Origin of the sequence: Shewanella sp. DAU305, from assembly GCF_026802235.1 — a bacterium.
GTDB classification, from domain to species: domain Bacteria; phylum Pseudomonadota; class Gammaproteobacteria; order Enterobacterales; family Shewanellaceae; genus Shewanella; species Shewanella baltica.
Genome location: NZ_CP113808.1, coordinates 1,845,488 through 2,306,860, shown reverse-complemented (window position 1 = coordinate 2,306,860; position 461,373 = coordinate 1,845,488). Strand labels below are relative to the sequence as shown.

355 protein-coding genes, 17 tRNA genes, 1 other RNA gene, 10 pseudogenes and 1 riboswitch (2 of these 384 only partly in view) are annotated in these 461,373 nt (G+C 45.4%); of the genes and pseudogenes, 142 read left to right on the top strand and 241 right to left on the bottom strand.

Annotated elements, in window-relative coordinates; translation table 11 throughout:
• From OX890_RS09845 to xthA, 8 genes are all read left to right on the top strand, one after another.
• Positions 1 to 914: the 3' portion of a lysine N(6)-hydroxylase/L-ornithine N(5)-oxygenase family protein gene (locus tag OX890_RS09845; RefSeq protein WP_268650539.1), read on the top strand. Its footprint begins 592 nt before the window's first position; 914 of the gene's 1,506 nt are visible here — the last part of the coding sequence; its start codon lies beyond the left edge, outside the window; the stop codon is at positions 912 to 914.
• Positions 914 to 1,579: a GNAT family N-acetyltransferase gene (locus OX890_RS09840; protein WP_268650538.1), complete on the top strand. Its 666-nt coding sequence runs from the start codon at positions 914 to 916 to the stop codon at positions 1,577 to 1,579. Before OX890_RS09845 ends, OX890_RS09840 begins: the two co-directional genes overlap by 1 nt.
• Before the next feature lie 9 nt (positions 1,580 to 1,588).
• Complete coding sequence (locus tag OX890_RS09835; RefSeq protein WP_268650537.1) at positions 1,589 to 3,517, top strand: IucA/IucC family protein; 1,929 nt, start codon at positions 1,589 to 1,591, stop codon at positions 3,515 to 3,517.
• Between the two features lie 95 nt (positions 3,518 to 3,612).
• Complete coding sequence (locus OX890_RS09830) at positions 3,613 to 5,856, top strand: TonB-dependent siderophore receptor (protein WP_268650536.1); 2,244 nt, start codon at positions 3,613 to 3,615, stop codon at positions 5,854 to 5,856.
• Positions 5,857 to 5,997: 141 nt separating this feature from the next.
• On the top strand, positions 5,998 to 7,125 hold the full coding sequence (locus OX890_RS09825) for an IucA/IucC family C-terminal-domain containing protein (protein ID WP_268650535.1): 1,128 nt from the start codon (positions 5,998 to 6,000) through the stop codon (positions 7,123 to 7,125).
• 120 nt (positions 7,126 to 7,245) lie between these two features.
• Positions 7,246 to 7,791, top strand: a complete 546-nt coding sequence (locus OX890_RS09820) for a septation protein A (protein WP_012587356.1) — start codon at positions 7,246 to 7,248, stop codon at positions 7,789 to 7,791.
• On the top strand, positions 7,791 to 8,090 hold the full coding sequence (locus tag OX890_RS09815) for a YciI family protein (protein ID WP_006082200.1): 300 nt from the start codon (positions 7,791 to 7,793) through the stop codon (positions 8,088 to 8,090). Before OX890_RS09820 ends, OX890_RS09815 begins: the two co-directional genes overlap by 1 nt.
• Complete coding sequence (gene xthA, locus OX890_RS09810) at positions 8,090 to 8,902, top strand: exodeoxyribonuclease III (RefSeq protein ID WP_011847158.1); 813 nt, start codon at positions 8,090 to 8,092, stop codon at positions 8,900 to 8,902. Before OX890_RS09815 ends, xthA begins: the two co-directional genes overlap by 1 nt.
• Before the next feature lie 873 nt (positions 8,903 to 9,775).
• Here xthA and OX890_RS09805 read toward each other — a convergent pair.
• From OX890_RS09805 to OX890_RS09765, 9 genes are all read right to left on the bottom strand, one after another.
• On the bottom strand, positions 9,776 to 11,746 hold the full coding sequence (locus tag OX890_RS09805) for a hypothetical protein (RefSeq protein ID WP_268650534.1): 1,971 nt from the start codon (positions 11,744 to 11,746) through the stop codon (positions 9,776 to 9,778).
• A gap of 1,520 nt (positions 11,747 to 13,266) precedes the next feature.
• The gene (locus OX890_RS09800) at positions 13,267 to 14,721 is read right to left on the bottom strand and encodes a methyl-accepting chemotaxis protein (protein WP_259570865.1); all 1,455 of its coding nucleotides are present in this window, start codon (positions 14,719 to 14,721) and stop codon (positions 13,267 to 13,269) included.
• Between the two features lie 104 nt (positions 14,722 to 14,825).
• A complete protein-coding gene (locus OX890_RS09795; RefSeq protein ID WP_012089576.1) occupies positions 14,826 to 15,317 on the bottom strand; it encodes a DUF1097 domain-containing protein in 492 nt (163 codons plus the stop codon).
• A gap of 211 nt (positions 15,318 to 15,528) precedes the next feature.
• On the bottom strand, positions 15,529 to 17,775 hold the full coding sequence (locus tag OX890_RS09790) for a xanthine dehydrogenase family protein molybdopterin-binding subunit (protein ID WP_268650533.1): 2,247 nt from the start codon (positions 17,773 to 17,775) through the stop codon (positions 15,529 to 15,531).
• Between the two features lies 1 nt (position 17,776).
• Positions 17,777 to 18,295 carry a (2Fe-2S)-binding protein gene (locus tag OX890_RS09785; RefSeq protein ID WP_259574797.1) on the bottom strand — a complete coding sequence of 173 codons (519 nt, stop codon included), beginning with the start codon at positions 18,293 to 18,295 and terminating at the stop codon, positions 17,777 to 17,779.
• A gap of 3 nt (positions 18,296 to 18,298) precedes the next feature.
• Complete coding sequence (locus OX890_RS09780; protein ID WP_268650532.1) at positions 18,299 to 19,036, bottom strand: nucleotidyltransferase family protein; 738 nt, start codon at positions 19,034 to 19,036, stop codon at positions 18,299 to 18,301.
• Entirely contained in the window at positions 19,036 to 20,052 is a 1,017-nt protein-coding gene (locus tag OX890_RS09775) for an XdhC family protein (protein ID WP_268650531.1), read from the bottom strand. The genes OX890_RS09780 and OX890_RS09775 overlap by 1 nt, the downstream gene beginning before the upstream one ends.
• Positions 20,053 to 20,439: 387 nt before the next feature.
• The gene (locus tag OX890_RS09770) at positions 20,440 to 22,179 is read right to left on the bottom strand and encodes a methyl-accepting chemotaxis protein (protein ID WP_268650530.1); all 1,740 of its coding nucleotides are present in this window, start codon (positions 22,177 to 22,179) and stop codon (positions 20,440 to 20,442) included.
• 146 nt (positions 22,180 to 22,325) lie between these two features.
• A complete protein-coding gene (locus OX890_RS09765; RefSeq protein WP_268650529.1) occupies positions 22,326 to 22,970 on the bottom strand; it encodes an MBL fold metallo-hydrolase in 645 nt (214 codons plus the stop codon).
• Between the two features lie 255 nt (positions 22,971 to 23,225).
• Between OX890_RS09765 and OX890_RS09760 the strand changes: the two genes are divergently transcribed.
• Positions 23,226 to 24,515 (top strand): alpha/beta fold hydrolase, encoded by a 1,290-nt coding sequence (locus OX890_RS09760; RefSeq protein ID WP_268650528.1) that lies wholly within the window; start codon positions 23,226 to 23,228, stop codon positions 24,513 to 24,515.
• A gap of 470 nt (positions 24,516 to 24,985) precedes the next feature.
• On the opposite strand, the gene OX890_RS09755 is transcribed toward OX890_RS09760, so the two are convergent.
• Positions 24,986 to 27,103, bottom strand: a complete 2,118-nt coding sequence (locus tag OX890_RS09755) for a DNA topoisomerase III (RefSeq protein ID WP_268650527.1) — start codon at positions 27,101 to 27,103, stop codon at positions 24,986 to 24,988.
• A gap of 166 nt (positions 27,104 to 27,269) precedes the next feature.
• On the opposite strand from OX890_RS09755, the gene OX890_RS09750 reads away from it, so the two are divergent.
• Positions 27,270 to 27,551, top strand: coding sequence for a hypothetical protein (locus tag OX890_RS09750; RefSeq protein ID WP_268650526.1), 282 nt, complete (start codon positions 27,270 to 27,272; stop codon positions 27,549 to 27,551).
• Positions 27,552 to 27,773: 222 nt separating this feature from the next.
• On the opposite strand, the gene purF is transcribed toward OX890_RS09750, so the two are convergent.
• The 9 genes from purF to fabB form a co-directional block, all read right to left on the bottom strand.
• Positions 27,774 to 29,288, bottom strand: a complete 1,515-nt coding sequence (gene purF, locus OX890_RS09745; protein ID WP_106650929.1) for an amidophosphoribosyltransferase — start codon at positions 29,286 to 29,288, stop codon at positions 27,774 to 27,776.
• A 57-nt stretch (positions 29,289 to 29,345) separates the two neighbouring features.
• Positions 29,346 to 29,834, bottom strand: coding sequence for a CvpA family protein (locus OX890_RS09740; protein ID WP_028761030.1), 489 nt, complete (start codon positions 29,832 to 29,834; stop codon positions 29,346 to 29,348).
• A gap of 115 nt (positions 29,835 to 29,949) precedes the next feature.
• On the bottom strand, positions 29,950 to 30,726 hold the full coding sequence (locus OX890_RS09735; RefSeq protein ID WP_268650525.1) for an SPOR domain-containing protein: 777 nt from the start codon (positions 30,724 to 30,726) through the stop codon (positions 29,950 to 29,952).
• On the bottom strand, positions 30,719 to 31,990 hold the full coding sequence (gene folC, locus OX890_RS09730) for a bifunctional tetrahydrofolate synthase/dihydrofolate synthase (protein ID WP_268650524.1): 1,272 nt from the start codon (positions 31,988 to 31,990) through the stop codon (positions 30,719 to 30,721). Before folC ends, OX890_RS09735 begins: the two co-directional genes overlap by 8 nt.
• Before the next feature lie 44 nt (positions 31,991 to 32,034).
• Complete coding sequence (truA, locus tag OX890_RS09725) at positions 32,035 to 32,820, bottom strand: tRNA pseudouridine(38-40) synthase TruA (protein ID WP_268650523.1); 786 nt, start codon at positions 32,818 to 32,820, stop codon at positions 32,035 to 32,037.
• A gap of 102 nt (positions 32,821 to 32,922) precedes the next feature.
• On the bottom strand, positions 32,923 to 36,366 hold the full coding sequence (locus OX890_RS09720) for a FimV/HubP family polar landmark protein (RefSeq protein ID WP_268650522.1): 3,444 nt from the start codon (positions 36,364 to 36,366) through the stop codon (positions 32,923 to 32,925).
• 178 nt (positions 36,367 to 36,544) lie between these two features.
• On the bottom strand, positions 36,545 to 37,561 hold the full coding sequence (locus OX890_RS09715; RefSeq protein WP_006085463.1) for an aspartate-semialdehyde dehydrogenase: 1,017 nt from the start codon (positions 37,559 to 37,561) through the stop codon (positions 36,545 to 36,547).
• Positions 37,562 to 37,563: 2 nt separating this feature from the next.
• Positions 37,564 to 38,694 (bottom strand): 4-phosphoerythronate dehydrogenase, encoded by a 1,131-nt coding sequence (locus tag OX890_RS09710; RefSeq protein ID WP_268650521.1) that lies wholly within the window; start codon positions 38,692 to 38,694, stop codon positions 37,564 to 37,566.
• 159 nt (positions 38,695 to 38,853) lie between these two features.
• The gene (gene fabB / locus OX890_RS09705) at positions 38,854 to 40,065 is read right to left on the bottom strand and encodes a beta-ketoacyl-ACP synthase I (RefSeq protein WP_198555489.1); all 1,212 of its coding nucleotides are present in this window, start codon (positions 40,063 to 40,065) and stop codon (positions 38,854 to 38,856) included.
• A 138-nt stretch (positions 40,066 to 40,203) separates the two neighbouring features.
• Here fabB and mnmC point away from each other — a divergent pair, with 138 nt between their 5' ends.
• Positions 40,204 to 42,345 (top strand): FAD-dependent 5-carboxymethylaminomethyl-2-thiouridine(34) oxidoreductase MnmC, encoded by a 2,142-nt coding sequence (mnmC, locus tag OX890_RS09700; RefSeq protein WP_268650520.1) that lies wholly within the window; start codon positions 40,204 to 40,206, stop codon positions 42,343 to 42,345.
• 95 nt (positions 42,346 to 42,440) lie between these two features.
• On the opposite strand, the gene OX890_RS09695 is transcribed toward mnmC, so the two are convergent.
• From OX890_RS09695 to prmB, 6 genes are all read right to left on the bottom strand, one after another.
• Positions 42,441 to 43,202 carry an RNA methyltransferase gene (locus tag OX890_RS09695; RefSeq protein ID WP_268650519.1) on the bottom strand — a complete coding sequence of 254 codons (762 nt, stop codon included), beginning with the start codon at positions 43,200 to 43,202 and terminating at the stop codon, positions 42,441 to 42,443.
• Positions 43,192 to 43,476, bottom strand: coding sequence for a YfcL family protein (locus OX890_RS09690; RefSeq protein WP_268650518.1), 285 nt, complete (start codon positions 43,474 to 43,476; stop codon positions 43,192 to 43,194). The genes OX890_RS09695 and OX890_RS09690 overlap by 11 nt, the downstream gene beginning before the upstream one ends.
• Before the next feature lie 5 nt (positions 43,477 to 43,481).
• Entirely contained in the window at positions 43,482 to 44,660 is a 1,179-nt protein-coding gene (locus OX890_RS09685) for an ATP-NAD kinase family protein (protein WP_268650517.1), read from the bottom strand.
• Positions 44,661 to 44,758: 98 nt separating this feature from the next.
• Positions 44,759 to 45,934 (bottom strand): MFS transporter, encoded by a 1,176-nt coding sequence (locus tag OX890_RS09680; RefSeq protein WP_063884756.1) that lies wholly within the window; start codon positions 45,932 to 45,934, stop codon positions 44,759 to 44,761.
• Positions 45,935 to 46,025: 91 nt separating this feature from the next.
• Positions 46,026 to 47,120, bottom strand: coding sequence for a chorismate synthase (aroC, locus tag OX890_RS09675; RefSeq protein WP_006082233.1), 1,095 nt, complete (start codon positions 47,118 to 47,120; stop codon positions 46,026 to 46,028).
• Positions 47,121 to 47,244: 124 nt separating this feature from the next.
• Positions 47,245 to 48,189 carry a 50S ribosomal protein L3 N(5)-glutamine methyltransferase gene (gene prmB / locus OX890_RS09670; protein WP_006082234.1) on the bottom strand — a complete coding sequence of 315 codons (945 nt, stop codon included), beginning with the start codon at positions 48,187 to 48,189 and terminating at the stop codon, positions 47,245 to 47,247.
• Between the two features lie 80 nt (positions 48,190 to 48,269).
• On the opposite strand from prmB, the gene smrB reads away from it, so the two are divergent.
• Entirely contained in the window at positions 48,270 to 48,800 is a 531-nt protein-coding gene (gene smrB, locus OX890_RS09665) for an endonuclease SmrB (RefSeq protein ID WP_006082235.1), read from the top strand.
• Positions 48,801 to 48,925: 125 nt separating this feature from the next.
• Here smrB and sixA read toward each other — a convergent pair whose 3' ends face one another.
• Complete coding sequence (sixA, locus tag OX890_RS09660) at positions 48,926 to 49,396, bottom strand: phosphohistidine phosphatase SixA (RefSeq protein WP_006082236.1); 471 nt, start codon at positions 49,394 to 49,396, stop codon at positions 48,926 to 48,928.
• Positions 49,397 to 49,565: 169 nt separating this feature from the next.
• Here sixA and OX890_RS09655 point away from each other — a divergent pair, with 169 nt between their 5' ends.
• From OX890_RS09655 to OX890_RS09645, 3 genes are all read left to right on the top strand, one after another.
• Positions 49,566 to 52,355, top strand: a complete 2,790-nt coding sequence (locus OX890_RS09655; protein WP_268650516.1) for an insulinase family protein — start codon at positions 49,566 to 49,568, stop codon at positions 52,353 to 52,355.
• A 283-nt stretch (positions 52,356 to 52,638) separates the two neighbouring features.
• Positions 52,639 to 56,898, top strand: a complete 4,260-nt coding sequence (locus OX890_RS09650; RefSeq protein ID WP_268650515.1) for an EAL domain-containing protein — start codon at positions 52,639 to 52,641, stop codon at positions 56,896 to 56,898.
• Between the two features lie 109 nt (positions 56,899 to 57,007).
• Positions 57,008 to 57,439, top strand: a complete 432-nt coding sequence (locus OX890_RS09645; protein WP_006085474.1) for a hypothetical protein — start codon at positions 57,008 to 57,010, stop codon at positions 57,437 to 57,439.
• Between the two features lie 281 nt (positions 57,440 to 57,720).
• Here the strand turns inward: OX890_RS09645 and OX890_RS09640 are convergent, their stop codons facing one another.
• From OX890_RS09640 to fadI, 3 genes are all read right to left on the bottom strand, one after another.
• Positions 57,721 to 57,921, bottom strand: a complete 201-nt coding sequence (locus OX890_RS09640; RefSeq protein ID WP_268650514.1) for a hypothetical protein — start codon at positions 57,919 to 57,921, stop codon at positions 57,721 to 57,723.
• Positions 57,922 to 58,318: 397 nt separating this feature from the next.
• Positions 58,319 to 60,439 (bottom strand): fatty acid oxidation complex subunit alpha FadJ, encoded by a 2,121-nt coding sequence (gene fadJ / locus OX890_RS09635; protein ID WP_268650513.1) that lies wholly within the window; start codon positions 60,437 to 60,439, stop codon positions 58,319 to 58,321.
• A gap of 5 nt (positions 60,440 to 60,444) precedes the next feature.
• Complete coding sequence (fadI, locus tag OX890_RS09630; protein ID WP_006082247.1) at positions 60,445 to 61,755, bottom strand: acetyl-CoA C-acyltransferase FadI; 1,311 nt, start codon at positions 61,753 to 61,755, stop codon at positions 60,445 to 60,447.
• 262 nt (positions 61,756 to 62,017) lie between these two features.
• Between fadI and OX890_RS09625 the strand changes: the two genes are divergently transcribed.
• The 16 genes from OX890_RS09625 to OX890_RS09550 all read left to right on the top strand — a co-directional run bounded on the left by OX890_RS09625 (position 62,018) and on the right by OX890_RS09550 (position 80,639).
• The gene (locus OX890_RS09625) at positions 62,018 to 62,974 is read left to right on the top strand and encodes an AAA family ATPase (RefSeq protein ID WP_006082248.1); all 957 of its coding nucleotides are present in this window, start codon (positions 62,018 to 62,020) and stop codon (positions 62,972 to 62,974) included.
• A 24-nt stretch (positions 62,975 to 62,998) separates the two neighbouring features.
• Positions 62,999 to 63,952: a DUF58 domain-containing protein gene (locus tag OX890_RS09620; protein ID WP_063884751.1), complete on the top strand. Its 954-nt coding sequence runs from the start codon at positions 62,999 to 63,001 to the stop codon at positions 63,950 to 63,952.
• Positions 63,953 to 63,954: 2 nt separating this feature from the next.
• On the top strand, positions 63,955 to 64,611 hold the full coding sequence (locus OX890_RS09615; protein ID WP_268650512.1) for a DUF4381 domain-containing protein: 657 nt from the start codon (positions 63,955 to 63,957) through the stop codon (positions 64,609 to 64,611).
• Positions 64,605 to 65,624 (top strand): vWA domain-containing protein, encoded by a 1,020-nt coding sequence (locus OX890_RS09610; protein ID WP_126491642.1) that lies wholly within the window; start codon positions 64,605 to 64,607, stop codon positions 65,622 to 65,624. The genes OX890_RS09615 and OX890_RS09610 overlap by 7 nt, the downstream gene beginning before the upstream one ends.
• The gene (locus OX890_RS09605) at positions 65,624 to 67,717 is read left to right on the top strand and encodes a vWA domain-containing protein (RefSeq protein ID WP_268650511.1); all 2,094 of its coding nucleotides are present in this window, start codon (positions 65,624 to 65,626) and stop codon (positions 67,715 to 67,717) included. The genes OX890_RS09610 and OX890_RS09605 overlap by 1 nt, the downstream gene beginning before the upstream one ends.
• On the top strand, positions 67,711 to 69,420 hold the full coding sequence (locus tag OX890_RS09600) for a BatD family protein (protein WP_268650510.1): 1,710 nt from the start codon (positions 67,711 to 67,713) through the stop codon (positions 69,418 to 69,420). The genes OX890_RS09605 and OX890_RS09600 overlap by 7 nt, the downstream gene beginning before the upstream one ends.
• 72 nt (positions 69,421 to 69,492) lie before the next feature.
• Positions 69,493 to 70,056: a sigma-70 family RNA polymerase sigma factor gene (locus tag OX890_RS09595; protein WP_006085483.1), complete on the top strand. Its 564-nt coding sequence runs from the start codon at positions 69,493 to 69,495 to the stop codon at positions 70,054 to 70,056.
• The gene (locus tag OX890_RS09590; RefSeq protein ID WP_006085484.1) at positions 70,049 to 70,753 is read left to right on the top strand and encodes a DUF3379 domain-containing protein; all 705 of its coding nucleotides are present in this window, start codon (positions 70,049 to 70,051) and stop codon (positions 70,751 to 70,753) included. Before OX890_RS09595 ends, OX890_RS09590 begins: the two co-directional genes overlap by 8 nt.
• Positions 70,754 to 70,910: 157 nt before the next feature.
• Positions 70,911 to 72,362 carry a sodium/proline symporter PutP gene (gene putP / locus OX890_RS09585; RefSeq protein WP_006085485.1) on the top strand — a complete coding sequence of 484 codons (1,452 nt, stop codon included), beginning with the start codon at positions 70,911 to 70,913 and terminating at the stop codon, positions 72,360 to 72,362.
• Positions 72,363 to 72,715: 353 nt separating this feature from the next.
• Positions 72,716 to 74,032, top strand: a complete 1,317-nt coding sequence (locus OX890_RS09580) for an OmpP1/FadL family transporter (protein WP_268650509.1) — start codon at positions 72,716 to 72,718, stop codon at positions 74,030 to 74,032.
• A gap of 103 nt (positions 74,033 to 74,135) precedes the next feature.
• Entirely contained in the window at positions 74,136 to 74,522 is a 387-nt protein-coding gene (locus tag OX890_RS09575; RefSeq protein ID WP_011847198.1) for a VOC family protein, read from the top strand.
• Positions 74,523 to 74,668: 146 nt separating this feature from the next.
• The gene (locus tag OX890_RS09570; RefSeq protein ID WP_268650508.1) at positions 74,669 to 75,385 is read left to right on the top strand and encodes an SIMPL domain-containing protein; all 717 of its coding nucleotides are present in this window, start codon (positions 74,669 to 74,671) and stop codon (positions 75,383 to 75,385) included.
• A gap of 171 nt (positions 75,386 to 75,556) precedes the next feature.
• Positions 75,557 to 76,570 carry an efflux RND transporter periplasmic adaptor subunit gene (locus OX890_RS09565; protein WP_259574771.1) on the top strand — a complete coding sequence of 338 codons (1,014 nt, stop codon included), beginning with the start codon at positions 75,557 to 75,559 and terminating at the stop codon, positions 76,568 to 76,570.
• Between the two features lie 36 nt (positions 76,571 to 76,606).
• Positions 76,607 to 79,855 (top strand): efflux RND transporter permease subunit, encoded by a 3,249-nt coding sequence (locus tag OX890_RS09560; protein WP_268650507.1) that lies wholly within the window; start codon positions 76,607 to 76,609, stop codon positions 79,853 to 79,855.
• 43 nt (positions 79,856 to 79,898) lie between these two features.
• Entirely contained in the window at positions 79,899 to 80,111 is a 213-nt protein-coding gene (locus OX890_RS09555; RefSeq protein ID WP_006082265.1) for a YgaP family membrane protein, read from the top strand.
• Positions 80,112 to 80,222: 111 nt separating this feature from the next.
• The gene (locus OX890_RS09550) at positions 80,223 to 80,639 is read left to right on the top strand and encodes a rhodanese-like domain-containing protein (RefSeq protein ID WP_268650506.1); all 417 of its coding nucleotides are present in this window, start codon (positions 80,223 to 80,225) and stop codon (positions 80,637 to 80,639) included.
• Between the two features lie 347 nt (positions 80,640 to 80,986).
• On the opposite strand, the gene OX890_RS09545 is transcribed toward OX890_RS09550, so the two are convergent.
• Positions 80,987 to 81,478, bottom strand: a complete 492-nt coding sequence (locus OX890_RS09545; protein WP_259590511.1) for a GNAT family N-acetyltransferase — start codon at positions 81,476 to 81,478, stop codon at positions 80,987 to 80,989.
• A gap of 1,016 nt (positions 81,479 to 82,494) precedes the next feature.
• Between OX890_RS09545 and OX890_RS09540 the strand changes: the two genes are divergently transcribed.
• Positions 82,495 to 84,954, top strand: coding sequence for a S8 family serine peptidase (locus tag OX890_RS09540; protein WP_268650505.1), 2,460 nt, complete (start codon positions 82,495 to 82,497; stop codon positions 84,952 to 84,954).
• 83 nt (positions 84,955 to 85,037) lie between these two features.
• Here the strand turns inward: OX890_RS09540 and OX890_RS09535 are convergent, their stop codons facing one another.
• The 10 genes from OX890_RS09535 to OX890_RS09490 all read right to left on the bottom strand — a co-directional run bounded on the left by OX890_RS09535 (position 85,038) and on the right by OX890_RS09490 (position 93,499).
• Entirely contained in the window at positions 85,038 to 85,583 is a 546-nt protein-coding gene (locus OX890_RS09535) for a YaeQ family protein (protein WP_006085495.1), read from the bottom strand.
• A gap of 159 nt (positions 85,584 to 85,742) precedes the next feature.
• Positions 85,743 to 86,654, bottom strand: coding sequence for a precorrin-2 dehydrogenase/sirohydrochlorin ferrochelatase family protein (locus tag OX890_RS09530; protein WP_268650504.1), 912 nt, complete (start codon positions 86,652 to 86,654; stop codon positions 85,743 to 85,745).
• A 19-nt stretch (positions 86,655 to 86,673) separates the two neighbouring features.
• Positions 86,674 to 87,033 carry a rhodanese-like domain-containing protein gene (locus OX890_RS09525; RefSeq protein ID WP_268650503.1) on the bottom strand — a complete coding sequence of 120 codons (360 nt, stop codon included), beginning with the start codon at positions 87,031 to 87,033 and terminating at the stop codon, positions 86,674 to 86,676.
• A gap of 128 nt (positions 87,034 to 87,161) precedes the next feature.
• Entirely contained in the window at positions 87,162 to 87,479 is a 318-nt protein-coding gene (locus tag OX890_RS09520) for a putative signal transducing protein (protein WP_006082273.1), read from the bottom strand.
• 235 nt (positions 87,480 to 87,714) lie between these two features.
• Entirely contained in the window at positions 87,715 to 88,662 is a 948-nt protein-coding gene (secF, locus tag OX890_RS09515) for a protein translocase subunit SecF (RefSeq protein ID WP_006082274.1), read from the bottom strand.
• A 12-nt stretch (positions 88,663 to 88,674) separates the two neighbouring features.
• The gene (gene secD, locus OX890_RS09510) at positions 88,675 to 90,525 is read right to left on the bottom strand and encodes a protein translocase subunit SecD (protein ID WP_011847205.1); all 1,851 of its coding nucleotides are present in this window, start codon (positions 90,523 to 90,525) and stop codon (positions 88,675 to 88,677) included.
• Positions 90,526 to 90,542: 17 nt separating this feature from the next.
• Positions 90,543 to 90,875 carry a preprotein translocase subunit YajC gene (gene yajC, locus OX890_RS09505; RefSeq protein WP_006082276.1) on the bottom strand — a complete coding sequence of 111 codons (333 nt, stop codon included), beginning with the start codon at positions 90,873 to 90,875 and terminating at the stop codon, positions 90,543 to 90,545.
• A gap of 26 nt (positions 90,876 to 90,901) precedes the next feature.
• Positions 90,902 to 92,026: a tRNA guanosine(34) transglycosylase Tgt gene (gene tgt / locus OX890_RS09500; protein ID WP_006082277.1), complete on the bottom strand. Its 1,125-nt coding sequence runs from the start codon at positions 92,024 to 92,026 to the stop codon at positions 90,902 to 90,904.
• A 162-nt stretch (positions 92,027 to 92,188) separates the two neighbouring features.
• Positions 92,189 to 93,226: a tRNA preQ1(34) S-adenosylmethionine ribosyltransferase-isomerase QueA gene (queA, locus tag OX890_RS09495; protein ID WP_115334286.1), complete on the bottom strand. Its 1,038-nt coding sequence runs from the start codon at positions 93,224 to 93,226 to the stop codon at positions 92,189 to 92,191.
• 63 nt (positions 93,227 to 93,289) lie between these two features.
• A complete protein-coding gene (locus OX890_RS09490) occupies positions 93,290 to 93,499 on the bottom strand; it encodes a hypothetical protein (protein WP_115334285.1) in 210 nt (69 codons plus the stop codon).
• Positions 93,500 to 93,709: 210 nt separating this feature from the next.
• On the opposite strand from OX890_RS09490, the gene OX890_RS09485 reads away from it, so the two are divergent.
• Positions 93,710 to 94,339 (top strand): acyl carrier protein phosphodiesterase, encoded by a 630-nt coding sequence (locus OX890_RS09485; RefSeq protein ID WP_115334284.1) that lies wholly within the window; start codon positions 93,710 to 93,712, stop codon positions 94,337 to 94,339.
• A gap of 69 nt (positions 94,340 to 94,408) precedes the next feature.
• Positions 94,409 to 95,080, top strand: a complete 672-nt coding sequence (locus OX890_RS09480; RefSeq protein ID WP_268650502.1) for an RluA family pseudouridine synthase — start codon at positions 94,409 to 94,411, stop codon at positions 95,078 to 95,080.
• Between the two features lie 98 nt (positions 95,081 to 95,178).
• Here OX890_RS09480 and OX890_RS09475 read toward each other — a convergent pair whose 3' ends face one another.
• Positions 95,179 to 95,619, bottom strand: a complete 441-nt coding sequence (locus OX890_RS09475; RefSeq protein ID WP_268650501.1) for a hypothetical protein — start codon at positions 95,617 to 95,619, stop codon at positions 95,179 to 95,181.
• 351 nt (positions 95,620 to 95,970) lie between these two features.
• Between OX890_RS09475 and OX890_RS09470 the strand changes: the two genes are divergently transcribed.
• A complete protein-coding gene (locus OX890_RS09470) occupies positions 95,971 to 97,350 on the top strand; it encodes a Gfo/Idh/MocA family oxidoreductase (RefSeq protein ID WP_268650500.1) in 1,380 nt (459 codons plus the stop codon).
• Positions 97,351 to 97,546: 196 nt separating this feature from the next.
• Here the strand turns inward: OX890_RS09470 and OX890_RS09465 are convergent, their stop codons facing one another.
• The 7 genes from OX890_RS09465 to OX890_RS09435 form a co-directional block, all read right to left on the bottom strand.
• Positions 97,547 to 98,071: a CIA30 family protein gene (locus OX890_RS09465; protein WP_268650499.1), complete on the bottom strand. Its 525-nt coding sequence runs from the start codon at positions 98,069 to 98,071 to the stop codon at positions 97,547 to 97,549.
• A gap of 75 nt (positions 98,072 to 98,146) precedes the next feature.
• Positions 98,147 to 99,373, bottom strand: a complete 1,227-nt coding sequence (gene sstT / locus OX890_RS09460) for a serine/threonine transporter SstT (RefSeq protein WP_006082286.1) — start codon at positions 99,371 to 99,373, stop codon at positions 98,147 to 98,149.
• Positions 99,374 to 99,547: 174 nt separating this feature from the next.
• A complete protein-coding gene (locus OX890_RS09455) occupies positions 99,548 to 100,444 on the bottom strand; it encodes a chemotaxis protein CheV (RefSeq protein WP_106650974.1) in 897 nt (298 codons plus the stop codon).
• Positions 100,445 to 100,584: 140 nt separating this feature from the next.
• Positions 100,585 to 101,055: a phosphatase domain-containing protein gene (locus tag OX890_RS09450; RefSeq protein ID WP_006082288.1), complete on the bottom strand. Its 471-nt coding sequence runs from the start codon at positions 101,053 to 101,055 to the stop codon at positions 100,585 to 100,587.
• A 72-nt stretch (positions 101,056 to 101,127) separates the two neighbouring features.
• On the bottom strand, positions 101,128 to 102,411 hold the full coding sequence (locus OX890_RS09445) for a DEAD/DEAH box helicase (RefSeq protein ID WP_126491626.1): 1,284 nt from the start codon (positions 102,409 to 102,411) through the stop codon (positions 101,128 to 101,130).
• Positions 102,412 to 102,458: 47 nt separating this feature from the next.
• Complete coding sequence (locus tag OX890_RS09440) at positions 102,459 to 103,016, bottom strand: methylated-DNA--[protein]-cysteine S-methyltransferase (protein ID WP_268650498.1); 558 nt, start codon at positions 103,014 to 103,016, stop codon at positions 102,459 to 102,461.
• A 104-nt stretch (positions 103,017 to 103,120) separates the two neighbouring features.
• Entirely contained in the window at positions 103,121 to 104,818 is a 1,698-nt protein-coding gene (locus tag OX890_RS09435; RefSeq protein ID WP_268650497.1) for an Ada metal-binding domain-containing protein, read from the bottom strand.
• A gap of 172 nt (positions 104,819 to 104,990) precedes the next feature.
• On the opposite strand from OX890_RS09435, the gene OX890_RS09430 reads away from it, so the two are divergent.
• Positions 104,991 to 106,820: an ABC transporter ATP-binding protein gene (locus tag OX890_RS09430; RefSeq protein WP_268650496.1), complete on the top strand. Its 1,830-nt coding sequence runs from the start codon at positions 104,991 to 104,993 to the stop codon at positions 106,818 to 106,820.
• 591 nt (positions 106,821 to 107,411) lie between these two features.
• Here the strand turns inward: OX890_RS09430 and OX890_RS09425 are convergent.
• From OX890_RS09425 to gltX, 10 genes are all read right to left on the bottom strand, one after another.
• Positions 107,412 to 107,487: transfer RNA gene (locus OX890_RS09425), tRNA-Glu, on the bottom strand.
• Between the two features lie 213 nt (positions 107,488 to 107,700).
• Positions 107,701 to 107,776 (bottom strand) — tRNA-Glu (locus OX890_RS09420).
• A gap of 131 nt (positions 107,777 to 107,907) precedes the next feature.
• A tRNA-Glu gene (locus OX890_RS09415) sits at positions 107,908 to 107,983 on the bottom strand.
• Positions 107,984 to 108,101: 118 nt separating this feature from the next.
• A tRNA-Glu gene (locus tag OX890_RS09410) sits at positions 108,102 to 108,177 on the bottom strand.
• 130 nt (positions 108,178 to 108,307) lie between these two features.
• Positions 108,308 to 108,383 (bottom strand) — tRNA-Glu (locus tag OX890_RS09405).
• Between the two features lie 134 nt (positions 108,384 to 108,517).
• Positions 108,518 to 108,593: transfer RNA gene (locus OX890_RS09400), tRNA-Ala, on the bottom strand.
• Positions 108,594 to 108,697: 104 nt separating this feature from the next.
• Positions 108,698 to 108,773 (bottom strand) — tRNA-Glu (locus OX890_RS09395).
• Between the two features lie 131 nt (positions 108,774 to 108,904).
• Positions 108,905 to 108,980, bottom strand: a tRNA-Glu gene (locus tag OX890_RS09390).
• Positions 108,981 to 109,032: 52 nt separating this feature from the next.
• Positions 109,033 to 109,108, bottom strand: a tRNA-Ala gene (locus OX890_RS09385).
• 105 nt (positions 109,109 to 109,213) lie between these two features.
• Positions 109,214 to 110,623, bottom strand: coding sequence for a glutamate--tRNA ligase (gene gltX / locus OX890_RS09380; RefSeq protein WP_268650495.1), 1,410 nt, complete (start codon positions 110,621 to 110,623; stop codon positions 109,214 to 109,216).
• A gap of 615 nt (positions 110,624 to 111,238) precedes the next feature.
• Here gltX and OX890_RS09375 point away from each other — a divergent pair.
• The 13 genes from OX890_RS09375 to OX890_RS09315 all read left to right on the top strand — a co-directional run bounded on the left by OX890_RS09375 (position 111,239) and on the right by OX890_RS09315 (position 119,324).
• Positions 111,239 to 111,314: transfer RNA gene (locus OX890_RS09375), tRNA-Val, on the top strand.
• A 73-nt stretch (positions 111,315 to 111,387) separates the two neighbouring features.
• Positions 111,388 to 111,463, top strand: a tRNA-Val gene (locus OX890_RS09370).
• Positions 111,464 to 111,502: 39 nt separating this feature from the next.
• Positions 111,503 to 111,578, top strand: a tRNA-Val gene (locus OX890_RS09365).
• A gap of 48 nt (positions 111,579 to 111,626) precedes the next feature.
• A tRNA-Val gene (locus OX890_RS09360) sits at positions 111,627 to 111,702 on the top strand.
• A gap of 28 nt (positions 111,703 to 111,730) precedes the next feature.
• A tRNA-Val gene (locus OX890_RS09355) sits at positions 111,731 to 111,806 on the top strand.
• 28 nt (positions 111,807 to 111,834) lie between these two features.
• Positions 111,835 to 111,910, top strand: a tRNA-Val gene (locus tag OX890_RS09350).
• A gap of 28 nt (positions 111,911 to 111,938) precedes the next feature.
• Positions 111,939 to 112,014: transfer RNA gene (locus OX890_RS09345), tRNA-Val, on the top strand.
• Between the two features lie 170 nt (positions 112,015 to 112,184).
• A complete protein-coding gene (locus tag OX890_RS09340; RefSeq protein ID WP_006082294.1) occupies positions 112,185 to 112,415 on the top strand; it encodes a hypothetical protein in 231 nt (76 codons plus the stop codon).
• A gap of 466 nt (positions 112,416 to 112,881) precedes the next feature.
• Entirely contained in the window at positions 112,882 to 113,901 is a 1,020-nt protein-coding gene (locus OX890_RS09335; RefSeq protein WP_012089623.1) for a TRAP transporter substrate-binding protein, read from the top strand.
• Positions 113,902 to 113,960: 59 nt separating this feature from the next.
• Positions 113,961 to 114,617 (top strand): TRAP transporter small permease, encoded by a 657-nt coding sequence (locus OX890_RS09330; protein WP_006082296.1) that lies wholly within the window; start codon positions 113,961 to 113,963, stop codon positions 114,615 to 114,617.
• Positions 114,617 to 116,014 (top strand): TRAP transporter large permease, encoded by a 1,398-nt coding sequence (locus tag OX890_RS09325; RefSeq protein ID WP_006082297.1) that lies wholly within the window; start codon positions 114,617 to 114,619, stop codon positions 116,012 to 116,014. Before OX890_RS09330 ends, OX890_RS09325 begins: the two co-directional genes overlap by 1 nt.
• Positions 116,015 to 116,143: 129 nt before the next feature.
• Positions 116,144 to 117,940: a sensor histidine kinase gene (locus tag OX890_RS09320; protein WP_011847221.1), complete on the top strand. Its 1,797-nt coding sequence runs from the start codon at positions 116,144 to 116,146 to the stop codon at positions 117,938 to 117,940.
• Between the two features lie 4 nt (positions 117,941 to 117,944).
• Positions 117,945 to 119,324, top strand: a complete 1,380-nt coding sequence (locus OX890_RS09315) for a sigma-54-dependent transcriptional regulator (protein ID WP_012197362.1) — start codon at positions 117,945 to 117,947, stop codon at positions 119,322 to 119,324.
• Between the two features lie 81 nt (positions 119,325 to 119,405).
• Here OX890_RS09315 and OX890_RS09310 read toward each other — a convergent pair whose 3' ends face one another.
• Together OX890_RS09310 and OX890_RS09305 are read right to left on the bottom strand one after the other, a co-directional pair.
• On the bottom strand, positions 119,406 to 119,855 hold the full coding sequence (locus tag OX890_RS09310; RefSeq protein ID WP_268650494.1) for a DMT family transporter: 450 nt from the start codon (positions 119,853 to 119,855) through the stop codon (positions 119,406 to 119,408).
• Between the two features lie 9 nt (positions 119,856 to 119,864).
• A complete protein-coding gene (locus tag OX890_RS09305; RefSeq protein ID WP_259529825.1) occupies positions 119,865 to 120,299 on the bottom strand; it encodes a DMT family transporter in 435 nt (144 codons plus the stop codon).
• A gap of 96 nt (positions 120,300 to 120,395) precedes the next feature.
• On the opposite strand from OX890_RS09305, the gene OX890_RS09300 reads away from it, so the two are divergent.
• A complete protein-coding gene (locus OX890_RS09300) occupies positions 120,396 to 121,334 on the top strand; it encodes a LysR family transcriptional regulator (RefSeq protein WP_268650493.1) in 939 nt (312 codons plus the stop codon).
• 279 nt (positions 121,335 to 121,613) lie between these two features.
• Here the strand turns inward: OX890_RS09300 and OX890_RS09295 are convergent, their stop codons facing one another.
• A complete protein-coding gene (locus OX890_RS09295) occupies positions 121,614 to 122,861 on the bottom strand; it encodes an MFS transporter (RefSeq protein ID WP_268650492.1) in 1,248 nt (415 codons plus the stop codon).
• Between the two features lie 152 nt (positions 122,862 to 123,013).
• Here OX890_RS09295 and OX890_RS09290 point away from each other — a divergent pair, with 152 nt between their 5' ends.
• Positions 123,014 to 123,895, top strand: a complete 882-nt coding sequence (locus tag OX890_RS09290; protein WP_259507745.1) for a LysR family transcriptional regulator — start codon at positions 123,014 to 123,016, stop codon at positions 123,893 to 123,895.
• Positions 123,896 to 123,992: 97 nt separating this feature from the next.
• On the opposite strand, the gene OX890_RS09285 is transcribed toward OX890_RS09290, so the two are convergent.
• From OX890_RS09285 to OX890_RS09270, 4 genes are all read right to left on the bottom strand, one after another.
• On the bottom strand, positions 123,993 to 127,889 hold the full coding sequence (locus OX890_RS09285; protein ID WP_268650491.1) for a S8 family serine peptidase: 3,897 nt from the start codon (positions 127,887 to 127,889) through the stop codon (positions 123,993 to 123,995).
• 724 nt (positions 127,890 to 128,613) lie between these two features.
• A complete protein-coding gene (locus OX890_RS09280; RefSeq protein ID WP_006082308.1) occupies positions 128,614 to 129,015 on the bottom strand; it encodes a YbaY family lipoprotein in 402 nt (133 codons plus the stop codon).
• A 1-nt stretch (position 129,016) separates the two neighbouring features.
• Entirely contained in the window at positions 129,017 to 129,883 is an 867-nt protein-coding gene (gene tesB, locus OX890_RS09275; RefSeq protein WP_071939604.1) for an acyl-CoA thioesterase II, read from the bottom strand.
• A 240-nt stretch (positions 129,884 to 130,123) separates the two neighbouring features.
• Entirely contained in the window at positions 130,124 to 131,062 is a 939-nt protein-coding gene (locus OX890_RS09270; RefSeq protein ID WP_259528714.1) for an SDR family NAD(P)-dependent oxidoreductase, read from the bottom strand.
• 366 nt (positions 131,063 to 131,428) lie between these two features.
• Between OX890_RS09270 and OX890_RS09265 the strand changes: the two genes are divergently transcribed.
• Complete coding sequence (locus tag OX890_RS09265) at positions 131,429 to 132,304, top strand: 1,4-dihydroxy-2-naphthoate polyprenyltransferase (protein ID WP_006082311.1); 876 nt, start codon at positions 131,429 to 131,431, stop codon at positions 132,302 to 132,304.
• 168 nt (positions 132,305 to 132,472) lie between these two features.
• On the opposite strand, the gene OX890_RS09260 is transcribed toward OX890_RS09265, so the two are convergent.
• On the bottom strand, positions 132,473 to 133,288 hold the full coding sequence (locus tag OX890_RS09260; RefSeq protein ID WP_268650490.1) for a DODA-type extradiol aromatic ring-opening family dioxygenase: 816 nt from the start codon (positions 133,286 to 133,288) through the stop codon (positions 132,473 to 132,475).
• Between the two features lie 61 nt (positions 133,289 to 133,349).
• Positions 133,350 to 133,832: a DoxX family protein gene (locus tag OX890_RS09255; protein ID WP_011847229.1), complete on the bottom strand. Its 483-nt coding sequence runs from the start codon at positions 133,830 to 133,832 to the stop codon at positions 133,350 to 133,352.
• A gap of 162 nt (positions 133,833 to 133,994) precedes the next feature.
• On the opposite strand from OX890_RS09255, the gene OX890_RS09250 reads away from it, so the two are divergent.
• Entirely contained in the window at positions 133,995 to 134,897 is a 903-nt protein-coding gene (locus OX890_RS09250) for a LysR family transcriptional regulator (protein ID WP_268650489.1), read from the top strand.
• Positions 134,898 to 134,944: 47 nt separating this feature from the next.
• Here the strand turns inward: OX890_RS09250 and OX890_RS09245 are convergent, their stop codons facing one another.
• The 5 genes from OX890_RS09245 to OX890_RS09225 form a co-directional block, all read right to left on the bottom strand.
• A complete protein-coding gene (locus tag OX890_RS09245; protein WP_268650488.1) occupies positions 134,945 to 135,409 on the bottom strand; it encodes a hypothetical protein in 465 nt (154 codons plus the stop codon).
• Between the two features lie 10 nt (positions 135,410 to 135,419).
• The gene (locus tag OX890_RS09240) at positions 135,420 to 137,534 is read right to left on the bottom strand and encodes a S8 family serine peptidase (RefSeq protein WP_268650487.1); all 2,115 of its coding nucleotides are present in this window, start codon (positions 137,532 to 137,534) and stop codon (positions 135,420 to 135,422) included.
• A gap of 786 nt (positions 137,535 to 138,320) precedes the next feature.
• Positions 138,321 to 139,847 carry an NADP-dependent phosphogluconate dehydrogenase gene (gene gndA, locus OX890_RS09235; protein ID WP_268650486.1) on the bottom strand — a complete coding sequence of 509 codons (1,527 nt, stop codon included), beginning with the start codon at positions 139,845 to 139,847 and terminating at the stop codon, positions 138,321 to 138,323.
• 207 nt (positions 139,848 to 140,054) lie between these two features.
• Positions 140,055 to 140,369: a quaternary ammonium compound efflux SMR transporter SugE gene (gene sugE / locus OX890_RS09230; protein WP_012089635.1), complete on the bottom strand. Its 315-nt coding sequence runs from the start codon at positions 140,367 to 140,369 to the stop codon at positions 140,055 to 140,057.
• Positions 140,370 to 140,731: 362 nt separating this feature from the next.
• Positions 140,732 to 142,690 (bottom strand): propionyl-CoA synthetase, encoded by a 1,959-nt coding sequence (locus tag OX890_RS09225; protein WP_006085527.1) that lies wholly within the window; start codon positions 142,688 to 142,690, stop codon positions 140,732 to 140,734.
• 290 nt (positions 142,691 to 142,980) lie between these two features.
• Between OX890_RS09225 and OX890_RS09220 the strand changes: the two genes are divergently transcribed.
• The 13 genes from OX890_RS09220 (at position 142,981) to OX890_RS09160 (ending at position 155,995) form a co-directional block, all read left to right on the top strand.
• Positions 142,981 to 143,388: a MerR family transcriptional regulator gene (locus OX890_RS09220; protein WP_006085528.1), complete on the top strand. Its 408-nt coding sequence runs from the start codon at positions 142,981 to 142,983 to the stop codon at positions 143,386 to 143,388.
• A gap of 161 nt (positions 143,389 to 143,549) precedes the next feature.
• The gene (locus tag OX890_RS09215) at positions 143,550 to 144,719 is read left to right on the top strand and encodes an isovaleryl-CoA dehydrogenase (protein ID WP_012089637.1); all 1,170 of its coding nucleotides are present in this window, start codon (positions 143,550 to 143,552) and stop codon (positions 144,717 to 144,719) included.
• Positions 144,720 to 144,835: 116 nt separating this feature from the next.
• Positions 144,836 to 146,443, top strand: coding sequence for a carboxyl transferase domain-containing protein (locus OX890_RS09210; protein WP_006082320.1), 1,608 nt, complete (start codon positions 144,836 to 144,838; stop codon positions 146,441 to 146,443).
• 49 nt (positions 146,444 to 146,492) lie between these two features.
• Positions 146,493 to 147,365 carry an enoyl-CoA hydratase-related protein gene (locus OX890_RS09205; protein ID WP_268650485.1) on the top strand — a complete coding sequence of 291 codons (873 nt, stop codon included), beginning with the start codon at positions 146,493 to 146,495 and terminating at the stop codon, positions 147,363 to 147,365.
• Positions 147,365 to 149,407 (top strand): acetyl/propionyl/methylcrotonyl-CoA carboxylase subunit alpha, encoded by a 2,043-nt coding sequence (locus OX890_RS09200; protein WP_268650484.1) that lies wholly within the window; start codon positions 147,365 to 147,367, stop codon positions 149,405 to 149,407. Before OX890_RS09205 ends, OX890_RS09200 begins: the two co-directional genes overlap by 1 nt.
• A 1-nt stretch (position 149,408) precedes the next feature.
• The gene (locus OX890_RS09195) at positions 149,409 to 150,332 is read left to right on the top strand and encodes a hydroxymethylglutaryl-CoA lyase (protein WP_268650483.1); all 924 of its coding nucleotides are present in this window, start codon (positions 149,409 to 149,411) and stop codon (positions 150,330 to 150,332) included.
• Between the two features lie 87 nt (positions 150,333 to 150,419).
• The gene (locus OX890_RS09190; protein WP_268650482.1) at positions 150,420 to 151,124 is read left to right on the top strand and encodes a CoA transferase subunit A; all 705 of its coding nucleotides are present in this window, start codon (positions 150,420 to 150,422) and stop codon (positions 151,122 to 151,124) included.
• Between the two features lie 114 nt (positions 151,125 to 151,238).
• On the top strand, positions 151,239 to 151,895 hold the full coding sequence (locus tag OX890_RS09185) for a 3-oxoacid CoA-transferase subunit B (protein WP_006082325.1): 657 nt from the start codon (positions 151,239 to 151,241) through the stop codon (positions 151,893 to 151,895).
• A gap of 277 nt (positions 151,896 to 152,172) precedes the next feature.
• Positions 152,173 to 152,553, top strand: a complete 381-nt coding sequence (locus tag OX890_RS09180; protein WP_268650481.1) for a hypothetical protein — start codon at positions 152,173 to 152,175, stop codon at positions 152,551 to 152,553.
• Positions 152,554 to 152,641: 88 nt separating this feature from the next.
• Positions 152,642 to 153,244 (top strand): DJ-1/PfpI family protein, encoded by a 603-nt coding sequence (locus tag OX890_RS09175; protein ID WP_268650480.1) that lies wholly within the window; start codon positions 152,642 to 152,644, stop codon positions 153,242 to 153,244.
• 38 nt (positions 153,245 to 153,282) lie between these two features.
• Positions 153,283 to 153,600, top strand: a complete 318-nt coding sequence (locus tag OX890_RS09170; protein ID WP_115334266.1) for a cytoplasmic protein — start codon at positions 153,283 to 153,285, stop codon at positions 153,598 to 153,600.
• 232 nt (positions 153,601 to 153,832) lie between these two features.
• A complete protein-coding gene (locus OX890_RS09165) occupies positions 153,833 to 154,591 on the top strand; it encodes a sulfite exporter TauE/SafE family protein (protein WP_012089645.1) in 759 nt (252 codons plus the stop codon).
• A gap of 201 nt (positions 154,592 to 154,792) precedes the next feature.
• Positions 154,793 to 155,995 carry a PQQ-dependent sugar dehydrogenase gene (locus OX890_RS09160; RefSeq protein WP_268650479.1) on the top strand — a complete coding sequence of 401 codons (1,203 nt, stop codon included), beginning with the start codon at positions 154,793 to 154,795 and terminating at the stop codon, positions 155,993 to 155,995.
• Positions 155,996 to 156,362: 367 nt separating this feature from the next.
• Here OX890_RS09160 and OX890_RS09155 read toward each other — a convergent pair whose 3' ends face one another.
• From OX890_RS09155 to OX890_RS09145, 3 genes are all read right to left on the bottom strand, one after another.
• Positions 156,363 to 157,022, bottom strand: coding sequence for a hypothetical protein (locus OX890_RS09155; RefSeq protein WP_268650478.1), 660 nt, complete (start codon positions 157,020 to 157,022; stop codon positions 156,363 to 156,365).
• Between the two features lie 857 nt (positions 157,023 to 157,879).
• Complete coding sequence (locus OX890_RS09150; protein ID WP_268650477.1) at positions 157,880 to 160,957, bottom strand: transglycosylase domain-containing protein; 3,078 nt, start codon at positions 160,955 to 160,957, stop codon at positions 157,880 to 157,882.
• A gap of 428 nt (positions 160,958 to 161,385) precedes the next feature.
• Positions 161,386 to 161,964, bottom strand: a complete 579-nt coding sequence (locus tag OX890_RS09145; RefSeq protein ID WP_006082333.1) for a thymidine kinase — start codon at positions 161,962 to 161,964, stop codon at positions 161,386 to 161,388.
• Between the two features lie 542 nt (positions 161,965 to 162,506).
• On the opposite strand from OX890_RS09145, the gene OX890_RS09140 reads away from it, so the two are divergent.
• Both OX890_RS09140 and OX890_RS09135 read left to right on the top strand, forming a co-directional pair.
• Positions 162,507 to 164,612 (top strand): multiheme c-type cytochrome, encoded by a 2,106-nt coding sequence (locus tag OX890_RS09140; protein WP_011847245.1) that lies wholly within the window; start codon positions 162,507 to 162,509, stop codon positions 164,610 to 164,612.
• Positions 164,613 to 164,815: 203 nt separating this feature from the next.
• Positions 164,816 to 166,966, top strand: coding sequence for a M3 family metallopeptidase (locus tag OX890_RS09135; RefSeq protein WP_268650476.1), 2,151 nt, complete (start codon positions 164,816 to 164,818; stop codon positions 166,964 to 166,966).
• A gap of 154 nt (positions 166,967 to 167,120) precedes the next feature.
• Here OX890_RS09135 and OX890_RS09130 read toward each other — a convergent pair whose 3' ends face one another.
• From OX890_RS09130 to OX890_RS09120, 3 genes are all read right to left on the bottom strand, one after another.
• Positions 167,121 to 168,689 carry a Na+/H+ antiporter NhaC family protein gene (locus OX890_RS09130; RefSeq protein WP_011847247.1) on the bottom strand — a complete coding sequence of 523 codons (1,569 nt, stop codon included), beginning with the start codon at positions 168,687 to 168,689 and terminating at the stop codon, positions 167,121 to 167,123.
• 79 nt (positions 168,690 to 168,768) lie between these two features.
• A riboswitch (Lysine riboswitch) is annotated at positions 168,769 to 168,965 on the bottom strand.
• Positions 168,966 to 169,060: 95 nt separating this feature from the next.
• Entirely contained in the window at positions 169,061 to 169,987 is a 927-nt protein-coding gene (locus tag OX890_RS09125) for an electron transfer flavoprotein subunit alpha/FixB family protein (RefSeq protein ID WP_006085545.1), read from the bottom strand.
• Positions 169,988 to 170,737, bottom strand: coding sequence for an electron transfer flavoprotein subunit beta/FixA family protein (locus OX890_RS09120; RefSeq protein WP_268650475.1), 750 nt, complete (start codon positions 170,735 to 170,737; stop codon positions 169,988 to 169,990).
• Between the two features lie 310 nt (positions 170,738 to 171,047).
• Between OX890_RS09120 and OX890_RS09115 the strand changes: the two genes are divergently transcribed.
• The 7 genes and pseudogenes from OX890_RS09115 to OX890_RS09085 all read left to right on the top strand — a co-directional run bounded on the left by OX890_RS09115 (position 171,048) and on the right by OX890_RS09085 (position 180,008).
• Positions 171,048 to 171,440 (top strand): H-NS histone family protein, encoded by a 393-nt coding sequence (locus tag OX890_RS09115; RefSeq protein ID WP_006082339.1) that lies wholly within the window; start codon positions 171,048 to 171,050, stop codon positions 171,438 to 171,440.
• A gap of 215 nt (positions 171,441 to 171,655) precedes the next feature.
• On the top strand, positions 171,656 to 174,745 hold the full coding sequence (locus OX890_RS09110) for an amidohydrolase family protein (RefSeq protein WP_268650474.1): 3,090 nt from the start codon (positions 171,656 to 171,658) through the stop codon (positions 174,743 to 174,745).
• Positions 174,745 to 176,090 (top strand): annotated as a pseudogene (locus tag OX890_RS09105) (amidohydrolase family protein). Before OX890_RS09110 ends, OX890_RS09105 begins: the two are co-directional and overlap by 1 nt.
• A 78-nt stretch (positions 176,091 to 176,168) precedes the next feature.
• Positions 176,169 to 176,549 (top strand): Rcs stress response system protein RcsF, encoded by a 381-nt coding sequence (gene rcsF, locus OX890_RS09100; RefSeq protein ID WP_006082342.1) that lies wholly within the window; start codon positions 176,169 to 176,171, stop codon positions 176,547 to 176,549.
• 197 nt (positions 176,550 to 176,746) lie between these two features.
• Positions 176,747 to 177,481: a tRNA (N6-threonylcarbamoyladenosine(37)-N6)-methyltransferase TrmO gene (tsaA, locus tag OX890_RS09095; RefSeq protein ID WP_268650473.1), complete on the top strand. Its 735-nt coding sequence runs from the start codon at positions 176,747 to 176,749 to the stop codon at positions 177,479 to 177,481.
• Entirely contained in the window at positions 177,482 to 178,126 is a 645-nt protein-coding gene (locus OX890_RS09090; RefSeq protein WP_268650472.1) for an acyltransferase, read from the top strand.
• Positions 178,127 to 178,292: 166 nt separating this feature from the next.
• Complete coding sequence (locus tag OX890_RS09085; RefSeq protein WP_268650471.1) at positions 178,293 to 180,008, top strand: proline--tRNA ligase; 1,716 nt, start codon at positions 178,293 to 178,295, stop codon at positions 180,006 to 180,008.
• Between the two features lie 116 nt (positions 180,009 to 180,124).
• Here the strand turns inward: OX890_RS09085 and OX890_RS09080 are convergent, their stop codons facing one another.
• A complete protein-coding gene (locus OX890_RS09080) occupies positions 180,125 to 181,048 on the bottom strand; it encodes a helix-turn-helix transcriptional regulator (RefSeq protein ID WP_310473057.1) in 924 nt (307 codons plus the stop codon).
• Between the two features lie 188 nt (positions 181,049 to 181,236).
• On the opposite strand from OX890_RS09080, the gene panB reads away from it, so the two are divergent.
• From panB to OX890_RS09050, 6 genes are all read left to right on the top strand, one after another.
• Positions 181,237 to 182,079, top strand: a complete 843-nt coding sequence (gene panB / locus OX890_RS09075; protein WP_268650469.1) for a 3-methyl-2-oxobutanoate hydroxymethyltransferase — start codon at positions 181,237 to 181,239, stop codon at positions 182,077 to 182,079.
• A gap of 136 nt (positions 182,080 to 182,215) precedes the next feature.
• Positions 182,216 to 183,367: a patatin-like phospholipase family protein gene (locus OX890_RS09070; RefSeq protein ID WP_268650468.1), complete on the top strand. Its 1,152-nt coding sequence runs from the start codon at positions 182,216 to 182,218 to the stop codon at positions 183,365 to 183,367.
• 248 nt (positions 183,368 to 183,615) lie between these two features.
• Entirely contained in the window at positions 183,616 to 183,858 is a 243-nt protein-coding gene (locus OX890_RS09065) for a hypothetical protein (protein WP_268650467.1), read from the top strand.
• A 149-nt stretch (positions 183,859 to 184,007) separates the two neighbouring features.
• A complete protein-coding gene (locus OX890_RS09060) occupies positions 184,008 to 184,715 on the top strand; it encodes a YjbF family lipoprotein (RefSeq protein WP_268650466.1) in 708 nt (235 codons plus the stop codon).
• Positions 184,716 to 184,725: 10 nt separating this feature from the next.
• Positions 184,726 to 185,511 carry a capsule biosynthesis GfcC family protein gene (locus tag OX890_RS09055; protein ID WP_268650465.1) on the top strand — a complete coding sequence of 262 codons (786 nt, stop codon included), beginning with the start codon at positions 184,726 to 184,728 and terminating at the stop codon, positions 185,509 to 185,511.
• Complete coding sequence (locus OX890_RS09050) at positions 185,511 to 187,856, top strand: YjbH domain-containing protein (RefSeq protein WP_268650464.1); 2,346 nt, start codon at positions 185,511 to 185,513, stop codon at positions 187,854 to 187,856. Before OX890_RS09055 ends, OX890_RS09050 begins: the two co-directional genes overlap by 1 nt.
• A gap of 117 nt (positions 187,857 to 187,973) precedes the next feature.
• On the opposite strand, the gene OX890_RS09045 is transcribed toward OX890_RS09050, so the two are convergent.
• From OX890_RS09045 to OX890_RS09025, 5 genes and pseudogenes are all read right to left on the bottom strand, one after another.
• Entirely contained in the window at positions 187,974 to 189,068 is a 1,095-nt protein-coding gene (locus tag OX890_RS09045) for an NADH:flavin oxidoreductase/NADH oxidase (RefSeq protein WP_259522425.1), read from the bottom strand.
• A 33-nt stretch (positions 189,069 to 189,101) separates the two neighbouring features.
• A complete protein-coding gene (rfbC, locus tag OX890_RS09040; protein WP_259510869.1) occupies positions 189,102 to 189,641 on the bottom strand; it encodes a dTDP-4-dehydrorhamnose 3,5-epimerase in 540 nt (179 codons plus the stop codon).
• A 16-nt stretch (positions 189,642 to 189,657) separates the two neighbouring features.
• Positions 189,658 to 189,855 (bottom strand): annotated as a pseudogene (locus OX890_RS09035) (sugar phosphate nucleotidyltransferase); the annotation flags it as partial.
• A gap of 237 nt (positions 189,856 to 190,092) precedes the next feature.
• On the bottom strand, positions 190,093 to 191,454 hold the full coding sequence (locus OX890_RS09030; protein WP_268650463.1) for a GAF domain-containing sensor histidine kinase: 1,362 nt from the start codon (positions 191,452 to 191,454) through the stop codon (positions 190,093 to 190,095).
• The gene (locus tag OX890_RS09025) at positions 191,451 to 192,992 is read right to left on the bottom strand and encodes a DUF3369 domain-containing protein (protein ID WP_268650462.1); all 1,542 of its coding nucleotides are present in this window, start codon (positions 192,990 to 192,992) and stop codon (positions 191,451 to 191,453) included. The genes OX890_RS09030 and OX890_RS09025 overlap by 4 nt, the downstream gene beginning before the upstream one ends.
• A gap of 259 nt (positions 192,993 to 193,251) precedes the next feature.
• Between OX890_RS09025 and OX890_RS09020 the strand changes: the two genes are divergently transcribed.
• Entirely contained in the window at positions 193,252 to 193,701 is a 450-nt protein-coding gene (locus tag OX890_RS09020) for a copper resistance protein NlpE (RefSeq protein WP_268650461.1), read from the top strand.
• 164 nt (positions 193,702 to 193,865) lie between these two features.
• Positions 193,866 to 194,570, top strand: coding sequence for a HutD/Ves family protein (locus OX890_RS09015; RefSeq protein ID WP_268650460.1), 705 nt, complete (start codon positions 193,866 to 193,868; stop codon positions 194,568 to 194,570).
• A 207-nt stretch (positions 194,571 to 194,777) separates the two neighbouring features.
• On the opposite strand, the gene rfbB is transcribed toward OX890_RS09015, so the two are convergent.
• The 17 genes and pseudogenes from rfbB to rfaH form a co-directional block, all read right to left on the bottom strand.
• On the bottom strand, positions 194,778 to 195,806 hold the full coding sequence (gene rfbB, locus OX890_RS09010; RefSeq protein ID WP_268650459.1) for a dTDP-glucose 4,6-dehydratase: 1,029 nt from the start codon (positions 195,804 to 195,806) through the stop codon (positions 194,778 to 194,780).
• A gap of 130 nt (positions 195,807 to 195,936) precedes the next feature.
• Positions 195,937 to 197,289: a phosphoglucosamine mutase gene (gene glmM / locus OX890_RS09005; RefSeq protein ID WP_268650458.1), complete on the bottom strand. Its 1,353-nt coding sequence runs from the start codon at positions 197,287 to 197,289 to the stop codon at positions 195,937 to 195,939.
• A 155-nt stretch (positions 197,290 to 197,444) separates the two neighbouring features.
• Entirely contained in the window at positions 197,445 to 198,845 is a 1,401-nt protein-coding gene (locus OX890_RS09000) for an undecaprenyl-phosphate glucose phosphotransferase (RefSeq protein WP_268650457.1), read from the bottom strand.
• Positions 198,846 to 198,877: 32 nt separating this feature from the next.
• Positions 198,878 to 199,636, bottom strand: coding sequence for a WecB/TagA/CpsF family glycosyltransferase (locus OX890_RS08995; protein WP_268650456.1), 759 nt, complete (start codon positions 199,634 to 199,636; stop codon positions 198,878 to 198,880).
• Positions 199,629 to 200,819: a hypothetical protein gene (locus tag OX890_RS08990; protein WP_268650455.1), complete on the bottom strand. Its 1,191-nt coding sequence runs from the start codon at positions 200,817 to 200,819 to the stop codon at positions 199,629 to 199,631. The genes OX890_RS08995 and OX890_RS08990 overlap by 8 nt, the downstream gene beginning before the upstream one ends.
• Positions 200,815 to 200,985, bottom strand: a pseudogene (locus tag OX890_RS21220) (DapH/DapD/GlmU-related protein); the annotation flags it as partial. The pseudogene OX890_RS21220 and the gene OX890_RS08990, both read right to left, overlap by 5 nt.
• 84 nt (positions 200,986 to 201,069) lie before the next feature.
• Positions 201,070 to 201,189 (bottom strand): annotated as a pseudogene (locus OX890_RS21215) (hypothetical protein); the annotation flags it as partial.
• 130 nt (positions 201,190 to 201,319) lie between these two features.
• Entirely contained in the window at positions 201,320 to 202,270 is a 951-nt protein-coding gene (locus OX890_RS08980) for an O-antigen ligase family protein (RefSeq protein WP_268650453.1), read from the bottom strand.
• A gap of 146 nt (positions 202,271 to 202,416) precedes the next feature.
• Positions 202,417 to 203,250, bottom strand: a complete 834-nt coding sequence (locus tag OX890_RS08975; protein ID WP_268650452.1) for a glycosyltransferase family A protein — start codon at positions 203,248 to 203,250, stop codon at positions 202,417 to 202,419.
• Positions 203,247 to 204,275 carry an NAD-dependent epimerase/dehydratase family protein gene (locus OX890_RS08970; RefSeq protein ID WP_268650451.1) on the bottom strand — a complete coding sequence of 343 codons (1,029 nt, stop codon included), beginning with the start codon at positions 204,273 to 204,275 and terminating at the stop codon, positions 203,247 to 203,249. Before OX890_RS08970 ends, OX890_RS08975 begins: the two co-directional genes overlap by 4 nt.
• A 62-nt stretch (positions 204,276 to 204,337) precedes the next feature.
• On the bottom strand, positions 204,338 to 205,612 hold the full coding sequence (gene tviB / locus OX890_RS08965) for a Vi polysaccharide biosynthesis UDP-N-acetylglucosamine C-6 dehydrogenase TviB (protein ID WP_268650450.1): 1,275 nt from the start codon (positions 205,610 to 205,612) through the stop codon (positions 204,338 to 204,340).
• Position 205,613: 1 nt separating this feature from the next.
• Entirely contained in the window at positions 205,614 to 206,882 is a 1,269-nt protein-coding gene (gene wecC / locus OX890_RS08960) for a UDP-N-acetyl-D-mannosamine dehydrogenase (protein WP_268650449.1), read from the bottom strand.
• 125 nt (positions 206,883 to 207,007) lie between these two features.
• Entirely contained in the window at positions 207,008 to 208,138 is a 1,131-nt protein-coding gene (gene wecB / locus OX890_RS08955; RefSeq protein ID WP_268650448.1) for a non-hydrolyzing UDP-N-acetylglucosamine 2-epimerase, read from the bottom strand.
• Positions 208,139 to 208,278: 140 nt separating this feature from the next.
• The gene (locus tag OX890_RS08950; RefSeq protein ID WP_268650447.1) at positions 208,279 to 210,510 is read right to left on the bottom strand and encodes a polysaccharide biosynthesis tyrosine autokinase; all 2,232 of its coding nucleotides are present in this window, start codon (positions 210,508 to 210,510) and stop codon (positions 208,279 to 208,281) included.
• A 15-nt stretch (positions 210,511 to 210,525) separates the two neighbouring features.
• The gene (locus OX890_RS08945; protein ID WP_268650446.1) at positions 210,526 to 210,960 is read right to left on the bottom strand and encodes a low molecular weight protein-tyrosine-phosphatase; all 435 of its coding nucleotides are present in this window, start codon (positions 210,958 to 210,960) and stop codon (positions 210,526 to 210,528) included.
• Between the two features lie 22 nt (positions 210,961 to 210,982).
• Positions 210,983 to 212,095 carry a polysaccharide export protein gene (locus OX890_RS08940; RefSeq protein WP_268650445.1) on the bottom strand — a complete coding sequence of 371 codons (1,113 nt, stop codon included), beginning with the start codon at positions 212,093 to 212,095 and terminating at the stop codon, positions 210,983 to 210,985.
• A gap of 1,159 nt (positions 212,096 to 213,254) precedes the next feature.
• Positions 213,255 to 213,761: a transcription/translation regulatory transformer protein RfaH gene (rfaH, locus tag OX890_RS08935; RefSeq protein WP_268650444.1), complete on the bottom strand. Its 507-nt coding sequence runs from the start codon at positions 213,759 to 213,761 to the stop codon at positions 213,255 to 213,257.
• A 475-nt stretch (positions 213,762 to 214,236) separates the two neighbouring features.
• Here rfaH and OX890_RS08930 point away from each other — a divergent pair, with 475 nt between their 5' ends.
• Positions 214,237 to 215,742, top strand: a complete 1,506-nt coding sequence (locus OX890_RS08930) for a peptide MFS transporter (protein ID WP_006085592.1) — start codon at positions 214,237 to 214,239, stop codon at positions 215,740 to 215,742.
• Positions 215,743 to 215,851: 109 nt separating this feature from the next.
• On the opposite strand, the gene OX890_RS08925 is transcribed toward OX890_RS08930, so the two are convergent.
• Together OX890_RS08925 and OX890_RS08920 are read right to left on the bottom strand one after the other, a co-directional pair.
• Positions 215,852 to 216,955: a response regulator gene (locus OX890_RS08925; RefSeq protein ID WP_268650443.1), complete on the bottom strand. Its 1,104-nt coding sequence runs from the start codon at positions 216,953 to 216,955 to the stop codon at positions 215,852 to 215,854.
• 121 nt (positions 216,956 to 217,076) lie between these two features.
• Entirely contained in the window at positions 217,077 to 217,862 is a 786-nt protein-coding gene (locus OX890_RS08920; protein WP_242326015.1) for an MlaA family lipoprotein, read from the bottom strand.
• A gap of 219 nt (positions 217,863 to 218,081) precedes the next feature.
• Here OX890_RS08920 and OX890_RS08915 point away from each other — a divergent pair, with 219 nt between their 5' ends.
• Positions 218,082 to 220,490, top strand: a complete 2,409-nt coding sequence (locus OX890_RS08915; protein WP_268650442.1) for a flagellar hook-length control protein FliK — start codon at positions 218,082 to 218,084, stop codon at positions 220,488 to 220,490.
• A gap of 57 nt (positions 220,491 to 220,547) precedes the next feature.
• Positions 220,548 to 220,856 carry an EscU/YscU/HrcU family type III secretion system export apparatus switch protein gene (locus tag OX890_RS08910; protein WP_006082378.1) on the top strand — a complete coding sequence of 103 codons (309 nt, stop codon included), beginning with the start codon at positions 220,548 to 220,550 and terminating at the stop codon, positions 220,854 to 220,856.
• A 68-nt stretch (positions 220,857 to 220,924) separates the two neighbouring features.
• Here OX890_RS08910 and OX890_RS08905 read toward each other — a convergent pair whose 3' ends face one another.
• From OX890_RS08905 to OX890_RS08720, 38 genes are all read right to left on the bottom strand, one after another.
• Positions 220,925 to 221,323, bottom strand: coding sequence for a DUF2802 domain-containing protein (locus OX890_RS08905; protein WP_006082379.1), 399 nt, complete (start codon positions 221,321 to 221,323; stop codon positions 220,925 to 220,927).
• A 230-nt stretch (positions 221,324 to 221,553) separates the two neighbouring features.
• Positions 221,554 to 222,048 (bottom strand): chemotaxis protein CheW, encoded by a 495-nt coding sequence (locus tag OX890_RS08900; protein WP_006082380.1) that lies wholly within the window; start codon positions 222,046 to 222,048, stop codon positions 221,554 to 221,556.
• 7 nt (positions 222,049 to 222,055) lie between these two features.
• Entirely contained in the window at positions 222,056 to 223,066 is a 1,011-nt protein-coding gene (locus OX890_RS08895; protein ID WP_006085598.1) for a chemotaxis protein CheW, read from the bottom strand.
• The gene (locus OX890_RS08890) at positions 223,050 to 223,841 is read right to left on the bottom strand and encodes a ParA family protein (RefSeq protein WP_006082382.1); all 792 of its coding nucleotides are present in this window, start codon (positions 223,839 to 223,841) and stop codon (positions 223,050 to 223,052) included. The genes OX890_RS08895 and OX890_RS08890 overlap by 17 nt, the downstream gene beginning before the upstream one ends.
• A gap of 68 nt (positions 223,842 to 223,909) precedes the next feature.
• A complete protein-coding gene (locus tag OX890_RS08885; RefSeq protein WP_006085599.1) occupies positions 223,910 to 224,431 on the bottom strand; it encodes a hypothetical protein in 522 nt (173 codons plus the stop codon).
• A gap of 13 nt (positions 224,432 to 224,444) precedes the next feature.
• Entirely contained in the window at positions 224,445 to 225,572 is a 1,128-nt protein-coding gene (locus tag OX890_RS08880; RefSeq protein WP_006085600.1) for a protein-glutamate methylesterase/protein-glutamine glutaminase, read from the bottom strand.
• A 20-nt stretch (positions 225,573 to 225,592) separates the two neighbouring features.
• Positions 225,593 to 227,836 carry a chemotaxis protein CheA gene (locus tag OX890_RS08875; protein ID WP_115334221.1) on the bottom strand — a complete coding sequence of 748 codons (2,244 nt, stop codon included), beginning with the start codon at positions 227,834 to 227,836 and terminating at the stop codon, positions 225,593 to 225,595.
• A 15-nt stretch (positions 227,837 to 227,851) separates the two neighbouring features.
• On the bottom strand, positions 227,852 to 228,589 hold the full coding sequence (locus tag OX890_RS08870; RefSeq protein ID WP_012089697.1) for a protein phosphatase CheZ: 738 nt from the start codon (positions 228,587 to 228,589) through the stop codon (positions 227,852 to 227,854).
• Positions 228,590 to 228,602: 13 nt separating this feature from the next.
• Positions 228,603 to 228,986, bottom strand: coding sequence for a chemotaxis response regulator CheY (gene cheY / locus OX890_RS08865; RefSeq protein ID WP_007649667.1), 384 nt, complete (start codon positions 228,984 to 228,986; stop codon positions 228,603 to 228,605).
• A gap of 47 nt (positions 228,987 to 229,033) precedes the next feature.
• Entirely contained in the window at positions 229,034 to 229,747 is a 714-nt protein-coding gene (locus OX890_RS08860; RefSeq protein WP_006082388.1) for an RNA polymerase sigma factor FliA, read from the bottom strand.
• On the bottom strand, positions 229,740 to 230,621 hold the full coding sequence (locus OX890_RS08855; protein WP_006082389.1) for a MinD/ParA family protein: 882 nt from the start codon (positions 230,619 to 230,621) through the stop codon (positions 229,740 to 229,742). Before OX890_RS08855 ends, OX890_RS08860 begins: the two co-directional genes overlap by 8 nt.
• Positions 230,622 to 230,625: 4 nt before the next feature.
• Positions 230,626 to 232,008 (bottom strand): flagellar biosynthesis protein FlhF, encoded by a 1,383-nt coding sequence (gene flhF / locus OX890_RS08850; RefSeq protein ID WP_259583330.1) that lies wholly within the window; start codon positions 232,006 to 232,008, stop codon positions 230,626 to 230,628.
• Positions 232,009 to 232,019: 11 nt separating this feature from the next.
• Positions 232,020 to 234,119 (bottom strand): flagellar biosynthesis protein FlhA, encoded by a 2,100-nt coding sequence (flhA, locus tag OX890_RS08845; protein ID WP_226058938.1) that lies wholly within the window; start codon positions 234,117 to 234,119, stop codon positions 232,020 to 232,022.
• Between the two features lie 108 nt (positions 234,120 to 234,227).
• The gene (flhB, locus tag OX890_RS08840) at positions 234,228 to 235,358 is read right to left on the bottom strand and encodes a flagellar biosynthesis protein FlhB (RefSeq protein WP_259510831.1); all 1,131 of its coding nucleotides are present in this window, start codon (positions 235,356 to 235,358) and stop codon (positions 234,228 to 234,230) included.
• An 18-nt stretch (positions 235,359 to 235,376) separates the two neighbouring features.
• Positions 235,377 to 236,174: a flagellar biosynthetic protein FliR gene (fliR, locus tag OX890_RS08835; RefSeq protein ID WP_107404156.1), complete on the bottom strand. Its 798-nt coding sequence runs from the start codon at positions 236,172 to 236,174 to the stop codon at positions 235,377 to 235,379.
• A 4-nt stretch (positions 236,175 to 236,178) separates the two neighbouring features.
• Positions 236,179 to 236,448, bottom strand: a complete 270-nt coding sequence (gene fliQ / locus OX890_RS08830) for a flagellar biosynthesis protein FliQ (protein ID WP_107404155.1) — start codon at positions 236,446 to 236,448, stop codon at positions 236,179 to 236,181.
• Between the two features lie 18 nt (positions 236,449 to 236,466).
• On the bottom strand, positions 236,467 to 237,213 hold the full coding sequence (gene fliP, locus OX890_RS08825; RefSeq protein WP_259528086.1) for a flagellar type III secretion system pore protein FliP: 747 nt from the start codon (positions 237,211 to 237,213) through the stop codon (positions 236,467 to 236,469).
• On the bottom strand, positions 237,210 to 237,635 hold the full coding sequence (fliO, locus tag OX890_RS08820; RefSeq protein ID WP_259569477.1) for a flagellar biosynthetic protein FliO: 426 nt from the start codon (positions 237,633 to 237,635) through the stop codon (positions 237,210 to 237,212). Before fliO ends, fliP begins: the two co-directional genes overlap by 4 nt.
• Positions 237,636 to 237,665: 30 nt before the next feature.
• Complete coding sequence (fliN, locus tag OX890_RS08815; RefSeq protein WP_006082397.1) at positions 237,666 to 238,046, bottom strand: flagellar motor switch protein FliN; 381 nt, start codon at positions 238,044 to 238,046, stop codon at positions 237,666 to 237,668.
• Positions 238,047 to 238,057: 11 nt separating this feature from the next.
• A complete protein-coding gene (fliM, locus tag OX890_RS08810; protein WP_012587223.1) occupies positions 238,058 to 239,086 on the bottom strand; it encodes a flagellar motor switch protein FliM in 1,029 nt (342 codons plus the stop codon).
• 39 nt (positions 239,087 to 239,125) lie between these two features.
• Entirely contained in the window at positions 239,126 to 239,653 is a 528-nt protein-coding gene (gene fliL, locus OX890_RS08805) for a flagellar basal body-associated protein FliL (RefSeq protein WP_259583327.1), read from the bottom strand.
• Between the two features lie 87 nt (positions 239,654 to 239,740).
• On the bottom strand, positions 239,741 to 241,849 hold the full coding sequence (locus OX890_RS08800) for a flagellar hook-length control protein FliK (RefSeq protein ID WP_259583326.1): 2,109 nt from the start codon (positions 241,847 to 241,849) through the stop codon (positions 239,741 to 239,743).
• A gap of 261 nt (positions 241,850 to 242,110) precedes the next feature.
• Entirely contained in the window at positions 242,111 to 242,557 is a 447-nt protein-coding gene (fliJ, locus tag OX890_RS08795; protein ID WP_006082402.1) for a flagellar export protein FliJ, read from the bottom strand.
• Positions 242,558 to 242,586: 29 nt separating this feature from the next.
• Positions 242,587 to 243,924 (bottom strand): flagellar protein export ATPase FliI, encoded by a 1,338-nt coding sequence (gene fliI / locus OX890_RS08790; protein WP_012089703.1) that lies wholly within the window; start codon positions 243,922 to 243,924, stop codon positions 242,587 to 242,589.
• Entirely contained in the window at positions 243,893 to 244,909 is a 1,017-nt protein-coding gene (fliH, locus tag OX890_RS08785) for a flagellar assembly protein FliH (protein WP_268650441.1), read from the bottom strand. Before fliH ends, fliI begins: the two co-directional genes overlap by 32 nt.
• Complete coding sequence (fliG, locus tag OX890_RS08780) at positions 244,896 to 245,948, bottom strand: flagellar motor switch protein FliG (protein WP_006082405.1); 1,053 nt, start codon at positions 245,946 to 245,948, stop codon at positions 244,896 to 244,898. The genes fliH and fliG overlap by 14 nt, the downstream gene beginning before the upstream one ends.
• Entirely contained in the window at positions 245,941 to 247,623 is a 1,683-nt protein-coding gene (gene fliF / locus OX890_RS08775; RefSeq protein ID WP_006085615.1) for a flagellar basal-body MS-ring/collar protein FliF, read from the bottom strand. The genes fliG and fliF overlap by 8 nt, the downstream gene beginning before the upstream one ends.
• Positions 247,624 to 247,668: 45 nt before the next feature.
• On the bottom strand, positions 247,669 to 248,004 hold the full coding sequence (fliE, locus tag OX890_RS08770) for a flagellar hook-basal body complex protein FliE (protein WP_011847306.1): 336 nt from the start codon (positions 248,002 to 248,004) through the stop codon (positions 247,669 to 247,671).
• Between the two features lie 229 nt (positions 248,005 to 248,233).
• The gene (locus tag OX890_RS08765; protein WP_259559805.1) at positions 248,234 to 249,577 is read right to left on the bottom strand and encodes a sigma-54-dependent transcriptional regulator; all 1,344 of its coding nucleotides are present in this window, start codon (positions 249,575 to 249,577) and stop codon (positions 248,234 to 248,236) included.
• On the bottom strand, positions 249,570 to 250,652 hold the full coding sequence (locus tag OX890_RS08760; protein WP_063884836.1) for a sensor histidine kinase: 1,083 nt from the start codon (positions 250,650 to 250,652) through the stop codon (positions 249,570 to 249,572). The genes OX890_RS08765 and OX890_RS08760 overlap by 8 nt, the downstream gene beginning before the upstream one ends.
• A 109-nt stretch (positions 250,653 to 250,761) precedes the next feature.
• Positions 250,762 to 252,195, bottom strand: a complete 1,434-nt coding sequence (locus tag OX890_RS08755; protein WP_011847309.1) for a sigma-54 dependent transcriptional regulator — start codon at positions 252,193 to 252,195, stop codon at positions 250,762 to 250,764.
• A 288-nt stretch (positions 252,196 to 252,483) separates the two neighbouring features.
• Entirely contained in the window at positions 252,484 to 252,894 is a 411-nt protein-coding gene (gene fliS, locus OX890_RS08750) for a flagellar export chaperone FliS (RefSeq protein WP_259583408.1), read from the bottom strand.
• 6 nt (positions 252,895 to 252,900) lie between these two features.
• Positions 252,901 to 253,221 (bottom strand): flagella biosynthesis chaperone for FliD, FliT, encoded by a 321-nt coding sequence (locus OX890_RS08745; RefSeq protein WP_259583409.1) that lies wholly within the window; start codon positions 253,219 to 253,221, stop codon positions 252,901 to 252,903.
• 32 nt (positions 253,222 to 253,253) lie between these two features.
• Positions 253,254 to 254,621 carry a flagellar filament capping protein FliD gene (gene fliD / locus OX890_RS08740; RefSeq protein WP_259583410.1) on the bottom strand — a complete coding sequence of 456 codons (1,368 nt, stop codon included), beginning with the start codon at positions 254,619 to 254,621 and terminating at the stop codon, positions 253,254 to 253,256.
• 40 nt (positions 254,622 to 254,661) lie between these two features.
• Positions 254,662 to 255,045 carry a flagellar protein FlaG gene (locus OX890_RS08735; protein ID WP_259583411.1) on the bottom strand — a complete coding sequence of 128 codons (384 nt, stop codon included), beginning with the start codon at positions 255,043 to 255,045 and terminating at the stop codon, positions 254,662 to 254,664.
• A gap of 162 nt (positions 255,046 to 255,207) precedes the next feature.
• The gene (locus tag OX890_RS08730; RefSeq protein WP_268650440.1) at positions 255,208 to 256,023 is read right to left on the bottom strand and encodes a flagellin N-terminal helical domain-containing protein; all 816 of its coding nucleotides are present in this window, start codon (positions 256,021 to 256,023) and stop codon (positions 255,208 to 255,210) included.
• Positions 256,024 to 256,370: 347 nt separating this feature from the next.
• Entirely contained in the window at positions 256,371 to 256,754 is a 384-nt protein-coding gene (locus OX890_RS08725; protein WP_259583414.1) for a flagellar protein FlaG, read from the bottom strand.
• A gap of 161 nt (positions 256,755 to 256,915) precedes the next feature.
• On the bottom strand, positions 256,916 to 257,731 hold the full coding sequence (locus tag OX890_RS08720; RefSeq protein ID WP_268650439.1) for a flagellin N-terminal helical domain-containing protein: 816 nt from the start codon (positions 257,729 to 257,731) through the stop codon (positions 256,916 to 256,918).
• Positions 257,732 to 257,969: 238 nt separating this feature from the next.
• Here OX890_RS08720 and OX890_RS08715 point away from each other — a divergent pair.
• A pseudogene (locus OX890_RS08715) lies at positions 257,970 to 258,473 on the top strand (transposase); the annotation flags it as partial.
• 54 nt (positions 258,474 to 258,527) lie between these two features.
• On the opposite strand, the pseudogene OX890_RS08710 reads toward OX890_RS08715, so the two are convergent.
• Positions 258,528 to 259,364: pseudogene (locus OX890_RS08710) on the bottom strand (IS5 family transposase).
• 75 nt (positions 259,365 to 259,439) lie between these two features.
• On the opposite strand from OX890_RS08710, the pseudogene OX890_RS08705 reads away from it, so the two are divergent.
• Both OX890_RS08705 and OX890_RS08700 read left to right on the top strand, forming a co-directional pair.
• Positions 259,440 to 260,173: pseudogene (locus OX890_RS08705) on the top strand (IS256 family transposase); the annotation flags it as partial.
• A 133-nt stretch (positions 260,174 to 260,306) separates the two neighbouring features.
• A pseudogene (locus tag OX890_RS08700) lies at positions 260,307 to 260,597 on the top strand (ISAs1 family transposase); the annotation flags it as partial.
• Positions 260,598 to 260,707: 110 nt separating this feature from the next.
• Here OX890_RS08700 and OX890_RS08695 read toward each other — a convergent pair.
• Complete coding sequence (locus tag OX890_RS08695) at positions 260,708 to 261,631, bottom strand: IS5 family transposase (protein WP_268650438.1); 924 nt, start codon at positions 261,629 to 261,631, stop codon at positions 260,708 to 260,710.
• A gap of 81 nt (positions 261,632 to 261,712) precedes the next feature.
• Between OX890_RS08695 and OX890_RS08690 the strand changes: the two are divergent.
• A pseudogene (locus tag OX890_RS08690) lies at positions 261,713 to 262,483 on the top strand (ISAs1 family transposase); the annotation flags it as partial.
• Positions 262,484 to 262,639: 156 nt separating this feature from the next.
• Here the strand turns inward: OX890_RS08690 and OX890_RS08685 are convergent.
• The 16 genes from OX890_RS08685 to OX890_RS08610 form a co-directional block, all read right to left on the bottom strand.
• A complete protein-coding gene (locus OX890_RS08685) occupies positions 262,640 to 263,026 on the bottom strand; it encodes a flagellar protein FlaG (protein ID WP_259582451.1) in 387 nt (128 codons plus the stop codon).
• Between the two features lie 161 nt (positions 263,027 to 263,187).
• Complete coding sequence (locus tag OX890_RS08680) at positions 263,188 to 264,003, bottom strand: flagellin N-terminal helical domain-containing protein (RefSeq protein WP_259582452.1); 816 nt, start codon at positions 264,001 to 264,003, stop codon at positions 263,188 to 263,190.
• Between the two features lie 240 nt (positions 264,004 to 264,243).
• Positions 264,244 to 265,062 carry a flagellin N-terminal helical domain-containing protein gene (locus OX890_RS08675; RefSeq protein WP_259582453.1) on the bottom strand — a complete coding sequence of 273 codons (819 nt, stop codon included), beginning with the start codon at positions 265,060 to 265,062 and terminating at the stop codon, positions 264,244 to 264,246.
• Between the two features lie 95 nt (positions 265,063 to 265,157).
• Positions 265,158 to 266,369 (bottom strand): flagellar hook-associated protein FlgL, encoded by a 1,212-nt coding sequence (flgL, locus tag OX890_RS08670; protein WP_268650437.1) that lies wholly within the window; start codon positions 266,367 to 266,369, stop codon positions 265,158 to 265,160.
• A gap of 11 nt (positions 266,370 to 266,380) precedes the next feature.
• On the bottom strand, positions 266,381 to 268,312 hold the full coding sequence (gene flgK / locus OX890_RS08665) for a flagellar hook-associated protein FlgK (protein ID WP_268650436.1): 1,932 nt from the start codon (positions 268,310 to 268,312) through the stop codon (positions 266,381 to 266,383).
• 40 nt (positions 268,313 to 268,352) lie between these two features.
• Positions 268,353 to 269,495: a flagellar assembly peptidoglycan hydrolase FlgJ gene (gene flgJ / locus OX890_RS08660; RefSeq protein WP_268650435.1), complete on the bottom strand. Its 1,143-nt coding sequence runs from the start codon at positions 269,493 to 269,495 to the stop codon at positions 268,353 to 268,355.
• 17 nt (positions 269,496 to 269,512) lie between these two features.
• Positions 269,513 to 270,604: a flagellar basal body P-ring protein FlgI gene (locus tag OX890_RS08655; protein ID WP_268650434.1), complete on the bottom strand. Its 1,092-nt coding sequence runs from the start codon at positions 270,602 to 270,604 to the stop codon at positions 269,513 to 269,515.
• 11 nt (positions 270,605 to 270,615) lie between these two features.
• The gene (flgH, locus tag OX890_RS08650; protein WP_012089711.1) at positions 270,616 to 271,290 is read right to left on the bottom strand and encodes a flagellar basal body L-ring protein FlgH; all 675 of its coding nucleotides are present in this window, start codon (positions 271,288 to 271,290) and stop codon (positions 270,616 to 270,618) included.
• Positions 271,291 to 271,301: 11 nt separating this feature from the next.
• Positions 271,302 to 272,090 (bottom strand): flagellar basal-body rod protein FlgG, encoded by a 789-nt coding sequence (gene flgG / locus OX890_RS08645; protein ID WP_006082422.1) that lies wholly within the window; start codon positions 272,088 to 272,090, stop codon positions 271,302 to 271,304.
• Positions 272,091 to 272,100: 10 nt separating this feature from the next.
• Positions 272,101 to 272,844: a flagellar basal-body rod protein FlgF gene (gene flgF / locus OX890_RS08640; protein ID WP_115334212.1), complete on the bottom strand. Its 744-nt coding sequence runs from the start codon at positions 272,842 to 272,844 to the stop codon at positions 272,101 to 272,103.
• A gap of 172 nt (positions 272,845 to 273,016) precedes the next feature.
• A complete protein-coding gene (gene flgE / locus OX890_RS08635; protein ID WP_268650433.1) occupies positions 273,017 to 274,378 on the bottom strand; it encodes a flagellar hook protein FlgE in 1,362 nt (453 codons plus the stop codon).
• Between the two features lie 84 nt (positions 274,379 to 274,462).
• Positions 274,463 to 275,233, bottom strand: coding sequence for a flagellar hook assembly protein FlgD (gene flgD, locus OX890_RS08630; RefSeq protein WP_012587210.1), 771 nt, complete (start codon positions 275,231 to 275,233; stop codon positions 274,463 to 274,465).
• Positions 275,234 to 275,257: 24 nt separating this feature from the next.
• Complete coding sequence (flgC, locus tag OX890_RS08625; protein WP_006082428.1) at positions 275,258 to 275,674, bottom strand: flagellar basal body rod protein FlgC; 417 nt, start codon at positions 275,672 to 275,674, stop codon at positions 275,258 to 275,260.
• A 2-nt stretch (positions 275,675 to 275,676) separates the two neighbouring features.
• Positions 275,677 to 276,081 (bottom strand): flagellar basal body rod protein FlgB, encoded by a 405-nt coding sequence (gene flgB / locus OX890_RS08620; protein ID WP_006082429.1) that lies wholly within the window; start codon positions 276,079 to 276,081, stop codon positions 275,677 to 275,679.
• Positions 276,082 to 276,224: 143 nt separating this feature from the next.
• The gene (locus tag OX890_RS08615) at positions 276,225 to 277,064 is read right to left on the bottom strand and encodes a CheR family methyltransferase (protein WP_268650432.1); all 840 of its coding nucleotides are present in this window, start codon (positions 277,062 to 277,064) and stop codon (positions 276,225 to 276,227) included.
• A 99-nt stretch (positions 277,065 to 277,163) separates the two neighbouring features.
• Positions 277,164 to 278,084 (bottom strand): chemotaxis protein CheV, encoded by a 921-nt coding sequence (locus tag OX890_RS08610; protein WP_006082431.1) that lies wholly within the window; start codon positions 278,082 to 278,084, stop codon positions 277,164 to 277,166.
• Positions 278,085 to 278,289: 205 nt separating this feature from the next.
• On the opposite strand from OX890_RS08610, the gene flgA reads away from it, so the two are divergent.
• The 3 genes from flgA to OX890_RS08595 all read left to right on the top strand — a co-directional run bounded on the left by flgA (position 278,290) and on the right by OX890_RS08595 (position 279,824).
• Complete coding sequence (flgA, locus tag OX890_RS08605; RefSeq protein ID WP_006082432.1) at positions 278,290 to 278,997, top strand: flagellar basal body P-ring formation chaperone FlgA; 708 nt, start codon at positions 278,290 to 278,292, stop codon at positions 278,995 to 278,997.
• Positions 278,998 to 279,072: 75 nt separating this feature from the next.
• A complete protein-coding gene (gene flgM, locus OX890_RS08600) occupies positions 279,073 to 279,396 on the top strand; it encodes a flagellar biosynthesis anti-sigma factor FlgM (RefSeq protein WP_006082433.1) in 324 nt (107 codons plus the stop codon).
• A gap of 2 nt (positions 279,397 to 279,398) precedes the next feature.
• The gene (locus tag OX890_RS08595) at positions 279,399 to 279,824 is read left to right on the top strand and encodes a flagella synthesis protein FlgN (protein WP_011847321.1); all 426 of its coding nucleotides are present in this window, start codon (positions 279,399 to 279,401) and stop codon (positions 279,822 to 279,824) included.
• A 142-nt stretch (positions 279,825 to 279,966) separates the two neighbouring features.
• Here the strand turns inward: OX890_RS08595 and OX890_RS08590 are convergent, their stop codons facing one another.
• Positions 279,967 to 280,416 carry an LPP20 family lipoprotein gene (locus tag OX890_RS08590; protein ID WP_268650431.1) on the bottom strand — a complete coding sequence of 150 codons (450 nt, stop codon included), beginning with the start codon at positions 280,414 to 280,416 and terminating at the stop codon, positions 279,967 to 279,969.
• Positions 280,413 to 281,045: a FlgO family outer membrane protein gene (locus OX890_RS08585; protein ID WP_006085650.1), complete on the bottom strand. Its 633-nt coding sequence runs from the start codon at positions 281,043 to 281,045 to the stop codon at positions 280,413 to 280,415. Before OX890_RS08585 ends, OX890_RS08590 begins: the two co-directional genes overlap by 4 nt.
• Before the next feature lie 279 nt (positions 281,046 to 281,324).
• On the opposite strand from OX890_RS08585, the gene OX890_RS08580 reads away from it, so the two are divergent.
• From OX890_RS08580 to OX890_RS08565, 4 genes are all read left to right on the top strand, one after another.
• Positions 281,325 to 282,491 (top strand): flagellar assembly protein FlgT, encoded by a 1,167-nt coding sequence (locus OX890_RS08580; RefSeq protein ID WP_259582457.1) that lies wholly within the window; start codon positions 281,325 to 281,327, stop codon positions 282,489 to 282,491.
• 55 nt (positions 282,492 to 282,546) lie between these two features.
• Positions 282,547 to 282,622 (top strand) — tRNA-Arg (locus OX890_RS08575).
• 49 nt (positions 282,623 to 282,671) lie between these two features.
• Positions 282,672 to 283,979, top strand: a complete 1,308-nt coding sequence (locus tag OX890_RS08570) for a motility associated factor glycosyltransferase family protein (protein ID WP_259582464.1) — start codon at positions 282,672 to 282,674, stop codon at positions 283,977 to 283,979.
• Positions 283,976 to 284,263 carry a hypothetical protein gene (locus tag OX890_RS08565; RefSeq protein WP_259582465.1) on the top strand — a complete coding sequence of 96 codons (288 nt, stop codon included), beginning with the start codon at positions 283,976 to 283,978 and terminating at the stop codon, positions 284,261 to 284,263. The genes OX890_RS08570 and OX890_RS08565 overlap by 4 nt, the downstream gene beginning before the upstream one ends.
• A gap of 161 nt (positions 284,264 to 284,424) precedes the next feature.
• Here the strand turns inward: OX890_RS08565 and OX890_RS08560 are convergent, their stop codons facing one another.
• The 9 genes from OX890_RS08560 to pseB all read right to left on the bottom strand — a co-directional run bounded on the left by OX890_RS08560 (position 284,425) and on the right by pseB (position 295,487).
• Positions 284,425 to 286,896, bottom strand: a complete 2,472-nt coding sequence (locus tag OX890_RS08560; protein WP_259582466.1) for a 6-hydroxymethylpterin diphosphokinase MptE-like protein — start codon at positions 286,894 to 286,896, stop codon at positions 284,425 to 284,427.
• A gap of 583 nt (positions 286,897 to 287,479) precedes the next feature.
• Positions 287,480 to 288,229, bottom strand: coding sequence for an imidazole glycerol phosphate synthase subunit HisF (hisF, locus tag OX890_RS08555; protein WP_259582468.1), 750 nt, complete (start codon positions 288,227 to 288,229; stop codon positions 287,480 to 287,482).
• On the bottom strand, positions 288,223 to 288,837 hold the full coding sequence (hisH, locus tag OX890_RS08550; protein WP_259582470.1) for an imidazole glycerol phosphate synthase subunit HisH: 615 nt from the start codon (positions 288,835 to 288,837) through the stop codon (positions 288,223 to 288,225). Before hisH ends, hisF begins: the two co-directional genes overlap by 7 nt.
• 4 nt (positions 288,838 to 288,841) lie before the next feature.
• Positions 288,842 to 289,984, bottom strand: a complete 1,143-nt coding sequence (locus tag OX890_RS08545) for an N-acetyl sugar amidotransferase (RefSeq protein WP_259582471.1) — start codon at positions 289,982 to 289,984, stop codon at positions 288,842 to 288,844.
• Positions 289,985 to 290,014: 30 nt separating this feature from the next.
• Entirely contained in the window at positions 290,015 to 291,070 is a 1,056-nt protein-coding gene (pseI, locus tag OX890_RS08540; protein WP_259582472.1) for a pseudaminic acid synthase, read from the bottom strand.
• Positions 291,071 to 291,077: 7 nt separating this feature from the next.
• Positions 291,078 to 292,580 carry a UDP-2,4-diacetamido-2,4,6-trideoxy-beta-L-altropyranose hydrolase gene (pseG, locus tag OX890_RS08535; RefSeq protein WP_268650430.1) on the bottom strand — a complete coding sequence of 501 codons (1,503 nt, stop codon included), beginning with the start codon at positions 292,578 to 292,580 and terminating at the stop codon, positions 291,078 to 291,080.
• Between the two features lie 30 nt (positions 292,581 to 292,610).
• Positions 292,611 to 293,294 carry a pseudaminic acid cytidylyltransferase gene (gene pseF, locus OX890_RS08530; protein ID WP_259582475.1) on the bottom strand — a complete coding sequence of 228 codons (684 nt, stop codon included), beginning with the start codon at positions 293,292 to 293,294 and terminating at the stop codon, positions 292,611 to 292,613.
• Positions 293,295 to 293,297: 3 nt separating this feature from the next.
• Entirely contained in the window at positions 293,298 to 294,458 is a 1,161-nt protein-coding gene (gene pseC, locus OX890_RS08525; protein ID WP_268650429.1) for a UDP-4-amino-4,6-dideoxy-N-acetyl-beta-L-altrosamine transaminase, read from the bottom strand.
• A gap of 15 nt (positions 294,459 to 294,473) precedes the next feature.
• Positions 294,474 to 295,487 carry a UDP-N-acetylglucosamine 4,6-dehydratase (inverting) gene (gene pseB / locus OX890_RS08520; protein ID WP_259582477.1) on the bottom strand — a complete coding sequence of 338 codons (1,014 nt, stop codon included), beginning with the start codon at positions 295,485 to 295,487 and terminating at the stop codon, positions 294,474 to 294,476.
• A gap of 113 nt (positions 295,488 to 295,600) precedes the next feature.
• On the opposite strand from pseB, the pseudogene OX890_RS08515 reads away from it, so the two are divergent.
• The 3 genes and pseudogenes from OX890_RS08515 to OX890_RS08505 all read left to right on the top strand — a co-directional run.
• Positions 295,601 to 295,717, top strand: a pseudogene (locus OX890_RS08515) (IS5/IS1182 family transposase); the annotation flags it as partial.
• A 284-nt stretch (positions 295,718 to 296,001) separates the two neighbouring features.
• Entirely contained in the window at positions 296,002 to 296,481 is a 480-nt protein-coding gene (locus OX890_RS08510) for a DUF2947 domain-containing protein (protein ID WP_268650428.1), read from the top strand.
• A 303-nt stretch (positions 296,482 to 296,784) separates the two neighbouring features.
• Complete coding sequence (locus OX890_RS08505) at positions 296,785 to 297,345, top strand: chalcone isomerase family protein (protein WP_268650427.1); 561 nt, start codon at positions 296,785 to 296,787, stop codon at positions 297,343 to 297,345.
• A 12-nt stretch (positions 297,346 to 297,357) separates the two neighbouring features.
• Here OX890_RS08505 and OX890_RS08500 read toward each other — a convergent pair whose 3' ends face one another.
• Both OX890_RS08500 and OX890_RS08495 read right to left on the bottom strand, forming a co-directional pair.
• Positions 297,358 to 298,302, bottom strand: coding sequence for an autotransporter outer membrane beta-barrel domain-containing protein (locus OX890_RS08500; protein ID WP_259565017.1), 945 nt, complete (start codon positions 298,300 to 298,302; stop codon positions 297,358 to 297,360).
• A 122-nt stretch (positions 298,303 to 298,424) separates the two neighbouring features.
• Entirely contained in the window at positions 298,425 to 299,051 is a 627-nt protein-coding gene (locus OX890_RS08495) for a TetR/AcrR family transcriptional regulator (protein WP_071938258.1), read from the bottom strand.
• 139 nt (positions 299,052 to 299,190) lie between these two features.
• Here OX890_RS08495 and OX890_RS08490 point away from each other — a divergent pair, with 139 nt between their 5' ends.
• Positions 299,191 to 300,297, top strand: coding sequence for an efflux RND transporter periplasmic adaptor subunit (locus OX890_RS08490; protein ID WP_268650426.1), 1,107 nt, complete (start codon positions 299,191 to 299,193; stop codon positions 300,295 to 300,297).
• A gap of 2 nt (positions 300,298 to 300,299) precedes the next feature.
• On the top strand, positions 300,300 to 303,368 hold the full coding sequence (locus OX890_RS08485) for an efflux RND transporter permease subunit (protein ID WP_268650425.1): 3,069 nt from the start codon (positions 300,300 to 300,302) through the stop codon (positions 303,366 to 303,368).
• Here OX890_RS08485 and OX890_RS08480 read toward each other — a convergent pair.
• Entirely contained in the window at positions 303,365 to 303,610 is a 246-nt protein-coding gene (locus OX890_RS08480; protein ID WP_006082467.1) for a YdcH family protein, read from the bottom strand. The two genes, OX890_RS08485 and OX890_RS08480, sit on opposite strands and share 4 nt — an antisense overlap.
• Positions 303,611 to 303,868: 258 nt before the next feature.
• Here OX890_RS08480 and OX890_RS08475 point away from each other — a divergent pair, with 258 nt between their 5' ends.
• Positions 303,869 to 305,872 carry a methyl-accepting chemotaxis protein gene (locus OX890_RS08475; RefSeq protein WP_268650424.1) on the top strand — a complete coding sequence of 668 codons (2,004 nt, stop codon included), beginning with the start codon at positions 303,869 to 303,871 and terminating at the stop codon, positions 305,870 to 305,872.
• 642 nt (positions 305,873 to 306,514) lie between these two features.
• Here OX890_RS08475 and cydX read toward each other — a convergent pair.
• The 4 genes from cydX to purL form a co-directional block, all read right to left on the bottom strand.
• Positions 306,515 to 306,631 carry a cytochrome bd-I oxidase subunit CydX gene (gene cydX, locus OX890_RS08470; RefSeq protein WP_006082469.1) on the bottom strand — a complete coding sequence of 39 codons (117 nt, stop codon included), beginning with the start codon at positions 306,629 to 306,631 and terminating at the stop codon, positions 306,515 to 306,517.
• Between the two features lie 19 nt (positions 306,632 to 306,650).
• Positions 306,651 to 307,790 (bottom strand): cytochrome d ubiquinol oxidase subunit II, encoded by a 1,140-nt coding sequence (gene cydB, locus OX890_RS08465; RefSeq protein WP_268650423.1) that lies wholly within the window; start codon positions 307,788 to 307,790, stop codon positions 306,651 to 306,653.
• A gap of 15 nt (positions 307,791 to 307,805) precedes the next feature.
• A complete protein-coding gene (locus OX890_RS08460) occupies positions 307,806 to 309,362 on the bottom strand; it encodes a cytochrome ubiquinol oxidase subunit I (protein ID WP_012089727.1) in 1,557 nt (518 codons plus the stop codon).
• A gap of 1,271 nt (positions 309,363 to 310,633) precedes the next feature.
• Positions 310,634 to 314,515 (bottom strand): phosphoribosylformylglycinamidine synthase, encoded by a 3,882-nt coding sequence (purL, locus tag OX890_RS08455; protein ID WP_268650605.1) that lies wholly within the window; start codon positions 314,513 to 314,515, stop codon positions 310,634 to 310,636.
• Between the two features lie 280 nt (positions 314,516 to 314,795).
• Here purL and mltF point away from each other — a divergent pair, with 280 nt between their 5' ends.
• Positions 314,796 to 316,226 (top strand): membrane-bound lytic murein transglycosylase MltF, encoded by a 1,431-nt coding sequence (gene mltF / locus OX890_RS08450; RefSeq protein WP_006085674.1) that lies wholly within the window; start codon positions 314,796 to 314,798, stop codon positions 316,224 to 316,226.
• A gap of 418 nt (positions 316,227 to 316,644) precedes the next feature.
• On the opposite strand, the gene tadA is transcribed toward mltF, so the two are convergent.
• The 4 genes from tadA to guaB form a co-directional block, all read right to left on the bottom strand.
• On the bottom strand, positions 316,645 to 317,169 hold the full coding sequence (tadA, locus tag OX890_RS08445) for a tRNA adenosine(34) deaminase TadA (RefSeq protein ID WP_442800909.1): 525 nt from the start codon (positions 317,167 to 317,169) through the stop codon (positions 316,645 to 316,647).
• 158 nt (positions 317,170 to 317,327) lie between these two features.
• On the bottom strand, positions 317,328 to 321,155 hold the full coding sequence (locus OX890_RS08440; RefSeq protein WP_268650421.1) for a hypothetical protein: 3,828 nt from the start codon (positions 321,153 to 321,155) through the stop codon (positions 317,328 to 317,330).
• Positions 321,156 to 321,527: 372 nt separating this feature from the next.
• Entirely contained in the window at positions 321,528 to 323,105 is a 1,578-nt protein-coding gene (gene guaA, locus OX890_RS08435) for a glutamine-hydrolyzing GMP synthase (RefSeq protein ID WP_006082475.1), read from the bottom strand.
• Positions 323,106 to 323,225: 120 nt separating this feature from the next.
• Positions 323,226 to 324,692, bottom strand: coding sequence for an IMP dehydrogenase (guaB, locus tag OX890_RS08430; RefSeq protein WP_006085677.1), 1,467 nt, complete (start codon positions 324,690 to 324,692; stop codon positions 323,226 to 323,228).
• Positions 324,693 to 324,812: 120 nt separating this feature from the next.
• Between guaB and xseA the strand changes: the two genes are divergently transcribed.
• Positions 324,813 to 326,159, top strand: coding sequence for an exodeoxyribonuclease VII large subunit (gene xseA, locus OX890_RS08425; RefSeq protein WP_268650420.1), 1,347 nt, complete (start codon positions 324,813 to 324,815; stop codon positions 326,157 to 326,159).
• Between the two features lie 453 nt (positions 326,160 to 326,612).
• Here xseA and OX890_RS08420 read toward each other — a convergent pair whose 3' ends face one another.
• Positions 326,613 to 328,286, bottom strand: a complete 1,674-nt coding sequence (locus OX890_RS08420; RefSeq protein ID WP_259482106.1) for a diguanylate cyclase — start codon at positions 328,284 to 328,286, stop codon at positions 326,613 to 326,615.
• A gap of 246 nt (positions 328,287 to 328,532) precedes the next feature.
• Between OX890_RS08420 and OX890_RS08415 the strand changes: the two genes are divergently transcribed.
• Positions 328,533 to 329,384 carry a DMT family transporter gene (locus OX890_RS08415; RefSeq protein ID WP_268650419.1) on the top strand — a complete coding sequence of 284 codons (852 nt, stop codon included), beginning with the start codon at positions 328,533 to 328,535 and terminating at the stop codon, positions 329,382 to 329,384.
• A 60-nt stretch (positions 329,385 to 329,444) separates the two neighbouring features.
• Here OX890_RS08415 and OX890_RS08410 read toward each other — a convergent pair whose 3' ends face one another.
• The 3 genes from OX890_RS08410 to OX890_RS08400 form a co-directional block, all read right to left on the bottom strand.
• Positions 329,445 to 329,984 (bottom strand): YfaZ family outer membrane protein, encoded by a 540-nt coding sequence (locus OX890_RS08410; RefSeq protein WP_006085173.1) that lies wholly within the window; start codon positions 329,982 to 329,984, stop codon positions 329,445 to 329,447.
• A gap of 165 nt (positions 329,985 to 330,149) precedes the next feature.
• Positions 330,150 to 330,653 carry a GNAT family N-acetyltransferase gene (locus OX890_RS08405; protein ID WP_268650418.1) on the bottom strand — a complete coding sequence of 168 codons (504 nt, stop codon included), beginning with the start codon at positions 330,651 to 330,653 and terminating at the stop codon, positions 330,150 to 330,152.
• Between the two features lie 140 nt (positions 330,654 to 330,793).
• Entirely contained in the window at positions 330,794 to 332,164 is a 1,371-nt protein-coding gene (locus OX890_RS08400; RefSeq protein ID WP_011846297.1) for a magnesium transporter, read from the bottom strand.
• A 150-nt stretch (positions 332,165 to 332,314) separates the two neighbouring features.
• On the opposite strand from OX890_RS08400, the gene OX890_RS08395 reads away from it, so the two are divergent.
• On the top strand, positions 332,315 to 332,800 hold the full coding sequence (locus tag OX890_RS08395; RefSeq protein ID WP_012588182.1) for a glutathione peroxidase: 486 nt from the start codon (positions 332,315 to 332,317) through the stop codon (positions 332,798 to 332,800).
• Positions 332,801 to 333,862: 1,062 nt separating this feature from the next.
• On the opposite strand, the gene OX890_RS08390 is transcribed toward OX890_RS08395, so the two are convergent.
• The 5 genes from OX890_RS08390 to OX890_RS08370 form a co-directional block, all read right to left on the bottom strand.
• Positions 333,863 to 335,734: a M1 family metallopeptidase gene (locus tag OX890_RS08390; RefSeq protein WP_268650417.1), complete on the bottom strand. Its 1,872-nt coding sequence runs from the start codon at positions 335,732 to 335,734 to the stop codon at positions 333,863 to 333,865.
• 713 nt (positions 335,735 to 336,447) lie between these two features.
• Positions 336,448 to 337,419: a PstS family phosphate ABC transporter substrate-binding protein gene (locus tag OX890_RS08385; protein ID WP_006080906.1), complete on the bottom strand. Its 972-nt coding sequence runs from the start codon at positions 337,417 to 337,419 to the stop codon at positions 336,448 to 336,450.
• A 228-nt stretch (positions 337,420 to 337,647) separates the two neighbouring features.
• Positions 337,648 to 338,946: a phosphate regulon sensor histidine kinase PhoR gene (phoR, locus tag OX890_RS08380; RefSeq protein WP_006080905.1), complete on the bottom strand. Its 1,299-nt coding sequence runs from the start codon at positions 338,944 to 338,946 to the stop codon at positions 337,648 to 337,650.
• An 80-nt stretch (positions 338,947 to 339,026) separates the two neighbouring features.
• Complete coding sequence (gene phoB, locus OX890_RS08375) at positions 339,027 to 339,716, bottom strand: phosphate regulon transcriptional regulator PhoB (RefSeq protein WP_006080904.1); 690 nt, start codon at positions 339,714 to 339,716, stop codon at positions 339,027 to 339,029.
• A 186-nt stretch (positions 339,717 to 339,902) separates the two neighbouring features.
• A complete protein-coding gene (locus OX890_RS08370) occupies positions 339,903 to 340,847 on the bottom strand; it encodes a porin (protein ID WP_041408521.1) in 945 nt (314 codons plus the stop codon).
• Between the two features lie 291 nt (positions 340,848 to 341,138).
• Here OX890_RS08370 and rdgC point away from each other — a divergent pair, with 291 nt between their 5' ends.
• Positions 341,139 to 342,053 carry a recombination-associated protein RdgC gene (rdgC, locus tag OX890_RS08365; RefSeq protein WP_268650416.1) on the top strand — a complete coding sequence of 305 codons (915 nt, stop codon included), beginning with the start codon at positions 341,139 to 341,141 and terminating at the stop codon, positions 342,051 to 342,053.
• A 176-nt stretch (positions 342,054 to 342,229) separates the two neighbouring features.
• On the opposite strand, the gene OX890_RS08360 is transcribed toward rdgC, so the two are convergent.
• Positions 342,230 to 344,047: a M61 family metallopeptidase gene (locus OX890_RS08360; RefSeq protein WP_268650415.1), complete on the bottom strand. Its 1,818-nt coding sequence runs from the start codon at positions 344,045 to 344,047 to the stop codon at positions 342,230 to 342,232.
• A gap of 134 nt (positions 344,048 to 344,181) precedes the next feature.
• On the opposite strand from OX890_RS08360, the gene OX890_RS08355 reads away from it, so the two are divergent.
• From OX890_RS08355 to OX890_RS08335, 5 genes are all read left to right on the top strand, one after another.
• The gene (locus OX890_RS08355) at positions 344,182 to 346,344 is read left to right on the top strand and encodes a tetratricopeptide repeat protein (RefSeq protein ID WP_268650414.1); all 2,163 of its coding nucleotides are present in this window, start codon (positions 344,182 to 344,184) and stop codon (positions 346,342 to 346,344) included.
• 151 nt (positions 346,345 to 346,495) lie between these two features.
• The gene (locus OX890_RS08350; RefSeq protein ID WP_259215347.1) at positions 346,496 to 348,052 is read left to right on the top strand and encodes a GGDEF domain-containing protein; all 1,557 of its coding nucleotides are present in this window, start codon (positions 346,496 to 346,498) and stop codon (positions 348,050 to 348,052) included.
• 56 nt (positions 348,053 to 348,108) lie between these two features.
• Positions 348,109 to 349,464: a nucleotide 5'-monophosphate nucleosidase PpnN gene (gene ppnN, locus OX890_RS08345; protein WP_126491467.1), complete on the top strand. Its 1,356-nt coding sequence runs from the start codon at positions 348,109 to 348,111 to the stop codon at positions 349,462 to 349,464.
• A 21-nt stretch (positions 349,465 to 349,485) separates the two neighbouring features.
• Positions 349,486 to 350,274, top strand: coding sequence for a flap endonuclease Xni (xni, locus tag OX890_RS08340; RefSeq protein WP_071939126.1), 789 nt, complete (start codon positions 349,486 to 349,488; stop codon positions 350,272 to 350,274).
• Between the two features lie 110 nt (positions 350,275 to 350,384).
• Positions 350,385 to 350,807: a DUF3192 domain-containing protein gene (locus OX890_RS08335; protein WP_006080896.1), complete on the top strand. Its 423-nt coding sequence runs from the start codon at positions 350,385 to 350,387 to the stop codon at positions 350,805 to 350,807.
• Positions 350,808 to 350,937: 130 nt separating this feature from the next.
• Here the strand turns inward: OX890_RS08335 and OX890_RS08330 are convergent, their stop codons facing one another.
• On the bottom strand, positions 350,938 to 353,772 hold the full coding sequence (locus OX890_RS08330) for a S9 family peptidase (protein ID WP_268650413.1): 2,835 nt from the start codon (positions 353,770 to 353,772) through the stop codon (positions 350,938 to 350,940).
• Positions 353,773 to 354,026: 254 nt separating this feature from the next.
• Between OX890_RS08330 and OX890_RS08325 the strand changes: the two genes are divergently transcribed.
• Positions 354,027 to 355,034, top strand: a complete 1,008-nt coding sequence (locus tag OX890_RS08325) for an isocitrate dehydrogenase (RefSeq protein ID WP_006080893.1) — start codon at positions 354,027 to 354,029, stop codon at positions 355,032 to 355,034.
• Positions 355,035 to 355,298: 264 nt separating this feature from the next.
• Here the strand turns inward: OX890_RS08325 and rlmM are convergent, their stop codons facing one another.
• The 4 genes from rlmM to OX890_RS08305 all read right to left on the bottom strand — a co-directional run bounded on the left by rlmM (position 355,299) and on the right by OX890_RS08305 (position 358,551).
• Positions 355,299 to 356,384, bottom strand: coding sequence for a 23S rRNA (cytidine(2498)-2'-O)-methyltransferase RlmM (rlmM, locus tag OX890_RS08320; protein WP_011846285.1), 1,086 nt, complete (start codon positions 356,382 to 356,384; stop codon positions 355,299 to 355,301).
• A gap of 179 nt (positions 356,385 to 356,563) precedes the next feature.
• On the bottom strand, positions 356,564 to 356,956 hold the full coding sequence (locus tag OX890_RS08315) for a DUF423 domain-containing protein (protein WP_006080891.1): 393 nt from the start codon (positions 356,954 to 356,956) through the stop codon (positions 356,564 to 356,566).
• 58 nt (positions 356,957 to 357,014) lie between these two features.
• Positions 357,015 to 357,659, bottom strand: coding sequence for an alpha/beta fold hydrolase (locus tag OX890_RS08310; protein WP_268650412.1), 645 nt, complete (start codon positions 357,657 to 357,659; stop codon positions 357,015 to 357,017).
• A complete protein-coding gene (locus tag OX890_RS08305) occupies positions 357,640 to 358,551 on the bottom strand; it encodes a transcriptional regulator GcvA (protein WP_006080889.1) in 912 nt (303 codons plus the stop codon). The genes OX890_RS08310 and OX890_RS08305 overlap by 20 nt, the downstream gene beginning before the upstream one ends.
• A 212-nt stretch (positions 358,552 to 358,763) precedes the next feature.
• Here OX890_RS08305 and OX890_RS08300 point away from each other — a divergent pair, with 212 nt between their 5' ends.
• Together OX890_RS08300 and OX890_RS08295 are read left to right on the top strand one after the other, a co-directional pair.
• Positions 358,764 to 359,006, top strand: a complete 243-nt coding sequence (locus OX890_RS08300; RefSeq protein WP_006080888.1) for a hypothetical protein — start codon at positions 358,764 to 358,766, stop codon at positions 359,004 to 359,006.
• A 113-nt stretch (positions 359,007 to 359,119) separates the two neighbouring features.
• Positions 359,120 to 360,348, top strand: a protein-coding gene (locus OX890_RS08295; protein ID WP_107946623.1) for an IS3-like element ISSba4 family transposase whose coding sequence is annotated in 2 segments (ribosomal slippage) — positions 359,120 to 359,471 and positions 359,471 to 360,348 — 1,230 coding nt in all. Because the reading frame shifts where the segments join, the coding sequence is not laid out codon by codon here.
• A gap of 61 nt (positions 360,349 to 360,409) precedes the next feature.
• On the opposite strand, the gene grpE is transcribed toward OX890_RS08295, so the two are convergent.
• A complete protein-coding gene (gene grpE, locus OX890_RS08290) occupies positions 360,410 to 361,030 on the bottom strand; it encodes a nucleotide exchange factor GrpE (RefSeq protein ID WP_006080881.1) in 621 nt (206 codons plus the stop codon).
• Between the two features lie 100 nt (positions 361,031 to 361,130).
• On the opposite strand from grpE, the gene nadK reads away from it, so the two are divergent.
• The 7 genes from nadK to OX890_RS08255 all read left to right on the top strand — a co-directional run bounded on the left by nadK (position 361,131) and on the right by OX890_RS08255 (position 372,349).
• Positions 361,131 to 362,009: an NAD(+) kinase gene (nadK, locus tag OX890_RS08285; protein WP_012588194.1), complete on the top strand. Its 879-nt coding sequence runs from the start codon at positions 361,131 to 361,133 to the stop codon at positions 362,007 to 362,009.
• A 1,036-nt stretch (positions 362,010 to 363,045) separates the two neighbouring features.
• Positions 363,046 to 364,689, top strand: coding sequence for an L-lactate permease (locus tag OX890_RS08280; protein WP_006085150.1), 1,644 nt, complete (start codon positions 363,046 to 363,048; stop codon positions 364,687 to 364,689).
• A gap of 64 nt (positions 364,690 to 364,753) precedes the next feature.
• Positions 364,754 to 367,558, top strand: a complete 2,805-nt coding sequence (locus OX890_RS08275) for an FAD-binding and (Fe-S)-binding domain-containing protein (protein ID WP_268650411.1) — start codon at positions 364,754 to 364,756, stop codon at positions 367,556 to 367,558.
• 310 nt (positions 367,559 to 367,868) lie between these two features.
• Positions 367,869 to 368,612 carry a (Fe-S)-binding protein gene (locus OX890_RS08270; protein ID WP_006080877.1) on the top strand — a complete coding sequence of 248 codons (744 nt, stop codon included), beginning with the start codon at positions 367,869 to 367,871 and terminating at the stop codon, positions 368,610 to 368,612.
• 10 nt (positions 368,613 to 368,622) lie between these two features.
• The gene (locus OX890_RS08265) at positions 368,623 to 370,017 is read left to right on the top strand and encodes a lactate utilization protein B (RefSeq protein ID WP_012588197.1); all 1,395 of its coding nucleotides are present in this window, start codon (positions 368,623 to 368,625) and stop codon (positions 370,015 to 370,017) included.
• Position 370,018: 1 nt separating this feature from the next.
• Positions 370,019 to 370,588 carry a LutC/YkgG family protein gene (locus OX890_RS08260; protein ID WP_268650410.1) on the top strand — a complete coding sequence of 190 codons (570 nt, stop codon included), beginning with the start codon at positions 370,019 to 370,021 and terminating at the stop codon, positions 370,586 to 370,588.
• A gap of 582 nt (positions 370,589 to 371,170) precedes the next feature.
• Complete coding sequence (locus OX890_RS08255; RefSeq protein WP_268650409.1) at positions 371,171 to 372,349, top strand: AAA family ATPase; 1,179 nt, start codon at positions 371,171 to 371,173, stop codon at positions 372,347 to 372,349.
• 225 nt (positions 372,350 to 372,574) lie between these two features.
• Here OX890_RS08255 and OX890_RS08250 read toward each other — a convergent pair whose 3' ends face one another.
• The 3 genes from OX890_RS08250 to OX890_RS08240 form a co-directional block, all read right to left on the bottom strand.
• Positions 372,575 to 373,972, bottom strand: a complete 1,398-nt coding sequence (locus OX890_RS08250) for a hypothetical protein (RefSeq protein WP_268650408.1) — start codon at positions 373,970 to 373,972, stop codon at positions 372,575 to 372,577.
• A gap of 700 nt (positions 373,973 to 374,672) precedes the next feature.
• Positions 374,673 to 376,184 carry a BAR domain-like protein A BdpA gene (bdpA, locus tag OX890_RS08245; RefSeq protein ID WP_006085141.1) on the bottom strand — a complete coding sequence of 504 codons (1,512 nt, stop codon included), beginning with the start codon at positions 376,182 to 376,184 and terminating at the stop codon, positions 374,673 to 374,675.
• Positions 376,185 to 376,654: 470 nt separating this feature from the next.
• Complete coding sequence (locus OX890_RS08240) at positions 376,655 to 378,010, bottom strand: MATE family efflux transporter (protein ID WP_268650407.1); 1,356 nt, start codon at positions 378,008 to 378,010, stop codon at positions 376,655 to 376,657.
• A 400-nt stretch (positions 378,011 to 378,410) separates the two neighbouring features.
• Between OX890_RS08240 and OX890_RS08235 the strand changes: the two genes are divergently transcribed.
• On the top strand, positions 378,411 to 379,952 hold the full coding sequence (locus tag OX890_RS08235) for an MFS transporter (protein WP_268650406.1): 1,542 nt from the start codon (positions 378,411 to 378,413) through the stop codon (positions 379,950 to 379,952).
• A gap of 111 nt (positions 379,953 to 380,063) precedes the next feature.
• Here OX890_RS08235 and OX890_RS08230 read toward each other — a convergent pair whose 3' ends face one another.
• A complete protein-coding gene (locus tag OX890_RS08230) occupies positions 380,064 to 380,588 on the bottom strand; it encodes a DUF3087 domain-containing protein (protein ID WP_006085138.1) in 525 nt (174 codons plus the stop codon).
• Positions 380,589 to 381,257: 669 nt separating this feature from the next.
• Between OX890_RS08230 and OX890_RS08225 the strand changes: the two genes are divergently transcribed.
• Positions 381,258 to 382,019 carry a substrate-binding periplasmic protein gene (locus OX890_RS08225; RefSeq protein WP_268650405.1) on the top strand — a complete coding sequence of 254 codons (762 nt, stop codon included), beginning with the start codon at positions 381,258 to 381,260 and terminating at the stop codon, positions 382,017 to 382,019.
• Between the two features lie 133 nt (positions 382,020 to 382,152).
• On the opposite strand, the gene OX890_RS08220 is transcribed toward OX890_RS08225, so the two are convergent.
• The 10 genes from OX890_RS08220 to malQ all read right to left on the bottom strand — a co-directional run bounded on the left by OX890_RS08220 (position 382,153) and on the right by malQ (position 400,985).
• Positions 382,153 to 383,259, bottom strand: coding sequence for a CobW family GTP-binding protein (locus OX890_RS08220; RefSeq protein ID WP_012088655.1), 1,107 nt, complete (start codon positions 383,257 to 383,259; stop codon positions 382,153 to 382,155).
• Positions 383,260 to 383,478: 219 nt separating this feature from the next.
• Positions 383,479 to 384,897: a DEAD/DEAH box helicase gene (locus OX890_RS08215; RefSeq protein WP_268650404.1), complete on the bottom strand. Its 1,419-nt coding sequence runs from the start codon at positions 384,895 to 384,897 to the stop codon at positions 383,479 to 383,481.
• A 129-nt stretch (positions 384,898 to 385,026) separates the two neighbouring features.
• Positions 385,027 to 388,074 (bottom strand): EAL domain-containing protein, encoded by a 3,048-nt coding sequence (locus OX890_RS08210; protein WP_268650403.1) that lies wholly within the window; start codon positions 388,072 to 388,074, stop codon positions 385,027 to 385,029.
• A 130-nt stretch (positions 388,075 to 388,204) separates the two neighbouring features.
• The gene (locus OX890_RS08205) at positions 388,205 to 389,824 is read right to left on the bottom strand and encodes a glycogen synthase (protein WP_268650402.1); all 1,620 of its coding nucleotides are present in this window, start codon (positions 389,822 to 389,824) and stop codon (positions 388,205 to 388,207) included.
• Between the two features lie 186 nt (positions 389,825 to 390,010).
• Positions 390,011 to 391,273, bottom strand: coding sequence for a glucose-1-phosphate adenylyltransferase (gene glgC, locus OX890_RS08200; protein WP_006080859.1), 1,263 nt, complete (start codon positions 391,271 to 391,273; stop codon positions 390,011 to 390,013).
• Positions 391,266 to 391,397: a hypothetical protein gene (locus OX890_RS08195; protein ID WP_268650401.1), complete on the bottom strand. Its 132-nt coding sequence runs from the start codon at positions 391,395 to 391,397 to the stop codon at positions 391,266 to 391,268. Before OX890_RS08195 ends, glgC begins: the two co-directional genes overlap by 8 nt.
• Positions 391,398 to 391,463: 66 nt before the next feature.
• On the bottom strand, positions 391,464 to 393,995 hold the full coding sequence (locus tag OX890_RS08190) for a glycogen/starch/alpha-glucan phosphorylase (protein WP_259573968.1): 2,532 nt from the start codon (positions 393,993 to 393,995) through the stop codon (positions 391,464 to 391,466).
• Positions 393,996 to 394,006: 11 nt separating this feature from the next.
• The gene (gene glgX / locus OX890_RS08185; protein ID WP_268650400.1) at positions 394,007 to 396,208 is read right to left on the bottom strand and encodes a glycogen debranching protein GlgX; all 2,202 of its coding nucleotides are present in this window, start codon (positions 396,206 to 396,208) and stop codon (positions 394,007 to 394,009) included.
• Position 396,209: 1 nt separating this feature from the next.
• Positions 396,210 to 398,444 (bottom strand): 1,4-alpha-glucan branching protein GlgB, encoded by a 2,235-nt coding sequence (glgB, locus tag OX890_RS08180; RefSeq protein ID WP_268650399.1) that lies wholly within the window; start codon positions 398,442 to 398,444, stop codon positions 396,210 to 396,212.
• A gap of 114 nt (positions 398,445 to 398,558) precedes the next feature.
• Complete coding sequence (gene malQ / locus OX890_RS08175; protein ID WP_268650398.1) at positions 398,559 to 400,985, bottom strand: 4-alpha-glucanotransferase; 2,427 nt, start codon at positions 400,983 to 400,985, stop codon at positions 398,559 to 398,561.
• Positions 400,986 to 401,590: 605 nt separating this feature from the next.
• On the opposite strand from malQ, the gene OX890_RS08170 reads away from it, so the two are divergent.
• Positions 401,591 to 402,220, top strand: a complete 630-nt coding sequence (locus tag OX890_RS08170) for a peptidylprolyl isomerase (RefSeq protein ID WP_012588211.1) — start codon at positions 401,591 to 401,593, stop codon at positions 402,218 to 402,220.
• Positions 402,221 to 402,348: 128 nt separating this feature from the next.
• Here OX890_RS08170 and OX890_RS08165 read toward each other — a convergent pair whose 3' ends face one another.
• The 6 genes from OX890_RS08165 to betI all read right to left on the bottom strand — a co-directional run bounded on the left by OX890_RS08165 (position 402,349) and on the right by betI (position 408,997).
• Positions 402,349 to 402,825 (bottom strand): MarR family winged helix-turn-helix transcriptional regulator, encoded by a 477-nt coding sequence (locus OX890_RS08165; RefSeq protein WP_006080852.1) that lies wholly within the window; start codon positions 402,823 to 402,825, stop codon positions 402,349 to 402,351.
• Between the two features lie 91 nt (positions 402,826 to 402,916).
• A complete protein-coding gene (locus tag OX890_RS08160; RefSeq protein ID WP_115335206.1) occupies positions 402,917 to 403,621 on the bottom strand; it encodes a TorF family putative porin in 705 nt (234 codons plus the stop codon).
• Positions 403,622 to 403,635: 14 nt separating this feature from the next.
• Positions 403,636 to 404,853 carry a BCCT family transporter gene (locus OX890_RS08155; protein WP_268650397.1) on the bottom strand — a complete coding sequence of 406 codons (1,218 nt, stop codon included), beginning with the start codon at positions 404,851 to 404,853 and terminating at the stop codon, positions 403,636 to 403,638.
• A gap of 389 nt (positions 404,854 to 405,242) precedes the next feature.
• Positions 405,243 to 406,928, bottom strand: coding sequence for a choline dehydrogenase (gene betA, locus OX890_RS08150; protein WP_259569144.1), 1,686 nt, complete (start codon positions 406,926 to 406,928; stop codon positions 405,243 to 405,245).
• 9 nt (positions 406,929 to 406,937) lie between these two features.
• Positions 406,938 to 408,401: a betaine-aldehyde dehydrogenase gene (betB, locus tag OX890_RS08145; protein WP_107404097.1), complete on the bottom strand. Its 1,464-nt coding sequence runs from the start codon at positions 408,399 to 408,401 to the stop codon at positions 406,938 to 406,940.
• Positions 408,392 to 408,997, bottom strand: coding sequence for a transcriptional regulator BetI (gene betI / locus OX890_RS08140; protein WP_006080847.1), 606 nt, complete (start codon positions 408,995 to 408,997; stop codon positions 408,392 to 408,394). Before betI ends, betB begins: the two co-directional genes overlap by 10 nt.
• A gap of 612 nt (positions 408,998 to 409,609) precedes the next feature.
• On the opposite strand from betI, the gene yiaY reads away from it, so the two are divergent.
• The 3 genes from yiaY to OX890_RS08125 all read left to right on the top strand — a co-directional run bounded on the left by yiaY (position 409,610) and on the right by OX890_RS08125 (position 412,468).
• Positions 409,610 to 410,758, top strand: coding sequence for an L-threonine dehydrogenase (gene yiaY, locus OX890_RS08135; protein ID WP_268650396.1), 1,149 nt, complete (start codon positions 409,610 to 409,612; stop codon positions 410,756 to 410,758).
• 848 nt (positions 410,759 to 411,606) lie between these two features.
• The gene (locus tag OX890_RS08130; RefSeq protein ID WP_006080845.1) at positions 411,607 to 411,972 is read left to right on the top strand and encodes a hypothetical protein; all 366 of its coding nucleotides are present in this window, start codon (positions 411,607 to 411,609) and stop codon (positions 411,970 to 411,972) included.
• Positions 411,973 to 412,261: 289 nt separating this feature from the next.
• Positions 412,262 to 412,468, top strand: coding sequence for a hypothetical protein (locus OX890_RS08125; RefSeq protein WP_006080844.1), 207 nt, complete (start codon positions 412,262 to 412,264; stop codon positions 412,466 to 412,468).
• An 80-nt stretch (positions 412,469 to 412,548) separates the two neighbouring features.
• Here the strand turns inward: OX890_RS08125 and OX890_RS08120 are convergent, their stop codons facing one another.
• The 3 genes from OX890_RS08120 to aceB form a co-directional block, all read right to left on the bottom strand.
• Positions 412,549 to 412,917: an acyl-CoA thioesterase gene (locus OX890_RS08120; RefSeq protein WP_006080843.1), complete on the bottom strand. Its 369-nt coding sequence runs from the start codon at positions 412,915 to 412,917 to the stop codon at positions 412,549 to 412,551.
• Between the two features lie 534 nt (positions 412,918 to 413,451).
• Positions 413,452 to 414,777: an isocitrate lyase gene (aceA, locus tag OX890_RS08115; protein WP_107404095.1), complete on the bottom strand. Its 1,326-nt coding sequence runs from the start codon at positions 414,775 to 414,777 to the stop codon at positions 413,452 to 413,454.
• A 140-nt stretch (positions 414,778 to 414,917) separates the two neighbouring features.
• On the bottom strand, positions 414,918 to 416,567 hold the full coding sequence (gene aceB / locus OX890_RS08110; RefSeq protein ID WP_268650395.1) for a malate synthase A: 1,650 nt from the start codon (positions 416,565 to 416,567) through the stop codon (positions 414,918 to 414,920).
• Positions 416,568 to 417,426: 859 nt separating this feature from the next.
• Here aceB and OX890_RS08105 point away from each other — a divergent pair.
• Positions 417,427 to 419,889 carry a TonB-dependent receptor gene (locus tag OX890_RS08105; protein ID WP_126491445.1) on the top strand — a complete coding sequence of 821 codons (2,463 nt, stop codon included), beginning with the start codon at positions 417,427 to 417,429 and terminating at the stop codon, positions 419,887 to 419,889.
• Positions 419,890 to 420,017: 128 nt separating this feature from the next.
• On the opposite strand, the gene OX890_RS08100 is transcribed toward OX890_RS08105, so the two are convergent.
• The 4 genes from OX890_RS08100 to OX890_RS08085 all read right to left on the bottom strand — a co-directional run bounded on the left by OX890_RS08100 (position 420,018) and on the right by OX890_RS08085 (position 424,980).
• Positions 420,018 to 421,787: a monovalent cation:proton antiporter-2 (CPA2) family protein gene (locus tag OX890_RS08100; RefSeq protein WP_006080839.1), complete on the bottom strand. Its 1,770-nt coding sequence runs from the start codon at positions 421,785 to 421,787 to the stop codon at positions 420,018 to 420,020.
• 332 nt (positions 421,788 to 422,119) lie between these two features.
• Positions 422,120 to 423,865, bottom strand: coding sequence for a GGDEF domain-containing protein (locus OX890_RS08095; RefSeq protein WP_268650604.1), 1,746 nt, complete (start codon positions 423,863 to 423,865; stop codon positions 422,120 to 422,122).
• A gap of 48 nt (positions 423,866 to 423,913) precedes the next feature.
• Positions 423,914 to 424,129, bottom strand: coding sequence for a hypothetical protein (locus tag OX890_RS08090; protein ID WP_259566275.1), 216 nt, complete (start codon positions 424,127 to 424,129; stop codon positions 423,914 to 423,916).
• A gap of 59 nt (positions 424,130 to 424,188) precedes the next feature.
• On the bottom strand, positions 424,189 to 424,980 hold the full coding sequence (locus tag OX890_RS08085; RefSeq protein ID WP_268650394.1) for an SAM-dependent methyltransferase: 792 nt from the start codon (positions 424,978 to 424,980) through the stop codon (positions 424,189 to 424,191).
• A 428-nt stretch (positions 424,981 to 425,408) separates the two neighbouring features.
• Here OX890_RS08085 and OX890_RS08080 point away from each other — a divergent pair, with 428 nt between their 5' ends.
• A complete protein-coding gene (locus OX890_RS08080) occupies positions 425,409 to 425,900 on the top strand; it encodes an outer membrane protein assembly factor BamE (protein WP_006080835.1) in 492 nt (163 codons plus the stop codon).
• Positions 425,901 to 426,015: 115 nt separating this feature from the next.
• Here OX890_RS08080 and OX890_RS08075 read toward each other — a convergent pair whose 3' ends face one another.
• Together OX890_RS08075 and OX890_RS08070 are read right to left on the bottom strand one after the other, a co-directional pair.
• A complete protein-coding gene (locus OX890_RS08075; protein ID WP_006080834.1) occupies positions 426,016 to 426,348 on the bottom strand; it encodes an RnfH family protein in 333 nt (110 codons plus the stop codon).
• On the bottom strand, positions 426,338 to 426,775 hold the full coding sequence (locus OX890_RS08070; protein ID WP_006080833.1) for an SRPBCC family protein: 438 nt from the start codon (positions 426,773 to 426,775) through the stop codon (positions 426,338 to 426,340). Before OX890_RS08070 ends, OX890_RS08075 begins: the two co-directional genes overlap by 11 nt.
• 278 nt (positions 426,776 to 427,053) lie before the next feature.
• Here OX890_RS08070 and smpB point away from each other — a divergent pair, with 278 nt between their 5' ends.
• The 3 genes from smpB to OX890_RS08055 all read left to right on the top strand — a co-directional run bounded on the left by smpB (position 427,054) and on the right by OX890_RS08055 (position 429,011).
• Positions 427,054 to 427,545 carry an SsrA-binding protein SmpB gene (smpB, locus tag OX890_RS08065; protein ID WP_006080832.1) on the top strand — a complete coding sequence of 164 codons (492 nt, stop codon included), beginning with the start codon at positions 427,054 to 427,056 and terminating at the stop codon, positions 427,543 to 427,545.
• 71 nt (positions 427,546 to 427,616) lie between these two features.
• Positions 427,617 to 427,972, top strand: a transfer-messenger RNA (tmRNA) gene (gene ssrA, locus OX890_RS08060).
• Between the two features lie 277 nt (positions 427,973 to 428,249).
• Positions 428,250 to 429,011, top strand: coding sequence for a phage integrase central domain-containing protein (locus OX890_RS08055; protein WP_310473058.1), 762 nt, complete (start codon positions 428,250 to 428,252; stop codon positions 429,009 to 429,011).
• Here OX890_RS08055 and OX890_RS08050 read toward each other — a convergent pair.
• The 6 genes from OX890_RS08050 to OX890_RS08025 all read right to left on the bottom strand — a co-directional run bounded on the left by OX890_RS08050 (position 428,950) and on the right by OX890_RS08025 (position 437,094).
• Positions 428,950 to 430,050, bottom strand: a complete 1,101-nt coding sequence (locus tag OX890_RS08050) for a DUF4145 domain-containing protein (protein WP_268650393.1) — start codon at positions 430,048 to 430,050, stop codon at positions 428,950 to 428,952. The genes OX890_RS08055 and OX890_RS08050 overlap by 62 nt on opposite strands.
• Positions 430,051 to 430,155: 105 nt before the next feature.
• Positions 430,156 to 431,333, bottom strand: a protein-coding gene (locus OX890_RS08045) for an IS3-like element ISSba5 family transposase (RefSeq protein ID WP_268649739.1) whose coding sequence is annotated in 2 segments (ribosomal slippage) — positions 430,156 to 431,075 and positions 431,075 to 431,333 — 1,179 coding nt in all. Because the reading frame shifts where the segments join, the coding sequence is not laid out codon by codon here.
• An 81-nt stretch (positions 431,334 to 431,414) separates the two neighbouring features.
• Positions 431,415 to 431,690 (bottom strand): hypothetical protein, encoded by a 276-nt coding sequence (locus tag OX890_RS08040; protein ID WP_268650392.1) that lies wholly within the window; start codon positions 431,688 to 431,690, stop codon positions 431,415 to 431,417.
• Positions 431,691 to 432,314: 624 nt separating this feature from the next.
• Entirely contained in the window at positions 432,315 to 432,827 is a 513-nt protein-coding gene (locus tag OX890_RS08035; protein ID WP_172599561.1) for a hypothetical protein, read from the bottom strand.
• Positions 432,828 to 432,937: 110 nt separating this feature from the next.
• Positions 432,938 to 434,173, bottom strand: coding sequence for a DEAD/DEAH box helicase (locus OX890_RS08030; protein WP_126491429.1), 1,236 nt, complete (start codon positions 434,171 to 434,173; stop codon positions 432,938 to 432,940).
• 155 nt (positions 434,174 to 434,328) lie between these two features.
• Positions 434,329 to 437,094: an EAL domain-containing protein gene (locus tag OX890_RS08025; protein ID WP_126491428.1), complete on the bottom strand. Its 2,766-nt coding sequence runs from the start codon at positions 437,092 to 437,094 to the stop codon at positions 434,329 to 434,331.
• A 534-nt stretch (positions 437,095 to 437,628) separates the two neighbouring features.
• Between OX890_RS08025 and OX890_RS08020 the strand changes: the two genes are divergently transcribed.
• A complete protein-coding gene (locus tag OX890_RS08020; protein WP_268650391.1) occupies positions 437,629 to 440,046 on the top strand; it encodes a Lon protease family protein in 2,418 nt (805 codons plus the stop codon).
• A gap of 74 nt (positions 440,047 to 440,120) precedes the next feature.
• Here the strand turns inward: OX890_RS08020 and OX890_RS08015 are convergent, their stop codons facing one another.
• Positions 440,121 to 441,188, bottom strand: a complete 1,068-nt coding sequence (locus OX890_RS08015) for an alkene reductase (protein ID WP_011846198.1) — start codon at positions 441,186 to 441,188, stop codon at positions 440,121 to 440,123.
• A 133-nt stretch (positions 441,189 to 441,321) separates the two neighbouring features.
• Here OX890_RS08015 and OX890_RS08010 point away from each other — a divergent pair, with 133 nt between their 5' ends.
• Positions 441,322 to 441,903, top strand: coding sequence for a TetR/AcrR family transcriptional regulator (locus OX890_RS08010; protein ID WP_126491426.1), 582 nt, complete (start codon positions 441,322 to 441,324; stop codon positions 441,901 to 441,903).
• A gap of 377 nt (positions 441,904 to 442,280) precedes the next feature.
• Here OX890_RS08010 and OX890_RS08005 read toward each other — a convergent pair whose 3' ends face one another.
• Both OX890_RS08005 and OX890_RS08000 read right to left on the bottom strand, forming a co-directional pair.
• Positions 442,281 to 442,505 carry a TIGR02922 family protein gene (locus OX890_RS08005; RefSeq protein ID WP_006080825.1) on the bottom strand — a complete coding sequence of 75 codons (225 nt, stop codon included), beginning with the start codon at positions 442,503 to 442,505 and terminating at the stop codon, positions 442,281 to 442,283.
• Between the two features lie 333 nt (positions 442,506 to 442,838).
• Complete coding sequence (locus OX890_RS08000) at positions 442,839 to 444,407, bottom strand: methyl-accepting chemotaxis protein (protein WP_259578001.1); 1,569 nt, start codon at positions 444,405 to 444,407, stop codon at positions 442,839 to 442,841.
• Positions 444,408 to 444,826: 419 nt separating this feature from the next.
• On the opposite strand from OX890_RS08000, the gene OX890_RS07995 reads away from it, so the two are divergent.
• A complete protein-coding gene (locus OX890_RS07995; protein WP_006085103.1) occupies positions 444,827 to 445,549 on the top strand; it encodes a YebC/PmpR family DNA-binding transcriptional regulator in 723 nt (240 codons plus the stop codon).
• Positions 445,550 to 445,612: 63 nt separating this feature from the next.
• Here OX890_RS07995 and OX890_RS07990 read toward each other — a convergent pair whose 3' ends face one another.
• Both OX890_RS07990 and OX890_RS07985 read right to left on the bottom strand, forming a co-directional pair.
• The gene (locus OX890_RS07990; protein WP_268650390.1) at positions 445,613 to 447,289 is read right to left on the bottom strand and encodes a carotenoid oxygenase family protein; all 1,677 of its coding nucleotides are present in this window, start codon (positions 447,287 to 447,289) and stop codon (positions 445,613 to 445,615) included.
• Positions 447,290 to 447,303: 14 nt separating this feature from the next.
• On the bottom strand, positions 447,304 to 447,762 hold the full coding sequence (locus tag OX890_RS07985) for a DUF2141 domain-containing protein (RefSeq protein WP_268650389.1): 459 nt from the start codon (positions 447,760 to 447,762) through the stop codon (positions 447,304 to 447,306).
• A 234-nt stretch (positions 447,763 to 447,996) separates the two neighbouring features.
• Here OX890_RS07985 and OX890_RS07980 point away from each other — a divergent pair, with 234 nt between their 5' ends.
• The 3 genes from OX890_RS07980 (at position 447,997) to OX890_RS07970 (ending at position 450,445) form a co-directional block, all read left to right on the top strand.
• Entirely contained in the window at positions 447,997 to 449,145 is a 1,149-nt protein-coding gene (locus tag OX890_RS07980) for a sensor histidine kinase (RefSeq protein WP_126491422.1), read from the top strand.
• A gap of 29 nt (positions 449,146 to 449,174) precedes the next feature.
• Entirely contained in the window at positions 449,175 to 449,825 is a 651-nt protein-coding gene (locus OX890_RS07975) for a response regulator transcription factor (RefSeq protein ID WP_126491421.1), read from the top strand.
• 95 nt (positions 449,826 to 449,920) lie between these two features.
• A complete protein-coding gene (locus tag OX890_RS07970) occupies positions 449,921 to 450,445 on the top strand; it encodes a DUF6622 family protein (RefSeq protein ID WP_011846191.1) in 525 nt (174 codons plus the stop codon).
• A 91-nt stretch (positions 450,446 to 450,536) separates the two neighbouring features.
• Here the strand turns inward: OX890_RS07970 and hpf are convergent, their stop codons facing one another.
• From hpf to OX890_RS07950, 4 genes are all read right to left on the bottom strand, one after another.
• Positions 450,537 to 450,893 carry a ribosome hibernation-promoting factor, HPF/YfiA family gene (gene hpf / locus OX890_RS07965; protein ID WP_006085098.1) on the bottom strand — a complete coding sequence of 119 codons (357 nt, stop codon included), beginning with the start codon at positions 450,891 to 450,893 and terminating at the stop codon, positions 450,537 to 450,539.
• A gap of 248 nt (positions 450,894 to 451,141) precedes the next feature.
• Positions 451,142 to 452,710: a methyl-accepting chemotaxis protein gene (locus OX890_RS07960; protein ID WP_126491419.1), complete on the bottom strand. Its 1,569-nt coding sequence runs from the start codon at positions 452,708 to 452,710 to the stop codon at positions 451,142 to 451,144.
• A 352-nt stretch (positions 452,711 to 453,062) separates the two neighbouring features.
• On the bottom strand, positions 453,063 to 457,385 hold the full coding sequence (locus tag OX890_RS07955; protein ID WP_126491418.1) for an alpha-1,6-glucosidase domain-containing protein: 4,323 nt from the start codon (positions 457,383 to 457,385) through the stop codon (positions 453,063 to 453,065).
• Between the two features lie 106 nt (positions 457,386 to 457,491).
• The gene (locus OX890_RS07950; protein ID WP_126491417.1) at positions 457,492 to 460,458 is read right to left on the bottom strand and encodes a TonB-dependent receptor; all 2,967 of its coding nucleotides are present in this window, start codon (positions 460,456 to 460,458) and stop codon (positions 457,492 to 457,494) included.
• 479 nt (positions 460,459 to 460,937) lie between these two features.
• Here OX890_RS07950 and OX890_RS07945 point away from each other — a divergent pair, with 479 nt between their 5' ends.
• Together OX890_RS07945 and OX890_RS07940 are read left to right on the top strand one after the other, a co-directional pair.
• Positions 460,938 to 461,321: a DUF3649 domain-containing protein gene (locus OX890_RS07945; protein WP_006085094.1), complete on the top strand. Its 384-nt coding sequence runs from the start codon at positions 460,938 to 460,940 to the stop codon at positions 461,319 to 461,321.
• A gap of 1 nt (position 461,322) precedes the next feature.
• On the top strand, positions 461,323 to 461,373 hold the 5' portion of the coding sequence (locus OX890_RS07940) for a PepSY-associated TM helix domain-containing protein (RefSeq protein ID WP_268650388.1). The gene runs 1,647 nt beyond the window's last position; only the first 51 of its 1,698 coding nucleotides appear in the window; its start codon is at positions 461,323 to 461,325; its stop codon lies beyond the right edge, outside the window.

The window sequence follows — 461,373 nt, the reverse complement described above, 5'->3', positions numbered from 1 at the left end:
CCATCACTGTCATTGGCAGTGGCCAAAGTGCGGCGGAAGTGTTTTACGATCTACTACAAGATATTGATACCTATGGCTATCAACTGAATTGGATGACACGCTCAGCACGTTTCTATCCCTTGGAATACACTAAGCTGACGTTGGAGATGACCTCGCCAGATTATGTCGATTACTTCCACGAATTAGCACCAGAAAAACGCTGTGCTTTGATCGCCAGTCAAAAATCGCTCTACAAGGGCATTAATGCAGAGCTTATCAACGACATCTATGACTTGTTATATCAAAAGCGCTTGATTGCGGATTTCCAGTGCCAATTGATGACCAATGTGGCGTTAACCCGTATTCAAACTGACCCAGATGCACTCAAATTACATTTCCAGCATCAAGAACAAGATACCCCTTTGAGCCAAACCACGGGTGCTGTGGTATTAGGCACTGGTTATCACTACCGTTTACCTCAATTTATCAAAGATATAAAGCAACAGATCGAGTTCGATGATGCGGGACAACTTGCGGTACAACGCGACTACAGCATAGATATTCGCGGGGATATTTTTGTCCAAAATGTGGGTTTGCATACCCATGGGGTAAGCTCACCGGATCTTGGCATGGGCTGTTATCGAAGCGGCATCATCTTAAAGGCCGTACTCGGCTATGCGCCCTACCACATTGAAGAACACATCGCCTTTCAAACCTTCGATCCGGCCAAACTTGCCAATCATCAGCCCTGCGGCGCCAATGCGATTAACACACTGAATCTTAACCCTAAACATTTTCCTAAGACGTCTCCACACAGCAATAACGCTGATGCATCGCCGCATCTCTACCCAACCCAAACGCCGACTTCGAGTATGAGCGCAGGCGCGGGAACCAATATGTCGGTCTTGATGGCGCCAAACAAGGAGGCGCAATAATGGCGAGTCTATTTAGCAGCCATTGTTTAACGCAGCTATCAGCTATTACAAGCATCAATGGTTTCCAGTTCAGAGCGTTAGATCTCAAGCAAGACTTGCCAACACTGCAGTCTTGGTTTAACCAAGAGTACGCGCAGTTTTGGGGCATGCAGGGCTTGAATCTCGCCGCCATAGAGAACCTCATGGCAGCCACGCAGCATAAGTTTGCCTTGATGGGTGAGTGGCAGGGCAAATCACTCTTTATGGTTGAGCTCTACGATCCTGCCCACGATGAAATCGGTCACCACTATCGTGTTGTGCCGGGGGATTGCGGTATGCACCTGATTATCGCGCCGCCCGATGGCAGCCCAATCAGCGGCTTATCCTTCAAAGTGATGGATGCGATAGCGCAGCTCGTGCTTGAAAAATTGGCCTTTAACCGCCTAGTGGTTGAACCCGATCAACTCAATAGCAAAATTCATCACTTAAATAGCCGAGTGGGCATTCGCTATGAAAAAGCGATTCAATTAAGCACTAAAGCAGCTTACCTCGGATTTTGCACTGCGGCCGAACGCCAGCTGGCATCAAACGCGCCCTCTTCGATGCGCTTAGTCCAGACAAGCTCAGCGCTGCCAAGCTCGCTCGCGGCGCCCGTAACCTCTCCCATGACATTATCGACTCTTTAGGTGAACTAGATGAACTTACCCACAAAAGCCTTACTAATGGATCCATTGACAACGCAAGATCATCCAACTCACGCAGCGGCGGCTCAACTCACCCCTTCGCTGTCGTCAACATCAACTTCTATGCCGGAACATTTGACTCCCGCCTATTGGCAAGCGGCTAATCGGCATTTAGTGAAGAAAATTCTCTGCGAATTCACCCACGAGCAAATCATCACGCCGACCCTATACGGGCAAAAAGCAGGGCTTAACCACTATGAACTGCGGCTCAAAGACAGCACTTACTATTTTAGTGCACGGCACTATCAGCTCGATCATCTTGCTATCGATGCAGATTCCATCCGCGTTTCAGTCGCAGGACAAGAGCAAGCCCTCGATGCGATGTCGCTGATCATTTCCCTTAAAAATGACTTAGGGATCAGTGAAACCTTACTGCCCACGTATTTAGAGGAAATCACTAGCACCCTCTACAGCAAGGCGTACAAGTTAGCGCATCAGGCGATTCCCGCTGCCACGCTGGCGCGAGCCGATTATCAGAGCATAGAAGCAGGTATGACTGAAGGCCATCCGGTGTTTATTGCCAATAACGGTCGGATTGGCTTTGATATGCAGGATTACCGTCAATTTGCCCCAGAAAGTGCGATGCCGATGCAGTTAGTCTGGCTTGGCGTGCGCAAGAGTAAGACCACGTTTGCCGCCCTCGAAAACTTGAGTCACGACGCGTTACTCAAGGAGGAGCTTGGCCAGCAGTTCACTGACTTCCAACAACGTCTTAAAGCCCAGCAGCATGATCCGCAGGACTTCTACTTTATGCCTGTGCATCCTTGGCAGTGGCGTGAAAAAATCGCCCGCGTCTTTGCCGGCGACATCGCCCGTGGCGATCTGGTTTATCTTGGCGAAGGCAGTCAACAGTACCAAGTACAGCAATCGATACGCACTTTCTTCAATCTTTCATCGCCACAAAAGTGCTATGTCAAAACCGCGCTTTCCATCTTAAACATGGGCTTTATGCGCGGCCTGTCGCCCCTATACATGAGCTGCACACCGCAAATCAATGCGTGGGTGGCGAACTTGGTAGAGAGCGACCCTTACTTTACTCAGCAAGGGTTTGTGATCCTTAAAGAAATTGCCGCCATAGGTTACCACCACCATTATTACGAGCAGGCACTCACCCAAGATAGCGCCTACAAGAAAATGCTCTCTGCCCTATGGCGCGAAAGCCCACTGCCGCACATTGCGCCTAAGCAAAATCTGATGACCATGGCTGCCCTACTGCACACGGATCATGAAGATAAAGCGCTGATTTCGGCCTTGATAACGGCCTCAGGCTTGCCAGCAAAAGACTGGTTGAGCCGTTACCTCAACTTGTATTTATCGCCCTTATTGCATGCGTTTTTTGCCTACGATCTGGTCTTTATGCCCCATGGTGAAAACCTGATCTTAGTGCTGGATGAATATGTGCCAGTCAAGATTTTAATGAAAGACATAGGCGAAGAAGTCGCGGTACTCAATGGCACCTCGCCGCTGCCTGATGATGTAAAACGCCTTGCGGTAAGCCTTGAAGAAGAGATGAAGCTTAACTACATCTTACTGGATATTTTTGACTGTATTTTCCGCTATTTAGCACCGCTGCTCGATGAGCAAACCAGCGTCAGTGAAAGCCAATTCTGGGAATTAGTGGCGGACAATGTACGTGACTACCAAGCTCAACATCCACATTTGGCCGCCAAGTTTGCCCAATACGATCTGTTTAAGGACAGCTTTGTACGCACCTGCCTCAATCGTATCCAATTGAATAACAACCAACAAATGATAGATCTCGCCGACAGGGAGAAAAACCTACGCTTCGCTGGCGGTATCGACAATCCCTTGGCGGCCTTTAGGCAAAGCCATGCCTTTAAGCGCCCCAAACTTGGCAGCGCTGAGTCGAAAACACGTTAACGCGCAATATAGCGAATAGACCCGACACTTTCTGAAACTTGACGAAACGTTTGTGTGGGCCACTTGTTGGCCCGCTTTATTTAACCCCAACCTAAATGGAATTAAAGATCACCATTATGAAGACTTTCCCTCTCTCCAGCATCGCACTCGTCTGCAGACAAGCCCTCGTTAACCCAAAGCTATTGCTGTGCTCAGCCATGTTAGCCAGTGTGCCCCATGCCGTAGCAGACACTGTGGATGCGGATGGTAAAACCAAGAAGCACCAAAAAGAGATTGAAATCATCAATGTCATTGGCGCTAAGGATTTACACGACAATCGCTATAAAACCCAAGCTATGAACACAGCGACAGGGCTCGATTTATCCTATTTAGAAACGCCGCAGTCGGTCACGTCTATCACCCGCCAAATGATGAACGATCAACAGCTTAATAGCGTGATTGATGCCATGACCAGCGTTGCCGGGATCAATGCCCGCCCTATGGATAACGACAGATACAGCATTAGTGCCCGCGGCATTGCCGTGACCAGCATACTGTACGATGGCGTGCCAACCACCTACGACACCCGCTTCAACTATGGCGATAATCTCATCGACACCGCCATCTACGAGCGAGTTGAAGTGGTGCGCGGCGCGACGGGACTCATGACGGGAGCCGGTAATCCCTCGGCGGCGATTAACCTTATCCGTAAACGCCCGACTCAAGAGTTTATGGGCAGCACATCGTTAAGTGTGGGCTCATGGAATAATGTGCGCGGTATGGTCGATCTTTCGAGCGGCTTAAATGACTCAGGGTCGGTGCGCGGTCGCGTAGTGGCCGCCTATCAGGATAAGGATTCATTCCAAGACAGATACGAGCAGCAGCGCACCACGTTATACGGCATAGTCGAAACCGATATTGGCGATAGCACCTTGTTCACCCTAGGGGTTGATTATCAAGATGCCACACCGAGCGGCACTATGTCGGGTGGTTTACCGCTATTTTACAGTGACGGCAGCCGCACTAACTATGATCGCGCCACTTCAACGGCGCCCGATTGGGGCTCGGCGCATACCCAAGGCCTCAACACCTTTGCAAGTCTCGAGCACAGATTTGATAATGGCTGGAACCTAAAAGGGACTTACACCTATGGCGATAACTCACTTGAGTTCGATGTGCTATGGGCCATGGGTTATCCCGATCCTGTAACCAATATAGGCGCAACAGCAGGCTCTATCGCCTATGTCGACGGCAGTCGCACCCAACACAATGTGGATTTACGCGCCGAAGGACAATTCCAACTCTTTGGTCAAGAACATCAATTGATGTTTGGCTGGAATGGTCAGCGACAAGAGTTCGCCAATCCCTATTATTACCCCACTGCTGCAGTACCACCACTGGGGGATTTTCGCGATCCAAACTTCCAGTATCCTAAACCTCAATGGAAGGAGGCCTATACCATTGGCTCATTTGGCGAAACCAAACAGAGTGCAGCCTATGTGGCAACTCAGCTTAATCTCAGCGATGCTTTAGCTGTCCTCGTTGGATTACGTCTCAATGAGTGGGAAACCGATCAAGATAACTTTAAAAGCCTATACAATTTCAACATCAGCAACGAACTCACCACTTACTTCGGCCTCACTTACGCTCTGACCGAACAATATTCGCTCTATGCCAGCTATACCGACATTTTTGCACCGCAAACTAAGCAAAAAATCGATAAAAGCTACCTAGAACCGGTCAAAGGGAAAAACTACGAAGGCGGGATTAAGGCGAGCCTATTCGATGAGGCTTTAGATATGTCGTTGTCGGTGTTTGAGATCAAGCAAGACAACATAGGCGTAGACACTCGCACACGCATTCCTGGCACCACCATCCCAGTGTACAGAGAAGTCGATGGTACGAACACTCGAGGTTTCGAGTTCGAAGCGACGGGTAAAATCACTGATGACTGGAATGTTTACTTAGGCTACACCCAGTTCACCACCGAAGATCCTAAGGGCGAGCGCATCAATACCACGTCACCACGTCAGCAGTTAAAACTCTTCACCACTTATACCTTTGGTGGTGATTGGCATAAATTGCAAATTGGTGCAGGGGTTAACTGGCAGAGCCGCGCCTACCAAGATGCCGATAAACCTGTAGGCAATGGTATAGACACGATTAGAGTCGAAGTCGAGCAAGGCTCCTATGCACTGGCGAGTCTGATGGCAAGTTACGCCTTCACCGAACAGCTTAAGCTGAGCGCCAACCTGCACAACGCCTTAGATAAAACCTACTACAGCCAAGTCGGTCAATACAGCCAATTCCAATACGGTACGCCGCGCAGTGCCAACATAACCTTGGACTATCGCTTCTAAGTCAGACTTTTATTGAGATAGTTCGAAAACCCTTATGAGCCCAAATCTTGGGCTCACAAGGTCCTCAACTATTGGACTTATCAATAATAGCGGGGCTTATAAATCACAGCGGCAATCAATCACAGCCATTAAGGAGTCACTATGGCAAGCCAACGAGGAGACACCAGACTGCAACTATTGCGCGATACCTCGCACAGCCACGACGCTTTGAATCAAACAATTTTGACACTCAATCAGCTGTTACATGAGCGGGCGCCCTTCTATGGCGAGCACCTTAGCGCAACGACCTCACCCACGGGACTCAGTTTCGATAAATGGAGCTGTGCCGATACTTATCAAACACTGCTAGCGCGTTTTGCCATCGCACATCCTAGCACCGAAACTCAGACTGAAGCTGAGATTCAAACCGAGACTGATAAAACAGCTGCAACCAGCCGAGCGCCCGCTTTCGCCAGTAAAAGCGCTGAGGTCAGTAAAAACCCTGTGGCCAGTAGAAAAGACACTTGCAAAGCACTGCATTCACTTTGGGGCCAATGGTATTTCGGCCTCTTAGTCCCGCCTATGATGGAGTGGATTTTCAACGCCCCAAAAGCCGCATTCGAGACTCTTCACTGGCAGCCACGGTCCGTGTTTATGCAGCTACATGCCAGTGGCCGAGTGGCCAAATTTGAATTTAACATCGCAAAACACCAGCCAAATACCGCTTTGACCTTTAAACAACATCACGGCATCGAGCCACTTTCCCAAACCAACACTAAGCCAAGTATCAAGATAGACACTGAGGTACACTCGCCATTAAGCCCATATAAGCCGCCAGTTGATAAAGAACTTGTCCTACAAGGTTTTATCTTAAACTTACTGCAGCCGAGTGTGGAGCGCCTGCTCACTCTGAGCCCTGTACCCGCCAAGTTATATTGGAGCCACTTAGGCTATCTGATCCACTGGTATCTTGGGGAGTTGGGACTCACTGAGCCGCACAGCCAGCAATTGAAACAAGCCCTGTTTCGCCGCACGACCTTTTTAGATGGCAGCATAAATCCGCTGTATAACAGCATTAACTTACCCATCGAACCAGAGCAAGACAGCGCAACACCGAACACAGTGGCGAGAATAGTAACGAGTACAGCATCGAGCTCAACGAGTCCCAAAATCCACTGCATTCGCCGTACTTGCTGCTTAAGGTATCAACTCGCCAACACTGGCCAATGCCACGATTGCCCGCTGTTAAGTCGTGCAAAGGTTAACGTCAACGCCGCCAAGCAAACGTGAAGCTAGCTTATAAGATTAAATCGGTTTAATGGGCAAGATCGCAATCCTAGGCCCATGATGCTTTTGCCCTTATGTTGCACATGCTACACTCAAGCCCATGTCTCTTTAACACGATTAATTATGAAACAACTGCTTGATTTCCTGCCACTCGTCATCTTTTTTGCTGTCTATAAATTTTTCGATATTTATATCGCCAGCGGCGCATTGATCGCAGCCACCGCGCTTCAATTGATCGTGACCTATGCGCTATATAAGAAACTTGAAAAGATGCACTTAATCACCTTTGCTATGGTGACAGTGTTTGGCACACTCACTTTAGTGTTCCACGATGATTCTTTTATCAAGTGGAAAGTGACCATCATCTACAGCTTGTTTGCCATCGCCTTAGGTGTCAGCCAATTGCTCAATAAATCGATATTAAAGTCGATGTTAGGCAAAGAAATGCAAGTAGAAGACAAGATTTGGGCCCGCGTAACTTGGTATTGGGTCGTCTTCTTCGCCAGCTGCGGCCTAGTCAATATCTATGTCGCCTTTAGTTTGCCATTAGAAACGTGGGTCAATTTTAAAGTGTTTGGTTTAACCGCTTTAACCTTAATTAATACTGTCCTGACCGTATTTTATCTTTATAAACACCTTCCCGAAGATCAACGCAAGGAACTCAAATAATGTGGTATATGATTTCAGCTCAAGATTTTGAGAACAGTTTAGAAAAACGTTTAGCCGCTCGCCCTGCCCATTTAGCTCGCCTGCAAGCCCTCGCCGATGAAGGTCGTTTACTGATCGCTGGCCCACATCCAGCCATTGATAGCGAAAACCCAGGTGATGCTGGCTTTAGTGGTTCACTGGTTGTCGCCGATTTTGAATCCTTAGTGGCAGCAAAACACTGGGCCGATGCCGATCCTTATATCGAAGCGGGCGTGTATAAAAGCGTGGTCGTTAAACCTTTCAAACGAGTCCTGCCCTAATGAAAATAGTGTCCTTTAACATCAATGGTCTGCGTGCGCGCTTGCATCAATTACAAGCTCTAATCGACAGCCACCAGCCCGATATTATCGGCCTGCAAGAAACCAAAGTACACGACGAAGCGTTTCCATTAGCCGACGTCGAAGCCATGGGATATCAAGTGCATTACCACGGCGGCAAGGCCCACTATGGCGTTGCTATGTTGTCTAAAGTCGCGCCAGAAAAGCTGCAAAAAGGTTTTCCAACCGATGACGAAGATGCCCAGCGCCGCATGATTATCGGCACATTTGCCCAAGCGAATGGTCGTCCGTTAACTGTATTCAACGGCTATTTCCCCCAGGGCGAAAGCATAGATCACCCAACAAAATACCCTGCTAAACGTAAGTTTTATCAGGACTTAATGCACTACTTGCAGACAAACCACAGCAACGATGAAGATATCGCCATCATAGGTGACATCAATATTTCACCGACCGATTTAGACATAGGCATAGGTGAAGTCAATCGTAAGCGTTGGCTAAAAACCGGCAAATGTAGCTTCCAACCGGAAGAACGTGAGTGGTTGAAAACCTTGCAAGACTGGGGTTTAGTCGACACTTTCCGTCAATTACACCCAGAGCGCATCGAACGTTATTCTTGGTTCGATTACCGCAGCAAAGGTTTCGATGACAACCGCGGCCTACGAATTGATGTGATTTTAGCAACGCCTTCACTGGCAGCACGTTTAGTCGAATCCGATGTCGATTACGATCTTCGCGGCATAGATAAACCCTCAGACCACGCGCCCATCTGGAGCACGTTCAAAGAGGCTTAATCAGCTAACGTTCGATCATCTTAGTAGATATAAAACATCGGCTTAGGCCGATGTTTTTGTTTAAGAGTGACTTAAGCAGAATGAGATTGGCACAAGTAAGTTAAAAATGAACAGCATACATCGCAGAAAAGTTGTGAGCTTAGCTTCAGTCACAGATTAATCGTGAGCCATGGCATTCACTCTACGATACACAGCGAGTGCCCCATCTGATGTGAAAGGATTCACAAATGCCGCGATGGCATGAACGCCAAAGAGCGGCCATGGGGCGGACGGTCGTCTCGCAAATCACCAAGACTCACCTGTTTAGCATCGGCGAAGCCTGTTTGTTTTAAAGAAATACATAGCAAGCTTTTGGACAGAAATGCGTTGGAAAGTAGTGTTTGGGGAGCAGTAATTTCAGTTGTTAGAAGTTTAGCGTTTACGGGTATCCACTCGCACAGGCTTGCCATGGCATTCGCTCGTCGACTCGCAGCAAGTCCGTCCTTGGATGCTCGATCGCCCCGTCCATGGGGCGGACGGTCGTCTCGCCAATCACCATGGCACACCTTTCGAGCATTCGCGTAATCTGTAGATTTACAAGATATACGCAACATACTTTTGGACATTTTCGAGTTAGGACTTTTGCTCTAATGACAACATTTAAGATTACCAAAAGTATGAAAAAGCTCTAAACCTGTGGCCAGTTTTACTTGACCACTACAGGATCTTTGTATCTATATGGGGTATTATTAGCATAGGAGTATCAATTGAAACCATGAACGGTGTTGTTTCTCCATCACGTCAGCTGAATCATTGGAGTAGAACCGCCCAATAAGTTGATCATAGTATCCTGCCTACATATAAATTAGTACGAACTACGATCCTTTCTAACTGTTATTCTTCGTCCGCCTTAAGCTTTTTATAAATAAACAAGTCATCTTCTATTTTAAAAATAACTAAGATTAAAAGCTTTAAGTAAAGTAAATAGGAATTTTCATGTAGATGAATTTCTGTCGGATTTGCCTGTGTACCATGTAAATAGCTATTTCTTAAGTCGTGCCCGTTTGTAAACTCACTTTTGTTTAAATAGTAATTGAAGTAATTTTGCTCAGGTATTGCGAAAAGTGAACTTCCAAAAAACACTAGTCCATCATTACTCATATGCATAACCTCGTCTTGAATATCGGCAGGATAATGGTGTAACGAGGCGACCTCATTTTCAAAAACATCTCTTAGTATTAAAATTCGGTTCCAATTTGTAACTTGAACGCAATTATTTTCATCGACAGATATATAATTATTATCTATCAAATAATTTAAATGCTCAAGCTGATGTTCTTCGTAATTTCCGAAATCGATTTCTTCTTCATTCACCAATAAATCAACAAAGTTTCTGTATTGCTTGTCTTTGAACGGGTCAAGATAAGTCAACAGAGTTTGATCCGAAAATAGCAGATAAGTTAGAAAATTAACTTCTTGGTCATCCTTATTGACATATATGTATTTATTGCTATTTAAGCTTGGAATGTCTTTGATGGCTGTAGGGCCAGACGACATTTGTAGAAGTTCAAAATCAATATGTCCATTTTCTACAAATAATTTATATTGCTTCAATATCGACTCGAACTCAGGTGCGATTGTTCTTATTTTCTCTAAAGCAGAAGCATTTTGAGTAGGAATTGTAAAATTGGCGTTACTAGGTAAGTCAAATAATTCCGGTAGAGTATTAGTGAAAACTGTTTTTAGAATGTCTTCTAATGAACACCCAAGCCCTTTTAGTACGTTGGAATATGTGTAAATTTGGCCCATAGATGCCATTTCTAATTGTGTGAACGCCACACCAAAAACGTATTCAGTTTTAGATCTAACACCTAAAGTTCTTTCAAAAATTCCAAGCTGATTTTCTTTGCTGGTTAAAGCTACAATATTCTGTTCATCCACGTACTCAAAAAGTGTCTCGAAGTTTCTGTACAGAATATATGGGTGATTATTTTCTTTAATGTAATCCAAGCTAAATTCGTAATGGACTGTACCCTGCTCAATCCAAGCATGTTTAATTTTAGAAGCATTTTCGGGATAACTGATAGCTACCCCGTATTCAAATGATGAACTAGAACCACTATCGAAAAGCTCTTTAATAGACTGTTGGTATTTTCTCTTAGCTGCTAATTTAGTTTTATCTGAGATTCGGAAGTCATTATGTTTTTTAGAATTTTGTATTATTGGCAGGTAGTTAGTATTGCAATGCCCTGAGTCGATGTACGAAGCAATTATGCTTTCTTTATCTTGAATAGTTAAACAACTAGGTAGGAACAACTTCGTTTTATTGAAACTATTTTCGACTTCATATATAGAAAGAAGGATCTCTGCACTCTGCTGGTCACTTTTTAAAAACTCACAGAGAACAAGCTTATATTTATCCACCAAATTTTTATGGCTCAACAAGTGCCTCACTTGATGGGGGAGGTTCTTTAAAACTTCTTCCATTTGAGATGGCGATATATTTTTATATTGTTGATAGTTATTTATTAATAACCAGAAACTATCATAGTAACCGTAATCTATATTTTCAAAATATGACAGGAAGTTACTATCATCAATATTAGTTATGAATTTCCCAATTAAATTTTTAAAAGTATTAACTTTTTCTTTGTAAGTAACAATATCTGTATCTGACCAACTTTTAAGGTATATGCCGTTTTCGAAAAACAGCGATATATTGTACAGTTCAAGTATATCGTTTATATCGTTTATATCGTTTGCTATTTCGCTATTCAATAACCGCTCTGCTTTTGATAAGTAATGACCACTCGACATGTCGTGTATCGAGTGAAATACAACCCTATCTCTATCTGACTTGTTCATAACAAACATTAACCTTGTAATTTCGTATCATTGTCTCTTTTACTAAGATATCGATTTTATACTTTTATTACAAACGCTTATTAGCATGTATCACTTTGATCTGATCCAGCAATAGTGGACACTTTGTATCATTACTAAAACTTGGCCAATTGGCTCATGATAACAAGTAACCTGTCTTAGCGCTGTGGCGCGGAATGGGGCACATTTATCTCAGCAAAAAATAGGAAAATGCTAGCTCTAACCTCTGGTGAACTCCCGAATGTAGGTTGCCACTATAAACGGGATGCTTAGCTTACACCAACGTCTGAGCACGCTTAATAGAGACACACCTAACACTCAACATCCTCCCTACCAGTAGTCTGCAGGATTTCATTAAGTTTGTGGATCTGTTTTGGATGCAATTTGACATCTAGAGAGAATAACCGCTGTGTCAAAAGCCTTATCACAAGAGCTTCACTGGGGTGACTTCCGGTAAAAGGTTGTCCTTTAAAGGTCTGGCAATGAAACACTCTTGGTTAGAGTGAGTCACCAGTGAGAAGTTAAAATATTTTTTTGGTATCCCTTGAAACCTGATTTCACACCCTCATCTAATAAAATGAGGATATTCCCTCATTAAAAATAAGGTTAACTATTATGGCTCTTAAACCAGGTCCAAAACCGATTGCTGATTCTACTGGTAAAGTTGATCAACGCAGACGTGACAATAAAAACACCCCCGGCAACAACCCCGATTTAAAACCTAGCAAGTCTTCGAAAAAATGATATGTAACACTGCCGATATAGGCTGCTTTCGAGTAGCCTATATTTTCCAGACTCTATGTTGTTAGCGTTTAAGTACACCTTTCTAAATCCTCAAAATACAGCCTCTCATACTCTGCTGGCGCCAGAATCGCCACAGTCAAAGTAGCCACTGTAGCATTACAAAAATTTGGTCATCAATCATGACTCGAGAGCTGTCAGCGAACGACGCCGAAACAAGGAATGGGGCAATAGCTTTTTTAGCTGAACTAACAGCTAGAGAGTTGGGGAGGATTGGCATTGTTGCACCTGTGACCTTCTAAAACAGGATGTTTTAGTTGAGCCCTCAGGGACGAGTTTATGGCGAGTCACAGGGGAAACAATGACAATGACAATGAATGCTACACAACTGACGATACAATTATCTTGCTTTGGGGCAATATCTTTTTAGCTAAACGAACAGCGAAAGGGTTAGTGAGGATTGGCATTGTTGCACCTGTGACCGACTAAAACAGGATGTTTTAGTAGAGCCCTCAGGGATACTTCTTGTTAAATAAAGGGGTGGCGAGTCATAGTGGAAACAATGACAATGAATACTGCGCAACTGGCAATATATAGCTAACTTTTGAGGTATTTAGAGAATGAAATGGCGGAAATCTACGATTTCCGCCATTGTCGGATGATACGTTACTACTTAACATGAGACTCAGTATCGGGCGTTATTACTCTCCTACCCACGCTGAAAACTGGCAATGCCGACGACTCACATTGAAGGTGACACATTAGCTAGTGCGGTACTGCTTTAAAATGCCATCTAACTCGACCGAGGCATGGTGCAGATCATTGGCTAAGGTCACACTGCGCTGGGCCGTTTGTTTGATGGTTTCCGACTGATGGCGGATTTCATTCAATTGTCCGGCAATGTCCCGCGCGGCGACACTCTGCTCTTCCGCCGAGGCGGCAATTTGGCTGCTCATATCAAATACCGCATTCACCGATTGCGCCATACCTTGAACATCGTCACCGACGGCGATAATCGCGCTGCGGCCTTCATCGGCCTGATCGACTATCTCCATGGTAATGCTAGATAAACGACTCGTGCCAGACTGTAAGCCTTCAATCATAGACTGAATTTCTACCGTGGCCTGTTGAGTTCGACCCGCTAAGGTACGCACTTCATCGGCGACTACGGCAAAACCACGCCCCTGCTCACCGGCACGCGCCGCTTCAATGGCCGCATTTAGGGCTAACAAGTTGGTTTGCTGCGAAATACTGTTAATCGTCGTAACCACGGCATCGATACTCGCCGCATCCTTAGACAATTGTTCCACCGATGAAAACGCTGCGCCAATCTTAGTTGAAAGTAAACCAATACTGTCCACTGTGTGGCTAATTCGCCCACGACTGGCCGACATTTGGGTTGAGTTTTCTTTAGTCTGCAGCGAAGTGTTGCTCGCGTTGATAGAGACTTCTTCAATCGCTGAAGTCATTTGCGCCATCGCCACAGCAACGGAATCGAGGAATTGATGTTGGAAACCAATCAGCTCATCACTGGTGGCCGCCTGTTGATTAAATTCATCGGATGCTAATGACAAGGTTTGTGCATTTTTACCAATGGCCGACACCATTTCACTCATGTTATCGGCGCAGCGGTCGATTTCACGGGCAATCAAACTGAAATCGTCAGTGCCAAAGAAGTTTAATCTAAAGCTCAAATCACCATCAGCTAAGCGTTTGATGGCTAAGTACATATCCCACAAGCCACCGCCGAGTGAGGTCGAAATCCAGTAACTCAGTTGGAATAAGGGCAACAAGCCCACTAATGCTAACCAGAACATAAAGTTAGCATCGCTACGCGCATCGGCTTCCCACTCATGGACATTCTGCGTCAGTTGTAAGGCTTGCATGCCTGACACGCTGGCGCTGGCCGTCACTTTATCCCCTTGACGCTGCGCTTCACTTTGCCTTGAGGTCACAGTTAACCCGTATTGATTGGCAAATTGTGATAAGGCATCAGCTTCTAGCTTTTGCGCCGTGGCAACTTGCGCTAAGGTATCGACGCTCGCTTGAACACGGGCAATAGAAGCTTGCTCGACGTTTCGGTGCGCGTGTTGATAGTTGACGAGTGCCACGGCGGCCGTGATCAGCGCCACCATAGAACACACTACCCAAAACTTTCCGTTGAGACTGAACTTGATCAATATGGCATCAATGGTGCGAAACTGGATTTGTTTCATCTTGATAATTCCTAAGAACAAAATGCTATTTGGCACTAAATCAGCATTATAGCCCAGATCGCTTCGACAGCTATGTCAGTAATAAGATCTGAGCAGGTATTATGCTAATCCGCGCTAGCCACTTGACTACGCGTGGCGGCAGACCACTTTTGTGTCAAGGTAACCAACTGCCCCGTTAACAGGCTCATGCTAAAACCTAATAAGCCACCAATGATCAACGACGGCACGACATTGGCCACATCACCCGCCATGGCAAAGGTAGTGCAACAGCCAATAAATGCGCCGGGAATAAAGCTAAGCTTTTGATAACTAGCCTGTAAACACATGGCCGAAGTGGCTATGCCGGTAAAAATATACCCAAATACGGGCGAAATAAAAAAGCTGCTACCCGAGATAATGAGCCAAGCCCAAAACACACCGGACAGATTCGTGCACCACGCCATCATCACGCCTTGAAAACCAGCCTTGGGTTGAGCGAAAAAAGTGCTGCAACCTAAAAAGCCAATCCAAGTGACCAGATGAAAGGCATCTGCAACGCCACACCAAATAGCCGCCAATAGGCCGGCAGAAATAGCGACTTGCCAACGATTTTCCATGGATGACCCCTTTATAATTCTATTCACGGAAGTTTATCTGTTAGTTAAATTACCTCTATTCTGGTAACAAAAACCTGATCTATTGCTAATTTTCGGCATTAATGCCCGTAAAATCGCTAACAAGCAAATTTTTTGTGGTAAAAAAACGAAAAAAGCGCTTATTAGGCGCTTTTTTGTTCAAACGGCGTTCAGTTAACTCTCTTGCCGTCACTTACACTCGCAATAATTTACTCACGGGAAGGTCGCGGATCCTCTGCCCCGTCGCCGCAAAAATTGCATTGGTTAAACTCGGCGCCACGGGCGGTACACCCGGCTCACCTACGCCCGCAGGCGCAGCATCGGACGCAATAATGATGATCTCAATATCGGGGGTTTGAGGGATCCGCAGCAAAGGATAATCGTGGAAATTCGATTGCTGCACTTTGCCCTCTTTGTAAGTGATTTCCCCCATCAAGGCTAAACTCAGGCCAAACACAATCGCGCCTTCAGTCTGGGCTTTTACCCTATCTGGGTTAACGATCGTGCCCGCATCGATAGCAGCGATGGTATTCAGCACTTTAAGCTGTTTATCCTCACTCACTTCCACCAGCATTGCCACGGCGACATAACTGACAAAACTGCGGTGTACGGCAAACCCCCAGCCCTGATTTTTACCCGCCTTGGGCGCCTTAGCTTGGGCTTTTTCAACCGCGTCGATTACTCCAAAATAGCGGTTCACATCCACGGGGTGACGATTGAGATCTTCGCCATAGTTGCCGTATTTAAACTGCTGGTCGGTAAAGGTCTCACGCCTTGCTTCACCTAACAGGCTGCGCCACATTGCTGGGCAAGAAACCTGAGAACGATGAGCCATTTCATCGACAAAACTGCCGACACTAAAACCGTGCTGAATGTTACACACAGAGCGCATCCAACCAATACGGCTATGCGCCTGCGCTTTTACCGCTTCGTATCTTAAATTCGGCAAAGCAAAGGGTACATCCACAAAGCCTAAATCCAACTCACCGCCAGAGGGATATTCCACCCCTTCGGCAAAGGTTGAGCTAATAGACGGAAATCCAGTTCGGGCTAAAATCGCAGTCGGTTTGTTATTGGCATCGAACAGGGCCTGATAGGACTGGGCGCTGATAGCATGGTAGTAACCGTTTTGGATCTCATCCTCGCGGCTCCAACTCACTTTAATTGGACGCTTGAATTGCTTCGACAACAGCGCGGCTTCAACGCTAAAATCAGGTTTAGATTTACGCCCAAAACCGCCACCCAATAGGGCAACATTCACTTTAATCGCATCTTCTTCCATACCCAGCGCAGCGGCCACATTTTGCTGTGTACTTTGCGGCGTTTGGGTCGATGCCCAGATTTCACAGCCCTTTTCAGTGACATGGGCGGTGGCAACGGGCGGCTCGATAGAAGAATGAATTAAATAAGGCACGGTATAAACCGCCTTTAACGTATTCGCCTCGGGCCAGTTTTTGATCTCCTCGCCAGCTTGGCGCACAACGTTACCGCTTTGTTGTACCCGCTCGACAAGCTCCTTTAAATAAAGACTTGAATCATGCTGACTATTGTCGGCCTGAGTCCAAGTGACTTTTAAGGCTTTGCGGCCTTCGAGGGCACTCCAAGTGTTTGTGGCGATAACAGCAACGCCGCCCAAAGCCTGAAACGCGGGTGCGCCCTTAGCGGCGGGCAAACGATACACATCCACTACGCCAGCCACCTTACGCGCCGCGGTATCGTCCAAGCTTGCCACATCGCTCCCAAGCACGGGCGGACGCATAATGCTAGCGTAGAGCATGCCATCGAGTTTGATATCGTAACCATAAATCGCGCTGCCGCTTAACATGGCATCCATATCAACGATTTGGCGTGATGCGCCAATCTGCTTGAAATCTTTAACCTCTTTAAAGGTTAACGACTCAACGGCGGGGACTGGCTGCTTTGATGCGGCTAACGCTAACTCGCCGAACTTGGCCGAGCGGCCCGATTTAACATGCAACACTTTATGGTCGGCGGTATGCACCTCGCTCACGGGGACTTTCCAGCGCGCGGCGGCGGCTTGCTCTAGCATGGTTCTTGCCATCGCCCCCATCTGACGCATACGGTCGTAATTTTCGCGAATACTGCGGCTACCGTCAGTGTTTTGGCTGGCATAACGTTTATCGGCTAAGCCTTGAATGGGGACGATTTTATCCCAATCCGCTTCTAACTCTTCGGCTAAGACTTGCAGAATGCCGGTTCTGATCCCTTGTCCCATCTCGGAGCGATGGCAAGTGAGGTACACTTTGTCGTCTTCACCAATGGCAATAAACAGATTCAGCCGCGCTTCTTTATCCTGCGCCAGCGCCATAGGGCTCCAAGTTAATCCACTCGCCCCTAATGCTAATCCACCACCCACTGCGCCAAACAGTTTTAACACATCGCGGCGGCTGATATTTTCTACGGCAGTAAAAGTACTCATATTAGCCCTCCTGTTTGGCATAGTTTTGCAGTGCTGCTTTAATCCGCGGATATGTGCCGCAGCGGCAGATATTACCCGACATGGCCGAGTTAATTTGTTCTTCAGAAGGTTTCGGATGCTGCGCCACTAACGCCGCAGCCGACATCAGTTGGCCCGCCTGACAATAGCCACACTGTGGCACGTTATGTTCGGCCCAAGCATTTTTAAGCTTTTGATTATCCAGCCCTTCAATTGTTGTCAGTCGTTTTCCCTGTGCCTGCCCCAAACTGGTTAAGCAAGCGCGTACGGGTTGGCCGTCTAAATGCACAGTGCAAGCACCGCATAGCCCTGCACCGCAGCCATATTTAGTGCCCGTGAGCCCTAAAATATCCCGTAGTGCCCACAGGATGGGCATTTTAGGATCGGCATCTAAGGTAAATGATTTACCGTTGATGGTCAGTGTTTGATTAGAAAGTGTCTGAGAGGAAGCGGCGGTATTCGCTTCCTTGACGACTGCTTTGGTTGATAAAACTTCTGCCATAACTCACTCCTTAAGTGCCAACCACGACGCAAGATCGGCTTGGGTATCAATATCAATTGCGGCGCGGGGTAGTGTTATAGCGACTAACGCTCCCTGCTGTGCTTGTTGTTTTAAAATAGATTTCGCCCCGCGATCACCACTCAAGTGGGTGAACAAAGGCAATGTAGAGGCATTAAAAATAGCAGGTACACCTAAATCATCCAAATAATCGGCGGCAACGTCTTTACCCGTTTCATGCCATGTCAAAATCAGTTGGCGATAATCATCGGCGCTCAAGGCCACTTGGTCAGCGAGCGTTAGCAGCATGGCATCAAAGCCTTGCTCCTTAGCATAACTTGCCGCCAAACTCACTGAGGATGCCAAACCCGTGTGCCACTGTGGATTAATTAAAACATCAAAGAAGTGGCGGGAATGAAGTTCGGCTAATAATGGCTGTAATACGTGCTGATGAGCACCGAGTATGACTAACAAAGGCGCATATTGGGGCGAATGTGTGTCTTGGCGCTCCAAATCTAAATCTTGGCAATGAAGCTGTTGTAAACGCTCAATATGGGTGCAAATGATGGCTTGTTCGCGAGTTTCTGTAGCGCTAAGTGATGGTACAAGCTGCGCTAACTTAACCCCCTCAAAGCGCTTACTTTCACCCGCCGCAAGTACCACGATCAACAGCCGCTTGGATGAACGTGGCGTTTGCTCTGCCAACGTTAGCGCTGCAGACTTTGGCACTGGCGGCAATGTCATCAACGCATTATCTCATCGAGATGTTGTAAGGTCGCGCCATGGAGTACGCCGTGGCATTGGGCCAAAATACTTAACGCCACTGCGCTCGGTAACTCGCCGCCAAGGGCAAGCCCTGCGGGGGCAGAAAACACCCCAGAAAATGATTCAGTACTCAGCCCTGCCATCCCAAGCACTTTATCCCGTCGATGGGCAGGGCCAAGCAAGGCGACATAGGCGAGTGGATGGGCTTGAATGACCTTCAATGCCGCAGCATCTAAGCCCAAGTTATGATTCATCACCACAGCACAATCCAATTGAGCGATATGATTCGCAGTTAATTCCCCCGCGGTAAGTTTCACGATATGGGCATGGGGGAAATCCGCCGCTCTGGCATAGGCGGTACGACCATCAAAAACCGTCACTTGCCAGCCTAATGTATCGGCCATGGCGGCAATGGGCTTAGCGTCGATACCACCGCCAAAAATCCCAAGGTGGAATCTCGGTCTCAGCGGAATAATCAGCGATTCTCCCGCCTCTTGGGTGAAGACGCCTGTGCGGACAAAATCGCTGGCGGGGAACGGTGTCAACGCTTCGGGGTAGAAAGCGGCTTGATATTGGCGCGCATCCGTCCCCGCTTTGACTAATGGCAATTGATAAAAACCCGACCGACCGTGGCGAAATGCCTGTACTAGCTCAATCAAACCAAGATCATGATTCTCTTTTAAGAGTGGGATCAACATGATATCTACTATGCCGCCACAGCCGAGTCGATAGCTGGCATCGGACTCATCACTCGCGTCATAGGTCACGCACGTGACTTGCTTTGTCTGCATGGCCTTTTGGGCATGGCGGCGGAGATCGGCTTCTAAACAGCCGCCACTTAACATACCCACGCCTTGACCAAACTCATGAAACAACATCATGGCGCCAGGTTTGCGATAGGCCGAGCCTTGAATTTGGGTGATCACCGCAAGCACCCAAGCGTCATCCGCCAGCGGTAACCAATGCTCTAGTAAATCTTCGATTTGGTGATCCATCCGCAAGGACTCCATTGGGTTAGGGATATTTGAAAAGACTTAATGCACTTTTTACTGTCGACACTATCGAAACAAATAACCGTCGAAACTAAAAACGCTCAAAACTAAAAAATCGCTGGTTAAGATCGCTGATGAATATCACAGCTATCAACGTCTATTTTGTTATCAAGGTTTGATGCGAGTTTCATTTGTCGATAAAAAAGCATCGCCAAACGCTCGGCATTAAACACTTGGGCAACCACGTTAGCAAAGGCGTGTGTGTATTGAAAGGAGTAATAGATGTCAAAAAGTGTCGAAGCAGAAAATATGTTCAGGAGAGGATTCGAAGAGGAAGGATTGACGTCCATGTCTTGAGTGGCCTTCGTTCGTAAATCAACCACATCTCATCTAAAACTGATATTCCCCCGCCTTAGTGCGCAGTATCTGAGATTGATTATCTAGGCTAATAGAGGTCGATTCTATCTGTTCGATAATTTGTGATACTTCACGGGAATTATCGCGGATCACCATCATACTCGAAGCGATTTCTTTAGAAACCAAGGACTGTTCCTCAGTTGAAGCGGCAACCTGAGTATTGATCCCATGAATCGCTTCCGTACTGTGACGAATGTCCTCAAATACAGCCACGATACGTTGCAGCTCTACCCCCGCCTTTTGCATAAGCGTCGCGGCTTGAGTCACAGATGTGCCCACTTGATTTGTACGACTCTGAAGGCTTGCGACAATATCATCGATTTCTTTAGTGGAATCTTGGGTTCGCTGGGCTAGTGATCTAACCTCATCGGCAACCACAGCGAAACCTCGCCCTTGCTCACCGGCTCTTGCGGCTTCAATCGCGGCATTCAGTGCCAGCAAATTCGTCTGCTCTGCAATCGCCTTAATCACACTCAACACATTACTGACTTGGGTACTTTCGTTCACTAAATGCGACATAGAGTCTTGAGTATTGGTAAACTCAGTTTCCAATACCGACATGGCTTTCAACGCTTCCGATACCGTCTGTTTACCCACTGTGACATGCGCTTCATTTTCAGCGGCGCGACTTTCAGCGTTCGACGTGCTCTCACTCACATGCACTAACGTCGTGGTCATTTCTTCCATCGCACTGGCGCTGGCGTCCAGTTCTCTCGCCACCCGATTTGAGCTTTCACGCGAAACTTGGATTGATGCCTTGGTTTGCTTCGCTAAATCAGCGACCTCTTTTGCAATACCATCCGTTGTCGATAAGGAACTGGCAAGGGAAGAGATAAACAAGTTGATTTGATTAACGATTTCGCCAATCTCTCCCTGAGTGGTGACAGAAATCCGCCGCGCAAGGTTTTTAGAGCGCTGAATGTCGAGCAACTCACTACAGGTCTGCACCAAGGGAGTCACAATCCGACTCTTAACGATAATAAATCCACCAACGGCCGCTAAAATCACGATAAATAACACGAACTGAGACCAGTTTAATGCCGCATGTAAGGAGTCGAGACGACCATTAACTTCACCATCGGTACGTTTATCCAACGCCGTAAAGAACTCATCAATCGGCTGCATGATTTTAGCTTTTTCTCTATGGTATTGGTCGCTATGCAATAACTCCCGCGCCATGGCTAAGTTAGGCTCGCCTTTGATCGTGTAAGTTTGGGTGTTGGGGTCCATAAAGATACCTTTGACGGCATTCATGGCTTTCACTTCGAGGGCAACTAACGCATCTGAGTTTTGTTGGGCTTGTTCGAGATAATGAAATTCTTCATCGGAAAAACCGAGGGACTGCATTTGTGCTTTAATTGCAATTCTCGCACCGTCTGGCTTAGGTTTATCGCCATAACTCAGCACTAAATCCCAATAAATCTGATGGTACTTTTCGGGTCTGGATTTCTCACCATTACGGATAGCTAAAATATCCATATACATTTTTTCGTATTTTTCATCGCCTGTGACGGCGTAGGTGCGAGCGAGACGCGTTAAGTCATCGGAACTTTGCCTTAACTCATCGGCGACTTGATAGGACTGATATCGGATGCTGGCGGCATCATTAAAGAGATCGATTTTAGACTTCACATTGAAGCTCAGTGCCGCAGAAATCACGGCACTCGCGACTATGGTCGAAAATACCACACTCATCATGGTTTTTGTTTTCATACTTACCCCAATAGACAGAAGAACTGCTTTAAGTCTAGAAGGAAAACCAGAAAACATCGGTTAAAGTGGAACAATCAACGGAAATAATCGTTTGATTTGCGAGTGATTATCGCTCACAAATCACGCAAAGATTAATAGCATGACACTTAAAGTAAAAGTTGGTCCGCGACAAAAGGATTATGTTCGCGCTCTTCACCAAAGGTCGACATAGGGCCATGTCCAGGAATAAATTCGACTTCTGTGCCTAAAGGCCACAGTTTTTCGGTGATCGAGTGAATTAAATCCTGATGATTTGATTGAGGAAAATCAGTGCGCCCAATTGAGCTTCTAAACAAAATATCCCCCACCCACGCCAATTTAGATTGGGCAGAGAAAAGGGCAATGTGTCCCGGCGTATGCCCTGGGCAATGCAGCACAGACAAGCTTTGTTCACCCACTTGCACGTTATCGCCGTCCTGCAGGTATTGATCTGGTTCAAAGGCATCGCAATGGGGAAAACCGAAGTTTTGGCTTTGCTTAGGTAAGTTATCAATCCAGAATTTATCGGCGATATGCGGCCCAATAATCGGCACATTGGTGGCTTGCGCTAAGGCTTTTGCCCCACCAACATGATCGATATGCCCATGGGTAAGGATAATTTTGTCGAGGACGAGTCCAAGTTTCGTTACTTCGTTTTGGATCCTGTCAATGTTTCCACCAGGATCCACGACCGCAGCTAGCTTGGTTTTTTCACACCAGATCAAGCTGCAATTTTGCTGAAAAGGTGTCACTGGAATAATCTGATACTTCATAGCTTCAATCTCGTGTTATCCATAAGCGATAGATTACGCTAAGAAACTCATCATGGCTCAAATTTAAAATGGAAAAATTGATCTTCACCAAAAGCTAATCAAATAATCCTAGCCTGCTGCATAAACTATTTGGTCTATACCCAAGGTAGTTGAAGATACGAGTTTCAACTAGCCTAGGTTGCTGCATCTTCAGGTTATTTGGGTATACAATCTGCCAATCACAATAACATGATCCTCTGCCATTAAGGTTGTTTGATGAAACCCGATATTATTCTCGCCGGAGTGCTGGCGAAGAAACATACTTTTACCTTGCCCCTCAACTATCAAAATCCGATTGCAGAGCAAATCCAAGTGTTTGCCAGAGAACTCTGTAGCCCAGAAAACAAAGATAAAAAGCTACCTTATATCGTGTTTTTCCAAGGCGGCCCGGGATTTGCGGCCATGCGCCCCGCCAGCAACAGCGGCTGGATCCGCCGCGCATTAAAAGAATATCGGGTATTATTACTCGATCAACGCGGCACAGGCTTATCAACACCGATTAATTACCAAAGCCTGCAACACTTAGAGCCCGCAGCTCAAGCTGAGTATCTGAGCCATTTCAGGGCTGACAATATTATTCGTGATGCCGAGACGATTCGTGCCCAACTTTGCCCCGCCGATAAATGGGCGATTCTTGGCCAAAGTTTCGGGGGATTTTGCGTATTACATTATTTAAGCGCCGCCCCTCAAGGTGTCAGCGAAGCCTATATTACAGGTGGCATACCGTCATTAACCCGCAGCGCCGATGATGTCTACCTTGCAACTTATCAACGCGTGCTGGCGAAGAATAAACAATTTTTCCAACGCTTTCACGATGCCCAACATTTAGTTACTCGCTTAGCAAAACACTTGCTTGAAAATGAAGTGTATTTAGCCACGGGAGAACGCCTCACGGTTGAAATGTTGCAGCTGCTGGGTATTAATATCGGAATGGAGCAAGGGCCTGAATCGGTTTACTATTTACTTGAGCAAGCCTTAATCAACACGGCTTCTGGGACAGTCGTGAACCCGTTATTTTTAAATCATTTCGGTCAAATGCTCGATTACAACACTAACCCGATTTTTACCCTGCTGCATGAGGCGATCTACTGCCAGCACTCAACTTCACAATGGGCGGCACACAGAGTAAGACAACAATTCCCCGCCTTTAACTATCAGCAAGGTAAGCCGTTTTTATTCACCGGCGAGATGATTTACCCTTGGATGTTTGACCAATTCAGTCACTTAGTTCCGCTTAAAGCCGCGGCAGAAATCCTTGCCCATAAATCAGATTGGCCTGCACTGTATAATCTTGAACAACTGGCGCAAAACCGCGTCCCCGTTGCCGCAGCCATTTACAGTGAAGATATGTTTGTCGAGATGCAATACAGCCTTGAAACCGCGCAACAGGTCGGCAGGCTAAAGTATTGGCTAACATCAGAATATGAACACAACGGCATTCGCATGGATGGTGAGCACATACTGGATAAGCTCATCAGCTTAAACCGAGGCGACACCTTAAGATAAAAGTTAATTTTAAGGGCTAATTAAGTTAACGCTGACATTATAAACCTGCTCCTCATCTATTGAGTGATTTTGGCAAGTTTCAACGACCTATTTCCGTATGAGTAAACCGTTTTGGTTTACTCATTTTTTTGCCAAAATTTAGGGCTATTTCCTGCCATTGTTATACCAATCACATTAAATATATAATCAGTTCAGAGCCTCACAGGCATCTCAATCCAAGGCGCATTGACGCAGAAATGGTTATTCCCTTTTAAGTCAATGCAACACCGGAGTGGGATGCCTGTGTGGCTCCCAAAGGGCGGGTTTCAAAGCGCTTTATACTGCGTTCAAAGCTTTCGACAGAGCACCACTATGCCTTCAAGCCTTCGCCTTGTCTAAAGCGCGTTAAACTCCCGCTGAATGAACAGATATTTAATACGATTGGTATTAATGGCCGGAAATTCCCCTAAAACCAATGACACTCGTGCCTATCAAACCTCAGCAGCCACTTTGCGTGTTCGACTCCGAGTCCCTGAACTCGCACTCGACTTTTTCGCACTGCTACTTGTCGTTGTACTTGTTTTAGCGGTACTTGCCGTGCCAGTGCGTTTTGTCGAGCTGGAGGCTTTGCGGTAAGGCGACTTGCGATAACCGGATTTATTCCCAGCCGTTTTGCGATAACCTTGGCCTTTTAAACCATTAAGCGCGGTGGGCAGTTGTGCTCCTGCATTTTGAATAAGCGTGGATAAAGTGCCGAGCAGCGGTTGCATAAAGGCTTGATAGGAGGTTTCTTTATGACAAATACCGTTCAAGCTGGCTTCCCAAAGGGCAGTCATGTCAGGCGTTGTTGCACTCGCGGGTAAGCTGTTAATTAATCCCTTACCCACATCCGTCGAAACGATAGATTTACCTAAGCGTTGTAAAAAACCGCGTTTAAACAGTAGTTCAATAATGCCTGCACGGGTGGCTTCAGTACCTAAGCCATCAGTTTCTTTGAGAATTTTACGGATCTCAGGGTCGGTTACGTAACGGCTAATCCCCGTCATAGCACTGAGTAAAGTGGCATCGGTAAAGGCCTTTGGCGGCTGAGTATTTTTCTCCAGTAACTCACCTCGAGTACAATGCAAAGCCTGCCCTAGTTTCAGAGGCGGTAATTGGCCGATAAACTCGTCATTCTCCTCATCATCCTTACCCGCGCTTTCTTCCGTCGACTTGTTGCCACTCGCCTTACTACCATTTGGCTCTTGGCGGGCAAAGAGCTGCTTCCAGCCAAGAGATTTATCCTGACGCGCCTTGGTATTAAATAAGCCGCCCTCTATTGTCACTTGTACTGTGGTTTCACTGTAACAATAGGCCGGATAAAACTGGGCTAAGTACTGGCGGGCCACATGAAGATATAACTGCCTCTCACGCTGACTCAAACTGGATAAGTTAGCCGTCTTCTCGGTTGGAACAATGGCGTGGTGGGCATCCACTTTTTTATCATCCCATGCCTTGGATTTAAGCCGTGGATCGGGGGCATCGGCGCCTTGCATTAACTCAGCGGCACCGCTGCTAATCGCCTTAAGAACCGACGGCGCAAGACTATGTTGCTCGACGGGTAAATAACGGCTGTCGGAGCGGGGATAAGTAATGAGTTTATGGCGTTCATACAAACTCTGGCAGGTATCGAGCACATCCTTAGCACTCATGCCAAACCGTTTTGCCGCATCAATCTGCAACGCGGATAAGCTGTAGGGCAATGGCGGATTCTGTTTCTTGTCCTTAGCCACTAATTGAGTCACTAAGGCAGGTTTATCACTGATGCGACTCACCACATTTTGCGCTAACCCTCTGGCTAGTACTCGCCCTTCTTCGTCCATGTACGGCTGACAAGCTTCGCTGGGTTGCCACTTAGCGCTGAAGGTTTCCTGCTTTTCAGTCGCCAAATGCGCTAGCACTTCATAGAAAGGTTTAGATTGAAAATTAGCAATCTCTTCATCACGGCGCACCACTAGCCCGAGCAAAGGCGTTTGCACTCGCCCGACGGACAATACGCCTTGATAACCAACCTTTTTACCTTGGATGGTATAAGCGCGGGTCATATTCATGCCGTAGAGCCAATCGGCGCGGCTACGGGCTAAAGCCGATGTGGACAAAGGAATAAACTCGCGATTACTGCGCAGCTGCCTTAGCGCCCGTTTTACGGCTTGTGGGTTTAAGTCGCTGATCAGTAAACGCTGAGTTTGATGTAACTTGTCACCCCTCACGCCAAGATAGGCAATCACTTCATCCACGAGTAATTGCCCTTCACGGTCGGGATCGCCTGCATTAACCAGCGTATTGGCTTGTTTGACTAATCGTTTTAGCACTGTGAGTTGGCTGCGAGTTGCGGCCTTAGGTTTTAGTTGCCACTTGTCCGGCACTATTGGCAAGTGCTCGAATTTCCACGACTTAAATTCGGGATTATAGGCATCAGGTTCTGCTTGTTCGAGCAAGTGACCGACACACCAGGACACACAATCGCCATTGGCGGCTTCGATAAATCCATCGCCTTTTTTATGGGGTTTAGGCAATACATCGGCAATGGCCCGCCCTAGGCTAGGTTTTTCTGCGATATAGAGGATCATACAAACACCAAGCACTGGATATAATTACAGTATAATTTAGCCCAAACGCCCGTTGAGTGCAAATTTCTGTGACAAACCGAGCTTAAATACCAAAGCTCAAGTGTAAATTCAATTGCGAATAGTTCTCAACAACTACTAAGATACACTGAATTTTAAAGGAGTGGCTATGAGACAATTTGCAATAAATGCGCGGCAGACGATGACAATCAGTCCAGCATTGATATTAAGATTCAATCAGTTACTGTTATTTCATAGCCTGATGTTACTCGCGATAAGTATGCTCACCAGCACTTGGCTGGGACAAATGAAAATCATCGCCATGCCTTTAGCTTGGGGATTCCTGTTAATGATGCCGATTGCGGTGAGTGTATCGCTTGTGCTTAAACATCAAGTCACCCGCTATAGCTTAAGCAGTTTATTCGGGGTGTGGATGCTACTGTGGATCTGAGGATAAGCCAACTAACCTATGGCTGAAAAGATCAGTAGCCTCGCATCTCCAACAATGGATTGAGTACGCAGATGTCGTGAACAAATATCCACTGGCGTGTTCCCTCGCCCAATCGCGATACCTTTCCCTAATGACGGTTAACAATTTATAAAAGATCCATAAAAAAACCATAAAAAAGCCAGTGACGTTATCACTGGCTTTTTATCCGCCTAACGTTTCACCTTATGGATGACAGACGTTATGCAGCTCTAAATTAGTACCGATATCTTTGTTACGGTCCGCTTTAGCATCGTCATTACGCAGTTGCGTCAAGTGATCTAAATACGCTTGATCCACATCGCTAGTGATGTAATGACCATCAAATACGGACGTTTCGAAACGTTTAATCGCAGGATTCTCCATTCTTACCGCTTCAATTAAATCTGGCAAGTCTTGGAAAATAATGCCATCAGCACCAATTAACTTGGCGATTTCATCGGCATCACGACCGTGTGCAATAAGCTCATTCGACGTTGGCATATCAATACCGTACACGTTCGGGAAACGAATTTCCGGTGCGGCAGAGGCAAAGTACACTTTCTTAGCACCTGCTTCACGGGCCATTTCGATGATTTGCTCAGAGGTCGTACCGCGAACGATAGAGTCATCCACCAACAGGACATTTTTGCCTTTGAATTCAGTGTTAATCGCATTCAACTTGCGACGCACTGACTTCTTGCGCTCCTGTTGACCAGGCATGATGAAGGTACGGCCAATATAACGGTTTTTCACAAAACCTTGGCGGTACGGTAAGTCCATACAACGGGCAATTTCCAGCGCGATATCACAAGAAGTTTCAGGAATAGGGATCACTACGTCGATATCGTGATCGTACCATTCTTTCTTAATCTTCTCGCCAAGCTTAGCGCCCATGTTGACGCGACTAGCATAAACAGACACTTTGTCGATAGTCGAATCTGGACGGGCAAAATAAACGAATTCGAAGATACAAGGGGCATAGCTAGGTTCTGCAGCGCATTGACGAGTATACAGCTGACCATCAATTGACACATAAATCGCTTCACCTGGCGCCACATCACGCATCACTTCAAAACCGACGGCATCGAGTGCCACGCTTTCAGAAGCGACCATATATTCAGTACCCGTTGGCGTTTCGTGCTTGCCTAACACCAGAGGACGAATACCAAATGGGTCACGGAACGCGACTAGGCCTTGACCAATGATCATGGCAACAACCGCGTAGGCACCACGAGCTTGTTGGTGTACGTTAGCGACCGCATCGAACACTTCTTCCGACGTCAGGGTCAAACTAGTAGTTTTTTGCAGTTCGTCGGCCAACAGGTTCAGCAACACTTCAGAATCCGAAGTGGTGTTCACATGGCGACGTTTTTTGATCAGCCCTTCGGCTAATTCGACTGTATTGGTTAAGTTGCCGTTGTGGGCTAAAGAGATCCCAAATGGCGAGTTAACATAGAAAGGCTGCGCTTCAGATGCGCTTGAACTGCCCGCAGTTGGATAGCGCACATGGCCAATACCTGCATTACCTTGTAGGCGTTGCATGTGTTTGACTTCAAAAACGTCTTTGACCAGACCATTGGCTTTACGCAGTCTGAAAGCACCACGATCAATGGTCACAATACCTGCCGCATCCTGACCTCTGTGCTGCAACACTGTCAGTGCATCATAAATGGTCTGATTAACCGATGATTGGCCAACTATTCCGACGATACCACACATGGGTAAGCTTCCTCATTGTAAGATGTTCTATCACTTAGGATTATTTTATTTTCTTTCTTATAGTTTGGGTACAAAGCTGGAGGTATTTTCCAAATAGTCAAAAAACCATTGAATAACAACGCCAAATTCGGGCACTAGCACAGAATCTTTCCACCATTGGGAGTTGGGAGAGCCTGTAAAAGCATCCATGAAAAACAACAAGGCGCTAACAATAAGCGCGCCTCGAATAGCACCGAAGCACAAGCCCAAAAGCCTGTCAGTGCCAGATAATCCGGTTTTGACAACAAGTTGTCCGAGAATATAGTTAACTAAGGCACCGAGTACCAAAGTGGTAATAAAGAGGATGGCAATAGAAACGCCATTACGCAGCATCTCATCGTTCATTTGTGTTAAGTGAACGGCAAGATCTTGGTAAAATTGGCTGGCAACAAAGAAAGCCGCAAACCATACCACTAAGGACATGGCTTCTTTGGCAAATCCGCGGATTAGACTGATGAGAGTCGATAATCCGATGACGAATATGATAGCGTAATCAATCCAAACCATTGAGATGGCTTTCCGACATGGGCTTTAAGACGGCGCGATTCTACCAGAGACTGAAACGATTCTCACCCCTAGTGAGGTAAATAAATCATTTTCAGTCTCGTGTTTTGTATCACCATTAAGATTCTAAGGGATTAAAAGGAACAATCCAGCCCTTGAGACGTGTAAGGTTTTCCACCTCAACCTGTACTTTCTTCAGCTTTGCCTCAGACACATCAGGTCCGACAAACACTTTAGTTAATACGCCATCTTTAGGGTTTTCAGGAATAGTGTACGCTTTAAAACCACTCTTACGCAGCTGTGCAACCAAGGCTTTAACATTCGTTGCGTTGTTAAAACTGCCAAGCTGCAAGGTAAAGCCACTTTTCAAGCTGTCACGGCTGACCACTTTAACGGCATCCTCTTTGGCTGCACTGGCTTTGGGCGTTTCTGCTTTAGGCTTTTCAGCCTTAGCCACAGTAGTCGCTTTAGCGTCCGCTTTTTTAGCCGGCTCAGTTTTTACCGTCGCCTTAGGTGGCTCTTTTTTAGGTTCTGGTTTCGCTTCAGGCTTTTTAACTTCAGCTTGCTTAACCTCTGGCTTTTTCACCTCAGCTTTAACGTCCGCCTTAACGTCTTGCTTAGCGATGGCAGCTGACTTGTCACTGTCTGCATTATTGCCTGTCTCAGCTAAGGCGACATCAGCACCACTCAGCGCAGCAGCATCTTCTGCCGACAAGACTTCAAACATATCATCGTCGGCTTTTTGCTGCTCAATCACAGTCGGACGCAAAGGAATTTCAGAAAACTGCTCTTCTTGGCGATCTTTTTTGCCATCCAAAATATCCGGCAAAAAAATCACTCCAAGCGCAACCAGCACCACAGTGCCGACTAAACGATTATGAAACTGGCTAGACAAAACGGACTTCCTGCATAAATTGAGACTTAAAACCTGCCACAGTGTAAAAGGAGCCAAACACAATTACCACATCATCTGGGTTAATTTGCGCTTTTAATGCCGACCATGCCTCAGCTATGCCCTCAAACTCAAATGCGCTGGCCTCGGGTGCTAAGGTTTTGCGCAGCATGGCAGAACTCGCGCCACGCTCACCATGAAGGCTCACTAAATACCAAGTGTCGACCAGAGGATGGATCACAGGCAACACACCCGCAATATCTTTATCCTTCAACATGCCACAAAGGGCAAACACCCGCTTACCTACAACCATTGGCGCTAATTGCTGCACCAAAAAACGCGCCGCATGGGGATTATGGGCAACATCGAGTAACACTAACGGCTGCTCACTCACCCGCTCTAATCGACCCGTTAACCGAGCCGTGCTAATACCCTCAGCAATAATTGAAGGCGTGATATCCGGCCAGCCCTGCTCAATCACTGCCAATACAGTCGCCGCATTAGGTAATGGCAAAGTTGGTAACGCTAAATCGTGTAATTTGAGCACTTGACCTTGAAAATCCCACAGATTGCCATGGGCTTGATAACTGAATTCGTTACCGACGCGATATAAGATGGCGCCAACCTCATTGGCGACATCATTGACAGTGTGTGGCAAGTTGGGTTCACCTACAATGGCAGGTTTACCACGGCGGAAAATGCCCGCCTTTTCACGGCCCACAAGCTCACGGGTATTACCGAGATAACTTTCATGGTCTAAATCGACCGACGTCAGTACGCTAATGTCGGCATCGATAATATTGGTGGCATCTAACCGTCCACCTAAACCGACTTCTAAGATAACCACATCAAGCTGAGCGGTTTTAAAGAGTATCAAGCCTGCAAGCGTAGCGTACTCAAAAAAGGTCAGAGAAATATCGCCGCGCGCGGCTTCAATTTGCTCAAATGCCGTAACAAAATCGCTATCACTGACATCGCTACCATTGATACGCACTCGCTCGTTGTACTTCAGCATGTGTGGCGAACTGTATACGCCCACCGTCAAACCCGATAGGCGCAGAATATTTTCGAGCATGGCGCAGGTGGTGCCTTTGCCGTTCGTCCCCGCCACTGTCACTATCTTGGTTGTACCTAAATCCAAAAGACCAAGGGTTTGCGCGACCTTAGAGACACGGGTTAACCCCATATCGATTTCGGTTGGATGTATGGATAACAAATAATCCAACCACGGTTCCAATTCTGTATTTGACGCTGGTACTGTAAGCATGTCCGTATATCCTCGTATTCGATTATCTCTCAAATAAGATCTTTTCAATCCAACATGAATAATGGCCCAAGGGTGAGCTTAGGTAATTGATATTGTTCTGGATAAGTCACATCAACTAAATAGAGTCCATGGGGTTTAGCCGTTGCTGCGGCTTGGTTTCGGTCTTTTAACGCAAGCAAATCGCCCATCCAAGTCAGTGGCTGATTGCCTAGACCGATTTCTAACAATGAACCGACAATATTGCGCACCATGTGATGCAAGAAAGCATTCGCGGCGATATCAACAATCACATACATACCTTGGCGCGTGACATTAACGCAATGCACATTACGAAACGGTGTTTTCGACTGACACTGGACAGCGCGAAAGCTGGTAAAATCCTGCTCACCCAAGAGTGCCTGTGCCGCTTGGTGCATTTTGTCAGCATCGATATTGCCGTGATAATGGCTTACACCATGGCGTAAAATCCCAGGGCGAAAAGTGTGATTATAAATCACATAGCGGTAGCGTCTGGCGGTCGCCGAAAAGCGCGCATGGAAGCTGTCGTCGACTTCTTTGACCCAACGCACGGCAATATTGTCAGGCAAATTAGCATTCACCCCTAAGGTCCATGCGCCTTCATTACGAATGGCATGGGTTTCAAAATGAACCACTTGGCCTGTGGCATGCACGCCCGCATCGGTACGGCCAGCGCAGAAAACGCCGATAGGCTCGTTGGCCACTATCGACAGCGCCCGTTCTAATTGCCCTTGTACTGAATCGACTTCGGCCTGACGTTGCCAGCCAAAATAACCATTGCCGTCATATTCAATACCTAATGCAATCCGCATCCACTTATCCTCACAATTGATTTAGCGGCGCATTTTATCACAGCAGCCCATAAAAAAAACGGCGCTTAAGGCGCCGTTAGCTTGAAACTCTCTCAATCGAGATTAACCAATCTCTTTGAGTAAACGTCCCGCTTCTTCTTGCTGGCGCTCATTACCGTCAATTTGCACTTCTTTGAGCAAGGCTTTGGCACTGTCGCTGTCGTCAATTTCGATATAAGCGCGGGCTAAATCCAACTTAGCGTTGACTGAGTTTTCTTCATCGTCGACATCAATCATTGCGGCATCGCCGATTAAGGCTCCGACATCGCTCATTTCCACGTCGACTTCCGAATACAAATCACTATCTGCACTGTCTTCATCGGCATCATTCAGCAACTTGTCGATGTCGATAAAGCCGTTTTCATTTTGGAAATTCGTTAAATCATGCTCAGGAACAAACTTCTTCTGTGCTTTACGCGATTCTTGGGCGTCGAGTGCAGCTAACGCTTCATCGACGGTGAGATCATCGACGAGTGAGAAACTGTCTTCTGACGTGAGTACATCTTCATCGTCATCAAAATCGGTATTGGCCGTGAAAGCAGCGAGTACATTGTCATCGCTTAAATCGAGACCTTGCTCAGAATCGTCAGCATCCTCTGGGGTATCGAGTTTAAAATCTTCACTAAAATCAAGATCGTTACGCGTCGCCTTAATCGGCTTCTCTTGAGTCGCATCGTCCAGAGCCTTAGCATCAGCCAGTGAAGCATCGATGTTAGGCTCGACACTATCGACATCCGTTTCAGCGGCGGCATCGGCTGGCGTGGCAGCAGGTTTGGCCTTAGGCGCAAAATCAAGCTCTGAGTCCCAATCAAGCACGTGGGGATCTTTGCTCTTATTGGCTTTTAAATCATTAAAGAAAGAAGACTCTTTTTCCTTAACTCTTGCTGCAGCGGTAGCGGCTGCCAAAGTGGCTGCGGCCGTAGTCAGGGCGTCAGAATCATCATCTTCACCCAACTCTTCGACTAACGAGAAAGTATCATCAGTGCCATCAATCGAATGGGATGCACCAATACCTTTGAGTAAATTATCTTCGTCTGTGGTGTTATCGTCCGTATCAAGCTGCGCCGTTTCCATATCGAAGTCGAATTCATCTTCATCGGCATCAAGTTGCTCTGGCACATCAAATTCAGCTAACAACGCATCTAAATCTTCATCGCCTGACGCTTCGCCCTTGATATCTTCCGGTAACGAAGCTTCTAGCTCTGCGGCGATTTCTGCACTTATCGCATCATCTGCGGTATCGTTTTGTGCATTGTCTTCTGCATCAACTTTGATTTCAGGCTCAGCATCAAAACTCGCCAGCAACGAATCAATATCATCGGATTCATCTACGCCTAATTCATCCAGTTCATCGTCTAACTCGGCGGCGATTTCAGCGCCAAGATCGGGTTCAACTTCGGGTTCTGCTGGTTTATCGAAATCAGCTAACAGCGCATCGATATCGTCAGTGTCTTCGACGCCAAGCTCATCAAGCTCTGCATCTAACTCGGCGGCAATTTCAGCGCCAAGATCAGGCTCGACTTCGGGCTCTGCTGGTTTATCAAAATCCGCTAACAGCGCATCGATATCGTCAGTGTCTTCGACACCCAGTTCATCCAGCTCAGCATCTAACTCGGCGGCAATTTCAGCGCCAAGATCAGGCTCAAATTCAGGTTCTGCTGGTTTATCGAAATCTGCTAACAAGGCATCGATGTCGTCGGTATCTTCTACGCCCAGCTCATTAAGCTCGGCGTCTAACTCGGCGGCAATTTCAGCGCCAAGATCAGATTCGACTTCAGGTTCAGCGGCTGGCGTTGGTTTATCGAAATCGGCCAATAGGGCATCGATATCATCAACCTCTTCGCCGCCCAGTTCATCATCTAGCTCATCATCAAGTTCTGCGGCGATGGCGGCACTGAGATCTTCATCGTCAGAATCAATAGATTCTGTTGCAGGTTCTTTTGCCGTTTCTGGATCTTCAGCAGGAACACTAAACTCGGCAAGTAAGGCATCAAGATCATCGTCATCGGCGACGGCTTCGTTGGCAGGTTGAGTATCTTCTACTTCAACGTCGTCTTCTTCAGCTAAATCGCTAGCAAAGTTTCGCTCTAATTCACTTAAATCGTCTTCAGCTTCAGTGTTGTCTTCTGAATCTAGGCCCGCTAATAGCGCATCGAGATCGGCTTCCTCAAGAATATTGTCAGATTTAGGTTTTTCCTCAACAATATCCTCTTCCTGATCGCCCATGGCTTCGGCCCACAGGTCATCAAGAGATTGCCCTTCGTCTTCAACCTCAGGTTCGGCAGAGAGACCCGGATCGACAAACATTTCAGACGCCATATCCATCTGATCGTTTGAGTCAGTCAAATCTTGCTCAGGCTGTAAATCGACGCTGCCCATATCAAGTAGGCTATCGATAGAGTCGGCATGGTCGGTATCTAAATGCACCGCCATATCATCTAAGTCGTCATAATCCATGTCCATGATGGCAGTACCGGCAACGCCAGCAGCACCCGCGGCCATAACCGCTTCTTGCGCCTGCATTTCACGACGTTCTTTATTACGCTTACGGCGCAGCAACCAGAACACCGCCAGTAACAAGAACAAGGCAGGGATCACAGCGGCAGCAATCATTAACACTGGACTATTAAGGATATTACGCCATAAATCATCGGGCTCAGCGGGAGCCTGAGTCTCAGCTTCAGCCGTTCCCGTTGCCATCTCTGGCGTTTGGGCAGCTTCAACTTCGGCTTTCAAAGCTTGATTTTGCAGTTTGCTGGCTTGCAGGGTTTCTTCTAGCACGGCAATGCGTTGATTCAATTCTTCAACTTTCACTTTTAGCGCTTCAACATCTGAAGTGCGGACAGTGAGTTGATCTTGGGTGCGAGCTAATTCATCGGTTAATGACAGATTTTTACTTTCTGCCGCTTCTAAGCGCGACGTTACATCAGAGCTCAGCATCTTAGGCTTATCTGGCGCCGGCGTTTCTACCACTGGCACTTTGGGCGGCGTCACTTTAGTTTCAGTGATCACTTTGGTTTCAGCAATCACAACAGGAGCAGTAACAGGCGCTTGCGTAGTGACTTTCGCAGCAGGTTTCTGCACCGCTTTCGCTGGCGCACGGGATTGTCTGTCGCTTTGCTCTGCTCTTGCTATCGCCATACTGTTGGGAATCGACAGCATGACTTCTTTAGACGGGATCAGCAGGATCATGCCACGTTCTAAACTGTTGTAGCTGGCAGAGTTAAACGCATGGGGGTTAGCATCGTATAACGCGGCCATCACTTGATAGACGCTGACACTGGCATCGGGACGGACTTTTTGCGCTATGCTCCAAAAAGTGTCTCTGGATGTCGTTGGGCCATATTGATGATTAACTTGACGGATCTGTCCGTCTGGACCCATGATTTTTAAGGGTTTTAATCTTGGCGTATCTGCTGCAACGGCGGGATCAATAAAATAAGCGGTAGAAGAAACAGCTAAAACAGTGGCCATTAGACCCACAAGATACGAAGTGCGAAATTTCATCAATCCTTCCCTTTGAAGCGCTATAAAGTTATCTCGCTGATAACAGGCTTTAGGCAATTGTATTTATTGAGATTACTATAAACCAGAAATCCCTGCCCTGCTACTGTTCACAATTGTAAAACAAAAAAAGCCTGCTGACAGCAGGCTTTTTCAATGGGCATGAAATGCAATCTCGTGCTTAGTAATAATCTCTCACTAAGATCTCGGCAATTTGCACACTGTTCAAGGCTGCGCCCTTACGAATATTGTCTGACACTACCCACAGGTTAATCCCGTGAGAATGAGAGATATCCTTACGAATGCGGCCAACATAAACCGGATCGGTACCAGCACCATCGGTTACAGCCGTTGGATAGTCATCATCTGACTCAAACAATACCACTCCTTCGGCATTACGCAGTAAAGCTTTAACGTCTTCTGCATCGACAGGCTGACGAGTTTCGATATTAATGGCTTCCGAGTGACCATAAAACACAGGTACACGTACCGCGGTTGCATTCACTAAAATCTCATCGTCACCGAAAATCTTCTGGGTTTCCCAGACCATTTTCATTTCTTCTTTGGTATAGCCGTTATCCATAAATTTATCGATTTGCGGCAATACGTTAAAAGCAATTTGCTTTGGATAAACTTCGGCTTCAGCAGGCAAACCTTGCAGCAGTTTAGTGCACTGATGCGCTAACTCTTCAATGGCTTTTTTACCTGTACCCGAAACCGACTGGTACGTTGCCACATTAATGCGGCTGATACCATAGGCATCATAAATAGGCTTCAGTGCCACTAGCATTTGAATGGTTGAGCAATTTGGATTAGCGATGATATTGCGATTGCGGAAATCGGCGATAGCATGCGGATTCACTTCGGGTACGACCAAAGGAATATCGATGTCGTATCTAAAGTGCGAGGTGTTATCAATCACAACACAGCCTGCTTCAGCGGCAATTGGTGCCCATTTGGCGGAAACATCACCCCCTGCGGAGAAGAAACCAATTTGAGCTTGGGTCCAATCGAAGGTTTCTACGTCGAGAATGGTAATTTGTTTGCCATGAAAGCTGACCGTTTCACCGGCGCTGCGGCTACTGGCTAAAGGGTACAAATTTGCAACCGGGAAATTACGCTCTTCGAGGATCTCTATCATTGTTTGACCCACTGCGCCCGATGCACCTAAAACGACAACATTAAATTCCTGTGACATAGCTACTGACCGACTCCTGAAAAACCTAAATTGGACAACCAATCTACCTCAGATTGACCGTCATAAGCCAGCGCCAATGCACTAAATTCGCGTCTATGTTGGTGATTTTTTCTCATAGTGTCGAAGCCATTCTCATTTAAGAATGTATTTCTGAACATCTTGTCATCATCGCGCAAATCATAGACAAAACGCGCGAGCTGCAATAACGCTTTTTCATTCGGCGCTGTCGCAAGTTCGACCGCCTTAATGTTAAAGGTTGGCAAGAGATCCAGCAGGCTTTTATCGGCAGTAATATTCAACAACTGACACAATTTTTGGTAGAGCATAAAAGTGCCGCGCGCCTTACCTTCTAAACTGTAACCTGCGATATGCGGCGTAGCAAACTCTGCCAATGGTACCAACTCGGGCAGCGGTGTTGGCTCGCCTTCCCACACATCGAGCACTAATTTAAGATCGTCACGTTGCTGCTTCACTTTAATAAGCGCCTGATTATCTATCACATCACCGCGGCAGCAATTCACTAGCCATGTATTGGGTTTGAGTGCCTTTAAGCGCGCCTCATCGAACAAATGCTTGGTTTTATGCTCGCCCGTGCGCGTGATGGGCACATGCAAACTGATGATATCGGCCTGCGCCGTGATGGTATCTAAGCTCACAAAACTGCGCGGATCGCCCTCTGCAGCTTTGATGGGATCGTTAAGTAGCACCTTAATACCATAGGCTTGCAAACATTTTGCCGTCGCAGTACCAGTGTTGCCCGCGCCCACTATACCGACGACCTTGCCCTTAAGCGGTGAATTGAAGCGCTGCGCTAGCTCCAGCATAGCGATAAAAGCAAACTCCCCAACCGCAGTCGCATTGCAACCTGGTGCATTAGAGAAGGGAATATTACGCTCAGCAAGATAGGCTAAATCCACATGATCTGTGCCTATGGTGGCACTGCCGACAAATTTCAGCTTATTATTGCCTGAGAGCAACTCGGCATTCACTTTGGTGACCGAGCGCACTAATAGCACATCGGCATCGCGTACTTGCTCGGCGGTTAACGTGCGGCCGTTAACAGGAATAATGTCCCCGAGATCGCCAAATAGCGGTTCAACATAGGGCATATTTTCATCGACTAAAATCTTCATGGGCACCTGATATAAAAAAGTGGGAATGGAAGGCATCAAGATGCTCGGTATTCTAACAAGACTAATGGGATAAATCCTTGTCAATGCATCAGGTTTACAAAAATCGCCCATAAAAAAGGGAAGCCTAAGCTTCCCTTCTATCGCGTTTGATAAACAAACTTATTTGAATTTACGCATCACTAACGTGGCGTTTGTACCGCCAAAACCAAAGCTGTTACTCATGACTGTATTCAGCTCAGCAGCGCGATATTCACGAACAATAGGCATGTCTTTCGCCGCGTCGTCCAGATTTTCGATATTGATGCTTGGGGCAATAAAGCTGTTTTCCATCATGATTAAGCTGTAAATCGCTTCATGTACGCCTGCAGCGCCTAATGCATGACCTGTCATAGACTTAGTCGATGCAATCGGTGGGCACTTGTCTTTGAATACTTCACGTAGCGCTTCTAATTCACGCACGTCGCCCACTGGCGTTGAAGTGCCGTGAGTGTTGATGTAATCAATTGGGGTATCGACATCCATCATCGCCATTTGCATACAACGCACTGCGCCTTCGCCAGATGGCGCTACCATGTCATAACCGTCTGAAGACGCGCCATAACCAATCACTTCAGCGTAAATTTTTGCGCCGCGAGCCAGAGCATGCTCTAACTCTTCAACCACTAAAATACCGCCGCCGCCAGAGATCACAAAACCATCACGGTCTGCATCATAGGTACGAGAGGCTTTTTCTGGTGTGGCATTATACTTAGTTGACAGTGCGCCCATAGCATCAAAGCCCATGGTCAGCGTCCAATCCACTTCTTCAGCACCACCGGCAAACACCATGTCTTGCTTACCCATTTGGATAAGTTCAACGGCGTGACCAATACAGTGGGCGCTGGTTGCACAGGCTGAACTGATAGAATAGTTCATGCCTTTAATTTTAAATGGCGTAGCCAAACAAGCACTGGCCGTGCTCGACATGATGCGAGGCACAATATACGGACCAACACGTTTAACGCCTTTTTCACGCAGTGTATCGGCAGATTGCACTTGGTTAGACGATGATGCACCGCCTGTACCGACAATCAAACCGACGCGCGGATCTGAATACTGCTCTTCAGTTAAATTGGCATCGCTAACGGCTTCTTGCATCGCAATGTAAGCATAGGCAGCGGCATCGCCCATGAAGCGTAGCGCTTTACGATCGATATGCTCAGCAGGGTTTAACTTGATGTCACCCCATACGTGGCTACGTAACTGCATCTCTTCAAACTGAGCTGAATGCGTAATACCACTGCGGCCCGCTTTCAGTGACTCGGTCACTTCTTGCTTGTTATTACCGATACTTGAAACAACACCCATTCCGGTGATCACGACTCTTTTCATTTTATTGCTATCCATTGTGTACATGTCAGTACCTACTTTTCGCTGAGCCAATAGTATCTGTTTTGACTCAATTAAGTGGTCAGCTTTCCATAAAGGCGAGTAAAATAATGCCAATTATGAGACCGAGAGTAAATTTCTTTGACTGCAGAGCCCAATAAACCTTGTCAAATTAAGCGTGATTACCAGCAATTAATCAACCTTTATCCCGCAACCGCTGACACTGATGCACACTATCTCAGCAAGTTGAGCATTTATCAGCAGCGGGTATTTGAGGCTCATTCACAGCAAAAACTCTTAATATTAGGCCAAATTGGTTTAGGTAACGGGCTTGAACTCTTATCTTGGTGGCGCACTCAGGCGAATCCTAGCCAACGTTTACTCCTTAAGGTGTTCGAACCCAATCCGATTAATGCGTACGAACTTAAATCACTTTGGGATCAATCACTCACTCTTGTGAAAGAAACCCCATTCGAGCCAAATCTTGAATCAAAGCAAGCGTCAGCGTTAGAGTATAAACCTGAGCTCAGCCAGCTTGCTCAAACCTTACTCGATGCTGAGCCGACGGCTATTATAGGTTGCCAGAGATTAATTTTTGATGACGGTCGTACCACTATCGACCTGCACTTTGGTGATATTCAAACCCAGCTCAGTTCACTCAGCCATTCGCCAATGCATCCGGTTCAACACTGGTTGATATTGCCTCACCTGCTACAGGCGCTACATCATCAAAGTCACTGGCAGATGGCAAAACTCAGTGACGATAGCGCGACCATTGCCACGATTGGATTAAGCGAATCAAGCGAATTAAGCGAAACAACCGTCAACCGTTTCCAAGCCTGTGGCTTTACTGTAAGCGATATCAATGAACTTGGTACCAAAGCTCTGGGTATCAATGCTCTTGGTATACATCAGCCAGTCACATTGATTAATCACCAGCCTGACGCCGTACTGCTACACGAGCGCCAAGTCTTACGTCAGCAAGACGCTAAAGCCTATGCTTTTAATCCTATGGCTGCAATCTTATCCTCGCCGACGCAAAGCTCGATTGCCATTATAGGCGGCGGCTTAGCCTCGGCGCATTTGGCGCTGTCTTTGGCTGAGCGCGGCCAAGGTGCACAGGTATTTTGTAAAGATGCCGAGCTAGGCCAAGGCGCATCGGGCAATCGCCAAGGGGCGATTTATCCGCTGCTGACACCGGAAAATGATGAATTAAGCCGCTTCTTCCAGCAGGCATTTTTATTTAGTCGACGTAGAGTACAGGCGCTGACATCCGCCCCCGCCAGCAATCAGACGCCGATTTCCCATGATTTTTGCGGCGTATTGCAAACCGCCCACGATGAACGCAGCCAATTACGACTCGATAAAATCATTCAAGGCCAACCTTGGCCAAGTGAAATCGCCTACGCCGTCGATGCTGAGCAAGCCAATGCCATTGCCAAGATCAATCTCGATAAGCCAGGCTTTTTTTATCCCTTAGGTGGCTGGGTGTGTCCATTTGAATATGCCGAAGCTGCGATACAAAAAGCGATGCAACTGGCCGATGTGAGCGTCTCGCTCAATACCGACATCCTTGCCATTGAACGCCAAAGCGATGGCTGGGTTTTGTTAACTGAAAAGGAACGTTTCGGGCCCTTCGCGCAACTTGTACTCGCCAATGGCGCTGAATTGACACAATTTGATGCCAGTAACAAATTACAAATTAGCCCCTTTCGCGGTCAAGTCAGCCATGTGCCCGCTCAATTTCAATTGAGTCAGCTCGCAACTGTGCTGTGCGCCAACGGTTATTTAACGCCAAGTCACCAAGGACTCCACTGCCTTGGCGCGAGTTACGTTAAAGAACCCGAGCATTTAGACTTTTGCCCGCAGGAACAACAAGAAAACCTCATGAAAATGCACGAGAGTTATCCGAACCAAAGCTGGCTTGAAGATATCAACATGAGTGGCAACAATGCCCGCGTCGGCGTGCGTATGGTGACGCGGGATCATTTCCCTATGATGGGCTGCGCGCCCGATGTGGCGAAAATCCTTGAGGATTATGAGCAACATCAACTCACTAAAGAGAGTCGCCACTACTGGCAAACCACGCCAGCCCCCGTGCATCAAGGGCTGTATATTCTTGGTGGGTTAGGCTCACGGGGACTCAGTTCTGGGCCACTGGCCGCCGAATGTCTTGCGGCGCAGCTTTGCGGCGAACCAATACCGCTCGATAAAGAAACTCTGTGTAAACTCAACCCCAATCGCATGTGGCTGCGAAAATTGCTCAAGGGTAAAGCGCTCTAGGCAATCAATCGCTAGAAAAATAACGTTTTTGAGCACTATAAAAAAGGGATTAAGCTATGGCTTAATCCCTTTTTTAAATGTTTTCTGTAAACCACTTAAGCGGCTGTGATAACTATTGCGTTGTCACTGCAGCTAGGCTCAACACTACTGGATTTAACATGTCGAGGTTTTCGCGGCGCTCTGGGCACTTTCACTCGAGTACGATTGTTGTTATCGCGGCTCTGACGAATAAGCGCATCGCCGCTAAGACTGGGGACTGGGCTCGATGTCAGGCTTGCAGCCTCACGGTGAGATTTCGCCAATCTGTCGTATAACAACACATTGACTGATGCGGCAAGATTCATACACCCGACCGTAGGCACATACACTACGGCATCGGCTTTATCGATAATCTCTTGGCCAATGGTGCCATCTTCAGGACCAAACACATAAAAGGCTTTCGCGGGATGGACAAAATCCGGCAGCGGCGTCGCGCCAACCACTAAATCCACGCAGATGAGCTTAGTGTCCGCCGGAATCGAGGCGAGTAATGAAGTCACACCCGTGAGCGGAATGCGCTCTCCAGCATCCTTAGTATCGACATGGTATTGCACAGCACCCGAACGCGCGGCTAACTCGTAGCGCCTGCCGGTATAAAATACGCCGTCAACGCCATAACAACCCGATGCGCGCATAATACCGCCGACATTAACGGGCGTTTTAGGATTCACTAAACCGATAAATACTGCGCTGGCATCGAGCTTTTGCTCACTGGCTAATTCAGCACTCGGCATTTCTGCACTCGTTACTTCGGTACTAGTCACTGCAGTATTAGTCACTTGCTCGTTGTCAGTCATAGGCATAACGCTAGGCAACATCAAATTCGCCTACAATCCTTGCATGCAGCTGTGCCCATGCCTGTTCGACCAAGGCATAATCGGCATCATTTAATTCTTGGCGCGCAAGCGCTAAACAGTCGGTCATTTTCGACATCAGGGCATCGAGGTCGGTTGCACCCTGCGCTTCAAGTTGCGATAACACAACGGCGACATGACCCTGTAAATAGCCACAGGCAAACAAAGCATCGTCATCACCATGGCTGACTACACTGGCGATCCACTGTTCTAATGCGTCTTCGTAATGCTCTAACATTGGGTCTAACTCTCCATTAATACTGGATTGGCCGACACATCTGCAGCGACCAATAAATCTGGATTGGCCACCTGATACATGACGTAATCATGGTAGCCCGTCGTCACTTTATAATAGCCGCCAAGCTCGCTATCTAATTTAGGGTCGCCACTATCCACAATTAGTGGTCGTCCATCAAGTGCTTTTAGCTTAGTTTTTGTGGCGAGGATAATAATATTGTCTTTTCCGATGCGCCGAATGAGCTCAGGCGACAACTGTTGATTGCCGCGTCCTAAGATATGGCCTTGGCCGCCAATCAGAGTGATCACCAACTTAGTCGGCTTATCTTGGGTCAGTTCAAGTAATTCATTCGCGGTTAAGTCACTACCAACAAGGTTTTTATCTTGAATAAGATCAACACCGAGCAGCGTATTATCGAGAGCTAACTCTTCCATCACAAAGGCAACCGTACTGCCAGAGCCCATGATGTACAGCTCATCTTCCATTTGATTGATCACATCGGCGGCGATATCGGCCAGCACGAGTTCATCGACTTCCTTGCCGCCCATCTTCACCGCTTGCACATAACGCGGCTCTGCGGGCACTAAAAGCTCACCAAATCGTTTGGCGCGCACTGTGCCTTGGCGAAAAGCCACTTCGTCAATATCCATCACATCGGCAGACATCAAACTGACGAGCTCACCATCGAGCAACATTTTAACCACCATGCCAGAGGCATGGGGCGTAATACCGTAAACGCCGGAATGAATTTTCACGCCAGCGGGCACGCCAAGCACGGGTAATTTGTCATCGATAGTGGCTTGCTCAAACACGGAATAAACGTCGCGGGCAGTGCCGTCACCACCGGCAAAAAGCAGTAAATCCAGCGGTTCATCCAGCAGCGCGCGCACAACGGCCTGTGTATCCAGTGCCTGAGTTTTATCCGGGGTTTGATACACCACTCGCGTGGTAAAACCCAGTGACTTAGCGGCGTCCCCCCCCATGATTCCTGAGGCGGTAATAACCTCGATGTCATCAGCATAATCACGGATAACCTCAAGTGCCTGCATCATACGCAAAGCGGCTTTGGGTTCGGCGCCTAATGCGAGCGCCTCTTGCGCAACGCCATCGCTGCCCTTAAGGCCAACACTGCCACCTAAGCCAGCCAATGGATTGATCACTAACCCTAAACGAAACCGAATCACCTTTTACCTCACTTAACGCAATCTTGGTATTTTATCTTTATATTTTAGTATCTTAATAGATGCTTTTAATCGTGATTGATATTGCTAGATTGACATTATTAGGCCACATGGGCGGCAACGCCAGGTTTATCCCTAGGAATAAAGAATACCGCCAGCATAGCGGCAAAGGCGCATCCAGCAGCAAACACCCAAGACCAAACTGCCCCGCTACCATCGCCCCAAATATAGCCGCAAATCCAAGTGCCGAGCGCGCCGCCAACCCCAAAACTTAAGCTGGCGTATAGGGCTTGACCTTGGCTTCTGTGACTCGCATCGAAATGCCTGTGCACAAATTGAATCGATGCCGCGTGAGTTAAGCCAAAGGTAAAGGCATGCAATAATTGACTAAAACCAAGCCACAATACGCTATCCACCCCAAAGGCGACCAACAACCAACGCAAGCAAGTCATACCGATGCTGACAATCAATAGGGTATTAACACCATAGCGACCGAGTAAACGCGGCGCGAACATAAACATCACGATTTCGGCCATAGCACCAAGGGCGACAAATATCCCCGCTGAAGATTCTGAGTAACCCGCTTGTTTTAAATATAAGACGAAAAAACCGTAGAAAGGCCCTGCGCTCATTTGCAGCAACATCGCCGAGAGTAAGAACCAAATAATTGCCCGATTCCATTGTAATGGCGGCCGCACTTGACTGGTGTCACGCACTAAGCGATTTGCTGGTAATGGCAACGCACTGGCTAACATACCAATAAATAATGAGAAACCAATATAAGGCAGCACTTCAGTGCCCCACAGACCAATCGCAAAGCCCGCACCGACAACCAGACAGATATAACCGACACTGCCCCAACTGCGAATTTGACCGTAGCGGCTGGCATTCTCGCCTAAGGTTTCTAAAGTGATCACTTCAAGCTGGGCAAGGATTGCGTTCCAAAAGAAGGTATAGAGGGCCAGACTCAGCGCCATATACACAAAACCGCCATGGTAGAAGAAACTCAAATACGCCAGAGCGGCGGCTCCCGCGCCCATTTTTATCAGCTCAGCACGCATCCCAGTACGGTCAGCCACTTTGGCCCACACATTCGGGGCAACGATACGCGTCGCCATCAGGATGGCGAGTAAAAAGCCAATTTCTTGAGGATTAAAACCGCGATTTTCGAAGAAGACCCCAAGATAAGGGACCATAGTACCAAGAATAGAAAAGAAGAAAAAATAGCAGGCACAAAGCCAGCGTAATTGCCGGCTTGTGCTGGAAGAAGTTGACATTAACGCATTCCCTTTATCTCATGCCACTTGTTGTATCGTTATCGCATACCATCTATCACATGCGCCTATCTCATACCCCTATTTCATGCGCCTATCGCATACCAAGCACGGGCGTGTGACTGCGTACATCCTGATTTTGCGCTCTGTGTCTTAGCAAGTGATCCATCAACACAATAGCAAGCATAGCTTCGGCAATCGGTACAGCGCGGATCCCAACACAGGGATCGTGACGACCTTTAGTGACAACTTCGGCCATTTCACCCTGCGCCGTCATACTTTGGCCCGGCACACTAATGCTTGATGTGGGTTTTAAGGCAATATGGGCAATGATCGGCTGGCCCGATGAAATTCCACCGAGCACACCGCCCGCATGGTTAGATTCAAAGCCTTGAGGTGACATTAAGTCACGACCTTCGGAGCCCTTTTGAGTCACGACACCAAAACCATCACCAATCTCAACGCCTTTGACGGCATTGATGCCCATCAGCGCGTGGGCAATATCGGCATCCAATCGATCAAATACTGGCTCACCTAAACCCACTGGCACACCTGTCGCGATAACGGAGATTTTCGCGCCAATGGAGTCACCGGATTTTTTCAGCTCACGCATGTATTCATCAAGCGCTTCAAGCTTGCTGGCATCGGGGAAGAAAAAGGCATTTTGCTCAATTTGGTCAAGATCAATAGTCTGCGCACAAATAGGACCTAGCTGGGACATAAACCCATAGATCTCGATACCGTGAACTTGCTTCAAATACTTTTTAGCCACAGCACCCGCCGCAACGCGCATCGCGGTTTCACGGGCAGACGAGCGGCCACCACCACGGTAATCACGCATACCGTACTTTTGCTGGTAGGTATAATCGGCGTGTCCAGGGCGGAATAAATCTTTGATATTAGAGTAATCTTGACTGCGTTGATCGGTATTTTCGATCAAGAGTCCAATTGAGGTACCCGTGGTTTTACCTTCGAAAACGCCGGATAAAATCCGCACTTCGTCTGGCTCACGGCGGGCCGTGGTATATCGGGATGTCCCTGGGCGACGGCGGTCAAGATCATGCTGCATATCGGCTTCAGTTAATTCAAGCCCTGGTGGGCAACCATCAATAATGCAACCCAGTGCAACACCGTGACTCTCACCAAACGTCGTCACTACAAAATTTTGACCAATACTGTTTCCAGACATCCGCTTTGTACACCTTAGGTTATTTTTTCATCGCTCCGTGTCCAGCGACCACTGGACAATTTATTTTCCCGCTGCAAGCCTAACTGGCAGCGGGAAAAGTCTCAACCTAATTTGCTATCTTAGGTTATTCTGCGTCGCGATAAATGCCGAACACTGACTGATTTTCGACCAGTTGATCGCGGGTCAATACAAATACGCCATCGCCGCCATTTTCAAAGTTAATCCAAGTGAATGGCACTTCTGGGAATTGCTCAATCAAATGCACCATAGAATTACCGACTTCAACTACGAGTAAACCCGTTGGCGTGAGGTATTGCGCGGCATTGGCCAGTATGCGTTTGGTTAAATCTAAGCCGTCGCGACCAGAGGCTAAACCGATGGCTGGCTCATGATGATATTCATCTGGCATGTCGCCAATGTCTTCAGCATCCACATAAGGTGGGTTTGAAACAATCAAATCATACTGTGGACCTTCTGGGATTGCCGAGAACAAATCCGATTGCATCGGGAATACTCGGTCCATCACACCTAAGGTTTCGATATTGATTTGCGCCACATCTAATGCATCTTCGCTGATGTCCAGCGCGTCAACTTCGGCGTCTTCAAATTCGTAGGCGCAAGCAATGGCGATACAAGCGCTGCCAGTACATAAATCTAAAATACGCGTTACCGGTTTGCCGTATAACCAAGGGCTAAAACGGTTGGCGATCATTTCAGCAATCGGTGAACGTGGCACTAACACGCGCTCATCAACGTAAAATTCAAGTCCGGCAAAACGCGCTTTGTTGGTCAGATAAGGCACAGGTAGGCGCTCTCTGACACGGCGAATAATCAACTCGACAATTTTATGCTTTTCACTGCTGGTCAAGTTGCTTAAAATCACTTGCTGGCCGATTTCTTCGGGTAAGTGTAAAGCATGGAAAACTAAGGCGATGGCTTCATCCCACGCATTATCAGTACCATGACCATAATACACATTGGCGTCGTTAAAACGGCTCACGGCCCAACGTAACATATCGCCAATAGTGCGTAATTCTGTCACAGCTTCATCTACAAAGATCTTATCCAAAACGTGCTCCCGCTAGTTTGTTCGCGAACATTGTAACTGAACTCTATTCAGAAACCATAGGATTCAATAGAATACCCGCCATGAATAAAGACGACGACAAAGAAGGCTTGGCGATGTTCTCAGCGCTTATCGATGGTATTAAACCCATCACGCAAAATAAGCGACACTTTCGCACGCCCTTAAAAACCAAACAGGAAATAGAACTGAAAGAGCAGCAACTGCATGCTAACAGTTATTTCTCAGATACTTATCAGCCACTACTGCCAGTACAAGGACCGATGCGTTGGTTAGAGGAAGGGGTTGATAGCCTAGAACTCAAACGCCTGCGACGTGGAGATTACCAGCCAGATTTGCTGCTGGATTTGCACGGCTATCGCCAATCGGAAGCCAAACTTGAACTAGCGGCACTGATCCAAGCCTGCGTTAAACAGCAAAGCCTGTGTTGCTGCATTATGCACGGCTACGGCAGTGGCATATTGAAACAACAAGTCCCCATGTGGTTAGTGCAGCATCCTATGGTGAAGGCTTTCCATCAAGCACCTAAAGAATGGGGCGGCGATGCGGCGTTATTAGTGCTGATTGATATTGGTGAGCAGCCGCATAGACGTTAACTCGCTATCGACTTTAAACATTAACGTTTCAGATTTAGAGGTTTAGCGAGTTTTCTACGTTTACCGAAAACAAACGGCCCACATTCAGTGGGCCGTTTCGTTTGTAAAAGGGATATAAATCAAGACTAGCTAATGCTGTGGGGTGCGTGCTGCCACACGATTGAGGCTTGCTCGGCATGTTTATCAATGAGTGTAATGCCCGAAGTGGCAAATAACGGCGGCTCAACGCCAGCAACTAACTCACTGACTAAATAGCCCAATAACGGCATGTGAGCAATCACTAGCACTTTATCCGCCTTGTATAACTCAGCGTAGGCTACAACTAACGCGGCTACATTGGCGGGATCGCCAGAAGGAACAAGATCATCAGCGACTAACCACTTACGCGGCTCAGGAAAATGCTGACTCAGCTCCTGCCAAGTTTGCTGTGCACGTAAGTAAGGACTCACCAAAACAAGATCGAAATCAGTCACACTGCGAGCCAACCAGTTGCTCATCAACACAGTATGGTGCCTTCCAACATCGGTCAGTGTTCTGTCTCTATCAGACTGAGCATTAAATCCGGCGTCACCATGTCTCATCAAAAATAGCTGCATACTTCTCTCGCGACTCTAACTTGTTTTTGTTTTATCCCAATTGTAGCCCTAAAATCCATTTCAACAAACCTTGTAAGACTTAATCTTTAGTCGATAAACACAAGAGATATTTGCTAAAAACCATTAAGACTATCAATATATAACAAGCTATCGTTATCGGAGTGTCTCTTTGCAAGCCTCTCAGTCCATTTATAAAAGTCCAAACGATCACCGCCAGTATCGTTATCTTGTGTTAGATAATGCGCTTAGGGTGTTATTGGTTGAAGATCAAGATGCCAGCCAAGCGGCCGCATCTATGGCTGTAGGCGTGGGTCATTTTGATGATCCCGCAGATAGACCCGGCATGGCGCACTTTTTAGAGCATATGCTCTTTCTTGGTACCGAAAAATTTCCCGACTCAGGCGAGTACCATGCCTTTATCAACCAACATGGCGGCAGCAATAATGCTTGGACGGGCACAGAGCACACTAACTTCTTTTTCACCATCAATGAAGAAGTGTTTGCCGACTCCTTAGACAGATTCAGCCAATTTTTTATTGCACCTAAATTTGACTTAGAACTGGTCGACAGAGAGCGCCAAGCCATTGAATCTGAATTTAGTTTAAAACTGAAAGACGATATTCGCCGTACCTATCAAGTGCTCAAAGAGACAGTTAATCCACTGCATCCTTTCTCAAAATTTTCAGTTGGTAACTTAGTCACCTTAGGCGGAGAGCAAGCACAGGTACGTAGCGAATTACTCGATTTCTATCAAAGCCACTACAGCGCCAACTTAATGACCTTGTGCTTAGTCGCGCCGCTTTCCCTCGACGAATTAGAAGATTTAGCCTGCCATTATTTTAGTGGGATCCAAAACTTGAACTTAGTGAAAAACTATCCTCAAGTGCCGCTGTTTTCAGAAAATGAGCTGTTAACCCAAATTGATATCGTGCCGCTTAAGGAGCAAAAACGCTTAAGCATCAGCTTTAATTTCCCTGGCATTGACCACTACTACAAACGTAAGCCTTTGACTTATATCAGCCATATTTTAGGTAATGAGAGCCATGGCAGCCTGTTGTCCTATCTTAAAGAGCAGGGACTGGTGAATAACTTGTCCGCGGGCGGCGGCGTAAATGGTTATAACTTCAAAGATTACTGTATCGGTTTACAGTTAACCGATAAGGGACTGGCGAATCTTGATGAGATTATCAGCTGCTGTTTTGAGTATATTGAGCTCATCAAAACCCAAGGTTTAGATGAATGGCGTTATTTAGAGCGCGCAAACCTGCTCAAAATGGCATTTCGCTACCAAGAGCAAGTTAAATCACTCGATTTGGCCAGCCACCTCAGCATCAATATGCATCATTATGAAGTCGAAGATTTGGTCTTTGGTGACTATCGAATGGATGGGCTGGATATTCCAGAAACCATAGCCCTACTCGAGCTAATGACGCCCCACAATATGCGTCTGCAGCTTATCGCGCAATCGGTTAAAACGGATCGTAAAGCCAACTGGTATCACACACCCTATAAAGTGCGCCCTATTGCACCTCCGTCCCTCGTTCGTTGGCAAGTGAGCAGTATTCGCCCAGAATTACAATTACCTGCTGCAAACCCATTTATCGTCGCTGACTCCATTCCTCGACCAGATAAGAGCGATGTCGAGGTGCCAGTGATCGTTGCAGAATCGACGGGATACCGTATTTGGCACAAGAAAGACGATGAGTTTAATGTGCCCAAAGGCCACATGTATTTGTCGCTGGACTCAGAGCAGGCAAGTAAAACACCAAAACATGCCGCCCTCACCCGCCTGTATGTTGAAATGCTGCTCGATTATCTGACAGAACCAACCTATCAGGCCGAAGTTGCGGGCTTAAGCTACAATATTTATCCGCATCAAGGTGGCATTACCCTGCATTTATCGGGCTTTACCGGTAATCAAGAAACCCTGTTAGCCTTGTTAATCCACAAAGCCAGAGAGCGTAATTTTACTGAAGAACGTTTTGCCCTGATTAAATCTCAACTACTGCGCAGTTGGCAGAATCTAGCGCAGGCTAAACCTATTTCACAATTGTTTACTAGCCTCACTGTCACGCTACAAAAAAGCAGTTATGAGCCTGCCCGCATGGCTCAAATGCTCGAAGACATAAGCCTTGAAGATTTGCATAACCATGTACGCGCCTTTTACGAGAAGATCTATCTTGAAGGATTAGTTTATGGGGATTGGTTAGTCTCTGAAGCGCAAGCTCTCGGTAAACGCTTAGAGCACATTTTATCCTTGGTTTCGACGCCAAGCGCAGAGTCCACCAGAGAATTAGTCAATTTAACGGGTCAAGGCACCTTACTTAGAGAACTTGCAATAGATCATCAAGATAGCGCGATCATTGTGTATTACCAATCCGCAGTAGCAACGCCAGAAAAAATGGCACTGTTTAGCTTACTAAATCACACTATGTCGTCCACCTTCTTCCATGAACTGCGAACTGAAAAACAGTTAGGCTACATGGTTGGCACAGGTTATCTGCCGCTCAATCGCCATCCAGGACTCATTTTTTATATCCAATCACCTACGACTGGACCACTGCATTTATTAGAGGCGATAGATGAGTTTATTGCCGACTTTAATTACGCCGTGATGCAAATCACCAACGAAGAATGGGAAAGCACTAAGGTCGGTCTTATTAGTCAGATCATGGAGCACGATGCGAACCTCAAAACTCGCAGCCAACGATATTGGGTCAGTGTCGGCAACAGAGATTATCAATTTAACCAAAGGGAGCTCGTTGTAGACGAAATCACTAAGCTCACCCGCACTGATTTACTCAAATTCATGATGCGTAAAATGCGCACCAAACACAGTGACCGCTTAGTCTTATTTAGCACGGGTGAACAGCACAGAACCCAAGCGGCGTTGCTGTCAGAAAAGATGATCACAGATCTCAAAACGTTTAAGCAAACGGCAGAGAAGTTTAATTTCTAAACAAAAACACTTTTACACACACATTTGTTCACAAAGTTGGACAAACAAACAAAACCGCTACAAATTGCCCCAACTATAGTTGTATCTATCACGGTTGGGCGTAATACTAATGTAAAACATGGCGAGTCCATGTTCTACCCCTTCTACTGCGGACAATTTTGCTGCATCTACATGCTGTTAAAAGGATTTTTAGCCGCCTCCGCTTTGACAAAGCCCTCACTTTCTGGAAAAGTGATGTAACACAATTGTTTCATGGCATCCTCGGATAATAAGAATAAACACTATGCCTAAAGCACTCTTTAAAATCGTCTTGCTCGCTTTCTTTGGCTTGCATGCATTCGAAGACGTAAACGCATCTCCCTTTTCTGATAAATCTCCAATTATTCTCCAATCACAATCTTTTGGTGTCCCACAAGGACTTTCCCAAAGCACTGTTACGTCTATAGTCCAGGACCATGATGGCTATCTATGGATTGGAACATTTAATGGACTTAATCGATTTGATGGGAAAAACTTTAAGCATTTTTATGCTAATGATGCCAGAACAGGCCTTCCCAGTTCTTTTATCAGAAGTTTACTCATTGATGAACAAGGCGTGTTATATGTTGGAACCGATAGTGGTCTAGTCGTATATGATAAACTGCAAGAATCATTTTCTCATTATGGCCTATCGGTAAATGACTCCCCAGTCTGGAGCCTCAACTCAAGTGATAAGAGTTTAATTGTTGGAACCAACAAAGCAATTATTGATATAAGTAACAAAGAGCAAACTTATGAACTGTCAAAGAAAGGCCTAAGTGAAATTAAAAAAACGATAAAAGTAGGCGACGATTATTATATAAGAGACTATGCAGGTACATTATTTGAACTAAGCGGGAGTGAGTTAAAAGAGATAGCTCGAAAAACAATGGATTTCGAGCAAAAGAATGACACGACAATGCTAATATCATTCAGTGATGGATTATATGAATACGAAGGCAATGAAATAGTAAAAGTCGATAATCGAGCGTTTTCATTACTTACAAAATACAAAAAAAACATATATGGCTTCACAAATGAAAATATTGTTGATATTTCCAACAACACTACTATTGGACTTTTATCTCCAGATAGACCTGACAAAACGTCTTCATTTTTTGCAACCGAAGATATGTTTATATTAGGAAGTATTGATCAAGGCATCACTATTGTTAAAAAAGTAAATAATTTAGTGCAAAAAACCAACTTGACGACAGATAGCACATGGCATCTTACAAAAAATACTAAAGGTTTTCTGGTTTCATCTGACGCTGAAAAAATAAAACTTTTTGATGAAAATCTAAACCTAATAAAAAGTTTCAACACTCATACTCAAGGATACAAATACGCAGTTCTAAGTGACGATGGGCTTTATTTTGGTACTAATACAGGGTTGTTTTTACAGAAAGATGATTCATCCAAGTTGATTAGCAAAAATATAATATCATCACTCTCTATTAATGAAAATAGCTTGACAATTGCTGCTGGCACACCTGACGGTAAAGTTTTAATCATCAAAAATGGTGAAATTACTAACAGCATTGATACAAAAAAGAATGAGCCAATTTTTGACGTAGAGTTAACATCTGACAACCTAATATATATAGCTGGACAAGATGGACTAAAAAAATATGAAAATGGGTTATTAGAAAGCTTAAGCAATGAAATAACTTACAGCATCGAAAAAAGTGATAATGGCATTTACTTTGGAACATCAACATCACTGATGCTTTATAATGATACCAATAAAAAAATTTCGAGAATACTCTCTAACAATAAAGAGATCTACGCCATTGTAGATAATGATGGTTTTATAACAGCCTCATCACTAAGTGAAGTCATTATTTTTGAAAAAAACAGTAAAGTATCTTATATCTTAAAAACATCAAATGGGAGTCAATATGAGTACAACGCTCCCAATGGTATCAATATAAATGGTAACACTCTACTTGCGGGGATTAGTGGGATTAGTCTAGTATCACCTAAAGATGTTGTAAGTTATGTAAAGAAAAGCAAGGTAAATAAAACAGAAATATCAGATTTCTTAGTATTTAATATAGTTCAAAATCAAGAAAGCAACTATCTAGCACAATCAATCGCAGCATCTAATGAAATATCATTGAAATACTCTGACTATCCATTTTCGTTCAACTTTATATCTCCCATGTCAGACGACTCATCAACTAACTACTACTATAGAATGTTCGGTCTTTCTGATATATGGATACCTGCAAATGGAACAAACTCAGCAACATATACAAACCTATCTCCAGGAAATTATACTTTTCAAGTTTATGCTGTTAATTCACTTTCCGGTGAAAAAGCAGCAACAAAAGAGCTTACTGTCATTATAACACCTCCTTGGTGGTCATCATTTCAAGCAAAATCTATTTATGCTGCTATTGTATTATTTATTTCCTACCTTGTGACAAAAGCCATATTACGTCGTAGAGAAACACAAAGACAGATTGTACTCAGTGAAGAACGATTAAAATTATCATTATGGGGAAGTGGTGATGAAATGTGGGACTGGGATATAGAAACTGGCAACATTTTCCGCTCAAATATCTGGGGAGCACTTGAATTTCCCCGTGATGGACACCGTTCTGGTAAATCAGATGAAGAGAGCAATATACATCCAATGGATCAAGAGCGTGTTCGAGAAGCGCTCAATAAGCATTTTTATGGTGAAACAGATCATTTTGAAGCCGCATACCGAGTAAAAGGTAAAGACGACAATTGGGTATGGATCCTAGACCGCGCCAAAATTGTAGAACGTGATGAAAAAGATAATGCCCTGCGAATGACTGGAACGATTAAGAATATTAGTCAATTTAAACAAAAAGAAGAGCAACTAAAACTCTTTGAAAAGGCTATTGAAAATATTTCGGAAGGCATGTTTATCCTCGACAGCGAATACCGTTTTGTCGAAGTTAATGAAGCTTGCTGTAAGATTTCATTACGTAACCGAACTGATTTTATTGGTAACTTACTCACATTTGATTTATATCCTGAAACCTTCTCCACCCAAATCAGGACCATGTTGAAACAACAAGGTCGCTGGGCAAATGAAGTAGAAGCCGCAAGAGGAGATAAAAGTCACTTCCACATGGAGCTCACTATCGATGCTATCTATGATGAGTTAGGCGAATTGTCACACTATGTCGGGGTTTTTTCGGATATTTCGAGACGGAAACAGCAAGAAGAAGAACTTAGAAAACTAACCAATAATGATCTTTTAACCGGACTACCTAATCGCTCCAACTTACAAGTGACCTTAAGTAACTTAGTGAATCGAGAAATAGCTCATGCGCTAATGGTGCTTGACCTTGATAATTTTAAGCGTATTAATGATTCATTAGGTCACCAGATTGGAGATACATTATTAAAGCTCGTTGCTGCCCGCATTAAGTCCTTACTTCCTAAAAATACCAGTATTTACCGTCTAGGCGGAGATGAATTCGCCATTGTATTAGATAAAAACTCAGATATAAGCGCCAGTGCTGCCATCGCTAACCGTATTATCGAAGGGTTAAAACCCGCTTTTGAAGTGAGTAATGAGCAACTAGTCCTAGGATTAAGTATTGGTATAGTGCTATTCCCAGAAGATGAGCAAAGCGAGCAAGCATTACTGAGGAAAGCAGATATTGCCATGTACCATGCTAAGTCAGCGGGAGGTAATTGCTATCAGTTTTATTCAGAGTCATTAAATCAGCATGCGATTAGGCAGTTAGAAATAGAGAATCTTATCCGTGAAGGCTTAAAAGATGATCTATTTGAAGTTTATTATCAGCCTAAGGTTGATCTTAAGCGTGGTAAAATTGCAGGCATGGAGGCTTTGGTCAGATTAAATCATCCAATACATGGTTTGATACCCCCAAATGATTTTATTCCACTTGCTGAGGAAAACGGCTTAATTGTTGAAATTGGTGAAATCGTCTTACGCAAAGCCTGTTTCGCAGCACAGAAATGGCGTGAACAAGGAATATTCAGCGGCAGAGTCGCCGTCAATTTATCGTCACGTCAATTTGCTCTCCCCGATATCCAGCAACGAATAGAGTCAATTTTAAGACTCACCAAACTCCCCGCTTGTCACCTTGAATTAGAAATAACAGAAGGTACTGTCATTAAGCAGCCGGAAACGGCGATTATTGTCATGCAGCAACTGGCTAAAATGGGCGTTAGTTTGGCACTCGATGATTTCGGCACTGGGTACTCGTCCCTTTCATACTTAAAACGTTTCCCGATTCATACTTTAAAAATTGATAAAGCTTTTGTTGACGATATTGATAAGTCTGATCGCGATCTCAAAATGGTCGATTCTATTATCACTATCGCCCATAACATGGGGCTTTCTGTTGTGGGTGAAGGAGTAGAACAGACTGCGCAATTAAACATTTTACGAGCACTTAACTGTGAAGAGATCCAAGGCTATATCTTTAGTAAGGCTATAAAAGAGACCGAGTTTACCCTGCTACTCCAAGAAGACATGATAAAGCCAAACACCCAAAGTAACATTAATTAATCATTTAAATCTCAATTTGATTGCGGTTTACAACATTGGCACAACAAGTGCAGTAGCACTATCAGTGTCAATAATAAATCAATATCAACTACCCTGAGAGAGAATTAGAATGATGAAAGGAATCCTTGCCGCCGTTACTTTATTATCTTCAATTGGTTTTGCAGTAAATACTTATGCACTTGAAGATAACACAAAATTAGAACCAGCAGCTAAGTCAATTACTTCAGAAGAACCTGCAGTTAAACTTGCTCCAGTAGAAGTAGCTGGGCATCCATATGTGAAGTTTAAGCCTTTCGAAATTGCTGGACATCCTTACGTGAAGTTCAAACCTTTCGAAATCGCTGGACATCCTTACGTGAAGTTCAAACCTTTCGAAATCGCTGGACATCCTTACGTGAAGTTCAAACCTTTCGAAATCGCTGGACATCCTTATGTGAAGTTCAAGCCTTTTGAAATCGCAGGGCATCCTTACGTGAAGTTCAAACCTCTCGAAGTCGCAGGACATCCTTACGTTAAATTTATTAACTCTGAAGTTGCATAAAATTAATCAGGTTAGGGAGAGTGACTATGCTAAATTCAATCAAAAAAGCACTCGGTTTATCCAAGCCAGCGCGTAAAAAAGTTAAGTTGCCAGAAGGCATAAACCACCTTGAAGTGATTTCTGCGAAAGGTTGGTGGAATTAATTTAAGTCCTGTAGCCATGAGTCTAACTCGTGCACTGTGATGGAAAATTAGGCTAGAAACAATAAAGGGAGCATTAGCTCCCTTTAGTTTTACATAAGTAAAAAAGTATGAAAATACATAGCATTACATATTGATAGATTAGCTATTTAATATCCCTTCCTCACTACAACGGATTTTCCTCAAGGCTAAATGACTGTGTGTCGTAAAAAGTGGGTAAGCCAGTGGCCCGAGCACAAAACCCAGTAATGCCCAATACGTAACAGAAAGGCCTACGGTAAATGCAGCTAAACCGAAGTACCAAGCCGAGATTAATGCGATACAGATAACTAGCAAGAGCACAAACCACCTCTTTAAAAACAACAAAATCATAAATGTAGAGAAATGAATCCCCATCAAAATGCGGATACTGCTCGCATAGTCTTGCAGATTGGTGCACACGTTAAATACGCCATTTTAACGGCTGGATGAAATGACCACCGCAGACTGCTGAAACGAGCAACACTTATTCATCGCTATGCTCTCAGTACAGGACACCTAGCACTGAGCACTGCTTTCTTCATCAAGGGCTTGGATAATACAAGATCTACAGCTAAATTGTGAACATTTTTTAGGCAAAAACATGCCTTGTGGCAATAAAAAAAGCGGCAATGATCTGCCGCTTTTTTATTCAACCTTAGTTAACTAACACCGAGATTAACTAAGACCTAGATTAACTATGACTTAGATTCACTGAAACTTAGAAAAAGTGCGCGTTTTCTTGAGCCATGGTTTTTAAGCGCTCACAAGGTTCGAATCTGTTACCTAATTGGCTTTGATAACCTTCAAGAATTCGCACTAAGTTCGCAGCACCCAAAGTGTCAATATAGTGGAATGGACCACCGAGGAATGGCGGGAAGCCAATACCGAAAATGGCGCCAATATCACCATCTCTTGGCGATGCGATAATACCGTCTTCTAAACAACGCACCGCTTCGTTGAGCATTTGTACGACACAACGCTCGGCAACCGCTTTTGCGTCTTTATTGGTGCCAGGCTTAATACCTAACACGCCATAAACACTCTCATCGACAGCTTTAGCTTTCTTACTCGATGCGCCGTATTGATAGAAACCTTTACCATTTTTACGGCCTTTACGATCGTCACCCAAAAGCTTGTCAAAAGCCGCTGGCGCTTTAAAACGTTCACCCAATTCTTTTTCGAGGATTGGTGAAATCTTAGCGCCCACGTCGATACCCACTTCGTCGAGTAAAGTAATGGGGCCCACAGGGAAACCAAACTTCACTAAGGCTTTATCCAGATGTTCAACACTTTGGCCTTCAAGTAATAATTGCGCGGCCTCGTTCATGTAGAGCGCAAGAATACGGTTCACGTAGAAACCCGCGCCGTCTTGTACCACTATCGGTGTTTTACCTTGCTTACGGGCAAATGCGACCGTGGTCGCAATGGTTTCTGGCGACGTTTTGGCATGGGCAATCACTTCCACCAGCGGCATTTTTTCTACTGGCGAGAAATAGTGCAGACCAATCACGTTCTCAGGACGTGTCGCCGCCTCGGCGATTTGGCTAATAGGCAAAGATGAGGTGTTTGACGCAAAAATAGTGTGCTCACCACACTCACGCTCAATGTCTTTCACCATTTGATGCTTAAGCGCTAAATCTTCAAATACCGCCTCCACAACGATGTCGGCATCTTTAACGCCTTTATATTCAGTCGTTGTGGTCATCAGTGCCATTAAGTTGTCACGGGCAGCAGGCGTCATATGACGGCGCTTAACCCCTTTATCCAACAGCTTGTAGGCGTAAGCTAATGCATTGCTTAAACCTTTTTCGCTGATGTCTTTGACACGAACGGGGATTTTGGCCTTTGTCGTCGTCACAGATGCGATACCACCGCCCATTAAACCGCCACCTAAGATCACCGCTTTTTTCACTTTACGCGGGCTCGCACCTTCAGCGCCGGTTTCTTTCTTCATTTCTGTGGTCGCGAAAAAAATACTGCGCAGCGCTTCAGATTCTTTCGATACCACTAATTCGGCAAAATGACTGGCTTCGACTTCTAGCCCTTTTTGCATACCCTTAGCAATTCCTTGGCGCACGCAATCAATGATCTTGGCAGGCGCAGGATAATTACCTTGGGTTTTCTTTTCGACTTGTTTAGTCGCTTGATCGAAAATAATGTTACGGCCGAAACTCGTGCCTTCAAGCACTTGATTAACGAGTGACTTTTTAACAGGTTTCGGTGCACGTTTACCCGCAAGCGCCATCTCAACGGCGGTTTGTAACAGAATCGTCTGCGGCACAACATCATTCACTAAGCCCATTTTCAAGGCTTGTTTAGGGCGGATTTGTTTACCGGTCAACATCATATCTAAGGCTGTCGTAATGCCGACTAAACGTGGCAAACGTTGAGTCCCGCCGCCGCCTGGCAATAAGCCAAGTTGGACTTCCGGAACGCCGAGCATAGTCTTGCCATCATCGCTACATACCCTTTGATTACAGGCTAAGGCTAACTCTAAACCACCGCCTAAACAGGCACCGTGGATTGCCGCAACCACAGGAATTTTTAAGGCTTCTAATTCATTAAAAACCACATGCCCTTGCTGGGATAAGGCTTTGGCATCGCCCGCCGTTTTACAGGCATCGAGCATAGAAATATCCGCGCCCGCGACGAAAGAATCTTTTTTGCCTGAGATCAGCACTAAACCGCGAATGCTCGAATCACTCTTGATTTCGGCTAAAATCTCACTTATTTCAGGACCAAACTGCGCTTTTAGGGTGTTCATGCTTTCGCCAGGAACATCCATAGTCAAGATGGCAATGCCGTCGTCGCGGCGGGTTAAATTAAATGTCTTTTCCATGCCGATTACTCCACTTCCACTATCATTGCCACACCCAAACCACCAGCCGCACAGGCTGTTGTTAGGCCAGTTCCACCACCACGGCGCTTAAGCTCACGACACACTTGTGTGATCAAACGGGTTCCCGTTGCAGCAAAAGGATGACCGTAGGCAAGCGAGCCGCCGAGCACGTTAAACTTGCTCATGTCGATTTCACCAATTGCACGGTTACGGCCGAGTTTTTCTTCGGCAAATTTTTTCGAAGCAAACATCTGCATGTTCGCTAATGTCTGCGCCGCAAAAGCTTCGTGCATTTCAATCAGGGTAAGATCTTCTAGCTCCATTCCAGCACGTTTCAGCGCCAGTGGCGTCGCGTAAGAGGGCCCCATCAGCATGTCTTGCCACACATCAATGGCGCTAAAAGCATAGCTCTTAATGTAACCAATTGGTTGATAACCTAAGGCTTTCGCTCGACCTTCGCTCATCAGGATAATCGCTGAGGCACCGTCAGTAAGCGGCGTGCTGTTGGCCGCCGTCACAGTACCATGCTGTTTGTCGAATGCAGGGCGCAACTTAGCGTATGACTCCAGTACCGAGTTTTCGCGGATATTGTTATCGCGATCGATAAACTGTTTATACGGCGGCACATGGGCAACCATCACTTCGTCACGAAGATGGCCCGAAGCCCAAGTTTCACTCGCTAAGGTGTGTGAGCGGTGCGCTAAAGCATCTTGATCGGCGCGGCTAATATTGTAGGTTTTTGCCATTTGCTCAGCGGTTTGTCCCATAGACAAGCCCGTTGAGTACTCGGCTACCGCAGGCGGCACAGGTAATAAATCTTTAATGCCTAAACGACGGAAAATTTGTAGTTTTTGCCCAAAGCTACGGGCTTTATTCAGATCGACTAACGCATGGGCTAATTTTTTCGACACACCGATAGGCAAGACAGAAGAAGAGTCGGCGCCGCCCGCAATACCGATTTCGATATTGCCTGTCATGATAGATTCGGCCACGTTTACGGCAGATTGGAAGCTAGTCGCACAGGCGCGAGTGACACTATAGGCATCGGTCGACACATTCATGCCAGTACCGAGTACGATTTCACGGGCGATGTTAGGTGCAGCGGGCATTTGCACCACTTGTCCATAGACCAGCTGCTCAATCAGCTTAGGGTCAAGTTCAGAACGCGCCAATAACTCATTGACCACCATTTTGCCCATATCGAGCGCCGATACACCGTGGAATGCCGTGGCTTGCTTTGCAAATGGCGTTCTTAAACCCGCTACAATTGCGATACGCTCGCCCTTGGCGTTCGTAACCTGTTGTCTATCACTCATTTGTCACCCTCTTTATGTGCGCAATCGCTGAGAGATTTCAGGCGGCGCTAGCTATTTCCGTGTTTGACCCATTGTTTTACGGCGAAAAACGCCCAATAACAGGTCTGACCATTAAAGTGTGATCTGATTCTAACTTCTTGTCAGCAAGTTTTAAACACCTGTTTGTTTTTTTAACACTAGCCAAACCCTAAGGGAATTCTTTACCATATCCGTTGTCTATAGCCCACACACGCATTTTCAACATAATAAAACGAGTAGCATCATGCCTTTGAGTCGCTTCCATGCATTACGCACTTACCTAAATAAGGTTGTTTTAGGGCAGCCAGTATTGACCGAAAATCTGCTCATTGCCTTAATTGCCAATGGCCACTTATTAGTTGAAGGTCCACCGGGACTGGCTAAGACACGTGCGGTGAAAGCCTTATGTGACGGGGTTGAGGGCGATTTCCACCGCATTCAATTTACCCCAGATCTGCTGCCTGCCGATTTAACCGGCACAGATATTTATCGCTCGCAAACTGGCACCTTCGAGTTTGAAGCCGGACCGATTTTCCACAATTTGATCTTGGCAGACGAAATTAACCGCGCCCCCGCCAAAGTACAATCGGCCTTATTAGAAGCTATGGCCGAAGGTCAAGTCACCGTCGGTAAGCACAGTTATAAGCTGCCACCGCTGTTTTTAGTGATGGCAACCCAAAATCCATTAGAAAACGAAGGCACTTATCCCCTGCCCGAAGCACAGCTTGACCGTTTTTTAATGCACTTGAATCTTGATTACCCGAGCGGCGAGACTGAAATCGAAATTCTGCGCCAATCCCGTAAAGAAGCACTCACCCACGAATTGCCGACCACTGAGCCGATTGCACAAGCCGATGTGTTTGCCGCCCGTGACGAAGCCATGGAAATCTATCTCGCCGAGCCACTCGAAAAATACATAGTCGAAATCGTTATGGCGACCCGCGAGCCTTTGCGTTACAGCGAAGACTTAGCGAAATGGCTTGAGTACGGTGTCAGCCCACGCGCCACTATTTCGTTAGAACGCTGCGCCCGCGCCCGCGCTTGGCTGCACGAGCGAGACTTTGTTTCACCGGAAGACATTCAAGCCGTTGCACCGAATGTGTTAAGACACAGATTATTACTCAGCTATCAGGCACAAGCCGAAGGCGTCAGCCGCGATCAGGTGATCAATCACATCTTGAGTCAAGTAGCAGTACCTTAACGGTGAAGATAAAGGTGAAATAAGATGAGTGACACTGCGCGACTCTCAGCCTCGGCCGATGGCTTGCCGCTGTTTGCCGATGGCTTGCATTTAACCGAGCAAGAGCTGCTGGCGTGCCAAAATATCGCCCGTGCTATGCCCGAGCGTTACAGCCGTGCCCGCGCTAATTTAGCGGGCCATCGCAGCAGCTTAATCAAAGGCCGCGGGATGGAGTTTGCCGAAGTGCGCCACTATCAACAGGGCGACGATGTGCGCACCATTGATTGGCGCGTGACCGCTCGCACGGGCAAAACCCACACTAAGTTATTTGTCGAAGAACGTGAGCGCCCTATTCTGTTGTTAATCGACTTAAGCCAAAGTCTCTATTTTGGCTCAAGTTTATTACTGCAATCGGTGCAAGCAGGGCACCTTGCGACCACCTTAGGTTGGAATGCGATTAATCATGGCGATAGACTCGGCGCCTTGATCGCGTGCGAGTCTGAGCATCTAGAGCTCAAACCCCGCAGCCGTCGTCAGGGCATATTGCAATTGATCTCAGGCCTGCGCCGTGTGCATGAGAATCAACTCAATCATGTTGGCAGTGACCAGCGCGATCCTGATCATATTCTGCGCGCTTGTCAGCGATTACAACGCATCGCCAAACCCGGCTCCTTAGTTTGGATAGTGACAGATGGCAGCCATTTTAGCCCCCAATGTATCGCGCCTCTCACTGAGCTTAAGCGTCATTGCGATGTGGGCGCCTATCTTATTACCGATCCCCTGCGCCAAGGGACACTGCCGTTACCGCACAACTTTAGTTTGCCAGTACGGGATGGGGAGGAGGACTTAGTGCTCACCCGCCACAGTTATCAGGCTTGGCTTGATATACAGCTGCGTCAGCAAAGGGACTTTATCGCCATGATGCAGCAACTGCGCGTGCGCACCCAGCTCATCGATGCGGGTGCTCCCCTAGCCCATCAATTGGAATTATTGCGTTAACTATGGATCCAGCAACAGTGAATTCAGAAATAGTGACACCAGTTATAGCAAATCCACAGGCTGCAGTCCCTATGGCTACAGCGCCAAACCCAGCGCTGGCGGATCTGCAGGATATCATTCATCCCGATCCAATCGGCGCTTGGCCTTGGGCAATCGGTTATTGGTTGGTCCTCGCGCTAGTGATTGCTCTCATCACACTCTTAGTTATCTGGCTAAGAAAACGCGCCCGAGACTTCGCGCCGAAAAAAGCCGCGAAACAGTTGCTTAGTCAGCTTGATAGACAAGCGCCGTCCTATGTCTCTGACGTCAATAGCCTATTAAAGCGTACCGCCATGAGTTATCTCAGCAGAGATGCAATAGCCTCCTTTGATGGTGAAGCTTGGGCGACGTGGCTAGACAGCTATTTACCCGCGCCTAAACGCCAACGTATCGGCCACTTGTTGGCCAAACGTCACCAGCAAACGCCGTTGACCTTAGCTGAAGCCAATGAGTTACATGAACTCGCAAAAGCTTGGTTGGCATCGAAAGCAACACTGAGTGCGCCTGAGCAGAATCTTGTTCAAGCTAAGGGCTACGTTCAAGCGAGTGGCGACGCTCAAGCTAAAAGCCAAGCGCCAATCCAGCCAGCTGACACCAAACAACCGGAGGCACAATGTTAACCATTGCATGGCCTTGGCTATTGATATTACTGCCTTTACCTTTGATTTTTTGGCGCCAACAAACCGTACAAGTGGATGGTGGCCGGCTACAACTCCCCGGAATAAGCCAAACAGGCAAACAAAGCTTAGCGGCCAACACGCGCCAGAGTCGCAAACGCTACTGGCTGATGTGGTGCCTATTAGTGCTCGCTATTGCTCGTCCTCAATGGCTTGGCGAACCGATCGAACTGCCGAGCCAAGGCCGCGATCTGATGATGGCGGTGGATTTATCCGGCAGCATGCAGATTGAAGACATGGTGGTAAATGGTAAAACCGTTGACCGTTTCACTTTAATTCAGCACGTCGTCAGTGACTTTATCGAGCGCCGCAAAGGCGACCGTATCGGTTTAATTCTCTTTGCCGATCACGCCTATTTGCAGGCGCCGCTCACCCAAGACAGACGTTCAGTGGCGCAATTTTTAAAAGAAGCACAAATCGGCTTAGTCGGTAAACAAACCGCCATAGGTGAAGCCATAGGGCTGGCGGTAAAACGTTTCGATAAAATGGACGAGAGTAACAGAGTGTTGATTTTATTGACCGACGGCTCTAACAACGCGGGCAATATTGAGCCGGAGCAAGCGGCGCAAATTGCCGCTAATCGTAAAGTCACTATTTATACTGTCGGTGTCGGTGCCGATGTGATGGAGCGCCGCACACTCTTTGGCCGCGAGCGGGTTAATCCCTCGATGGATCTGGATGAGAACCAACTTAAGCATATCGCCGAAGTCACCCACGGTCGTTATTTCCGCGCCCGCAACAGCCAAGAGCTCGACCAGATTTACCAAGAAATCGATAAACTCGAACCTGTGAGTCGCGATCAATTAAGCTATCGTCCGCAGGCAGATTTGTTCTATTGGCCACTGGCACTGGCGTTACTGACGAGCCTGTGGATTGCCTTAGGTCAATTACCATTCTTTGCAGCGCGCCGCGTTAAACCCTCTGTCGCAACCACTTCACAGGGGAACATTAAATAATGAGCCTACATTTTATTCGCCCAGAATGGCTACTCGCCCTAGTGCCACTGGCTTTAGTGTTGTTGAGTTTATGGCGACAACGCGAGAGCCACAGCGCGTGGAATCGTTATATTGCGCCGCACTTAGCCAAAATATTGGTCACCCAAGGCAGCAAGAAATCCCGCCGTCCGTTGCATTTATTAGCTTTCACTTGGCTGATGGCGACTTTTGCGCTCGCCGGACCTGCCGTGAATAAACAATCCTTACCTGTGTTTGCCGCCGAGCAAGGCCGCGTATTGGTGATGGACATGTCTGTGTCTATGTTCGCTACCGATCTGGCGCCGAACCGTTTAACCCAAGCTAAATTTAGGGCTACGGATCTGCTGCGTAATCTTAAAGAAGGTGAAACAGGTTTAGTCGCCTTTGCCGGCGATGCCTTTACTATCAGCCCGTTAACGCGCGATACCGGCACGCTACTCAATTTATTGCCGACCTTAAGCCCTGAAATCATGCCCGTTCGTGGCTCAAACTTAGCGGCAGGTTTAACCCAAGCTAAAACGCTACTGGCTCAGGGTGGGCATATTCGCGGTGATATTATCGTGATGACAGATGGCATAACTGCTGCCCAATTTGATGACGCTAACTCGGCATTAAGTGGCACGCAATATCGTCTTGCGGTCGTCGCTTTTGGGACCAGCCAAGGCGCGCCAATTCGTCTACCCGATGGACAATTGCAGCGCGACAGCAGCAACGAAGTCGTTGTGGCCAGCACTGACTTTGGCCTGCTGCAAAAACTGGCAGCGGATAATAAAGGCGTGTTAATCCAAAATCGCACCGACGGCAATGATCTGGCCCAATTACAACATTGGTTAAGTGATACGGGCGATGCCAAAGCCACAGATCTTGACGGTGAAACCTGGCAGGATCTTGGACCTTATCTCGCCCTGCTATTACTGCTTCCCGCCCTTTTCAGCTTTAGGCAAGGAATCGTGGCAAGCGTTGGATTTGCCACTCTCATTGGCGGCTTACTGTTCGCGGCCGCGCCTCAGCCTGCCCATGCCAGTGTGTGGGACAATGTGTGGAAAACGCCAGATCAGCAAGCGATGCAGGCCTATCAATCCCAAGATTATGCCAACGCCGCTAAGCAGTTTGAGTCACCCCAATGGCGTGGCAGCGCCCAATATAAGGCCGGTGATTATGAGCAAGCGCTGAAAACCTTCGAGCAAGATAGCTCAGCCCAAGGCCTCTACAATCAAGGCAATGCGCTAATGCAACTCGGTAAACCCGATAAGGCAAAGGAGCGCTATCAAGCTGCACTTGAAAAACAAGCCGATTTTCCTGCGGCAAAGGCCAACCTTGAACTGGCTGAAAAGCAATTGAAAGAGCAGCAAAAGCAGCAAGGTAAAAACGATCAACAGGATAAGAACCAAGATCAACAAGGCGATCAGCAGTCCGGTGATTCCAATTCAGGTGACCAACAATCTGGCGACCAACAATCCGGTAATCAGCAGTCGCAGGATAAACAACAATCTGACCAAGATAGCGCTCAGAAAGATAAGCAAGATCAAGCGGGGCAAGAGCCTCAAGAGCAACAGGACAATGCCAATCCTGAGCAAAGCTCTGAGCAGCAAAAAGCGGATGAGCAACAGTCTGAGCAAGATAAGCAAAATGGCAATGCTCAGGACAAGCAGGATGAAGCTCAGCAAGATCCCGCGAAAGATAAAGCGCAACAGGATCAACAAGCCAAGCAGCAAAATGCCGAGCAGGATGCAAAGGACAATTCACCTGTAGACAATTCACCAGCAGATAATGAGGCGAAGATGCAGGCGCAGGCTAACGCCGATGCCGAGGAGCAAAAATCCGCTGAACAAGCAAAGCAAAGCGTTGGCGCCAAAGAAGCTCCAGAGCAAAATGCGCAAGATAAACAAGAGGCTGCTATGAGTGATTCTGTCGAAGCGCCGCCCACCAATAGCGAACCGCTTCCCGCAGAAATGCAGCGAGCACTGAGGGGAGTGAGTGAAGACCCTCAAGTGTTACTTCGCAACAAAATGCAGTTGGAATATCAGAAACGCCGTCAAAATGGCCAAATATCAAAGGATAACGAACAGTGGTGATCAGACAATTTTTTATCCTGCTACTCCTTGCCATCGGAGTGGCTCATCCCGCCTTTGCACTCAGCAAAATTGAGGCATCGGTCGATCGCAATCCTGTGATGGAGGGCGAATACTTTGTGCTCAATATCAGCGTCGATGATGAAATCGATACCGGTAAGCTAGATACGTCCGCCCTGCTGAAAGACTTTATTGTTGGCCGTACCAGCGTGAGTCGCAGCACACAGATCATGAACTTCGATGCGGTCAAAGAGACTCGCTGGCAAGTGTTGCTCGCGCCAAAACAAAAAGGCCAGTTAACCATTCCAGCCTTTACTATTGATGGCATCAGCTCGGCGCCGATCCCACTCAAAGTGGTCGAAACGGGTAGCCAGCCCGCACAGATGAATAACCTATTTATCGATGCCAAAGTGTCAACTGACGAGGCCTATGTCGGGCAGCTCATTACCTACAAGGTCAAACTCTATCTAGCGGTAGAATTACAAAGGGGCGTATTGAGCGCACCAGTAATCGAAGGCGCGCAGATCAAACAAATCGGCGAAGATAAGGATGGCTCTGAGATAGTCGATGGCCGCCGTTACCGCGTGATTGAACGCACCTATGGCATCATTCCGGACTTACCCGGCCAAGTGAACATCAAAGGCGCAACCTTTGCGGGCGATGTGCTAGTTGAATCCCAACGCCGCGGCGGCATGTTTGGCTTTAATGAAAGCCGCCCAATGCAAGCAGGCGCGCCCTCACTCACAGTGCAAGTGAATCCTGCACCGACAAGTTTCCAAGGCCAATGGCTGGTTGCCGATTTAGTGGTGTTAAAAGAGAACTTCCCTGAGGATATTAAAGAATTTACCGTCGGTAGCCCTATTACTCGCACTATGACTTTATTGGCTTCTAATGCCGATGAAAATAGCCTGCCAGATATAGTGCAAACCCTTCCTAATGAACTGAAGTCATACCCTGAGAAACCTCAGCGGCAAACCTTTGTGCGCGATGCACAAATTGTCTCCCAGTACAGTATTACGTCGGCAATCGTTCCCAGCAAAGCGGGAACATTTACCCTGCCCGAAGTCAAAGTGCCTTGGTGGAATCCGCACCTTAAACGGCAAGAAACCGCGACGCTACCCGCACGCACAATAGTGGTAACAGGCGGTGCCGTCACAGATGCGCCCGCCCAAGCCTCTTGGCAAGCAAATTCAGCGGCCGACAACAATGGCTCCTGGATGATTAAGGTGTTTGCTGCGCTATGGCTGATCACTCTCGTCGCTTGGATCATCACTTTAATCGCTTGGCGCCGCGCCTTAAAAAACCAATCGGCCGCCCCGACTGCCCTTAACGCTTCAATGAGTTCAGCACAATCAGTAAATGTTGCGGGCTTACAGGGATTGGAGCAAGCCTGCGCCAGTGGCGATGTGAGCCGCATTATGTTGCAGTTACAGCGCTACTTCAGCGAGTTACAGCAAGTGCCTATGACACTCGATAAGATTGCAGAGCAGTCACCGCAACTTGCACAGGCGATACAGCAACTGCAAATTGCCGCCTATAGTGCGAAAGCCAATGCCAACAGCCATACTGACAGTGCGAATACTAACAGTGCGGATACTAACAAGCTGACCGTAGAGTGCGCCGCGTTGCTTAACGCGGTTAAGGCCTGTGAGCATAAACATTCAAACCCAAAATCGGCGCCATTAAGCCCACTGAATCCTAAGTAAATTATGGGTTTAATGACAGAGAAGCGAGCTCAACTATGCTAAACATTCAGCCAACAAGCCGAAAAAATAAAAATGTTTGCTAACTGGCGTAAGAAATCCGTCGAGCCCGCGGTCTCTTCTGACATGCTAAGTAAACAACGACGATACAACAGCCTAGTCAAGGCGCTACATGCAGACATCTTCCGTTACGCCTACTGGTTATGCGGCGATAAACACGTGGCTGAAGACATTACCCAAGAAACCTTCTTGCGGGCGTGGCGCTCTTTGGATTCCCTCAAGGATGATAAAGCGGCGAAGGCATGGCTGATCACGATTCTTAGGCGTGAGAATGCACGGCGTTTCGAGCGTAAACAGTTCGATTATTCCGACGTTGAGCAAGATACCTTAGAGGACAATATCTCCAATAGCAGTGAAGAGCAGACCGAGCAATACCTGATCCGTCGGCAAATTGGCAAGCTGGATATCGAATACCGCGAGCCACTCTTACTGCAACTGATTGGTGGCTTTAGTGGCGATGAAATTGCCGAGCTGATGGAGCTCAATCGCAACACCGTAATGACGCGTTTATTTCGGGCGAGGAGCCAATTGAAAGAATTACTTGAGAAGAATGATGTGAGAGGTCAATCCAATGGATGAGCTTAAATTTAGACGTCAAGCTTATGAAGATCCTCATAATCAAGATGCTGATTTTCTGGCGCAAATTAATGCTAAGCCAGAAAACCAAGCCTTAATCAATGAGCTCAAAAACCTTGATGCCAAACTGACAAATGCATTGAAAGTAGAGGTGGCGGACGATCTCGCCGATAAACTTATTTTGCGTCAGCAGTTGCAACAACACCATAAACACCGCCGTCAAACGGGCTTTTTAGTGGCCATGGCGGCCTCGGTGGCATTTGTGGTGGGGATCAGTTTTAGTCTATTGCGTTTAGGGCCAATCGATTTAGCCGAACATGCACTGGCCCATGTCTACCATGAAGGTGTTGCCTTACAGGTGGATCAAAACGTCAACTTTAATCAGGTCAATGCGCAGCTCGCGTCGATGAAAGACTTTGGCAATGCCAAGTTCACCCAACAACCGGGCAAAGTGTATTACACCTCCTATTGCGATTTTCAAGGGGTGAAAAGCCTGCACTTAGTGCTACAGGGTGAGCAAAGCAAGGTCACACTCTTTATCGTGCCACTCGAAAAACGTATGGTGTTAGACAAAACCTTCGCCGATGGCAAATACCAAGGAATGGGCTTTGAAACACCCGATGCGTTTATTTTGCTTATAGGTGAAGATAAAGCAGACCTTAGCTATGTAAAAGACGAAATCAAGAACACCTTTATCTAACCCCATCTTATCTCGGCTATTTTTAAATTAACCTCCGATATTTTCACGCTATCGGAGGTTAGATTTTAATCACACTTTTATCTGCTAATGGGCGATTGTTCAAACATCTGGTAGCATGCTTGCCACTTTTAATAATAACAAGATGGGAAAAGGCAAGATGACGATTGAAACCCCGATTTTAATCACATTTGTTGGTTACTTAGTATTGATGATGGGCATAGGTTTTTGGGCTTACCGTGCTACCGATACTGTTGATGATTATATTTTAGGTGGCCGCAAAATGGGCCCCGCTGTGACCGCACTCAGTGTGGGTGCATCCGATATGTCAGGTTGGCTGTTACTGGGTTTACCCGGCGCAGTTTACTTAGGCGGCTTAGGTGAAGCTTGGATTGGCATAGGATTAATTTTTGGCGCTTGGCTAAACTGGCTATTTGTCGCCAGACGACTGCGTATTTACACTCAACTCGCCGATAACGCCCTCACCTTACCGGATTTCTTCGAGAAACGTTTCCACGATACCCAAGGCTATCTCAAGCTCGTCTCCGCAATCACTATTTTAGTGTTTTTCACTTTCTATGCTTCCTCAGGCATGGTCGGTGGCGCGATTCTGTTTGAAAAAGTTTTTGGTCTCGATTACACAGTGGCGCTGGTGATTGGCTCAGCCATTATAGTCGGTTACACCTTTATTGGTGGCTTCTTTGCAGTGTGTTGGACAGACTTCTTTCAAGGCTGTTTGATGCTTGTCGCCCTCTTAATCGTCCCCTTTGCCGTTTTCTCTCACCCTGAAAGCCACGCCGGAATTGAAACTATCGATCCTGCGATGTTGGCCTTGGTCAGCGACAAAACCACAGTGATAGGCATGTTGTCTTTACTCGCATGGGGTCTTGGCTATTTTGGTCAGCCGCATATTTTGTCGCGCTTTATGGCGATAGGCAGTGCCGATGCCCTGCCCTTATCGCGCCGTATTGCCATGAGCTGGATGGTCTTATCTTTAATTGGCGCATTAGCCACAGGTATTGCCGGTTCTCTGTATTTCGCCAATGCGCCACTGGCGAATTCAGAAACGGTATTTATTCATTTAGCCCAAGCCGCGTTTAACCCTTGGATTGGTGGTCTACTTATTGCGGCCATTTTGTCGGCCATCATGAGCACTATCGATTCACAGTTGCTGGTGTGTTCAAGCGTGATCACAGAAGATTTTTACCGTAAATGGTTACGCCCACAAGCGGATGACCGCGAGTTGATGATGGTCGGTCGCATGGGCGTGCTGGCGATTGCCGTGATCGCAGGCATCATTGCCCTTAATCCTGAAAGCAGTGTATTAAGCCTTGTGAGTTATGCTTGGGCAGGCTTTGGTGCGGCCTTTGGTCCTGTAGTCTTATTATCACTATTTTGGAAGCAATACAGTCGTAATGGCGCCATTGCCACTATTATTGTCGGCGCATTAACAGTCGTGATTTGGAAGCAACTGACGGGGGGTATTTTCGAGTTATACGAAATCCTCCCAGGATTTGTATTCGCCACATTCGCCGGTATTTTGGTGAGCAAATTGTCAGCACCGAGTGAAAATGTAACAGCAGAGTTCGAACAATTTAAGTCTGCACTTTAGTTTCGACACGCTTGTATAACTTAAAAAGCGCACACTTGTGCGCTTTTTACATTTTGTATCCTTTTAAATACTCAACACACAATTACAAACCGTTAACGTCAATTGAAACCTATCGTTAAACCCAAAGCCCTTCATATCAAGCATCTGGCCAGACCATTCAAGCGAACTAAAGTTCAAACTCTGTTTTAAAGATTTTTAATTAACTGAAAATTAACAATTTTCACATCTGGTCGGACTTGTTGAGGGTAGATTCAGTCCATAAGATGCCGAAGACTAATAAATGGATTTAAATACTTTCGGCTGACTAGGACCGAATAAAAATCCAATACTTATAAAAAATAGAGAGAATTATAATGAAAACATTCAACAAGACACTCATTGCCGTTTCTGTCGCATTAGCAAGTACTCAAACCTTAGCTTCAGGTTTTCAACTCAACAGTCAATCAGCCACAGGTATGGGCCGTGCATTTGCTGGTGATGCGGTTATTGCCGATAACGCTTCTGTGTTATCACGTAACCCTGCTGCTATGGCATTATTCGATAAAGATGCGATCTCATTCGGCTTAACTTATGCCGATATTACTGTTGATGTTAAAGACGTTAACTTTGCCGGTGGTGCCGTTGACTTAGGCAGCATCGATGATGCGGGTAGCTCTAAAATTATCCCTAATATTTTCTACATCCACCCAATCGACGATAAGTTCGCCGTCGGTTTTGCCGCTTTCTCTAACTTTGGTACCGGTACCGATGCCAGCTCTCTTTCAAAGAGTTTACCAGCAGGCTCACCAGCACCCTATGATCTGCTTGGCGAAACAGAAGTCACAACGGTTAACTTTAACACCAGCCTTTCATACCGTATTAATGACATGTTCAGTATCGGTGCGGGTGTGGATGCCATCTACGGTGAAGGTCGTTTAACCCGTAACATGGGCACTACACCTTTGGTTGATGTCGACGCTGACGGCTGGGCCTTCGGTGGTATTGTGGGTGCCACTATTGAGTTAGATAAAGATAACCGTTTCGGTATCAGCTATCGTTTCAGCCCAACAGTGAATGTTAAAGGTGATATCAACACGATCAGCACTAAAGATTTATCTGCCGTTGGTTTAGGTTCAAAAACAGCCCTAGCGACCAGCTTTGACAGCTTAGACGTACCACTAGCCGATATTTTCCAAGTTGCAGGTTTCCATCAGCTCACTACTAAGTTTGCAGTGCACTATACAGCGCAGTACACCCAGTGGGGCAACTTTGATCAAATCACCGCTAAAGATGGCGTCGCCACTATTATTCCAGGTCAAGCGGGTGCGGGTACTCAACTGCAAGCTGGCGACGTTGCCCTGAAAGAATACCAATGGAAAGATTCATGGTTATTCAGCCTAGGTGGTACTTATACTATCAACGAACAATTCACCGTTCGTGCAGGTTATATGCATGACCAAGGCGTTGTGGACGAAATTAGCTCAATTTCATTCCCAGACTCTGACCGTAACTGGTATACAGCGGGTATGAGCTACCACATCAACCCACAAAACACCGTTGACTTTGGTATCGCTTATATTAAAGGTGAAAAAGTTCACCTGATCGAAAACAGTGCTATCACAGGTCCTGTTAATGCAATTACTGAATCAAGCGGTATGTACTACTCAGTTCAATACAGCTACCAGTTCTAAGCTAAACGCTTAATCCTAAAAGCCGCATTTTTTGCGGCTTTTTTGTATCTTAAGCATTTATTGCCTAAAGTTAATTCATACTCCTATACACGCAGCTACGGCTATGGCTAAAGTCATTGGACTCGGTGGAATTTTCTTTAAAAGTGCAGATCCCGTTACCTTGGCAACTTGGTATAAAACCCATCTTCAGGTCCCCATTGAAAACTGGGGCGGCGCCGCGTTTTATCACACAGATAAAGCGACACTCGGCTACCATGTTTGGACGCCCTTCGCCCATAGCACTGACTATTTTGCGCCTTCAGATAAGAGCTTTATGTTTAACTTTATCGTTGATGATCTAGCCCAAGCGCTCACACAGGTCGAACAAGGTGGTGGTCAGCTCGTGGGTGGCATTGAAGATTCAGAGTTTGGCCGCTTTGGCTGGTTTATCGATCCCGACGGCAATAAAGTCGAATTATGGCAGCCGAGTGTTATTCCTCCGGAAAAATAGCGCGTCTCAATAAAGCGACATCAAGCTGATATCGCCAACTTGTCTCCCTCAAATATTAAGCGGCATCTATCCCGAATAAACCCAGTGCATGACTTAGGTTTATTGGGTATCTTAGGCTGAGTTTATCTAATCAAGAGATTCTTTTTATGGAAAAAAATAACATCCTTCCTGCCCTGCTGCTGGGCGGTTTCCTTTGTGCTGGGCTTGTGTATGTTGGTCAGACAGCGAGCACAGCGTTATTGCAGATGAAAGCTATGGAACGCACAGTGACAGTCAAGGGCTTAGCGGAAAAAGAAGTCAAAGCCAATGTGGCGATTTGGCCAATCAATTTCACTGAGGTCGATAATAATCTGCCTAAACTCTACGAGACGGTTCAGCAAAAAACCGACCGCGTCGTGGCGTTTTTAAAGGAACAAGGCTTTAGCGATAGCGAAATTACGATTTCATTACCTTCAATTGAAGATCGCCAAGCCCAAGGTTACGTCGACCCCAATGTCAGATACCGTTACTCGGCAAAGGTGAACCTGTCGGTCTATACCCCGCAAATTGATTTAATGCTCAATACCCGTAAGCAGATGATTAGCTTAGTGAAGGAAGGCATAGCGATCGCCAGCCAAGAGTATGATAATCGCACTGAATTCCTGTTTACCGATCTCAATTCAATCAAACCTGTGATGGTGCAAGAAGCTACTCAAAATGCCCGTGAAGTGGCGGAAAAATTTGCTAAGGATTCAGATTCTCGCCTCGGAAAAATTAAAACCGCTAGCCAAGGCCAGTTTACTATTTCGGATCGCGATAACAGCACGCCTTACATTAAACAAATTCGCATTGTGTCCACACTCACCTACTATTTAAATGACTAGATCTTAGGCTTAGTCGGAACTCACTGAAACGATGGGAATAAGGCACTTATGGGCCTTATTCCTAAATTAGGGAAATACACTATATTAAATTTTTCTAATAAATATTGATTGCCTATTGAAAACAACTCCATTAGAATTTACTCATGAATTACATCTGGGATGATATGAATTATGACGTCAATTTCTCGCGTTTTTTTCTTACTGCTGGCGCTTGCCAGTACTCAAGTTCAGGCTGCCTCAGTCGAAACCATCGAAGTCTTAACTAAACCCTACGCCAATTGGGTCACCTTAGATGCCACCATAGAAGCAGTAAAAGCGGCGACTGTGTCAGCGCAAACCTCTGGTCGTATCGTCAAACTCAACTACGATGTTAACGATGTTGTCCCCGAGGGAGCCGCCCTACTAGAGATCACCAGTAAAGAACAAGGCGCTGAGCTCGCAAGCTTTGAGGCCGATTTAGCCAAAGCCAAAGCCTTGAATGTTGAAGCACAGGCGCAATACAAACGTTATAAAGAGTTATTTCCCCAAGGCGCGATTTCTAAGGGCGCGATGGACGAAGCCACCGCCAATGCTAAGGCCACAGAACAAGCCGTAACCGCAGCGCAAGCCCGCGTCATCAAAGCCAGCGAATCCTTAAAATACACTGTGGTATCAGCGCCTTTTAGTGGTGTAGTCACAGAGCGTTTTGTCGAACAGGGTGAAACGGTGAGCCCAGGACAAGCACTACTTTCAGGGTTTTCCGCGAGTCAAATGCGCGCCATTACCCAAGTGCCGCAGCGTTATATCAATCAGTTGAAAAACTCCCCCGAATTCCTCGTCCGTTTAAGTGATGGCCGCGAGTTAATCTCAAAGGATCTCACTATTTTTAGTTTTGCCGATCCCGTCAGCCACAGCTATCAAGTACGCATTAATCTGCCTGAAAATGAAGCTAATCTTCAACCCGGTACTTGGGCAAAAGCTTCCTTTAAAAATGGCGAACGTGAAAAAATTCAACTGCCCACCTCTGCGCTACTCACAATGAACGAACTGAGCAGCGTTTACCTTAAAAAGGGCGAAGAATTTGTACTCACCCAAGTCCGTGTCGCCAATCCCTTAGATGGCGAGGTCGAAGTGCTGGCGGGCCTTAAGTCGGGTGACAAGGTTGCCGTTGATGCCTACCAAGTGTTGCTCAACAAAAAGCAATAAATTCCTTAGCGACTTAAGCTTTGTCGAGGTTGTTTTATGAAACATGCTCCAGTACCACAGACCACACTTGGGATTTCCGGTCGAATTGCCGCCGCCTTCCAAAATAGCGCCATCACGCCGCTATTAGCACTTCTCGGACTCTTGCTTGGCTTATTCGCTATTTTGGTGACGCCAAAGGAAGAAGAGCCGCAAATTGATGTCACCTTTGCCGACGTGTTTATCCCTTTTCCCGGCGCGACACCTACCGAAGTTGAAAACTTAGTCACCTTGCCTGCGGAACAAGTGATCTCAGAAATCAAAGGCATAGATACCCTGTATTCGTTCTCCCAACCCGATGGCGCGCTGATCATCGTCATCTTTAAGGTAGGCGTCGCGCGCAATGATGCCATCGTCAGCCTGTACAACCAGATTTATTCCAATATGGATAAATTGCCAAGAGGCGCAGGGGTGGGCGATCCGCTAATTAAACCCCGCGGCATCGATGATGTGCCCATTGTCAGTTTGACCTTGTGGTCAAAGGATAGACAAGTCTCTGCCGAGCAACTGACCCATGTCGCCCTTGGATTAGAAACCGAAATTAAGCGCATTCCCGGTACCCGCGAAATCTATACCGTAGGTCAGCACGACATGGTGGCCAACATACGTATCGATCCCGCCAAGATGAACAGCTTTAATCTGACCTACGACAAGTTAAGACAGAGTCTAAATGACAATAATATGGTCTCTATGCCTGCATCCTTAGTGCAAGGTAATCAAGAGATTAAAGTTCAGGCTGGGCAATTTTTACAATCCATAGACGATCTCAAACAATTAGTTGTCAGTGTCTATCAAGATAAACAAGGCAAGCATATTCCGATTTATTTGGCGGATATTGCCGAAATCAGCTTGAAGAGTGATATTCCTAAACAGAGCGTTTGGCACGCAGATAAAACCGATATTTATCCCGCCGTCACCATCGCGATTGGTAAACAAGCGGGACAAAATGCCGTCGATATCGCCGACAGTGTGATTGAGCGGATTGCTAAGGTCGACAATGTGTTGATCCCCGCGAATGTCGAAGTCACAGTGTCACGTAACTATGGCGAAACCGCGGCGGATAAATCTAACACCCTTATTTTAAAACTGATTTTTGCCACCAGCGCCGTTGTCGTACTGGTCTTTTTAACCATGGGGGCCCGCGAATCCTTAGTCGTGGGTGTGGCCATTATTATCACGCTGGCGATCACCCTTTTCGCCTCTTGGGCATGGGGATTTACCTTAAACCGCGTGTCCTTGTTTGCCTTGATTTTCTCCATCGGCATCTTGGTCGACGATGCCATAGTCGTGGTCGAAAACATTCACAGGCACATGGCGCTCGGCAAAAAGTCCTTTAGTGATCTTATCCCTGTGGCGGTCGATGAAGTCGGTGGCCCGACGATTCTGGCGACGTTCACTGTTATCGCGGCCTTGCTGCCTATGGCCTTCGTGTCGGGTTTAATGGGACCTTACATGAGCCCAATTCCCATCAACGCCAGTATGGGCATGTTAATTTCTCTAGTGGTTGCCTTTGTCGTCACCCCTTGGCTCAGTCGTAAACTGCTGAAACACAATGACAAGCACGATAGTGCCCAAGCCTCGCACGAGGATGAAGCCGAAACTAAGATGGTGCGTCTCTTCACCCACTTAATTGGCCCTTTCCTGCTGGGGAAAAATGCCCGTAAGGCAAGAGTGGGACTGGCTGCCGGCGTATTTGTGTTGATCGGTATCGCCGTAGCGCTCCCCGTCGGTCAGCTCGTGGTGCTGAAAATGCTGCCCTTCGATAATAAGTCCGAGTTTCAAGTTATGGTGGACATGCCCGAAGGCACTCCCGTAGAGCAAACCCAAAGAGTGCTACAGGATTTGAGTCGCTATCTGACGACAGTCCCTGAAGTCGAGCATGTGCAGTTGTATGCGGGCACTAACGCGCCAATGAACTTTAACGGCTTAGTGCGTCACTACTTCCTGCGTCACAGCCAAGAGCTTGGCGACATTCAAGTTAACTTAGTGGATAAAAAACACCGCAAACGCGACAGCCACACCATAGCGGTATCGGTGCGTGACGATCTGCAGCAAATTGGCGAGCAATATCAAGCCAATATCAAAGTAGTTGAAGTGCCACCTGGACCGCCAGTATGGTCGCCGCTGGTTGCCGAAGTATATGGCCCAAGCCCCGCAATCCGCGAGCAAGCCGCTTACGAGATGCAGGCGCTGTTCCATGAAACCAAAGATGTGGTCGATATCGATATTTTCTTGCCCGCCGCCCAGCAAAAATGGCAGGTGATGATCGACCGCAGTAAAGCCAGCCTGATGGCCGTGCCCTACAGCAATATTGTCGACTTGATTGCCACTTCCGTTGGCGGCAAAGATGTGAGTTATTTACATCAAGCCCAGCAAAAACAACCGATACCGATCCGCCTGCAATTAGACGAAGGCGCGAAAGTCGATTTAGAGCAAGTGCTGAATATGAAGTTACTGAGCCAAACGGGGCAATCTGTGCCTGTGTCTGAGCTGGTAACCATCAAACGCGGCAAAATCGATGCACCGATTATCCATAAGAATATGATCCCTATGATCATGGTCGTCGCCGATATGTCGGGGCCACTGGACAGCCCACTCTACGGCATGTTCGACATGGCGGGCAAAATTGATGGCGCCGATGGCTTAGGGTTTGATCAACATTATATTCACCAACCCACAGGGCTAGACTCGGTCGCCGTGTTGTGGGATGGCGAGTGGAAAATCACCTACGAAACCTTTAGAGACATGGGCATCGCCTATGCGGTCGGCATGATCGCCATTTATCTCTTGGTAGTGGCGCAGTTTAGATCGTATCTCGTGCCGCTCATCATCATGGCGCCCATCCCATTAACTGTGATTGGTGTAATGCCAGGCCATGCCCTGCTCGGAGCGCAATTCACCGCGACGTCCATGATAGGCATGATAGCGCTGGCGGGGATTATTGTGCGTAACTCGATATTATTGGTCGATTTTATCAATCAAGAAACTGCATCCGGCGTGCCCTTTGAGCGGGCAGTGATCCACTCGGGTGCCGTGCGAGCCAAACCCATTATGCTCACCGCATTAGCGGCCATGATTGGGGCGCTGTTTATCCTTGATGATCCGATTTTCAATGGCTTAGCGATCAGTCTGATCTTTGGTATTTTTATCTCGACCATACTGACCTTAGTTGTCATCCCAGTGCTGTACTACACAGCAATGAAAAACCGCATGAATACTGTTCAGATACAAACACAAACACAAAACTAACCACAACAAAGGCAGTCGCCTAGACTGCCTCAAGGAGTAAGGTATGTCATTAGAACGCAGCATTATGGCTTTTGCCGGATTTATGGTGTTACTGTCACTGGTGTTAACCGCCTATGTGCACCACAACTTTCTGTGGCTAACCGCATTTGTTGGCGCTAACCTGTTTCAAAGTGCTTTTACTGGTTTTTGCCCTGCCGCCATGGTTTTACGCAAATTGGGTGTAAAATCAGAGGCTGAAATTGCCAAGCAAAGCTAAGCCACACAAAGTCACTACTTAATAGTTAAGAGTTAAGAGTTAAGATTTAGGTGAGTAAGTACCCGCTTGGCTAATACAAGTGTGCCAAAAAAGTCGTCAAGGAGAGATAAAGTGACCCACAACCTAGTAACCCGGGGCCAAAGCCTAATGCGCTTAGCCCTGTTAAGCCTGCAGTCGCTGGTACTCATGCCACTGCTACTAATGCCCATGATGGCCAGCGCCGCCAACCAAGATCCTGTAATCGCATGGGATAAAATTGCCGCAGGTGCTATGGTGCTCGATGTCAGAACGCCTGAAGAATTTGCCGAAGGTCATCTAGCCAATGCGGTAAATATTCCCTTTGAGCAAGTGGCAGAGGAGTTTGCTAAGCGCGGCATCGCCAAAGATGCCCCTGTTGTCTTGTATTGCCGCAGTGGTCGCCGTAGCAGTATTGCAACCGAAGCCTTAGTCGCTGCAGGATACTCTCAAACCTATAATGGTGGCGGTTATTCCACCTTAGTTGAAGCGCAAAAAACGCCCGCTAAGTAATTCACCGCCATCGACTAGGCTCTAGTGCGCTAGTGCGGGGAAGCAAGTGTAAATCACTTAAGCACTGTCACCTCGCTCTAGTCATTCAAGGTTTAACGGCTAAAAGCGCCCTAAGGCGCTTTTTTATTGTCTAAGTGAATAAGCTTACTTTAAGCAATAGCCTATCAATCAACATTGCTTTATATAAAAAGCTTTTTATCCACCCCAACATTAGACTTCTAAGATAGCGGGTGAATGGCGAGATATTGAAGTATCTTATTAGCGTAAATCGATTCAGATAAAAATTAATAATCGTTTTCGCTGCTACACAAGTAACATCAATGATCCGATGTATGGCAAAAAATTAACTATCTAACATGTTCAAAACGTAGATGACCTTCATTAACGCCAGTCTCACTAAAACCATTGGAAATCAAAGCCCTTTTTGATGCTTCATTTTCCGCTGAAGTATGAGCAATAATGTTTTTTGTTTTCTCAAAAGAGTAAGCATGGGAAACGAGTGTATTAACAATTTCAGTAGCATAGCCACGACGCTGCCACTCAGGTAGCACTGAATAACCAATTTCAACCATCCCATGACTATCTGGAGGTCCAAAATAACCACCAGAGCCAACTAGCGTTCTTTCTCCTGAAACAGGATTAATATCAATTGCATACCAGCCATACCAACCTTTTGCTGCTTCACCGCCATTTTCATAGCAAGCAAGGAAAAACGCCATTGCATCACAATCGTATTCGCCACAAGGCCAAGCATTTGAAACAATTGCATTTAATTTTTCAGCAAGTAACTGTGGTGTTTCAAGCTCTATATGAAGATGATCAGCTGAAGAAGATATCAATACGATCCGCTTAGATGTTATATTTTTTATAATTTTTATTTACTCCAATTTAGGATTTATAGTGCACAGCCTTAAATTCGTGCACTCACTCGCTTAAACCATGCCACAAGAAAAAAACTTAACCTCATGAATTAATTTAACTTACCACCCATCCAATAGACACGCTATTAGGCAAAATGCTTATATGTCAAGTTTTATGAAAATGCTAAAAATTCAAGCTTATATATGCAAATTATTAGAAGTAAAGCGCCACACTAATGGGCGTTATAATAATTTAAATGAATATATTTTTTAGACTGTTCTAACGATGAAAAATAAATAAGATTATTTAAAATTTTTAATTGAAAGTTATCGACATAATTAGCCTCACAAACATAATTGAAGCATGTTCGAGTTCTAAGTGGTAGCTCATATCCTGTAACGCTATTTTGGATAATGTACACTCAGCATTTACCGTTATCAGCCACATCGCATGCTTTCACTTCTCGTTTTGCCGCTCACATTCCCCTTCAAAAAACACCTCAATAAATTAGCGTGAATGGCTTAGCCGTCGTCAATGAATTGGCAACCGCCACTCCCTTGACAGGGTTTTGCAACAATTTCGCATAATCAATCACTTGATGAAATCTCATTATTATCCTTAAACTTTAAAGTTCAATTTAGTTATTTGTAATCGCTAAAAAATATATGCATAAATTTCAATACGATGAAAACCAACAAATCAATATAAAGTACTCATATTGACCGTAAATTCGCATTCGCTTATTCATTTTTACCACATAAAAAAACAAAAACTTGAATAGAATTTGGTTACAACTCGTTACACATTGAATTTATATTCACATCAACTGATTATAAAACCTGGTTTTTTTACAAGCGGCCATACCATTAACAATTGGTTTACAAATACTTTAGTCGCAGATAGATTCACTAACCGAGTAGCATCTGAGTCGTAGTTATTCTTATGAAACATAAAATAATAATGATTAACACTAAATTGACCATGGAAGAAGAACATGACAATCAACAGAACCACTAAAATAGCGTTAAGCCTTTCAAGCTTAGCTATTGCGATCTCAGCCGGTGTACAAGCAGCACCACAAGCCCCAGGTTTTGCCGCAGCATTACAAGCACAAACCTCTCCACTGCCAAAGCGTTACATTGTGAAATTTAAAAACGCCGATGCAGCGGCCATTATGTCGGCCAGCAATGTGCAATCAATGAGTGATCAACAATCAAGTGACGCGACAACTGATGCGCTGCCAAGCACGATGAATTATCAGCCACAAATGGCGGAAATCAGTGCCCAGCACACTGCATTGAATAAAGTGCAAGCGAAGGAAATGAAGCGTATCGGCCGCAGTAACAGCTACTCGGTCAAACTCGATGCTAACGGCATCAATACCTTAAAAAAACGTGCCGATGTGGAATATGTTGAAGAAGACATGCCGCGTCACTTTCTGAGTGAAAGCACGCCTTGGGGCCAAACCTTTGTGGGGGCGACTCAGTTAAGCGATAGCCAAGCGGGCAACCGCACGATTTGTATTATCGATTCTGGTTACGACCGTAGCCACAGCGAATTAGGAGGCAATAATGTAACGGGTACCAATAACTCAGGTACAGGCAACTGGTTTGAGCCGGGCAACAACAACGCCCACGGTACTCACGTTGCGGGCACGATTGCGGCGATTGCTAACAATGACGGCGTGATCGGCGTAATGCCAAATCAAACTGCCAATATTCATGTCGTAAAAGTGTTTAACGAATCGGGCTGGGGTTACTCTTCATCCTTAGTGGCCGCAGTAGATACTTGTGTTGCCAACGGCGCTAACGTTGTCACTATGAGTTTAGGTGGCGCGGGTTCCAGCACCACTGAGCGTAACGCTCTAGCTGCACATTATAACAATGGTGTGCTCTTGATTGCCGCAGCGGGTAACGCGGGTGACAGCACTCACAGCTACCCTGCATCTTACGATGGCGTGATGTCTGTTGCCTCTGTGGATAATCATAAAGACCACTCGGCATTTTCCCAATACACCAACCAAGTGGAAATATCTGGCCCAGGTGAAGCGATTCTGTCGACGGTTACCCGTGGCGAAGGCCGTTTAGCCGATATCACTATCGGTGGTCAGTCTTACTTTGATTCAGGTGTCGTGCCACATAATCGCCTCATTTCATCGGGCGGCAGCTATGTACCTGCGCCATACAATGGCACAGCGACAGCCACACTTGCCGAATGTAGCGTCAGCGGAACTAGCTTCAACTGCGGCAACATGACCAATAAAATCTGTTTAGTGGAACGTGTTGGCAATCAAGGCACAAGTTACCCTGAAATCAATGCGGCTAAAGCCTGTAAAAATGCTGGTGCCAGTGCGGCGATTGTTTACAGTAACGCGGCATTACCGGGCTTACAAAACCCCTTCCTTGTCGATGCTAACAGTGAAATCAATATGGTTTCCGTGTCTGTGGATCGCGCAACAGGTTTAGCACTACGTAATCAATTGGGCGCGACAGCAACAGTCAGCAACCAAGGTAATAAAGATTACGAGTACTACAACGGTACTTCGATGGCGACGCCACATGTGTCAGGTGTTGCAACCTTAGTCTGGAGCTATCACCCTGAGTGTAGCGCGGCGCAAGTTCGTAACGCATTGAAAATGACCGCAGAAGATCTTGGTACTGCGGGTCGTGACAACTACTATGGCTATGGTTTAGTCAATGCAGTTGCCGCGAAAACCTTCTTAGATGCCTCTTGTTCTGGCCCAACGGGTCCAGTTGATCCAACACCAACCGATGGCGTGTTAGTTAACGGTGTGGCTAAAACAGGCTTAGGCGGCGCAGCGAGTGAAGAACTGCACTTCTCCTTTGACGTACCACAAGGTGCAACTAACTTAGGCTTTGTAATGAACGGTGGTACAGGTGATGCGGACTTGTATGTGCAATATGGTGCAGCGCCAACTACAGCTAACTATGATTGCCGTCCGTATAAAAGTGGCAATAGCGAGTCTTGCCCAATCACCAATATCCAATCAGGCACTTACTACGCCATGCTGAAAGGCTACTCTGCCTTCACTGGTGTGTCGTTAACAGCAAGCTACACAGCATCTAGCGGCGGAACGCCACCGACTACGCCAGCAAGCTATAGCAACACTGATAACTACAACATCCCAGATAACAAAGCTGCTGGGATCACGAGCCCAATCACAGTCACTCGCACTGGTGATTCAGGCACTGTGACTGCGGTAGTGAACATAGTCCACCCTTATATTGGTGACTTAAAAGTACAGCTGATCAGCCCTTCTGGTAAAACAGTTACATTGCATAGCAACACAGGTTCAGGTGCTGCCAATATCAACAAGAGCTATACCGCTGATATGACGGGTGCTAATTCGAACGGCGTATGGAAGTTAAAAGCCGTAGACAGTGGCCGTGGTGATGTGGGTTATATCGATAGCTGGGAGCTGAGCTTCCAATAAATCCAAATCGATACGCTTACTGAGAAATGAAAGTAATAAATGAAAAGAGCCTGCAATCGCAGGCTCTTTTTTTACAAGACATGTTATGCAATATCTTTGAGGATTTCAGGTTCGATCAACACGCTGGTCTCATTATCCGATAGCCAAATTTGGCCTTCGCTGATAGAAACCTGCAATGCCATATTGCGCCCAACAAAGGCTTCCATCGCCGTGACCGACTCTTCGGCAATATTCCACACGGTTAAATTCTGGTAACGCTCTAACGCCTGCTGATTCTGTTTCCACCAAATGGGTACACTGCGGCCACCATAGGTAAATAACTGCACAACTTTGGCACGACCACTGGCCTTTCGCAGCCATTTCTCATCGGCCTGACCAAACTCAACCCACAGATCAATTTCGCCTGATAAGGTTTTGTCCCACAGCTCTGGCTCGTCATCGACGCACAAACCTTTACTGAAACTTAAGGTTTCGCTGGCATTCACAATAAACGCCAGTAAACGCACCATCATGCGGCCATCGGTTTCGGAAGGATGCTGGGCAAGCGTCAATTGATGGTCTTGGTAATAATTCCGATCCATATCGGCTATCTGTAAATTGACCTTAAACACGGTCGCTTTGAGGGCCATAGTCATCCTAAATGCAGAGTGAAATCCTGAAACAGCGAAATCCTAAAATAAGGCTGCCGAGTCTACCTGAGACTCGGCATTAGCTCAAACGAACAATAGGATACGTCCATCAAATCGAACAGAAAGTGCAATCGGACAGAAGTCAGAATCGATAAGAGGTTAAATCGCGCCGGGTCGCAAATGCTTAGCCATGGGGAAATGCGCCTTCAACAGACTGATTTTTTGCGTGTCAGCCACCAGCAACATGCGAGTGCCCTGCTCGTACTGCTGACTCAATTCACTGAGTGCGGGTAACTCACCACGATTAGCGTCTCGACGCACTAATTCTGCCAATTCGTCGCTCAAATCGCCTTGGCTATAGATCCAATCGAGGCGCTGCAGTAACGGCATGGCGGCGAGCGGCAGTAAGTCGACAGAGGCTGAATCATCCAGCAAAAGGATTTCGCCGCGGCTAACTAAATTATTAAACGCATTATGGTAATGCTCGGCGGTACGACTATCGAAACGGTCGCCATTGGTATCGAAAAAACGTTCCCAAAATAAACGGCGTTTCGAGGTTGAATCGAGCTTGTCTTGCACTTCGACGCGTCTATCGGCGACAAAGTCGAATAAAGGCTTGAGTGATTGCGGTAGGCTGGATTCTAAGCGCGAGCGAATCGTGCGTGCAAATACCGGTGCCGCGCCCGCAGTGCTGATCGCCACTACTAAACGGCCTCTATCGACAATCGAAGGGGTAATAAAACGGCAAAATGCCGGATTATCAACGGCATTAACCCAAATACCGCGCGCGGTGGCTAGAGTCGCCAACTCGGCATTAAGACTATCGTTTGCCGTGGCTAAATACACCAGATCATAATTTTTAATATCGGCGTGGACCACTTCACGCTGGGATAGCAGAATACGCCCCGTATCGGCATAACGCTGCACTTCAGGATTCACTTCAGGGGCTATCACGTGAATACTGGCTTCGGTACGTGTCAGCAGCGCCAGCTTACGGCTTGCCACATCACCCGCCCCCACCAGCAAAACATTTAAGTGAACCGTATCGACAAACAAGGGGAAATATTGCATTAAATGAGATCCTGAACGCTTAATCCTGCACGACTGGCAGTTGACGCTGTACCCAGCCTTTATAGCCACCAATCAAAGAGGCAACGCGGGTGTAACCCATGAGTTGCAGATTAAATGCAGCCAAAGCTGAGCGCGCGCCACCTGCGCAATAGAGTAATATGGGGGTATGTTTATCGGGGAAACGTGCTTCGATATCACGCTCTAAAATACCCCGACTTAAATGTTTTGCTTGGGGTAAATGATCCTGCAGCCACTCGCGATCCTCACGCACATCCACAAGGTGCCAGCTGTCATCGGCCTGATAGGCTTCAATGGTCACTTCGGTGATGTTAGGCAGAATTGCGTCAACAAGGGCGGAAAAAGCACTGGGATGCGGCATCACTGACTCCTAGATAAGATATTGAATGACATGATGAATGTCAGCTTATCAGCAAAGTGTAATCTTCTCATCCAGTAGACGCAATCTTTCAGCCACAGCACAAAGCGGAAGTGATTGCCTATCCAAGGCTAGTTGTGGCTTTCGCTGCGCTCAGAGCTGCATTGCCAGCACAGCTCAAAACTGCCTTCATTGGTTTCATGGCACTGCACACATTGCCATTGTGGACTTTCGACATCCAGCGCATTCAGCTGCACTTGCGCCGACGCATGTTGGGACTCGCCCACCCACAACTCGACGTTTTGCATCCCTGTCGGAAGCTCACCAATCCCGCCCAATAGCGCTTCACCTCTGAGCTCAACATGAATACCACAGGCCTCTAATAAACCTTTCCATGTGTGGGCTTGCAATAAATTACCACCAGCAACTAACACTTTACGTTCTTCCATGCGACATCCTACGGCTACAACTCTCTGGAATATGGGTTGCCGACATCCTACTGCTAAATAGCCGAGCCTGTCGAGCGCTGATTTTTACACCAGTTGTTAATTTAATTAACATTCCAGTTTTTACAGCATAACTGACTATAACTTTGTGAGTTTGCTAGCAGAATGTCAGATCTATCTCAAATTCGAGCTAAAAAAAAGCCACCTCGTCGGTGGCTTTTTAACTCGAATGTAACCTTTAAGGCATCATAGGAGGCTGGTCTGCGCCTTCTTTCTCAATCTCAACTGGCATCATGTGTTCACGATTGATACCCAGTTTAATTGCTAAGAAGCTCGCTACATAGATAGATGAATACGTACCGACAAAAATACCCATCAGCAATGCAGTCGCAAAGCCATGGATCATAGTGCCGCCCTTTAGGAACAAGGCCACGACCACCACTAAGGTTGTACCTGTGGTGATGATTGTACGGCTCATGGTTTGAGTAATTGAAGTATTCACCACTTCTTCAGGGTCGCTTTTACGCATCTTAAGGAAGTTTTCACGGATACGGTCAAATACCACGATAGTATCGTTGAGTGAGTAACCCACAACCGTCAATAGACCCGCCAGAACGGTCAAGTCGAATTCCAATTGGAATACCGAAAACACACCTAAAGTCACGATCACGTCGTGCGCCAATGCTGCCACTGAACCAAACGCTAGGCGCCATTCGAAACGGAATGACACATAGATCATGATACAGATAAGCGCGACTAATACTGCTAAAGCGCCTTGCTCAGCCAGTTCTTTACCCACTTGTGGGCCAACGAACTCAACACGCTTCTGCTGAACCTGTGGATCAACTTTCTGCGCAGCTTCCATGACAGACTTAACTTGCACGTCACTCTTAACGCCTTCTTTCACCTGTAAACGTACTAATACGTCACGGCTAGAACCGAAGTTTTGCACAATGGCGCCTTCAGAATCAGGCGTCGTCAGTTGCACCCGCAGGGCGTTTAAATCGACCGGATTAGTGAACTCCATTTCAACGACGGTACCGCCAGTGAAATCAAGCCCCCAGTTGATGCCATTGGTCGCTAGCGAAACCAGCGAGCCCAGCACCAATACAGCCGACATAATACTGATAGGCAGTGCATGACGGAGGAAGTTTACCGTATGTTTTAAAGATAAAATTTCAAGCATTGTCACTTCCCCTTAGATAGACAGAGTCTTCACGCGCTTACCACCCCAAATCGCGTTAACGATTGAGCGAGTACCCACGATTGCGGTAAACATGGAAGTCGCAATACCTATCATCAAGGTCACCGCGAAGCCTTTAACAGCGCCTGTACCTACGGCAAACAGAATAAGCGCCGTTAGGAAAGTGGTGATGTTCGCATCGGCGATGGTGGAGAATGCGTTGCCATAACCTTCATGGATGGCCTGCTGGACGCTACGGCCCGCACGTAATTCTTCACGGATACGCTCATAGATCAGCACGTTACCGTCAACCGCCATACCCACAGTCAACACCATACCGGCAATACCCGGTAGGGTTAACACTGCGCCAGGGATCATAGACATTACGCCTACTACCATGACTAAGTTTGCGGTTAACGCTATGTTGGCGATAAGACCAAAGCCACGGTAGTAAACCAGCATAAAGAGTAAGACAACCGCCATACCCCAAACCATAGCTTGTACACCGTTTTGAATGTTTTCAGCACCTAAGCTTGGACCAATGGTACGTTCTTCAACAATCGACACTGGGGCAATCAAGGCACCAGCACGCAGTAATAGCGCGAGGTTTTGTGCTTCACCATGGCTTAAGCCAGTGATCACAAAGTTACGGCCTAAACGCGCTTGAATGGTCGCAACAGAAATCACTTCTTGGATTTTCTGCATCTTAACGCTGCCGTCGGCATTGCGCTCACCACTGTCTTTATATTCGATGAACAATGTCGCCATAGGCTTGCCTATGTTGTCTTTGGTCACGTCAGAGAAAATGGTGCCGCCTTTCGCATCAAGGTTGATGCTAACCTGTGGACGACTGTACTGGTCAAAGCTAGGTTGTGCACCCGTGATATGATCACCGGTCAACATAACTTCTTTCTTCAATATCACAGTGCCACCTTCGCGGCGCTGGTACACTTCAGAACCCGCTGGTAAACGGCCAGATTGCGCAGCATTAGGATCAGCTTTGTCATCGACCATGTGGAATTCAATCGATGCGGTTGCACCTAAGATTTCCTTGGCGCGAGCGGTATCTTGCACACCTGGCAGTTCAACGATAATGCGCTCGGCGCCTTGACGTTGTACTACAGGCTCAGCCACACCTAACTCGTTTACACGGTTACGAATGGTCGTAATGTTTTGTTGCAGTGCTTCTTCTTTAATCTGCTTAAGGTACACGTCACTCATCACAGCTTGCAGGGCAAAATCTTCGCCACGGCTAGCATCAGTGAACACCATATCTTTACTGCGAGACTTAAGGAAACGCTCGGCACTCGCGAGACTTTCAGCATCACGGAACTTGATTTCGATACCTGTGGTATTGCTACGAATACCAGCATAACGAATTTTCTCTTCGCGCAGTTGCGAACGGAAATCGGCAACTTTAGCCTCTTCCATCTTGCGAATCGCTTCGCCCATGTCCACTTCCATTAAGAAATGCACACCGCCGCGAAGGTCGAGACCGAGTTTCATTGGGCTGCCGCCCATAGACTCGAGCCATTTAGGCGTCGCTGGGGCTAAGTTGAGCGCCACAGTGAACTTGTCGCCTAAGCTGTCAGCAATTAATTCTTTCGCCAGTAGCTGTTGATCCGCATTTTGCACACGGACCAACAACTGACCTTTTTCAAGCTCAGAGCGCTTTACCGCAATGCCCTTACTGGCTAACAGCTCGTTCACACTGGCTTGGGTTGATGCCGTGACTTCAGCACCTCGAGTCGCCACCACTTGCACCGCGTGATCTTCACCAAAAAGGTTCGGTACGGCATAGAAACAACCTATGGCGATGACGAGCATCACCATAATGTTTTTCCACATTGGGTATTTATTTAACACGCCTGAGCCCTCTTGGCTTACAACGACTGGATAGAGCCCTTAGGCAATACAGCTGCAATATAGTCTTTTTTGATCGTGATTTGAGTCGTGTCGTTTAAGCTCAGTAACACGTAATCGCTTTCGTCGCTGATTTTTGCAATCTTGCCTAAAATCCCGCCACTGGTCAGCACTTCGTCGCCTTTGCTGATTGATGACATCAAGTTTTTGTGCTCTTTAACGCGTTTTGATTGCGGACGGAAAATCATGAAATAGAAAATCAGGCCAAAAATTGCCAGCATGAAAATCAATTCCATCGTGCCGCCACCTTGTGGTGCGCCGGCAGCGCTTGCGTATGCATTTGAAATAAACATAGTTTTCTCTTCTTATTAGCAAAAAATCAATCGACTAACTCTGGTACTTCGCGACCTTGACTGGTATAGAAGTCCGCCACAAAGGCGTCTAATGTACCCGTCTCAATCGCACCGCGCAAACCTTCCATTAACATTTGATAGTATCTCAAGTTGTGAATGGTGTTTAAACGCGCACCCAGAATCTCATTACAACGATCTAAGTGGTAAAGGTACGCCCGTGAATAATTTTTACAGGTATAACAATCACACTTAGTATCAAGTGGTGACGTGTCATCTCTATGACGCGCATTGCGTATTTTGATCACACCTTCACTCGTAAACAGATGACCGTTGCGGGCATTACGGGTTGGCATCACACAGTCAAACATGTCAACACCACGACGTACACCTTCAACTAAATCTTCTGGTTTACCGACCCCCATCAGATAGCGAGGCTTGTCTGCAGGAATTTGCGGGCAAATATGCTCAAGAATGCGATGCATATCTGCTTTAGGCTCACCTACGGCCAAACCACCGACGGCATAACCGTCGAAACCAATATCGACTAAGCCTTTTAAGCTTTCGTCGCGTAAATCTTCATACACCCCGCCCTGAATAATACCGAACAGAGAGTTAGGGTTCTCTAAACGGTCAAATTCATCACGTGAACGTCTCGCCCAACGCAGAGACATCTGCATTGACTTGCGCGCTTCGTCTTCGGTTGCGGGATATGGCGTACATTCGTCAAAAATCATCACCACATCACTGCCCAATGCATCTTGGATTTGCATTGATTTTTCAGGATCTAAGAAGATTTTCTCGCCATTGATTGGCGAACGGAAATGCACACCTTCTTCGGTGATCTTACGGATATCGCCAAGACTGAATACTTGGAAACCACCCGAGTCAGTTAAAATAGGACGCTGCCAGTTCATAAAATCATGCAAGTCACCGTGCTTACGCATGATTTCTTCGCCTGGGCGCAACCATAAATGGAAAGTGTTACCGAGCAGAATGTCTGCGCCTGTAGCACGCACTTCTTCTGGCGTCATACCTTTAACTGTGCCGTAGGTTCCCACTGGCATAAATGCTGGGGTTTCTACAGTGCCACGGTCAAAAATCAACCGACCACGGCGCGCACGGCCGTCGGTAGTATCTAATTCAAATTTCATAATTCACCTCGCCAGATAAACAGTCTGACTACATTTTTAATGGCTAATGCCATTTTGATTAACAATAGAGATGGGGACAGCGTTAAAAGGTTCAACCTTTTGACGAAAAAAAGTTGCCGCCCATACTCACTTTGGGCGGCTATTTTAAAACAAAATCTTGGTCTAGTGGGCTTTTTTCGTCACAAACATGGCATCGCCATAGCTAAAGAAGCGATATTTTTGCGCGATAGCATGTTGATACGCCGCCATAACATGATCAAAACCCGCAAATGCACTGACTAACATGATGAGGGTCGATTCAGGGAGATGGAAGTTCGTCACCATGGCATCGACCACTTGGAATTGATAGCCGGGATAAATAAAGATGTCGGTATCACCGCTAAAGGCTTTGAGTTCACCTTGGCTGGCGCGCGCCGCACTTTCTAAGGAACGTACAGATGTTGTACCAACAGCCACGACACGTTTACCCGCCGCTTTGGTTTGCACGATTAAATCGACCACATCCTGCGGCACGTTGGCCCACTCAGAATGCATCTTGTGCTCAAGAATGGTATCAACACGCACCGGTTGAAACGTTCCCGCGCCCACATGCAAAGTCACAAATGCGATATTCACACCCTTGGCTTTTAATGCATCGAGCATGGCATCGTCAAAATGTAATCCAGCCGTTGGCGCGGCAACGGCGCCTGGGTTTTGGTTATACACAGTTTGATAGCGCTCTTTGTCAGCATCTTCATCGGGTCTGTCGATATAAGGCGGTAGCGGCATGTGCCCTACGGCTTCGAGCACCTCTAGAATGGTCAACTCGGATAACAGCTCAAGTTCAAACAAAGTATCGTGACGGGCGACCATCTTCATTTGATAGCCACCGTCGAGCAGAATGAACGAATCGACTTTTGGGGATTTAGAGCTGCGAACATGGGCGAGGATGCGCTTATCATCGAGCATACGCTCAACTAAAATCTCTAACTTGCCGCCGCTGGCCTTTTGGCCAAACATACGCGCGGGGATCACTCGGGTATTGTTGAACACCATTAAATCGCCGGGATTAATCATCCCCAGCAGATCGGTAAACTGTTTGTCGCCTAACGCGCCAGAATTGCCGTCTAAGGTTAACAGACGTGATGCATTACGCTGCGCCATAGGATAACGAGCGATCAGCTCATCGGGGAGATCGAAAGAAAAGTCTGCAACGCGCATGATAGGCCTCTAGGTAGCTTAGAACGGCGGCTAGTCTATGGTTAGAGGCCAAGAATATCAAGATTACTTATTGCCAGCGTCCACTTCTTGCTCTGGATCCACAGGATTGACGCCATCTTGGGGCTGATTGTCATTGGCATCGAATTTAAGCCGCGAACGGCTGAAATCATCCATGCTAAAGCGGTGTTGTTCAAAGGGGATTTCTACCAGCACTTTTTTGCGCTTCGGCTGCTCGTCTCTACCAAGCATTTTGGTGAACCAGTTCCACATCATCCATGATCCTAAAAAAGGTTATTGATTTTATTTCACTTTCTCTCATATTGATGGCTAGAACAGCGTTAACGCTGACGAGGATTATTCGCGATGAACAAACACCCGCAATCAATAAAAAGTGAAAAAATACTGCATTTTTGGCTTCCGCGCTTTCCTAAGCGCGCTTGTGCATGATACCGTGAACCGACGTGGTTAACCAAGCGCAAAATAATGAACTTTCTTACACACTTACATCTCGCCGACATCAGTAAAACACACCTTGCCGCCAATGTGGCGGGTAACTATATTCAAGCGCCAGTTGCACAAGCTCCAGCTGAGTTACGCCAAGCGTTATGGCTAAACCAAGAGATTAATACCCTCTGCGCCAGCCACGAACTCACGATTGAATTAATGGAAGCTTTCCCTGCGCCCTTAAGAAGCATAGCAGCAGAACTCATGGCTGTAAGTTTCGATCACTATTTAGCTTACTATTGGGAAGAATATCATCACCAACCCTTGGATGAATTCAGCAGCAAGGCCTATGACGCGTTAGATACTTTCGCCGCCCAAGGTATAGATCAGTTCCATCCAGAGGCACTATTAAAACTCTTGCCCACAATGCGCAGCGCTGATTGGCTAGGCAGCTACACCACGGAAAAAGGCTTACAACACGCCTTAGCACAAGTGGCAAAACAGCATCCGCAAGCTGCACTGTTTAAAGATGCCCACAAAGTCGTCAATAAAATGCAGATAGAAATCGAAACCGCGTTCCGCACTTTTTATCCGCAGCTGATGGCTTATACCCGTATTTGGAGCCGTAAGACGCCTGCAGAATATTTGCCCTCCCCCCTCTCGCAATAAGCGAGCATGAGATTATGCTGTGTGCCTGCGTAAATTTTGCTAGTATGGCCGCGCAAAAATGAGGACAAAATGCAAATATTTGATTACCAGCCCCCAGCAGTTCCTTGGTTAGACATCCGCTATAAAGATAGAGATCTGATTATCATCAATAAACCCTCGGGCTTATTGTCGAATCCGGGTCGAGCGGCTCACACCTTCGATTGCGCGTTAACCCGCTTACAAACCCTTTATCCAGAAACGATTTTAGTGCATCGGCTCGACTGCGCGACCTCGGGCATTATGGTGTTCGCCCGTAATAAAAAAGCCGAGTCGCATTTAAAAACGCAGTTTCAAGATAGGCAGAGTAAGAAAGTCTATATTGCAGAAGTGATGGGACATGTGCCGCAGGAACAGGGCATGATTGACCTCGCGATTGCGCCAGACACTGAGCATCCGCCCTATCAAAAGACGCTACAGGCTGGAGAGACTGGCGGTAAAAGCGCACTCACCTACTACCGTGTACTAGAACGCAGAGAAAACAGCACCTTAGTCGAGCTTTCGCCAGAAACAGGCCGCACCCATCAATTACGTGTGCATATGCTTGCCCTAGGGCATGCGATTTTAGGCGATGAGTTTTACGGTGATGCCGAGGTTATCAAAGCCAAACCGCGTTTATGCTTACATGCACAAAGCTTAAGTCTGGCTCATCCGTATTCGGCTAAACCGCTCTTTTTTAGCAGTAAACATCCCTTTAGCGAATAACTCAATCCAATAGCTGCAATCCCACAAAAGCAAAAGGTCGCGACTTAGCACTGAGCTAAAATGCGACCTTAGTTATTTACGGATTCGACTGTAGCCTTTTAAGCGACGCGCATGCCTTGAGCAAAATCGGCATCGGCGGCTAATTGTTCCGCTTGGAAATAACAGCCCTGCTCATTACAAAATTGTAATTGCTGCGACTGTGTCACGATAAAGAATTCACCAAAGAAATTACCGCCAACATCTTCCAGCTTATGGCCTTCAGCGGTTTGCGACATATAGACTTCATCTAAACTATGGCAGCCATCGCTAAACCAAGTTTCTAAAAAATATTTTTCGTCTTCTTTATAGAGGGTAATTTTATCACCCAATAAAGGACGCCCATCTAACCAACGACCTATAATTTCACGATTTTGCATATCTGTCTCCCGCCAATGAAGGCGACGGCGTTTTTCAATCCCAGACATCCTGATATCCTTATGCAATACCCAATCACCTAAAGTGAATGTCAGTTGTGGTAGTACATTAAGCATAGAACCCATTTAACGCTTTACTCCCCACTACAGCAAATTACTTCAAACCGCCCGTCAAATGTAACTTTATGGTTAATTTAAATTTGCTAAATGTTTAAAATATAAAAGATAAATACCTTTGGCTAATTAATCGGCAGTGTAGCTCAATCTACAAATAAAAACGCGATCTTTATCACTATTTACTTATCGCTAAAGTAAAGGCAGCTAAAAGACTTATCTAGCGAGCTGAATGAGCTTGTTACATCTTTTATTGCCAATTTAAATGGGGTTTCTGATATAACCCATAAGTGAATTACCGTACAAATAAGACCAAGTGATATTTCAATATCCCTACAAAACAAAAATAAAGCAGGAAGCGCTATGCATAACATCCATCGTCGTAATTTTCTTAAGGCCGCAGGTGCCGCCACCGCAGGACTCGTTACTGCCAATATTGCTCTCAATGCCTACGCCAGTAGCGTCGCCCCTAAACCGCAAGCCGGTAAATCCGTTATCGGACTCATAGCGCCTAAGATGGACGTGGTTCGAGTCGGCTTTATCGGTGTTGGCGAGCGGGGGTTTAGCCATGTCGAGCAATTCTGTCATTTAGAAGGCGTTGAACTCAAAGCCATTTGTGATACCCATCAAGCGGTACTCGACAGAACCATAGATCATATCGTTAAACAGAATCGGCCAAAACCCACTGTCTATACTGGTAATGATCTGAGCTATCGTGATCTGCTGAGCCGTGATGATATCGATATTGTGATTATTTCGACCCCGTGGGAATGGCACGCGCCTATGGCAATCGAAACCATGGAAAGCGGCAAACATGCCTTTGTTGAGGTGCCAATGGCGCTCACGGTTGAGGAGTGCTGGCAAGTTGTCGATACCGCTGAGCGAACTCAGAAAAACTGCATGATGATGGAGAACGTCAACTACGGCCGCGAAGAACTAATGGTGCTCAACATGGTGCGCCAAGGCGTGTTTGGAGAGTTACTCCACGGCGAAGCCGCTTATATCCACGAACTACGCTGGCAGATGAAGGAGATAGATCATAAGACAGGCTCATGGCGGACTTACTGGCATACCAAACGTAACGGCAACTTATACCCAACCCACGGTTTAGGGCCAGTCTCCCAGTATATGAACATTAACCGCGGTGACCGATTCGATTATCTGACCTCGATGAGTTCCCCCGCCCTTGGCCGTGCGCTTTATGCTAAGCGTGAATTCCCCGCCGATCATGAGCGTAATCAGCTCAAGTACATCAATGGGGATATCAATACCAGCCTGATTAAAACCGTTAAGGGCCGAACCATCATGGTCCAGCATGACACGACGACCCCAAGACCTTACAGCCGCCATAATTTGATCCAAGGGACGAATGGCGTGTTTGCCGGCTTCCCGAATCGGATCGCCGTCGAAAATGGGGGCTTTGGTCAAAGTTACCACGAGTGGGATATGGACATGCAAAAGTGGTACGACAAATACGATCACCCACTGTGGGAACGCATAGGCAAAGAGGCTGAAATTAACGGCGGCCACGGCGGCATGGACTTTGTGATGCTATGGCGCATGATTTATTGCCTACGCAATGGCGAGGCTTTAGATCAGGATGTGTACGATGGAGCGTCTTGGTCGGTGGTGAATATTTTAAGTGAACATTCACTCAATGATCGCAGTAACTCTGTCACCTTCCCTGATTTTACCCGCGGCGCGTGGCAAACCGCGAAACCATTAGGGATTGTCGGCGCTTAAGCTGCGGCTTTCGCCAAACTCACCACTTTGCCCTGCCCATCAAAAGGATAAGTGCCTCGGCCTTATCCTTTTTCTTTTTCTTATTCAATTAAGCCTTGAGATGACCCGCGCCATTAGCAACAAGCCATCTGCCATAAGCACTTAGCAGTAAGAAACTCGCGACAATAAATTCACCATAGGAAACTCACTATAATCGCTAGTAGTAGCCGATTTCTCTGATTTTCAATGAAAAGTCGCCACTTTGCTGGGCGCCAATCACTAACCCTAAGCTGCACAACTGACTCAATACTATATTCGGACGGGAAATGGGTTTACCCCGACATTGGGGCTTAAAATCACTGAAGGGAATTTCAATCCGCTGCCAATTCAATACTCTGGCACTACTCACACCAAAGGTTTGGTGAGTTGGCGTGGGCATAGGCGCTTGATATACCGTACTTTGCGGTGTGTCGACATCCTTTAAATTCACTTTATAGTCTTTAGTTCGGTCGCCATCGAGTTCGAGGTAAATCCCAGTAAATTCAATGACATCTATAGGGCTAAACTCACAACGCACTGAGGCAAACCCGCCGCCATTTGCCAGCGACACATGGCCACTAAACTCACCATAACCTAAAGGTGAAACCGTCATTTTACTGCGGGACAAACCGCCCATCACAGTGTCATTTATTCCATACCAGGACTTTGCAGCATCTAGCACGCTAAAATCAAAAAAGATCATAACGACTCCCATAAAAAAAGCAGCCACCTAAGTGACTGCTTCCATAATACTTTTCAATACGAATAACAGCACTCGTTAACTCAGTTTAGCTTTATTCTCAGCGGCTTCACAAGCGGCAGCGGTAAAGATAACGTCAGTTGAGCTGTTCAGTGCAGTTTCGGCTGCATCTTGAACCACACCAATAATAAAGCCAACAGCAACCACTTGCATGGCAACATCGTTAGAAATACCAAACAAGCTACAAGCCAGTGGGATCAATAATAATGAACCACCCGCCACACCCGATGCGCCGCAAGCTGAAACAGCAGCAACAACACTCAGTAACAATGCGGTCAGTAAATCGACTTGAATGCCTAAGGTATGCGCCGCAGCTAAGGTCAATACGGTAATAGTGATCGCCGCGCCGCCCATGTTAATAGTGGCACCTAAGGGAATAGAAACGGAATAGGTGTCTTCATGCAGCTTTAACTTTTCACACAGCGCCATATTGACCGGAATGTTTGCCGCGCTCGAGCGAGTAAAAAACGCCGTCACACCACTTTCACGCAAGCATTGAAATACCAGCGGATACGGATTACGTTTAATCTTCACGTACACAATCAATGGATTAACGACTAAAGCAATAATAGCCATCGCACCTAATAGCACGGCCAATAACTGGGCATAGCCTGCAATCGCCGCAAAACCGGTTTCGGCAAATGTCGCCGCAACGAGACCAAAAATACCGATAGGCGCTAAACGGATAATAAAGCGCACCATTTGTGAAATACCGTGGCTCATATCGGCAAACACTTGTTTAGTCGAATCGGTAGCGTGATGTAAAGCTAAACCTAAGCCCACACCCCAAGCGAGAATACCAATATAGTTGCCCGTCATTAACGCATTGACTGGGTTATCAACCAGTTTGAATAACAAGGTATGGATGACTTCACCAATGCCCTGTGGTGGGCTGGTGCCTTCCACGCCGGCAACTAAGACTAAATTAGTCGGGAAAATCGAACTCAGGAGCACTGCGGTTAATGCGGCCGCGAAAGTGCCGAATAAGTACAGCACCACAATGGGACGCATATTGGTTTGGGTATTCTTCTTTTGGTTGGCAATCGATGACGCCACTAAGATAAATACTAAGATGGGAGCGATCGCTTTCAATGCCCCAACGAATAAACTGCCTAAGAAGGCGATATCTTTCGCGCTACTCGGTGAAAAACTGGCTAAGACCACACCAGCGATTATCCCCAAAAAGATTTGTATTACTAGACTGCCATTAGCCAACTTAGCTAACAATGATGATTCTTGTTTCATGGTTTAACCTATCGTTATTATATTTCGGTTGAGATCCCCAACGCGCACCTTCGGAAATGAGGCCAATAAGGTTTTTATAGGATGTGACTGGACTTGTCTAGTTTTGCGGGGAAATAAGCTAACTAAATTACCCTAGCCCCGCAAAAAGCATACAAAAAACTAACAAGCGCCAGATTAGCGCTTGTCTAAGGCGAGATCGGCGCCCCGTAACATGGCGTCGATTAACTCGTGGGCATCGAACTTAGTCAGTGCTTCATTTGCCCCTACTTGATGGGCCTGACTCACGCTAATTTCGCTGGATAAAGAAGTATGCAAAATAATGTAGGCCTTGGCAGTCAGTGGATTATCACGCACTTCAAAAGCCAGTTCGTAACCATCCAGTCCCGGCATCTCGATATCACTCACCAGAATATCTATCGGGTGATGTTCCAGTGCCGCTTGCTCCATCATAACTAGCGCTTCTTTACCGTCGGCGGTCACTCGATAAGGAATGTTAATCATATCAAGGGCGTCGGATAACTGCTTACGTGCCACCTTAGAATCATCCACCAATAAGATATTCATAGGTTTAAGTTTTTCACGTTGTACGTCAGTCAAAATAGCCCGATTCGTCTGTGGATCATCGGGGAAGATTTTCGACAATAACAGTTCAACGTCGAGCAACTGTACCAGTTGGTCCTCAAAACGTGTCACGCCCGTCAAATAGGCATTTTTACCTAAACTAGACGAAGGAGCTTCAATATCACGCCAGTTACATTCAATAATCTTATCGATACCGCGCACCAAGAAACCAATGATCATCCGCTGACAATCCGTGATGATGATGTAGCACTTTTCACGCTCTTCTGGGGCAATCGGCCGATAACCAATCGCCGCCGCCATATCTATGATAGGAATCGTGTGGCCACGGATAGTTGAAGCCCCCAGAATCGTCGGATGAGATTGAGGAATTTTACTGAGACGTGTGTACGGCACCAGCTCACGCACTTTCAACGTGCCTAAGGCAAACACTTGAGTCTGTGATAACCGAAACAGTAGTAATCCCTGTGACTGACTTGCCTTACTTTTCATAATTAGATAGATAACTCACTAAAACCAACCTGCGGATAGCTTAACCTTAACACAGTAAAAATTTGATGACTAAGGTCAAACGAATGAAACTATTATGCCTATTAATGAATAGGTTCGACTCTAAGTCGCCTAAAAAAGGCTTAGTCTTGTAATGCGTACAAAACGTCAAAGGCGAATTGATCCCAGCCATCGGCAGTAAAGGCGATATCGCGAATACTGCGAACTTGGCTGACAGCGTGTAATGGCGCAGCACCATTGACCATCAAGTAATAGGCCATGATGAGACTAGTGCGATCCTTACCCGAACGACAATGGATCACCACAGGTAATCCATCGGCTTCACACTGCTGGATAAAGGCTAATGCCTTAGGCAATTGAGCGACACAAATCGCCACATCCCCATCTTGGGGCGGCACATTGCGCGAAAAGGGAATACATTCGTAACGTAAATCGAGCTTTTTAAAGGTGCTAGGCTCACAGCCTTCGCCCCCATTGACCGACAGGATGGCACCAATACCGGCCTCTTTAAGCGCTTGCAAATCCCAAGGATCTTTATTGGGACCACTGCGCCCTGCGACTTTACCTTCAACTAACCAGAATAAGTGCTGCATAAACCTTACCTACGACAAGTGAGATGACAAGGGACGTCAGAGATAAGCTAAGAATAGCTTGTTTCCAACGACTTAAGATTTTTTACCCCAAAATTCAGCATTGGCAGGCGGTAACTGTTTACGTTTTTTTTTACCCGTACCTTCGGGCTTGGCGACAGGTTTAGCTTGTTCTAACAGTTCGGCTGGCATTTCGTCATCGGCTTCAAAACCGACAATTTGCTCACGCACTAACTTAAGCTTGTTCTTTTTCTCTATCACGCCAAAGTGGTGATAATCCTCATGGGAAATCAAGGTTACAGCTAAGCCAGCTTCACCGGCGCGGCCACTACGGCCAATGCGATGCATATAATCCGCAGGGCTTCTTGGTAAATCAAAGTTGATCACCACAGGCAGTTTATCGATATCGATACCACGGGCGGCAATGTCAGTAGCGATTAACACACTGATCTCACCATTTTTAAACCCATCGAGCACCCGCGTACGTGCGCCTTGGGCTTTATCGCCATGGAAGACTTCGGCACTGATCCCACGTTTAGACAACTTTTGCGCTAAATGATTACAGGTATTTTTGGCACTCACAAAAATCAACGCCTGTGACCACTGATGTTCTTTAATCAGATGCGCCAATAATGCGGTTTTCATCGGACGATTAACGGTGATCACCCGCTGATGAATCGTGCTTTCTTGTTCACTTTGAAATTGGTATTCAAGCGGATCATTCAGTAGTTTTGCCGTTAATTCACGGACTTCTTCAGGGAATGTCGCTGAGAATAATAAGGTTTGTTTCTTGGCGGGCAACGCGTCGAGCACTTGGGCTAATTCTTCGGTAAAACCAAGGCTTAACATACGGTCAGCTTCATCGAGCACTAAGGCGCTAACGCGGTTAAGTTTGATGGCATTGCTGGACAACAGATCTAACAAACGACCCGGCGTTGCCACTAATACGTCAGCACCAACGCGTAGGCTCTGCATTTGCGCATTGACTGACACACCGCCAAACGCGGCGACAATTTTTAGCTTGCCATTCAAATGCGAAGCATAGGACAAAAAGCTGTCTGCGACTTGCTGGGCTAATTCACGGGTTGGTACTAAGACCAAACAACGAACATAAGCGCCTGTCTTATCGTCTGTTTTTGCTTCAACAAGTTGCTGCAACAGCGGCACGGCAAAGGCTGCCGTTTTACCCGAGCCCGTATTGGCGCCGGCTAACACATCCCGCCTAGCGAGCACAGCGGGAATCGTCGCCGCCTGTACTGGTGTGGGCGAAACATACGCTAATTCGGTTAGTCGATTTAGCAAAGGTGCAATAATGCCGAGTTGGGCAAAGCTTGCCGCAGAGGAAGAAGCCTGAGTCATAGAAAGTTTAACTGCTCACCAATATCTTAATAGGCGGCTATTCTAGCTTAAATATCGAGGCAGTGCTTGTCAGTTTCCAGCGTTAACAACTGCTGTTTCATCGTAAGCCCGTAGGCGTAACCCGTTAACTTGCCATTTTTGCCTATCACTCTATGGCAAGGCACGATAATCGCGATTGGATTGGCGCCATTAGCCGCGCCCACGGCGCGCACGGCCTTAGGCCGACCGATTTGCTCGGCAATCTGCCCATAACTGCAGCTCTGGCCGTAATCTAAATTGAGCAAGGCTTGCCATACGTCGAGCTGAAATTCAGTGCCCTTGGGCGCGAGCTTTAAATCAAATTCAACCCGCTCACCCGCAAAGTAATCCGCGAGCTGCGCCTGAGTTTCGCAAATATGCGCCTTAGCTTGATTAAGGGCATCCTCACTCACCTTGGCAAGCGCAATCTCAGTGCGATCCGAGCCGACAACCGTTAAATGGCTCAGTCCATAGGCATTGGCATTTAACTGCAATATTCCAACAGGACTGATAAACGTACCCACGGCGCAGGGCTGATATTCTGCAATGCTTGGTGCTTGGCTCAATTGACGAATCGCATGTTTCATAATCTGTCTCTTCGTTTGCTCTTTGTTTGATCTTAATTTGGTACTTAACTGAACTGCTAACTCATCTTTTTAAACTGGCAGTTCAATGTGAGGCGGCTTGATGGTTATTGGTGCCAGAGCTGAAAGGTTAAGTAACTGCCCCACGGGGCAATTTGTTGGCTCAGCTGCTCGCACAATTTGGGATAGCTCACTGCCGCGGCTGCCGTTTCATCTAACTTATTGTTCTTGATATATAAGGACAATAAATGCTTTTTAACAATCAAATCCGAATGTAAAAACACGTTTGGATCGCCCAAGCCACGAAGCTTGGCATACGCTATCGTCCAAGGACCTATGCCTTTAACGCTGAGCCAATCATCGACACTCGCCTCAGGATGTTCGCAGATAAACGCTGCGAGCGCATTGAGGGCTAATTTACGGGCGCCCGGCATTTTAAGCTCAGTAAAACTCGCCTCACGAATCGCCTCGGGTGTTGGGAATAATCGATATTCGCGGCCATTGAGACTAAAACGCTCGCCATAGGCTTCAACCAATATATTCAGTAGCTTAGTCGCCTGCACGACCGTCACTTGCTGGCCTAAGATGGCGCGGCAAACCGCTTCAAATAAAGATCCAGCGCCAGGGATGCGCAATCCCGAAAACGGTGTTAAGCCTAAACTCGGTAGCGTACTTAAACCTTGTTCAATCTGCTGCATATCCGCATCGAGATCTAAAATGCGTCGCACCTCAGTGACCAGAAATTGCAGCTCATCGACGGCGGAATCTTCGGTCAAAGCAATCGCAAGTTTGAAACGATTCAGCTTAGGCTCATGGATAATTTGCACTGTGCCGCGCATCTTGCCGATGGCAAAACAGCGACCATATTCGAGCCCGTTCTCGTCAGCCTTGGCTTCTGCTGAAACATTGGTCTCATCCGCAATTTGAACTGCATCACTCGCTTGTGGATGACTCATTTGCGGCGTGAACCACTCCATCCCCGTCACCGCACGTAAGCGATAAAATGCCAGCTGCGATGCCCAATCCAATGGGGGTCGATAGTATTGATATAAGGTTAATCCATAGTGCGGCACAAATTCACCCAAAGTATCAATTTCACCGAATCCTGTTGATGAATCAATAACCTGCTCCTTTGCCGCCTTGGTTAAAGCGGTCTTTCTTAATTGAGTTGGCGTCAATTGTAAGGTTTGCTTAAATGCCTCATTGAAACGGCGAATACTATTGAAACCCGCCGCCAGCGCGACTTGGGTGATAGGTAATTGGGTTTGATGTAGCAGTTGTTTTGCAAACAGTAACTGCCTGTATAAGGCATATTGTTTAGGCGAAGTGCCAAAGCCTTCGGTAAAAAGTTTATTGAGATAACGACTGCTTATCCCTAATCTGTCAGCCAATTGTGTCACAGTCGACGCTGGCTCTCCCGATGATTTCCCCGCTAAGGCGCCCGCTTCAATTAAACTAATTGCTCTCGCCAACGTAGTGCCTGTGCCTTTCCATGGATTTGAGCCTGGCGCACTGTCGGGCCGACAACGCAAACACGGGCGTAATCCAGCTTGTGCGGCTTTCACGGCCGAATCAAAATAACGCACATTCTGCTCTTTTGGCGCGACGGCAGGACACACGGTACGGCAATAAATCCCCGTCGTTAATACGCCCACAAAAAACTTACCATCAAAGCGCGGATCGCGGCTCATCCTCGCCTCACGGCAAATAGACGCAGAAAGTAGCCCCGCACTGGACTCCAGTGAATGCACTGAGTCTATTTCATCACGCTTAATCGCACTCTCAGACGCTCTATCTGTACTCATTTTTCACTACGCCCGACAATATTCGCTCACAATTAATTTCTTGTTCATTACTTTACGTAAAACTAGCATGTAGCACTAGCGGAAAACGGAACTCAATCATTTCAATGCTTTTAGGGAATGAAATCCTATATGCTATACGCGACTATTTTTTATCTCACCATAGAGTTAATTCATGTTTAAACGATTTGAATCTTGGGTTGAAGCCCTCCCCGATGATGAACCGACTAAGCCACCCACAGGGGTTTATGCTTTTTGCCGCCACTACACTAAAGGCTACGAACTGCCGCTGATCTTAATGTCAGTGCTAACCGCTTTGCTGGCAATGCTTGAAGTGTCCCTGTTCGGATTTATGGGCCAATTAGTGGATTGGCTTGTGAAAAAAAATCCCGAAACCTTATTTCAAGACGAAGGCACAACCTTAATGCTGATGGGGGGCATGGTGCTGATTGTGATGCCAATCTTGGTATTACTGCATGCGCTTATCATGCATCAAACCTTGCTCGGCAATTATCCTATGTCGATCCGTTGGCTCGCGCATCGCTATTTGCTAAAGCAAAGTGTGTCATTTTATCAAGATGATTTTGCCGGCCGAATCGCCACAAAAGTGATGCAAACGTCCTTAGCCGTGCGCGAAACTGTGATGAAGTTGCTCGATGTATTGGTATACATTTTAGTGTATTTCACTTCTATGTTAGTGATGATCGCCAGCGCAGACCTGCGCTTAGTGATACCTATGCTAGTGTGGCTTGCACTGTATGTTGGGCTGCAATGGTACTTTGTGCCTAAGCTGAAAAGTGTCTCTACCGAGCAAGCCGATGCGCGCTCAACCATGACAGGCCGTATCGTCGACAGCTATACCAACATCACCACAGTGAAGCTATTCGCCCACACGCAAAAAGAAGCCGAATACGCCAAATCTAGTATGCGGATATTTTTAGACACGGTTTATCGCCAGATGCGCTTAGTAACGGGCATCAGCGTTAGCGTGCAAATCATCAACTATATGCTCGCCTTCAGCATTGCCGCGGTAGCGATTGCTCTATGGACTGACAGCGCGATTACTATCGGCGCCATTGCCATTGCGGTCAGTTTAGCACTGCGCTTAAACGGCATGTCACAGTGGATCATGTGGGAAATCAGTTCGTTATTTGAAAACATCGGCACTGTCACCGATGGGATGAACACCTTATCGAAAACAACGATCATCCAAGATGAGCCAGGCGCCAAGGCGCTGGTCGTCAACCATGGCAAGATTGATTTCAAGCAAGTGTGTTTCCATTACGGCGAGCAGACTGGGGTGATTGAAGATCTGAATCTGAATATTAAGGCAGGTGAAAAAGTTGGCTTAGTTGGGCGTTCTGGCGCGGGTAAGTCGACCTTAGTGAATCTATTAATGCGTTTCTACGATGTCGAAAAAGGTCAGATTAATATTGACGATCAAGACATTAAGACGGTTATGCAGGATTCACTGCGCTCGCAAATCGGTATGGTGACCCAAGATACATCACTGTTGCACCGCACCATCCGCGAGAATATTCTTTACGGCAATCCAACGGCCAGTGAAGAGCAGCTCGATAGCGCCATTAAACAAGCTCAAGCCAATGACTTTATTAAGGATCTAAGTGACCCTCACGGTAATCATGGCTTAGATGCCCAAGTCGGTGAACGTGGTGTAAAACTTTCTGGGGGCCAAAGACAGCGTATCGCTATCGCGCGGGTTTTATTAAAAAATGCGCCGATTTTGCTGCTTGATGAAGCCACTTCAGCGCTTGATTCCGAAGTCGAAGCCGCCATTCAAGAAAGTTTATATGAGTTAATGCAAGGCAAGACAGTGATTGCAATTGCTCATCGACTTTCGACCATTGCCGCAATGGACAGGCTAATCGTGTTAGATCAAGGCCGAGTCGTCGAACAAGGCACGCATCAAGAACTTATTGCCGCTGGCGGTATTTATGCTCAGCTATGGGCACACCAAACCGGTGGATTCTTAGGTGTAGACTAAATTAAAAGTTAAATGACGAAAGGCGACACTCAGCAATGAGTGTCGCCTTTTTTATCTCAAGTAAGTCTCCGCCTAATTCTGCCCTCTTCCCGCAAAGCTTCACTCTTACACCGCCCTCATATTCACCGCAACGATACGCTATTCAGCTATTACAATAGCTACCGTAAGAACGGTTCACTTCAAATTGCGATCGTTTAGCGATTGGAAGCATGAGATAAATCGCGATTAACGGTTCAACTTATCAGTATTGAAAGTAGCAGCATTCAAAGTGCCAACACACTCAATAATCCGAAAGGTGAGTTTTAACCATGGGCTAGTACAAGGTTAAGCAGAAAAACACTTAAATAATTCTTATCACACGATTGAACAGAATGACTTCAGCGCACTAAGTATGTCTCTCGAAGCATCATTTATCTTAATGTGGATGGTTTGATTGGTGGGTAAATTCGGAATCGGCAAATAACTCGACGCGTATGACTCATAAATGAATCGGGGAGATCTCGATTTAATATTCAAAATTCAGACACAAAAAAACCACCTTGAGGTGGTTTATTGTCTTTAACCAAAGTTTCGATAAACCTTGATTAAAATTGGTATCCCCTAGGGGATTCGAACCCCTGTTACCGCCGTGAAAGGGCGGTGTCCTAGGCCTCTAGACGAAGGGGACCCGGACATATTAATTTGAACGTATTGTTCCCGTTTAACATCTACGGTGTCCTAGGCACTCTCTTCTAAAAAATGAAGGGGATCCGGACTTATGATTTAACTCGTAACCGAGCTTTGTAACACATTCACTTCAGTAGGCTAGGAAGTAAATGCTTTGTTCTTACCAAACAACTCGTTAGTTATTTGCTAGGAACCACTCTCTATAAAAAATAGATGGTATCCCCTAGGGGATTCGAACCCCTGTTACCGCCGTGAAAGGGCGGTGTCCTAGGCCTCTAGACGAAGGGGACCCGGACTTATGATTTAACTCGTAACCGAGCTTTGTAACACATTCACTTCAGTAGGCTAGGAAGTAAATGCTTTGTTCTTACCAAACAACTCGTTAGTTATCTGCTAGGAACCACTCTCTATAAAAAATAGATGGTATCCCCTAGGGGATTCGAACCCCTGTTACCGCCGTGAAAGGGCGGTGTCCTAGGCCTCTAGACGAAGGGGACCCGGACTTATGATTTAACTCGTAACCGAGCTTTGTAACACATTCACTTCAGTAGGCTAGGAAGTAAATGCTTTGTTCTTACCAAACAACACGTTAGTTATTTGCTAGGAACCAAAATTTGGTATCCCCTAGGGGATTCGAACCCCTGTTACCGCCGTGAAAGGGCGGTGTCCTAGGCCTCTAGACGAAGGGGACCCGGACTTATGATTTAACTCGTAACCGAGCTTTGTAACACATTCACTTCAGTAGGCTAGGAAGTTAATGCTTGTTCTTACCAAACAACACGTTAGTTATTTGCTAGGAACCACTCTCTATAAAAAATAGATGGTATCCCCTAGGGGATTCGAACCCCTGTTACCGCCGTGAAAGGGCGGTGTCCTAGGCCTCTAGACGAAGGGGACCCCGGACATATTAATTTGAACCTATTGTTCCCGTTTAACATCTACGGTGTCCTACGGATTCCCTTCTAAAGAACGAAGGCAACCTCAGACATATTAATTCGAACTCACGTTCCTGTTTAACATCTACAGTAAATTGGTGGAGCTACACGGGATCGAACCGTGGACCTCTTGCATGCCATGCAAGCGCTCTCCCAGCTGAGCTATAGCCCCAAATTTTTGTCGACACTACAAACCTTAATAGTATGCGTATCAGCAGAAATTTAGATTTTGTTCATACCAAACAACTCGTTAGTTATTCGACAGGAACCAATATTTGGTATCCCCTAGGGGATTCGAACCCCTGTTACCGCCGTGAAAGGGCGGTGTCCTAGGCCTCTAGACGAAGGGGACCCGGACTTATGATTTAACTCGTAACCGAGCTTTGTAACACATTCACTTCAGTAGGCTAGGAAGTAAATGCTTTGTTCTTACCAAACAACACGTTAGTTATTTGCTAGGAACCACTCTCTATAAAAAATAGATGGTATCCCCTAGGGGATTCGAACCCCTGTTACCGCCGTGAAAGGGCGGTGTCCTAGGCCTCTAGACGAAGGGGACCCCGGACATATTAATTCGAACTTACGTTCCTGCTTAACATCTGCAGTAAGTTTGGTGGAGCTACACGGGATCGAACCGTGGACCTCTTGCATGCCATGCAAGCGCTCTCCCAGCTGAGCTATAACCCCAAAACTTATCAAGCTACATTTAAGTGCACTACAAGCATTTGCTCGTCTGTGTCTCAACTGCGTGGCGCATTCTATGCAGCGCACCTAAAAGTGTCAACTCGTTTTTTAGGAATTTATTCTATCTGCTACAAATTCAATCGCTTTGGATATTCTTTGCTCAGAACGGCTTCTTCCGATTAAAAATAATGTGATATCAAGGCCTGGTGACTGCCCTGCCCCTGTTACAGCAACACGTAAAGGCATACCAACCTTGCCCATACCCACATCTAATTCTGTTGCAGTGTCTTCAATCGCCTGATGGATAGCTTCTACAGTCCACTCAGTTAATGCGGCTAATTTTTGTTGAACCAGTTGCAATGGCTCTAACGCAACACCACGTAAATGCTTTTTCGCTTGGGCCTCATCAAACTCTGCAAAGTCTTCATAGAAATAGCGGCTAGAAGCGGCTAACTCTTTTAGTGTCTTAGCGCGTTCAGCTAATGCCGTAACTACTTCCGCTAATGATGGGCCGTTTGACAGATCAATTTTTTGATCGTCCATGTGCCATTGTAAGTGTGTCGCCACATATTCTGGAGCAAGACTCTTAATATAGTGTTGGTTCAACCACACCAGTTTATCGGTATTAAAGGCTGAAGCGGCTTTATTGATATCACCGAGCTTAAAGTATTGCTTCATTTCTTCTAATGAGAAGATTTCTTGATCGCCATGTGACCACCCTAAACGTACTAGGTAATTCAATAGTGCTTCTGGCAAATAACCATCGTCACGGTACTGCATTACGCTCACTGCGCCATGACGCTTAGATAATTTCGCACCGTCATCACCGAGAATCATAGAAACATGAGCATATTCAGGGATCGGCGCCCCTAATGCTTTAAGGATATTGATTTGACGTGGCGTATTGTTGATATGATCTTCACCACGAACTACACAGGTAATTCCCATATCCCAATCGTCAACGACCACACAGAAGTTATAGGTTGGCACACCATCGGTACGGGCGATGATCAAGTCATCTAATGCATCGTTCGAAAATTCAATACGGCCACGAACATGGTCATCAAATACCACTGAACCGCCAATAGGGTTTTTGAAGCGCACAACAAATGGCTCATCAGTGTCACGAGCTGGCAAGTCACGGCAGCAACCATCATACTTTTGTGCTTCACCGTTGGCGGCTTGTGCTTCTCTTAACGCATCAATACGTTCACGTGAGCAATAGCATTTATATGCAGTGCCCTTTTCTAACATTTGGGCAATAATTTCATTATAACGATCAAAACGCTTAGTTTGGTAATACGGGCCCTCGTCCCATGTCAAACCTAACCAGTTCATACCTTCTAAAATCGCATCGCAGGCGGCTTGAGTCGAACGCTCAATATCAGTGTCTTCAATGCGCAATACAAACTCACCGTTATTGGCACGAGCTTGTAACCAAGAATAAAGTGCTGTACGGGCACCACCAACATGTAAGAAACCAGTAGGACTAGGGGCAAAACGCGTCTTAGTTGTCATAATGGGACACTAACCTATATAAAGTCGTCTAGATAAAGACAATCACGATAAAAAAGTGGGCTTATTCTAACAGTCAAAGCAGGCGCTGCAAATGGGACAAGCTCTGCAGTATCACTTATCTAGTAAAATCGTGACGCTAAATCCCCTCCTTATATAGAGAAGCCTATATAAAGGTGCACATATAAAGTGATGCCACAGCTATCACCCGCAAACCTGTGCCCCATTTATCTGACTTAAGACTCATGGATTGATTTTCGCTACGCTTAGATCCCTGTCCTACTTTTGCCCCTATCATGCCTTCAGCTATAAATAGTGTGTCTTTGGCGCAACGCCTATACACCGCTATCCACTCAATCTCTAACATCTAATCATTGTGAGTCACTCACACCCTGTCATTTTATCGTCCGAAATACTCACGAATGACATGAGTCTAGCTATCGCGGCATCCCAAACACCCAAATTGCACGCCATTGACAGGCGAATAAACTAACACTTTGATCGGCGGCGTGATTAGCATTAAGCCAATGCGAACAAAAATAGCGCGACCAATGCTTTTTTCACTAAAAAGCGTTGACACTAGATCGAACCTCCCTATAATACGGCTCCACACAGCGAGGTCGATTAGCTCAGCTGGGAGAGCACCTCCCTTACAAGGAGGGGGTCACTGGTTCGAGCCCAGTATCGACCACCATTATTTTATAGATATATTGTTTTTATACATAATTTGTAAAGAAATAATGGCTGTACAAAATAGTTATGTCCCAGGTCGCTTAGCTCAGCTGGGAGAGCACCTCCCTTACAAGGAGGGGGTCACTGGTTCGAGCCCAGTAGCGACCACCATATAACTTAATGTACCTCATTGTGTGAAAGTCATTCCCAGGTCGCTTAGCTCAGCTGGGAGAGCACCTCCCTTACAAGGAGGGGGTCACTGGTTCGAGCCCAGTAGCGACCACCATTCTTCAATGAATAATGACTTAAAAATTGTGTAATTTCAGAATTCCCAGGTCGCTTAGCTCAGCTGGGAGAGCACCTCCCTTACAAGGAGGGGGTCACTGGTTCGAGCCCAGTAGCGACCACCATATTCTGCAATACACAAGTTATATCCCAGGTCGCTTAGCTCAGCTGGGAGAGCACCTCCCTTACAAGGAGGGGGTCACTGGTTCGAGCCCAGTAGCGACCACCATATTTTGCAATACACAAGTTATATCCCAGGTCGCTTAGCTCAGCTGGGAGAGCACCTCCCTTACAAGGAGGGGGTCACTGGTTCGAGCCCAGTAGCGACCACCATATTCTGCAATACACAAGTTACATCCCAGGTCGCTTAGCTCAGCTGGGAGAGCACCTCCCTTACAAGGAGGGGGTCACTGGTTCGAGCCCAGTAGCGACCACCATATTTATCCCCCCAATAAACTTTACCAACACGCTGACTCAACTATGCTTGATCTCAATCAGCGAGTGCTAAATTTTACTATTTCGCCTTTTATAATCCGTAAAATACCAAGCTCTATCGACACTCAGCCTGATTTCATTCTGCTTTTAGCATTGTTTGGAGATCAACATTATGGCCAGCGTCAGTCAATCCGCTTCTCTTGCCAATATTGCCGCTTATTTAAAGCATACTCACGCTTGCGATGAGCAAACGGCGCTCAAGGAAGCACGGGAAGTCATGCATAATCTCGTCAGTATGCGCCAAAAGGGCTTTATTACCGGTTGGTACTTTGACGAACAAGGCCACTTAGAGTTGTTGCCTAGTGATGCGATCCTAAAACGTATCCTTTTAGATGATGATTAACTGCACCAACTGCCCCTTTGTCTTGATTGACGACAAACGCCATCGACTTGACCACAATTAACCATACAATCAGCCTACACGGCTTATCCCAAAATAATCCATCACGCATTTTCAGCGTAGCGCATACTTTTGCGGCATTTTTTGATCTCAAAATAACTAAGTTTGTTTAATAAACCTGCACCTAAGAGGGCCGTCTATTTGAGGCAGATCCGCACCATGGGTGGGTTTCCACCCAAACAGAAAATCACTGTGAGCGAGATCTCACCCACAAAACTAAAAGTGTGACAAACATCAAATGAACTACACTTTAGTAACCAAACACTTACAGAAGTCAGTGTAAGTTGGCGTGGTATTTGCCTTTAGTAAGACAGACCTCAGGGAAATCAAGGCTGTATTCCTACTCAAACTTGGTAACAAACTAACCAAGACTGAGGACAAATCCTAACAACAGAAAAAGGAACTCAAGATGACATTGAATCAACAAACTGGATTGACCCGTCCACTCAAAACCTTAGTCAAAATGCTCGCCGTTGCCTCCGTGTTCGCAACCAGCTTTAACGTATTTGCAGAACCTATTGAAATTAAGTTTTCGCACGTTGTGGCAGAAAATACGCCCAAAGGCCAAATGGCACTTAAGTTTAAAGAACTCGTTGAACAACGTTTACCAGGTGAATACAAGGTCAGTGTATTTCCTAACTCACAGTTATTTGGGGATAACAACGAGTTAGCTGCACTACTATTAAACGACGTGCAATTTGTTGCGCCGTCACTCTCAAAATTTGAACGTTACACTAAACGCCTACAAGTATTTGATTTACCTTTCCTCTTCAATGATATGGATGCGGTAAACCGTTTCCAACAAGGTGAAGCAGGTCAAACACTGCTGAACTCTATGACCCGTAAAGGGATTGTCGGTCTAGGTTATTTACACAATGGCCTGAAACAGTTCTCGGCTAACACGCCACTTAAAAATCCTTCTGATGCAAACGGCTTGAAGTTCCGCGTAATGGCGTCTGATGTGCTGGCTGCTCAGTTTGATGCTGTCGGTGCTATCCCAGTGAAAAAACCCTTCTCTGAAGTATTTACCCTGCTGCAAACCCGCGCTATCGATGGTCAAGAAAACACGTGGTCAAATACTTACTCACAAAAGTTTTATGAAGTGCAAAGCCAAATCACTGAAAGTAACCACGGTGTGCTCGACTATATGGTCGTGACCTCTGACACTTTCTGGAAAGGCTTACCCGCTGACAAACGTAAGATCATCAAAGAAGCTTTAGATGAATCTATCGCATTAGGTAACAAAATTGCCGCTGAGAAAGATAACCAAGACAAACAGTTAATCCTAGATTCTAAACGTTCACAGTTAGTGACTTTAACGCCTGCTGAACGTCAAAAATGGGTCGATGTGATGAAACCAGTTTGGGCTAAGTTTGAAGAGCAAATCGGTAAAGATGTGATTGATGCTGCTGTAGCTGCAAATAAATAATAATGATGATAGCCGCTTAATCTCAACCGAGGTTAAGCGGCCATTTCAGCGAGGGGATTATGGCTGTGATATCGCGAATATTTGGTTATTTTGAAGAAGGTGTGCTCAATTTATTGATCACTCTGATGACGTTATTAGTGTTTTCAGAAGTCGTCGCACGCTTCTTCTTCAATACGGGTTTTCTGTGGATCCAAGAACTCACACTGACCTTTTGCGGTTGGTTTGTGTTGTTTGGTATGTCTTATGGGGTAAAAGTTGGCGCGCACATTGGTGTTGATGCCTTCGTTAAAAACTTAGCGCCTCGGGCCAAAAAGATAACGTCCCTCGTTACCGCCTTTGTCTGTATTGTCTATTGCGGACTGTTTTTAAAAGGCAGTTGGGATTACTTAAGCCAGATGTATCAAATTGGTGTGCCTATGGAGGATATTAATTTCCCCCAATTTTTCTTAAAAAGCCTCGATCCAGACTTTGCTTGGAACACCTTACGGATTGATGTTGAAGATGGCGCGGTACCGATTTGGTTATCCCAGAGCATCTTGATCATTGGTTTTTCGATGTTAACTTGGCGATTCGCCGAACTCTTTATTGCCATCCTACGTGACCAAGTCACTGGCTTCCAATTTGCCGATGAAGCGAAAGAAAGTATGCATTTAATCGATGAAAGCGTTAAAAACGCCAATGAAGAACCCGTCTCTGACGAAAAGGAGACTAAATAATGGCGATTGCAACCCTATTTACCGCCCTATTAGTGTGTATGTTTCTCGGTATGCCTATCGCTATCGCGTTAGGTTTTTCCAGCATGCTCACCATTTTGTTTTTCTCGAATGACTCCTTAGCCTCAGTGGCACTGAAACTGTATGAGTCTTCATCGGAGCATTACACTCTACTCGCTATCCCCTTCTTTATTCTGTCATCCGCCTTCCTCTCAACCGGTGGCGTCGCGAGACGGATTATCGATTTTGCCATGGACAGTATTGGACATGTCCGTGGTGGATTAGCGATGGCATCTGTTATGGCCTGTATGCTGTTTGCGGCGGTTTCAGGCTCATCACCCGCAACCGTAGCGGCGATTGGTTCAATCGTGATTGTGGGCATGGTTAAAGCGGGATATCCCGAGAAGTTTGCGGCGGGGGTTATCACCACCTCAGGCACACTTGGTATTTTGATCCCACCGTCCATTGTGATGTTGGTGTATGCGGCAGCGACCGAAGTGTCCGCAGCAAGAATGTTTATGGCAGGTTTAATCCCAGGCTTAATGATGGGATTCATTCTGATGATCGTTATCTACATTGTCGCCCGCTTTAAGAACCTGCCTTCGCGTCCTTTCCCAGGCTTTAAACAACTGGGGATTTCAAGCGCCAAAGCTCTGGGTGGATTAGCACTCATCCTTATTGTACTCGGCTCTATCTATGGCGGCGTTGCTAGCCCGACTGAAGCTTCGGCTGTGGCTTGTATGTATGCGTACTTTATTGCGGTATTTGGTTACCGTGACATTGGGCCATTAAAAGAGGTGGCTTGGCGCAATCAAGGTGAAAGCTTACCTAAAGCCGCCGCACGTAACTTAGGTCACATGTTCCTAGGGCTAATTAAAACGCCTATCGACAAAGACATACGTAACGTAGTGCGTGATGGTGCTAAGGTCAGTATCATGCTGCTGTTTATCATAGCTAACGCTATGTTGTTCGCGCATGTATTAACCACTGAGCGTATCCCACATATTATCGCTGAGCATATCGTTAACATGGGCTTACCCGCTTGGGGCTTCCTGATCATCGTTAACTTACTGCTACTTGCTGCTGGTAACTTTATGGAGCCATCGGCAATAGTACTGATTATGGCGCCGATCCTCTTCCCTATTGCTACTCACTTAGGCATAGATCCTATTCACTTAGGTATAATCATGGTGGTAAACATGGAGATAGGTATGCTCACGCCGCCGGTGGGGCTCAACCTCTTTGTTACCGCGGGGATCACGGGTAAGAGTATTGGCTGGGTCATTCAATCGGTTCTGCCTTGGTTACTGCTGATGCTAGCTTTCTTAACCTTGATCACTTACGTGCCACAGATTTCGCTCTTCTTACCAGAATGGTTGGATTCGATGCGTGGATATTAATCTGCAATGCAAGGTTGTGAGATTACCCCTTGATTACAGTTAGTTTTTAAGCGAGCCTAGTCAGGCTCGCTTTGTTTTATGATGCACAATATCAGTGATTGATACCGTCGCTTTATCAGGATAGCCACCATGTTGCCCATGACGCCTAAGGCCAAGAAACGCCTCTTTCTCACTGTAGTGTTACTTGCAGGCCTATTTGCAACACTCAAACTGACCTATTGGGTGCATTTGCATCAAGGTAAAATCGAGATCCAAACTCAATCGGAGAAACAACTGAAGGAGTTAGTCAGCTTTCTCGATGGTGCATTATCGCGCTACGAAAGTATTCCTCACGTGCTCTCGACGAACCCTATGCTCGCCAATGTACTGAACGACCAACAAAACCCTGATAAAGTCCAAGAACTTAATTTATATCTCGAAGAAATCCAGCATGTCACTGAGGCGTCCGATATCTATCTGATTGATGCCTTAGGGATTGCGATTGCCGCCAGTAACTGGCAACAGAGTTTCTCCTTTATTGGCAAGGATTATTCCTTTAGACCCTATTACACCGATGCTATTTCGGGCAATCTAGGCCGTTATTATGCCGTGGGTACCAGCTCAGATAAGCGTGGATTTTACTTTTCTTACCCTATTTATCAGCAAGGCGGCAAAGGCATACTCGGCGCTATCATAGTCAAAGTGGACATTAGCGGTATCGAGCAGCAAAGCACGAGCATTGCCATTGCGGGTCAATACCAATTCCTTATCAGCGACCCTGAAGACATTGTTTTTATCTCTAGCGTCGATGAGTGGCGGTTAAAGTCACTCACTCCACTTACCCAAGCCAAACAATATGCGCTTAATGCATCAAAGCGTTACGCGGAACGCCCCATAGGTGAACTGTTGATGAAACCGCCCTATGAGAGTGGCAGCCAAGCCATGCTCTACCAATTACAAACGGGCAGAGATCATGAGCAATACATGGATAATCATCAGTTGATGGCTAAAGCTGGCTGGCGGGTGCACATCTTAGCGCCCATCAAACCCTTGCTGTCGTCTTTACCTGCACTGATGTTACTGTCAGCCAGTATTTATCTGTTGCTGGCACTCAGCATCTTGTTTAGCGCCGAGCGTCGCCGCAACTTACAGCGTATGCAGCTGGCACAAAGCCTGTTAGAACAGCGAGTCGAAGAACGGACTCAGGACTTGCAGCAGGCGAACCATCAGCTGAAAGACACTCAGGATGAACTCATTCAAGCGGCAAAACTCACAGTGATCGGCAGTTTATCTGCCAGCATTAACCATGAGCTTAATCAGCCGCTTGCGGCACTGCGCAGCTACGCCCAAAATACTCAAACCTTTCTAGCCCGTAATATGCAAGATAAGGCTTTGGATAATATAAAGATTATTATTGAACTGACCGATAGATTGGCCGATATTGTCGGCCAATTTAAAAGCTTCACTCGCAAGAGCCAAGGCACGGATAGCGCTACCGATATTGGCCGCTGTATCAAACAAGCGCTGACCATAGTTCAGCCCGCAATAGACAAGCAAGGCGTTGAACTCGATGTGCAGTTACCCAATGGCAACTATCAGGTTTGGGGCGATAAAGTCCGATTACAGCAAGTGTTTGTCAATATCATGAGCAACGCCATTGTCGCTATGCAACAATCGGTTAAACGCAGCTTGGTCATCCGCGTGACCAGTGAAGATAAGTTTTGCATCAGCATCCAAGATTCAGGCCCAGGCGTGCGTGAAAGCCAAATGGAAAAAATATTCGAACCTTACTTTACCACTAACGAGCGCCACGGATTAGGGCTGGGCTTATCGATTTCACAGCGTATTATCGAATCCATGCAAGGCCAAATTAACGTTGCCAATGCCGAAGAGGGTGGCGCCATTTTCCAAATTATTTTACCTATTTATTTGCTTGAGGAACGTTAGTCTTATGAGTGTGCCCAATTCAATCCAAGATTATTCTGTTCTCATCATCGACGATGAGCCGCACATAGGCACAGTTCTCGTTCAGCTATTTGAACTTGAGGGCATTAAGGCGCTCGCCACCACAGAGCCTAAAGGGATCGCTAAGCACCTGCATAAAGATTGGGCGGGAATGGTGATATCGGATGTCAACATGCCGCAATTAGATGGCATCAGCTTAATGCAACAAATCCGCCTGCAGGACCCCGACCTCCCCGTTGTGTTATTGACAGGGTTTGGGGATATCGCCATGGCAGTCAATGCCCTAAAGCAAGGCGCCTACGACTTTCTCGAAAAGCCCTTTAATAACGAGCATATACTCGATGTGGTCAAGCGCGCCTTAGATAAACGCAGCCTGACCCTAGAGAACCGTAAGCTTAAAAAGGATCTCGAAAGTCAGAGCGTACCGGGCCCTCGCATTTTGGGTAACAGCGTCGGCATCAACCGCATGCGCCACATCATAGATCAAGTGATAGATACCCCAGCTGATGTGTTAATCGAAGGCGAAACAGGCACAGGTAAAGAGCTCGTCGCCCGCTATTTACACGATCACAGCAGCCGCAGCCAAGCCAACTTTGTCGCCATCAACTGTGGGGCGATCCCCGAAAACTTAATTGAAAGTGAGCTCTTTGGCGCCGAAGCAGGTGCCTTTACCGGCGTCGATAAGATGCGCATTGGTAAGTTTGAATACGCCAACGGCGGTACATTATTTTTAGATGAAATTGAAAGTACACCACTGTCGCTGCAAGTAAAACTGCTGCGGGTACTTGAAGATCGTAAAGTTGAACGCTTAGGGTCAAACAAAAGCATCAGCCTTGATATACGGGTAATTGCCGCCACTAAGGTGGATTTAAAAAGCCTGTGTGACACGGGGGAGTTTCGCCAAGACTTGTTGTATCGCTTAAATCTGGTGACAGTGCCTATCCCTCCCCTGCGGGATCGCCGTGAAGACATTCCTTTGCTGTTCCTGCACTTTGCCCGGGTTGCATCGGCACGCTATCACAAAGCGCTTATTGCCTTAAATGCGGAGCAAAACGCCATACTCACCTCCCACGACTGGCCGGGCAACGTGCGTGAGTTACGTAATCTCGCCGAACGCTTTGTGCTGCTGGGCGGAGAAGCCGCCTTTGCTGGCACTTTGGGCAATACCCCAAGCCTGCACTCGAGTATGTCCTTACTACAACGAGTCGAGTTTTTTGAAAGGGTATTGATTGAAGAAGCGCTCAGCCACAACAAGGGCAGCATTAAGCAGACGATGGAGCAACTGGAACTGCCCCGTAAAACCCTCTACGACAAAATGCGAAAATACGATTTAGACCGCAAGCAGTACATTAACTCCGAGGACTAGCTCATTTCGCTGACAAAAAAGTGCGAACCCTGCTTGAACTGGGTTCGCTACCACAGCATAAAAACGAGTCTGAATCATCTATTACGTCGATGTTTTATTACTTGAATGTATAAAATACAGTGCGATCGCCAAACAGATTACGGCGGCGATTCGACTTGTAGAAAAGTGAATCGTTTCATTGCCAAACCAGCCAAAATTATCAATCAACATACTCATTAGTAGCTGTCCAAAAATAACCGCAACGGTTGCGACGGCCGTACCTATCCGCTGAACGGCTAGCACCATGATGACGATATAAGGCACGCCACACATTGCACCTAATAACTGCCATTTAGGCACATCCAACAATGTCACTGCTTGAGGTGGTTCAAAATAAAAAATCAACAATCCAGTGATCAAGGCTCCAGTCGAAAAAGTTAAAAATGCACTGCGAAACACCCCCACTTTAATCCCCAGCTGTCCATTTATTGCTGCTTGCATACTCAAGGTTGCCCCGCCAATCACAGCCAACATAATCATAATCAATGTCATAACTCGCCCTTAACTTTGCGCCATCAGCACTAATGCTGCGACGATAAATAGCAGTGCCACAATACGTTTAGTATCAATTCGTCTATGTGCTGTACCAAATAAACCGTAGTGGTCAATCAACAAACTCTTCGCAACTTGGCCTGCTAAAATACCGATCATTGTCATAGCAATCCCAATTGCTGGTGTTGCGATCGTGAGTATCACCACGTAAATAGGGCCAAGCACACCGCCCGTTAATGTCCAAGAGGGTTGCGCGAAAAATGAGGGACTATTTCGAGGACTGAAAAACAGCATCAAGATAAAGGTGAGTGCTGCGCCGACACCGAAAATGCTAAAGGTTGCCCATAACTCCCCGACTTCAGCACCTAAAGGTCCTAGGAGGCCCGCTTCAACGGATAATCCCGCCCCTCCTAGCGCAACAAAGAAAATCATTAAAAACTGCATACATAAGCTCCTGTGATTAAGGGCAGCAAGAGTACCCTAGTCGATAAAACCAATAAATGAGACAATGCAGGAAACACCTGTGCAGAATTTGCAAAAATGAATGATATAAACTCAATCAATATGCGAACGTTAAAGTTTTTTATCGGCGTTTATGACAGCAAAAGCTATTCTGTTGTGGCTCGAAAGGAAGGCGTCTCTCCCTCGATGATTTCCAGAGTCATCAGCCAATTAGAAGATTCTCTGGGACAGCAGCTGTTTTATCGAAATACCAGAGCAATCATACCCACGGAATCGGGCAGGATTTTCATTGAATATGCGCGTTCCATGGCAGAGCAACTGAATGAAGTCCGCAATGAATTATTAGATAGGACGATAGAACCTAAGGGATTGATCAGAATTAATGCCCCGGTTTTTTTCGGGCAGCGACATATTGCGCCTTGGTTAGCGGGGTTTTTAAGGCGATATCCGCAGGTACAAGTGGAACTCACACAAACAGACGATTATATCGATCCGCATGTTAGTGCCGCCGATATTATCTTTCGTATTGGCACTTTGGTTGATTCATCACTCCACTCAAGAATACTGGGAAGCCAAACCTATCATCTTGCGGCGTCCAAAGCGTATATAGCACTGCATTGCATGCCCACTGAACCCGCCGATCTCAAAAACCATCAATGCCTAGTCTATAGCGGATCTTCGGGTCAAAATCGCTGGTTTTTTAACAAGAACAAGACGACATGGCTGCATCAGCCTATCACCCCAATCCTCACCTCAAATAATGCGGAAACATTACTCATAGCAGCGTTAAATGACATGGGAATCGTCCTCTTTCCTGACTGGTTAATCGGTGACTCTCTTAAAAATGGACAACTTATTTCATTGCTCACGGACTGCGAATCAGCGATAAAAATTGATCAGCATTACATTACTGCCATTTACCCAAACTCCCGCACTCCCTCATTGAATGTCCGCGCCGTAATTGACTACTTTCTTGAGGTGTATGGCAATCCGCCCTATTGGAAATATCAAGGTTAGTGAATCGCTGCACTTAAGCCGCAACAGATGCATTAAATCAGGCACTGTATGGGATGAGTTTAAATATTAACCATAAGACTCAAGGCATGAAACTCATGCCCCAAATTTAGCATAACCAGTAAGGTTCGCAGGTTTGAGTCAACTTATTAAACGACCCACACCAAAAATAAAGGCCAACGGTTGATGTTGGCCTTTATTCATTTGATTTAATCACTTGATATAATTGCTTAGCGATTTTTTTTACTTTTATTGCTTTAACAACAATAGCCCTGTCAAAGCCTATGCAAGCGCACGAACATCATTGGTTTGATGGTAATGTAAACGGGTGATGGCCAAGGCAATCAAGGCCAGTAAGGTTAACGACCCCATAACTACACCGCGCCACTGCGCCTCATGCCAGAACATCATCAAATAAGGGCCGCCAATCGCCGCACCTAAGTAGTAACAGCATAAATACAGTGATGTCGCCTTAGCCCGATCGCGACTGGCGCGCATCGCGACAAAGGAATTACAGCAACTGTGGGTAAGGAAGAAGCCACAAGCCGTCATCAAAAAACCTAAGCTAATGGTTAAAGTGGTATCAAACAGGGTCAGTAAACTGCCGAGCAACATCACGCACCAAGACCACTGATATAACTTATGTTGGCCAAATTTGGCGAGCCATTTCGCGGTGAAATACGACGCAATAGTGCCGCTGGAATAACACAGAAAAATCAAGGTTGCTTGAAAGCGACTCCATTGATAGGGCGCCGCCATCAAATGCAGCTGAATAAAGCTAAATTGATTCACCATCATCATAAAGGTTAAGCCGCCAATCGCGTAGACCAAGCGCATTTGTGCATCGGTGATATGATGGCTAAAGCCATGAAGATCTTGGGCTAAACGGGCGCGTTTTGATAAAGAGGGCTCAGTTTTACTCTTTGACATGGCCTGCGCATCGGCAAGTGAAGGCAGCAAATAGTTCACTAAAGCCACGCCCGCTAAGGTGACTAAAAACAACAGCCACATGGATTCTTGCCAAGATAAAAACTGCGACATAACGCCGCCGAGCAAACGGCCAACAATACCGCCAATGCTATTCGCCATAATGTAAATGCCCGCGGCTTTGAGCATAGTGCTCGGTGACAACTGCTCCTTAAAGTACGCCATAGCAATAGCTGGCACGGCAGCGAGTAATGCACCTTGCAGCAATCGCACTAGCACTAGCCCATTAAAATCCGGTGCCCAAATCAACAATAAGTTAGATAGCGCCAACAACCACAGGCTGACAATAATCGGTGTGTGTCGACCGATACGGTCTGACAGTACCGCATACAAAAGCAATGAAAAGGCTAAAGAAAAACTGGTTACCGACAGGATTAACGTCGCTTTAGACCCAGATACCGCAAAATGCTCCGCAATTAGCGGCAGCATGCCTTGCATCAGATACAAGTTGATATACACCACCACAGAGGCAACACATAGCGCCCACATCAGTCGGGTATCACGCTGTTTATGATCAATCATAGTATCTAACACGGCTTGCACAGGAGCCTCGACAAAGCATCACTCATAGGATGGACAAAGGTTATCACTGGGCATAACATAACAATAATAGATAATATCTATCGCTATCATTGATTTTTGTTATAGCCACAACGCACCGACCTTGCCACTATTCAACAGTATGGGCCCGATTGATGGATATCCGCCAACTCAAACATTTAGATGCCCTTGCCAGTACTGGCAGCTTTACCGCCGCAGCCAAGAAACTGAATATGGCCCAACCGGCGTTAAGCCAAAGTATCAAGCGCTTAGAAGTCGCACTCGGCGTGACTTTAGTCAATCGTACGAGCAATAAGAATGACAAGCTACTCGCACTCACGGCCGAAGGTTTAGTCTTGCATCAACATGCCACTTTGATCCTGAAACAGATTAAGCAGGCCGAAGCGCAAATCCGTGCCATGGCCAATCTCACCTCGGGGGAAGTCCGTATTGCCGTGCCGGGCATGCTGGGGTCTTTCTACCTGCCCTCGCGCTTAATGGCTTTTCGGCATAAATACCCCGAGTTAAAACTATCACTGTTTGAAGGCGGGACGCGCGACGCACTGCGTATGTTGCAACAGGAAGAAGTGGATATTGCGATCATTACCGCCCAAGACCTGCAACCCGAATTTGATAGTCAGCTGTTGATCCGTGAGCAAATGGTGATCGCTATGGGAGCCGAACATGCTTTAGCGGAACATAGCGCCGTCAGTCTCAATGACTTTTTCGACCATGAATTAGTGATGTTCAAGACAGGTTATTTCCACCGCGAGTGGATCTTATCGCAAGCCAAGGATCTGGGGAAAAAGCCCAATGTCGCCTTCGAGACTAATTTGATTAACCTTATCAAACAGATTGTTTCCCAAGGATTTGGGATCACCAGCGTGCTCGAAATGGCAATCAGCTCAAAAGATGACATTTTAGCTAAACCCTTCGATCCACCAGTATTTTTGAACCTGCATATCGCATGGAAAAAACAACGCCCCGTCAGTCAAGCAGACCGTGCCTTTGTCGATTTTTTGATGAGTAATCGATGACCTAAACTGAGTAAAACAAAAAGGGCTGATATCAATATCAGCCCTTTTCTTTTTACTATTTAATTACTGTTAAACCTCTCGATTTAACCCTGAGCGATTAACCTTGTTTACGACGGCCAAAGGCAAATGGTAGCAATAACAAGCTTAACCAACCTAATGAACCACCATCATCTTTCTTAGCTGGTGTTTCAGTCACAGACACAGACACGACACTTGAATCTTTGTTGCCATGGTTGTCCGCTACAGTAAGTTGGAATGACACTGTTTGAGCTGTACCACTCACTTCTGGCGCCACTAGATTAAGCTTGGCTGCATTAGCGTCGAAGTTAAAGCTCGCGCCGCCTAACTGAGTCCATTTGTAGGTTAATGGATCATTGTTGGCATCGGATGACTTGCTCGCATCGATAAACAGTGGTTTACCTTCTTGAACAGACACCGGTGCTTCAATCACTGCCACTGGCGCCACTTCTGGAACATCAAATTGATATTCTTGCTTCAAGATTTGAGCCGACTCGTTGTTCACTTTATTGGTCAAAGTCACAAGGTTGTCTTGGCTTGCCTTACGTGGCACTAAGTCAAACGTCACATCTTGCGCCGCGGCACCAGAGGCCATCTCGATAGTCCAAGTGATCTTATTGCCCACTTGCGTACCTTGATGGCTGATATTAGCCACTTCATGACCTTCTGGTAAAAACGCTTCTAAGGTGTAAACGCGGGTTTCTTGCGTTTTGTTCGCTTCGACACGGGTCTTCATCACTTTAGCGGCGCCTGGCGTTAACTCGCCAGAAACAGTGCTACCTAGAGGCGGTAAAACATCATCACTGACGCGCTCAAATATAACCGGAATTTTAACCGGTGCGACTTTGTCATCAGTGGTAGTCAGAGTCAGCATTGCCAAGCCTGCATCGCCCACTAACATCGCTTGTTTCCAAGCTAAGTTGACGTTGAAATCTTTATGATCACCGGTAAGATTTGCCGTTAAGTTATCACCCGCTTCATCGTATAAGGTCACTTGTTTCAAACTAAAAGCATCATCCGCATCGGCTGCTGATGCCTGATAGTTTTGTATCACGACAATATACTCACCTTTCACTGGGTTCTTAATAGACACACTTTCTTTTGAACCACCAAACGCAGAAGATGCCGCCATAGAAAGCTTACTACCATCTTTCTTATCGAGTATCACAAACATGTCTAAGTCAGGAGAGGTGGTATTACCGATTGATGCATTGAAAAATAACGCTTTGTCTTCAACGTTAAAGCTAAATACTTTTACGCCATCGGCCAAATCATCAAATGCACTATCGGTATTTGAATCCTGTTTCACACTTGATTCATAAGTGTCGCTTAATTTAAGTGCAGTCACTGTCGCCGCAACACCCGGTAGATCAATCGCTTTTAAGTGAGCTAAATTGCGCTCATCGGCATCACGTGAGGCTGAAACATTAACAACCGCAGGTAAGTCGCGTTTAGCAATCTTAGCCACGATCGGCATGTTAGCCGTTGGGAAGGCTTCCGAAACTAATACTAAGTTACCAAAGCCCCAACTTGCACCCACGTCAGTCACATCCGCAGTCACTGTGATAGTTTGGCTCTCACCTTTTTTCAGGTTGAAGCTTTCTGGCGTCACAGTTAACGCGAACTTATCGGTTGCGGAAACACCTTTTGCAGTCCAGCTACCGTCAGCCGTTGCAGTGACAGTACGTGTCCAAGTACAAGTATCGATACAACGTGAATCAGCCATGCTTGGAATGTTTAGCTTACGTGGATCGCCACCTGTTGTAGGGTTAGCAATCTCGTAGTTTAAGGCACTTTCATCCATCACTAAGCCAGATTTTGCCGCTAAATCCACACGAATACGGCCTGCGCCTACGTCAAACGGATCTGCAACGGTTTTACCATCGGCTTTTTTCATGGCTTGGGCTGTCGTTGCTGTCATCATTAACGCAGAACGAATGTTATCTGGCGTCCAATCCTTATGCAGCGATTTAAGTAACGCGCCAGCACCGGCAACATGAGGACTCGCCATTGAAGTACCTGACATCAAAGTGAAATCAGCAGGATCAGTCCCTGTCTTATCATGGCCAAACTGTTGATCTGAATAAGCAGCGTAGATGTCACTGCCCGGTGCAGCAACATAAGGCACGAGTACATCGTTAGTCAGGTTAGGTCCAATCAAGGAGCTGGCAGCTAAAACATCCGCTTCTTTACTGACCACTTTAGGGGTTGGAGACAGCGTGATTTCAAGCGCCGGATTTGCCGCCATAGCAGCAATCAGTTCTAAGCCATCGAGATCGCCAATAAATACCGCTGGAATATCCAATTTATCTAGCCCAGACATGGTCAGGCGCGCATTATTTTCACCATCTCTATTGAAAACAATCACACCCTTAGCGCCAGCTTTCATCGCCGCTGCCACTTTAATATCGAATGAGCAAGTACCGCGTCTTAAAACGGCGATCTTGTCTTTAAAAGCATCCGCAGCAAATGGTTTACAGGCTTCAAAATTGGTCGCATCGATTGTGCCAGCATAAACAGGCACACCTTTGAGCACTTCAGTTTGAACCGGGCCAGTACCAGCAGTGTAGTGGTAGTTTTTACCATTAAATTCAACCGCGCGTACTATGTCACGATTGTGAGTCGAGTTAGCAACCGACGTATACCAAGGCGCATTTTTAGGCGTAGAGTAAGGTGTTTGATTAATAGCAGGGCTAGTGTTTGTCGCGGCACGTGTGTTACCCGCAGCAACGGCAGCAAAAATACCCGCATTACGCGCAGCTAAGAAACCTTGTTCTGTTGCACTATTCCACGGATTTCCACCACCGCTGATTGAAAAGTTAATCACATCGACGCCATCTTTGATCGCATCGTCTAACGCTTTCAAAATAGGTGCAGTCGGGCAGCCAGAATAAGTGTCGCCCGCATTACCCGGATTACAGATTTGATAAGCTATGATGTTTGCATGTGGTGCAACACCTGAGATTTGCGCAAATTCAAGACCCGTCGCAATACCATCACCTTCTAACTTACCGGTTTCACCTTGCACATAAGGGACATTCACTAAAATGTTACCCGCTGCTGTACTGGCGACATGCGAACCGTGTCCGCCGTAATCCTCACCATTTTTTGCCGGGGGGGTGTCACCATACACTTTTACGTCATCAAAGTTATTGGTGATTTCTGGATAGCTACGGACACCGATCAGTTTGTCGTTACACATGCTGGCGAAATCAGTTTTACAGTCACCAATATAGATGCCTTGACCTAATGGGTTAGTGTGGTCATAACCATCTTGGCCAACATCCGCAAATGAAGCATGGTCAGAGTTAATGCCTGAGTCGATAATACCGACGATCACGCCTTCACCCATGGCTTTCGTGCCCGTTGCACTGCCATCCCATACATTTGGAGAACCGATAAGCGCTTGGCTGACGTCAGTTTCCATTTGTTCCATGCGTTCGCGCTCAACAAAAGCAACCTCAGGTAACTCAGCCATTTTCTTAGCTTGAGCTTGAGTCATGCGCACTGCCATACCGTTTAACGCATACTGATAGGTCGTTAATGGCTGCAGATTGGTGCCAATAGCCGCACTTGCGTTAGCTAGAAATCGGTTTTGTTTGACTTTTAAATAGCTAACATAGCTTTTGACTTCAGGTCTTGAAGCATCGAGTTTGCCATTTACAGCGACTTTTGAAGTGCCACTAGTCTGCACTCTCTGTGAGCTCGTCGCTTTAAAGCCAGGAGTCGTTCCTTGATAATTGGCGACTGAACTGTCACGTAAACGAACGATATAAGTAAATTCACCCTCGCCTAAATCCGCTTCTGGTACAAACTTAACTTCAGCTCCGGCAGCATTACCGCGTAATGACGTGGCTTGTAGTTCACTTGGAATATCTAACTGCAAGGTTTCACCCGTTGGTGATAAAACTGTTTGCGCATTTGCAGCCGACGATAACAGCGCCATAGACACTGCTAGTGCTATTTTAGTTTTCATTGTGACTTCCCTAATTCTTATAAGTTGTATGATTTATAAAACTCAGGTTGGTGGCATGAACATACTGCAACAACCAAGAACGTCACCTGTAACTGACATTTTTTATGAATAACTATTCAATTTACTGTAATGATGATCACTGAGTTTTATCGCGACAAGTTGTAACACGAGAAGATACAAATTAAAACATTAAGTTAACGGAACGTTATTCAGTAAATCGTATATCAGCTTCTATTTATCTTAAAAAAGAGAAATAGATTGTTTCGCAGGTTGAATAGCCGGTAAATTAAAGCTCATAAACAAAAATGCGAAATAAAAATAGTTATTTAAAATCAGTATATTAATTAAAACACTTAAATGTTTGAGCACCAAGATAGTGCACCAAAAAACAGAACGAGTGACCGTAAAAATATTATTATTCGTAAAAAATATCTGTTACAAAATAAACATTTTCGAAAATAAAATTAAACGAAAATTAAACATTACTTTAACTTTTTTAAACAAATTTGGTGTGAATGCCATTTTTACAAAATGGCATTCCTTATAAAAAAGACTAACTTATGCATTAATATTCTTAGCTCTGTGTAAAGCAAAATCATATTTGATTTTACATTTACAACATGGATACCCGAATATTAACCAAAAAAAAGCCCTTGCAATATAAATTGAAAGGGCTATATCTTCAGCAATACAAAAATAATGCGCAGGCAATAATTAGGAGTGATTAATTCGCCATGACCGCCTTCATTAACACTTCTGTCGTGAACTTATCATTATTGACGACAGGGAACCTGTCATAGGTTTGGAAGATCACTTGGTCTTGGAACTTGATCATCGCCACTACGCCATATTGGATACTCTTATCGATCGATTTTGCAGGCAGCGTAAATTTAAACGGCACTGGCGCTCTGGCGATGTTAAAGGTTTTCTGTGCGACGATAATACCCGGGGTATTCAAATCAATAATTGCAATAGTGATTTGGCAACCTTGAGGCAAGGGAATTTTCTCTAAATAACCCGCTGCGCCATTGATAATAATCGGGGGTTCAGGTTTCACCGTCACGCAGCCATTGAGTAGAATAGCCATGAGCGAGAACAATACAAACGACTTTATTTTCAGATACATATTAACGTCCTTTTACCATGCGGATCAGGCCTTCTTGGGTAGAAGAAGCCACTAATTCACCTTGTTGATTGAAAAACTGCCCTCTGACGTAACCTCTGCCACCGCTGGCATTGGGGCTATCAATACTGTAAAGCAACCACTCTCCCATATTAATCGGGCGATGGAACCACATCGCATGATCTATCGTCGCCATGCGCACTCCAGGACTTAAAAACGACACGCCGTGGGGCTGAGCCGCTGTCACGAGAAAGTTAAAGTCCGAGGCATAGGCGAGTAAATATTCATGAATATGGGCGTCATTTGGCATGGGACCATTGGCCCTCATCCACACGTAACGGTACGGCTCAGTTTCTTTGGGCGCAAAGGGATGTAATGGATTAACCAGTCGCATCTCAATGGGCGCATCGGCCATAAACTTTTCGAGTATGCTCGGCGGCACTTTATCCCGCATCGTCAGCGCTAACTCCTGCTGATTCAATAAACCTTCAGGTCCAGGTACTTGCGGCATCATCGCTTGATGACTAAATCCTTCTTCAGGTTCTTGGAAGGAACAGGTCATGTGGAAAATCGGTCGACCTTTTTGAATTGCACTCACGCGGCGGGCACTAAAACTGCCGCCATCTCGCATATTTTCGACTTCATACACAATCGGTAACTTCTCGTCACCGGCACGTAAAAAGTAGGAGTGTAATGAGTGGACCTTACGCTCAGCGGGGACGGTTTGTTTAGCGGCGCTCAGCGCTTGCCCCATCACTTGACCACCAAACACATGCCCAAATCCCAGATCTTGGCTCTGACCACGAAAGAGGCCGATTTCAATTTGCTCAAGGGAAAGTAATGATAAAAGATCGTCTAATACCTGACTCATGGGATCCTACTGCATAATTAGCCATTAATGCTAAAGGGTAACTCAGTTCGCCTTAAGCTGACCAGTCTTCTATCGATTATTCACAATGAAATCATCACTCCCACGATACAGGATTTAAACGAGGCTTGACTCAAGTTCAGTGCGGATGTCATCTGCGTATTGCGAAGGGTTTTACTTGACCCGTTAACGCGGTTTAATAACAGAGGTCATGGGCTGAGTTATGGGTAACAGTGTCACTCATCAATCAATTTTAATATGGTGTTCTAGCGCGCTTAACTGAGACCAAGACAAGACTTTATCCTCACCACTGGAGTGCAAAGTAACAGGAAAGGATTGGTATAGCTGGGGCCACTGCTGCGCGAGATTATCAGGCGTAAAAAGCCCCTCATTAAAATACATCGGCTGAAACTCGACAAACATGCCATGGCTGACGCTGCCCGCACCTGCGAGTAAGTGTTGACCATTGGGCGCCTGTTCACTCACCAAAAAAGCCGTTGTGGCGGTTAATGACTCAAAGGAAAATAACGGCTGAATCGCACTCGCTAAATGTTTGGCTGTCATCGCTGTGACGGCCTGCGGGCATAAACTATTGACACGAATATTATGAATTTCTCCTTCTATCGATAAGCAATTTACCATGCCCACCAGCGCCATCTTACTCGCGCTGAAACCGACTTGATGCAAATCACCAAACAAGGCCGAAGCTCCCGTCGTCATCATGATCCGACCATAATCCTGTTGTTGCATATAGGGCCAAACGGCTTGCGTCAGATAAAAACTGCCATTGAGATCGACATCCAATTGCCGTTGCCACTGCTCAAGCTTAATGTGCTCGAACGGACAAGCACCGTAGACCCCCGCGTTATTAATCAAGATATCAATGCGATGCCAACGTAGGATCACCTCTTCGACCATGCGGTTTACTTCATCCCGCTGGCTAACATCAAGCACAAAGTAGAGACAGTCGCCGCCGAGTTTAATAATGCTGCAGTAGGTTTGCATCAATGCTAAGTTGGCCGGCATTGTTTGAGCACCATAGGTAGAAATAGACTCGGATGACGATAACGGCTGATCAACGAGCACCACCTTCGCGCCCCGCTCAGCCAACATGATGGCATAGGCTCGACCTAGCCCTGCTCCCGCCCCAGTGACTAACGCCACCTTATTATCGAAACGCATCCAAATATATCCTTATCGGCATATCAGTAGCGGTAAAACGCCGCCAATCAATGCTCAAAAACAACCCGCATAAGGCGACTAGCACCTGTGGTATCTCCAGTTGAACATAGGATTTAGCGTTACGCCTATGTCTTGGGCGGTGCAGCGTCTCCAACAACATCCGCTATAGAAACACAGACTTTTTTGATTTTCTTTGAGCTTGACGACAAATCTCCGCCTACATCAGTGAACATATGTGCGCCAATTCAAACTCTGTTAAATGCGTTTATTAGATAGTGCTCACTTTCGTGTTAAATCTTGTTATGCTATGCGCTAATTGAGCCCTTGCTCGATACCATTCCCATTTACCAATAACGACTGGACGCCATGAATCCTTGGATTTTAGCTATAAGACCCCGTACGCTACCCGCGGCCATAGGTCCTCTATTGATAGGCAATATTCTCGCCCTGCATCTTGAGAGTTACAGCTGGTTAATCGCTGCCACTTCTATGCTGTGTGCTGTGCTATTACAAATTGCCGTCAATCTCGCTAACGACTATTTTGACTTTAAAAACGGCATAGACACGGCCGAACGCTTAGGACCCGTTCGCGTGACACAAAGTGGTTTAATTCCACCAACGAGCGTCCGCAATGCCATGATATTTTGCCTATTAATGGCACTTGCTGTGGGTTCCTATTTAATTTGGCACGGAGGCTGGCCTATCGCGATTCTCGCCGCGGCCGCCATTTTAGGTGCACTCGGTTACAGTGGTGGCCCCTATCCCCTCGCGTCCCATGGGCTGGGCGAAGTCGCGGCCTTTATCTTTTTCGGATTAGTCGCCGTCGTGGGGAGTTATTATCTGCAGGCGGGCGATACAACAATCAATGCTTGGTTATTAGGCTGCGCCATTGGGCTGTTCAATGCGGCTATCATGCTGGTGAATAACACCCGCGATATTCGCACCGACACCCAAGCGGGCAAACACACATTGGCAGTACGTATCGGCGAAGCACAATCAAAAGTGTTGTATCAAGCGCTGATTTACCTGCCCTTCGGCTTAGTGATTGCAGGCTTTCTACTGGGGATTTTACCTGGGTTACCAGTATTACTCGCGGGCTTATCACTGCTTATCGCCCGTAAACTCAGCAGTGATTTCTATGCGGTGTCTGGTGAAGCGTTGAATCCGTTACTCGGCCGTACGGCTAAGTTAACCATGATTTTCAGTACCTTGTTTAGCGTGGGTTTAGTGTTTACCGCATAAGAGTAAAGCCGCTAGGCTAATGCTATAAGCCGCTAAAAGCTTAATACTGAATACAAAAAAGGTTCGTATCTGTCGAGGATACGAACCTTTTTTATTGGCTGAATATGCTTAACCTTAGGTTTACTGCCATGTTCAGCCACGGCAATCCAACATCAGATTATTGCCAGACTATTGCCAGATATAGCCTGAGATCAGTGTATTTAATAAAATGCCGTTAAAGTTACATAGCGCTTGGGATGAATCACTGTGACCAGCGCCGAAACACACATGAAGTGGCAATAAATGTTCTTCCCGCGGATGACTAAACCGCGCCTCAGGAGCCGCTTGCCAGTGAGTCAATGCTGTTTTGGCCTCGGCAGTGTTCACGCTTGCGGTTAATGTTTGCGTCAGCCAATAGTCAAACTCTGCGCTGCGACTTTGGACCGTGGGATCGCTTGAGAAAAACGCCCGCATATTGTGAAACGACATGCCAGAGCCCACAATCAATACCCCTTGATCCCGTAGCGGCGCTAAAGCCTCCCCAATCGCTATATGGGTTTCAGGATCGAGACTGTGGACTAACGACATTTGTACTACGGGAATATTCGCCTCGGGATACATCAACTTAAGTGGTACAAAGGTGCCGTGGTCAAATGCGCGTTCGCTATCTAAGCGAGCGGCGATCCCCTTATCCACGAGCATATTCGCAATCTGTGCAGCTAATTCTGGCTCACCCAGTGCAGGATACGTTAACTGGTACGCTTCAGGCGGAAAGCCATAATAATCGTATAAAATTCCGGGCTTAGGGCTACTCGACAAGGTCACCACAGATTCTTCCCAATGGGCGGTGATCAGCACAATCGCCCTAGGGGTTTCAATGGGCGCGGTCACTGAGGTTAAAAAAGTACGCAACTCTTTATGATTGGCATCATTTAGCAAAGGCATTGGGCCACCACCGTGGGGCACAAATAGCACAGGCATACGACTCGCTTTAACTTGCATCATGGCTTTCTCTTGTTGATTAACTTATATCGGTACGACTGACTTCAGACTCTATTTTTATCACTTAAAATGCGGAGCGACTTAGCGCCAACTGCCGCTGAAATTGCACTAAACGCTCAATAATTTCATCCAGTTTGATAACTAGAAAGAGTCCAGCCGATAAACTCAATGCAGGCAGTGCATTAATCGCCGCTTCATAGTTAAAGTGGAAATAAATCGCCCCCATCATAATCGCCAGCAAACCGCTCGCCGATAGTACTCGGTAGTCACGTAGACACAATCCAAGGGCGCCAATCACTTCCATCAAACCAATAAAATAGCCAAACCCTGTGGGAAGATTCATCAAAGTAAACGGAACATGGAACATAGGCACGCCAAATAACTTGGCAAATCCCGAGATAAAAAACACTATGCTCATCGCCAGTGTAACGGTTGCGGCGGCGCGATTGAGTGTATTGGCACAAAGGAATAGCTTCTGCGTATCGGCCTCAGCAACTAAGCCATTGATACTTGAGCCCTTAGCACCACATAAGTTTGAAAATCGCATCGCACACACCCCATTGATCTTAATATTGCCATCAGTCTTGGGCATAAATGCGCAGACGACAAGCGAGAATGGAGTCGATTATGAGCCGATAAAAGATAAATAAATATGGAATAAAATCTAATATCTCATAAACTAATAATTTATAACTTGCGAGCAATCCCAGTGACCTTAGACCAACTGCTGATGTTTAAAACCGTGGCTGAGGCGGGCTCACTCAAAGCCGCCAGTGACAAGCTACATAAAACCCAACCCGCCATTAGTCAAAGTATCAAACAGTTAGAATCTCAACTCGACCTCATCTTATTTAACCGTGAAGGTTATCGACTCGCCATCACAGAGCAAGGCCGAAAACTGCTGCAACATACCCAGCGGGTGTTGAATGAAGCGCAGGAAATGAAGCAAGTCGCGAAACATTTAGCCAAAGGCAACGAAGCGAGTATCACCTTAGCTTTTGAAGCATCTTTCAATCTCGCTCGAATTCTACCGATTTTAGAACTGACTCAAAATGAGTTCCCCTATACCCAAATTATTCTCAAACAAGAGTTTTTAACCGGTGCACTCGAAGCGTTGAATCAAGATAAAGCCGAAATCATCATCTCAGCTGGCGGAATTGAGCCCATACGTTCGAGTCATTTAGAATTAGCCTATTTATTTTCCGGTAGCCTGCTCGATGTCGCCGCGCCGCGCATGCTTGAGCGCCATCCGACACTGACCTACGCACGAGAGCTCGTTAACGAATATCAAATCGTGATCCAAGATACGGGCTCAGGTACTGCGAATATTGAGTTTGGGGTACAGGCGGGGCAACGACGTTGGTATGTTAATGATTTTTATACCAAGAAAATGCTTATTCAAAGTGGCATGGGCTGGGGCAAACTGCCGCACTATATGATTGAAGATTCACTCAAACAAGGTGCATTAATCGCACTGGATCTACGCGAAAGACAAAACAACATTCAACTCGATTACTACGTGATGCGAAAACCCCACTCACCTTTGGGCCCTGTCGCCCAAGCGCTCTGGCAAAAGCTGATCGCCTTTTCTGTAGATGAATGTAATGCATAATTCCAAAGTAAAAAGGGCCAATAGGCCCTTTTTAATCAAACGAAAAACTACTGTATTTCTTGCTTGGCGATGGCACGGTCTAACTTAGCTCGTTCAACTTCAGGGGACGCTTTAATCGCGTTCACTAAGTTGATGAGATCTGTGCCGTCTTCAGCGGCTAACAAGAGTAAATTACTCTTGTTCTGCCAATCCACTTTCAGGCCATGAGCTTTTGCAAAATCCTCAGCTGAAACGGCAGGTTTAAGCTTAACAACCAATTTGCCAGTCATTTCTGCAAATGGCTTACCAGATTGAGTCACCACTTTCTGTCCTTTCGTCAACTGTTTTGCTTGCTTCACGCCAGCGTCAGTTTTGACAAAATATTGGCTGTCAGTACCCAAAAACTCAGCACGACTGATTGTGACGCCAGGTGTTTCGCCTTGAGGTTCAACCAAATCAACTTTGTCATGTGCCATAGCTTGTGCAGATAACGCAAGAGAAACTGCAACTAATGATAAATTCAACGCTTTCATTTAATACTCCTTAAGATGCAGACTTGGCAGCGTGGCCATGGAAACGAATTGACCAACCTTTTAGTTTTCCATCAGCTTCATTGGGAATAGAGATATAACCTTGGTCATATTTGATAAATTTATAGCTACCACTATTCACATCTATAAGCTTGATAGTCCATTCTCCCTTAGATGATTCACCATAGAAAGCATTAGACAGCATAGGCGTCGCATCAAAGCCTGTAATGAGATCCTCAGGATCTGTTTTGTCCATTACACCTTGATATACCAAACCGTTATAAGGTGTCATTAATACACTTTTCGTTCCTGCTGGAGATATTAGCTCAACAGCAAGATCCGGTAGACGTAAGTGATCTGCAGTTAACTCGATTTGTACAGCTTCAATCACTAAATCATCCGCCACCACTTGAGTATCACTGACACCATTGACGTCCGCATCAGGAATAGCTTTTGCCAATTCTTGGCTTGCTTGCCATTCAGTTACTACGTATTCACCTAAATCCTCAGCATAGGATTTAGCCAATTTTACCGCTTCGCTTACGTTAACTCGACCAAAACCATAAAAATTATGGAATGAATAACCAGCAGCATTTTGTTGCCATCCCGGAATAGCAACATATTCTTGAGCAGCATCGCCCTCACCAATAGTAACGGTTTTGGCCGCAATATCAGCATTCACTTTGGTTGAAGTCTTGGCAAGAACATTGCGTACATCGCGCCACGACAAATCAGGGTTTGCACTCATGATCACGGCGACTACACCTGAAGTATTTGGTGCAGCTGATGAGGTACCATTCATCGTTGAAGTGTAATCACAGTTTGAGTTTAAAGGATGTAACCCTCCGTGGAACGGTGTGCTTGGACGATCTTCTGCAATCGCAGATCCATTCTCACAACCTACACGATCTGTTGTCACAATCGCTGGATTAACTTCACCATATTCGCCACCAGGCGCAGTGACAAAAATATTAGACCCTACAGATGAATAGCTCGATAACACGCCTTTAGCATTGATAGCACTAACCACTAAGTTGTAGACGTTTGCATTATCACTGGACATGTTTGAGTTATGGAAAGGCAATCCATGGTTAGCAGGGTTTTCAGCTGTGGCAGAAAAGTAATCTCCTGGAAGCCAGAAGGTACTGAAACGATAGTAGTCATAACCATTACCAGCCGATTTAACGAAGATACTGCCTTTACCATCAAAGCTTTGAGTCGTCACATCGCGGTATACTTCAGATTCATCCTCTTCAAAACCGTGCGGGAAAGGCACGCTGTAACCATAGCTTTGGTTAAAAACACGGGCACTATCGCTGTAGGCACTAGCACCATGTGATTTTGTAAAGTTTTCAAATGTTTGAACATTTGTAACTTTACCTGTCGGATCGGAATCTAAGAAGTTAAAACCAATTAGTTGTGCCTTTGGGGCGACACCACGACCACCAATACCGTTCCAACCTTCTGCTGCGATAATCCCGCCAACTGCAGTACCGTGACCTGATTCACCAGAAAAAGGAGTTGGGTCAACTGAACCCGTGATCAAATTGTAAGATCCTCCCTTAACAGTATTGTTCACTAAATCGGGATGAGAAATTTCCAAGCCATCATCCACAACGGCAACTGTGATGCCTTGACCCATAACTTGCTTTGAAATTGCGTCACTGACATTCATGTCTTCGCCAGCAATACCACGATTCAGTGCAAAAGAATTCTGCCCCGTATTTTTCAAATGCCATTGATAAGCATATAAGGGATCGCCACTTCTGATATGAATCGTTAAGCTTGCCTCTGCTTGATGCTGACCGTCAGATACTTTAAATCTGACAACTTCAGAGCCTTCACTCGCATCGGAAGAATAAGTAAATTCACCTGTACTTTTGTTAACTAGGATCAAAGTACCTAGTTTTAAATCAGTTGGATCAACTAAAGAGTAAGTCAAACCACCTTCGGCATCAGTCGCATCTAATTTGCCTGTGAATAATAGAGACTGCGACACATCAATGGTCATATCGGCAGTTGTTGGTGCTGTGTTGACCTTAGCGACTGGCTGTGGAGCCTTTTTGTCACTTCCACAACCTGCCAATAAGGCGGCCGTGATGCTTAATGCAACAATGGACATACGCATGGATAGACATTCCTTCTTGTCATTACATCTTATAATTTAATATTGGATAGCTAGAATTCACTCGCCTTTATCCGCATTAAATACTGTTATTTTAATTATTATTGAACCACCAAAAACCAACATTAGCATTTAATGGTGATACATCTTTTAACATATGAGTAATAAGAATGAAAACAACAATAAACAGAACGGTAGATTGAATGTAAATTTTCTAGTTATATCTCCAGTAATAATAGACTTAAGAAACTGAGTCACCACCTTGGCCAACTAAATGCATAGCAATTAAAAATCAATAACTTAAAAAATAAAATTAAGTACTAAAATTAATGAAAGCTCTTTTTTAGTGTATTAAAAATTTAAAAATAAATTGTTACATTTTGACAAACCCTACAGCATTAACAACATAGCATACTCATTAGTGGTTAAATTAAATATACTAAGCCTTGTATAGAAAATATGCTGCGTCTAAAATATTTAGCAACAATATTATGTATAAAAATTCTTAAGGTGGATTGAGATCCAATATTACATATGATTATCTGCAAGCCGCATATTCAGAAAATAAATGACGACAGACATGATCTTACTGACTCCTAATTTAATGATTTTATAACCCTAGTCATAATATTAGTCGCGAAAAATAATAGACCACGATGGTAAAGTAATTAGCTGTTATCTTTGGCGTTAATGAGTTAACTGTCAGTTCCAATCAATATAGTTCGGGCATAAAAAAGCCCTCAATTTTGAGGGCTTTTTTATGCTATTACGTAAGAATTTTCACAAACACTAGACCTTAGCTAAAGTGCGCTCTTTGGCGCTCCAATCTAAGTGATATTTCTCGCCAGCTGGCGTATCGATACGCTCAAAGGTATGAGAGCCGAAAAAGTCACGCTGACCTTGGAGCAAGTTCGCTGGTAATGTTTCGCAGCGGTAACTGTCGTAATATGCCAGTGCTGAGCTAATACACGGCGCTGGAATACCTTGCATTACCGCAGTCGCTACCGCAGTGCGCCATAGGCCTTGCTTTTCAGATAAGGCTGACGCAAAACTGTCGGCCATCAACAGATTGCTAAGCTCGGCATTGTCTTCATAGGCTTGAGTGATTGATTGCAAGAACGTCGCGCGAATAATACAACCCGCACGCCAAATTTTTGCAATTTCAGCAAAGTTTAACTGCCATTTTTGCTCATGGGCCGTCATTGCCATCAACTGGAAGCCTTGCGCGTAACAACACACTTTCGCGCAATATAACGCACTTTCAAGGGCTTCAATCAACTGCGCTTTTTGCGCCTCATCGATAGCAGGTGCATTTGGCCCAGCCAATTTCTGGCTAAGTTGTAAACGTAAGGATTTTTGGGTACTTACGGCGCGAGCATATACAGCTTCAGCAATCGTCGGTGCCGGACAACCAATTTGTAAACTGCTTACGGCCGTCCACAAACCCGTGCCTTTTTGGCCCGCTTTATCTAAGATCATTTCCACCAACGGTTTACCCGTTAATGGATCGGCCTGTTTTAAGACTTCGGCACTGATCCCCATCAAATAGCTGTTTAAGCTACCTTTGTTCCAGCGTTCAAACACATCGCCCACTTCTGCAGCGCTCATGCCTAAACCGTCATGCAGCATTTGATAGGCTTCGCAAATCAACTGCATATCTGCGTATTCAATACCGTTATGCACCATCTTCACGTAATGGCCAGAACCCGCAGGACCAATATAAGTCGTGCATGGCTCGCCTTCTGTCACTGGATTACCCGGTTCGAAGCGCTCTATGGGTAAACCTGTACTTGAATCAACCTTAGCGGCAATAGCTTTCCAAATAGGTGCCACGTGATGCCATGCATCGATATCGCCGCTTGGCATAAGTGATGGACCGAAACGCGCACCGACTTCACCGCCCGAAACCGCAGAGCTGAAAAATACAAACTGACCTTTGTAGCGCGCTTCACGCTCAACAGTGTCAGTCCATAGGCTGTTACCAGTATCGATAACGATATCATCGGACTCAATTCCGGCAGAAATCAAAGCACTACAGACACCATCGACGGGTGCGCCCGCGGGAACAGAAAGCACAAGAATGCGGGGTTTTGTGAGACTGGCTAACATTTCGGTAAGATTAGCACAGCCAAGAATGCGAGGTTCGAGTCCAGCGCGTTCCTGTTTTTCTTGCTGTATAACACCATTAACTTTAACAGGATCGAGGTCAAATGCGCTGACGTGATATTGGTTATCCGCGATGTTTAGCGCTAGGTTTTTACCCATAACGCCAAGGCCAATTACGCCGATATCATTAAGATTGCTGTGGTTTTGCATTATATAATTCCCACGGGTCACAGAGGTTAGAGCTAACCAATTTTGAGGGGTAATTATACCGATCTTTGTAACTTAATTACCAGAGAGAAAAGGCGATGCATACGATTGGCAATCTCGATTACAGTGAGATTGCCAATCCCGTATTGCGAAACGGGTTAGTTAGGACTTAGCCCAAGTGATACTTGTATTGGCACGTTTATCGACAACTTAGTTTGCGAGTTTAAGCCCTAAAACGCCCAGTAATATCAGTATCAAACTGGCAATCTTAAGTAAGCTAACTCCTTCTCCTAACAGGATAATTCCCGCGATAGCGGTGCCCATAGCGCCAATGCCGACCCACACGCCGTAAGCCGTACCGATAGGCAGCTGCTTAACCGCGAGTCCTAGTAGCACAACACTCACGGCCATCGACGCCACTGTAAAGATACTTGGCCACAAACGTGTAAAACCTTCGGTATATTTAAGCCCTATGGCCCAACCAATTTCGAATAAACCCGCAAGGACTAATAAGAACCAACTCATAGTGAACTCCTAATTAGGGGTCGTCCCCTACCAAATTAAGGCATGTTTAGGGTCGTCCCTAAGCCGGTGAGAATACAAAGTCGTCAGTGAAGTGTATCTAAAATCTCCATAGATACACATTGCTTCTAGTGGTGGTTTTAGTTGAATGAATTAAACAATTGCTAATGCTCAATTCCCGCATATAAACAACTCAAAATAATGCAATTGAGTAACAAAAACATTCAATAAATACGCGGCAAGAATAGCAAATCATAATGGACTATTGCTCAAATTTAGCGGGGATATTTGTTTCAATTCGCAACAGCAAGCGATTTTTAGAGTGGGAATTTCCTACATGAAATCCCCATTCACTAAACGCAAGCTTAGATTAAGGCATCGGCATAACCCATGCGAGTGAGCGCGGTACGCACTAACTCTAAGGTCTGTGGATCTTCTATGGTCGCTGGCGCGGTATATTGCTGATTATCGGCAATTTTTCGCATAGTACCACGTAAAATCTTACCAGAGCGCGTTTTGGGCAATTTTTGAATCGCACTCACTAACCTAAAGGAGGCGACGGGACCAATCTCTTGACGCACCAAGGTAATGAGCTGTTTATGCAGCTCTTCATCACTGATCGTCACGCCCTTTTTCAGCACCACTAATCCTAAAGGCACCTGACCTTTAAGCTGATCATCCACACCAATCACAGCCGCTTCGGCCACATCAGGATGTTGACACAAAACTTCTTCAAAACGTCCAGTCGATAACCTGTGCCCCGCCACGTTTATGATGTCATCAATACGACTCATAATGTAGAGATAACCGTCTTCATCGGTATAACCCGCATCGCCAGTTAAGTAATAACCTGGATACATAGACAAGTAACTATCTTGATAGCGTTGATCATTTTGCCACAGTGTCGTCAAGGTTCCCGGCGGCAAAGGCAGCTTGATCACCACATTCCCCGAGGTATTGGGCGCAACTTGTTCTCCCAATTCATCCACCACTTCAACCGCATAACCAGGCACAGGTAAAGCGGGTGAACCCGGCTTAATGGCGACGGGCGCTGTGCCCATCAAATTTGCCGCGACTGGCCAACCCGTTTCAGTTTGCCACCAGTGATCGATAACAGGTTTAGCGAGTTTAGTGTGTGCCCAAACTAAAGTGTCGGGATCGCAACGTTCCCCCGCCAAAAACACGTTTTTAAGACAAGCTAAATCAACACCTTGTAGATACTCACCGTCAGGATCTTCACGCTTGATCGCGCGAATGGCCGTCGGCGCGGTGAAAAAACTTTTGACTTTATATTTGGCAATCGTGCGCCAAAAAGCGCCGGGATCGGGCGTACCGACAGGTTTACCTTCATACATTAAGGTTGTAGCGCCCACCAGCAGCGGTCCGTACACAATGTAAGAATGACCCACAACCCAGCCCACATCAGACGCGGCCCAAAACACATCGCCCGCTTGAATATCGTAAATATGTTGCATCGACCAAGCCAGAGCCACTGCATGGCCGCCATTATCGCGCACCACACCTTTAGGCTGACCCGTGGTGCCTGAGGTATAAAGCACATACAAGGGATCTGTGGCCTTAAGAGAAACACAATCGGCCTTAGGTGCAGTCGCTAACGCGGTTTGCCAATCTAAGTCACGGCCCTCCTGCAAATCGGCTTGATACTGGCTGCGATTTAAAATCAGGCAATGCTCCACCTGATGAACAGCATGTTCCAATGCTTTATCTAACAGAGGCTTATAAGGGATCACGCCCGAAGGCTCAATGCCGCAGGATGCCGACAGTACCAATTTAGGCTTGGCATCGTTAATCCGAGTCGCGAGTTCATTGGCGGCAAAGCCACCAAAAACCACAGAGTGAATCGCACCTATGCGGGCACAGGCCAGCATAGCGAAAGCGGTTTCCGGCACCATAGGCATATAAATCACCACACGGTCGCCCTTCCCGATACCAATTGATTGCATAAAGCCCGCGAGTCGGCTCACTTGAGCCTGTAGCTCCGCGTAGCTAATGCCGTATTCAGTGTCCGTTACAGGGCTCACGTACTGGATCGCCACTTGGTCACCGCGTCCGGCCAACACATGGCGGTCGACGGCGTTGTAACAAGTGTTCATCTCACCATCGGCGAACCAGTGATAAAACGGCGCCTGCGATTCATCGAGCACAGTGTGCGCCGGCTTAATCCAATCGAGCGTCTTCGCCGCTTCTCCCCAGAATTCGGCTTTATTAAGCAAGGATGCTTGGTGCAACGCTTGATGTTTTTGTTGGTTCTGTTTTTGATTTGCGGCTTGCGCTACAGATGCATTTTGCTGTTCGGTCAACATATGTCCTCCAATCAGGACTGCGGCTAAAATCGTCAGCCGCAATAACTACCCCTTCCAACAACCATTATTAACAGGGGGCCTTAAGCCCACTATTAGACGTTAGCCTATAACCAGAAAAGATTTGTGGTTTTATACGAGAACACTAATTTAAAGCACTCGTTTTAATCTCGCTGCACAGGCTGATGGCAATTGGGATTGACACTTTTTTGCCAACAGAATAAAAGCCAAAATCTTTACCTTTACGTAAACTTCATATATCTTGCTTAAAACTGATTATTTAGGGTGCATGAATGAGCGCAACGAACACACCACAAACGACTTACTCGATCAGTGATCTCTCAAAAGAGTTTGATATCACTACTCGTAGTATTCGTTTTTACGAAGACCAAGGTTTACTTAAGCCTAAACGCCGCGGCCAAACCCGTATTTATAGCCTCAAAGACAGAGTGCGCCTCAAGCTCATTCTTCGCGGTAAACGCTTGGGCTTTTCTTTGGCAGAAACCCGTCGCCTGTTCGAATTATACGATGCCGACAAGAGCAGCACCGCACAGCTCAATACCATGCTGGCGCTAGTGGAAGAAAAGAAATCCGCTCTACAACAGCAAATGGACGACATCAAAGTCGTGTTGATGGAACTCAATTCCGCCGAGCAGCAATGCCGCTTAGCCTTAGAAGATAACAAAACGGCAAAAGCCTAAATCCCAGTGGCAACAAGATCAAGTCAATATGATTGACTCGCGCATTTCAAGACGCAGGATGTTAGCACTAGGATTAAGTACAAGATTGAAAAGACTCAAGCACCTAAAAATCATAAAAACGATAACAATCTGAAATTAGAACATCTGAAAGGACACAAGCAATGAACTCTCTCTACACAAGTCTGAATTTTGGCCTAGGCGAAGACGTCGACATGCTGCGCGATGCGGTGCAGGATTTTGCCGCGAATGAAATCGCTCCAATTGCCGCGAAAGTGGATCACGACAACGCCTTCCCCAATGAACTTTGGCCTGTGCTAGGAGGAATGGGACTGCTCGGCGTAACCGTACCCGAAGAGTTTGGCGGCGCGAACATGGGCTACCTTGCCCACGTCGTGGCGATGGAAGAAATCTCCCGTGCATCGGCCTCTATCGGCCTAAGTTATGGCGCCCACTCAAACCTGTGTGTCAATCAAATCAACCGTAACGGTAATGCCGCGCAAAAAGCCAAGTATCTGCCAAAACTGGTGAGTGGTGAACATATTGGCGCACTCGCCATGAGTGAGCCAAACGCAGGTTCTGACGTAGTTTCAATGAAACTACACGCCCGTAAAGAAGGCGACCGTTTCATCTTAAACGGCAACAAGATGTGGATCACCAACGGCCCCGATGCACACACCTATGTGATTTACGCCAAAACTGACTTAACCAAAGGTGCACACGGTATTACCGCCTTTATCGTTGAGCGTGATTCGAAAGGTTTTAGCCAAGCGCAAAAACTCGACAAACTCGGCATGCGCGGCTCTAACACCTGCGAATTAGTGTTTGAAGATGTGGAAGTGCCAGAAGAAAACATTTTAGGTGGCCTCAACAACGGCGTTAAAGTGCTGATGAGCGGCCTAGATTACGAGCGCGTCGTGCTATCTGGCGGCCCGCTGGGGATCATGAACGCCTGCATGGATATCGTTGTACCTTACATCCACGAGCGCGAACAATTTGGCAAATCGATTGGTGAATTCCAACTGGTACAAGGCAAGTTAGCCGACATGTACACCGGCATGAATGCCGCCAAATCCTACGTGTATGCCGTAGCAAAATCCTGCGATCGCGGTGAAACCACCCGTAAAGACGCCGCGGGCGCCATTCTGTATAGCGCAGAACTCGCCACCAAAATGGCACTGGATGCAATCCAACTGCTCGGCGGCAATGGTTATGTTAACGAATACGCCACCGGCCGCTTACTGCGTGATGCCAAGCTGTATGAAATCGGCGCGGGTACCTCTGAAATTCGCCGCATGCTGATTGGCCGCGAACTGTTCAATGAGTCGAAATAACGCGAGTTCCAATAATCTCTCACAAGTGAATGGGTAGCCCCTCACTGTAATTTACAGTTTGCGCCACCCATTCGAGCAAGGTGATACCGAGTTTCCGCTTTATAAGGACAATCAAAGTGACGCAAATAAGCAGTCGTATCAACGCCCGTAGCGATGAATTTAAAGCAAAATCCGACGATATGGCCGCCCTAGTGGCCGATCTTAAAACTAAACTCAATAAAATCGAACTCGGCGGCGGCCCAGTGGCGCTGGAGCGCCATTTATCCCGTGGTAAATTACTGCCACGTCAACGGGTTGAAAAGCTGCTCGATGCAGGTTCACCCTTTTTAGAACTGTCGCAATTTGCGGCGTTTGAAGTCTACGACGAAGAAGTGCCCGCAGCGGGCATTATTGCCGGTATCGGCCGTGTGAGTGGCGTGGAATGCATGATCATCGCCAACGACGCCACAGTGAAAGGCGGCACTTACTACCCGATTACCGTCAAAAAACACCTTCGCGCCCAAGATATTGCCAGCCGTTGTCACTTGCCTTGTATTTATTTAGTCGACTCGGGCGGCGCTAACCTGCCCCGCCAAGATGAAGTGTTCCCAGACCGCGACCATTTCGGCCGTATCTTTTACAACCAAGCGCAAATGTCCGCAAAAGGTATCCCACAAATCGCTGTGGTCATGGGCTTATGTACCGCAGGTGGTGCTTATGTGCCCGCCATGGCGGATGAATCCATTATCGTAAAAGATCAAGGTACGATCTTCTTAGCGGGCCCGCCATTAGTGAAAGCGGCCACTGGCGAAGAAGTTAGCGCCGAAGAACTGGGCGGCGCCGAAGTGCACACCAAAATTTCCGGCGTGGCGGACCATTTAGCGCAAAACGATGAGCACGCGCTGGAGCTTGCCCGCCGCGCGGTATCACGCCTTAATCATCAAAAAGAAATCAAATCACTGCTGAGCCCAGTCAAGCCGCCAAGATTTGACATTAGCGAACTGTACGGCATTGTCGGCACTGATTTGAAAAAGCCTTTTGATGTCAAAGAAGTGATCGCCCGTATCGTCGATGATTCTGATTTTGATGAGTTTAAAGCCAACTACGGCGCAACCTTAGTGTGCGGTTTTGCCCGTATTCACGGTTACCCTGTCGGTATCGTCGCCAACAACGGCATTCTGTTCTCAGAGTCGGCGCAAAAAGGCGCACACTTTATTGAACTATGCTGCCAGCGCAAAATTCCGCTGCTGTTCCTGCAAAACATCACCGGCTTTATGGTGGGTAAAAAGTACGAACACGAAGGCATAGCTAAACACGGCGCTAAAATGGTGACCGCGGTTTCTTGCGCCAATGTGCCTAAATTTACTGTGATTATCGGCGGCAGCTACGGCGCAGGTAACTACGGCATGTGTGGCCGCGCGTTCGAACCGACCATGATGTGGATGTGGCCTAACGCCCGTATTTCTGTGATGGGCGGCGAGCAAGCGGCTGGCGTACTCGCCACAGTGCGCCGCGACGGTTTAGCCCGCAAAGGTGAAGAATGGTCGGCTGAAGCTGAAAAAGCCTTTAAAGCGCCGATTGTCGCCCAGTACGACAAAGAAGGTCATCCGTATCATGCCAGCGCCCGTTTATGGGATGACGGCATTATTGACCCAGCGCAAACCCGCGATGTAGTCGGCCTTGCCCTATCGGCGGCGTTAAATGCCCCTATCGAAGACACCCGCTTTGGTGTGTTCCGTATGTAAAGGCACATGTGAAAAACATATGTCACACAATAAGATAGGGGGAAGAATAATGACAGACACATTAAACAGCACTAGCGGCACAAAGGATTTAAGCAACTTGCAGCACGTCACTTACGCGCTCAATAACGGCGTTGCCGAGCTTATTCTTGACCGAGCAGAAGTACACAACGCCTTTGATGAAGTGATGATTAGCGAGATGATTAGCGTCCTTAGCTATTTTGCTGAGCACAAGCAATGCCAAGTACTTGTACTCAAAGCGAACGGCAAAAACTTCAGCGCCGGCGCCGATCTTAATTGGATGCGCAAACAAGCCAAAATGGACTTTGAGCAAAATCTAAATGATGCCAAAGCCTTAGCAAAACTGATGCAGGATTTGGATACCTTTCCTAAGCCCACCATTGCATTAGTGCAAGGCGCAGCCTTTGGCGGTGCACTGGGGCTGATTTGCGCAAGCGATATCGCTATCGCCACGACGCGCGCCAGTTTTTGCTTGAGCGAAGTGAAACTCGGATTAATTCCTGCGGTGATAAGCCCTTACGTTACCCGCGCTATGGGTAACCGTGCATCGCGCCGCTACATGCTGACCGCCGAGCGTTTTAGTGCCGATACTGCATTAAAACTTAATGTCGTCCATGAGATCAGCGATGACTTAGACGCCGCCGCAAAGCCGATGATTGACGCGCTGCTGGCCAATAGCCCGCAAGGCATGGCATGGGTAAAAACACTGCTGTCGCATCTTGAAGACGGCGTGATAGACCAAAACACCATTGATTACACTAGCGAGCGTATCGCCCGCATTCGGGTATCAACCGAGGGCCAAGAGGGCTTAAATGCCTTTTTTGAGAAACGTCTGCCTAACTGGCAACAAGCGCTCTCAACTCCCCCCACGCCAAAGCCAAGTGATACCCAAGGAGCCCTTTGATGTTAACCAAGCAAATGTTTACCAAGCTATTGATTGCTAACCGCGGTGAAATCGCCTGTCGCATCATCAAAACCGCCCATGCCATGGGCGTTCGCACCGTTGCCCTATATTCCGATGCCGATAAAGAAGCGCGCCATGTCGCCATGGCCGACGAATCTTTCTATCTAGGTGGCAGTGCGCCGGCAGACTCCTATTTAAAGGGCGATTTGATTATCGACATCGCCAAAAAAGCCGGCGCCCAAGCCATTCACCCTGGGTACGGTTTCTTATCTGAAAACGCCGACTTTGCCCGTAAATGTGAAGCCGCAGGCATCGTCTTTGTTGGCCCAGGTAGCGATGCTATCGATGCCATGGGCAGTAAAAGCGCCGCCAAATCTATTATGACGGCGGCAAATGTGCCCTTAGTGCCGGGTTACCACGGCGATGACCAAACCGATGCGACCTTAAAAGCGGAGGCACTGAAAATCGGCTTCCCTATGCTGATTAAAGCGGCTTATGGTGGCGGCGGTAAAGGCATGCGTATCGTCGAGAATGAAGGCGAAATCATGGAAGCCGTTAACTCGGCGCGCCGTGAAGCGGCCTCTTCTTTTGGTAACGATAAGTTATTGATGGAGCGTTATTTACGCCAGCCGCGCCACGTCGAAGTGCAAGTGTTTGCCGACACCTTTGGCAACGCGATTTACTTATCGGATCGCGATTGCTCGATTCAACGTCGCCACCAAAAAGTGGTCGAAGAGGCGCCAGCACCGGGCTTAAGTGATGCCCTGCGCGCCCAAATGGGTGATGCAGCCGTCGCGGCAGCTAAAGCTATCGATTATGTTGGCGCGGGGACGGTGGAGTTCTTGCTCGACACAGACAACAGCTTCTATTTCATGGAGATGAACACCCGTCTGCAGGTTGAGCATCCAGTGACTGAGATGGTCACTGGCCAAGATTTAGTCAAATGGCAATTGCTGGTCGCCAGCGGTCAGCCACTGCCCCTTAAGCAAGATGAAGTGCGTATTCACGGCCATTCCTTTGAAGTGCGTATCTACGCCGAAGATCCGCAAAATGAGTTTTTACCCGCCAGTGGTAAGCTCAACTTTTTGCGTGAACCTGAGCAAAGTAAGTTTGTCCGTATCGATTCGGGCATTCGCGAAAACGATGTGATCAGTAACTTCTACGATCCTATGATTGCCAAGCTTATCGTCTGGGATGAATCACGTCCGCGCGCCCTGCAACGTTTAGTGCATGCGTTAGAGTCGTATCAAATCAGCGGTCTTAAGCACAACATTGAATTTTTGGCGAACATTGCCGAGCACCCAGCGTTTGCCAATGCCGACTTTAGCACTGACTTTATTGGCCGTTATGGCGATACCCTGATTGGTACAGCTTCAAGCGAAGCCGACACTGCGCTTGCCTTTGCGGCGCTGTATCAAGTACTTGCCCGTAAAGAAGCCGCCAAAGCGCAAGCTGTCAACAGCGCCGATCCTTACTCGCCTTGGGGTCAAGTGAGCGGCTTTAGACTCAACAGTTGTAGCCAACACAATATTGCCCTGCTTGATGACGCCCATGAATTGCAGCAGTTAGTGATGCTCGATTTAGGCGGCATGTATCAGTTGCCACTGCACGGCCAAGATTGGTTGCTCAATGGCGAGCTGAAACAAGACTTACTGCTCGCCGAAATCAACGGCCATAAGAGTAAAGTGCCGGTTAGCGCACAAGGTGATGACTTTACGCTGTTTTTATCCTCTGGCAGTTACCACTTCAAAGCAGTGCAAACGCTAGTGGTCGAAGAACAAGCCAGCAATGCTGACAAGTTAAAAGCCCCCATGAACGGCACTGTCGTGACCCATTTAGTCGATGTCGGCACACAAGTGAAAGCGGGCCAAGGTTTGCTAGTGATGGAAGCCATGAAGATGGAATACACAATCGAAGCGCCCTTTGATGGCATAGTCACTGAGTTCTACTTTAAGGCGGGCGAGCTGGTAACCGATGGCGCAACCTTGCTTAACGTTGAGCCGTTAGAGACAGACGAGCCAACCGCGATCAAGGAAGCCTAAGATGTCTTTCGTCAATCTAAGCCAAGCAGCGGACGCCAAAGATAGGGTCAGCATCTTCGAGATGGGCGCGCGCGACGGCCTGCAAAACGAAGTCGCTGTGCCGACGGCAGCTAAAATCGCCTTGATTGAATCGCTGGCAGATGCAGGGCTTAAGCGCATCGAAGCGGGCAGCTTTGTATCACCTAAATGGGTGCCACAAATGGCCGATTCTGCCGATGTGCTCAAGCAAATACAGCGCCAAAGCGGCGTGGTGTATAGCGCGCTCACGCCCAACGTCAAAGGCTTTGAACTGGCGCTGGATGCAAAAGCTTCCGAAGTAGCGATTTTTGGCGCCGCCTCACAAAGCTTTAGTCAACGCAATATCAACTGCTCGATAGAAGAGTCGATTGAGCGCTTTATCCCTTTGATGGAATTAGCAAAAGCGCACAATATTCCGGTGCGCGGCTATGTGTCCTGCGTGCTCGGCTGCCCCTACGAAGGTGAGATAGCGGTCAGTGAAGTGGCCCGCGTGTCTGAAATCCTTTACAAAATGGGCTGTTACGAAATATCACTCGGTGACACTATCGGTGTAGGCACGCCGCAAAAAGCCCGTAGAATGCTGCAAACTGTGAGTGAACTAGTGCCTATTGAGAAACTGGCGCTACACTTTCACGACACCTATGGCCAAGCATTAGCTAACATTTTGGCCTGCTTAGACTTAGGTGTGCGGGTGTTTGACTCCTCGGTTGCAGGTCTTGGTGGCTGCCCCTATGCCAAAGGCGCGTCGGGCAATCTTGCCACCGAAGACTTAGTGTATATGCTGCACGGCATGGGATTAGAGACAGGTATCGATCTCAACAAGCTAGCGTTGGCAGGGCAAGCAATCAGCACACAGCTGAATCGCAACAACGGTTCGAAAGTGGCCACGGCCCTGTTAGCAAAATAGAACAACAATAATTAACGACACCAACAACCGTTATTAAAAACGCGCGTTATTTCCCGCGCGTTTTATACAGCATAAAAGGACATCACAATGGCAGGACTCAATAAAGTCGTCAGCAGCTATGAAGAAGCGTTAAACGGCTTATCAAACGACATGACCATTATGGTTGGCGGCTTTGGCCTGTGCGGCATTCCCGAAGGCTTCATTAATCAAATGGTTAAGATGGGCGTTAACGGTTTAACGGCGATATCAAACAACGCTGGCGTTGACGACTTTGGCCTTGGTTTACTGTTAAAACATCGCCAAATCGCCACTATGATCGCCTCTTACGTGGGCGAAAATGCCACCTTTGAACAGCAAATGCTCTCTGGTGAACTGAACGTGATTTTAACGCCCCAAGGCACGCTGGCGGAAAAGATCCGCGCAGGCGGCGCAGGTATTCCGGCATTTTTCACCGCTACAGGCTACGGCACGCCAGTCGCTGATGGTAAAGAAACCCGCGAAATCAAAGGTCGCCATTACGTGTTAGAAGAGTCGCTGACCGCAGATTTTGCCTTAGTGCGTGCATGGAAAGCCGATACCATGGGTAATCTCGTATTCCGTAAAACCGCCGCCAACTTTAACCCTATGATGGCGACCGCGGGCAAAATCACTGTGGTTGAAGCCGAGTTTATTGTTGAGCCGGGCGAGCTAGATCCAGATCATATCCACACGCCGGGCATCTATGTTGACCGCGTTATTCAAGGCAGGTTCGAGAAACGTATCGAGCAGCGCACGGTAAAAGCCGCGAAATAAAAGGCGCTGGCAGAAACCTTGAAACACAGTTAACGCAATTGGCACTTAGCTCCCTAAAGTAAAAACTAAGGGTAAAGGCCAAAGCGTCAAAGCCAAATAGAAAGGATAGATATCATGGCATTATCAAGAGAACAACTGGCTCAGCGCGTCGCCAAAGAATTAAAAGATGGCTACTACGTCAACCTCGGCATAGGTATTCCAACACTGGTCGCTAACTATATCCCAAGCGGCATGGAAGTCATGCTGCAATCGGAAAATGGCCTACTCGGCATGGGCGAATTCCCTACCGAAGACACCATAGATCCCGATTTAATCAACGCGGGCAAACAAACCGTTACCGCAGTCAAAGGCGCGTCGTTTTTCTCCTCGGCGGAAAGCTTTGCCATGATCCGTGGCGGCCATGTGGACTTAACCGTGCTCGGCGCCTTTGAGGTCGATGTGAATGGCTCTATCGCCTCATGGATGATCCCCGGCAAACTCATCAAAGGCATGGGCGGTGCGATGGATTTAGTCGCCGGCGCTGAAAACATTATTGTGACTATGATGCACGCCGATAAATACGGTAATTCTAAGCTACTGCCCGTATGCGAATTGCCGCTGACTGGTTACGGCTGCATTAAACGCGTCGTCACAGATTTAGCCTTTATCGAAATCAAAGATGGCGCTTTCCATCTACTAGAGCGCGCCCCAGGTGTCAGCGTAGAAGAAATCGTCAGCAAAACTGCTGGCAAATTAATCGTACCTGAGCATGTACCAGAAATGGTGTTTTAAGCGTTCTCTAACCTAAGAGTTTAAGTTTGCTTCTTAGCATCAATGCTCCAGTTTGATGCACTAAGTTTTATACCTTAAAAGCCCAGAAGATAATTCTGGGCTTTTTGTTTATCTAGCAATTAGCTAGCGCTGCGACTTGAGAGCTAATCCTAGTCAATTGCACCACTCATTCATTAGTATGAATTACCTGATTAACCCGCTATATTTCAGTAAATTACCTCTTAAAAAAGCGATAATACACGGCAAATTGTAGGTTATGGATAACACGGAGAGCGGTATGCGGGCATGGAGGATCTATTTCTGGTTTTGTGTACTGCAATTAATCATGAATTACCGCGCGGCTATGATGTCCACTGTCGCTTGGTACGATTTTATCAATTGGCTGGTGATGTTGCAGGGATTGATTGGCCTTCAAGGCCAAGTCTATAAATTACGGTTTTTCTCACAAAAAGTGTGGCAACGATTCTTCCCCATATTCTGCGTATGGAGCTTGATGTATGTAGGCATCAATTGGGCCAGTAATACGACAAATCCACCAGACATAAGCTCAAACATCGGCTATGTGATCATCCTAATGCTGACCATTCCGCAGTGTTTAGCCCTATATCGATACGTAGTTAATTGGCATCACTTACCCGCAAAATCGAAAAAGCCTTAACCCTAAAAATCGCCAAATAATGGTATAAATTGCACCATTCAAGAAGCGTATCTAAAACAACTATCAGCACAAAGCCAAAGGAAAGCTTATGTACCAGATTTCAATTGTGATATTTGATGAATTTACCGATATCGATTTTTTCCTCATGCGTGACATCCTCGGCAGGACAAAAACAGACTGGAATGTGAAAGTACTCGGGACCAAACCTAGCCACAGATCGAGTTTGGGGATGATGGTTGCAACCGATGGTCATGTGGCCGAAGTCGCTGATGCCGACGTAGTGTTATTTAGCAGTGGCTACAAAGGCGTGCCTGCCGCACTTGCTGATCCTGAGTTTATGTCCGCCCTTAAATTAGATCCCACACGGCAATTGCTTGGCAGTATCTGCGCGGGGTCATTCTTCTTTGCCAAATTAGGCTTACTCGACAATATCTCGGCAACGACTCACCCCGATGCAAAACCCGCATTAGTGGCCATGGGCGTCGATGTAGAAGACTGTGCTCTGGTTATCAATGGCAATATTGCCACCGCGGGTGGCTGCCTGTCCTCACTCTACTTAACCGGCTGGGTCGCTGAGCGCTTATTCGACAGTGCAAAACGCCGCGAAATTCACAGACAGCTTATTCCAGCAGGTCAAGCTGATATTTATGAGACGCTGATCCAATCATCAATAGCAGCTGCAATTCGCTAGCGAGTGGTTCAGGTTCGCAGCCAGAAGCAAGGGACTGCGTGATTACACTGAAAAATCTTCTCGGGACAGTAAAAGCCGAGCACCAGATCACCACCCAGAGTGAACTTGCAGCTTTGCTGTCGCAAAATGAATTACTCGTTCAGCAAATCCAAACTGCCGATGCGCAGCATTGGGTGCATTTTGCCAAGAATACCTTCGATGGTTGGTACTGTATTCAAACACCTATGCTCAGTACCTTTGAAGTTTACTATCAAGAACGTGGGCAAAACTGCTGGGGAGAAGATGTTTTTACCGAGCAAAGTGTAGCCATAGCTACAGTTATTTTTATGTCTGGTGTTTGGGATCAAGTCCCCTAGCACTAAGCAAGTAAAAGCCTGTTCACTCATTCTGTGTGTTCACATTTACGAATGGCAGTGTGACTATCCATTACGCGACTTTCGATTATGTAACGAATCATTGCTCGACTTTCAATATCGAAATCATCCTGTTAGGGTGACGTACTTAGATTGACTCACGAGAACAGACTCATTCTTAGCACTCAAATAAACTCTCTGTTTAACTCTCTCATTGCCCAAAGGAGCGGTATCTATGGACTGGCTTATTATTGCACTCGCTGGCTTTTTAGGCGGCATGCTCAATGCGGTTGCCGGTGGTGGCAGTTTTATTACCCTTTTGGCGTTAGTGTTTGTCGGGGTTCCACCGATTGCGGCGAATGCAACGGGGACTGCCGCGCTACTGCCCGGGTATATCGCCAGTGCTTGGCGCTTTAGAAAAGATATCGAATATCCGGCGAGTCTTAGCCTTAAGCATCTGATCTTGATTGCCCTTATCGGCGGCAGTATTGGCGCAGGTATTTTGCTGACCACCAGCGAGCAAGTCTTCGCAAAACTGATCCCTTGGCTGATTTTACTGGCCACCGCGGCCTTTATTGTTGGTCCTTGGTTACTCAAACGAAGAATCGCTGAGCAAGGCGAAAACACCTCTACGCCAATGTTAAGTCCGATGACAGCACTGATAATGCTGTCGACCGTGTGTATCTATGGTGGTTATTTTAATGGTGGCTTAGGCATCATACTGCTCGCGAGCTTTGGGCTGATGGGCCAGACCAATCTACATGGGATGAACGGTCTTAAAAATCTCATTTCTGCCCTACTCACCGCCATCGCCGTTGTGGTTTATGCCGCGGGCAATGTTATCGATGGGCAATATCTGTTGCTGCTTGCTGTAATGGCGATTATCGGCGGCTATGTCGGCGCGGCGCTGGCCTATCGTATTTCACAGCCCTTGCTGCGCGGCTTTATTGTGATTGTCGGTTTAGCGATGGCCTTAGGCTTTTTCATGCGCTGAGCTGTTTATGCGTGAAACAAGGTTTTATACATAAGGTTTTAATACGTTAGCCTTTGAATGCATTAGCCAACGCGCAGTTCTTGGAATCAAGGGAACAAGACAGTGAGTTTAGATACAAGGTCACATCGAGAAATTGCCCTTAGGTTACTGGCTTGTTACTCTGAGCCATCATTTAGGAAAGCACTGTGACTAAGGATAGCGATGAAACGGATCACCTTTAAACTAAGCAGCTTGAAGCTAAAGACCTTGAAGCTGAGCACCTTAAGTCTTGCCCTGTGTCTTGTTGCAAGCTCACCCGCTATTTACGTGCAAAACACTAGTGCTGCAACCATTAGCGTCAAAACGGAAACGGGTAACATTCAGGTAAAAACCATAGCCCAAGGGTTAGAAAATGTCTGGGGTATGGCATTTTTACCCGACGGCAGCATGCTCGTGACTGAACGCGCCGGCAGAATGCGCATTGTTAGCGCCGCAGGTAAAATAGGTGAACCCTTGACGGGTTTACCACCGCTATATGCCAAGGGCCAAGGTGGTTTACTCGATGTGGTGCTTGCTCCAGATTTTGCCAGCAGCAAAAAAATCTATTTCAGTTATTCAGAACCCGCTGAAGGTGATGCAAGCGATCTCAATAGCACAGCGGTGAGTTTTGCCACGCTCAATGGTAACAAGCTTGAAAATCTCAGCCGCGTTTTTAGTCAGCAACCTAAAATCAACAGCGGCCATCATTTTGGATCCCGTCTGGTGTGGGCGCCTGACGGCACTTTATTTATCACACTTGGCGATCGTTACAGCGAAAAAGATAGCGCACAAACATTGGACAATCATTTAGGCAAAGTGGTGCGTATTCATGCCGATGGCTCAGTGCCTAAGGATAACCCCTTCGTCAATACGGCTGGCGCCTTACCCGAGATCTGGTCTATTGGTCACCGCAATATGCAGGGCGCGGCGATTAATCCCGTCAGCAAAGTATTGTGGACGGGCGAGCATGGGCCCCAGGGCGGCGATGAACTCAATATTGATGAGTCGGGCAAAAACTATGGCTGGCCTGTAATTACCTATGGTGAGAATTACGGCGGCGGCAAAATAGGCGAAGGCACCCACAAGGCTGGAATGGAGCAACCCGTCTACAAATGGGTTCCCTCAATTGCCACGGCGGGCTTTATGTTTTACACGGGCGATAAATTTCCGCAGTGGCAAAATAATATTTTACTCGCCAGCCTAAAGGAAAAAACGCTAGTACGTTTAGTGCTTGATGGCGACAAGATTATTAAAGAAGAACGGCTGCTAAAAAATGAATTGGGGCAAAGATTACGCTCAGTCGTGCAAGGGCCTGATGGGTTAATTTATCTTGTGACCGATGAAGCAAAATCAAAAATTTACCAAATCTCACCGCATCAATCTTAAGCACCCTCTTTAACCACTGTCTTTTAACCAGTGCAACAAGCTCAATGGTGGGAGAGGAATAAAGTTCGATACTGAATCGTCACATGTGCTTGATTCTACAGCATCAGATTGAATACGTGGAAAAATAAAGCATCATACTCATCTGCGCTTAGGTGCATAAATCGAACAGCAATTGAGTATTAAAGTTTCATACTCAAGATAACTCATTTTTGGACAAAAGTGAGTTAGTTTTATTACTCTAATCAGTGGGCTTCGGATAAACATTTCTATAGACTAACGCCCGCCTAACCTGCGGCGTGCTGGCACAGTTTTTTGCTGTTATTTTAAAAATAATGTGACAGCTTTAGTCGTCTGTTTCAGGCGCTTGTTATACGATTTTTTCGTCGTGGATAATTTCAATATTTACCTTGACATCCCATGTATCTGAAATATGAGCAATATCTCTAATTTCACCGATATCTAATATTAATGGCGCTTCATCCTCTGTTTTGGTATCAACTACAAATCTATATTCTTTTTGATGTGAGAGATTTTTTGTTTTATAAAATGCAGCTCGATCTCCAAATTCACCAGTAAAAATTTCAGGGTCATAGTATGTTACCATTCCTGCTTTAGCCGAATCTCCGTAACCAGCCTTTCTAATTGCTGCCACCATTCTGTCTATAAATTTTTTTGTGTTATGTATAACAACATAGTATTCACCAAGTTTTGTACACTTTTCTGGAACATTAAAATCAGCCTGCATTGCTTGTATGTTATCTGCTGGATTTAATAAATGAGATTCTGAGGTAGCACCAGTAAATAAACAAAATAAATGTAAATATTTATTTTTGATTTGTCGTGATTCGATTGGGCCAGCGATCGAAGTCAATACACGCCCATTAACTTCAATAGTCACATCTTTTGGTTGCCATATTGCGGCTAATCCTTCCCGAGGATCAGCCCGATTATCTTCCTCATCCCCTTCTAAGCTCGGAAAATATGAAAGTCGGTTCATATAAATTTTACCATCGAGAAAATCATTCATGTATTGTTCGTTCTCGAAAACTCTTAGGAAAAAAGCAATTTTCCGCATACTACCCCTCGAATCGTATAACATTTCATTAGTGCGCATGCGCGTAGTTCCGTGAAAGAACGCGCAGTTAACTGTCTGTATGTAAATAACTTATCAGCATTCTGCCAAATACACCATCTGTACAAACGCGTAAGAGCATTTTCCAGACCTATTATCTAACCGTTGAGGCTTTTACCTCGCTGATTTTAAATGACTTTAAATTATCCATATTGGGATATCTCGCAAGGATATTGCTCTCAACGTCCTCAAAAACAGGCGTTTTAAGATATGACTGTATACCTGTCCAGATTTTGGCTGTTATAGCGAAGCGTTAAAAGTTGGGCCAATAGATTAGATTTTGTAAGGCAACTCGTTCGTAAACGCCAAAATGAACAAACAAGTGTTAGCAAACTTTGGGGCAATAGCTTTTTAGCTAAACGAACAGCAGAAGTGTTAGTTAAGATTGGCATTGTTGCACCAGTGACCTTCTAAAACATGGATGTTTTAGTAGAGCCCTCAGGGACGAGTTTATGGCGAGTCACTGGGGAAACAATGACAATTAATGCTGCGTAACTCAGTGGCCTTGCTTTGGGGCATTTTCGAGTCAAAAAATGCCGTTAATCGGCCCAAATCACTGCTATTTAGGCGGACAATTTAATTATTCATAATAAATTTTTATCGCTTGGTATGAGATGTTATAACCCTCCTACAAGAATCGATAGATAGTTTAAGCGATAAAAAAACAAAGAGCGTTCTTAAAGAACACTCTTTGTGGTTAGCTTGCGGTTGTTAATTTGCAGATATTAAACTTGGCATGAAAATCACTGCCTTTATTCGTTTACCACGCACATACCCTGCTCGGTTTTCACATAGGGAGACAGAATAGGCATCATGCCTTTCATCACTTGCAATGGTAGCGCAGAGGTGAAACTAAAATCATCGGATTTACTGCCAGGCACGAAGGCTGTTAAAGTGCCAAAATATTTATCACCCAGATAAAACACGAAGGTTGCGGTGCGGTTCATGGCGGTGGTCGCCACTTTTTTACCTTGCTGCATCTGAGTCACGATACGGTTATCACCGGTGCCGGTTTTCCCGCCTATGGCTAACATCTCGCCTTTTTCATCGGTAAAAATGCCCTTCAAACGACGGGCGGTACCGTTTTGCACTACGTTCGCCAGCGCCGCTTTTAAAGCTTGCGCGACTTCATGGCGCATGACTCGCTCACCTTGGGTGTTCTGATTCTGCAGCGTCACTTCGTATGGTGTATCCGCGGCAAAATGCAGCTGATTGATACGCACGGTAGGCAAACGATAACCATCATTCTGAATAATGCCCATCAACTCGGCCAAGGCCGCAGGTCTATCACCCGAGCTGCCGAGCGCCGAACCTAAGGATGGCACCATAGCATCAAAGGGGTAACCTAAACGCGCCCAACGCTGATGTATGTCGAGGAAGGCCTCCACTTCAAGCATCACTTGCACTCGAACGTCACGGGCGTTTTTATGTCGCGTCCTAAATAACCAACGATAAACCTCTTGGCGTTGTGCTTCACTCGCCTGTTTCACATCGTTCAAATTGGCATCGGGATTGTGATTAAGATAATCCAGCACCCACAATTCCAACGGATGCACCCGTGCGATATAACCTTGATCCGGCAGGTTATATTTATCAGGGCCGTACTTGTTATATAAGCTCTTAATACGACCATCGGTATAACTCACCTGCGGCAATCTTTGCTGCAGAAAAGCCTTAAATGCCGACATAGGTTCATCGGGCAAGAGGTAGCGATACGCCGACGTTAATTGTTGCTCCGACTGGGATAAACCGTCGAAGAACATCCCAAAACGCTCATTCGCAGCCACTTTTTTATACTTGCGATAAAACTTAGTGACGAAGGTATTACCCTCTCTATCGGCAAATACTCGCAGGTATTCGTCGCGGCGCGGATCTTTATCGTTACGCAGCAACTGGGCCATATTGCCCTCATTTTGCATACTGCTGCTGTAATTGACTATGTCGCGCATGAGGCGCACAAACGGTAAGTTAATCGAATCCTGCAAAGCTTGATAAAGTGTCGGCGTTTTAACATCTTCCGATTTTTTAAAGTTATTAAACACATGCAAACCGCCACCGGTAAAGAACTGCTCACTGGTTGAGGCAGAATATTCCCGCTGTAGTGCCGCATCTAACATGCGATCTAAACGTCTGTCAGGATTCACAATCAAGTAATCAATCGCCCAACGGGTTAAGTGATCCCTAGGTTCGATAATGATAGATTCCAGTTCAATACCATGTTTTTTCGAATATTTTTCGTGGATCTCGGCGATGATTTCTAAATAGGTCGCCATCACCCGTAATTTAGCGGTAGAACCCAGTTCCAACTTACTGCCTTCGTTAATATCAAAGGGTTGGTCGGTACTGTCAGTCTGCACACGAACTCGGTTGGCGGTGTCGGTACGCTCGTAAAGCGTAAAGCTATACAGCACGTTTTGCAGTTGGCTTGGCTCGAGTAAACGCTCGCCCAATAAACCCACTTGCTCTGCGGTCGACGCTTGCGCCAGGCTGCGCAAGTAGTGACTCACTTGCTGCTGTAAATCACTGTGTAAGCTACTGTTTACTGTTAAGTCGAGTCGGTCTAAATCGTAGAGCCCCACATTTAACATGCCCGCGGTACGAATCCGCACTGTATTCACGCCCTTATCGGCGCCCGATTGCGTATTTCGTTGCGGCTTAGAGACCCTAAACTGCAATTTCTGCGCGAGTGCGGCATCACGCAGACCACGGTCAATAAGGTAATATTGGCCGAGTAAGCGGATATGGCTATCGACTAAATTTTCAAGATCTTCATGACCTTGCAATAAATAGTATGAAGGGCGACGCTGGGCAATCATCAGCGCGACCACTTGGCGGAATACTTGTCCACGCTTGGCGGCATTACCCTTGATTTGTGGCGATGCTAACAGCTTGTTTGCGGTATCGAAATCGGTGCCAAACCAAGCCCACAACCCGTCACCAATACCATGCACTTCACCATGATTTGGCGCCGAGGATAATGGCACTGTGTTTAAATAATCTTGGACGATGCGCTTACGAGCGGGTTCGGTATTCTCACCTTGCTGGTACACGCGCACACTGGCCGAGCCAATTTGTAATAACTTATCCTTGATGCTTAAGGTTAAGCCTTGGGAAGAATGGCGGAATTTTTCAATCTGAGTCGCCAGCGTACTGCCACCGGCGGTAGACACATTCATGCCGACCATCTCTGCAATTTGGCTCATCCCCGCCACCACAAAACGTGGCCAGTCGATCACGGGATTGAGTTTATCTTCCGTGGTCCATAACTCGCGGTTTTCAATAAATAATAAGGTATTAACGATTTCATTGGGGATCTTATCGTCGTCCTGATAAACCCGTTTGGGATAGGCGAACTCGTACAAATCGGTATTGCGACAATCGAGCAGCGTTAAGCCAGATTGCGCCTTTTCGTGATAAGGCGGGAAAAATCCCAGCTGCGCGTATTCCTGCAAGGCAGGCGAAAACGCCACTTGCTGCGTCACCTGAAAATTCCGTTGCATTAATCGGTCGATATACTGGGGTAACTTACTATAACCATGGCGCTCATCAAAGGGGCCATAACTTGGATAAATCACCGCTGTGCTCGGTGAGTTTTCTAATTCATAGGTGAGCGTCTTAGCATATTGATTGATGTATTTGGCTTGATAAAACGAGGTTTTCACTTCAAGGCCAATCAATAATGCGATACAGCAAATCAAAATAAAAAATAAGAACCAGACTCTGCCCTTTGATCTGGCTTTACGCGGAGTCTTAACCTTCACCTTAGGTTCGGGTTGTGGTGGACGAGGACGATAATTTTCGAACTTCATCTCTGACGGGGAATTAGGCAAAACAGCTCCAAAAAAACACTAAAATAAATATCTTTCATGCAACTCAGCAAATCCGTTGCCACTCAGTAAAACAAGACATCAACTCATTAAGCCATGACGTTTATTAGGCCTTAGCTATCCGATCTATATAGTGGAATAGTATATCCACACTTTCTCAAACCTTGTTTCACCCAAAAGAGTGGTATCCATAATCCACAACCGCCACTCACTCACGCTAATGTTAAGCTGGCCACTTATACTATTTTTAAGCAAAGAGTAAATTTCGCCAAGTCTTAATTTGTTGATACACAGGTATTTTCAACGATTAAGCTCGCCGACACTGTGACTCAGCAGCAATGTGACTCATAAACACTGTGGCTCAGAAACAGAACGAGCCAATAAGCCACACAAAAAATATTTAGCCGCCAACAATACCCAGCTAGCAAAGACTAATCCCAGATAAACTCGCGAAAATGTTTACGGCAAACGGACTCGTAGCTTTCATTACCGCCAATCGCCACTTGCTCGCCCTCGCGCATCACTTTGCCGTCACCGTCGAGGCGCACCACCATGTTGGCTTTGCGGCCACAATGGCAAATGGTTTTCAGCTCAACCAACTTATCGGCCCACGCTAATAAATAATGACTGCCGCTAAAGAGTTCACCTTGGAAATCGGTTCTTAGGCCATAGCAGAGTACGGGAATATCAATATTATCGACCACATGCGTCAGCTGCTTTACCTGTTCTTTACTCAAAAACTGGCACTCATCCACCAATACACAACTTAATGGCGTGGCTTGATGCACATCGCTAATCATCTGAGTCAGATCATCTTGGCTACTAAAAACCTGTGCTTCGGTTTCAATGCCGATACGCGAAGCCACTTTACCTTTGCCATATCTGTCATCTATGGAGGCTGTCATCACCAAGGTATTCATACCGCGTTCGCGGTAGTTATAGGATGACTGTAATAGGGAAGTGGATTTACCCGCGTTCATCGACGAATAATAAAAATACAATTGAGCCAAGACTTATACCCTTTAAAAAACGTTAACGCTTACGCGTCTGCCACCAGAGCCAAATTGGGCGCTAGTCTAACATTGCGCTTCACATCAGAACACTAGCAGCCACTAAGCTTTTATCATGAAATTCTGCATCGGCGCCGACTTATCCAGCGTTTTACTCCCCCATCGTCGAGTTAAACATCTCCAGCCCACTTTATTTAATGCTCTCCACGATAAAAACCATCACCAGCAGCCAAATGATTAAATTTTGTTAACGCAACCTTAATTTAACCTTAAATACTGTTTTATAAGGAAATAGTGAACAAAGCTAAATTTCAAAAGTGAGATCTACCTCCAAAGTATTAGGTGTTAATGGGGTTGCGCTCAAAAAACAAACATAACGTTAACAGTAGTATTTCATTCGAGACAAAACGTGCTCAATTTAAAAAAAGAAAGTATTCGATAGCTTGCAAATTAAAGCTAACGGTCAAAGCACTAATCTACCCTGCAAACTTTAGTGCTCCACTCCGTCCTTTATGCGCATATTGGATCAAATGGAGATAATGATGAGAATTTTCACCTCTAGAAAACTGGCATACTTAGTGGCTTTAGCACTAACTGGTGCCCTTGTTGGTTGTGGCGATGATGGCAAAGATGGTGTCGATGGCGCACCAGGAACGCCCGGTATTCCGGGAACACCAGGTACGCCTGGCACACCCGGAGAACCTGGAACACCGCCCCCAGTCACTAGCTCAACGCTGACGAACGTCAAAGTGATCAACTACAGCTTTGGCGAAGGCAGTATCAGTTACGAATTTGAAATTACCGATGAGAATAATAATTTAATCAACGGGCTGCAAAACGCTGAGGCTAAAGTCGCGGCGTTAACCGATAAAGGTTTCATCAATAACCGTACCGAAAGTGATCTTAATGGCGTTGCAGACAATGTGCATATTGGTGGCGCGGCAACTCAAGCGACAGAAGGCGCCACACTGACCTCTTTAGGCGACGGTCACTACACTTTTGTGGCCCCAATGTTAGGGGTAAACCCGAGCACTGAAGGTATTGTGTGGTTACGCGTTGGCGGCAATAGCGCAACAGGTATCGCACGTTCAGCCCCCTTAGTTGTCAATAAACCCGAAGGTACTCATTCCACCACAACCGATAGTTGCTATTCGTGTCACGTCGATTACGCAACCAGTCCTCGCCGCCATGCAAGCTATGTTGCAACCGGTATGGACGGTGAAGTCACTTTCGTAGAAGGCTGTTTAGCATGTCACGGCTCAGTGAGTCGCGGCGCTGTCAATGCGGAAGGTTTCTCTGTGGGTGGCTACGCGACTAACACCCTGTCTAAGATTGGCCATGTTAATCACCAAGATTTTACTAAAGACTTTTCAGTACAAAACTGTACATCTTGTCATGTTGAAGCTCCAACTAACATCAACGTAGCAGGACCCGGTTGTATCGATTGCCATGATAGCGGTGGTGTGCCAGGTGTCATCATCCCAAGTAATGGTGCCGATGTCCGTACTATGCATGAAGGTAAGTCAGGTATTACTGAACGCCAAGCTATTCGCGCTAAGTACAAAGTGACATTAGCGGCCCCAGTTAAAGTCGATGATATATCAACGAAAACAGATCACTATGCGCCAACAGGTGCTGCAGCCGCAGTCGCCGCCCCAGGCTGGTGTACAACACTTACTGTAAAGGATGTTGATGGCAATATCTTTAGTATCAAAGATAACTTCAACTACTCAGATCCGCTGGTGTTTGATGCCAAGAAACCGCTGGTCTATGCCAGCGCCTATCTGCACGCCTATGACAATGGCAGTTTAGTGGGCCGCCCAGGAAACCGTACTAACTATTACTATGGTTACAACACCGACGGCACTAAAAATATCTGTCACTTACTGACGGATATCAGCGCAGTGAATGCTAACTATGTTTACTCTGCCCGCGTGACATTCAGTACCGCAGGTTGGATGGAATATGATGGCAATCAACGTTATCAAAGTAATGGCAGCCTAAGAGCGACAGGTTATGACGGTTCTATGGGCGTATCCTTTACCGCCTACTCAGACGTCGTTAACCCAGTCACGACTCAAAAAGTCTCTGGCTTCGAACGTCGTGAGATAGTGAGCGCTAACAGCTGTACTACTTGTCATAACGATGCCACCGCGTTCCACAAAAATGGGGCCTTCGATGACGGCGGTAATGGCTGTATTGCTTGCCATGACAACGGCATGGCGCGGACATCAGCCGCTTTAGGCGCAGGTTTTGGCCCTATGGTTCACAGCTGGCACTGGGGTAATGGCGCTAAAGTCGGTGAGATGAAAGCGGATGGAACTCAAGCGAATGCGGCTAACGGTGCAGGGGCGATCAATCCTGTCACCAGTTGTGTTGCCTGCCATGATAAAGCGATTGATTTAGATAAAATTCCAAATCAATACATTTTAGAACCCGGCAGCAAGATGACCAGCCCTGTTTCTGCAAACTGCTATGCCTGCCATACGATTGATTCTGCGAAAGCGCACATGGTGAGCAACGGTGGTGAGATCAGCGTTCCTAGCGTGGCAGATTGGTTTAAACAACCAACGACTGAATCCTGTGCAGTATGTCATAACACAGGTAGAAGCTCTGGTATTGATAAATACCACAAGTTTACTCGCTAATTAATCATTTCATCATCGCATGATTAAATAGTCAGTAAAAAGCGGTACCTATTTTCCCTGCAAGGAAATCGCCAAAGGAGTCTCATCAACACGGGACTCCTTTTTATTTAGATACAGCCCCATAACAAGCCATTTTCAGTCCCATTTAAGTTACTAACGTTACAGTCCTAAAAAAACAACAATTCAAAGGAAGTCACTCAATTATGCGTAAACGTTTTATTGCCATCGCCATCGGCGCCACGCTCACCGCCGGATTTATGGCAGGTTGTAGCAACACAGAAAGCAAAGCCCCTAACGCCATGTCGGTACAAGTCCAAAACCCCTTGTTTCAAGTCAGTAGTCTGCAATATCAAGCGCCCGACTTTAGCCTCATCAAGAATGAGCATTTTACGCCTGCCCTAGAGCAAGGCATGACCGAGCACTATCAAGAAATCCTCGCGATTGCGAATAATCCCGCAGCGGCGACCTTCGATAACACCATTGTGGCTATGGAGAAAAGTGGCGCTCTGCTCAGCCGTGCATCGAGTGTGTTTTATAATCTAGCGGGTTCGAACAGCAATCCAGAGCTGCGTAAAATTCAAGGTGAAATGGCGCCCAAAATGGCGGCGCACTCGGACAACATCAACTTAAACCCAGCGCTATTTGCCCGTATCGAAGCCATTTATAACGACCGCGCTAATCTAGGTTTAACTCCAGAAGCCGTGCGTTTGGTTGAGATCTATCACCAACGCTTTATCATGGCGGGCGCAAAACTCACCGACGAACAAAAAGTGAAAATTCGCGCATTAAATGAAGAACAATCGACACTGACCAATGAGTTCTCCCAACGTTTACTGCGCTTAACCAAAGAAATCGCCGTGGTCGTGGAGTCTAAGGATGAACTTGCAGGATTAACTGACAGCGATATCACTTCGGCCGCAAACGATGCTAAAGCGGCGGGTCACGATGGCAAGTATCTGATCAACATCACCAACACCACTCGTCAGCCCGTATTGGCGTCACTGGAAAACCGTGAACTGCGCCAACGCATCTGGGAAGCCTCAGCTAACCGTGGCTTAAGTGGTGAAAACGAAACGGCCTCGCTAGTGTCTCGTTTAGCGCAACTGCGCGCTGAGCGCGCCACCCTATTAGGTTACGAAAACTGGGCCAGTTATCGCCTAGCGCCGCAAATGGCCAAAACGCCAGAAGCGGTTTACAGCATGTTTGGCTCTATGGTGCCAGCCGTAGTCGCAAATACAGAGAAAGAAGCGGCCGATATTCAAGCCATGATCGACAAGACTGGCGGCAAATTTGAACTGGCGCCATGGGACTGGGAATTCTACGCCGAGAAAGTCCGCCAAGAAAAATACGCACTCGATGGTAATAGCATTCGCCCATACTTTGAGTTTAACCGCGTCCTCGAAGATGGCGTGTTCTACACACTCAAAGAACTCTATGGCGTCACCCTAACACCTCGCCCAGATTTACCGGTTTATCATCCCGATGTGAAAGCCTACGAAATGTTTGATGCCGATGGCTCAAGCATGGCCATTTTCTACGCCGACTATTTTGCCCGCGAAGGCAAACGTGGCGGCGCTTGGATGAGTTCGTTCGTCGGTCAATCCTTCCTCGAAGGTACTAAACCTGTGGTCGTCAACGTGATGAACATTAAGAAAGCGCCAGAGGGTGAACCTACATTCGTCAGCTATAACGAAGTCACTACTATGTTCCATGAAATGGGCCACGGCACCCACGGCATGTTCTCCAAAGTGACATATCCAAGTCTGGCGGGCACTTCGGTTTCCCGCGACTTTGTCGAATTCCCATCAACCTTCGAAGAAGACTGGGCGGCCCATCCAAAAGTGTTGGCCAACTACGCCAAACACTATGAAACCGGCAAACCGATTCCCGACGAACTGCTGCAAAAACTGCTGAAATCTGGCAGCTTCAACCAAGGCTTTGACACCCTGGAATACATGGCCGCCGCATTAGTGGATATGGAGTGGCATTCATTAAGCCCAGATGCACCACTGCAAGATGTGGCCACCTTTGAAGCCAATGCCCTGAAAAAGCACGGCTTAAACATCAGCGCCGTGCCGCCACGCTATAAATCGACCTACTTTGCCCACGCCTTCCCCGGTGGTTACTCGGCAAGTTATTACGCGTATATGTGGAGTGAGATTTTAGCGGCGGATGCCTTTGCCTATGTGCAAACTCAAGGCGGGCTCAATCGTGAAATCGGCATGAAGTACCGCAAAACCATTCGTGAAGTGGGCAACAGTATTGCGCCAATGGAAGCCTACAAAAACTTCCGCGGACAAGAGCCAACCACACAAGGATTGCTTAAACGCCGCGGGCTAGACCAAGCACTCTAAGCTACAAAAAACCTAAGCGGCAAGTAGCCTAAGTTAAGTACTGATAGCCTTAATGCGATTAGGTTAAAGATAGAGATAGAGCGTTAACCAAAAAAATCAGCCAGCATAATGCTGGCTGATTTATTTGTAGCAGTGGAAAGGCTTCAATTAAGGTTTAGCTAATTGCGCCTTTAGATTTGATTTTTAGCACTATGATGCTAACCACAAACACCACACTACAGGCCACTAAACCAGCCACAACTGACTCAGTAAATCCAAGTACGACATAACCCGTTAAGCTAATAAACGCCGCAATCAATGCATACGGTAGCTGAGTGACCACATGGTCGATATGGTGACAACTCGCGCCCGTAGACGACAAAATCGTAGTATCGGAAATCGGTGAACAGTGATCGCCAAATACCGCGCCCGCCAGCACAGAAGCAAGCATAGGTAGCATCATGCCAGTGTGACTTCCCATCGCCATATCCGCAGCAATCGGCAACATGATACCGAACGTGCCCCAGCTAGTACCGGTTGAGAACGCAGTAATACCCGCTAACACAAACATTAGGGCAGGCAAAAAGGCGAACGGAATATTGCCCGTCGCGAGACTTGCCATAAACTTGCCGGTTTCGAGTTGGCCAATCACGCCTGCGATAGTCCAAGCAAATAACAGGATATAAATCGCTGGCAGCATAGAGCGAGCGCCCTGCACTATGCCTTTGACTATCATTGATTTCTCAACGCCTTGGACTAAATTCAATATCAGCGAAATCGCTAAACCGATTAATGCACCAAAGAAAAGGGATGAACTGACATCGGTTTTCTCAAATGCTGAAATAATATTAAATTCAATCCCTTCAGCGGCAAGTACTTGAGCGCCACTGTTGACCATAAAATACAGGGTCGCAAATACCAATACAGTAATAGGCAAGAATAACCCTAAGATCTTACCGGTTTCGGCCTCAGGTAAATCCGCATTGGCTCCAGGCGGTAATCCCTTTGACTCATCGTATAAATTACCACGTTGGGCATTGAGTTCATGCTCGCGCATTGGCCCAACATCTAATCCCATAAAGACAACGAAAAGTAATAATAACAAGGAGAAAATTGCATAGAAGTTCATTGGGATCATTTGAATAAAAATACTCAAATGGCCAGTATCAGCAAAACCATGGGCCGTTAATATTCCACCAATAAGTGCAATAATATACGCGCCCCAACTTGATACTGGAGAAATAACGCACACAGGTGCCGCAGTAGAATCTAATAAATAAGCTAACTTAGCGCGGGAAATATAATAACGGTCGGTAACAGGTCTAGCGACCGATCCTACGACTAAGCTATTGAAATAGTCGTCAATAAAAACCACACAACCTAAAAACATGGTTAATAATTTAGCGTCACGTTTATTACGTATATGTAAACGAGCCCAATCGGCAAAAGCCCGCGCGCTGCCACTGACAGTAATTAACGCTGTGATCATTCCCAGTACAATTAAGAAACCGAGAATATATAAATTCCACGAATTAAGGCCTTCGCCCGTCCAAAAAAGTCCTTTAACGCCATTAAATACAAATTCACCCGTCGCTACAGGTGAAAATTGATTGAGCAATAAAGCACCAATTAAAATACCTAACCCCAAAGAAAGCAGTACACGGCGAGTTAAGATCGCCAACACAATAGCCACCGCAGGCGGCAGCAAGGAAAGTGCCGAATCGGCATAATTCATAACAGTCATTGATTATTATCTTCGTTAAATACGAATGGAGGGCGACTGAACTGGTGGGGAAAGGCAATAGATACCCAAGGTCACCTGTCCTATCAGTAGCGCTCCATAGTAACTATTTCCAATATCCGTATCGGAAAATACTATGGCAGTGTTGCACCTATTAGGTACAACCCCAGCAGTTGATCGTGATAAATCGAACCACTTCGGCACCAAATCCTTTCGCAATCGATCAACGGAATCACCCTACTGATCACTACTAATATTTGGCGCGCCTCTACTTCTAAGAACGCCCGTACGCGGGCGTGAGGCACATAAAAACATAAGCGGCTTAGCAGATGCTAGCGCAAAGCCACTTAATGTGACCTAGATCACAGTTTAAATCAACCGAGACTTGTGATCAGCTCAGGAACCGCCTCAAATAAATCGGCAACTAAGCCATAATCGGCAACTTGGAAAATAGGCGCTTCCGCGTCTTTGTTAATAGCAACGATAACTTTTGCGTCTTTCATGCCCGCTAAATGTTGAATCGCGCCAGAAATCCCCACGGCAATATACAAGTTAGGCGCAACAATTTTTCCGGTTTGACCGACTTGTAAATCGTTAGGCACAAAGCCAGCGTCAACTGCCGCGCGTGATGCGCCAACCGCAGCACCAAGCTTGTCAGCAAGTTGTTCTAACATGCCGAAGTTTTCACCACTGCCCATACCACGGCCGCCAGAAACAATAATGCCAGCATTACCTAACTCTGGACGGGCTGATACCGTCAAAGATTGAGAAACAAACTGAGTTCTCGCTTCAAACACTTTATCGAGTGTCGTCACAGCCGCGCTGTTACCTTCTGGCGCAGCATCAAAAGCACTGGCGCGTACTGTCATAACTTTGATGGCATCATGGCTTTGCACTGTCGCTAAGGCGTTACCCGCATACACAGGGCGCACAAAAGTGTCAGCATTGACGACGGTAATGACTTCAGATATTTGCGCAACATCTAATAATGCTGCCACACGCGGAAGCGTGTCCTTACCTAAGCTCGAAGCAGAAGCCAGAATGTGGCCATAGTTTGGCGCTAAGTCCACCAGCAATTTGGCAAAATTTTCCGCTAAATGCGCTTCATACACGCTGGCATCGGCAACGAGCACTTGGCTAACGCCTTGTAGTGCCTGTGCAGCTTGGACAACCGCGCCACATTGGTGACCCGCAACCAGTACATGCACTTCATCGCCAATGGCGCGAGCGGCAGTGACGATTTTTGCCGTATCGAGTTTCAGTGCGGCATTATCATGTTCAGCTAATACTAAAATGGCCATTTAGATCACCTTCGCTTCATTTTTTAACTTTTCAACTAGCTCAGCTACCGACGCTACCATAATGCCTGCTTTACGTTCTGCTGGCGGAGTGACCTTCACAACCGTTTGGTGACTCTTTAACGTCACGCCCAAGTCAGCCACTGTAAAGACTTCTAATGGCTTACGCTTGGCTTTCATAATGTTAGGCAGTGAAGCATAACGAGGTTCGTTCAAACGTAGATCGGCAGTCACGACTGCAGGTAGCGGCATAAGTAAGGTTTGCATACCACCGTCAACTTCGCGAGCGACTTGCACAGATTGACCTTCCAATTTGATTTCAGAAGCAAAGGTCGCCTGTGGCATATCCATCAGCGCCGCGAACATTTGACCAGTTTGGTTGTTATCACCATCGATAGATTGCTTACCAAAAATCACCAGTTCGGCTTGTTCTTTGTCTTGTACCGCTTTGAGCAATTTGGCGATAGATACTGGCACCAGTTCTTCTTCAGTATCGATATGAATCGCACGGTCTGCGCCTAATGCGAGCGCGGTACGTAATTGTTCTTGCACGGCTTTATTACCAATACTGACAACAACCACTTCAGTAGCGCTACCCGCTTCTTTTAAACGAACCGCTTCTTCTACTGCGATTTCACAAAAAGGGTTCAACGCCATTTTTAGGTTTGCAGTGTCAACACTTGTATTGTCAGATTTGACCCTGACCTTCACATTGGCATCAACAACGCGCTTAACGGGCACCAATACTTTCATAGGGTTTCCTTCCTACACTTTCATGTACATGGACAAAACATTGGTTAATACCAATGCAGGATAGAGCAACTTTACGTCCTGTTAACGTTAACGTCAACCAAAGTCAAACGCCTGTTTGCATTTTTTAATCCGCGCAACGGCTACTTTTTTGGACACTTATTTGAGTAAATAAGAAAAGTTCAAAATATAAATAATATTTAATTTACTTAAAACGCATAATTTTATTTGATTCGAGCTATATTAGTTTCTATCATTTAGGTGTTGTTCACCATTATCCTGTATTAAAAATTAGAGTGGGACGAAAATAGATATGAGCGAATTTTTAGAGATATTAACTCACGGCCGTCGTTTTAAAGCAGCAGTTAAAGAACTTAGCGTTGAAGAGTTACGTGATTTAGCCGACAAATTAGATAAAATTTTAGTAGAACGCGAGTCTATGGCTGAGGAAGAAGAACAAGCCATGGCAGCTCGTAATGCTAAGATTGAAGAAATCCGTCAACAAATGGAAGCCGTTGGTTTATCAATTGATGACTTAGGTGGCGTAGCTGTTAAAGCAACCGCGAAAAAACGCGCTCCTCGTCCAGCTAAATACCAAATCGAAGTTGACGGTGAAATGGTTCAATGGACTGGCCAAGGCCGTATGCCAACCGTATTTAAGAACGAGATCAACAAAGGTCGTTCTATGGAAGATTTCTTAATCTAATCCAATTCGGTGTGGCGGTTCGAGTAACCAACACACATTTGCATAAAAGCTCGCATTCATTGCGGGCTTTTTTATATCCATTATTGGCTGCAATCTAAAACGACAAGCGTAAATCCCACGCCTCATTCCCGCTCAAATTGCGTTACAATTCAACCTTAGTATTTACATCTGCTTTCAGTTACTCTTTATTCACCCTCACTCGATTGAATAAAATAATGCAGATAAACAATAAGATAATTATAAGCTGCAGCATAATCGCTAGCTTAGTCTCACAGACCACATATGCCCAAATCAAGACAGGGACAACCTCCAATAAACTCACGGCTTTTACCCATGCTGAATTAATGATTGAGCCGGGTAAGCGTTTAAGCGATGCCACTTTATTGGTTGAAAATAATCGAATTAAAGCCATTATTGAGCACGGTGACATTCCCGCTGGCGCATTTAAAATCGATTTGAGTGGCTATACTATTTATCCTGGATTTATCGATCCTTTCACCGATTATGGGATTGAGTTCGAATATCCAAAACTTGGGCTCACTCGTCCTGTCTATGATATTAAACGTATCGGTGGCAATGCAGACAATGGTGCAATTCATTCTGAAAAAGAATGGTTTAATTACGTTTATCCCAATAAAGAACGCGCTAAAGAGTGGATCAATAATGGCTTTACGAGTGTGCAAAGTAGCAAACTCGACGGAATCTTCCGAGGGACGGGTGTTAGCCTGTCATTAGCAGACAAAACCGCCAACGAAGTGATTTATCGTGCCCGCAGTCAACCTTTTATGGCATTTGATAAAGGCTCATCTGAACAAGATTATCCGTCATCATTAATGGGCAGTATTGCACTTATTAGACAAACCTTTGCCGACGCCAATTGGTATAACCAAAATAAAAACAAATCGGCCAATGGTGCAATAAACAATCAAGTCGAATTTAATATCGCCTTTGAGCGCTTAGATAATTTAGCCGATAAGCAAATTATCTTTGAAACCAGAAATCTCAACGATCAATTGCGCGCCGCCCATTTACTCAAAGAATATAAACTGTCAGCCAATCTACTCGGTAATGGTCAAGAATACTCGCGCATCAATGAGTTAAAGGCGCTGAACTACCCGTTAATCTTGCCTTTAAACTATCCGCAGGCGCCTGATGTCGGGACAGATGATGCCGATCGCGAAGTGTCACTGGCGGATTTAAGACAGTGGGAACGTGCGCCAACCAATCCAGCAGAAGTTGCCAAAGCAGGTATTCCCTTCGCGCTAACGCAGTTTGGTATTAAGACGGATGCCTTTTGGCCGCGACTGCGCCAAGCAGTTGCACAAGGTTTAACTGAAGAGCAAGCCTTAGCCGCACTGACCACCCAAGCCGCCGAGATGACAGGCACCGCAGATTTTACCGGCAAACTCGCACCCGGTTACATGGCAGACTTTGTAGTCACTAAGGGCAATATCTTTAAAGAGGGCCAGATCTACAGTGTTTGGTTGCAAGGTCAGCAGCAAAGCCTTCGCTCACTGCCCCAAGCAAGATTACTGGGCGATTATCAATTAAGCCTCAATAACCTCACGCTGGATTTATCGCTGCAAGATGTGAGCAAAGGTGATAAACCCAAAATCCAAGGCAGCTTAAGCAGTGGCGAACAAAGTATCGCGCTCACCCAACTTAAGTTAGATGATGACGGTCGATTAAGCTTTACTGCCGATTTGAGCGCCGCGGGCATCAATGGCCTTAGCCGCTTTACCCTGTGGATGGCCGATGACGGTATTCAAGGTCGAATAGTCGATGCTAAGAGTCGCACCACAAATGTTGCCGGTATCGCGATAGCGCAAACTGCAGCGGTTAATAGTGCTGACCAAGAAAGCAATCAAGCGACCAAAGAGGAAGCCAACACGAGTCTAGTGAGTCACCTCACCTTCCCTAACGTCGCTTACGGACTGAGCGAAGCACCTAAGGTTGAGAAGCTGCACATCAAAAATGCCACCCTGTGGACCTCGGATAAGCAAGGCATTCTTGAACATGCTGATCTCTTGATGGCCAATGGCCGCATCGAAAAAATTGGCCAGCAACTCAGTACGCCTTCTGGCTATCAAGTACTCGATGCAACGGGTAAACATCTTACTGCGGGCATTATTGATGAACACTCGCATATCGCCATTAATGGTGGCACCAACGAAGGCACTGATGCCGTAACCTCTGAGGTACGGATTGGTGATGTGATTAATCCCGACGATATTTCACTCTATCGCGCCTTAGCGGGCGGCGTCACTAGCGCACAAATTCTGCACGGCAGCGCCAATCCTATTGGCGGCCAATCGCAACTCATCAAAATGAAATGGGGCGAAACGGCCGAGCAACTTAAATTTGCTAACGCGCCAGCCAGTATCAAGTTTGCTTTAGGTGAAAACGTTAAGCAGAGCAACTGGGGAGAGAAATTTGTGCAACGCTTCCCGCAAACACGTATGGGAGTAAAAGCCTTATTTGAAGAGACCTTCGATGCCGCCATCGCCTATGAGAATGCGTTAAAAGCCTATGATGACCTGCGCTCCAGCGATAAGAAAAAAACCGTCGCACCGCGCCCAAGTTATCGCCTGCAGGCGGTGGCCGAAGTATTAAATCAGCAACGTGATGTGCACATTCATTCTTACGTGCAGTCAGAAATCCTGATGTTTATCCGCCTAGCCGAGGCCTATCACTTTAAAGTGCAAACCTTTACCCATGTGCTCGAAGGTTACAAAGTAGCGAGTGAACTGGCCGCCCATGGCGCTGGCGCCTCGACCTTTGCCGATTGGTGGGCCTATAAGTTTGAGGTGTACGACGCGATTCCGCAAAACGCTTGCCTGATGCAAAACAAAGGCGTGACCACCAGCATAAACTCAGACGACTATGAAATGCAGCGCAGACTCAACCAAGAAGCGGCTAAGTCTATGATGTATTGCAATATGTCGAAGGAAGATGCTTGGAACATGGTCACCATCAATCCAGCCAAGCAATTAAGAGTCGATGAATTTGTTGGTTCACTCACCCCAGGCAAAATGGCCGATATCGTACTGTGGAACGCAGAGCCTCTGTCGATTTATGCCAAAGTGACGCAGGCATGGGTTGAAGGAAAACGCTACTTTGACCGCGACCAAGACCAAGTCGCCCAGCTCGCCGTAGTCAACGAGCGCGCCGCACTGATCCAAAAAATTCTCAGCAGTGATGAGCAAGCCAAAGCGGGTGAAAAAGTCACGCCACTTAACGAGCCACAGTGGCACTGCGACACCCACTATCAGGCATGGGGCCACACTCATGAGGGAGCCAAATAATGCAACATTCATCTAAACCCGTTTTGTTTGCGGCGCTACTGGGCGCGATTTGCACCACGCTGGCCCCAGTTATGGCCAGCGATATCGTGCCTACACCTAAACAAATCCGCAGCGTACTGATAAAAAACGCCACAGTGCACACAGTCAGTCAAGGCGTGCTCAGCAACACTGATGTCTTGATTGAAAATGGCAAGATCACGGCCGTTGGACCTCAACTCACCAGCCAAACCAACAGTGCAACCGCAGAAACCAGTGACACTCAAGTCGTCGATGCCAGCGGTAAACACTTGTATCCGGGCTTAATCGCCCTAGATACCAGTTTAGGCTTAGTTGAAATTGAAATGAGCCGCCCCACGGTTGATAACGCCGAGGTGGGTTATATCAATCCGCAGATCAGCACAGCCACGGCTTACAATCCAGATTCTGAGCTCATCCCGACCATACGTTTCAACGGCATTACCCACGCACAAATCGTCCCGAGCGGCGATGGTATTGCTGGGCAATCGGTACTGGTGAATCTTGATGCGTGGACGATTGAGGATGCGCTGACCCCCAGTGCTGGGCAGTTCCATGTCTATTGGCCGCAAATCAAACGCATGCCAGAAGATGAAAAAAGAAAGCCAAAGCCATCGAGAAAAATCAGCAAGCGATCGATCAGCTCAATATCGCCTTTGAGGATGGCTATCGCTATTTCTTAAGTGATAAAGCCAATGGCAAAAATAAAACCAAGGATGAAGACCCACAGTCCGCGACCAACAACCTTCGCTGGCAGGCCATGTTGCCGCTATACCAAGGTAAAGCGACACTGTTTGCCCATGCCGACAGTGTTGGCCAAATTGAGCAAGTGATTGCCCTGACGAAAAAATACCAATTCAAATTGGTGATTGTCGGCGGATACGATGCATGGCGATTGGCCTCAAGCCTGAGGGAAGTTAAGGCTGGGGTCATTTATCCTCATACCTTGAGTCTGCCTAAGCGTAAAGATGAACCAGTGGATTTGCCCTTTAAAATCCCCTCCTTGCTCGCTAATGCAGGGATTCCCTTCGCCCTTGGGTTCTCATCGGACTGGAATAGCCGTAACTTACCCTATGCAGCAGGTTATAGCGCCGCCTATGGTTTAACGCCTGAGCAAGCGCTTAAGTCGATCACCTTAGATGCAGCAAAACTGTTAGGTGTCGAGGATTTAGGGGCGATTGCCGTGGGATACCAAGGCAGTGTTGTACTGTCCGAGGGGGACATTCTCGACCCTATGACCAATAAGATAGAGGCTATCTGGATTGAAGGACGGCAGATAGATCTGAATAATCGCCATCAGCAGCTTTATCAAAAGTACCTTAAGCGGTAGAATTTACTCAGATAATAATATCGCATCGGCGCAGCCTACCAAGGCTGCGCAGTTTTCCCCTCAATCTCAGGTCAAACCATGAAAATTATCCTCTCAAGTGCATTAGTGCTACTGCTCAGTGCCTGTGCAAGCGACTACAGTTTTAACAGTAATTTGGACGGTGAGGCGATTAATGACTATTTCAAGGCATCCGATGTCACCCTCTATGAAGGCGATACCTTGCCAAAAGGTCATTATGAATTAAAAGGTTTGGTCCAAGGGGAATCCTGTCAGGCCGATGTCAACAGCGTACCTGCGTCATTAGCCGATGCCAGAACCGAAGCCCGCCGTAATGCCGCAGATAAAGGCGCTAACGGCATTATCATCAAACAATGTGTGATGTTAGATGAAGCCGCCCAAGGTTGTATCAGCCGCGCCCTGTGCGTCGGCCAAGCAGTTAAAACGGCTACCGCAGAGTAAATCCCACGCGAGCAACACACTGCTCGCGATTCGATGATCTAAGATTGCCCGTATCAACCGCTTAATGGCTGATGTTCCATGAGCAAGGATTCATGGCTAACGCTGCATAATTAGCGCTCAAAGATGGGCCTTAATAATGAGCTTAGAATGATGAACTTAGGCGGTTATGATACTTACCCTTTTAGGTAATTTTTTGCATGACATTTACCAACCAAATTGTCGCAGTAGCGACCTGCCGCACCCCCTATAAACAAAAGTTTGGCATCCCAAGACAACCCGGACTCGTTGAGGCTCGCGGCTATGTCGAACTCGAACCCCATGTCAATCATATCGATGCGGTGCGTGGTATCGAGCAATATTCCCATCTGTGGTTACTATTTTGCTTCCATGAGAATCTTGCCCAAGGTTGGAAAACCACAGTCAGGCCACCGCGATTAGGCGGCAATGAAAAACTCGGCGTATTCGCCACTCGCTCCACTTTTCGCCCCAATGGCATTGGTCAGTCTGTGGTGAAACTGCACGGCGTAGTGCAGCGCAAGGGCAAAGTTTGCCTTGAAATTTCCGGTATGGATCTGGTCGATGGCACGCCGATTATCGATATTAAGCCTTACATTCCTTTCTCTGATTCGATTACCGATGCTGTCGGCGGCATTGCTCAAGACGCCCCTAAACTGATTTCAGTGGTGTATTCCGATAATGCCGAGGCACAAATTGAGCGTTATGCCCAGCAGGAAACCTACACAGATTTAGCCGTACTTATCCGCGGAGTCTTGGGTCAAGATCCGCGCCCCGCCTATAAAAAAGCCAAGGATGATCCTAAGTTATATCAAGTCGCCCTCTATGATTTAGATGTGTTCTGGCAAATGGCGGCCGATGAGCATGACCAAGAATACATCTTAGTATTAGAACTCAAACCGGGGAAATGTGGCTAAATGTCTGCGCCAACGCCTAGATCAGAGCCGGCATCTTTGCCTGATTATCAAAGCCAGCATAAAAAGCGTCTCTCTTGGATGCCGTGGCTGTATTTTTCTTTAAAAGAGAAACATTTAGTCTGGGCAAAACCCTGGCAGGATGAGATCCAAGCAAAGCTTTGTGCCCTCGAAACAGTCAACATCGGCGAGCACTGTTTTATTGCACCCGAAGCGCAGTTATTCGCCGAACCCAATCGTGATATCCGCATGGGTAATCGCTGCATGATCGCCGCCGACTGTTTTTTACACGGGCCCATCACGCTAGGGGATGAAGTGGCGATTAATCATGGTTGCTCCTTCGATGGCGGCAGAGTCGGGATTCAGATAGGCAATCAAACCCGCATCGCCAATAATGTCACCCTTTACGCCTTCAACCATGGCATGGCGCCAGATACGCCCATCTATCAACAAGCTGCCAACTCCAAAGGCATTGTTATAGGTAAAGATGTGTGGATTGGCGCTCAGGCCGGCATAGTCGATGGTGTGACAATTGGCGATCACGCTGTGGTGGGTATGGGCAGCATAGTGACGAAAGATGTGCCCGACTGGGCGATAGTGGCAGGCAACCCCGCCAAAGTGATTGGCGATAGACGTGATAAAAGCTAAATCGGCCGGTACAAATCGCATCTTAAATCGCTTTCCTTTGACTCAGTAATCTTCTTAAAAATGCTATTTGTCTCCCAGCTAGTTGAATTTAACCTAAATACGTAGGTGACATCATCAAAGCAGGTGATAAAATGGCGACCATTCAACTCAAATTTGGACATCGGTAATGCGCGTCAGCAAGTACCTGCTATCAACACAGAAAGAAACTCCTGCCAACGCAGAAGTCATTAGTCATCAATTAATGTTACGTGCGGGCATGATCCGTCGTAATGCGTCGGGCCTTTATAGCTATCTCCCCACGGGCTTACGCGTACTGCGTAAAGTCGAAGCCATTGTTCGTGAAGAAATGAACAAAGCCGGTGCAATTGAAATTCTAATGCCTATGGTGCAACCGGCAGACTTGTGGGTAGAAACAGGTCGTTGGGAAAAGTTTGGTCCCGAGCTGCTGCGCTTTAAAGATCGTCATAATCGCGACTTCGTACTGGGCCCAACCCACGAAGAAGTGATCACAGACCTGATCCGTAAAGAAGTCAGCTCATACAAGCAATTACCGCTGAACCTTTACCAAATCCAAACCAAATTCCGTGACGAAGTTCGCCCACGTTTTGGCATGATGCGCTCACGCGAATTCTTGATGAAAGACGCCTACTCTTTCCACCTTGACGTCGATACCATGAATGAAACCTATGAGGCCATGTACAACGCCTATAGCAACATTCTGACGCGCATGGGTTTAGCCTTCCGTCCAGTATTAGCTGACACAGGTTCTATCGGTGGCAGCATGTCACACGAGTTCCACGTTCTGGCGCAAAGCGGTGAAGATTTAATTGCTTACTCAACGGGCAGCGATTACGCGGCTAACATTGAGAAAGCTGAATCACCAGTACCCACTGAGCCTCGCGGCGCAGCCACTGAAGAATTGCGTTTAGTCGATACCCCAAATGCGAAGACCATTACTGAATTGGTTGAGCAGTTTGATCTGGATATCACTAAAACCGTCAAAACCTTGATCGTCGTAGGCGCATCAGAAGCGACGCCGTTAGTGGCACTGATTGTTCGCGGTGACCATGAACTCAATGAAGTCAAAGCCGACAAGTTAGACTTAGTGGCATCACCAGTAGAAATGGCGCCAGAAGCGCTGATCCGTGACGCCATTGGCGCAGGTCCTGGTTCACTTGGCCCTATCGGTCTTAACATCCCTATCGTTATCGATCACAGCGTTAGCGTCATGAGCGATTTTGCTGCTGGTGCGAATGTGGATGACAAACATTATTTTGGTATCAACTGGGAACGTGATCTGCCGACAGCACAAGTTGCCGACATCCGTAACGTAGTCGAAGGCGAGCCAACACCAGATGGTTCAGGCACTTATGCTATGGCACGCGGTATCGAAGTGGGTCATATTTTCCAACTGGGTACTAACTACTCTAAATCGATGAACGCGACTGTACTTGACGAAAACGGCAAGTCACAGGTGTTATTGATGGGTTGTTACGGCGTCGGCGTAAGCCGTATTGTGGCCGCAGCCATCGAGCAAAACTTCGATGACCGTGGCATCATTTGGCCAGAAGCGATTGCGCCATTTAGCGTGGGCATTCTGCCAATGAACATGCATAAGTCGCACCGCGTAACCGATATCGCCGAGCAGTTATATAAAGACTTAAGCGAAGCGGGTATTGACGTGTTACTGGACGATCGTAAAGAGCGCCCAGGCGTGATGTTTGCCGATATGGAACTGATTGGTATCCCACACACAGTGGTGATTGGCGATCGCAATATCGATGCTGGGGTATTTGAATACAAAAACCGCCGCACCGGTGAAAAGCAAGATATTCCATTTGATCAACTGCTCGACTTCCTGAAAAACGCAGTGAAAGGCTAAGCCTCAACGCGAAATCTAGAAAAGTTTAACGATCAAAACGAAACGCACTTAAGCCCAGCTTAAGTGCGTTTTTTTATTGGCTTGTTATTGAACTTTTATTGACCTTCGTCGATCACTCACGACATGACTTTTATCTGTGGCTGTTTATCTTTGTATTTTTGGCACTGTACTTTTGGCAAGGTATTTTGCGCTAACAGGTACTGACTCGGAGCAACGCCCATCAACTGTCTGAACATATATCCAAAGGCTGAACCCGAGGCATAACCTAAAGATAACGCTGTAGTGAGCACTGATTCACCTCGGCTGAGCATTTGAATCGCCACCTGCAACCTAAGCCTTTGCAACCATTGGCTATAACTTAGCCCAGTTTGCTGTTTAAATAATCTCGCTAACGTGCGGGCCGAGGCGCCGACCTCCCGCTGCCAATCCACCAAAGTGCGTTGCTCGCTCGGATCCGCAAGCAAAGCCTCGGTAATGCGCAGTAATTTTTTATCCTTAGGATAAGGTAAATCTAAGGCGACCTTAGGTGCGAGCACCATAAAGTCACGGATCACCATCAAAAGTCGTATAGCGCTATCCTTAAAATCGGGCTCAATCAGCCCAGCCTCACTCCTCATCAAGGCATTAGCCTCTTGCAGTAGCAACTGCAAAACAGGCTTCACATTCAGACAAGTACAGCTGGGTGGAAAACCGCCGATCTGGGTTTCATCCAAATACAGACTGCTCAATTGCACCTGACCTAGCGCGATAACCTCATGATCGACAAAGGGAGGCACCCACACCGCTTGTTCAGGCGGCACTATGTAACGCCCCGCTGGCGTAATCACACTCAACACACCTTGGCTGGCATAAATGACCTGTCCCCAAGAATGACGATGGCGCTGCACATGTTCAAACGGCTTGAGCGTTCGTTTAAGTAACATGATGGACGCGCTTAGCCCTGCGGCGGCTAAACGTGAAGGTGCGACCTGAGTGTACTGAGTGATGTGCTGCTGAGATAAAGGAGTGTCAGTTACTTGATTCAAGGTGTTATCGCCCAAGGTGATTTTTATATCGAAGCTTCTTTTCGTATTATCGAGCCTCTTCCGTATATAAAGCGCCTCTTCGTATAAAAGCACTTTTCTGTGTAGAAGTGTCTTTTTATCTAGATATTAAGTCAATCTATCGAGCTAACGCTAAAGCAGCAAGCACTAACATGCCCTCTCAGATTTAACGAATTGGAGATGACATGAGCATCCACATGAATAAAAACCGGGTTACGCCCGTTACCTTACAGAAAATGAAAGGTAAAACGCCAATAGTCGCCCTCACCGCCTATGAAAAACCGATGGCGGAACTTATCGATCCCCATGTTGATATGATTATCGTCGGCGACTCCGTCGGCATGGTGGTTTATGGGCAAGACGCTACACTAGGGGTTACCTTAGAAATGATGATTAACCATGGTCTTGCTGTCACTCGCGGCGCAGCACATGCCTGCGTGATTATCGATATGCCCTTTGGGAGTTATCAAGAATCGCCTCAGCAAGCCTTTAGACATGCCAGTCAAGTATTGATACGTACTGGCGCGCAGGCGGTAAAACTCGAGGGTGGTGCAGAGATGCTCGACACCACTCGCTTTTTAACCCAGCGAGGGATCCCTGTGATGCCACACATAGGATTAATGCCGCAACACGTCAATCAATTGGGTGGATTTAAAACCCAAGCAAGGGATGCCGCCGCCATCGAAGCCCTCGTTCGTTTAGCAAAAGACTTTGAGCAAGCAGGCGCTTTTAGCATACTGATTGAAGGTACATCCGAGCTCGCGGCGCGCACAGTAACGGCAGAAGTCTCAATCCCCGTAATCGGCATTGGCGCCTCACCCGCCTGCGATGGTCAAGTGCTCGTAACTGAGGACATTTTAGGCTTATTTTCTGACTACACGCCTAAATTTGCCAAACGCTATATCGACCTAAGCTCCTTAATCACTCACGCCTGCGCCGAATACGCCAGAGAAGTAAGAACCGCTAAGTTTCCAACAGCAGAGCATTGTTTTGGCCTCAGCCAAACAATCAAGATTACAGCGGATTAATTGTCTAAAACGAAATATTGCAGCAATCGAATAAACTATAAATCGAAATTTACAACTAATTGAGTCTATCGACTTGCTTTTTATAGGGGGGCGTTGCTTTAATAAAACTATTAAAACAATAAATTGAGTCTGAAGATTGCCTACATCAACTGCATTAGTCTTAGGCGGCGGCGGCGCAAGAGCCGCCTATCAAGTCGGCGTGCTAAAAGCACTGGTTCAGCTTTATCCGCGTAATCATGGCATTCCCTTTAAAATCATTTGTGGCACCTCGGCAGGTGCCATTAATGGCACTTCCATTGCCACCCATGCTTCCTGTTTTCATCTTGGCGTCAAAAAGCTCGAATGGGTATGGCGCCATTTTGAGACTCGCAAAGTGTATCGCGCATCCATCACTGGCGTGCTTGGCCACCTAGGTAAAATGGCTCTCAAAGGCATGCAGGACGATAAGGTTAATACCGACGCCGGCAGTCTGCTCGATAACGATCCACTCCGAAAACTGCTCAATGAATTAATCGATTTTAAACGTATCGACCGTAATATTCGCAGCGGCGCACTCACCGCACTCAGCGTCGATGCCTCTTGCTACAACAACTCACGCTCAGTAAGTTTTTTCCAAGCATCACGGGATATCGAAAACTGGACCCGCGCTAGACGCAGTGGCGAACGTATGATGCTCAACACTGAACACCTTCTCGCCAGTTCGGCCATTCCTATGGTGTTCCCCTCGATTAAACTCAACCAAGCCTATTATGGCGATGGCTCGGTCCACCAGCTGGCTCCGCTCTCAAGCCCTATCCATTTAGGCGCCGAAAAACTCTTAGTCATTAACTTAGAGAGTCCACACAAACACTTCCCAATGGAACTGGAATATCACCCGAAAACGGCATCCATAGCGGGCCATCTGCTCGATACTATCTTTTCCGACACTTTAAACAGCGACCTTGAGCGACTTGAAAGGATCAATAACACCTTAAGCCTGATCCCCGAGTCAAGCCGTAACAAGCTGGCCTTACATCCGATTAAAACCTTAGTCATCAAGCCCAGCGAAGACCTCAGCAAAATTGCCGCCCGCTTCTACGATGACATGCCATGGGCAGTAAAAACCTTACTCGGTTTTATTGGTATAGATAGACAATCAGATTCTAGTATCGTGTCTTACCTACTATTCGAAAAAACCTACACCAGCGCGTTAATCGACCTAGGCTACAAAGATGCCATGGAGCAAATCGACGAACTTAAAGCCTTTTTTGGTTTAACTTTGGAAAATAGCGCTGAATCTCATCGCTAACAGCTATGATGCAGAACTCATGGACTAAAACTGATTTATAAAGGTGAGTTTGTTTAGCTGTTCAAGTCTAAGATGAATGATACAACTCATTAAGATAAATGGGCTTAGTTTATAGCTAAGCAAAATTTCAATCGAAAGCCTGAATCCTCTTTAGGATTTAAGATTGATCATTTAGCTAGTATCCCCTATCATGTTTTACTAGATTAGCTAAAATCACTTAATTAAATTTTTTCTAAAAGGGAATCACGATGAAAAAAACTTCACTAGCACTTATCGTTGCAATAACAGCATTAAGCTCTATGGCTGCAAATGCAGCAGACGGCGAAGCTGCCGGTACAGGTACTGCTGCAAGCACTAGCACTGGTGTTATTGTTGCTGGTAGTGTAGCTGCTGCAGCTGCAATTGCTGGCGCAGTTGTAATATCTAACAGCTCTGATGGTAACCCTATCACTACCACAGGTACTAATACTACCACTGGTACTGGCAATTAATCAGTTATTAATGACTCTTAAACAACCGCCTATTGGCGGTTGTTTTTTTTGCTCGTTTAGAGAAAGTGAGAATCACTTCATTTATTGAAATATGTCTCAGATATCTCTACATTATAGATATTTATTACTATTGAGAATAAGCAACTCGGATGCGTATAAATAAAAAACTACTCTTACTCACAGCCTCAATTGCATTAATGGGTATTGCTGGCTGTAGTCAACGAATTAGCGCCATCAACGATACGATGAAATTAGCTTTCATTGGAGAGAGCGATATTAAGCTCACCACCGAGCAAATAGAAGCCAATCCCTACGCTAGCATCTATGTCAAGATAGAAGATATACCTCAAGCATTTGTTGTTTTAGCCTTAGCAGAACCAAAACACACCCTTACCACTGTAAGACCGACGCCAGAAGCAATGGAGCTAAAATGGCTCTCTGCAGATAAAGCAATGTTAGTAACAGTGAACGGACGTTTGGTGAGAACTCATAGTCTGCTCTCAGGCAATTTAGCCGCTATTGAAAGTTCAGAACCCGATCCTATTCTCCTAGGTCTGCATCTAAATAGTACGCCTAAGACTTGGACTCGCACGCTTGACTGGCAGCCCGGCTACCATTATGGGTATAAACTTAATTCACAGTTTGATTTTATCGCTGAGGAAAAGATACTCATAAATGATACTCCCACTCAAGCATTGCATTACAGCGAGTTAGTATCTGTTGAAGGTCTTGATATTCAATATTTAAATGAGTTTTGGTTAAAACCGGATAATGGGCACGTCATTAAAAGCCGCCAGAAGATAGCACCCAATCTGCCTTTTATCGATATAACTTTACTTAAGCCATTTGCATCTTAGTGGAACCATTATGAGATATTACATCGCGCCATTGGCACTTGTACTTAGTTCAGCACTAACTGCAACTGTTCATGCTGAAACCCAGTTATTCATCAGTACATCTACGACTCAGGATGCTCAGGTTCAACTAAACTATCCGACAGCAGTGCGTATAGAACAAATAGTGCAAGACGGATTACAGCAACTCCCAGCATATAATAAAACCACGAATAAAGAGGTTGTTCCTATTTATTGGTTAGGTGCGGCATTACTCGATATTCAAAATACCGCCGCATTAGAAACGAAACGTCAGCAAGTCTTAACTCTGCTATCTAAAATGGGCGAAGCTAAAGACGACAGTGCTAACATCGCAAAACTGGCTAAGCTCGCACAACTTATTCGCAGTCTACAACTTGGGCAGCGCGTAATGCAGCCTCTGGATATTGACCTTATTCGTATCAATGATTCATACAATTCGCTAATTGATGGTCGTTTCCTATTAGTCTTACCGCCTCGTCCAAGCACTGTCACAGTGCTTGGTGCTGTAGCACAATCTGGGGATTTGGCATGGCAAGGCCAAAAGACTAGCAAAGATTACCTCAAACAAGCAGGGTTACTCGATAATGCTGAAACAAGTTTTGTGTGGATTATTCAACCCGATGGCAAAGCGATAAAACAACCCATCGCTTATTGGAATCATCAAGAGCAAGATATTGCTCCTGGAGCAAGTCTCTACGTTGAGTTTTCAAGTCTATTTGATGACTACACTCAACTAAATGAAAACATTGTTGAATTACTCAGGAATCGGGCTCTGTAATGAAAAAGTCTAGCCACACAATCCATACCTTAGGCCGATTATCTGCACTGTCTTTGGCATTATTACCATTACTCCAGGTATCTGCAGATGAGTTTTCTTATCCAACACTGTTAGCTTCGCAATCAGATTTTGGTGGTGTTGGTTTAATGCAAATGCCTACAGGACGTATGGCGCCTGAAGGCGAGTTTAATCTAGCAACAACATATAATTCTGACTACCAACATTACACAGCATCTGTACAATTATTCTCATGGCTTGAAAGTACTGTGCGCTACACTCAAGCGCATGATTGGCTTTATAGTGGGAATCCAGATTTTAGTAGTGATACTAAATACACTGATAAAGGTATAGACCTTAAAGTCCGCCTGCTTAAAGAAACGAATTGGCTACCTGAAACCTCATTTGGCATTCGTGATTTAGGAGGAACAGGTTTATTTGATGGTGAGTTTATTGCAGCAACAAAACGAGTCGGTCCAGTTGATTTTACTCTAGGTATAGGATGGGGCTATATAGGAAATAGTGGAAACCTTACAGGTAAGTCAACTGAAGATGCTCCTGGGTGTGGAAGAGATTTTAATTATAATAATGTAGGGCAGTTTGAAATAAAACGCATGTTCAGCGGGTGTTCCTCTTTATTTGGAGGAATTGAATATCAAACTCCTTGGAAGCCATTTAGATTAAAAATTGAATATGATTCAAATAATTATGCATCAGATCTGCCAACTATTTATGCTGGGAGTGACATGTCACAGAACAGTAAGTTTAATTATGGTATGTTGTATAATATTGGTGACTGGGGGGACATACATTTAAGTTATGAACGCGGTAATACTTTGACTCTCGGTTTTAGTGTGCAAACGAATTTCAATACCTTAACTCAGATAAAGCGCGATCCTGCTGCAGCTAAATATAAGCCAATACCAGCGGCACCATTAACGCATGTGCAAGCTGCTAATTCACCACTAAATAATGTTAAACATTCAGAAAAACCAACTGAAACGGCCGATACAACTCTAGATACTAAAATAGAAGTGGCCCACACCAATATAATGGTGCAATCAATTGTAAACACTACTATTGATTGGAACAAGGTAGCTCAAGAACTACAAACGATTTCAGGCTATAGCAACGCTAAAATTTACCTTGACTCTGACAGCATTACCGTGATAGGGGAGCAGACTAAGTATCGTGATAGAAATGAAGCCCACCAAAGGGCTGCCACTATACTTGCCAATAATAGCGACCTGACTCAAATCAAAGAGTATCGCTTAATTGAGACCCATTATAGCCAGCCGATTACAGAAACGCGTATTGATGCAGATAAATTTGCCCAAGTAGCCAGCTTTGGTTACCTCAATGCTAAGGTTAGTGATGCAAGTCAAGTTGTTGTCCCACGCTTACCCCAAGGTGAGTTAGTCACGCGTGCTGATAAAGATTGGCTGGATAAACTAGGCTTCGATGTTGCTCCGACTATGGTGCAATCCTTCGGAGGCTCAGAAGGCTTCTACCTGTTTAATATAGGTGTTACTGGGAGTGCAAACTATAAGTTTACCGATAATTTCGAGTTTGGCGGTTCTCTTTATCTCAACTTATACGATAACTACGATAAGTTTTTATATGAGCTACCACAGGATGGTACTGACTTAAAACGCGTAAGAACCTTAATTCGTCAATATGTTCATGATAACCCTGTGCGGGTTAATAACCTCCAATTGACATGGATGGATAATCTTAGTGATAACATTTCCTACCAAGCCTATGGCGGTTATTTAGAGATGATGTATGGCGGTGTGGGGACAGAATTTCTCTATCGTCCACTCAATAGCCAATGGGCATTTGGTTTTGATATTAACTATGCGAAACAGCGAGATCCCGACAGTATGTTCGGTTTCTTTAGTGACGAAAACCAAGTTGATCCTCTAACCAATCGGGCTTATCGAGTGCAAACCGGTGTAGTGACTGGGCATGCAACGGCTTATTACCAGCCGGAGTGGTTCCCCAATACTTTACTTAGAGTGAGCGCAGGGCAGTATCTTACCGAAGATAAAGGCGTGACGGTTGACTTCTCTAAACAGTTTGATAGCGGTGTTATTGTCGGTGCATTTGCGACTAAAACCAATTTATCAGCAGAAGAATACGGCGAAGGCAGCTTTACCAAGGGCTTCTATATTTCCATCCCATTCGATCTTATGACCATAAAATCGACTCAAAGTCGTGCTTTCTTGTCTTGGATGCCACTGACCCGTGACGGTGGTCAAATGCTTGGACGTAAGTACAACTTGTTTGATGTCACAGATGCGCGAGCACCTTGGTATACCAGACCGAGTGTTGAACCTGCGAAATAGTGAGTGCGTAGTTAAAACTAAAAATGGGCAAGATAATTCTTGCCCATTTTTTCGGCCCATAAAAACTGATTAAAAATTTAATGCTTAATATGACTGATGAATAGCAAATTAAGCGGCCTACTCTATTGGTGACTTGATCCCATGTGGCGATGAGCGTAAATACTGTGGCGGCGCTTTAACCGTTGCACCTAATGTAGCTGCCGCATGCCAAGGCCAATGTGGGTCATAGAGCATAGTGCGAGCAAGCGCGATAGCATCGGCCTGCCCTTGTGCCAAAATCGTTTCCGCTTTATTAGCGTCTGTAATTAATCCCACGGCAATCACAGGTGTGTTTACCTCACCTTTAATGGCTTCGGCAAAAGGCACTTGAAAGTGCTCAGCGACAGGAATTTGTTGCAGCGGACTTAACCCACCAGTACTCACATGAATAAAATCGCAACCTCTGCTCTCTAATGCTTTTGCCAACACTAGGCTTTGGGCTAAATCCCAACCACCCTCGACCCAATCGGTTGCCGAAATTCGCACACCGAGTGCCATTTTAGGCGATATCACAGCCTTAATGGCATCAAACACACCCAACAACAAGCTCAGTCGATTCTCTAAACTGCCACCATATTTATCGGTACGTTGATTCGATAACGGGGATAAAAATTGGTGTAACAAATAACCGTGGGCAGCATGAATTTCAATCGCATCAAGCCCTAATCGTTCGGCTCTTTGCGCCGAACTAACAAATGCCAAGATAAGCTCATCAATTTCATCAAAGGTCATCGCACTCGGTAATGCAGTGCCTTCATTAAAGGCCTGCGCGGAAGGCGCTATCGTCTGCCAACCGTTATGTTCGTCGGGTGCAATAGCGCCGCCACCTTCCCAAGGTTTTCGAGTTGATGCTTTACGCCCCGCATGGGCAAGCTGTATCGCCATCGGCATATTTGAGTATTTACGGATAGATTTGAGGGTTTTATCTAGGGCGGCTTCCGTTTTGTCATCCCATAGGCCTAAATCTGCATAGGAAATTCGGCCATTGGGCAGAACGGCGGTGGCCTCTAAAATAAGCATTCCCGCGCCCGATAACGCCATGCTCCCTAAATGAATCGTATGCCAATCAGTTGCTTGGCCGTTTTCTGCTGAGTACTGACACATGGGCGCGATAATAATGCGGTTCGCTAACTCAAGTTGACCTAAGGTTAAAGGCGAAAATAATAAACTCATTGTCATTCCTTTTAATACAAACCGTGATTGGCTTTATGATGGAGTACTGGCGAGGCTATCTCGCGTGGATAAAATCGGTGCGGTAATTAATGGCCAATCAATGGCAAACTCTGCACTGTTCCAAGCGACAACGCTTTCATCTTCAGGATCATAATATTGGGTACATTGATAAATAACCTCAGCATAATCACTGAGAACATAAAAACCGTGAGCAAAGCCCGGTGGGATCCACATTTGCAGATGATTCTCTGCTGATAGCACTCGCCCAACCCATTTCCCATAGGCGGCCGAGTCGGGCCTTATATCGACGGCCACATCAAAAATGCTCCCTGCACAGACTCGCACTAATTTCCCCTGCGGTTTACGCCGTTGAAAATGCAAGCCTCGCAGGACATTACGTTGCGATCGGCTGTGATTCTCCTGCACGAACACACATGACTCGAATCCCCGCTGTGCAAAGCAGGCATCAAAATAGGATTGCCTAAACGTCTCCATAAAGAAACCGCGTTCATCCCCAAAGACTTGCGGTTCAAACACCAACACTTCGGCTAACTCAGTTTCGCTACATTTCATCAAATACCTGCTTATCGAGTAATCCATGGAATAGCGGCAAATCGTGGGGAGTGCAAATAATCAATATATCCCGAATATCAGCCTGCATCAGGGTGACAAGTGGATAATAAATCATAGGTTTATCGTAAATGGGCAGTAATTGCTTACAGACAACCTGCGTCATAGGATAAAGACGCGAGCCAGTACCGCCCGCCAGTAAAATGCCTTTTCTCATTGAAATATTTAAGATTGATAAGCTAGGTAAAGTGTCCAGATTGTAGCATATAAAAGACGACGAGCCGGAAGAACGGATGACAGCAGATGAGTCAGTCGATTAACGAAAATAATGGCGCAATAGCCGTTTACATTCCAAGCACTAAAAGCCATTTAGCTTCAGTAAGATGAATGAATCCTCTATTCAATAAAGACAAGCGCATTTGCTGAACCTAGTGCTCACCAATCTTCGCCCTTGCTACTGCTCAGGGATCAGCATCTCAATACGTAACCCCTGATTCGGCGCAGAGAAGAGAGAAACATTTCCATTGAGCTTTTGGGTGACCAGATTATAAATAATCGACATCCCTAAACCTGTGCCACCACTTTGGCGCGCCGTGGTAAAAAATGGCTCGAATGCTTTGGCTTTCACTTCATCTGACATGCCAATGCCGTTGTCTTGATAAGTCATCTTGATCTGTGCTCCCATCTTTTCAACCACAATGACAATCTGTTTATCTCCAACAAAATCATCAGGGAAAGCGTGGCGAAAACTGTTAGCGACTAAATTGGTAAAAATCTGAGCGATGGCGCCGGGGTAGGAATCAATGAAAATATTGTCATCGAGTTCGACTTTTAAAGTGATGTTTTTCTTACGCATTAAGGGCTTTAATGAACTAAATATTTGGAAAATATAGTTCTTTAAATTAAAGCGCTCACGTTCCAATATCGATTGATCTGCGGCAGTGCGTTTAAAGTTATGAACCAGTTCTGCGGCGCGGGAAAGATTACGCTCAATTAAACATAAACCATCCTGCATAGTATTGATAAAACTGACAAACTTATCTTCATCGAGATCGTTTTTCTCGAATGACCCTTTTAGTAGCGTTAACTCATCCAAACAATGGGTCACTGATGTTACCGCGATACCCAGTGGCGTATTCACCTCGTGAGCAACACCGGCAACTAAGCTACCTAAGGCGGCCATTTTTTCATTTTCAATTAAGTGCTTTTGGGTCGATTTTAAGGTCGATAGTGCCGTCTCAAGTTCTGTTGTTCGCAGTTCAACTTGATGCTCCAAATCGGTATTGATGAGTTTGAGCTGTTGTTGGTATTCGAGGATCTCTTTAGCACTCATGGCTCGGCCAAAGAGATCGGCCAGTGCCGAAGCAAACGCCTTCTCATCCCGCGTCCATTCCCTCGCCTCACCTTGATGCTCAGAACAAATAATCCCCACCATTTTGCCGTGGTGACGAATGGGGCTATCCAGCATAGAGGTGATCTGATTCGGTTTCAGGTAAGTGTCGACAAACTCTTTGGTGGCAGGATCCGTTTGCGCCTTATTAGCGACAATGGTGCGCTCATTGTCGAGTAAGCTGAAGTAATGGGGAAACTGCGCGCGAGTGAGCACTAACGCTTCTTGCGGCTGTTGGTGGTCGAGTAAATAATAACAAGCAATAGTCTGATTATCCTGACCAAACAACCAAATGCCCGCCCGCGTGATCTGTAATCCCTTACAGATTGAACTCACAATAAGTTGTGATGCTTGAATGAGATCGCCCTCATCAATAACCTGAGATTTACTGACATCAAATAGGATTCGATCGAGCATTCTGGTCATAGCGGTTCGTCCGGAATGTGGATATGTAGGGAGGCAAACGCATCTAACAGTTTTAAACTCGCTTCACACAATACGGGGTCAAACTGCTTACCTGATTGCGCCAAAATATACTCTCGTACCGCATCGACTGACCACGCCTCTTTATAACTGCGCTTGGAAAGCAACGCATCAATCACATCGACAATCGCCATGAGTCGGCCTTCAATGGGGATTTCTTCCTTAGCAATTCCACGGGGATAACCTTGCCCATCCCAACGCTCATGGTGGGTATGAGCAATTCTGGCACCCATTTTGGCAATAATACGATTTGAGCCAGCGAGCAAGTTATAGCCTTTCTCCGCATGGGTTTGCATGATCGCCCATTCCTCGGCATCAAGTTTGCCTGGCTTATGTAAGATACTCTCAGGGATACCTATTTTACCCACATCGTGCAAAGGCGCGGCGTAACGAATCGTTTCGATAAAGTCCGCTTGCATGCCGATGGCAATTGCGAGCATTTCAGTCATGCGCGCAACCCAACGTACGTGGGCTCCCGTCTCTTTACTGCGCTGCTCAATAGCATCGCCTATGATTAAAATCAGCTCCCTTTGCGTCTGCTGCACATTTTCACGGCCTGACAAATTCTCGAAGGTTAAGCTCACATTGGCCGCAAATAGCTCAAGAATACTGACTTGAAAATCCGTTAACTTAGTATTGTGCTGCAAATATAAAATACTGGTGACATGGCCACTTAGCTCATAAAATCCAACGTAAATATTGTCACGAACGAGCGAGGTTTTTAGCGCGATAGCCTCGATAATATACTCACGTACATCCCCAGGAAGTGTCTCAACGCTGCCACCTTCGCAGTAACTGATCATCTCACCCGTGGCGGCCAGAAGATTCATTTGGGTATCGAGGTAAAGGTCTTGATGATAGCTTGTGAGATAAAGGGCTGAGCTTTCAAGATTGAGTAACTGTAAAGTCTGTTCAAGCACCGCACTGCCAAAATTATGTAATGTATGACTTTTAAGTACCGAGGTGGAGGCAGCAATGACTTTCTCCATCCCCTTCTGGCTTTGCTCGATGATTTTAATATCGCGATAGGAACGCAGTGAAGTGTAGACACAAGACTTAAGCCGAGCCGCGGTAAGCTCTGTCTTGGCCTTGTAATCATTGATATCAAAGTCCCGAATAACTTGATCTTCAGGCGCCTGTCCCGGCTGGCCTGTACGTAAAATGATGCGGGTGCTGTGATTATTTAACTCAGTACGGATTTTTTGAACTAGCTCTAATCCGGCATGATCGGTTTCCATGACCACATCAATAAAAGCCAATGCAATATCCGTTTCGGTTTTAAGTAATGCTAAACCTTCAGCGGCGCTGTAACAGGAATAGAACTGTAATACCCGATTATCTAAGGTCAGATTTTTTAGAGCAAATCGAGTCACCTCATGGATCCCAGGCTCATCATCAATAATGGCAACTTTCCAAATGCCTTGTTTAGGCTTATGGGATTTATCCTCGATAACATCAGCACTTTTCTTAAATAACGCCACAGAACCACCGTCTACGATGAATAGTTAAGCTTTAGTATAGATTCAATCTCGAAAGTGACTAGTTTCAAAGGATAAATTATCATCTTATTGGTTACAGACTTTAGGCTAATAACTAACATCCTCGCCACTTTGAATACACACGAGTACAACTTAAGCTATTGTTATAAAATAGGAATAGCCAAAGTTAGGCTAAGCCAGCCTTGGCGGGTATGATGAATGCACTTAACCCGTAACACCCCGAAATTCTAATGGAGCCACTATGAACAAATCACTATGTTGCATCGCACTTCTGGCCTTATTTACCACGGCTTGCTCTGAAGCCCCAAAAGAAGAAACCGCAGTCGATACTGCCCAAGTTCAAACAGAAGCCGCTAAATCCGTCCCTGTCGGCGATACCAGCCAAAATTCACTCGATTGGGCAGGCAGCTATGAAGGTGTGTTGCCTTGCGCCAGTTGCGAAGGTATTCAAACCCTGATCACATTACAATCTGATAATAGCTTTGTTCAAGAAACGGTTTATTTGGGTAAAGATGAGAAGATTTTAAAACTGATGGGTAAAGCAGCGTGGGATGAGAAAGGACAAAAAATCACTTTGGAAGATGGCACACAGTATCTGGTCGGTGAAAATCAGCTGATCATGTTAGATACTGAAGGCCAAAGAATTACTGGCGATCTGACCGCTAATTATGTATTGAAAAAGAAACAATAGCAGAGTGTTTTTGAAGAGAGGATCATAGCTATACGATTATAAAATCGTGCAGTTACCCTCTAAAGCTCAAATGTACTCAGCTCAATCACGGAAGCAATATAAGGCTCAAGGATGAGCGAACGACATTGTTATTAAGCCACAGCGGAAAATACAGAGACGAAGGAATGACTTTAAATAAACAAGCGCAATTGATCCGCTATCAAGATTGCCCATCAACACCATGGAAAAATGGCGGTGGGAGCACAAAACAGCTACTTATTTCGCCCGCCACTGCCGATCTTACTGAATTCGATTATCGGATCAGCATAGCAAGCATTGGCAGTAACGGACCCTTTTCATTATTTAATGGCATAGACAGACAACTGGTTATCCTAGAAGGTGATGGTGTTCAACTCAGCATCGATAACCATGAAGGGGAAAAACAGATAAATGACCTTGGGGGAGAAGAAAGAATACTGGGAGACACAGATACAACTGAATATAAACGACTCACGCCTATAGACAGTGCCTTCTGCTTTGCAGGGGAAACCTCAATAACAAGTCAACTATTAGGCAGTAATGTTATTGATTTCAATGTGATGACCAAACGCGGTGTATTTAAAGCGCATACTCAAAGGCTTAACTTTGATGGCATATTTATAGAAGAACATGCTGCAACCACAAACAACAATAAAAGTGAGCACCACAAGACTGAAGCTGACACAACTATCATCCAACTACTCTGCTGCTTAGATACAATGACATGGGAGCACAATGGCAAGCTCATCAAGATCATGCCCTATGACATGCTTATTATTAGACCAGGCGAAGATATAAAGTTAGCAACGACAACGCCAAGTCGATTACTTAGAGTCACCATTACGGCCTGAAAACCATAAAAGCTATCCTTGCTTCTCAGATTCATCATATATAGGAACAGTTAAATTTAGCTATAAACATAATTGTAGAAATTACCTCGATGATTAACTAAACAAAATGTCTTAGCTTCTACTGCACTGAATAAGTGGCTTCAAATAATATGTAACCTCAAATTTCCCCATGCTCGCTAGCGGTACAAATCTGCAATATTAATCAATTTACGCTTTATGATACCGAGCCACTATCCACTCGACAGTTTTCCTAAGGCCTGAATCAAAGGATTCTAATGGTTGCCAACCAAGCTCTCGCTGGATCTTGCTCGCATCAATAGCATAGCGAACGTCATGCCCAGCTCTATCAGTAACATGTTCTACCAAACTGCGAAAACCAACACCATCAACCGCAAGTGCTTGTGCTTGTGCATGAGTGGGTACTAACTCCTCAAGTAAATCGCATATTTGATGTACGACTTCAAGATTACTCCGCTCATTAGTGCCACCAATATTATAAGTCTCCCCCACAGTGCCCTGGGTCACCACGAGAAACAACGCCCGTACATGATCATCAACGTACAACCAATCACGAACTTGTTGGCCATTGCCATATACAGGTAACGGCTTGCCAGCTAATGCGTTAAGCACCATTAAAGGGATCAACTTCTCAGGATATTGAAAAGGGCCATAATTGTTAGAGCAGTTAGTGATAACTATCGGTAAACCATAGGTGCGATGCCAAGCTCGAACTAAATGGTCCGCCGATGCCTTGCTCGCCGAATAAGGAGAACTGGGATCATAAGCTGTCGTCTCAGAAAAGAGTCCTGTATCACCCAGTGAACCGTAGACCTCATCAGTGGAAATGTGATGGAATCGAAACACTTTTTGCTTATCCGTATTCAAACTTTGGAAATAACAGCGGCACGCCTCAAGCAATGTATAAGTACCCACTATATTGGTTTGGATAAACTCAGCAGGGCCATTAATTGAGCGATCAACATGGCTTTCGGCCGCCAAATGCATCACCACATCTGGCAGATAATTCTGAAATGCTTGATCTAATTTTGCCCTATCGCCAATATCTGCCTGAATAAAATGATAGCGATCACTATCGGCAATAGATGCTAAGGACTCGAGATCACTGGCATAGGTCAACTTATCAAAATTGATCACAACACACGTCGTTTGCTCAATCAGCATACGGACCAAAGCAGATCCGATAAAGCCTGCACCACCAGTAACTAGCACTCGCATATCGCCTACCCCAAAAATAAAAAGCATTAAAATAAAAAAGCCAGAAAGTATACAACTTTCTGGCTTAAAAATTCAGCATATCAATACCTGAATGAACACGTATAACCGTTAGCTTTAATATCCCTAAGGTTTAAGCCGCTCGAACCGCATCCGCAATATATTCTGCTTGAGTCTGCGTCATTATAGTATCGGTAGATTCGACCATGACCCGAATAAGTGGCTCTGTACCCGATTTACGCAACAGCACTCGACCTTGGTCGCCTAAGATCCCTTCGGCTTTAATCACAGCTTGCTGAACACTACGTGTCGCTAAAATGCTATCGGCATCAGCGGTGGCTAAACGTACGTTAATCAACACTTGCGGAAGTTTAGTCATGCCAGCTTTAATCTCAGACAAGCTCTTCTGGGACTCTAATACAGCTTTAAGTACCTGTAAGGATGCAACTATGCCGTCACCTGTTGAAGCATGTTGCAAGCTCAATATATGCCCAGAACCCTCACCACCCAATTGCCAGCCAGTAGCTTTAAGTTGCTCAACAACGTAGCGGTCACCTACTTTAGCGCGAACAAAAGGGATATCCATCTGCTTAAGCGCAAGCTCTAAACCAAGATTTGACATTAAGGTACCAACCACGCCACCTGTCATTTCACCTTTGCTGTGGGCTGCCTGGGCAAGGATAAATAAAATCTCATCACCATCAACCACATGGCCATTGTGATCGACAAACATAACACGGTCAGCATCACCATCGAGCGCAATACCTAAATCAGCTTCATGTACCATAACCGCAGTTTGCAAACTGTCTAAATGTGTGGCGCCACAGTGATCATTAATATTCACGCCGTTAGGTTTGTCATTGATGCTAATCACTTCAGCACCAAGTTCACGGTAAACATTCGGCGCGATATGGTATGCAGCACCATGGGCGCTATCGACAACAATCTTTAATCCCGCTAAAGACAAATGATTTGGAAAAGTGCCTTTGCAGAACTCAATATAACGACCGGCTGCATCATCAATACGGCGTACTTTACCCAGCTTTTCCGAGGCAATACACTGCATCGCATTCTGGTTCAGCGCCTTTTCTAACAAGGCTTCGATTTCCAGTTCCTGGGCATCATTTAACTTAGTGCCGGAATTAGAAAAAAACTTAATGCCATTATCATAAAATGGATTGTGTGATGCGCTAATTACTACCCCTGCATCAGCACGAAATGTAGAGGCTAAATACGCAACCGCAGGTGTAGGCATAGGGCCAATAAGCGCAACATTCACGCCCGCAGCAGAGAACCCTGCTTCCATTGCCGACTCAAGCATATAACCACTACTACGGGTATCTTTACCAATCAGTACTTCTTTCGTTCCGCTAGACGCCAGCACAGTACCCGCAGCCCAACCTAACTTCATCGCGAAATCCGGGGTAATAGGGAAAGTACCAACTTTGCCACGCACACCGTCAGTACCAAAATACTTCCTAGACATAAAAAACCTATATTATAAAATGTCAACTCAACTAATTAATATTAAAAGCTGATAAAAAGAAAACGAAAACCAACACCATCAACATTCACTTATAAAAATAAATTTCCATCAAAATTGAGAAGTGACTTGTAACGATTAGATTTTAATTACACGAACTAGTATGCATTTTTGTTTATAAACCCCTTGAAAATAGTGGCAGTAATTATTTTTATATCAAACCATAAAGTCCAGTTTTGAATATACTCCAAATCATATTTGATTCGCATCTCCATCTTTTCAAGAGTATCAGTCTCACCTCGCCACCCATTAACTTGCGCCCAACCTGTAATACCAGGTTTGACTTTATGACGAAGCATATAGCCACTAATAAGCTTTCTATATTCTTCATTATGAGCGACAGCATGTGGACGAGGACCAACTATAGACATACGCCCCTGAAGCACATTGATAAACTGAGGTAATTCATCAAGCGAAGTAGATCGTAAAAATTTTCCTAGAGGAGTAATCCGCGAATCATTCTTTTTAGCTTGAGTTACGTTCTGCCCATTCTCCATTACTGACATTGATCGAAACTTCCAAACTTTAATTGGTTTACCATCGATGCCATATCTATTCTGTTTGAAAAAAACAGGACCTTTCGAAGTAAGCTTAATAGCTATTGCAATCAATAATAAAAACGGGAAGATTAAGGTAAGAATCACAATCGACAAGATCACATCTTCCGCTCTCTTAAGAATAGCATTAAGCCCATCAAGCGGTGAGTCATAAATACTAATTGTAGGTATACCACTAATTACATCACTTCTAGCATGCAACAATTCAAACATAAATATATCAGGTACCAAATAAACTGAAACAGTAGTATCAGACAACTCATTAGCAAGCCACTTAATTCTCTTTTCTGCTCGCATAGGTAAAGCGATATACACCCGGTCAATGCTGCCCTCTTTACAATCGGAAATTAGTCTTTCAAGATCACCAATAGTCTGAGCACGAATTAGAGCGTCATCACAAGGCTTATCATCATAGTACCCAGTAAAAACTAAACCAAGAGATGGTGATTCAATGATTTTCTTACATAAGCTCTCACCTAATATACCCGCACCTGCAATAGCAATAGTACGAGTATTAATCCCTTGCGACCTAAACTTAGCTAGAACTATTCGTAAACCGATACGATAAGAACAGAGTAACAAAAGTGTTGTAAAAAACCAAAAAAGATTAAATGAATTTAACAAAACATATTGGGGTGAGAATAAATTAAAAACAAAAAAAAGCACTGCACATGAAAAAGTCCAATATAATGTGGTCCGCTTCAATTCTGTATAAGTAGAAAGGCCACGCCAAGAAATATACAGCCCCCCGACCTCACTCATAAAATAAAACAAGATGACAACTAAAGCCGTAATTGCAGTATGCTGCAGACTCCAAGACAAATCAAAATAAGTTTGAGAAAAAAACATACCTAAAATAACGAATAAAATATCCGAACATCTCTGAACCAAAGATACAATCGTCTGATTACTATTGAAAATACCAATATCAAATTGTTTCATACAAACCTTGTGACAATGAAATTTAATTAAAATTAAGTCTTTTTAAAAAATCTTTCCTTCAATAACAGCATTAGATATTTTGAATTTGTAATAAGGTAGCGCTTCCACATTCTACCAGGCTCTTGCATAACTCTGTATAGCCACTCTAAACCTGCATTTTGCATCCAAATAGGGGCCCTTTTGACCTTACCCGCAACAACATCAAAAGTACCTCCAACTCCCATTACAAAATCTACACCTAACTGCTCTTTCCAGCGGTTTATGAAATTTTCTTTTTTAGGAGAAGTGATAGCGACAAAAAGCAGTCGAGCTCCCGAATTGCGTATTTTATCAATAACCAGTTGTTCATCATCCCAAAAATAACCATTATGAAAGCCAGCTATGATCAAATCAGGGTTTTGCTCTTTAACCTTTTTAGCCGTCAAAGAAACAACATCATCGGTTGCACCCAACAAAAAAACTGGGAACTGATTATCAGAACTCATTGCTAACAAACGATGAAACAGATCAACACCAGCGACACGCTCAGGTACTTTATGACCGCAAAACCTAGCGCCCCAAACAACCCCCATACCATCAATATTAACTATATCGCAAGACTCTACAGATTCTTTTAATATATTATCCGTTTGCATATTTATTAACTTAGCAACGTTTACAACACAGTGCTGAGTAAATTCTTTCAATATAATACGTTCTTCAATCGCAAATACAGTGTCCGTCATATTACAAGCATGCATTTTTGACCCAAGAAATAATATATTCTCTTTAGCTACATTTTCATTATTCATCAATTATATCATCATTTTTTGAAAAGGTTAAAAAGGTTGAAATTGAGTAAAAGAACAAAACCAAAGTAACAGAGGACATCAAAATTAGTTTAACAATCAAAACTTCCTCTATTGCAAAAGTAAAAACAAAAAACAAATACAAAAACAATGAAAAAAGTAGAATAACCCCAACCCTAATTTGCTGACCAACAATAATAAGTGGAATAGCTAAACACATGAATACATAATAAATTGCATGAGAAAGTGACAATGACGTTATTAAATAAATCGGGTCATGTTTAAACTCAACATTATATAATAGGGAAATAACCCAATTACCTAATGATATAGCAGGCAAAGCAGACAAAATAAGAAAAAAAGAAAATTTAATTGTTAATTTCCACAAATGCAAAAATTTATTTCTGTCATGATGATAACTAATACTAATCTTTGGGTATATCATCATCAAGATAGTACCCGCAACAATAGAAACGGATTGTGTAGATATTGTTGAAGCAATAATAAATGTTGATGTAGACTCAATCTGCTGAAAAAAACGATCTGCATAAATAAAACCTGAAATACCAAGATCAAGTAATAAAAGCGGGATAATGTTTTTTAAATACTCATAAAAATCTACTCGTTTAACATTGCAAATATCTCCATCAATATCTACATTTAAATACTGTAAATAAACAAACGCAACTGCACCAAGAAAAAAACCAATAAAAACACTTTCAACAGAAGAAAAAAAATAAACAAAAGCAATCGCTAGTAACCACTTAAATACTTGTGCTAGTGTGTCTGTTAATATAAATAAAAAAGTTTTGGCCTGCAATCTTAAATGGGCACCAAAAAAATATAAAGCCCCATTGACAATTATAACAATAATTAGTACTAATGCTTCAAACACTGGATAAAAAAATAAAACCAAAAAAAAACTTACAAGTGAGACCAAATAAAAATAGAGGACACTGACACGCTCATTTACTTTATTCCTTGCAACACAAAGCTTAATAATTGAATTTTTTTGAGACTGGAAAAAACATGAAATCACCCACATCAAAAAAGAATACATTAATAAATAATTTGTAAATTCAACTCCAGAAAGTACCTTTTCGAAAATTGAAATGGAACCTAAAATAAGCAATGGTGGTAATGCTCTATTTAAAAGCGATAAAACAAACTCAATCCTCAGATTCATTTACTCTATTTCCAATAACTTTTGCTGGCACTCCAGCCACAATGCTGTAAGGAGCGACATTTTTATTTACAACAGCTCCAGCTGCAATAATTGCTCCTTGACCAACTACAACTCCAGGTAGAATAGTTACTCTAGCACCCAACCAAACATCAGAATCTATTACTATTTTTTTATATGTATATCCTTGGGTATTGATCAATTTTGATTTACTAAATTTATGATTGCGAGTTAACAATATACAATCCATCGCAATCAGCACGTTGTCACCAATAAAAATTCCACCGCCACCATACATACTTACTCGTTTACCAATGTAGACATTAGCTCCAATGTTTACATGTTGGGGTTCAAGTATTTCTACTTGTGCCATAATTCTAGAGTTGGGCCCAATACTACCCAGCGATAACCTCCAAAATATCTTACTTAAAGGTGCTAAAAATTTATAAAATGAAACATTACCTGAAAATAATCCCATAAGCTTTACTAAATTATACTTAAACTCAGATCTCATAATACTGTTTCCTGTATAAATCTAAAAAACCAACAATTGTTAACAAAACAAAAACTGGGTTTACGATTATATTGCCGATAAACATTGGCATAAAAATCAATATCAACAATGGCATCGATAAAATTTTAAACTTCCTAATTATCAACACAAGTAATAGAACAAACAGTATCAAACCTATAATTCCCTGTTCAACTAATATCCGTATAAAATCATTGTGCGGATCTGTATACATAAAACTATAGGCATATGAACCATAACTCATAGTAGCAAGGCCATTGCCAAAAATAATATGCAATATATCAGAATCAAAAAAGCTTTTTAAAATCATAAGCCAATACACTAAACGCCAAGATAGTGAACCGCTTCCCCCTAAGTTATCACGCGAGAGTAGATCACTTAAGTTAATTTGATTTAAGAACATAATTTGGTCTAGGAATTTATCAGCAAAACCGAAAATAAATAGCAATGGAGAAATAGTGGCAAGTAGAAAAAGCCCGCTAGGTCTAACTAATTTAGTTCTATATTTATACAAAATAAGTACAAGAATAACAAAAATACCACCGGAACTTTTCGAAAGCAACAACATGAACAAGACCGCTGAAAATGCAAAACTATAAGTAAGAACATAATCACGCTTAGTTATAAATAGGAAATATGCTGCTATTGGAACTAAATAATAAGCAAAGTGATTAGGATGTGAAAAAACGAAAGAATATCTACTAAGGCCAGTTAACTCCTCAACAAGATAAAACTTTCCAAATGGGAGTAAAATATACGGAATTAATGCCAAGAACACAAAAGCAACATCTACTTTAATAAACCGAATTAAATTATAAATAAAAAGTGGTAATACTAAGTAGCTAGCATATCGAATAAAAACCTTAAAAGACTCAACTACTTCGCCACTAATCAGTATAGAGGCAAATAATGAAAAAAACATTAAAAAAAGTGCTACTAAAAGTATATATGATCTCTTTATTTTATAATAACCCACGAATAAAAGCATTAAAATGTAAAGAGGGAAGATAAAATAAATAGCACTAGATTCAATACTGACAAGCAATGCTATTATACATAATATTAACGTCATTTTTTATTTACAAACTTTCTGAATAACTGATTATTAAAATAATGAAAAACATTTTCATCCTGAATTCTTTCTTTATTTTTAATAAATGACCCAAAAAAACCCTTTGCAAAACCAAGCGCATTACTTGGCTTTTTAGGAAACAAATATAAACACTTTATAAATCCATAAAATAAAGAACATCCACGATAATATGATGCAAAACCATAGTATTCATAGTTAACTTTAACTCCTACCTCTCTTGAGTAAACTTTAGCATTTGGAGATACTACAGAGGACCAACCTAAAATTGCAGCTCTAGCAGAGCTAATTGCATCAGCTGATGGTCCGATTACATAGCCAGCAGCACTAAAGCAGTTGAAACGCCACAATCTACACCCACCTCTAACCCAATTAGGATTAGCAATATCCATTTTCCCATCATTTAAATAAATTCTTCCGCTGGTAATTCCAACTTCGGGATTATTAGTTAAAAAGTTGGTCAAAACTGAATAATAATCTGATTCCGGAAAACAGTCTGCATCTAAAATCCCGATAAAATCTAGATTATTACTTGATTTGTGTAAGAGGTAATCAAAACCAAAACGGATTATTGATGCATATTTAAAGCCTAGCTCATGCTTACCGCCAAATCTATCTTCATTTAAAATATGAAGGTGTACTACATTTTTAGGTTTTAATTTTTCAGATAAAGCGATCTTACTGCCATCATTACTTCCATTTTCTACAATAACCCAATGTTCAATGACTAAATCTTGTGACTCAATAGAAGCAAATAACTGATCAATAGAATCGATTTCATTATGTAATGGTGTAACTAATCCAATGTTCATTTTAGCCCCATATTATTTACATACCAAGGCATTGTTTTTTGTATACCTGTATAAATAGTATCAGTCGGGAAATATCCAAGTTTTTCAGTTGCTTTAGAAATATCAGCCTGAGAATGCATAACGTCTCCCACTCTAAAATTCTTATAATTTGGAACATTAGAAAATGTTACATTATTTTCTTTTAAAGACATTTTTATTATATCAAAAAGATTATTCAATGACGTACGGTCACCAACAGCGACATTATATATTTGGTTTTTTGCAGTATCAGGGGCAGTAGCAGCAAGTATATTCATTTGTACAGTATTATCTATATAACAAAAATCCCTACTAGTTTCACCATTACCATTAATATAAATATCTTCATTTTTGATCATAGATGCAGACCATTTTGGAATTACCGCAGCGTATGCGCCATTCGGATCTTGTCTTTTTCCAAACACATTAAAATAGCGTAATCCGATTGTATTGAACCCATAAGTCCTAAAATACACATCCGCGTATAGCTCATTTACATACTTTGTTACAGCATAAGGAGATAATGGCTTCCCAATATTATCTTCAACTTTTGGAAGTGCAGGATGATCACCATAAGTCGAGCTACTTGCAGCATATGTAAAGCTTTTTACGTTGCATTCCTTTGCAGCATTCAATAAATTTAAAAAACCAGTAACGTTTGTAGAGTTCGAAGTTATTGGGTCAGAAATTGAACGAGGAACAGATCCCAACGCTGCTTGGTGAAGTATATAATCAACGCCCAAAACCGAATGTAAGCATGTTTCGTAGTTACGAATATCACCTTCAATAAAACTGAAATTCTGCCATTGTTCATCAGTTACTAAATCTTGAACCTCATCAAGATTATATTGATGCCCAGTTGAAAAATTATCTAACCCAACAACTTTCTGATTTAGTTTTAATAATTTCTCCAGCAAATTTGATCCAATAAAGCCTGCTACACCAGTTACTAACCATACTTTTGGATATTTGAGTAATTCTAGTTGTACTTGTTCGTATTTAGTCATTATAACTCCATTAAAATTGGTGAAGACTTAACTCCACCGTTTGTTGTTAGTATGCTAGATCACTATAAACGCATATCAACATCTTGCTTTGGTAAAACATATTTAAGATCATACAAAACATGCTCTAACTTACCATAATCTCGAATTTTTTCAGTCCCCATGTGCTTAAATTCATCATGAGCTACAGCTAGAATAATCGCATCATAATTACCATTTCTAGGTATATCTGTTATTTCAAGAGCATATTCATTTTGTGCTTCATCAGGTGAACACCACGGATCAACTACATCAACATTCATATTGAACTCTTTAAGTTCTTCTACAATATCAATTACTTTTGTATTGCGCAGATCGGGACAATTTTCTTTAAAAGTCAATCCCATTATCAATACATTAGCGCCCTCAACGTGAATACGTTTTTTTAGCATTTTTTTAACGAGCTGTGCTACAACATATTGGCCCATTCCGTCATTAAGCCTTCTGCCAGCTAAAATCATCTCAGGATGGTAACCTACTGACTGAGCTTTATGAGTCAAATAATAAGGATCAACACCAATACAATGCCCACCAACTAACCCTGGCCGAAAAGGTAAGAAATTCCATTTAGTACCAGCAGCCTCTAATACTTCCAATGTATCTATTCCCAACTTGTTGAAAATTATTGAAAGCTCGTTAATTAGAGCAATATTAACATCACGTTGGGTATTCTCAATTACTTTTGCTGCCTCAGCTACTTTTATAGAAGAGGCCTTATGAGTTCCTGCAACAATAATCATCTTATATAGTTGATCAACGAATTCGGCAATCTCTTCAGTGGAGCCGCTTGTTACTTTAAGGATATTAATAACACGATGTTCTTTATCACCTGGATTAATTCTCTCGGGTGAGTAACCTGCAAAAAAATCAATATTGAACTTTAAACCTGAAATTTTTTCGATTACTGGAATACATACTTCTTCAGTCGCTCCTGGATAAACTGTTGACTCATATATAACAACATCACCAACTTTAATTATTTTACCTAATGCTTCTGAAGCTTTGACTAATGGAGTTAAGTCCGGTTGTTTGTGCTCATCGATTGGAGTAGGAACTGTAACTATGTAAACATTACAAGTTATAATATCTTCTAAGTTACTAGTAAATTTTAGATGCTTTGCATTTTCGAACTCTTCAGCTGTACACTCTAATGTACTATCAACACCATTTTTTAATTCATTAATGCGAGCGATATTAATATCAAATCCATGAGTCTCACATTTTTTTCCAAACTCTATAGCTAAAGGTAAACCTACATAACCGAGTCCAATTATTCCAATTCTCAGATTATCTAATTTCATATTAATTCCAAATGCCTTTTGTATCAATTAATAATTTTGTATTAATCTTACACTGCTTAAATTCTTTGTGATCGACAAGTACTAAATGAAGATCTGCAATTTCCAATGCGTCCTGCATATCAACCAATTCCAACGTTGATAGCACTTCGGGCAAAACTTGAATATTTGGCTCAACGACAAGAATCCTACCTTTGTGAGTTTTAGCAATGCAACAAACAATCTCCTTAGCAGGACTCTCTCGCAAATCATCAATATCTGGTTTAAATGCTAACCCATAACACGCTATTGTTATATCTTTTGCTGTTTTCTCTGGATTTGCAATTAAATAATCAGCAATAGCAAGTTTAACTTTATTAATTACCCATTTCGGTTTTGAATCATTAACCAATCTTGCTGTATGAATAAGCTTTGCTTCACTAGGTGTCTTTGAAACAATAAACCATGGATCAACTGCAATACAGTGTCCGCCGACACCAGGGCCCGGTTGTAATATATTTATACGCGGGTGACGATTTGCTAATGAAATCAATTCCCAGACATCAATATCTAATTTATCGCAAATAATAGAAAGCTCATTAGCAAAAGCAATTTGAACATCGCGACAACTATTTTCAGTAAGCTTTGCCATTTCAGCTGTGCGAGCATTAGTGATAACGCAATCCCCCTGAACAAAGGTCTTATAAAGCTCTACCGCACGTGCCGAGCATTTTGCCGTCATTCCACCAATTACACGATCGTTTTCAACTAATTCACGTACGACTTGTCCGGGGAGAACACGCTCAGGACAATGCGCAATGTTGATATCAGCATCTTCACCAGCAGTTTGTGGGAAAGATAAATCTGGGCGCGCATCAGCTAGCCATTGAGCCACTTGCTCAGTCGCGCCAACAGGTGATGTTGACTCTAAGATCACCAAATCCCCTTGCTTCAAGACTTGCGCAATACCATTACATGCTGATTCGATATAACTCAGGTCAGGCTCAGGAATAGCACCATCTTCAAAAGGCATAAATGGTGTTGGCACTGCAATTAGAAATGCATCTGCTGGCTCCGGAATACTTACTGCTTTAAGATAGCCTTCAGTAACAGCTGCATGGACTATCATATCTAAATCTGGTTCAACAATATGAATCTGACCTAGATTAATCGTGTCGACAGCAAGCTTATTAACGTCAACACCAATAACTTTTTTCTTACGTGAAGCAAACATGGCAGCGGTTGGTAAACCAATATACCCCAAGCCAATTACTGAAATAGTCTCGAATGACATGATATTTCCTTGTACGAACTTCTGAGCCGAGTTGTAATCTCGAACTTGATAAAAATTTGATATTTAAATAAAGTAGAGTGAATGTAATTAACTGTAGCAAACCATGCGAAACTAATTAGCTAGAACTAAAGCAATTGTTGCGAGCTTGATAATATATCGCAAATACGTTGGCATGCTTTCCCATCCCCATACGGGTTGTGTGCTCTGCTCATTTCTTTATAAGCAGTTTCACTACCAAGTAAATCATTTAGTGCTGAAGTTATTTTATTCACATCGGTACCAACAAGCTTCACAGTCCCAGCATCGACTGCTTCAGGACGCTCAGTGGTATCGCGCATAACTAGCACAGGTTTACCTAAGCTTGGTGCCTCTTCTTGTATTCCACCAGAGTCAGTTAAAATAATGTAAGCTCGGTTCATCAAGTAAACAAATGGTAAGTACTGCTGGGGCTCAATTAAGTGTACATTACTGACACCATTTAAAATACGATTTACAGGCTCTTGAACATTAGGGTTTAGATGTACTGGGTACAATATCTGGCAATCTGGGTGTGCTTTAGCCGTTTGCGCTAAGGCTTCGCAAATACGCTCAAAGCCACCACCAAAACTTTCACGCCGATGACCTGTGACTAAAATTAATTTTTTACTTTCATCGAGCATTGGAAACTGTGCAGCAAGTGTTTCATTTAGTTCCAAATCATCTTCTATTTGCTTTTTTACGAGTAATAATGCATCGATAACCGTGTTACCGCTAACGAATATGTTTTCACTAGCGTAGTTTTCTTTGAGTAAATTAGCCTTTGAGGTATCTGTAGGAGCAAAATGATATTTAGTTAGAGTTCCAGTTAACTTACGATTAGCTTCCTCTGGCCATGGTGAATAAATATTACCAGTTCGCAGTCCTGCCTCAACATGACCAACAGCGATTTGCTCATAATATGCCGCCAAACTTGCGGCAAAAGTCGTTGCTGTATCACCATGAACTAGCACAACATCAGGTTTGAACTCCTTAAGTACTGGGGTTAGTTCTTGTAAAATACGACTTGTTATCTCAGGTAGAGTTTGACCTGCTTTCATTAAATTTAAATCATACTCCGGCGTGATCTTAAACAACTCAAGAACTTGATCTAGCATTTCGCGGTGCTGCGCAGTAACACAAACTTTTGCCTCAAAACGGCTATCATTTGCTAGGGCATGTACTAGTGGAGCCATTTTAATAGCTTCGGGCCTAGTTCCAAATACTGTTAATACTTTCACTCTTACATCCTTTGTGAGTTTTAATTAGCTTTAGAATAACATTTCACGTTGAGTTTCTTTAATCGCACTTTCATTATAAATATAAACTTAAATAGTTTTAAATATAAATAACGACTTCTTTAAATCAATAACATTACACACTATTCCCCTGATTTATACTCATAATTATAATAGCCATAATAACCATATGCATTACTAGCTTTCTTCAAAACACCATTGAATACTACGCCTTTAACATCAATTCCATTTTGTTCAAAGCGGTTACGAGTTAGTTCAATCTCACGCAAATGGTTCTGGCCAAAACGAGTAACTAATAGTGTAGTCCCGGTCTGTGCGCTGACAATAGCGGGGTCAGTTACAGCGAGAATCGGCGGTGTATCAATAATCACTAAATCGTAGGCAGAACTAACTTCAGCAACTAATTTGCTGAAATTTTCATGCATTAATAATTCAGAAGGATTAGGCGGGATTTGGCCACGGGTTATCACATTTAAGCCTTCAATAATGCTTGGCTTAGTAACTTGGTCTAAGTTTAAACGACCTGATAAATAGTCACTTAAACCGTCCTCCCATTTCAATCCAAACTGAGTTTGTAAATAACCTTTGCGCATATCTGCATCGATAATTAACACTTTTTTGCCACTTTGGGCTAACACGGCAGCTAAGTTGACCGAAATAAATGATTTACCTACACCTGGGCTAGGGCCTGATATAGCAATAATGTTATTTTTTGCTTCAATCATCGCAAAATGCAAGCTAGTGCGTAAACTGCGCAATGCCTCAATGGATAAATCTGCGGGATTATCTACGGCAAGAATTGATTTAGCTTTTGCTGTAGACTTGGCTTTGCGTGATTTCCCGAAACCTAAAAGCTTATCCTGATTTTCAGAATAGGGCACGCTTGCATAAACAGGCAAACCTATACCCTCAATCTCACTTGGGTCTTCAACTCCCCTATGCATTGCTTTCTGCACTAAAACAATAGCAACAGCAAATAAACCACCTAGCATGGTCGCTAATATTACAATTAAAGCTTTCTTGGGTTTTACAGGCTTTGAGGTATTAACTTCGGCTGAATCGATAATTCGAACATTACCAACGGTCCCCGCACGGACAATATCTAACTCTTGCACTTTACCTAATAGCATAGTGTAAATCTGATTACTCACTTCGACATCACGCTTAAGGCGCAATAACTCTTGCTGAGTTTCAGGTAAGTTACCGACCTCACCAACTAACTGTTTTCTCTGTTCTTTCACTGCACTTATTTGCTGAACCAGACCTTGAAATGCTGGGTGGTCTTTTTTAAATTTTAGACCCATTTCCAAACGTTTGAGTTCAAGCTCTTGTAATTGGGTCTCCAGTTTAACAACCTGCTCAAGTACGCCTTGAGTTTCTAACGTTATATTAATTGACTGGCGTTTAATTTGGTAATCGTTAAAGCGCTGCTCAGCAAACTCGAGTTGTTTTTTAATTTCAGGTAACTGAACTTCTAAAAACTCCAGTGATTTTTGTGCTTCCGCTGAATTACGTTCTACATTACGACGTACATAAATTGCCGCAACTTTATCAAGTACTTGTTCAGCATAGCCTGGCTTATCACTTTCTAAGCTCAAATTTACAATACCTGAGTCTTTACCTTTCTCACCAGCACCTAGAGCTTCTTGTAAATCCAAAATAGTATTTAATCTATCCTTACGCTCTAAAATGAATTCAGTTCCTGGACGAGCATGGAGGCTTCGCACTGTTAAGTTAAAATTACCGTTACTCAGCTCCTCTCCGACTTTACCTTTAAGTAATTGTTCACCTTCATCATTAAATAAGGCTAGGCTGTTGTTCTCAAGAGCAACTAGAGTGAACTCCATTCCGATGGCTGATACAGGTATATCGAAGCGAAAAATATCAATACTCTCACCGCCCCAAGCATAACTTGTGGCACCAAAACTGGGCTCAGCGATATCGTTCTCGTTAAGAGAGCTGAACTTTCTATAAGCTCTCGCGCCAATGAGAGGAAATATTTTAGGTTCAGCAACAATATCAAGCTTCAATGTATCCACGGCTTCACCAATCACTGAGCGCGATTTTAGTAACTCGATTTCGGTAATGGCAGCAGAGGTGCTCTCGAACATACCAGCCATATCATCTAAGCCAGGGACTGAGGACCCACCTTTTTCAACTTGAATCATCGCTGTCGCTTGATAAACAGGTGTAGAAAACACCGCATACATCACACCAATCAACATAAACAATGTTGTCAGGCCAATAATAAAATATTTGCGGTCTAGCAATGCACCAAAAAGTGCCATCAAATCGATTTCTTGTGCTCGTTGTGCAAGATTATCAGTTTTCTTTGTTGTAGGCTGAACACTCATTAAATTGCCATTCCTTTATAGATACTTTTGCCAAGCGCTACAAGCGCCGTCGATTAATGCATATACGTGTTCAAATGCTTCTTGGCTTTGACGATATGGGTCGGGAATTTCTGCATTATTTATCCATTTCCCCAATAAAAATGTTTTACCTCGGGCCTCAGGAAAGCGGCTGTGTAAATCATTTAAATGACGTTGTTCCATAACGAGAATAACGCTATTAGAAGATACTAATTGCGATGATAATTGCTGACCTTTATGCTCATCCATTGTTACACCATGACTAGCGGCAATTTTTTGAGCCATTGGATCCGCAGACTTTCCTACTAAAGCAGTCAAACCCGCAGAGGATACCTTTATTTTTTTATCTGCTAGTTTGGCTTTTAATACGTATTCAGCAGTTGGACTGCGGCAAATATTACCAGCACAAACGACTAATATAGAATCAAACATAATTAACTACCCTATTTGGAAACTAATTGCCCAAACTATCTACACGTTCAATTGAAGTAACAGAAGGCAAGAGCAAGCTGATTACGCGGTTCCAACGGGCCAACGGTGCTGTAGTAACATAAACAATATCATGTGGTTGCAATTCGAACTGCTCTGCTAACACCATGGAGGCGATGTTTCTAGCATGTAATTGATACACATCAGCAAGAATACCGCTTTGCTCATAATCGCGTTTACGCAAAACAAAAATACCATTTGCATTTGCTGTGTTCTCGTTCAAGCCACCAGAATCACTTAATGCCTCTGCTAGATTGAGTCCATATCGATTAAGGGACACAGTCCCCGCTTTCTTAACATCACCTAATACAAACACTTTTTGTGTATCGTTGCGATTAACATGGACAATATCACCATTTTGCAACAAACGGTTTTGCGAAATATCACCTTGAGCATAGAACTTATCTAATTGAATCGTTTCAGTGGTATCGCCACGGGTGAAAGTGACTGTTCGCCAATCCGCAGAGTCAGATAAACCACCCGCTTGATTTAATGCGTCGATAAGTGTTAATGGGATTTCAGTGACAGGATAGACACCTGGTTTGGTGACTTCACCAGTAATGTAGGTTTTTTGGCTTCTAAACCCGACCACTTTTATGTCTACTTGAGGATCTTCGATTACTTTGCTTAAACGCTTAACTAACTCTTTATGGAGCTCTCTAACTGTTTTGCCTACTGCCGGGATATTTGGAGCATATGCATAAGTAATAGTGCCGTCTTCTTGAACCCTAAAACCATCAAACTCTGCAGTTCGCTGAACCGCAGCAGGAATAGTTAACTCAGGATGATCCCACACGCCGATAGTTAACACATCGCCAACACCTAATCTGTATTGGTAGTGACTGGTATCAATACCCGCATTGCTTGACATGGTCTTTGGACTTTTACGCAATTGATTTTGCTGTGATATTAATGACGCATCAATGATTTGAATATTTACTTTTTTGAGATCTTCCTCCAAATTGTGGATCTGCTCTTCGGATTCAATACCTTCAAAATGACTCCCGGGCACAAGGGCACACCCAGACATAGTCACAAGTACAAAAGATGTTATGAGTGATTTGTAGCGAAACGTCATCGTAGGATCCCAATTATTAAAATATTTCTATCAGTAGTGAGGCATAACTCAGCACTCAATTATGGTGAGTCTTTATGTATACCTGTTTAAGGATAAGCAGATTTTTCGAGCGACCGCTTAAGGAAAGGCCCATAAAGCGGCACAGTATATCAGGCACAAAAGTGTTCAATTTTAAACTAAAAAGATGTTTTAAAGCTAATCAATACTTAAACCATATACAGTAGAAGGTAAAAATACATGTTAGTAGCAGCAAGCAGTTTTACAGACCTTTAAATACTGTAAAACGTGACCTTTCCTAGGATGCTTTCAGACACGCTACCGGTCCGCGTGGCGGCCATAGGCCTTCGGCGTCCGCTTAGCGAATGAAACTATTCATTCGATAAATATATCCCTATATAGCTACCAGTTCGGTATCCGTACCTCTCGTTCGAGAGCTCAACCTGCGGTTTCTCACCTTTCAGACACGCTACCGATCCGCGTGGCGGCCATAGGCCTTCGGCGTCCGCTTAACGAATGAAACTATTCATTCGATGCCCTTCAGGCACGCTACCGCCCATAGATTGCGGCTTCTATATTGCCCTTCGCGACGCGAAAATTCATATTTTTCAAGCAATAAAGCTATAGCATTCTCTACTGTAAAGAATGGTAAGGCTCTAATCCTTTAGTATTCCTAGCGGGTGCTATCCTTGTGAGAAAAACACGCTGAGCAGTTTGTACTTTCTATGAGGAAAAACAACAATCGCTTAACTAGGCTAATTGTCGCCTTGACCTCAATATCACTTTTAAACACTAAATCTAGTCACCCCATACAAGGTCACCATATCATTAAAGCATTCTCTCAATCTAAGCGTTTAGTTAGGCACTGAATACCTAGACTTCTACTCAAAACTTCATTATCACAACTTTAGATTATAGAAGTTTACTGTAAACTCTCATTTTCAGCTGATTAATTAACAACCAAACACAAGTCGCCCGCTTAAATTTTAGACATCAGTTTGTAACCAAACAAACCAACAACTTCAACTAAAAAATAAACCATTGATTTATAATACCTTAAATGACCTACATAAATTGCAGGCAAAAAACATGCCCCCAAAAAATAGCTAATATCCTACAAACACATCGTCATAATTCTTACAATGTTGCTTGCATCACTTGCTTAACAGCAAACTCTTTCAACACTTTTCTCTGGCACAGTAACTGTCTTTATCTGTCCCATGATGCTAAATAAAACGTGACAACGCTTATTTGGGCATTTTTCTTGAAAAATACCTTCTAGATCAACAAACGGTCCATCTGTAAAACGAATTTTTTCCCCAGTTTTTAGCTCTAATGCTTCGGCTAATACCGTTTGGGAAGGCGTTAATTCTTTCATGCGAATGGCATGGATAATTCTGTCGTCAATGGGCGTCATTTTTTCTTGACAATTAACGATTCGATTCACACCACGAGTAGAGTGGACCTGCCTAACGCTTGTTTGGCTCGGGTCGAAATTGATGAATAAATAATTAGGGAATAATGGTACACGACAGACCTGTTTCCGTCCGCGCTGAGATTTCTCTTCAGAGACCATAGGTAAATAGGTCTCTAAATTTTGAAGTGCTAAGTTCTGTTGCGCTCTCGCTTCACTACGAGGCTTACAATACAAAAGGTACCATGCCTTCATACGCTAATCTCACTACCCTATTTTAAGTGACGTCCATTCACGGGTCGCAATCATAGCAAAGATGCTTAAGTCGATGGAAGTAGTTTTTCGCCTATTCCAGTCTCTCGCTCGGTATGCAGACAATGTACGCTTACATTAGCAAATTCACATCTAAAATCACGGCAACACTATATTGCTGATAATGTCACCACTTAGCTTACCAAAATTGACTTTGGTTGCTTTTAAGGGGTATATAAGGTGGGATTTTAGCGAAAATACTCATTTTACAGCTAAAACCATTACTTTTATTATAAGAACGTAACAATAACCCATACGTAACTAGCGGTTATTCAACAATTAATGAATGCATTTGTGTTAATTGATTGCTGATTAAACCTGCAGGCGATATTGGGACGAGCAACAACCATTTTTCTGTGGCGACATCATCCTGTTTCAGGGGCCCACAGGCAATCACGAGCTTAAGGTGGAAGACTTCATGAGCGTAGCAAAACCACAAGGAACGATGCTTGGGCATCCTAAGGGATTGTTCCTGCTGTTTACAACAGAACTTTGGGAACGTTTTAGTTATTATGCAATGCGCGCCATTTTGGTACTTTATCTAGTCGATAAAGTGCAGAGTGATGGCGGGCATGGTCTAGGTTGGACTCAAGCAGAAGCATTATCGCTTTATGGTACCTTCACAGGGTTAGTCTACTTAACGCCACTTATCGGCGGCTGGTTAGCCGATAACGTACTGGGTCAACGTAAAGCCATTTATTTTGGTGGCGCTTTAATGGCTGCGGGTCAATTCTTACTTGCTGCACCGCATAGTTGGATCCCAGGTTTAGAAACAACTGTGTTCTATATTGGTTTGGGTACTCTCATTCTGGGTAACGGTTTATTCAAGCCAAACATCTCCACTATGGTGGGTGATCTTTACGAAGAAGGCGATCACCGTCGTGATGGCGCATTTACCATTTTCTACATGGGCATCAACTTAGGTGCTGCCCTGTCAGGCTTTATAGTCGCCTGGGCTTATACTAGCTTCGGACACGCTACTATCGTTGATGGACAAGAAGTGTTTGTTAACAACTGGCAAGCAGGTTTCTTCTGTGCCGGTGTTGGTATGATTTTCTCTTTAATCATCCAATTTTTGTTCGCACAGAAGTATTTAGGCGATATCGGCAGAGTGCCAGCCGCTAAGCTTGAAAAGCAAAAAGCGGAAGAGAAAGGTGAAGTACGTAAAGAACCTCTGACCAAAGTTGAACGTGACCGTATTAAAGTCATCATGGTAATGGGTTTGTTCACAATTATATTCTGGGCTGGTTTCGAACAAGCTGGCGGTTTAATGAACTTGTTCACTAACGAGTTCACCGATCGCATGGTCGGTAGCTTTGAAGTTCCGACGACTTGGTTCCAATCATTAAACGCTATTTTTATCGTATTATTTGCACCTGTAATTGCTTCTATCTGGATCCGCTTAGGTAAGAATGAACCTAACTCTCCAGTGAAATTTGCGCTTGGCCTGTTCTTACTCGCGATCGGTTTCCTATTCATGATAGGTGCTGTAATGCAAATGGGCGGTGATGCATCGGTTAAATCGAGCATGTGGTGGTTAGTGGGCGCTTATTTCTTCCACACTATGGGTGAACTTTGCTTATCACCTATTGGTTTATCTATGGTGACTAAACTGGCTCCACTGCGTATTGCATCTTTGATGATGGGCGCTTGGTTCCTATTCGTTGCTGCCGCCAACAAGATTGGCGGTGTGGTTGGCTCATTCATCGGCCATGGCGGTGCAAAAGAAGAACAACTGGCAAATGCAATGGCGATCTTTTCTGGCATTGCCATCACAGCAGCTCTTTCAGGTATTATTCTGTATTTTATGGCTGATAAATTAGTGGACTGGATGCATGGCGCTGAAAGCAAGCACCAGACTGAAGCTGAAGTCTTAGAAAGTGAAATTGCTGTAACTGCTGAGCATGAAGCAATAAAACGCTAATTAGCTATTCGACAGTAAAAACAAAAACGCCTTACTAGCAATAGTAAGGCGTTTTTCGTTGTGTCGTGTTTGAATTGAATACTGACTTCATAATTACGTTAGCGACGAACTAAAGACTCAACTGTAGGAAACCACCTTCGGGCATTGCGGCATCGTAAACCAATCCCTTAAACTTATTCTCAAGCAAAACTTGTTTATGTTCAGGCTCACTGGTCGCAATACATAACTGCTCTTGCGGTAAAAGACTGCGGAACTGAATACTCGGCTTACCCCAATCTAATACACCCAGCTGAAGGCTCTCTGAGAGTGCTAGCGGGCTTAATCCCTCGTCATTACGCAAATAGCAACGCAGCCCCTTCCCAGCCTGCGCGATAGCAGCACGGTACTTTGTCAGCTCGATAGAGACATAAATCATATCCGCTTTGATATCGAGACCCGACTTAACTAAACGTTCATTCAAGTAGCTCATCATATTGAATGGTTCAATAATGCTTTGACTCTGGCCATTTCGAAAATCTTTAAGTTTCTGATTAACAAAACTTCTCAGCAGAACGCAAGCAAAAGCGGCTCGATTATCTTCAGGATATAAATGCGCCATGTACATGATCAAGTGATCAGTACCGACCATAGTTGAATCAATAAAATAACTGCTAATGTCACTATTTTTATACAGACTGTAGTCAACCTTAGCCGCCGGATAGCTTATGTTTGATGCGGGGAACAATTGTTGCTGCACTTGCTTTGCGGCAGCAACACTCTGTTCGAGCAAAGCGAGATTATCGCTTAACTCTTGATGGGATAGGGCTTCAAAATCGGCAGCTTGAGTATCATCAATGTAGGAACTATGGAGGCTTTGTTTAATCGCTTGTTCAATGATGAATAAATCGGATACTGGTTTAACGAGATAATCACTGGCGCCAATCCGTAATGCCTCAACAACGTCAGCCATGACATTATTACCCGAGATCACAACAGAAGGGACTAGCGGCGCTAACCTGGTCATTTCCTTAAGCATGTCAAGCCCGCCAAGCTTAGGCATGCTTAAGTCTGCAAGAACAACATCAAAGTGCTGCGATTTAAAAAGTGATAATCCTTCTTCACCGTCACAGGCTTGCGTGACTTGCGCGCCTCTAGTATCAAGAAAGCTTGCGACAATCTGCCGAAACACCGGATCATCTTCAACTAAAAGAACCGCAACACCATTTAACGCCATAAAGGTTCCTGAATAGAATTCATCGCATTGCCATTACTCAAGTTAAAATACCGATAACGTTTTTCGATAATGCTAACACTTGAATACTAAAGACAAATGCTGTCAAGTACGGCCTAGAGGGTTACTCAAGCTCCTGCATATACTGATCGAGTAACTCATCATCATCTTGTTTTTGAGGAACATTACCATCATAGACTTTATAGTCCATATGTTGTAAATACGCATCTTTGACAAAGGCATAAGGATCGAGTGCATTATCAACGAGTCGTTCTTGATCGATCGCAGACGCTCTGGAATGAAGATTTTTAAGTCCCCATTTAACAATGGTTTGCCACATTGTTAACTCAGACAAGGGAAAGTATAGACCATCAACCCAATCAGACGCGAGTTCTCGCACGACGTAAGGACCCGCAAACGGCGCCATGAAGTATGGTCCATTAGGCACGCCATAATAACCAAGCACTTCGTTAAACTCATCTTGCTTACGGCTCATACCCATCATATCTGCGACGTCAATGACACCTAATAAACCGACTGTAGAGTTGATGGTAAAACGTCCACCGGCATTCGCCGCCCAGCCCCACTTTCCTTGCAGCACGTTGTTTACCAAGCTGCTAGGTTCTTCTAAATTCTGTACAAAATTATTGACGCCTGTTTTAGCTGGCATTGGAATATAATCGTTATAACCATGGGCAACAGGACGATATAAATATCTATCTAAAAAGAGATAGTTAAAATCCCACATTGCACGGTTAAACCCTTCGAGCGGGTCGCGGGGATCATCATAGCTGATTTGTACCTTAGCAGGTGCTTCCTGCTGAATGGTATCTGATACGGGCACTTCAGCCGCTTGCACTTTAGGCAACAGCATTAACCCCAAAGATAATCCCATCCATTTTAACTTCATATCGCTCTCTTAATATAAATGTACAGCTTAGGCATCAAGTTTTCGCTAAAGTGACGATACAAAAATGACGATATAAAGATAATTCGTCTTAGTGGCATACTATCCAGTATGACAGTTCCGTTGTCACAAGGCGCATAAGCATACTTGGCAAAAAAAATTGGTCAATTGTTAATTTTACTAAACGAATGTATCGCCAGATAAACTATATAAGGTCACTAAATGGAGTCGATTCCACTTGTTAGCAGTCAAAACCCGCAGTTACACACTGCGACAGCCCAAGCTGATGCTCTCAGTGCTACTCCGCGTGCTATTCCTGCTCAGGTGCAAACCTCCCCTGAGGGAGATAGTATTATTCTAAACGGTACAGAATATAATTTAAAGCTTGTTAACGCTCAGCAGCGGCAAATATTATTGACGGCTAATACTTTTCTCGTCACGCCCAATACGCAAAACACTCCACCGACAGCTGCAGCGACTCAAGATACCACCAGCCAACTGCTTGCCTTAGCCACGCCTATTGCGCTGAAAGTCCCTGAAGCTGTTATCAATTTGGCGCAACAAAATGGCATATCTCAGGCACAGCTTTCAGCTCTTGCGGCTCGTACTCAAGGCTATCCATTACCAAACGTCACCATTATCAACAAAGAGTTTCAATTTGCTAATGGCACTGTTGTAGCACAAGATCCTGGACCTCAGCTGAATCAAGGAGAATTCTTAGCAAAAATAGCCTTTCAGCAAGGGCGGCCTATTTTATTACTCACCCCAATACAGAGCAAACTCGAAATCGTTATTGGGGCGCCAGTAAATGAAACTCAGGTTCCCACAAATAAATCGTCTTCTGACATTGTGATCGCCAAAGTCGAACCGGTTCAGATCATCGCCTCCTTTTTAAAAAAACTTGAAGCTATCGTTTCTTTACCTGAGCCAACAAAACAAACTGCCACGACAAAGGTAGATACACCGGCAACTATGCTAAGCGGTAGCACAACTCAACCAGAAAAGTTAAATACGAGTACAGAAGGCGTCAAAAACAAAATAGCAAACGATGCTGGCATACCGCTTTCGAATACCAGTAAAGAGCCTGTCACGAACCTTAACAGCTCATCGCGCTCTTCAAGTTCGCTAAATTCACAGACGCAGGCAACGCAGGCAACGCAGGCAACGCAGGCAACGCAGGCAACGCAGGCAACGCAGGCAACGCAGGCAACGCAGGCAACGCAGGCAACGCAGGCAACGCAGGCAACGCAGGCAACGCAGGCAACGCAGGCAACGCAGGCAACGCAGGCAACGCAGGCAACGCAGGCAACGCAGGCAACGCAGGCAACGCAGGCAACGCAGGCAACGCAGGCAACGCAGGCAACGCAGGCAACTAAAACAAATGATGCTATGCCTGTCAAAGTAACAATGCCAACTATGTTGAGTACTCGCGGCTCAAATCAGGTACTCGCTACGCCAGCTGTTCTGATTAATTCAACACAATCACAAATAAATAAACCTAGCTCTTCCACCGCGACCATCGAGCAAACAACAAGGAACTCATCCCCATTGGGATCTAGCCTTACAACGGTATCGGTAAATGTCCCGTCTCAAGACCCTAAGGTTAATAATGCGTTGGTAATGCAAAACCCCAAGAGTTTGGCTCCAACACCTCCGCTTACCAATGTAGCCACTAATATTGGTGCTCAGAATGAAGAAGCTGTGGAGGAAATTGCTGCGGTGAGTCCAAAAAATATTTTAGGGCTCAATACGCAAAAAAATGAACAGGATGGGAATGATACCAAAACTGACAGCACTATAAAGGTTGCTGATGTTTTGCAAAAAGCATTCAATAAAGCGGGAGCACTTCCTGTTGAACTATCTCGTTCTAACAACAGCTCAAATTTAGCCTCAGAGTTGTTAAAGCACTTACCGCATATAGGATTACCACCACTGAGCCAGCTAAATGATTTAGATGAGCTTAAAGCCAATATTCTGGGATTAGCAAGTCTTAACCTTGCCGCACCTCAGTCAAATCAAGCCTCAATGTTTATGAATGCGAGTGCGATTACCTCACTATTTCAACTGCTACTAGGCTTTAAAGCTAATAATATTTCGAATTCAATGAGTAAGAAGCTCGCAGATTATCTTGAGCAACTACAAGCCAAAGTTGGCTTTTCCGCTAAACAACTTGGCCAACTGAGCAAAGCAGGCGGTCTTGATAGCATGGGACAACTAGCCTCTAACTTGCATTTATACCAACAGGCAAGCAATGAGAGCGCGGGCAATTTAGTGTGGTTCTTTGCCCTACCCTATGGCATTAACCAACGTCATGAGCAACTGGAAGGGAAATTTGAGCAAGAAGCGGATCCTGATGATCCAGAGAAAAAAGCCGGATGGCGTTTACAGCTCAAATTTAATTTAGCACAAGGTCCGCTACTGATTGCAGCTCAACAGCACAATCAACAATTGGATATCCAGTTTAAAGGCAATAGCCAAATGCTACTTAATAAGGTCAACAACTTTTTAACGCCCTTAAGCCAAAAATTGTCACAGCTAGGGTTTACGCCAGGTGAACTCTCGACGCAAATAGCGCAAGTGCCAGCAACCTTATTACCGGGTGATCATTTCCTCGTAAAGACAAAAGCTTAGCTAGAAAAAACACCTAAGCAGACATTGAATCCATCATCTAATTTTAGGAAGAACCAAATGAGCGAAGAGAGTGAACCGAAGCAAGCTGTCGCGCTGAGCTACGATGGGCGTAACGCGCCTAAAATTGTGGCTACTGGTGAAGGGCTTATCGCAGAAGAGATTATTGCGCTAGCCAAGGCTAACGGTGTGTATATCCATCAAGATCCCCATCTAAGCCATTTTCTACAGTTGTTAGAGCTAGGAGAGGAAATTCCTAAGGAGCTTTATCTGCTTATCGCCGAACTGATCGCATTTGTGTATATGCTCGACGGTAAGTTTCCCGAGCAATGGAATAATATGCATCAAAAAATTGTTGAGAAGGCATAAAATAAAAAGCTAATTTTGGCAAATTAGCTTTGAGAGTTAAACAAAGTATCACTATCAATTCTATGCGATCATTTGCGATGAAGTCGGATCAATAGCTCAGCTTCCGCTTTGGGTAGTTCGCATTCTTTAATCAACTCATCAACACCAGCGCCAAGCGCGACCATTTTCATGGCTCGAGTATAAAGTTTTGCCTGTGGATCCTGCTGAGTCGTCTCTTCTATCCGTTCCGACTGCTGAAGTAGGCGTTTTTCTAACTCAATCACACGCCGACCGACTCCGATAGTGCCACTGCGCAACTCTTGCAACTCACGCTTAAACGACTCTCGCTGACGATCACCTTCTTTGACTAAAACGGTTAATGCTTCGACCTTGCTTCTTAGTTTGCTCAATTGTTTTTGTAAAAAGAGTACTAATCCTAAGCATGCGATGACGTAGACTAACGCTGCGATCAAAAATTCATCGCCCATTAAAAAATCCTTATACTCACTCATTGCCATAAATTAGCAGGCATTCCAACTGAGTTATCTATTCCAAAGTGCTGTACTTAAATGACTCAATATCATTAGCCATTGTTCAAGCTGTGATAAAAATAATTTGTCTATCCATAAATCGTAAAGACTTAGAATCATCGATTTATTCGCAAATACACAAAATAGCTGAATGAATTAATATCATTCAGCCTTATCTCGCTAATTGATTAAATCTGAGTCAATTCGGCCCATTCTTCATCGGATAATAACTTGTCAAGATCGACTAAGATGAGTAATTCATTGTCGCGATTACTCACACCTTGAATGAATTTAGCACTCTCTTCCGTTCCGACATTTGGTGCATTGTCGATTTCTGAGCGGCGTAAATAAACCACTTCGGCAACACTATCCACTAAGATGCCAATGACTTGCTTTTCTGCTTCGATGATAACGATTCGAGTTGAGTCATCAACTTCGGCAGACTGCAATCCAAAACGTGAGCGGGTATCAATAACTGTGACAACGTTACCACGTAAGTTAATGATGCCTAATACGTAATAAGGCGCACCTGGCACGGGAGCGATTTCAGTGTAACGCAACACTTCCTGCACTTGCATTACGTTGATGCCATAAGTTTCATGATCTAACTTAAAGGTAACCCATTGTAATACTGCATCATCTTTACTTGCAGCGACTGCTGCTACATTTCTTGTATCTTTCATGTTTACCTCAACCAATTGAGTCCTGACAACCTAAACCCGCATTAAGCATTTCAACTAAGGCTTGTACGTGCAAAATGCCACACATCTGCTCTTTCACTACACCCGCTAACCAAGGACGCTTGCCTGCTTGACTACGCCAGTTGACTTGCGATTTATTAATTTTTACCGCATTGACCAAGGACTCACAAGTTAATCCCCAGTTACTACCTTCTAATAATACAAGATATTGATAATTTACCGATTGCGCCAGTTTATCTGAGTATTTTTCCGGCATAACCCACGCACAAGTGTCAACAATGTTCAATTGCTCCTCCCTATGCGTCTGTACACCGAGAAACCATGCGGGTCGGCCAAAGATGTGGTTTATCCGCTCAATTTTAACTATTCCGCCTAAACTGACTAAAGGCACCGCCAATGTCAGCCCAGCTACTTTAAAGAATAGTACCTGAAACTCATCATCGAGCACTTCTTGCAAATCTTTTGTCACGCTAGGAGGCGTAATACCGACTTGTGTTTCGGGCACAACCACTGGCTCAACGACTTTTTCAGCAATTACTTCATCAACAACCGCTTCATCAATAACAGGCTTGGCTTGCGGTACTTCCACCACAACGGGTTGGACATCAACTGCAGGCGTAACTTCAACAAGAGGTGGCGTCGGTGCTAATGTTTGAGTCTTAAGTACAGGCGCCAACAATTTTTCTAGCGCTTGCTTGTTCACTTGAGAAGCAATCTTACTCACTGGAGCAACAAACTCATGTTGTCTTGGCGTTGCTTTTGGCTGCAACTGTACCGCCGGCGTTATCGTCCTATCTAGAGCTTGTGATGCAGTCGTACGACCATTTTCAGCCAAGATTGCGGCATCAAGTAATGCTGCCTCCGTTTGATTAACTGCAACATTTTGATTTGAGTCTGCTGTTACAATGCTTTGAGAGGAAACAACCTGACTTGGAGTGTCGTCTTCCTGCAGCAATAATGCGAAAAAATCAAAAACAGTTTCATCAACCGATTTTGACATGGCCAAACTCCCCAACTAATAAGAAATCTAATAATCTTTCATAGGCTTTCACGCCACGACAACCACTCGCATAATGCGATGCTGGTAAATGTGCCAAACTGGCATCTCTAAACTTAGTGTCGACAGGAATAACGTCCTTCCACAGGGTTTCACTGTATTCAGCACCAAGCACTTGCAAAGCGGCGGGTGACGCCTTGGTACGTTTATCATACATAGTGGGCACGACGGTGTAACTGTAACGCGTCTTCTTCGAGCGCCCCATCAATTCCATCGTTTTAATCATCCGCTCTAGCCCTTTAATGGCAAGAAACTCGGTCTGCACGGGAATAATAATATGCTGACTTGCTGCAAGGGCATTAACCATTAAAACGCCAAGTACGGGGGGGCAATCAACGATAGCCACATCATAATCATCAGCAACTAGCGCTAATAAATTACGCAGTACTAATCCCATCCCCTCTTGATGACCTAAGGCTCTGTCCAAAGTTGCAAGTGCCATAGTGGCAGGCAATAAATCAAGACCATCGACTAAGGTTGGAACTACATGGGATAAAACGAGTTCTTTGGAGAGGCTTTTATGGGCCAGAAACACATCAAATAAAGAGCCTGGAACCTCTTCAGAATCAATGCCTAAGTAATAACCTAGCGAAGCGTGTGGATCGGTGTCTATCATAAGCACACGCTTGCCGCGCTTAGCCAATGTTCCCGCTAAACTCGCTACCGTTGTGGTTTTACCTACGCCACCTTTTTGATTCGCTATGGTCCAGACTTTCAAGAAGTGACCCCCATATAAATTGATTAAATGCTAATGAATGAGAATATTGAGCACACACATTCCAAAAGTTACTGCTCTTTTCTCGTCGTTACTCGAATACCACCATTCGGTAAACTAATCACTTTAACACCATCGGCATTTTCAGAAATCACTACAGGTAGCATCTGTGCTTTATTTGGTTCAATTGGCGAAATAGCAGCCTTAACTTCTGCTTCTGGCGTCTGCAGCAGTGTCGGAAATAAAGGTTGCTGATTAGCGTTATCCTTCGCCGTATCCATCGCTGCACTTTGCTTACCCAGCAAAGGTGGGACACTACTCTGCGTAGATTCTGGACCTATAGCAACAGCCTTTTGCTCACCAGGAGCTGCCAATTGCAGCATAGCTTTAGTCTGATCAGGATGAGACGCTAACCAGGTTGCAATAGCTTCAGCTTGTTCATCAGGGACCATTAACAGCACCTGAGTCGATTCCAAACGCTTTATATCTTCACGCAACAAACTATTTTTGTGCCGATAATCGAGACTCAAGGCGCCAAGACACAAAATGGCAATAGCCATCAGCAAAATGATGAGCACACTATTCGTGCTCATCGGATTTTGACTCTTAGACACGAACAGACTCTTTTAAAATGCATTCAGCCATGTTGTCTAAGGCAATCGACTGAGTGGCAATACCTGCACTAGCGACAGCCTGAGGCATACCATAAACCACACAACTGGCTTCATCCTGTGCCCAAATGGTCGCACCGACCGCTTTCAACATGCGGGCACCTTCTCTGCCATCCGCGCCCATACCGGTTAACACAACGGCAAGTACGTCACCGCTAAAGGCTTTAGAGGCAGAAGCAAAGGTGATATCAACACAAGGCTTATAGTTCATGTCCGCACTACCAGCGATGACCTTTAATCGACCACTACCTCCAGTACGTTCAACCATCATTTGCATACCGCCAGGCGCTAAATATGCACAACCCGGTTTAAGAAGATCGCCATTAGCGGCCTCTTTTACTTCAATCTTACATAAGCCATTCAAACGACTTGCAAATGCTGGCGTAAAAGCTGCTGGCATATGCTGAATTAATAAAATCGGATGCGGATAGTTTGCCGGAAATTGGGTAAGAATTTTTTGCAAGGCAACTGGACCACCGGTAGATGTGCCGATCAGCAGTATTTTATACTGCTTACCACTTGCACGAATCGACGCTGCTGTTGAGGTCCTGACAGGAGCAGTGGCTGGAGTATGCGACGCTATACTCGTTGTCCCTAAAACGCTACTGGTTGGGCGCACGCTAGGTGTTGAAGCGACGACAGGACGTGCAATTGGACGAAACATTCTGCGGCGTCCCAATGCCTTAACTCTCTGCTGCAACAATAAAATAGCATCATCTTTATTGGTAGCAATGTCTTCAAAACGTTTAGGTAGAAAATCTAACGCACCAGCATCTAAAGCGTCTAACGTTGCTTTAGCGCCATCATGGGTTAAAGAAGAAAACATCAAGATCGGAGTCGGACATTTAGCCATGATTTCACGGACGGCAGTAATGCCATCCATCACGGGCATCTCAATATCCATAGTGATAACTTGAGGATTAAGCTCAGCAGCCATCTTCACCGCTTCGGCCCCATTTGAGGCCGTCGCGATAACTTCCAGTTCAGGATCTTGATTGACTATTTCACTAACACGTCGTCTGAAAAAACTTGAGTCATCAACGACTAATACTTTAATGGCCATTCCATTCCTTAGCTTGGAAACTAATTCTTACTTTTCGCATAATGCTTTAACAATCCAGGGACATCTAATATCAGTGCGATACCACCATCCGATGTAATCGTCGCGCCAGCCATCCCAGGAGTGCCATGTAACATAGCGCCAAGGGGTTTAATCACCACCTCTTCTTGGCCTATTAGGGCATCGACCACAAAACCAATTTGCATCATACCTAATTGTACAATCACCACATGACCATGCTTTTTATCGCCATGTTTAAAGGTGGTTTTGTTTCTATGTAGCCAGTGCTCCAAATAGAACAAAGGCACAGCCTTGTTACGCACTATGACGGTGAGTTGTCCGTCGACGATATTGGTCTTAGTGAGATCGAGATGGAATATCTCGTTCACGCTAGACAGAGGTAATGCAAACACTTGTTTAGCGACATCAACCATTAAGGTTGGCATAATCGCCAGCGTTAACGGTACTTTAATCTCAAGTATCGTGCCCTTACCTTTCATAGAATCAATATGCACTGTGCCGTTAAGCTGAGTGATACGGGTTTTTACCACGTCCATCCCAACGCCACGACCAGAAATATCTGAAATCTCGACCTTAGTCGAAAAACCGGGCGCAAAAATCAAATTATACGCTTCGCTGTCAGTCATTCGCGAAGCTGAATCTTCATCAAGCACACCACGTGTTATCGCGATTTTTTTCAGTTTTTCAGGGTCCATACCTGCGCCATCGTCTTCGATTTTCAGCAGTATATGGTCACCTTCCTGACTTGCGGATAAGGTAATCGTACCCGTTCTCGGCTTGCCATTGGCTTCACGCTCGTTTGGCATTTCAATACCGTGATCCACAGAGTTACGCACTAAGTGGACGAGTGGATCGGCAAGCGCTTCAACTAAGTTTTTATCTAGGTCGGTTTCTTCACCAACCATGATCAAATCAATTTCTTTATTGAGTGTACGCGCAAGATCACGTACTACCCGAGGGAAACGACCAAACACTTTCTTGATCGGTTGCATACGGGTTTTCATCACCGCGCCTTGCAAATCGGCAGTCACGAGATCTAAGTTCGCAAGGGCCTTAGACATTTCCTCATCATCACGACTGATACCTAAGCTCACTAATCGATTACGCACTAACACTAACTCGCCCACCATATTCATGATTTGGTCGAGTCGTGCAGTATCAACACGTACTGTAGTTTCACCTTGAGGCACATTTGCTGAACTTGCTTTAGCTGGCGCTTTATCTACAACTGCAATGTCCACTTTCGGTTTTGCGGCAACAACGGGGGCTGGAGCAGGCGCAGCAGCTTTTACTGGTGTGGGAGTCGGAGCAGCTTTAGGTGCAACAGTCGAAGCAGGCGTTACTGGTGCAGTAGGCGCTTTTACTTCTGCTTTTGCAGGGGCCGCACCTTTACCATGGAGTTCATCGAGTAATCTTTCAAACTCGTCATCGGTAATTTCATCGGCATCCACTATCGGTTGAGGCGTGGGAGCCGAAGCGACCTTTGGTTTAGCTGGCACTTCTGCCTCAGCTTTAAACTTGCCTGAACCATGTAGTTCATCAAGCAATGCCTCAAACTCATCATCAGTGATGTCATCACCCGATGCTGAAGACGCTTTAACTGGCGCAGCTGGCTTAGCGACCACAGGTTCAGACGCCACAGCGGTAGCAGCCGCAGGGCCTTTTCCTGAGCCATGAAGCGCATCTAACAAAGCTTCAAATTCAGCATCGTTGATATCATCAATACTTGAAGATGAGCTATTACTTATCTCTGCGGGAATGTCTTGTGGGACGGGAGTTTCAACAATGGCTTCAACGACAGGCTCTGGTTCGACAACGTCTACCACCTCTGCAGACGCAACTTCAGATGGCAATGGCGCACCTGAACTCAGCATTTTAAGCCTAGCCAACAGGCCCGACTCAGCAGGATCTTGTTGTTCGCCCTGCTGCGTTTGAGCAAACATGGTATTAATAGCATCAACAGCCTGCAAAATAATATCCATCAGCTCTGCGTTTACGCTGCGTTTGCCTGTGCGCAATAGATCGAAGGTATTTTCAGCCTCATGACACACATCGACCATGGGAGTTAAGCTAAGAAAGCCTGCGCCACCTTTAACGGTATGAAACCCTCGGAAAATGGCGTTTAGCAAGTTTGTGTCATCAGGATTATTTTCAAGCGCAACGAGTTGCTCTTGCAGAAGCTCTAAAATTTCACCGGCTTCGATTAAAAAGTCCTGGAGTATCTCTTCATCTACATCAAAGGCCATCAAATTGACTCCCAGTTAGAAACCCAGACTCGATAGAAGATCATCCACTTCGTCTTGACCCGTTACTACATCTTGACGAAGCTCGGCATTCATTATCGGCCCTTCCGCTTCAATATTATTTTTCTGAGCAATCTGACTTTCAATCATAGGCTGCTCACCAAATACCGTCAGCATAGAAACCAGATTACTTTCAACTTCCATTACCAGATCAATAACACGGCGTATCATTTGCCCTGTTAAGTCTTGAAAATCTTGTGCCATCAATATTTGATTCAGCAATTCACGTAATCGAATCGAGTCTTCTGAACTACGGGACATAAGATCTTGGACATCGTGACAAAGAACCTTAAAGTCACTTAAGACTATCTCGCGTCGCATTAATCTGTCCCAAGATGGCATGACTTTTTGAATATTAACCGTTACGGCATTGGCCAAAGGTAAACATTCTTCAACCGCATCCATGGTTTTATTTGCCGCTTGTTCAGTCATGTCAATAACGTAATTTAAACGTTGCTTGGCATCGGGAATTTCTGTATTGGCTAATTCAGAAAGACGATTATCAACTTGAAAATCCATCAGCGCACTATGAAGTTGCCGAGTTAATTTCCCTACTTCTTCGAATAATTCTCGTTGCAATGGAGCTGCAAGCTCCCGAAATAAATCATCTGCCTGACTTTGCTCACCTGCACTTAATAATTCAACAAAGTGCTGAGCTTGCTCGAGCGTGATGAGCCCTGATGTTTGTGACTTCATAGCTCATCCTTGCTCAAGCGAGTCGTTCGAATATTTTATCTAACTTCTCTTTCAGCGTTGCAGCGGTAAAAGGCTTAACCACATATCCATTCACTCCCGCTTGAGCGGCAGCAATAATCTGTTCACGTTTTGCTTCAGCAGTTACCATTAATACGGGTAAATGCTTTAGCGAATCATCTGCGCGAATTGCTTTTAACAGATCGATCCCTTGCATGCCGGGCATATTCCAATCTGTAACAACAAAATCAAAATCCCCCTTTTGCAACATCGGCAGGGCTGTTGAGCCATCGTCTGCTTCTTGGGTGTTGTTAAACCCCAAGTCTCGCAACAAGTTCTTGATGATACGCCTCATTGTCGAAAAATCGTCAACAATGAGAATCTTCATATTCTTGTCCAAGGTTTCCTCCGGTGAGCTGACATTCTGTGCTCGATTAATAATTATACTTATGTCCAGTGCTTGAGTTTAGCTTTCAATCGCAACATTGCCTGACTTAATATCTGGCTAACCCGCGATTCACTGACTTCAAGAATGGCGCCAATCTCTTTTAAATTCAATGCTTCATCGTAGTACAGGGATAACACTAATGCATCTCTTTCAGGCAATAATTTAATTGCCTCAACCAGAGCAGAATGAAATTGGTTCTCAGCTAATGCTTCAAATGAATCATCATCGGACCGATCACTCACTGTAAGTATATCCTGAGATACGCCTAAGTCTTCTATCCCTATGATTTTTCCGACAGAAACATCGTTAAGAATATGATGGTACTCATCGAGCGTCATATCAAGTTTTTCTGCAATTTCTGTGTCGCGTGCATCACGACCCAGCGCTTGCTCTAACTCATCTATAGCGTGTGCAACCTTGCGGTTGTTACGATGAACGGAACGAGGGACCCAATCGCCGCGGCGGATTTCATCTAACATGGCCCCACGTATGCGTATGCCGGCGAAGGTTTCAAATTTCGCACCCTTGCCACCATCAAACTTGGATGATGCTTCTAATAACCCCATCATCCCAGCTTGGAGTAAATCATCTAACTGCACGGAGGCAGGTAGTCTGGCGAGTAAATGATGCGCAATTCTTTTAACCAACGGAGCATACTGTTCAACGATCGACGATTTATTGTCTAAACAAGTATACGCAGCGGCTTTATTCACTCGTTTTTTCCTCTTGAAAATCTGGTCGTTGTACTAAACGCTCAACGAAAAACTCCAAATGCCCACCAGGTTGCTGCGGTACAGGCCAGCTTAGAATTTTATTTGCCAACCCTTGATACGCAATCGCTGCTGGTGATTTAGGATACGCTTCAACCACCAATTTTTGTTTACGAACTGATTTACGTAAGTTTTCGTCAAATGGAATTGTTGCAACCAATTCAAGGGCGACATCCAAAAATCTGTCGGTCACTTTACTGAGTTTAGCAAATAATTCCATACCTTCGCGTAAACTACGCACCATATTGGCAACTATTTTAAAACGGAACACGCCATGCTCACGGCTGAGGATTTTTATCAGGGCATAGGCATCGGTAATTGATGTGGGTTCATCACAAACAACGACCAGCACATCCTGCGATGCACGTGAGAAACTGAGCACCATATCTGAAATCCCAGCAGCAGTATCTACGACTAGAATATCAAACTGAGTCCGCATCTCACTAAATGCGCGAATTAACCCGGCATGTTGCGCTGGACTTAATTCCACCATCCCTTGTGTTCCTGAAGTGGCTGGCACTATGCCAATCCCTTTAGGGCCACGAACGATAATATCGTCAAGCTCTGCATCACCAGAGAGAACATGGGAGAGGTTACGCTCGGCACGAATACCCAGCATGACATCGACGTTTGCTAAGCCAAGGTCAGCATCAAGTACCAAGACACGCTTGCCTTTTTCGGCTAATGCCACAGCTGTATTAATGGAAACGCTGGTTTTACCAACGCCACCTTTACCACCTGTGACCGCGATTACTTTCACTTTTTCGTTATAGGGTTGATTCATCATACGTAAACCACTTGCTTGATCCAGGGTCATAAATCTACTCAAATGCACAGGCCATATTATCTGACCACGCTGTGTCTTGTAATGATTGTTGTTCTGTACTATCTAACGCTGCGAGTGCCTGCTGGGCTAAATCTAAGGTATCCGCAACTTTCATATCTTCAGGAACTCTTTGTCCATCAGTAACATAACTTAATGGTAATCCGTTTTGGATCAACACACTTAATGCCCCTGCTAACGACACAGATTCATCGAGTTTTGTGAGAACGACACCAGATAGGGGAATGCGTTTAAAATGATTGACTGCATCTTGCAGCACACGGCGCTGTCCTGTCGCAGACAGTACCAGATAACTGCGGATAGGTATCCTGCTATTTGCAGTTAAATTATCAAGTTGCTGGTAAAGACGCATATCTCGCTGTCCCATGCCAGCCGTATCTATCAATACTAGCTTGCGATTCCTAAACTGATAGAGAATTTGCTCTAATTCATTCAGATCATGAGCTTGCTTTACTGGGCAGCCCATTATTTTGCCATAAGTTGCTAATTGCTCATAGGCTCCGATGCGATAATGATCTGTCGTTATCAAAGCCACATGCTCAGCACCGTGATGGGCAGCAAAACGGGCTGCAAGTTTCGCTAACGACGTGGTTTTACCCACACCCGTTGGCCCCACCAATGCCACCACGCCGCCCTGCTTAACAATATCATCACCTTGATTATCAAGCATATTAGCTAAACTTTGAGGTAAGGCTCTGACTAATTCTGCAGGCGTATAATGTTGGCTCAGCGCCGCTAATTTATTCGCAACCGCAGGGGAGAATTCAGCCTCAAGTAACTTGGCCTCGAGCATAGCACCGACGGGGTCGATGCGTTTTTTATGTTCTGTCATCAAAGAGGACACTTGGTGTGTCAATAAATTACGCAATGAGGCTAACTCATCACGCATTGCCTCAATATCTGCGCTTTGTTTCTGTGATGTCTGTGGCTTCTTATCAAACGTAGCAGGCGCTTCGCGACGCTCCACTTTGGCAACAGCCGGCGCTTGTAGGCCCTTAGCCCATGCAGGTAAATCTGCATCAACTTGCTGATGCGACATTTGTTGATTCAAACGGCTTTGTTGCTTCTCTAGCAAGGCTTGTAATGAGTCAGCAGGTGCCGCAGGCTTTGCACGGGTTTCTACTCGTACTGGCTGTTTAGCTCCTAGGGACACGAGATCGTCACTCACATCCATAAAGGTTGGCGCTGGCGCAGTAGCTGCGGTTTTCGCTTTAGGTTCGTCATAGTCAACGGCGGCGACAATTTCGATGCCCCCATTCACTTTCTTATTTGACATAATGACGGCATCTGAGCCGAGTGTTTCTTTCACTTGGGCCAGTGCGGCGCGCATGTCTTTGGCAAAAAATCGTTTAATCTTCACTTATGCGTCCTCTACTGGCCGACTGCAGATACGATACGTATTTGCTTCTCATCAGGTATTTCTTGATATGAAATGACTCTGAGATTAGGAATAGTATGTTTAACAAAGCGTGACAGCGTCGCGCGTAACATACCTGACGTCAACAATATGGCGGGTTGTCCGACCATTTCTTGCTTCTGAGCCGCATCGGCAAGGGACTGCTGCATGCGTTCTGCAAGACCGGGTTCAATGTTAGGACCATCACCACCGGTTGCTTGCATTGACTGATGCAACATCTGTTCCAACTCTGGCGCCAAAGTTATGACGGGGATTTCGAGCTCTGGGCCTGAGATTTCCTGAACAATCATACGTTTCAACGCGATACGGACTGCAGCGGTCAAGACTTCAGTGTCATTACTCTTAGTGCCATATTCTAACAAAGTTTGCACTATAGTACGCAAGTCTCTGACTGAAACCCCTTCATTTAATAGGTTCTGCATCACTTTTACGACATGTCCTAACGGCATGACATCAGGAATAAAGCCATCCACCAGCTTAGGCGAATGTTTCGCAAGCATATCCATCAGTTGTTGCACTTCTTCGTATCCTAACAACTTAGCAGCATTATTGGTCAGCAATTGACTAATATGGGTTGCCACAACCGTAGCCGCATCAACAACGGTATACCCTAATGTTTGGGCATGCTCACGTAATTCAGGGGCAATCCATACCGCTTCAAGACCGAAAGCCGGATCGCGCGTTTCAATACCGTCAAGCTTGCCATAAACTTGGCCGGGATTAATCGCCAATTCACAATCGTGACGTATATCCGCCTCACCAACGACTACGCCCATTAATGAAATACGATAAGCATTAGGCGATAAATCTAGATTGTCACGAATATGCACCGCAGGCACTAAGAAGCCCAACTCTTGCGATAACTTCTTACGGACTCCTTTGATACGGCTTAATAACTCGCCACCTTGGCCCTTATCGACCAGTGGGATCAAGCGATATCCAACCTCAAGCCCAATAGTATCAACATGATGGACATCGTCCCACCCCAGTTCTTTAGGCTCTTTATCTTGTCTCTCTACAGGGCCTGATTTAACAAGTTCTAAGGCTTTAATGCGTTTTGATTCATTACGCTTATAGACAAAATAGGCAGCACCAGCAGTAATAAAGGCGAAGCTTAAGAACGCCATATGCGGCATGCCAGGGACAATACCCATGACAAACAACACTCCAGCGGCGATACCCAATGATTTATGACTGTCAAACATCTGACTCATCATCATTTGGCCCATGTCGCCCGATTCATTTTGACGGGTCACCATCAAGGCGGCAGCGATTGACAACAACAAACCTGGGATCTGCGCCACCAGACCATCACCAATGGTCAGCAAGGTATAAATTTCAACCGCTTCAGAGAAACTTAAGCCATGTTGAACAATACCGATGATGAAACCACCTAAGATGTTAATCACTAAAATCATGATACCCGCAATTGCATCACCTTTTACGAATTTTGAAGCACCATCCATCGCGCCATAAAAATCAGCTTCACGGGTCACTTCGGCGCGACGTAATCTTGCTTGATCTTGGTTTAAGGTTCCAGCATTTAAATCGGCATCAATTGCCATTTGCTTACCAGGCATAGCGTCCAAGGTAAAGCGGGCGCTCACTTCTGCTATACGACCGGCACCTTTAGTCACCACAGCAAAGTTGATGATAATCAAAATGATAAAGACAACTAAACCAACGGCATAGTTACCGCCAATCACCACAGAACCGAAGGCTTCAATTACCTTACCAGCCGCATCACCACCATTATGCCCCTCGAGTAACACTACACGAGTAGAAGCGACGTTTAGCGCAAGTCGTAATAACGTCGCCACTAGTAGAACACTTGGGAAAGCGGCAAAATCCAACGGTCTATCAGTATAAATTGCGACTAATAATACGATGAGCGCTAAGGCTATGTTGAATGAAAAAAGTATGTCTAGTAAGAATGGAGGGATAGGTAAAACTATCATGGCCAATGCTGCGAGTACGAGTATAGGAGTGCCTATACCTTTAAACGTGCTCAAGCGCATTTGTTTTACTTGACCTAAGGTCGCTCTAACATCCATTCATATTTACCTAAACTTTGACGTATGACAGCATGAAAGCAAAAAGTACGCCAATAGCGTATTGGCGCACAATAATATCACGACTTCAAAGAATTTTTAGCTTAGATCTTAATATTTTAACTCATCGGGAATGGGTTGATTAAGTGGGATTGGAATAGGCTTGCGACCTCGGCCTTTTTGGTACTGGCGCAACTGGAATACATAGGCCAAAATCTGCGCCACTGCGGTAAACAATCCTTCAGGAATTTGTTGATCTAACTTAGTCGTATGGTATATAGCTCTTGCTAATGGCGGGGCTGAGACGATTGTCACGTTATGGGCCCTTGCTATCTCACGAATTTTAAATGCGACATCATCGACACCTTTGGCAACAACAAAAGGCGCGACTGAACGCTGCACGTCATATTTAATCGCTACAGCAAAATGCTCAGGGTTAACGACGATGACATCGGCATTGGGTACTTCGGCCATCATTCGACGCTGAGCCAACTCGCGTTGCATCTGCCGTACTCGCCCTTTGACTTCAGGCTTACCTTCAGTATCTTTATACTCATCTTTAACTTCTTGTTTGGTCATCTTAAGTTGTTTGTTGTGATTCCAAAGTTGAAATGGCACATCGATGACGACAATTAACAAAATAGAGGAACATAACAGGATAAACATCCACACGAGCAAATCTAATGCATGGTAAACATTGCCAGGAAGATGGTCGCTAGACAACAACAGAATTTCATTAAAATAAAAGCTCAGTAGCAGATATGCAGAAAATGCCACCACAGAAAACTTGGCAATCCCCTTTGTCAGCTCAACTACTGCTTGCACGCCAAACATGCGCTTTAGACCAGCTGCTGGGCTCATTTTACTGGCCTTAGGCATCATAGCTTGGGTCGAAAAATTCATTCCACCTAAGGCAACGTTGCCAATAAAAGCAACGACTACGATCAACAGCATAATTTTTGCCATGGGCCAGGCGATTTCGCTCGCGACAACGCCCCAGACGTTGAACATTTCTTCAGTATCAAAGATTTGCGCCCTGTCCATGGTAAAAACCGTCTCAAACACCCGAGTTAGACTCGTGGCTAGACTCGGACCTAGCATATAAAAACCACATGCTGCCGAAATTAATACTGCTGCTGTACCGAGTTCTTTCGAACGCGCAATCTGCCCTTTTTCCCGCGCCTGTTCAAGACGCCTCCCAGTGGGTTCCTCACTGCGTTCACCGCTTGATTCTTCAGCCATGGGCTGCTCCTAATACCGTCATATCAAGCCATCTGCGTTACATTGAAGCGCTAACATATCGCAAAGCAGCACTTGAGCTGCGGCCCACACTTCATCAAAATGCTCCATGACAGGTGTTAAGGTTAACCAAAGAATAAACAGCCCGCCAATCATAGTGATCGGAAAACCTATAGAGAAAATGTTTAACTGCGGCGCGGCGCGGGTCATCACCCCGAAGGACAAATTGACTAACAACAGGGCGATAATCGCGGATATCGACATAGTTAATGCCGCACCAAACATATACGAACCCCAATCTGCTAGAGCACGGTAGCTAGTGAGTGTTAATCCTTGATTAGAAATGGGTAGGGTCTCAAAGCTCGCCACCAGCATACGGATCATCAACAGATGGCCATCTACAGCTAAGAAGATCAATGTCGCCAACAATAGGAAAAAGTTACCAATAACCGGAGTTTGCTGACCAGAACCGGGATCCACCATAGAGGCAAAACCGAGACTGGTTTGCATACCAATAATCTGTCCGGTTAATACAAAAACTTGCATCACCATTTGAGTCACAAACCCCATGGCAACACCAATAATGATTTGCTGCGCTGTGATAAATACTGCGCTGAGTGAAAATAAATCGGCATTTTGAACGGGAGGAAGCACTGGTGCTATCGCAAAGGTAATCGCCATAGCCAATAATAAGCGTACGCGGCTCGGTGTTGTTGCCGCCCCAAATACCACCATTACCATCAGCATACTGGTGACACGAAACAGCGGCCACATATAAGCGGCAATGGTCTGCATTAAGGTATCGAGCAGAAGCTCCATTGGGTTAGCCTATTACTTGCGGGATGCGATTAACCATCTCGACAAAAAAGTCCATTAGGGTTTCTACTAACCAATGTCCCATGAACATCAAACCGAAAAGTGTCACTAATAATCGCGGAAGAAAGCTTAATGTCTGTTCGTTGATCGAAGTCGCGGCTTGAAACACAGCAACAATCAAACCGATACCTAGCCCAGGTAGTACAATGGCAGACACCATCATGACAATAACGGATAGAGCCTCACGAAAAATATCAATTAGTGCCTCTGGACTCATGTGTGGACTCTCCCTTGGCTACCCGAAACTATTCGCTAATGTCCCTAGGACTAAGCTCCAACCATCGACGAGCACAAACAGCATGATCTTAAACGGTAGCGACACTATCATAGGGGATAACATCATCATACCCATGGCCATTAAGATACTGGCCACCACAAGATCTAACACTAAAAATGGCACGAACAACATAAAGCCAATTTGAAAAGCAGTTTTCAACTCGCTGGTAATAAAGGCGGGGATCAACACACTCATCGGGGCTTCTTCGGGCGACTTAATGTTCTTATAGCCTGAAATTTCGATAAAAGTTTTTAAGTCTGTGGTCCTGACTTGCCCTAACATAAAACCTTTGAGTGGCTCTTTGCCTTTGTCAAACGCTTGCTGCAAGGTTAACTGCTCTTCAATGTAAGGCTTAACCCCTTCGTCATAAATCCGGTCAAACACCGGCGCCATAATAAAGAAGGTCATGAATAAACTCATGCCAATTAAGACTTGATTAGACGGCGTCTGTTGCAACCCAATGGCTTGACGTAATATTGACAGAACTATGATGATCCGCGTGAAAGAGGTCAACATAATGAGCATCGCAGGTAAAAAACTCAGCGATGTCATCAACAGTAAAATCTGCATTGTGACCGAGTATTCTGTTGAACCGTCAGGTCCTGTTGTTACGGTAACCGCAGGCAAAACACCATCGGCAGCCCATGCCGACGGCATGCATAACAGAATAACTAAGCCAACTAACGCGAGGATACGTGTTGTCATTGTTTTAATTTCGCCTGACGTAGCCGACTCGCAAAGGAATCAGACTCTCTATGGATAGGTTCAGCTAACTTATCAATCAAACTCACCTGCTGCGAGCTAACTCCAAGTAAATATTGCTGTTCCCCCACCTGTACCAAGACTAAACGCTCTTTTTGTCCTAGGGAAGTCACGGCTATCGTTTTTAGAACACCGTTGGTCGTGGGTACTAAATTGAACCGCCTCAGTAGATAAGCTAACGCAAAAATTAAGAGTAAAACCAGAATTAAGCCGCCTAACATACTCGCTAAGGTTGCGACTTGAGAAGGTTCAGCCATTTTTGCAGCTGTAGGAACGACAGGAGTCATGTTCGCTGCGCCTTCCCCGAGGCTATCGGCGCTCGTTTGAACCGCTGCCACTAAACTGTGTATTACCGATGTGCTCATTTAAAGTTCCAACTACTTATACAGCTCGTATTATTTAAGCTTTTTAATTCGCTCGGTTTGACTGATCACATCGGTTAAACGAATACCGAATTTATCGTTTACTACTACAACCTCACCATGTGCAATCAGCGTACCGTTAACCATCACATCTAAGGGCTCACCCGCAACTCTGTCTAGCTCAACCACAGAACCTTGGTTTAACTGCAACAGGTTACGAATACTAATGTAGCTACGGCCCACTTCCATAGAGATAGTGACAGGGATATCTAAAATAGTATCTAATTTTGCCGCTTCTGCCTTAGTGATAGGTCTTGAATCATCAACTAATTCATCGAGTTCAATCGCGTTAGCTTCCTCTAAGGCTTGTTCTGCCATTGCTGCAGCCCAATCATCCGTATCGTCTGTGCTCATCTTACTTCACCTTATAATTCTGATATATCGCGAGATTTACCCTTGCGCGTCACTAATTGTAGCTCGGATTTAACTGTCTCTGGCCGAGGGATCTTTTCATGTATTTTAAGCGCTAGGTTATCTCTAGAACGGCCCATTTTACAACGATATGTCGGTAAATCCTCGATTTTCATCATAATATATTCCGGCAGCTCAATCGGAATAATATCGCCCGCTTTAAAATTCATCACATCTTTGAGCGTTAATTCATGTTCCACAATGTTGGCATCGAACCCAACCTTCACATCCATGATTTCATCATGCAATGCCTGAGACCAACGCATGTCAGTATCTTGCTTATCACTTTGTACACCGGCATCGAGCAACTCGCGAATAGGCTCAATCATGGAATAAGGCATAGTGATATGGAAATCACCGCCACCGCCATCGACTTCAATATGGAATGAGTTAATCACGACAACTTCGGTAGGGCTGACAATGTTGGCCATGGCCGGATTGACTTCAGAGTCCAAATAATCAAACTCCACATCCATTACAGGTGCCCAAGCATCTTTATAATCTTCAAAAATTATTTTGAGCAACAGTTGTACAATACGTCTTTCTGTGGGCGTAAATTCACGCCCTTCAATCTTGGCATGGAAACGCCCATCACCACCAAAGAAGTTATCCACTAGGATGAACACCAATCGAGCTTCCATGGTGATCAATGCAGTGCCCTTGAGCGGACTAAAACGCACCATATTCAAGCTAGTAGGAACGAATAGCGTATGTACATACTCGCCAAACTTGAGCATCTGTACACCGTTAATCGACACTTCGGCAGCACGGCGCATCATATTGAACATGCTGATACGCAAATGGCGTGCAAAACGCTCATTCACGATTTCCAACGTCGGCATACGCCCACGAACTATTCGATCTTGGGAAGAGAAATCGTAAGAGCGAGCATCTTCTCCGACAGCGTCAATTTCATCATCATCGACGTCATCAACCCCGTGCAGTAGCGCATCAATTTCGTCTTGGCTTAATAAATCACTCACTATATTGCCTTCGCCTCTTTTGGTGCTGAAATTAAAGGGTTATTGCATCACAAAACCAGTAAACAGCACTTTCTCGACAACTTTACGGCCAGTAACCGACTGCAAAGTATTTTGCACACTTAAGAGTGCTAACTGACGTAACTCATCTTTCCCCGCCTGCGTACTGAGTTTTTGCACATCAGCGCCGCTAAAGGTCGTTAACAGCGCATCTTCAATCAGGGGGATGTGTTTTTGTGTCAGCACATCATCGTCTGTACCACGCACCATAAGTTGTACTTTGATCTCAACTAAACGCGCTCTATCAGGCCCAGGTAAGTTGAATAAGAAAGGGCGTGGCATAGGCACATATGACGCTGTGGCTATATCTCCAGTAGTAGGGGCTTCAACCTGAACAGTTCCATCAGCCGCAGCGACTGGTACTTCCTCGGAACTGCTTCCCATAAAAAACCATACGCCGCCACCGATTAAAAGAGCGACTAGAACACCTACTCCAGCGAAAATGAACAGTTTTTTCTTACTTTTAGGCTCTTCGGTACTTTCAAGTTCTAACGATTCTTCCTTAGCCATCACTATTCTCTTTAATTTAAGCGGAACAAGTAACGATTCTGATTTACCGAAACGTCATTATGTTAGTCATTGCTATAGGTTACCTACTTAAGCGTAATAATCTATACCTGAATTTACACTAGTGGCTTGATTTAAAGCTAAATGTAGCTCTTCTGCTGAGATTTCATCCACATCAGCCCCATTTGAACCTCCACCATCACCAAAACCACCCTCTCGACGTTCACCTTGGCCACCTTGAGACACATGACTATCAGCCAATTGCATCCCTTGCTCTTGCAGTAATTCGCGCAATCTCGGCATAGCTTGTTCAACCAGATCACGCGTTTGTGTCTGAGTGACATGGAACTGTACTTGGGTTTGATCTCCATGCACTTGGATTTTTACCAGCATATGCCCAAGCTCTGGGGGATCAAGCCTAATCTCTGCATGTTGAATACCTTGACTCACCATAGTGATCAACTGTTGCTTCATCACGGGTGAAAACCGTTGGATCATCTCTTGCATTTGATTCTGCTGATCGACACCTTGACGTAATGACAGCTGAACTTGCATTGTTTCCTGACGATTAACTTGTAGTGGCGTCGATGACTGAGTTAAAGAAGAAAATGACTTGATGTCAGTTGTTGATCCCTTGTCTTCATCACCCATAACAAATGGCTTAGCATCTCTTTGAGCATCAAGCGTCACACTGTATTTAGCATCCTTTAGCAAAGTCCCCGCATCCATTGTCACTTTTGAAATATCAGCATTGACCTCAGTATCACTCACCATGCTGTCCTTAGGATCAACAGCGTTACCTAAGATGTTTTGTGCATCCAGTGTTGTAACTATAGGCTGAACTTCTACTTTACTAACCGCAACATCAACATTCGCATTTCTGCTCACCTGCTGAGGTATTGCAATCTCAGCATTACGCACTGCTAAATTATTACTGGCAACAGTAACGTCATCCGCATCGATCTCACCCAAGTTAGAAGTATCAGCCACCTTGGGACTTGCCAAGTCCAATGTATCCACTCTTTCATCAGCGATTATAGATGTTACAGCCATTTCATTCTTAGTAGTCGATGGCGCTAGAGTTTCTGACTTTAAGGTTTGGCTTGCTGTATTAGGCTTCAACGTTGATTCGTCTACGTCGTCTGAGGTTGCAAGTGCCTCAGAATTAAGATCCAACCTTGCACCACGCTGTTCAGCGTTTAGACTCGCAACTTGATGCGCATATTTATCCGTTGAAAATGATTTATCGCCTTTAAGTTCAGTCACATCCGCTTCTTTCAATAACACGCTTTCTAGATTTTTTGATGATGTCTTTGCCGCGGTTTCTGCTGTATCTACAAATTCAGATAAATCCAAATTTTCAGATGTTTTACTGTTCGGCGGAATGACTTGTCCCTTTAAAAAGGCAGAATGAGATTCAGCGCTTTTATCCGTTGATAACTGTGACTTCAATACCTCAACAGCGTCATCAAGCAATACTTTCTTACCCTGGATTGCTTCAACGGGTAGTTCATCTGCTGATTTTTTATCAGCAGAGACTTTATTAGTGACATCAGTCTCATTTAAAGCCCCTGCATTTAGTTGGAGCTGCTCGGTTAACTTTTTGAGTTCTGATGAAAAGGAAGTATCAGTATCCAATACCTTTTGGAGACTCAATAGATCGCCGTTTGAGGACTTGCTATGATTTTTCTCAGTTGCCAATTTAACTTCACTTGACGTTAAAATATCAGCCTTACCTTGCGCTGAGCCTGAGATGTCGACAACTGGAAGCTCAGTGTTAATCGCTTTCATTGAAGCTTGCACACCCGACAGCTCAACGGTACTGAATGCATCACTTTTCAATAAAGGGTCAGCAGACTCATTATTTTCCCCTTGGGAAGAGTCAGACGGCAAACTCTCTCCCTCTGATGCCGTTTTCTTCATATCATTTGCCATGCTGATCTGGGCGAAGATGAGATTTACGTCAGCGTCATCCGTTGATATGTCTTTATCATTTACTTTATCAGTAGAAGCGATCTGCACTTTATCGTCAGTATTCGCTGTAGCCTTTTTAGGCGCGGAAATAGAAAATGAGCTAGCGGAGACAGACGCAAGTGTAGATGAAAAGTCTTCATTATTAGACTCTTGGGAAGATGTCTTAGCGGAATTGGCCGCAGAGTTACCTGTTTTACTCAACAGGATATTGGTCATTTGTTGCATAAGTGCTCCCAAACATCACCCAGCAGAAAAAGAAAATGGCTAGGTAGAAACGTCAATTAAACACTGCGGTTGCAGGGCCATGGACTAAATTAAAGCAAATAATGTGCCAAAACTTCAGTTTTTTACTGCGGCATATTGAAAAGAATAAAACTCAGGGGAATAAGTCGAACAAATGTTCAGCGCCATAAGCGGCAGCAGAAAACTGAACTCATATCGGGCTAGTGAATGGCAAAGATACCGATCATTTAACGCACCATTACACTAACGCTGATGACGGCGATAAAACTGCTGAGAAGCAAATTCATCGGTCATTTTCTGCTCTCGTTTTTGTTCAACAACTTGGCGCTTCTTCTCTTTACTCGCTAACAGTAATTCCACTGCCTTACGTTTTTTCTGTTTTTCCAACCAATGCTGTTGTCGATATTCTTTTTGTTTTTCACCGTCGGCCACAACGCGATTTTGCTGAGTAATAGCGTCATCAATCTGACGAATAAAGCGATGAAACTGGTGATAGTGACTGGCACTAATGGCTTGGCCTTGCTGGGATTGCATTTGCTTCATGTATTCTAAGCGATAGTTATTGAGTGCACTGAGTTGATTCAGCCGCTTTTGACACTCTAACTGCGCCGACTTTAACAATAACGCCGCTTGTTCTTCGGCATCATTGGCGAGCTTTAACACTAACAACAAGGGATCGGCGTTAGCCATACTAGACCTCGATTAATTAGATGACGCCATTATTTGCACTGTGCGGCAAGTTGCCCGAGCATGACTTGGCTATCGGCAAAACTGAATGCATCACGCATGGTTTGGCGTAAAAAAGCATTCATCGCCGGCTGTAATCGTATCGCATTATCGATTCGAGGATCGCTGCCTTGGGCATAAGCGCCAATGGAAATCAAATCACGATTTTGCTGATACAAGGAATAGGTTTGTTTCACGCGGCGCATCGCTTCCAAGTGTTCATTGGAGATCACCATAGGTGCGACTCGGCTAATAGAGGCTTCGATATCAATGGCAGGATAGTGCCCAGAGTCCGCAAGCGAACGTGACAAGACTATGTGACCATCGAGGATCGCCCGCGATGCATCGGCAATGGGATCCTGTTGATCGTCCCCTTCCGTCAACACAGTATAAAATGCCGTAATTGAACCTTGACCTGGGCCACCGTTGCCGGCGCGCTCAACTAAACGCGGCAGCTTGGCAAACACTGAAGGCGGATAGCCTTTGGTGGCAGGCGGCTCACCCACAGCCAAAGCTATTTCCCGCTGCGCTTGGGCATAACGCGTCAAACTATCCATTAATAACAAGACGTTATAACCCAGATCGCGAAAGTATTCGGCAATACGAGTCGAGGTTTCACAGGCGCGAAGGCGCATCAGCGGCGAGGTATCTGCAGGCGCGGCAACAACAACAGAACGCGCTCGACCTTTATCCCCAAGAATCTCTTCAATAAACTCTTTGACTTCACGGCCACGCTCGCCCACCAGCCCAACCACAATAATGTCGGCAGTGGTACCGCGGGTCATCATGCCTAAGAGCACGCTCTTACCCACACCAGAACCGGCAAACAAGCCCATACGTTGGCCTTTACCCACAGTCAGCATGGCATTAATGGCGCGAACGCCAACGTCCAGCGGCTCGGTAATAGCACGGCGAGATAAGGGGTTAATGGCAGCGCTATGTCTTGGCGCTTGTTGATCAGTCTGCAACGCACCTAAACCATCTAAAGGCACGCCGTTGCCATCGAGCACGCGCCCTAACAACGACAAGCCGACATTGAGTCCAGTTTGTTCCCCTAAAGGCACCACCCGGGCACCGGGTAATACCCCACGTAATTCTTCGATAGGCATTAAATAAAGGAGTTCACCATCAAAGCCGACAACTTCGGCAATTAACTCGCCCGCCATAGTTTCGATGGAACATAAGCTGCCTACAGGCGCGCGGCAACCGCTCGCCTCTAAGGTTAAGCCAACAACACGCACCAGCTGACCACTGGCCACAGCACGAAATGGCGGCACTTTATCCTGATGATGATTCAGCCTATTCAGCAGTTGGTGTTGGCGATTTTGCATCTGTTCCGGCATCCGATTGGGTATCTAAGTGCTCACCTGTGTTTGAGGTAGATTGCATGTCCTCAGTGTCTTGGTTAACCGTATCGACAGCTTGGTCATCAGGCGTTTGATCATCAAGCTCAGACTCAAGCGCCACAGCCACTTGTTTGGCAGTATCTTCAGCTTCAATCGTCTCTTGCAGTTGATGCTGTTTATCACTCAAATGCGCATGTTGATTTCGTAATGACTCAAACACAGTATCGATGCGCGATGAAAGCGTTAAATCCACTAAAGAGCGATGACTGCTCAGAATACAATCGCCTGCACTTAACGTCGGATCGACTTCAAGTTCCCATTTACTGCGGGTCAGTTGGGCGGTGGAATAAAGTTGTTCGACAAGGATCACATCGTCAGGATGCAGCCGAATAGTCACCGCTTGCTCTTTAATCGGTAGCGACTCTATGCCTAAGCGTAATGCCGAAAGCACTTGTTCTGGATGGGTTTTTAATTCGTGGCCTATGACAGATTTAGCTAATGTCATACTCAAGTTCAGTAGGGAGAGCTCAATATCACCATCGAGTAATTGCAATGGCTTTTCAAATTGAGTTAATAAGGCTTCAAACCGCGAAAGTAAAACTTTGGCTTGAGCTAAACCGGTTTCTAATCCTTGCTCATGCCCTTGGGCGAGACCTTCGGTATGGCCTTGCTCTAAGCCTTCTAAGCGACCTTTTTCTAGCCCTTGCTCGTAACCTTGTTGTTTACCTTCGGCAAACCCTTCTTTTTCAGCTTGGGCGCGAATGTCTTCAATCTCGGCCATCGTCGGCGGAGAAACACTCTCAACTGTCGTAGGCTTTGCGGCTTGATGATTCGAATGACCGAACAAATTCGAGATAGAATCGTCATCGGCTTCAGTCACATCTGGCAGTGCCCAGTGACTAAACTCAATATCTCCGTCGCTCAAGACCTTATTTGACGGTTTATTGTCGCTCGGATTAGAGGAACTCATCGCCACCACCGCCGCCTAACATGATTTCGCCACTGTCGCTTAAGCGACGGGCAATAGACAGGATTTCTTTTTGGGCGACTTCCACTTCACTGATACGGATTGGGCCCATTGCCTCAAGATCGTCACGCAGCAATTCTGCGGCACGTTTTGACATGTTACCCAAGATTTTTTCTTTCAGCTGATCATCTGTGCCTTTAAGCGCCTTCATCAGTACATCTTGCTGCACTTCACGGAGCAGTGCTTGAATACCACGGTCATCAACATCGATTAAGTTTTCAAATACGAACATCAAGTCTTGGATTTGCTGCGCCATTTCTTCGTCAGACTCGCGCATGGTTTCCATCAACTGACTTTCGATACCCGTATCTAAATAGTTCATGATGTTGGCAGCCGCTTTTAGGCCGCCCATTTTTGCGGCCTGTGCGCCACCTTGACCGGCAAACTGTTTCTCCATGATGTCGTTCAGCTCTTGCAGTGCAGCGGGCTGTACTTCTTCAAGATTCGCAATCCGCATCATCAAGTCTAAGCGAGTATTTTCAGGGAATTGACCAAAAATTTCCGCCGCCTGATCGGGTTCTAAATAGGACAACACGATCGTTTGGATCTGAGGATGTTCGTTTTGAATAATGGTCGCTACTTGGCGTGCATCCATCCATTTCAACGAATCCAAACCTTTAGCACCGCTGCCCATGATAATCTGTTCAATCAGATTACCCGCTTTATCTTCACCCAGCGCGGCGGTTAAGGCTTTACGAACGAACTCTTCGCTGTTGAAACCAATAGAAGAATACTTTTGAATGTCATCGAGAAACAGCTTATGTACCCCAATGACTTTTTCTTGACCAAACTCATCCATTGCCGCCATCGCCATGCCCACTTTTTGCACTTGCTTCGGCTCTAAGTGTTTTAAAATGGATGCAGCATCGGCCTCACTCAAACTGAGGAGTAAGATCGCGGTCTTTTCGACACCGCTAATATCTTTAATGTTAAAGGCAGGTGGGGCCGCTGGAGCCACTTCTTTCGTTTTATTCTCAGCCATTGTCTTGTAACCAGTTTTTCACGACTTGAGTAGAGAGCTCAGGCTCATTAGCCACGAGCGCACGGATAGCTTTAATCATATCATCATCTTTGTGCAAATTAGGGATATGAATTGAACCATCATCGGCATAACTGTATTCCGCCTCTTGGGTATTGAGCATCCCTAGCGTATCTGCCGCGTACTGGTCCTCAATTTCGGCCAGTTCGTTACCTAATCTACCATCCTCAGGCATATTCACACTGTCAGGATAGATTAAGCGTTTCAGCATAGGACGTACCACAGCTAAAATCAGTACCAGGATCACTAGCGCACCAATACCGAGCTTAATCGCACGCCAGAACCAAGGTTGTTCCCACAGTTCTAGTGCTGGCAAGTCTTCAACCAATTGATCCATAAAGGGAACCGTTACCACTTCTAACACATCACCCCGTTGCGAGCTAAAACCTACGGCACCTTCGAGTAAACGACGGATATTGGTCAGCTCTTGTTCAGTACGGGCAACACGCGCCACTTGACCATTTTCTCCGGCAGCACCGGGTTTAAAGTCCACCGCAACCGACACACTAATACGGCGAACCGCGCCAACTTGCTGACGGGTATGGCTAATGGTGGTATCTAACTCAAAATTACGGGTCGCCTCACGGTGTGAATTACCCGCAGTGACAGACTCGGTCGCTTTAGTCGCATCTTGCGGAATGTTCGATTCCATTGGCGGTTGATTCGATAGCGCGCCTGGGATCCCACCTGAAGATCCGCCAGTGGTATTATTTTCAACGGTCATTTCGCTGCGTAAAGACGGTAAATCGGGGTTATAACGCTTAGAAGTTTGCTCGACCGCAGTAAAGTCCATGCTGACATCGACTTGAGAGGTGAAATTATCAGGACCTAAGATAGGTACCAAAATCGATTCAATCTTAGTGCGATACTCTGCTTCTTTTTGCTGTACTAGTTCAAGCTCGCGACGGGCTGTCGCAGACGCGCCATCTTGGCTGCCTGAGTTTAATAAACGGCCGTTAGAGTCAGTCACTGTCACCCGTGATGGTTCTAAACCTTGTACTGCAGAAGCAACGATATCAACGATAGCGTCGACTTCACCTTGGCCTAAACCGCCACGACGGGTATTGATAACCACAGTCGCACTTGGTTTTGAGGCATTGCGGGCAAAGACGTTTTCTTTAGGTAACGCGAGGATCACTTTTGCGCGGCTAACACTTTGTAGTTGCTCAATTGCACGGGCAAGGTTTTCTTCTTGGCTGTGCTTAAGACGGGCTTGCTCCATACGTTGGCTGACACCAAAGCCGCTGTCTTGATTCAGAAAGTCTTGACTAGCCGCAGGGCTGTCAACGCCTGCGCGGCTCAGCATCATTTTCACTTCTTGATATTTATCTTCGGGGACTTTAATCACGTCCACGTCGATTTGATACTTAACTTTATTTTTATCAAGCACATCTAATACTTGAACCATTTCCTGAGTTTCCATTTTACCCAATGGACGATACTCAGGCTCCTGTGCCCACAGCATGACAAATACGGCTAAGGCCAAACAAATCGCCAAGGCTAAAATCATAGTTACTTGACGCATCATATCGACACCGCCAAGGTTTCCCATCATTCCTGACTTATGTTCTTGCTGGACACCTTGGTCAGCTAAGTCGGAATTGGATCCGACAATCATTTCTGTGCTCACGATTCGTACCTGCTAATTGGGTTATTCACTGGCCTAGACAGGCATGCTCATTATTTCTTTATAGGCTTCGACAAGCTTATTACGCACTTGTACCGTTGCCTCGAAGGCGACGCTGGCTTTCTCACGGGCGATAACAGTATCTGACAACGAGACCGTAGTATCTCCCATTTCTAAGCGCGTCGCGAGGTTTGATGATGTTGACTGTAAACCGCTGACATTGCCGACGGCTTGCGAGAGTAACTGACCGAAGTCCGCACCACTGGTGTTATTAACTTGCTGCATGATATTTGGCTGAACGCCAAAAGACGGCGTAATTTCGCCTTGGAGTTTCTGCATTTCTTGCAGGAATGAATTTGCGCCTATTTGCATGCTGAGCTCCCAGTCGTCGAGTTCTTGACGATCAAAATACCTATAACGGGACAATGCAAAATAACGGCCAAGTTTTCAAATGGTCGTGATTGATAATAAATTGACGGGATAAGAAGAAGTTAAAACTAAGGATTCTGGATAAAATAGGCCACTTTTGCGGTGGTATATTTTAATAAATGCAGCCTCACACTCATGTTGAGGCCGCAAGATTATAACTTGAATTTAAAGACTAATTTGGCAGTTGAATGCCCATATCACGCATTCTTGCCATCTTGTATCTTAAGGTTCGGGCGCTTATCCCCAGTTTTTCAGCGACCAGTTTGCGGCTTCCTTGGCATTGATTAAGGGTTTCTAAAATAATCACATGCTCCTGCGCTTTAAGCTCTTCGCCTAAACCGTCTGGCTCGGCAGCAAATTGATCTAGGTCTTCGCCGCCTAAAATCACATCCTGCGCATCAATAATAATGTCATTGGCGGTGATCACTTGACCGGCTCTTAATATCAAAGCCCGCTGGATCACATTATCGAGTTCACGTACGTTCCCCGGCCAGCGATGACTCAATAAACGTCGACGTGCATTTTCATCCAACTCAGGCACATCAGCGACATTCAATGCCTTGGCATGCTTTACCAGTAAATGGCGCGCAAGGGGCAGAATATCCGCTGGACGTTGACTTAATGCGGGCCAAGCTAAGGGGAACACGTTGATTCGATAGTAGAGATCTTCCCTAAAGCCACCGGCGGCTACCACGGCTTTTAAGTCGCGATTGGATGTGGCAAGCACGCGCACATCGAGCTTAATGGTTTTACGGCCGCCTAAACGCTCAACTTCACGCTCTTGCAATACCCGCAATAACTTAGCTTGTAGGCCTAAATCCATCTCAGATATTTCATCTAGCAGCAAAGTGCCACCTTGAGCCTGCTCAAATTTCCCCGGACACGCTTGATAGGCACCAGTAAATGCGCCTTTTTCATAACCAAAAAGGGTGGCTTCGAGCATATTCTCAGGAATCGCTGCACAGTTAATGGCTACAAAAGCTTGATCCGCACGGCCACTGTGTTGATGAATATAACGGGCTAAGACTTCTTTACCCGAGCCGCTAGGACCTAAGATCATAACAGAGGCATCGGAAGCGGCAACCCGCTGAGCCAGTGCCAATAAAGCTAAACTCTTCTCATCGGCAACAACTGGCTGATCCACATTTTGTTTTAACGGCAAATAGCGGGAAACTTGATTGAGCAAGACTTCTGGCGCAAATGGTTTCGCTAAGTAATCGACAGCGCCCAATTTAATGGCATCCACCGCACTACCAATCGTGGCATAAGCTGTCATCAACAATACTGGCAATTTAGGATGATGTTGCTGTAGGAAGTTTAATAATCCGAACCCACCAATGCCTTGCATCTGCACATCGCTAATGACTAAATCAAATTGATGTTGTTTCAAGGCTAAAATAGCGTCTTCACCGGAGGCAACATCAATGCACTCATACTGAGCCAACATTAAGGTATCCAACAAGGCTTCACGCAATGAGGCATCATCTTCAACGAGCAATAACTTTGCTTCAGACATGGGTAATCTCCAAAGGTAATATCACCGCAGATTTAGCCCGTGGGAAGACTAAAGACACAGTGCAACCTTTATTCGGTAAGCAACTTAATTGCAGTTGTCCTCCATGATTACGCACCACGGATTGCACAACCGCTAACCCGAGCCCAGTTCCCTGCGATTTTGTCGTAAAGAAAGGTTCAAGTACCTTCTGCTGCATATTGGCATCTAAACCTTTGCCATTGTCGATGACATTCAGTAGTAACTGATCGCCCTCTTCTGCCGCTTGAATACGAATCTCAGTCGCGCCAGCTTCGATACTGTTCATGACTAAATTATTAATCGCCGAGCTTAATGCATTTGAATTGGCTAACATCGAACTGCTTGATGCATCATCAAATGACAAGTCACAACCTTGCTTCGCCGCTATCGGCTCACAATTTGCCAATACATTGTCGATAACCTCAGCCAGTGTAATCAAATCTCCGAGTTCATCCTGACGGCCTTTCGCCATCAATAGCATGTCGTTAACCTGACGCTCCAGTTCATTGAGTCTATCAACAAGCTTTTGCTGGAATTTCGCTTTAGCGGCATCGGATAACTTAGGACTCGCAAGATTAGAGGCATATAGCAAAGCGGCAGATAAAGGCGTGCGCACTTGATGTGCCAAGGTAGCAACCATTTTACCCAGTGCAGATAAGCGTTGTAGATGGGATAGATTTTTCTGTAATAATCGAGTTTCAGTCAGATCAGTTAACACAATTAATTGACCAGGCTCTGGCGTGAGTGGCGTAATGGCTAATTTAACGCGGCGGCCATTACGCAGTGACACTTCGTGGCCATCATCATCCTGTGGCGCAAAGGCACTGTGGATCACATCAATCCAGCGAACGCCACACAAGGAGCGCTCAAGTAATTCAACTGCAACCGGATTGGCATCCGTGACTATACCGTCGCCATTGATAATCACCACGCCGGATGGCATAGCCTGTAAAATATGCTCCATTCGATTGGACATATTAGCGGCCTCACGCAGTTGGTTCCATTGTTTGCTAGTGTGCTTGAATGACTCAATTTGCGCTAGTGGGTTGGCTGACATAGTCACTCCGTCAAAAAATTGCTTATGACGGAGTGACTGCAGTATCTATGCCAAATTAGAAATTGAACTTTAGAGGTTAAAACTACTTATATAACAATAAAATAGAAAACTAATCTTTGGTCATTCCGTACTTACGCATTTTTTCTACTAGCGTTGTACGACGTATTCCGAGCATCTCAGCCGCGCGAGCAACAACGTTATCTTGCAGCTCTAGCGCCTGACGTATCATGTCGATTTCCAGTTCTGCTAATAAATCCTTAAGGTTCACGCCTTCAGGTGGTAGCTCACTAGGGAAACGCGTCTCAGGGATTTCAACCGGCTCTTCATCACTAAAGATAGAAGCCAAAGCATCACGTTCCTGTTGCTCTTCGCTCATCTCAACACAATATTCGGGCACATCGATATGGCGATACTTAACGGGTAAGTCGTTAACATCAACCAATCCACCCGGATATAAAATGGTGAGGCGTTCGACTAAATTAGACAGCTCACGCACGTTACCCGACCAAGCATGCTCTTTTAACGACTCAATCGCACGCTGCGTAAAGCGCACCTTGCCACGGCCTTCGTTATAGACTCGGCTAACCAACTCTTGTAATAGCAAAGGCACATCGTCCTTGCGATCACATAGCGCAGGCATTTCAATCGGGAATACGTTTAGGCGGTAATAGAGATCCTCGCGGAACTCATTCACGCTGATCATGGTTTCTAAATCTCTATGTGTCGCTGCTACAACGCGTACATCGGCATTGATGGTCTTAGTGCCGCCAACACGCTCAAATACCCGTTCTTGCAGTACACGAAGTAATTTAACTTGCATCTGCAATGGCATGTCACCAATTTCATCGAGAAATAGTGTGCCACCTTCCGCCAATTCGAAACGGCCCTTACGAGAACAAATTGCCCCAGTAAATGATCCCTTCTCATGACCAAAAAGTTCACTCTCTAACAACTCTGGCGGTATAGCACCACAGTTAACAGGAATAAAAGGGCCATCACGGCGCTCAGACAAATAATGGATATTACGGGCGACCACTTCTTTACCGGTACCGGATTGGCCCAGTACTAGTACAGTCGCCTCAGATGTCGCCACTTGATTAATCAAGTGTCTTACATTGGCAATACCATCACTGCGCCCAACCAAGCTTCGGAATAACTTAGTTTGATTTGCACTTGTGGGGACTTGAGGGCGCTTAACTTGGCCAAATACTTGGCAGAAGTGTAATAATTCGGTGAGTTGAGGATAGGTTAAAGGTTCCTCAATATTTCCAAGAATGTTAGACACTTGCAGATCGTCAACGTTGCCAAGCAACAGCATAGGTTGCCATGGATGTTGACCCGCAATGTTTTTAAGCGCATCAGCATCCATAACATCAGTTAGGATAACTAAAGCTCGAAAACGAGTATCTTGGAGGCTAGCACTTAATTTTTCGGCGTCAATTTGTGCAATTTGCTCACCTAAAAAATCAAAAATGCAACACAGGCGATTTAATCGCTCTGATGGGGGGCCGATAAGTAAAATTCGTTGATCTGTTTGCATCATTCAGTAGGCCGTAAAGCTCTAATATGTATTAATTCGCATTAATTATTTATGATTAGTTGCTGTAAAAGCTTAACAAATTCAATGTAACAATCTGTGCCACCATCACTACTGTGGTGAATATTGTATTATCAGCAGACGAGAAGCAAGCCTCAGATGAGGTTTATGCCAAACTGAATTGATTTTAGTTCATTTATGCCATGATTCTAGTTAAAAACGTCAAACATTTGACTTTAAGCCAAAAAAAAGACGCAACCAGTGCGTCTTTATTCTAATCAAAAAATTATTATATTAACCAGCTTCTGAATGTGCCGATATATTATGTTTATCAGCAGGAATTGCATCCCAACCTTCTTTGATGGTACGTAAAACCTCACATACATCATCAATGGCTTTCACATCATTATTGAGATTGGCTTCGGTAATTTTGCGAAGCATGAAATCATAGAGATCACTCAGATTTTTAGCTATTTGTCCACCAGCATCCATATTCAAGCTATTCTGCAAACCGATAATAATACTGACCGCTTTACCTATATATACTCCTTTGTTCACCAGCTCATTTTGTTCCATGGCATAACGCGCTTGAGCAAGACGCTGTAACGCGCCAGCAAACATGAGCTGGATAATACGATGAGGTGAAGCCACAGTAATTTCACTATCTAATGAAACCTTACGATATGATTGCAAGGAACCTCGCATAAATACCTACCTATTTGCATCAATTGTCTGATAAACATTAATTTTTCGTTGATTCTTACTAGTGAGAACGAGTAAATTTTTTCGTTCCGTCATAATTTCTTGGGCAAGCAAACACAACTGATTAGTCAGCTCCAACTGCTGTTGCAGAAATTTTTCATCTAACGTCACGTCTCCCTTCAGTAAATTATCCACTAAAAATTGACGTTCACTCACCAAAGCCTGCAAATTTAATACCAAAACATCTGTTAATTCATTTTCAGCAGGAATTTTTTTCAAATTCAAGAGTACATCACTAATTTGTTGATTCAACTCTTGTAGTTGCATCATAATCTCCAGCTTAAAAACATAAAAAACAATTTTTAACTACGTGACACAGCACCTGGTAGTGAATTCAATCTATCTGCTAGTCCAGCACTCTGCTGGTTTAATTGGCCTACCACTAGATCCATCGCATTAAACTGCTTTGTTAATCTTGCTTGCAATAAGCTCATTTTTCGGGCAAAAGCTTCTCGTTGTTCGGTAAGTCTTTGTTGATCTTTGGTATAGGCATTTTTACGTGTATCAATTAGTCCACCAACTTTTGCATATTCTTTTGTCAACTCAGTGAAGCGGTTAGCCAAACCAGTAGTTGGACTTGCAAACAAAGCCTCTACGCTCTCCATATCATCTTTTAGTACACTATCTAACTTGGTATCATCAACCGACATTTTTCCATATCTGTCAATTTTAATTCCAACATCATACAATCCAACACTACCGTTTGATGTAACAACACGTCCACTCGCCATATTACGTAACTGTGACTCGAGGGAGCGAATCATTGAGTCACCTTGAAGCGCTGCAGCTTTCTTGCTCTCAGCATCATAAGAAGATAACTTGTCTATACTGCTTACTAAGGCGTTATATGCAGTTACAAATCCATTCACATTTTCTTTTACTGCATCAGTATCCTGTTCAATTTTTAATATTGAAGTCTTGCTGACATCAGCATCTGTCAACGTTAAGCTAACGCCACTTATCGCAGTCTCCACTTTATTGGATTGAGAGGTGACTTTTTGATTATCTACATAAATAACTGCATTAGTAGCCGGATTTAATTCAGTTAAATTTACACCTCCAAACATATCGTTAAGGCCAGTACCACTGGTATCGTTAGCCGTTACCATAATCTGATTATCAGTACCCGAATTATCTGAACTAAACACCAACTGCGCACCAGCATCACTAGTAATAACTGTCGCAGTTATACCTGAATTATCCGTGGCATCATTAACTTTTTGAGCAATAGTAGCAATAGTATCATCTGGGTCAATAGCAACAGTAAAACCATTTCCATTTACTGAAAAATCTAAGCTCCCCTCTCCAACAGGGATATTTGCATCCGCAATATGCAGCCCCCCAACCTTATGTGCAGAAGCAAGTTGTTCTACTTGGATATTATAACTTCCTGATTGAGCAGATTTAGTGGCTACAGCACTAAAATAACTGCTTTCTCCAGTAGTGACTTTTCGTTGATTAAGTACATCGCCTGACTGAAGTTTTTTTAATGCATCTTGAAAAGTCGAAAGAGCACTTTTCAATGTGCCCATCGCTGATAATTTTGCACTAATGGTATCCTCAGTCTTGTTAAACATGGCTTCCTTAGGAGCTTGTTCAGCTTCAACTAACACCTTAACTATATTGCCAAGGTCTAAGCCTGAGCCAATTCCCATCGCAGTTAATGCCATATCAACCTCTACTATATCTGTTTACAATAAACCATTTTGACTATGCCTCTGTTTTCATAAGAAAACCTGTGACTTCAGATAATTTCTCCGCCAACTTTAACGCTTCTTCACTTGGGATCTGACGGATCACGTCTCCAGAATCAATATCCATCACACTAACAACATTCACTCCTGAATTATCATCAACTTTAAACGCTAACCCCTTTCGCATCAATGACATCATATCTGATAACCCAGTTGCAACTTGTTCAAGTTTTTCCTGCGAAACCGTTTTCTCTGCAGCTAATGATTTGTCAACCTCTTGAACGGGGAAAATGGCCGGCTTGTTTTCGGTTTCAACGCCTCGTAACGGTGGCTTCAATGGCACACTACTTACATCAATTCTAGCAGCTGCTGTGTCTGAACTAGCTAAATTAATATCCATAGCCCAACATCTCCTCAAACGACCCACTTTATCGGCCATCTCGTTAATCTTAAATTTGCGTTAAAAATTAAGCACAAGACTTTATCGACGAACGTTTACAGAACAAAGGGAGATCCGTTCCCGAACCTCCCCCAAGCACTTCAATGTTACAACTAAGAAAGGTTACAGTAGCGATAACGCTACCTGCGGCAACTGATTCGCCTGTGCCAACATAGCGGAGCCCGTTTGTTGAAGCACCTGATTCTTGGTCATTGCAGATGTTTCTTTAGCAAAGTCCACATCTACAATACGACTTTTCGCATCGGCAACGTTAGCCTGAGTATTCGCGCTGTTGCTGATGTTATGTGCGAGACGATTTTGAATCGCACCTAATTTTGAGCGTTGTGTATCAATTTTAGCTATAGCAGCATCGATTTGTGTTACTGCAGCAGAAGCCACGCCGTCACTACCTACACTTAAAGCGTCGACACTTAATGCAACCGCTCCAGTGCCGCTGATAGTGATTGAAATAGTTTCGCCTTCCTGATGACCGACTTGGAAATTTTTACTACTGAAGCTACTGTCTAATAGCTTAGTGTCACCAAAGGCCGTGGTCGTTGAGATCGCCGTGATTTCGAGAGCTAACTGGTCAATTTCAGCCTGTAACGCAGTTTTATCACTCGCAGAATTCGCACCGTTTGTTGCTTGTACGGCTAGGTCTCGCATGCGTTGAAGCATGTTAGTCTGTTCCTGCATCGCACCTTCCGCGATTTGAGCAACAGAGATCCCATCGTTAGCGTTACGCATCCCAACTTCGAGACCCCGTACTTGGCTATTCAAACGGTTCGAGATAGCCAAACCTGCTGCATCGTCTTTAGCACTGTTGATACGCAGACCGGAAGATAAACGCTCCATTGAAGTAGCTAACGCGCCACTTGACGAATTCAAATTTTTCTGAGCTTTTAATGATGTGACGTTAGTGTTGACGGTAATGGCCATGATGCGATTCCTCTTTATTCCTGGCTAAATCTACTTACCTGCCTCGTTAAGCCAGGCCAGTCTTATTGGTTACTATCTATATAACGGCCACACTTTTTTTATCTTTAGAATAATTTTCGAATAAATTAAATTTTAAACACAACGCATTAATTTTAAATAGAATTTAAACGAAGCAGAATAAACAGTGATGTATCTAGTTTCCAATTAAAATCTTCCAAGCGCGATGAACTACAAACTGTACGTACACAGTTCCTTCTTCGTAAATACTATTTAAATGCACACATGAACATTCAAAATGATATTTTATCAAAATAACCTTGACCAACTATCGACATAACAAGTAACTTCTACGCCTCTGTTTTCATAAGAAAACCTGTGACTTCAGATAATTTCTCCGCCAACTTTAACGCTTCTTCACTTGGGATCTGACGGATCACGTCTCCAGAATCAATATCAATCACACTAACAACATTCACTCCTGAATTATCATCAACTTTAAACGCTAACCCCTTTCGCATCAATGACATCATATCGGATAACCCAGTTGCAACTTGTTCAAGTTTTTCCTGCGAAACCGTTTTTTCTGCAGCTGATGATTTGTCAACCTCTTGAACGGGGGCAATGGCCGGCTTGTTTTCGGTTTCAACGCCTCGTAACGATGACTTCAATGGGGCACCACCAACATCAACTCTAGCAGCTGCTGTGCCTGAACTTGCTAAATTAATATCCATAGCCCTGCATCTCCTCAAGCGACCTATTTTATAACTATCTCGTTAATCTAAAATTTGCGTTAAAAACTAAGCACAAGAATTTATCAACGAACGTTTATAGAAAAAGGGAGATCCGTTCCCGAACCTCCCCCTAAACACTTAAATGTTACAACTAAGAAAAGTTACAACAGCGATAACGCTACCTGTGGCAACTGATTCGCCTGTGCCAACATAGCGGAACCCGTTTGTTGGAGCACCTGATTCTTGGTCATTGCAGATGTTTCTTTAGCAAAGTCCACATCTACGATACGACTTTTCGCATCGGCAACGTTAGCCTGAGTATTCGCGCTGTTGCTAATGTTATGTGCGAGACGATTTTGAGTCGCACCTAATTTTGAACGTTGGGTATCAATCCTAGAAATCGCTGTGTCAATACTCGCAACAGCATCTGATGCGCTCCCGTCAGTAGCAACACCTAGAGCGTCTACACTTAACGCGCCAGCACCCGTACCGCTGATAGTGATTGAAATAGTTTCGCCTTCCTGATGACCGACTTGGAAATTTTTACTACTGAAGCTACTGTCTAATAGCTTAGTGTCACCAAAGGCCGTGGTCGTTGAGATCGCCGTGATTTCGAGAGCTAACTGGTCAATTTCAGCCTGTAACGCAGTTTTATCACTCGCAGAATTCGCACCGTTTGTTGCTTGTACGGCTAGGTCTCGCATGCGTTGAAGCATGTTAGTCTGTTCCTGCATCGCACCTTCCGCGATTTGAGCAACAGAGATCCCATCGTTAGCGTTACGCATCCCAACTTCGAGACCCCGTACTTGGCTATTCAAACGGTTCGAGATAGCCAAACCTGCTGCATCGTCTTTAGCACTGTTGATACGCAGACCGGAAGATAAACGCTCCATTGAAGTAGCTAACGCGCCACTTGACGAATTCAAATTTTTCTGAGCTTTTAATGATGTGACGTTAGTGTTGACGGTAATGGCCATGATGCGATTCCTCTTTATTCCTGGCTAAATCTACTTACCTGCCTCGTTAAGCCAGGCCAGTCTTATTGGTTACTATCTATATAACGGCCACACTTTTTTTATCTTTAGATAATTTTTTAAATACATTTAAATTTAATTTTAAGTAGTTATTTTTAAATGAAATTTAATCTATCCCAAAAGAGAGTATAAAAGATCTGTGTAAGTGGCATTCTATCCATGTATTTGAAAGGAATAAAGAATGCCAGTATCAGACCAGCTTATCGATCAGTTATTGGCTAATTATAAATCCCCTGAAGACCTGTTTGGTGAGCAAGGTATCCTTAAGCAGTTGACTAAAAAGCTTGCTGAGCGTGCTCTTGAAGCAGAGATGGAGCAGCATCTTGGCTATGCCAAACATGATGCGACCGGCAAAAATACTGGCAACTCTCGTAATGGTGAAAGTCGTAAATCAGTACGCACTATTTACGGCGACATTGAGCTTGAAACGCCGCGTGACCGTAATGGCAGCTTCGAACCTCAATTAGTCAAAAAGCACCAAACCCAACTTACCGATGAAATGGAGCGTAAAATCATTGGCTTATTTTCATTAGGCTCCAGCTATCAAGATATTCGCGCGCATATCGAAGACATGTACGGCATGTCGGTGTCTAACGGCACGGTGAACGCCATTACTGATAAGTTATTACCTGAGCTTCAAGCATGGCGGGAACGCGAACAAGAACCGCTTTACCCCGTCATATGGCGTTGTTGATTAAATCATTTCATAGAACGTAATCGTTCCAATACTTCTGGTCGATTAAGCAACTTGCCCATTGTAATCACGTAAACTTAGCATTGGACTATTCAACTGTTTATATCGGCCCATGGCGGTCTCTGCTAGAGAGCGCTGGTGATAGCCGTTATCGATTTTCCATTGTTTCAGCTGACCCGCTTTCAGTGCTTCTACGGCTTCATTGCGTGGATACCCTTTTTCCCATAACCCCGCATTTGAGCGGGGTGGGATGGTAGCTTTGCAGCCTTTACGTAGCAGTAATTGATAACAACCCTTTGTATCATAAGCCCCATCTGCCGATACCTGCGCTATCTTTCGCCGTAAAGGATTGAGCAAGGTCGGCAGTACTTCATTATCGCCTACTGACACAAGGCTGACTTCAGCGGCAACGACTTCGTGAGTGCTTGCATCTATGGCTAAGTGCAACTTGCGCCATGTGCGGCGTTTTTCGCTGCCATGCTTGCGCGTTTTCCATTCGCCTTCACCAAACACTTTCAGGCCCGTGGCATCGACAACCACATGCGCTATCGGTCCGCGACTGGGGTTGCGGTACTTGATATTGACTGTCTTAGCGCGTTTACTGATAGAAGTGTAATCGGGGGATTTAAGTGGCACGCTCATCAACGTAAACAAAGAGTTGAGAAAGCCTTCTAGCGCACGCAACGATAAATTAAAGATGCCTTTGACCATCAACGCGGTTTCAATCGCCACATCACTATAGCTAAACTCGCGTCCACGCCCGCCATGATGCTCATGTCAGTACCACGCGTTTTCATCCACCCAGAAGGTGAGCGAACCACGGTTCACTAACGCTTGGTTGTATTGCTTCCAATTAACGATTTTACGTATTGATTTGCCCATGTTACCGTCCTGAAAGTGAGTCAGGAGATCTGATCACGGCAACGCCAATTAGTTCACTGATTTGTTCAACAACGCCCCGTCATATGGCTCGATGCCATTCACTATAAAATCAAAGAGAATGGCCGCTTTACCAGCAACGCGGTTTACATTATTTTGGCGCTTAATGTCGAAGGTAAAAAAGAGCTGTTAGGCTTATATCTGTCTGATAATGAAGGCGCTCACCATTGGTTAAGCGTGCTAACCGACCTGTATAATCGTGGCGTTAAAGACATCCTCATCGCCTGTGTGGATGGCCTTAAAGGCTTTCCTGAAGCGATTGAAACCATTTACCCGCAGACGGAAGTGCAGTTGTGTGTTATCCACCAAATTCGCAACTCGATGAAGTATGTTGCTTCAAAGCATCAAAAGGCCTTCATGGCGGATTTAAATTGCGTTTATAAGGCTGCCACCTTGAATGCGGCCGAGATGGCACTGGATGAGCTCGAGACAAAATGGGGCGATAAATACCCCGTGGTGATTAAATCATGGCGTAACAAATGGGCGCTACTATCGGTTTATTTCAAATACCCTGACTACGTTCGCACCGCTATCTACACCACCAATGCGGTTGAAGCGGTACATCGACAATTCAGGAAATTGACCAAAACGAAGGGCGGTTTTGCTAACGAAACAGTTTACTCAAGCTGCTTTACGCGGGTATATTGAAGGCCTCTGAGCGCTGGACTCACCCCATCCAAAACTGGAATTTGACGCTATCACAGCTCTCAATCCATTTTGAGGGGCGCTTAGAAAACCATATCGCTCTGTGAAATTAACCTGACACAGAATTATGAACAGCCTCACGGCCAGGGCAAGATCATGAATGTTTATTGACCAATTCCCCCATCTGATTGACCTGCAGCTCGGACTGTGATCTTATGCTCTCTTTTTGGGAGTACCAGCATGGTTATTGACAGCATCAAAACACATTTCAGTATCATCCAAGACAATCGGCAGAGTGCCAAGATCGACTATCCATTATTTGATGTTCTGTTTGGTGCACTCTGTGCCGTCATTGCGGGGGCTCGTGGTTGGACGGACATTCGTGAATACGTTCTGGGTCACCATGAATGGTTTCGTCGTCACCAGTTATTTGAAAAAGGTGTCCCGGTCGATGACACCTTCGCACGCCTTATCGCCACCATTGGACCACAGGCCTTTCGGCAATGTTTTCTCGATTGGATGCAGGCGGTGTAACGCCTGATCGCCATTGATGGTAAAACCCTGCGGGGTTCTTACAACCTAGATGAGGCTTTGTTTTCTAAATCGAGTCAGCGAACAAAACTCTCATCATTATTCAAATATCAAGCTACGTAGTGGGTTTCAGGCATACCTAGCCCAGTAAGCTTGTTCAAAGCGCTAATCATCGCGTAAGTTTCTCCCACCTGAGCGTTATAATTCCGCATGCTCAACGTGCCTCCTAGCAGTTGTTTTATCCTGTACATGGCGGTTTCTGAGATTGAACGGCGATGATAACCATACCGTTTTTTCCATTGCTTATTTGAGCCATGAAGCTGTTGCCAACTGACGGCTAAGTTTCGTGGATGCCCTTGTTCCCATTGCGCAGCACCTTCCCTAGGTGGAATGAGCACTAAAGCGCGTTTTCGACGAACGGCTTCGTGACAGGCTTTCGTGTCGTAAGCACCATCACCCGAGTTATTGCGGATTTTTCGATGGGTTTGCTTAAGTAAATTGGGCATCACTTCAGCGTCTGTGACACCTGATAAACTGAGTTCTGCGGCAATAATTTCATGGCTATGTGTATCTACGGCAATATGCAGTTTACGCCACACTCGGCGCTTTCCATCTGTACCATGTTTCTTCACTTTCCACTCACCTTCGCCATAGACCTTCAAGCCTGTCGAGTCGATAGCTAAGTGCTCAATGGCGCCGCGAGTCTTGGTTTTAAAAGCAATATTGACCGTTTTCGCGCGTTTACTGATGCAGGTGTAATGCGGGCAAGATAATGGGATGTCACCCAGTTTAAACACCGAATTGATAAAGCCCTGTAAGGCTCTCAGTGGCATAGAGAAAATACGCTTAACCATCAGCGCAGTGGTAATGGCTAAGTCGCTAAACACTTGAGGGCGACCTTTCTTGGGCTGCTCGACTTTGGCTTTCCACTTAGCAATTGCATCCTCATCAATCCAGAAGGTAAGTGAACCGCGGTTGATTAAGGCTTGGTTGTATTGCTTCCTGTTGGTTGTTTTATAGCGAGGTTTTGACATGGCTGATGGGTAAGTTGATAGGCGATGCCGATCAGATCTGCGGCTACGGTTTTAGTTCAACCTATTTAGGAAACAAAGCCCCGAGATGATCGCTACAGCACGATTCACATGATCAGCGCCTATGCATCGACAAATCAGATGGTGTTGGGACAACTGAAAACCAACGACAAAAGCAACGAGATCACTGCCATCCCTGAGCTGATCCAAATGCTGGATCTTCGGGGCGCTCTCGTCACCATTGATGCGATGGCCTGTCAAACCAAAATCGCCAAAGCCATCGTCCAGCAAGGTGACGACTATCTATTGGCGGTAAAAGGCAATCAGGAACGGTTGGCCAAGGCGGTACGAGCCGCCTTTAGCTCACATAGGCAAGCTGCCGTAGACATGGACCAATGGCAAACCGAAAAGCATCACGGTCGAGTAGAATCCCGGACATGTCACGTACTCAGTGCAGAGCAACTGGAAGGTAACTTTTCTAGTTGGACTGGGCTATCTAGCATCGTCATGGTGGAAAATTTCCGAGCCGAAAAAGGCAAAAAACCGACGCTGGAGTACCGATATTACATCAGTTCCAAAGCGCTAACGGCTGAGGAAACCAGTCAAGCGGTCCGGGCACATTGGGGGATCGAGGCAATTTATTGGATCCTTGATGTAACATTTGGCGAAGATACCTGCCAAATTTATCGGGAGAATGCGGCAGAAAATGTCGCTTGTTTACGTCATATGTCACTGAACATGCTACGAGCAGAGTCTACCCAAATCAGCATACCGATGAAGCAGAAGCGCTGCATGATGAATACAGGGTTTCTGGAGAGCGTCCTCTTGGCTGGATTTGCATCAGTGGTGAATTAATGCACACTCATGCGGACGCCCTGGCCTCACGGCGTTCGTGTATCATTAAGATAAACAGCCACTTACACAAAAGATTTTATAGTCTCTTAATTTTGTTATCTCTACAAAGCCATTTTCAATCTTTTTATCCTGGCAGAGTTTTCGCCAAGCATTTTTCTATGCATCTGTTTTCACTAGAAAACCTGTGACTTCTGATAACTTCTCAGACAATTCTAATGCTTCTTCACTTGGGATCTGACGGATCACGTCTCCAGAATCAATATCCATCACACTAACAACATTAACTCCTGAATTATCATCAACTTTAAAAACTAGACCTTTTCGCATCAATGACATCATATCAGATAACTCGCTAGCAACTTGCTCAAGTTTTTCCTGCGAAACCGTTTTTTCAGCAACTGTCGACGTATCAACCTGTTCAACGGGCTCAATGAACGACTTATTTTCAGTTTCAACACCTTGCAATGATGGCTTCAATGCTGGTGCACCACCTGTATCAAGTCTAGTACCTGCTGTGGACGAACTTATTAAATTAATATCCATAGCCCTATATCTCCTCAAGAGACCCATTTTATCAACTATCTCGTTTACCTTAATTTTACGTATCAAAACGAACGAAAAATCAATCAACGAACATTAATAGAACAAAGGGAGGCACGTTCCCGAACCTCCCCTAAGCACTTCAATGTTACAACTAAGACAGGTTACAGTAGCGATAACGCTACCTGTGGCAACTGATTCGCCTGTGCCAACATAGCGGAACCCGTTTGTTGGAGCACCTGATTCTTGGTCATTGCAGATGTTTCTTTAGCAAAGTCCACATCTACGATACGACTTTTCGCATCTGCAACGTTAGCTTGGGTATTCGCGCTGTTACTAATATTATGCGCAAGGCGATTTTGAGTCGCACCTAACTTCGCCCGCTGAGTATCAATGCTAGATAACGCTGCATCAATTGCGGTTATCGAGGTTGATGCTGCAGCATCATTAGACACAACTAACGCACTAACACCCAAAGTAGCAGCATCTGTACTAGCTATTGTTATTGAGATTGTTTCGCCTTCCTGATGACCTACTTGGAAGTTTTTAGAAGCAAACCCGCCACTCAACAATTTAGTATCACCAAAAGCTGTTGTCTGAGAAATAGCTGTAATTTCGGAGGCTAACTGATCAATTTCAGCTTGAAGAGCATCTTTATCACTGGTGGAATTAGCCCCGTTAGTTGCTTGTACGGCTAAGTCTCGCATGCGTTGAAGCATGTTAGTCTGCTCTTGCATCGCACCTTCCGCGATTTGAGCAACAGAGATCCCATCGTTAGCGTTACGCATCCCAACTTCGAGACCCCGTACTTGGCTATTCAAACGGTTCGAAATTGCCAAACCTGCAGCGTCGTCTTTTGCACTGTTGATACGCAAACCAGAAGATAAACGCTCCATTGAAGTAGCTAACGCGCCACTTGACGAATTCAAATTTTTCTGAGCTTTTAATGATGTGACGTTAGTATTGACTGTAATGGCCATGATGCGATTCCTCTTTATTCCTGGCTAAATCTACTTACCTGCCTCGTTAAGCCAGGCCGGTCTTATTGGTTACAGTTTATATAACGGCCACTATTATTTTATCTTTAGAATTTTTTTATCTTTTTACATAAAATTAATTGCGAACTAATAAAAAGGCTTGCCTGCATATCAATTAGCTTATCTTTCGACATAACTAATGTGCAGGCAACAACATTTATCCACAATCAGTGGTAAGCTTTATTAACCAAGTAGAGATAATGCTACCTGGGGAAGCTGATTAGCCTGTGCTAACATGCTCGAACCCGTTTGTTGTAACACTTGGTTCTTAGTCATCGTGGCAGTTTCTTTCGCAAAATCAACGTCCACAATACGCGATTTTGCATCAGCCACGTTAGCCTGAGTATTAGCACTGTTACTAATATTATGAGCTAAGCGATTTTGTACGGCACCTAACTTAGCCCGTTGAGTATCAATACTAGTTAATGCTGAATCAATTGCAGCTATCGCGGTTGATGCTGCGCCATCATTAGACACAACTAAAGCATTAACACCTAAAGTAGTAGCATCTGTAGCTGTTATCGTTATTGATATTGTTTCTCCCTCTTGATGGCCTACTTGGAAATTTTTGGCGGTAAATCCACCACTCAATAATTTAGTATCACCAAACGCTGTAGAGTTAGAAATCGCCGTAATTTCTGAGGTCAACTGATCAATCTCAGCTTGTAGTGCATCTTTATCACTGGTGGAGTTTGCACCGTTAACTGATTGTACTGCTAGGTCACGCATACGCTGCAGCATATTTGTTTGCTCTTGCATAGCACCTTCAGCTACCTGTGCAACTGAAATACCATCATTGGCGTTACGCATACCAACTTCCAAACCACGAACTTGCGAGTTCAACCGGTTAGAAATAGCTAAACCTGCCGCGTCATCTTTCGCACTGTTAATACGAAGACCGCTGGACAAGCGTTCCATTGATGTTGCTAAGGCACCACTTGACGTATTCAAGTTTTTCTGTGCTTTTAAGGATGTTACGTTAGTATTAACGGTAATAGCCATGTTGAGTTCCTCTTCCTAGTTATACTGCCAAGGCTTGGAGCTTGGCTAAAATTGTTAACAAATTATCTTACAGATCTTGGGTATGGTGCTTTCTGTTAAATAAAGTCAAACAGGGAAACAGAACCCACTTTACTAAACACGCTAGAGACTGCGTTCAATGCAAGCTGTTGCTTTTCAAATTCCGTAATCGCTGATGCATAATCGAGATCTTCCAAGAGTGATAGTGCTGAAGTGTTCACCACTTTCTCCTCGGTATGTGTCTCTGTGTAACTTTCGACAACTTTCAGATTATTTCCCGCCACACTTCTGGCAGAACTAATTTGATTGACGCCACTATCGATGTTATCCAATATCTGTGCCAACTGAGCTCGTCCCTGGGGTGTGTTAGCCGAATTAGGGGCTTCAATTAGTGCTATCGCACTGCTGATCGTATCGAAAATACTGACCTCGGCCTGGGGTTCCATAGTGAAACTATCGCCAGCGCTGGGTTTTCCATCAATTTTAACGTCTATACCATTAAAACTAACGGGATTGGTCGCATCAAAATTAGCGACGTTTGCGACAGGATTATTGGCAGAATCGAGCACTTGTAAATTCGTGCCACCAGCGCCATTATCTGTAAAGTTAAACGTATATGTATCAGCCACATAAGTTGCAGCGTCAGCAATTTTTGCCGTTTTAACGCTAAACTCACCCTGCTGGCTGGCCAAATAATTGACGCTATAATCACCAAATCCATTGGGTGCTTTCATAAACGCGCTATCGCCAGGGATGTTTGTCCCCATAGCCACACCCGTTTGCACTAAACTATTTCTGACGCCAGAATCACCGCTATACACAATTTTAGGCGGCGTCGAGTTATCAAAAGCAAAAGGCTCTTTATCGGTACTGAAACCGGAGAACATATAATTGCCAGATTCATCCTTACTATTCGCAATAGAAAGCAACTCTTCCAAGCTGCCTTTCATCTCATCGGCAATCATTTGCCGCTCAGTTCCAGATAGTGTGCCGTTTATCGCGCGCACAACTTGCTCACGCATCGAGCCAGTTAGATCTTCAGCGCTACCGAGTTTGCTTTCAGTCACAGCAAGACGATTCGTCGCATAATCAATGTTCTTCATAAACTGATCGACGAGTGCATTTTTCTGATTCAGATTATCGATACCCTGTGACGCCACAGGATCATCACCGGCAGTATTGACTTTCTTACCGCTGCTCAGTTGTTCAAGAATTTTGCTGGTCGCAGTTTGCTTTTGCAGCACACTGGTAATGCTTTGATTAAAGATCTGCGCGGATGATAATCGCATAGTTAAATCTCCTAACGCACTGAGGATAATAAGGTGTCAAAAATCTGCTGTGCGGTCGTCATGATCCGCGCAGAGGCTTGATAAGCTTGTTGAAAACGCATTAAATTTGCTGCTTCTTCATCTAAGTTCACGCCCGACTCACTCTCTACTCGCGCATAAGCTTGCTGATACACGGCCTCTGCCGAACCTGTACGCACTTCGGCCGCTTTCGTTTTACTGCCGATGTCTAACTTAGTGTTCTCGAACACATCCGCTAAGGTCGATTTGCCATTATTCATCACTTTACTTTCGCTCACTTTAGCCATAGCAACAGCATTGGAGTTATCGCCCTCGGCAAAGGATAAATCGAAGGTAAATCTGTCATTGCCTGCAGCCGCTTTGCTATCCACTTCAAAGGTAAAGCCAAAAGCGCTGATACTCGGTGGGGTATAAGTTGTAGCAGCCCCAAGTGATGTTCCTGCGGCATCGAATGCTTCATAGGTTGGAGGTACTGCAGTAGTGTCGAGCTTTATCGTCAATTCACTGCCCGTCACAGGGAAATTTGCGACATTGCGATTGCCAATTTGAGTCAACTTAACTTGAGTATTACCCGAGTTAGCGGCATCAGCGGTAATCTTTGGGGATGCGGCGGCAATGCCTTTAGGGTCTTTCATGACCACTTCAATGCCATTTGAGGCGCCCGCTGTTGGGCGAATGGCAAAACGATCCCCCGACGACATTGCGCCTGCTTTTATGTCAATTGAAAATCCAGCACCACCCGATAACGTCGAGCCCGTTAACGTCAGCGGTGTTATCCCCCCCGTTTCTGTATCTCTCAATTCATAAGTGGCAGGCACAGTACTGACACATGACAGCTCGTAGGCACCGCCAGTTAATAGACTGGTGTCATCTATGGTAACGCCTAACGTTGCATTGCCCGCATTATCAGAAAAACCTGCTACACGACCCAAGGACATCATAGGATCGTTGATATCTTTGAAGATATTGGCGCCGACTTGCCCATTGAGGTCAATGCCTTGCGCTTGCATTTTGTTGAAGTTATCAGCCACGCCCAAAGCTAATTGGTCAAGCTCATGACCCGCGGGAATTAACGTCTGGTCACGATAATCAAACATGGCTCCTAGCTGACCACCCAGTTTACTTGGGTCAACAGTAACGCTTTGCGAGCCAATACTTGAGTTAAGCTGTAACTCTTTGGGAAATGGGTTACCCGCTTGAGTGCCCATACTCATGGCAATCTCACCGGAAACCAACATCACAGAGCCACCGAGCATAATACTCTTGGCGCCATTTTCTTGCGGGATAACATTCACTTGGGCGTACTGACTCAACTCTTGAACGAGTGCATCTTGCTTATCGAGCAGCTGCGCATCTTGATTCGGCGACTTCATCAACTCTAGGTTTAAGTTGGCCAGCTCAGTACCTATCTCATTAATACGCTTGGTCATGCCAGTTATCTGATCATTCGTCTGATCGAGCTGGCCATTCAAATAAGACTGCATCTGATTCAGGCTGCTCGCGACTTGCTGCGCATTCGTTAAGGTCGAGCTGCGGATACCCAAATCTGCAGGTAAGTCCGCTACGCTATTCATACCTGCAAACAGGTCATTTAAGCTTTGTGGCACAACTTTGCCTATTTGTGAAAATAGCTGATCGAGTTCACTCAATTTACCGTAGCTGGCTTCGGCGGCACTGAGCGTTGTTTGGCCAATCCGCAACTCTCTTGCGGCATAGTCATTGTAGATTCGCTTAACGTCATTAACGTAAGTTCCTGTGCCATAAAAGCTATTGCCTAAACGCTGTGATTCTAGAGTCGACTGAGTTGCCACTTGTCTGTGATAACCCGCGGTATTGGCGTTAGCAATGTTATTACTGGTGACACCCAGTTGCGACTGGGAGGCAAGCACCCCAGTTCGCGCAATATTCAGCAGATCAACGGCCATTAGTTGACACTCCTATGAACAAACAGGGTTGTAAGGTTCATCATTTGTCTTCTCCTGGCAGAATTGATTTCAGCTCTTCACTGATGGACTGCATCACTTTAATGACTTTTTCAGCATATCTAGGATCTGTGGCATAACCCGCATCCTGCAAAGCTCGAATAAACTGAGTTGGGGACGCCGCCACTTTCTTCGCATCTTGATAACGATCGCCTTCTGCAATGAAGGACACAAAATCGTTGAAGCTATGCTCAAAGTCACTGTAAACACGGAAGTCGGCTTTTTGCTGCACTGCCACACCGTGTTCGAATTCTAAGGTGCTGACGTTCGCCTTATCGCCCTGCCAACGGCGATCAGCTTTAATATTGAATAGGTTATGACTTGGCGCGCCGTTATTGCCGCGAACAATTTTTTGTCCCCAGCCGGTTTCAAGAGCCGATTGCGCCAACAATACTTCTGGTTGAGTGCCTAATGCTTTTGCCGCTTTTTCGGCATGTGGGTACAAGGTCGCCAAAAACTCTTCGCGACTACCGAAGCGGACTATCTTCTGGGTTTCCCTAAAGGCGGCCGTCGGCAAAACTTGGCCGCTAATTACGGGGTCGACGACAGAAAGTGACTGTTCGCTCCAGCTTGGCTTAGGTGTATCAATCGCCAGTAAACGATTAGGCGTATCAATGTCCATTGATGAGTTTGCATCCATGGCTCTATCGGGCTCAAATATTGGTCGAGCAATTGCAGCAGGGACACCATGGTTAACAACTGTGGATTCAGCCGCTGGCGCGACTGCACTCTGCATTGGCACGTTAAGCGCTTTAGCATCATGGAGCATTTTCATACCGCCATCGTCGCGTAATACCGATGCTGGCGTGAAATGACTGGTTTCAGGGGAGAGTTGCTGCACCATCATATCGGCAAGGCCCAATACCCCTTTGTCAGATAAATCGACCGATAACTGCTGATCGCGCATCTGCTCGTAAAACTTAGTGTATTGGCTATTGAGAGGACTATCAGACTGAAAAACCGCATTGGCATCGCGCATACTTTTCATCAGCATTTGCACGAAAATACCTTCAAATTGTTGGGCGACCTTTTTCAAGGCGCCCTTCTCATCCTTCTGAGCCTGGGCGCGGAGTGAATCTAATCCGCCCAGGTCAAGAAAATGTGATGAACTTGAAAGCTTTTCCATGATTTTCCCGACAGAAATTAGATGATGATAAGTTCACCATGCAAAGCTCCTGCCACTTTTAACGCTTCCAGTATTGCTAACACATCTGAGGGGGCGGCACCGACCAAGTTAACCGCTCTAACCAGCTCATCCAGCGTAGTGCCAGGATTAAACATAAACATACGGCGGTCACTTTCTGTCGCTGTAATCGTACTATTGCTCGTGACGGTTGTTTGACCATTGGCCAAGGCGTTTGGCTGTGAAACCTGGGTTGCCTCAGCAATCGTGACTGTCATGCCGCCATGGGTAATCGCCGCAGGGAGTAAACGCACGTTTTGCCCAACCACTATGGTTCCAGTGCGTGAGTTAACGATCACTTTGGCAGATTCTTCTGCGGGAATAACATCGAGGTTTTCAAGCGTAGCTAAAAAAGACACCCGTTGTGATACATCACGCGGAGCACTGACCTGCACAGATGTCGCGTCTAAAGGACGCGCCATATCAGGGCCTAATAGCTCATTAATCGCATCGGCCATCCGTTGTGCGGTAGAAAAATCAGAACGACGTAAGTTAAACGTCAAATAATCGCCAGTTGAAAATGGGGTCGCTACACTGCGCTCGACAATCGCGCCATTGGGTATACGGCCAACTGTTGGAGTATTTTGGATCACCTTTGAACCATCTAAACCATCGGCACTAAAACCACTAACCACTAAGCTGCCTTGGGCTATGGCATACACATTACCGTCAACACCTTTCAAAAAGGTTTGCAATAATGTGCCACCGCGTAAACTTTTGGCTTCGCCTAAGCTAGATACGGTGACGTCAAGATCTTGACCCGGTTTTATAAAGGCAGGCATATCCGCATGTACGGCAACCACAGCGACGTTTTTAATCTTTGGTTTGACGTTGTCAGGAAGATTAATGCCGAAATTTTTCAGCATAGTCATAAAGGTTTGTTCGGTATAACTGGTTTTTTCACCCGTTCCCGGCAAACCAACCACTAAGCCATAACCGATCAACTGGTTACTGCGTACGCCCTGCACATTGGCAATATCTTTAATTCGTTCAGCCTGACTAGGTAGAGAAAACACTAGCAGGGCAACGGCTAACACCAGTTTATATTTCATGATACGACTCCTTAGAAGGGCCACCAGTCGCTCATAAAGAACTGGCTTAACCAGCCCACTTTTTGAGCATCTGCGAAAGTACCTGTGCCACTGTATTGAATACGGGCATTGGCCATTCGCGTTGAATCGATAGTGTTATCGGGTTTAATGTCCTGCGAGCGAACCAGACCAGTGACGCGAATAAACTCATCACCATTGTTAATTGAGATCCATTTTTCACCGCGGATCACTAAGCTGCCGTTGTTCAGCACTTGCATCACGTTTGCCGAAATGCTGCCATCTAAACTATTACTCTGATCCGCATCCGATTCACGTTTAGTGTTCATGCTATCTTTATAACGTAAATCAATTGGCACTCCGCCAACGGAGATATTACTACCACCGGCGAAGATAGGATCTAAGCTCATGTCAGAGCCTTTTTTGATCTGATTGCCTGCACTCTTCTTAGCTTGAGTCGACTCTTTCAAAACGATAGTGATAATGTCGCCAACTTTGTGAGCACGTATGTCCGAATACAAGCTAGATGCTTGACTGTCTTGATAAATAGAACCAGTCGCGGCAATTTTTGTCGGCGGTGCCTCTGGGTATACCGGCGCATAAAAGGGATCATCCGCAAGGGGTTTCTTTTGCGTCGAGCTACAAGCTGCAAGCAATAACGCGACGGCCAACACAAGATATCTAGCCATGATGTTTGCCTCTATAAATTTTGAGTCACGTAAGACAGCATCTGATCTACCGCTGAAATCACTTTAGAGTTCATCTCGTAAATGCGCTGACTTTCGATAAGGTTCACAAGTTCTTCGGTCACGTTAACGTTAGAGGTTTCTAAGGCGCCTTGACGAATCGCTCCCATGCCATCTAACGAAGCAGTACCTTGAATTGGCGTGCCACTCGCACCGGTTTCCGTGTATAAGTTTTGCCCCATAGGATCCAGACCGGATGGATTAATAAAATCCGTCATAGTCAACTGACCCACAACTTGGTTATCTGCAGTACCAGGGGTTTTCACTGAAACTTCACCCTCAGCGGAAACGGTAATACTGGTCGCATTGTCAGGAATCGTGATCGCGGGTTGCAGCACGTAGCCAGAACCTGGCGTCACAATCTGGCCCGTATCGTCTAAGGTAAACTGACCATTTCGGGTATAGGCTGCAGTACCATCGGGTAGCTGAATTTCAAAAAAACCTGGGCCTTCAATCATCAGATCCAATGAGTTATCCGTAGTCAGCATGTTGCCTTGGGTAAACATTTTCTGTGTGGCAACGACTTTGGTACCCGCGCCTATGTTTAATCCATTAGGCAACTTAGTGTTAGAAGAACTGACACCGCCCGCTTGGTTAACTGTTTGGTAAAGCAAATCTTCAAATACTGCGCGGCTTTTCTTGTAACCCACAGTGCTGGCGTTCGCCACGTTGTTCGAGATCACTGCAATGTCAGTTTGCTGTGCGTCTAAGCCAGTTTTACTAATCCATAACGCCGGATGCATAATCTATCTCCTAACTAATACGCATTAATGAAGATGAAGCGCGATCATTTTCTTCCGCGGTTTTCATCATCTTGACTTGCAATTCAAACTGACGCTGAAGGTCAATCAAAGACACCATTTCATCGACTGGATTTACGTTACTGCCTTCCACTGCGCCACTTTCAACTGCGACGAAAGGATCGGCTGGTGCTGGTTCTCCTGACATTTGTCGAAATAATCCATCTTCACCACGCATCATCTGCGCATTGCCGGGATTAACGAGTTTCAAGCGACCAACTTCTTCCACCACTTCAGCGGTAGCGCCCTGAGGTCGCACAGAAATAATGCCATCCTGAGAAATTGAAACTTTCTCGATAGGAAGTGGCAACACTATGGGACCCGCATCACCCATAACAGGATTTCCCCTGTCATTGTGTAATAAACCTGTGGAGTCAAAACTTAAACTGCCAGAGCGGGTATAGGCTTCACTGCCATCTTTTGCCTGCACGGCAAACCAGCCGTCGCCTTTAATGGCAACATCGAGATCTCGTCCAGTCGTTTTTATTGGACCTGAGCGAAAATTTGCTGACGGAGATTCTGTCATCGCAAACACCCTTGTCGGCAATCCTTCACCGAAGGCTTGCATCGAGCGAGCTTGCGCCATATCGGATTTAAAACCGTCGGTATTCGCGTTGGCTAAGTTGTTCGCACGGAGCGCCAGCTCATTCATATTTTGCTTGGCGCCACTCATGGCGACATAAAGGAATTTGTCCACAGACTGCTCCGTCAAATTTTCTACATGACAATAGCAAAGCAAGCATCATGCCAACAAAATTGACTTTTAATTTACTGATAGAATTGAAGAATAGGGAAATGAAGTGAATTGACAGCAGGATAAAGGCTAAGTGTTGCCACTGGCGGCAACACTTAGTCATACAATGTAATGATTAGCGGATTTGTAATACGGTTTGTTGCAGCGTGTTGTTCACTTCAAGGGTACGAGAGTTTGCTTGGAAATTACGCTGCGCAGAAATTAAATCAACCAGTTCAGTGGTCAAATCGATGTTCGATTGCTCTAACGCCGATGAACTGATGCTACCAAAAGTACCACTGTTTGCCTCACCAGCAAGAGCTGGACCAGAATTCAAACTGGCTTTCCACGACGTATTACCTACTTGTGTTAAACCTTGTTCGTTAGCAAATCGAACCAAGGCAACTCGTGCTAAAGGCACACTTGAACCGTTCGAGTAACTTGCAGTAATTAAACCATCAGCACCAATTTCAACGTTAGTTAAACGACCAACAGTAGTACCGTCTTGTGTTAACTCTGTTGCCGCAAAAGGAGCAGCATATTGAGTTGGCGCATTAAACTTGATTGTTAAATCTTGAGTGCCATCAGCTCCAGCACCTAAAACGCCTGCACCACCCACACCTAAAGTCTCAGTCTTAACGACCGCTGGATCACTACCGGTATAGACACCAACAGAATTGAACTTGAGTACAGAGCCCTTCCAACCGCCGGTTGTTTGCGCTGTACTGGTTGAGTCAGGATTACCATCGCCCGTAGTATCCGTTTGATAAGTACCTGCAGCACCATCTAGATCGACTTGTTTACCATCAATAGCGTAATAGGCCACCCAATTGCTCTCTCCATTATAAGAGGCATCATTAGGCTTAACAAAATAGGTTGTCATGATGTGTGGCTCACCGAGTGAGTCATACATAGTCATTGAGGTAACGTTATTGTATGTCTTAGGGTCTAGAGGATCGAATGCAGCAGGGTCAAGGGTACTTTCCTTAGCATTTAGATTCATTTGTAAACTGACATTTTCAGTTTTTATTGGGCTACCTGCAGTATCAGGGATTTGCACTGGTTTAGCTGTAGTCAAACTTACCGATGTCGAGTTACCATCTTTATCCACAGGGAACGTCTGCAAAAAATTACCAGCAGAATCAACCATGTAGTTATTTGAATCGACTTTAAATGCCCCTGCACGAGTAAACGAATGGTCAAGACTGCCGATCTCAGAGGCAGTGACAAAGAAGCCACCGCCTTTAATTGCCATATCAAGGGAGTTACTTGTCAGCTGTAAGCTGCCTTGATGGAATTGCTGGGCGACCTGACTCGTTGCGACACCACCACCGACAGCTGTTTTGGAATTTGAAAAAATAGAATTAGCGTAAACATCCGCAAATTCAGCACGGGATTCTTTAAAGCCAATGGTGTTCGCATTCGCAATGTTGTTCGCCGTGGTGTTTAAATCTTTCTGTGCGGCAGCAATGCCACTCAATGCAATGTTAAACGACATAATTCACCTCTACATTTGACTCAATTCAATTGCGGGCGACAAACGCCCAATTCGGATTCTGTAAAAACTTATTTTTGTGTGAACTTAAGTTTCAGACACAGCTAATACGTCGGTTAACTTGATCCCCATACCGCCTCTCAAGTTAAGAATGGCGCCGGTACTGGCCGTCCCTAAAGAAACGCTACTCACATGAGCATAGGTTGAAACGGGCAGCTCTTGGGATTTCCCATCCACTAAACCACTCGCCTTAATCGTATAGTTACCTGCGACCACAGGCAGGCCATTCTTATCTAAACCATCCCAGTTCACATCGACGTTACCACCATCGCTACCATCGACTTTAAAGGTTGTGACAACTTGGCCCTTCTCATCTTCGATACGCACAGTAATCTCTGGAATTTTATCAGGGGTACTGACCACACCTTTCATCGTTGGGCTTTCTGCTGAAATATTGCCTGTATCGGTTGGAATCAATACCTTACGACCAACGAGTCCCGATGCCTGCAGTGCTTGGCTCGACGTCATGACACTGTTTAAGTTAACAATTTCATCATTTAACTTGCCGATACCATCAACCGTCGAAAATGATGCCATCTGCGCAATCATTTGATCGTTGTCAACAGGCTTAAAAGGGTCCTGCATCGATAACTGTTGGCTTAATAACGAGAAAAAATCATCTTGGGTTAACTGTTGGCTTTTCGCTTCCGGTACAATCGAATCTTTTGGCAGACGTATGCCATCAAGAAACGGATTGCCCGTTGAGCTGGTTGATGAATTGGTCGTAACAGCATTTGACTGACTCTTATTTTGAGCCGTCTGCGCCGATGCTTGGTTAATTTGATTAATGAGGCTCACAGCTTACCTCCTAAGTAACACATGTTATTTACCCATCCCAAGTGTTTGTTGCAGCATAGACTTAGCTGCTTCAGCGACCTGAACATTCATTTGATATGAGCGCGAAGCAGAAATCATATCTGCCATTTCTTCCATGACATTAACATTCGGTTTATAAATAAAGCCGTCCGCATCCGCCATTGGATGATCGGGCGAATATTCTTTTAGTAGTGGTCGATCACTTTCAACAATACCTTTTACCGCAACACCTTGAGAGGCTTGTTGCTGACTTTGCGCTTTGGCCATTTCAGCTTCAAAAATAGGATGACGAGAACGATAGGTCTTATCTACGCTACTCGAGACGGAATCAGCGTTAGCTATGTTACTCGCCGTGGTGTTCAACCTGACCGATTGAGCCGACATTCCCGAGCCAGCAACATCAAATATGCTAAATAAACTCATGATTAATCCCCTCTCAGCGCTTTCTTCATGCCACTAAACTTACTGTCTAAAAAGCCTAATGACATTTGATATTCAAGGGCATTTTGCATGAATGCCGATTGTTCCTGTTGGATATCAACGGTATTGCCATCACCGGTATCGGGTTGATTTGGCACACGGAACTTAACAAATTGACCCGTCAACTCAGCAAGACCAAAATGCTTGTCTGACTCTTGCATTTCAAGACTATTACGCTGCTGTTGTTGGCCACGGGCGGCCTGCATTGCCGCAGAAAAATCAACATCACGGGCTTTATAATGTGGCGTATCGGCGTTAGCGATATTGCTCGAAATGACTTCAGCTCGCTGCGCTCTAATACCGAGAGTGTACTGATGCACACCCAGTGCATTATCAAAATTGATCGCCATAAAATTGCCTCCTCGTGTTGCTCACGGAAATAAAGCAATTAATGTGCCAACATAGTGGAATAATGAGAATAACAATAGGAATGAGCAAGTGATGGGTAAAAAATTACCGACAAATGTCGGTAATTTTCTTTAAAGCAGTAGACTTAAGTCTTTTTCTGGTAATAAATCCCAGGGTTACAACGGACCATGTCAAACTCATCCGTTAAACCAGCAATAGATTCAGAAGCACCGAGAAATAGGATCCCTTTTGGATTAAGAGCGGCAGCGAATTGCCGCAAAATTTTTGCCTTTGCCTCAGGCGCAAAATAAATAAGCACATTGCGGCAAAAAATAATGTCGAACTTACCAAGTAAGCTATAACTTTCAAGCAGATTATGTGCCCTAAAGTTCACCAAACGCTTAACATTATCCTTTAACTTCATATTGCCTGAAGGCAAAGCATCAAAAAACTGACGCTTACGCTCCTCGGATAAACCGCGCGCTAATGCCAAGCTATCGTACTCAGCATTTTTGCAACGTTCCAACATGGAAGGCGACAAATCCGTAGCTTGAATTGACGCACTACCCGCAAGCGCACCAGGCTTCTTCTGTTGATACTCAAGAATCGTCATCGCCAATGAATAGGGTTCTTGCCCGGACGAACACGCTGCCGACCAAATCTTAAGTGGACGACCTAAACGACTATACTCAGGTAACAAAACGTTATGCAATAACTCAAATGGATAACGATCACGAAACCAAAGGGTTTCATTGGTCGTCATAGCATCGATCACTTCAGCCCGAAGCGCACGTTCCGTTGGCTTCATCGAATGCTTAACCACATCAGATAAGGATGGCAGGTTATATTTCCCCATCAGAGGAGCAAGACGACTGAGCACCAGATATTGCTTATTTTCACCCAGTACGATGCCGCTGTGTTGCTCTAAGAACAACCTAAATTGATTATATTCAGCTTCAGCGAGTGATTTATTTGGCACATTCACATCCTAAATCCTATAGCAAGCACCAAAATCAGTGCGAAACCATCATGTTATAAAGTCGAGATTATAGCGTAAAGCGTATCTAGGTACTAACTACTGCACTTACAAACTTAAGTGTTTATTCACGGCAGCAGCCAGTTCGTCGGGATTAAACTTAGCGATAAAGTCATTGGCCCCCACTTTTTGAACCATTGCCTGATTGAATACACCACTTAACGATGTGTGCAGTACCACTTTAATATGCTTGAGCTTAGGATCATCTCGGATCTCAGCGGTCAGGGTATAACCATCCATTTCAGGCATCTCAATGTCTGAGATAATGAGAGGGATTTCATCGGCAACATTGTCCATTTCTTTGGCGATTTCTTTAAGCTTATCTAATGCTTCTCGACCATCTTTTGCGGTATCAATTTGTAAGTTCAATGACTCGAGTGAACGAATAATTTGCTTACGCGCCACGGCAGAATCATCGATAACCATAATATGGTAATGCTGGGTTCTGTCGAGGGTCAGCTTTTCATTGGCTTCTTCACTGATAGCGGTTTTAACCGGTGAAATCTCATCTAAGATTTTTTCTACATCGAGAATTTCAACCAATTCACCTTCTATCTCAGTTACAGCCGTCAGATAAGAATAACGACCGGCACCTTGCGGCGGAGGCATAATCGCTTCCCAATTCATGTTGATAATCCGCTCAACAGAACTGACCAAGAAACCTTGAACGCTACGGTTATATTCAGAAATAATGATGAAACAGTTTTCAGTACTCGCTAAAGGTCTACCACCTGTTGCCGCACTCAGATCAATAACTGAAATAGTCGTACCGCGAATATGCGCGACACCTTTAACATAAGGATTAAGTTTAGGCAAAGTTGTCAGTGGCGGGCACTGCAGTACTTCTTTCACCTTAAACACGTTAATCCCAAACCGTTGACGACCGTTTAATTTAAAAAGCAGCAATTCTAAACGGTTTTGACCAACGAGCTGGGTTCGTTTGTTGACTGAATCAAGAATACTCGACATAACTCTGCCTTGTTGTTCTGTTTATGTACGGCCCTATGACTCGTTTGAGTATAGGCATATTAATTGCTTACGTCTTATCTATCGATAAACATAGTCGAAACTGAGTCAATCTTCTGACAGTGATGCAAATTATTATTACAGTGGTCAGCTTCGAACTTGATAAAAGTATAGGTGCATTCTGGCGTTACAAGCTAGTCTCTTCATTATGAAAGTAAATTTAGTCTGTTTTTTTAGTGTTTTCGCCCTCTTCATGCCCGCTTTTGCGAGTGCAGAGCCTATTGTTCCCACCGTATCGGCCATCTCAGAATTAGCTAAAGCGCTTATTTCAGAAAAGATATCCGTGCCCGCTAATGCCAAAGTCGATATTTCGCCGCAAATAGTTGACGCAAGAATGCTGCCGTCACAATGTTCGTCGCCGATTAAGGTTGAATTGGCTAGTGACAGGGAAATTAGCCGTAATAACACCCTAAAAGTCAGCTGCGATACGCAAGAGCTCGCTTACCCTTGGCAGATTTATATCTCGGTTAGAGTGGATATTTTATTCCCCGTTGTTGTCACAACTGAAACCTTAGCGCCTGGCGAACTCATCTCCCCTAGCCAAGTTGAAATCCGTTACATTGAGCAAAATAGTTTACGAGGCGCTGAGTTTGATGACCCAAGTAAATTAGCAGGTGTACGAGTAAAACGACGCGTCTCGAAGGATTATCCTATATTGAGCAATAACTTATGCTTCGTGTGTAAAAACGACTCGGTATCTATTTATGTTCGTTCTAACTCATTCGAACTTAAAACTGCGGGCGAAGCCCTACAAGATGGCAATAAAGGTGATCGGATCAGAGTCAAAAATAGCAGTTCAAACAAAGAACTAGATGCTATAGTCACGGGCATTGGCGAAGTTGAAGTAAGAATGTAAAATAATCTAAAGCTTTTTTATAAGCTGCCGATACCCCAGTTAAGAAATCCCGTACACACGACGCTGGAGCCGAAAATGGCAATTGATATTAGCAAACTCAACACTGCAACGACCACACAAGTTCGTTCAGGTGCAACTAAAACTAGCAGCGATCAATCTGCTCAAGTTGCCACAAAATCGACAACACCACAAAGAAGCGACTCAGTGGTGATTACAGCGCAAGCGCAACAACTTCAAGGAGCTCAGACTAAAATGGCGAGCCTTCCTGAAGTTGATCAAAAGAAAGTGGCCGAAATTAAACAGGCTATCGCCGAAGGCCGCTATAAAATTGACCCTGAAAAGTTGGCTGCCAATATTGCAAGTTTTGAAGCCGAACTTAATGACTTGAATAAAGAGTAACTATGACTGAAATAGCTAAACTGGTAGATCTACAACACGCCCATTTGGCTGTTCTTAAGCAAATCATACTCAAGGAAAAAGGCGCTTTGGTTGACCAAAACGCCGATTTACTGCTTTCTCTTGCTAACGAAAAATCACAATGTCTGAAAGAACTCAAGACTAATGACGATATTCTGGCAAACCACACTGATAAGTCTCAACTCACTCAGCAAACCGAACTCGTGCATAAAATGGCCGTTGTCAAAGACGCATTAACTGAATGCAAAGAACTGAACGATCAAAATGCCAGTTTAATTGAGATGAATTTAGCCAGTCTCAATCGCTTCGCTCAAGCTTTACAAGCCAGCAGAAACGCCTCCAGCCTTACGTATAACGATAAAGGCAAGACCTCAACTATCTCAAGTTTAGGTAATGATTTAAAGGCCTAACAGGCGCATCAATTCCCACTCTGTATTTCCCGCTTCTAAGCTCTGCTCTGATTAAAGATTAGACTTTGATACTTGTGCAGAAAAAGAAAAGCCGCATAACTACTCGCATAGTACGCGGCTCAATAGAGTCATGTAGAAATGACTAAAAATACGTGACTTCTTTCACTCGCTGTGGACGACTCTGTTGCTGATACAGCGCCCATACCTGTGAAAAATCCAGTTCTAACTCAGTGACATAATGATCGCCAGCCGGATAACTCTTAACGACCCGCGCACCACGGATCACGCCAGAAACCGACGCTTTGACATTATCGTCCGTCAACATCCAATCACTAACACTGCTGTTTGCCGTTATTTTCTGCCCATAAACTTGTTCTGCTAATTCACGATAGGCCATAATTTTTGATGCTTGCATGGCCATCAACACTCTTTGTGATTGTTCTTTAGCCGGTTGAGTCGCTAAGGGCGCATATCCTATGGCCGTTAACTTAGGAAAACTCGGCGGCGGCACATCCTCCCATTGCACATATCTATCTTTAGCAGCGCAGCCAGTTAGCATTAGCGCCGCAATAACTAAAAGGTAGCGTTTCATTTTCCATCTCCTAAAACACGCACTTCATTCATGCCTGGACTCGCCTGACGATATAAGATGCCATTTTGTGACACAATTTGCTCCGAAGGCTGCATGTAGTTTGCCAACTCTTTTTGAGTCACAAAAGTTTGAGAGGCCGATACCACACGATTGTTACTTATGTTCACAATCCGAGTATTGATCGCCATACCATTGGTTACTGGGCTCATCGTCGAAACGACAAGATGCTCAACGGGAAGATTTTTCGACAATTGTTGCCAATCTCGCGTCAAAATAAAATCCCCATTAGCCGTCACTCTCAAGCCATCTGCTAAATTTAAATCAACCACATTAAACTGAAAGCTATGGAGCGACGTCATTAATCCTTGCTGTAACTGCTGCGCCAACGCATTTGTGCCATTCATGTCACCCACTAATACAGGGGTGGCGACGACGATTGGTTGATCAGAACGCAGAGCATCATTTTGCTTAACGAGCTCTGTCACAATTCGCTGTGCTAAATGGTTGATCACTGCCGTTGGCGGCAACCCATTGCCATCCACTAAACTCGGCTTGGGCGGTGTAACCGATTTAGCCACACATCCACCTAACATCAGTAATGTTAAGGGAATAATCACACGCTTTAGCATTGGATTTACCTCATCTGTGGGTGTACTGGCAATTAAATAACTCACACTCTATGCGTCTCATTTTTGTGAGTAACAAAAGCCAGCAATCTTCGGACCAAAATTGCTCCAGCCCGACAATATTATGCTCATACGCTGTATATCGACTGCGCCAATGGAAACTTTATCGAAAACTCTCGTTAGTCAGGCATGAAATTTGCTTTGTCGGTATATTAGGTTAAGTGTCAGGAAACTGGCTCGATTAGCAAGCTCGCCAATAGCTTAGCGATAAGGATTGTATTGATGCACATACCACGTTCAGCTTCGCTCATCATTTTGAGCCTTGCACTGCTGTCTTTACCTATTCGAGCCGAATGGATGGAAGCCAGTGGTGAAGCGACTATTATCAATGGTAATACGGCTCAAGCAAGGGAAGAAGCGATTAATCAAGCCGTTAGCTATGCTACATTAAGCACGGGCATTCAAATATCCAGTGAACAACAAACCTCTAACGGAAACCTTACACAGAATAACTTCGCGATAAATCGCAACGCCCAAGCCATCAGCATCCAACTCGTTAGCGAACGAATCCAGGGAAACAAAATTTATGTGTCCCTACGACTTGATCTAAATGATGATCCTACGCAGCAGTGTCCAAATGGACAATTAAAGGCCGCGATTTTAATTCCTCAAGCACAAATCAAAGATCGTACTCAGCTCAGATACGGACAGCTTTCAGGCTTTGAAGAAGTGATCTCAGAAAAATTAGGCAGTATTATAGAAGATTACTCTTCCACAGGTTTTAGCCACACTCACGCTAAAGAGCTGCTCGATATTAAACAAGATCTAGTGGATATTCGCGGTTATCGACTCCCAAGCTGGCTCAGTGAAATTACCGACAGCCAATATATTCTCCAACCACAAATTATGGATATCTCAATGGAGCCAGTGCAGCCAACCTTCCTAGGATTCTGGGATGAAGCTCCACTCAGGCAATTCCAGTTCAAACTTAGCCTCTATCATGGGATCAGTGGCGAAGAAGTCTGGAGTAAAAGCTACAGCACATCGGCGCCATGGGAATTTGAAGAACAAGCCATTATTGCACCGAATACGGACAGATTCTGGCGATCATCCTATGGCAAAAATATTACTAAATTAATGCAACAGGCTACCCACGATTTGGACAGTACTCTCAATTGCAGACCCTTACTCGGCCAAGTCGTGAGCCGCCAAGCGGACAGGATCATTTTAAATCTCGGCCGTAAACATGGCATTCGTGTCGGGGATAAATTCCAAGTCGTATTACAGCAAAACCTACCCGATCGACTCAATGAAATGCGCGCCGTCGCAACCAAAAGTCGAGCCACGGTAAAAATTGAACAAGTGAGTGAAGAAAGCTCAACAGCAGTACTTTTAGACCAAAATGCAGCCTACAATGTGCAGATAAACGACATAGCGCTTAAGATTTAAGCAACTAAATCATAAGCCTTTTAATCAGAGATAAAACCAGTATAATCACTGTCGTCTCTCTATAGCTCAACAGGATAGAGCAGCCGCCTCCTAAGCGGCCGATCGGGGTTCGAGTCCCTGTGGAGAGACCAGATAGTAATCGAACTGGCGTCTGAAATAAGCAATTCCAGAGGATGCGGAATGACCGACCTGTTCACATCAAACATTGCCATTATCGAACGTCGCTGGCCTATCGTCGCGGCAACAATTAAAAGCCAATCTATCAACCATCTAGATTCGCACCTAGTTCAAGGCCAAAACCAGACCATTAGCGTTAATGGAATTCAATTGAGTAGTCGCCATGATCGCATGGCAGAAGTTAATCTTAATATCAGCCAGTTGCCCCCTAATAGCCATACGATCCATTTATATGGGTTAGGCTTAGGTGATTTACCTCGAGAACTGTTGATTAACTACCCACTAGAAAAACTGAATGTGACCATACTTAACCTTGCGGTCACTCAGTTGGTGCTTAGCTATACAGATCAAACGGATTGGTTATCGAATCCTAAATGCCAATTGCATTTAGCGACACCGGATAGCAAATTAGCGACCCCGTTTCTAAGCTCTTCTGCAGATTTAGTGTTAGCCGATGATGAAGGCGCGGCGTTAAGAAACAAAATATTAATCCACCACCAAACTCGCTTTGCGGCAAGAGCACATCAGGCTCAAGACCCTCAAATTTTGGGCCGATTCAAACAAAATGAAGAATTAGTTCTGACAGATGCCGATGTGTCAGAACTTTATCAGCCTCCTTGCCAACACGTCATCGTTATTGGCACAGGCCCTTCGTTAGAAAATGCCATCACGTTACTCAAAGAAATTTACAATAAAAGTAATCGGCCAATTATCATCGCTCTTGATACGGCTTTAAGGTATCTATTACAGAACAATATTAAACCTGAAATTGTGGTCAGTATTGATGAAGACATTAATGATACTCATCTGATTCCTGAACATTCAAATGGAATCAATTTAGTCTATTTCCCAAGACTTGAAAATCATGTACTTCGAAAATGGCAGGGAAATAGATATGTCGCATATGGCCAGAGTCCTTTATACAACTCTTTAAGATTACTGCAGCACCATAATGCTCTTTACTCTGGCGGAAGCGTTCTTCATACTGCGGTAGATTTAGCGGTGAACATGAAAGCGAGCAATATTTATTTAATAGGTTGCGATTTGTGTTTCCCAAATAATGTATCACATACTGGCTGGTTGGACGGTGAACTCAATATGTATAGCGCAATACAACCACATCATCAATGGGTAATCAACAATCGAGGCAATAAGGTCTCAAGCAGCCTAAGCTTTATTTCTTACATAGAAGCATTAGAAGAATATATTACTTTACATCCAAATGTTAACTTTTACACAACCAGCACAGATGGAGCCAAAATATCCAAGTGCTCTTATTTAAAACTGGAAGATTTGGTATATTCATTATGACTTCTAGCGCGAAAAAATTACTTCAAAATTTGCGTTCAGCCGCGACACACTTTTTAGTGACTGAAGAGTCTCGAGGGTCAGAATTAATGGTAAGAATTGCAGATGACCTTATGAAATTAACGTTATCACCCTCAGAGCAACTCGAGTTAAACTCACTAATAGAACAAGTTGTCTCAGCTCAAAAAAGACATGATTTAATCGGGCTTGCGGATACTTTACAGTATGAAATATACTCTTTAGTCGAAAATGCATTGAAAAACCAGCCCAATAAAAATCACATCTGAATACAGAAAAACATAGACATTGACAGTTGAATCTATGCCAAAAATAAATTAAAAGACGACAAACTGTAATTAATTAGATTGAATATTGCTTTCTAACAAGCCAACTCTGAATAGAATCATTTTAAATTTCAGAATTGGCAAGTCCGATTAGAATCCGTTATCTAACTTAGAGATGAAAGCAAAGTTGTCGCTTGTTTATTATCAGGTTCTACACTTAACACATAATTTAATGCAATTTGTGCAGACTCTATTGCGCCTAATCTTATGAAAACATTAGCCAATGCAATCCAAGCGTGAATATCCTCCCCAAATTGCGATAAATACTCATTATATGTATTTGCCGCAGCTAATGACTCTCCTGTTAAAAACTCCAAATGAGCAAGTTTAGTTAGGTATCTTGGAGATAAATGACATAAGTCTTTTAGAGCTAATTTTGCCTCAACAAATTGTTCACTCTTCATAAACATACCTACAACTTGGTTCAATGCGTACAGACGATGACTCTCAATACTAGTCTGCAAAAAATGCTCTAAAGCATTTTGCTTTTCATCAGTTAAAACAGCTATATAACCAGACAAAAGATGAGCTAGAGAATCCTTTGCTTCACTTTTTTGAGATTGTAAAGACAAACTCAACGCCAATTTTTTTAGCCCATTTAAATCCCGTTTTGCAAAAAACTTCGTTGCTTTATGTTCTATACCATCGATGCTCGCTCGCTTTTCAATATATTTAGCATGCTCAGTTTCAGTAGCATTAATAACGGCTCTATAGTCAGAAATAATTTGTAAAAACTTATCTTTAATATCAATATCTTGAGAGTCCAAATTATGTCTTCGACTCCAGAGGCAAGCCCTGCCCAACTGATTATCTTTAGCCCAAGCCTTAAACATCAAATCAAAGTTAGGCTGATTTTTGAACTCTTCTTTGCGAACTAAAATTCTTTCAATACTCTCATTGATGAGATCTAGCAATTTATTAGCGCTTTTCTTATACGCCAAGTAGTAAAGCTCACCGCTTTTTTCAAGTTTAACTTCATCCCAAGCATCACTAGAGCTAGGATCCATATATTCAACGAAGTAAATAAGTCCATAGCATTTGAGAATCCGAGATACATACGAAAAATTTTTGTCTAATTTTCGTTGAATTTTATTTAACTTAGTAGTGTAGCGAATTTTTTCATGCTCTGGCTGATTGCCATATATTTTTTTATTCGCTAATATACCATCTTCAGCTAGCAAAATTATATGTAGCAAATCTTTTCTTACTTTCGTAAGTTCCCTTAATGCAAGGCTACACTCAGCTTCTCTTTTCTCATCAGTAAGACTACTACAATAATCGATAAGTTTCTTCATAGCATCGATAGGTTTCCCTATCAATTCAACCTCATGAAAGCTTTTGCAAATCACTCCTTTAATTTTTGCCGCATTCATAGAAAAATTTACAAATTCAACTTTATTATCAGGTTGCTCAGACACAACAGTTTCTATTTGTTCCCGAGCGACTGACAAAGGGAAGTCTGTTTCTGCCATTTCATTAGCATTTGTTTCAACCCATATTCCATCTGCAGTGAGTAGAGGCCCTTGTTTAGTTTCGATACTTCCTTTGGCATGAGTGTAACCTTCCTTGGAAAAGCACAAATCAATACCAGCAAATAATATTTTTGAAAAACCAAACGTAATAGCCAGAGTCAATGCCGAATTGCTTACAGTTGGTCCTGCCCCATCAACGTTTTCTAAATTTGCTTTTGTCTCCCAAGGAAAACGCGTGCCTAAATATAGACTATGTCCATGCCATTGTGACAATAATTTTGCAACAACGTGGTACGAATTAACAAAAACAACAGATGGTGGGAATTCAAGCATTTCCTTGCTGACTTCAAAACTGTCATCAAATGGATCCACGGAAACAAATATATCAGGAATAATTGACAACTGTGAGAGACGCTTCGCTATTCTCGATACAGCGATAATGACTAACCGCTGTCTATTTTCAATTACCCAAGGAAGACAATCATCTAACGATGGTCCACCGGCAAGAATAATCGCAGTACATCCTGTAAAAATATCCTTTAAAGGTAAAACAGGTAAGATATTTTCTGACACATTTTGCAATTGACGAACAACAAACTTTTCACTACCTAATGTCACTTTATTGCTATATGTGATTTTTTCCAAACTGACATAAGTAGAAAACTTCAGGGTATGATACTCATCTAAATATTCGTATCTAGCCCCTAATGATTCAAAAAAACGCAATTTATTTTTATATATATATTGCGGCAAATGCAGTTTCTCTACTCCATCTTCCCAATTATCAACACCAAATATAAAAATATTGTCGTCTTTATGAAAATTACAATTCGAAATAATTGAATCTAAAAGATGTGCCAATTCAATAAAGACATAAACAGAATTATTATCCTTACGATTCTTTCTTACATAATCAACTAACAAACCAGAATCAGTACCAACGATTACATTGAATGTATCATCTCCCCACAATTCATCTTGAAAGTGATTATTAAAAACGGTATTTGAGTCAGAACGTTCAAAACAGATTCGATCTACTGAATACAAATATTTTTCACCAAAATCATTCACTGAAAATTTTAAGTCGTCCTCAATAGGGTTCATAAATCATCCTTACAATTCATCACATTAAAAAATTGACTTCTAACTCTCGAATTTCGACATGGAAAATTCATAGCTTTAACTTTAACTCTATGTTCCGCTTATGAACAGTACATTTTCATGTAAAACAAGCCGATTATAGATTTATTTGTAGTGACATAGTTATTTTGGTTAACTAATTGATGCAATATTACTGCCTCAACATAACTAATGATTGTCTGCGTCAACTGCTAGCAAAAAATCAACGGCGGCGCGACTGCCTAGGAGTAGAAATTACTTGGTTACATCAAATAATTATTGGCCAACGAAAAATGGTGTCGCAAGGAAGTGGTGATAAAATTGCACGTGCTTACGGAGACTACCGCGACTTTTGTTCGCGCAGAAGCCATTTACAATGACCCAAAATGGGTAAAAAAGCGATGCAAAAAGGTTTTGAATGCATAGAAATTAATGGCACCAAACTAAGATGATTCAATTAGTTAGGCAATCTTCAGTGCTGAAAATTTTTTCATAAAATTCAGTACCTAATCACGTAGTCTGCAGTTAGATTTTCAGTTTATGTTCACTAAGTCAAACACATACATGCTCAATACCGAGTGGCAATACCTTGAGATTTAAGTTCTAAACTACAATCCTTGGGTGTAAAATCTGTAAAATGAAAAATACTTGATATTCCTAAACCAGATACGTTAGTTTTGGCTACATTAGCAGCATCTGCAGGGCTGCAAATTCCCCCAGCGTAAATCACGGGTATCGAAACACTGTCAGATATTAATGCTGCTAATTCTACACAGCCTCCATTCATACAACCATCTCTCGTTACATTGTTAATCAGTAGCTCACCTGCACCGAGTTTCTCAACTTCCATTATCCATTTCATTAAAGATAGTTCTCGATTAATGCGGCGATTACTATATATAAAAAAACCTTGCTCGTCTTCCACGACATCAATTGAAACCGTTATACATTGCGAACCAAAGACATTTGCGGCTTCTTGAATAAAAATCGGATTTTCTAATGCATAACTGTTAAGAGCAATTTTGTCAGCTCCTTTTGAAAGCAAACCACGAATATCCTTAATAGACTTAATACCACCCCCAACAGTCAGAGGCATAAAGCAATCTCGTGCAATTTCACTAATCGTAAAAATATCTATAGCTCTCCCTTGCTTGGAAGCATCAATATCTAATAAAATTAACTCATCCACGTTTCGAGTATTATATATCTTAGCAACTGTTATTGGGCTACCCAAGTTACGTCTAATATCGAAGTTAATTGTTTTCAAGACAGAAAAACCATCTAATAAAACAATTGGAATAATACGTTTTCTCAACATAACTCTATAAAATTCCGTAAAAATTGAATGCCTACTTGCTGACTTTTTTCTGGGTGAAATTGTGCACCATGTATATTACCTTTGTTAACATAGGCGACGATATTCTCTCCATATTTTGTATAAGCAATACTGACATCTTCACTATCTGATATCCTCATTGCGTAACTATGTACAAAATAAAAGCAACTATTATTATCAATATTTTTAAAAATAGGAATATCTTGTGAGCAAATGTCATTCCACCCCATGTGAGGTACGAGTAGAGTTCCGTCAAAACTATTAATTCGTTCTACTGTCGCATCTATGTATCCAAGCCCTTTTGAGGTTCCCCCCTCGACCCCCAGCTTTGCCAATAATTGCATACCAACACAAATCCCGAGTACTGGCACCCTATTTTTTAATACTTGTTCATTCAATGCTTCAGTAAAACCTGATTCATGCATTTTTTCAGCCGCAGCAGAAAAACTGCCCACTCCAGGTAGAATAATTTTACTGGCACCTTCAAGTTGTTCTGGCAGAGTTATTAACTCAAAGTCAGCCCCAAGATGCTTTATGACCTTAATAACACTACCAATATTACCAACCTCGAGATCTACAATCTTAAGCATTTAATTATCCTGGAAAGTATTTTCTGATTAAATTACCCTTTAAATCTTTACAGAGTTCACCAGTGTCTTCTTTACGTTCGAATATCATTTTATTGGTAAATCTATCTAGGTTTGCTAAAAATTCAGTTTCAGTTATATCTAAATAACTCAAAAAATCTGGAACATATTTCCACGGTATGGTTCCTTCAGAAGACTCTCTTAATGCTTTAATACCTTCTTCTCGGGTCATTCGTCCAGCCCTGATTTCAATACAAATTTGATCAGTTGCTCTACCATATCCATATTTGATGAATTTCATATAATCATGAAGACCACCGATCCATTTACAGTCTAGATTTTCAATATCGTTAAAAGCACCTTCTATTGGGCCATCAGGATTTTTGCTCCAACCTAAACTACAACAAAAATCTGCATTACGTTTAGAATCCCACTTTTCAAAATAGCCTAAAAATAATCCTGTTACACCTACGCGCTTAACATCTTCGTCGCTTGGATATATTAATGTCTGAATATTCTTCAATTCCACACCATCATGGACTACATCTGACAACCTATGCCCGCTCATTTGAAATTGTTCTAACCAATTTCTATCTAAAAAATTATTTTCCTTTTTAGTCGCTGGTCCACCGTATTCAAATTGTGAATTCTCCCCCCAAATCAACAGTGGAATATTATAGTTAACCGCAACTCTAACTGGAGCAGTAAAAATACCTATATGCTCTGGCCAACAACAATCACCTAATTTAAAAAAGCCTATTCTCACTAACTCCCGGTAATGCTTTCTATTGCCAGATATCTGTATAAGATCAAAACCTTGATCTCGTAAGAAATTTAAGTTTTTTATTCCAACCTGAGTTAAATCACAAGGTGTATGAGTTACACATAGTGGGTTCATTCCATATTTATCTCGCATAGTAATTGCTTGATAACAACTATCTTTTCCACCACTAACAGGAATTATACAATCATATTGACTACCATCTTTACTTCTATACTTATCTAATATTGCTTCAAATTCTTCACTACGCTTAACCCAATCAATTGTAGAATGTTTTTCTACTGCGGAATGACATGCATCACAAATACCATCCGTAAATACTTGCTCAGGTCTAGTCACTGGCATAATACATTTTTTACAATATTGCATATACATTCCTTAAAGCCATTTAATAGAGCACTATATTTTTGATACAAATTTGGCTTGAAGCGCTGTGCCTTTTTCTAAAAATTTGGATGCTTTTTTACCTATAACACTTTCTAAAAATTTTGGAGCCATACCAAAGCCTGGTCGAATACTGCGAATATTTTCCATTGTAAATACTTCACCTTCGCCAATATCTTTAACAACATAGAGCGAACGACGGAATTTCACGTTACCTTTTTCAGCTTCGGTTCGTTCGTAATTAACCTTGCCCATCGCTTGCCATGCTGTTTTTGCGTCTTTACACAGTTGAGCTAATTCAGGAGGTTCGATTGAGAAACAGTCATCAGCACCACCACCATTTCGATCAATAGTAACGTGCTTTTCGATCAAACAAGCACCTAAAGCAACTGAAGCCACAGCGGTTGCATTATCAATTGTATGATCAGATAAGCCAGACAGCACGTCAAAACGTTGAGAAATATCAGCAATGGTCTTTAAATTATATTGTTCCGCTGGTGCTGGATAACCACTTACACAATGTAAAATGACTATTTCTTCACAGCCATTATTACGAGCAGTTTTGATTGCCTCTGCAATCTCATCTTCGTTAGCCATCCCTGTCGACATAATCATCGGTTTACCCGTTTGGGCTACACGCTTAATCAGTGGCAAATCAATTAATTCAAATGAAGCAATTTTGTATGCTGGTGCATGTAATTCTTCTAGTAAGTCAACCGCAGAAAAATCAAAAGGCGAACTAAAAATAGTAATACCCAAGGCTTTAGCTTTATCAAAGAGAGGTTTATGCCATTCCCATGGCATATGAGCATCTCGGTACAGTTCATACAAAGTTTGTCCGTCCCAAAGCCCTCCATGAATTTGAAACTCTTCTGAATCACAATCCATGGTGATGGTTTCATGGGTGTAAGTTTGCAATTTAACCGCATCCGCGCCCGCTTTCATTGCTTCTTCTAATATTTGAAATGCACGATTAAGGTCGCCGTTATGATTAGCAGATAACTCGGCGATAATATATGGAGGGTAACTCGGCCCAATCTTACGACCATCTATCGTGATATACGGTTTCATAACAATCCTATTTTATAGGGAAGCGAATAAACTGTTCTGTCGAAACTCGCAGGTAATGCGCTTTGATGAATAATTGTTGAGACGCTTGGTTATTTTCTAAAACTGTTGCATGTAAAGTAACATTTGGATGGATAAAATCCGCCAACAACAAGGCACTACTAGCAACACCTATGCCATATTGTTCAGGGTTCACAAATATCGACACCAGATAATTTTTATCTTTTTGCTTATCTAAACGTAACACACCACAAGGTTGCTTAGATAAGCGGTGCCTAATAATGTAAAAGTAATCCTCTGGACACGTCAGTTTTCTTACCATCCATGATAAATGCTCGTCCCATGTAGGTACCGCTGTATTTAACGCATACTGCCTTGTTTTGGGATGACATTGCCAATCATACACAACCTTAATATCTGCAGATGTAGCCAAAGTTAATTCAAAATCACAGTGTTCTATCGCTTTTGCCTGTTGCTGAAGGCTAAGCACAACTCGTTTAACGCCTTTCCCATCACATAACGCTAAATTCACTTTATGATATGTTTCCCAATCACTTAATAACATTTGAAAAGCATGGATAATTTTTTGACGAATCTCATTCAATTCTAATGTAATAACGGCTCTATGATTGACCAGTTGTGTCGTAATAGTTTTCTGATTTGCAGCCAGAGGAATAATGATGCTAGGTAAGCCTAGACAGGCTCGCTCCCAACTAGTCGAACCCGGTGCTCCAATGGCAATATCATGATCTAGCATCAAAAGCGCCATATTGTCACAAAAGCCAACATGAGTTACCGATCCATGTCTATCACACCACGCTACAACCTCCTGATAATGAGGGGCTCGGGGACTCAATAGCACGGTAAAGATTGCATCCACTTTTCCAACTAATGATTTCAAGACCATTAGCGTCCCATTAGGTGCATCAACTCCGCCCATGGAAACTAAAACTTTAGGGATCGCTTTAGGTGAAGACTTACTTATGGCTAGCGTCCTATAATGACTAAATGATTCAGCCAATAGCGCATAGTCAGTTCCAGCTAAGATGGTTGTATTGTTAAAATACTCTTCCGCTTTTCGCCCTAGGGTTTGATCGATGATACAGTCCGCATCATGCAGCCTAACCAAATCATCTATGGCAACAATTTTACATTGTAATGCGGCTTTGATTTTTTGTTGCCACTCCCGCCCAATAGCATAATGATCTGTTACTACGATTTCAGCTTGTTGGATTTTACTAATAAAATCTGATGCATCTTCATCGACACTTCGTTGAAGCCAACCGAGATAATCGGCATCATCTACTGGCGTTACAGGTGACAAAACGGGGGTCATCTTTGTCACGCTATGCCCCCTTTGCTCTATATAAGCAATCATATCTCCATGTTGAGGCAAGCAGGCAAAACTTACATCTGCAGCGACATTTTTTAATGCATCAGCTAAAACAAGGCAACGCATTACATGGCCACTGCCAATCCAAATAGACGCATCAACGCGAAAAATCACTTTCATAAAAATTCTCAATGATGAATCTTATCTCGGTTAAAGTAAGGAAAACAGCGCTTCTGCAAAGTCCCAATCTTCTTGAGTATCAATATCTTGAACTCTACATCTAGGCAGTAAAACAATTCTAGAATGAGGAGAAAATATAGACTTGCACTCTAAAAATGCGGTTTTGCGCCCCCAGTAGAATTGCCCTGCATCATGATAGGCTGTCTCTAGGTCTTGCGAACGCACTAACTCTTGTCTAGGGTCAAACATTGAGACCGCACCTTCTCCAGAAACCTTAAACGCACGTTGGATAGGAAATGAAAAGGTCGCCGCACTAAAAACAAATTCAACGTCGTCTTGATTTTGTAACTTTTGGTAACCGTCGAGCAGATCATCGGAGGTAACGAAAGGGGCTGTGGCATATAGACAACATACAACCTCCGTGTCCCAACCTTGCATGTCACACCATTCAATAGCATGTTGCATAACATCCATCGTGGTGGCGTTATCGTCAGCAATGTTAGCTGGCCGCAAAAAAGGGACGTTTGCCCCATATTGCATGGCAACGTCGGCTATTTCTTGATCATCTGTAGAGACGATCACTTTATCAAAACATCCAGCAGCCAATGCAGTCTCAATTGAGTATGCAATCATGGGTTTACCATGGAAAATTTTGATATTCTTCCGCGGTATGCGTTTACTACCACCACGGGCTGGAATAATGGCAACTTTCATACATTATCCTTTCAATACGAAGGTTAATACGCGAACCACTTCATCTTGTTGAACTTCGGTCATAGAATGAAACATTGGCAATGAAATTGCCTCTTGGTAATAAGCTTCAGCTTCAGGGAAATCACCTACTTTAAAGCCCATTTGTTTGTAAAAAGGCTGAGTATGTACTGGGATATAATGCAAATTGACACCTATTCCATTACCGCGCAGTGCTTCAAATACTTCTCGATGTGTCTTTGAAATCGCGTCTAATTGCAAACGAATGACATACAAATGCAAGCCTGAATAGGTACCATCTAATTGATAAGGTAATGTTACAGGTAAGTGTTTCAGTAAATGATTGTAACGATCAGCAAGATGGTGACGAGCAACAACAAAACTATCTAAGCGTTGTATCTGTGACACACCAAGCGCTGCTTGTAACTCAGTCATCCGATAATTAAAACCAAGAGCAATTTGCTCGTAATACCAACCACCATGAGATTCATTCTGCATAAACTCAGCATCTCGAGTGATACCGTGACTGCGATAGAGAGCCATCTTATTAGCCAACTCCTTGCTATTGGTCATCACTGCGCCACCTTCGGCTGTCGTTATAATTTTTACAGGGTGGAAGCTAAATACCGTGATATCTGAGTACTTACAGTTACCAATGGGTTCACCATGATAACAACCGCCGATAGCATGAGATGCATCTTCAATAATTTTAAATCCATATATTTTCGATAGCATATGGATTTTTTGCATATCACACGATTGTCCGCATAAGTGAACAGGCACAACGATCTTAGGTAGGGCATTATCAGCCTTGGCTTGAAGAAGCTTCGCTTCTAAAGCATAGACACTCATGTTGTAAGTATGGGGATCAATATCGATAAAATCGACCTTGGCACCACAATATAAAGCGCAATTTGCTGATGCTACAAATGTGATAGGAGATGTCCACAGCGTGTCACCTTGTCCCAAACCAAGAGCTAAACAAGCAATATGTAAAGCCGACGTAGCGCTATTCACCGCAAAGGAAAATTCTGCGCCAGTATATGCCTTTAATGCTGCTTCAAAAGCAGGTACCTGTGGGCCTTGAGTCAAGAAATTAGATTGTAAAACCTCAACAACCGCGTCTATGTCCTGTTGAATAATTTCTTGTTTGCCATAAGGAATCATTATTTTCCTCTATTCCTAAACAGTAAAATTAGGATCTACGTGTTCAACGATAAGCTTACGTAACCCTTCAATCGTTTCCCACTCAGTATTAGTATAGGAATTATATTTAAATCCAAACGGTACTTTTACCGCCTTATGATGTTTAATATACTCATCCTCAGTGTAAGCATATGAAACTGATGGTAAAATGGCATAATAACGACCTAAATCGATAGTGTGTAATGAGTCTGTATCGGTGATCATTTCTTCGTGCAGTTTTTCACCTGGACGAATTCCTACCACTTGAATTTCACACTCAGGCGCGATTGCATGTGCAATATCTAGAATTTTGTAGGATGGGATTTTAGGTATAAAAATTTCGCCACCAAGATGATATTGGAGTGCATACATAACCATATTGACACCATCTTGCAGCGAAATATTAAAGCGGGTCATTTCTTCGTGTGTGATGGGCAGAATACCTTCTTTTTTCTTACTAATAAAGAATGGGATCACTGAGCCGCGAGATCCCATGACGTTTCCATAACGAACAACACTAAATCGAATGTCTTTAGAGCCTCTTATATTATTTGCAGCAGCAAATAACTTATCTGACGCTAGTTTAGTCGCACCGTATAGATTAATTGGTGCACATGCTTTATCAGTGGATAACGCAACTACATCCCGAACCCCGCAATGAAGTGCTGCTTGGATTACATTTTCAGCCCCATCTATATTCGTACGAATACATTCAGTTGGGTTGTATTCTGCAGTATCGACTTGCTTTATAGCTGCCGCGTGGATAATTACATCGACGCCTTCACATGCTTGTATCATACGATTTCTATCACGCACATCACCAATAAAGAAGCGTAGCTGTGGGAAATCATTCAGAGGATACTTCTGACGAATCTCAAATTGCTTTAGTTCGTCACGGGAATAAATAATTATTTTCTTAACATCTTGATAGCGCTCAAGGATAGTTTGAATAAATTGCTTACCAAATGAACCTGTACCGCCGGTGATCAAAACAGTTTTATGATTTAGCATCTTATTTTCCTAATTCCATGTACTAGGGTCCGTTGATCTTTCGAGATTGATTTTAGACAGCATAGCAAGAAAGTTATAATTTACTTCGCTAAAAGTAGCCATAATCTCGAGCTATACCAAGACTTATGCTAACCGATGCTTGCAGGAAAAAGCTATTTCATTTAATGAAAAGCATGGGCCGTGTTTATGGCCATCATGAACATAGACAAATACTTGAAACATATATGTTCACTTCAGGGTTAGCAAGGCCAATGTCCTTCGTTGTTCAAACTAATTGTGCTAATCGATAATTCACCTTTCACCTCATGTCAGATTTTGTGCATCTTGTAGTGGTCAACTAAATCATGGCACATTAGCGATGCTAAAACCGAGGTGACCATCTCAGTATTCTTAACCAACCCAGAAGCTCCGTTATTTAGCAAAATTTCCATAATCTTAATGGGATCCGTATAATCTGTGTCATTCGTGTTTCATGGGGTTAACACTATTTAGCGCCCTACTGAGGAGAATCTGCTTGATCAATACCTATATCCCCCTAAATGAATTTCGCCGTAAGTGGATTTTCAACCACCAAGATTTACCTGTGACCGATGAAGATAAACTCTCCATTAAACCTCTGACAGAGAAATCATCGATGGAAATCTGGAATCAATGGATCAGCAACAAGAGTAATCGTGCGGAGCAATTTACTAAGGGAGACTGGGCGGCGAAGGCTGATGCTTGGGTGGAAACAGATCATTGGCAGAGTGCTTGGGATAGTGAAGAGAGCAGTTTACCCACCATGTTAGCTGAATTTATACAATGGCCAGATGAGACAACTGTCTATTTTTGCTATGAAAAATATCAGATTATTGAAACTCGTTGGGATGTGTTCGTCCGTAATTGGAAGTGTTTTCTCTTCTTCGACGACGGCCCAATTTTGATCTCACCAAAACAGAAACAAGCTGTGATGTTCGAACAGAGTGGTCAGTACAAGCTAGGCACTCGCGGATAATTTTCACGCAGAAAGTGTAACGTTGATGATTTGCCGCCGATAGTTTTACACCAATACTTTTACGTCAATTGTTTAACGCGATGATTCATCTTGTTGGCATGCTCATACTTAATGATGAGTATGTCATATTTAACTATTTTCGAATGATGCTTTGGCACAATTAGCCTATCTCTCCCCTCTTCTTTAGATTAACATCCATTTTCGGTGTCGAGTATTTGAAAAGTTGGGGGTCAACTTTCTGCTGTAAATACTCATAAAATCTGCTTTAAACCCAATAATTAAAATAGAAAAATGAGGTGTATTATGAAGTTACTCTCCACTCTTACCCTAGCAAGCGCGCTGTTATTACCCCACACATTAATGGCCAAAGAAGTATCAGGTGTGCAAGTCGCCGATACTGTGACGTTAAATAGCCAAGCATTACAGCTCAATGGCGCGGGCGTTCGCAGTAAGTTCTTTATGGATTTATATGTTGGCAGTCTGTATTTGCCAGCAGCCTTGAGTAGCACTGCAGCGGTTATCGATGCTCCGATTGCGGCAATCCGCCTTAATATTACCTCTGGCATGATCACCTCAGAAAAAATGCGCGATGCGATCACTGAAGGTTTTGAGCACGCGACCGCAGATAATACCGCCGATATTCAACCGCAAATCGATGCCTTTATGGCGCTGTTTAACGAAGAAATTAAAGAAGGTGACCAATTTACCTTAGTCGCCAATAAAGCCCGCGGCGTGACGGCCTATAAAAATGGTCAGGAACAAGCCACCATCGAAGGTGAAATGTTCCGTCAAGCACTGTTAAAAATTTGGCTAGGTGATAAACCTGCCCAGAAAAGCCTCAAAGAGGCCATGCTGGGCAAATAACTGACATTAACGTTAGAATTTGAATTCGATATCCAAGGCGGCAGCGCCTTGGCTATCCATTTCAAGTGCGGCTTGGTCGGTCACTTCTAACTCACCATCAAAGTAATAACCGGCGTAAAGATTCACTGTTAATGCTGGGGTTGCTTGCCAACCTCCACGTAAATAACTCACCCATTCGTTCGTTTCTACCACAGTGTCATCATCTTCGATAAGGAATCGCTCAGTACGACGCGAACTACCAAAGCCGACATTCCAATCGGAATTAAATCGATAACTCAGCTCTAATCCAGCGGGACCGCTAAAACCGGCTTGGAAAGGATTGGCGAGTGCCCAATGTTCATCTATCTGCCAGCGCATGGCGAGATAAGGCACAGTGCGAACTTCATCGATATCATTGAGATACGCGACGCCAAAGCCAATCATATTCCCCGAATCAAATGCATACATGGCAGACGCCACAATACCGTAACTCTGGGCTTCGCTGGCCGATGCTGTGTCGGCGTAGGCATATTGGATCTGCGGCGCTAAAAAGAAGGCCCAATGTTTATCCATGCGATAATTTAACGACACTCCGGCACGATAGCGATTGATATGATCCCAATTCTGCCCGTCGGTACCAAAAAGCGGGGCGACATTGTTAGCGCCAGTGAGGGTGATATTGCGCCAATCATAATCCAGCCTGTCGTAACCCACACGAAAGCCCAAAGACCATTGTTGATTTAACGGAACATTCATCCCTGCACTCAGTAATAAACTGTCCCTTTGTAGCTCGGTATTGCCATTGGCAACCTCGGCACTCTGGGTGCTGATCTGCGCGACACTTAATCTAAAAGGCTTGTATTCCTGCGAAGGTTTATCCGCTGCAATAGCAGCACAGCTCATTAACGGCAACAGTAATACAGCGCTTTTCAGCAGGCGCAGTTTTGCGCTCGATGGTGAGAGTTCTCGATTAGCCACGTCAGCTCCTTGCATTTAAATTGATTAGCAGATTTTTGCGCATAATACGCGCTATCAAGCTAAAAGGTTCATGCTTTCAATATTCAGATACAAAATGATACTTTTATATTGTGCAAGTTTTATTAAACCCGATGCGCCTTCAGGAACATGTCTGCACAACCCAAAATATACTCATTTCTATCGTCAACGAGTTCATCGGCCGCCAAGCCCAATTCTAATTTGAGTTTTAGCTCACCAAACAACATTAAACATAAACGCACCGCACTATGGTGCGCATTACCGAAGTGATATTGCCCTAGGGCTTCTACTGTCACTAAATAATCCGCCAATAACCCCACTATATGTTTCGGGCCCGCGTCGAAGAACAACTGCGACACTTCAGGATGACTTTCGGATTGTGCCACACAGGCTTTAAATACCGTAATAGCTTCAGGGCTGACGATCATCTCCCCAAACTGCAGGGCAAACTGAGTTAATGCCGATTCAGGCTTAGTGGGATCACTTAACAAATCATCATTAAGATTATGGCCAACACACTTAGATTCGATTGCCGCAACAAATAATTCATCTTTGCTGCCGTAATGGGAATAGACGGTTTGTTTCGACACGCCCGCAAGCTTGGCAACCTCATCCATACTGGTATGGGGAAACCCTTGACGGCAAAATAAATCAATAGCAGCTACAAGCACTTGCTGACGTTTTTGTTCGCTACGGCTCAGAGGTAACTGCGTCTCAGAGGAATGCGTCATATCGACTCTCGAATAGATAGACATAATAAATTGGCATTAGTTAAGCACAAAATAGACTAGACAGTCTAGTTCCGCGCAACTAGACTAGCAAGTCTAGTTACATAGCATTAACGTTTAACTTACAGCGGAAGCACTTAAAATGGATCGAACTGCCCGACGTTCTTGGCGCACTATCAGCGTCTGCGTGTTTGCTTTAGTCACATTATCCGCCTGTCAAAAGGAAGTCACTGAACACGCCACGACAGCCGTACTGCCCACAGTCACAAGCCAAGCGTTGCTCCTGACCCCAAGCTATCAGCACGAGCAGACCTTCACGGGGACTATCCGTGCGGGTAACACAACTGGCGTCGGCTTTGAACTTGCAGGAAAGTTAAACGAACTACAGGCCGATTCCGGTATCAAAGTGAAGCAAGGTCAAATACTGGCAATCCTCGATACCCGACTACTCGAAGCCGAGCGTCAAGAGATCCAAGCGAGTCTGGCGCAAACCCAAGCCGATGTTGATCTGGCCACCAGCACTCTAAAACGTAATCAAGAATTGAAAAAATCTGGCTATGTCTCTGAGCAGCTATTAGATGAAAACCGCTCACAATTAAATAGCTTAGCAGCGGCGAAAAACCGCCTACTTGCCTCACAGCATGCCAATCAACTTAAGCTCGATAAATCCATCTTAGTGGCGCCCTTTGAGGGCTCCATCAGCCAAAGACTGCATAACTTAGGCGAAGTGATTGCTGCGGGTAGCCCCATTTTCACCTTAGTGGGCAATATCAATCCTGAAGCCTACATTGGCGTACCTGTCGCGTTAGCGGAGCAGTTTCACGCCGGACAGCAAGTACAAGTCAGCGTGCAAGACCAAACCTTTACCGCCGAAATTGCCGGTATCAGCGCCGAAGTGAATCCCGTCAGTCGCACCCTACAACTTAGGATCAGCCTGCCCCAAGATGCCCGTGTGATTAACGGTGAAATTGCGTATCTGCATCAACAGCAGCAAATTGAGCAAGCTGGGTATTGGGTGCCAATTTCAGCGCTGACAGATGGCATTCGCGGATTATGGAATCTGTATGTCATCGCAAACTATGAACAGCAATCCATCATAGAGCGCCGAGATGTTGAAATCCTCTACACCACCCAAAACATGGCCTACATTCAAGGCGCGATTCAGCCCAATGAAATCTATGTCAGCCAAGGACTCCATAAGCTGGTCGTAGGCCAAGCTGTGTCTCCTATTGCCGCAGCCACGAGGTAGTTATGATTAAAGCCTTTGTTGAAAATGGCCGCTTAGTCAGCCTCGTTATTGCACTATTACTGGTCGCGGGCTTTGGCGCTATCTCGAGTCTGCCGCGCACTGAAGATCCACACATAACTAACCGTTTCGCCTCTGTGATCACCCCTTATCCCGGAGCTTCTGCTGAACGGGTCGAAGCATTAGTCACTGAAGTGCTCGAAAATCAGCTCAGACGCTTAGAAGAAATCAAGCTGATCCAATCGACCTCTCGGCCGGGGATTTCAGTCATACAGTTAGAATTAAAAGACACAGTCATGGAGACAGATCCCGTGTGGTCTCGGGCGCGGGATTTATTAGCCGATGCGAAAATCAATCTGCCCGAGGGCATACCATCCCCGACACTCGATGATCAAATTGGTTATGCCTACACCGCCATTTTAAGCTTAGTGTGGAATAGCAATACGCCCGTTCGAGTCGATATGCTCAACCGCTACGCGAAGGAATTACAGAGCAGGCTCAGGCTGTTGTCGGGCACGGATTTTGTCAAACTCTACGGCGCACCGACCGAAGAAATGCTAGTGCAGCTTGACGGCAACAAGATGAGCCAGTTACAACTCACTCCCGCTTCCATCGCCCATATTCTCAGCGGCGCCGACAGTAAAATTGCTGCGGGTGAAATCAACAATCGTGAGTTTCGCGCCTTAGTCGAAGTCTCGGGCGAACTCGACTCCTTAACCCGCATTCGCCAAGTGCCACTCAAAATTGATAACCAAGGCCAAATCATTCGCCTTGGGGATATAGCCACTGTCACGCGCCAAGCCAAAACGCCCGCGGACAGCATAGCCTTAGTCGATGGTGAACAAGGCGTTTTTGTCGCCGCGCGCATGCTTAACAATAGCCGTGTCGATCTCTGGCAAGCACAAGTGAATAGCGTCGTCGATGAACTTAACCGCGAAGTGCCCGCCAATATCCAGATCCAATGGCTATTCGAGCAAAACAGTTACACCAGCGATCGCCTTGGCGGACTCGTGGTTAACCTGCTGCAAGGATTTGTGATCATCTTGCTGGTATTGCTACTCACCTTAGGACTAAGAAACGCCATCATAGTGGCGATTTCATTGCCCCTCACGGCACTATTTACCTTGGCCTGCATGAAATATATCGGCCTGCCCATACATCAAATGTCGGTGACTGGACTCGTCGTCGCCCTTGGGATCATGGTGGATAATGCGATTGTGATTGTTGATGCCATCTCACAACGGCGTCAACAAGGGATGAGCCGCCTAGCCGCAGTGAGTGAAACCATACACCATCTTTGGCTGCCCTTAGCAGGTTCAACGATTACCACGATTTTAGCTTTTGCGCCCATAGTACTGATGCCCGGTGCCGCTGGGGAGTTTGTCGGTGGCATTGCTATGTCAGTGATGTTTGCGCTGCTGGGCTCTTACCTGATTTCCCACACGATAATTGCAGGACTCGCGGGACGATTTAGCCATGAAGGCAAACATGATGCCTGGTATCAACACGGGATCAACCTCCCACTGGTGAGCCAATATTTTCAAACCAGCCTCAGAATCGCCCTTAAACGCCCTATTCTCAGTGCGCTGCTTATCGGCATTACGCCAGTATTAGGTTTTTACGCCTCAGGCAAGATGACAGAGCAATTCTTTCCGCCATCGGACAGGGACATGTTCCAAATTGAAGTCTATCTTGCGCCCCATGTGAGTTTAGAAAACACTTTGAACCAAGTGCAGCTGATGGATAAAAAGCTCCATGCAGTCAATGGGATTACCCAAGTCGATTGGGTGGTGGGCGGCAATACGCCCTCATTTTATTACAATCTGACGCAACGCCAACAGGGCGCGACTAACTATGCGCAGGCCATGGTGAAAGTGACCGACTTTGAACGTGCCAATGAGCTGATCCCCGAATTACAACAGCAGTTCGACAGTGCTTTCCCCGAAGCACAAGTGCTAGTACGCAAACTCGAGCAAGGTCCGCCCTTTAATGCGCCGGTAGAGTTGATGATCTTCGGTCCGAATCTCGATACGTTGCGATCGCTGGGCGACGAAGTTCGCAATATCCTCGCGCAAACGCCGGACGTACTCCATACCCGAGCCACTTTAAGTGCCGGTGCGCCTAAGCTGTGGCTGCAAGTGAATGAAGATGCCAGCCTGATGAGTGGTTTAAGTCTGACGGATATTGCCAAGCAGATCCAAATGTCGACCACGGGCGTTATCGGTGGCAGCGTGCTTGAGCAAACGGAGTCATTACCCGTTCGAGTGCGACTCGGTGATGGCAGTCGCGAACAAGTCACCCGCCTTTCAGAAATTCAATTAGTGACCCCTTCGGGTGAGTCGGTCGCGCTCTCTGCCCTCGCCCACAACGAAGTGCAAGTGAGTCGCGGCGCCATTCCAAGACGTAATGGCCAAAGGGTGAATACCATAGAAGCCTATATTGTCAGTGGTGTGTTACCCGCCCAAGTACTGAACGATGTCAAAGATAAAGTGGCACAACTCGCGCTGCCATCGGGATATCGCATTGAAATCGGCGGTGAAAGCGCGAAACGTAACGAAGCGGTCGGCAATTTGCTGTCCAATGTGATGTTAGTCGTCACCTTGCTATTGGCCACTGTGGTGTTGTCGTTCAACTCCTTTAGGCTCACGGCCATCATTTTGTTGAGCGCGATACAATCAGCCGGGCTTGGCCTATTAGCCGTGTTTGTGTTCGGCTATCCCTTTGGATTCCCTGTCATCATAGGTTTACTAGGCTTGATGGGACTGGCCATTAACGCTGCCATAGTGATCTTGGCTGAACTTGAGGATATGCCAAGTGCCAGACTCGGCGATATGGAAACCATAGTCTCAACCGTCAGCAGTTGTGGCCGCCATATCAGCTCAACAACCATCACCACAGTGGGCGGGTTTATCCCACTTATCATTGCTGGCGGCGGATTTTGGCCTCCCTTTGCCATTGCTATCGCGGGCGGCACGCTGCTGACGACTTTGCTCTCTCTGGTTTGGGTACCGACTATGTATTTACTGTTGATGAAAACCCGTAAGGCGAACAATCAGTCCGCCATTCCAGCTTAAATCGCATCGTGGACTAGGTATTGATACAGTTTATCTTTGAGGTTTAACCGCTCTAATTTTAACGCTAAAAAGTGCTCATCGGCGGTGGGCACTTTAGTTAACTCCAGTGCCCTAATTTTATTGTCGAGCTCATGGTAACGACTGGCCATAGTCGCAAAGGCGCTATTATTGACTTTTAGATGCTTAATTTGATCGACAAAATCAGGAAACTCATAAACTAACGCATGATTCTCACCTAGCATATACACTTCCCCTATAATGGTTCTGACACTATGAACTCCATTCACCTTAAGCAGCTTAGTCCATGCCATCACAATACGGCCAGTTAGCAGGACTTTTTATCTGCCGACATGTCTGTGGAATGAATCCATTAACTCAAGTCAAAACTGGTAAAATATCAAAGAATTGACTATACAATTGCTTAAATACTAGACCCATATCAAGACCATGGAGTGAGACTTAGGCTACATTGATGTAACCGTTACCTATAGGATCGTACGATGAATTATAAAAATTGGCCTATTGCTAAACAAATAGGTGCCCTTGCGTTTATTCTCACACTCACCATTTTTGGCATACTCAGTACCGTTTCCTACAAAGCCGCTTCAAATGTATTAGAAGATAAAGGCATGAGTGCCATGAAGTCCGAAATGCGTGCCGTTTCAGACATGTTAGAACTGCAATACGATAGCCTTTTGCAGCTTGCAAGGCGCAACGCCGATGTGTTTAAGGAAATGTATCCAGGGCAATTTAGTAAACCAGATAAAACCGTCAATGTGATGGGAGTCAGCTCCCCCGCCCTCATGCACGAACAAGAACAAATTAACTCATCAAAAAGTAAAGTCGATCGTTTTGCTAACCTGACAGGCGGCACGGCAACGGTATTCGTGCGCGATGGCGATGATTTTATGCGGGTGTCGACCTCACTCAAAAAAGCTGATGGTAGCCGTGCACTAGGCACCTTCCTTGGTAAAACGCATCCAGGCTATCAAGCGCTGATCAGCGGCCAAGAATACGAAGGCTACGCCAAACTCTTCGGCAAAGACTATATGACAGTCTATCGCCCAGTTAAGGACGTCCAAGGCCAAGTCATTGGTATCTTATATATTGGCTTTGACATCACCAGCTCGTTAAAACAATTAAAAGATGCAGTAAACAGACTCACGCTAGAAGAAAGCGGCCGTTTTCTGTTAGTCCGCAAAGCGGACAATGTACTTGTCGCGCATCCTCAGTTTAATTCTGGCGACGTTATCACCGAGAGTATGCTCGATGGGTTAAGTGTGGCTGAGGCCACGAAAGATGATTCTGAGTACAGTTATAGCAATAGTAAAAATGAGCCTATGTTTGCCTATAGCCAAACCGTAACCGGCTGGAATTGGATGTTGGTAGGCCAAGTTAAGGCGAGTGAGCTCAATGAAGAAAGTATGCAGTTACTCACTATCAACGCTATCGTTGCCCTCACAGGGATTGCGCTGATCACGGCACTGCTTTCAGTAGTATTAATCCGTGCACTTAAACCGTTACATGCCCTACAAGTGCATATGGAAAGGCTAGGGAGTGGCGATTTTAGTCATCACTTAGCGCCATCGGAACCACAGAGTCAAAACGAAGTTGATCGCATCACCACCAGTGTATCGACCATGTCCTCAGAGTTAAGGCAGTTGATCATTGCCCTGCAGGATTCGGTGATGAGTTTAGAGCAGCAGGCTTCTAAGGCACAAAGTATCGCCAAACAGAATGGCGAAGAAGCTCAGGCCTTAATGCTACAAACGGATCAAATTGCTACTGCCATTGAAGAAATGTCGACCTCTATCCGTGATGTGGCGAATCATGCCCAAGACGGCGCAGTGCAGAGCCAGCAAGTGGATGCTGCGGCGAAAGAAGGCCAAGATCAACAAGTTAAAGTAGTGCAAGATTTACTCAAGCTCAGTGAACAGCTCAGTAACAGTCATCAGTCGGTTGAAAAAGTCAGTCACGAAAGTGAAGCCATCAGTAAAGTCACCGAAGTGATTAACAGCATTGCCGAGCAGACAAACTTACTGGCACTCAATGCGGCGATTGAAGCGGCGCGCGCAGGCGATCAAGGTCGAGGTTTTGCGGTCGTTGCCGATGAGGTGAGAATCTTAGCTCAGCGTACCCAATCATCCATTTTAGAAATTGGCCAAACAATTGGAAAGCTGCAAACCCAAGTGAAAAGCACCACAGAGCAAATGGGTCAGAGTCATCAATTAGGTATGGAATCCGCAGCACAGGGCGAAGCAACCGGCGAGCAGCTAAAGGAAATCACCCGCCGGATTGGCGAACTCGCCATTAGTTCACGTAATATCGCCTCGGCAACTGAACAGCAAAGCAGTGTTGCAGAGGAAATCACCCACAATTTGCATCAGATCAGTGAACTAGCAAATGAGGGCGAGCACCGTGCCACTGAAACGGTGCATTCAGCTAATGAACTGTCTTCCTTAGCCGCGGCTTTAAAACGCCAAATAAGCCAGTTTAAGGCTTAATTAGACTAGCGCGACGGGCTCGACTAGCTCAAATTTTTAATCAGTTGTTTATCAAATGCCACCCACACTGGGTGGCATTTTTTATGGCCGCGATTCCAACAGTTTTGGGGCATCATTCAAGAAAGCGACTTGAGGAGACAGTTATTGATATTCGCTATTTTAAAAGCGCGTTGTAAAAGAATATGGAGTAAAGATTTTAAATAATACGGAGCAATAGCCTGTATCTATCGCCATCAAAAAGCGATGAAGTGATAAAGTCTAAATGGGTGAATACCTTTTAATAAGGAGTCTTCAGAGATCGTCACTTGATGAAGTGTCTTTAATGACATGCTTCACTTATTTATGCTGCCCCATTCAGCCTCAGTAATAACTGCACTTAGGCATTCAGCCCTGATAATCCACACTCTTTGTCACAACCTCTCAATCTTAGACGCCACATCTGTCAGGCATCGCACTCACGACAAAACGGATATCGGCGCACCTGCTGCGATTGCATCAGCACACGGCTACCTTTTATGGAGTTAGATATGCTGGCTAATAGGATAGTTCTGCTGCAACACAGGTTAAACCTTGCCTCACCCAGCAAATAAATCCCAATAAAAAACCCCGCTAGAGCGAGGTTTTTTAAATCGAGTTTAGACGTTACTCGGCATCGTCTGCCGATCTGTCCATGTTCTCAGTATTCTCAAGCCACAGGGCATTGATAATCCCGAAAGAACAGGCCAACAAAACCCCTAATATCCACGTAAAATACCACATAGCAGATGCTCCTTAATGCCTAATAGAGTGAGGCTTTGTTATCTTCAATATGCTTACGGCCAATACGACCAAACATCTTGTAGTAAGTCCAGACAGTGTAGCTCAACACTATGGGTACGAAAATCGCAGCTGCAGCAGTCATAACACCTAAGGTCTTTTTACTGGCTGTTGCATCCCACATAGTCAAACTGACGTTAGGGTCTAGTGACGATGGCATTACGAATGGGAACATTGCTGCACCGCAAGTCAAAATCACCATAGCCACAGTCAGTGAGCTGAATAGGAACGCAAAACCTGAACGGTTAAAGCGGCTCACCAGAATCACTAACAACGGCAATACCACACCTAAGATAGGGAACAGCATAGTGATGGGGTATTTGTCATAGTTGGCAAGCCAAGCACCCGCTTCAATCGCGACTGTTTTCATTGCTGGGTTAGAAACCGCATTATGGTCAAGGACAGATGTCACTACATAACCATCGATACCATTGGCTAACCACACGCCCGCCGCAGCAAACAACACAGCCACTAACAATGCGAAGAATTGTGTCGCTTTCGCAGCACGCACTCGCAGCTCGCTATCTGTCTTCATTTGTAGCCAAGAAGCGCCTTGCATCATAAACATGCTCACGCTCACAAGACCAGCCAGTAGACCGAAAGGATTCAACAGACCGAATAGACCGCCGTGGTAAGTCGCACGTAGGAACTCGTCGAATTCAAACGGTACGCCTTGTAACAAGTTACCAAAGGCTACGCCTATGATCAGCGGAGGCACAAAACCACCGGCAAACAAAGCCCAATCCCATGACTTACGCCACTTTGGATTTTCGATTTTAGAACGGTAATCGAATCCGACTGGACGCATATAGAGGGCAAACAGCACTAACATCATGGCGACATAGAAGCCAGAGAAAGACACTGCATACACCATAGGCCAAGCGGCAAATAACGCACCACCTGCTGTGATTAACCACACTTGGTTGCCGTCCCAATGGGGAGCAATAGTGTTGACCATGATACGGCGCTCAGTATCGTCTTTGCCTATGATTGGCAGTAACGCACCGACACCCATGTCAAAACCGTCAGTAACCGCAAATCCGATGAACAGCACGCCGATCAGAGCCCACCAGATAACTCTTAATATTTCATAATCAAACATAATGAAATCCTCTGCTTAGGCTTCTAGTTTCTCGAAATGATAACGACCAGTTTTTAAACTGCTCGGACCAATGCGGGCAAACTTAAACATCAAGAACATCTCAATCACCAGCAGCACAGTGTAGAAAAGGGTGATAGAAAGGATACTGAACCATAAGTCGCCAGTCGTTAAGCTTGAGGCAGACATAAAGGTCGGTAATACCTCAGAAATCGTCCAAGGTTGACGACCATACTCAGCCACAAACCAACCACACTCAATCGCAATCCAAGGCAATGGCAAGCTATAAAGTGCAGCTTTAAGTACCCATTTCTTCTCGACGATTTGATGACGTGTGCTTTGCCAGAATGCCGCAGCAAATACGAATAACATGATAAAGCCTAGACCCACCATCACACGGAAGCTCCAGAAAATCGGTGCTACGTTAGGGATAGAATCTTTAGCCGCCGCTTTAATTTGCTCTTCAGTGGCATCGACCACTTTATCTGTGTAGCGTTTCAGCAAGAAACCATAGCCTAAGTCGACTTTTGCTTCTTCGAAGGCCGCACGCAGTTCAGGTGTTTCTTCACCCGCACGCAGCTTCACTAACATGGCATAGGCTTTCATACCGTTACGGATGCGCACTTCATGCTCAGCAATCAAGTCATGGATACCCGTGACTTCTTCATCCAATGAGCGTGTTGCCACAATACCCATAGCATAAGGAATTTTGATCGCATAATCCGTGTGCATGGTTTCTTGATTTGGGAAACCAACCGCAGTAAAGGCCGCAGGAGCAGGTTCAGTGTGCCATTCAGCTTCAATCGCCGCTAACTTAACACGCTGTGCTTCACCGACTTTATAGCCAGATTCATCACCTAACACGATAACCGATAGAATTGCCGCCATACCAAAGCTTGCCGCAATCGCAAATGAGCGACGGGCAAAAGGTAAGTCACGTTTCTTGAGGATGTAATAAGCACTGATTGCCAGTACAAACATGGCACCCGCGACATAACCCGAAGCCACAGTGTGAACAAACTTCACCTGCGCAACAGGGTTAAACACCACTTCGGCGAAGCTGGTCATTTCCATGCGCATGGTTTCGTAATTGAACACTGAACCCACAGGGTTTTGCATCCAACCGTTTGCCACTAAAATCCACAATGCCGACATGTTAGAGCCAAAGGCCACTAACCAAGTCACCACTAAATGTTGACGTTTAGTGAAACGATCCCAACCGAAGAAGAACATACCGACGAAGGTAGATTCGAGGAAAAAGGCCATTAAACCTTCAATAGCCAGAGGCGCACCAAAGATGTCCCCTACGTAATGCGAATAGTAAGACCAGTTAGTACCAAACTGGAATTCCATTGCCAAACCTGTGGTAACCCCCAAGGCAAAGTTAATACCAAATAACTTACCCCAGAACTTAGTCATATCTTTATAAATTTGTTTATCCGTCATCACATACAGTGATTCCATGATAGCCAGCAAAAATGCCAACCCCAACGTCAAGGGAACAAACAGGAAGTGATACATGGCTGTCAGCGCAAACTGCAACCGCGATAGCTCAACAACCTCTTCAACAATCATCGGTGACTCCTTACTTGGTGCGTCCAATTGCTATGATAAAACCCGCGTCAATCACAGCAAGTGCCTTTGTAGGATAGTGAGTTTTCATTTTGTGTTTATATCTGAACATCAGTATAAACCGTTAAATTTAATCTTTTGCATTAGTTCGAAGCAGCAAGGGCTAAAAAGTACCAATATCCGTCGCATATTGAGACGCGAGTCACACTATCGCAAGTAACTGAGACCGACACCTTACCACTCAATCAATCAAATGATCTCATCGATATAAATATCAGATAGTTAAGATATTTATTCGTTTTCATTTGTGGCTATTTTATACCACCTCGCTTTGATGCAAATCAATCAAACTCAGTGGTTTAGGTGGGTTTTGCGGTGAGGCACACACTTCCCCATTGAGAGGGATTGACAACTACATAAAACAGGAGTAGTGAGCAAGCGTTAATTAATGTAAACCCCTACTTTTATTGATTAGCCGCCACAAATCAGCTCCAGCCACCAAAAAACTAACAAACAAATAATGTTGCAACAAATTAACTAAAAAAGCTTAAAAATATTTTTAGCGCAAATTAATTTAAAACCTTTAAAATCAATAAATAAATCCACATATAGAAATAAATATATAAAAACAGCATTAAAATTCATTAGTTTTAATAATGAATAATTGTATTTTTTCTCGTTTGAGAAGCTTATCAGAGTTGTTTAATATATGTCCTGTGTTAAGGAGACAATTTGGTAGAACTGGTGTCGTAGCCCAGTCAATGCCAACTTCGCGCACATAGGTATTAACTTTTGGTGTGGAGATATCGATATGACTAAATTATTTGAACGTGTGGTTAACAGCTACAAGCGTGTTTTTGTTGAACTTTATACAGCTAATGAGCTGAAATAATTCCCCGAATTACTCGTGAAATTTATTGCATTAATTTGAAGTTTTGTTAGCGCAAAACGAGCCCCCCTCTCCTTGAGAGTGGGGGCTTTTTCTATTCTAAAGCCACAAAATCTGCCTTCAACTCTAGAACCCCATAAAACGTCACTCTCAGTATCAAGTACGCAACATACCTATTAATAGGTATTTACCGTAAAAAGATGCTGTTTTATCACTTTGGTCCATTAGATTATTTGCAACAAGTATTAATGATTTGAAATGCAAGATATTTCATAAAAGTGCATTTTAAATATAAAAAAAGGAGCGAAATTATCGCTCCTTTTTTACGATTAACTAAACCCGTTTTTACCCTTCAAAACTGGTAAAAGCCGCTGAGTTTACTCGCTTAACCTAAGGTCACTCGCGCATTACGGAACATACGCATCCAAGGGCTATCTTCACCCCAAGCATCCGGATGCCAAGAGTTCGCTACAGTCCTGAACACACGTTCTGGGTGCGGCATCATCAACGTTACGCGGCCATCAGTCGTACAAATTCCCGTCAAGCCATTTGGCGAGCCGTTCGGGTTTTGTGGATACTGAGTCGCGATATCCCCCTTACCATTGACAAAACGCAGCGCAATCGTGCCTGATGCTTCGGCAATCGCCAACGCTTCAGGGCTGGCAAACTCAGCCAAACCTTCACCGTGTGATACGGCGATAGGCATACGCGAACCTGCCATACCTTGGAAGAATAACGACGGGCTCTGTTGCACTTCAACTAAGCTGAAACGCGCTTCGAAACGCTCTGAGCGGTTGCGCACAAAACGTGGCCAATACTCGCTTCCTGGAATGATTTCTTTCAGGTTTGACAGCATTTGACAGCCGTTACACACGCCGAGGGCAAAGCTTGAGTCACGTTCAAAGAAACGTGAAAACTCATCGCGCGCACGGTCATTAAACAGAATCGACTTAGCCCAACCTTCACCTGCGCCTAATACGTCACCATAAGAGAAACCACCACAGGCCACTAGACCTTGGAAATCCTCTAGGCGGATACGGCCAGATAAAATGTCCGACATGTGCACGTCGCGGCTTTCAAATCCAGCGCGATCAAAGGCAGCAGCCATTTCCACGTGGGAGTTAACGCCCTGCTCACGCAAAATCGCCATCTTAGGCGCAGCGCCTTTTAGGATATAAGGCGCGGCAACGTCAGTGCTTGGATCGAAGCTTAAGTTAACCGTTAAGCCTAAATCGCTTTCGTCTTGCTTAAGTTTGAACTCTTCCAGTGCACACGCTGGGTTATCACGCATGGCTTGCATACGATAAGTGGTTTCTGACCACAAGGTACGCAGCGCAACACGGGTATCACTGAAAATTTCACGCGCGCCATCTTTAATGGTGATGCGTTGATCGTCAGCTAACGTCCCAATCACATGGCAAGGTACGCCAGCGATAGCAAACTGAGCGGCAATTTTCGCAGCGTTGTCGCGGCTCACTTGCAGCACAGCGCCGAGCTCTTCATTAAAGAGTCGCTCTAAATCCGTGCCCTGCAAGTCTTCTACATCTATGTCTAAGCCAGTATTACCCGCAAAAGCCATTTCCACTAAGGTGGTGAATAAGCCGCCGTCGCTTCGGTCGTGGTAAGCGATAACGGATTTCTTAGCCACTAGATTTTGCATGGTTTCAAAGAAACCGCGCAGCAGTGCAGCATCATCAAGATCCGGCGCAATATCACCTAGCTCACCAAACACTTGGGCTAAACAAGAACCGCCTAAACGATTTTTACCCGCACCGAGATCCACTAACAGTAAAGACGTTTCGCCTTTATCTGTGCGCAGCTCTGGCGTCACTGTATTACGAATGTCTTGTACCACGCCAAAAGCAGTAATCACCAATGACATTGGCGACGTCACGGTTTTATCCGCGCCATCTTGCTGCCATGCGGTCTTCATCGACATAGAGTCTTTACCGACCGGAATGGTTAGGCTGAGCTCTGGACACAGTTCTTCACCTACGGCTTTAACCGCTTCATAAAGACCCGCATCTTCACCGGGGTGACCCGCAGCAGACATCCAGTTAGCAGAAAGCTTGATACGCTTAAATGAACCGATATCGGCACCAGCGATGTTCATAATTGATTCAGCCACTGCCATACGGGCAGATGCGCCAAAATCAAGCAGTGCCAGCGGTGTACGCTCGCCCAGAGACATCGCTTCACCAGCGTAGGTATCAAAGCTTGCAGCTGTGACAGCGCAATCGGCCACAGGCACTTGCCATGGACCCACCATTTGGTCACGGTTAACTAAACCCGTTACTGTGCGATCGCCAATGGTGATAAGGAAGGTTTTATCCGCAACTGTAGGCAAGCTCAGCACGCGTTTAACCGCTTCTTTAACTTCAATATTATCTTGCGCTAACGCGGGTGATACCGCTTTGGCCGATACCACATCGCGGCTCATCTTAGGCGCTTTGCCTAATAAGACTTCGAGCGGTAAATCGATAGGATTATTATCGAAATGGCTGTCGCTAAGCGTTAAATGTTTCTCCGCTGTTGCTTCACCCACAACCGCAAACGGGGCGCGCTCGCGCTCACAAATGGCAGTAAATAGTTCGAGGTTTTCAGGGGCAACTGACATCACATAACGTTCTTGTGATTCGTTACACCAGATTTCCAGCGGGCTCATGCCTGGCTCATCTGAAGGCACGTTACGCAGATTAAATAAACCGCCGCGCTCGCCGTCATTCACAAGTTCAGGGAAAGCGTTCGACAAACCGCCCGCGCCCACATCGTGGATAAATTGGATAGGGTTTTTATCGCCAAGCTGCCAACAGCGGTCAATCACTTCCTGACAACGACGTTCCATTTCTGGGTTTTCACGTTGCACTGAAGCAAAGTCGAGATCTTCACTCGATTGACCCGATGCCATAGATGAAGCAGCGCCGCCGCCCAAACCAATGTTCATCGCAGGGCCACCCAGCACAATCAGCTTAGCGCCGACGGTGATTTCGCCCTTCTGTACATGCTCTTCACGAATGTTGCCCAAACCACCGGCTAACATAATCGGCTTATGGTAACCACGGACTTCTACGCCGTTATGGCTGCTGACTTCCTGCTCGTAGGTACGGAAATAACCGACCAGCGCAGGACGACCAAACTCGTTGTTAAATGCCGCACCGCCCAGTGGGCCTTCGGTCATGATATCGAGCGCGCTAACGATACGATCTGGCTTACCGTAGTTACCTTCCCATGGTTGAACAAAACCGGGGATTTTTAAATTTGATACGCTAAAGCCCGTTAAACCGGCTTTAGGTTTAGAACCACGACCCGTTGCGCCTTCATCACGGATTTCACCACCTGAACCGGTTGCAGCGCCAGGATAGGGGCTGATGGCGGTTGGATGGTTGTGGGTTTCCACTTTCATCAGGATGTGCATAGGTTCAGTGTGATAGTTGTACACCCCATCTGGATCGGGGAAGAAACGACCGGCAACCGAGCCTTCCATTACAGCGGCATTATCTTTGTAGGCAGATAACACGTGATCTGGTGTGGTTTCAAAGGTGTTCTTGATCATTTTGAACAATGACTTAGGCTGAACTTCACCGTCAATTGTCCAATCTGCGTTAAAAATCTTATGACGACAATGCTCAGAGTTTGCTTGAGCAAACATCATCAATTCGATGTCATGGGGATTACGGCCTAAACGGACGAAGTTTTCGACTAAATAGTCGATTTCATCTTCGGCTAAGGCAAGGCCCAATGCTGTGTTAGCCACTTCAAGTGCGCGGCGACCTTCGGCAAGAATATTGACGCTTTTAAACGGCGCAGGCTCAGTGCGTTTGAATAACACATCGGCTTTGGCAAAATCATCAAGCATGATTTCAACCATGCGATCGTGCAACAGCGCATTTAAGGCTTGTTGCTGCGCTACTGTCAGTGCATCTGACTCGACATAATACGCAACGCCTCGCTCCAAACGCTTCACTTTACCAAGGCCACAATTGTGCGCGATGTCAGTGGCTTTTGAAGACCAAGGAGAAATAGTACCGGGGCGAGGAGTGACAAACAGGAGTGAACCTTGGGGGATATGAGCTTCTATCGCAGGTCCATAGGTGAGAATTTTTTCAAGTTGCTGGCGTTCATATGTATCGAGCAACTCGCTCAAATCCGCTAAATGGACATACTCAGCATAGATTTGTCGTACCGGAAGCGCAGCGTTTTCGCAGGCCTCCATCAGCTTTTGCACCCTAAACGTCGAGAGTGCAGGGGCTCCGCGGATGATCTCCATCACGTCTATTCACCTTATTATTTATTATTGCAGGGGTCAGAGGTGGCGCTATTATAAGGAAATGTCTGCCACAAATCACCTGTGACCTTACGCAAAACAGTGTTTCCTGTGATATAAAAAACGCGACCATTTTAAGTCGCCATTTTCCCCCACGAATGATTTTTTTACGTTATCGCAGACAAACGGATATAATCCCACCAATGTCGGCCAGTTCACCACGCATGCCCCACTGTTAACTCGCTATCTATAATATTGATTTTATTTACTATAAGTACATTTAATGACTCGATTCCTGTTCGCTCTTATCTTAGGTTTCTTACTGACTGCCTGTCAGCAGGTGACCGTGGACGAAACAGAATTCGTGCCGAAAAAATTAACTGAGTTAAGAGTCGGCACACTCTACGGCCCACAGATTTATATGACATCTGGCCAAGGTGATAGCGGTTTCGATTACGATATGGCGGTATTGTTCGCCGAATACTTAGATGTGCCCTTAAAAATGGTGCCCTACACTAACCGTACCGAGCTGTACGAAGCCCTTAAAAAGAATGAAATCGACCTCATTGCCGCGGGCATGACAGAAACGCCCGCAAGGCGTGAACAGTTCCGCCTAGGACCGCCGCTGTACCGCGTTAATCAAGTATTGGTGTATCGCGAAGGCATGCCAGCGCCCAAAGATATCAGCGACTTAAAGGGTAAGATCACTGTCATCGCCGACTCTTCCTTCGTCGAGACATTAACTCAATTGCAAAAGCATTATCCAACGCTGGTGTGGGATCAAATTACCGACAAAGACAGCGAAGAATTGCTGGCTATGATCGCCAACAAAGAAATTGACTACACCATCGCCGACTCCAGCAGCGTACAAATCAACCGCCGCTACTTACCCGATCTGCGCTCTGGCCCCGTACTTGAAGAAAAGCTCGATGTAGTCTGGCTGTTGCCGCCGACCCGCAGTGATGAACTCATGAGTCAGTTACTGGCCTTTTGGCACCAAGAAAAGCTGGCTGGCACGCTCGATCATCTCAACGAGAAATACTTTGGCCATGTGAAGCGCTTCGATTATGTCGATACTCGGGCATTTATCCGCGCTATTGAAACCGTTTTGCCCCGCTATCGTCAGTTATTTGAAACCCATGCGGGCAATTTAGATTGGCGTAAGCTTGCGGCGACTAGCTATCAAGAGTCCCATTGGAATCCCCATGCTCGCTCGGCAACGGGAGTACGCGGCATGATGATGTTGACTCAGCCTACGGCAAAAGAAATTGGCATCACCAACCGTTTGGATGCGGAAGAAAGCATCCGCGGCGGCGCGGCCTATTTGAACGATATGATCAATCGTCTGCCAGAATCCATTCCCGAGAGTCAACGCATGTGGTTTGCACTGGCGTCGTACAACATTGGATACGCCCATGTTGAAGATGCGCGTAAACTAGCTGAATCAATGGAGTTAAATCCCAATGCGTGGCGAGATTTAAAGAAAGTGCTGCCACTGCTGCAAAAGCGTAAGTACTATCAAAAAACCCGCTACGGCTATGCCCGTGGCAGTGAAGCCGTCCATTACGTCGACAGTATTCGCCGCTACTACGACACATTAGTCTGGGTGGATAATCAGTCGAAACAGCAAAACCCCGAGGAAGAACCGAGCGATCTTGCGTCGGAAGAACCCGCCATTCCCGCTGGAACATTAAGCCCAGAACCACCTAAGTAATTTGAATCGCCGGAGCCCAGTCTTTAGATCTGGGTTTCTAGAGACTTAAATCAAAAAGCCAAACTGCTAAACCAAAGCTCTGTGAACTCAGTATCTGAAACTCTGTGCCAGAACCAAGCAGGCTTAACCAACTTAGGTTTACGCTTAAAAACATCGCTTAGTTCAGCTTATCTGACCAGTGCTATTGCTGCGCTCAAGTGCAACTGCTACTGTCTTGGGGTTATGACCTGCGATACATCACTGCAGGGCATCAATAATAACAATGAATGGGGTCAATATGAGAAGAAAAACCATCAGCAATACTGTCGCGCGTCGTCGTACTTTACTCAAAGTTCGCCATCGTCGTATTTTGAATCGTCAGAAACTTTTCTTTACTTTTATTCAGTCTCAGGATTAATCCTGTCGCTTTTACCACTGTTTACTCAATTGCTTGCAGCGCCTTTTGAGCCTGTTTCAGGGCTTTTTTCTCCTCTCTACGCCGTTTAAAAAAACGACTCAATTGCGCGCTACAGGCGTCGGCTAATACACCCGATGTCACTTCAACTTGATGATTAAATGCCGGATGTTGCAATAAATTCACCACAGTACCCGCTGCACCGGTTTTTTCATCCCGAGCACCATAAACCACCCGCGCGATCCGGCTGTGCACCATGGCACCGGCACACATAGCACAAGGTTCAAGCGTGACATATAAAGTCGCGTCTAACAGGCGATAGTTTTCGACCAAACGCCCCGCTTCCCGCAAACATAAAATTTCCGCATGGGCGCTAGGATCGTGTTGGCTAATGGATAAATTGTAACCCGTCGCAATTTGCTGGCCGTCTTTGACCAATACCGCCCCTACAGGTACTTCGCCCTCAGCTTCAGCTTTCTCGGCCATCAGCATCGCGACTTGCATCCAATGTTCATCTAACTTCATTTGGTCCACTAGGCTGTCACTCATCTTTAAAAATACGGCAATTATACCGATAACCAATAAAAAAGGCGCACTTGGCGCCTTTTCACTGAATAAGGATTAAGCCTTCTCGATTGTTGTTTGAGTAGATAATAGGCTTTCATCTCTCTAGGTATTGAACCTGTAAAGTTCGGATAGAGTAGCCTTTATTCAAACCGTTGCTCGTGCTCCATATCCTCCCGCTGTTCTCGCTCTTTCTGACGCTCGATTAGTTGAACCAAGTTTGCAGAGAGTGTTTTAGCTGCGGCCGCAATATCTGATCTTTCATGTTCAACCAACTTTCTAATAGCATCCGTTCCAGGTTGCATTGCGTTTGCTCGGCTACCAGAAGTAACACGTTCAGCAAATGCCTCCAGAACAGCTTCAGGTTCAGGAGATGCTTCCAGCAGTCTGAGTGCTGACTCTGACATAATAACTGCACCCTGATTTCCATCCTGTTCCCAGAGACTAATACCCGCCGCTACAATCGCCCACACGTTGGTATCGTTTCTGGCTCTGCACCATTCAATCAACACGTCCACATCGATTTTGGCGAGAATTGACTGGTCCAATCCGCTATGCAGAATAAAGAACTGTCGCAGATGTTGTTGCTCTTCAGTGCCCTCAAAAACACGATTCAGGAATGCTGCAGGCATTAATGCCGCAGTCGACGCAATGGTGTTTTCGCATGAATAAATGTAACCATAGTTGTCATCGACAACAGTAAATATGGTATCCAACCACTCTTGCTTTGCGGCCTCATTGCAATTAAAGCGTAACGCAGCACTGATCACACGCTCCATTCGGTAATCCCTGCCACCACTATAATCGTCATGATTTTTTGAGAGACTCAAGATCGCAGCTCTTAAACCTATTTGTCGAAAGTCGGGACCAAGTGTATCAACTGTACCATCTAACCTCATGCTTAGCGCCTCTAGCACCACATCATCACCATTCGGTTTACTCAGGAGCCGTTGAGCGAGATTGATAATACGGCCTTTAGGCAAATGCGCATAGTCGTCCCGCCAGAGGATTGGTTCAAACATGCTAGGGTGAATTTCTGGGTCATCCAGAATTGCCATACAACGATCTAGGTCGGTTTCTGTAAATTTTCCACAAGGGTGCAAATTAACCAAGGCCTGTCGAAGCTTAGGATGCTGCGTGCACTGTTCGAGTAGCTCTTGAGCTAGAACTGAATCGATAGAGTCAACCTCTTTGATGAAACCACCAAAGACAGCAATATCTCGGCAGACTTCGGACTGCAGCCCCAGCTGTTCGACGAGTAGCTGCCAGCTGACTCGTAAATCATGCGCCCCTTTTGCCAAGCCTCTCCCGAATGTGGTGCGATAAGGCATCGAATCGCTGGAAAAAAGATGTGGACCCAGCTCGTCGAGCTTATGGTCCGATAACGCAAATTCCTCACCTAACCGGAGCGCCTTAGTTTCAAGTCGTTGCCTAGCTTCATCATATTTGTGGATTTTTTCATGATCAAAATTAGCATCCAATGCCCAATAATCCGGCCTATTGCTCAACACATAAGTCAGAATTGCCGGAATCAAGTCATGGGGCTCCAACTCCCTCTCCAATACGGCAAGGTTGTCCGGCAGAGGCTCAACATCATCCCCATCTTTGCGCTTGGTATGGTCGAAATAGATAGTTGTTCGGACGGCTTTCCAACCATCTCCCCAAGGGCGATGTGCATGTAATTTGCCAGCAGCGTCAATTAGCTTTTCCCTCATTGCAACTTGTCGCCACATTCCTCTAAATGCTTTCGCCAGCGTCTGTCTTGCAAGATCTTCAAGAGTCGAATCACCGGAGGTTCCCAGTTTGACAGCAACTTCGATAAAGGCGCTACGCCACTGCACAAGCTGATCGTGATTGGGTTGAAATCCATAGTCTCTTGGGCGAGCACCAAACTCGTTTACCCCTGACCCACTCCACCGCGCCTCTAAGGCTGTAGAGAGCATCCTTAAACCTAATGACCTCCTTACAGTCACGCTTGATGAAAGACATTCATTCATGATCGCAATGCGTTGTTCTAAAGTAGCGTGTGTGCCGGACAGATATGCTTGGAAGAACTTCGTTATCTGATTTCGCGCAGAAGCATTGTTGTTGCTTTCCTCTTCGAAGTCCGCTAAATGGATGAGGAGCCTAATGCACCGCTCAAAGGCGATCGGTTCATACGCCAGCAATAGCAGAAGATTGATAATTGACGTTCGTCGAGACTTATAACCTGGTTTCATGCCTTTAAAATCAGAGGTGATAAGTATCGCTTCAATCCTGTCGAGCAGAACTTCTGGCGTTACTGGTGCGATATAATCCAGCATTCGTGCCGATATATCGTTTAATTCGGTTATCCGCCCCAGCAACCCATCGGGTTGAAGCCAAGTTTCAACGATCTCTTTCGCCACAGGATGATCATGCAACAACCCGAGCCTATGTGCGAAAGACATGAGTAAGCGTTGACGTCCGGGGGCTTCAAAGGTTTCTCTAAGTTGAGCAACGGGTAAATTATTCAGTGCCGACATAGCCAACTTATTGGCAATGGCATGGGGCAAAATAGCTCTCCAATAAGCCCTCTTCTGTACTATATGGCGCTCTGATAACTTGTTGACTGACCGAGACAACTGGCTTGAGGAATACCCAAAGTTCGAACCCAATACCTCAAGTTCGTTTTGGCCTTTCTCAACAGTTGCTACCGAGAATGAATAGACCAGAGACAGAATTTCAGCGTGCTCACGCAGGTTATCATCAGGGCCTTTACGCTGCTCAAACAAGCGATCAAACAACTGAGTATCAGAAAGCTGAGCTAAACTCTCACCTTCCTCAACCCGCTCGGCAATAGCCAGAGATACCCTCGAATTACCATCAGCAAACGCGGCAATTCGGCGGGCGTTATTCTGGCCGATTTTAGGGAAACGGCGCAGCAGAAGCTGTTCAGCCACCTCAGGCCCTACCGCTTCTATATGGATGACCTCTGTGGTCTGAGGCTTATCGTCTCTGATGTCATATTCAACCGTGATAAGGCTGACCTTTGTACCTTTGGCAGAGACTTTACTGGCTAGTAAGGTGTGCAATTCTGAAGGGCAATTATCAAGGACCATAATAGCCCGTTCCCCCTCTGCAATCAGCCTATCTAGCATTGCTGTAGCAGAAGGCTCCGGACTTTCACCTGTGTCGACATAGACTGCGATAGTCCGGTCAAGCGCATCTGTACCGACCGTTTCATCGAAAAGTGCCTGTACAATTCTGGTCTTTCCAACACCAGATAACCCAGTGATGCGAACCGCCTTCTTAGTAGAGCGAATAAGATCTCGCATCGGTGCAATGGCGTCATTAATGCTGAGCGGTTGCCCCCAGCCTGACGGCAGAGTCACAGTCACACCCGAGGCTGAAATCAAGATGTCCGGCGTCCCCTCTGGTGGATTGCTCCATGCGCCGTATGGCTGCCAACCTGAATATCCCTGACCGAGATTTCTTTTTGTCCAGAGCATGACTGACGGATGTTGCCGTACCCATTGAGCCAGTTTAGAACGGTCGTAGAAGTCCAAGTAAAGATTGTCACTATTAGGATCATCCGCTACGGCATCTCGCATTGCTTTGAGACGGTCCCTCTTCATAGGAGGAGAGCAATCATCACCTAAGCTGACAATGATATAGCTCCCACCTCTTTTGGCATGTTCAGAGATGGTCGGTGACAGTTTCCCAGCGGTGACCATTTCCTTGATGATCGCAGCCATCGGCATTGAATGCTTTTTGGCCTGAAGAATTGTGTTGGGTCTTTCAAGAAAACCTGTGCTCAGCTGTTCGACGGGGACTTTAACGTGAATATCAATGCCACCATCAGGAGCATTAATTGAGCCTGACCAGTTTACATATGCAGGGCTATGTCCCTGCGCAGCTATTTCAGCCTCGGCAAGACGAGCAATCAACTCTTCGAGCAGAGTATCGGAGAGTCGGAGTAATTCGTCTTTCTCAATATCAAAAATTGCCACGGTAATCCTCAGCTGAACATCTTGTTAACCCTATCGAGAGCAAGATAATTTTATTGGATAATCAATAATTCGATAATAACAGCTCTTAGCATAATGATTAAAAAGAAGTTTAAGGAGGAAAACCTTGCAAATTAGATATGTTAACCCACATAGCGGTACACAATCCCGCATTGGTAATAAAGTGCAGCCTTATATAATTACTCCATCAAAGGACTGCTGTTTGCGTACAAAGCGATACTGACTGCTTCAGATTTGTGGATCACCTTGTTTTTTTGAGTCAATATCGTTACCCCAATAAAAAATGCCAGTCAATAAAATGACTGGCATTGAGATAAACCATAAATAGTATTTTATTAGCTATTTATATTTGGGCTATTCCCATTCGATAGTCGCTGGCGGCTTGCCAGAAATATCGTAAACCACACGGGAAATGCCATCGACTTCGTTGATGATGCGGTTTGATACGCGACCTAAGAAATCATACGGCAGATGTGCCCAATGGGCCGTCATAAAATCAACGGTTTCAACGGCGCGCAGTGACACAACCCAATCATATTTACGGCCATCACCCATAACACCGACTGAGCGTACAGGTAAGAACACGGTAAAGGCTTGGCTGACTTTATTGTACAGGTCGGCTTTATGCAGTTCTTCAATGAAGATAGCATCGGCGCGGCGCAATAAGTCACAGTATTCTTTCTTCACTTCACCTAAAACACGCACACCAAGACCCGGTCCTGGGAACGGGTGACGATAAAGCATGTTGTATGGCAGACCTAACTCAAGACCAATTTTGCGCACTTCATCTTTGAACAATTCGCGCAGTGGCTCAACTAAACCCAGTTCCATATCGTCTGGCAAACCGCCAACGTTATGGTGCGACTTGATCACATGTGCTTTACCTGTGGCGCTGCCAGCAGATTCAATCACGTCTGGATAAATCGTGCCTTGCGCTAACCATTTTGCATTGGCGCATTTTTTCGATTCTTCATCGAAAATTTCCACGAATACACGGCCGATGATCTTACGCTTAGCTTCTGGATCGGCTTCGCCTTTCATCGCGTCAAGGAAGCGATTTTCCGCATCAACATGAATAATGTTCAGACCAAAATGATCGCCAAACATTTCCATCACTTGCTCGGCTTCGTTCAAACGCAATAAACCGTTATCAACGAATACGCAGGTCAGTTTTTTACCGATAGCACGGTGCAGCAACATAGCCACAACCGAAGAATCGACACCGCCCGATAGCCCTAAAATCACTTCATCATCGCCGATTTGCTTCTTCAAGCGCTCAATCGCATCTTCGATGATAGAGGAAGGTTTCCAGTTAGCCGCACAACCACAAATGTCTAAGGCAAAGTGCGATAACATGCGCATGCCTTGGCGAGTGTGGGTCACTTCAGGGTGGAACTGTACGCCGAAGAATTGCTTCTCTTCGTTTGCCATAGCGGCAAATGGGCAAGTATCCGTTTTAGCGACCGCCACAAACCCTTCAGGAATGGCCGATACTTTATCGCCGTGGCTCATCCATACGTCGAGTAAGGGTTTGCCTTCGCTGTTAACTGCGTCTTCGATGCCTTTGAATAGTAACGAATCTGTCAGCATTTCAATTTGAGCGTAGCCGAATTCACCTTCGCCCACACCTTGGATCACTTTACCGCCCAGCTGCTCAGACATGGTTTGCATGCCGTAGCAAATGCCCAGTACAGGCACACCCGCAGTAAATACGTATTCAGGCGCACGCGGCGAGTTTTCAGCCGTGACACTTTCAGGTCCGCCAGCAAGAATAATACCGTTCGGGGCAAATTCGCGGATTTGGGCTTCTGTTACGTCCCAAGCCCATAATTCACAGTACACACCGATTTCACGGATACGACGGGCAATCAGTTGAGTGTACTGAGATCCAAAATCGAGGATCAGTATCTTGTGCTCATGAATATCGCTCATGGGTAACCTTTATCTCATCTATTGTTTTAACATTGCTCAACGCGGCAAGAGCCAGCCTTGAGTATTGGATCACACGCTTTACAAAGGGGCGGCTTATTGCCGCCCCCTCTTATCAAACGATTAAGAACCTGAACGGTAGTTCGGTGCTTCTTTAGTGATAGTCACATCGTGCACGTGGGACTCGCCCATGCCTGCTGAAGTCACTTTCACAAATTGGGCTTTTTCATTCAGTTCTAGAATGGTGGCACAACCCGTTAAGCCCATGCATGAACGCAGACCGCCCATATGTTGATGGATGATTTCCTTCAACTTGCCTTTGTAAGGCACGCGCGCTTCAACACCTTCTGGGACTAACTTATCGGCAGCATTGTCTGATTGGAAATAACGGTCAGAAGATCCTTGAGACATAGCGCCTAAAGAACCCATGCCGCGATATGACTTGTATGCACGGCCTTGATAAAGTTCAGTTTCGCCTGGCGCTTCCTCAGTTCCCGCAAACATTGAGCCCGCCATGATGCAAGATGCACCCGCGGCTAATGCTTTGGCTAAGTCACCAGAGAAACGAATGCCACCATCGGCAATCACAGGAATACCTAGGCTCTTCATGGCTGCGGCAGCATCTGAAACGGCTGTGATTTGTGGCACGCCAACACCAGTGACGATACGAGTCGTACAGATAGAACCAGGGCCAATACCGACTTTAACTGCGTTAACGCCTGCTTCGACCAGCGCTAATGCGCCTTCAGCCGTGGCAACGTTACCGCCGATAATTTGCAAATCAGGATGTTTAGCGCGAGTTTCACGAATGCGTTGTAAAACGCCTTCTGAATGTCCGTGGGAAGAATCGATAAGTAATACGTCAACGCCAGCTTTAACGAGTGCGTCAACACGCTCTTCGTTACCTGCGCCCGCACCAACTGCAGCGCCAACACGTAAACGGCCTAACTCATCTTTACAGGCGTTAGGTTTACGTTCGGCTTTCTCGAAGTCTTTAACTGTGATGAGGCCTTTCAGCTTATAGTTATCATCAACCACAAGCACTTTTTCGATACGGTGTGAGTGCATCAACTTTTGCACTTCATCTAATTTAGTGCCTTCGGCAACAGTGACTAAACGCGCTTTAGGCGTCATCACTTCCTCTACCGTTTTGCTCCAATCCGTCACGAAACGTACGTCACGGCCAGTAATGATACCGACCAGCTCGTTTGCTTCGTTAACCACGGGATAACCCGCAAAACCATTCTTCAGTGTTAACACTTTCAGATCGGCTAAGGTCGTTGATGGCGTCACAGTTACAGGTTGTTGAACCACGCCCGCTTCGTAAATTTTTACTTTACGAACTTCTTCGGCTTGTTTTTCAATGCTCATGTTTTTATGAATAAAGCCTAAGCCGCCTTCCTGCGCCATAGCGATCGCAAGACGAGCTTCGGTAACTGTGTCCATAGCGGCAGACACAAGTGGGATATTCAATTCAATGGTATTGGTCAGGCGAGTTTTAAGAATGGCGGTATTTGGGAGTACAGTCGAATGCGCAGGAACAAGCAACACATCGTCAAAAGTAAGCGCTTCTTTAATTAAACGTAGCATATGCAACATCTCCCCAGTTGAGTAGGATTTAGAGGTGAAATATTGCGGCGGGATTATACCTTGCATATCGGCACTGGTAAATGGAAAATAGCAAATATCCCCATTTAATTGAGTAATTCGATGCAAGGCACCAAAAACAATATTTATACTGTCTCGCGGCTCAATGGTGAAGTCAGACAAATTCTCGAGGGACAACTGGGTAAAATTTGGCTCAATGGCGAAATATCCAACTTTTCCTCCCCCAGCTCAGGTCATTGGTATCTCACCTTAAAAGACCACTCTTCCCAGATCCGTTGCGCCATGTTTAAAGGCCGTAACCAAACGGTCAGCTTTAAGCCCATCAATGGTCAGCAAGTGTTAGTCAAAGGCGCGATAAGCGTGTATGAACCCAGAGGCGACTATCAATTATTAATTGAGTCCATGCTGCCCGCAGGGGATGGATTACTCGCCCAGCAGTTCGATGCACTCAAAATGAAGCTCGCCGCCGAAGGATTATTCGCTGCCGACACCAAAAGACCATTGCCGAAAAATATCCAACGCATTGGCGTTATTACTTCGCCAACCGGCGCGGCGATTCGCGATGTCTTACACGTACTCGCAAGGCGCGACCCTTCAATCGAAGTCATTATCTATCCGACTCAAGTTCAAGGTGAAACCGCAGCTCAGAGTATTTGTCAGGCAATCAATATCGCCAACCAGCGTTTAGAAGTCGATGTATTACTGCTCACCCGTGGCGGCGGTTCGCTTGAGGATTTGTGGTGTTTTAACAGCGAAGCCCTCGCCCAGACAATTTATAACAGCGCCCTGCCCGTGGTCAGCGCTGTCGGCCATGAAGTCGACACCACCATCAGTGATTACGTGGCCGATATTCGCGCTCCAACACCATCTGCAGGTGCCGAGTTGTTATCCCAAGATAGCGACAATAAGGCGCAAAAACTCGCAACAGCCTTATCGCGCTTGCAACAAAGTGCGAAACATTATCAACTTAAGCAAGAAAGACGACTCAGTTTGCTTGAGCACAGGCTGCAACGCCAAGATCCCAAACGGACCTTGCAGCAGTTCGAACAAAGATTCGATGAGATGCAATTAAGACTGGAGTCGGCGCTGTCGAATCGCTTGCACATACTCAGCCGTCGTCAGCAGTTGCTCGCAAGTCGCCTTGAACAGCAATCTCCCAAGCATAAGCTCGCCATTGAGAGGAACCGCCTAAGTTATCTTGCAAGTCGCTTACAGGATGCATTGCAGGACAAACTAAGCCAAAGTGAGCAACGGATAAAATACGCGGCCCATCAGCTTGAAACCGTCAGTCCGCTTGCGACCTTGAGCCGTGGCTACAGCATCACCACTGACATCCACAATCAAGTGGTCGACTCTGCCGATAAACTGACAATCGGTGATAGCCTGCAAACCCGCTTGCGCCATGGACAAGTGATTTCAACCGTCACTCAGATAAAGCCGCTCGAATAAATCAGTACTATGTTCGTGTTGATTGATACTGCTTATGATTTAGCGCCAGCCTGACAACTGGCAAGGGAGAAACGACTAAGTGTCTTTTGATATTAAGTCGCAGATTTATGAGATAAACCTTTGGTTTAGCGAAGTAAAAGTTGAATGTGTGAAGCTATAAGTCAGGCTGTTCTAACTAATCGCGGACTATGAATCGTAAAGTATGACCAAATGAAAAATATTTCATAAATAGAGCATTAAAAGCAAAACAGTTATATGCATCTTATGATGAATCAACTCACTGAAATACCGAAATTTTAGCCTAGCTAAATAATCTTTATGGTGGCGAAAGTTAACCAATAACACCAACGGCGCAGAATTTATCTGCGCCGTTTTGTTTTACCTAATTTTTACCTAGCTTTTATCTAGCTTTTATCTAGCATCCATTGCAAACTATTTGATTGAACGCAGTCGTTAGCTTAAATGTAGTCTTACATCGACCCCGCGAGTATCGGCATACTCTTGGCGGCGCTTATCCATTCGTGATTGGTACAAGTTAGTGTCTGCCAAACGCAGCCATTCATGGGGATCGGCCACCTCAGAGTTTAACGAGATCCCAAAACTACACTGACAATCCTTAAAGCCTTGGCTGGCTAATTGTTCGCGTAACCCATTTAACGAACTCAGCAATAGCGGGATCCCCACCGAAGGCGTCACAACCACAAACTCATCACCACTAATACGATAAAGCTTTAAATGCGCTAAGTCCGTTGCTTGCAATAACTGCACTACCACTTGCAGTAATCTATCGCCCTCTTGATGGCCGAGCGTTTCGTTAACACTTTTCAGGCTATCAATATTCAATAGCGCTAAAGCCATAGGCTGCACCACTTTATCGGCGAAGCCTAATTGAGAATTCATATATTCATCAAAGGCATAACGATTGCCGACTCGGGTCAAGCCATCTAAGCGGGCTTTTTCCCACGCAATCGCGAGCTCTTCAATATGCGCCTTACGTTCCTCTGCGAGTAACTTAAGCTTATTCGCTAACGCTAAGGACAACAGCAGCGCATCGGCCGTGCCGCCCATCAGCGTCGCCAGCTCCGCATGTTCAATAAAGTCAGGGGTTAGCCCCATATTCCCGGGCAAAATAATCACCGCAGGCAAGAGTAAACAAGTAAAGGCGAGAATAAAATAACGTGCAGGGGCAAAGCCTTTCATCAAGCAGACATTACCACAGGTAATCGCTAAGGCAATCCACAACATGATCAGCACTGAGGCAATAATCGCCGTATAGGGCAACAACCAAATACTGGTCGGCAAAGCAACAATACAAGCAAACATCAAATACTGACTGAGGCGCCACAATCGTGGTGAGTAGCTAGGCAGCTGCAAGAAGTGCTTGTAAAACATGATATTAAAAATCGGCAAACTGATAAAAAACAGATGGTGCAACTCAAGGTAATGGAAATTAAACAAGTGCGCTGGCAAATGGAAGGTCAGTGCCCAGCCACCAAAATACGCGAAGACATAAAGGCCATAATAAAGAAAAGCTTTATCGAGAATAGAGATATAAATCAGAAGATTATATAAGGCGATAAACAATAAGCCGCCTAAGCACAGCAGCACTGCCATGGCGAGGCGATCAGACATCAACTGATGATCCGTCACGCTTTGCAGAGCTATCTCGGGAGGAGATGAGTAATAACGACTACTGAGCTTAACCAACAGCCAATAATCCGTCCCCATATTCAAGGTGACCTTACGGCCATAATCGAATAAAAATTCGTAGGGTGCACTGTAGCCACTGTGGGCATGCTGTGAACTGCCATCACTGCCGAGTATCCAATAATCTACAGATTCGATAATCGAATTACTCGCATCCACTACCCAATTCGACTGACGTTGATTGACCATCACAGGCGTGATCATCCAATAGTCACCGCCGGTTAAACTCACAGAGTTAGCTTCGTCGAGTTGGCCCATCCAATGGGGCACGGCATCAAACTGTTTTGGGGGCTGTTGATCCGCTTGAGCATGGAACAAATACGGCGAGTCCAACGCAATTTCAGCGCTTAATACAGAGGGACTTAATGTCCATATAAAAAGTAAAAAACACCAAAATAGGGTTTGTTTAAGTTTGTTCATCGGCTTATTAAGTTAAAGGGCCATAGATCATTTATACAGCGATGAAGTAAATGCTAATGCTGTCAATCTTAGTCGATAGTTGGAATTGTAGGTTAACTTTATGGCCACATTTAGTTTTTTACAATCAGTTAGGCTAAATTAGTCGAATATCCCATGCCGTATGGAGCTATTTTAGTCTCAAAGTCCAAATCGTGGCCTGAAATCCAAAATACAACTTAATACTGACTTATTTTTTGCTGGGATCCTATGCAGCCTCTATTGATGATTTTAGCCGCACAACTCCTGATTGCCAGTGGCAACCTCTTGGTCAAGTTGCTTGAAAATGATGCCCCCGTGTTCCAACTGGTGCTCTACAGACAACTCTTTGCCACCTTGCTAGTGCTGCCTTTTGTGTGGCGCTTGCAGGGTAATCTCAAACTGAGCCCTTATTACAAAGTGCATCTTGCCCGCGCCCTATTGATTGGACTCGGCAATGCCATTTTTATGCTCGCCATTTTGCATCTTCCCCTCGCAACGGTAACCGCCGTGATTTATACCTCACCTTTGTTACTTCTTGTGCTTTCTGCGTTATTTTTGCATGAACGCATCGGCTATCGACGCTCAGTTGCGGGGATCATTGGCTTTACTGGCATTCTACTTATCAGCCAACCAACCGAATTTAACCTGTATATAGGTTTAGCCTTTTTCGGCGCTATGACGTCGGCGTTGAATAGTTTGATTTTAAAGACCTATTCGACCCATGAACATCCTTTCTCTATGCTCTTTTGGTCTAATGCCTTTGCGATGATATTTCTGATACCGGCGACCTTATACGAAGGCGCGGACTTTAGTTTGCCAGTGACACAGGTGGGATTAACGTTGGGACTATTTTATATTGGCATGACCTATCTCATCATTCACGCCTATCGACGTGCCGATGCGAGCCAAATGGCGCCTGTAGAATATACCGGATTGATTTTTGCGGCCTTGTTCGGCTGGTGGATACTGGATGAAGAACTCAGCCTAGTGATGTTAATCGGTATCGGATTAGTCATTTTTTCATCCATATTGCCCAGCTACAGCGAGCTAAAAGCAAAATGGAAAAGCCGGCGAAGTTGACCTCGGCCGGCTCTTTACATCGACTGCTAAGTTAACGCAGCGAGATCAAAACGATTTGTTTTAGAAGCGGAATTTGCCGCCAATATACACGCCATCTTCGAAAGTGAAATCGCGCGCATTATCGTACTCATAGGCAATCTTGCGATAACCAACATAAAACGCCATGTTTGGCGTTACGCGGTATTGCACTTTTGAATCGAGCTCATATTGACCATCAACATTACCAAACGATAAGACTGACGGTGCGTAGTAAGCGGCGGCGTGTAATGAAATATTAGGTCCCATAGATAGCGCATAACGGCCACCAACAGAAATGGCGCTACCATTTGGAGAATAGTCAGACCAAAGCTGACTTAACTTAGCGCCAACTTCAAAGTGATGCACACCCACATCATGGGTCATGTGCATTGCACCTTGGGCAATATGGCCGCCCTCGTCGGCATAGATATAACCTAACACTGCGTTAGTATCTTTGCTCAATTGCAGTTCTAACTCAGTAGAAACCACATCGTTATTCAACCCAAGATTAAATTCTGACGCATTCACTTGCAGCGCTGCTGCACTCAATAATAAAACACTTGCTACTCTGAACTTAGCCATAAAAACACCTCAATAAATGACTGTGGGTAATAGCCGCGGATCATACCGAATAAATAAAGAAAATCAGCCTATTTGCGTATAAATGGGGATTTTTTGCGATGGATATACAAATGTAAAACAAACTCGAAACAGCTGAAGATCTAAGCTTTTTCACTTACAGCACAATTATACCGCTTGAATGCGATCACCCACTAAAGACAACATGATCGCTTCAGCGTCGACATTGGTACTTAAGGCTAAGTAATACCAACCCACAGTGTTGCCCGTGCCGCGGATACTCAAATAATCACGCCAAAAATGAAAGCCAGCCTTCAACAAATTGGCTTGGCTCGACGTATTCTCGGCGCGAATAGTGGCGTATAAAATCAAGATCCCTAAAGCCTTCGCCACTTCGATACGTTTTTGCGTTAAACCTTGGGCGATGCCTTGACGCCGATAATGGGACGACACCACCAAATAACCTAGCTCACCCACTGTACCTTTGCCGGCTTTTATCGCAGCGCAACCGACTATCTCACCCTCAAAAGTTTTCGCTAAGATCACCGCACGGGAATGGAAAAAGACCTGATGATCCAACGGATGAGCATTATCATCACGCCCATCAATCAATTGTGCCGCCAGCGCTAATTCCTCTGGTTGTTCACTTATTACAAACTGAATGTCACTCATATCCAGATTAAACCGTTAATGTTGCCAACATACGGGGAATGCACGCCACTTAGCTGTGCACTCATATCCCACTTCGCTTTCACTCTCATACTACAAATCTAACAGAGCACTATTGATATAACTGTTTATATACCAATGCACTACAGATACAAGAGGGTCGCCATACCTAAGAAAGTAAAGAAGCCCACCACATCTGTCACTGTGGTCAAGATCACTGAACCCGACAGCGCCGCATCTTGATTAAACTTCTGCAGCACCATAGGCACGACCACACCAGCAATTGCTGCCACGGCCATGTTGATCAAAATTGCACAGCCAATCACTATGCCTATGGTCGCTTCACCGAACCACCAGCCAGCGACTAAACCTATGACTATCGCCCACAAAAATCCGTTAACTATGCCAATACCGAGTTCGTTCTTCATTAACGAAAACAAGTTACCCGCTGAAATCTGTCCCATAGCCATGCCGCGGATCATCAGCGTCAACGACTGACTACCCGCAATGCCGCCCATAGAAGCCACAATCGGCATCAATACCGCTAACGCAACCACTTGGGATAACACATTTTCAAATAAGCCAATCGTCGCCGAAGCGAGGAAAGCCGTCAGTAAATTGATCCCGAGCCACACAGCGCGGCGCTGGGCGCCTTTCATAATCGGCGCGAACAAGTCGTCGGACTCATCCATACCCGCAGTTGCCATCAATTGCGCTTCATAATGCTCACGTACTAAAGCGGTCGCGGTTCGCAGCGTCACGCGACCAATTAACTCTCCAGACTCATCGATCACAGGCAATTCGATTTCGCGGCTGTGCTCTATCGCTTCGGCCGCTTCCAATAAACTTGTGTCAGCGGATAACGCACGGCTATCCTCTGACAAGAGTGAAATCAATAATTCATCGGGATTATGTTTAAAAATGTCATACCGACGCACTGTGCCTTGATACTTATCCTGATCATCAACGATAAACAAATTGTCGTTACAATCGAGTTCAATACGGCGGAAAAAGCGCTGTGCCTGCGCAACGCTCGCCTTATCACTGAGCACCAACATTTGATGATCGGTATAGCGCCCGATTTCATTCTCAGAGTACTGATCGTAGAGTTCGAATCGTTGTCGCTGACGCTCGCCCATCTGGGCCAAGGCGCGATCGGTAAAACTTTCAGGGAGATAATCACTCCACTCAATTAAATCTTCTGGGCTTAACTGGGCAAATAGCAAGTCCACTTCATTGTCGGGCATCCGTTTAAGGATCCCCATGCGCGGATCGGCACGCATTAAGCTCAACACTGTCACTCGGTCAGCAAATTCAACTTGCTGCCAACGCTCGTAACGCTCATCCAAGGGCAAGGATTCAAGCGCTAAGGCTATGGTTCCAGGTTCTGAGTCATTCAAAATTTCGCTAAACACTTCAGCTTGTTCTTCGCCTTCAACTTCAGTGAGTTGTTGAACAACCTGCCCCACGTCCGCTTGCATGTTTGTTTCGTATTCTGCGTCATTTTCTGTCACACAGATGCCCTTTTCTTTAGCTACAAAATTGCTGTAACTATATTGATAATTAAGTAAATTAGCAAACCCACAAAATAAATTGCGCACAACTAGATTGCTGGAAATCATTTTTAAGTTTATGCTGTTGACTAAGATCCTATGGAGGTGAACATGACTACGAATATATACAGCCAATCAGCGACAGACATTCAAGGCAACGCGGTAAGTTTAGAGCAGTATCGAGGCAAAGTACTCTTGATCGTTAACACCGCCAGTGAATGTGGATTTACACCGCAATACAAGGGATTAGAAGCGTTATATCAAGAATATAAAGATCAAGGATTAGTGATTTTGGGCTTTCCTTGCAATCAATTTGGCGCCCAAGAAAAAGCCGATGAACAAGGCATTCAAGCCTTTTGTGAATTGAATTTTGGCGTGACATTTCCACTATTTTCTAAAATAGAAGTGAATGGCGAACATACCCATCCACTTTATCAATACCTTAAGAAAGCCGCTCCCGGTGTATTAGGTACTCAAGGTATCAAATGGAATTTCACCAAATTTTTAGTTAATCGCCAAGGCGAAGCGATTGAACGATTTGCATCGACCACGAAACCCGAAGCGTTAGAAAGTAAAATTGCCGCTTTGCTAAAATAATTTACTCGCTATCTATTTGAAATTTTACGTTTTATAAAAATTTAGATTTATTTTAACTTTTTTATGGAACTTTAACCGTACAAGCCCCCTCAAATGTATTGAACAGTGAATGTCTTTTTCATGTTCATCATCTCCCTGGGGCTTCTAGCGCGGCCCCCTTGACCTAGGAATAGGTCACTAGGCAACCATTGGGTTGCCTTTTTTTATCCCAATGATTTATATGTCAAATAAATGTAATGCTTCATTTCAACTGCTTTTTATCTCTCAGAAATTCTTTTTTAAACTTTTTGGTGTTTTTTTGCGATATCGATGAACTTAATTAAAAATGGCGACTCTGAGTATAGGTAAGGATTAACGGATAAGATTAAATGCACCTTGAGAATGAAATATGTGAAGTCGCAGTTTCATCTACTCAAATGACACAGTTTCTGTTCTATCGCATTGAGTCTAATTAGTTGGTCGTTCATCATCATCTCCCTTTTGGGACACAATAGAAAACACGCTAGCGCACTGAATTCTACTTGTATCCCGCACTGATTTCCTTGTGGCAACCTTAGGTTGCCATTTTTTTTGCTCAAATTTCAACAAGCGCTAACGCTAGCTCATAGATTAATAAGCTGACACGCGTTGAATTTTTATCGCTATGATTATAATGTAAAACAAATGTAACACTTAAGTATGAGCACTCAATATTTCCCAGAAAAATACCTCAGAAAATCTTTTTAAACTTTTTGAGATTTTTTTCTGATATCGGTGAACTTAATTAAAAATGGCGACTCTGAGTATAGGTAAGGATTAACGGATAAGATTAAATGCACCTTGAGAATGAAATATGTGAAGTCGCAGTTTCATTCACTCAAATGACACAGTTTCTGTTTTATCGCATTGAGTCTAATTAGTTGGTCGTTCATCATCATCTCCCTTTGGGGACACAATAGAAAACACGCTAGCGCACTGAATTCTACTTGTATCCCGTACTGATTTCCTTGTGGCAACCTTAGGTTGCCATTTTTTTTGCCTTAATTTCTATACGCACCTAAATCTCTACAATCGCCTAAATATCTATAATATTAGCGACTTGTCTAATTGAACTTGAATCGAAGGGTGATAACCTACGCGAGCCTTTGTATAGATATCTTTTAATTCAGTATGATACCCCGCGATTTGCAGCTCAGCATAAAGTGGCCGCACAAATTTACCGCGGCCAATACGCACTAAATAAGCACTTAAAGCCGGCAACACAGGGTCGTAATGATTGCGAATCGCCACTCTAAACCAATCACAGGCAATTTCCGCATTAGTCGATTGAGTGAATCGGAACGTTTCGTCCAGATCCATCAGTTGCACTTGGCTGACGACTTCCGGTAATTGGGTCAGAAAATACTGCCAATGATGTACTCGCCAATCTTCCACGCTTAATTGGCTCGCGGCCGTTCCCTGTAAAAAACTCGCCAGCGCATCATCGACTTTATCTAAACTCATGGATGTTGGTCCGCAATATCCCTCGGGCAAACCTTCGCCATAAATCCACGTTAGCAGCTCGGCTTCGGTAATCTTATCTGAGTGTAATGGCAGTAAGGTTTGCTGCGCGTATTCAACAAACACTTCGGTGGTAATCGCCTTAAAGGCAAAATGATCCACATAGTTGCGTAAAAATTTATCGAACGCCACTCGCCCTAGCCTGCGCTCGAGATCATGGACAAACATCGAGGCTTTATCATAGGTAAAACGATTAAAGGCAAGGTTGGGATCGCCCTGCTGCACATTGGCGGGCAAGGTTTGTTTATCCTTAGGTAAAGACGCCATTTCTTCTGTTAAGCGACCAAACTCTATCACCCACTCCAACTCTGCCTGTTCTTTACCGTAAACCGCTTCCACGATACGGTTAGTAAAGTAAGTCGTGAAACCTTCGTTTAACCAGAGATCTCGCCAGGTTGCATTACTGACTAAATTGCCCGTCCACGAATGCGCTAACTCATGGGCAACGGTTGACACTAAGCTTTTATCGCCGGCGATGAGTGTGGGCGTTAAAAAGGCTAACCGCGGATTTTCCATCCCGCCAAAAGGGAAACTCGGCGGCAAGATAATCATGTCATAACGGCCCCACACATAAGGACCTAACAATGACTCGGCAACGTCGAGCATATATTCGGTATCTTCAAACTCTTTTGCGGCGGCGACCAGCATACTCGGCTCAGTATAAACCCCGCATCTTGGGCCTATCGCTTGAAAGGCAATATCACCGACGGCCAGCGCCATTAAATGGGTCGGGATAGGTCGTTCCATCTCAAAGTGAAACACACCATTAAGCGGTGTGTCGGGATGATTCATCGCACTCATCACTGCGCGCATGCCTTTGGGCACTTGCACTTTAGCATCAAAGGTCACTCTCGCCTTAGGCGTGTCCTGTAGTGGGATCCAGCTGCGGGCATTGATCGGTTGCGATTGACTGAAGAGATAAGGTAACTGTTTACCCGCAGTTTGCTCAGGTGCTAGCCACTGTAATCCTTGGGCGGCGGGAGAGGTTTGATAGTGAATACAAACCTGTTTGCAAGGTGACGTTGGTAAACTGATACATAATTTTTGCCCGAGAATGGAATTGGCTTCACTCAGCACAAAATCGAGCGGCTCCTCATTTTCTGTTGTTAGAACACTCACTGTATCAGTGGCATTGACACTATCTGCATCATTCACAGCAGTAACCGCGAGTATGGTTAGATCGCGGCTATCGAGCCAAAGCTCTGTTACATCGGGCTCAAGGTAATCCAAGGACAGCGTCGCTTTACCGAAAAGACGCTGCGCGTCAAAATCCACCACTAAATCCAAAGAGACATGTCTCACTTGCACTTGTTCGGTATTAGCAAAAGAATGGTAATCTCGGGTTAAATCCCAAGTCGTTGCATCCGCTAGCGTACTCTTAGTTGTTTGTAACACTGTCGCCTCGATATTCAAGTTCTGGGCTCTGGGTTCAGGGCTCTGGGCGCTAGCCCTTTAAGCTCTGGCTCTCAATTGTTAGGGTAAGTTTGAATGCTTAATCATGAGTTGTATGCCGCGCAGCTGTGGTGCAGCGCTTCATGACTTGCCACTGTCATAACTCATCACGGATTGCTAGTCGTTATTATCGACTGCACATTTGCTCAGAGGCAAATCGTAACTGAGCTTTAAGTCAGCTTATCGGCACGTTATAGGCGAGTTTTTTGTAACAGTTCATCTTTGGCGGCGATCACAGAACTGCAATCGGTTTTCTTTCGTGATGCAAGATTTGCCCGTTGCGACGGCCAATAGCGATGAGCAAACTGAAGAAACTGAGAAAAATAGAGGCTCGCGCTTCTAATAAAAACAAAGTGCAAAATTATTTAAAATATTTCGCACTTTCTCTGAACTAATTTAAGGATGCTGAGTCAGATATTATGAACCGAATCTTTGTAATGAGTTTCTTCGTTCATCATCATTCTCCTTTAGATGGTTTCTAGCGCGACCGTCCCAAGATTCCGAATTGGAATTTACAGCAACCTATTTAGGTTGCTTTTTTTATGCCTTTTATTTGGCAATCTACCAGACAGAATGACCAAACATCATCGCCCAGATAAAACCCCAGAAACAAAAAAGGACCTCCGAGGAGGTCCTTGATTAACAAGCCGTTTGGCTTACAAGCGGATACCCACTTGTTCTAAATCTTTAGCAACTACGCTCTTAGGCAGAGTCACATAACCGTCTTTCTCAACCACTTGCTGGCCTTGCTTAGACAGCACATAACGTAGGAATTCTTTTTCCATTGGTGCTAAGTCTTTGTTTGGTTGCTTGTTCACGTAAACATATAGGTAACGTGATAGTGGGTAAGTACCGTTAGCTGCGTTTTCTGCAGTTGCTTCGATAAACTCTTCGCCTTTCTTAGCAATCGCAACTGCTTTAACACCAGCAGTTTTGTAACCGATACCTGAGTAACCAATCGCGTTTAGAGATTGAGAAACAGATTGCACTACAGATGCAGAACCTGGTTGCTCGTTCACGTTCGCTTTGAAGTCGCCTTTACACAGTGCGTGCTCTTTAAAGTAACCGTAAGTACCAGATACAGAGTTACGACCGTAAAGTTGAACGTCTTTAGCAGACCAGTTACCGTCTAAGCCCAGCTCGCCCCAACGTTGGATGTCGCTGCTACCACATTTGTGAGTAGAAGAGAAAATACCATCAACTTGTTCAACGCTTAAACCTTTGATTGGGTTATCTTTATGTACGAATACTGCTAAAGCATCGATAGCTACGCGAACCGCAGTTGGCTTATAACCATAATGTTTTTCGAACGCTTCAATTTCGTTAGGCTTCATCTTGCGGCTCATAGGGCCGAACTGTGAAGTGCCTTCAGTCAACGCTGGTGGCGCAGTAGAAGAACCCGCCGCTTGGATCTGGATGTTGACGTTAGGGTACATTTGTTTAAATTCTTCGGCCCAAAGTGTCATCATGTTGGCTAACGTATCTGAACCTACAGATGATAAGTTGCCTGACACGCCACTTGCTTTTTCATAAGTTGGCAGAGATTGATCAATCGATGCCATCGCAGTTGCAGAGAATACACCAGCGGCTGTTAGGGTAATCGCGCCGACAAGCTTTTTCAGTTTCATTATGTGCTCCAGTAGTAAGCTAACTAATTTGTAACTTAAGTTTCTTCAGACGCAGCCAGTATCAATCGCTACAATGACAATTCTATGTCTGTGATGTGACACTTAGATGACAGTGCGTTATTTATCGCTTTTTTCTGTCACTAATAATGAACTCTCTGAACCTAGAAACAAAAACAGGCCATAATGGCCTGTTTTTATTATTAATTGCGAATATTTCACTTAAGCAATTTATTTCTTACGCTCGATAAGATGTAAAGGAATAACAAAGCTAAACGTACTGCCTTTACCCACTTCACTACTGATTTTAAGCTCACTGTGATGATGGTTAAGCGCATGCTTTACTATCGCAAGACCTAGACCACTGCCACCGGTTTGCCTTGAGCGCGCACTGTCTACCCGATAAAAACGTTCAGTTAATCGACCTATGTGCTGAGGTGCAATGCCTTCGCCCGTATCCGTTACGCTAAAGATGGCTCCCGTTGCCATGCTGCGCCACTGCACTGTGATTTTACCACCGGGTTCAGTGTAACGAATCGCGTTAGAAATCAAGTTAGAACAAGCACTTCTTAGCTGTAATTCATTACCGTGGGAATCAAGCCCAGGTTCGCAATAGAAGCTCAGCTCATATCTGTCTTGTGCCAGCGCTTTAGCTTCCTCCTTGAGCACTTCCATCAGCTGCGTCATGTTCACTGTATGTTCGAGGTTGATATCAGCCGCATCTTCAATCCGCGATAACATCAATAGCTGTTCGACCATAGATTGCATTCGCCGCGTCTGCTGCTGCATTAAGGCCAGCGGTTTGACGTTCATCGAATCGGGCTCAGCCATACTTTGCATCATTTCGAGATAACCCTGCAACACAGTGAGCGGCGTTTTCAGCTCATGTGACACATTCGCGACAAACTCTTTACGCATGCCCTCGAGCTGACGTATACGGGTGATATCCCGCGCAATTAACAGTAGCTGCCTGTCACCGTAGGCCATGATACGGATCTCAAGCAAACGCCTATCCGATACCGGCGATGGTAACTCCAGCGGCTCTTTGTATTGTGCAGATTTAATATAAGCGGAAAAATCAGGATGGCGGATCAAGTTATCAATACGCTGGCCATTATCCTGCGGCCAAACAAAGCCGAGAATAAGCTGCGCTAACTTGTTGCACCATAAAATATTATGCTCTGAATCGAGCACCACAGCGGCATCGGGTAACGCTTCTGCACCTTGGCGGAATCGCGCCAGCAATGCGGCCAATTGACCGACACGTCGACGATTCTTACCTTGGAGGCGATAAATGCCGTTAAACACCCCTTCCCAACTCCCACTGCCCTGCGGCGGCGTGAGTTTTCTATCGCGCCATAACCAAAAGTTAAGCCGTGATAATTGTCGGTAATGCCAGCAAACCAGCCCTAGCATGCCGAAAAAGAGTATCCAGAGAAGTTTCCCTACCAATAAACCTATTAGCGCGCAAAGCAGTAGATATAAGGCTAAGCGCGTAAACAACCGGTACCCTGAATAAGAGTCAGACATAGATAAACCCAAACATCAGGCTAAATAAGAGGAGCACAAGATAGCCTAAAAGCTAACTTGTGCCTAACACTTATTCGGCACTAAATGCGTGTAGAGAAACGATAACCTGCGCCACGAACCGTTTGGATCAAGCGGTCGTGGCCAGACTCTTCAACGGCTTTACGAAGGCGTCTGATATGCACGTCAACGGTTCTGTCTTCAACATACACATTGGTTCCCCACACATTGTCGAGCAGCTGTTCGCGGCTGTAGACACGTTCTGGGTGGGTCATGAAAAAGTGTAATAAACGAAATTCGGTTGGGCCCATGTCTAATACAGTATCGCCTACGCTCACCCTGTGGCTCACAGGATCGAGCATTAAGCCCTGTACATCAATGGTTTCTTCTAAACGAGTCGGTGCACTGCGACGCAATACGGCCTTAATACGTGCGACAAGTTCTTTAGGGGAGAAAGGTTTAGTGATGTAATCATCGGCGCCGACTTCGAGACCTTTGACTTTATCTTCCTCTTCACCGCGGGCAGTTAACATGATGATCGGAATTTGACGCGTGAACTCATCTTGCTTCAAGCGTTTCGCCAATTGAATACCACTTCCGCCAGGAAACATCCAATCCAATAAAATCAGATCGGGGTAAGGCTCCTTTAGCAGCGCAATGGCCGAATCAAAATCTTCCGCCGCAGAGGTCGTAAACCCATGCTGTTCCATTACAAAAGTCAGCATCTCGCGGATGGCTAACTCGTCTTCTACTATCAATATCCTTGCAGTCATAAGTGATTTTCTGTCAGTGAATGTCAACACGGCTATTATTAGTCATTTTTATTACAGATTTATGAATTAGCACGCCGTTTGAGCCATATAGTAGTAATATTTGTCATAATAAGTTTATATAACTGTTTGTTTATAGCAATAAAAAAGGAGGCAATATGCCTCCTTAATTGAATCTTAATACTGGATTTAGAATTTGTGTTCTAAGCCAACACCGATATATTTGTCATCATCAGTAGACGCTTCTAACGAACGATTGGTGTAGAAAGCGAAGACTTTAGTAGGTTTAGCCAGTGCATAATCAGCACCTACTGACCATGAATCACCTTTGTCTTCCATGTCTTGATATTGTGCTTTCAAAGTAACAGCATCAATATCATAGGCAGCGCTGAACAGGTAACCGTTAATGCTATCCGTCGTTACAGGTAGAGCATTTTTATACGTCTCTTCCTGTTGTTGGTACATACCACCTAAGGTTAAATCAGCGATTTTACCTTGAACCGATGCACGTAGGATTTCATAACCTTTTACATCTGAGTCATAAGCAATAGCAGCATAGATAGGTGATTTTTTCAGTTTAGCGTCACCGTACATAGCGGCTAAGCTGAAACCGTCTTGACCTTGTTGGTCAGCATCACCTTCAGCAGCATAAGTAGCACCGAATACGAAACCGCTGATTGATGGAGATAAGTAAGTCGCAGTTTGACCTAAACGGTTGTCGCCTTTGAACAGGCTTTTTAAGTCGCCAGATAAATCGTTAAATTGATCAACGTTACCTTGAGAGATTTTTAACAGCGTGTCGTTACGACCCACAGAGAACGAACCGAATGCGCCTTTTAGGCCAACAAATTGGTTACGTGCTTTAAAGTTGTCGCTAGTCGCAGCACCTGTATCAACTTCGTATTCAACTGTGTAGAACGCTTCCAGCGAGCTAGACAGCTCGAAATTACCCTTCACACCAAAACGAGAAGCATTACTTTGAATAGTTGTTGTAGCATCACCTTTCTCATCATTTGATTGAGCAGTGACATTCAACTTACCATAAACAGTCAGTGGCTCAGCGGCATAAGCTGAAGCCAGAGTTGCAGAAGCTAGCGCAGAAGCAAGTAGAGTTTTACAAAAAACGTTCATCATTTAATCCTTTCGACGTTATGTTCGTCTTGGTTATTGGTTTGGAACGACCGAAAGTGTGCAATGAATGTGTTTCAGTTTTATTTCAATTGTGACCGTTTAGTGCGCAAGCTAAAAAAACTGACGCTGAGCCTGGCAACAAACCCACTAAAAATGCGGCCTGCAGCTGAGCCAATTCTTATGTTACAGTTTAATGAATTCTGATCCGCCGCTAGAAATTAGCTATCGAACACAGGTTTACCCCGCCCAAACTATGCCGTAAACTGCCACTTTAATTTTCAATGAGCGCCTCTTATGTGGTTTAAAAATCTTACTCTTTATCGTTTCAATAAACCTTTTGCCGTCGAAACCGAAGCGCTAGAAACTGCGTTGGCCGATTTCACTTTCTCTCCGTGCTCAAGCCAAGATGTCAGTAAATTTGGTTTCTCTAATGCTTTAGGCAAGAAAGGCAGCTCCTTGGTACACAGTGCCGATAATCGCCATCTGATCTGTGTAACTAAAGAAGAGAAAATTCTCCCAGGCCAAGTCATCAAAGAAGCCTTAGAAGAAAAAGTCGCCCTCATTGAAGATGAAGAAAATCGTAAGATGGCGAAAAAAGAAAAAGATGCGCTAAAAGATGAAATCATTACTAGCCTACTGCCACGCGCTTTTTCACGCCGCAGCCAAACCCATGCCTTGATTTTGCCAGAGCTGGAAATGATCCTTGTCGACAGTTCAAGTGCCACTAAAGCCGAAGAGCTGTTAACTTTATTACGTAAAGCGCTCGGTAGTTTGCCGGTGATCCCATTGAGCTTTAAAGCGCCAGTCGAATCCAATTTAACCGAATGGTTAAAACTTGGCAGCGCGCCATTACCTTTTGAAATGCAAGATGAAGCTGAACTTAAATCCGAAGCGGATGAAGGCGGCATTGTACGTTTCAAGCAACAGGATTTAAAAGAAGACGAAGTCTTAGCTCACCTCGCAACAGGCAAGCAAGTCCACAAGTTAGCACTGCATTTCGGCCAATCGATTGCACTATTATTGCAATCGGATGCCAGCGTTAAACGCCTTAAATTCTCTGAAGAATTTAGAGCGGGTAACGATGAAGTGGGCACAGACGACCCTATGGCACGTTTAGATGCAGACTTTGCCTTAATGGGCAGCGAGTTAGTCGCCTTGATGCATGCACTCGTGGCAGCACTAGGTGGACTCGAAGAAGCGCAAGTTTAAGCCTAAGCCGTTAGGTAAACTAAATCTGCGACTCACTCGTATTCTTCTTATATGAATAACTTGAAATACAAAATAACAAAAGGCGCACCGTCTAAATGAGGGTGCGCCTTTTTTATGACAGTTAAACGCCTAAATTTAAGGCATTCGGCCTAATCGCAAGCTGAATGCCATTTGATTTAGTCATTGGCTTTAGACACTAGCTCGCCTTTATTATTAAACGGCCAATCAATGCCTAACCAAGCCTTGAAGAAGGCTTTTTGCTGTTTAGTCGCTTTCGCATCGCCCTTAAGCACTAACTTACCGCTTTGCTGCTCCCCAAGGATGAGCTTAACTTGTTTGATTTTATCGTTGCTGAATAATGTTACTTCGATGCTATCGCCAGTCTTAAAGTCTTTAATGCGCTTATCAAAACCCGCAGCAGTCACCTTAAGACCATTAATCGCTAATACTTCATCCCCCGCGACGATACCCGCTCGCCACGCTGGGCCATTACGCAGTACTTGATCCAACACTAAAGATCCATGGGCGCTGCTTAACGTCATGCCAGCAAATGCCTCGACTTTTGAATCTTTGCCATAGGACATTGCTAACCCAGCCTGCGATAACAACTCAGGGAAATCTAAGCTCATCGGGCTATTCACATTTGCCTGCCACCAAGGCGCATAATCTTTGCCGGATAAATCCTTAAGGATATGCTGCACATCACTAACCCCATAGCCCTTTGGCACACGGTGATCTTGATATAAACGGCGATGCACATCGCGGTATGAATGCTTTAGCTTAGTATCTTGGAGCAGCGAGAAATCTAACGCTAAAGAGGTTAAGTAACCCTCAGAATAGATATTCACACTGTGATTAATCGCATAATCACCGCCCGTACTGCTCCACTCTCCTGCACTCGCCTCGGTAACAGATTGAGTTTCACGCCCAGGGTTGAGTTGGTTTTTCTCAACGCGTTTAGCTAAGTCTTCGAGGAATTCTTTAGGCGTCATCACCCCAGCACGCAGCAGTAACTGGCCTTGAAAATAACTGGTAGAGCCTTCGGCCATCCACAGTAATTCCGTCATGTTTTCATGCTGATAATCATAGGGCACAAGTCCCGCAGGACGATAGGCCTTTACGTTCCAGGTATGGATAAACTCATGGGATGCTGTGCTAATAAAGCGTAGGTAATCCTTGCGTTCACGGAAACTAAAACGCGGCAGTTGGATAACCGTAGAATTTACATGTTCTGTCGCGCCACTGGCGCCGCTGGTGGCATGCACCATATACACATAACGATCAAAAGGATAATCATCCCAAATCGCCTTTGCTTGACCACTTAATGCCGTTAAATCCTTTACGACTTTATCGGCGTCATAGTTACCTTCACCCCAAAATACCAACTCATAACTTTTGCCATTAGCGCTGAATTGCTTATGGGTGCTGACACCGGTTTCGATAGGGGAATCAATTAACACATCGTAAGTCGGTGCGATAAAAGAATGCGCTGGCGTGCCTGAAGCCATACCCGAGTAACTTTGCCACGTTTCAGGAACGTTCAATTGAACCGATACAGGCTCAGAGCGAAATTGCGGGCTATACATGAACACGCCGCTGGCATCTAAATACGCGTGGCTCGCATCAATATGGCGAACCCTTTGGCCTAATTCATTGGCATACAACTGATAACTAACCGTTACGCTGGTTGGCTGCGTGAGCGCGACTTGCCATTCACCGCTCGCCGTACGTTTCCATGGGAGTTCATGACCTTGATTGTCTTTAGCGCTAAATAAACGCACGCCATCGGCCAAAGGCAATACTTGATATTTACCCGTGCGCCACACTGGCAGGTTGACCGTAAAATCTGTGGTCTTCACTTCAGGAAAAGTCACACTCACTTGAGCGATATGATGCTCGGGTTTAACGAGGTCGATTTGATATTTCACATCGGCCAATACTTGGCCCGAAAAGAATGCACTTAATATCAAGATTGATAATCTGTTGGGTTTCACTCTTGCTTCCTTCTGTTATTATGCTTCTTATGATTTTTCCAAGTATAACAAGTCGATGTAGCATCCTCATTAGGCGCTAACAAAAGCTAACAAAATAAGTTCCTTGACTTAAGGAATGAGGAATCACAGTTCAAATGCAAAAACTCACGGTTATTTTATTTACTTTGTTGCTGTCACTGCCTTTTAGCGTTCAAAGCCGAGATCTCGAAGCTGATGAGGTGGAGTTAAGAGAATCTCCACAGCAAATGTATGATGTGCTCAACAAATCCATTTCCTTCCCCCTTGCGTTCCAAAACCGTGACCAATTTGAGCGTGCAGCCCAAGAGCAAGGCTACAGTCCAACCGAATTTGAACAGATTTTGTATCTGCTGACTCGACTGAATATGGAGCCGAACGTGAAAACCAAGGTCGGTTTTCAAGACGCAAAAAGCTTGATTGAACTCTTAGCCACTGCGGCGCAATCCCCCTATGAACTTGCAATGGTCGCCATGTTGAATGGGCGTTACCTTGGCCGTACCGAGCAAAAATATCAAGAAGCGATTGGCCTGTATAATGAAGCGCTCACCCGCATCAACGACAGTTATGACATCGAAGCATTGATTCTTAAGCACAATATTCATGAGCACTTAGGCGGCTTACATTTATTAATCCGCCAAGAAGTGCCAGCCCTGATGCACTTCCATACATACCGCGACATTGCCTATAAGCTCAGAAACGATTATTTAATCGCAGCGGCTGAAGCAAGACTGGGGTTCTATTACAATTTTAATCAGCAGCTCACCAAATCATTGCAGCATTACAGTGAAGCAATTCGGATCTCCAATCGCTCTAATTACCCGGCGATGAAAACCAATCTGCAATTGCAACTTTCTAAGGTATATCGCGATTTAAAGCAGTGGGATGAAGCCCTTAAAAATGCCCACGAAGCCGCTGCCGGTTTTAAAAAAATGGGCAATGACACCTATCTTTCAAGCTGTATGACAGTAATAGCTATGGTGTATGGCGAACAAGGGGATTGGAATAAAGCGATTGATTACTACCTTAATGCCCAGCAATTAGATGCCAAACGCGGTAACTATATTGCCCAAGGCCTTAATTTCCACAATCTTGGGCAAGCCTACTCAAATATTAATGACAATGTTAACGCCCTAAAATATTTACTGATGGCCAATCAAATATTCAAAGAAAAACAAAGCCATCATTATCAGGTTTATAACGAACTCTTAATTGGCGAAATCGCGCAAACTAACCAAGATTGGCCGTTGATGATGACCCATGCCGACATCGCATTGGCATTGGCTATCGACTTAAAACTCGTCAATGAACAAAAAGCTGCCCTCACACTGATTGCCTCGGCGTCGCAAAAATTAGGGGAATTAACCAAAACCATCGATGCCCAAACCCGTATCATAGAGCTAGGTAATACCCTTGCAGAGAAAGAGAAAGACTCCCCAGTGTCGACCTCAGCCCTTGCGGAACAACAGCTCAAACTTGAGCTCAACATGGTTCAGGGAAAACTTGCCGAGACAGTAAAGGAAAGTAACAGCACCCACACGCTACTGCTCATCAGTTGCCTCATTGCCGGACTCTTGCTGCTGGTGATTGCGTATATGTTGCATCATCGCCGCAAAACCTCGGCAATAAACGCCGCATTAACTCAATTGAGCCTACAGGAACCCTTCACCCATAACTTAGGCTATGCGGCGCTATTAGCGCACTTGGGCCATAATCAACATCAAGCGTCTACAACAGCTTTAGGGATTATCGCCTTCCCCGCCCAGCTCACGACCGATCTCGACTATGGCCAATATTTTAGTGATGCAGTAACGGCGCAACTGGCCACTCATCTAACCGATGCGCTCGCATCCCCTGTCTATGTGATACGCCAAGGGGTATTTGCAGTGCGCTTCACCCAAGCCGTTGAGCCAACAAGCGTGATCAGCCAGATACGCCAGAAACTCGACCAACAGCACATCGTCCATCATTTCCGGCTTGGTTTTGCCAACTTGCCACTGTTAGCAAAATCAGAAATCAAAATGGCCGCGAAATTAAAGTTTGAAACCGTGCAAATGGCGCTCGCCTGTGCCCGCAGTTTAGAGGGCAATAACGATTATTTTGTCGCCCTCAGAGCACTCGATTTTGTCCCTCTGAGCTTATTTGCCAATCCGTTATTTTTACACCTTGAAAAAGGCATTGAGCGCGGGTTAATCAGATTAGATACCAACGGAAATAAAGAGGATGTTCGCTGGCCTTGCTGGGAAAATAACCAAGACAGGCAATTACTGGAAAATATTTGATCAATATCAGCAATTAATCACAGAGTCATAGGTAAATCGCATTTGCACTCTACGCCCAGTGTTATAACATTAGTATCATATGAGTTAACAGCTAATCTGGACATAGGATCGTCATGTTTTTTAGCCTTGCAGAGTTAGGACAACACTCAGGATGAAGGATTCGAGCGCTACAGTTTCACAACTTGCCTTGCTGCAACAGAAACTTCATTCGGCCAAACTTGCCCTCGATGAAGTCAATGAAGACAGAAACGCAAAGTTACAGACATTACTGCAATTTATTGGTCACTTAAGCCTCGCCTGTAAAGGGCAAAATCTTGAGCTAGATAATAAACTCGCCAAACTTCGCCATAACTTAAATACGTTTGAGCGAGTCGATGAGGCGTTGCCAGAATTAGTCGATGTCGAGCGCCTGCTAAAAGGCCAATATCACCATGTGATGGTACAACTCGAAGAGAGTCGTACGGGTTTGTCACAGGTGATCCGTCAGATCCAACGCGTTAACTCTGCACCTGAAAAACTCAAAAAAGAAGTCAATTACTTCAAACAAGATCTGGCTAAACCTTTCCACACGGTTTGGGAATATATTCCTAAAGTTAAGCAAATCATCGGCTTCTACGAAACCATATTACAGCTACAATTTAACGAATCTGAAAAACTCGATGTCTTGCCAAAACACAGGCAGCTAGCCCATGAGCTGGCGCAGATGATTTCGGAAATCGAGTTTCGTAAAGATCAGCGTGACCAAGTCCTAGTGATCAAAGAAGTGCTCTCTTCTGAGATTGAAGTAGACAGCTTGCTCGAAGCCTACCAAACCATTTTAGCGTTATTGCTTGATAACATCGCCCGCGAGAAATCGGCATCGCAAGAATTTTTGTTTGCCCTCAACGATGCCTTAGCCGCAGTGCGTGAAGTGGTCAGTGAATCTTACAACCACAATCAACGCAGCTTCCAACTCAAGACCCAGTTGAATCGTGAGATCAACACCCGCGTCGATAACGCCGGTGAAATCATTATCGATGTGGAAGATATTGTCGATCTTAAAGCCCAATTGACTGAGCAACTTAACTCCATTCGTTCGGCATTGGCCCGTAAAGAAGCCTTAGAGCAAAGAGAACAAGCCTTGCTGCGTAAGTCGATGGAGACGATGCGCAAAGAGCTTAATGAATTAAGTAACGAGGCGAACACCTACAAAGAGCGTTTGTTCGAACAGCAAAAACTTAACTTGCTCGACAGCTTAACTCAGTTACCTAACCGTGCCGCGTTAGAAGAGCGCATGGATTTGGAATACCGTAACTATCAACGGCATAAATCTCCCCTGTGGGTGGCGGTTGCCGATATCGACCACTTCAAAACTATCAACGACAGCTTTGGTCACAGCACGGGCGACAAAACCCTGCAGGTGATTGCGATGGCCTTGAAAAACTCGCTACGCGATACAGAGTTTGTTGCCCGTTATGGCGGCGAAGAATTTGTCCTGTTATTACCCGATGTAGCACCTGCCGATATCGCTCAACTTTTAAACAGAGTGCGCGAGAAAGTAAAAAATATTCCATTTAAATTTAAAAATCAGAGAATTACAGTTACAGTATCTATAGGGGCTGCGCAAGTTATGGGAAGTGAGCTCATACATGAGACCTTCGAACGCGCCGATGCAGCACTCTACAAAGCGAAACACGAAAGCAGAGACAGGGTTGTGATTGACGTATAATTGAGCCCCACTATACGCCTCCTCTAATCACTCCTGTCATGACGAAGGAGTGATAAATGATAGTAAAAGTCAGCCCTAAAGGCAGCATGGATCAGCTTTCGCAACTTGAAGTTGATCGTCTCAAAAAAAGTGCCAAAAGCACGCTATATCAACTGTACCGCAACTGCTCCTTAGCAGTACTTGCCGCGGGTTTAAAAACCGACAACTCTAAAGCCCTATTCGAGCAATACCATGATTTCGATATCAACGTCCTACAACGGGAACGCGGTGTAAAATTAGAATTGGTCAATCCCCCTGAACAAGCCTTTGTCGATGGCCAAATAATCACCGGCATTCAAGAACATCTGTTCTCAGTCTTACGCGACATCCTCTATATCAGCGACAGATACGACTCGCTCAAACACATTAATCTGACCAACGCCAACCATATCACCAATGTGGTGTTTGATATTTTGCGTAACGCGCGGGCGATTGCCCCCATGAAAGACCCGAACGTCGTCGTCTGTTGGGGCGGGCACAGTATTAATGCCATCGAATACCAATATACCCGCGAGGTAGGCTATCAACTTGGCTTGAGGGAATTGGACATTTGCACTGGCTGTGGTCCTGGCGCGATGGAAGGCCCGATGAAAGGCGCGGCCATAGGTCATGCCAAACAAAGGATTAAAAATGCCCGTTATATTGGTTTGACTGAGCCGAGTATTATTGCCGCCGAGCCACCGAATCAAATCGTCAATGAGCTGGTGATCTTACCCGATATAGAAAAACGCCTCGAAGCCTTTGTGCGTTTAGGTCACGGCATTATTATCTTCCCAGGTGGTGCTGGCACGGCGGAAGAGTTGCTCTATATCTTAGGTATCTTACTCAACGAAGAAAACCAAGAAACCCCTTTCCCGCTGATCCTCACAGGCCCCACTGAAAGCGCCGATTACTTCATTAAGATTGATGAGTTTATTGCCTCAACCTTAGGCCCTGAAGCTCAGAAGAAGTATCAAATCATCATAGATAATCCCACTGAAGTAGCGCGTATCATGAAGAAAAGCATGGAGCAGGTGAAAGCCTATCGCCGCTCAACGGGTGATGCTTACCAATATCAGTGGGCACTGAAGATTGAATCTGAATTCCAGTTACCTTTTGTCCCGAGCCACGAGGTGATGGCAAACTTGGACTTGCACTTCCAAACCAACAAAGCCGAGCTTGCCGCCAACCTGCGCAAAGCGTTTTCGGGTATAGTGGCAGGCAACGTCAAGTCGGAAACAATCAAGCACATAGAGCGCGATGGTCCCTTCCAATTGAAGGGCGATCCTAAACTCATGGATATGATGGATAAGCTCTTGAGTGCATTTGTGCAACAACAGAGAATGAAGCTTCCCGGAAGCGCTTATATTCCTTGCTACCAAATAGTGAAATAGAGAGCGAAACAACGACACCCCATGAACAAGTTTTTAATCATCGATGGTCTCAACTTGGTTCGCCGCATTTACGCGGCGATCCCCGATGAAACAGATATGCAAAGCCTCACAGAGCGCGTCAGTTCGGCGTGCACTAAACTGCTGCGGGTGCATCGCCCTACCCATGTTGCTATCGTGTGGGACGGTGATGAGATCTCATGGCGTAAACAGCTTTATCCCGATTACAAAAAAGGTCGTAAACCTATGCCAGAACCACTGGCGCAGGGTTTAGTTGCGCTGCAAGACCATTTAACCGCAATGCACATTGGCTCTATTTATGCCGCCGCGGAGGCCGATGATGTGATTGCGACACTGGCGATAAAAACCGCCAAAGCGCAAGGTGAAGCCATTATTGTGTCCACCGACAAAGGTTTTAGTCAGCTTAATCATCGCCAAATCAGTCAATGGGATCACTTTAATCAGCAGTACCTCGATATTGCGGCGTTGGAACAAAAACTGGGTGTTGAGCGCAGCCAGTTTCTCGACTTGATGGCATTAGCGGGCGACAGCGGTAATAAAATTCCCGGCATTGCAGGCATAGGCCCTAAGTCGGCAGCCGAGTTATTGAAAACCTTTAGAAGCTTACCGACCTTGTTCTCCTCCTTATCTAACCTAGGCGCTAAACAAGCGAAGAAGCTCGCCGAGGGCAAAGAGATGGCGAGGCTGAGTTATAAGCTGGCGCAGTTACAAACGGACCTACCACTCAATATCAACTTGAAAGACTTTCGCGTGATTGACTCCCCACCTGAAAAAACCATCAATCAAGACTAAACTTCTGTTAACACAAAGTTGCAATTAACGCATTTACCTTAGCGCAACAAAAGCGTATTTTATGGACGTGCTCAAGTGACTCATTTAATGAGGTAAAGGAATAACTATAAATGAAATCAAAAGTTTCAGTAATTATTGGTAGTATTTTTGCCGCCTACGTCGCCTTTGTCGCTGTGGTTGTACTGGTTTATGAACCAACGCCAGAAGACATGAATTGGGAGGACCGACAGGCCTATAACAGCCAGAAGATGAACGATTTAACCTTAGGGCAAAATATCGGTTCAGTAAAAGAATTGCTCGGTAAGGCCGACTTTTCAGAGGCAAAAGCCGTCAAGGAAGCCAAGTTACAGGTGCTTTTTTATCGCACTCACCATGAGAAATCAGACGGTGTGACGACCAAAGAGGAATGTACCCCGCTTATTTTTGAAAATGATAAGTTAATTGCTTGGGGCCAAGATACCTATAAGCAATACCTCGATGCGGGCACAGACACTGTGCTCACTTCCGCCCACGAGACATTGAGCAGTAAATAAATACGACTGACATCTAAATAAAAACGCCACCTAATCGGTGGCGTTTTTGTTTCATAATTAACCAACTGAACGTCTTAGTGACAGAATACCTAGGTCACTCAGTGCAATAGCAATAAGCTAAATCAGTCACTTATTCATCATCTGCCTTGTACTCGACATAGGCTTCGCCTTTGCTGAGCCATTCTGGCGCGGGTTTACCCTTCAGATAATGATCGAAATACTGCATCATGCGAATGCTGTAATCGAGCTTATTCGGGTACTTTTTCAAGTGATGCGGCTCATCCTCATATTGTAAGAACACGACATCTTTACCCGCACGGCGCATGGCCAAGTACATTTCAACACCTTGTTCCCATGGTACTGCATCGTCCTTATCACCAAACATGATCATCAAAGGCGTTTGAATACGGTCAGCGTAAAATACTGGCGAGTTTTCAATGTATTTTTGTGGCGCGGCAAACAAACTCGCGCCAATACGGCTCTGTCCCGTTTCATACTGGAACTGACGCGCAATACCCGTACCATGGCGAATGCCACTGTAGGCGCTGGTCATGTTCGATACCGGCGCACCCGCGACCGCCGCCTTAAACATCTTAGTTTGAGTGATGGCAAACGCCGTTTGATAACCACTCCAAGAATGACCTTGCAGACCAATAGCATCGGGATCGGCAATACCCATCTCAATCAGCTTTTGCACGCCTGAGGTGAGCGCTTGCACCGAACTCGCGCCGGGGTAACCAATTTCAAAGCGAATATCAGGCAGGAACACCGCATAGCCATTATTGATATACCAAGCAAAATTAGGTCTGTGGTTAATGTTCATCTGCGGGAAGGCATGCAGTCTATCCGTCATAAAACGATAGTAATAAACCAACACAGGAACGCGCTGACCCACTTGATAATTGGTCGGCTTGATCAGCACGCCATCTAACGGCTTACCATCGCCATTCGTCCAGTGAACTAACTCGGCTTTGCTCCAGTTAAACGCTTGGCGTTGCTTATCTAAATCCGTTTGCTTAAGCGCATTTTGCGGGGCGCTATAGTTAGCCGTATACAAGTCAGGGAATAAGTCGAAACGCTCCTTAGAAAACACGATAGTGTCTGCGTCTTTACTGCGTACTAACACAGTCAACTTATACTCGCCTTGCATCAGCGTTTTCACGCCCGCTGCGCCTAACGTCGCTTGGTAGAAGCCATCGGCCTTAGTTTTATCGCTATAACCGTGGAGTAACACAGTGGCGTTATAGGCAAGCTCAGTCGGTTCATCGGGATTATCGACTAAGCCCTCAAGACGATATTGAATTTTCTGGATACGCCCTTTACCTGCGGTTAAGGCAAAACCTGCCTTAGATTCAGTATTAAACTGCCAGACATCGTATTTATCGTAAACCAAGAACCCAGCGTCATCTTTCAGCCAAGGGCCAAAACCATATCCCGGCGCGCTCGAAGGATAATCATGGTCTTCATCAGCAAAGCTGACCTTCAGGGATTTTGTGAGATTAGTACGACGAGCCTCAGCAATATCGTAAAGATACACATTACCTTGCTGATAATAAGCCACATACTTACCGTTACCCGACAAACTTGGCTCGGCATCGCTCGGCTGCTGAGTCAAAAAAGGTACCTTACTGCCAGTGTTAATGTCGACCAGATAATAGTCTTGATAGAAGCCAGCCCACGTCGCCATCTTGCGATAGGGCAAATCTGAACTCGCCAACATAAAGCGCTTATGCTGTGAAATCGTCACATCTGGCACGGTTTTATCGCCAAGCTGCACCACGTTATTTGAGCCTAAATGCAATACCGCAAGGTAAGTCCGTTTTTGCTCATCCTCATATTGCTTGATTTCGTGGGGTTTAATCCGTGGGTCGTCACCATGCCACACCTTAAGCCCGCGCTGTCCGGTAACAATATCGGCATTAAACAGGTCTTTTTCTTCGGTGATTTTCTGCAAACTAAGCTGCTGGCTCACCTCTGGCACGCGGCCGAAGAACAGCCGTTCGCTGTCCAATGAGAAGCTTAAACTTGTGTAGCGATTAAGTTTCCACTCGGGTGACTCAGGAGTTTTGCTGATTTTACCCGATTGCAAATCGACCAGCGATAACTGATAGCTTCGACCATAGGGCAACTCGCTATCTTTGCCCTGCGTAAACGCCAGCCAACGACCATTTTTAGCCAGCGCTAACGCACCAACCTGTTGGCTAGGCGAGTCAAAAGCGACGGTTTTTTGGTGGGTACGTAAATCCACTAACTGCAATTGATGCTGTTTATTGGCGATATCATTCACCGCCAATGCAAGTCGGCGGCTCGCCTTATCAAACACATAACCAGTCACTTGCTCAACATCGATGCGCTGGGTTTGATCGTCTAAACTAAGCAAAGTAAAACGGCGGCCTTGGTCAAACTTATCAACCTTTGGCTTATCGGCTTTCGCTGGGGTTTGTGTGCCTGCTTCAGCGAGTTTTTCGCTGGCTTTAGGCTCAGCATCTTTTTTAGACTCTTCATCGGCCTCAAACCACATTGCCAAATGCTTACCGTCATCACTGAACACGAATTCCTTCACGCGCTCAAAGCGGGTTTGAGTGCCCGTTTGGGTATCAAGTAATACCATGTCAGATTTGAGTTTTTTCTTCGCCTTGGCATCACTCGTTTCACGCGTGAGCAAACTCGGTTTGACCACCACAGCCACAAAGCGGCCATCGTGACTCACTAAAGGATCTGACCCACCCGCGATTTGATAACTTTGCTGCGACAGCACATTTTTCACAATGACATGACTATCCCCGCGATCGGGCGCAGACTCGACCGCGATGACTTGGCCCTTATCTGCGATAACCGGCTTTTCAAGGGATTCAAAGTGCATGATGTCTGTGAGGGTGAGCGGTTTAGTGCTGGTTTCAGCCTGCACTGCTGGCAATATTCCAAGGGATAACAGCACCAGAGATGTGATAGGGATTAACTTCAATGTCTTCCTCTTTTATATATTTGTTAGACTAAAGTAGACTTTTTTAACCATTGGCTCTCCATCATGGTGAGAACCCAGTATTTTTACAAGTTATACCACATAAAAAATCGTGATATTGCTCACTATTTCCTGTGAAGTTTGACCAAAGATGGTTAAAATAATAGGCAGAAAAAATACCAAATTCATAGTCCTGCTATCCAGTTAACGCTGGGGCAGACAATTGCAGTAACGACGAACCGTGGAAGGACTTCTCCATGTCAAAAAGAACGATAACCGTAATTCCAGGTGATGGAATTGGCCCAAGTATTATTGATTCAGCCTTAAAAATTCTCGATAAAGCGGGCTGTGATTTTGAATATGAATTTGCCGATGCCGGCCTGACTGCACTCGAAAAGCAAGGCGAGTTACTGCCACCGCGCACCTTAGAATTAATCGAAAAAAACCGTATCACACTGAAAGGTCCGCTGACGACGCCAGTAGGTGAAGGCTTTACCTCTATCAACGTGACCTTACGTAAAAAATTCGGCCTGTACGCTAACGTACGCCCAGTGATTTCGTTCAAAGGCACTCAAGCTCGTTACGAAAATATCGATATCATCACTGTGCGTGAAAACACTGAAGGCATGTATTCTGGCTATGGCCAAAAAGTGTCTGAAGATGGTTTGACGGCAGAAGCGACCAGTATCGTGACTCGCCAAGGTGCCGAGCAAATCGCCACTTTCGCCTACGAACTGGCTCGCAAAGAAAACCGTAAGAAAGTCACTATCGTGCACAAAGCCAACATCATGAAGTCAACGTCAGGCCTGTTCCTGAAAGTGGCCCGTGAAGTGAGCCTACGTTACCCAGACATCAAGACTGAAGAAATGATCGTCGATGCAACGTGCATGAAGTTAGTGATGAACCCAGAAAACTTCGATGTGATCGTGACGACCAACCTGTTCGGTGACATTTTATCGGATCTATGTGCCGGTTTAGTCGGTGGTTTAGGTATGGCACCAGGCGCAAACATTGGCCGTGATGCTGCGATTTTCGAAGCCGTTCACGGTAGTGCACCGGATATCGCTGGTAAAAACCTCGCGAACCCAACCTCAGTGATTTTAGCGTCTATTCAGATGCTGGAATATTTAGGTATGGCTGACAAAGCTGAGCAAATCCGTAAAGCGGTATCTGCAGTGATTGAAGAAGGCGACCGTACCACTCGCGATTTAGGCGGCACTCACGGCACGACTGACTTCACTCAAGCGGTTCTTGAGCGTCTGTGATCGCAATGCTGAGCGCGTTTAAGACGAGTCTATAACGCGCTTGTTCAAGCATAAGCTTCATTAGAAGTAAGCGCTTGAAACTCAAATGAGTAAACACGAAAAAGCCCCGAAGTTTCCTTTGGGGCTTTTTGTTATCTGGCTTTTAAACCTGCATGGCTTTAAAACTGCGTGTTTTTTAAACCCGCCTGACGATTACCGTATTAGCGTACCTAAGTAACGTACGCGAGTAACGACGGCAATATCACTGCAGAGTTATCGCAGGAATTAATTCCACGCGGTATTAGGACGCAGCCATAAATGCACTGTCACTTCATCACGATCGTGATAAAGATGCTTACACTGCACTTTAAAATCGGTCACGCCGTTCTCTTTAAGAATGGTCTGCATGGTCTCAAGAATGGCAGTGACTTCTTTATAGCGGCTCTTCATCGGTAATTTAAGGTTGAAAATCGCTTCCTTAAACCAACCGTTAATCGCCCAAGCTTCAATCAGTTCAGCTACGCGCGCTGGTTTTTCAACCATGTCGCACACTAGCCAATAGATATTTTTGCGCTGTGGCTCGAAACGGAAACCGTCTTCACGGTAATGCTTCACTTGGCCCGTTTCCATGAGTTTCTCATCCATGGGACCATTATCGACAGCCGAGACAAACATGCCGCGACGCACCAGTTGATAAGTCCAGCCACCTGGGCAAGCGCCCAAATCCACTGAGTTCATACCACTGCGAATACGCTCTTCTTGCTCTTCCTTCGGCACGAATTGGCCAAAGGCTTCATCGAGTTTCAGGCTAGAACGACTCGGAGCATCCGCCGCCATTTTCAGACGTGGAATACCCATAAAGTGTGGCGAGCTATTATTGCTGTAGGAATAGCCCACATAGGCACGGCCAGGGCCGATAAAACACACGTGGATAATCGGACGTTTTGGATTTTCCTGCGCGAGCAAACTGCCAGATTTTTTCAAATGCTGGCGTAAAGGCACAGTGAACTTACGGCAAAAAGCCGATAGCTCTTTCGCTTCGTTAGTATCTGGCGTTTCAACCCGCACTTCACCCGCTTTGCTGACGTCACTGAGTGCCGCCACGATTGGGCTAATTCTGTCGTTTTCAGGCAAGTCGACTAATAAGTCGCTGGCAGCAAACATCTGGCGAGCAAAAATGAGCGAATCTAAAGGCAGTTGTTTCACTAACGTATCTGCGGCGTCATCTTCAAAACATTGGTACACGACATAGGCGTCGTTATTGTTGGCCTTAACAAAGCCGCCCACATTGAGCTCACCGGCTCGCTGTTGGATTTCTGCAGCGCATTCTTTTTCAAAGCCTGCGCGGCAAAATAAAAATAGGTTTTTCATGGGGATCCCTGAGAAATCCAAGCCAAAGCATTGGCTGACTATCGATTTGGGCGTCAGTATACCAATTTCAATCCACAAATGCCCTATTTGCCTACTTGCGGAACTTTGAATTGCGATTGGAGAAATAAAAAAGGCTTAGGTGCGCCCTAAGCCTGTTAACTCACACTTAACGTTCGAGATTAAGACTCGTGACCGTCAATGACTTTATGACGCCATACCGCGGCAGCAAATAATAACCAGCCGAGTAAGAAACACCCACCGCCCATCGGCGTGACAGGGCCCAGCCACTTAGTGCCGAACAATGCCAGTCCATATAACGAGCCAGAAAACAACACTATGCCTGCAATAAACAAATACGCCGACCAGTCCAATAAACGTGAGGTTAACCATTGGCCCGAAAAGGCAACCATGATTAAGGCGAAGGTATGGTAGAAATGGTATTGCACCCCAAGATTAAATACGTCAATCAAATCCGGTGGTGCGACTGCTTTTAAACCATGGGCACCAAAAGCCCCTAAGGCGACGGCTAGGAATCCGCTCACGGCGGCGAGTAACAATAGACCTTTACGCATTTAACTCTCCTGCTGGAATGGGCTTAACTCATTCGACATTCATTCGCTCAACATTAAGCTAACCAATAAAATCGCTAGATAAATCAAAGGCACGTGCAAGGTTAGCCGCTTCAGTGGTGCCTGACGACTTTCTTGGGACAAAACTATGATCACCGTCGGTTATCCAAGCCAATCCTATCTCTGCCTTCAAGGGCCAATTTGGGATCTGCTCTTTGCCACCAAACTTATCCCGCTCGCCCTGTACGACTAATACTGGGACTTGGCATTCATTCAAAGGTTCCAATCTAGGCTCACCGCCTTTGAGTGGTACAAAGGGGTAACCTAAACAAATGATTCTATCGATGCGCGCCGCTAATGCGGGATCGCAGGCTAGTAACGCTGCCATACGTCCGCCCATGGATTTGCCCATCAGTACGACACGCTCGACCTTAGGTTGTGAATGAGCGATATCGAGCATCTGTGTAAAACACGCGAGCAATTTAGGCGCGCGGTCCGGTGGACGCCGTTTACCATCGACGGCATTGGCCTGCATATAGGGAAAATTAAAGCGTATTACTTGGTAGCCCTTAGCCACAAGCCCCGCCGACATGGCCTGCATAAACTCAGAATCCATGTTAGCGCCCGCGCCGTGGGCCAATAAAACCACAGTGCTCGCAGGCTCACCCTCTAATACAAAACTTGGCTTATCCGGGCAACAACTCACTGCGCGACTCCTCAGCAAACATGTCTAACATCCATTCGCGAAACGCGACGACCTTACCCAGTTCTGCGTGATTCTGCTGGCAAACCAAGTAGTAAGCATCTTTACTGACCAAGACTTCTTGAAATGGGCACACAAGACGCCCCGCTTTTATATCGGGACGCGCCAGTACGCTGTAACCTAAAGCCACGCCTTGACCATGGGCCGCCGCCTGCAATACCAAGGAGGAATGACTGAAGATGGGGCCTTGGTTCACATTAATATCGTTAATCCCACATTGTCTAAACCACGCCTGCCAATCGTGACGATTCATATCATGTAATAGCGTGTGATATTTTAAATCGCTCGGTTTTGACAGCGGCTTAGGGCCATTGAGTAACATGGGCGAACACACAGGAATGAGCACTTCGTTTCTGAGCTTATCGGCGCGCAGACCAGGCCAATTGCCTAGACCATAATAAATGGCGACATCCACATCATCGGTTAATGAGCTCGCTTCGGTATCGACGGCTTTAATACGCACGTCGATATCGGGATTTTTCTCACTGAACTTTGCCAAACGCGGCACTAACCATTGAATTGCAAAACTGGGCGACATACTGACCGTCAGAGAACCAATCGCACTGCGGGCGAGTAATCGGTCGGTAGCATCGGCGAGTTGAATAAAGATGTCTTTGATGTCGAGGAAGTAGCTCTGCCCTTCTTCGGTTAAAAGCAAAGAACGGTTCTTTCGGCGAAATAATTTTAATCCGAGGAAATCTTCTAATGCCTTTATTTGATGGCTCACCGCAGCCTGCGTAACAAACAATTCTTCTGCTGCGCGCGTAAAGCTCAAATGCCGCGCGGCTGCCTCAAATGCTTTAACCGCATTAAGCGGTGGTAATCGTCTGGACATAGTGATCTCAGTCTCGTTTTTTAATTAGTTTTTCTAATCCGTATTGTTACATTTAATCGTTTGTAAAGGCCAGTGATTTTGGTTAAATTTTGCGCCATTGAAACAGCGGTATCCACGAAACACTTAATATCTATGAAACACCCTAGTTGGACAATCTCAAAGTTGGTGATGGGAATGTCTGACAGCGTTAATTTGTCAGCCCGGAGGCGACTATGTTTAATTTAAAATCAGCGTTTGCGTTAGCGATAATTTCAGCACTCAGCTTAAATGCCAGTGCTAATGTACTCGTTGACGAAATCGTCATCGATACTAGCGACTTACAAGCTAGTATCACTGCAGACTTAACTGCTGCAATGAATAAAATGCACCAAGAAGTGCTGCAAGAAGCCACACTATTGATTGCCGCAGATGATGTCGCATCAAATCAGCAGGTCGTTAAGCCTAACAGCTTATAAGACAATACAAATTCTGCACATATTCCGCCCATAAAAAAAGGACTGCAATTGCAGTCCTTTTTTGTTGCTGTCTGTCCCGTCCTGAAATACGTTGACATAAAGAGGACTTCTTTATGACAACATCAAGTAACTCAAGCCGTAAGCGTACTCAACGCGATTACACCTTAGCTTTTAAATTAGGCGTTGTTGAACGTGTTGAAAAAGGCGAAATGACTTACAAGCAAGCGCAGACTCGTTTTGGCATTCAGGGTAAAACAACGGTACTCGTCTGGCTGAGAAAGCATGGTAAACTCGATTGGTCGAAACTCTTTCAGCATCCCCTTATGCCTCATTTAAAAGAAACCCCAGCCGAAACTATCAAGCGCCTTGAGCGTGAGTTAGCCGAAGCGAAACTGCGTAACCAAATTCTCAATGGTATGGTCGATATCATGGACAATGAATACGGAGCCGGCCTCAGAAAAAAGTACTTATCCGGTATCTCTGGCAAGCCAAAACCCAAAGCAAAATAAACCTCGCCGTTGCATGTCGCGCTGTCGGTATTTCACGGCAAGGTATTTATCAGGCTGTCGCCCGAATGGCGAGCCGAAGCACTGAGCTATCGGTCATCAAAGACTGGGTCCAATATTGGCGTAACTATATGCCACGATTGGGGACGCGTAAGCTCTATACTTTGATACAGCCTAAGCTGGTTGAACATGATATCAAACTCGGGCGAGACGGGTTCTTTACCTACTTGAGAAGTGAAGGCTTGCTAGTTAAGCCCAAGAGAAGCTTCACAAAAACGACATTCAGCAAGCATTGGATGAAGAAGCATCCCAACCTGCTGAAGGAAGAGGGACTACACGATGCCGAGCATGTACTGGTCAGCGATATCACCTATCTCGAATCAGACCAAGGCGTGCACTATTTGTCACTAGTGACCGATGCCGCGTCACGTAAGATAGTCGGTCATCACTTGAGTACGGACATGAAAGCAGAAAGCGTAGTGAAAGCACTGAAAATGGCGGTCAAAGATAAGCGCTATAGCGCTAATGCGGTCCATCACTCAGACCGAGGTTCGCAATACTGCTCAGCTGTTTATCAAGATGAACTGCAGGCCAACCATATTCAGCCGTCGATGACAGACGGTTATGATTGCTATCAAAATGCGTTAGCAGAACGAGTAAACGGGATCCTGAAGCAGGAGTTTTTACTCTACCGGTGTAAAACGCTGGAAGAGTTGAAGAGACTTGTTAGAGAATCGATAGCGATATACAACGAAATGAGACCGCATCTGAGTTTGGATATGGAAACACCCAATCAGGTGCATAATAGAAAAGGCCAGCTACTGGAGCTGGCCTAGAAACTGTCAACCTATCTTAGGACGGGACAGTCTGTTATAACAGCGGCTGCTCCAATAAAGCTTAAGCTTCGATATCTATCGTTGCGCTTTCTTGGTTAGGGCCACCCTGTGACACCATTACCATAGCAGGGCGCAGCAAGCGACTGTTCAGCTCATAACCCTTTTGCATCACCAACATCACAGTGTTCGCAGGGAACTCAGCGCTTGGCTGCATGCCAATCGCTTGATGTTGATCGGGGTTAAATGACTGACCTTGTGGATCAATTTGCTTAACACCAAATTTAGCCACCGCAGTGAGTAAGCTTTTTTGAGTTAACTCAACACCTTGATAAATCGATTTAGTCGCTTCATCTTCTGGGTTAGTCCCCATCAATGCGCGCTCCATGTTATCAAGTACTGGCAAAAGTTCATTGGCGAACTTTTCCAAGGCAAACTTGTTCGCCTTTTCCACATCCATTGCGGCACGACGACGAATATTATCGACTTCGGCTGCGGCGCGGATGACTGAATCCTTCTGCTCTTCAACTTTCGCCAAAGCTTCAGCGAGTAACTGTTCCAGCTCTTCAATACGGAAATTGGCCTGGGTAAGCTCATCGATCAGACTTGCTTCTGCGGTAGATACTTCAGACTCTACACCCTCTTGGATCAGATCCTGTTCTGCTTTAATCGATTCGTTGCTCATTTTCACTCCAGCTAAAAATGCTTTGTTTCTGAAATACTCTGGGCATATTATGGGGATCAATTTTGACGTTTCAAGGCCTAAGGCCAGATCTAGCATAAATATGACCACAAAGTTTCATACTATCGGCCTTATCGGCAAACCTCATCACCAAGGAACCAACCAAACCTTAAAACGTCTGCATCATTGGCTGACAATGCAAGGCTTTGAAGTCTTAGTGGAAGAGCGTGTTGCTGCCGAGTTAGGGCCCAATATCGAGGCGGTCGATTTACTAGAAATTGGCGCGCGCTGCGACTTAGCGATAGTCGTCGGTGGTGACGGTAACATGCTTGGCGCCGCTAGGGTATTAGCCCGCTTCGATTTAGGCGTGATTGGCGTTAACCGCGGCAATTTGGGCTTCTTAACCGACCTGCCGCCCGATGCCTTTGAAGAAGCGCTCGCCAAAGTCCTCGACGGTGAGTTTGATACCGAGCACAGATTCTTACTCGAAGCCGAAGTCTATCGCCACGGTATGCTCAAGGCGAGCAATACCGCGGTCAACGAAGCCGTACTCCATCCGGGTAAAATTGCCCACATGATTGAGTTTGAGGTCTATATTGACGATCAGTTCATGTACAGCCAGCGTGCCGACGGCATGATAGTGTCAACGCCAACGGGTTCAACGGCTTATGCCCTCTCCGCTGGCGGCGCTATCCTGACGCCTAATCTGCAGGCCCTAATCTTAGTGCCTATGTTCCCGCACACTTTGTCGTGCCGCCCGATTGTCGTCGATGCCTGCAGCACCATTAAAATGGTGGTGTCACCGGACAATGGCGAGAACCTCGAAGTCAGCTGTGATGGCCACGTGCATCTAGCCGTGTTACCGGGCGATGAAATCATAGTGCGCCGCAGCTCAGAACGGTTACGCTTAATCCATCCTAAAGGGCACAATTATTTCCACGTGCTGCGGACCAAATTAGGCTGGGGCAGCAAGTTGTTTTAAGCCAGCGCATATTTGTTCTATTACCATAATTTACCTAAGTTCCCATAAAAGAGACGTATCCCGTCTCTTTTTATGCCTTTAATATCCCCAGAAAAAACGGCGGCTAAATACGAGAAGATCTCATTAAGATAATAGTGAGTGAACTACCCATTAGATTAAATAAACGAGCTGGCATTCTCATCCATCGCATTTGCGAATTAATATCACTAACCAGTCTGATAAAAGTTCGCACAGCATTCTTTCGCTTTATTACGTAAACTTTTCGCCTCAATTTAGCCCTGTACTCTCAATAATTCAGCTTAAGCTATTAGAAGCGGTGACTTTTAATTTCAACATTTGCGATAGCCGCTCAATATCATCGACATTTAAGGCGCGCTGTTCGCTCAAATAAACTGAAAGTAACTTAAATAACGGTTATTTAATTTCATATTAAAGTAAAATTAATTAAGTGACATGCATCACAAGAAAATTCCATCATTTAAAACAGTGATCTAGATCACTATAAAAAACAGCCTTCAAACTGCAACATTAACCAACTATAACAATAACTTGAAATATATCAGCGTAACTTCGCCAATTCAGCAGCATCACCCTATGCGACCTTAATCACACCTTAAAAATGTCTGAAAAAACCAATAACAGCCTATTAATGAAATAAATGGATCAGTTAATTGCAATAATGACCATCAACTTGAGTGATAACTCTAGTTTTAATAACTAAAATACCGATAACTTAAATTTAATATAATCAAAATAGATATACGCCTAGCCGTCTAAGTGATCACTGTCACAGATAGATAAATCCCCTGAGAGAAGTGTCCCGCAGCACTGTAAATTAGCATTTCATATAGCAGCCAAGATGATCTAGATCATATTAGTCAAGCCCACAATAGCGTCTAGTACACAACACAGAATGTCGAGACCATAACTCGTTGCAGTATTAACTGCTGATTTATCGGTCTGGGAAGTCGACATGAAGGCAGATGAAAAATTCTAATATCAATAATAAGACAGACCACTTTATGAAGAGGCAAGCATGACAATACTTCAACTCCTCGCCAGCTTGACGCCTGTGCTCAGTGTAATGCTATTCCTAGTATTACTCAGAATGCCCGCATCAAAGGCTATGCCCATTTCCATGCTAGTCACTGCGCTCGCCGCTGTGTTTATTTGGCAAATGGATACCACATTACTGGCGGCATCGGTCCTCGAAGGACTGCTTTCAGCCATCACACCTTTAACCATCATTTTTGGTGCTGTGTTCCTACTGAATACCCTGAAATATTCAGGTGCGATGGACACTATCCGCGCAGGTTTCACTAACATCAGCGCCGATGCCCGTGTGCAAGTAATCATCATCTGTTGGTTATTTGGTGCCTTTATCGAAGGCAGTGCAGGCTTTGGTACACCCGCCGCGATTGGCGCACCACTGCTCGTACTGCTTGGCGTGCCACCGGTTGCCGCAGCAGTTGTTGCTTTGATTGCCGACTCTGCCTGTGTGTCCTTCGGTGCGATTGGTCTACCCGTACTCTTTGGTATGGAGCAAGGCTTGACCCAAGGCGGCGTAAGCATGGCTGCGGCGCAAATTGCAGAACATGGCGGCACCTATGCTGACTTTGCGCAGTTTATTGCAATGCACATGATCACTATCGATTTGATCACAGGTTCGTTAATTCCATTGGTGATGGTGTCGATTCTGACAGGCTTCTTTGGTCGCAATAAATCCTTCAAAGAAGGCTTAGCGATTTGGAAATTTGCGATTTTTGCAGGTCTTTCGTTTACCGTTCCAGCGTGGATCATCAACTATGTTGCTGGCCCAGAATTCCCATCGGTTATCGGTTCTTTAATCGGTATGGCAATGGTGATCCCAGTCGCTCGTAAAGGTTACTTACTGCCTAAAGCCGCTTGGAATGACTTTGCCGAGAATGACAACCAAGAAACCGCCAAAGTGGAAACCACGGCTAAATTTTCCCAAATCGCCGCTTGGACACCTTACATCATCATGGCTGCGCTGTTAGTGCTGTCACGTACTGTTGCACCGTTAAAAGCCTGGTTATCTGGCTTTAACATCAGCTGGACGGGCTTGATGGGCACAGAACTTAAGGCGAGCTTCGCCACCTTATATGCGCCCGGCGCCTTCTTCGTTGCCGTGTGTATCTTAGGTTTCTTCCTATTCAAAATGAAAAGCCCTGCGATTAAGCAAACGGTCGGTGTGTCATGTAAATCCATGTTACCTACCATTATTTCATTAGGTGCTTCCGTGCCTATGGTGAAAATTTTCTTAAACTCAGGTGTGAATGGTGCGGGCTTAGCCTCTATGCCTGTCGCTTTAGCAGATATGTTGGCAGGTTCCATGGGCGCTGTGTGGGCTTGGATGGCGCCTATCGTCGGTATATTTGGTGCTTTCCTATCGGGTTCAGCAACCTTCTCCAACATGATGTTCTCAGGCCTACAGTACAGTGTGGCTGACAATATCGGCATGAACCACGCTCTCGTCCTTGCCCTACAAGGCATAGGTGCGAACGCGGGTAACATGATGTGTGTGATGAACGTGGTTGCGGCTGCAACGGTAGTCGGTATGGCGGGTAGAGAATCAGAAATTATCCGTAAAACCATGCCAGTTGCCATTGGTTATGCATTACTTGCGGGCACTATTGCTACCCTTTGGGGTGGTTTCTAAGCCCATTGAAAACTAAGGTCGCTGCGGCGGCCTTGGTCATTTTTAGCGTTAAGAGAGTAGCCTTATGTCAATTAATTATGACGTTGTATATAAAGACTTAATTAAACTGCTCGGCGAGTCCGCAGTATCCAATGATCCTGTTCGCCGCTTCGCTTGGTCTACCGACGCGAGTTATTTCCGCATAGTGCCAGAAATTGTTGTTCATGCTGATAATCTCGAGCAGGCAAAACACACCCTAGCTATTGCTCGCGCTCACAAGGTCCCTGTTACCTTTCGCGCTGCTGGCACCAGTTTATCGGGCCAAGCCATTGGCGATGGTATATTGCTGATCTTAGGCCACGATGGTTTTAGAACCATAGAAGTCAGCCCAGACAGCAACAAGATCACCCTTGGCGCGGCCGTGATAGGCTCCGATGCCAACGCTGCACTTAAACCATTGAATAAAAAGATAGGCCCAGATCCAGCCACATTAACCTCGGCCATGGTCGGCGGTATTGTGTCCAACAACGCTTCAGGCATGTGCTGCGGCACGGCTCAAAACAGCTATCAAACCATAGCATCAGTCAAACTCTTGTTTGCCGATGGCACTGAATTAGACACAGGCTGCGACAAATCCAAAGCGGCCTTTACCCAATCCCATGGCGAATTATTAGACTCGTTGACTGCGTTAGCAAAACTGACCCGCAGCAATGAAGTCCTCGCCCAGCGCATTCGTAAAAAATATTCCATCAAGAACACCACAGGTTACAGCATCAACTCACTGGTAGATTTCGAAGATCCCTTCGAGTTGATTAACCACTTGATTGTCGGCGCAGAAGGCACTTTAGCCTTTGTGGAAGAAGTCACTTACCACACAGTTGATGAAGCTAAATTTAAAGCCTCCGCTATGGCAGTATTCTTTAACATGGTGGATGCCGCGAGTGCAATTCCGCCGATTATTGGTGACAGTGTTGCCGCCGCCGAATTACTCGACTGGGCATCCATCAAAGCCGTGACAGGCAAAAAAGGCATGCCAGATTGGTTGAGCACATTGCCTGAAGGCGCTGCAATTCTACTGATTGAATCCCGCGCTAACGATGCGCAAACCTTAGAAACCTACACCCAAGATATAATTGCCAAACTGTCACACCTTAAAACTGAACGCCCCATTACCTTCAGTAGCGATGCCAGTGTTTACAGCAAGTATTGGGCAATGCGCTCAGGTTTGTTCCCAATTATTGGCGGCGAACGTCCAAAGGGCAGCTCAGTTATTATCGAAGACGTGGCCTTTAACGTTGAACATTTAGCCGAAGCGGCGGCGGATTTAACCGCATTATTCAACAAGCATGGCTACCCAGAAGGGGTGATTTACGGTCATGCATTAGCGGGTAACTTCCACTTTATCATCACGCCGACTTTTGCATCGCAAGCCGATATCGAACGTTTCCAAGGCTTTATGCAAGATGTCGCCGAAATGGTGATCCACAAGTACGACGGTTCAATGAAAGCCGAGCACGGCACGGGCCGCGCGGTAGCGCCCTTTGTTGAAATGGAATGGGGCGCCGATGCCTACACCTTGATGAAACGCATCAAGCACATTTTCGATCCCGAAGGCATGCTTAACCCTGGCGTTATCTTGAACGATGACAGCACAGTGCATGTGAAAAATATTAAGCCCTGCCCTGTGGTCGATGATTTTGTCGATAAGTGTATCGAATGTGGATTCTGCGAAAAAACCTGTCCAACATCGGCACTTAACTTCTCGCCGCGCCAACGTATTGCCACTTTGCGTGAAATCGAGCGCTTAGAGCAGTCTGGCGATAAAGCCGCAGCAGCCGAAATGCGCGCCGCCGCTAAATACGATGTGGTTGATACCTGCGCCGCGTGTCAGCTTTGTACCATTGCGTGTCCAGTGGATAACAGCATGGGCCAACTGGTGCGTAAACTGCGCACGCCGTACATCAGTACCACTGAACAGAAAGTATTAGATTTCCAAGCCAAACATTTTGGCGCGGTTAACCAAGTGATCAGCTCTGGTTTTGACATGCTCGGCGTGATCCACAAGATCACTGGCGATGGCATCACCAGTGCGCTGATGAAAACCGGCCGCCTGATTTCGAAAGAAGTGCCCTATTGGAATCCTGATTTCCCGAAAGGCGGCAAGCTGCCAAAACCATCACCTGCAAAAGTAGGCCAAGAAACTGTGGTCTACTTCCCAGCCTGTGGCGGCAGAACCTTTGGCCCAACACCTAAAGATCCCGATAACCGCACTTTGCCAGAAGTGGTCGTGACGCTACTGGAACGCGCGGGTTATAACGTGATCACGCCTGAGAAAACCCGCGATTTATGCTGCGGCCAAATGTGGGAGTCTAAGGGCGATTTTAAAAACGCCGATGCCAAACGCCAAGAGCTTATCGATGCGGTGAGCAAGATGACCAATGGCGGCAAGCTGCCTGTGGTCGTCGATGCGCTGTCTTGTACCTACCGGACTTTGTCGGGTAATCCAAAAGTGCAGATTATCGACTTAGTTGAGTTTATGCATGACAACCTGCTGACTAAGCTCAACATCAGCAAAAAAGTCAATGTGGCACTGCACTTAGGTTGTAGCGCACGCAAGATGAAACTTGAGCCTAAGATGCAAGCGATTGCCGATGCCTGCTCTACGCAAGTGCTCAAACCTGCGGGAATTGACTGCTGCGGTTACGCGGGTGAAAAAGGCTTGTATAAGCCTGAAATCAACGCCAGCGCGCTGCGAAATATCAAAAAGCTCATTCCTGTCGAGATTAAGGAAGGCTATTACGCCAACCGTATGTGTGAAGTCGGCCTCACTCAGCACAGTGGCATTTCCTATCGCCACTTGGCTTATCTGCTCGAAGAGTGCAGCCGCTAATCTGGTATGACAATAGTAAACAACGGGGCGATATTTAGCCCCGTTTGTTTATATAAGCGAACTATTCTCATTTATTCATTTTTTAATATTATTGATAAATTTAAAGCGGAAGATATACATTTTTAAACCAACATAATCAGCAAGTTAAAATATTCTCATTTTTGCAAAAATCTACAAGTTCATTTACTAAATTAGGGCTACTTATTCCGCATAGATAGGCCTATATTTGATCAACTACCTTAGCATTTGTGTGGACTTTGGGGTCGCACAGCAAGGCAATGTCGTTCACTAACAAGAAAGAGAAAACACAATGAAAATCGCCCTTTTCATCCCGTGTCTAGTCAATCAAATGATGCCAGAGGTTGCCATTGCCACCTTGGAATTATTAGAGAAACTCGGGCACCAAGTGATTCTACCCGCGGGTCAAACATGCTGTGGCCAGCCAATGACAAACTCAGGTTGCTTCGATGCAGCGCGCAGCACCACCCTTAAATTGCTCAACGCCTTTAAGGGAGTGGAATGCGACGCTATTGTTTGCCCTGCCGCCTCTTGCTTAGTGGCCGCCAAAGAAAACTTCCACGAGTTTGATAGCAGCCCAGAAGCACAAGCTGTGATCAACAAACTCTATGAACTGACTGAGTTTTTACACGATATCGCGCCGATCCCCGCCTTTACCAAGCCCTTCGCGCACAAAATCAGCCTGCAACTGAGTTGCCATGGTATTCGCATGTTGAACCTCGCCACCCCGAGTGAGCAAATGGGGCCAAGATTCAACAAAGTCGAAGCTGTGCTCGCCAATATTACTGGCATAGACATAGTGTATCCCGACCGCCGTGACGAATGCTGTGGCTTTGGTGGCACCTTCGCCGTCGATGAAGGCGCAGTGTCGGCCAAAATGGGCAAAGACAAGGCCCAAGCCCATGCTGCAACCGGTGCTGAGTATGTGGTGGGTTTTGATCCCTCATGCCTATTGCACCTCGATGGCATGATCCGCAGACAGCAATTGCCGATTGAAATTCGCCACATAGCGCAAGTGCTGAACGCCGCGCTCTAGGAGACTCACCATGGCTTACAATCATAATCACGGGGCTCAAGGCTCACAGGTCCATGCCCATAAAGCCGATATTTTTTGCCGCGACGAAACCCGTGTCGACTGGCATTCAAAAGCCCTGTGGATGCTCAGAGAAAAACGCGACCGCGCCGCGGGTAGCATCCCAGAATGGGAACAACTGCGTCAGTTAGGCTCAGAAATAAAGCTGCACACGCTAACCCATCTTGCTCAATATCTTGAAACCTTTGAACAAAACTGTATCGCCAACGGCATACAAGTCCATTGGGCCAAAGATGGCGCCGAGCACAATCGCATCGTGCATGACATTTTATCGCGCCATAAAGTAAAAAAATTGGTGAAGTCTAAGTCTATGCTGACCGAGGAATGTCACCTCAATCCGTACTTAGAACAGCGCGGCATTGAAGTCATAGATACCGACTTAGGTGAGCGGATTATTCAGCTCGCCAAAATGCCGCCATCACACATAGTTGTGCCCGCGATCCATATGAAGAAAGAAGAAGTCGGCGACCTCTTCCATGAGAAAATCGGCACTAAAGCGGGGGGATCCGATCCCTTGTATTTAACCCGCGCCGCCCGTGCCCACCTGCGTGAACAGTTCCTTAGCGCCGATGCCGCGATGACAGGCGTGAACATGGCGATTGCCGATAAAGGCGCCGTAGTGGTTTGCACCAACGAAGGCAACGCCGACATGGGCGCTAACCTGCCTAAGTTGCAGTTGCATTCAATGGGTATCGACAAAGTGGTGCCCGATATCGATAGCGCAGCCGTCTTGCTACGCACACTGGCGCGCAACGCCACAGGCCAACCTGTCACGACTTATAGCGCCTTTTACCGTGGCCCACAGCCCGAAGGTGAGATGCATATTATTATCGTCGACAACGGCCGCACTGAGATGCTCAAGGATAAAATCCTTGCAGAATCATTGAAGTGTATCCGTTGTGGTGGTTGCCTCAATACCTGTCCTGTGTATCGTCGCTCCGGCGGTTACAGCTACAACTACACCATTCCGGGCCCAATTGGCATCGCAGTGGGCGCTAAGATAGATGACACTAACTCGATTGCTTGGGCTTGTACCTTGTGTGGCAGCTGTACCTATATCTGCCCGACTAAGGTGCCGCTCGATAAGATTATTTTCCACCACAGACGCCTTAAGGCCGAAGCCGGAAAACTCCCCTATGGCAAAAACAGTTACATGCCATTAGTGGGTAAATTTATGGCAAGCGAAACCATGCTGAACTGCTCTATGAGTGTGGCGAGAACCGCGCTGCGCATTCTACCGGGTAGTCTGTTAAAACCCTTTAGCGGTGCATGGGGTAAATACCGTGAACTGCCCGTCGCCCCGAACTCCAGCTTCGAAGCTTGGTTTAAGAAACACAGGAGCCTATAAGATGTCTAGTAAACTTGAAATTCTCAATGCGCTCAAACTGTCGGCCTTAACAAATCATCCTATGCCGAGCATAGATGTGACGCCAAGGGTTGAAAATCTCGTCGGCCAGTTCGAGACCAACCTCAATACTGTCGCGGGTACGCTGCATAAAGAAGGTGGCTTAGTCGCCCTGCAAGCCAAAGTCGATGAACTTATCGCCCAAGGGTTACAGGTCATCTCCCTTGTAGAGGGTGTCACGGCAAACCGTGAAATGCCACCCACTGCCCACGAGCTCAAAAACATAGATTATGCAGTGATCCCAGGTGAAATTGGCGTTGCCGAAAACGGTGCCATTTGGGTTAACAATAAGAATCTAGGCCACAGAGTCACGCCTTTTATCTGTGAAAACCTGATCTTAGCCCTGCCAACGAATAAGATTGTGTCGACCCTACATCAGGCAGCTAAAGAAATCACGCTAGCCTCAGGTGAGTTCGGGGTGTTTATCGCGGGTCCATCAAAAACCGCCGATATCGAACAAGCCCTCGTCGTCGGTGCCCACGGCGCCTGCAGCTTGAACGTTTATTTGCTCTGATGCCTCGAGATTTAATGTAACCAAGAAAATTCAAGGGTTACAGGACAATCGAACACGAAAGCCGCCTTCATTAGCGGCTTTCTTATTGAAACTTCGCTGAATGATATTTGAGTTGTAGGCTGATAAACCACTAACACAGCTTACCAATTAACGTTTATTGACAAGCAGTTTACAGGCTTGCCATGACATTCACTCGCCGACTCGGTGAATAGAAACCTAGGGCCTCTAAGCTGATGAACGAGAGCCATATATGGCGAACTGGCAGTTAAACACGGATGTTGTTCAAGTCAATCCGTGGATGCAGAGCCGCTCCATCCAACTCTTTGATGAACGGCGCCATCCCTGATATTCATCCGTTTACTTTAGTGAGCACTTAAATATCAATCTAATATTAAGATTTTGATTTAAAGTGTGATATCGCTACGAACTAAGGCAATCGTTAGTGATAAGAAGGGGAGCTTTATCAAGTCGCTTTAACCTCGTGCGATAGCGCACATACTGAGGATACCTTGGTAGTATCCTCGACTCGGTTGGCTGTATTCTCGACTATGTCTATTAGGCATTTATAGTAAAGGTGAGTAAATGAACGAGGTATTACTACAAATCAAGGCGCTCACCAATGGTGAGCCTTTGTTGACGGCTGTCATTGTTGGAGTATTAACATTAACGTTAATTGGACTCGTAGGCTACATGCTAAAAGATGTCCCCGCGAAGCTGTTAAGTTGGCTCAGTTGCCTACTGTTTGTGCGGCTCACTATCGACGATAGCCATCAGGCGCGCACAGAGGTATTCAATAAACTGTCCTTTTTGATCAGTAATACTACCATTCCGTTTTTTTCACGCTCTATCTCTGAGGCTGTGTACTTTGACTATAGTATGAGTTACGACGGGCGTGTCAGTGTTAAGTCTATCGGCTACGGTATGCACCTGTTTAAATACCATGGTTGTATCATGTTGGCGACCCGTACTAAGGTCGATAGTACGATGGCATACGATACTATTACTGTAAGTGCACCATGGTGGGCAAAAGATAAACTACATAGTTTTTTAGAAGATACTCGTGGAGACATCTCTACTGAGCCAAAAGTTAATATTTTCGAAGAAACCGAATGGTGTCGCTATGGCATATTGAAATCATCGGGTTTTAGTGAATTAGTGCTAGATGAAGGGTTTAAGCAGGAGTTGATGGGGGAAGTTGATAACTTCGCAAGTAGGGGTGAATCGGTTGTAAGTAAGTTAACCATACTGTTACATGGAAAAACGGGTACAGGTAAGACGGGTATAGCGAGAGCCTTAGCTGTTGAGTATCATCGCGATCTATACATATTGAATCTATCGACTGTAAATGATGCCACTATTCATAAGGCTATTAGAAAGGTACCGCCCGGAGCTATGTTGTTAATCGAGGACTGTGACTGTGTAAAGGCTACAGTATCACGAACTGCTGAAAGCAATGCAGATAACCCACCACTCACTTTAGGTGGCGTTCTAAACGCGTTAGACGGAATCATTCCTCTTGATGACTGCCTTGTAATAATGACCACAAATCATCCTGATAATCTTGACCCCGCGTTAATACGTAAAGGTCGTGTAGATGTCAGTATTGAAGTACCACTTATCAGTGCAAAACAAGTTAATGAAGACTACTTTGAACGTTTTGGCGCAGTTCTTAATAGAACTGAGCCATTGTTAGGTTGTGAAGTCTATGAACTCCATCGCAGAGCGAACTTAAGATATGGAGTGTGTTGTAAGCCAGTGTAAACCTCTTCCTCTGTAATAGACGGGAGTGTCTTCAACACTTATCTGAGTTCTGCGAGGGCGCGGCCTCATTTTGAGGGGCGCTTAGAAAACCATATCGATCTGTGAAATTAACCTGACACAGAATTATGTACAGCCTCTACAAACCTCCTTGTTTAATGCTTAACGCAAGCATAGTCGGAGGTTAACAACTGCGCTATTAAAGCTGGGTGTCACTGTATTCTCTTTTTATATTTCAACTTCAACTTTGCCCTTTTCTTTGTCAGGTTCCATTCTCATTACACCGTCAGAAATTAGTAAAGCATTTAGTGATTTGTACTCAAAATTCTTTTCTTTTATTGAGTGAATAAATTCAATCCAAATCTCTGAATGATTAATAACATTTCCTTTAGTTTGAGTGTACAGGTTACGGAAAACCTCGTCTATTCCGCCAGCATCTAAAATTTGATTGATTCCCCAACAGTTATTATCAATCACACCGCTAAACAAAACCTTCAAGTCATTATCTACTATGAACTTAGAGTATGGAATAAGAATATTCATCCCGTTAGAATAAGCAGATGCAAAACTACCAGAATCTACAAAATAATTAATAGCTTCATTTTTAAGTGAAGGATACGGAGTTGACTTTAATAGTTTAGATATACTATCAAAGTTCTCTTTTTTGATGGCCTTTAGAAAAATATGATTAACATCATTGATCTTATTCGCTAAATCTGTTACTTGATAACGAAGCATTTTCTCTAAGTCCATTCTTGATATACATCCATCTAGCCTTACTATAATAGCGTCATCAATTTTAGACCATGCTTCAGGTCTTATATTTAAAAATGGTAAACACCGTATTAATTTTCGATCGTCTGTCTCTGCTAACATTTGTGATAATTTATCTTGAATAACTTCAGCGTATATGGCCGGAAATATTCTACTGATTGCTCCCATTGAAACTGAAAGCTTTGTAAGTAATGAAGGGTCAATTCCATCTTCGTCTTTGAATAGTCTTTTTAATAGAATTATGGTTAGATTACGAGCACTGCTGTCACGTACTCGACCTAAATATTTATCAGATGAAAGAACAGTAAATGCCTTTTCGTCGTCTTCAGGGAAAGACTCTTCATTTATTAAACTATAGATATCTTGGACTATCACTTTACCTTTCATGGGTAGTTTTAATAATAGGTAATTAGCTGCCTGTACAATATATGCTCGGGTCAACTCTGGTGACGGAGTGAATTGCCGTCCATCAGCTGAAAATGTAGGATGCGCGCAAACATTACGATCATCTTTTATTCGTTCCAAATGTGCCTTTTCAATGTGGGATATGATTTCCAATTCATCACAAGCATAAGTTAATATATCTTTTTCAAATGCTTGCATTCCTGCAAAGTTATTTGGTTGTATGGCGTCAAGTTTAGTCTCTATTACTTTAGCTGAAGCGTCATTACTAACACTTAACTCTCTGACTTTTTCTATTATATCAACACAAATGGCAATCCAGGTTGAGATAACAGAAGCTCTATATGCACCAGAACGATAAGCTACAATTGCTTCATTAAAATATTTTTTTGCATGAGTATTACGAACTTTTGACAGTAATTCGTCTAAATCACTAAATTGAAGAGACATATTTATCCTTTAATAGTCCAAGTAAAACTTTAGATACCCGATGATGCATAGCTGTATGTTACCCAGACTCTCTTTAAACCCAAACCAGAAACCGTTTTGAATGTGAGCTTTAAGGATAAATAATTCAAATATGCCAATAACTTAACACTGTTGTATGGCAGTTTTCAATAAATTGTTTTCGGGAAAATTAGAGATTTTTACGCTCTATTTTTGGCTATTTTATGCTTTCTCCCTACCTCACCATCATAACTGTATATAAATGCAGCACATAATCGACAGCCACTCACATATCAACCACTTTGCCGCATAACCATTTGGCAGATAGCATTTAAGATCTAGAGCCTAAATGTATGCTCGTCAAAAAGCTTTGGGCAATAGCTTTTTAGCTAAACGAACAGCGATAGGGTTAGTTAAGATTGGCATTGTTGTAACAGTGACCGTTGGCGACATGGATGTCGCCGTCGAGCCTATAGGGATATATTCACGGCGAGTCACTGGGGAAACAATGACAATTCATGCAGCTCAACTGGTAATCTAACGAACTAGCTTTGAGCACTTTCCATTTAAAATGGCAGCGTTGAGATACCAACGCTGCCATTTTAGTGTGATGCTTTATTCGAGCTTTACCTATTTCCGCGGCCAGACAAAGTACGCAGTAATAGATCCACTCACAAACATCATCAAGCTATCGCGGGATAAACTACATAAAGGCTTTGGTGAACGCTTCCTTCGACTGGCGAATGTAGTTACGAGCACTTTGGGCGTGTTGCTCCCATACGGCGCGATCGCTTGGGTCGGTGAAGGGGTTTTGTTCAGTGGCAATCGAACGTTCAAATTTATCGTAGAAGGTTAGCATGGCTGAGGTGATCTGGTTAAAACGCTCCTTGAATTCTTGAAATTCATCAATCTTCTCAGTGGTTTTAATCATGTACTGCACCAGTTCAGCATTGCTATTCGAAGCTAATAAAGCTTCGGCTTTGGCGCTGATATTGGCACTGGCCTCAGTAATCACAAGTGCTCGGGTTTGCTCGTCTTTACTCATCACTCGGCTGTAGTTTTCAGGCGTGCGGGCAATGCCGGCATGCTGTAAATAGCCGCGTAGATGCTTGTCGAGATCCTTACGGAACGTATCTAAGTTCTTCTGCATGCTGACTAAATCATTATCTAGTGCCGTGACTTGTTGCAGCTCTTTTTCGATTTCAGACATAAAGCGTTCGGCCTGCTGATAAATTTTCAGGCCATTTTCTTCGGCAAACTTTTTATCGCTACGGCTCAAGTCGCTGTTGTCATAATTAGAGCGATCGAAGGTCGCGGCCAAGAATGATTTAAAAGGTTCGGCAAAGGCGGAATAAGCACCGGCACTGACCACATTTAAGGTCGCTGTGGCCAAGTCGCCAAAGGGTTTCACCATAGAGCCTAAGCGTGCCTGCTGGATAGGTGATGCCACACGTTTAGTGTCGGATAGCACCGACCTAAAGGTGTTATATCCCATAGGGTTAGACATCTTGTTGCGCTCAGATGTCGCCAACACAAAGGTGATACTGGAATAGATGGCATTCGAGTATTCAAGGTATTGTCTTTGGCTCTCAAGCTGGGCGGCGTAGTTTTTGCCTAAGGTGCGGAACGACTCAGACTGCACTTCGTAGTTCTTGTCAGCTTTAAGTTTATCTAAGATCCCGCCGATAATTTTCTGCTCATTTTTTTGCAGAGCCATATCGAGGCGAATTTTATCTAAACTCAAATCATCCAGACTGATGGGGCCATTAATGGACTCAATGTCGAGGCGAATATACTGGCGACTCGGATCGTCGATAGAGACTCTGTGTGCTAAATACTCGTTCGCACCCGGAGTGATATCGATTAAGGCAACATGCTGCCACTGGGCGTCGAGCTTTAATACTGGTGAGGTTAATACATTGATTCGATACTGGGTTTGAGTATTTTGGGTTTTAACCCAAAACTCCAATAGACCCGCTTCAGAAATGGGGTACTTGCTGACAATGCTGCTATTACCTTCGGCACATAACAGCGCACTTTCACCACTGTGGGGTTCAGCGCCTTCAAATTGACAACCCATGATCCACGACCAAGGTTGAGATAAACGATTGCCTTCAAAGTCGCTGGCAAACACTAACTCATTCTCTTTGGCACTGGCATTAACAGTGGTTAACACGCCAAGCAACAGCATAGAAATGACTGCAGTGGTGCGCATAAGGGCCTCATAAAACATAAATTACTAAAATCAACGAGCGAGTCATTCGGCTCAATACCCAGTTATATCGACGATCAACTGACCCAAATTTCAAAGCGAATCTAGCTGGTTTTCTGAGGGTTATGACCTCGAAAAAACCGCCCGCTTGAAGGCGTCATTTTTGATAGCAGATTAAACCAGCGAAATGTATCAGAGGCCATCATCCCACGCTAGCCCTAAGTCATGTTTGGCGCAGAAAGATAGTAGTTGAATGGCAATCGGGGCCATGAATCGCCCCGATACTGAAAACAATAGTGAACTTAATGGTGAAATCGATTATGAAACTCAGGGGAAACTAACCACTTATGCCTCTATTCATATATCTATTCTTACCGCTTGTCTGGCCGCGTCTTTCGCCTTCTTTTGCCCTCTTCCCTCGTCATCAGCGCACGCAAAAAAGCAGGCAAAACCAAGACCCAAGCAAAACAGAGTTATTGCAGCCGCGCCTCGACTCGCTTCATGGCGTAGAACATCCATATCGTCAGAATAGTGCTACAGGTTGCGAGCGATACCCACACACCAATCACACCGAACATCCAAGCGAAGCAGTAGATAATCGCAGCGATCAGGATAAGTTTCGCGCCGGTCAGCATAGAGGCTTGTTTCGAGCAATTAATCGCTTGGAAGAAACTCGCACCGACTAAGATTAAGCCTTCCATCGGTAAGCCCCAGAAATACCAGCGCATCCCTTCAATCGCCACGGGCGTTAGGTTCTGATTATCGCCGGCAAACAAATACACTAGCCATTCAGGGCGAGAATAAATCAGCGCTAAACCAAAAGCAGCGGTGAGGAGCGTCATACCAAAGGCAATATTACGTGCTTGCTTAACCCTATCGAAACGCCCAGCGCCCGCATTAAAGCTATAAATGGGTTGTGTGCCGAGGGCAATACCTTCGAAAATCAGATAGAAGAATGCTTCTGTGTAACTCACCACGCCATAGGCTGCCACGTGTAAGGGGCCGCCCACCCACAAAAAAGCTGTGTTATGCAGGGTTAACACTATCGACAAATAAAGGTTCATCAAAAAGCTGGGTAAACCCACGCGGGCTATGTTCAAGCAATTGTCGAGCTTAAGCTTCATCTGCTCAAGGTCGATCCTCAACTGAGTCCGAGGACTGAAAAAGTGCTGCAAACACAAAAGCCCAGTCACCGCCTGCGACATCATGGTCGCAATCGCAGCGCCCGCTAAACCAAAGGGGAAGACCACAATAAACAGCCAATCTAAGAAAGTGTTTAATACACCGCCCAAGATCAGTACCCAAGTTACCATGGATGGCCGACCATCATTACGCAGCAGTGTGGTGAAGGTCATTGAAATAATGGGGAAATGGCATAGGGCAAAATACCAGAATAGGTATTCGTTGGCGTTTTCGAGAATGTCCCCCTGCGCCCCGAGGGCGATCAAAATATCCCGCGAGAATACCCCACCAATGAGGGCAAAAATGGCCCCCGCTAATAAACACAAACTAAAGGCATTGCCGAGCAATTTACGGGCCTTAGCCACATTGCCTTGACCAAGATTGATCGACACTAATGCCGCGCTACCCATGCCGATCATGGCGCCAATCGCATACAAAATAGCGCCGACTGGATAGGCTAACATCATCCCCGCCAGCCCAGTTTCACCCAAATAGTGGCCAACGAAGATGCCATCAATCGTCACATAGACGCCCGTCACCAACATAGAGGCAATGGTGGGTATGGTATAGCGCCAAAAAAGCTTCGCAATCGGCTCCTCGAGCAGGCTCATATCCGCAGGAGCATGATTAGATGTTATTGCTGTCATTAGCGTTTCTCACAAAAAAGGGGGCAAGAGTCGTATCTATTTAGAAAAATGATCGGGTGAACAAAAATGCGACAATGGATTGTACCTAAAATCAGCCGTAACTCAAAGCAAGTTAAGTATGAATATGTAACCACAAAGATTAATCATCACAATGACTTAAGTCTACACAGTCCAATTTCAGTCAAATGACAAACCGAGCACAGTCCAATAACAGATGTAGGCTAACTCATCATTTTTTGCTACTTTTTTGGTGTTTAAGGCCGAATTAGGTAAAGTATCAGCTCAAGCAAGCCTATTCGCGTATTTTAGCAAGATGAAATGATTAACTATAAAAATTTAAGATATTGATAATTAATGGCTTAATTAATAATAAATTCAATAACAATAATAAGGGAAGGACATGAGTCAGAATAGTCCAAATGCAGGCAACGACCTGCGGGAAGTCAAACAGCTCGGTATGTGGGCCTCCATTACTAGCTTAGGTTATGTGTTTTGGCTGGTCGGCGGGATGGAGTTAGTCGAGCGTATCGCCTACTACGGCGTCAAAGCCAGTGCGGGGCTGTACGCTAAAGCGCCTGAGTCTGCGGGCGGCATTGGGATCAGCCTAAGCGACTACGGCATTATTATTTCCCTGTGGGCGATCATGCAAACCTTTGTGCCCGTGTTCACCGGCGGCATGTCTGACCGCGTCGGCTACAAAGAAACCATCTTTGGCTCCACCATCATTAAAATTTTTGGCTATCTGGTGATGGCATTCTTTCCCAGTTTTTGGGGGTTCCTTGCTGGCGCATTACTCCTTGCCATCGGCACAGGGATATTTAAACCGGGCATTCAAGGCACCTTAGTGCTGTCCACCAATCGCAATAATACCTCTATGGCTTGGGGTATTTTTTACCAAGTCGTCAACATTGGCGGTTTCCTCGGGCCGTTAGTGGCCGTACATATGCGCCAATTGTCGTGGGACAATGTGTTTTTCGCCTGCGCCGCGATTATCTCGCTCAACTTCTTATTTTTACTGACTTATACAGAGCCTGGTAAAGCCGAGCGACTAGAGCGTAATAAACAAATCAAGTCGGGTGAAGTCAAACAAGAAGCCCTGTGGCGCGATGCTTGGCGTGAGCTGAAAAAACCGATAGTGATCTACTACATGTTGGTATTTTCAGGCTTTTGGTTCCTGTTCAATGCCCTATTCGATGTGTTGCCTATCCATATTTCCGAATGGGTCGATACCAGTGTAATCGTCACGTCCCTCTTTGGCAGCGAAGGCACCAGTAACGGCATTCTGCAATTTTGGCTTGGCCTCAATAACGAAGGCACTAAGGTGATGCCAGAAGGCATGCTCAACCTTAATGCGGGCCTGATCATGACCTGCTGTTTTATCGTCGCCGCACTGACGGCTAAATACCGCATCACTACCGCCATGTTTGTTGGTTGTTTGCTGAGTATTTTGGCCTTTGTGTTTATCGGCGCCTTCCATGCGGCTTGGTTTATCGTGCTCGCCATTGCGATGTTCTCCATTGGCGAAATGATGATTAGCCCGAAGAAAAATGAGTTTATGGGCAACATAGCGCCCGAAGGTAAAAAAGCCATGTACTTGGGCTTTGTGATGTTACCCCAAGGGATCGGCTGGGGATTAGAAGGCTACTTTGGCCCTAAACTCTATGAGATTTATGCATCGAAGGAACTGTTTTCGCGGGATTTATTGCTAGATCGCGGCATGAACAGCACTGAGGTTAACGCCATTCCCCAAGGTGAAGCCTTTACTACTTTGGTGAGCTACACAGGTGAAAGCGCCCAGGATCTCACCCAACTGCTGTACCACAGCCATAACATTGGCATGGCGTGGTATATCATCGCCGCCATAGGGACTATCTCAGCGGTGGGGATTTTTATCTATGGTAAGTGGTTACTCACACTGCAAAGAGCCCAGCAAGCCGCCTAAGTGGGACTCGCTGACCTCATTCGGGGTAAGGGCGATAAAGACAAGATAAGGGCTAGATAAGGGCTAGATAAGGGCAAGGTGAGGAGCGATCTTCATCTTGCCTTGTCAGTATCAAAAAGGACGCGTCAGCAGATCAGGCGTAAATTGTTCAGGCGACAGCAATAAACCTAAGCTCTCGATTTGTGCATTCAAACGATTGAGATCTTGAGTCAGCGCTGGCAAGGTCAGCGTATTGTCATCGAGTTCATACACTTGCCTTAAACTCGTGTAATAAAACAGCAGTATAATCAAAGCATTCACATCATTTTGCGCCGCTGCGGCTTTAATCTTAATCAACTTGCGATAGATACGATTATGGAGCTGCTTCAATTGCCACACATAATAAATTTCGCTGAAGAAGGGTTTGTCCTTCAAGTTGTAAATCACTGCGCTACACAGACCCAGACTGAAAATCACCCCTAAGAGATTCAAATGGAAATTACCTGTAGGCTCACCCGGCACAGGCGTCGCACCAAACAGCGCAATCAACCCAGCTCCAAAAATCAGTGACAGCACGACTAAGCTAACAACTAAAATTACGATGAATAAATTCATGTTTTTACGGTACAAGGTTTTATCTATTTCCTGCAGCTTCATAACATCCCGCTCAAATAGGCCGCCTAGCGTTGGCGTATCAATCAATTAATTAATGGCAGAGCATACCGCAATCCCCTTTATTCGGCCTTAACTGATTTAAACGCATAGCTAAAATACATTTCTCATCCTCACCCGCAAGCGATACAAATTGACACCTTTAGGCGAAATACCAATCACATTAAATATCTAATCAGTTCAGAGCCTCACAAGCATTTCAATCCAAGGCGCATTGGCGCAGAAATGGTCATTCCCTTTTAAGCCAATGCAACACGGGAGTGGGATGCCTGTGTGGCTCCCGAAGGGCGGGTTTCAATGCGCTTTATACTGCGTTCAAGGCTTTAGACAGAGCACCACTATGCCTTCAAGCCTTCGCCTTGTCTAAAGCGCGTTGAACTCCCGCTGAATGAACAGATATTTAATACGACTGGTATCATTAAACAGTCTGAAGGATAGGATGATGTATCAATTGAAGAACAACGGCTTAATGCCCTTGCGATTCAGCGTATGAAAAATAATCTTGCGTTTATCTCAAAACATTAAAATGTTAACGTGCGCCCCAATCAGGGTAAAATTTGCTAACCTTTACTTCAGTGAATGCCCTAACGATATCGCCGTTTTTACAAGATACCGTGCCTTAAGTTCCCGCATTCAAACCACACAAGGAATGCCATGATACTCAGCAAAGCCTTTGCACAAGTCGTCCTTTTGGCGCTCAGCAGCCTTTGCTTGACTGCGCAGGCTAAAGACCTGCTCGCGGTGGGTGCGAGTTTCAACCAAATTTTCGAACTACAGCCCAATGGCGAATATACCGGCTTAGGTGTCGATATTTTAAATCGCTTCGCCCAGCAGCAAAGTGTGAACATTCACTATCAAATTACCCCTTGGCGCCGCGCCATTTCTATGGTCGAACGTGGCCAAGCGGATATTCTTATTGGTCCCTACGATACCCCAGAGCGTGAAGCGAACTTGGCTTTTGCGACGAAAGCGTTTTACCGCGATAACATGGTGTTCTATGCCCGTGTAGGCCATGAAATAATCTGGAATGGCGACTATGCCAGCATTAAAGGTCAACGGATTGGTAAGATGCAGGGTTGGAGTTATGGCCCGACGTTTAATGAACAAACTAAATCATTGAACATCAATGAATTTGTCGATATTAAAAGCGGGATAGAACGCCTCTCTCGGGGTGATTTAGATTTACTCGCCACAAACAGCCGTAATACCGATGCTGTGCTCGCCCAAATCAAAATCCCTAAGGCAATTACCCCAATCACGCCGATAATCGATGTTCAAGAGGGTTTTATGGCATTTCCGAAACAGGCGAAATTTGATCCCTTAAGACATAGGTTCGACAGCTTTTTCGATGAGATGATCCAAAATGGCACGTTCACGACACTCGGCCAAAAATATCGCGTAACCTTGCCTTACTGAGCCTACGCTATTGATCATGCACGACTGTTCCTTCATGTACGACCGCTGCAACTTTATTAGCACCCGCCTGACCTATGCTCACATGTGTAATAAAGGGCGATGGGAAAGCCAGTGAGCAGTTAATCGTTAGAAGTTAGCAAAGACAGGCGAGCAACTGCTGCTCAATCTCGTCCCAATTGACTTCGTCCATGGTAATCATCTCTAGTCTGGAATCTAAGCTGTCATCGAGTTCAACCACAGTAAACTCATGATCAATCCAGTTAAATCCGGCGATGCCCTCAGAGGTGATCATCACGGCCTTTAATCTCAGCAACACTTGCCCGACATCTGATAACTGAGTGTGGCGCTGAATAAATGCCATTAATTTATCGAAATCAAACTCTTGCCTTGGATCAAACACCCAGCCACAGCTAAAACAGCCTTCGCCTTGATTCTGCTTGCGCACTATGCCGCGTGCATCAAATTCGAGTGCGACTTCGATTGCACCTTCGGCAAAGAGGCTTAGCTCACTCAAACGCGAACCACCCGTGCGGAACAAGCTAGGAGCAGTCGTTATAAGATTACCTAGCTTAGGGACTATGCCACCATTACTGCTCATATTGAGTGACACGCGCCTTGGTTGGTTTAAATAATCCAGTAGCGCGCTAGGTAAAGGTTGCTGGTTAGTGTGGCTCACCACAGGAATATCAGTGCGTTCGATATGGCTTAAATAGGTCTGTAACTCATAGAGTAACTTGGTATTTTCGGCATCATATAAATCTGACTTTGTCGCGATAATCACATCGGCCACTTGCAGCTGTTGGATGAAGTTTGCATGTTCGCGATAGCGGGGATCGTGGATTTTACGCGCGTCCACCAAACATAAAGTACTGCGCAGTGAAATCACATTCTGATAATGGGGCGCACTCAATACTTTAATGATCTCATTCGGATGCCCAAGCCCAGTCGGTTCTATCAGTAAGCGGTCAGGTTTCGCTTTCGCAATCAACTGATTGATCGCCACTTGCGTCGGTACGCCCGCGGCGCAGCACATACAGCCACCCGCCACCTCACGAATTTGTATGCCGTTATCGGAGGAGTTCAGTAACCCCGCATCAATGCCGACCTCACCAAACTCATTGACCAGCACAGCCCAAATCTCATCCGCGGGTTTAGTCGCCAGCAATTGTTTAATCAAAGAGGTTTTACCTACGCCTAAAAAACCTGTGATGATATTGGTGGGAATCGCTTTGATAATCATAAGGAAACTCGCTCGAATAGAAAGCTTGGCGCTCGAGTGTAGAAGTATTGGCTTTGAAGCTCAACAAAAAGCGCATCGGTGAGGATGCGCTTTTAGAATGGCGACAAGCTATTTAACCAACTAGGCAACCGTCAAACAGCGAGGCTAACAGACGCTTGGCGCTTATTAGCCTTGATTGTTGGGCTTAGCTTATTTTGCCTTAACTTATTTAGACTTAACTTATTTAGACTTATTTGCGCGAGAACCAAAACCTGACTTATTGCTCACCAAATTCGACTTAGGTTTAGTCGCATTAAACGGCTTACCTGAGCCTGACGCAGGCTTAGCACGGCTAGAGGATTTATCGCCACCGACTTTGCTGTCCTGCGCTTTACCTTTAGCGTACTTACCCTGACGAGACTGACCAATAGTGCGATCCTGCGGCGCCTTATGGCTCCACTTTCCAATCGGCTTAATTGGTGCGGCTGGCGCATCACGGTAGCGGGCAGGTAAAGGCGTGCCTTCTTCATAACCCGGTTGTACCGACACAGGCAGTTTTTGCTCAATCAAGGCTTCAATTTCAGCGAGCATTTCATCGTCAGAAGGTGACACGAACGAAATCGCGCGGCCAGTTAATCCTGCACGGCCTGTACGACCAATACGATGGATATAATCTTCGGCGAGGAAAGGTAATTCAAGGTTGATCACCATAGGCAAGGCTTGAATGTCTAACCCACGTGCAGCCACATCGGTTGCCACCAGCACCCGTAATTTACTGGCTTTAAACTCTTCTAACACCCGATTACGGGCGCCTTGAGTTTTATCACCATGGAACACGCCTGCGGCTATGCCATCGAGCTTTAATTCTTGCAATAAATGCTCGGCGCTTTCTTTCGTGCTGGCAAACACCAGTACTTGGCGCCAATTGTTGCGGCCAACGAGTTCTGACAACAGCTCTGCTTTACGACGTTTATCAACGCGATACACTTCCTGCACTACTGTGGAAGCCGTTGTCGTATCGGCAACATTCACCCACTGAGGTTCATTCAGCATTTTCTCGGCGAGTTGTTTGACTGCATCGCTATATGTGGCTGAAAACAACATGGTTTGATGCTGCGGCGCAATTAAGCGTTTCACTTTTTCAATGTCGCGCACAAAGCCCATGTCTAACATGCGGTCGGCTTCGTCGATCACTAAGGTAGTGACGCTCGACAAATCTAACTGGAATTGGCCGATAATATCGAATAAGCGACCAGGAGTTGCCACCAAAATATCAACGCCCTGCTCTACCCCTTTACGCTGGGGATTCATGTTGGCGCCGCCGTAAACCGCTAAGGTTTTCAGTGGCAGGAACTGGCTGTATTTCTGGATGTTTTCGCAGACTTGGATCGCAAGTTCGCGGGTGGGAGTCATCACCAACGCACGTAAAATCGGTTTATCATTGCTGTCATTTGTTAAAGACTCAGCCGCCAGCTTTTCAAGTACAGGCAGAGCAAAGGAAGCCGTCTTACCTGTACCCGTTTGGGCGCAGGCCATAATGTCTTTGCCTTCAAAGGCAAGCGGGATCACTTTCTCTTGCACTTGAGTGAGTTGCTGATAGCCACACTCAGTTATCGCATTCAAAATAGGAGAAGATAAACCGAGTGTTTCAAATTTCATAGGGACTCTTTAGCTAAGTAGTAAAACTTTGATGCGAGGTGATACTCAATGCCCCAACGCGGGGCCGCGGAGTCTAGCAAAATCCGCGGCGTTTTTATAGGCAATTATCATCCCGCGGTCAATATCCTCTTAGACACGGGAAACTAAAGGCGAAGCTTGCAGGTATTTTTGGGTGAATTCAGCGGCAGGCACAGGTCTTGAGAACAAGTAACCTTGGCCGTAGTCACAACCTGCTGCCAACAACACTTGGCGCTGCGCCTCGGTTTCGACACCTTCGGCAATCACCTTCATTCCCAATTTGTGGGCCATTACTATTATCGCCTCACAGAGAATTTGATCGTTTGAATCGGTATCAATATGGCGGGTAAAAGATTGATCGATTTTAAGATAGTCGATATCAAACTTTTTCAGATAGGCGAGTGACGAGTAGCCAGTACCAAAATCGTCCAGCGACACTTGCACCCCCGCATCGCGGTAGGCCAGTAGTTTTTCGGTCACGCCCATACTGGCGTCCAATAGCAAGCCCTCGGTAATTTCAACGCACACGCCCGCGCCTGTGATATTGAGATCTTGCAATAACTTCAACCAATCATTGAGCAGCGTGCCTTCATCGCGAAATTGGATTGGGGACTTGTTGACGCTGATTTGGATTTCAACCCCTAACTCGTGGCGCCACGCCGCACTTTGACGCGCGGCTTGCTCAAACACCCAATTACCGATTTCAACTATCAAACCCGTGTCTTCCGCCACCGGAATAAACTCGGCGGGTGACACAGCGCCACGCTCTGCATGGTGCCAGCGGATTAAGGCTTCGGCCTTAGTCACTTCCCCCGTCGCTAAAGCAACAATCGGCTGATAATGCAGTTCAAATTCTTTATTCACGACCGCTTGACGCAAATCTTGGATCAAGCGCATGCGGTATTTGGCGTATTCCTGCATCGATGGGGTGAAATAGTTGAAACGATTGCGGCCTTGATCTTTCGCCGCATACATCGCCTGATCCGCATGCTTAAGTAAGCCTTCAATACTGGTCGAATCATCGGGATACAAAGTTATTCCAATACTGGCGCTGATGTAAGCCGTTTCCTCACCCAGCACATAGGGCTCGGCAATTCGCCGCAGAATATTCTCGGCAACGCGCTCAATGCCCTTATGATCTTCCATCGAACTTAACACTACAGTAAATTCATCGCCGCCAAGACGGGCCACGACGTCGGCATCACGCACGCAGGATTTCAAGCGGCTCGCAGTTTCTATCAACAGTAAATCGCCCATGGCATGGCCTAAGGTGTCATTCACTTCTTTAAAGAAATCTAAGTCCAAGAACAATAAGGCAAAGTGGTTGCGATTGCGGTCAGCGTTTTTCACTTCGCTGCTTAAATACTCCAATAACATGCGCCGATTGGGCAAGCCCGTCAGCGTATCGTAGTTGGCTTGCTTCCAGATAAGATGCTCATTTTGCTTCTTGTCGGTAATGTCAGAAAACAGCGCCACCCGCCGATAGGGATGGCCTTCTTTGTCATTGATGGTATTGATGGTTAACCAGATGACATATTCCTCACCATTTTTACGCCGCTGCCACATTTCCCCTTGCCATTGGCCCTTTTCACGGATCTCATTGTTCATTTTGGTGTAAAAATCACGGCCATTGAGGTCGCAATAAAGCAGCCGAATATGTTGATCCCGTACTTCAAATTCACGATAGCCGGTCATCACACTAAAGGCGGCATTAACGGTAATGATCACGCCCTTTTCATCGAGTACACTCATGGCTTCAGAGCTGTTGTCGTATACCAGCGCCGACAATTTCAATGATTCTTCGATTAGTTTTGCGTCGGTAATATCGGTATAGGTTCCGCACATCCGCAGGGCATTGTTGTTTGCGTCACGGCTCACTACTTTACCCGTGTCTAAAATCCAGCGCACTTTGCGATTGAGTGTATTTAGACGATATTCCATCTTATGCTGCGCCGTTTCGCCGCGAATATGGGCCTCAATCGAATGCAGCACTTTAGGTCTGTCTTCGGCGACGATTGCGTCCATCCATTGGCGACTGTTAGCGTTGAGCATATCCACATCGCAGCCGAGAATATCGGCGCTGCGAGCGTTACGTTCGATACGATCATGACGAATATCCCAATCCCATACCCCAAGATCGCTACTGCTCAACACCAGTTCGAGTTGTTCACGACTAGCAAGCACCTCTTGGTCGGCTAAGGCCTGTGAGGTGATATCCAGATATCCGGCAATCACCAGCAGCGCAGTATTACTACCACCGCGCTTGCAGGCCACTGTCATATGGGTATAAACCACACTGCCGTCTTTAACGATAAAACGTTTATCCATCTCGTAATTATCAATATCGCCTTGCAGCATGAGCTCAAATTGCAGCGCATCGCTTTCTAAATCATCGGGATGGGTAATTTGCGCCCACGTCATCCGCAGCAATTCAGCCTCTGAATATTTGAGCATTTGGCATAAACGTGGATTCACCTTTATCCACTTTTGGTCAATCCCCGTTATCGCAATACCAATGTTGCCGACGTTAAATTGGCTACGAAATAGGAAATCATCCTGCAAGCGAATTTGTTCATCACGTTCTAACTCAAAACGCCGTGACAGCAGGCGGCTCAGTAGCCAAGTCGCAATGGGGAAAATGGTGAGCACAGGTAGGGTGACTTGTTCGAGCAAGGGCATTCCGATGCCATTGGGTAAAAATACGAACCACAACAACATAACGATATGGACTGCATAGGCAAAGAGAAAGATTTCTCTACCTGAAATGTTCGCTAAATAGGATTTACGATATTGACGCCAGATCACCCCAATTAACCCGGATGACACTATCACGCCGACGCCAATCCACATCCCCGCGCCACCAATACTGATGCGATATAGCGCCGTCATCACCACAGCAATAAAGGTCGGCAAACCACCGAAAAAGAGGCCTGAAATACAGAGGATAACCGAGCGAGTATCGAAAAAAACGCCCGGTTGATATATCCAAGGCGTGCTCATGATGGTGATACCAATACCACCGATGAGCATCCCAATAATGATACGCCACAGTAAGAAATACTGCCGCTGATGCTTTTTAGGGATCACGTCGTACAAAAAGACCAACGCCAGCAGCAAAGCCGCATTTTGCACTAACGGAAAGAGAATACCTTTATCCATGACTCAGGGAGCGACTCCAATAAATGAGGGGGCTTGATACAATTTTAACATTCCCCTCACTAGTGTAGCAGAATCACTTAGAAATCATGCGTTAATTCCTTTTGCCACATCACACTTTGTATCTGCTGCATCACACTTTGCAATAGAGTTGTTGACGATATTGTTCAGCAATGGAATGCCAGTCAAAACGCTGTGCCATGGCCGCCACACGCACCTTTGACCATGTTTTCCCCTCGAAACAAGCAATGGCTTGCATCAACCTTTGCAAAAACGCTTCGGCTTGCTCGTCTAAGCTATTGCCGTTAAAAGCAAAGCCGGTCACGCCATCCTCAACGGTATCCTTCAATCCGCCCACACCATGCACTAAGCAAGGCTGTCCGGCGCGCATCGCGAGCATTTGGCTGATGCCACAGGGCTCAAAGGAGCTTGGCATCAAGAAGAGATCGCCATGCTGATACAGCGCTTCGGATAAAGCCTCGTTATATCCCTGCAAAAATAATAGGTTATCGTATTTAGCCCCTAACGCTTGGAAGGACTTAGCAATGGATACATCGCCGCTGCCGAGTAAAATAAATAGCGCCGTCGGTTTTATCTGCTTCAACGCTTTAAGCAAGGTCTCAAGCACAGATAAGCCCGAGGGCAATTGATGGCGCAGCAGTAAGACTTTTTGATCGGTCAAACGGCCTACCGAAGTGAGTAACAGGCTCGGTACTTGCTCCGCCATCGCTTGGCGCCAATGGGCTTGCGTGCGCGCAAAGGCAATCATGTCCACGCCGCTCACTTGCGCTTGATGTCCCTGCCATTGCACTAACGCAGTTTCAATCGCACTGAGCAATTGCTTGAACTCGGGTTCTTGAATACGCGCAGGTGGCTTAGCGGGTAAATCCGATACTGACGAATAGACACAGCCATTTAAAATCCCCACCACTTTGCCATCATTGGCCTTGAGCTGTAAGTCATGCTCTAACCCTTCGCCACCAAAGAATCCCGCTTCAGGTTTGGAGGGCTGCAACACTTCTTTGGCGTAACTGGGTGAGACTAAATGCACTTTATCGCTCAGCACTATCCCCATGCGCATTGGGTTAACGCAGTGGGGATAACGGGGATCGGTGATCAGCTGTTTTTGCCCCTGCGTTAAAGACGCAAATAGCTCGGGAAACCATGCCGCAAACGATGACGAGTCTTGGCTTAAGGGGCGTATCCCCTGCAGCGCCAAATTGTGGATGGAGAACACACACTCAATTTCTTTGAGAGCACTGAACTCAGGCACAAACGCCCTAAGCATGGCTAAGCAGCCCGCATGCCAGTCATGTAAATGCAGCACAGCTGGCATTGGCACTCGGCCCGTAGCTAATGCCGTGGCGACACTCGCGCAAAGGAAAGCAAACTTAGTTGCATCGTCGGCAAAAGGACGCTCGGCGCTGCCTTGGCTATAAATTTGCCCAGGTACGGATTGCCATAATGCATGTTCGAGCAGATAAATCATCGCCTCTGGCACTTGAGGATGGGGCATGGCAAACACATGCACCCGCTCCAATCGGCCACCAAAGGCCACGGTTAACTCACCCAAATCTTGGGGTTGATTCGCGACCGCAGTCAAAAAGCCATAGCTTGGCATAATCACATCGGCGCACAAATCCACACCCGCCAAAGCGTCGGGTAAATCACGGATCACATCCGCCATACCGCCAACCTTGGCGCCCGCAAGGGCACCGTTTTCAGCCGCGACCATTAAAATGCGTTGTTTCAATTAATTGGATACTCCCGCTACTTCATTTCAGCGGCTTATTAATAAGCTGACTGTACCTAAGCGCTAAATCTAAGGGCTTAATCTAAACACTTAACTTAATGCCCGTACTTAAAGCTTGTGCTTAAGCCCGTTCCTAAGCCGTTTGTGCTCATTATGCTTGGCGACTAAAAAGATGAATTGCAACCGCTATTCATAGCCCACTGGTAAACCTAGCATGTCACGGGTCACTAAGGTGACGCCTTTTTCCGACACCCTAAAGCCTTTAGCTCTGTCGTGATCATGGTTATAGCCTATTACCATGCCTTCGGGAATAATGCAGCCACGGTCGAGTATCGCATTCTTGATTTTGCAATGGCGCAGCACGACCACATCGGGTAGCACCACAGAATCTTCAACCAACGAATAAGAACACACGCGCACTTCGTTAAACAATACGCTACGGCGCACGGTCGCACCCGAAATAATACAACCGCCCGAAACAATCGAGTCCAGCGCCATACCGCGTCTGTCATCGTCATCAAACACAAATTTAGCGGGTGGCAATTGTTCTTGGAAAGTCCAAATTGGCCATTTGGCATCGTACAAATTCAGTGCTGGCGTGGGCGATAACAGCTCCATATTCGCTTGCCAGAAAGAGTCTAGCGTCCCCACATCGCGCCAATAGGCTTGCTCGTTCGGGAAAGCGCTCTTAAAGGGATAGGCGAACACATTATGTTTTTCGATGATCGCAGGAATAATATCCTTACCAAAATCCCGATCTGAGCTTTCGTTTAGGGCATCTTTCTTGAGCTGGTCAAACAAAAACTCAGTGTTAAACACATAGTTGCCCATAGATGCTAAACACATTTCAGGATTGCCCGGAGAATGTTTAGGCTGCAGCGGCTTTTCTTCAAAGCCTAAGATGCGCATCTCGTCGTCGACTTCCATCACTCCAAACGAACCCGCCGCTTCGGCAATAGGCACCTCAAGGCATGAGACTGTCATATCTGCACCCGACTCGGCATGGGCGGCTAATAACCCCGCATAATCCATGCGATACACGTGATCGCCCGACAACACCATTACGTATTTAGGCAGCTCATGGCGAATGATGTCGATGTTTTGGAATACCGCATCGGCGGTGCCTTGATACCAGTTTTCCGAATAGCGTTGTGAGGCGGGTAAAATCTCCACCGACTCGCCGAGCTCCTTTTTAAAATGGCCCCAACCGCGCATCACATGGCGGATCAAGGAATGCGACTTGTACTGAGTGACCACACCCACACGGCGAATACCTGAGTTGATGCAGTTAGACAGCGGAAAATCGATAATACGAAACTTACCACCGAAATACAGCGCCGGTTTAGCACGCCAATCCGTGAGTTCATGCAAGCGAGACCCGCGCCCACCAGCTAAAATCAACGCATAGGTTTCACGAGTTAAATTACTGATATAACGAACATTAGACATAGGCTCTTACTCCGAAATCGGCAAACTGATTGCCCATAAATGGCTTCTCGATACGGCAGAAACGGCCGTATTCCCCTGAGTATTTCTCACTTGCATTCCCCATTCCTTCCATTGATTGCTGCATTCCTTTCAAACACTTAACGCTTATACTCAACCGCTATAACAAGACTTATAACCCAGAGCCCAGCCCTTACAGTTTCCAAATTTCATCGCAATAACCCGCGATCGTCACATCACTCGAAAAACGTCCGCTGGCAGCGGTATTGCGAATACTCATTTGCGTCCAAACCTGCGGATCTTTATAGGCCCGCGCCACGGCTTCTTGCACGACTCGATAACTGTCGAAATCGGCGGCCGTCATCCATTGATCGTCGCTACTTTCGATGGCGGCAATAATCGGATCGAAGATCCCCGGCTCCAGCAGATTGAAATGACCACTCTTGAGTAACTTCATCACCTCAGATAACGCCGGTGAATCGTCAATAATGCTGCGTGGATGATAGTGGTTACGTACCTCTGAGACCTGCTCTGCATTGAGTCCAAACAGGAAGAAGTTCTCTGAGCCCACTTCCTCTAACATCTCGATATTGGCGCCATCCATAGTGCCAATCGTCAGTGCGCCGTTCATCATGAATTTCATATTGCCCGTGCCCGATGCTTCTTTACCCGCGGTCGAAATTTGCTCGGACAAATCCGTTCCCGGGCAGATTTTTTCCATGGCGCTGACGTTGTAATTGGGTAAGAAAGCAAAACGTAGGTAAGGCGTCACCAAAGGATCGGAATTGACCATATGGGCGACATTGCTGGCGAGCTTGATGATCAACTTAGCCATAAAGTAACCGGGCGCCGCTTTACCGCCGATCAACACGCAACGTGGCACCATGTTTTCGGTGTGGCCTTGTTGGATCTGATGATAGAGATGAACCACATGTAAGATATTGAGTAGCTGACGTTTATATTCGTGAATACGCTTCACTTGCACATCAAACAACATAGATGGATCGAACTCGACGCCGCATTCCTTGGCAATCATCTTCGCCAGCAAAGCCTTGTTGGCTTGCTTCACATCACGCCATTTTTGGATAAATGCCGTGTCCTGCGTAAGGGCATTGAGCGCCGTTAACTGGCTTAAATCTGTCACCCACTCTTTACCTAAATGGGCGGTCAATAACTTAGCTAAGGCAGGGTTACAATGGGCGAGCCAACGCCTTGGCGTCACACCATTGGTACGGTTATTAAACTTATGCGGCCACAACTCATAGAAATCCTTAAACAACCCAGACTTAAGCAGTTGCGTGTGTAAACCCGCGACACCGTTGACCGAAAAACTCGCCACAATCGCCAGATACGCCATGCGCACATGGGGATCGGGGCCATCTTGAATAATTGACATGCTCGCCAGTTTTTCACTATTTCCAGGCCAATGGTGGGCGACTAAATCTAAGTAGCGGGCGTTGATTTCATAAATGATTTCTAAAATGCGTGGCAACATCTGCGCCATCATACGCACGGGCCAACGCTCTAGTGCTTCAGGCAATAGGGTATGGTTAGTGTACGCCATAGTCTGACTGGTAATCGCCCACGCACTGTCCCATTCCAAACCGTATTCGTCGATCAATAACCGCATCAACTCAGGCACGGCAATGCTGGGGTGAGTGTCGTTCAGCTGCATCACATTTTTAGCGGCAAACTGGGTGAAATCATGACCATGGCGACTCACCCAACGTTTGAGTAAATCCTGCAAGCTAGCGGAGGATAAAAAGTATTGCTGACGTAATCGCAGCTCTTTGCCGTTCTCGCTCGCATCATTGGGATAGAGCACCATAGTGATCTGCTCGGCCAAGTTTTTACGGGCCACGGCTTCTGTGTAGTCGCCTTGGTTAAACTCAGCTAAATCAAAATCATCGGTCGCTTCGGCCTTCCACAATCTCAGGGTATTCACCCGTCCATTGCGATAACCAGGAACTGGCATGTCATAGGCGACGGCGAGCACATCTTGGGTTTCAACCCAAATAATGTGTCTGCGGCCCTGTTTATCGACATAGGATTCTGTGTGACCAAAAAACGGCACTGTCACGTTGTGGGTCGGCACGCGCACTTCCCACGGATTGCCTTCGCGCAGCCAACGGTCGGGACGCTCAACCTGATAACCGTCGACTATCTTCTGGGCGAACATGCCATATTCGTAACGTATGCCATAACCCGTCACGGATAAGTCCATACTGGCGCAGCTATCGAGGAAACACGCCGCCAATCGACCTAAACCGCCGTTACCTAAACCGGCATCATGTTCGGCTTCTTCTAACTCTTCCAGTGATACCGCATAGTTGCTCAAGGCATCACGGCTATCTTGCTGTAAATCTAAACTCAGCAGTGCATTACCTAGCGCCCTGCCCATCAAAAACTCAAGGGATAAATACGCCACTTGCTTGCGCTGAAAATGACTGTCATTCACACGGGTCTGACGCCAATTGTCTAGCATCTGCTCTTTGACGCTATAGGCCAACGCTTGAAATAATTCGCAGCTCACACCTTCGCCACGGCTGAGTCCATAACGTAAATGGCGCTCAAAGGAAGCGGGCAAGGCATCGCAGGGCTCACAGGGTTCAACGGCTTTAGGTTTGGCCTGACGCTTAGCTGGCGCCTTCTTACTCGCCGCTTTTGGCGCGGATGATACGGTTTTTTCGCTGGTATTTGGACTCAGTTCGCTTTCGTCAGTCATAGTTAATTCCTTCATTTCTTGAAAATCAAATCAGCATGAAAAAGCATGAGACTGCGATCTTGCAGCAAGTATCGCGTCGTAGAGATCTGAGCATCCAGCGGCTCAGTTTGGGTATGGATCAGGCATTGCCACGGACTCAAGTGCTCAAAAGTCGGCGGCGTAAATGCCAAAGGGTTGTCGTCGGCATTGACCATCAACAGTAGAGCTTGCTGCTTACCTTGGCCTTCTAAGTCACCAGAAAGCACTACAGATAAACTGCGGCACATAGACTCAGTCCACAGGCTCTTAGTCATTTGCTCACCTTGACGACTAAACCAATCTAAGCGAGCACCGGTATCGGCTAAAGATTCGGCCAATAACTGTTCATGAATGAAGCGTTTAGCGCATAACAACGGGAAACGTTTCCGCAGGGCGATAAGCTGCTGAGTAAAGGCTAACAGCTCAGTGTCCATGCCCTTTTCCGACCAATCAAACCAGTTCAGTTCATTGTCTTGGCAATAAGCATTATTGTTACCTTGCTGGGTGCGGCCCGTTTCATCGCCGCTCAACAACATAGGCACACCTTGGGATAAAAATAGCGTAGTCAATAAGTTACGTTGTTGACGACTGCGAAGTGCCAGAATTGCGCTATCTTCGGTTTCCCCTTCAATCCCATAATGATGACTGAAGTTTTCTTGGTGACCGTCGCGATTATCTTCCCCATTCGCCAAATTGTGGCGCTGGGTATAACTCACTAAATCTTTGAGGGTAAAACCGTCGTGGCTGGTTAGAAAATTAAGACTGGTCGCAGGCGGACGGCCGCCATGCTCGAAGAAATCCCCCGAGCCGTGAAATCGCCTAGCAAATTCGGGCAACATGCTGTGATCGCCGCGCCAGAAACGGCGCATAGTGTCTCTATATCTGTCATTCCACTCGCTAAAGGCCACGGGGAAATTACCTAATTGATAACCGCCAGGGCCGATATCCCAAGGCTCAGCAATCAATTTCACTCGGCACAACACAGGGTCTTGCAACAGCGCATCGAAGAAACCTGAGCCGGGATCAAAACCATAGGCCTCGCGACCTAGGCAGGCCGCTAAGTCGAAGCGAAATCCATCGACGCCCATGATTTCTACCCAGTAACGCAGCGAATCAAGCACGAGCTGCAACATGCGTGGATGGTTGATATTTAAGGTGTTTCCGCAACCCGTATCATTAATGTAAAAACGCTTATCATTCGGATGCAGGCGGTAATAACTGAGATTATCTATGCCACGAAAACTAAAGGTCGGCCCAAGTCGACTGCCCTCGGCACTGTGGTTATAGACCACATCGAGGATCACTTCGATACCCGCACCGTGAAGTGCATCCACCATAGCCCGAAACTCACCAATATCGTCGGATGACAGATAACTCGGCTCAGGGGCAAAAAAACCGATACTGTTGTAGCCCCAATAATTAGTGAGCTTTTTCTCGAGCAAAAATGGTTCAGTGAAAAAGGCCTGTACTGGAAGTAACTCGACGCACGTCACCCCAAGTTCGGCCAAATAATCGATAGCAGGCTGAGTCGCCAAACCCGCAAAGGTGGCGCGTTTATTAGGTTCAATCTCAGGATGCGCCGCCGTAAAGCCTTTAACGTGCATCTCATAAATAATGCTGCGCTCTATGGGTTTGGGCTGAAACCTCGTCGCTACGGGCTGAATCGACTGCTTAGCGGCGATGTCGATTAATGGACTAATGTCCACGACTTTACATTTTGGCACATAGGCAGCGTTATCTAACTTACTGAAAGATAAGTCTTCATCCTTGTGATTCAGCTCGTAACCATAGTTAGACTCATGGTCGCTATATTCACCGACCAGCTGGCGCGCATAGGGGTCGAGCAATAACTTATTGGGATTAAATCTGTGGCCAAGCTGAGGCTCATAGGAGCCATAAACGCGATAGCCGTAGAGTTGCCCCGCCTTGAGCCCATGCACAAATACATGCCAGATTTGCTGCGTTTGTTCAGTTAACGCAATCCGCGCGACTTCTTGCTCGCCATTGTCATCAAATAGGCATAACTCGACCGCTGTTGCGTTAGCTGAAAATAACGCAAAGTTGACGCCATCGCCCTCAACATTAGCACCGAGCGGAAAAGGCTCACCTACCCCTAACACCCATTTTTCGCTTTGAAATGGGTGTTTTTTAGCGTCAGGGTTGAGCTTAATATCATCAGCCGTGGGCTTTTGCATGCTAGTTCGCCTCAGCCAATCCGGTTAACGCAGGCCCTATGACTAGACAGCCCAAGGGCGGCACAGTGATCAGCGCGCTCTGCGCCATGCCCTGCCACGGCAGCAGCTCAGCAACCACAGTGCCCGCATTACCTTGGTTACTGCCACCATAAATCTGGCTATCGCTATTCAGGTATTCGCGGTAATCCCCCGCCAAGGGCAAACCAATACGGAATCCAGTGTGCAATTGGGGCGTCATGTTGATGACAAACACTAACGGCGCATCACCCGCTAAGCCGTAACGCACAAAGGTAAAGATGCTGTCGCGGCTATTCTCACAATCTAGCCAACTAAATCCTGCTCCCTCGTAATCCTGAACCGATAAGGCTGGCATTTTTTGATATAAGTGATTGAGATCTTTAAGCCAACGTTGCACACCTTGGTGCGGTTCATAAGCCAATAAGTGCCAATCTAAACTCTGGTTATGGTTCCACTCATTTCGCTGACCAAACTCGCAGCCCATAAAGAGTAATTTCTTCCCGGGATGCCCCCACATAAAACCGTAATAAGCACGCAGGGTGGCAAATTTCTGCCAATCATCACCGGGAATTTTATGCAGCAACGAGCCCTTGCCATGGACCACTTCATCGTGACTCACGGACAACATAAATTGCTCGGTATAGGCGTACATCAAACTGAAGGTCAATTGATGATGGTGGAATTGGCGGTAAAGCGGATCGCGGCCTAAGTAGCTTAAGCTGTCATTCATCCAGCCCATGTTCCATTTAAAGCCAAAGCCAAGACCTTGCTGATCCGTCGGCTTAGTCACCCCCGCAAAAGCGGTGGACTCTTCGGCGATCATGCAAATGCCGGGGAAAGCTTGGTACAAGCGTTGATTCAAAATTTGTAAGAAACTAATGGCCTCGAGATTCTCCCGTCCACCATAGGCATTGGGCAGCCATTGGCCCGGCTCGCGGCTGTAATCGAGGTACAACATAGAAGATACGGCATCGAGACGCAGGCCATCGAAATGAAACTCCCGCAGCCAGTAACAGGCATTACTCAACAAGAAACTGCGCACTTCACCGCGATCATAGTTATAAATCAGGGTATCCCAATCGGGATGTGTGCCCTTGCGAGGATCTTCATGCTCATACAGACAAGTGCCATCGAAACGCACTAAGCCGTGGGGATCCTTAGGAAAATGCGCCGACACCCAATCGAGGATAATACCAATTCCCGCCTGATGGCAGGCATCCACAAAGGCTTTTAACCCATTGGCATCGCCAAATCTGTGGGTCGGTGCATAGAGACCCACGGGCTGATATCCCCACGAACCATCGAAGGGAAACTCGCTGATCGGCATCAGTTCAATGTGAGTAAAACCTTGCTCCTTCACATAGGGAATCAGCTGCTCAATCAAGTCGTTATAATCAAGATATTGCTCACCTTGCTCTCCCTTGCGACGCCACGAACCTAAGTGCACTTCGTAGGCCGACATGGGCGCTTTATGCCAAGCAGTCGCCGCGCGTTTACTCATCCAAGCGGTATCATTCCAGCTGTGATGGGCTTTCTTAGGCACGATAGAAGCATTATGGGGCGCGCATTCCATTTGAGTCGCCATGGGATCGGACTTGGCATGACGCTCACCATTTTGATAAACCAAATCAAACTTATAGTGGGCGCCTTCGGCCACATTGGGTAAAAATAGCTCCCATAAACCATTGGCAATATGTTGGCGCATCACATGGCGAGTATCGTCCCAATGGTTAAAATCTCCCACCACAGACACCCGTTTGGCATTGGGTGCCCACACACAAAAATGCACACCTTCAACGCCTTGGGTCTGACGCCAATTGGCGCCTAAAAACTCATAGGCGCGCTCGGCGCTGCCTTCACCAAAAAGATAAATATCATCACTATTGAGCAGTGAATCAAACTGATAAGGGTCAATAATATCTAGCTGACACAGGGGGTATTCTACCCGCAGCAAATAGAGAAACGGTTTGACGCGTCGCCCCAGCGTACCGGCGAACAATCCCTGCTCGTTAACTTTGTCCAAACTCGCTACTTTGCGGCCATCTTTAATGCTGATCACATCCACACTGATTGCATTACGTAAAAAACAATGAACAATTAATGCCTTACCCTCGTTGGCACTGTGCATACCCAAAAGCGAAAAAACATCAGTGTATTGACCATTAAGTAGGGCGACGTCGGCGCCATCGTAGAAATAGGCATTGGCTTGAGTCATCATTTTTCTTCCGTTTATCAGTCAATTAAACTTGCAAATTGGCACTCTTTATCCGCATAACACCACCTAATTATCGAACCTTTAGGGATGGCATAATGTGGCACTGGATCAGCAGCATTAACTCGGTAGCTGTCTCGCCGCAGCGATATTTTGTAATCGCTGCAATATCTCTGGCGAAGCCGACACTTGCGTTAAACTCAAAGGTAAGCGCCGCTGCCAGTTAGGATATTCGAGCCAAGTGCCGGGAATGTTCACCGCATGGCGATCGGCCAATAAATCACACAGTTGCACGCTGTACAGCGCACTATTTCCGCGAGCCCCTAGGGTCATCCAAGCCGTAAGCAAGGTTTGAATATCAAGTTCGGCTATCGTCACCTCGGCTAACAGACCTTGAGCGACTAACAGTGAAATAAGCTGTTGCTTTTCATGCTCCCGCCCTGCCAGCGCCTCACCCAATTGTTCGTCAGAATCAAACAGGGATAGCTGTCGACGCAGGTGCAAATCGCTGCCGCACCACCAAGCCACTAAGGTCGGTACATCGTGGTTCGCCAGCATCATCAGGCTCTGGGACTTGTATTGATCCGGTGATTTAAAGCCTTGATGGTCTTTGCAGAAATAGAACAATTCGTTGGAGTAAATGCCAGAGGTGTAGAGACGATGAATAATGTCCGGTGGCACTAGCCCTAAGTCTTCACCAATCACCACACAGCGGGCGCGTTGACTCTCAAGGCAAACGATAGCGAGCATGGTTTCAACGGGATAATACACATAGGCACCGTGGCCAAGTTGTTTATCCAGTGGCCACCACCAGAGGCGCAGTAAGCCCATCACGTGATCGATACGCAAGGCGCCACAGCTTTCCATATTGGCGCGGATCAAGGAGATAAAATGACTGAAATTATGTTGTTTTAACTTCACCGGATCGAGGGGCGTTAAGCCCCAATTTTGCCCTTGGGGCGCAAAGGGATCCGGCGGTGCGCCGATACTGGCATTCAAACAAAACTGCTCGGCATTGGCCTGTACTTCACTGCCCTGCAGCGCTGCGCCAACAGCCAAATCACGGATCAATCCCAGCCCCATGCCCACTTCTTTCGCTTTTAGCTGGCAAAGGTGTAACTGGTTTTCGGCCACAAATTGCAGGTAAAGATAGAAACCTTCCTCTTGTACAAACGCTTTTGGGCTACGTAAGTATTCCGCTTGAGCAAACTCTTGCAGCGCAGTGCCCTGCTCACGCACAAACTCATGGAATCTTTGCGCTCTGGGCGTGTCGTTTGCTAAATGGGTTTCACAAAAAACGCGATATAACTGCTCAAAGGCACGGTATTTGAGCTCACTCACCTTAGGATAATCGAGCCAATTGTCACGATTCAGTAAGGCGATGGCCTCTATCCAAGTAGCGCTTGAAAATTCAGTGGTAAGTGCTTGGTATTCAGGAACGCTTTGTAATTGAATATAAAGAGGATTGAGTCTGCGGCGATCGCACGGACTATAGGGACTCGGATGCTCTGGCGCCGCAATGTCGAGGGCATGCAAGGGGTTGAGTTGAATGAAATCCGCGCCCTGCGCCGCCACCAGCGCGATCAGTTGTTCTAAATCGCCAAAGTCACCTATGCCCCACTGGCTCTCGCTGCGTAAACTGTAGAGTTGAACGCTGATCCCCCAAGGTTTATGGCGCTTACCTTTGGCGACAGCCGTGAGTACGCCTTGATAAGCGGCCCGCGGTGCCACCATTAAGGTGCCAGAAAACAAGGTGCTGGTATCAGCCTCAGCCGTCACACTGCTCTGTAGCGCTGAGCTTGGCGCTGGTGCACTTGTCTCTAGAGCATGTTTTAAGCTTAAAGCTATACGATGAAAGCCCAAACCTAACACAGAGAAATCACTCGCATTTTTGTCAGCTGCATGCGCAAATGAGTCTTGGTTTTTGATTAAGGCTGGGTTGTTAGTGAACTCTTGGCTGCTCAGGAAATAAGACGCTAAATTTACCGCCTCAGTCTCGACGGGCATTGAATGTTCAGGGGAAGCTTGGGTCTTAGCCTCAGCTAAATCGAGGCGTGCTAATCCCAGTTGCGTAAGATCAAGGCGATAGTGTAGATAAAGCGTTTGTTCAATACGGTAATCGCCAATCGACTTAAGCGCCGAGAACGGCACATCAAATACGATAGACTCACCCTGTTCGCATTCAATCGCCACACTCAGATCTGAGGTATAGGTTTCAGGTAAACAAAGGCTTATCCAAGGTTCATCCACGAAACACCAATGGAATTCGGGTAACACCTGAGTCCAAGGACGGGCATCCAGCAAGTCAATTTGTGAGGCGATCAGCGCTTCGGTCAATACCGCATCGACGTTAGTCAGCCCAGCATCACTCGATAACGCCTCTGTAGCAGAAGCATCAATGGCAGTCCCTGCCACAGTGTTTTTTTCCTGTAACATACAGGTCAAGATACCTTGCCTGTCTACCTCGGAAATATGGATCTCTTGGCCAAAACAATCAGTAAATTCTGCTCCAACCCCCCGCAAATACAGCAACTTTTCCAGCCCCATATTTTGTCGCCCCCGCGACCGCTCATCCATAGCTTTAGATATACAGTAACCATGCCAACCAAAAGTAACAAGAAGATGACATAAATATTTCAGGGAAATAACAAAAAACTTTTTCAAAAAATCAGTAACTTACTAGAAGCACTCAGTTAAGTTCGCGCGCAGTGACAATCGAAATAATAAACATGGAACGCACCAACTTGGGGCATGCGTTCAGCAAGAGGGCAAGCATGCTTCCCAAGACCTTGACGAAAGGCTGTCACGAGAGGCAGTTAAAAAAGACAAGCACTAAGCAGGGAACTAAGGCATAAAAATAACATGACAGGCGTAAGACATTTATATGTCATAGCATTCGAACTAAAACCCAATGAATAAGACCCAAAACATATCGACTAGTGAGTTCGGTGCAACACTTTGTATCAATTGCACTTTATAACTTGAACAGCCTATCTCTCCTCTGTCAACATCTCATCTCGCTACAGCGTAGAAACATAATAACAACATTACATTCATGGAGCCTGATATGCCCTCGCTTATCCGCAAGAGGCTCGCTCGATGGAACGCTAAAGCAGAAACTCCCCAATGATGATTGAGAATAAGGATATGAAATGAAGAAGTTATCAGGATTACTGTTTGTCGGCTGCATAGCCTTAACCGGTTGTGAAGGAAGTACAGATGGTGATCTAACGCCGACGCCACCGACGCCCGATCCCACTCCGCCAGCCTTAGCTGCGGATGTATGTTATTTAATGAAAACCACAAAAGGCGATATCACACTCGCCATTGACTTAACGAACATGCCCATCACAGGTAAAAACTTTAAGCAGTATGTTGATAAGTCTTTCTATAACGGCACCTTATTCCATAGAACCGTTAATAACTTTATGATCCAAGGCGGCGGTTTTACCACAGGGCTCAAAAGCAAACCAGGCGATGCCCCCATCAAAAATGAAGCCGCAGTCGGTATTAGCAACAAACGTGGCACTATCTCCATGGCTCGCACGGATGACCCTAATTCTGCAACATCACAGTTCTTTATCAATGTGTTAGATAATCCACATTTGGATGCGTCTGCGAGCAATTATGGTTATGCCGTGTTTGGCAAAGTGGTTGACGGCATGGATGTGGCGGATCAGATCAGCATAGTACCAACAAAAAGTAGCGGTGGTTTCGCCAACACGCCAGTACAAGAAATTCTGATTAACTCTGTGGCTAAAACAAGCTGCCCTGCAGCTTAAGCATCTAAAAAGACGCACAACTAAACGACATCGAGTTAAAAGCAAAAAAGCACTGAAGATTCAGTGCTTTTTCATTTTAAAAACGAATCGATTTTAACGTCTAATCATTTAAAACATGATCTAAACGATTACTCGTCGCCTTGGATCTTTCCGACCAAGAGCATAGGCGCCGCATCAATTTTATCGGCGTCCATCATAGTCGCGATACGCTCAACGGCTGAGAGCAATTGACTCTGTTCCCATTCTTCAAGATTCTGATAACGCTTAATAAAATGATCCTGTAACGGTTTAGGTGAGTCCTGTAACAGCGCTCGGCCCGCATCGCTAAGGTATAAATGCACCTTACGTTTATCAGTCTCACTGCGCAGACGGATCACTAAACCACGGCCCTCGAGACGATCTATAATGGTCGTCACTGTCGCAGGGCTCAGCGTAATTTCTTCCGCCACAGTTTTCGCCAATGGCGCATCCAATTGGGCGATTTTTTGCATCACCATCAATTGCGGCCCAGTTAAACCTGAGTGTTTGTTCAGCTGGCGAGAATGAATGTCGATAGCGCGTATTACTCGACGCAGCGAAATGAGCAGTTGTTCGTACTTTTCCATAATGTCCCGTCCCAGTTGTCCAGTGCACCTTACCAGAAAGCGCGACTGAACTCACCAAGAGGAGGCACTTTTATGGTAAAAGTCCCTTAGATTACAACATGAATTGACGCGATACCGACAACACTAGGCGCTCGTCACTGGTATCTAAGTTCATGCTGGTATCTTCAGCGGCAAGGCTGAAATCAAAGCCGCTCCAGCTGGTCATATAGGCAACGCGGAAGTGATTAAAGGATTTACCGCCATCCCATGGCCATTTGTCTTCATCGAGTGACGTCGAGCGGTCAACACTGAAGCGGATATCATGGCCTTCGGCAACGCTAATCGTATGGCCAAGCAACATAGTGTAATGTCCGCCGCCCAAACCAAAGTAGTCCCATGTGTAGGTTAACTTAGCTTCAGAGTGGCCAAGGGAAGTGTCGTAACCTAGCTTGCTATACAGCTCAGGATAGTTGTACTCATCGGAGAAGGAATCGCCGTGGTAGGTGTAATAGGCCAGCCCGACATCGAGACTCAGTTGCTTGTTCAGCTGATAATACTTACCCGCATAGGCATCGAGCTCTAACCAAGTGTCATCGCTGCCACCAAAGTCGACGTTCGAGGTAAAGCCGCCCACGTACCAGCCCGAATCAAAACCGTAATCCAGACTGCCTTGCAGTGCTGGGCCGTTGTCCGTTTGGCTGACACCGTTAAAAGTGTAATCCGATGTTGCCGTCACAGTGGCCGATAATCCGGCATTCGCCGCAGTCGACATCAATAACAATCCGCCAGCGACAAGATAAAAACATTTTGATTTCATTATTAATTTTTCCATTAGTTAGCTAGCTCAATTTTAGTAAAGTCGATTTTGTTCTCTTTTGGCGAGCGCTCAATGGCACGAACTGTTTGCAATTGCGCCATCATGATGTAACCAAAACAGCTAAAGATCAGGCCCAGTGCGATTGCACCAACCCATTGAATTTGAAGAAAGTCTAATTGAAAGAGTAATGTCAGACTGCAGAGCAACACTAAGTTAAAGCTGACATATTTAAGCTTGCCTAAACGCTCAATCGTCAGGTTAAGATTGTCGGTATACAGGCGTACCAGTGAGTCGAGTGAGTTAATCACAAAGGTCACCCCTACAATCACCATCGCCAGATTATAGAAGCCCGAGGTATCTAACCCATTAGCGCTGTAGTAATAAAGCACGGTGAACCAGATAGCGATGGGGATAGACGGAAACACCATCATGGCCAGCAACACTTGGTAGGTTTTCATCCCGCCGACAAAGCGCGAGGTAAATTGACCAATCATAATGCTCCACGCAAACCACCAGAACAGATAAAACTCATGGTAGTCGTTGATGGGTAACACAAAATGTTGAATATTGCCGAAGTAGTCGCCCAACATGGCAAAGGTCGTAAAGAACTCGCCCACACTTGAGTCAGCCGATAAAAATGCACTGGCCCACATCATGGCAATCAAGCCTAAAAATAACCAAGTGCTGGCTAAGCTCAAAATACGCACATAACGTATGCTAGTGCTGGAATATACCGCCGCGGCAATCACCATAAATACGATTAAATAAAAGCTACCGACTATGGTTTCACCATCACCTAATTCGGGTAAATACCAAGGTAAATTGCTGAGTAACAAATAGGCGGTAAAAGCACAGGTGCCAATAATCACAATGTTATTGATGAACTTGACCAAAGGAATGTCGAAAAACTTCACCCTAGGTTCAATCACACAAAAATAGAAACAGGTTAAAAAGTAGAAACCCCAAATCAAGAAGGCCCAAAAGCCAAACTCAATCGCCAGCGGATTGGTAAAGCCGTACTCGGGACTTGCCGCCACATTGGCATAGCCGGCAAACTCGGTCAGCGGAAACATGATCAAGCCGACATCAAGGCCAGAGGTGAACAGAATCGCGATAAAGGTAAACGTACGCACAGGCGTCACACCGATACAGCGAATGTTACCCCAGCGATAAATCACAAACGCAATCGCGGCAAAAGTAAACAGTATCCCTGCGGATAATAACCAGGTCATAGGATGCACTCCGTCCCAGTCGATACTGGATATAAGTAGGCATGAGGATATGAATCCATAAAATGTAACTCCATGTTTTTATTTAATAATAAAAAACTGAATCATTTTTAAAGGCAGCGCTCTGCCCTCAAGCCTTAAATATCGCTACTTAAAAAGCGCTCTGCGATAGTTAAACCCTGATAGATGTTCAGTCGTGAAAGTGATCATTTGCACACTCACTGCGGGCTGACCGACCCTTTAGATAAAATGAATCATGACCCTTATTTTGAGTAATCAATTAATGAGTTTTGAGTCATCAATTAATGAGTCACTTAAAATTGAAGCCGCCAGTCCATCGATAAGACGGACCGAGCAGGCATGTTGTGCACTTATGGCGTTAACTTGCGCCGTTAACTTGTCGCAGTGCTTCTTTGTGTGGTTTGCCAAGCGTCGGCAACCACAACGGCGGAATCTGCTGGCGCTAACATCTCAGCCTCTAAGATCATATCCGCAGCGCGCTCAGCCAACATGATGGTCGGCGCGTTCAAATTGCCGTTCGGGATAGTCGGGAAAATAGAAGAATCCACCACTCGTAAATTCTGCAATCCATGCACGCGGGTTTCAGGATCCACTACGGCCATCGCATCTGTGCCCATCTTGCATGAACAAGAAGGATGATAAGCACTCTCAACCGATTGACGCACAAAGGCATCGATTTGCTCATCGGTTTGCACTTGTGTGCCGGGTTGAATTTCCTCACCACGATACTCATCGAATGGCGCTTGATTGATGATCTCACGGGTTAAACGCACACAGGCTCTAAAGCCTTCAATATCATCAGGATGCTGTAAATAATTGAACTGGATCTTAGGCGGCGCTTTAGGATCTGCCGACACTAAGGTCACGGCACCACGGCTTTTAGGCTTGTTATGGCCAACATGTACCTGAAAACCATGACCCGCAAAGGCTTCTTTACCATCGTAACGCATAGCCGCAGGTAAAAAGTGGTACTGCAAATCTGGCCACTCGAGACCCGCTTTTGAGCGAATAAAACCACAGGATTCAAAGTGATTTGTGGCCCCTAGGCCAGACTTATCTAAGATCCACCGAGCACCGATTAAGAACTTGCTGAAAGGATCTAACTTGCCATTGAGTGAAATCGGTTTAAGGCATTTGAATTGGAAATAAAACTCTAAATGATCCTGTAAATTCTGACCAACACCGGGCAACTCATGTTGTAACTCGACCCCTGCATCGGCCAATACTTTGGGATCGCCAATACCTGATAATTGCAGTAAATGCGGCGAACCTATTGATCCAGCAGCTAAAATCACTTCTTTATTACAACGAATATCTTCAACTTTGCCTTTGTGCTCAATGCGAACGCCAACGGCCGCTTGTCCTTCCAATAGCACTTTATGCACTAAGGTGTGGGTCAACACAGTAAGGTTACGTCTGGCCATCGCTGGGCGTAAATAGGCATTAGCGGTAGACCAACGCACGCCTTTTTTGACCGTCATGTGCATGGGACCAAAACCTTCTTGCTGCGCCGCATTATAATCGGCGGTCGATAAATACCCCGCCGCAATGCCCGCATCCACAAAGGCTTGGTATAAGGGATTTTGCATCTGGTTACCGTTATTAACGCCTAACGGTCCAGACTCACCGCGATACTCATCACCACCAAAGGCCCAGGTTTCTGCCTTTTTAAAGTAGGGTAAGCAATGGCTGTAATCCCAGTTGGTCGCCCCTTGCGCCTGCCACTCATCAAAGTCTCTGGCATGACCACGGACATACACCATGCCGTTAATCGACGATGAACCGCCAAGCACTTTACCCCGAGGGCAATGCATCTTGCGATTATCTAAATGTGGCTCTGGCTGCGTCTCAAACTGCCAAGCATATTTAGGGCTGTTCATCGGAATCGATAACGCAGTCGGCATTTGAATAAAGATGCTCTTATCGCTGCCACCAGTTTCTAATAACAGTACTTCGTTTTTAGGATCCTTTGACAGACGATTAGCGAGCACACACCCTGCGGAACCGGCGCCGACTATGATGTAGTTATAATATTTTTGCTGAAGTGAATGGGCCAAAATGCCTCCTTAAAATGGGCTTTCTAAGGGCTGTAGACCCACGTAAACGGCTTTAACTTGGGTGTAATGCTTGAGTGTCTCGCTACCGTTTTCACGGCCAATACCCGACAACTTATATCCACCTACCGGCATTTCTGCTGGCGATGCACCATAGGCATTGATCCAACAAATACCCGCTTGTAACTGATGAATAACCCGATGGGCACGGCTGATATCTTGGGTGAACACCCCAGCAGCTAAGCCCATGGCGGTATTGTTTGCCCGAGCAATCACTTCGGCTTCATCTTTAAAGGTGAGTACCGACATCACAGGGCCAAAGATTTCCTCTTGGCAGATGCGCATCCCGTCGGTGCAATCGGTAAAAATGGTTGGGGCGACAAAGTAACCATTGGGTGCATTATCTGGCGTTAACGCTGTGCCACCAGTGAGCAAAGTTGCGCCGTCATCGATACCTTGCTGAATATAATCGAGCACTTTTTGCTGGTGGTCTTTAGAAATCAACGCGCCAAAGTTAGTCTCTGGCGCCATAGGATCGCCCACCACAATATTGGCTTGAGTACGGGCAAGCAGCTTCTCAATAAAGCATGGATAAACTGACTCATGGACAAACACTCGCGTCCCATTGGTGCAGACTTCACCTTGGGTGTAGAAGTTACCGAGCATGGCACCGGAAACCGCATTGTCGATATCAGCATCATCAAACACGATAAGCGGTGATTTACCGCCGAGTTCCATAGTGACGTCTTTTAATGAACTTGCTGCTGCGGCCATGACTTTTTTGCCAGTACCGACTTCACCAGTGAAAGACACTTTGGCAATATCCGGATGTCCCGTTAACCAAGCGCCAACCTTACCATCGCCCATCACGACGTTAAATACGCCATCGGGCAAACCCGCCTCACTTAAGAGTTGCGCTAATTTCAGTGCGCCAAGCGGCGTTTCTTCCGAAGGTTTAAAAATCATCACATTGCCGCTGGCTAAGGCAGGAGCGGCCTTCCAACAGGCGATTTGTAATGGGTAATTCCAGGCGCCAATACCAGCACAAATGCCTAAAGGCTCACGGCGGGTGTAATAAAAATCCCCACCGACTTGCTGCTGCGCGCCTTCAAGCCCTGGGGCAATATGGGCGAAAAACTCGATAGCATCTGCGCCTGTGACCACATCAACCACTGAGGCTTCTTGCCAAGGTTTACCTGTGTCGCGCACTTCGATTGCCGCGAGTTCATCATTACGAGCACGCAATAACGCAACCGCGTTTAACAGAATACGACTGCGTTCGGTGGCACTCATGGCAGACCAAATCGCAAAGCCTTTTTTGGCGCTCTCGATGGCCGCTTGCTGAATTTTTTCATCGGCCACTTGCACTCGATACGCCAATTGCCCAGTGGCAGGATTGACGACGTCGAAGGTTTCGCCGCTATCGTTAGCGAGCAACTGACCCGCAATAAAGTTGTACTGTACTTCTACTGACATGTTTTGACTCCATGCTGCTTTATCACATTGTGGATAAAGGTTTTGCATAATTTTTCGGCCTGAACAAAATCCTGCTCAGGGGTTTCACTTAAAGCGCTGCGTAACCAAAATCCATCGATCATCGCCGCCGTTTGCTCAGCAGCCATCAGGGCAAACTCTTTGGGCAACACGTGCCGAAAGGAAAAATGTAAATTGCTGTATAAGCGGCGACTATTGATATTCTGCAAACGGGCTAACTGGGGATCGTGGACGGCCTGTGCCCAAAAACTCAGCCAAGTGTGAGTGACATTTCGTGAGCGCTGTAACTCGGTAAAATTCGCTTCAACTATCATCATTAAGCGCTCTGTTGGCGCCAACACTTGTCCTTGGATTCGATTGAGCAACGCCTGCTTTAACTGCTCGAGTAAGTGACGCAGCGTCGCTTGGATCAAGCCCTGCTTACCACTGAAATAATGACTGATGATCCCCGACGACATCCCCGCCAACTGACTAATGCTGTTGATAGTCGTGTGCTGCAATCCATGCAAGGCAACCGATGCTAATGTCGCATCGATAAGCTGCTGTCTGCGTATCAATTTCATTGCGGCTTTAGGCATAAATACTCAAGGAATAACCACTCTCTCAATACTCTGAACGACGTTAATTGAACGTTCAATTAACAATCATGATAATGATTAGTGATGTAACTATCAACCTAAAATAGCACAGTGACAAAGCTCACAAGTTAGTTATGTAAAAAAGAATTAATGTGTAAAAACAAGATAAATGTATAGATTTCTTTGACTTGCGGCCCTACCACAACCACAGCAGTACGCATAAATTAATATTAGATATCAAACTAATTAACTGGAGTTAATACTACGAATGAGAGTATTAACGAGGTTTAACCTCTGTTAGATTTAACAATTGAGCCGTCAAATGTTAGCTAAAAAGTGGGATGAAAAGTGAGATAACAAGACCAGTAAAAAACACACAGAAATGATGCCTCGCCAGGGGCGCTAAAACCCCAGAAAAACCATATCGTACGCCAACACTAATACCCGTCATAAAAGTCCGAAGTTTAGTTACCGAGTTCCAACTTTAGTGGGAAATTGACCCCAGATAAGCGCCGAACTCGATCGAGCTCACACTTTCACTACCTCCAAATTGGTAGCTTGATCACCAGAAAAGAACACAACTTAATCTTTACAAGCAAATAGGTGGATTTTATGGCTGCTAAATTTTTTATTCCTTCTGTCAACGTGTTAGGCCAAGGCGCAGTGGATGACGCTATCGGTGACATCAAAACCTTAGGCTTTAAACACGCACTCATAGTGACAGACAAACCCTTAGTCAAAATTGGCTTAGTCGGTGAAGTGGCCGAAAAACTTGGTCAAAATGGCATTACCTCCACCATCTATGATGGCGTACAACCTAACCCAACCGTAACGAACGTCGAAGCAGGTTTAGCCCTGTTAAAAGCCAACAAGTGTGACTTTGTGATTTCACTCGGTGGCGGCTCACCCCATGATTGCGCCAAAGGTATCGCCCTTGTTGCCACCAATGGCGGCAGCATTAAGGATTACGAAGGGTTAGATCAATCCGCAAAACCACAGTTGCCATTAGTGGCTATTAATACGACGGCAGGTACTGCCAGTGAAATGACGCGCTTCTGTATCATTACCGACGAAGCCCGCCACATTAAAATGGCGATTGTCGATAAGCACACCACGCCTTTGCTGTCGGTCAATGACCCTGAACTCATGCTGAAAAAGCCTGCGAGCCTCACGGCCGCAACCGGTATGGATGCACTGACTCACGCGGTTGAAGCCTATGTGTCTATTGCTGCCAACCCGATCACCGACGCCTGCGCGATCAAGGCTATGGAATTGATTCAGGCTAACTTAGTCAACGCGGTTGAAAACGGTCAAGACATCAATGCCCGTGAACAAATGGCCTACGCACAGTTCTTAGCGGGTATGGCCTTTAACAATGCCAGCTTAGGTTATGTGCATGCGATGGCGCACCAGTTAGGCGGTTTCTACGATCTGCCCCACGGTGTGTGTAACGCCCTGCTGCTGCCCCATGTACAGGAATACAACGCCCAGGTCGTCCCTGCTCGCTTGAAAGACATTGCCAAGGCTATGGGTGTGGATGTGTCCAGCATGACCGATGAGCAAGGTGCCAGTGCGGCGATAGCGGCAATCAAAAAGCTGTCTGTTGCGGTTAAGATCCCAGAAAACCTGACCTTGTTAGGCGTAAAAGCGGAAGATATTCCAACACTTGCGGATAACGCGTTAAAAGATGCCTGTGGATTCACCAATCCAAAACAAGCGACCCAAGCGGAGATCTGTCAGATCTTCACTAATGCGCTGTAGTTGCGCGCTGTAATCGCCATACTTTATCAATCGCAAGTTATCGCACAGCAATCGTGCGCTAACTTGCTGGATAACGACTGATTGTCCTGCTAGTGCGTAAACACGACTTCATCCTCCAATGAATGCGTTTTGGGCTCCAATAGTGCACAGATGATTGCTGCACTATTGGGGCCTTTTTTATACCGATATAGATAAGGTTGCTATCTTAAAAATTAAGTAACAAAAACCAACATAAAACTCAGTGTCTATGCACCTTTGCACTGACAAAACACTCACAAATCAGCATATTCAAGAAGAAAGGATCTGAACCTCAAATATTCATAGCAAAATGATATAAAAAACGTGATCTCTGTGGGTTACAGACTGTTACAGATCCGATAAGATGGCCCCAGTTCGCTTTTTCCCTGCAAAAGATGAAGCCAGCTGAGAGGCCCGTTCTAACGAATGGGCCTCTGTCCATTCTGCCTTCTGCGTTTCCTCTGCGACAACTTATACTGCCACTTAATCGTATTACGCCCACCAAAGCCTAATTAACCTATTTACTCCGCTGTTCACTCTTTTTATCACTTACACTCAATAAGACTTACTGACGACCAAGTTGTTGCTTTATTAATCAGTAATTCAGCAAAAGCGAAACTTCACCCAAAACTGAGATCTAGCACAAAGTTATTGGCATAAAACTCATGCTAAATAGAGACATGACAGATTAAGTAAATGGTTAATTTTCATGCAGTAACTATCCTTCTCCGTCAAAAAACATCAAGGCTAAATAGACTTAATTAATGATTGACCGAATTCAAAAACGATGCCTATGATGGCAACAATATCCTCGAACAGGTAGGTACGCTATGACTGCAATCACCCATGTATATAACTACACAGTTAGATGTCCACATTACAAAGATCCTGAACATCCCGTTACTTGGTTAAATCATATTGAAATGAACCAGTCCTGTGAAATCGCGTTAAATCGCATCACTAAGTGGCACGAGCTTTCTGGGGATAAGTCCTTCGAAACAAATAAGTTTGTGGTTCGTAAAGCCGAAAATGAAGATGCTTACTTCTCAATGCAGAGTGACAGACTCAAAAATGACGGCCATGCCCTAGTCACCTTTAAAATCTTTTTAGATGATTGCTGTGACGATGCTGCACCGGAAGAAATCATGCAGCACCTGATTGAAGACTATCAACAACGCTTAGCCAAACTCGAATAATCTTTGCAGTATTATTTAGCGACCTTAGACGCCAGTGTGCAAAACGCCACTGGCGTTTTTATTTACTGAATTCATAAAATTTAAACTCCGACGTCATTTCGCCCTATCCGTTCCACACCTCTTGCCCAAACTTGCCTAAAGACATTACGACAACGGCTTGGCAGATACTGGTGTCATAGCGTGATTCAGCTCAAGATCTGTTATATTGTCCCGAATGTTATTTGGCACTGTAGAAATGGCAGGGCTCAGTAAATTGAGTTACGAACTTAAATTGAGGATTAGCATCACAATGAATAAAGCGACGCTCATTATTATTCCTTTATTACTCGCTACATCCGCCTGTGCGGATTTAAAGGACGCAGGCCGTGCTATCGGCACAACCACTAAAGATGTCACCACTGAGATAGGCCACGCGACTCGAGACACCACCAAAGCCATAGGTCATGCCTCGCGGGATGCCGTCAAATCGGTAAAAGAAGATTTAACCAAAGACTAATCACAGTGACGCCTAGGCGTCACTGTCTGTTTTCAGCGTCTTATCTATTCAAACGTCACGCATTTTAAGCTCCGCGCCCACTAAGCCGCATTCGCCCGAATACCATGGGGCACAGGTAATCCTTGGGCATTCACATGCACAAACACCATCTTATCTATGCTCACCACTGGTGCCTGCGTCATCTTATTGCGCACTTGGCAGCTTACGGTAATCGAACTGTGGCCGAGGCTCACCAGCTCCAGACCAAACTCGATCACATCACCTTGGTGCGCTGGCGTCATAAAGTTGATTTCAGAAATCAGCTTAGTCACATGGCTAGTGCTCTTCATCTGGCAGGCAGCAAAAATAGCGGCCTCCTCGTCTATCCAACTGAGCAACTGACCGCCAAACAGCGTATTTGCTGGATTTAAATGTTCAGGTTTAACTAAACGGCGACTGTAATATTTCATGGCGGTGACCTCAATGTGAATGCCAACAATCAGCTTTAATACGCTATAACTTTCCAATGTATTCAGAGCATTTTTCAGGCCACAATTGATAGCCATTAAATAACAATGAGATAGCAATAAGCTGCTGTAAAACAATCCGATTACTGCACCAAGTCGTATCAGAGTTGCACCATATTAATCAGCACAATAGTGAACCAATAAGCAAAAAAATAGCGACTCATAGAGTCGCCAAGCTAAGGCAAGCAAAAACTTACTGGGTAGGAAGTTAAGTCACAAAATTTGACTTAAAAACCCGCACAGCACATGTAGGCGAACTGCACGGGGGACAAGAGCTGCAAAGCAGCTAAACACAGGCTTACGGGTAACACTCTTTCATACTCGACTCGAGATTTAGGCTGCAAGGTCGGTAACTCATCACAGTCCGCCCTTGCCCTCTATTTCGAGTTTTTAACCACGCCTCACCACACATCGGCATAAGGCGTGCTGAGGAGTGATCCACAATCACAATGGATCATCCTAAGCGCTGCTTACTGCTTAAAACTGCTCTTCTTCGGTGGAACCTGTCAGTGCGGTCACTGATGAATGGCCACCTTGAATAACAGTAGTCACTTGGTCGAAATAACCTGTGCCCACTTCCTGTTGATGCGCGACGAAGGTGTAACCTTTCTTCGCTGCAGCAAACTCAACTTCTTGAACTTTTTCAACATAATGCTTCATGCCTTCGCCACGAGCATAGTCGTAAGCGAGGTCGAACATGTTGTACCACATGTTGTGAATGCCGGCTAAAGTGATGAACTGGTACTTGTAGCCCATGTCTGACAATGCTTGTTGGAAGCGCGCGATAGTGGCGTCGTCCAGATTTTTCTTCCAGTTGAACGAAGGCGAACAGTTATACGCCAACAGCTGATCTGGGTATTGAGCATGAATCGCTTCAGCAAAAATCCGCGCTTCTTCAAGATCCGGTTTAGCGGTTTCACACCAAATCAAATCTGCATACGGGGCGTAAGCTAGACCGCGAGAAATCGCTTGGTCAAGACCCGCTTTAACACGGTAGAAACCTTCATTGGTGCGCTCGCCAGTCACGAAATCACGGTCGTATGGGTCGCAATCTGAAGTTAACAAATCGGCCGCGTTAGCATCGGTACGGGCGATAACCAGTGTATCGACACCGCTCACATCCGCCGCTAAACGTGCAGCAACCAGCTTTTGTACCGCTTCTTGGGTTGGCACTAATACTTTGCCGCCCATGTGGCCACATTTCTTCACTGAAGCTAACTGATCTTCAAAGTGAACGCCGGCAGCGCCCGCGTCGATCATCGACTTCATCAGTTCGAAGGCATTTAATACGCCGCCAAAACCCGCTTCTGCGTCAGCAATAATTGGCAGGAAGTAATCAACAAATTTTTCATCTTCTGGATTAACGCCATTGCCCCATTGAATTTGGTCAGCACGACGGAAAGAGTTATTGATACGGGATACCACAGCTGGCACAGAGTTGGCTGGGTATAAAGATTGATCTGGGTACATAGTGCCGGCTAAGTTAGCATCAGCAGCCACTTGCCAACCAGAAAGGTAAATCGCTTCGATACCCGCTTTCGCCTGTTGTACCGCTTGACCGCCCGTTAACGCACCGAGCGAATTCACGTAGCCTTTTTTAGCGCCGCCATTCACCAGTTCCCATAACTTAGCCGCACCACGCTTGGCGATAGTATTCTCAGGCACGATTGAACCGCGAAGTGCAACCACTTCTTCCGCGGTGTAAGGACGACGCACGTTTTTCCAACGTGGGTTTTCTGCCCAATCTCTCTTGATTGCATCAATCTGCTCTTGACGTGAATTCTGAGTCGTTGCCTTAGTCATAGTGTCGCTCCTTTCTCTTTGATGTTGTAGCTATCATGAAACTGCCCCCCAGTTTCACTCTGCTAAATTGTTTGGTTGACGGTAGCCCCGCCACAGCTAAATCTGATTGATATAAAACGGTTCAAGCAAATGGGTTCATCCTAGGCAGTCAGCATTTCGTAACCGGGTAAGGTTAAGAAATCGACCAGCTCGTCGGAGGTGGTAATGTCTTCGAGCAATACCGCCGCTTGGGTGAATTTGCCATGGGTGAATCTGTCGCTACCCACTTCTTTTTTCACGTTCGACAGCTCTTCAACCAACATGTCTTTAAAGAGTTGCTTGGTCACGAGTTTGCCGTTTGACAGCGACTTACCATGTTGGATCCATTGCCAAATTGAGGCTCTAGAAATCTCAGCCGTAGCCGCATCTTCCATTAAGCCGTAAATAGGTACGCAACCGTTGCCGCTGATCCACGCCTCTAAATACTGCAGTGCGATACGAATGTTCAGACGCATCCCCTGTTCGGTGCGCTCACCGTCGCAGGTTTTAAGCAGTTCGCTAGCCAGGATTGGCGCATCGACATCACGGGTAATATGCAATTGATTACAGTGATCTTGGCCTATGTATTCGTTGAAAATACCCATAGCGGTATCGGCAAGACCAGGGTGTGCCACCCAAGTGCCATCGTGGCCGTTACGCGCCTCGAGCTCTTTATCTCGACGAACTCGCTGCAATACCGCTTCGTTCTGAACCGGATCTTTGGCTGGAATAAAGGCCGCCATGCCGCCCATCGCTAACGCACCGCGTTTGTGGCAGGTCTTAATCAAGAGTCTTGAATAAGCGCTTAAGAAAGGCGTATCCATAGTGACGGCTTGGCGATCCGGTAAGACTCGGTCGCTATGACGCTTTAATGTTTTGATATAGCTGAAGATGTAATCCCAGCGACCACAGTTCAGTGCGACGATATTGGAACGCAGCTCGTAGAGGATTTCGTCCATTTCGAACACGGCCGGCAACGTCTCGATCAGGCAAGTACATTTAATCGTGCCCGCTTGCAGACAAAATCTTTCCTCAACAAAAGCAAACACTTTTGCCCACCAGCGCGCTTCAATATGACTTTCTAACTTAGGAATATAAAAGTATGGACCACTGCCCTTGGCCAAAAGTTGGCGATAGTTGTGGTAGAAATACAGAGCAAAATCAAACAGTGAGGCAGGAATCGCTTTGCCATTAAACTGCACGTGTTTTTCTTTAAGGTGCAGACCACGAACGCGGCAAATAAGCACTGCCGGATTTGGTCCTAATTTGTAGTGCTTCCCCGTGTCCGGTGCTGTGTACTCAATATCACCACGCACGGCATCACGTAAATTGATTTGACCTTCGACGACTTTTTCCCAGCTTGGTGCTAAAGAATCTTCGAAATCGGCCATAAACACTTTGGCATTGGCGTTGAGTGCGTTAATCACCATCTTACGTTCAACGGGACCTGTGATTTCTACGCGGCGGTCAAGTAAGTCATCGGGAATTCCACGAATTTGCCATGCACCATCACGGATAGCGCGGGTTTCAGGCAGAAAGTCGGGTAATGAGCCTTTATCGATACGCGCTTGCTTATCTTTACGTTTAGCGAGTAAGGCGGGTACTTCGTCGGCAAATTCACGACAAAGGGATTCGAGTAAGGCGACAGCCCCTTCGGTAAAGATGACTTCTTGGCCTGGAATGTCACGACCCACAATATTAAGCGTGGCGTTTGCTGTAGCTTTACCCAGTGTCGAATTCAATTGCTGTTCACTCAAAGTGTGTTCCGTCATCTTGATGCCCTCCCAAGAGGCTCCACTATCACAGGCTTAACGCTGACATATAAAGCAGTAGCATCCCCAATCACCGCTGCTTATAAACTCACCAAAAAACCATCAAATGTTTGTTTCGAACTAAAACTTACCGACAAACGTTTGTATTTGCAACAGTCCGAGATTGACAAAAAGGGGCACTAACCTAAGTAAAAAGCATGCTAAAATTGGTCTGACCAAGCAAAAAATAACAACCTAATATTATGATATTAAATGAATTAAACATTTTTACTACATTAGGTAATTTGAGTTAAATGAAACTTGTCAGACAACTTTACCAACCACCAAGCAAAGTAATTATTTACGTAATTAAATTACAAACAGTAAATATATAAATACATCATTTTTACCCTATTAGACCTAAGTAGAAAATACCCAATGTTTTGAACTAACCTAGAGGGAAGCAAGCTAAATCTATATAAATCATAATGATAACGACTGCTACCATCACCACAAATTAAAACGACCGTTTTATTTTGACGTTTACGTAAACGCAATAACACCCAAGTGTAATACCAGCTAAGTACTAGGTTGTGTTTCCCGATCAACAAGGTGGGATGTGATGGTTAACTCAAAAAATAAATCACTTTTTTATAAAAAAAATGAAACAAATTTGAAATTACAACGGGATGGAGCGTAAAACAGCCCTTTTATGACGTTTCTCTCTTGCTAGAACCCATTACTGGTTTGCTCAAAAAGATGCTTTGTGCAGCATTTATTGGCAGCACTGCACATTTCGACAATAAATGCTGAAACATTTGTTGCCAACTTAAATGCAAATCATTACTATTCGCGACCTATTTATTTGGGGGAACCATTAATGAAACCATTTCGTTTGTCGCTAACCGCACTCGCCTGCCTTTCTGTTTTATCGCAAACCGCACACGCTGAAGCCAACTCGATATCAGCAAATGCTGAAGCCAACGTTGAGCGCATCACGGTTTATGGCAGACAGAACTCAGTAGTGAAGAATTCAGGGCTGGCGACTAAATCCGACATGTCTCTTATGGAAACCCCAGCAGCTGTAGTGATTGTTGACCAAGAGCTGATCGAAACCCAAGGTACAGATAATCTGCAGGACTTGATCCGTAACATCAGTGGCGTAACTCAAGCGGGAAATAACTATGGCATTGGTGACAACATAGTCATCCGTGGTTTAGGCGCAAATTACACCTATGACGGTATGTATGGCGGTGCAGGCCTAGGAAATACATTCAACCCCACGCGCTCTTTAACCAACGTTGAATCCGTTGAGGTATTAAAAGGCCCAGCGACTGGACTCTATGGCATGGGAAGTGCTGGCGGCGTGATCAATCTGATTGAAAAGAAACCGCAGTTTGAGTCAAAGCATAAGTTCAGCGCCGAAATGGGCCAATGGGACACCTACTCCCTTGCTCTGGATAGCACGGGCGGCCTGAGTGATGATGTCGCCTACCGTTTAGTGGCCAAATCTGGCCGCAGTGATGGGTATCGCGATATAGGTACAGACAGAGACGAAATCTATGGCGCCTTAAAATGGGTATTAAGTGATAGCCAAGATTTAATGCTTTCAGGTGCTTACATAAAAGATGCTATTGCCGTTGATTCAATTGGTCACCCGATTCGGATTTACAATGCAGAATCTGTCGGCGGTAAGAGCGCGGGCGAGGTCACGTGGCAAGATCTGGTCAATGATCCCAATGGTAATGGTCTACAACTCACCGATGCACAGCGTCAGGAGTTAGCGGCCTCGTTGTCGGGCGCTGACGGCTTAACCCCCTATTCGTTTGGTGATGCAGGGCTGATTTCACCCATGGCGAAGGACAATGAGGGTGAAGAGTTAAGATTTAAACTGACCCATAATATCTATTTCACTGACAATTTGTTCCTCAATCAACAATTGCAGTATCGCGACTACACGTCAGGTTTCGCCCGCCAAACTGGCGCCTATAACTACGTCTATTGGAAGCGTAACATCAAGATTAAAAACGTACCTACCGACGTGATTAACGAAGAGCCTAGATCGCCTTTAGTTGAAAATGGCGTACTTTATCCTTTTGCTGCAAGACGTCAGGAATACCGTAAAGTGGATGCCGACGAGACGTCTTGGCAGTACTTTGCCGATCTACGTTATGACTTCCAAATTGGTAACATAGACAATGAATTATTGGTCAATGCCAACTATGAAGACCGTAATATTCGCTTCCAGCAATATTCTATCTACGATGCCGATCAAATCTTTAAAAACAAGAAAGGTGAAATTACTTATCAAGGCTCCCTGCCTTATATTTATGACATCCGTAATCCTAATTGGGGCACAGGTAAGTTTGAGGACTATGACCCACTCAAGACCGCGAACTATGACAAAAAGGTCAGCGCTTGGGGTTTAGGCGTACAACACGTGGGATATTTAGGACATGGCTTCACCACACGTGTAGGTGTCGCATTTAACGAGATAAAACAAAGTTATGAACACTTAGGTGTCGATGAACGCTATAGTGCAAGTCAAGCTGCTGCGACGCAGGAAGAGGACACTACGGATAACGGCATCACCTATAATCTAGGTTTAACCTATATGCCGACGGACGACTTATCTTTCTTTGTGAACCACTCTAAGGGACGCACGGCTTACAGCATATTAGGTTCTGTGACGGGCAAAAATACTGATCGTGAAGATTCAGAATCGGTAAGCAATGATCTGGGTATGCGCTTTAAAGCCTTTGATGATCAAATGCTCGCATCATTGGTGCTCTTTAAGAGCTCGCGCACCAATGTGCCCTATACGAATGAAGAATATAAAATAGGCGTATCAGGACCAGAAGTACCCGTGTATTTTTACGACGGAAGTGAAGATACCCAAGGGGTTGAACTCGATCTCAATGCCCACTTAAACGACAGCTGGCGTATCAACCTTAACGGCATGTACCAAGATGCAAGGGATAAACAAAATCCAAGTAGTTTAACCTACAATAGCCGTCAAAAAGGCGTGCCTTATGTCACTGCCAGCGCTTGGGTGACCTATGGCGCCGATTGGTTTAGCTTATCAAGCCCAATCGAATTAAGCCTTGGTGCTAAATTTGTAGATGATCGCAGCACGCACTCTAGCTCATTTGGAATTCCAGACGGTTACGTGCCTAGCTATACTGTCGTCGACTCGGCGGTGAGTTACTGCACTGATTCTTGGAAAATCCAGCTTAATATCAATAATCTATTCAATAAAGACTATTACAGTAAAGCGATGTTCTTAGGCGGTATGCCGGGTGAAGAACGCAACGTCAAACTGCAATACAGCTATAGTTTTTGAGCGCTAAATAGATTTAAGCGCTAAACTGCAGCGCGAAAGTGGATATGTTTCCAACAAAAAAGAGAGCATTTATGCTCTCTTTTGACATCTAAATCCTCAATTGAGAATGGCAAATGATACCCAGCATATTAACTGACATTCTCCCTATCACCGCGCATAAGGGATTCCAACTCTGCCTTACCCTTATTCGATAGATTGATTAACGTCGCTAAATCATTTTGATGAGCCGCACTCGCAATCACCAGTTTCTTATCATGCTCAGCAAAGATTTTTACCCGCTCATTGGCTTGTACCTGAGATAGACCTAAACCTTGGAGGATCTTCTCACTGGCCGACAGCGCCGAACCAAAGGTCTCACGAAAGACATCCGTCACCCCAAGGCTCATTAAACGATAAGCATGGTTACGATCCCTTGCCCGCGCGACTATGTGGATATGGGGAAAATGGGTTTTCACTTGCTGGGCGATTTCGATGGAATCCTCAACACTGTCCACGGCCAGCAATAACAAACGCGAGCGCGCGATCCCCGCCGACATTAACATGTCTAAGCGTCTGGCATCACCAAAATAGACCTCACCGCCATATTTGCGAATAACATCCACATGGCTCGCATCCTTATCCAACGCGACAAAAGGGATCCCTGATGAGGCCAAAATACGCCCGGTTATCTGGCCTACTCGGCCAAAACCGGCAATCACCACTTCCGATTCAGTGACATTAATCGTATCTGGCAGGCGAGTGTCCACCACCTTAGCCTTAGTTGCGCGAAACAGGGTAAACAATATCGGCGTCACCGCCATAGACAAACCAATCGCCAGCACTAACACTTGCGCAATTTTATCGCCGACAATGCCAGATAACTGCGCCTGGGATAACAGCACAAAGGCAAATTCACCGCCTTCGGCAAGGATCAACCCCAATGCAATACTCGGTCGCCATTTGTGGTGCCGAATGCGGCCCAGCACCATCAGCACAAACGTTTTAATCAGCAACATCGCCATTAAAATACCTAAGATAAGTAACGGATCTGATATCAATAATTTCAAATCCATACTCATACCGACCGCCATGAAAAACAGCCCAAGCAATAAGCCTTTAAAGGGTTCGATGTCGGTTTCGAGTTGATGTCGATAACTTGAATTTGCGAGCATAATACCCGCCAAAAATGCCCCCATACCCGCAGAGAGTCCAAGCCACTCCATTAACTCAGCGCTGCCCATCACGAGCAGTAACGCAAAGGCGGTGAGTACTTCACGCACCCCGCTACTTGCGACTAACTTAAGGAGTTTTGGCAGTAAGTATTTGCCCACTAACACAAACCCTACTAGGGCTAGACACGTCCAGTACCAAGGCACGGCATGATGCTCAATCTGCGCCGAATTAGGTGCCAAATATGCCGTCAGCAGCAACATGGGGATAACGGCAAGATCTTGCATCAACAAGACACCAAAGGCATCACGCCCGAGTGGGGTTGTGAGCAACCTATGTTCACTCATTAACTGCACAGCAAAGGCTGTCGATGATAAAGATAGCGCGGCGCCAACCACTAAAGCTGCGTCAACAGACAAGCCAAAGCCCCAAGCCAAACCACCAATCGCAGCCCATGATAACAACAACTGACCACTGCCTAAACCAAAGATAGCACTGCGAAGTTCCCATAATTTACTTGGATTTAATTCGAGTCCCAGCACAAACAACATCAGCACTACACCTAACTCGGCAAAATGCAACACAGCAGCAGGATCAGAAACTAAGGCCATGCCGCCTGGGCCTAAAATGATGCCAGCACCTAGGTAGGAAAGAATCGGGCCGGCGCCAAAACGTTTACCCAAAGGAACAAAAATAACCGCCGCCAATAAAAATAGCAGCACCGACGTGAGTAAACTCGACTGTTCCATGAAGGCTCCAACGGAAAAAGGAATGTGCAGTGTTCCATATAATGGCCCAGCCGCAGCTAGGCAAATTAGCAACTATGATATCCCATTTATTTATTAACAAGGTCAAGGCAATTCATTAAAAATGAGAAATTTTTGGTACGAAAACACTTAAGCGTGGGGGAAATCAACTGGAGCAACAAAGCTGAGTAAAGAGCGTTCAGAGACGCCTTAGACTGTTATCGCATTTTTGTTAGTGGCGGCAAAACGCAAAACGAGAAACAAATGAAGCAACGATAAAAACCAGTAAGGACTTTGCCAACTCAGGATGAGACTAAATGTTCACTCGACTTACATTACACCGAGGGCGATGCGATATGACGCCGTAAATCAGTTGCCTGCTTGTCACATTTTAAGATGTCAGAATAGCGTACTACGGCATTGCGGCCATTGGCCTTAGCGGCATAAAGCGCCATGTCAGATCGGTGGAATAATGGGTCTAAACTCAGATCATCAGCCATTAAACCGCTCACGCCAAAACTCGCCGTAATGACGAACTTATGTCCTGAATGTTGGGTATCAATGGCCTCGATACGGGCTCGGCACTGCTCCGCCACTTCCATGGCTTTCTCTTCATCGGCATAGGGTAATAAAATCGCAAATTCTTCACCGCCGATACGGGCAAAAACATCACCATTACGGATATGGAACTTGAGGGCATCAACCACCTTCTTAAGCGTCCAATCGCCAGTTCCATGGCCAAAAGAATCGTTGATCCGTTTGAAGAAATCCAAATCAAATAAAATGACACTGAAATCCCCACCGCGGGCCGTGACTTGAACAAAAAGGTTTTCCCCTAACTCTTGCCCTGCACCGCGATTCAAGATACCTGTTAATGCATCCATTCTCGCCATACGCATAAACTTACGTTTCTGCAACTGACCTACAACTAACAAAATCCCGAGGAAGAACAGTCCGCCCACTAGAATAGTGACAAACATTAACATATTAGTATATTCGCGCTCTTTTACCGTTTGCTGAGCGACATACAGTTCACGTTCCTTATTTAATAAATTAATTTCACGTGACTGTTCATCAGCATTAAACTTTGCAGCCTGATACGCTAACGTTTTCATTTTCGCTTCATCAAACATCAGTTGATTGTAATACTGCTCTTTTTTCGAATACACATAGGCTTGTTCAAACTGTTTATTCTCAGCATTTAAGCCAGCTAACACTTTAAAGACGATATGCTTTAAATCAGTATAACTAGGATCATCAGGTAATGACGTAACGAACTTGGCATGCTCGACCGCCTCAGCAGATTGCTTTAGTGCAAAATACGCTTCGGTTAACAAAGAATGGACACTATTAATTTCTAGTTGAAAGTTAAAAGACTCGTATCCCTTTAAAGCACTCAAGAGCAAAGGGACTGAAGCAGAGTACTCCTGTAATCTTAACTTAGACTCTCCCATCCCTTTCAATGCAATAAACGAAATCAATGGAAAACCATTCGACTCACAAAAATCGTGCGTGTACTGGAATTCATCAAATGCCTTGTCATATATTTCAAGCTCTAACTGATAAACTGATAAATACAACTTTGCAGTACAAATATCTTTTACATTATCTGCTGAAGCAAGCGATTCTGCCTTAGCCGCGTAGCTTCCCACCTCTTCCTTAATACCCATTGCAGAGTACAAACTGGCTAAACGTAGATATGCAGCACGTTTGATGTCTATGTTTTCTATTCTATCTATTAACCCTAGGCTTTTGCTCATTACAACAAAAGCGTCTTTAAAGTTCCTAAGGGCGATGTAAGCTGTTGCCTCATAGCTATAGGCAGAAAATAAATAATCGCTATTTTGAACTAAATTTTCAGATTGAATTAAATTATCTAGGGCTTCTTGATATTGACCTGAATAAATAAATGAAGTCCCTTTAAATACCAATAAACGACCTTGCTGAAAACGCGTCATATGCTCGAAATCAGCTTCAAGTTCATGGAGCTTAGTGATTGCACTTTGCATATCGGTATGTTGTAGCTGCTCCAGATCAGCTAATACCTCATCAAAATTGATAGTTGCAGCCATTAAGGGCATACAAAATATGCCCGAACATAACCACAAAAAAGCGCGCAGGAGTTTCAATTACTCACCATTACCATGGGAAATAACTAAGTAGGCTTTACAATAATCATCCCCACTCAAGCTTTTCAGTTTTTCCATGTCTCCCGACATGACGGCTGCAATTTCTTCACCAGTTAACCCATGGGCACGCATTACGGCCTCAGGGTCCTGTTGATACGCTTGCATCAACTGTGCATCTTGGCCTAACTGAGTAAAAAAATCGGATAATGCAGACATACTTTTTCCTTATTTTAATGATGACTTCCGAATTCAACTCAGAAGTACGACTCTCGCAATTAGCCTAAATCTTCAGGCCTAATACCTAATTTGGTTAAAATAGCATAGTTGTATTCGAGTTTTTTTGCTGGAGGGATCAGTAACGTACTGATGGGAGACAAGTTTGCCTCGGGCAGCTTACTCAACGGCAAATACTCAATTCTAGGGGCTTGAATGGGTAAATTAGCAGCCTCGTAGATCACCACTTGATGATCCAGTGGATACCATTGATGCAGTTGTTCAACCAAAATCTGCAGCCTATCACTCGTAGTATGGAACTGAGTTAAGGTATGTTCGCCAGCAATAGCAATTTGCCATAGCAACAAATGAGTTGTCGGATCGGGCACATGATTAAAGAACATAAACTGGCTGGCTTCAAAACTTTGGTGTCCTGAATTACCAGGGTCTATACCTAAATCTGCCCATAAACACGCCTCGGCCGATATCCCAGGCTCCATCTTTGCAGCAAATCCTTCAGCCCTCGCCTGCTTAATCGCTAAATGGGACACGCAAGCAAACACACCTGGGTGGCCATAAAGCACACAAACTGTTTTTTTACCGGCTCTCACAGCGTCCAAAATTGCACTCACCATCTGCTCATAGGTCTCACGGCGATTTTTCACTTCGCCATCTTGAGCATAAAACGGCTGCAAATTGATGACATTAGGATTAATTGTCTGGATCCAACGCTGCGAAAAACCATCGGGCAGGAGTGAAAACACCACATCTGCGTGCTCAATATAACTGCGACTCATCACACTGATTTGTCCGGCCAGCTGTAAACCCGTGCCTACGCAAACTAAAGAACCCAAAGCATCTATCCCAATATTTTATTTTAAACACTGCGAACTCATACCTAAAGCCACAGCACAAGAACATAATAAAAACATATCGGTAACTTTAATCTGATTTACGCAAGATTACTATGGTTATCGCCACATAAACGGTTTATCGACTTACCGACTAATTACTTGGCTTTAAAGAAGAAATCTGGCTCCCATTTCCTTTTGTCCAATCCTGTCAGCAGTAAACCAGTACGGTTCAGAGGCTGAAAAGCACACCCACAGCCCCATGTGACTTCTACGAATAAATATCCTTAAAGATTGAGAACTAAAGCCAACATCACGGGTCGAAAAGTCACACAATTCGATCTATGACGGCAGCAAAGCCCGATTGCCCTTGTCATGAGGGGGAATGCTTGGGTATTATGGCCGCCAGATTTTCAGAAGTAGCGCATACAATGATCAATAAAAAGCAAAGTCTTACCCTGCTGAGCGCTGTGGCGCTCTCTGTTTCGCTCAGTGCTTGTAGTGTGTTCGATTGGTTGATTTATAAGCCCGACATCCCACAGGGTAACTACATGGAACCGCAACAAGTTGAAAAGTTGCGCATTGACATGACCAAAGAACAAGCCGAATACATTCTCGGCCGTCCGGTTTTACGCGATAGTTTCGCCGACGATACTTGGTACTACGTCTATCACTACAAGAGTGGACGCGATGCCAGCATTACGCATAAAGAACTCATTTTGCACTTTACGGGTGATAAACTCACCGCAGTGAATGGCGATTATGAGCTAAGCAAAGAATTTGATACGCCGCTCGAGCAGAGCAGTTTACCTACGGGTAATAAAACTGAGCTAGTGCCACAAATTCCTGCACAGCGTCCAGATGCCAAACCTTTAGTAAAAGAAAACCAAACAGAAGCGCAAGTTCAAAAACCAATTAAGTAATATCCTAAACTTTGCTTATGCTCTTCTCAGTCAATGAAATACAAAAAAGCGCCCAAGGGCGCTTTTTCATTGAGTAATGATGTCAAACTGACATCAAGTAGTTATACCAACCGTATTAAGCCCTTCCGCCAGTGACTTTATTCGCGCGGCCTTCATCTTTGGCTTTATCTGCGCGGCGGCGGCGAACATCCTTAGGATCAGCAATCAAAGGACGGTAAATCTCGACCCTTTGGCCCGGTAAAATCACTTGGTCATGTTTAACCACATTACTAAACACACCGAGTTTAACCGTGTCTAAATCGATCTCAGGGAAAAAGCTCACTATGTTACTTAAACGCACCACCTCTATCGCCGACGTGCCGGGATTCACATTCACCGAAATTACTTTTTGCTGAGTAGGCAAGGCGTAAACCACATCAACTACAAACTTATCTGTCTCATTTGTCACTGTAAATCACCTTAGCGCGACTCGTAAACGCCGTCACCATTGATACCATAAGATCATTAAACACTTTACCAAAGGCCATATCGGCTAACGAGTTTGAAAACTCAAAACTCAGTTCGAATTCTACCTTGCAAGCTTCTTCAGTCAGCTCAGTAAAACGCCACTGCCCCAATAAATGCTTAAAGGGCCCATTTTCCAATGTTAAATCAATACTCTTCCCGGGAACCACTTGGTTGCGAGTCGTAAATGTCTTACGGATCCCCGCTTTACTCACATCCACAGATGCCAGCATAGTCTTACCATCAAATTCTAAGACTTTGCCACCCACACAACCGGGTAAAAATTCCTTATACGACTCGACATCATTCACTAAGTCATACATTTGCATCGCACTAAAACGGACTAACACACTTCGAGAAATTTGCGGCATAGGACTTAGCACTCTTAACTAACGACTTCACAGCGACCTTAGCAAACTCAAACGCACGAAAAAAACGCACACGCGATGAACAACTTAGGCAAGCAATCAAAATTTGCACGGATTTTATCACGATACGTAAAAAACGCACCCCTTGTGCACTTAAGCTGATACTCAACCCCCTAATGGCGTTCAAAAAACCAGCAACAACACGATAGAGGCTTGAAATTAACTAAATAAAACCTTATATCAATACCAAATTGAATCACCGTGCGTATAATGGCGCCACTATGGTAAAGAAAAATTCAAGCAAAGCCGCGCCTGCGACTATCGCACGTAATAAGCGCGCAACCTTCGAATACCGTTTCGAAGAGAAAATGGAAGCTGGCCTATCCCTAATGGGATGGGAAGTTAAATCTATCCGAATGGGTAAGGTCAACTTGTCCGACTGTTACGTATTCCTGAAAAATGGCGAAGCCTTTATGCATGGCTGCACCATTATTCCTTTGAATACGGCATCGACACATGTTGTCTGCGATCCCCTGCGCTTGAAAAAGCTGCTACTCAGCCGTAAAGAGCTTGATAAACTGGCCGGCTTAGTCGAGCGTCAAGGCTACTCCATTATTCCTATTTCTATGTACTGGCGTAAAGGTGCATGGGTGAAAGTGGAAATTGGCCTAGGTAAAGGTAAGAAAGATCACGATAAGCGCGAAGATACTAAAGCGCGTGAATGGGAAGTTGAAAAAGCCCGCGTGATGAAAAAAGAAAAAACGCACGGATAATGAACAAACGATTGAACTTGAAGCAAATGATGCTAGGTGATCATTGTGCTACGGGTTACAATCAAATTCTTGGGGGCGATTCTGGATTCGACAGGATTCACGAAACCCTGGGAGCATGCCGAGGGGCGGTTGGCCTCGTAAAAAGCCGCACCGTTATAGTTGCAAACGACTCTAACTACTCTCTAGCAGCTTAGGCTAGCTAGCCATCTGACACAGGTCTCTCAAATGGGCAGTGTATACAGATGGTCATCCTACATTTGATAGCGAGGGAACTCCGTCCGGGGGTGAACCGCGAAATAGTACCGGACTCGCCCGATGAAATCCTGTCTTTCGGAGTTTATTCGGGTTAATTAAAAGAGAGACTAAGCATGTAGTGCCTTGGATGTAGGTGTTCTGGACGCGGGTTCAAGTCCCGCCGCCTCCACCAATTAAAGGAACGAAGACGTCTTAGGACGTCTTTTTTTCTGTCTTTAAAACACATAAATCAATGAGTTACGTAAAAAGCTGTTCCATTTGTGTACGATAACGTTTGTTGAAAACCAGAACTTTTAGTAACATCAGAAGTAACATCGGCACATTTATAGCCGTTTCGATGTTACTAAAACCATAATTTAGGCCTATAACTCTCAATAATTTATAGGTTTACATATCTTAGTAACATCGCTTTAATCACTCAGGTCAGTGTTACTAAGGATGGTGTTACTATGGCAAGGCTCGCAAAGCCCCTTTCAGATACAGAAATAAAAAATGCTAAAGCAAAAGACAAAGAATATAACCTGGCAGATGGGGCTGGGTTGCAGTTAAGGGTAAAGCCTAACGGTTCTAAGCTTTGGCTTCTCAATTACGTCAATCCAATTACTAAGAAAAGACAAAACCTGAGTTTTGGCGCATATCCTGATATTTCACTTGCTGATGCACGTAAACTCGCCCAAGAAGCAAGATCGCTCATCGCATTAGACACTGACCCAAAACAACATAAAGCTAATGAGCTAGCTGCAAAAGCGGCACTGACTGAACATACTTTTGATAAAGTCGCTCAACAATGGTTTGAAGCTAAGAAAGAATCAATAACCCAAGAACATGCTGATGCAACATGGCGTTCTTTCAAGCTGCACATACTCCCTGCTTTAGCTAAAACTCCAATAAGCCACATCACCGCGCCGATGGTTATTAAAGTATTAAGGCCTGTTGAAGCAAAAGGTAATCTCGAAACTGTTAAGCGATTAAGCCAACGCATAAACGAAGTCATGATATACGCCGTCAATACAGGCCTTATTCATGCAAACCCTTTATCTGGTATTAAGTCAGTATTTAAAAAACCACGCAAAGAACACCTTGCTGCACTAAAACCAAATGAATTACCTGAGTTAATGCTGGCTATTGCGAACGCCAGTATAAAGAAAGTCACCCGCTTTTTAATTGAATGGCAATTGCATACCATGACTCGCCCCATACGGTATCTATAGTAAATGAATTTTTTGGTTTGAGTCCTTTTGCATACCGCTTTGCTTGATCTATTGAGCTATAAACGTTCTTGGCAGTCTTTTTAGCTTCAACAACCGCAACAGGTGTGAGGCCCATAAATAATACATAATCTGCAGGGCCTGATTCTGTTGGCCACTCGGCTATAGCACGATTTTCATTGGGTACTGGGCGCACATTCTTAGAGTACCTAAGGTTAACGCTGTCGGCTTTCCAGCCTGCGTCATTCAATTGCTTATCAATAATGATGCGTGTTTCAGACTCATCCATATGAAATGGCAATTTCTCAATACGTTTGATTTCTGTCGTTTTGCTTTTCTGATCTTTAGCCTGGAAGTTAATTAGTAATTCATGATTAGCCGCTTCCATCTTCGCTCTATATTCGTTTAGCTGCGCTTCTTGCTCAGTTGCAACCTCTTCCCATACTTTGCTTTCGGCAAGCATTTTTTCAGAGCGCTTTCGCTCGGCTTCAGCTTTTTCTGTGGCTAATTGATTAATAGACTCAGCAACTGCTAATCGTTCTGTAGTCCGTTGCTGTTTGCGTTCAAGCTCAAGCATTTTTTCTTCGAGCATTCGAACTTCATCAGAAGGGTCTTTGGGTTTGATATAGGGCCCAGGCTTAAATCCTTTTGCTTTTTCTCCACCATAAAGCTGGTGGTACCAAACACTTAGAGCATAACCAATTTGCAGAGACTGCAAGGCATCCCTATGACTATTGGAAGTAATATCGTGGTTAGCGTTATTGCCTAGTTTTCTAATGGTATGAAATGCATCTTTGATTCGTTGATCAAGCCTTAAGGAGTAATCAAGATTTTTGAGTAAATCGATCTGCTTAATATCTTTGCCGGAATCAACACCTACACGAGCAGCGATGTTCTTGGCTAACTCTTCACCTAACTGACGCATCTTTAATAGCGTAGTGTTAGGGTCTGGCGCAAAACACCATTCAGCTGTTTGTGCTAAACGAAGTAATAGCTCATCGTGGTGCTTAAGAAAATCGAAGTTACTAATATTGCTTCCCATCAGTGATCCCTTCCATAGATAACTATCAACTTCTAACCAAAACAATTAATTCATAAAAGTTTAAACTCGAGTTTGCCACAAAGTCTTTAACTAGCAATGTAGTGGTCAAGTAAAATTGGCCACGGTTTTAGAGTCATTCCAATATAAACGTTCTGACTCATTTGGCGTTAACCCACCATTATATTGATGGGGTCTGGTCTCACTGTAATATCCAGTGATGTAATTTGTGATCTCTTTATCTGCTTCTGTAAAATTCCCATAACCACTGGCGGGTATCCACTCAGATTTCAAACTTCTAAAGAAACGCTCCATTGGGGCGTTATCCCAACAATTCCCGCGGCGACTCATACTTTGCTCAATTTGAAGACGCCATATTAATTGTCTGAATTTCAAGCTTGTGTAATGCGAACCTTGATCGCTGTGATATATCACATTCTCAGGCTTACCCCTTAACTCAAATGCCATTTTCAAAGCTTTACAGGTCAGCGCACTATCTGGTGATAATGACAAGGCCCATCCAACAGGTTTGCGGGAAAATAAGTCAAGAACAACGGCTAGATAGGCCCAGCGATTACCGACCCAAACATACGTCACGTCGCCACACCACACTTGATCTGGTTGAGTTACTGCAAACTGTCGATTAAGCGTATTGGGGATTGCAACATGCTCTTGTGTCGCTTTCCGATAAGAATGCTTAGGCTGCTGACAGCTTAATAACCTAAGCTTTTTCATTAGATTACGGGCTCGATAACGACTGAGACCAATCCCTTTGTTAGTCACTAATTGCGCTATCGTTCGCGCACCGGCAGAGCCATGACTAATACGATGTGCGGCCTTCACTTCACTGCATAAAATAGTAAAGTCTGCATCAATATGTTCTTTTCTTTTTAGCCAATACTTATAGCTACTTCGATGCACTTTGAATGCATTACAAATTGTGAGAATAGAGTGGCTCTGCTTGAGTGCGCTGATTAGCGTAAATTGTTCATCGAGTCTGACATCAAGAGAGCGGTAGCCTTTTTTAGGATGAGATTGTGCTCCTCAAGACGAGCTATTTGCTTCTTCAGCTCACGGATTTCAATTTGTTCAGGGGTAATCGGAGATGCTTTTGGTGTGCCACCCTGGCGTTCTAGTTTTAACTGTCTCACCCATTTATCCATAGTGGACTTACCTACGTTCATCGCCTTTGCAGCTTCGATGATGCTATGGTTTTTATCGAGGACTAATTGGGCTGCTTCAAGTTTGAATTCAGCACTAAATGTTTTTCTGGTTGTCGATCTCATGTGTTCACCTAAAGTCATCTACGAGGTAATAATATCACCTCTATTTAGGTGGCCAAAATTAGTGTGCCACTACACAAAGAGTTAAGAACTAGAATATTGATAAACGTTTATGATTATTAACTCTAGCCCTTTGAAGCCCCTTTGAAGCCTCTTTGAAGCCTCTTTGAAGCCTCTTTGAAGCCTCTTTGAAGCCTCTTTGAAGCCTCTTTGAAGCCTCTTTGAAGCCTCTTTGAAGCCTCTTTGAAGCCTCTTTGAAGCCTCTTTGAAGCCTCTTTGAAGCCTCTTTGAAGCCTCTTTGAAGCCTCTTAAGTAAAAACCAAGCTCTATTAATGGCAAGATAATTTTATCACTGAGCACTCAAGACTAACCGGTCGATGTAGTAATGAGCATACATTGAGTGATCACTGATTACTCAGTGAATACTCAGTGAGCAGTCATTGTTTATAACACCCAGGGTGAGTTAAGCCACAATAACTTAGTTACTGGTTTACGATACACTTCGAGCAAGCTTAAAATTATGATGAACTCGATTCACAAAAAACAGTGCTGGTTTACGCTGGATTAGCGCGGATATGGTCGGAGCTTATTTTGTAAATAATTCAACTAGAGATAACTTGCGCTATAGGCGTGAAAATTACTTTTAGTAACACCAGAAGTAACACTGACAACAGCCAGCTTAAATATAATCAATTACAAACAATGAATTGTGAAAACAATTCAGATGACGCCGCCCCAATTTTACCAGAAGGGCTTAACCGCAAGGTTAAGCCCTTTTTGTTTGCTCTGCTCATGGAACGCAGTTTGAGATTTTATTTCCACAATTAAGCTTTGCTAGCTCGGATGGTTTGAGATTTTCTAGCTTGGGTAGTTTGAGAATGAGATATAACTCAGATCACCTGCTTGGACTTGACCATCTAAGACATACGCATTGCTGCTAACGATTGGCTCCGCCATCACTAAAACCTATGAAAACGGCAAAAATCAGTACGAGAAGAGTAATACAGCAAGTGCGATTGAAATCGAAATAGAAATTAAACCAATGATTAAATGTATATATCTAGATAGGAATTTGTTTTCAATCGCTTCTTCAGGGCAATTGATTGGAACACATAAACTGATCTTGTCACCGATTTGAGGTCCAAACCGAGTGTAAGCTTGTTCGTCATAATTAATCAGAGTTCCTCTTGTATAACGCTTTCCTTGCCAAAAATATTCTATAACCGGATTAATGAAAATTTGTTGGTACCTGAAGTGCTCATGTTCTGGACTGTATCTGGTATTTTCATCCAGTGAAATAATAGTCCCTTCAACGATATCGTATGTTAAAAATTGATCCTCTCTAAATCTCAATATTCCACCAATCCCGATGAGACCAAGGGTAAATGAGAACCAAGAGAATAAAATATGTCCTCCTATATCCTCAAAAACAAATGCAGCGATGATCACGGAAGGAATAGACAAGATAAAAACCAAAAACAGCATCAATCGCTTCATACAACACCCAAAAAACAATTCAAAAAGGCCAAATCATACTAAAACGCTAACTGACGGTGAAACGATAAACATGATTAACTTTACACCGCTACACAAACTCCTATAAATAATTAACGCTTCTTAGCGCCCAAAGCGCGCTTTTTGGCACGTTGTTTTTGGGCCGCTTTGCCGTTACGCCTTGGTTCAGTGTCCATTTTATTAAAGTCGGGTTCGAAGCCGGGTAACCATTGTTGTGGTAAACGCTTGTCCAATACGACTTCGACTTCTTCCAGTAATAGGGCATCCTCTTGGCTAAAGAGGGTGATGGCAAGCCCTGCACTGCCCGCTCGGCCTGTGCGGCCAATACGATGAATATAATCCTGCGCGATAAAAGGCAGCTCAAAGTTAATCACATACTTGAGTTCAACAATATCTAGGCCTCGGGCAGCAATATCCGTGGCCACTAGCACTTGAATCTTGCCTTGTTTAAATTCCTGCAAGACTTTCTCGCGCGCACCTTGGGATAAGTCACTGTGAAACGCCTGAGTACTGATATCGGCTTTATTGAGTTGCTGAACCAATTTATCGACACCTTGCTTAGTGCGGCTAAAAATCAGCACTTGATGCCAGTTTTTACTGCGTACCAAATGGCTGACGAGTTCGGTTTTACGGTCGGCGTCGACGGCATAAACCACTTGCTCAATTTCGGCAGCGGTCGTATTGCGCTTGGCAACTTCAATCAACTTGGGATCGTGCAGTAAGGTTTTACTTAAGCTAAAGATGGCGGCATCTAAGGTGGCAGAAAATAATAACGTTTGTCTGTCACTCGGCACTTGCTTGAGCACGGCTTGAATTTCATCCATAAAGCCCATGTCGAGCATACGGTCGGCTTCATCAAACACAAGCACGCTCAATTGCTTAAGACTCAATGCGCCTTGCCTGAGGTGATCGAGTAAGCGACCCGGTGTTGCGATTAACACATCTATCCCTGCATTAAACACGGCAACCTGCGCATCGATACTCACGCCGCCGTAGGCGATGCCGACACGGATATCGGTCCCTTTAGCGTACTTAACAAAACTCTGTTGTACCTGCACTGCCAGCTCACGTGTCGGCACTAAGACTAATGCGCGTACGGGTCTCACCGCAGTTAACTCTTGCAAAGGGCTGAGTGCCAACAAATGATGCAAGATTGGCAAGGCGAATGCTGCGGTTTTGCCTGTGCCCGTATGGGCGCCAGCCATCACATCCCGTTTCGCCAAGATGGTAGGGATAGCTTCTAGCTGGATAGGCGTTGGCGACTCATAGCCAAGACTCGCTAAGGTATTCACTAATGTGGAGTTTAAGGATAAGACACTAAAAGACATTGCGGTTAACCACTAAAAATAATGACCAGAATTTTAGCAGACACAAACCCAAGCGACTAGCGCCATAGCGCTAGCCCTGTGGTTCTATCGGATGAAACTAAATCAATTTCACGATAGTCAGCCTTACCATAAGTCAGTCTCGCAATACGCCAGCATCACGATAGAAATGCGTCGAGATCTTCTGGTAGTTGCGGACGGCTAAAGAGATAACCTTGGGCTTGATCGCACTGATTTTGTTGCAGAAAATCGGCTTGTTCTTTGGTTTCCACTCCTTCGGCGATAATGTCGAGCTTCAACGCATGTCCAAGCGCAATCACAGCCTTAGCAATCGCGGTATTGTTAGTATCGAAGGGAATATCCCGCACGAAGGATTGGTCAATCTTCAGTTTATGGATGGGCAGTTTTTTCAAATAATTCAGCGATGAATAACCAGTGCCAAAGTCATCGACAGATAATTCGATGCCCAAATCGCCAAGTCGCTTTAAGTCACGGATTGCAAGATCGGGATTTTGCATCATCACACTTTCGGTCACTTCAAGCTCTAAGTGTTTGGCGGGCAAGCCCGTTTCAGCTAAGACACGTTTTACATCATCCACAAAGGAGCTGCGCTGTAACTGCTGTCCGGCTACGTTCACCGCAATGCGGCCAAAGTGTTTGCCTTCACTAAGCCAACGCATGCCCTGACGACAGGCGGTTTCTAACACCCATAAACCTATCTCATGGATAAGACCAATTTTTTCCGCCACGGGTATAAATACCGCGGGCGAAATTAAACCCAGTTGAGGATCATGCCAACGCAGCAACGCTTCAAATCCCACGGTTTTTCGAGTCACTAAGTCGAGTTTTGGCTGGTACATCAAGTACAAGGCATTTTGCTCAATCGCACCATAAAGGGCACTTTGCAGCTTAAGATGTTCAAAAGATTGCTGCGTTAAGGACTCTGTATAAAAAGCGTAATTATTGCGGCCATCATTTTTGGCGCGATACATAGCCGCATCGGCGTTACGCAGTAAAGTGTCCGCATCGGCTCCATCACTTGGATACAAAGACACGCCCATGCTCGCGGTCAAACGCAAGTGGTCGCCCGTGCTCACAATAAACGGTTGTTCAAACACTTGCCGCAATTGATGAATGGCAACCGTAGCATCTTCGCTATTGTCGATCCCCGAAATTAATGCCACAAACTCATCGCCACCAATACGTGATAATACATCTTGATCGCCCACTTGGCTGCGTAAACGCTTGGCAAGCTCGACCAGCATTTCATCACCTATGCTATGGCCAAAACTGTCGTTGATATGCTTAAACAAATCGACATCAATCATCACAATCGCTAACTGCAAATTCAGCCGCTTAGCTTGTCGCACTTCTTGTTTGAGCTGCATCATAAACTTCATGCGATTAGGCAAATGCGTTAGCGGGTCGAAATACGCTAAGTGCGTGAGTTGCGCTTCATTCTCTTTTTGGGCAGAAATATCGGCAAACACAGCGACAAAATAACGCACATCACCGACTTCATCATAAATCGTACTTATGGTGATATTTTGCGGGAAAATAGTACCGTTTTTACGCCGATTCCAGATTTCACCATTCCACTTACCGTTAGCCAACAGGGCATTCCACAGTTTGTCGAAGAATGCTTTATCATGGCGACCCGAGCTAAAAATCCGTGGATTCTGACCGAGCAGCTCTTCCCTCACATAACCTGTGATCTCAAAAAATGCGCCATTTACGTCGGTGATATTGCCGTGTCTGTCGGTCACAACCACGCCTTCGACCGAGTTTTTAAATACATTGGTCGCCAGTGTCAGTTGTTCTTCAACCGCTTTATGCTTGGAAATATTGCGAGTCATCCCGATAACGCCCACAAACTCACCTTGGGTATTTAAGGTTGGGAGTTTGAGCGTTTCTAACCAAAGATGATTTTTAGCTTCATTGCCGTCTAAACACTCAGCGACAATAATTGGCATACCAGACTCGATAGCGAGCCTATCCCCCTCTAGGAAAATATCCGCAATATCTTCACCAAAGAGTTCGACATCGGATTTACCGACAATCTCACTGCGGGGCATTTCCCATGCTTTCTCGACGCTGCGATTACAGAGTGTATAAATGCCAGCGGCATTTTTCATCCAAATATGTTCTTCAAAACTATCAATAAATGTTTGTAAATCGACCGTATCGACACAGCTTGGCGTACCTCGGCTTAATGCTTCAGCCGCACTGTGTTGGCTCAATATCTCGCCTAACTGACGTTGAATGCTATCGCTGGTAAGCTTTGCAAGCTGCAGCGTTTTCGAATCTACGCCGTGCGCCTCGTTGTGATAAAAACATAAAAAGCCAAAATTTGCCCCAGATGGCCAAGCGAGGGATAAACAAATCACGCTGCCGATTGCGCTACAAGTGCGCCAATCTGAGTGCTGCCGAGTATCTATGATCAATTGGGACTGACTGACCAGCTCAGTTAACTCTGACACAGATAATGACGAGGTGATTTGATAGTGACCTAATCGAGGCAATACCGAAATCGGCTCGGTTGGGCTGACCAACTTCTCTTGGGCTAATTGGGCATCAACGGAAGTTTCAACAGCATCTGAAGGACTGGAAGTGAGTTCTGATGTCGTCGCGTTTGATGGAGTGGCTGTTGATGGAGCAGCTTTTGACTGTGTAGCGGTTGATGACGTAGTAGCTGATAATGTTGCGATAGGTAGGGTTTTCGCCGAATGATTGCCACTTAACTGACAGAGTATTGCCTGTATTTCGCTTTCAGCCGCAGAATCTGAACTTAACATGCTGCTAAGTTCACCCGCAGCATTCCATGCTATTAATATTGCTTTACTGTTTGATATCTCGGCGACTAAGTTAACGTCCCTCAACCAGTTATCCAGCTCTTGCTGCGAAATAGGTACATCTATCATCATCTTGCCAACTAATACTTAGTTACTACTCAATCGACCCACGGCGAGAATACCGTAAGACCCCAAACGCATGCTCACATTAGCCCCAGAGGGAAAGCGTTAACCAAGGGGTAAAACTTCATAAAATTTTACTTTTAACATCAATCCACTACATCTTAATTGGCGCGAGTCTTAGATCGCAAACCGTCCTCATCATAACCACCTTTTAAGGCTGGAGAGGTCAAACCATCAAGGTTAGAGGGATGTTTCTAGCCGACTCTTTCTAGACTACTTAACGTGTCCTTACACAGTTAAGCACTGCTGACATAGACTTTGCTACTTTAGCACAAAATTTTCGAGTCAGTATTGGGATAAGTTTATTGCGTAACAATTAGTTAGACTTAACCGATTAAGCCTGACCGCAGTGCTACAGCACTTTGTGAGCAGCAGATAACTATCCCTAAAGGCATAAATCAGCAATAACAGAGTTTCGATTGACAAAAATGCTATCTTATTGTCTACAATGGAAATAATAAGGCTGAAAAACCAAGGATATTTATGCCCACTGACGTCGTATCAAGCCAAGCAATCCCACTCAACAGTCAACAACTGTATCGCATTTGCGAACTCGACCAATTAAGCACAGATTGCCAGTCCACAGCCGAGCTCACTCCACTTGATGATATTGTCGGCCAAGAACGTGCCCAGCAAGCGGTAGAGTTTGCGATGGGGATTAAAGAAAAGGGTTATAACATCTACGCCATCGGCCAGAACGGCCTTGGCAAACGCACTATGATGCTGCGTTATTTAAGCCGCCATGAGCCAAGCGATCATACGCTGTACGACTGGTGTTACGTGGTTAATTTCGATGATACCCGTTGCCCTAAAGTGCTCAAACTTAGCGCGGGTACTGGGCTTGAATTCAAAAAAGCCGTCGAAAAATTAATGCTAAAACTTGTCAAAGCTTTGCCTTTAGCCTTTGATAATGAAATGTATTATGCCCGCACCGAAAAGCTCAAAAGCCAGCTATCACAGAAACAAGAAGTCGCACTCACAGAATTAACCGAAGAAGCAAAACAAAAAGGCATCAGCCTCAGCTTGACTATGCAGGGCGACTATCAAATGTTAGCCCTCAATGGTGAAGAGCCCCACGACGAAGCCTCATTCGAAGCCTTGACCGATGCTGAGCGCAGCCAATTTGAAAGCAATATCAATGGCCTAGAAGTGAAGCTGCGCGGAATTATTCGCCAAATCACAGAATGGGAAGAAGAATTTAGCGACAAGCAGCAAGAGCATGACGAGCAAGTCGCCAAAGAAGTGTTAATCCATTTTATTAAGCCACTTAAAGATAAGTTCAAGCATCAGCCAGAAGCGCGCACTTTCTTAACCGGTATGCAGGCGGATATCTTAGATAATCTGGATATTTTCTTAGAAGAAAGCGAAGAACAATTGGGCCTAGCCTACGCTTCCCTAGAAAAGAAAATGCCCCGTCGCTACCAAGTTAACGTTTTGGTCGGCCAAGGCACTCAAAAATTCCCCATAGTCGTCGAAGAAAGCCCGAGTTATCACAGCCTATTTGGCTATGTGGAGAACGCCACATTTAGAGGCACAGTGTTCACCGACTTCTCGCTTATCCGTCCCGGCAGCCTGCACAAGGCGAATGGCGGCGTGTTATTGATGGATGCCGTTAAAGTATTAGAGCGCCCTTATGTGTGGGACGGACTAAAGCGCGCCCTGCGTTCACGCAAACTGGATTTAAGCTCACTCGAACGGGAAGTGTCTCTATCGGGTACGATTTCCTTGGCGCCCGAGCCTATCCCCTTAGATGTGAAAATTATTCTTTTTGGCGATCATGAAACCTATCAGCTGCTGCAGCACTATGATCCTGACTTTAGCGAGCTATTTCGCGTTACCGCCGATTTTGAAGATGTGATGGACAGAACCGCCGCCTCTGAGGCGCACTATGCCCGCTTTATTTCGAGCATAGTCCACGACAACAACATGCTGCACTGCGATCGCGCCGCAATAGCGCGCATCATCGAATACAGCTCGCGGGAAGCCGAAGATCAGCAAAAACTGTCGCTACACTCGGCCAATATTGCCAACCTACTGCGGGAATCAAACTACTGCGCTAAATCGGCAGGCAGTCAGCAAATTTTAGTGCCGCACGTTGAGCAAGCACTGCGAAATCAAGAACAAAGAGTCTCGCGTCTGCATGACAACATAATGCAGAGCTTTACCAACGACACCACCTTGATCAGCACTCAGGGCAAAGTGGTTGGGCAAATCAATGCCTTATCCGTCATTTCGACCTCAGATCATCAGTTTGGTATGCCCAATCGCATCACAGCAACCACAGCCTTTGGTAAAGGTGAAGTGATGGATATCGAACACAGAGTCAAACTAGGGGGGCGAATTCACTCTAAGGGCGTGTTGATCTTAACCGCTTATTTAGCCTCAGTGTTAGGTAAAACAGCGCAAATCCCGCTCACCACTTACCTCACCTTCGAGCAATCTTACAGCGGCGTGGACGGCGATAGCGCCTCAATGGCCGAATGTTGCGCCATTATCTCGGCCATTAGCGAGCAAGCACTAAGGCAAGATATTGCCATCACAGGTTCGATGAACCAGTTTGGTGAGGCTCAGCCCATTGGCGGTGTGAATGAGAAGATTGAAGGCTTCTTTGATGTCTGCAAAATTAAAGGCCGTACGTCAGATCAAGGGGTGATTATTCCTGCTTCGAACATGGCTAACCTTATGCTACGTAAAGACATTGTCGATGCAGTGGCGCAAGGTGAGTTCCACATTTGGGCCATTACCCATGTGACTCAAGCCATGGAGTTGCTGCTTGGTAAAACCGCAGGCAGTTTGTCGCAAACGGCCACGCCTAGCCAAGGACAATATTCTCCCGAGAGCATTTTCGGCATCGCCCAGCAAAAGCTCACCGCACTTAGATCTTTAGTTAAAGCGGATTAAATAAAAACGCGAGAAAGACAAACAAAAAGGGTTAGCCAATGCTAACCCTTTCTTTATTCAGCTATTAAGTGAAATTACACTAAGCTTGCTAGCATTTCGTCGCTGTAAGGTACAAGTTCAACGCCATCACGCACGCGAGCAACATAGTCAGGGTTAGCAATGAATGGACGACCGATAGCAATCAAATCGAACTTATTCGCTGCAATCGCTTCACTGGCAGTTTCAGCGCTGTAGCTTCCAACTCCCACTAAGGTTTTGCCATAGTGTGCGCGCACATAGCTTGAAGCTCTGCCGCCAAGATAGTCGAATTCCATACTGTCATCGAAAATCCCAATATGCACAAAGGCGATATCGCGTGACTCTAGTTCCGGCAAGAAGTAATCAAACACTTCGCGGTCACGGCTATCTGCCGCCATATTGAAATAAGCCCCAGGTGAAATCCGCAGACCAGTTCTGTCTTTGCCGATACGAGCCACAACAGCGTCGACAACTTCAAGCGCAAAGCGGGACATATTGGCAGGAGTGCCACCGTATTCATCGGTGCGGCGATTGCTGTCATGATGTAAGAAAGTATCAATTAAATAACCATTTGCACCGTGGATTTCAACGCCATCAAAGCCAGCTTCAATGGCATTTTCCGCCGCTTTGGCGTAATCACGCACTAGGCCTTGAATATCCTCGAGTGTGGCAGGTTTTGGCGTGACATAAGTTAGCTCACGCATTCTTGGCACGCTGCCTTCAATCTTCTGTGCTGATGCCGCAAGTACATCGCCACCACCGAAAAAGTGTGGATGAGCAACACGGCCCGTATGCCATAACTGCACAAAAATCTTACCGCCATTGGCATGTACTGCATCGGTCACTTTGCGCCAGCCAGCAATTTGCGCTTGAGTAAAAATACCTGGGGTATTTGGATAACCTTGGGCATCGGGACGAATAATGGTCGCCTCTGTGATGATCAAACCCGCTTCGGCGCGGCGTGCATAATAGGCAACCATATCATCGGTTGGCACTAAGTCGGCATCGGCCATACAACGGGTCAAAGGTGCCATTAAGAAACGATTGTTTAAGGTAATAGTGTCATTAAGCGAGTAGGTTTCGAACAGATTTGCCAAGGAATTTGGCGTGGTTTGTGTGGTCATTTTCTCAGTCCCATTCTTGAATATGCATTCAAGATATTATTATTTGAACGATCATTCAAGTTAATTTTTGAATGTGCGTTCAAAATTAGGTAGAATTCGGCCTAAGCGTTTCTATACAAGTGAATTAAATTCGATGCGTAATGCAGAGTTCGACCGAGAACAGGTACTTCGCGGCGCGATGGCCGCCTTCATGCACAAGGGTTACACCAAAACGAGCATGCAAGATCTAACTCAAGCCACGGGATTACATCCGGGGTCGATTTACTGCGCTTTTACCAATAAACGCGGATTACTAATCGCGGCCATTGAGCAATATCAACTCGACAGAAATGCGCAGTTCAACAGCATGTTCGCTAAAAGCGAAAATGTACTAACGAACTTAAAAACTTATTTAGATCATATTGTTGCCGAATGCCTAAGTTGTGATAGCGCCCAAGCTTGTTTATTGACGAAGGCATTAAATGAAGTGGCTGAGCAAGATGTTGAGATTAGAGATATCATCAATCAGTATCTGCAATCTTGGCAGCAAGCGCTAACGCAGCAATTTATCAGCGCAGCCGAGCAAGGACTGCTAGAAGGTCATCGCAGCGACGAGCAAAGAGCCCAATATTTTATGATGGGAATTTATGGTTTAAGAACCTTCGCTCACACCCATCCAAATGCCGAAACCCTACAGCATCTTGCCGATCGATTACTAACTGAAGTCTGCCATTAAAGGCGTTTTAATTTGTTCAATGGCGAATATCTGGGCGACTAAATCGATAGTGGCTAATGAATGCAGATGTATGGCTGGTAATCGCTCAGATATTGTTGAATGTCGAGTTATTGAGAGTCAAATTATTGGGTGTGATGCTATGGAAGGTGATGTTATTCAAGTCGATATAAGCGTCACTATCTCCTTGAATTCAAGCCGATAAAGGCAGTAAATACGTTCTGTACATTATTAAATAAGATTAAAAGAAGTATTGCAGAGAAAGTCGAGACGATAATTCAACAAGGCGATTATGCGTCCCAAAGGTGAGTATTTTTTGAAATATTAATCTATTGAATGTTAATTTTTTAATTATAACATTTTGAAATTATAAGCTAATTTCAACCTATATTAGCCTGAGCAAATACCCGCTCGCCCAATGAGTTCAGTATCTTACATTCACCTTCAAGTACGGCAATGATCGATTTTCCCTTACGAAAACTTGCCGGTATCATCACACGCCCCGCTTCACTCACAGGCAAATTAGCTAGCACAGAATTGTGCATAATTAAGCCTACGGGCGCGTCATAATATAAAACAGTAACAGTCGCTTGATTTGCTTGCATCACATTTAACTCACATTAAGCAGCGTCTGCTGCGTTATATTTACGTCGCAAGAGAGCTCCCTGTCCTCTACATCTTAAAATATCCCCGAAGATATTTTAACCATTTTTAAATCAACTAATTAAGGTCTTATTCAAATTTTATATTTTTATTATGGCGTACAGAACTGTATCAAACTGTGCACCTTGAGCTATTTAAGCACTTCAGCAAAAAGATGCCAATCTATTTCTATTATGTTAATCAATTACCCACCACGGATCACAAGTACAACACATGACAAGGTGCGTTTTTATGCATTTTTTAGAGTAAATAACCTAAATTTGATTATCTATTATTTACTTAGCCTTAAATCCCACCCTAAATCCGCCCCAATGTTTACCATTCACAAAAATGGGCACAGACAAGTCGTGCATCACTTCGCCCGTATCCCGTTTGTAGGTTTGCAGTAATACAGGTTCTGTATGGGCGCCGCAGCGGATCCCTGTCGGATCATTAAACAGGCGTTTGGTTCGATTATGCACCATATCGACTTCGACCTTGCCCGTCAGCGCTTGGCTAAAGCGTTTATTATGGGTCGGAAAATAACCTTTTTTATCAACGGCTCCCGCATAAATAATTTCGCTGTGTTTTGCCAGAATGGGTTCTTGAATCGTTGGAAAATGCTGATCGGTATAACGATCGAAAGCTGTGCTGTATTTCTGTGGCTGAGTATTGGCAATCGGTTGATATTTAGGATTAAACAAATCCGCCTCGCTAAAACTGCCACTGGCTAAACCTTGTGCCAACTTGTCACCACAGGCTTTAGCGGCCACATTGGCCAATTGCAAAACCTGTTGATCGAAGGTTTGTGTATCCCATTTAGACAGCGCTTTAAAAATGCCCTCGGTAGTCAAGGATAGAGTAAAGGCCTGCTCAGATACGCTATGACTCTGTTTACCCGTCGAATTTAACGAATCACGTATTTGAGTCACAGAGCGGCTAATGTCGTTAGTGGTGTTGTTATATTGTTTGAGGGAATCTTCCATATCACCTAACGCATGGGCCGATTGAGTCACAGAGGCCGAAATCTCAGTGAAGTGCGCGTCTAACTCGCCCATAGCCGCGACCACATCGGCGGTTTGCGTTACGACCCTTTCCATCAGCCCAGAGGTTTTATCGGTTTCGCTGCGGATTTCTAATAACATCTTGCCGATATCTTGGGTCGCACCTGCGGTTTTACCCGCAAGGCTGCGTACTTCGTCTGCGACGACCGCAAAACCTCGGCCCTGCTCTCCCGCACGAGCCGCTTCAATGGCCGCATTTAACGCCAACAAATTCGTTTGCTCGGCAACGGAGTTAATCACTTCGGTAATTTTTTGGATTTCTTCGGCTCGCGACTTAAGCGCCTGTACTTGCTCGGCGGCGGTATCAATATCCGTACTCAGCGAGCGAATTGCCGCCACACCTTTTTGAGCTTGGCTGCGCCCCTGCACGCTAACGCGCTCGGCCTCTTGTGCCTGACCTAAAATATCGGCGGCATTATCGCCAAGTTGGGCCGTGGTATGACTCAATTGCCCCGCAGCAACCGCAATGGCACTGGCATGCTCGCCATTTGATTCAATTGATTTATTGAGTAAATCAATAAAATGCGACACTTCAGCCGAACCGATAGCAATTTTACTGGTTTGCACACTGATATCATGGGCGGGAAGGCTTTGATCTTTTAATGCCTTAGCATTTGCCTCATCGGTGTCGAGCTTAGCCTTAGTTGCGCGCAAACACACCCACACCACTAAGCCAGAGGTGATTGCACCCAAGATCAGCGCCTGTACAATGCTCGGAAGATGCAGCCCCGCAAGCAATAAACTCCCCAGAGTGACCAGCGTGAAACTGATGAAAATTAAAACTTTGTGCTGTATTTCCATATACTTCCCGTAACTGAGCAAGGTAAAAATGAAAGGGAAATGCTAAGAGTCGAATCATTCGCCCTCGTTCAGCTGCAATCAATTACAGCTGACTAAGAAGGCCTAACTATGATAGCGCTCAAGATTTATAGTTTTAGTCTATTTCTCTGAATAAGCTAGATAATTTATCCAGCTAGATAAACAAAGTAGCAGTTAACTATCATCAACAGTCTCACGAGCGTATGGCATTAGACATTAGTATTAATTTCGCGTGATTTAGTCTTAGTCCATTCTCAAGATAACCTCGCCTGAAAAAGCCAACTTTGCCCTGAAATGCGTGCCCCGTCGCCTTCTCGGTAATAAATCCCACATGGACGACTGCACTTATGCCAAGAAAACTGCTAATATCGGCGCAATTTTTTTGAGCTAACGAGATCAAGATGGGCAGAGCATATCAAAACAAGAAAGAATCCATGGCGAAAACAGCCGGTCAAAAAACCCGCATTTATTCACGCTACGGTAAAGAGATTTACGTTGTCGCTAAACAAGGCGGCGTTGAGCCAGATGGAAACTTATCACTGCGTCGCTTGATTGAACGCGCTAAAAAAGACCAAGTGCCTGCGCATGTTATTGAACGCGCAATTGAAAAAGCCAAAGGCGGCGGCGGTGAAGATTACGATACCGCCCGTTATGAAGGTTTTGGTCCTGGCAACTGCATGGTCATTGTTGACTGCCTAACCGATAACGTAAAACGTACCTTCACCGAAGTGCGTCAAGCCTTCGTGAAAAACGATGCCAAACTCGGTGGCCCAGGTACAGTTGGCCACATGTTTGATCATCAAGCCGTGTTCGTGTTTGCCGGTGATGACGAAGATGCGATTTTAGAACTGCTGATGATGGCTGACGTTGATGTGAGCGATGTAGAGCTGGAAGATGGCTTAATCACAGTTTACGCGCCGCACACTGAATACTTTAAAGTTAAAACTGCACTGACCGAAGCAATGCCAGAAGTTAACTTCGAATTCGATAACATTACCTTCGTACCGCAGGACATGACTAAGGTTGAAGGTGAAGATGTGGCCATGTTTGAAAAGTTTATCGCCGCTTTAGAAGATTGTGACGACGTACAAAACGTCTATCACAATGCGGAAATTGAAGACTAAACACTGCTTTCGCCTGAAATAAAACGCAGCCCTTGGCTGCGTTTTTTGTTTATAGGTCATATATTAAGCGTTAATGAAACAACCGTGAAATCCTAACGGCAATACCCTGTCCATCTGAGCCGAAGCGATGGGGCCCGCACTGATGTCACTGGCACGAAACAAAGACAAACCAGACAGTGCATTGTGGTAATCGAGCCAAGTCATCAACAAATAGGCTTCATGCTGCTCAGTGGCGGGGATATAGAGCGGCTCTTCGGCAATCTTGCCTTTGCCAAGATAAAACGCGCTATAGCTCGCGTCGCCAAGTGTATCCACACCGTGCTTGCTGCTGTCTTTTGCATTATGAATACAATACAGAGTATTACTCAGTCCTGATTCAGATTCAGATTCAGATTCGGCTTCATAGTTAAAGTTAGAACCAGAACTAGCAGCAGAATCTGATCTTGCTCCAACGCCAAATAACGGGACAAATTCCGAAGCCACGCCCGTTTTCTCTGCAAGCTTTTCGGCATTGCTCGTTTGCTGTGCAGACTCTTTGTTACTCATAGTGTGCTGCGCAAACTGGGGAAACTCCATCATCACGCCGCTGCGGTTAATTCGTGCAGAGGAAGATAATGTCCCCGCAAACTGCTTTTTGCTAGCTGCTGTTAGTGGTGCTGTGAGCGGTACTGTAATTGTCACTAACTCGGCATGGGGTGTTTTTGTTTTACGGGCGCCCGTCAGTAACCCCTTCATCCCTTGAGTTAAAATTGCCGAATTAGGATAGAGGCAAAGCTGGACTGACAGTTCGCCATTCTTCTCAATGGCTTGACCAAAGTGAAACACAAATCCTGCGGGCAGTTGGTGTAACTGGCGCGCTTTAAAGTCGGCTTTGTCGATAACCAGTAATTGCGATGGCAATTCGGGTCGCCATTTAAAAGCATCGATATAAGTTTCGCCCTCTTCATACACGCAGGATGAAATATAAAACACTAGCTTATTCTCACTCTGCGCAAAGGCATGTAAATAACTCGCCTGTTGTAATTCAATCACTTCCATTCTGGCAATGCTGTCATCGGCTGCCACTTGATACACAAGTAATTGCTTCTCGCCGCCGACATACCAGACGCCAAAATTCCACAGTCCACCTTGTCCATCATCGAGTGGATGGGCGGAAAAGGGTAGGCCCTTAAACTTGTCGCCAAAGCTTTTAACACCGAGCGTAGTTAAGGTCTGCGCATCGAGTCGATAGGGTGAACCCGCTTCCCACAAAGCGAGCAACTCGCCGTGGCGCGGTAATAAACTGGTGTTAGCCACATTCAAGTCATCGTTATTGCGAATGGGTAAAGCATTGGGGATCACTGTGCCTGCGGTGGTGTACTTAAACGCGCCAGCGGCCTCCTCCACTTTAAACTTCTTTGTTTGGATAAACTTAGCCTGATGCTGAACTTGCCCATTGGCCATACTAAACTGCTGCACCATGCCATCGCCATCGAACCAATGTTGATATGCCTTACCTGCCCGAGACATTTTCGCTGGCCCATTACGATATAGATTGCCGCTCAATTGCGCTGGCCATTCGCCCGAAACCTGCATAGTGAGCGGCTGATAGTCGCCTTCAGCCCCATTAAAACCTATGGCCCATGGCTCACGGGCGACCGCTTGTGCGTTATCCAGCGCCAGTAATTTATCCACTGAACTCGCCCAAACAGCGGTCGTCATTAGGGCGGCTGAGCCTGCTAGAAATTGACGTCTATCCATGGTGCAGCCCTCCCTTAGCGAATATGTATCGTGATTTGCGCATCGGCTTGCAAACTAAAGCTGGCGTCTTTAAAGCTCGCAGGTCCAAAACTGCCAGCGTTATTGCTAAAACCATAGCCTTCACTCGGCACACCTAACATATTGGTATCTAAGCTGTGATTACCGTTTTCATCGTGAAAGACCTTGACCGCATATTGACCATCGGCTAGATCGCTAAATACCAGCTTATGCTCTGTCTTAGTGACGGGCTTTATCATAGAAGCGCTAGGATTGTGGCCTGCGGCGTAATCCTCGGCATTGGCATAAAGCTCAACCATTAAGGCGCCGGTTTGTACTTGAATATTATCGATATCCACAGTCAGGGTATGCGCCTGGATCTCTGCGGACATGGTTCCTGCCGATACACTTCCTGCCGACAAGAGCAAGCAAGCTAAGCCTGCGCCCCAAATCGCTGATAACGTCCTTTTGGTCATATTTGCTCGGCGAATCTGAGTTGTTGTCATCGTTAAGTTCACGTGTTTCATGTCTTACTCCTGTTATTTGCGCTGATAAGTAACTGCGATGGAGTTAGCTTAAAAAATCACAGGACTAAAAACAGGTGCCAAAAGTCATGAAACAAGAATTTAACAAGATGACTTTTGGCATAGTGACATCTGGCACTGATACCTTAGAATGGTCGGCAGAATTGGATTAAGGAATCGTCATTCGTGCTAGAAAATCGATTAGAAAAAGAAGAGAACATGTTAATTGCCGCAGGAGTGCTCACTTGGGCATTAGTGGCTTGGGTTGGGATAAACCAAGCCGCATTACATACATGGCAAGGCATGCTCAATGCCACGCTTTATGGGCTGTATTTAGTGCAATTTATACTGATAGCTACCGATAAAGTTGCGCATAACAATATTCTGTTTCGTCGCCTTGCCACACTAGCAATGCCGTTGATCGTGTTGAGCTTATTGCTCACGGTAAACCATGCATTGCTGCCGATCCTCTTCGTTATTTGGGCATCACTATTGCCTGAGTTTTTTAATCGCCGCCAAGCCATTTCGCAGTTACTGTTAGCCAACATGGTTTATTACGTGCTGCTGCAATGGCATTTGCATGAACAAAGCAATATGTTCAATATTTTGATCTATCTTGGCTTTCAATTCTTTGCCTACAGCAGCAGCCAAGCAAGGCTTTCCGAGCGTAAATCACGCTTGATACAAGAACAGCTAAACCAACAGCTTATCGCCACCCGAGCCTTACTTAGTCAAGCCAGCGAACAGCAAGAAAGATTGCGGATCTCCCGCGATTTGCACGACATTCTCGGCCACCAGCTCACAGCACTCTCTCTGCAATTAGAAGTACTGAGCCATAAAGCACCCGAAGACCTCAAACCTCAAGTTAACCAAAGTAAATCCTTAGCCAAAGAGTTACTTGAAAGTATTCGAGCCGTCGTCAGGGCTCAAAGAGTGCAAGTGGGATTGGATTTAGTCCCACCTTTAGAGGCGCTGATGACCCGCTTACCCAGCGTCAATCTTACCTGCAAGACGATGAAACCACTGCAATCAGCCGAACTGACTCAAGCCCTGCTATTAGTCCTGCAAGAAGGCATCAGCAACGCCGTGCGCCACGGCAAGGCGAATCAACTGCAACTGAGCATGGAAGACTCCCAAAACGCACTGGTATTGCAACTGAGCGACAACGGCGTGGGGCTAACACGGGGAGCCGCGCGAAACGCATCTGCTAAAAGCGGCACAGGGCTTAGCGGCATGCAGGAAAGACTGCAGCCCTTTAATGGCAAGGTACAGCTAAGGGCGAATGACTCGGCGCCCGGCTGCCAACTCACCCTCACCCTCCCAGCACTCGCTTAACTTTTTATTGAAAACTCTTTGGAATCGCTATGGATACGCAAAACAACATCATCAGTGTCGGCTTAGTAGAAGATCAACAATTGGTTCGCCAAGGTATCGCTAGCCTGCTCGCCATTTCCGACAACATTCGCGTGTTATGGCAGGCCGAAGACGGCCAAGATGCACTCAGCCAACTCGCCAATAATCCTGTCGATGTGCTGCTCAGTGATATTCGCATGCCAAATCTTGATGGCATCGCCATGCTCAAACAGATACGTCAGAGTGCCAATCGCTTACCTGTCATCATGTTAACCACCTTCGACGACAGTGAGTTATTCCTCAATAGTTTACAGGCGGGAGCAAACGGCTTTTTACTCAAGGACGTGTCACTCGACAAGTTACTGCACGCCATCGAAACCGTCGCCAAAGGCGGCTACTTGATAGAGCCTTCGGTACTCAAACAGATGAGTGAGCCTAAACCTGCACCTAGCGTTGGGGTAACTAGAAATGAATTATTGTCGGAACGGGAGCGGGAAATCCTCAGTTTTATGGCGGGCGGATTCTCCAACAAGGAAATCGCCAATGCGGTATTTTTAGCCGAGGGCACAGTGAAAAATCATGTCTCTAACATACTCACTAAACTCGATTGCCGAGACCGCACCCAAGCTGTACTCAAGGGCTTACAACTGGCATTGATCTAACCCAATAGCATTCAGAGTGACGACAGCAAAGCCCGTGCTCAACGGCCGCAATCAATCTTACCCAAACTGCATGAATTCATAGGAAAGGAACACTAATGCAAAATCTTACTAATGCCATCGGCACGATAGTCAGCCACACGCCAATGTGGGTCTTTGCTTTACTCGCAGGACTGATTTATTTAGGGCTGAGCCAGACAAAGAATCGTCAACTCAGCTTAGGCCGCATATTACTGATGCCAGCAGTGATGACGATATGGTCTGTGATATCACTCAATTCGAGCCTACATAGCCCATTAGCGCTTATGCTATGGGGAGTCAGTTTACTACTGACGGTGGGTTTAGCTTGGTCTCTGCTGCCTAAAACGCCTGTCAGTTACCAAGCGGGTCTGTACCATATCAAAGGCAGTTGGCTGCCGCTGCTGCTGATTTTAGGGATTTTTATCATTAAATATGCCGTGGCTTACACACTCGCGACACAGGCAAATATCTTAGAAAACCACCTTTTCATCGCCATCACTAGCGCTACCTATGGCCTGCTCAGTGGCATCTTTATCCTAAGGGCTGTTCGCATACTCACTGGCGCGCATCATGCTCAAATTAACGGCTATTCGGCGCACTAGTGCGCTAACACTTACTCAAATTGCAGCCAACAAAAAGGGCCAGTTAAGGCCCTTTTTGTACTCATCTAAGGCGATGAGTAATGGCTAAAACCTAACGAAGCTCCATCTCTTGGATAATCTCATGGGCAATGGCTGGCGTTGTGCAGCTCGGGGTTTCATGTAAATCTGCTTTTAGCTGACCTTTACGGTGCTTAAGTGCTGCATCTAATTTTTTCGATGCGGCCTTGATAGCTGGGTACATAACCTCATCGGTACCCGAAGCGGAAATGCGGCTGCCTTCATAATTGGTACGAAGTTCAACCTGATACTCGCCATGCTCTTTCGCAATAATGATGTCCAGCGCGATCAGAGAGGGGAAATGGGTGGCGATTTTTGCAAACTTTTCGTTAACATGTTCTCTAATAGAATCAGTAACATCGACGTGGTGACCAGAAATATTTATTTTCATAGGTTGTCCCTTTTAATGTCATTACTTTTATTTTCGCTTCACTAATAGAGCTTGGGGCATGCAGGATAAAACACAAGGGGAATTGGCAAATATTTCGATCAACTCAGGTATTAGCATCTCCTAAATGTGACCGCCATCAAGAAGTTGAAAATAAAACCGCCAGAAAAATGCGATTAAGTGATTGATTTATAAACAGGCATTAATAATAAATCAATCACAAAATCCAATACGACATAAGGTAAATACGCTTAATATTTACGTTGCACGCTCTGCTGCCAAAACTGCTGGGACAGATGATGCGTTTTGGTCGATAAACGCGACACTTGATCGCCCCGCGCCGCCGCATCGAGCGTCTGCTCTAAACTCTGTTGAGCCAAATCGCTGATCACATGGATGGCACGGCTAATTTCAGCGGCCACAGAAGTCTGCTGGGTCATCGCCGCGGCATTATCATCACTTAAGGAGTTAATCCTTGTTATGGATGAAAGCAGCTCGCCAAAAGCGACACTGGCTTCCTGCGCTAAGCCTACCGAACGTTTAACCTGCTCTTGTCCCGCCACCATAGTCGAAGTCGCCCTTTGGGTGCTTTCCCTAAAACGGCTAACGATTAACTCGATTTGCGAGGTGGATTGGCTAGTACGACTCGATAACTGTCTGACCTCATCGGCCACCACGGCAAAACCGCGACCACTATCCCCTGCCCGCGCCGCTTCTATAGCCGCATTTAAAGCCAGCAAGTTGGTTTGGTCAGCGATGGCACGTATCACTTCAAGCACTTGATGAATTGCACGGCTATCTTCTTCAATCGTTTGAACCACATCGGAAAAGTGGCTCACTTGCACACTCAACTGATGTATCGCCTCTATCACTGTTTCTAAACGTGAATGACCGCGTTGCGCCGCCTCATGGCTCGACACCATTTCAGAAGCAGTACGATGAATGTTGCCCGTCACTTCGGCAAAACTGGCGCTCATCTGCTCCATCGCCGTTGCAGCCTGCGTTGTTTGTTCGCTCTGACTATCGGCATGTTCCCAAGTGTTGGTAATGGTTTGTTTAAGGCTGACACTCTGAGATTGGATTTCACTGGCCGAATCCGCCATACGGCCGACAACGCCACCAATTTCGGTGATCAAAAAGCGCAGGGCGAGGTCCAATTTACCAATCTCATCTTGGCGGCCGGTATACACGCCCGTCGCCACAGGATCGTCAATAATGTTTGTTGCCATAGACACGAGCTTTTGCAGCGGCTGCATCAGGAAATACCATGCTAGACACGCTACCGTCATCCCCGCAATCGCAGCAACAATGGGAGAATAACTGGCAATCATTGCCGTAGTCATAATCGACATCAGCATGGCCAGCAGTATCTTGCCACTGAAACCTAACCTGTCTTTGCGCAATACCTTAGGTTGCTTACCCTGATTAATATCGCTGTAAATACTCTCGGCGGCTTTGATCTGCTCTGGAGTGGCTTGGCGGCGAACAGATTGATATTCGTGAATTTTACCGTCTTCATACACAGGGGCGACATAGGCATTTACCCAGTAATAACCGCCATTTTTAGTGCGATTTTTAACGATCCCCATCCAAGGTTTACCCTGCTTAATTCGCTCCCAAAGGATCTTAAACGCAGCCGCTGGCATATCTTGATGACGCACTATGTTATGGGGATTCCCTTGCAACTCAGCAGCGCTAAACTCGCTGATCTGCGAAAAAGTCTGATTCACATATTTGATGTTTCCCTTCAAATCCGTCGTGGATAGTAAAATCGCATTATCTGACAGGTGTGTTTCACCATTCTTAGAATTTTTATGCATAGGGTTATCAGGCTAGGTCTCGGTAAAAAAGATAACGAGCATTCTGCCAAAACCTCAGTACATCAAAATTGATAAAGCTCACATTGGCAGCATAAAAATTAACCTAACGCTAAACAAGCAGTAACCACTAGACACACCTAAGCAAATAAAAACAAACAATTGTGACAAAGCCAGCAAGTCAGAAAATCCATATCTTGTTTCGCTCACAGTTTTAAGCCTTGCCTCTGTATCGGCTAAATATTTGTAACCCTCCAGTTCAGGGGAATAAAAAAAACACCTTAAGTTCGCACTTAAGGTGGTTTTAAATTCACAGCGAATCCATGGTGAGTTAACCGCGGCTCGCTGCGTTAGCCTAATTAACTTGAGTCACAGTTAAGGTTGGCGATTTAGGATCGGGGCCCGTCACAGTAAAGCGATAAGTTGCATCCACTGGCGCATTAAAATGCATATTTGCCCCCTTTGAAGCCAAGACTTTTAACCCATCAAGCGTCACAGCCTCATCCCCCACCACAGCACCAAAATCGACACTAGACCAATCTGATGAAGCAATTTTGAACTCGTTATCACCTGCGATTAACGCGATATCGACACTGTAAACCGAAGCGCCTTGATAGGCTAACGTGTCCACTGTGCCCCAGCCATTCATGCCGCCACGAATGTAAACCGTGTTCGCACCAAACATCGCCGTTTTATACACGCTGAGTTTAGGTTCATTACGATTTGACGCATCAAACACAAAGCTGTAGGTATCATCGCTGTCGAAGGTGATGCTCATATTGCCGCCTTTGACCGCCAGCAATTTCTCTTGATTGAGCACGACGACACCATCGGCCTCACCGGTACCATAATCTACGGTAGACCAATCACTGGACGCGAGTTTAAAGCCTTTAGTACCTGCCGTGATGGCGAGATCAACGCGATATATCCCACCGCCCATATACTTGACTTCGTTATCAGTCCCCCAACCATTCATATCACCACGCAGATACACTGGCGTTCCTACAAATGGCTCTTCGTTATAAACGCTTAATACGGGATGGTCCTTATCCGATGCATCAAGGGAGAACACATAGGTTGCCGTTATCCCCGCGGAAAAATGCAAATTCCCGCCCTTCGCTGCTAGCGCTTCGGCCACGCCTTCATCAACTTGCGCGACATCAGCACTTATGGCACCAAAATCAACGGTATTCCAGTCTGCCGAGGCAATTTTGAAATCATAGTCACCGGCATTCAGTTTGATGGCAATACGGTATTCGCCAGCGCCGACGTAGGCGAATTTATCGACCTCACCCCAGCCATTCATGCCGCCACGGACAAATACATCGGTACTGCCATAGGGCACAACATCGGGTGCACCAACGGTGGCATTTGCCGAGAGACCCACGCCCTGCGCACCGCTTTGTTTTTTAACAAACACAGCCGTGCTGTAGGCCGGAACCGTAAATGTGCCTTCATTCGCACCCTCACTAAAGCTTGCGCCGCGGATTTTGGCATCAACAGAGTTTGCTTGTACTTCGTGTAAGCTAAAGCCTGCTGCAGTCGGCACTGTGTGAGACTGTTCAGCTGCGCTGCCGTTGATCATCACGACGATGGCATCGACTGCCGGGTCGAGATCGCTAAGACCAACGCCGTCGTCCAGACTCATTACGATGACACCCTGTTGCTGACGCTTACCGACGTTATGGAATCCCACACGCTCAATAATGGTCTGCTCATCGGTCAGGCGGAATAATGGGCTCTGATGGCGGATACGTAAAAACTCGTTAAATACCCCCGAGGCCAATTCGATATCCGACATGGAAGCCGCCGCATTTGGGTTAGCAGAAATACCCGAAATCTGCGTCCATTTGCTGCTGTTATCCTGCGCGAGTGGTAAACCTACATTCCAGTTATTGGTGTTGTAGGTAAAGTCGACATAGTTAAACCAGTCACCCGAGTCATAACTGTTTCTGTCCATCGATTTTGAGCGCAGTAAATCACCGCCCATTTGCAGGAACGGCACCCCTTGGCTCAAGAGTGGAATACTGGCGGCCATGTTTTGGACTCGCACACGATTTTCAATACTCAAACCAATGGCATGTTTATATTGCAGGATATCCCACAGGGTTTCGTTATCGTGCTTAGAAACATAGTTAATACTGTCGGCAGGATCGAGAGCGTAAGCACTCGGTTGTGAGTTCCAGCTAAAGCTACTGCCCTTAGCCGAATTGCCATTAAAGTCTTTGAGTACATAGTTTTGTAAGTTACCCGCCAATGATAAGCGTAGGGTATCTTGATCCCGCAGGTAGTCATCCTTTGCTTCAGTCGCAAACAATGCGCCACCACGCACCGCCTCGCGTATTCTGTCATTAAAGGTGCCCACTTCGGAGCCTGCCATATTGGCTTGTGTTGCCTGTTCGAATAAACGATTATCGGCAACTTCACCAAAGTTCCATCCTTCACCGTAGAAGTAAGTGTCTGGATCGACGGCCTGAACAGCGGTTCTCGCATCGAGAATACCTTGCTTAGGCATGTGCCCCATCACATCAAAACGGAAGCCGTCATAGCCATATTCTTTGGCAAGCAAAACTAAAGAATCAGTGACGAGTTTGCCCATCATTCGATGTTCAGTGGCGGTATTTTCACAACAGGTTGACTGTTCCATCGCGCCAGATACAGGGTCATATCTGTGGTAATAACCAGGAACGACCTTATCAAGCACAGCGTTAGCATTCACGCCAGAAGCGCTCGTGTGGTTATACACAACATCCAATACGACTCTGAGGCCAATATTATGCAAGGCTTGGTTCATTTCGCGCAGTTCAAGCACTCGCGCCGTACCATCAGCCACTGTGGCATAACTGCCTTCAGGTGCAAAAAAATGCTGCGGATCGTAACCCCAGTTAAAGCCATCTAAACCACGCATAGCATCCACTAATGCCTGCGCATCACTTGAGCCGGGTAAGCTATTCGCCAGAATACTCTCTATAGTTGCTGACTTGTTTTGGGTTTTACAAGCATCGGCCGCATCATTGATTTTGCTGCATAACTTGGCCAATGTGTCGGTCATTTCGATGCGTTCACTGGCATTTTCATTGACTGTTGCCATATCGGTGGCGGGCAACACATGGAAATGAGTTAAGCCATTATCAACCAGCTTTTTAAGATGTTCGACTGGCGCAGAGCCTTGCTCGGTAAAGGCCAAATATTTACCACGATGGGCGGCACTTGTACTCTGATCTCGAATACTAAAGTCTCGAATATGCCCCTCGTAGATCACCGCATCTTCTGGGTGAGCAATCGCAGCAACGGTTTGGTTATCCCAGCCGTCAGGTTTAAGGTCCGCATCATCCAAATTAATGAACTGGCTGAAACGACCGTTACTCGACACATTTAAAGAATAAGGGTCAGTGCTTTCTAACGACTCAAGTTTTTTAGTCGTTGGATGGTACACATTGAGCACATAACGATAATAGAGGCGATTAAGGCTAGCATCACCGCGATAGGACCAGATACCAGTGAGGCTATCTAAGGTCATATTCTCAGTGCTTTTAAGTGTTTTATTGGCATCATAGACTTTCAGTTTTACGTCTTGGGCCGTCGGTGCCCACACTGAAGCAATAATGTTCGCCCCATCGTAAACCACACCGAGCGTAGCCTCATCAGCATCTTGGTCGCCCTGTGTGTAAAGATCATCAAGCACCTTAGCCGCTTGCACATAGGTTGCGCCAACAGGTTTGTCATCGGCATCGTAAGCGACTAATACTAATTGATCTTTTGCAATGGCTTTGGCTTCATCCGCAGTAAAATTAGCAGTATAAGCAGGCCAATCTGCCAGCACTGGCGATAACGCTTTTTGTGCATCGCTTAAGGTCGCGGGCGTTAAGGTCACTTGAGTGCCACTGATCACATTATTATCATCGGCGGCGATATCAGCCTTAGCTGAATAATGCAATTTCACGCTTGTCACCCCCTGTGGATCTTGATTCCACACAAAGGTATTGCGATCTAACCAGTGGGCACTCATACCTGAAATAGAGAAACCTGTCTCTAGAATCGGATACTCATACACATCCGACTCACCGTGAATGGTGAAATTCACGCGAACATAGGTCGCATCGTCCTGTACCAGGGACATGGTTAAGTTGTTTTTACCTAAGGCTTTACCCGCATCATCCGTACCGGCATGCACAATAAAGTTGCCGCAGGCACCATAACCTTCCTTCAGATTAAGGATCCAATAGGCGCCATAATTAGGGTCAATACCATCGAAGGGATGGCCGTTGCTCCAGTCGCTGGTATCAAAAGGAGCGGCATAGGCATCACACTTTTCATCGTTCCAAGTATGTAATTTGTACTTAGGATATTCAGCGTTACTCGCCGTATTGTTTTTATCTTTAATGCGATTGTAGTAAAGCACTGCTTGATTGGCTTGCGGGAATACGCTTGGCACGGGTAACGAGGGATCTAAACCGTTTATACAACTCTCGTTTTTAGGATCAGGGAATTTAGGCGCCTTACAACTGATAGGCGTTGGTGCAACGCAGCTTGTGCCCGTGGCATCGGGCACCATAGGCACATCGCAAGTTAATAGCACTTTACCCGGTTCAGATGAATCACTGCCGCCACAGGCCGAGAGTAAGGTCATACTCAGAGCTAAGGCCGACAGTTTAATAAGATTAGAGATACTCAACATGAGTGGTTTCTCCCAATTTGCGAATTAAGACGCCGTGAAGCTAAATGGCGCAACATGTAATGGATTTAGGCTCTGTGCGTTTAAGCACACTAACTGATGCAATGGATTACATGGCATAGGTGAACCCCAAGAAAAATTCGCGGCCAAAGTACTGTAAGGTGCCGGTTTTCTGCTCGGTGCCAAAGTAACTCTTAGTCGGTTCATCTGTGAGGTTATTGACTTGGAACAGTACGTTTAAACCGTCCGTTACTTGGTAGGAGGCTTGATAGTCCATCACGGTTTCGGAATCGAAGTTCACCACTTGATCGTTAATAGCCACCTGTTCAGAGACAAAAGCATCACGGTAACGAGCGCTGATACGGGTTTCAAAGCCCTCATAGCCATAAAACAAGGTGGCACTGAACACATTATTCGATAACCCAGGTAAAGATTGAGTCGCACTATCACCGCCTAGGCTGGTAATGGACTGCACCTCACTCTCGGTATAAGAATAACTGGCATTAAAACCTAAACCGGAAAATAAATCGGGCAAGGAAGCAAACACTTGGGTATAAGCCAACTCTAAACCGCGAATGTATCCACCCTCAGCATTATTCATTGCAGTAGTGTAAGTGCCATTACTTGTTGAGGTTTGCACCCCAGTAACAGGATCGACGATGTAATCCGGCACGTTGAAGCCATTCCCCTTAAAATCGAAATTGGTGATAGCCACAGTATCAATAAAAGAATCAATATTTTTGTAGAATAGCGCTGCGACAAAGGCGCCTTCATCAAAGTATTTCTCGTAGGAAATATCATATTGATCCGCATAGAAAGGTTTTAAATAAGGGTTATTAGTACTGGAACCATTGATGACCCCATCGCTATTAGCCGTGGCGCTCGCATCTCCCGCCAAGCGGTTAATGGGCGGACGCGACATTACTTTAGCGGCAGCTAAACGGATTTGAGAATCTTCAGTGATCTTAAAACTAAGGTTAAGGGACGGTAGATAATCAACATAATCTATCCCTTTAATTTTAGGTGCATAGTAGTTATTTACTATGCCTAAATCATCGACAATGTACTGAGCGCCAAGCTCGGGATGTGCACCGACATTCTCTAAGACAGTTGCAGATTGGTCTGTTTCAACACGGCGTAAACCGAGATTTCCTGTGACTGGAATACCACCAATCTCGGTATCAAAATTAACCATGGCATAAGCCGCAAACACCTTTTCGAACACCTCCCCACTTTGCAATACGGTCCAAGAATAGTTAGTGGTATAGCCCTTAGCATCGAGGACACCATCGGCATTACCCCAGGTTTGTACTGGCTGTGGGATACCCTCAGGAAACCAAGCCGCTAGCGCAGCGTCGAGATCAATGGCGAGATAAGAGGGAAAATAACTGAACTCACCCTGCCAATCGACGACCGAAGCCATATCAGACGTCAGCTTGAGTGGTGGCTCAGCGCTAGAGAAAGCGCCATCATTGCCATATTCAAATACCGAGCGGCGATTGGAGTAATTGCGGTCCGAGTAACGTACACCAAACTCCACTGAGCTAATGTAATCATTCTCAAGGTCGTATTTAAAATCAAGGCGATAAGCCTTTACTGCATCTTCATTCTCATAGGGATAGATACCGTACTTACTCACCATTACTCGATCCAGATCGGTGAAAGCATCGGCTTGATTAAAGCCCACATCGGGCAGATTAAGCCCGTTAAGTTGATAACTAATCGAGACATTATCATCGAAAACTGGGGTGTCGGCATTAGCATCAACGGCAACGTTCGCCCATAGCAGGCCATTCCTGAAGTTGCTTTTGGCTGAGGAGTAGGAAATATCGGCGGCGATATTCAGTCTGTCTGTCACTTGCCAGTCAGCATTTAAACCAAAGCTATTCACTTCATCAAAATCTTGATTATCATCGTTGACAGTCTCAACTCGGGTATAGCTCTTTGAGGTGCGATTAAAGGTTCCGCCAATAACAGAATTGCCATCGAGTACAGGGTTGGCAATTGCAGCGCCTGAACCACCAAACTTAACCCTGAATCCTCGGGCAAACGATTCGCTATCGAAACGTGATAAAAATGCATCGGCCTTGAGCTTAAAATTATCCCTAGGCGCCCACTCAATCGCGCCCATATAACCGTTACGAATTTCAACGCCACCAAGGTGCTGTAGCTCAAAACCCTCGCTGATGTACTCATTCGCAGGGGCATCAATTGGACCGTTGGTATCATTAGCCAGTCCATCAACTTCTTTGCTGTCGTTATAAGCCAAACCGATAAATTGGGTCGCAACACTGGGTTGTTTTAGACGGGCATAACCTAACGCCACGCCTAAGGTATCGTCGAAGAACTTACCCTGATAAGACATACTCAATCTGTGGCCATACTCGTCAGCACCATACACTTCACTAGCTCTGTCGTTGTACATACCACGGGCATTGACCAGAAAACTATGGTCTTTATCGGATTGCAGTGGGCTGACTGTTTGCAGTTCAACTGTGCCTGCAACGCCCCCTTCAATGAGTGAGGCTTTAGGGGATTTGTACACAGCGGCGGATGAAATCAGTTCAGACGGGTATTGATCGAACTCGATACTGCGAGTACCACTCGTCGATACCTGTTCACGGCCATTTAAGGTTGAAAAAACAAAACCGCCAGACATACCACGAATGTTAATTTCCGCCGCTTGTCCACCGGTACGTACCGCTGAAATACCGGGTAAGCGGGTCAGCGCATCCGCCATTGATACATCGGGTAAGGCGCCAAGATCATCTGCCGATAATTGCTCTGAAACTGTGTCGCCGTAACGCTTAGCATCGAGGGAATCAATCAGACTTTTGCTGTAACCTTTAACCTCAATACGTTCGATATTTGCCGCTTCATCGCTGGCTTTTTTGTTGGTTTCGACACTCTTGGTATTCGTGTTGGTATCGTTTTTTATATTGTCGTCTTGAGCTTGTTTGGCCTCCTGTTGAGTTGGCGTAGTCTCTGCTGCAAAGGCTAACTGCGGTGTATACACCACACTAAAGCCTGCTGTCGCGAGAGCCATGGTCAAGACGCTGAGTTTACAATGACGCATTTGGCATTCCCCTATGTCATAACGACTTGTTTTAACCCGATGTTCTATTCACCACATCAATCCAAGAAACATAGGGCAATCAAAGTGTCATACTAACGGTGTAGCGTTTTTCGCCTCAATGGGATGCATACGTATTCATAACTTATCATTCACAATATATTAACCATAAATTTTTAGCCTTTGATTTAAAAGATTTATATTCAAAGCTAAAAAAATACAAAAACACAACCTAGTAACAATCTGCACCTCCGTTAGTCCAAGATCACATATTTACATTCAAATCTAAATGATATCGTTTATCATTTGAATTAACTAAGTTATACTTCTCGCGGTTAGCTATCCCCTGTTAATAGAAATGCATTCACCGTTAAGCCGAGTCTTCTGCCGTTAAACCAGAAAGCTCAAGCACACTTTGCAGAATTAACCGTAACGGATAGCCATAACGGACCCATATTGGCTCGAAATGAGAAGTGGCACTTATGTCTAATACACCCGCGTTTGAAACGTCAACGCAATCATCTGCAGTGCAAACGCGCTCTTTCTCACTGATTTCACGGGGGATTGTGCAAATTGCGCGATGGTTTAAGCAAGAGCAATCGCAGTTTGCCTTCAAAGTCTTTGCCCGCGCGAGCGCCGCACTGCTGGCGGGTTATATTGCGGCAGCTACCTTGGCTTGCCTGCTGACAGTCGTGCTACCAATGCCCCGCTTCGAAAGCACAATAACGGCCAATATGTTGGCTTTTCTGTTTTATGCCATCGCCATTATTTACGCCTTTTGTGTACGTAAAACCTGGCATGCATGGCGAGATCTAGGCCTAGTGAGTTTGTTATGTTTTGGTTTGCTTCAGGTGTGTGGACAGTAAGATGAAAGAGACATTTTTTAGAACCTTATCTTGGCTACATACTTGGGCAGGC

Bases quoted from the DNA above. Each gene is read 5' to 3' on its own strand.
- OX890_RS09840 (WP_268650538.1), top strand. From the start codon at position 914: ATGGCGAGTCTATTTAGCAGCCATTGTTTAACGCAGCTATCAGCTATT.
- OX890_RS09835 (WP_268650537.1), top strand. From the start codon at position 1,589: ATGAACTTACCCACAAAAGCCTTACTAATGGATCCATTGACAACGCAA.
- OX890_RS09830 (WP_268650536.1), top strand. From the start codon at position 3,613: ATGGAATTAAAGATCACCATTATGAAGACTTTCCCTCTCTCCAGCATC.
- OX890_RS09825 (WP_268650535.1), top strand. From the start codon at position 5,998: ATGGCAAGCCAACGAGGAGACACCAGACTGCAACTATTGCGCGATACC.
- OX890_RS09820 (WP_012587356.1), top strand. From the start codon at position 7,246: ATGAAACAACTGCTTGATTTCCTGCCACTCGTCATCTTTTTTGCTGTC.
- OX890_RS09815 (WP_006082200.1), top strand. From the start codon at position 7,791: ATGTGGTATATGATTTCAGCTCAAGATTTTGAGAACAGTTTAGAAAAA.
- xthA (WP_011847158.1), top strand. From the start codon at position 8,090: ATGAAAATAGTGTCCTTTAACATCAATGGTCTGCGTGCGCGCTTGCAT.
- OX890_RS09805 (WP_268650534.1), bottom strand. From the start codon at position 11,746: ATGAACAAGTCAGATAGAGATAGGGTTGTATTTCACTCGATACACGAC.
- OX890_RS09800 (WP_259570865.1), bottom strand. From the start codon at position 14,721: ATGAAACAAATCCAGTTTCGCACCATTGATGCCATATTGATCAAGTTC.
- OX890_RS09795 (WP_012089576.1), bottom strand. From the start codon at position 15,317: ATGGAAAATCGTTGGCAAGTCGCTATTTCTGCCGGCCTATTGGCGGCT.
- OX890_RS09790 (WP_268650533.1), bottom strand. From the start codon at position 17,775: ATGAGTACTTTTACTGCCGTAGAAAATATCAGCCGCCGCGATGTGTTA.
- OX890_RS09785 (WP_259574797.1), bottom strand. From the start codon at position 18,295: ATGGCAGAAGTTTTATCAACCAAAGCAGTCGTCAAGGAAGCGAATACC.
- OX890_RS09780 (WP_268650532.1), bottom strand. From the start codon at position 19,036: ATGACATTGCCGCCAGTGCCAAAGTCTGCAGCGCTAACGTTGGCAGAG.
- OX890_RS09775 (WP_268650531.1), bottom strand. From the start codon at position 20,052: ATGGATCACCAAATCGAAGATTTACTAGAGCATTGGTTACCGCTGGCG.
- OX890_RS09770 (WP_268650530.1), bottom strand. From the start codon at position 22,179: ATGAAAACAAAAACCATGATGAGTGTGGTATTTTCGACCATAGTCGCG.
- OX890_RS09765 (WP_268650529.1), bottom strand. From the start codon at position 22,970: ATGAAGTATCAGATTATTCCAGTGACACCTTTTCAGCAAAATTGCAGC.
- OX890_RS09760 (WP_268650528.1), top strand. From the start codon at position 23,226: ATGAAACCCGATATTATTCTCGCCGGAGTGCTGGCGAAGAAACATACT.
- OX890_RS09755 (WP_268650527.1), bottom strand. From the start codon at position 27,103: ATGATCCTCTATATCGCAGAAAAACCTAGCCTAGGGCGGGCCATTGCC.
- OX890_RS09750 (WP_268650526.1), top strand. From the start codon at position 27,270: ATGAGACAATTTGCAATAAATGCGCGGCAGACGATGACAATCAGTCCA.
- purF (WP_106650929.1), bottom strand. From the start codon at position 29,288: ATGTGTGGTATCGTCGGAATAGTTGGCCAATCATCGGTTAATCAGACC.
- OX890_RS09740 (WP_028761030.1), bottom strand. From the start codon at position 29,834: ATGGTTTGGATTGATTACGCTATCATATTCGTCATCGGATTATCGACT.
- folC (WP_268650524.1), bottom strand. From the start codon at position 31,990: ATGCTTACAGTACCAGCGTCAAATACAGAATTGGAACCGTGGTTGGAT.
- truA (WP_268650523.1), bottom strand. From the start codon at position 32,820: ATGCGGATTGCATTAGGTATTGAATATGACGGCAATGGTTATTTTGGC.
- OX890_RS09720 (WP_268650522.1), bottom strand. From the start codon at position 36,366: ATGAAATTTCGCACTTCGTATCTTGTGGGTCTAATGGCCACTGTTTTA.
- OX890_RS09715 (WP_006085463.1), bottom strand. From the start codon at position 37,561: ATGTCACAGGAATTTAATGTTGTCGTTTTAGGTGCATCGGGCGCAGTG.
- OX890_RS09710 (WP_268650521.1), bottom strand. From the start codon at position 38,694: ATGAAGATTTTAGTCGATGAAAATATGCCCTATGTTGAACCGCTATTT.
- fabB (WP_198555489.1), bottom strand. From the start codon at position 40,065: ATGAAAAGAGTCGTGATCACCGGAATGGGTGTTGTTTCAAGTATCGGT.
- OX890_RS09695 (WP_268650519.1), bottom strand. From the start codon at position 43,202: ATGTTGCCTAGCGTTATGCCTATGACTGACAACGAGCAAGTGACTAAT.
- OX890_RS09690 (WP_268650518.1), bottom strand. From the start codon at position 43,476: ATGTTAGAGCATTACGAAGACGCATTAGAACAGTGGATCGCCAGTGTA.
- OX890_RS09680 (WP_063884756.1), bottom strand. From the start codon at position 45,934: ATGTCAACTTCTTCCAGCACAAGCCGGCAATTACGCTGGCTTTGTGCC.
- aroC (WP_006082233.1), bottom strand. From the start codon at position 47,120: ATGTCTGGAAACAGTATTGGTCAAAATTTTGTAGTGACGACGTTTGGT.
- smrB (WP_006082235.1), top strand. From the start codon at position 48,270: ATGAATAAAGACGACGACAAAGAAGGCTTGGCGATGTTCTCAGCGCTT.
- sixA (WP_006082236.1), bottom strand. From the start codon at position 49,396: ATGCAGCTATTTTTGATGAGACATGGTGACGCCGGATTTAATGCTCAG.
- OX890_RS09650 (WP_268650515.1), top strand. From the start codon at position 52,639: ATGCCTAAAGCACTCTTTAAAATCGTCTTGCTCGCTTTCTTTGGCTTG.
- OX890_RS09645 (WP_006085474.1), top strand. From the start codon at position 57,008: ATGATGAAAGGAATCCTTGCCGCCGTTACTTTATTATCTTCAATTGGT.
- fadJ (WP_268650513.1), bottom strand. From the start codon at position 60,439: ATGGAAAAGACATTTAATTTAACCCGCCGCGACGACGGCATTGCCATC.
- fadI (WP_006082247.1), bottom strand. From the start codon at position 61,755: ATGAGTGATAGACAACAGGTTACGAACGCCAAGGGCGAGCGTATCGCA.
- OX890_RS09625 (WP_006082248.1), top strand. From the start codon at position 62,018: ATGCCTTTGAGTCGCTTCCATGCATTACGCACTTACCTAAATAAGGTT.
- OX890_RS09620 (WP_063884751.1), top strand. From the start codon at position 62,999: ATGAGTGACACTGCGCGACTCTCAGCCTCGGCCGATGGCTTGCCGCTG.
- OX890_RS09615 (WP_268650512.1), top strand. From the start codon at position 63,955: ATGGATCCAGCAACAGTGAATTCAGAAATAGTGACACCAGTTATAGCA.
- OX890_RS09610 (WP_126491642.1), top strand. From the start codon at position 64,605: ATGTTAACCATTGCATGGCCTTGGCTATTGATATTACTGCCTTTACCT.
- OX890_RS09605 (WP_268650511.1), top strand. From the start codon at position 65,624: ATGAGCCTACATTTTATTCGCCCAGAATGGCTACTCGCCCTAGTGCCA.
- OX890_RS09595 (WP_006085483.1), top strand. From the start codon at position 69,493: ATGTTTGCTAACTGGCGTAAGAAATCCGTCGAGCCCGCGGTCTCTTCT.
- OX890_RS09590 (WP_006085484.1), top strand. From the start codon at position 70,049: ATGGATGAGCTTAAATTTAGACGTCAAGCTTATGAAGATCCTCATAAT.
- putP (WP_006085485.1), top strand. From the start codon at position 70,911: ATGACGATTGAAACCCCGATTTTAATCACATTTGTTGGTTACTTAGTA.
- OX890_RS09580 (WP_268650509.1), top strand. From the start codon at position 72,716: ATGAAAACATTCAACAAGACACTCATTGCCGTTTCTGTCGCATTAGCA.
- OX890_RS09575 (WP_011847198.1), top strand. From the start codon at position 74,136: ATGGCTAAAGTCATTGGACTCGGTGGAATTTTCTTTAAAAGTGCAGAT.
- OX890_RS09570 (WP_268650508.1), top strand. From the start codon at position 74,669: ATGGAAAAAAATAACATCCTTCCTGCCCTGCTGCTGGGCGGTTTCCTT.
- OX890_RS09565 (WP_259574771.1), top strand. From the start codon at position 75,557: ATGACGTCAATTTCTCGCGTTTTTTTCTTACTGCTGGCGCTTGCCAGT.
- OX890_RS09560 (WP_268650507.1), top strand. From the start codon at position 76,607: ATGAAACATGCTCCAGTACCACAGACCACACTTGGGATTTCCGGTCGA.
- OX890_RS09555 (WP_006082265.1), top strand. From the start codon at position 79,899: ATGTCATTAGAACGCAGCATTATGGCTTTTGCCGGATTTATGGTGTTA.
- OX890_RS09540 (WP_268650505.1), top strand. From the start codon at position 82,495: ATGACAATCAACAGAACCACTAAAATAGCGTTAAGCCTTTCAAGCTTA.
- OX890_RS09535 (WP_006085495.1), bottom strand. From the start codon at position 85,583: ATGGCCCTCAAAGCGACCGTGTTTAAGGTCAATTTACAGATAGCCGAT.
- OX890_RS09530 (WP_268650504.1), bottom strand. From the start codon at position 86,654: ATGCAATATTTCCCCTTGTTTGTCGATACGGTTCACTTAAATGTTTTG.
- OX890_RS09525 (WP_268650503.1), bottom strand. From the start codon at position 87,033: ATGCCGCATCCCAGTGCTTTTTCCGCCCTTGTTGACGCAATTCTGCCT.
- OX890_RS09520 (WP_006082273.1), bottom strand. From the start codon at position 87,479: ATGGAAGAACGTAAAGTGTTAGTTGCTGGTGGTAATTTATTGCAAGCC.
- secF (WP_006082274.1), bottom strand. From the start codon at position 88,662: ATGCTTGAAATTTTATCTTTAAAACATACGGTAAACTTCCTCCGTCAT.
- yajC (WP_006082276.1), bottom strand. From the start codon at position 90,875: ATGTTTATTTCAAATGCATACGCAAGCGCTGCCGGCGCACCACAAGGT.
- tgt (WP_006082277.1), bottom strand. From the start codon at position 92,026: ATGAAATTTGAATTAGATACTACCGACGGCCGTGCGCGCCGTGGTCGG.
- queA (WP_115334286.1), bottom strand. From the start codon at position 93,226: ATGCGCGTTGCAGACTTTTCTTTCGATCTCCCCGATGAGCTGATCGCT.
- OX890_RS09490 (WP_115334285.1), bottom strand. From the start codon at position 93,499: ATGATGTGGAACTGGTTCACCAAAATGCTTGGTAGAGACGAGCAGCCG.
- OX890_RS09485 (WP_115334284.1), top strand. From the start codon at position 93,710: ATGAACTTTCTTACACACTTACATCTCGCCGACATCAGTAAAACACAC.
- OX890_RS09480 (WP_268650502.1), top strand. From the start codon at position 94,409: ATGCAAATATTTGATTACCAGCCCCCAGCAGTTCCTTGGTTAGACATC.
- OX890_RS09475 (WP_268650501.1), bottom strand. From the start codon at position 95,619: ATGGGTTCTATGCTTAATGTACTACCACAACTGACATTCACTTTAGGT.
- OX890_RS09470 (WP_268650500.1), top strand. From the start codon at position 95,971: ATGCATAACATCCATCGTCGTAATTTTCTTAAGGCCGCAGGTGCCGCC.
- OX890_RS09465 (WP_268650499.1), bottom strand. From the start codon at position 98,071: ATGATCTTTTTTGATTTTAGCGTGCTAGATGCTGCAAAGTCCTGGTAT.
- sstT (WP_006082286.1), bottom strand. From the start codon at position 99,373: ATGAAACAAGAATCATCATTGTTAGCTAAGTTGGCTAATGGCAGTCTA.
- OX890_RS09455 (WP_106650974.1), bottom strand. From the start codon at position 100,444: ATGAAAAGTAAGGCAAGTCAGTCACAGGGATTACTACTGTTTCGGTTA.
- OX890_RS09450 (WP_006082288.1), bottom strand. From the start codon at position 101,055: ATGCAGCACTTATTCTGGTTAGTTGAAGGTAAAGTCGCAGGGCGCAGT.
- OX890_RS09445 (WP_126491626.1), bottom strand. From the start codon at position 102,411: ATGACTCAGGCTTCTTCCTCTGCGGCAAGCTTTGCCCAACTCGGCATT.
- OX890_RS09440 (WP_268650498.1), bottom strand. From the start codon at position 103,016: ATGAAACATGCGATTCGTCAATTGAGCCAAGCACCAAGCATTGCAGAA.
- OX890_RS09435 (WP_268650497.1), bottom strand. From the start codon at position 104,818: ATGAGTACAGATAGAGCGTCTGAGAGTGCGATTAAGCGTGATGAAATA.
- OX890_RS09430 (WP_268650496.1), top strand. From the start codon at position 104,991: ATGTTTAAACGATTTGAATCTTGGGTTGAAGCCCTCCCCGATGATGAA.
- gltX (WP_268650495.1), bottom strand. From the start codon at position 110,623: ATGACAACTAAGACGCGTTTTGCCCCTAGTCCTACTGGTTTCTTACAT.
- OX890_RS09340 (WP_006082294.1), top strand. From the start codon at position 112,185: ATGGCCAGCGTCAGTCAATCCGCTTCTCTTGCCAATATTGCCGCTTAT.
- OX890_RS09335 (WP_012089623.1), top strand. From the start codon at position 112,882: ATGACATTGAATCAACAAACTGGATTGACCCGTCCACTCAAAACCTTA.
- OX890_RS09330 (WP_006082296.1), top strand. From the start codon at position 113,961: ATGGCTGTGATATCGCGAATATTTGGTTATTTTGAAGAAGGTGTGCTC.
- OX890_RS09325 (WP_006082297.1), top strand. From the start codon at position 114,617: ATGGCGATTGCAACCCTATTTACCGCCCTATTAGTGTGTATGTTTCTC.
- OX890_RS09320 (WP_011847221.1), top strand. From the start codon at position 116,144: ATGTTGCCCATGACGCCTAAGGCCAAGAAACGCCTCTTTCTCACTGTA.
- OX890_RS09315 (WP_012197362.1), top strand. From the start codon at position 117,945: ATGAGTGTGCCCAATTCAATCCAAGATTATTCTGTTCTCATCATCGAC.
- OX890_RS09310 (WP_268650494.1), bottom strand. From the start codon at position 119,855: ATGACATTGATTATGATTATGTTGGCTGTGATTGGCGGGGCAACCTTG.
- OX890_RS09305 (WP_259529825.1), bottom strand. From the start codon at position 120,299: ATGCAGTTTTTAATGATTTTCTTTGTTGCGCTAGGAGGGGCGGGATTA.
- OX890_RS09300 (WP_268650493.1), top strand. From the start codon at position 120,396: ATGAATGATATAAACTCAATCAATATGCGAACGTTAAAGTTTTTTATC.
- OX890_RS09290 (WP_259507745.1), top strand. From the start codon at position 123,014: ATGGATATCCGCCAACTCAAACATTTAGATGCCCTTGCCAGTACTGGC.
- OX890_RS09285 (WP_268650491.1), bottom strand. From the start codon at position 127,889: ATGAAAACTAAAATAGCACTAGCAGTGTCTATGGCGCTGTTATCGTCG.
- OX890_RS09280 (WP_006082308.1), bottom strand. From the start codon at position 129,015: ATGTATCTGAAAATAAAGTCGTTTGTATTGTTCTCGCTCATGGCTATT.
- tesB (WP_071939604.1), bottom strand. From the start codon at position 129,883: ATGAGTCAGGTATTAGACGATCTTTTATCATTACTTTCCCTTGAGCAA.
- OX890_RS09270 (WP_259528714.1), bottom strand. From the start codon at position 131,062: ATGCGTTTCGATAATAAGGTGGCGTTAGTCACTGGGGCGGGAGCAGGG.
- OX890_RS09265 (WP_006082311.1), top strand. From the start codon at position 131,429: ATGAATCCTTGGATTTTAGCTATAAGACCCCGTACGCTACCCGCGGCC.
- OX890_RS09260 (WP_268650490.1), bottom strand. From the start codon at position 133,288: ATGATGCAAGTTAAAGCGAGTCGTATGCCTGTGCTATTTGTGCCCCAC.
- OX890_RS09255 (WP_011847229.1), bottom strand. From the start codon at position 133,832: ATGCGATTTTCAAACTTATGTGGTGCTAAGGGCTCAAGTATCAATGGC.
- OX890_RS09245 (WP_268650488.1), bottom strand. From the start codon at position 135,409: ATGAAAGCGTTGAATTTATCATTAGTTGCAGTTTCTCTTGCGTTATCT.
- OX890_RS09240 (WP_268650487.1), bottom strand. From the start codon at position 137,534: ATGCGTATGTCCATTGTTGCATTAAGCATCACGGCCGCCTTATTGGCA.
- gndA (WP_268650486.1), bottom strand. From the start codon at position 139,847: ATGCAAAACCACAGCAATCTTAATGATATCGGCGTAATTGGCCTTGGC.
- sugE (WP_012089635.1), bottom strand. From the start codon at position 140,369: ATGAGTTGGTTCTTATTAGTCCTTGCGGGTTTATTCGAAATTGGTTGG.
- OX890_RS09225 (WP_006085527.1), bottom strand. From the start codon at position 142,690: ATGTTGACCGAACAGCAAAATGCATCTGTAGCGCAAGCCGCAAATCAA.
- OX890_RS09220 (WP_006085528.1), top strand. From the start codon at position 142,981: ATGAGCGCAACGAACACACCACAAACGACTTACTCGATCAGTGATCTC.
- OX890_RS09215 (WP_012089637.1), top strand. From the start codon at position 143,550: ATGAACTCTCTCTACACAAGTCTGAATTTTGGCCTAGGCGAAGACGTC.
- OX890_RS09205 (WP_268650485.1), top strand. From the start codon at position 146,493: ATGACAGACACATTAAACAGCACTAGCGGCACAAAGGATTTAAGCAAC.
- OX890_RS09200 (WP_268650484.1), top strand. From the start codon at position 147,365: ATGTTAACCAAGCAAATGTTTACCAAGCTATTGATTGCTAACCGCGGT.
- OX890_RS09195 (WP_268650483.1), top strand. From the start codon at position 149,409: ATGTCTTTCGTCAATCTAAGCCAAGCAGCGGACGCCAAAGATAGGGTC.
- OX890_RS09190 (WP_268650482.1), top strand. From the start codon at position 150,420: ATGGCAGGACTCAATAAAGTCGTCAGCAGCTATGAAGAAGCGTTAAAC.
- OX890_RS09185 (WP_006082325.1), top strand. From the start codon at position 151,239: ATGGCATTATCAAGAGAACAACTGGCTCAGCGCGTCGCCAAAGAATTA.
- OX890_RS09180 (WP_268650481.1), top strand. From the start codon at position 152,173: ATGCGGGCATGGAGGATCTATTTCTGGTTTTGTGTACTGCAATTAATC.
- OX890_RS09175 (WP_268650480.1), top strand. From the start codon at position 152,642: ATGTACCAGATTTCAATTGTGATATTTGATGAATTTACCGATATCGAT.
- OX890_RS09165 (WP_012089645.1), top strand. From the start codon at position 153,833: ATGGACTGGCTTATTATTGCACTCGCTGGCTTTTTAGGCGGCATGCTC.
- OX890_RS09160 (WP_268650479.1), top strand. From the start codon at position 154,793: ATGAAACGGATCACCTTTAAACTAAGCAGCTTGAAGCTAAAGACCTTG.
- OX890_RS09155 (WP_268650478.1), bottom strand. From the start codon at position 157,022: ATGAATGATTTTCTCGATGGTAAAATTTATATGAACCGACTTTCATAT.
- OX890_RS09140 (WP_011847245.1), top strand. From the start codon at position 162,507: ATGAGAATTTTCACCTCTAGAAAACTGGCATACTTAGTGGCTTTAGCA.
- OX890_RS09135 (WP_268650476.1), top strand. From the start codon at position 164,816: ATGCGTAAACGTTTTATTGCCATCGCCATCGGCGCCACGCTCACCGCC.
- OX890_RS09130 (WP_011847247.1), bottom strand. From the start codon at position 168,689: ATGACTGTTATGAATTATGCCGATTCGGCACTTTCCTTGCTGCCGCCT.
- OX890_RS09125 (WP_006085545.1), bottom strand. From the start codon at position 169,987: ATGGCCATTTTAGTATTAGCTGAACATGATAATGCCGCACTGAAACTC.
- OX890_RS09120 (WP_268650475.1), bottom strand. From the start codon at position 170,737: ATGAAAGTATTGGTGCCCGTTAAGCGCGTTGTTGATGCCAATGTGAAG.
- OX890_RS09115 (WP_006082339.1), top strand. From the start codon at position 171,048: ATGAGCGAATTTTTAGAGATATTAACTCACGGCCGTCGTTTTAAAGCA.
- OX890_RS09110 (WP_268650474.1), top strand. From the start codon at position 171,656: ATGCAGATAAACAATAAGATAATTATAAGCTGCAGCATAATCGCTAGC.
- rcsF (WP_006082342.1), top strand. From the start codon at position 176,169: ATGAAAATTATCCTCTCAAGTGCATTAGTGCTACTGCTCAGTGCCTGT.
- tsaA (WP_268650473.1), top strand. From the start codon at position 176,747: ATGACATTTACCAACCAAATTGTCGCAGTAGCGACCTGCCGCACCCCC.
- OX890_RS09090 (WP_268650472.1), top strand. From the start codon at position 177,482: ATGTCTGCGCCAACGCCTAGATCAGAGCCGGCATCTTTGCCTGATTAT.
- OX890_RS09085 (WP_268650471.1), top strand. From the start codon at position 178,293: ATGCGCGTCAGCAAGTACCTGCTATCAACACAGAAAGAAACTCCTGCC.
- panB (WP_268650469.1), top strand. From the start codon at position 181,237: ATGAGCATCCACATGAATAAAAACCGGGTTACGCCCGTTACCTTACAG.
- OX890_RS09065 (WP_268650467.1), top strand. From the start codon at position 183,616: ATGAAAAAAACTTCACTAGCACTTATCGTTGCAATAACAGCATTAAGC.
- OX890_RS09060 (WP_268650466.1), top strand. From the start codon at position 184,008: ATGCGTATAAATAAAAAACTACTCTTACTCACAGCCTCAATTGCATTA.
- OX890_RS09055 (WP_268650465.1), top strand. From the start codon at position 184,726: ATGAGATATTACATCGCGCCATTGGCACTTGTACTTAGTTCAGCACTA.
- OX890_RS09050 (WP_268650464.1), top strand. From the start codon at position 185,511: ATGAAAAAGTCTAGCCACACAATCCATACCTTAGGCCGATTATCTGCA.
- OX890_RS09045 (WP_259522425.1), bottom strand. From the start codon at position 189,068: ATGAGTTTATTATTTTCGCCTTTAACCTTAGGTCAACTTGAGTTAGCG.
- rfbC (WP_259510869.1), bottom strand. From the start codon at position 189,641: ATGAAATGTAGCGAAACTGAGTTAGCCGAAGTGTTGGTGTTTGAACCG.
- OX890_RS09030 (WP_268650463.1), bottom strand. From the start codon at position 191,454: ATGACCAGAATGCTCGATCGAATCCTATTTGATGTCAGTAAATCTCAG.
- OX890_RS09020 (WP_268650461.1), top strand. From the start codon at position 193,252: ATGAACAAATCACTATGTTGCATCGCACTTCTGGCCTTATTTACCACG.
- OX890_RS09015 (WP_268650460.1), top strand. From the start codon at position 193,866: ATGACTTTAAATAAACAAGCGCAATTGATCCGCTATCAAGATTGCCCA.
- rfbB (WP_268650459.1), bottom strand. From the start codon at position 195,806: ATGCGAGTGCTAGTTACTGGTGGTGCAGGCTTTATCGGATCTGCTTTG.
- glmM (WP_268650458.1), bottom strand. From the start codon at position 197,289: ATGTCTAGGAAGTATTTTGGTACTGACGGTGTGCGTGGCAAAGTTGGT.
- OX890_RS09000 (WP_268650457.1), bottom strand. From the start codon at position 198,845: ATGAAACAATTTGATATTGGTATTTTCAATAGTAATCAGACGATTGTA.
- OX890_RS08995 (WP_268650456.1), bottom strand. From the start codon at position 199,636: ATGAATAATGAAAATGTAGCTAAAGAGAATATATTATTTCTTGGGTCA.
- OX890_RS08990 (WP_268650455.1), bottom strand. From the start codon at position 200,819: ATGAATCTGAGGATTGAGTTTGTTTTATCGCTTTTAAATAGAGCATTA.
- OX890_RS08980 (WP_268650453.1), bottom strand. From the start codon at position 202,270: ATGTTTTTTTCATTATTTGCCTCTATACTGATTAGTGGCGAAGTAGTT.
- OX890_RS08975 (WP_268650452.1), bottom strand. From the start codon at position 203,250: ATGAACATTGGATTAGTTACACCATTACATAATGAAATCGATTCTATT.
- OX890_RS08970 (WP_268650451.1), bottom strand. From the start codon at position 204,275: ATGACTAAATACGAACAAGTACAACTAGAATTACTCAAATATCCAAAA.
- tviB (WP_268650450.1), bottom strand. From the start codon at position 205,612: ATGAAATTAGATAATCTGAGAATTGGAATAATTGGACTCGGTTATGTA.
- wecC (WP_268650449.1), bottom strand. From the start codon at position 206,882: ATGTCATTCGAGACTATTTCAGTAATTGGCTTGGGGTATATTGGTTTA.
- OX890_RS08950 (WP_268650447.1), bottom strand. From the start codon at position 210,510: ATGAGTGTTCAGCCTACAACAAAGAAAACTGATAATCTTGCACAACGA.
- OX890_RS08945 (WP_268650446.1), bottom strand. From the start codon at position 210,960: ATGTTTGATTCTATATTAGTCGTTTGTGCTGGTAATATTTGCCGCAGT.
- OX890_RS08940 (WP_268650445.1), bottom strand. From the start codon at position 212,095: ATGACGTTTCGCTACAAATCACTCATAACATCTTTTGTACTTGTGACT.
- rfaH (WP_268650444.1), bottom strand. From the start codon at position 213,761: ATGAAGGCATGGTACCTTTTGTATTGTAAGCCTCGTAGTGAAGCGAGA.
- OX890_RS08930 (WP_006085592.1), top strand. From the start codon at position 214,237: ATGAGCGTAGCAAAACCACAAGGAACGATGCTTGGGCATCCTAAGGGA.
- OX890_RS08925 (WP_268650443.1), bottom strand. From the start codon at position 216,955: ATGGCGTTAAATGGTGTTGCGGTTCTTTTAGTTGAAGATGATCCGGTG.
- OX890_RS08920 (WP_242326015.1), bottom strand. From the start codon at position 217,862: ATGAAGTTAAAATGGATGGGATTATCTTTGGGGTTAATGCTGTTGCCT.
- OX890_RS08915 (WP_268650442.1), top strand. From the start codon at position 218,082: ATGGAGTCGATTCCACTTGTTAGCAGTCAAAACCCGCAGTTACACACT.
- OX890_RS08910 (WP_006082378.1), top strand. From the start codon at position 220,548: ATGAGCGAAGAGAGTGAACCGAAGCAAGCTGTCGCGCTGAGCTACGAT.
- OX890_RS08905 (WP_006082379.1), bottom strand. From the start codon at position 221,323: ATGGGCGATGAATTTTTGATCGCAGCGTTAGTCTACGTCATCGCATGC.
- OX890_RS08900 (WP_006082380.1), bottom strand. From the start codon at position 222,048: ATGAAAGATACAAGAAATGTAGCAGCAGTCGCTGCAAGTAAAGATGAT.
- OX890_RS08895 (WP_006085598.1), bottom strand. From the start codon at position 223,066: ATGTCAAAATCGGTTGATGAAACTGTTTTTGATTTTTTCGCATTATTG.
- OX890_RS08885 (WP_006085599.1), bottom strand. From the start codon at position 224,431: ATGAGCACGAATAGTGTGCTCATCATTTTGCTGATGGCTATTGCCATT.
- OX890_RS08880 (WP_006085600.1), bottom strand. From the start codon at position 225,572: ATGGCCATTAAAGTATTAGTCGTTGATGACTCAAGTTTTTTCAGACGA.
- OX890_RS08875 (WP_115334221.1), bottom strand. From the start codon at position 227,836: ATGGCCTTTGATGTAGATGAAGAGATACTCCAGGACTTTTTAATCGAA.
- OX890_RS08870 (WP_012089697.1), bottom strand. From the start codon at position 228,589: ATGAAGTCACAAACATCAGGGCTCATCACGCTCGAGCAAGCTCAGCAC.
- OX890_RS08855 (WP_006082389.1), bottom strand. From the start codon at position 230,621: ATGACCCTGGATCAAGCAAGTGGTTTACGTATGATGAATCAACCCTAT.
- flhA (WP_226058938.1), bottom strand. From the start codon at position 234,119: ATGGATGTTAGAGCGACCTTAGGTCAAGTAAAACAAATGCGCTTGAGC.
- flhB (WP_259510831.1), bottom strand. From the start codon at position 235,358: ATGGCTGAAGAATCAAGCGGTGAACGCAGTGAGGAACCCACTGGGAGG.
- fliR (WP_107404156.1), bottom strand. From the start codon at position 236,174: ATGGAGCTTCTGCTCGATACCTTAATGCAGACCATTGCCGCTTATATG.
- fliQ (WP_107404155.1), bottom strand. From the start codon at position 236,448: ATGAGTCCAGAGGCACTAATTGATATTTTTCGTGAGGCTCTATCCGTT.
- fliP (WP_259528086.1), bottom strand. From the start codon at position 237,213: ATGACAACACGTATCCTCGCGTTAGTTGGCTTAGTTATTCTGTTATGC.
- fliO (WP_259569477.1), bottom strand. From the start codon at position 237,635: ATGAGCACATCGGTAATACACAGTTTAGTGGCAGCGGTTCAAACGAGC.
- fliN (WP_006082397.1), bottom strand. From the start codon at position 238,046: ATGAGCACAGACGATACGGATGATTGGGCTGCAGCAATGGCAGAACAA.
- fliL (WP_259583327.1), bottom strand. From the start codon at position 239,653: ATGGCTAAGGAAGAATCGTTAGAACTTGAAAGTACCGAAGAGCCTAAA.
- OX890_RS08800 (WP_259583326.1), bottom strand. From the start codon at position 241,849: ATGCAACAAATGACCAATATCCTGTTGAGTAAAACAGGTAACTCTGCG.
- fliJ (WP_006082402.1), bottom strand. From the start codon at position 242,557: ATGGCTAACGCCGATCCCTTGTTGTTAGTGTTAAAGCTCGCCAATGAT.
- fliI (WP_012089703.1), bottom strand. From the start codon at position 243,924: ATGCAAAATCGCCAACACCAACTGCTGAATAGGCTGAATCATCATCAG.
- fliH (WP_268650441.1), bottom strand. From the start codon at position 244,909: ATGAGTTCCTCTAATCCGAGCGACAATAAACCGTCAAATAAGGTCTTG.
- fliG (WP_006082405.1), bottom strand. From the start codon at position 245,948: ATGGCTGAGAATAAAACGAAAGAAGTGGCTCCAGCGGCCCCACCTGCC.
- fliF (WP_006085615.1), bottom strand. From the start codon at position 247,623: ATGATTGTCGGATCCAATTCCGACTTAGCTGACCAAGGTGTCCAGCAA.
- fliE (WP_011847306.1), bottom strand. From the start codon at position 248,004: ATGCAAATAGGCGCAAATTCATTCCTGCAAGAAATGCAGAAACTCCAA.
- OX890_RS08765 (WP_259559805.1), bottom strand. From the start codon at position 249,577: ATGTCTGAAGCAAAGTTATTGCTCGTTGAAGATGATGCCTCATTGCGT.
- OX890_RS08760 (WP_063884836.1), bottom strand. From the start codon at position 250,652: ATGTCAGCCAACCCACTAGCGCAAATTGAGTCATTCAAGCACACTAGC.
- OX890_RS08755 (WP_011847309.1), bottom strand. From the start codon at position 252,195: ATGATGCAAACAGATCAACGAATTTTACTTATCGGCCCCCCATCAGAG.
- fliS (WP_259583408.1), bottom strand. From the start codon at position 252,894: ATGCGAGGTTCCTTGCAATCATATCGTAAGGTTTCATTAGATAGTGAA.
- OX890_RS08745 (WP_259583409.1), bottom strand. From the start codon at position 253,221: ATGATGCAACTACAAGAGTTGAATCAACAAATTAGTGATGTACTCTTG.
- fliD (WP_259583410.1), bottom strand. From the start codon at position 254,621: ATGGCATTAACTGCGATGGGAATTGGCTCAGGCTTAGACCTTGGCAAT.
- OX890_RS08735 (WP_259583411.1), bottom strand. From the start codon at position 255,045: ATGGATATTAATTTAGCTAGTTCAGACACAGCAGCTGCTAGAATTGAT.
- OX890_RS08730 (WP_268650440.1), bottom strand. From the start codon at position 256,023: ATGGCCATTACCGTCAACACTAACGTCACATCATTAAAAGCTCAGAAA.
- OX890_RS08725 (WP_259583414.1), bottom strand. From the start codon at position 256,754: ATGGATATTAATTTAGCAAGTTCAGGCACAGCAGCTGCTAGAGTTGAT.
- OX890_RS08720 (WP_268650439.1), bottom strand. From the start codon at position 257,731: ATGGCCATTACCGTCAACACTAACGTCACATCATTAAAAGCTCAGAAA.
- OX890_RS08695 (WP_268650438.1), bottom strand. From the start codon at position 261,631: ATGTCAAAACCTCGCTATAAAACAACCAACAGGAAGCAATACAACCAA.
- OX890_RS08685 (WP_259582451.1), bottom strand. From the start codon at position 263,026: ATGGATATTAATTTAATAAGTTCGTCCACAGCAGGTACTAGACTTGAT.
- OX890_RS08680 (WP_259582452.1), bottom strand. From the start codon at position 264,003: ATGGCCATTACAGTCAATACTAACGTCACATCATTAAAAGCTCAGAAA.
- OX890_RS08675 (WP_259582453.1), bottom strand. From the start codon at position 265,062: ATGGCTATTACCGTTAATACTAACGTAACATCCTTAAAAGCACAGAAA.
- flgL (WP_268650437.1), bottom strand. From the start codon at position 266,369: ATGCGATTATCATCCGCGCAGATCTTTAATCAAAGCATTACCAGTGTG.
- flgK (WP_268650436.1), bottom strand. From the start codon at position 268,312: ATGGCCGTTGATCTGCTGAATATTGCGCGAACTGGGGTGCTTGCCTCC.
- flgJ (WP_268650435.1), bottom strand. From the start codon at position 269,495: ATGGAAAAGCTTTCAAGTTCATCACATTTTCTTGACCTGGGCGGATTA.
- OX890_RS08655 (WP_268650434.1), bottom strand. From the start codon at position 270,604: ATGAAATATAAACTGGTGTTAGCCGTTGCCCTGCTAGTGTTTTCTCTA.
- flgH (WP_012089711.1), bottom strand. From the start codon at position 271,290: ATGGCTAGATATCTTGTGTTGGCCGTCGCGTTATTGCTTGCAGCTTGT.
- flgG (WP_006082422.1), bottom strand. From the start codon at position 272,090: ATGCATCCGGCGTTATGGATTAGTAAAACTGGCTTAGACGCACAGCAA.
- flgE (WP_268650433.1), bottom strand. From the start codon at position 274,378: ATGTCGTTTAACATTGCATTGAGTGGCATTGCTGCCGCACAGAAAGAT.
- flgC (WP_006082428.1), bottom strand. From the start codon at position 275,674: ATGAGTTTATTTAGCATATTTGATGTTGCTGGCTCGGGAATGTCGGCT.
- flgB (WP_006082429.1), bottom strand. From the start codon at position 276,081: ATGGCGATCAATTTTGATAATGCACTGGGTGTGCATCAGTACACTCTC.
- OX890_RS08610 (WP_006082431.1), bottom strand. From the start codon at position 278,084: ATGTCGAGTATTCTTGATTCAGTCAACAAACGAACCCAGCTCGTTGGT.
- flgA (WP_006082432.1), top strand. From the start codon at position 278,290: ATGAAAGTAAATTTAGTCTGTTTTTTTAGTGTTTTCGCCCTCTTCATG.
- flgM (WP_006082433.1), top strand. From the start codon at position 279,073: ATGGCAATTGATATTAGCAAACTCAACACTGCAACGACCACACAAGTT.
- OX890_RS08595 (WP_011847321.1), top strand. From the start codon at position 279,399: ATGACTGAAATAGCTAAACTGGTAGATCTACAACACGCCCATTTGGCT.
- OX890_RS08590 (WP_268650431.1), bottom strand. From the start codon at position 280,416: ATGAAACGCTACCTTTTAGTTATTGCGGCGCTAATGCTAACTGGCTGC.
- OX890_RS08585 (WP_006085650.1), bottom strand. From the start codon at position 281,045: ATGCTAAAGCGTGTGATTATTCCCTTAACATTACTGATGTTAGGTGGA.
- OX890_RS08580 (WP_259582457.1), top strand. From the start codon at position 281,325: ATGCACATACCACGTTCAGCTTCGCTCATCATTTTGAGCCTTGCACTG.
- OX890_RS08570 (WP_259582464.1), top strand. From the start codon at position 282,672: ATGACCGACCTGTTCACATCAAACATTGCCATTATCGAACGTCGCTGG.
- OX890_RS08565 (WP_259582465.1), top strand. From the start codon at position 283,976: ATGACTTCTAGCGCGAAAAAATTACTTCAAAATTTGCGTTCAGCCGCG.
- OX890_RS08560 (WP_259582466.1), bottom strand. From the start codon at position 286,896: ATGAACCCTATTGAGGACGACTTAAAATTTTCAGTGAATGATTTTGGT.
- hisF (WP_259582468.1), bottom strand. From the start codon at position 288,229: ATGTTGAGAAAACGTATTATTCCAATTGTTTTATTAGATGGTTTTTCT.
- hisH (WP_259582470.1), bottom strand. From the start codon at position 288,837: ATGCTTAAGATTGTAGATCTCGAGGTTGGTAATATTGGTAGTGTTATT.
- OX890_RS08545 (WP_259582471.1), bottom strand. From the start codon at position 289,984: ATGCAATATTGTAAAAAATGTATTATGCCAGTGACTAGACCTGAGCAA.
- pseI (WP_259582472.1), bottom strand. From the start codon at position 291,070: ATGAAACCGTATATCACGATAGATGGTCGTAAGATTGGGCCGAGTTAC.
- pseG (WP_268650430.1), bottom strand. From the start codon at position 292,580: ATGAAAGTGATTTTTCGCGTTGATGCGTCTATTTGGATTGGCAGTGGC.
- pseF (WP_259582475.1), bottom strand. From the start codon at position 293,294: ATGAAAGTTGCCATTATTCCAGCCCGTGGTGGTAGTAAACGCATACCG.
- pseC (WP_268650429.1), bottom strand. From the start codon at position 294,458: ATGATTCCTTATGGCAAACAAGAAATTATTCAACAGGACATAGACGCG.
- pseB (WP_259582477.1), bottom strand. From the start codon at position 295,487: ATGCTAAATCATAAAACTGTTTTGATCACCGGCGGTACAGGTTCATTT.
- OX890_RS08505 (WP_268650427.1), top strand. From the start codon at position 296,785: ATGAAGTTACTCTCCACTCTTACCCTAGCAAGCGCGCTGTTATTACCC.
- OX890_RS08495 (WP_071938258.1), bottom strand. From the start codon at position 299,051: ATGACGCATTCCTCTGAGACGCAGTTACCTCTGAGCCGTAGCGAACAA.
- OX890_RS08490 (WP_268650426.1), top strand. From the start codon at position 299,191: ATGGATCGAACTGCCCGACGTTCTTGGCGCACTATCAGCGTCTGCGTG.
- OX890_RS08485 (WP_268650425.1), top strand. From the start codon at position 300,300: ATGATTAAAGCCTTTGTTGAAAATGGCCGCTTAGTCAGCCTCGTTATT.
- OX890_RS08480 (WP_006082467.1), bottom strand. From the start codon at position 303,610: ATGCTAGGTGAGAATCATGCGTTAGTTTATGAGTTTCCTGATTTTGTC.
- OX890_RS08475 (WP_268650424.1), top strand. From the start codon at position 303,869: ATGAATTATAAAAATTGGCCTATTGCTAAACAAATAGGTGCCCTTGCG.
- cydX (WP_006082469.1), bottom strand. From the start codon at position 306,631: ATGTGGTATTTTACGTGGATATTAGGGGTTTTGTTGGCCTGTTCTTTC.
- cydB (WP_268650423.1), bottom strand. From the start codon at position 307,790: ATGTTTGATTATGAAATATTAAGAGTTATCTGGTGGGCTCTGATCGGC.
- OX890_RS08460 (WP_012089727.1), bottom strand. From the start codon at position 309,362: ATGATTGTTGAAGAGGTTGTTGAGCTATCGCGGTTGCAGTTTGCGCTG.
- purL (WP_268650605.1), bottom strand. From the start codon at position 314,515: ATGGAGATCATCCGCGGAGCCCCTGCACTCTCGACGTTTAGGGTGCAA.
- mltF (WP_006085674.1), top strand. From the start codon at position 314,796: ATGACTCGATTCCTGTTCGCTCTTATCTTAGGTTTCTTACTGACTGCC.
- tadA (WP_442800909.1), bottom strand. From the start codon at position 317,169: ATGAGTGACAGCCTAGTGGACCAAATGAAGTTAGATGAACATTGGATG.
- guaA (WP_006082475.1), bottom strand. From the start codon at position 323,105: ATGAGCGATATTCATGAGCACAAGATACTGATCCTCGATTTTGGATCT.
- guaB (WP_006085677.1), bottom strand. From the start codon at position 324,692: ATGCTACGTTTAATTAAAGAAGCGCTTACTTTTGACGATGTGTTGCTT.
- xseA (WP_268650420.1), top strand. From the start codon at position 324,813: ATGCAAGGCACCAAAAACAATATTTATACTGTCTCGCGGCTCAATGGT.
- OX890_RS08420 (WP_259482106.1), bottom strand. From the start codon at position 328,286: ATGAACAAACTTAAACAAACCCTATTTTGGTGTTTTTTACTTTTTATA.
- OX890_RS08415 (WP_268650419.1), top strand. From the start codon at position 328,533: ATGCAGCCTCTATTGATGATTTTAGCCGCACAACTCCTGATTGCCAGT.
- OX890_RS08410 (WP_006085173.1), bottom strand. From the start codon at position 329,984: ATGGCTAAGTTCAGAGTAGCAAGTGTTTTATTATTGAGTGCAGCAGCG.
- OX890_RS08405 (WP_268650418.1), bottom strand. From the start codon at position 330,653: ATGAGTGACATTCAGTTTGTAATAAGTGAACAACCAGAGGAATTAGCG.
- OX890_RS08395 (WP_012588182.1), top strand. From the start codon at position 332,315: ATGACTACGAATATATACAGCCAATCAGCGACAGACATTCAAGGCAAC.
- OX890_RS08385 (WP_006080906.1), bottom strand. From the start codon at position 337,419: ATGAAACTGAAAAAGCTTGTCGGCGCGATTACCCTAACAGCCGCTGGT.
- phoR (WP_006080905.1), bottom strand. From the start codon at position 338,946: ATGTCTGACTCTTATTCAGGGTACCGGTTGTTTACGCGCTTAGCCTTA.
- phoB (WP_006080904.1), bottom strand. From the start codon at position 339,716: ATGACTGCAAGGATATTGATAGTAGAAGACGAGTTAGCCATCCGCGAG.
- OX890_RS08370 (WP_041408521.1), bottom strand. From the start codon at position 340,847: ATGATGAACGTTTTTTGTAAAACTCTACTTGCTTCTGCGCTAGCTTCT.
- rdgC (WP_268650416.1), top strand. From the start codon at position 341,139: ATGTGGTTTAAAAATCTTACTCTTTATCGTTTCAATAAACCTTTTGCC.
- OX890_RS08355 (WP_268650414.1), top strand. From the start codon at position 344,182: ATGCAAAAACTCACGGTTATTTTATTTACTTTGTTGCTGTCACTGCCT.
- OX890_RS08350 (WP_259215347.1), top strand. From the start codon at position 346,496: ATGAAGGATTCGAGCGCTACAGTTTCACAACTTGCCTTGCTGCAACAG.
- ppnN (WP_126491467.1), top strand. From the start codon at position 348,109: ATGATAGTAAAAGTCAGCCCTAAAGGCAGCATGGATCAGCTTTCGCAA.
- xni (WP_071939126.1), top strand. From the start codon at position 349,486: ATGAACAAGTTTTTAATCATCGATGGTCTCAACTTGGTTCGCCGCATT.
- OX890_RS08335 (WP_006080896.1), top strand. From the start codon at position 350,385: ATGAAATCAAAAGTTTCAGTAATTATTGGTAGTATTTTTGCCGCCTAC.
- OX890_RS08325 (WP_006080893.1), top strand. From the start codon at position 354,027: ATGTCAAAAAGAACGATAACCGTAATTCCAGGTGATGGAATTGGCCCA.
- rlmM (WP_011846285.1), bottom strand. From the start codon at position 356,384: ATGAAAAACCTATTTTTATTTTGCCGCGCAGGCTTTGAAAAAGAATGC.
- OX890_RS08315 (WP_006080891.1), bottom strand. From the start codon at position 356,956: ATGCGTAAAGGTCTATTGTTACTCGCCGCCGTGAGCGGATTCCTAGCC.
- OX890_RS08305 (WP_006080889.1), bottom strand. From the start codon at position 358,551: ATGTCCAGACGATTACCACCGCTTAATGCGGTTAAAGCATTTGAGGCA.
- OX890_RS08300 (WP_006080888.1), top strand. From the start codon at position 358,764: ATGTTTAATTTAAAATCAGCGTTTGCGTTAGCGATAATTTCAGCACTC.
- grpE (WP_006080881.1), bottom strand. From the start codon at position 361,030: ATGAGCAACGAATCGATTAAAGCAGAACAGGATCTGATCCAAGAGGGT.
- nadK (WP_012588194.1), top strand. From the start codon at position 361,131: ATGACCACAAAGTTTCATACTATCGGCCTTATCGGCAAACCTCATCAC.
- OX890_RS08280 (WP_006085150.1), top strand. From the start codon at position 363,046: ATGACAATACTTCAACTCCTCGCCAGCTTGACGCCTGTGCTCAGTGTA.
- OX890_RS08275 (WP_268650411.1), top strand. From the start codon at position 364,754: ATGTCAATTAATTATGACGTTGTATATAAAGACTTAATTAAACTGCTC.
- OX890_RS08270 (WP_006080877.1), top strand. From the start codon at position 367,869: ATGAAAATCGCCCTTTTCATCCCGTGTCTAGTCAATCAAATGATGCCA.
- OX890_RS08265 (WP_012588197.1), top strand. From the start codon at position 368,623: ATGGCTTACAATCATAATCACGGGGCTCAAGGCTCACAGGTCCATGCC.
- OX890_RS08260 (WP_268650410.1), top strand. From the start codon at position 370,019: ATGTCTAGTAAACTTGAAATTCTCAATGCGCTCAAACTGTCGGCCTTA.
- OX890_RS08255 (WP_268650409.1), top strand. From the start codon at position 371,171: ATGAACGAGGTATTACTACAAATCAAGGCGCTCACCAATGGTGAGCCT.
- OX890_RS08250 (WP_268650408.1), bottom strand. From the start codon at position 373,972: ATGTCTCTTCAATTTAGTGATTTAGACGAATTACTGTCAAAAGTTCGT.
- bdpA (WP_006085141.1), bottom strand. From the start codon at position 376,184: ATGCGCACCACTGCAGTCATTTCTATGCTGTTGCTTGGCGTGTTAACC.
- OX890_RS08240 (WP_268650407.1), bottom strand. From the start codon at position 378,010: ATGACAGCAATAACATCTAATCATGCTCCTGCGGATATGAGCCTGCTC.
- OX890_RS08235 (WP_268650406.1), top strand. From the start codon at position 378,411: ATGAGTCAGAATAGTCCAAATGCAGGCAACGACCTGCGGGAAGTCAAA.
- OX890_RS08230 (WP_006085138.1), bottom strand. From the start codon at position 380,588: ATGAAGCTGCAGGAAATAGATAAAACCTTGTACCGTAAAAACATGAAT.
- OX890_RS08225 (WP_268650405.1), top strand. From the start codon at position 381,258: ATGATACTCAGCAAAGCCTTTGCACAAGTCGTCCTTTTGGCGCTCAGC.
- OX890_RS08220 (WP_012088655.1), bottom strand. From the start codon at position 383,259: ATGATTATCAAAGCGATTCCCACCAATATCATCACAGGTTTTTTAGGC.
- OX890_RS08215 (WP_268650404.1), bottom strand. From the start codon at position 384,897: ATGAAATTTGAAACACTCGGTTTATCTTCTCCTATTTTGAATGCGATA.
- OX890_RS08210 (WP_268650403.1), bottom strand. From the start codon at position 388,074: ATGGATAAAGGTATTCTCTTTCCGTTAGTGCAAAATGCGGCTTTGCTG.
- glgC (WP_006080859.1), bottom strand. From the start codon at position 391,273: ATGTCTAATGTTCGTTATATCAGTAATTTAACTCGTGAAACCTATGCG.
- OX890_RS08195 (WP_268650401.1), bottom strand. From the start codon at position 391,397: ATGCAGCAATCAATGGAAGGAATGGGGAATGCAAGTGAGAAATACTCA.
- OX890_RS08190 (WP_259573968.1), bottom strand. From the start codon at position 393,995: ATGACTGACGAAAGCGAACTGAGTCCAAATACCAGCGAAAAAACCGTA.
- glgX (WP_268650400.1), bottom strand. From the start codon at position 396,208: ATGCAAAAGCCCACGGCTGATGATATTAAGCTCAACCCTGACGCTAAA.
- glgB (WP_268650399.1), bottom strand. From the start codon at position 398,444: ATGATGACTCAAGCCAATGCCTATTTCTACGATGGCGCCGACGTCGCC.
- malQ (WP_268650398.1), bottom strand. From the start codon at position 400,985: ATGGGGCTGGAAAAGTTGCTGTATTTGCGGGGGGTTGGAGCAGAATTT.
- OX890_RS08170 (WP_012588211.1), top strand. From the start codon at position 401,591: ATGAAGAAGTTATCAGGATTACTGTTTGTCGGCTGCATAGCCTTAACC.
- OX890_RS08165 (WP_006080852.1), bottom strand. From the start codon at position 402,825: ATGGAAAAGTACGAACAACTGCTCATTTCGCTGCGTCGAGTAATACGC.
- OX890_RS08160 (WP_115335206.1), bottom strand. From the start codon at position 403,621: ATGAAATCAAAATGTTTTTATCTTGTCGCTGGCGGATTGTTATTGATG.
- OX890_RS08155 (WP_268650397.1), bottom strand. From the start codon at position 404,853: ATGACCTGGTTATTATCCGCAGGGATACTGTTTACTTTTGCCGCGATT.
- betB (WP_107404097.1), bottom strand. From the start codon at position 408,401: ATGTCAGTAGAAGTACAGTACAACTTTATTGCGGGTCAGTTGCTCGCT.
- betI (WP_006080847.1), bottom strand. From the start codon at position 408,997: ATGCCTAAAGCCGCAATGAAATTGATACGCAGACAGCAGCTTATCGAT.
- yiaY (WP_268650396.1), top strand. From the start codon at position 409,610: ATGGCTGCTAAATTTTTTATTCCTTCTGTCAACGTGTTAGGCCAAGGC.
- OX890_RS08130 (WP_006080845.1), top strand. From the start codon at position 411,607: ATGACTGCAATCACCCATGTATATAACTACACAGTTAGATGTCCACAT.
- OX890_RS08125 (WP_006080844.1), top strand. From the start codon at position 412,262: ATGAATAAAGCGACGCTCATTATTATTCCTTTATTACTCGCTACATCC.
- OX890_RS08120 (WP_006080843.1), bottom strand. From the start codon at position 412,917: ATGAAATATTACAGTCGCCGTTTAGTTAAACCTGAACATTTAAATCCA.
- aceA (WP_107404095.1), bottom strand. From the start codon at position 414,777: ATGACTAAGGCAACGACTCAGAATTCACGTCAAGAGCAGATTGATGCA.
- aceB (WP_268650395.1), bottom strand. From the start codon at position 416,567: ATGACGGAACACACTTTGAGTGAACAGCAATTGAATTCGACACTGGGT.
- OX890_RS08105 (WP_126491445.1), top strand. From the start codon at position 417,427: ATGAAACCATTTCGTTTGTCGCTAACCGCACTCGCCTGCCTTTCTGTT.
- OX890_RS08100 (WP_006080839.1), bottom strand. From the start codon at position 421,787: ATGGAACAGTCGAGTTTACTCACGTCGGTGCTGCTATTTTTATTGGCG.
- OX890_RS08095 (WP_268650604.1), bottom strand. From the start codon at position 423,865: ATGCCCTTAATGGCTGCAACTATCAATTTTGATGAGGTATTAGCTGAT.
- OX890_RS08090 (WP_259566275.1), bottom strand. From the start codon at position 424,129: ATGTCTGCATTATCCGATTTTTTTACTCAGTTAGGCCAAGATGCACAG.
- OX890_RS08080 (WP_006080835.1), top strand. From the start codon at position 425,409: ATGATCAATAAAAAGCAAAGTCTTACCCTGCTGAGCGCTGTGGCGCTC.
- OX890_RS08070 (WP_006080833.1), bottom strand. From the start codon at position 426,775: ATGCCGCAAATTTCTCGAAGTGTGTTAGTCCGTTTTAGTGCGATGCAA.
- smpB (WP_006080832.1), top strand. From the start codon at position 427,054: ATGGTAAAGAAAAATTCAAGCAAAGCCGCGCCTGCGACTATCGCACGT.
- OX890_RS08055 (WP_310473058.1), top strand. From the start codon at position 428,250: ATGGCAAGGCTCGCAAAGCCCCTTTCAGATACAGAAATAAAAAATGCT.
- OX890_RS08050 (WP_268650393.1), bottom strand. From the start codon at position 430,050: ATGGGAAGCAATATTAGTAACTTCGATTTTCTTAAGCACCACGATGAG.
- OX890_RS08035 (WP_172599561.1), bottom strand. From the start codon at position 432,827: ATGAAGCGATTGATGCTGTTTTTGGTTTTTATCTTGTCTATTCCTTCC.
- OX890_RS08030 (WP_126491429.1), bottom strand. From the start codon at position 434,173: ATGTCTTTTAGTGTCTTATCCTTAAACTCCACATTAGTGAATACCTTA.
- OX890_RS08025 (WP_126491428.1), bottom strand. From the start codon at position 437,094: ATGATGATAGATGTACCTATTTCGCAGCAAGAGCTGGATAACTGGTTG.
- OX890_RS08020 (WP_268650391.1), top strand. From the start codon at position 437,629: ATGCCCACTGACGTCGTATCAAGCCAAGCAATCCCACTCAACAGTCAA.
- OX890_RS08015 (WP_011846198.1), bottom strand. From the start codon at position 441,188: ATGACCACACAAACCACGCCAAATTCCTTGGCAAATCTGTTCGAAACC.
- OX890_RS08010 (WP_126491426.1), top strand. From the start codon at position 441,322: ATGCGTAATGCAGAGTTCGACCGAGAACAGGTACTTCGCGGCGCGATG.
- OX890_RS08005 (WP_006080825.1), bottom strand. From the start codon at position 442,505: ATGCAAGCAAATCAAGCGACTGTTACTGTTTTATATTATGACGCGCCC.
- OX890_RS08000 (WP_259578001.1), bottom strand. From the start codon at position 444,407: ATGGAAATACAGCACAAAGTTTTAATTTTCATCAGTTTCACGCTGGTC.
- OX890_RS07995 (WP_006085103.1), top strand. From the start codon at position 444,827: ATGGGCAGAGCATATCAAAACAAGAAAGAATCCATGGCGAAAACAGCC.
- OX890_RS07990 (WP_268650390.1), bottom strand. From the start codon at position 447,289: ATGGATAGACGTCAATTTCTAGCAGGCTCAGCCGCCCTAATGACGACC.
- OX890_RS07985 (WP_268650389.1), bottom strand. From the start codon at position 447,762: ATGACCAAAAGGACGTTATCAGCGATTTGGGGCGCAGGCTTAGCTTGC.
- OX890_RS07975 (WP_126491421.1), top strand. From the start codon at position 449,175: ATGGATACGCAAAACAACATCATCAGTGTCGGCTTAGTAGAAGATCAA.
- OX890_RS07970 (WP_011846191.1), top strand. From the start codon at position 449,921: ATGCAAAATCTTACTAATGCCATCGGCACGATAGTCAGCCACACGCCA.
- hpf (WP_006085098.1), bottom strand. From the start codon at position 450,893: ATGAAAATAAATATTTCTGGTCACCACGTCGATGTTACTGATTCTATT.
- OX890_RS07960 (WP_126491419.1), bottom strand. From the start codon at position 452,710: ATGCATAAAAATTCTAAGAATGGTGAAACACACCTGTCAGATAATGCG.
- OX890_RS07955 (WP_126491418.1), bottom strand. From the start codon at position 457,385: ATGTTGAGTATCTCTAATCTTATTAAACTGTCGGCCTTAGCTCTGAGT.
- OX890_RS07950 (WP_126491417.1), bottom strand. From the start codon at position 460,458: ATGCGTCATTGTAAACTCAGCGTCTTGACCATGGCTCTCGCGACAGCA.
- OX890_RS07945 (WP_006085094.1), top strand. From the start codon at position 460,938: ATGTCTAATACACCCGCGTTTGAAACGTCAACGCAATCATCTGCAGTG.